This is a genomic window from Microbacterium gorillae (genome assembly GCF_000826185.2).
Lineage (GTDB): Bacteria > Actinomycetota > Actinomycetes > Actinomycetales > Microbacteriaceae > Microbacterium > Microbacterium gorillae.
Map to the genome: position 1 here is coordinate 616,356 of NZ_LN648875.1, position 453,663 is coordinate 1,070,018.

General features: G+C 69.5%; 429 protein-coding genes, 1 tRNA gene, 2 pseudogenes and 1 riboswitch (1 of these 433 cut by a window edge). Of the genes and pseudogenes, 150 read left to right on the forward strand and 282 right to left on the reverse strand.

Annotated features, from left to right (window positions below):
- Positions 1–146: 146 nt before the first annotated feature.
- Positions 147–1,130, reverse strand: coding sequence for an electron transfer flavoprotein subunit alpha/FixB family protein (locus BN1193_RS12405; RefSeq protein ID WP_040167044.1), 984 nt, complete (start codon positions 1,128–1,130; stop codon positions 147–149).
- A gap of 10 nt (positions 1,131–1,140) precedes the next feature.
- Positions 1,141–1,917 carry an electron transfer flavoprotein subunit beta/FixA family protein gene (locus BN1193_RS12410; protein WP_040167046.1) on the reverse strand — a complete coding sequence of 259 codons (777 nt, stop codon included), beginning with the start codon at positions 1,915–1,917 and terminating at the stop codon, positions 1,141–1,143.
- Between the two features lie 191 nt (positions 1,918–2,108).
- Between BN1193_RS12410 and BN1193_RS12415 the strand changes: the two genes are divergently transcribed.
- Positions 2,109–2,642 (forward strand): MarR family winged helix-turn-helix transcriptional regulator, encoded by a 534-nt coding sequence (locus BN1193_RS12415; protein ID WP_040167048.1) that lies wholly within the window; start codon positions 2,109–2,111, stop codon positions 2,640–2,642.
- Between the two features lie 21 nt (positions 2,643–2,663).
- On the opposite strand, the gene BN1193_RS12420 is transcribed toward BN1193_RS12415, so the two are convergent.
- The 4 genes from BN1193_RS12420 to BN1193_RS12435 are packed head-to-tail and all read right to left on the reverse strand — an operon-like array spanning position 2,664 to position 7,023.
- On the reverse strand, positions 2,664–3,440 hold the full coding sequence (locus BN1193_RS12420) for an enoyl-CoA hydratase-related protein (RefSeq protein WP_040167050.1): 777 nt from the start codon (positions 3,438–3,440) through the stop codon (positions 2,664–2,666).
- A 13-nt stretch (positions 3,441–3,453) separates the two neighbouring features.
- Positions 3,454–4,365 (reverse strand): 3-hydroxyisobutyrate dehydrogenase, encoded by a 912-nt coding sequence (mmsB, locus tag BN1193_RS12425; RefSeq protein WP_040167052.1) that lies wholly within the window; start codon positions 4,363–4,365, stop codon positions 3,454–3,456.
- Positions 4,362–5,516 (reverse strand): acyl-CoA dehydrogenase family protein, encoded by a 1,155-nt coding sequence (locus BN1193_RS12430; protein ID WP_040167053.1) that lies wholly within the window; start codon positions 5,514–5,516, stop codon positions 4,362–4,364. Before BN1193_RS12430 ends, mmsB begins: the two co-directional genes overlap by 4 nt.
- A 7-nt stretch (positions 5,517–5,523) precedes the next feature.
- Positions 5,524–7,023: a CoA-acylating methylmalonate-semialdehyde dehydrogenase gene (locus tag BN1193_RS12435; protein WP_040168267.1), complete on the reverse strand. Its 1,500-nt coding sequence runs from the start codon at positions 7,021–7,023 to the stop codon at positions 5,524–5,526.
- 271 nt (positions 7,024–7,294) lie between these two features.
- On the opposite strand from BN1193_RS12435, the gene BN1193_RS12440 reads away from it, so the two are divergent.
- Entirely contained in the window at positions 7,295–10,912 is a 3,618-nt protein-coding gene (locus tag BN1193_RS12440) for a choice-of-anchor I family protein (protein ID WP_052460741.1), read from the forward strand.
- Positions 10,913–11,029: 117 nt separating this feature from the next.
- Here the strand turns inward: BN1193_RS12440 and BN1193_RS12445 are convergent, their stop codons facing one another.
- The 6 genes from BN1193_RS12445 to BN1193_RS12470 form a co-directional block, all read right to left on the reverse strand.
- A complete protein-coding gene (locus BN1193_RS12445) occupies positions 11,030–11,347 on the reverse strand; it encodes an ArsR/SmtB family transcription factor (RefSeq protein WP_040167055.1) in 318 nt (105 codons plus the stop codon).
- A 9-nt stretch (positions 11,348–11,356) separates the two neighbouring features.
- Positions 11,357–12,538, reverse strand: coding sequence for a thiolase family protein (locus tag BN1193_RS12450; protein WP_040167056.1), 1,182 nt, complete (start codon positions 12,536–12,538; stop codon positions 11,357–11,359).
- A gap of 1 nt (position 12,539) precedes the next feature.
- On the reverse strand, positions 12,540–13,727 hold the full coding sequence (locus BN1193_RS12455; RefSeq protein ID WP_040167058.1) for a bifunctional 2-methylcitrate synthase/citrate synthase: 1,188 nt from the start codon (positions 13,725–13,727) through the stop codon (positions 12,540–12,542).
- Between the two features lie 119 nt (positions 13,728–13,846).
- On the reverse strand, positions 13,847–14,746 hold the full coding sequence (gene prpB, locus BN1193_RS12460) for a methylisocitrate lyase (RefSeq protein ID WP_040167060.1): 900 nt from the start codon (positions 14,744–14,746) through the stop codon (positions 13,847–13,849).
- A 60-nt stretch (positions 14,747–14,806) separates the two neighbouring features.
- Positions 14,807–16,333 carry an MmgE/PrpD family protein gene (locus BN1193_RS12465; RefSeq protein ID WP_040167061.1) on the reverse strand — a complete coding sequence of 509 codons (1,527 nt, stop codon included), beginning with the start codon at positions 16,331–16,333 and terminating at the stop codon, positions 14,807–14,809.
- Positions 16,330–16,968, reverse strand: coding sequence for a GntR family transcriptional regulator (locus BN1193_RS12470; RefSeq protein WP_040167063.1), 639 nt, complete (start codon positions 16,966–16,968; stop codon positions 16,330–16,332). Before BN1193_RS12470 ends, BN1193_RS12465 begins: the two co-directional genes overlap by 4 nt.
- 228 nt (positions 16,969–17,196) lie before the next feature.
- On the opposite strand from BN1193_RS12470, the gene BN1193_RS12475 reads away from it, so the two are divergent.
- The 6 genes from BN1193_RS12475 (at position 17,197) to BN1193_RS12500 (ending at position 25,817) form a co-directional block, all read left to right on the forward strand.
- Positions 17,197–18,255: a polysaccharide deacetylase family protein gene (locus BN1193_RS12475; protein ID WP_230206558.1), complete on the forward strand. Its 1,059-nt coding sequence runs from the start codon at positions 17,197–17,199 to the stop codon at positions 18,253–18,255.
- A 17-nt stretch (positions 18,256–18,272) separates the two neighbouring features.
- On the forward strand, positions 18,273–19,031 hold the full coding sequence (locus BN1193_RS12480; RefSeq protein ID WP_040167067.1) for a class I SAM-dependent methyltransferase: 759 nt from the start codon (positions 18,273–18,275) through the stop codon (positions 19,029–19,031).
- Between the two features lie 72 nt (positions 19,032–19,103).
- Positions 19,104–20,021: an ABC transporter ATP-binding protein gene (locus BN1193_RS12485; RefSeq protein WP_195907859.1), complete on the forward strand. Its 918-nt coding sequence runs from the start codon at positions 19,104–19,106 to the stop codon at positions 20,019–20,021.
- Complete coding sequence (locus tag BN1193_RS12490) at positions 20,021–21,640, forward strand: ABC transporter permease (protein WP_040167072.1); 1,620 nt, start codon at positions 20,021–20,023, stop codon at positions 21,638–21,640. The genes BN1193_RS12485 and BN1193_RS12490 overlap by 1 nt, the downstream gene beginning before the upstream one ends.
- A 193-nt stretch (positions 21,641–21,833) precedes the next feature.
- Positions 21,834–25,151 carry a helix-turn-helix transcriptional regulator gene (locus BN1193_RS12495; protein ID WP_040167073.1) on the forward strand — a complete coding sequence of 1,106 codons (3,318 nt, stop codon included), beginning with the start codon at positions 21,834–21,836 and terminating at the stop codon, positions 25,149–25,151.
- A gap of 189 nt (positions 25,152–25,340) precedes the next feature.
- Positions 25,341–25,817 (forward strand): GbsR/MarR family transcriptional regulator, encoded by a 477-nt coding sequence (locus BN1193_RS12500; RefSeq protein WP_040167075.1) that lies wholly within the window; start codon positions 25,341–25,343, stop codon positions 25,815–25,817.
- A gap of 3 nt (positions 25,818–25,820) precedes the next feature.
- Here the strand turns inward: BN1193_RS12500 and BN1193_RS12505 are convergent, their stop codons facing one another.
- The 9 genes from BN1193_RS12505 to rlmN form a co-directional block, all read right to left on the reverse strand.
- Entirely contained in the window at positions 25,821–26,339 is a 519-nt protein-coding gene (locus BN1193_RS12505; RefSeq protein ID WP_040167078.1) for a GNAT family N-acetyltransferase, read from the reverse strand.
- Positions 26,340–26,478: 139 nt separating this feature from the next.
- Positions 26,479–26,940 (reverse strand): NUDIX domain-containing protein, encoded by a 462-nt coding sequence (locus BN1193_RS12510; protein ID WP_040167079.1) that lies wholly within the window; start codon positions 26,938–26,940, stop codon positions 26,479–26,481.
- A gap of 11 nt (positions 26,941–26,951) precedes the next feature.
- Positions 26,952–27,965: an aldo/keto reductase family protein gene (locus BN1193_RS12515; protein WP_040167082.1), complete on the reverse strand. Its 1,014-nt coding sequence runs from the start codon at positions 27,963–27,965 to the stop codon at positions 26,952–26,954.
- Positions 27,966–28,003: 38 nt separating this feature from the next.
- Positions 28,004–29,137, reverse strand: coding sequence for an EamA family transporter (locus BN1193_RS12520; protein WP_040167083.1), 1,134 nt, complete (start codon positions 29,135–29,137; stop codon positions 28,004–28,006).
- Between the two features lie 32 nt (positions 29,138–29,169).
- Positions 29,170–29,700 (reverse strand): MarR family winged helix-turn-helix transcriptional regulator, encoded by a 531-nt coding sequence (locus BN1193_RS12525; RefSeq protein WP_052460742.1) that lies wholly within the window; start codon positions 29,698–29,700, stop codon positions 29,170–29,172.
- Positions 29,701–29,709: 9 nt separating this feature from the next.
- A complete protein-coding gene (locus tag BN1193_RS12530; RefSeq protein ID WP_195907860.1) occupies positions 29,710–30,978 on the reverse strand; it encodes a heparan-alpha-glucosaminide N-acetyltransferase domain-containing protein in 1,269 nt (422 codons plus the stop codon).
- Between the two features lie 120 nt (positions 30,979–31,098).
- Positions 31,099–32,730: a DUF4407 domain-containing protein gene (locus tag BN1193_RS12535; protein ID WP_040167087.1), complete on the reverse strand. Its 1,632-nt coding sequence runs from the start codon at positions 32,728–32,730 to the stop codon at positions 31,099–31,101.
- Between the two features lie 79 nt (positions 32,731–32,809).
- Positions 32,810–34,180: an MFS transporter gene (locus tag BN1193_RS12540; protein WP_040167088.1), complete on the reverse strand. Its 1,371-nt coding sequence runs from the start codon at positions 34,178–34,180 to the stop codon at positions 32,810–32,812.
- 65 nt (positions 34,181–34,245) lie between these two features.
- Positions 34,246–35,490, reverse strand: coding sequence for a 23S rRNA (adenine(2503)-C(2))-methyltransferase RlmN (rlmN, locus tag BN1193_RS12545; RefSeq protein WP_040167091.1), 1,245 nt, complete (start codon positions 35,488–35,490; stop codon positions 34,246–34,248).
- A 139-nt stretch (positions 35,491–35,629) separates the two neighbouring features.
- Between rlmN and BN1193_RS12550 the strand changes: the two genes are divergently transcribed.
- Positions 35,630–36,526 (forward strand): DUF4870 domain-containing protein, encoded by an 897-nt coding sequence (locus BN1193_RS12550; protein ID WP_052460743.1) that lies wholly within the window; start codon positions 35,630–35,632, stop codon positions 36,524–36,526.
- Positions 36,527–36,613: 87 nt separating this feature from the next.
- On the opposite strand, the gene BN1193_RS12555 is transcribed toward BN1193_RS12550, so the two are convergent.
- From BN1193_RS12555 to BN1193_RS12575, 5 genes are read right to left on the reverse strand one after another with little or no spacing between them, the layout of a single operon-like run.
- Positions 36,614–37,402, reverse strand: coding sequence for a retropepsin-like aspartic protease family protein (locus BN1193_RS12555; protein ID WP_040167094.1), 789 nt, complete (start codon positions 37,400–37,402; stop codon positions 36,614–36,616).
- A gap of 41 nt (positions 37,403–37,443) precedes the next feature.
- Positions 37,444–38,259, reverse strand: coding sequence for an ammonia-dependent NAD(+) synthetase (gene nadE, locus BN1193_RS12560; protein ID WP_040167095.1), 816 nt, complete (start codon positions 38,257–38,259; stop codon positions 37,444–37,446).
- 45 nt (positions 38,260–38,304) lie between these two features.
- Positions 38,305–38,817, reverse strand: a complete 513-nt coding sequence (locus BN1193_RS12565; RefSeq protein WP_052460744.1) for a GrpB family protein — start codon at positions 38,815–38,817, stop codon at positions 38,305–38,307.
- A gap of 5 nt (positions 38,818–38,822) precedes the next feature.
- The gene (locus BN1193_RS12570; RefSeq protein ID WP_040167097.1) at positions 38,823–39,149 is read right to left on the reverse strand and encodes a MazG nucleotide pyrophosphohydrolase domain-containing protein; all 327 of its coding nucleotides are present in this window, start codon (positions 39,147–39,149) and stop codon (positions 38,823–38,825) included.
- Positions 39,150–39,170: 21 nt separating this feature from the next.
- Entirely contained in the window at positions 39,171–39,941 is a 771-nt protein-coding gene (locus tag BN1193_RS12575) for an SDR family NAD(P)-dependent oxidoreductase (RefSeq protein ID WP_040167098.1), read from the reverse strand.
- A gap of 247 nt (positions 39,942–40,188) precedes the next feature.
- On the opposite strand from BN1193_RS12575, the gene BN1193_RS12580 reads away from it, so the two are divergent.
- Positions 40,189–40,545, forward strand: coding sequence for a UBP-type zinc finger domain-containing protein (locus tag BN1193_RS12580; RefSeq protein ID WP_040167099.1), 357 nt, complete (start codon positions 40,189–40,191; stop codon positions 40,543–40,545).
- Positions 40,546–40,621: 76 nt separating this feature from the next.
- Here the strand turns inward: BN1193_RS12580 and BN1193_RS12585 are convergent, their stop codons facing one another.
- From BN1193_RS12585 to BN1193_RS12595, 3 genes are read right to left on the reverse strand one after another with little or no spacing between them, the layout of a single operon-like run.
- Positions 40,622–41,461, reverse strand: a complete 840-nt coding sequence (locus BN1193_RS12585) for an SDR family oxidoreductase (RefSeq protein ID WP_040167100.1) — start codon at positions 41,459–41,461, stop codon at positions 40,622–40,624.
- Positions 41,461–42,243: an enoyl-CoA hydratase/isomerase family protein gene (locus BN1193_RS12590; RefSeq protein WP_040167101.1), complete on the reverse strand. Its 783-nt coding sequence runs from the start codon at positions 42,241–42,243 to the stop codon at positions 41,461–41,463. The genes BN1193_RS12585 and BN1193_RS12590 overlap by 1 nt, the downstream gene beginning before the upstream one ends.
- Positions 42,240–43,001, reverse strand: a complete 762-nt coding sequence (locus BN1193_RS12595) for an SDR family NAD(P)-dependent oxidoreductase (RefSeq protein ID WP_040167103.1) — start codon at positions 42,999–43,001, stop codon at positions 42,240–42,242. Before BN1193_RS12595 ends, BN1193_RS12590 begins: the two co-directional genes overlap by 4 nt.
- Positions 43,002–43,131: 130 nt before the next feature.
- On the opposite strand from BN1193_RS12595, the gene BN1193_RS12600 reads away from it, so the two are divergent.
- Positions 43,132–43,512: a DUF488 domain-containing protein gene (locus tag BN1193_RS12600; RefSeq protein WP_040167105.1), complete on the forward strand. Its 381-nt coding sequence runs from the start codon at positions 43,132–43,134 to the stop codon at positions 43,510–43,512.
- Positions 43,513–43,535: 23 nt separating this feature from the next.
- On the opposite strand, the gene BN1193_RS12605 is transcribed toward BN1193_RS12600, so the two are convergent.
- Positions 43,536–44,372 carry a ribokinase gene (locus BN1193_RS12605; protein WP_040167107.1) on the reverse strand — a complete coding sequence of 279 codons (837 nt, stop codon included), beginning with the start codon at positions 44,370–44,372 and terminating at the stop codon, positions 43,536–43,538.
- Positions 44,373–44,416: 44 nt separating this feature from the next.
- On the opposite strand from BN1193_RS12605, the gene BN1193_RS12610 reads away from it, so the two are divergent.
- A complete protein-coding gene (locus BN1193_RS12610) occupies positions 44,417–45,148 on the forward strand; it encodes an aminoglycoside 3'-phosphotransferase (RefSeq protein WP_040167109.1) in 732 nt (243 codons plus the stop codon).
- A gap of 1 nt (position 45,149) precedes the next feature.
- Here BN1193_RS12610 and BN1193_RS12615 read toward each other — a convergent pair whose 3' ends face one another.
- The 9 genes from BN1193_RS12615 to BN1193_RS12655 form a co-directional block, all read right to left on the reverse strand.
- Positions 45,150–45,590 (reverse strand): hypothetical protein, encoded by a 441-nt coding sequence (locus BN1193_RS12615; RefSeq protein WP_040167112.1) that lies wholly within the window; start codon positions 45,588–45,590, stop codon positions 45,150–45,152.
- A gap of 50 nt (positions 45,591–45,640) precedes the next feature.
- The gene (gene lepB / locus BN1193_RS12620; protein ID WP_052460745.1) at positions 45,641–46,183 is read right to left on the reverse strand and encodes a signal peptidase I; all 543 of its coding nucleotides are present in this window, start codon (positions 46,181–46,183) and stop codon (positions 45,641–45,643) included.
- The gene (gene lepB / locus BN1193_RS12625; protein WP_326845054.1) at positions 46,162–46,512 is read right to left on the reverse strand and encodes a signal peptidase I; all 351 of its coding nucleotides are present in this window, start codon (positions 46,510–46,512) and stop codon (positions 46,162–46,164) included. Before lepB (BN1193_RS12625) ends, lepB (BN1193_RS12620) begins: the two co-directional genes overlap by 22 nt.
- Before the next feature lie 45 nt (positions 46,513–46,557).
- Positions 46,558–47,289, reverse strand: coding sequence for an amino acid ABC transporter ATP-binding protein (locus BN1193_RS12630; protein ID WP_040167117.1), 732 nt, complete (start codon positions 47,287–47,289; stop codon positions 46,558–46,560).
- Positions 47,286–48,158 carry an amino acid ABC transporter permease gene (locus BN1193_RS12635; protein WP_052460746.1) on the reverse strand — a complete coding sequence of 291 codons (873 nt, stop codon included), beginning with the start codon at positions 48,156–48,158 and terminating at the stop codon, positions 47,286–47,288. Before BN1193_RS12635 ends, BN1193_RS12630 begins: the two co-directional genes overlap by 4 nt.
- A 10-nt stretch (positions 48,159–48,168) precedes the next feature.
- The gene (locus BN1193_RS12640) at positions 48,169–49,032 is read right to left on the reverse strand and encodes an ABC transporter substrate-binding protein (RefSeq protein WP_040167118.1); all 864 of its coding nucleotides are present in this window, start codon (positions 49,030–49,032) and stop codon (positions 48,169–48,171) included.
- 127 nt (positions 49,033–49,159) lie between these two features.
- Positions 49,160–49,618: a cupin domain-containing protein gene (locus BN1193_RS12645; protein ID WP_094770493.1), complete on the reverse strand. Its 459-nt coding sequence runs from the start codon at positions 49,616–49,618 to the stop codon at positions 49,160–49,162.
- Entirely contained in the window at positions 49,615–50,925 is a 1,311-nt protein-coding gene (locus tag BN1193_RS12650) for an amidohydrolase family protein (protein ID WP_040167120.1), read from the reverse strand. Before BN1193_RS12650 ends, BN1193_RS12645 begins: the two co-directional genes overlap by 4 nt.
- Positions 50,922–52,538 (reverse strand): adenosylhomocysteinase, encoded by a 1,617-nt coding sequence (locus tag BN1193_RS12655; protein ID WP_052460747.1) that lies wholly within the window; start codon positions 52,536–52,538, stop codon positions 50,922–50,924. Before BN1193_RS12655 ends, BN1193_RS12650 begins: the two co-directional genes overlap by 4 nt.
- Positions 52,539–52,616: 78 nt before the next feature.
- Here BN1193_RS12655 and BN1193_RS12660 point away from each other — a divergent pair, with 78 nt between their 5' ends.
- Positions 52,617–53,243, forward strand: coding sequence for a DUF2510 domain-containing protein (locus BN1193_RS12660; RefSeq protein ID WP_040167122.1), 627 nt, complete (start codon positions 52,617–52,619; stop codon positions 53,241–53,243).
- 41 nt (positions 53,244–53,284) lie between these two features.
- On the opposite strand, the gene BN1193_RS12665 is transcribed toward BN1193_RS12660, so the two are convergent.
- The 6 genes from BN1193_RS12665 to BN1193_RS12690 all read right to left on the reverse strand — a co-directional run bounded on the left by BN1193_RS12665 (position 53,285) and on the right by BN1193_RS12690 (position 59,557).
- Positions 53,285–53,992 (reverse strand): MgtC/SapB family protein, encoded by a 708-nt coding sequence (locus tag BN1193_RS12665; protein ID WP_040167125.1) that lies wholly within the window; start codon positions 53,990–53,992, stop codon positions 53,285–53,287.
- Positions 53,993–54,278: 286 nt separating this feature from the next.
- Complete coding sequence (locus BN1193_RS12670) at positions 54,279–55,085, reverse strand: energy-coupling factor transporter transmembrane component T family protein (RefSeq protein ID WP_052460748.1); 807 nt, start codon at positions 55,083–55,085, stop codon at positions 54,279–54,281.
- Positions 55,082–56,521 (reverse strand): ABC transporter ATP-binding protein, encoded by a 1,440-nt coding sequence (locus tag BN1193_RS12675; protein WP_195907861.1) that lies wholly within the window; start codon positions 56,519–56,521, stop codon positions 55,082–55,084. The genes BN1193_RS12670 and BN1193_RS12675 overlap by 4 nt, the downstream gene beginning before the upstream one ends.
- Before the next feature lie 3 nt (positions 56,522–56,524).
- Positions 56,525–57,118 (reverse strand): ECF transporter S component, encoded by a 594-nt coding sequence (locus BN1193_RS12680; protein ID WP_230206498.1) that lies wholly within the window; start codon positions 57,116–57,118, stop codon positions 56,525–56,527.
- Positions 57,115–57,221, reverse strand: a riboswitch (TPP riboswitch). It overlaps the preceding gene by 4 nt.
- A gap of 159 nt (positions 57,222–57,380) precedes the next feature.
- The gene (locus tag BN1193_RS12685; RefSeq protein ID WP_040167129.1) at positions 57,381–58,157 is read right to left on the reverse strand and encodes an alpha/beta fold hydrolase; all 777 of its coding nucleotides are present in this window, start codon (positions 58,155–58,157) and stop codon (positions 57,381–57,383) included.
- Positions 58,158–58,201: 44 nt separating this feature from the next.
- Positions 58,202–59,557: an MFS transporter gene (locus BN1193_RS12690; protein ID WP_052460749.1), complete on the reverse strand. Its 1,356-nt coding sequence runs from the start codon at positions 59,555–59,557 to the stop codon at positions 58,202–58,204.
- A 140-nt stretch (positions 59,558–59,697) separates the two neighbouring features.
- Here BN1193_RS12690 and BN1193_RS12695 point away from each other — a divergent pair, with 140 nt between their 5' ends.
- Complete coding sequence (locus BN1193_RS12695; RefSeq protein ID WP_052460750.1) at positions 59,698–61,080, forward strand: D-alanyl-D-alanine carboxypeptidase family protein; 1,383 nt, start codon at positions 59,698–59,700, stop codon at positions 61,078–61,080.
- A gap of 32 nt (positions 61,081–61,112) precedes the next feature.
- On the opposite strand, the gene BN1193_RS12700 is transcribed toward BN1193_RS12695, so the two are convergent.
- The 5 genes from BN1193_RS12700 to BN1193_RS12720 all read right to left on the reverse strand — a co-directional run bounded on the left by BN1193_RS12700 (position 61,113) and on the right by BN1193_RS12720 (position 68,886).
- Positions 61,113–62,531 (reverse strand): serine hydrolase domain-containing protein, encoded by a 1,419-nt coding sequence (locus tag BN1193_RS12700; protein WP_052460751.1) that lies wholly within the window; start codon positions 62,529–62,531, stop codon positions 61,113–61,115.
- Between the two features lie 128 nt (positions 62,532–62,659).
- Entirely contained in the window at positions 62,660–64,795 is a 2,136-nt protein-coding gene (locus tag BN1193_RS12705; protein ID WP_094770495.1) for an ABC transporter ATP-binding protein, read from the reverse strand.
- Positions 64,792–66,519 (reverse strand): ABC transporter ATP-binding protein, encoded by a 1,728-nt coding sequence (locus BN1193_RS12710; RefSeq protein ID WP_040167131.1) that lies wholly within the window; start codon positions 66,517–66,519, stop codon positions 64,792–64,794. Before BN1193_RS12710 ends, BN1193_RS12705 begins: the two co-directional genes overlap by 4 nt.
- A gap of 394 nt (positions 66,520–66,913) precedes the next feature.
- Positions 66,914–67,828: a J domain-containing protein gene (locus BN1193_RS12715; protein ID WP_040167133.1), complete on the reverse strand. Its 915-nt coding sequence runs from the start codon at positions 67,826–67,828 to the stop codon at positions 66,914–66,916.
- Entirely contained in the window at positions 67,825–68,886 is a 1,062-nt protein-coding gene (locus BN1193_RS12720) for an enoyl-CoA hydratase/isomerase family protein (RefSeq protein ID WP_040167136.1), read from the reverse strand. The genes BN1193_RS12715 and BN1193_RS12720 overlap by 4 nt, the downstream gene beginning before the upstream one ends.
- Positions 68,887–69,030: 144 nt before the next feature.
- Here BN1193_RS12720 and BN1193_RS18345 point away from each other — a divergent pair, with 144 nt between their 5' ends.
- Both BN1193_RS18345 and BN1193_RS12735 read left to right on the forward strand, forming a co-directional pair.
- Positions 69,031–70,554, forward strand: a complete 1,524-nt coding sequence (locus BN1193_RS18345) for an ABC transporter ATP-binding protein (protein WP_230206499.1) — start codon at positions 69,031–69,033, stop codon at positions 70,552–70,554.
- 1,536 nt (positions 70,555–72,090) lie between these two features.
- A complete protein-coding gene (locus BN1193_RS12735; RefSeq protein WP_040167140.1) occupies positions 72,091–72,903 on the forward strand; it encodes an ABC transporter permease in 813 nt (270 codons plus the stop codon).
- A gap of 63 nt (positions 72,904–72,966) precedes the next feature.
- Here the strand turns inward: BN1193_RS12735 and BN1193_RS12740 are convergent, their stop codons facing one another.
- On the reverse strand, positions 72,967–73,413 hold the full coding sequence (locus BN1193_RS12740; protein ID WP_040167143.1) for a hypothetical protein: 447 nt from the start codon (positions 73,411–73,413) through the stop codon (positions 72,967–72,969).
- Positions 73,414–73,536: 123 nt separating this feature from the next.
- On the opposite strand from BN1193_RS12740, the gene fgd reads away from it, so the two are divergent.
- From fgd to BN1193_RS12755, 3 genes are read left to right on the forward strand one after another with little or no spacing between them, the layout of a single operon-like run.
- Positions 73,537–74,547 carry a glucose-6-phosphate dehydrogenase (coenzyme-F420) gene (gene fgd / locus BN1193_RS12745; RefSeq protein WP_040167146.1) on the forward strand — a complete coding sequence of 337 codons (1,011 nt, stop codon included), beginning with the start codon at positions 73,537–73,539 and terminating at the stop codon, positions 74,545–74,547.
- Positions 74,544–75,164, forward strand: coding sequence for a 2-phospho-L-lactate guanylyltransferase (gene cofC, locus BN1193_RS12750; protein ID WP_040167148.1), 621 nt, complete (start codon positions 74,544–74,546; stop codon positions 75,162–75,164). Before fgd ends, cofC begins: the two co-directional genes overlap by 4 nt.
- Before the next feature lie 4 nt (positions 75,165–75,168).
- Entirely contained in the window at positions 75,169–75,612 is a 444-nt protein-coding gene (locus BN1193_RS12755; protein WP_052460752.1) for a hypothetical protein, read from the forward strand.
- Between the two features lie 124 nt (positions 75,613–75,736).
- Here BN1193_RS12755 and cofD read toward each other — a convergent pair whose 3' ends face one another.
- On the reverse strand, positions 75,737–76,720 hold the full coding sequence (cofD, locus tag BN1193_RS12760; protein ID WP_040167151.1) for a 2-phospho-L-lactate transferase: 984 nt from the start codon (positions 76,718–76,720) through the stop codon (positions 75,737–75,739).
- Positions 76,717–77,514 carry a uroporphyrinogen-III synthase gene (locus tag BN1193_RS12765; RefSeq protein ID WP_040167153.1) on the reverse strand — a complete coding sequence of 266 codons (798 nt, stop codon included), beginning with the start codon at positions 77,512–77,514 and terminating at the stop codon, positions 76,717–76,719. Before BN1193_RS12765 ends, cofD begins: the two co-directional genes overlap by 4 nt.
- A 253-nt stretch (positions 77,515–77,767) precedes the next feature.
- Between BN1193_RS12765 and BN1193_RS12770 the strand changes: the two genes are divergently transcribed.
- Positions 77,768–78,775, forward strand: coding sequence for an FUSC family protein (locus BN1193_RS12770; RefSeq protein WP_040168293.1), 1,008 nt, complete (start codon positions 77,768–77,770; stop codon positions 78,773–78,775).
- 15 nt (positions 78,776–78,790) lie between these two features.
- Here the strand turns inward: BN1193_RS12770 and BN1193_RS12775 are convergent, their stop codons facing one another.
- The 4 genes from BN1193_RS12775 to BN1193_RS12790 are packed head-to-tail and all read right to left on the reverse strand — an operon-like array spanning position 78,791 to position 81,282.
- Positions 78,791–79,069, reverse strand: a complete 279-nt coding sequence (locus BN1193_RS12775; protein WP_040167155.1) for a hypothetical protein — start codon at positions 79,067–79,069, stop codon at positions 78,791–78,793.
- Entirely contained in the window at positions 79,059–79,469 is a 411-nt protein-coding gene (locus tag BN1193_RS12780; RefSeq protein ID WP_040167156.1) for a phage holin family protein, read from the reverse strand. Before BN1193_RS12780 ends, BN1193_RS12775 begins: the two co-directional genes overlap by 11 nt.
- A 1-nt stretch (position 79,470) precedes the next feature.
- Entirely contained in the window at positions 79,471–79,836 is a 366-nt protein-coding gene (locus BN1193_RS12785) for a hypothetical protein (RefSeq protein ID WP_040167158.1), read from the reverse strand.
- Positions 79,837–79,890: 54 nt separating this feature from the next.
- A complete protein-coding gene (locus BN1193_RS12790) occupies positions 79,891–81,282 on the reverse strand; it encodes a protoporphyrinogen/coproporphyrinogen oxidase (RefSeq protein WP_040167160.1) in 1,392 nt (463 codons plus the stop codon).
- Positions 81,283–81,668: 386 nt separating this feature from the next.
- Between BN1193_RS12790 and BN1193_RS12800 the strand changes: the two genes are divergently transcribed.
- Positions 81,669–82,244 carry an HhH-GPD-type base excision DNA repair protein gene (locus BN1193_RS12800; RefSeq protein WP_040167165.1) on the forward strand — a complete coding sequence of 192 codons (576 nt, stop codon included), beginning with the start codon at positions 81,669–81,671 and terminating at the stop codon, positions 82,242–82,244.
- 54 nt (positions 82,245–82,298) lie between these two features.
- Here BN1193_RS12800 and BN1193_RS12805 read toward each other — a convergent pair whose 3' ends face one another.
- Positions 82,299–83,216, reverse strand: a complete 918-nt coding sequence (locus BN1193_RS12805) for a CPBP family intramembrane glutamic endopeptidase (RefSeq protein WP_052460753.1) — start codon at positions 83,214–83,216, stop codon at positions 82,299–82,301.
- A gap of 47 nt (positions 83,217–83,263) precedes the next feature.
- Between BN1193_RS12805 and BN1193_RS12810 the strand changes: the two genes are divergently transcribed.
- Together BN1193_RS12810 and BN1193_RS12815 are read left to right on the forward strand one after the other, a co-directional pair.
- Entirely contained in the window at positions 83,264–83,623 is a 360-nt protein-coding gene (locus tag BN1193_RS12810; protein ID WP_040168297.1) for a PadR family transcriptional regulator, read from the forward strand.
- A 1-nt stretch (position 83,624) separates the two neighbouring features.
- Entirely contained in the window at positions 83,625–84,581 is a 957-nt protein-coding gene (locus BN1193_RS12815) for a permease prefix domain 1-containing protein (protein ID WP_052460754.1), read from the forward strand.
- A gap of 153 nt (positions 84,582–84,734) precedes the next feature.
- Here BN1193_RS12815 and BN1193_RS12820 read toward each other — a convergent pair whose 3' ends face one another.
- Positions 84,735–88,169: a bifunctional proline dehydrogenase/L-glutamate gamma-semialdehyde dehydrogenase gene (locus BN1193_RS12820; RefSeq protein ID WP_040167168.1), complete on the reverse strand. Its 3,435-nt coding sequence runs from the start codon at positions 88,167–88,169 to the stop codon at positions 84,735–84,737.
- 125 nt (positions 88,170–88,294) lie between these two features.
- Here BN1193_RS12820 and BN1193_RS12825 point away from each other — a divergent pair, with 125 nt between their 5' ends.
- Positions 88,295–89,173, forward strand: a complete 879-nt coding sequence (locus BN1193_RS12825) for a LysR family transcriptional regulator (protein ID WP_040167170.1) — start codon at positions 88,295–88,297, stop codon at positions 89,171–89,173.
- 97 nt (positions 89,174–89,270) lie between these two features.
- On the opposite strand, the gene BN1193_RS12830 is transcribed toward BN1193_RS12825, so the two are convergent.
- Positions 89,271–89,654: a hypothetical protein gene (locus BN1193_RS12830; protein ID WP_052460756.1), complete on the reverse strand. Its 384-nt coding sequence runs from the start codon at positions 89,652–89,654 to the stop codon at positions 89,271–89,273.
- Positions 89,651–90,262, reverse strand: a complete 612-nt coding sequence (locus tag BN1193_RS12835) for a TetR/AcrR family transcriptional regulator (RefSeq protein ID WP_052460757.1) — start codon at positions 90,260–90,262, stop codon at positions 89,651–89,653. The genes BN1193_RS12830 and BN1193_RS12835 overlap by 4 nt, the downstream gene beginning before the upstream one ends.
- Before the next feature lie 172 nt (positions 90,263–90,434).
- Here BN1193_RS12835 and BN1193_RS12840 point away from each other — a divergent pair, with 172 nt between their 5' ends.
- The 3 genes from BN1193_RS12840 to BN1193_RS12850 are packed head-to-tail and all read left to right on the forward strand — an operon-like array spanning position 90,435 to position 92,347.
- A complete protein-coding gene (locus BN1193_RS12840; protein ID WP_040167172.1) occupies positions 90,435–90,782 on the forward strand; it encodes a PadR family transcriptional regulator in 348 nt (115 codons plus the stop codon).
- On the forward strand, positions 90,763–91,785 hold the full coding sequence (locus BN1193_RS12845; protein WP_040167173.1) for a DUF1700 domain-containing protein: 1,023 nt from the start codon (positions 90,763–90,765) through the stop codon (positions 91,783–91,785). Before BN1193_RS12840 ends, BN1193_RS12845 begins: the two co-directional genes overlap by 20 nt.
- Entirely contained in the window at positions 91,778–92,347 is a 570-nt protein-coding gene (locus BN1193_RS12850; RefSeq protein ID WP_040167175.1) for an HAAS signaling domain-containing protein, read from the forward strand. Before BN1193_RS12845 ends, BN1193_RS12850 begins: the two co-directional genes overlap by 8 nt.
- A 452-nt stretch (positions 92,348–92,799) precedes the next feature.
- Here BN1193_RS12850 and BN1193_RS12855 read toward each other — a convergent pair whose 3' ends face one another.
- The 6 genes from BN1193_RS12855 to BN1193_RS12880 all read right to left on the reverse strand — a co-directional run bounded on the left by BN1193_RS12855 (position 92,800) and on the right by BN1193_RS12880 (position 99,712).
- Positions 92,800–93,363: a cysteine hydrolase family protein gene (locus BN1193_RS12855; protein WP_040167177.1), complete on the reverse strand. Its 564-nt coding sequence runs from the start codon at positions 93,361–93,363 to the stop codon at positions 92,800–92,802.
- On the reverse strand, positions 93,360–94,826 hold the full coding sequence (locus BN1193_RS12860; RefSeq protein WP_040167179.1) for a purine-cytosine permease family protein: 1,467 nt from the start codon (positions 94,824–94,826) through the stop codon (positions 93,360–93,362). The genes BN1193_RS12855 and BN1193_RS12860 overlap by 4 nt, the downstream gene beginning before the upstream one ends.
- Positions 94,827–94,904: 78 nt before the next feature.
- Positions 94,905–97,094, reverse strand: coding sequence for an MDR family MFS transporter (locus BN1193_RS12865; RefSeq protein ID WP_094770497.1), 2,190 nt, complete (start codon positions 97,092–97,094; stop codon positions 94,905–94,907).
- Between the two features lie 118 nt (positions 97,095–97,212).
- The gene (locus BN1193_RS12870) at positions 97,213–98,499 is read right to left on the reverse strand and encodes a M18 family aminopeptidase (protein ID WP_040167181.1); all 1,287 of its coding nucleotides are present in this window, start codon (positions 98,497–98,499) and stop codon (positions 97,213–97,215) included.
- Positions 98,496–99,134: a tetratricopeptide repeat protein gene (locus BN1193_RS12875; protein WP_141396687.1), complete on the reverse strand. Its 639-nt coding sequence runs from the start codon at positions 99,132–99,134 to the stop codon at positions 98,496–98,498. Before BN1193_RS12875 ends, BN1193_RS12870 begins: the two co-directional genes overlap by 4 nt.
- A gap of 98 nt (positions 99,135–99,232) precedes the next feature.
- Positions 99,233–99,712 carry an S-ribosylhomocysteine lyase gene (locus tag BN1193_RS12880; RefSeq protein ID WP_040167184.1) on the reverse strand — a complete coding sequence of 160 codons (480 nt, stop codon included), beginning with the start codon at positions 99,710–99,712 and terminating at the stop codon, positions 99,233–99,235.
- A gap of 188 nt (positions 99,713–99,900) precedes the next feature.
- On the opposite strand from BN1193_RS12880, the gene BN1193_RS12885 reads away from it, so the two are divergent.
- Positions 99,901–100,761 carry a CAP domain-containing protein gene (locus tag BN1193_RS12885; RefSeq protein ID WP_040167186.1) on the forward strand — a complete coding sequence of 287 codons (861 nt, stop codon included), beginning with the start codon at positions 99,901–99,903 and terminating at the stop codon, positions 100,759–100,761.
- A 32-nt stretch (positions 100,762–100,793) separates the two neighbouring features.
- Positions 100,794–101,576, forward strand: a complete 783-nt coding sequence (locus BN1193_RS12890) for a class I SAM-dependent methyltransferase (RefSeq protein ID WP_052460758.1) — start codon at positions 100,794–100,796, stop codon at positions 101,574–101,576.
- Here the strand turns inward: BN1193_RS12890 and BN1193_RS12895 are convergent.
- The 6 genes from BN1193_RS12895 to BN1193_RS12920 are packed head-to-tail and all read right to left on the reverse strand — an operon-like array spanning position 101,561 to position 105,951.
- Positions 101,561–102,253 carry a hypothetical protein gene (locus tag BN1193_RS12895; RefSeq protein ID WP_040167188.1) on the reverse strand — a complete coding sequence of 231 codons (693 nt, stop codon included), beginning with the start codon at positions 102,251–102,253 and terminating at the stop codon, positions 101,561–101,563. The two genes, BN1193_RS12890 and BN1193_RS12895, sit on opposite strands and share 16 nt — an antisense overlap.
- 13 nt (positions 102,254–102,266) lie before the next feature.
- Positions 102,267–103,193, reverse strand: coding sequence for a PfkB family carbohydrate kinase (locus tag BN1193_RS12900; RefSeq protein ID WP_040167189.1), 927 nt, complete (start codon positions 103,191–103,193; stop codon positions 102,267–102,269).
- The gene (locus BN1193_RS12905) at positions 103,190–104,200 is read right to left on the reverse strand and encodes an ADP-ribosylglycohydrolase family protein (RefSeq protein WP_040167192.1); all 1,011 of its coding nucleotides are present in this window, start codon (positions 104,198–104,200) and stop codon (positions 103,190–103,192) included. Before BN1193_RS12905 ends, BN1193_RS12900 begins: the two co-directional genes overlap by 4 nt.
- A 24-nt stretch (positions 104,201–104,224) precedes the next feature.
- On the reverse strand, positions 104,225–104,554 hold the full coding sequence (locus BN1193_RS12910; protein ID WP_040167193.1) for an ArsR/SmtB family transcription factor: 330 nt from the start codon (positions 104,552–104,554) through the stop codon (positions 104,225–104,227).
- A complete protein-coding gene (locus BN1193_RS12915) occupies positions 104,538–104,972 on the reverse strand; it encodes an SRPBCC domain-containing protein (RefSeq protein WP_040167195.1) in 435 nt (144 codons plus the stop codon). Before BN1193_RS12915 ends, BN1193_RS12910 begins: the two co-directional genes overlap by 17 nt.
- Positions 104,973–105,021: 49 nt before the next feature.
- Positions 105,022–105,951: a DMT family transporter gene (locus BN1193_RS12920; RefSeq protein WP_052460759.1), complete on the reverse strand. Its 930-nt coding sequence runs from the start codon at positions 105,949–105,951 to the stop codon at positions 105,022–105,024.
- Positions 105,952–106,736: 785 nt separating this feature from the next.
- Here BN1193_RS12920 and BN1193_RS12925 point away from each other — a divergent pair.
- Positions 106,737–108,128, forward strand: a complete 1,392-nt coding sequence (locus BN1193_RS12925) for an HNH endonuclease signature motif containing protein (protein ID WP_040167197.1) — start codon at positions 106,737–106,739, stop codon at positions 108,126–108,128.
- A 488-nt stretch (positions 108,129–108,616) separates the two neighbouring features.
- Here the strand turns inward: BN1193_RS12925 and BN1193_RS12930 are convergent, their stop codons facing one another.
- From BN1193_RS12930 to BN1193_RS12975, 10 genes are all read right to left on the reverse strand, one after another.
- Entirely contained in the window at positions 108,617–110,002 is a 1,386-nt protein-coding gene (locus BN1193_RS12930; protein WP_040167198.1) for a glycine--tRNA ligase, read from the reverse strand.
- A 102-nt stretch (positions 110,003–110,104) separates the two neighbouring features.
- Positions 110,105–110,554 (reverse strand): hypothetical protein, encoded by a 450-nt coding sequence (locus BN1193_RS12935; protein WP_040167200.1) that lies wholly within the window; start codon positions 110,552–110,554, stop codon positions 110,105–110,107.
- The gene (locus BN1193_RS12940; RefSeq protein ID WP_094770500.1) at positions 110,554–119,202 is read right to left on the reverse strand and encodes a DUF7507 domain-containing protein; all 8,649 of its coding nucleotides are present in this window, start codon (positions 119,200–119,202) and stop codon (positions 110,554–110,556) included. Before BN1193_RS12940 ends, BN1193_RS12935 begins: the two co-directional genes overlap by 1 nt.
- 235 nt (positions 119,203–119,437) lie before the next feature.
- Entirely contained in the window at positions 119,438–120,742 is a 1,305-nt protein-coding gene (locus BN1193_RS12945) for an alpha-hydroxy-acid oxidizing protein (protein ID WP_040167204.1), read from the reverse strand.
- A gap of 277 nt (positions 120,743–121,019) precedes the next feature.
- On the reverse strand, positions 121,020–121,724 hold the full coding sequence (locus BN1193_RS12950) for a GOLPH3/VPS74 family protein (RefSeq protein ID WP_040167207.1): 705 nt from the start codon (positions 121,722–121,724) through the stop codon (positions 121,020–121,022).
- A gap of 193 nt (positions 121,725–121,917) precedes the next feature.
- On the reverse strand, positions 121,918–122,295 hold the full coding sequence (locus tag BN1193_RS12955) for a hypothetical protein (RefSeq protein ID WP_040167209.1): 378 nt from the start codon (positions 122,293–122,295) through the stop codon (positions 121,918–121,920).
- Positions 122,295–123,101, reverse strand: coding sequence for a serine hydrolase (locus BN1193_RS12960; protein WP_094770502.1), 807 nt, complete (start codon positions 123,099–123,101; stop codon positions 122,295–122,297). The genes BN1193_RS12955 and BN1193_RS12960 overlap by 1 nt, the downstream gene beginning before the upstream one ends.
- A 150-nt stretch (positions 123,102–123,251) precedes the next feature.
- Positions 123,252–125,213 (reverse strand): M13 family metallopeptidase, encoded by a 1,962-nt coding sequence (locus BN1193_RS12965; RefSeq protein WP_040167211.1) that lies wholly within the window; start codon positions 125,211–125,213, stop codon positions 123,252–123,254.
- A 68-nt stretch (positions 125,214–125,281) separates the two neighbouring features.
- Positions 125,282–126,964 (reverse strand): ABC1 kinase family protein, encoded by a 1,683-nt coding sequence (locus BN1193_RS12970; protein ID WP_040167213.1) that lies wholly within the window; start codon positions 126,962–126,964, stop codon positions 125,282–125,284.
- Position 126,965: 1 nt separating this feature from the next.
- The gene (locus BN1193_RS12975; protein ID WP_040167215.1) at positions 126,966–127,529 is read right to left on the reverse strand and encodes a PadR family transcriptional regulator; all 564 of its coding nucleotides are present in this window, start codon (positions 127,527–127,529) and stop codon (positions 126,966–126,968) included.
- Positions 127,530–127,641: 112 nt separating this feature from the next.
- Between BN1193_RS12975 and BN1193_RS12980 the strand changes: the two genes are divergently transcribed.
- The 4 genes from BN1193_RS12980 (at position 127,642) to BN1193_RS12995 (ending at position 130,989) form a co-directional block, all read left to right on the forward strand.
- Positions 127,642–128,958, forward strand: a complete 1,317-nt coding sequence (locus BN1193_RS12980; protein WP_040167218.1) for an MATE family efflux transporter — start codon at positions 127,642–127,644, stop codon at positions 128,956–128,958.
- A 61-nt stretch (positions 128,959–129,019) separates the two neighbouring features.
- Positions 129,020–129,529, forward strand: a complete 510-nt coding sequence (locus tag BN1193_RS12985; protein ID WP_040167220.1) for a hypothetical protein — start codon at positions 129,020–129,022, stop codon at positions 129,527–129,529.
- Positions 129,530–129,629: 100 nt separating this feature from the next.
- A complete protein-coding gene (locus tag BN1193_RS12990) occupies positions 129,630–130,421 on the forward strand; it encodes an alpha/beta fold hydrolase (protein WP_040167221.1) in 792 nt (263 codons plus the stop codon).
- Position 130,422: 1 nt separating this feature from the next.
- Positions 130,423–130,989 carry a TetR/AcrR family transcriptional regulator gene (locus BN1193_RS12995; RefSeq protein ID WP_040167222.1) on the forward strand — a complete coding sequence of 189 codons (567 nt, stop codon included), beginning with the start codon at positions 130,423–130,425 and terminating at the stop codon, positions 130,987–130,989.
- Here BN1193_RS12995 and BN1193_RS13000 read toward each other — a convergent pair.
- Positions 130,980–131,606 (reverse strand): TrmH family RNA methyltransferase, encoded by a 627-nt coding sequence (locus BN1193_RS13000; protein ID WP_040168308.1) that lies wholly within the window; start codon positions 131,604–131,606, stop codon positions 130,980–130,982. The genes BN1193_RS12995 and BN1193_RS13000 overlap by 10 nt on opposite strands.
- A 119-nt stretch (positions 131,607–131,725) precedes the next feature.
- Between BN1193_RS13000 and BN1193_RS13005 the strand changes: the two genes are divergently transcribed.
- From BN1193_RS13005 to BN1193_RS13030, 6 genes are all read left to right on the forward strand, one after another.
- The gene (locus BN1193_RS13005) at positions 131,726–132,946 is read left to right on the forward strand and encodes an Nramp family divalent metal transporter (RefSeq protein ID WP_040167224.1); all 1,221 of its coding nucleotides are present in this window, start codon (positions 131,726–131,728) and stop codon (positions 132,944–132,946) included.
- A 43-nt stretch (positions 132,947–132,989) separates the two neighbouring features.
- Positions 132,990–133,604 carry a hypothetical protein gene (locus BN1193_RS13010; RefSeq protein WP_040167225.1) on the forward strand — a complete coding sequence of 205 codons (615 nt, stop codon included), beginning with the start codon at positions 132,990–132,992 and terminating at the stop codon, positions 133,602–133,604.
- Positions 133,605–133,795: 191 nt separating this feature from the next.
- A complete protein-coding gene (locus BN1193_RS13015; protein WP_052460760.1) occupies positions 133,796–134,383 on the forward strand; it encodes a copper resistance CopC family protein in 588 nt (195 codons plus the stop codon).
- A gap of 67 nt (positions 134,384–134,450) precedes the next feature.
- On the forward strand, positions 134,451–134,972 hold the full coding sequence (locus BN1193_RS13020) for a copper chaperone PCu(A)C (protein ID WP_052460761.1): 522 nt from the start codon (positions 134,451–134,453) through the stop codon (positions 134,970–134,972).
- Complete coding sequence (locus BN1193_RS13025; protein ID WP_040167227.1) at positions 134,972–136,189, forward strand: Dyp-type peroxidase; 1,218 nt, start codon at positions 134,972–134,974, stop codon at positions 136,187–136,189. The genes BN1193_RS13020 and BN1193_RS13025 overlap by 1 nt, the downstream gene beginning before the upstream one ends.
- Before the next feature lie 31 nt (positions 136,190–136,220).
- Entirely contained in the window at positions 136,221–136,826 is a 606-nt protein-coding gene (locus tag BN1193_RS13030) for a metal-dependent transcriptional regulator (protein WP_040167229.1), read from the forward strand.
- Positions 136,827–136,844: 18 nt separating this feature from the next.
- Here the strand turns inward: BN1193_RS13030 and BN1193_RS13035 are convergent, their stop codons facing one another.
- Positions 136,845–137,783, reverse strand: a complete 939-nt coding sequence (locus tag BN1193_RS13035; protein WP_040167230.1) for a nucleoside hydrolase — start codon at positions 137,781–137,783, stop codon at positions 136,845–136,847.
- A gap of 49 nt (positions 137,784–137,832) precedes the next feature.
- Entirely contained in the window at positions 137,833–138,804 is a 972-nt protein-coding gene (locus BN1193_RS13040) for an SDR family NAD(P)-dependent oxidoreductase (protein ID WP_040167231.1), read from the reverse strand.
- A 109-nt stretch (positions 138,805–138,913) separates the two neighbouring features.
- Between BN1193_RS13040 and BN1193_RS13045 the strand changes: the two genes are divergently transcribed.
- A complete protein-coding gene (locus BN1193_RS13045; RefSeq protein WP_040167233.1) occupies positions 138,914–139,480 on the forward strand; it encodes a YdeI/OmpD-associated family protein in 567 nt (188 codons plus the stop codon).
- Positions 139,481–139,625: 145 nt separating this feature from the next.
- Here the strand turns inward: BN1193_RS13045 and BN1193_RS13050 are convergent, their stop codons facing one another.
- Positions 139,626–140,261 carry a winged helix-turn-helix transcriptional regulator gene (locus BN1193_RS13050; protein WP_040167237.1) on the reverse strand — a complete coding sequence of 212 codons (636 nt, stop codon included), beginning with the start codon at positions 140,259–140,261 and terminating at the stop codon, positions 139,626–139,628.
- Positions 140,262–140,333: 72 nt separating this feature from the next.
- Between BN1193_RS13050 and BN1193_RS13055 the strand changes: the two genes are divergently transcribed.
- Positions 140,334–140,741 carry a DUF1761 domain-containing protein gene (locus BN1193_RS13055; protein ID WP_040167238.1) on the forward strand — a complete coding sequence of 136 codons (408 nt, stop codon included), beginning with the start codon at positions 140,334–140,336 and terminating at the stop codon, positions 140,739–140,741.
- Positions 140,742–140,985: 244 nt separating this feature from the next.
- On the opposite strand, the gene BN1193_RS13060 is transcribed toward BN1193_RS13055, so the two are convergent.
- From BN1193_RS13060 to pyrE, 15 genes and pseudogenes are all read right to left on the reverse strand, one after another.
- Positions 140,986–141,999, reverse strand: a complete 1,014-nt coding sequence (locus tag BN1193_RS13060) for a branched-chain amino acid ABC transporter permease (protein ID WP_040167239.1) — start codon at positions 141,997–141,999, stop codon at positions 140,986–140,988.
- Positions 141,996–142,865 (reverse strand): branched-chain amino acid ABC transporter permease, encoded by an 870-nt coding sequence (locus BN1193_RS13065; RefSeq protein ID WP_040167240.1) that lies wholly within the window; start codon positions 142,863–142,865, stop codon positions 141,996–141,998. Before BN1193_RS13065 ends, BN1193_RS13060 begins: the two co-directional genes overlap by 4 nt.
- 1 nt (position 142,866) lies before the next feature.
- The gene (locus BN1193_RS13070; RefSeq protein WP_040167243.1) at positions 142,867–143,553 is read right to left on the reverse strand and encodes an ABC transporter ATP-binding protein; all 687 of its coding nucleotides are present in this window, start codon (positions 143,551–143,553) and stop codon (positions 142,867–142,869) included.
- Positions 143,540–144,298 (reverse strand): ABC transporter ATP-binding protein, encoded by a 759-nt coding sequence (locus BN1193_RS13075; protein ID WP_094770503.1) that lies wholly within the window; start codon positions 144,296–144,298, stop codon positions 143,540–143,542. Before BN1193_RS13075 ends, BN1193_RS13070 begins: the two co-directional genes overlap by 14 nt.
- Positions 144,295–145,617, reverse strand: coding sequence for an ABC transporter substrate-binding protein (locus BN1193_RS13080; RefSeq protein WP_052460762.1), 1,323 nt, complete (start codon positions 145,615–145,617; stop codon positions 144,295–144,297). The genes BN1193_RS13075 and BN1193_RS13080 overlap by 4 nt, the downstream gene beginning before the upstream one ends.
- Complete coding sequence (locus tag BN1193_RS13085; RefSeq protein ID WP_052460763.1) at positions 145,617–146,537, reverse strand: dioxygenase family protein; 921 nt, start codon at positions 146,535–146,537, stop codon at positions 145,617–145,619. The genes BN1193_RS13080 and BN1193_RS13085 overlap by 1 nt, the downstream gene beginning before the upstream one ends.
- The gene (locus BN1193_RS13090) at positions 146,537–147,613 is read right to left on the reverse strand and encodes a maleylacetate reductase (protein WP_040167245.1); all 1,077 of its coding nucleotides are present in this window, start codon (positions 147,611–147,613) and stop codon (positions 146,537–146,539) included. The genes BN1193_RS13085 and BN1193_RS13090 overlap by 1 nt, the downstream gene beginning before the upstream one ends.
- 147 nt (positions 147,614–147,760) lie before the next feature.
- Complete coding sequence (locus BN1193_RS13095; RefSeq protein ID WP_040167247.1) at positions 147,761–149,560, reverse strand: FAD-dependent oxidoreductase; 1,800 nt, start codon at positions 149,558–149,560, stop codon at positions 147,761–147,763.
- 145 nt (positions 149,561–149,705) lie between these two features.
- A pseudogene (locus BN1193_RS13100) lies at positions 149,706–150,288 on the reverse strand (DDE-type integrase/transposase/recombinase); the annotation flags it as partial.
- A complete protein-coding gene (locus tag BN1193_RS13105) occupies positions 150,257–151,684 on the reverse strand; it encodes an MFS transporter (RefSeq protein ID WP_040167250.1) in 1,428 nt (475 codons plus the stop codon). The pseudogene BN1193_RS13100 and the gene BN1193_RS13105, both read right to left, overlap by 32 nt.
- A gap of 12 nt (positions 151,685–151,696) precedes the next feature.
- Positions 151,697–152,224 carry an SRPBCC domain-containing protein gene (locus tag BN1193_RS13110; RefSeq protein ID WP_230206500.1) on the reverse strand — a complete coding sequence of 176 codons (528 nt, stop codon included), beginning with the start codon at positions 152,222–152,224 and terminating at the stop codon, positions 151,697–151,699.
- Positions 152,221–152,553 (reverse strand): ArsR/SmtB family transcription factor, encoded by a 333-nt coding sequence (locus BN1193_RS13115; RefSeq protein ID WP_195907862.1) that lies wholly within the window; start codon positions 152,551–152,553, stop codon positions 152,221–152,223. The genes BN1193_RS13110 and BN1193_RS13115 overlap by 4 nt, the downstream gene beginning before the upstream one ends.
- Positions 152,554–152,555: 2 nt before the next feature.
- The gene (locus BN1193_RS13120; RefSeq protein ID WP_230206501.1) at positions 152,556–152,921 is read right to left on the reverse strand and encodes a VOC family protein; all 366 of its coding nucleotides are present in this window, start codon (positions 152,919–152,921) and stop codon (positions 152,556–152,558) included.
- 173 nt (positions 152,922–153,094) lie between these two features.
- Positions 153,095–154,105: an AraC family transcriptional regulator gene (locus tag BN1193_RS13125; RefSeq protein ID WP_195907863.1), complete on the reverse strand. Its 1,011-nt coding sequence runs from the start codon at positions 154,103–154,105 to the stop codon at positions 153,095–153,097.
- Positions 154,106–154,187: 82 nt separating this feature from the next.
- Positions 154,188–154,766 carry an orotate phosphoribosyltransferase gene (gene pyrE, locus BN1193_RS13130; RefSeq protein ID WP_040167253.1) on the reverse strand — a complete coding sequence of 193 codons (579 nt, stop codon included), beginning with the start codon at positions 154,764–154,766 and terminating at the stop codon, positions 154,188–154,190.
- 164 nt (positions 154,767–154,930) lie between these two features.
- On the opposite strand from pyrE, the gene BN1193_RS13135 reads away from it, so the two are divergent.
- Positions 154,931–155,326 (forward strand): hypothetical protein, encoded by a 396-nt coding sequence (locus tag BN1193_RS13135; RefSeq protein WP_040167254.1) that lies wholly within the window; start codon positions 154,931–154,933, stop codon positions 155,324–155,326.
- A 7-nt stretch (positions 155,327–155,333) separates the two neighbouring features.
- On the opposite strand, the gene BN1193_RS13140 is transcribed toward BN1193_RS13135, so the two are convergent.
- The 6 genes from BN1193_RS13140 to BN1193_RS13170 form a co-directional block, all read right to left on the reverse strand.
- Positions 155,334–156,245, reverse strand: coding sequence for an ROK family protein (locus BN1193_RS13140; protein ID WP_230206502.1), 912 nt, complete (start codon positions 156,243–156,245; stop codon positions 155,334–155,336).
- A gap of 2 nt (positions 156,246–156,247) precedes the next feature.
- Positions 156,248–157,165 carry a carbohydrate ABC transporter permease gene (locus BN1193_RS13145; protein ID WP_040167258.1) on the reverse strand — a complete coding sequence of 306 codons (918 nt, stop codon included), beginning with the start codon at positions 157,163–157,165 and terminating at the stop codon, positions 156,248–156,250.
- On the reverse strand, positions 157,162–158,049 hold the full coding sequence (locus BN1193_RS13150) for a carbohydrate ABC transporter permease (RefSeq protein WP_040167259.1): 888 nt from the start codon (positions 158,047–158,049) through the stop codon (positions 157,162–157,164). The genes BN1193_RS13145 and BN1193_RS13150 overlap by 4 nt, the downstream gene beginning before the upstream one ends.
- A gap of 75 nt (positions 158,050–158,124) precedes the next feature.
- Entirely contained in the window at positions 158,125–159,417 is a 1,293-nt protein-coding gene (locus BN1193_RS13155) for an ABC transporter substrate-binding protein (protein ID WP_040167261.1), read from the reverse strand.
- A gap of 121 nt (positions 159,418–159,538) precedes the next feature.
- Positions 159,539–160,819, reverse strand: coding sequence for a LacI family DNA-binding transcriptional regulator (locus BN1193_RS13165; protein WP_052460764.1), 1,281 nt, complete (start codon positions 160,817–160,819; stop codon positions 159,539–159,541).
- A 117-nt stretch (positions 160,820–160,936) separates the two neighbouring features.
- Entirely contained in the window at positions 160,937–161,398 is a 462-nt protein-coding gene (locus tag BN1193_RS13170; protein WP_040167263.1) for a MarR family winged helix-turn-helix transcriptional regulator, read from the reverse strand.
- A 213-nt stretch (positions 161,399–161,611) separates the two neighbouring features.
- Between BN1193_RS13170 and BN1193_RS13175 the strand changes: the two genes are divergently transcribed.
- From BN1193_RS13175 to BN1193_RS13190, 4 genes are all read left to right on the forward strand, one after another.
- Positions 161,612–162,145 carry a YbhB/YbcL family Raf kinase inhibitor-like protein gene (locus BN1193_RS13175; protein WP_052460765.1) on the forward strand — a complete coding sequence of 178 codons (534 nt, stop codon included), beginning with the start codon at positions 161,612–161,614 and terminating at the stop codon, positions 162,143–162,145.
- A gap of 61 nt (positions 162,146–162,206) precedes the next feature.
- Positions 162,207–163,049: an exodeoxyribonuclease III gene (locus BN1193_RS13180; RefSeq protein WP_040167264.1), complete on the forward strand. Its 843-nt coding sequence runs from the start codon at positions 162,207–162,209 to the stop codon at positions 163,047–163,049.
- A 111-nt stretch (positions 163,050–163,160) separates the two neighbouring features.
- Positions 163,161–165,050 (forward strand): FAD-dependent monooxygenase, encoded by a 1,890-nt coding sequence (locus BN1193_RS13185; RefSeq protein ID WP_040167266.1) that lies wholly within the window; start codon positions 163,161–163,163, stop codon positions 165,048–165,050.
- A 4-nt stretch (positions 165,051–165,054) separates the two neighbouring features.
- Complete coding sequence (locus tag BN1193_RS13190; protein ID WP_040167267.1) at positions 165,055–165,486, forward strand: MarR family winged helix-turn-helix transcriptional regulator; 432 nt, start codon at positions 165,055–165,057, stop codon at positions 165,484–165,486.
- A gap of 7 nt (positions 165,487–165,493) precedes the next feature.
- Here BN1193_RS13190 and BN1193_RS13195 read toward each other — a convergent pair whose 3' ends face one another.
- Positions 165,494–166,051, reverse strand: a complete 558-nt coding sequence (locus tag BN1193_RS13195; RefSeq protein WP_040167270.1) for an NADPH-dependent FMN reductase — start codon at positions 166,049–166,051, stop codon at positions 165,494–165,496.
- Positions 166,052–166,139: 88 nt separating this feature from the next.
- Here BN1193_RS13195 and BN1193_RS13200 point away from each other — a divergent pair, with 88 nt between their 5' ends.
- Together BN1193_RS13200 and BN1193_RS13205 are read left to right on the forward strand one after the other, a co-directional pair.
- Complete coding sequence (locus BN1193_RS13200; RefSeq protein WP_040167272.1) at positions 166,140–167,429, forward strand: sensor histidine kinase; 1,290 nt, start codon at positions 166,140–166,142, stop codon at positions 167,427–167,429.
- A 46-nt stretch (positions 167,430–167,475) separates the two neighbouring features.
- Positions 167,476–168,147, forward strand: coding sequence for a response regulator (locus BN1193_RS13205; protein WP_040167275.1), 672 nt, complete (start codon positions 167,476–167,478; stop codon positions 168,145–168,147).
- A 97-nt stretch (positions 168,148–168,244) separates the two neighbouring features.
- On the opposite strand, the gene BN1193_RS13210 is transcribed toward BN1193_RS13205, so the two are convergent.
- Positions 168,245–168,814 carry an NADPH-dependent FMN reductase gene (locus BN1193_RS13210; protein ID WP_040167277.1) on the reverse strand — a complete coding sequence of 190 codons (570 nt, stop codon included), beginning with the start codon at positions 168,812–168,814 and terminating at the stop codon, positions 168,245–168,247.
- A 175-nt stretch (positions 168,815–168,989) separates the two neighbouring features.
- Here BN1193_RS13210 and BN1193_RS13215 point away from each other — a divergent pair, with 175 nt between their 5' ends.
- On the forward strand, positions 168,990–169,874 hold the full coding sequence (locus tag BN1193_RS13215; protein WP_040167279.1) for an ABC transporter ATP-binding protein: 885 nt from the start codon (positions 168,990–168,992) through the stop codon (positions 169,872–169,874).
- Entirely contained in the window at positions 169,871–170,977 is a 1,107-nt protein-coding gene (locus BN1193_RS13220; RefSeq protein WP_040167281.1) for an ABC transporter permease, read from the forward strand. The genes BN1193_RS13215 and BN1193_RS13220 overlap by 4 nt, the downstream gene beginning before the upstream one ends.
- A gap of 43 nt (positions 170,978–171,020) precedes the next feature.
- On the opposite strand, the gene BN1193_RS13225 is transcribed toward BN1193_RS13220, so the two are convergent.
- The gene (locus BN1193_RS13225) at positions 171,021–172,781 is read right to left on the reverse strand and encodes a glycoside hydrolase family 15 protein (RefSeq protein WP_040167283.1); all 1,761 of its coding nucleotides are present in this window, start codon (positions 172,779–172,781) and stop codon (positions 171,021–171,023) included.
- A gap of 59 nt (positions 172,782–172,840) precedes the next feature.
- Between BN1193_RS13225 and BN1193_RS13230 the strand changes: the two genes are divergently transcribed.
- Both BN1193_RS13230 and BN1193_RS18350 read left to right on the forward strand, forming a co-directional pair.
- Positions 172,841–174,205, forward strand: a complete 1,365-nt coding sequence (locus BN1193_RS13230; RefSeq protein WP_040167284.1) for a glucose-6-phosphate dehydrogenase — start codon at positions 172,841–172,843, stop codon at positions 174,203–174,205.
- A 922-nt stretch (positions 174,206–175,127) separates the two neighbouring features.
- Positions 175,128–176,254, forward strand: a pseudogene (locus BN1193_RS18350) (DUF222 domain-containing protein).
- Positions 176,255–176,468: 214 nt separating this feature from the next.
- Here BN1193_RS18350 and BN1193_RS13245 read toward each other — a convergent pair.
- Complete coding sequence (locus BN1193_RS13245; protein WP_040167285.1) at positions 176,469–176,819, reverse strand: VOC family protein; 351 nt, start codon at positions 176,817–176,819, stop codon at positions 176,469–176,471.
- Between the two features lie 188 nt (positions 176,820–177,007).
- On the opposite strand from BN1193_RS13245, the gene BN1193_RS13250 reads away from it, so the two are divergent.
- On the forward strand, positions 177,008–179,332 hold the full coding sequence (locus BN1193_RS13250) for an arylsulfatase (RefSeq protein ID WP_052460768.1): 2,325 nt from the start codon (positions 177,008–177,010) through the stop codon (positions 179,330–179,332).
- 164 nt (positions 179,333–179,496) lie between these two features.
- Here the strand turns inward: BN1193_RS13250 and BN1193_RS13255 are convergent, their stop codons facing one another.
- The 12 genes from BN1193_RS13255 to BN1193_RS13310 all read right to left on the reverse strand — a co-directional run bounded on the left by BN1193_RS13255 (position 179,497) and on the right by BN1193_RS13310 (position 189,603).
- Positions 179,497–181,236: a CocE/NonD family hydrolase gene (locus BN1193_RS13255; protein WP_052460769.1), complete on the reverse strand. Its 1,740-nt coding sequence runs from the start codon at positions 181,234–181,236 to the stop codon at positions 179,497–179,499.
- A 56-nt stretch (positions 181,237–181,292) separates the two neighbouring features.
- Positions 181,293–182,150 carry an MBL fold metallo-hydrolase gene (locus tag BN1193_RS13260; RefSeq protein WP_040167286.1) on the reverse strand — a complete coding sequence of 286 codons (858 nt, stop codon included), beginning with the start codon at positions 182,148–182,150 and terminating at the stop codon, positions 181,293–181,295.
- 108 nt (positions 182,151–182,258) lie between these two features.
- Complete coding sequence (locus BN1193_RS13265) at positions 182,259–183,008, reverse strand: SDR family oxidoreductase (protein WP_040167288.1); 750 nt, start codon at positions 183,006–183,008, stop codon at positions 182,259–182,261.
- A 7-nt stretch (positions 183,009–183,015) separates the two neighbouring features.
- Positions 183,016–183,207, reverse strand: coding sequence for a ferredoxin (locus BN1193_RS13270; RefSeq protein ID WP_040167289.1), 192 nt, complete (start codon positions 183,205–183,207; stop codon positions 183,016–183,018).
- Position 183,208: 1 nt separating this feature from the next.
- Positions 183,209–184,072: a VOC family protein gene (locus BN1193_RS13275; RefSeq protein ID WP_040167290.1), complete on the reverse strand. Its 864-nt coding sequence runs from the start codon at positions 184,070–184,072 to the stop codon at positions 183,209–183,211.
- A complete protein-coding gene (locus tag BN1193_RS13280) occupies positions 184,069–184,989 on the reverse strand; it encodes an MBL fold metallo-hydrolase (RefSeq protein ID WP_141396690.1) in 921 nt (306 codons plus the stop codon). The genes BN1193_RS13275 and BN1193_RS13280 overlap by 4 nt, the downstream gene beginning before the upstream one ends.
- On the reverse strand, positions 184,979–185,293 hold the full coding sequence (locus BN1193_RS18355) for a hypothetical protein (RefSeq protein ID WP_230206503.1): 315 nt from the start codon (positions 185,291–185,293) through the stop codon (positions 184,979–184,981). The genes BN1193_RS13280 and BN1193_RS18355 overlap by 11 nt, the downstream gene beginning before the upstream one ends.
- Positions 185,286–186,680: an aromatic ring-hydroxylating oxygenase subunit alpha gene (locus BN1193_RS13290; RefSeq protein ID WP_052460771.1), complete on the reverse strand. Its 1,395-nt coding sequence runs from the start codon at positions 186,678–186,680 to the stop codon at positions 185,286–185,288. Before BN1193_RS13290 ends, BN1193_RS18355 begins: the two co-directional genes overlap by 8 nt.
- 10 nt (positions 186,681–186,690) lie before the next feature.
- Positions 186,691–187,227, reverse strand: a complete 537-nt coding sequence (locus BN1193_RS13295) for an aromatic-ring-hydroxylating dioxygenase subunit beta (protein ID WP_094770507.1) — start codon at positions 187,225–187,227, stop codon at positions 186,691–186,693.
- A 29-nt stretch (positions 187,228–187,256) separates the two neighbouring features.
- A complete protein-coding gene (locus BN1193_RS13300; RefSeq protein ID WP_040167291.1) occupies positions 187,257–188,090 on the reverse strand; it encodes an SDR family NAD(P)-dependent oxidoreductase in 834 nt (277 codons plus the stop codon).
- Positions 188,087–188,635: a VOC family protein gene (locus tag BN1193_RS13305; RefSeq protein ID WP_141396691.1), complete on the reverse strand. Its 549-nt coding sequence runs from the start codon at positions 188,633–188,635 to the stop codon at positions 188,087–188,089. The genes BN1193_RS13300 and BN1193_RS13305 overlap by 4 nt, the downstream gene beginning before the upstream one ends.
- Positions 188,632–189,603: a zinc-dependent alcohol dehydrogenase gene (locus BN1193_RS13310; RefSeq protein ID WP_052460772.1), complete on the reverse strand. Its 972-nt coding sequence runs from the start codon at positions 189,601–189,603 to the stop codon at positions 188,632–188,634. Before BN1193_RS13310 ends, BN1193_RS13305 begins: the two co-directional genes overlap by 4 nt.
- Positions 189,604–190,068: 465 nt before the next feature.
- Here BN1193_RS13310 and BN1193_RS13315 point away from each other — a divergent pair, with 465 nt between their 5' ends.
- Positions 190,069–191,256, forward strand: a complete 1,188-nt coding sequence (locus tag BN1193_RS13315; RefSeq protein ID WP_195907864.1) for an NAD(P)/FAD-dependent oxidoreductase — start codon at positions 190,069–190,071, stop codon at positions 191,254–191,256.
- Between the two features lie 69 nt (positions 191,257–191,325).
- Here BN1193_RS13315 and BN1193_RS13320 read toward each other — a convergent pair whose 3' ends face one another.
- The 6 genes from BN1193_RS13320 to BN1193_RS13345 form a co-directional block, all read right to left on the reverse strand.
- Entirely contained in the window at positions 191,326–192,420 is a 1,095-nt protein-coding gene (locus BN1193_RS13320) for an ABC transporter ATP-binding protein (RefSeq protein ID WP_040167298.1), read from the reverse strand.
- Positions 192,420–194,165, reverse strand: a complete 1,746-nt coding sequence (locus BN1193_RS13325; RefSeq protein ID WP_094770509.1) for an ABC transporter permease — start codon at positions 194,163–194,165, stop codon at positions 192,420–192,422. Before BN1193_RS13325 ends, BN1193_RS13320 begins: the two co-directional genes overlap by 1 nt.
- Before the next feature lie 67 nt (positions 194,166–194,232).
- Complete coding sequence (locus BN1193_RS13330; RefSeq protein ID WP_195907865.1) at positions 194,233–195,315, reverse strand: extracellular solute-binding protein; 1,083 nt, start codon at positions 195,313–195,315, stop codon at positions 194,233–194,235.
- A 181-nt stretch (positions 195,316–195,496) separates the two neighbouring features.
- Positions 195,497–196,885 (reverse strand): FAD-binding oxidoreductase, encoded by a 1,389-nt coding sequence (locus BN1193_RS13335; protein ID WP_040167300.1) that lies wholly within the window; start codon positions 196,883–196,885, stop codon positions 195,497–195,499.
- Between the two features lies 1 nt (position 196,886).
- The gene (locus BN1193_RS13340; RefSeq protein WP_040167301.1) at positions 196,887–198,281 is read right to left on the reverse strand and encodes a flavin monoamine oxidase family protein; all 1,395 of its coding nucleotides are present in this window, start codon (positions 198,279–198,281) and stop codon (positions 196,887–196,889) included.
- Positions 198,278–199,360 (reverse strand): alcohol dehydrogenase catalytic domain-containing protein, encoded by a 1,083-nt coding sequence (locus BN1193_RS13345; protein WP_052460774.1) that lies wholly within the window; start codon positions 199,358–199,360, stop codon positions 198,278–198,280. Before BN1193_RS13345 ends, BN1193_RS13340 begins: the two co-directional genes overlap by 4 nt.
- 240 nt (positions 199,361–199,600) lie before the next feature.
- Here BN1193_RS13345 and BN1193_RS13350 point away from each other — a divergent pair, with 240 nt between their 5' ends.
- The 4 genes from BN1193_RS13350 (at position 199,601) to BN1193_RS13365 (ending at position 204,390) form a co-directional block, all read left to right on the forward strand.
- Entirely contained in the window at positions 199,601–200,677 is a 1,077-nt protein-coding gene (locus BN1193_RS13350; protein ID WP_040167302.1) for an extracellular solute-binding protein, read from the forward strand.
- 180 nt (positions 200,678–200,857) lie between these two features.
- Complete coding sequence (locus BN1193_RS13355; protein ID WP_040167303.1) at positions 200,858–201,937, forward strand: extracellular solute-binding protein; 1,080 nt, start codon at positions 200,858–200,860, stop codon at positions 201,935–201,937.
- Between the two features lie 145 nt (positions 201,938–202,082).
- A complete protein-coding gene (locus tag BN1193_RS13360; protein ID WP_040167304.1) occupies positions 202,083–203,159 on the forward strand; it encodes an extracellular solute-binding protein in 1,077 nt (358 codons plus the stop codon).
- A gap of 139 nt (positions 203,160–203,298) precedes the next feature.
- Positions 203,299–204,390 (forward strand): extracellular solute-binding protein, encoded by a 1,092-nt coding sequence (locus BN1193_RS13365; protein ID WP_094770513.1) that lies wholly within the window; start codon positions 203,299–203,301, stop codon positions 204,388–204,390.
- A 67-nt stretch (positions 204,391–204,457) separates the two neighbouring features.
- Here BN1193_RS13365 and BN1193_RS13370 read toward each other — a convergent pair whose 3' ends face one another.
- The gene (locus BN1193_RS13370; protein ID WP_195907866.1) at positions 204,458–204,865 is read right to left on the reverse strand and encodes a cupin domain-containing protein; all 408 of its coding nucleotides are present in this window, start codon (positions 204,863–204,865) and stop codon (positions 204,458–204,460) included.
- A 215-nt stretch (positions 204,866–205,080) separates the two neighbouring features.
- On the opposite strand from BN1193_RS13370, the gene BN1193_RS13375 reads away from it, so the two are divergent.
- Both BN1193_RS13375 and BN1193_RS13380 read left to right on the forward strand, forming a co-directional pair.
- Positions 205,081–206,469, forward strand: coding sequence for a flavin monoamine oxidase family protein (locus tag BN1193_RS13375; RefSeq protein ID WP_040167307.1), 1,389 nt, complete (start codon positions 205,081–205,083; stop codon positions 206,467–206,469).
- Positions 206,469–206,903, forward strand: coding sequence for a cupin domain-containing protein (locus tag BN1193_RS13380; RefSeq protein WP_052460776.1), 435 nt, complete (start codon positions 206,469–206,471; stop codon positions 206,901–206,903). Before BN1193_RS13375 ends, BN1193_RS13380 begins: the two co-directional genes overlap by 1 nt.
- Positions 206,904–206,928: 25 nt before the next feature.
- Here BN1193_RS13380 and BN1193_RS13385 read toward each other — a convergent pair whose 3' ends face one another.
- From BN1193_RS13385 to BN1193_RS13455, 15 genes are all read right to left on the reverse strand, one after another.
- Positions 206,929–207,627, reverse strand: coding sequence for a GntR family transcriptional regulator (locus BN1193_RS13385; protein WP_052460777.1), 699 nt, complete (start codon positions 207,625–207,627; stop codon positions 206,929–206,931).
- Between the two features lie 204 nt (positions 207,628–207,831).
- Positions 207,832–209,595 carry an acyclic terpene utilization AtuA family protein gene (locus BN1193_RS13395; protein WP_040167308.1) on the reverse strand — a complete coding sequence of 588 codons (1,764 nt, stop codon included), beginning with the start codon at positions 209,593–209,595 and terminating at the stop codon, positions 207,832–207,834.
- Between the two features lie 11 nt (positions 209,596–209,606).
- Positions 209,607–210,788: an acyl-CoA dehydrogenase family protein gene (locus tag BN1193_RS13400; RefSeq protein ID WP_040167310.1), complete on the reverse strand. Its 1,182-nt coding sequence runs from the start codon at positions 210,786–210,788 to the stop codon at positions 209,607–209,609.
- A gap of 3 nt (positions 210,789–210,791) precedes the next feature.
- Complete coding sequence (locus BN1193_RS13405) at positions 210,792–211,112, reverse strand: DUF7508 domain-containing protein (protein WP_040167312.1); 321 nt, start codon at positions 211,110–211,112, stop codon at positions 210,792–210,794.
- Positions 211,109–211,579, reverse strand: coding sequence for a MaoC/PaaZ C-terminal domain-containing protein (locus BN1193_RS13410; protein ID WP_040167313.1), 471 nt, complete (start codon positions 211,577–211,579; stop codon positions 211,109–211,111). Before BN1193_RS13410 ends, BN1193_RS13405 begins: the two co-directional genes overlap by 4 nt.
- Positions 211,580–211,581: 2 nt before the next feature.
- Positions 211,582–212,103, reverse strand: a complete 522-nt coding sequence (locus tag BN1193_RS13415; RefSeq protein WP_195907867.1) for an FAS1-like dehydratase domain-containing protein — start codon at positions 212,101–212,103, stop codon at positions 211,582–211,584.
- A 106-nt stretch (positions 212,104–212,209) separates the two neighbouring features.
- Complete coding sequence (locus BN1193_RS13420) at positions 212,210–213,292, reverse strand: Zn-dependent alcohol dehydrogenase (RefSeq protein WP_040167314.1); 1,083 nt, start codon at positions 213,290–213,292, stop codon at positions 212,210–212,212.
- Positions 213,289–214,767 carry an aldehyde dehydrogenase gene (locus BN1193_RS13425; protein WP_230206504.1) on the reverse strand — a complete coding sequence of 493 codons (1,479 nt, stop codon included), beginning with the start codon at positions 214,765–214,767 and terminating at the stop codon, positions 213,289–213,291. The genes BN1193_RS13420 and BN1193_RS13425 overlap by 4 nt, the downstream gene beginning before the upstream one ends.
- A 29-nt stretch (positions 214,768–214,796) precedes the next feature.
- Positions 214,797–216,221 carry an aldehyde dehydrogenase family protein gene (locus tag BN1193_RS13430; RefSeq protein ID WP_040167316.1) on the reverse strand — a complete coding sequence of 475 codons (1,425 nt, stop codon included), beginning with the start codon at positions 216,219–216,221 and terminating at the stop codon, positions 214,797–214,799.
- Positions 216,222–216,275: 54 nt separating this feature from the next.
- The gene (locus BN1193_RS13435) at positions 216,276–217,439 is read right to left on the reverse strand and encodes a flavin reductase family protein (RefSeq protein ID WP_040168336.1); all 1,164 of its coding nucleotides are present in this window, start codon (positions 217,437–217,439) and stop codon (positions 216,276–216,278) included.
- Positions 217,440–217,450: 11 nt separating this feature from the next.
- Positions 217,451–218,749: an aminotransferase family protein gene (locus tag BN1193_RS13440; protein ID WP_052460779.1), complete on the reverse strand. Its 1,299-nt coding sequence runs from the start codon at positions 218,747–218,749 to the stop codon at positions 217,451–217,453.
- Positions 218,739–219,182, reverse strand: a complete 444-nt coding sequence (locus tag BN1193_RS13445) for a cupin domain-containing protein (RefSeq protein WP_195907868.1) — start codon at positions 219,180–219,182, stop codon at positions 218,739–218,741. The genes BN1193_RS13440 and BN1193_RS13445 overlap by 11 nt, the downstream gene beginning before the upstream one ends.
- Positions 219,175–220,464, reverse strand: a complete 1,290-nt coding sequence (locus tag BN1193_RS13450; protein WP_052460780.1) for an amidase — start codon at positions 220,462–220,464, stop codon at positions 219,175–219,177. Before BN1193_RS13450 ends, BN1193_RS13445 begins: the two co-directional genes overlap by 8 nt.
- Entirely contained in the window at positions 220,461–220,628 is a 168-nt protein-coding gene (locus BN1193_RS18060; RefSeq protein WP_154670790.1) for a hypothetical protein, read from the reverse strand. Before BN1193_RS18060 ends, BN1193_RS13450 begins: the two co-directional genes overlap by 4 nt.
- Complete coding sequence (locus BN1193_RS13455) at positions 220,625–221,833, reverse strand: LLM class flavin-dependent oxidoreductase (protein ID WP_195907869.1); 1,209 nt, start codon at positions 221,831–221,833, stop codon at positions 220,625–220,627. Before BN1193_RS13455 ends, BN1193_RS18060 begins: the two co-directional genes overlap by 4 nt.
- 284 nt (positions 221,834–222,117) lie before the next feature.
- On the opposite strand from BN1193_RS13455, the gene BN1193_RS13460 reads away from it, so the two are divergent.
- Entirely contained in the window at positions 222,118–223,362 is a 1,245-nt protein-coding gene (locus BN1193_RS13460; RefSeq protein WP_052460781.1) for a CaiB/BaiF CoA transferase family protein, read from the forward strand.
- 54 nt (positions 223,363–223,416) lie between these two features.
- Here the strand turns inward: BN1193_RS13460 and BN1193_RS13465 are convergent, their stop codons facing one another.
- Both BN1193_RS13465 and BN1193_RS13470 read right to left on the reverse strand, forming a co-directional pair.
- Positions 223,417–224,172: an IclR family transcriptional regulator gene (locus BN1193_RS13465; protein WP_230206505.1), complete on the reverse strand. Its 756-nt coding sequence runs from the start codon at positions 224,170–224,172 to the stop codon at positions 223,417–223,419.
- A gap of 176 nt (positions 224,173–224,348) precedes the next feature.
- Positions 224,349–225,251 (reverse strand): NAD(P)-dependent oxidoreductase, encoded by a 903-nt coding sequence (locus tag BN1193_RS13470; RefSeq protein ID WP_040167323.1) that lies wholly within the window; start codon positions 225,249–225,251, stop codon positions 224,349–224,351.
- An 88-nt stretch (positions 225,252–225,339) separates the two neighbouring features.
- On the opposite strand from BN1193_RS13470, the gene BN1193_RS13475 reads away from it, so the two are divergent.
- Together BN1193_RS13475 and BN1193_RS13480 are read left to right on the forward strand one after the other, a co-directional pair.
- Positions 225,340–225,750, forward strand: a complete 411-nt coding sequence (locus BN1193_RS13475) for a cupin domain-containing protein (protein ID WP_040167324.1) — start codon at positions 225,340–225,342, stop codon at positions 225,748–225,750.
- A 2-nt stretch (positions 225,751–225,752) separates the two neighbouring features.
- The gene (locus tag BN1193_RS13480) at positions 225,753–226,466 is read left to right on the forward strand and encodes an alpha/beta fold hydrolase (RefSeq protein ID WP_040167325.1); all 714 of its coding nucleotides are present in this window, start codon (positions 225,753–225,755) and stop codon (positions 226,464–226,466) included.
- Between the two features lie 24 nt (positions 226,467–226,490).
- Here the strand turns inward: BN1193_RS13480 and BN1193_RS13485 are convergent, their stop codons facing one another.
- Complete coding sequence (locus BN1193_RS13485; protein WP_040167327.1) at positions 226,491–227,501, reverse strand: zinc-dependent alcohol dehydrogenase family protein; 1,011 nt, start codon at positions 227,499–227,501, stop codon at positions 226,491–226,493.
- 136 nt (positions 227,502–227,637) lie between these two features.
- Here BN1193_RS13485 and BN1193_RS13490 point away from each other — a divergent pair, with 136 nt between their 5' ends.
- Positions 227,638–229,218, forward strand: coding sequence for a serine hydrolase domain-containing protein (locus BN1193_RS13490; RefSeq protein ID WP_052460783.1), 1,581 nt, complete (start codon positions 227,638–227,640; stop codon positions 229,216–229,218).
- 60 nt (positions 229,219–229,278) lie between these two features.
- Here BN1193_RS13490 and BN1193_RS13495 read toward each other — a convergent pair whose 3' ends face one another.
- Positions 229,279–230,685, reverse strand: a complete 1,407-nt coding sequence (locus tag BN1193_RS13495) for a flavin monoamine oxidase family protein (protein WP_040167329.1) — start codon at positions 230,683–230,685, stop codon at positions 229,279–229,281.
- A 226-nt stretch (positions 230,686–230,911) separates the two neighbouring features.
- Between BN1193_RS13495 and BN1193_RS13500 the strand changes: the two genes are divergently transcribed.
- The 3 genes from BN1193_RS13500 (at position 230,912) to BN1193_RS13510 (ending at position 234,151) form a co-directional block, all read left to right on the forward strand.
- Positions 230,912–232,564 (forward strand): amidohydrolase, encoded by a 1,653-nt coding sequence (locus BN1193_RS13500; protein ID WP_040167330.1) that lies wholly within the window; start codon positions 230,912–230,914, stop codon positions 232,562–232,564.
- The gene (locus BN1193_RS13505; protein ID WP_040167331.1) at positions 232,564–233,316 is read left to right on the forward strand and encodes an SDR family oxidoreductase; all 753 of its coding nucleotides are present in this window, start codon (positions 232,564–232,566) and stop codon (positions 233,314–233,316) included. Before BN1193_RS13500 ends, BN1193_RS13505 begins: the two co-directional genes overlap by 1 nt.
- Before the next feature lie 82 nt (positions 233,317–233,398).
- Positions 233,399–234,151, forward strand: a complete 753-nt coding sequence (locus BN1193_RS13510; RefSeq protein ID WP_040167332.1) for an SDR family NAD(P)-dependent oxidoreductase — start codon at positions 233,399–233,401, stop codon at positions 234,149–234,151.
- Between the two features lie 239 nt (positions 234,152–234,390).
- On the opposite strand, the gene BN1193_RS13515 is transcribed toward BN1193_RS13510, so the two are convergent.
- The 3 genes from BN1193_RS13515 to BN1193_RS13525 form a co-directional block, all read right to left on the reverse strand.
- Positions 234,391–235,434, reverse strand: a complete 1,044-nt coding sequence (locus BN1193_RS13515; protein WP_040167333.1) for an extracellular solute-binding protein — start codon at positions 235,432–235,434, stop codon at positions 234,391–234,393.
- Positions 235,435–235,597: 163 nt separating this feature from the next.
- Positions 235,598–237,079: an MDR family MFS transporter gene (locus BN1193_RS13520; RefSeq protein ID WP_040167334.1), complete on the reverse strand. Its 1,482-nt coding sequence runs from the start codon at positions 237,077–237,079 to the stop codon at positions 235,598–235,600.
- Between the two features lies 1 nt (position 237,080).
- A complete protein-coding gene (locus BN1193_RS13525; RefSeq protein WP_052460784.1) occupies positions 237,081–238,559 on the reverse strand; it encodes a carboxylesterase family protein in 1,479 nt (492 codons plus the stop codon).
- 233 nt (positions 238,560–238,792) lie between these two features.
- On the opposite strand from BN1193_RS13525, the gene BN1193_RS13530 reads away from it, so the two are divergent.
- A complete protein-coding gene (locus BN1193_RS13530) occupies positions 238,793–240,433 on the forward strand; it encodes an amidohydrolase (protein ID WP_040167335.1) in 1,641 nt (546 codons plus the stop codon).
- A 5-nt stretch (positions 240,434–240,438) separates the two neighbouring features.
- On the opposite strand, the gene BN1193_RS13535 is transcribed toward BN1193_RS13530, so the two are convergent.
- The 16 genes from BN1193_RS13535 to BN1193_RS13610 all read right to left on the reverse strand — a co-directional run bounded on the left by BN1193_RS13535 (position 240,439) and on the right by BN1193_RS13610 (position 258,085).
- A complete protein-coding gene (locus tag BN1193_RS13535; protein ID WP_040167337.1) occupies positions 240,439–241,200 on the reverse strand; it encodes an enoyl-CoA hydratase/isomerase family protein in 762 nt (253 codons plus the stop codon).
- Positions 241,197–242,774, reverse strand: a complete 1,578-nt coding sequence (locus tag BN1193_RS13540) for a class I adenylate-forming enzyme family protein (RefSeq protein WP_040167338.1) — start codon at positions 242,772–242,774, stop codon at positions 241,197–241,199. The genes BN1193_RS13535 and BN1193_RS13540 overlap by 4 nt, the downstream gene beginning before the upstream one ends.
- Positions 242,767–243,936 carry an FAS1-like dehydratase domain-containing protein gene (locus BN1193_RS13545; protein ID WP_040167339.1) on the reverse strand — a complete coding sequence of 390 codons (1,170 nt, stop codon included), beginning with the start codon at positions 243,934–243,936 and terminating at the stop codon, positions 242,767–242,769. The genes BN1193_RS13540 and BN1193_RS13545 overlap by 8 nt, the downstream gene beginning before the upstream one ends.
- Positions 243,937–243,983: 47 nt before the next feature.
- On the reverse strand, positions 243,984–245,153 hold the full coding sequence (locus BN1193_RS13550) for an iron-containing alcohol dehydrogenase family protein (protein ID WP_230206506.1): 1,170 nt from the start codon (positions 245,151–245,153) through the stop codon (positions 243,984–243,986).
- Positions 245,141–246,274 (reverse strand): zinc-binding dehydrogenase, encoded by a 1,134-nt coding sequence (locus BN1193_RS13555; RefSeq protein WP_040167340.1) that lies wholly within the window; start codon positions 246,272–246,274, stop codon positions 245,141–245,143. The genes BN1193_RS13550 and BN1193_RS13555 overlap by 13 nt, the downstream gene beginning before the upstream one ends.
- A 14-nt stretch (positions 246,275–246,288) precedes the next feature.
- Complete coding sequence (locus BN1193_RS13560; protein ID WP_052460786.1) at positions 246,289–247,086, reverse strand: N-acyl homoserine lactonase family protein; 798 nt, start codon at positions 247,084–247,086, stop codon at positions 246,289–246,291.
- Positions 247,087–247,123: 37 nt separating this feature from the next.
- Positions 247,124–247,864 carry an SDR family NAD(P)-dependent oxidoreductase gene (locus BN1193_RS13565; protein ID WP_040167341.1) on the reverse strand — a complete coding sequence of 247 codons (741 nt, stop codon included), beginning with the start codon at positions 247,862–247,864 and terminating at the stop codon, positions 247,124–247,126.
- Between the two features lies 1 nt (position 247,865).
- Complete coding sequence (locus BN1193_RS13570) at positions 247,866–248,321, reverse strand: cupin domain-containing protein (protein ID WP_141396694.1); 456 nt, start codon at positions 248,319–248,321, stop codon at positions 247,866–247,868.
- Positions 248,318–249,736: an FAD-binding oxidoreductase gene (locus BN1193_RS13575; protein WP_040167343.1), complete on the reverse strand. Its 1,419-nt coding sequence runs from the start codon at positions 249,734–249,736 to the stop codon at positions 248,318–248,320. Before BN1193_RS13575 ends, BN1193_RS13570 begins: the two co-directional genes overlap by 4 nt.
- Before the next feature lie 21 nt (positions 249,737–249,757).
- On the reverse strand, positions 249,758–250,204 hold the full coding sequence (locus BN1193_RS13580) for a cupin domain-containing protein (protein WP_040167345.1): 447 nt from the start codon (positions 250,202–250,204) through the stop codon (positions 249,758–249,760).
- Positions 250,201–251,406 (reverse strand): LLM class flavin-dependent oxidoreductase, encoded by a 1,206-nt coding sequence (locus BN1193_RS13585; RefSeq protein ID WP_040167347.1) that lies wholly within the window; start codon positions 251,404–251,406, stop codon positions 250,201–250,203. The genes BN1193_RS13580 and BN1193_RS13585 overlap by 4 nt, the downstream gene beginning before the upstream one ends.
- Positions 251,407–251,470: 64 nt before the next feature.
- On the reverse strand, positions 251,471–253,129 hold the full coding sequence (locus BN1193_RS13590; RefSeq protein WP_040167349.1) for an amidohydrolase: 1,659 nt from the start codon (positions 253,127–253,129) through the stop codon (positions 251,471–251,473).
- A 194-nt stretch (positions 253,130–253,323) separates the two neighbouring features.
- Complete coding sequence (locus BN1193_RS13595) at positions 253,324–254,133, reverse strand: IclR family transcriptional regulator (RefSeq protein ID WP_230206507.1); 810 nt, start codon at positions 254,131–254,133, stop codon at positions 253,324–253,326.
- A complete protein-coding gene (locus BN1193_RS13600; protein WP_040167351.1) occupies positions 254,117–255,295 on the reverse strand; it encodes an MFS transporter in 1,179 nt (392 codons plus the stop codon). Before BN1193_RS13600 ends, BN1193_RS13595 begins: the two co-directional genes overlap by 17 nt.
- Positions 255,296–255,353: 58 nt before the next feature.
- Positions 255,354–256,703 (reverse strand): 4-aminobutyrate--2-oxoglutarate transaminase, encoded by a 1,350-nt coding sequence (gene gabT, locus BN1193_RS13605; protein ID WP_040167353.1) that lies wholly within the window; start codon positions 256,701–256,703, stop codon positions 255,354–255,356.
- Positions 256,700–258,085, reverse strand: a complete 1,386-nt coding sequence (locus BN1193_RS13610; RefSeq protein WP_052460788.1) for a flavin monoamine oxidase family protein — start codon at positions 258,083–258,085, stop codon at positions 256,700–256,702. The genes gabT and BN1193_RS13610 overlap by 4 nt, the downstream gene beginning before the upstream one ends.
- A 130-nt stretch (positions 258,086–258,215) precedes the next feature.
- Here BN1193_RS13610 and BN1193_RS13615 point away from each other — a divergent pair, with 130 nt between their 5' ends.
- A complete protein-coding gene (locus tag BN1193_RS13615) occupies positions 258,216–258,944 on the forward strand; it encodes an SDR family NAD(P)-dependent oxidoreductase (RefSeq protein ID WP_040167355.1) in 729 nt (242 codons plus the stop codon).
- Between the two features lie 99 nt (positions 258,945–259,043).
- On the opposite strand, the gene BN1193_RS13620 is transcribed toward BN1193_RS13615, so the two are convergent.
- The 4 genes from BN1193_RS13620 to BN1193_RS13635 form a co-directional block, all read right to left on the reverse strand.
- Positions 259,044–260,165 (reverse strand): ABC transporter ATP-binding protein, encoded by a 1,122-nt coding sequence (locus tag BN1193_RS13620; protein WP_052460790.1) that lies wholly within the window; start codon positions 260,163–260,165, stop codon positions 259,044–259,046.
- A gap of 13 nt (positions 260,166–260,178) precedes the next feature.
- A complete protein-coding gene (locus BN1193_RS13625; protein WP_040167357.1) occupies positions 260,179–261,873 on the reverse strand; it encodes an ABC transporter permease in 1,695 nt (564 codons plus the stop codon).
- 118 nt (positions 261,874–261,991) lie between these two features.
- Positions 261,992–263,173, reverse strand: a complete 1,182-nt coding sequence (locus BN1193_RS13630) for a type 2 periplasmic-binding domain-containing protein (RefSeq protein ID WP_040167359.1) — start codon at positions 263,171–263,173, stop codon at positions 261,992–261,994.
- Positions 263,174–263,320: 147 nt separating this feature from the next.
- The gene (locus tag BN1193_RS13635) at positions 263,321–264,388 is read right to left on the reverse strand and encodes an extracellular solute-binding protein (RefSeq protein ID WP_195907870.1); all 1,068 of its coding nucleotides are present in this window, start codon (positions 264,386–264,388) and stop codon (positions 263,321–263,323) included.
- Positions 264,389–264,501: 113 nt separating this feature from the next.
- On the opposite strand from BN1193_RS13635, the gene BN1193_RS13640 reads away from it, so the two are divergent.
- From BN1193_RS13640 to BN1193_RS13650, 3 genes are all read left to right on the forward strand, one after another.
- Positions 264,502–265,812 carry an NtaA/DmoA family FMN-dependent monooxygenase gene (locus BN1193_RS13640; protein WP_040167363.1) on the forward strand — a complete coding sequence of 437 codons (1,311 nt, stop codon included), beginning with the start codon at positions 264,502–264,504 and terminating at the stop codon, positions 265,810–265,812.
- A complete protein-coding gene (locus BN1193_RS13645; RefSeq protein WP_052460791.1) occupies positions 265,809–266,381 on the forward strand; it encodes a TetR/AcrR family transcriptional regulator in 573 nt (190 codons plus the stop codon). The genes BN1193_RS13640 and BN1193_RS13645 overlap by 4 nt, the downstream gene beginning before the upstream one ends.
- 162 nt (positions 266,382–266,543) lie before the next feature.
- On the forward strand, positions 266,544–266,885 hold the full coding sequence (locus BN1193_RS13650) for a YdeI/OmpD-associated family protein (RefSeq protein ID WP_040167365.1): 342 nt from the start codon (positions 266,544–266,546) through the stop codon (positions 266,883–266,885).
- Positions 266,886–266,997: 112 nt separating this feature from the next.
- Here BN1193_RS13650 and BN1193_RS13655 read toward each other — a convergent pair whose 3' ends face one another.
- Entirely contained in the window at positions 266,998–267,657 is a 660-nt protein-coding gene (locus tag BN1193_RS13655; RefSeq protein ID WP_195907871.1) for a histidine phosphatase family protein, read from the reverse strand.
- Between the two features lie 395 nt (positions 267,658–268,052).
- Here BN1193_RS13655 and BN1193_RS13660 point away from each other — a divergent pair, with 395 nt between their 5' ends.
- Positions 268,053–269,372 carry an HNH endonuclease signature motif containing protein gene (locus BN1193_RS13660; protein WP_052460793.1) on the forward strand — a complete coding sequence of 440 codons (1,320 nt, stop codon included), beginning with the start codon at positions 268,053–268,055 and terminating at the stop codon, positions 269,370–269,372.
- A gap of 56 nt (positions 269,373–269,428) precedes the next feature.
- On the opposite strand, the gene BN1193_RS13665 is transcribed toward BN1193_RS13660, so the two are convergent.
- Positions 269,429–269,974, reverse strand: a complete 546-nt coding sequence (locus tag BN1193_RS13665; protein WP_195907872.1) for a TetR/AcrR family transcriptional regulator — start codon at positions 269,972–269,974, stop codon at positions 269,429–269,431.
- A 117-nt stretch (positions 269,975–270,091) separates the two neighbouring features.
- Between BN1193_RS13665 and BN1193_RS13670 the strand changes: the two genes are divergently transcribed.
- Positions 270,092–271,228 carry an aromatic ring-hydroxylating oxygenase subunit alpha gene (locus BN1193_RS13670; RefSeq protein WP_040167366.1) on the forward strand — a complete coding sequence of 379 codons (1,137 nt, stop codon included), beginning with the start codon at positions 270,092–270,094 and terminating at the stop codon, positions 271,226–271,228.
- 85 nt (positions 271,229–271,313) lie between these two features.
- Here BN1193_RS13670 and BN1193_RS13675 read toward each other — a convergent pair whose 3' ends face one another.
- The 3 genes from BN1193_RS13675 to BN1193_RS13685 are packed head-to-tail and all read right to left on the reverse strand — an operon-like array spanning position 271,314 to position 274,148.
- Positions 271,314–272,273 (reverse strand): PDR/VanB family oxidoreductase, encoded by a 960-nt coding sequence (locus BN1193_RS13675; protein WP_040167368.1) that lies wholly within the window; start codon positions 272,271–272,273, stop codon positions 271,314–271,316.
- Positions 272,270–272,857, reverse strand: a complete 588-nt coding sequence (locus tag BN1193_RS13680; protein ID WP_094770527.1) for an aromatic-ring-hydroxylating dioxygenase subunit beta — start codon at positions 272,855–272,857, stop codon at positions 272,270–272,272. The genes BN1193_RS13675 and BN1193_RS13680 overlap by 4 nt, the downstream gene beginning before the upstream one ends.
- The gene (locus BN1193_RS13685; RefSeq protein WP_040167370.1) at positions 272,850–274,148 is read right to left on the reverse strand and encodes an aromatic ring-hydroxylating oxygenase subunit alpha; all 1,299 of its coding nucleotides are present in this window, start codon (positions 274,146–274,148) and stop codon (positions 272,850–272,852) included. Before BN1193_RS13685 ends, BN1193_RS13680 begins: the two co-directional genes overlap by 8 nt.
- Before the next feature lie 241 nt (positions 274,149–274,389).
- Here BN1193_RS13685 and BN1193_RS13690 point away from each other — a divergent pair, with 241 nt between their 5' ends.
- The 3 genes from BN1193_RS13690 to BN1193_RS13700 are packed head-to-tail and all read left to right on the forward strand — an operon-like array spanning position 274,390 to position 277,512.
- Entirely contained in the window at positions 274,390–274,680 is a 291-nt protein-coding gene (locus tag BN1193_RS13690) for a hypothetical protein (protein WP_230206508.1), read from the forward strand.
- Entirely contained in the window at positions 274,677–275,948 is a 1,272-nt protein-coding gene (locus BN1193_RS13695; protein WP_040167371.1) for an amidase family protein, read from the forward strand. Before BN1193_RS13690 ends, BN1193_RS13695 begins: the two co-directional genes overlap by 4 nt.
- 4 nt (positions 275,949–275,952) lie before the next feature.
- On the forward strand, positions 275,953–277,512 hold the full coding sequence (locus tag BN1193_RS13700; RefSeq protein WP_040167372.1) for a PAS domain-containing sensor histidine kinase: 1,560 nt from the start codon (positions 275,953–275,955) through the stop codon (positions 277,510–277,512).
- Here BN1193_RS13700 and BN1193_RS13705 read toward each other — a convergent pair.
- The 3 genes from BN1193_RS13705 to BN1193_RS13715 all read right to left on the reverse strand — a co-directional run bounded on the left by BN1193_RS13705 (position 277,466) and on the right by BN1193_RS13715 (position 279,509).
- The gene (locus BN1193_RS13705; RefSeq protein WP_040167373.1) at positions 277,466–278,098 is read right to left on the reverse strand and encodes a response regulator transcription factor; all 633 of its coding nucleotides are present in this window, start codon (positions 278,096–278,098) and stop codon (positions 277,466–277,468) included. The two genes, BN1193_RS13700 and BN1193_RS13705, sit on opposite strands and share 47 nt — an antisense overlap.
- Before the next feature lie 3 nt (positions 278,099–278,101).
- Entirely contained in the window at positions 278,102–278,662 is a 561-nt protein-coding gene (locus BN1193_RS13710) for a nuclear transport factor 2 family protein (RefSeq protein ID WP_040167374.1), read from the reverse strand.
- A 91-nt stretch (positions 278,663–278,753) separates the two neighbouring features.
- On the reverse strand, positions 278,754–279,509 hold the full coding sequence (locus tag BN1193_RS13715) for an IclR family transcriptional regulator (RefSeq protein ID WP_052460796.1): 756 nt from the start codon (positions 279,507–279,509) through the stop codon (positions 278,754–278,756).
- Between the two features lie 159 nt (positions 279,510–279,668).
- On the opposite strand from BN1193_RS13715, the gene BN1193_RS13720 reads away from it, so the two are divergent.
- The gene (locus BN1193_RS13720; protein ID WP_040167377.1) at positions 279,669–280,481 is read left to right on the forward strand and encodes an alpha/beta fold hydrolase; all 813 of its coding nucleotides are present in this window, start codon (positions 279,669–279,671) and stop codon (positions 280,479–280,481) included.
- A gap of 4 nt (positions 280,482–280,485) precedes the next feature.
- Here the strand turns inward: BN1193_RS13720 and BN1193_RS13725 are convergent, their stop codons facing one another.
- Entirely contained in the window at positions 280,486–281,070 is a 585-nt protein-coding gene (locus BN1193_RS13725) for a TetR/AcrR family transcriptional regulator (protein WP_052460797.1), read from the reverse strand.
- 181 nt (positions 281,071–281,251) lie between these two features.
- On the opposite strand from BN1193_RS13725, the gene BN1193_RS13730 reads away from it, so the two are divergent.
- Together BN1193_RS13730 and BN1193_RS13735 are read left to right on the forward strand one after the other, a co-directional pair.
- Positions 281,252–282,115 carry an alpha/beta fold hydrolase gene (locus BN1193_RS13730; RefSeq protein WP_040167379.1) on the forward strand — a complete coding sequence of 288 codons (864 nt, stop codon included), beginning with the start codon at positions 281,252–281,254 and terminating at the stop codon, positions 282,113–282,115.
- Complete coding sequence (locus BN1193_RS13735) at positions 282,112–283,443, forward strand: LLM class flavin-dependent oxidoreductase (RefSeq protein ID WP_040167380.1); 1,332 nt, start codon at positions 282,112–282,114, stop codon at positions 283,441–283,443. Before BN1193_RS13730 ends, BN1193_RS13735 begins: the two co-directional genes overlap by 4 nt.
- A 70-nt stretch (positions 283,444–283,513) precedes the next feature.
- Here BN1193_RS13735 and BN1193_RS13740 read toward each other — a convergent pair whose 3' ends face one another.
- Positions 283,514–283,912 carry a Rid family hydrolase gene (locus BN1193_RS13740; protein WP_040167382.1) on the reverse strand — a complete coding sequence of 133 codons (399 nt, stop codon included), beginning with the start codon at positions 283,910–283,912 and terminating at the stop codon, positions 283,514–283,516.
- Positions 283,913–284,046: 134 nt separating this feature from the next.
- Between BN1193_RS13740 and BN1193_RS13745 the strand changes: the two genes are divergently transcribed.
- The gene (locus tag BN1193_RS13745) at positions 284,047–285,420 is read left to right on the forward strand and encodes a flavin monoamine oxidase family protein (protein WP_040167384.1); all 1,374 of its coding nucleotides are present in this window, start codon (positions 284,047–284,049) and stop codon (positions 285,418–285,420) included.
- Positions 285,421–285,488: 68 nt separating this feature from the next.
- On the opposite strand, the gene BN1193_RS13750 is transcribed toward BN1193_RS13745, so the two are convergent.
- The 5 genes from BN1193_RS13750 to BN1193_RS13770 form a co-directional block, all read right to left on the reverse strand.
- The gene (locus BN1193_RS13750; RefSeq protein ID WP_040167386.1) at positions 285,489–286,850 is read right to left on the reverse strand and encodes an FAD-binding oxidoreductase; all 1,362 of its coding nucleotides are present in this window, start codon (positions 286,848–286,850) and stop codon (positions 285,489–285,491) included.
- Positions 286,851–286,974: 124 nt separating this feature from the next.
- Complete coding sequence (locus BN1193_RS13755; protein ID WP_040167388.1) at positions 286,975–288,039, reverse strand: maleylacetate reductase; 1,065 nt, start codon at positions 288,037–288,039, stop codon at positions 286,975–286,977.
- Positions 288,036–289,193: a flavin reductase family protein gene (locus BN1193_RS13760; RefSeq protein ID WP_195907873.1), complete on the reverse strand. Its 1,158-nt coding sequence runs from the start codon at positions 289,191–289,193 to the stop codon at positions 288,036–288,038. The genes BN1193_RS13755 and BN1193_RS13760 overlap by 4 nt, the downstream gene beginning before the upstream one ends.
- 218 nt (positions 289,194–289,411) lie before the next feature.
- Positions 289,412–290,992, reverse strand: a complete 1,581-nt coding sequence (locus tag BN1193_RS13765) for an ABC transporter substrate-binding protein (protein WP_094770532.1) — start codon at positions 290,990–290,992, stop codon at positions 289,412–289,414.
- A 37-nt stretch (positions 290,993–291,029) separates the two neighbouring features.
- Positions 291,030–291,833, reverse strand: a complete 804-nt coding sequence (locus tag BN1193_RS13770; protein WP_052460798.1) for an alpha/beta fold hydrolase — start codon at positions 291,831–291,833, stop codon at positions 291,030–291,032.
- Between the two features lie 233 nt (positions 291,834–292,066).
- Here BN1193_RS13770 and BN1193_RS13775 point away from each other — a divergent pair, with 233 nt between their 5' ends.
- The 8 genes from BN1193_RS13775 (at position 292,067) to BN1193_RS13810 (ending at position 300,378) form a co-directional block, all read left to right on the forward strand.
- A complete protein-coding gene (locus tag BN1193_RS13775; RefSeq protein WP_052460799.1) occupies positions 292,067–293,095 on the forward strand; it encodes an ABC transporter permease in 1,029 nt (342 codons plus the stop codon).
- Positions 293,092–293,982 (forward strand): ABC transporter permease, encoded by an 891-nt coding sequence (locus BN1193_RS13780; RefSeq protein WP_040167390.1) that lies wholly within the window; start codon positions 293,092–293,094, stop codon positions 293,980–293,982. Before BN1193_RS13775 ends, BN1193_RS13780 begins: the two co-directional genes overlap by 4 nt.
- Entirely contained in the window at positions 293,979–295,595 is a 1,617-nt protein-coding gene (locus BN1193_RS13785; RefSeq protein WP_052460800.1) for an ABC transporter ATP-binding protein, read from the forward strand. The genes BN1193_RS13780 and BN1193_RS13785 overlap by 4 nt, the downstream gene beginning before the upstream one ends.
- A 12-nt stretch (positions 295,596–295,607) precedes the next feature.
- Positions 295,608–296,714, forward strand: a complete 1,107-nt coding sequence (locus tag BN1193_RS13790) for a mandelate racemase/muconate lactonizing enzyme family protein (protein ID WP_040167393.1) — start codon at positions 295,608–295,610, stop codon at positions 296,712–296,714.
- Between the two features lie 4 nt (positions 296,715–296,718).
- Entirely contained in the window at positions 296,719–297,006 is a 288-nt protein-coding gene (gene catC / locus BN1193_RS13795; RefSeq protein ID WP_040167394.1) for a muconolactone Delta-isomerase, read from the forward strand.
- A gap of 10 nt (positions 297,007–297,016) precedes the next feature.
- Complete coding sequence (locus BN1193_RS13800) at positions 297,017–298,585, forward strand: AAA family ATPase (protein ID WP_040167395.1); 1,569 nt, start codon at positions 297,017–297,019, stop codon at positions 298,583–298,585.
- Positions 298,586–298,662: 77 nt separating this feature from the next.
- Positions 298,663–299,535, forward strand: a complete 873-nt coding sequence (gene catA / locus BN1193_RS13805) for a catechol 1,2-dioxygenase (RefSeq protein WP_040167397.1) — start codon at positions 298,663–298,665, stop codon at positions 299,533–299,535.
- 66 nt (positions 299,536–299,601) lie between these two features.
- On the forward strand, positions 299,602–300,378 hold the full coding sequence (locus BN1193_RS13810; RefSeq protein ID WP_052460801.1) for an alpha/beta fold hydrolase: 777 nt from the start codon (positions 299,602–299,604) through the stop codon (positions 300,376–300,378).
- A 127-nt stretch (positions 300,379–300,505) separates the two neighbouring features.
- Here BN1193_RS13810 and BN1193_RS13815 read toward each other — a convergent pair whose 3' ends face one another.
- Positions 300,506–301,642 carry an acyl-CoA dehydrogenase family protein gene (locus tag BN1193_RS13815; protein ID WP_040167399.1) on the reverse strand — a complete coding sequence of 379 codons (1,137 nt, stop codon included), beginning with the start codon at positions 301,640–301,642 and terminating at the stop codon, positions 300,506–300,508.
- 283 nt (positions 301,643–301,925) lie between these two features.
- Here BN1193_RS13815 and BN1193_RS13820 point away from each other — a divergent pair, with 283 nt between their 5' ends.
- Genes BN1193_RS13820 through BN1193_RS13830 form a run of 3 tightly spaced genes read left to right on the forward strand, consistent with a single transcriptional unit; the run spans position 301,926 to position 305,522 of the window.
- A complete protein-coding gene (locus tag BN1193_RS13820; RefSeq protein ID WP_040167401.1) occupies positions 301,926–303,899 on the forward strand; it encodes a primary-amine oxidase in 1,974 nt (657 codons plus the stop codon).
- A 16-nt stretch (positions 303,900–303,915) separates the two neighbouring features.
- A complete protein-coding gene (locus tag BN1193_RS13825; protein ID WP_040167402.1) occupies positions 303,916–304,224 on the forward strand; it encodes a cupin domain-containing protein in 309 nt (102 codons plus the stop codon).
- Between the two features lie 2 nt (positions 304,225–304,226).
- Positions 304,227–305,522 (forward strand): flavin monoamine oxidase family protein, encoded by a 1,296-nt coding sequence (locus BN1193_RS13830; RefSeq protein WP_040167403.1) that lies wholly within the window; start codon positions 304,227–304,229, stop codon positions 305,520–305,522.
- Between the two features lie 55 nt (positions 305,523–305,577).
- Here the strand turns inward: BN1193_RS13830 and BN1193_RS13835 are convergent, their stop codons facing one another.
- From BN1193_RS13835 to BN1193_RS13845, 3 genes are read right to left on the reverse strand one after another with little or no spacing between them, the layout of a single operon-like run.
- Positions 305,578–305,985: a cupin domain-containing protein gene (locus tag BN1193_RS13835; protein ID WP_040167404.1), complete on the reverse strand. Its 408-nt coding sequence runs from the start codon at positions 305,983–305,985 to the stop codon at positions 305,578–305,580.
- 14 nt (positions 305,986–305,999) lie between these two features.
- Positions 306,000–307,445 carry an aldehyde dehydrogenase family protein gene (locus BN1193_RS13840; RefSeq protein ID WP_040167405.1) on the reverse strand — a complete coding sequence of 482 codons (1,446 nt, stop codon included), beginning with the start codon at positions 307,443–307,445 and terminating at the stop codon, positions 306,000–306,002.
- 58 nt (positions 307,446–307,503) lie between these two features.
- Entirely contained in the window at positions 307,504–308,097 is a 594-nt protein-coding gene (locus tag BN1193_RS13845; protein WP_052460802.1) for a TetR/AcrR family transcriptional regulator, read from the reverse strand.
- 146 nt (positions 308,098–308,243) lie between these two features.
- On the opposite strand from BN1193_RS13845, the gene BN1193_RS13850 reads away from it, so the two are divergent.
- A complete protein-coding gene (locus BN1193_RS13850) occupies positions 308,244–309,437 on the forward strand; it encodes an acyl-CoA dehydrogenase family protein (RefSeq protein WP_040167406.1) in 1,194 nt (397 codons plus the stop codon).
- A gap of 54 nt (positions 309,438–309,491) precedes the next feature.
- On the opposite strand, the gene BN1193_RS13855 is transcribed toward BN1193_RS13850, so the two are convergent.
- Complete coding sequence (locus tag BN1193_RS13855) at positions 309,492–311,702, reverse strand: ATP-dependent Clp protease ATP-binding subunit (protein WP_094770537.1); 2,211 nt, start codon at positions 311,700–311,702, stop codon at positions 309,492–309,494.
- Between the two features lie 148 nt (positions 311,703–311,850).
- Here BN1193_RS13855 and BN1193_RS13860 point away from each other — a divergent pair, with 148 nt between their 5' ends.
- On the forward strand, positions 311,851–312,756 hold the full coding sequence (locus BN1193_RS13860) for an alpha/beta fold hydrolase (protein ID WP_094770538.1): 906 nt from the start codon (positions 311,851–311,853) through the stop codon (positions 312,754–312,756).
- Here the strand turns inward: BN1193_RS13860 and BN1193_RS13865 are convergent.
- On the reverse strand, positions 312,729–313,688 hold the full coding sequence (locus tag BN1193_RS13865) for a GlxA family transcriptional regulator (RefSeq protein ID WP_040168364.1): 960 nt from the start codon (positions 313,686–313,688) through the stop codon (positions 312,729–312,731). The genes BN1193_RS13860 and BN1193_RS13865 overlap by 28 nt on opposite strands.
- A 246-nt stretch (positions 313,689–313,934) precedes the next feature.
- Here BN1193_RS13865 and BN1193_RS13870 point away from each other — a divergent pair, with 246 nt between their 5' ends.
- A complete protein-coding gene (locus BN1193_RS13870; protein ID WP_141396697.1) occupies positions 313,935–314,330 on the forward strand; it encodes a hypothetical protein in 396 nt (131 codons plus the stop codon).
- Positions 314,331–314,343: 13 nt separating this feature from the next.
- On the opposite strand, the gene BN1193_RS13875 is transcribed toward BN1193_RS13870, so the two are convergent.
- Together BN1193_RS13875 and BN1193_RS13880 are read right to left on the reverse strand one after the other, a co-directional pair.
- Complete coding sequence (locus BN1193_RS13875; RefSeq protein ID WP_040167410.1) at positions 314,344–315,537, reverse strand: glycosyltransferase family 4 protein; 1,194 nt, start codon at positions 315,535–315,537, stop codon at positions 314,344–314,346.
- Positions 315,538–315,587: 50 nt separating this feature from the next.
- Positions 315,588–316,736, reverse strand: coding sequence for a glycosyltransferase (locus BN1193_RS13880; RefSeq protein WP_094770626.1), 1,149 nt, complete (start codon positions 316,734–316,736; stop codon positions 315,588–315,590).
- A 311-nt stretch (positions 316,737–317,047) separates the two neighbouring features.
- Here BN1193_RS13880 and BN1193_RS13885 point away from each other — a divergent pair, with 311 nt between their 5' ends.
- Positions 317,048–318,007 carry a helix-turn-helix transcriptional regulator gene (locus BN1193_RS13885; protein WP_052460803.1) on the forward strand — a complete coding sequence of 320 codons (960 nt, stop codon included), beginning with the start codon at positions 317,048–317,050 and terminating at the stop codon, positions 318,005–318,007.
- A 58-nt stretch (positions 318,008–318,065) separates the two neighbouring features.
- Here the strand turns inward: BN1193_RS13885 and BN1193_RS13890 are convergent, their stop codons facing one another.
- Positions 318,066–320,264 (reverse strand): alpha/beta hydrolase, encoded by a 2,199-nt coding sequence (locus BN1193_RS13890; RefSeq protein ID WP_195907874.1) that lies wholly within the window; start codon positions 320,262–320,264, stop codon positions 318,066–318,068.
- 151 nt (positions 320,265–320,415) lie between these two features.
- Here BN1193_RS13890 and BN1193_RS13895 point away from each other — a divergent pair, with 151 nt between their 5' ends.
- The 4 genes from BN1193_RS13895 to BN1193_RS13910 all read left to right on the forward strand — a co-directional run bounded on the left by BN1193_RS13895 (position 320,416) and on the right by BN1193_RS13910 (position 323,910).
- On the forward strand, positions 320,416–321,003 hold the full coding sequence (locus BN1193_RS13895; protein WP_040167416.1) for a hypothetical protein: 588 nt from the start codon (positions 320,416–320,418) through the stop codon (positions 321,001–321,003).
- A gap of 173 nt (positions 321,004–321,176) precedes the next feature.
- A complete protein-coding gene (locus BN1193_RS13900; RefSeq protein ID WP_040167418.1) occupies positions 321,177–322,409 on the forward strand; it encodes a sensor histidine kinase in 1,233 nt (410 codons plus the stop codon).
- Entirely contained in the window at positions 322,400–323,047 is a 648-nt protein-coding gene (locus tag BN1193_RS13905) for a response regulator (RefSeq protein ID WP_040167419.1), read from the forward strand. The genes BN1193_RS13900 and BN1193_RS13905 overlap by 10 nt, the downstream gene beginning before the upstream one ends.
- Positions 323,048–323,058: 11 nt before the next feature.
- On the forward strand, positions 323,059–323,910 hold the full coding sequence (locus BN1193_RS13910) for a DUF4097 family beta strand repeat-containing protein (RefSeq protein ID WP_040167421.1): 852 nt from the start codon (positions 323,059–323,061) through the stop codon (positions 323,908–323,910).
- 59 nt (positions 323,911–323,969) lie between these two features.
- On the opposite strand, the gene BN1193_RS13915 is transcribed toward BN1193_RS13910, so the two are convergent.
- From BN1193_RS13915 to BN1193_RS13925, 3 genes are all read right to left on the reverse strand, one after another.
- A complete protein-coding gene (locus tag BN1193_RS13915; protein WP_040167422.1) occupies positions 323,970–325,604 on the reverse strand; it encodes a fucose isomerase in 1,635 nt (544 codons plus the stop codon).
- On the reverse strand, positions 325,601–328,129 hold the full coding sequence (locus BN1193_RS13920) for a GH116 family glycosyl-hydrolase (protein WP_052460948.1): 2,529 nt from the start codon (positions 328,127–328,129) through the stop codon (positions 325,601–325,603). The genes BN1193_RS13915 and BN1193_RS13920 overlap by 4 nt, the downstream gene beginning before the upstream one ends.
- A gap of 171 nt (positions 328,130–328,300) precedes the next feature.
- Positions 328,301–329,287: a LacI family DNA-binding transcriptional regulator gene (locus tag BN1193_RS13925; protein ID WP_040167424.1), complete on the reverse strand. Its 987-nt coding sequence runs from the start codon at positions 329,285–329,287 to the stop codon at positions 328,301–328,303.
- A 129-nt stretch (positions 329,288–329,416) separates the two neighbouring features.
- On the opposite strand from BN1193_RS13925, the gene BN1193_RS13930 reads away from it, so the two are divergent.
- The gene (locus BN1193_RS13930; RefSeq protein WP_040167426.1) at positions 329,417–330,550 is read left to right on the forward strand and encodes a glycoside hydrolase family 172 protein; all 1,134 of its coding nucleotides are present in this window, start codon (positions 329,417–329,419) and stop codon (positions 330,548–330,550) included.
- An 11-nt stretch (positions 330,551–330,561) separates the two neighbouring features.
- Positions 330,562–331,152 carry an adenylate kinase family protein gene (locus BN1193_RS13935; protein WP_052460804.1) on the forward strand — a complete coding sequence of 197 codons (591 nt, stop codon included), beginning with the start codon at positions 330,562–330,564 and terminating at the stop codon, positions 331,150–331,152.
- 22 nt (positions 331,153–331,174) lie between these two features.
- On the opposite strand, the gene BN1193_RS13940 is transcribed toward BN1193_RS13935, so the two are convergent.
- From BN1193_RS13940 to dnaK, 9 genes are all read right to left on the reverse strand, one after another.
- Positions 331,175–332,077, reverse strand: a complete 903-nt coding sequence (locus tag BN1193_RS13940; protein WP_094770540.1) for a carbohydrate ABC transporter permease — start codon at positions 332,075–332,077, stop codon at positions 331,175–331,177.
- A 61-nt stretch (positions 332,078–332,138) separates the two neighbouring features.
- The gene (locus tag BN1193_RS13945) at positions 332,139–333,062 is read right to left on the reverse strand and encodes a carbohydrate ABC transporter permease (protein ID WP_040167428.1); all 924 of its coding nucleotides are present in this window, start codon (positions 333,060–333,062) and stop codon (positions 332,139–332,141) included.
- A 345-nt stretch (positions 333,063–333,407) separates the two neighbouring features.
- Positions 333,408–334,775: an ABC transporter substrate-binding protein gene (locus BN1193_RS13950; protein WP_040167431.1), complete on the reverse strand. Its 1,368-nt coding sequence runs from the start codon at positions 334,773–334,775 to the stop codon at positions 333,408–333,410.
- Between the two features lie 114 nt (positions 334,776–334,889).
- Positions 334,890–336,041, reverse strand: a complete 1,152-nt coding sequence (locus BN1193_RS13955) for a DUF4185 domain-containing protein (protein ID WP_040167433.1) — start codon at positions 336,039–336,041, stop codon at positions 334,890–334,892.
- Between the two features lie 128 nt (positions 336,042–336,169).
- The gene (locus BN1193_RS13960; RefSeq protein WP_052460805.1) at positions 336,170–337,681 is read right to left on the reverse strand and encodes an FGGY-family carbohydrate kinase; all 1,512 of its coding nucleotides are present in this window, start codon (positions 337,679–337,681) and stop codon (positions 336,170–336,172) included.
- Between the two features lie 161 nt (positions 337,682–337,842).
- Positions 337,843–338,298, reverse strand: a complete 456-nt coding sequence (locus BN1193_RS13965; RefSeq protein WP_040167435.1) for a heat shock protein transcriptional repressor HspR — start codon at positions 338,296–338,298, stop codon at positions 337,843–337,845.
- A 36-nt stretch (positions 338,299–338,334) separates the two neighbouring features.
- On the reverse strand, positions 338,335–339,309 hold the full coding sequence (locus BN1193_RS13970) for a DnaJ C-terminal domain-containing protein (RefSeq protein ID WP_040167437.1): 975 nt from the start codon (positions 339,307–339,309) through the stop codon (positions 338,335–338,337).
- A gap of 17 nt (positions 339,310–339,326) precedes the next feature.
- Positions 339,327–339,920 (reverse strand): nucleotide exchange factor GrpE, encoded by a 594-nt coding sequence (locus tag BN1193_RS13975; protein WP_040167439.1) that lies wholly within the window; start codon positions 339,918–339,920, stop codon positions 339,327–339,329.
- Positions 339,921–339,925: 5 nt separating this feature from the next.
- Entirely contained in the window at positions 339,926–341,794 is a 1,869-nt protein-coding gene (gene dnaK, locus BN1193_RS13980; RefSeq protein ID WP_040167440.1) for a molecular chaperone DnaK, read from the reverse strand.
- Between the two features lie 290 nt (positions 341,795–342,084).
- On the opposite strand from dnaK, the gene BN1193_RS18065 reads away from it, so the two are divergent.
- The gene (locus tag BN1193_RS18065; protein WP_052460806.1) at positions 342,085–343,134 is read left to right on the forward strand and encodes a hypothetical protein; all 1,050 of its coding nucleotides are present in this window, start codon (positions 342,085–342,087) and stop codon (positions 343,132–343,134) included.
- A 44-nt stretch (positions 343,135–343,178) separates the two neighbouring features.
- Positions 343,179–343,706 (forward strand): ferritin, encoded by a 528-nt coding sequence (locus tag BN1193_RS13990; protein WP_040168372.1) that lies wholly within the window; start codon positions 343,179–343,181, stop codon positions 343,704–343,706.
- 13 nt (positions 343,707–343,719) lie between these two features.
- Here the strand turns inward: BN1193_RS13990 and BN1193_RS13995 are convergent, their stop codons facing one another.
- Positions 343,720–345,147 (reverse strand): MFS transporter, encoded by a 1,428-nt coding sequence (locus BN1193_RS13995; protein ID WP_040167442.1) that lies wholly within the window; start codon positions 345,145–345,147, stop codon positions 343,720–343,722.
- Positions 345,148–345,298: 151 nt separating this feature from the next.
- Here BN1193_RS13995 and BN1193_RS14000 point away from each other — a divergent pair, with 151 nt between their 5' ends.
- Both BN1193_RS14000 and BN1193_RS14005 read left to right on the forward strand, forming a co-directional pair.
- Positions 345,299–346,057, forward strand: coding sequence for a CPBP family intramembrane glutamic endopeptidase (locus tag BN1193_RS14000; protein ID WP_040167444.1), 759 nt, complete (start codon positions 345,299–345,301; stop codon positions 346,055–346,057).
- Positions 346,054–346,626: a TetR/AcrR family transcriptional regulator gene (locus tag BN1193_RS14005; protein WP_052460807.1), complete on the forward strand. Its 573-nt coding sequence runs from the start codon at positions 346,054–346,056 to the stop codon at positions 346,624–346,626. The genes BN1193_RS14000 and BN1193_RS14005 overlap by 4 nt, the downstream gene beginning before the upstream one ends.
- A 7-nt stretch (positions 346,627–346,633) precedes the next feature.
- On the opposite strand, the gene BN1193_RS18360 is transcribed toward BN1193_RS14005, so the two are convergent.
- A complete protein-coding gene (locus tag BN1193_RS18360; RefSeq protein WP_230206510.1) occupies positions 346,634–347,176 on the reverse strand; it encodes a MarR family winged helix-turn-helix transcriptional regulator in 543 nt (180 codons plus the stop codon).
- Between the two features lie 142 nt (positions 347,177–347,318).
- On the opposite strand from BN1193_RS18360, the gene BN1193_RS14015 reads away from it, so the two are divergent.
- Both BN1193_RS14015 and BN1193_RS14020 read left to right on the forward strand, forming a co-directional pair.
- On the forward strand, positions 347,319–348,182 hold the full coding sequence (locus BN1193_RS14015) for a MarR family winged helix-turn-helix transcriptional regulator (protein WP_040167446.1): 864 nt from the start codon (positions 347,319–347,321) through the stop codon (positions 348,180–348,182).
- A gap of 145 nt (positions 348,183–348,327) precedes the next feature.
- Positions 348,328–349,167, forward strand: a complete 840-nt coding sequence (locus BN1193_RS14020; protein ID WP_052460808.1) for a tetratricopeptide repeat protein — start codon at positions 348,328–348,330, stop codon at positions 349,165–349,167.
- Between the two features lie 37 nt (positions 349,168–349,204).
- Here BN1193_RS14020 and BN1193_RS14025 read toward each other — a convergent pair whose 3' ends face one another.
- The 7 genes from BN1193_RS14025 to BN1193_RS14055 are packed head-to-tail and all read right to left on the reverse strand — an operon-like array spanning position 349,205 to position 356,150.
- On the reverse strand, positions 349,205–350,458 hold the full coding sequence (locus BN1193_RS14025) for an alpha/beta fold hydrolase (RefSeq protein WP_040167447.1): 1,254 nt from the start codon (positions 350,456–350,458) through the stop codon (positions 349,205–349,207).
- 9 nt (positions 350,459–350,467) lie between these two features.
- Positions 350,468–351,685, reverse strand: coding sequence for an alpha/beta fold hydrolase (locus tag BN1193_RS14030; protein WP_040167448.1), 1,218 nt, complete (start codon positions 351,683–351,685; stop codon positions 350,468–350,470).
- On the reverse strand, positions 351,682–352,497 hold the full coding sequence (locus BN1193_RS14035) for an N-acyl homoserine lactonase family protein (protein ID WP_040167449.1): 816 nt from the start codon (positions 352,495–352,497) through the stop codon (positions 351,682–351,684). Before BN1193_RS14035 ends, BN1193_RS14030 begins: the two co-directional genes overlap by 4 nt.
- An 18-nt stretch (positions 352,498–352,515) precedes the next feature.
- Positions 352,516–352,950, reverse strand: coding sequence for a carboxymuconolactone decarboxylase family protein (locus BN1193_RS14040; RefSeq protein WP_040167451.1), 435 nt, complete (start codon positions 352,948–352,950; stop codon positions 352,516–352,518).
- On the reverse strand, positions 352,947–353,843 hold the full coding sequence (locus BN1193_RS14045; protein WP_052460809.1) for an NAD(P)-dependent oxidoreductase: 897 nt from the start codon (positions 353,841–353,843) through the stop codon (positions 352,947–352,949). Before BN1193_RS14045 ends, BN1193_RS14040 begins: the two co-directional genes overlap by 4 nt.
- 24 nt (positions 353,844–353,867) lie before the next feature.
- Positions 353,868–354,788, reverse strand: coding sequence for a carbon-nitrogen hydrolase family protein (locus BN1193_RS14050; protein WP_040167453.1), 921 nt, complete (start codon positions 354,786–354,788; stop codon positions 353,868–353,870).
- An 18-nt stretch (positions 354,789–354,806) separates the two neighbouring features.
- Entirely contained in the window at positions 354,807–356,150 is a 1,344-nt protein-coding gene (locus BN1193_RS14055; protein WP_195907875.1) for an MFS transporter, read from the reverse strand.
- 78 nt (positions 356,151–356,228) lie between these two features.
- Between BN1193_RS14055 and BN1193_RS14060 the strand changes: the two genes are divergently transcribed.
- A complete protein-coding gene (locus BN1193_RS14060; protein ID WP_094770543.1) occupies positions 356,229–357,167 on the forward strand; it encodes a LysR family transcriptional regulator in 939 nt (312 codons plus the stop codon).
- 1 nt (position 357,168) lies between these two features.
- Here BN1193_RS14060 and dcd read toward each other — a convergent pair whose 3' ends face one another.
- Positions 357,169–357,774 (reverse strand): dCTP deaminase, encoded by a 606-nt coding sequence (dcd, locus tag BN1193_RS14065; RefSeq protein WP_040167454.1) that lies wholly within the window; start codon positions 357,772–357,774, stop codon positions 357,169–357,171.
- A gap of 63 nt (positions 357,775–357,837) precedes the next feature.
- Between dcd and BN1193_RS14070 the strand changes: the two genes are divergently transcribed.
- Entirely contained in the window at positions 357,838–358,743 is a 906-nt protein-coding gene (locus tag BN1193_RS14070) for an aminoglycoside phosphotransferase family protein (RefSeq protein WP_040167455.1), read from the forward strand.
- Here BN1193_RS14070 and BN1193_RS14075 read toward each other — a convergent pair.
- Positions 358,730–359,425 carry a DUF1361 domain-containing protein gene (locus BN1193_RS14075; RefSeq protein WP_040167457.1) on the reverse strand — a complete coding sequence of 232 codons (696 nt, stop codon included), beginning with the start codon at positions 359,423–359,425 and terminating at the stop codon, positions 358,730–358,732. The genes BN1193_RS14070 and BN1193_RS14075 overlap by 14 nt on opposite strands.
- A gap of 99 nt (positions 359,426–359,524) precedes the next feature.
- Here BN1193_RS14075 and BN1193_RS14080 point away from each other — a divergent pair, with 99 nt between their 5' ends.
- Both BN1193_RS14080 and BN1193_RS14085 read left to right on the forward strand, forming a co-directional pair.
- Entirely contained in the window at positions 359,525–359,707 is a 183-nt protein-coding gene (locus BN1193_RS14080) for a hypothetical protein (RefSeq protein WP_040167458.1), read from the forward strand.
- Positions 359,708–359,886: 179 nt separating this feature from the next.
- A tRNA-Gly gene (locus BN1193_RS14085) sits at positions 359,887–359,960 on the forward strand.
- A 70-nt stretch (positions 359,961–360,030) separates the two neighbouring features.
- Here the strand turns inward: BN1193_RS14085 and BN1193_RS14090 are convergent.
- From BN1193_RS14090 to mftE, 9 genes are all read right to left on the reverse strand, one after another.
- On the reverse strand, positions 360,031–360,402 hold the full coding sequence (locus BN1193_RS14090; protein WP_195907901.1) for a substrate-binding domain-containing protein: 372 nt from the start codon (positions 360,400–360,402) through the stop codon (positions 360,031–360,033).
- Positions 360,348–361,391 (reverse strand): LacI family DNA-binding transcriptional regulator, encoded by a 1,044-nt coding sequence (locus BN1193_RS14095; protein ID WP_094770544.1) that lies wholly within the window; start codon positions 361,389–361,391, stop codon positions 360,348–360,350. The genes BN1193_RS14090 and BN1193_RS14095 overlap by 55 nt, the downstream gene beginning before the upstream one ends.
- A 41-nt stretch (positions 361,392–361,432) precedes the next feature.
- On the reverse strand, positions 361,433–362,332 hold the full coding sequence (locus BN1193_RS14100) for a glycerophosphodiester phosphodiesterase family protein (protein ID WP_040167462.1): 900 nt from the start codon (positions 362,330–362,332) through the stop codon (positions 361,433–361,435).
- Between the two features lie 14 nt (positions 362,333–362,346).
- The gene (locus tag BN1193_RS14105; protein ID WP_326845055.1) at positions 362,347–364,143 is read right to left on the reverse strand and encodes an ABC transporter permease; all 1,797 of its coding nucleotides are present in this window, start codon (positions 364,141–364,143) and stop codon (positions 362,347–362,349) included.
- Positions 364,140–365,168: an ABC transporter ATP-binding protein gene (locus BN1193_RS14110; protein WP_040167465.1), complete on the reverse strand. Its 1,029-nt coding sequence runs from the start codon at positions 365,166–365,168 to the stop codon at positions 364,140–364,142. Before BN1193_RS14110 ends, BN1193_RS14105 begins: the two co-directional genes overlap by 4 nt.
- Before the next feature lie 81 nt (positions 365,169–365,249).
- Positions 365,250–366,326, reverse strand: a complete 1,077-nt coding sequence (locus BN1193_RS14115; protein WP_040167466.1) for an extracellular solute-binding protein — start codon at positions 366,324–366,326, stop codon at positions 365,250–365,252.
- Positions 366,327–366,719: 393 nt separating this feature from the next.
- Positions 366,720–367,676, reverse strand: a complete 957-nt coding sequence (locus tag BN1193_RS14120; protein WP_195907876.1) for a phosphotransferase family protein — start codon at positions 367,674–367,676, stop codon at positions 366,720–366,722.
- Between the two features lie 94 nt (positions 367,677–367,770).
- Positions 367,771–369,183, reverse strand: coding sequence for a mycofactocin biosynthesis glycosyltransferase MftF (gene mftF, locus BN1193_RS14125; protein WP_040167468.1), 1,413 nt, complete (start codon positions 369,181–369,183; stop codon positions 367,771–367,773).
- Positions 369,180–369,893 (reverse strand): mycofactocin biosynthesis peptidyl-dipeptidase MftE, encoded by a 714-nt coding sequence (gene mftE / locus BN1193_RS14130; protein WP_040167469.1) that lies wholly within the window; start codon positions 369,891–369,893, stop codon positions 369,180–369,182. The genes mftF and mftE overlap by 4 nt, the downstream gene beginning before the upstream one ends.
- 91 nt (positions 369,894–369,984) lie before the next feature.
- Between mftE and mftG the strand changes: the two genes are divergently transcribed.
- Positions 369,985–371,478: a mycofactocin dehydrogenase MftG gene (mftG, locus tag BN1193_RS14135; RefSeq protein WP_230206511.1), complete on the forward strand. Its 1,494-nt coding sequence runs from the start codon at positions 369,985–369,987 to the stop codon at positions 371,476–371,478.
- Between the two features lie 7 nt (positions 371,479–371,485).
- Here mftG and mftD read toward each other — a convergent pair whose 3' ends face one another.
- The 4 genes from mftD to mftA form a co-directional block, all read right to left on the reverse strand.
- On the reverse strand, positions 371,486–372,709 hold the full coding sequence (gene mftD / locus BN1193_RS14140) for a pre-mycofactocin synthase MftD (RefSeq protein WP_040167474.1): 1,224 nt from the start codon (positions 372,707–372,709) through the stop codon (positions 371,486–371,488).
- An 84-nt stretch (positions 372,710–372,793) separates the two neighbouring features.
- Positions 372,794–374,026: a mycofactocin radical SAM maturase gene (mftC, locus tag BN1193_RS14145; protein ID WP_040167477.1), complete on the reverse strand. Its 1,233-nt coding sequence runs from the start codon at positions 374,024–374,026 to the stop codon at positions 372,794–372,796.
- Positions 374,023–374,301 carry a mycofactocin biosynthesis chaperone MftB gene (mftB, locus tag BN1193_RS14150; protein ID WP_040167478.1) on the reverse strand — a complete coding sequence of 93 codons (279 nt, stop codon included), beginning with the start codon at positions 374,299–374,301 and terminating at the stop codon, positions 374,023–374,025. The genes mftC and mftB overlap by 4 nt, the downstream gene beginning before the upstream one ends.
- A gap of 21 nt (positions 374,302–374,322) precedes the next feature.
- The gene (mftA, locus tag BN1193_RS14155; protein ID WP_040167479.1) at positions 374,323–374,424 is read right to left on the reverse strand and encodes a mycofactocin precursor MftA; all 102 of its coding nucleotides are present in this window, start codon (positions 374,422–374,424) and stop codon (positions 374,323–374,325) included.
- Between the two features lie 104 nt (positions 374,425–374,528).
- Between mftA and mftR the strand changes: the two genes are divergently transcribed.
- The gene (mftR, locus tag BN1193_RS14160) at positions 374,529–375,128 is read left to right on the forward strand and encodes a mycofactocin system transcriptional regulator (protein ID WP_040167480.1); all 600 of its coding nucleotides are present in this window, start codon (positions 374,529–374,531) and stop codon (positions 375,126–375,128) included.
- Positions 375,129–375,188: 60 nt separating this feature from the next.
- On the opposite strand, the gene BN1193_RS14165 is transcribed toward mftR, so the two are convergent.
- Together BN1193_RS14165 and BN1193_RS14170 are read right to left on the reverse strand one after the other, a co-directional pair.
- Positions 375,189–376,010 (reverse strand): mycofactocin-coupled SDR family oxidoreductase, encoded by an 822-nt coding sequence (locus BN1193_RS14165; protein WP_040167482.1) that lies wholly within the window; start codon positions 376,008–376,010, stop codon positions 375,189–375,191.
- Positions 376,011–376,182: 172 nt separating this feature from the next.
- Positions 376,183–377,004, reverse strand: a complete 822-nt coding sequence (locus BN1193_RS14170) for an SDR family NAD(P)-dependent oxidoreductase (protein WP_040167484.1) — start codon at positions 377,002–377,004, stop codon at positions 376,183–376,185.
- 174 nt (positions 377,005–377,178) lie between these two features.
- Between BN1193_RS14170 and BN1193_RS14175 the strand changes: the two genes are divergently transcribed.
- Genes BN1193_RS14175 through BN1193_RS14185 form a run of 3 tightly spaced genes read left to right on the forward strand, consistent with a single transcriptional unit; the run spans position 377,179 to position 379,232 of the window.
- Entirely contained in the window at positions 377,179–378,369 is a 1,191-nt protein-coding gene (locus BN1193_RS14175) for a lipid-transfer protein (RefSeq protein ID WP_040167485.1), read from the forward strand.
- A complete protein-coding gene (locus BN1193_RS14180) occupies positions 378,366–378,806 on the forward strand; it encodes an FAS1-like dehydratase domain-containing protein (RefSeq protein ID WP_040167486.1) in 441 nt (146 codons plus the stop codon). The genes BN1193_RS14175 and BN1193_RS14180 overlap by 4 nt, the downstream gene beginning before the upstream one ends.
- 12 nt (positions 378,807–378,818) lie before the next feature.
- Positions 378,819–379,232 carry a MaoC/PaaZ C-terminal domain-containing protein gene (locus tag BN1193_RS14185; protein WP_040167488.1) on the forward strand — a complete coding sequence of 138 codons (414 nt, stop codon included), beginning with the start codon at positions 378,819–378,821 and terminating at the stop codon, positions 379,230–379,232.
- Between the two features lie 67 nt (positions 379,233–379,299).
- Here BN1193_RS14185 and BN1193_RS14190 read toward each other — a convergent pair whose 3' ends face one another.
- The 7 genes from BN1193_RS14190 to BN1193_RS14220 all read right to left on the reverse strand — a co-directional run bounded on the left by BN1193_RS14190 (position 379,300) and on the right by BN1193_RS14220 (position 387,262).
- Positions 379,300–380,508, reverse strand: coding sequence for a cytochrome P450 (locus BN1193_RS14190; RefSeq protein WP_040167490.1), 1,209 nt, complete (start codon positions 380,506–380,508; stop codon positions 379,300–379,302).
- A gap of 180 nt (positions 380,509–380,688) precedes the next feature.
- Complete coding sequence (locus BN1193_RS14195; protein WP_040167491.1) at positions 380,689–381,456, reverse strand: SDR family NAD(P)-dependent oxidoreductase; 768 nt, start codon at positions 381,454–381,456, stop codon at positions 380,689–380,691.
- Positions 381,453–382,604, reverse strand: coding sequence for an acyl-CoA dehydrogenase family protein (locus BN1193_RS14200; RefSeq protein ID WP_040167493.1), 1,152 nt, complete (start codon positions 382,602–382,604; stop codon positions 381,453–381,455). The genes BN1193_RS14195 and BN1193_RS14200 overlap by 4 nt, the downstream gene beginning before the upstream one ends.
- A gap of 9 nt (positions 382,605–382,613) precedes the next feature.
- Positions 382,614–383,378: an SDR family NAD(P)-dependent oxidoreductase gene (locus BN1193_RS14205; protein WP_040167494.1), complete on the reverse strand. Its 765-nt coding sequence runs from the start codon at positions 383,376–383,378 to the stop codon at positions 382,614–382,616.
- Positions 383,379–383,406: 28 nt separating this feature from the next.
- Positions 383,407–384,144, reverse strand: a complete 738-nt coding sequence (locus BN1193_RS18175; protein ID WP_040167497.1) for an enoyl-CoA hydratase/isomerase family protein — start codon at positions 384,142–384,144, stop codon at positions 383,407–383,409.
- Positions 384,141–386,114, reverse strand: coding sequence for a flavin-containing monooxygenase (locus tag BN1193_RS14215; RefSeq protein WP_094770545.1), 1,974 nt, complete (start codon positions 386,112–386,114; stop codon positions 384,141–384,143). Before BN1193_RS14215 ends, BN1193_RS18175 begins: the two co-directional genes overlap by 4 nt.
- Positions 386,111–387,262 (reverse strand): acyl-CoA dehydrogenase family protein, encoded by a 1,152-nt coding sequence (locus BN1193_RS14220; protein ID WP_268259559.1) that lies wholly within the window; start codon positions 387,260–387,262, stop codon positions 386,111–386,113. Before BN1193_RS14220 ends, BN1193_RS14215 begins: the two co-directional genes overlap by 4 nt.
- Before the next feature lie 216 nt (positions 387,263–387,478).
- Here BN1193_RS14220 and BN1193_RS14225 point away from each other — a divergent pair, with 216 nt between their 5' ends.
- Positions 387,479–388,369: an alpha/beta hydrolase fold domain-containing protein gene (locus BN1193_RS14225; RefSeq protein ID WP_040167498.1), complete on the forward strand. Its 891-nt coding sequence runs from the start codon at positions 387,479–387,481 to the stop codon at positions 388,367–388,369.
- Between the two features lie 70 nt (positions 388,370–388,439).
- Here the strand turns inward: BN1193_RS14225 and BN1193_RS14230 are convergent, their stop codons facing one another.
- On the reverse strand, positions 388,440–389,213 hold the full coding sequence (locus tag BN1193_RS14230; protein ID WP_040168383.1) for an enoyl-CoA hydratase-related protein: 774 nt from the start codon (positions 389,211–389,213) through the stop codon (positions 388,440–388,442).
- 217 nt (positions 389,214–389,430) lie between these two features.
- On the opposite strand from BN1193_RS14230, the gene BN1193_RS14235 reads away from it, so the two are divergent.
- Positions 389,431–390,570, forward strand: coding sequence for a thiolase family protein (locus BN1193_RS14235; protein WP_040167500.1), 1,140 nt, complete (start codon positions 389,431–389,433; stop codon positions 390,568–390,570).
- A 49-nt stretch (positions 390,571–390,619) separates the two neighbouring features.
- Here BN1193_RS14235 and BN1193_RS14240 read toward each other — a convergent pair whose 3' ends face one another.
- A complete protein-coding gene (locus BN1193_RS14240) occupies positions 390,620–392,179 on the reverse strand; it encodes a class I adenylate-forming enzyme family protein (protein ID WP_040168384.1) in 1,560 nt (519 codons plus the stop codon).
- Positions 392,180–392,325: 146 nt separating this feature from the next.
- Between BN1193_RS14240 and BN1193_RS14245 the strand changes: the two genes are divergently transcribed.
- The 5 genes from BN1193_RS14245 to BN1193_RS14265 all read left to right on the forward strand — a co-directional run bounded on the left by BN1193_RS14245 (position 392,326) and on the right by BN1193_RS14265 (position 396,399).
- A complete protein-coding gene (locus BN1193_RS14245; RefSeq protein WP_040167501.1) occupies positions 392,326–393,129 on the forward strand; it encodes an enoyl-CoA hydratase/isomerase family protein in 804 nt (267 codons plus the stop codon).
- Between the two features lie 154 nt (positions 393,130–393,283).
- On the forward strand, positions 393,284–394,264 hold the full coding sequence (locus tag BN1193_RS14250; RefSeq protein WP_040167502.1) for an NAD(P)H-dependent flavin oxidoreductase: 981 nt from the start codon (positions 393,284–393,286) through the stop codon (positions 394,262–394,264).
- Positions 394,265–394,298: 34 nt separating this feature from the next.
- Complete coding sequence (locus tag BN1193_RS14255; RefSeq protein WP_040167503.1) at positions 394,299–394,763, forward strand: flavodoxin domain-containing protein; 465 nt, start codon at positions 394,299–394,301, stop codon at positions 394,761–394,763.
- Complete coding sequence (locus BN1193_RS14260; protein WP_040167504.1) at positions 394,760–395,956, forward strand: NAD(P)/FAD-dependent oxidoreductase; 1,197 nt, start codon at positions 394,760–394,762, stop codon at positions 395,954–395,956. The genes BN1193_RS14255 and BN1193_RS14260 overlap by 4 nt, the downstream gene beginning before the upstream one ends.
- Complete coding sequence (locus BN1193_RS14265; protein ID WP_040167506.1) at positions 395,956–396,399, forward strand: HtaA domain-containing protein; 444 nt, start codon at positions 395,956–395,958, stop codon at positions 396,397–396,399. Before BN1193_RS14260 ends, BN1193_RS14265 begins: the two co-directional genes overlap by 1 nt.
- Before the next feature lie 13 nt (positions 396,400–396,412).
- Here the strand turns inward: BN1193_RS14265 and BN1193_RS14270 are convergent, their stop codons facing one another.
- The 8 genes from BN1193_RS14270 to BN1193_RS14300 form a co-directional block, all read right to left on the reverse strand.
- Complete coding sequence (locus BN1193_RS14270) at positions 396,413–397,957, reverse strand: AMP-binding protein (protein ID WP_040167508.1); 1,545 nt, start codon at positions 397,955–397,957, stop codon at positions 396,413–396,415.
- A 53-nt stretch (positions 397,958–398,010) separates the two neighbouring features.
- Entirely contained in the window at positions 398,011–398,280 is a 270-nt protein-coding gene (locus BN1193_RS14275; RefSeq protein ID WP_040167509.1) for a hypothetical protein, read from the reverse strand.
- A gap of 1 nt (position 398,281) precedes the next feature.
- A complete protein-coding gene (locus BN1193_RS14280; RefSeq protein WP_040167510.1) occupies positions 398,282–399,283 on the reverse strand; it encodes a phosphotransferase family protein in 1,002 nt (333 codons plus the stop codon).
- On the reverse strand, positions 399,276–400,262 hold the full coding sequence (locus BN1193_RS18180; RefSeq protein ID WP_040167511.1) for a DUF7064 domain-containing protein: 987 nt from the start codon (positions 400,260–400,262) through the stop codon (positions 399,276–399,278). The genes BN1193_RS14280 and BN1193_RS18180 overlap by 8 nt, the downstream gene beginning before the upstream one ends.
- Position 400,263: 1 nt before the next feature.
- Positions 400,264–401,085, reverse strand: a complete 822-nt coding sequence (locus BN1193_RS14285; RefSeq protein WP_195907877.1) for an SDR family NAD(P)-dependent oxidoreductase — start codon at positions 401,083–401,085, stop codon at positions 400,264–400,266.
- 176 nt (positions 401,086–401,261) lie between these two features.
- Complete coding sequence (locus BN1193_RS14290) at positions 401,262–402,434, reverse strand: TetR/AcrR family transcriptional regulator (RefSeq protein ID WP_094770548.1); 1,173 nt, start codon at positions 402,432–402,434, stop codon at positions 401,262–401,264.
- Between the two features lie 114 nt (positions 402,435–402,548).
- On the reverse strand, positions 402,549–404,153 hold the full coding sequence (locus BN1193_RS14295; protein WP_052460813.1) for a flavin-containing monooxygenase: 1,605 nt from the start codon (positions 404,151–404,153) through the stop codon (positions 402,549–402,551).
- Between the two features lie 38 nt (positions 404,154–404,191).
- Complete coding sequence (locus BN1193_RS14300; protein WP_040167517.1) at positions 404,192–405,058, reverse strand: alpha/beta hydrolase; 867 nt, start codon at positions 405,056–405,058, stop codon at positions 404,192–404,194.
- A gap of 339 nt (positions 405,059–405,397) precedes the next feature.
- On the opposite strand from BN1193_RS14300, the gene ccsB reads away from it, so the two are divergent.
- Complete coding sequence (ccsB, locus tag BN1193_RS14305; RefSeq protein WP_040167519.1) at positions 405,398–406,381, forward strand: c-type cytochrome biogenesis protein CcsB; 984 nt, start codon at positions 405,398–405,400, stop codon at positions 406,379–406,381.
- A gap of 63 nt (positions 406,382–406,444) precedes the next feature.
- Here the strand turns inward: ccsB and BN1193_RS14310 are convergent, their stop codons facing one another.
- On the reverse strand, positions 406,445–407,623 hold the full coding sequence (locus BN1193_RS14310; RefSeq protein ID WP_040168386.1) for an ROK family protein: 1,179 nt from the start codon (positions 407,621–407,623) through the stop codon (positions 406,445–406,447).
- Between the two features lie 108 nt (positions 407,624–407,731).
- On the opposite strand from BN1193_RS14310, the gene xylA reads away from it, so the two are divergent.
- From xylA to BN1193_RS14325, 3 genes are read left to right on the forward strand one after another with little or no spacing between them, the layout of a single operon-like run.
- Complete coding sequence (gene xylA, locus BN1193_RS14315; RefSeq protein WP_040167522.1) at positions 407,732–408,919, forward strand: xylose isomerase; 1,188 nt, start codon at positions 407,732–407,734, stop codon at positions 408,917–408,919.
- 8 nt (positions 408,920–408,927) lie between these two features.
- The gene (gene xylB, locus BN1193_RS14320) at positions 408,928–410,316 is read left to right on the forward strand and encodes a xylulokinase (protein ID WP_040167524.1); all 1,389 of its coding nucleotides are present in this window, start codon (positions 408,928–408,930) and stop codon (positions 410,314–410,316) included.
- A 55-nt stretch (positions 410,317–410,371) separates the two neighbouring features.
- Positions 410,372–410,824, forward strand: coding sequence for an acetyltransferase (locus tag BN1193_RS14325; protein ID WP_052460814.1), 453 nt, complete (start codon positions 410,372–410,374; stop codon positions 410,822–410,824).
- 21 nt (positions 410,825–410,845) lie between these two features.
- Here BN1193_RS14325 and BN1193_RS14330 read toward each other — a convergent pair whose 3' ends face one another.
- The gene (locus BN1193_RS14330; RefSeq protein WP_040167526.1) at positions 410,846–411,529 is read right to left on the reverse strand and encodes an NRDE family protein; all 684 of its coding nucleotides are present in this window, start codon (positions 411,527–411,529) and stop codon (positions 410,846–410,848) included.
- A 32-nt stretch (positions 411,530–411,561) separates the two neighbouring features.
- Between BN1193_RS14330 and coaBC the strand changes: the two genes are divergently transcribed.
- The 3 genes from coaBC to BN1193_RS14345 all read left to right on the forward strand — a co-directional run bounded on the left by coaBC (position 411,562) and on the right by BN1193_RS14345 (position 414,284).
- The gene (gene coaBC, locus BN1193_RS14335; RefSeq protein ID WP_094770551.1) at positions 411,562–412,806 is read left to right on the forward strand and encodes a bifunctional phosphopantothenoylcysteine decarboxylase/phosphopantothenate--cysteine ligase CoaBC; all 1,245 of its coding nucleotides are present in this window, start codon (positions 411,562–411,564) and stop codon (positions 412,804–412,806) included.
- Positions 412,807–412,962: 156 nt separating this feature from the next.
- Positions 412,963–414,036 carry a YeeE/YedE family protein gene (locus BN1193_RS14340; protein ID WP_040167529.1) on the forward strand — a complete coding sequence of 358 codons (1,074 nt, stop codon included), beginning with the start codon at positions 412,963–412,965 and terminating at the stop codon, positions 414,034–414,036.
- Positions 414,037–414,053: 17 nt separating this feature from the next.
- On the forward strand, positions 414,054–414,284 hold the full coding sequence (locus BN1193_RS14345; protein WP_040167530.1) for a sulfurtransferase TusA family protein: 231 nt from the start codon (positions 414,054–414,056) through the stop codon (positions 414,282–414,284).
- Positions 414,285–414,423: 139 nt separating this feature from the next.
- Here BN1193_RS14345 and BN1193_RS14350 read toward each other — a convergent pair whose 3' ends face one another.
- From BN1193_RS14350 to BN1193_RS14360, 3 genes are all read right to left on the reverse strand, one after another.
- Complete coding sequence (locus BN1193_RS14350) at positions 414,424–415,209, reverse strand: isocitrate lyase/PEP mutase family protein (protein WP_052460815.1); 786 nt, start codon at positions 415,207–415,209, stop codon at positions 414,424–414,426.
- Positions 415,210–415,283: 74 nt separating this feature from the next.
- The gene (locus BN1193_RS14355) at positions 415,284–416,279 is read right to left on the reverse strand and encodes a hypothetical protein (RefSeq protein WP_052460816.1); all 996 of its coding nucleotides are present in this window, start codon (positions 416,277–416,279) and stop codon (positions 415,284–415,286) included.
- Positions 416,276–416,605: a hypothetical protein gene (locus BN1193_RS14360; protein ID WP_096788224.1), complete on the reverse strand. Its 330-nt coding sequence runs from the start codon at positions 416,603–416,605 to the stop codon at positions 416,276–416,278. The genes BN1193_RS14355 and BN1193_RS14360 overlap by 4 nt, the downstream gene beginning before the upstream one ends.
- Before the next feature lie 34 nt (positions 416,606–416,639).
- Here BN1193_RS14360 and BN1193_RS14365 point away from each other — a divergent pair, with 34 nt between their 5' ends.
- Genes BN1193_RS14365 through BN1193_RS14380 form a run of 4 tightly spaced genes read left to right on the forward strand, consistent with a single transcriptional unit; the run spans position 416,640 to position 418,725 of the window.
- Positions 416,640–417,245 (forward strand): hypothetical protein, encoded by a 606-nt coding sequence (locus BN1193_RS14365; protein ID WP_141396699.1) that lies wholly within the window; start codon positions 416,640–416,642, stop codon positions 417,243–417,245.
- The gene (locus BN1193_RS14370; protein WP_052460817.1) at positions 417,245–417,886 is read left to right on the forward strand and encodes an RNA polymerase sigma factor; all 642 of its coding nucleotides are present in this window, start codon (positions 417,245–417,247) and stop codon (positions 417,884–417,886) included. The genes BN1193_RS14365 and BN1193_RS14370 overlap by 1 nt, the downstream gene beginning before the upstream one ends.
- Before the next feature lie 28 nt (positions 417,887–417,914).
- Positions 417,915–418,328, forward strand: a complete 414-nt coding sequence (locus BN1193_RS14375) for a MerR family transcriptional regulator (protein ID WP_052460818.1) — start codon at positions 417,915–417,917, stop codon at positions 418,326–418,328.
- The gene (locus tag BN1193_RS14380) at positions 418,321–418,725 is read left to right on the forward strand and encodes a carboxymuconolactone decarboxylase family protein (RefSeq protein WP_040167538.1); all 405 of its coding nucleotides are present in this window, start codon (positions 418,321–418,323) and stop codon (positions 418,723–418,725) included. The genes BN1193_RS14375 and BN1193_RS14380 overlap by 8 nt, the downstream gene beginning before the upstream one ends.
- A 308-nt stretch (positions 418,726–419,033) precedes the next feature.
- Here the strand turns inward: BN1193_RS14380 and BN1193_RS14385 are convergent, their stop codons facing one another.
- Complete coding sequence (locus tag BN1193_RS14385; protein WP_052460819.1) at positions 419,034–419,600, reverse strand: NADPH-dependent FMN reductase; 567 nt, start codon at positions 419,598–419,600, stop codon at positions 419,034–419,036.
- A 79-nt stretch (positions 419,601–419,679) separates the two neighbouring features.
- Between BN1193_RS14385 and BN1193_RS14390 the strand changes: the two genes are divergently transcribed.
- Together BN1193_RS14390 and BN1193_RS14395 are read left to right on the forward strand one after the other, a co-directional pair.
- Positions 419,680–420,645 (forward strand): LysR family transcriptional regulator, encoded by a 966-nt coding sequence (locus BN1193_RS14390; RefSeq protein WP_052460820.1) that lies wholly within the window; start codon positions 419,680–419,682, stop codon positions 420,643–420,645.
- A 129-nt stretch (positions 420,646–420,774) separates the two neighbouring features.
- Positions 420,775–421,293 carry an RES family NAD+ phosphorylase gene (locus BN1193_RS14395; RefSeq protein ID WP_094770552.1) on the forward strand — a complete coding sequence of 173 codons (519 nt, stop codon included), beginning with the start codon at positions 420,775–420,777 and terminating at the stop codon, positions 421,291–421,293.
- A gap of 21 nt (positions 421,294–421,314) precedes the next feature.
- On the opposite strand, the gene BN1193_RS14400 is transcribed toward BN1193_RS14395, so the two are convergent.
- Positions 421,315–422,094, reverse strand: coding sequence for an ArsR/SmtB family transcription factor (locus BN1193_RS14400; RefSeq protein ID WP_052460821.1), 780 nt, complete (start codon positions 422,092–422,094; stop codon positions 421,315–421,317).
- Between the two features lie 64 nt (positions 422,095–422,158).
- Here BN1193_RS14400 and BN1193_RS14405 point away from each other — a divergent pair, with 64 nt between their 5' ends.
- Positions 422,159–423,526, forward strand: coding sequence for an MFS transporter (locus tag BN1193_RS14405; RefSeq protein WP_052460822.1), 1,368 nt, complete (start codon positions 422,159–422,161; stop codon positions 423,524–423,526).
- Positions 423,527–423,559: 33 nt separating this feature from the next.
- Here the strand turns inward: BN1193_RS14405 and BN1193_RS14410 are convergent, their stop codons facing one another.
- The 6 genes from BN1193_RS14410 to BN1193_RS14435 form a co-directional block, all read right to left on the reverse strand.
- The gene (locus tag BN1193_RS14410) at positions 423,560–425,056 is read right to left on the reverse strand and encodes a GMC family oxidoreductase (RefSeq protein WP_040167540.1); all 1,497 of its coding nucleotides are present in this window, start codon (positions 425,054–425,056) and stop codon (positions 423,560–423,562) included.
- 4 nt (positions 425,057–425,060) lie between these two features.
- Positions 425,061–425,783, reverse strand: a complete 723-nt coding sequence (locus tag BN1193_RS14415) for an ABC transporter ATP-binding protein (protein ID WP_040167542.1) — start codon at positions 425,781–425,783, stop codon at positions 425,061–425,063.
- Positions 425,780–426,478, reverse strand: a complete 699-nt coding sequence (locus BN1193_RS14420; RefSeq protein ID WP_040167545.1) for an ABC transporter ATP-binding protein — start codon at positions 426,476–426,478, stop codon at positions 425,780–425,782. The genes BN1193_RS14415 and BN1193_RS14420 overlap by 4 nt, the downstream gene beginning before the upstream one ends.
- Positions 426,475–427,479, reverse strand: a complete 1,005-nt coding sequence (locus tag BN1193_RS14425; protein ID WP_040167549.1) for a branched-chain amino acid ABC transporter permease — start codon at positions 427,477–427,479, stop codon at positions 426,475–426,477. The genes BN1193_RS14420 and BN1193_RS14425 overlap by 4 nt, the downstream gene beginning before the upstream one ends.
- A complete protein-coding gene (locus BN1193_RS14430) occupies positions 427,476–428,348 on the reverse strand; it encodes a branched-chain amino acid ABC transporter permease (protein ID WP_040167551.1) in 873 nt (290 codons plus the stop codon). The genes BN1193_RS14425 and BN1193_RS14430 overlap by 4 nt, the downstream gene beginning before the upstream one ends.
- A 64-nt stretch (positions 428,349–428,412) precedes the next feature.
- Complete coding sequence (locus BN1193_RS14435; protein WP_094770553.1) at positions 428,413–429,729, reverse strand: ABC transporter substrate-binding protein; 1,317 nt, start codon at positions 429,727–429,729, stop codon at positions 428,413–428,415.
- 210 nt (positions 429,730–429,939) lie between these two features.
- On the opposite strand from BN1193_RS14435, the gene BN1193_RS14440 reads away from it, so the two are divergent.
- The 4 genes from BN1193_RS14440 to BN1193_RS14455 all read left to right on the forward strand — a co-directional run bounded on the left by BN1193_RS14440 (position 429,940) and on the right by BN1193_RS14455 (position 433,330).
- Entirely contained in the window at positions 429,940–430,911 is a 972-nt protein-coding gene (locus BN1193_RS14440) for an AraC-like ligand-binding domain-containing protein (RefSeq protein ID WP_040167552.1), read from the forward strand.
- A gap of 102 nt (positions 430,912–431,013) precedes the next feature.
- Complete coding sequence (locus BN1193_RS14445) at positions 431,014–432,105, forward strand: zinc-dependent alcohol dehydrogenase (RefSeq protein WP_040167554.1); 1,092 nt, start codon at positions 431,014–431,016, stop codon at positions 432,103–432,105.
- A complete protein-coding gene (locus tag BN1193_RS14450) occupies positions 432,102–432,932 on the forward strand; it encodes a MoaF C-terminal domain-containing protein (RefSeq protein ID WP_040167556.1) in 831 nt (276 codons plus the stop codon). Before BN1193_RS14445 ends, BN1193_RS14450 begins: the two co-directional genes overlap by 4 nt.
- A gap of 8 nt (positions 432,933–432,940) precedes the next feature.
- Positions 432,941–433,330 (forward strand): nuclear transport factor 2 family protein, encoded by a 390-nt coding sequence (locus BN1193_RS14455; protein ID WP_040167557.1) that lies wholly within the window; start codon positions 432,941–432,943, stop codon positions 433,328–433,330.
- Between the two features lie 18 nt (positions 433,331–433,348).
- On the opposite strand, the gene BN1193_RS14460 is transcribed toward BN1193_RS14455, so the two are convergent.
- Positions 433,349–433,921 carry a TspO/MBR family protein gene (locus BN1193_RS14460; protein ID WP_230206513.1) on the reverse strand — a complete coding sequence of 191 codons (573 nt, stop codon included), beginning with the start codon at positions 433,919–433,921 and terminating at the stop codon, positions 433,349–433,351.
- 45 nt (positions 433,922–433,966) lie between these two features.
- Here BN1193_RS14460 and BN1193_RS14465 point away from each other — a divergent pair, with 45 nt between their 5' ends.
- Entirely contained in the window at positions 433,967–434,491 is a 525-nt protein-coding gene (locus tag BN1193_RS14465) for a DUF3253 domain-containing protein (protein ID WP_040167558.1), read from the forward strand.
- 48 nt (positions 434,492–434,539) lie between these two features.
- On the opposite strand, the gene BN1193_RS14470 is transcribed toward BN1193_RS14465, so the two are convergent.
- The 6 genes from BN1193_RS14470 to BN1193_RS14495 form a co-directional block, all read right to left on the reverse strand.
- Positions 434,540–435,646 (reverse strand): glycosyltransferase family protein, encoded by a 1,107-nt coding sequence (locus BN1193_RS14470; protein ID WP_094770554.1) that lies wholly within the window; start codon positions 435,644–435,646, stop codon positions 434,540–434,542.
- Positions 435,647–435,724: 78 nt separating this feature from the next.
- The gene (locus BN1193_RS14475; RefSeq protein ID WP_040167559.1) at positions 435,725–436,075 is read right to left on the reverse strand and encodes a DUF202 domain-containing protein; all 351 of its coding nucleotides are present in this window, start codon (positions 436,073–436,075) and stop codon (positions 435,725–435,727) included.
- Positions 436,072–436,437, reverse strand: coding sequence for a YidH family protein (locus BN1193_RS14480; RefSeq protein ID WP_040167562.1), 366 nt, complete (start codon positions 436,435–436,437; stop codon positions 436,072–436,074). The genes BN1193_RS14475 and BN1193_RS14480 overlap by 4 nt, the downstream gene beginning before the upstream one ends.
- The gene (locus tag BN1193_RS14485; RefSeq protein WP_052460955.1) at positions 436,434–437,399 is read right to left on the reverse strand and encodes a formylglycine-generating enzyme family protein; all 966 of its coding nucleotides are present in this window, start codon (positions 437,397–437,399) and stop codon (positions 436,434–436,436) included. Before BN1193_RS14485 ends, BN1193_RS14480 begins: the two co-directional genes overlap by 4 nt.
- A 98-nt stretch (positions 437,400–437,497) precedes the next feature.
- On the reverse strand, positions 437,498–438,625 hold the full coding sequence (locus tag BN1193_RS14490; protein ID WP_040167564.1) for a Gfo/Idh/MocA family protein: 1,128 nt from the start codon (positions 438,623–438,625) through the stop codon (positions 437,498–437,500).
- On the reverse strand, positions 438,622–439,449 hold the full coding sequence (locus BN1193_RS14495) for a sugar phosphate isomerase/epimerase family protein (protein ID WP_040167565.1): 828 nt from the start codon (positions 439,447–439,449) through the stop codon (positions 438,622–438,624). Before BN1193_RS14495 ends, BN1193_RS14490 begins: the two co-directional genes overlap by 4 nt.
- A gap of 96 nt (positions 439,450–439,545) precedes the next feature.
- Here BN1193_RS14495 and BN1193_RS14500 point away from each other — a divergent pair, with 96 nt between their 5' ends.
- Positions 439,546–440,181, forward strand: a complete 636-nt coding sequence (locus tag BN1193_RS14500; RefSeq protein ID WP_040167566.1) for a TetR/AcrR family transcriptional regulator — start codon at positions 439,546–439,548, stop codon at positions 440,179–440,181.
- A 138-nt stretch (positions 440,182–440,319) separates the two neighbouring features.
- Here the strand turns inward: BN1193_RS14500 and BN1193_RS14505 are convergent, their stop codons facing one another.
- Positions 440,320–440,772: a flavodoxin family protein gene (locus BN1193_RS14505; protein ID WP_040167567.1), complete on the reverse strand. Its 453-nt coding sequence runs from the start codon at positions 440,770–440,772 to the stop codon at positions 440,320–440,322.
- Between the two features lie 98 nt (positions 440,773–440,870).
- On the opposite strand from BN1193_RS14505, the gene BN1193_RS14510 reads away from it, so the two are divergent.
- Positions 440,871–441,704 (forward strand): oxidoreductase, encoded by an 834-nt coding sequence (locus BN1193_RS14510; protein ID WP_040167568.1) that lies wholly within the window; start codon positions 440,871–440,873, stop codon positions 441,702–441,704.
- A gap of 7 nt (positions 441,705–441,711) precedes the next feature.
- Here BN1193_RS14510 and BN1193_RS14515 read toward each other — a convergent pair whose 3' ends face one another.
- Positions 441,712–442,263 carry a phosphoribosyltransferase gene (locus tag BN1193_RS14515; RefSeq protein WP_040167569.1) on the reverse strand — a complete coding sequence of 184 codons (552 nt, stop codon included), beginning with the start codon at positions 442,261–442,263 and terminating at the stop codon, positions 441,712–441,714.
- Positions 442,264–442,364: 101 nt separating this feature from the next.
- Between BN1193_RS14515 and BN1193_RS14520 the strand changes: the two genes are divergently transcribed.
- Both BN1193_RS14520 and BN1193_RS14525 read left to right on the forward strand, forming a co-directional pair.
- Complete coding sequence (locus BN1193_RS14520; RefSeq protein WP_040167571.1) at positions 442,365–443,576, forward strand: FAD-dependent oxidoreductase; 1,212 nt, start codon at positions 442,365–442,367, stop codon at positions 443,574–443,576.
- Positions 443,577–443,645: 69 nt separating this feature from the next.
- Positions 443,646–443,825: a PspC domain-containing protein gene (locus BN1193_RS14525; RefSeq protein ID WP_040167572.1), complete on the forward strand. Its 180-nt coding sequence runs from the start codon at positions 443,646–443,648 to the stop codon at positions 443,823–443,825.
- A gap of 15 nt (positions 443,826–443,840) precedes the next feature.
- Here the strand turns inward: BN1193_RS14525 and BN1193_RS14530 are convergent, their stop codons facing one another.
- Genes BN1193_RS14530 through BN1193_RS14545 form a run of 4 tightly spaced genes read right to left on the reverse strand, consistent with a single transcriptional unit; the run spans position 443,841 to position 447,190 of the window.
- On the reverse strand, positions 443,841–444,617 hold the full coding sequence (locus BN1193_RS14530) for an IclR family transcriptional regulator domain-containing protein (protein WP_040167574.1): 777 nt from the start codon (positions 444,615–444,617) through the stop codon (positions 443,841–443,843).
- A gap of 23 nt (positions 444,618–444,640) precedes the next feature.
- Positions 444,641–445,807 carry a thiolase family protein gene (locus BN1193_RS14535; RefSeq protein WP_040167575.1) on the reverse strand — a complete coding sequence of 389 codons (1,167 nt, stop codon included), beginning with the start codon at positions 445,805–445,807 and terminating at the stop codon, positions 444,641–444,643.
- Position 445,808: 1 nt separating this feature from the next.
- A complete protein-coding gene (locus tag BN1193_RS14540) occupies positions 445,809–446,450 on the reverse strand; it encodes a 3-oxoacid CoA-transferase subunit B (protein ID WP_040167576.1) in 642 nt (213 codons plus the stop codon).
- Positions 446,447–447,190 carry a 3-oxoacid CoA-transferase subunit A gene (locus BN1193_RS14545; RefSeq protein ID WP_040167578.1) on the reverse strand — a complete coding sequence of 248 codons (744 nt, stop codon included), beginning with the start codon at positions 447,188–447,190 and terminating at the stop codon, positions 446,447–446,449. The genes BN1193_RS14540 and BN1193_RS14545 overlap by 4 nt, the downstream gene beginning before the upstream one ends.
- Positions 447,191–447,325: 135 nt before the next feature.
- Here BN1193_RS14545 and BN1193_RS14550 point away from each other — a divergent pair, with 135 nt between their 5' ends.
- Both BN1193_RS14550 and BN1193_RS14555 read left to right on the forward strand, forming a co-directional pair.
- On the forward strand, positions 447,326–448,114 hold the full coding sequence (locus tag BN1193_RS14550) for an alpha/beta hydrolase (RefSeq protein WP_094770556.1): 789 nt from the start codon (positions 447,326–447,328) through the stop codon (positions 448,112–448,114).
- A 131-nt stretch (positions 448,115–448,245) separates the two neighbouring features.
- Positions 448,246–449,550 carry an HNH endonuclease signature motif containing protein gene (locus BN1193_RS14555; protein ID WP_052460826.1) on the forward strand — a complete coding sequence of 435 codons (1,305 nt, stop codon included), beginning with the start codon at positions 448,246–448,248 and terminating at the stop codon, positions 449,548–449,550.
- 66 nt (positions 449,551–449,616) lie between these two features.
- Here BN1193_RS14555 and BN1193_RS14560 read toward each other — a convergent pair whose 3' ends face one another.
- From BN1193_RS14560 to BN1193_RS14575, 4 genes are all read right to left on the reverse strand, one after another.
- The gene (locus BN1193_RS14560; RefSeq protein ID WP_040167579.1) at positions 449,617–450,408 is read right to left on the reverse strand and encodes a hypothetical protein; all 792 of its coding nucleotides are present in this window, start codon (positions 450,406–450,408) and stop codon (positions 449,617–449,619) included.
- Between the two features lie 72 nt (positions 450,409–450,480).
- Positions 450,481–452,199: a CocE/NonD family hydrolase gene (locus BN1193_RS14565; RefSeq protein ID WP_040167581.1), complete on the reverse strand. Its 1,719-nt coding sequence runs from the start codon at positions 452,197–452,199 to the stop codon at positions 450,481–450,483.
- A complete protein-coding gene (locus tag BN1193_RS14570) occupies positions 452,196–453,107 on the reverse strand; it encodes an MBL fold metallo-hydrolase (protein ID WP_040167583.1) in 912 nt (303 codons plus the stop codon). The genes BN1193_RS14565 and BN1193_RS14570 overlap by 4 nt, the downstream gene beginning before the upstream one ends.
- Positions 453,104–453,663, reverse strand: partial view of an alpha/beta hydrolase gene (locus BN1193_RS14575; RefSeq protein WP_040167584.1) — the 3' portion only. The gene runs 352 nt beyond the window's last position; only the last 560 of its 912 coding nucleotides appear in the window; the start codon falls outside the window, past its right edge — the gene reads right to left on this strand; its stop codon occupies positions 453,104–453,106. The genes BN1193_RS14570 and BN1193_RS14575 overlap by 4 nt, the downstream gene beginning before the upstream one ends.

The window sequence follows — 453,663 nt, forward strand, 5'->3', positions numbered from 1 at the left end:
CGGGCGCCGCGACGGCAGGCGCCACGGGCGCCGTCACCTCGGCCGCAGCGGCGGCGATGCCCTCGACCTCGCCGGCGGGTGGCCAGGGCTCGCCTCCGGAGACGCGGGGCAACCCGCGTCGGATGCTCGCGCCGTACGTCGCCATGTCAGTTCTTCCGAGCTTCGAGGGCCTCGATCAGCTGCGGCACCACGGTGAACAGGTCGCCGACGACGCCGAAGTCCGCCACGTCGAAGATGGGCGCGTCGCCGTCCTTGTTGATGGCGACGATGGTCTTCGCGGTCTGCATGCCCGCGCGGTGCTGGATGGCCCCGGAGATGCCGAGCGCGATGTACAGCTGCGGCGAGACCGACACGCCGGTCTGACCGACCTGGTGCGCGTAGGGGATGTAGCCGGCGTCGACGGCCGCGCGCGAAGCGCCGACCGCAGCGCCGAGGGCGTCAGCGAGCTGCTCGACGAGGACGAACTTCTCCTGCGAGCCGAGTCCTCGACCACCGGAGACCACCTTGGCCGCACCGCGCAGCTCCGGGCGCGAGGAGACGACGGTCTCCGCGTCGAAGGACGTGACGGTGGCGGCGGGTGCATCGGACGCCGTCACCGCGAGGGCCTCCTGAGCCACCGGTTGGGCGGCGGCTCGTGCGTCGACGGCGCCCTGGCGAACGGTGATCACGAGCGGACCGAACGTCGCTGCGGACGAGGACGTGTACGCCCCGCCGTAGACCGAGTGGTGGGCCACGACACCCTCCGCGTCACGCTCGACACCGACCGCGTCCACAGCGAGAGCCGAGCGGCTGCGGGCCGCGAAGCGTCCGGCCAGGTCACGGCCATCGGCGGAGTGCGAGATCAGCACGGCGTCCGGACGGACGACCTCCACAGCGGCGACGAGGGCGTCCACGGCGGGCGCGCTGAGGCGAGTGCCGTCACCCGCGTCCGCGACGAGCACGCGCGTCGCGCCGAGCTCGGCGGCGGCCGCGGCGAGGGCGTCACCCTGCGCCGCGGCGCCGAGGACGAGAGCGACGGGAGTGCCGGCCGCGGCGGCGGCGCCCAGCAGTCCGGCGGAGGAGGAAGCCAGTGCGCCGTCCGGAGTCGTCTCCAGAACGGTCAGGATGGCGTCAGCGGGGTAGTCAGTCATCGTCCTGTCCTCACACCAGTCGGTTCTGCACGAGGAACTCGGCGAGCTTCGTGCCCGCGTCGCCCTCATCGGTGATCTTCACGCCGGCCGCGCGCGGCGGCTTCTCGGCGACCGTGACCATGATCGCCCGCGGCGCGGCGGACGGGTCCGCACTGACGTCGAGATCGGCCAGGGAGACCTGCTCGAACGGCTTCTTCTTGGCCGCCATGATGCCCTTGAAGTTCGGGAATCGGGCGTCCGGAAGCGCCTCGGTGATCGAGATCACGGCGGGCAGCGACACGGACACCTGCTGGGTTCCCCCGTCGACCGGACGCGTACCGCTGACCGCGTCGCCGGTGATCTCGACGGCGGACAGGCCGGTGGCGCCCGGGACACCGAGCAGCTCGGCGATCATCGCCGGGATCACACCGCCGGAACCGTCGGTGGAAGAGTTGCCGGCGATGACGAGATCGAACCCGGCGCGGCGGACGGCCGCGGCGAGCACCTCGGCCGTGAGCGTGAGGTCAGCACCGATGAGGGCCTCGTCCACGACCTGCACCGCATCGGCGGCGCCCATCGCGAGACCCTTGCGGACGGTCGCCAGTGCGCTCTCCGGAGCCATCGAGAGGACGGTGACGTGGGTGTCGGCGTTCTTGTCGGCGTAGGACAGGGCGACTTCCAGCGCCCGCTCGCCGATCTCGTCCAGCACCGACTCGCTCGCTGCGCGATCCGCCAGGCCCGTCTCCAGGCTCAGCTTCCGATCGCCATAGGTGTCCGGCACCTCTTTCACCAGGACGATGATCTTCATCGACAACTCCTCCCGCTCGGCTTGATCCTAATTCGCCGCCCTCTGCCCAAGCGAATCGAGAGGGCTCGTGCGATGCTCTCCCACCTGTCGAATCGGGTCATGCGCACGTGACCGATCCGCTCGTGGGCGCCCGCGCGGCGGCGGGCCGTCCGGGATGGGACCGGTAGCGTGGGAGGGCAGGAGGACGACCCATGGCACAGAATCGCCCGCTTCCGGTGGACCCGATCGCCGAAGCCCGTCGGCAGTGGATCGCGCACGGCTGGGACAGCGCAGCCGGTGGCATGACCGCCGTCACCAGTGTCATGCGCGCGCACCAGCTCTGGCTCGCCCGTGTCGAGTCCGCACTGAAGCCGTTCGATCTGTCCTTCGCGCGCTACGAGATGCTGCGTCTGCTGGCCTTCACCCGCGAGGGGCGCATGCCGATGGCGAGCGCCACGGCCCGCCTGCAGGTGCATCCGACGAGCGTCACCAACACCGTCGACCGGCTCGCCAAGGCCGGACTCGTCGAACGCCACCCGCACCCGATCGACGGCCGAGCCGCGGTGCTCGTGCTGACGGAGGACGGTCGAGCGCGAGTGGACGAGGCCACCGCCGTCCTCAACGCCGTGTTCGCGGACGTCGGGCTGGACGCCGAGGACATCCAGAACCTCGTCGGCATCGTGGCGCGGCTGCGCAAGACCGCCGGCGACTTCCGCGATCCGGACCCCGTCCCAGACCCGCTCTGAGCACCGGAACGGGGCCATGTCTCAGCGGTTGCCGAACGCGGGCTGACGCTTCTCGCGGAAGGCGGCCATGCCCTCCTTCTGGTCCGGACCGTCAAAGAGCGCGGAGAACTGCGCGAACTCGTAGTCCAGGCCGGCGGACAGGGACATCTCCTGCGCGGCACGCACCGCGGCCTTCGCGGCGATGATCGCCGGCAACGACTTGGCGGCGATCGTCTCGGCGGTCTTCTGCGTCTCCGCCAAAAGTTCCGCGGCGGGCACGACCCGGGAGACCAGGCCACCCCGCTCGGCCTCGTCGGCACCGATGAGGCGCCCGGTGAGCACGAGCTCCGCAGCCTTGTACGGACCGATCGCGCGGGTCAACCGCTGTGTGCCGCCCATGCCCGGAATCACACCGAGGTTGACCTCGGGCTGACCGAACTTCGCGGTGTCGGAAGCCAGGATGACGTCACACATCATCGCGAGCTCGCATCCGCCGCCGAGCGCGAAACCGCTGACCGCGGCGATCACGGGCTTGCGGACCGCGACGAATCGACGCCACGCGCCGAAATGGTCACCCAGACGCATGTCCGCGCCGGAGAGGTCTTCCATCTCCTTGATGTCGGCTCCCGCGGCGAACGCTCGCTCCGAGCCGGTCACCACGATCGCTCCGATGTCCTCGGACGCGTCGAACGCCTCCGCCGCTTCGACCACCTCGTGCGCGATCTGCGAGTTCAGCGCGTTCAGCGCCTCGGGCCGGTTCAGCGTGATCCAGCCCACGCGGCCCTGGGTGGTGACCAGGATGGTCTCGAAGTCGGTCATGGCGTCCCTTCGGTCAGTCCGTCGCGACGCTCGCGACGCGGATGCTCTCGATGATCCCGGAGAAGTCGCGGGTCGCGCCAGCACCGGCCGCGTACGCGGCGTAGATCTCCTGTGCGTGGCGGCCGAGCGCGGCCTCGACGCCGGTGTCCTCGATGGCGTGCAGCGCGAGTCCGAGGTCCTTCGCCATCAGCGCGCCGGAGAACCCGGGGCGGTACTCGTTGTTCGCCGGACTCGTCGGCACCGGCCCGGGCACCGGACAGTTCGTGGTGAGCGCCCAGCACTGACCGGACGCGTGCGCGGCGACGTCGAACAGCGCGTCGTGGGTGAGACCCAAACGCTCCCCCAGCACGAAGGCCTCCGCGACGGCGATCTGCGAGATCCCGAGGATCATGTTGTTGCAGACCTTCGCGGCCTGACCGAGACCGGGCCCACCGCAGTGCACGACGCGTGCGCCCATCACCTCGAGCAGCGGACGTGCCGTCTCCACGTCGGCGTCGGCGCCGCCGACCATGAACGCGAGCGTGCCGTTCTCCGCGCCGACCACGCCACCGGACACCGGGGCGTCCAGGCACCGCTGACCGGCGTTCGCGGCGAGCTCGTGGGCTTCCCGTGCCTCCGCGACGGAGATCGTCGAGCACTCCAGGAACAGCGCACCCGAGGGCGCCTCATCCAGCAGGCCGCCGTCGCCCTCCGCGCCGGCGAAGGCCGCGATGACGTGCGCACCACTCGGGAACATCGTGATCACGACCTCGGCGTCGGTCACGCACGCGGTCGCGCTCTCACGCGTCGGCAGGCCCGCCTCGGCGGCCGCCGCCATGGCCGCCGGCATCACGTCGAAGCCCGCCACCTCGTGGCCGGCGGCGGCGAGGTTTCGCGCCATCGGCAGTCCCATGTGTCCCAGTCCGAGGAACGCCACTCTGGTCATCGTCGACCTCCCAGTACGTCGCGTCCGATGATGACGCGCATGATCTCGTTCGTGCCCTCCAGGATCTGGTGCACGCGGAGGTCGCGGACGACCTTCTCGATGCCGTAGTCCTGCAGGTATCCGTATCCACCGTGCAGCTGCAGCGCCTCGTTGGCAATACGGAATCCGGCATCCGTCGCGAACCGCTTGGCCATCGCGCAGCGCTGGGCCACGTCCGCGGCGGCGCCATCGATCGCCTCAGCGGCGTCCTGCACCAGCAGACGGGACGCCCGCAGGTCGGTCGCCATGTCGGCGACGGCGAACTGCACCGTCGGCTGCTCCGACAGCGGCGTGCCGAACGTGAAGCGCTCGTGGACGTACTGCACGGCCCGATCCAGCGCCCACTGGGCGCCGCCGAGCGAGCAGGCCGCGATGTTCACCCGCCCACCGTTGAGCGCCTTCATCGCGATCTTGAATCCGCCACCGAGCTCACCGAGCAGGTTCGCCGCGGGCACGCGGACCTCGTCGAGGATCACCTGTCGCGTCGGCTGCGCGCGCCAGCCCATCTTCTTCTCGTGCGGACCGAAGGACAGACCGTCCGCGTCTCCGGGGACGATGAACGCCGAGATGCCGCGTGAGCCCGGGTCCCCCGTGCGGGCCATCACGACGTACACGCCCGAGGTCCCGGCGCCGGAGATGAACTGCTTGACGCCGGTGAGCACGTAGTCCTCGCCGTCCCGGATCGCGCTCGTGGTGATGGCGGCGGCGTCCGAGCCGGCACCGGGCTCCGTCAGGCAGTAGGAACCGAGCTCCACCATCGCCGTCAGATCCGGCAACCAGCGGTGACGCTGCTCGTCGGTGCCGTAGGAGTCGATCATCCATCCGACCATGTTGTGGATGGACACGTAGGCGGCGATCGTCGGATCGGCGTACGCGAGCGCCTCGAAGATGCGGGCCGCGGCGAGCCGGCTGAGGCCGGTGCCGCCGACGTCCTCGGACACGTAGATGCCGCCGAGGCCGAGCTCTCCGGCGCGGTGCAGCGTGTCGACGGGGAACTCGCCGGTCTCGTCGCGTGCGATGGCGAACGGTGCGAGTTCGTGCGCGGCGAACTCCTGGACGGCCTCGAGGATCGCCTCCAGCTCGTCATCGGTCGTGGTGGTGACGGTACTCATGCTGTTCTCACTTCATCGTCGGCATCACGAAGCTGGCACCCTCGCGGATCCCCGAGGGCCAGCGGCTCGTGACGGTCTTTGTCTTCGTGTAGAAGCGGAAGGCGTCCGGACCGTGCTGGTTCAGGTCACCGAAGACCGACTTCTTCCAGCCGCCGAACGTGTGATAGGCGATCGGCACCGGGATCGGCACGTTGACGCCGATCATCCCGACCTGGACGCGGTGGACGAAGTCCCGCGCGGTGTCGCCGTCCCGGGTGAAGATGGCCACGCCGTTGCCGTACTCGTGGTCGGTCGCCATCGCGAGCGCCTCCTCGTAGTCGTCCGCCCGGGCGATCACGAGCACCGGACCGAAGACCTCCTCGCGATAGATCGCCATGTCGGTGGTGACGTGATCGAACAGGGTCGGGCCGAGGTAGAAGCCGTTCTCGTGGCCGGGGACGACGAGGCCGCGCCCGTCCGCGAGCATCTCCGCGCCGCTGTCCACCGCACCGGCGATGTAGTCGGTCACGCGGTTCACGGCGTCACGAGTGATGAGCGGGCCGTAGTCCACGCCCTCGTCCAGTGAGGCACCGACGTTCAGGTGCTGCACGCGCTCGGCGAGCTTGGCAGCGAGCGCGTCGCCGGTCTCCTTGCCCACCGGGACCGCCACCGAGATGGCCATGCAGCGCTCGCCGGCTGAGCCGTAGCCCGCCCCGATCAGCGCGTCCGCGGCCTGATCGAGGTCCGCATCCGGCATCACGATCATGTGGTTCTTGGCGCCGCCGAAGCACTGCGCACGCTTTCCCTCCGCAGCGGCGGTGGCGTAGATGTACTGCGCGATCGGGGTGGAACCGACGAAACCGACGGCCTGGATCGTGTCGTCGTGCAGGATCGCGTCGACCGCCTCCTTGTCGCCGTTGATGACGTTCAGGACACCCTCCGGCAGCCCGGCCTCCAGGAACAGTTCCGCCAGCCGCAGCGGGACCGAGGGGTCACGCTCACTGGGCTTGAGAATGAACGCATTGCCGCACGCGAGGGCGGGCCCGGCCTGCCAGAGCGGAATCATGGCCGGGAAGTTGAACGGCGTGATGCCCGCGACGACGCCCAGGGGCTGACGCAGGGAGTAGACGTCGATACCGGTTCCGGCGCTCGTGGAGTACTCGCCCTTGAGCAGGTGCGGAGCGGCGACGGAGAATTCGACGACCTCGATCCCGCGCTGGATGTCGCCCTTCGCGTCCTCGACCGTCTTGCCGTGCTCGCTGGAGAGCAGTCGCGCGAGGTAGTCGGTGTCCTTCGCGACGAGGTCGATGAACCGTGTGAGCACGCGACCACGCTTCTGCGGGTTGGTCTCGGCCCACCCAACCTGCGCGGCGGCGGCGTTCGCGATGGCGGCGCGCACCTCGTCGGTGGAAGCCAGCGGAACGCGAGCCTGCACCTCGCCGGTTGACGGATCGAACACGTCACTGAAGCGTCCGGAGGTCCCCGTGATGTGCTTTCCGCCCACGAAGTGGGTGAGTTCCCGAGTCATCGTTCCCATTCCTCTCGTGCCCTCGTCGGCACCTCGGACAGAATACATGGACGTCCTAGTAATTCCTAGGGCGTTCAGCAACTTTTCGGCGCGGTCCACCGATTGCTCGGCAGTGTCCCGGAACGGCTGTCGGGAGTCCGTCACCTGTCCCCGGACGGCACCGGTTTCTCCTCGCGGACGCCCGCTGTTCACCGCCGCGCCACCTCCGGCCGCGAGCGTGGGCCGGGGCGTGAGTTCCACGCCCACCGACTCGAGATGGGAATCCCCTCGCATGCCTTCGCACCTCCTCCGTGCGGGCACGGGAGCCCTGGCCGCCATCGCGGCCGTGTGCGCTCTGGCCCTCGCCCCGACCCCCGCCACGGCGGCCGTCGTCGCCGAACCGGTGACCTACAGCGCCGACGACGCCGCACTGTCACTGACTCCGCTCGGCACGTTCGAGACGGGCGTGTTCGACGCGTCCGCCGCCGAGATCGTGGCCGCCCACGGCGACCGGCTGTTCGTCGTGAACGCGCAGGCCGGTTCGGTCAGCGTCCTGGACGCGAAAGTCGTGTCCGGCACGCGCGAGCTCTACACGATCGCCTCGGAGGGCACCGCGAACTCCGTCGCCGTCCGCTCCGACGGGCTCGGTGTCGTCGCGATCGAGGCAGCGGACAAGGTCTCCCCCGGCCACCTGGTGTTCTTCGACGCCAACGCGGACGCGGCCACGGTGCTCGGCACCGTCGAGGTGGGCGCGCTGCCGGACATGGTGGCGATCTCCGCGGACGGCACCTACGCCGTGGTCGCGAACGAGGGCGAGCCCGCGGACGACTTCTCCTCCGACCCGGAGGGGTCGGTCGGCGTCGTGTCGTTGCCGACCGACCTCGCCGCTCCCGTGCAGGCCGATGTCCGGACCGCGGACTTCCACGCCTACGAAGACGGTGCGCTGCCGGCGGAGGTCCGGGTGTTCGGACCCACTCCGCACGGCGACGATCACCCGGTCTCGCGCAACCTGGAGCCGGAGTACGTCGCGATCGACGGCACCACGGCATATGTCGCGCTGCAGGAGGCCAACGCCTACGCCACCGTTGATCTCGCGGCCGCGACCGTGACCGATATCCGCTCCTTCGGGTACAAGGACCACGGGGTGGCCGGTCAGGGCCTGGACCCGTCGGACAAGGACGGCGCCTTCGAGATCCGCACGTTCCCCGGACTGCACGGCGCCTACATGCCGGACGGCATCGCCTCCTACCGGGCGAACGACACGACGTACCTGGTCACCGCGAACGAGGGCGACGCCCGGGAGTGGGGTGATTACGTCGAGCCGTCGCGGGTGAAGGACCTGGCGGAGGACGGCTACGGTCCGGTGTGCCCGGACAGCCCGCTGGCCGACCTGACCGGCGACGCGGATCTCGGCCGCCTCAACGTCACACGCGAACTGGGTTTCAACGACGCTGCGGGTTGCTACGACAGCCTCTACGCGTTCGGCGGTCGGTCGTTCTCGATCTGGACCACGGACGGGACGCAGGTGTTCGACTCCGGCGACGCGTTCGAGTCCATCACGGCCGCGGCGATCCCGGAGTACGTCAATTCCAACCACACGGAGGCGAACCTCGAGGGCCGCAGCGATGACAAGGGCCCGGAACCGGAGAACCTCGTCATCGGCGAGGTCGGCGGACGCACGTACGCGTTCGTGGGGCTCGAGCGCGTCGGTGGAGTGATGGTCTACGACATCACGGACCCGGCACACGCCGCATTCGTCACGTACGTCAACAACCGTGACTTCGCCGCCGATGCGGAGACGAACCTGTCCGGGGCCGGCGACCTCGGTCCGGAGGGGCTGGCGTTCCTTCCGGCCGAGGTTTCCCCGACCGGAATGCCCGCGCTCGCCGTCGGCAACGAGGTCTCCGGGACGACGACCCTGTTCGGCATCGAGGACCTCAACGCCCCCACCGAGATCCAGGTGCTGACGATCAACGACTTCCACGGTCGGATCGAGCAGAGCCTCGGCAGCGGTGAGGCCGGCGCCGCGGTGCTGGCGGGCGCCGTGGACGCCTTCCAGGCCGAGAATCCCAACACGGTTCTCGTCTCGGCGGGCGACAACATCGGCGCGTCCACGTTCACGTCCTTCATCAGCCAGGACGACCCCACGATCGACGCGCTGAGCGCGGCCGGGCTGACCGTGAGCGCGGTCGGCAACCATGAGTTCGATCGGGGCTTCGCGGACCTCCGTGACCGCGTCCTGCCGCGGTACGGAGATGCACGCTTCGGCCTCGGCGCCAACGTGTACGAGCGGGGCACGACCGACCCGGCCCTGTCCGCGTACGACGTGCAGACGATCGACGGGGTCCGTGTGGCGTTCATCGGGACGGTCACCCCGAGCACGGCCACGATGGTCTCACCGGACGGTGTCGCCGAGCTGGCCTTCGGTGACCAGTTGGAGGCGGCGAACCGCGTCGCCCAGGAGATCGTCTCCGCGGATGCCGCGGACGTCATCGTCCTGCTCGCGCACGACGGCAATGCGACGCCGGACTGCGCAGCCCTCCGCACCGAGCAGACCGATTTCGGCAAGCTGGTGCGCGACGCCAGCGCCGACATCGACGCGATCGTGTCAGGTCACACCCACCAGCCCTACGCCTGCGAGATCGCCGGTCCCGGTGGCGAGCGACCGGTGATCCAGGCGCACCAGTACGGCACCACCCTCGGCAAGCTCGACATCGCGGTGGATCCGTCCACCAAGGATCTCGTCTCGATCGCGGGATCGCTGGTTCCCCTGGTCGTCGACGGTGCTCCGGCGTACGACGCCGACCCGACGGTGCAGGCGATCGTGGACGAGGCGGCGAAGACGGCTGAGGCGGAGGGCGCGGCGCCCGTCGGCACGATCAGCGCGGACATCCTGCGCGGTGGTGAGGCGGGATCGGACCGCGGCGTGGAGTCCACGCTCGGCAATCTCGTCGCCGACCAGTACCTCTGGGCCACCTCGAACGATTCCTACGCGGGAACCCCCGCCCAGATCGGCCTGATGAACCCGGGCGGCCTGCGCGATGACCTGCGCCACGTCGGTGACGGCACCGTGACCTACCGGGACGTCGCGAACGTGCAGCCGTTCGCGAACACCCTGGTCACGCTCTCGCTCACCGGCGCGCAGCTGAAGACGATCCTCGAGCAGCAGTGGCAGCCGGACGGCTCGTCCCGACCCAAGCTGCACCTCGGCATCTCGGACGGGTTCCACTACACCTACCTGCCCGACGCCGACCGCGGTTCGCACGTCACCTCCATGCAGTTGCGCGGAACGGAGATTGAACCGACCGACACGTTCACGGTCGTGACGAACTCCTTCCTCGCCGCCGGGGGTGACGACTTCACCACCTTCGCGGAGGGTGCGAACCGGACCGACTCGGGTCAGGTCGACCTCGCCGCGACGGTGGACTACTTCGCCGCGCACTCCGTCGTCGAGCCGGCGCCGCTCGGACGCGCCGAGGTGGACGAGGGCACCCGACCGACCCCGACCCCGACCCCGACCGAGAGCCCGTGGGCCACGGTCGATGTCGGCACCGGGAGGGTCGCGCAGGGCGAGAAGCTCGCCGTGACGGTGTCCGGGTTGACGGAGGGTGACCGCATCACCGCCGTGCTGCACAGCGACCCGATCGACGCCGGGACGCTTCCGGTCGCGAGCGCGGACGGGACCGTGTCGTTCGCGATCGCGATTCCGAACGACTTCGCGATCGGGGAACACACGCTCGTGGTCTCGGCCGAAGGACGCCCGGACCTGCGCACGACCGTCACGGTGACGGCGGCGGGTGGCTCGCTGCCGACCACAGGGGCCGAGGTGCCATGGGGAATCGCCCTCGGGGCATCGTTCCTCCTCGCGGCCGGACTCGCTCTGGCCATGCTCCGCCGGCGCACGCGCTGAGCGGAACGGTGTCCCGGTGCCCGTGGGCGCCGGGACACCGCCGTGTGATCCGCCGGCTCGCGAGCCGGTCTCGAGGTGTCCCTCGGCTGCGGCGACCGCAACTGGATCGGAACGGCGTCAGGCCTCGACGATGTCGAAGATCCAGTCCTCGATTCCCAGGAAGCCGGACGGGTCGAGACGATGCAGCAGCGCGCGCTCGGCCGCGGTGACCGCGACGAGCGACGCGGCGCCGAGGATCTTCAGGTGGCGGGACGTGGCGAACCGCGTGAGACCGACCGCATCCGCCAGCGCCGTGATGGACAGTCCCTCCGGGTGCGTCTGCTGCGCCGCGCGCAAGTGACGCACGATCGCCACCCGGTCGGCATTGGCGAGGGCCGCGAACACCCCCGCGATCCCGGTGACCGCCACCTCATCGTGGTCAGCGTGCTGGAACATGGGTCCGCCTCAGTCCACTCGCCGCAGGAGCGCCGCGAGCGCCTGCCCGCCGCCGATGCACATCGTGACCACGGCGTACTCGAGATCACGGCGATGCAGGTCCATCGCCGCGCGGAGGGTGAGGATCGCCCCGGTCGCGCCGACCGGGTGACCGAGCGCGATGGCCCCGCCATAGGGGTTGACCTTCGCGGGGTCGAGCCCGCCGTCCCGGATCACCGCGACGGCCTGGGACGCGAATGCCTCGTTCAGCTCGAAGACGTCGACATCGGCGGGGGTCAACCCGGTCTGGTCCCACAATCGCTGCAGCGCGACGACGGGCGCGTAACCCATGATCTCCGGCTCCAGTGCGGCCGTGGCGACCGCCTCCAGCGTCGCGAGTCCCCGCGTGCCGCGCTCCGCGGCATCGGACTGGCGCATCAGCACCATCGCGGCCGCACCGTCGTTGATCCCGGACGAATTGCCCGCGGTGACCGAGCCGCCCTCGGCGAACGCCGCACGCAGCCCCGCCAGTACCTCCACCGTGGTGTCGGGCTTGGGATGCTCGTCGACGCTCACCTCGACGGGCTTGCGACCGCCGGAGGACACCGGCACGATCTCCTCCGCGAACGCCGCCTGGGCGGCAGATGACGCCGCCCGGCGCTGGCTCTCCACCGCGAACTCGTCCTGCTCCACGCGCGAGATGCCGTAGCGCTGCGCGACGGTCTCCGCGGTGACCCCCATGTGCTTGTTCGAGAACGGATCGGTGAGGATCGCCAGCGTCCCGTCGAGCTGTTTTCGGTCCCCGAGGCGCGCGTTCCCCCGGGCGTTGAAGTCCAGGAACGGCGTTCGCGACATGGACTCGTCACCACCGGCGAGCACGGCGTCCACGCCACCCCACAGCAGCTCCTGCGCCCCGGACCAGACCGCCTGCAGCCCGGATCCGCACAGACGGTTGACGTTGAAGGCCGGAACGCTCGCCGCGAGGCCCGCCGCGAGGGCCACGCGGCGGGCGTTGTACGCGTCCGGACCGACCTGCGAGATGCAGCCGAACACCGCCTCGCCGATCTCCTCAGCGGCGACACCGGTTCGAGCCAGTGCCGCACGGCTCGCGGCGGCGCCCAGCTCGTGCGCCGGAACATCCTTCAGAGAACTGCCGAACGAGCCGATCGGGGTGCGCGCACCGCCGAGGATGACGACCTTCTCGGCGGCCATGTCAGCCCTCCTCGGCAGGACGCTCCGCAGCGGCCTTCTCGGCCTCGGTGGCGACGTAGCCGTCGATGTGCCGCTCGTCCGGTCCGACGTACTCCGACAGCGGGCGGATCAGGGCGTTCGATGCGGTCTGCTCGGCGATGTGCGCGGTCCAGCCGGTCACGCGCGAGGCGATGAACAACGGCGTGAAGGTGAGCGTGTCGAAGCCGATCAGGTTGTACGCGGGACCCGACGGGTAGTCCAGGTTCGGGTAGATGCCCTTGCGGCTGACGAACTCGTTCTCCAGCGTGGTGTACAGATCCAGGACGTCCGGGCGGTCGTAGTGCTCGATCAACGTGTCCAGCGCGGCCTTCATCGTCGGCACACGCGAGTCACCGCGCTTGTAGACGCGGTGGCCGAAGCCCATGATCTTGCGCTTGGAAGCGAGGGCCGTGTCCAGCCACGGCTTGACGTTCTCCGCCGTGCCGATCTCGTCGAAGATGTGCAGCACGGCCTCGTTCGCACCGCCGTGCAGCGGGCCCTTGAGCGCACCGATCGCGCCGACGACGGCGGAGTAGAGGTCCGACAGGGTCGAGGTGATCACACGTGCGGTGAAGGTCGAGGCGTTGAAGGAGTGCTCGGCGTACAGGGTCATGGAGCGGTTGAACGCATCCACGACGACTTCGTCGGATTCCTCGCCGAACGTCATCCAGAGGAAGTTCGCGGCGTAGTCCAGGTCATCGCGCGGCGCGACGAGCTCCTGGCCACGACGACGGCGCTGGCCGTAGGCGACGATGGCGGGCAGCGCCGCCCAGAGGCGGACGCTGCGCTCCAGGTTCTCCTCCGGAGAGCCGGCGGCGTCCAGCACCGAACCGGACCCGGACGTGTCGGACGCACCGATCACGCTGACCGCGGTGCGGACCTCGTCCATCGGGTGCGCCTCCAGCGGGAGAAGATCGATCGCGGCCTTGACGTTGTCCGCGAGCGCGCGGTGCGCGCGCTCGGTGGCACGCAGCTCGGCGAGCTGGTCGTCGGTGGGCAGGTCGCCGTTCCAGAGCAGGTAGGCGACGGCCTCGAACGGCTGCGTCGCCGCCAGCTCCTGCACCGGGTAGCCGCGGTATAGCAGGCTGTTCGTCTCCGGGTTGACCTTGGAAACGCTCGTGACGTCGACGACGACGCCCGCGAGGCCCTTCTTGATGTCCGTATCCGTCATGTCATGCTCCTTCGCAGATGTGGGTCAATACTTTCGCGAAACACCCGTGCACGTCCGAGACACCGCGCGCTGCAGGGTGTCTCGGACGTGCTTGGGTGTCTCGCGCATGAGGGTGGGGGTCAGCGGGCGATCGTGAAGTTGAAGACGCCGCTGTCGAAGTGGTTGTACGCCTCGTAGTCGATCAGTTCGTAGAGGTCGGCACGGTGCTGCATCTCGTCCAGCTTGTCGCGCAGGTGCCCCTTCTGCTCGATCTCGTCCAGCGCGCGGCCCGTCGCACCCATCGCGATGCGCAGCATCGACACCGGCCAGATGACGATGTTGATGCCCACCGAGGACAACTGCTCGACGGAGAACAGCTCGCTCTTGCCGAACTCGGTCATGTTCGCCAGCACGGGGACGTCCACGGCGGCGCGGATCGCGGCGAACTCCTCAAGGGTCCGCATGGCCTCCGGGAAGATCGCGTCGGCACCGGCGTCCACGAGGGCCTTCGCGCGGTCCACCGCGGCGTCGAGGCCGTCGACGGCACGAACGTCCGTGCGCGCCATGATGAGGAAGTTGTCGTCCCGTCGAGCGTCTGCGGCGGCGCGGACGCGCTTGAGCGCGGTCGCCTCATCCACGACGGCCTTGCCGTCCAGGTGTCCGCAGCGCTTCGGGTTGACCTGGTCCTCGATGTGCAGGCCGGCAAGACCCGCGTCCTCGAGCTCCTGGACCGTGCGGGCCACGTTCATCGGCTCACCGAAGCCGGTGTCGGCGTCGATGAGGGCGGGAAGCTCGGTCATCCGCGCGATCTGCTTGCCGCGACCGGCGACCTCGGTGAGCGTGGTCAGTCCGATGTCCGGCAGGCCGAGGTCCGCGGACAGCACGGCGCCGGAGATGTAGACGCCCTCGAAGCCCTTCTGCTCGATCAGTCGAGCCGACAGGGGGTTGAAGGCACCGGGAAAGCGGAGCAGCTCGCCGGTGGCGAGACGCTCGCGGAAGAGGCGGCGCTTCTCGGCGGCCGTCGTCTGTGCGTACAGCATGGGATCCTCCGGATCGGGTCGGATCGTGCCCCGCGTCCCGACGGACGCGGGGCACGGGTGTCAGAACAGGCCGCGCGGTGACGGGGCGGAATCCAGCACGCCCGGCTTCGCGACGATGGAGAGCTCACGGACCTCGTCCGCGGTCAGCTCGGGCAGGCGCTGGACGAGCTCGAGGAAGCGCTCGATCTCGGCCGGCTCCAGGACGGGCTCGGCGAGCAGGCGGAACTTGTTGATGTAGTTCTCGCGAGCGAACGGACGAGCACCGAGCGGGTGCGCGTCGGCCACCGCGATCTCCTCGGTGATGAGGGTGCCATCGGTCAGGGTGATCTCGGCGCGGCCGCCGAAGGCCTTCTCGTTCGGGTCCTCGGAGTGGTAGCGGCGCGTCCACTCGGCGTCCTCGGCCGTGGTGATCTTGTGCCACAGCTCGACGGTGTCCGCCCGTCCCGCACGCTCCGGTGCGTAGGAGTCCACGTGGTGCCAGGCGCCGTCCTGCAGCGCGACCGCGAAGATGAACGGGATCGAGTGGTCCAGCGTCTCGCGGCTGGCCGTCGGGTCGTACTTCTGCGGGTCGTTCGCCCCGGAACCGATCACGTAGTGCGTGTGGTGGCTGGTGTGCAGCACGATCGAGGCGATGTTGGCCGGGTCGCGCAGCTCCGGACGGTCGTTGCCGAGCTTGCGGGCGAGGTCGATCCACGCCTGCGCCTGGTACTCCGCGGAGTGCTCCTTGGTGTAGGTGTCCAGGATGCCGCGCTTGGCCTCACCGGCGGCGGGCAGCGGAACCTCGTAGGCCGCGTCCGGACCGTCCAGCATCCAGGCGATCACGCCGTCTTCGCCTTCGTAGATCGGGCTCGGGCTGGTCTCGCCGCGCATCGCGCGGTCCACGGCCTCGACGGCCATCTTGCCGGCGAACGCCGGAGCGTGCGCCTTCCAGGACGAGATCTCGCCCTTGCGCGACTGACGCGTCGCCGTGGTGGTGTGCAGCGCCTGCGAGACGGCCTGGTAGATCGTCGCCGTGTCGAGCCCGAGCAGCGTGCCGATGCCGGCCGCGGCGGACGGGCCGAGGTGAGCGACGTGGTCGATCTTGTGCTTGTGCAGGCTGATCGCGCGGACCAGGTCGACCTGGATCTCGTAGCCGGTCGCGATGCCGCGCACCAGCGCCGCGCCGTCCTTGCCCACGTGCTGCGCGACGGCGAGGATCGGCGGGATGTTGTCACCCGGGTGCGAGTACTCCGCTGCGAGGAACGTGTCGTGGTAGTCCAACTCGCGGACGGCCACACCGTTGGCCCACGCCGCCCACTCCGGGCTGGTGCGGTCCTGCAGCACGCAACCGAAGATGGTGGACCCCTCGCCGCCACGGGAGACGGGGTGATCCAGCGCCTGAGCGCGGGCGGCGGAAACCGGCTTGCGGGTCAGCGACGCCGCAGCGACCGAGGCGTTGTCGATGATGCGGTTGATGATCATGTCGACGACGGCGGGCTCGACGGCGACCTCGTCGGTCGCGACTGCGGCGATCTTCCAGGCGAGCTGGTCCTCGCGCGGGAGCGCCTCGGCGCTCTTGTACACGCGGACGTGGTGGTTGACGGTCATGAGTGTCCTTCCGGAAGAGAGGCCAGGATGTTGGTCAAGGCGTTGTGCAGGTGCACGTGGGTGGCGTGGGCGGCCAGCTCCGGCTCGCCCGCGGCGATCGCGGTCGCGATCAGCCGATGTTCGTCGACGGAGGCCCGCAGGCGCGTCTGGTTCTCACGGGACAGCCGCCGAACCCGAACCAGGTGGGTGCGCACGGTCCGCAGTGCCGACGTGAGGTAGTCATTGCGGACGGCGTCGTCCACGGTCTGGTCGAAGCGCGCGATCAGGCCGGCGTAGGCGTCGCGCGTCGCTTCGCGGTCGAGGTGGACGTCGGCGAACTCGGCGGCGAGCTGGGTGAACAGCGAGCGATCGCCGCGCTCGGCGGCCAGGCGCGCGGCGGTCTCCTCCAGCGCGCGGCGCACTTCGAACAGCTCGCGGATGTCGTCGCGGTCGATGTCGGTGACGACGGTGACGCGCGGGGAAGCCTGGGCGACGAGCCCGTCGGCGGCCAGACGCCCGATGGCCTCGCGCAGCGGCGTGCGGCTCACCCCGAGACGGGCGGCTTGCTCAACCTCAGCGAGCACCGTTCCGGGACCGAGATCGCCGGCCTGGATCTCCTCCAAGAGCGTTTCGTACGCGCGGTCACTGGCTCTCATCGCCACCTCCTCGTCCGGACAGTGTATACACAGATCGACTCAATGTGCCACCATTCCGGCTAACGTGGCCTTTGTGCATACATAAATTCCGGACGAGGGTTCCGAGCGAAGGATGCGCGAAGATGGACTCACACGGCCGTTCGGGGGATCGGGGAGAGCACGGTGAGGACCGCGTCCGCGCGCAGGAGAGCGCGCCGCAGTGCACTGCCGCTGACCGTATTGACCGCCGTGCTCACGATGCTCGCCGGCGGCCTCACCGGACTCGCCGCCGCCCACGCCGTTCCCGCTGCAGCAGCCCCGTCCGCTCTCGTCGCGCCTCCTCCCCCGCCACCGATCCTCTCCGATTCCCAGCGCCTGGTCGTGGCATCCGGCGATCCGACCGGCTGCGCCGTGGACTTCACCGGCGACGGCATCAGCGAGCCCCCACGTGTGGAGCGGATCGGTCAGCGCTACGAGCGTCTGCCCATTCCCCGCGCTGAGGGGCGGGTGTTCGCGGGCTGGTACGCGGACGCGGCATCCGCGCAGGCACGAGACGGCGCCGGGCGAATCAACGGCGCCGACACCGTGACGTGCGATGCCCGGCGGGAGCGGACCCTGCATGCGGCGTGGATGACGCCCTCCGAGAACGCGGCCGCGGCCACCGCCGTCCCGATCCTGATGTACCACCAGTTCACCGACAAGCCGGACGGCGAGCCCGGCTGGCTGAAGCTGAACTTCTACGGCATCAGCGACTGGCGCGCGGACATGGAGTACATCGCGGACGGCGGGTTCTACCTGCCGACGTGGGACGAGCTGGAGGCGTTCATCGACGGCGCGCTCTACCTCCCACCCCGCTCCGTGATCGTCACCGATGACGACGCCGACAGCACGTGGCTGCAGATGGCGGTTCCGGTCGCCACGCAGAACCACGTCTTGACGACGTCGTTCGTCATCACGTCCGCACGTCAGGCCCCGACACCGTCGATCTGGGTGCAGCAGCGCTCCCATACGCACGACATGCACACCGCCGGCGCGAACGGCCGCGGCCGGATGGTGAACTGGACGGTCGAGCAGATCGCCGCCGACCTGGACACCAGCGCGAAGATCCTCGGCGCGAAGGAGGTCATCGCGTACCCGTACGGGCACTACGACGACCGCTCCAAGCAGGGCGTCGCCGCGGCGGGATTCGATCTGGCGGTGACGACCGAGCACGGCTACGTGCGGATCGGCAGCGACAAACTCGCCCTCCCCCGCGTCCGGATGAACTTCGGGATGACCGTCGACGACCTCGCGAGTCTGATCGGCTGACGCGTACGCTCGAGCGGGTGAGCACGCCGAGCCGATCCGAACTGGCCGCTTCCTTCGCCGCGACCGGCGAGGCCTATGACCGCTACCGGCCGGGGTTCCCGGACGCGGCGGTGGACCTGTTCGCCGACGACGACGTCCACGCCGCCCTCGATCTCGGCGCGGGTACCGGCAAGCTCACCGAGCGTCTGCAGGGACGCGTGGCGGAGCTCACCGCCGTCGAGCCGGCCGAGTCGATGCTCGCCGTCCTGCGGCGCAAGCTTCCGAATGTGACGGCGCTCCTCGGCACCGCGGAGGACATCCCTGTGGCGGACGCGTCACAGGACCTGGTCGCCGTGGCGCAGGCATTCCACTGGTTCGACACGGAACGGGCCGCTGCGGAGATCGCGCGCGTCCTGCGCCCCGGCGGAGTCCTGGCACTGCTGTGGAACTGGCCCGACCCGCACTGCGCGTGGGAAACCGCCGCCGGCGCCATCGCGCATCCGGCGTCCGCGGCGGCGCGTGCCGAGGAAGATCCCGACGAGGTGCCAGCACAGGCTGATCTGCCCGGATTCACGACCGTCGGCGCGCATCTCGTGCCATGGCCGGAGCGCATCAGCCGGACGGATTACATCGAGCGCTGGGCGACCGTGAGCAGCTTCCTGGCCGCGGCACCGGACGCGCGCGCCGAGATGCTCGCCGCCGTGGAGCGCATCCTGGACGAGGATCCGGACACCACCGGACGCACCGAACTGGATCTTCCGCAGCGCACGTTGGTCCTCCTCTACCGTCGCCCGTGAGTCTGCACTCGGGGAAATTCATAGACTTCGCAGTATTCACAAATTCGTGAAACAGGCGTAGCGTCTGCGGCCATGACAACGGTGATTCTCACCTCCGACCTGCGCAAGGCGTACGGTCGCGTGCACGCTCTCGATGGCCTGAACCTCGATGTGCAATCCGGTCAGGTCCACGGCTTCCTCGGCCCGAACGGTGCCGGGAAGTCCACGGCGATCCGCATCCTGCTCGGCCTTGCCCGCGCGTCCTCCGGAACGGTCCGCCTGCTCGACGGCGACCCCTGGCGCGACGCCGTCGCACTGCATCGGCGGATCGCGTACGTCCCCGGCGACGTCAGTGTGTGGCCCAACCTGTCCGGGGGCGAGGCGGTCGATCTGCTCGCGCGGCTGCGCGGCGCGAACACCCGGTCGGGCACCTACCGGGTGGAGCGCGACCGGCTCATGACCGAGTTCCAGTTCGAACCTCGCACCAAGGGCCGGGCGTACTCGAAGGGCAACCGGCAGAAGATCGCACTGATCGCGGCCTTCGCGGTGCCGGCCGAGCTGTATCTGCTGGATGAACCGACCAGCGGACTCGACCCGCTGATGGAGGTGGTCTTCCAGCGCGAGGTCGCCCGCGTCCACCGGGACGGCGCGACAGTGCTCCTCAGCAGTCACATCCTCTCCGAGGTGGAGCGGTTGTGCGACCGCGTCAGTATCATCCGCGCCGGTCGTGTCGTGGAATCCGGAACCCTCGCCGAGCTCCGCCACCTCACCCGTACCGAGGTCTCCTTCGACGCGGACGCACCGCTGGAGCTCGTCGGGGCTCACGATGCCACCTTCGCGGACGGACGAGCGACGTTCACGGTCGACAGCGACCGCATGCCCGCGGTGCTGCCCGAGCTCGGGCACATGAACGTACAGGGCCTGCGCGTGAACCCCCCGTCGCTGGAGGACCTGTTCCTGAAGCACTACGGTGACGACGTCGCGGCCGCGCGGCGGTCGCGGGGCGAATGATGCGCGCCGTCATCGCGCTGTGGCGCGTCATGGTGCGGCGTGACGCACTGCAGCTGACTCTGTGGATCCTCGGCAACGCCCTCATGGCCCTGGTCGCGATCGGCGGTGTGAATCAGTCCTACGGCACGCTCGATCAACGCCGGGAGCTGCTCGCGACGGTCATGGCCAACCCGGTCATCCTGCTGTTCCGCGGACTCCCGTCCGGACCCGACCACGCCCCGTTCGTCCTGTTCCTGATCCTGCCGTTCTTGGTCATGATCGCGGCATTCATGAGCTCGTTCCTCGCCGTCCGGCACACGCGCGCCGACGAGGAGGAGGGGCGGACCGAGCTCATCGGCGCCACGCCGGCGGCTCGGGGGTCCGCGTTCACCGCAACGGTGCTGCACGGCGTCGTCGCGAACCTGCTCACCGCGGTGATGATCGCCCTCGCGTTCATCGTCGGCGGTCTCCCGGTCGGTGGATCGTTCGTCGCGGGCGCGGCCGTGGGAGCGGCCGGACTCAGTTTCCTCGCGATCGCGTTGCTCGGGGCTCAGCTGTTCTCGACCTCCCGTGGCGCGAACACCTTCGGCGTCGCGATGATCATGATCACCTTCCTCATGTGCGGGTTCGGCAACGCATCCGGCACGCCCTCCGCCGATCTCACCCGGATGACCAGCGGCCCGCTCGCGTGGTTCAGCCCGTTCGGCTGGGCGGAGAACACGCGCCCCTTCGCGGACGATGACGTACGGCCGATCCTGCTCTGCGTCGGCTTCGCGATCGTGGTGGGAGCGGTGTCCGCGGTTCTGCTGCACGCGCGCGACGTGGGCGCGTCGTTCGTGCCCGGACGCCGCGGTCCGCAGCGGGCATCGTGGGCGCTGCGGGGTCCGACCAGCATGGTCTGGCGGTTCGTGCGCTCCGGCGTGCTGTGGTGGGCCGTCGGTTCGTTCTTCACCGGCGCCCTCGCGACCGGACTGGCGTCGGTGGTCGGCACCGCCGCGAAGGACAACGCCGCGCTGGCGAAGGTCCTGACCTCCCTGACCCAGGGAGGCAGCCTCGTCGCCGGCACCGTGACGATCTTCATGACCATGGTCGGCGTACTGGCGTCCTGCGCCGTCGTGCAGGTCATGGTGCGCGCCCGGCAGGAGGAGGCGCGGGGATCGGTGGAACCGGTCTGGGCCGCGCCGGTCGGACGACAGCGGTGGTTGCTCGGCTACGTGATCAACGCCGCGGTGACCATCGTCATCGTCTGCCTGGCCGCCGTTCTCGGGGCGGCGGCAGGCCTGGCCAAGAGCGGCCCGGACGCCGAGGCGATGCGGGACGCGTGGATCGTCGTCGGCGGGCAGGCCGCCGCAGCCGGCGTTTTCATCGTGGTGGCGGCGCTGCTGGTGATCCTGCTGCCGCGGGCGAGTGTGGCGGTGTCGTGGGCGCTCGTCCTGGTCGCGGTCGTGGTCGGCTTCTTCGGTCCGATCTTCGGCCTTCCGCAGGGCTTCGCGCACGTGTCGCCGATCGCGGACGCTCCCACGATCGGCGCGTCCGGCACCGATCTGCGCGGGCTCTGGTGGTTGCTCGCCGTGATCGTCGTCGGCGTCGCCGCATCGCTGGTGCTCGTGCGTCGTCGCCCCCTGGTTCCGGCGGGATGATGCGATCGGCCGGGGACGGATCACGACATCGCAACGGTCTCGCCGCATCGGTCCCCGGAGCCGCCGGTGTGCATGGCGCACGGTAGCCTGGAGCAAGACGGAGACGCCCCGTTCCCGGACCCCGTCGGCACCCTCCTCCGGTGCCGAGCGGATGCTGTGCGGCGTGCTTCCGACACACGGAAGGCGGTGGCTCGTGCCCCAGGACTCGCACCGACCGAACGCACGGCAGCAGCGCCGCCCGGCGACCAGCCGGGACGGCAGCCGTCCCGTCGTTCTCCCCTCGCTGGCGCCGACGGACCAACCGGAGCGTCTCCTCGCCGAAGCGTTCGAGAGCGGGAACGCCGTGTTCTCCGTCTCCGGTGTCTCCGGCTCAGGCAAGAGCGTCCTGGGTCGCCAGATTCTCGCGCAGAGTCGCCGTCCCGGTCCGGTCCGGTGGCGAGCGGTGTCCGTCGCGGCTGACGAGTTCCGCCACCGCACGCCGTACGCCGTCGCCGATCAGCTGATCCGCGACGCGGCGCCGGCGAGGCGGCGAGCGGGAGCGACCGAGCGGCCCGAAGCGTCGCCCGCCGCCTCCCTGCTGAGCGTCGCGGACCGCCTCCTGACCGCACTGATGCGCGGGGTGTCCACGCGCCGCCGGCTCCTGCTGATGATCGATGACGTGCAGTGGGCGGATGACGATTCCATCCGCGCGCTCCGCGTCGTGGTCGGCCGCCTCCCTGCGGAGATGGCGTGCGTCGTCCTCATCGGACGTGACCCGCGGACGCGCGCGATCGCCGAATCGCTGCTGCCGACCGGTGGCGCACAATCCCTCAGCAGTCGGCCGATCACCGTCGACTCGCTGGATGTCGACGGTGTGCGCGGGTACATGTCCGCGGTGCACGGCATCGAGGTGTCGCGAGACCTCGCCGAGCGCGTCCGGCGAGCGTCCGGCGGCCTCCCCCTGCTGATCGACCAGGTCGCGCTGACCATGGCGGAGGCCGTCGCGACCCGCGCCGCCCAGGCGCCGGGCACGCGAGCACGCTTCGACGAAGATCTCACCGACGCCCTGGAATCGGGGAACTTCACCCCGGTGAATCCGTTCGCCGGGCTCGGCGCCGAGCTGCCGGACGGCGTCCGCGCGGCGATGGAGGTGGCGGCGACGCTGCATTCCCCGCTGCGCGAGGCGGACTTCGTCCGGATCGGAGAACTCCTCGCCGAACCCGTCGATGTCCGCGGCGCGCTCGCGACCGGTCTGCTGGTCCGACGCCCGGCGACGGCACCGCAGGGAGCACCGGAGCTCGCGGTGTTCCATGACCTGTACGGCGCCGATGTCGCCGATCATCTGTACGGCGGACGTCGCGCCGCGATCCTGAACGCCGGGGCGCAGGCCGTGCCCGGAGGGGATTCGACCACGCGTCACCGCGCGCTGCTCTGGCGACTGGACGCCGCGATCGTGCAGGGGACACCGCTCGCGGGCGACCTGTTCGCCGACGTGCGCACCGCCGTCGCGGAGAACACCCGGGCCCGCAACGTCGAGCACGTCTTCGATGCCATGCAACGCGGGATCGAGCTGGCCGGCCGGCACGATCCGGCCCTGTCCGACGAGCTCGTGGTCGCGCTCTACGCGCTCTCCACCGCCCTGTCCTGCCTCCCCCGGATGATCGAGTGGATCCCGCGACTGACGGAGATGCCCCGCAGCGACCTGCGGGACCTCGCGCTGCTGCACGTCCGCGAGTTCCGCGGGGACTACGACTGGGCGGATGCGTTCGGTGCCGATCTCCTGCGAAACCTGCCGAGACTCCCGGAAGACGTCACCGACCTCGCCCCCGCGCCGGGCATGCTCGCCGCCGGAGAGCTGTCCGGCCTCATCGTGCGCATGCACACCTCGCTGATCCTCGGCCTGCTCGCACCGCAGGCCCGACCCGGGGACTTCGGCTTGGAGCACTTCGACGAGGCCCGGACGGTCGCGTCCTGGCTGATCGCCGTGCAGCAGCGCGAGCCGGAGCTGTGGGATGCGGCGAGCGAGCGGCTCGATCCGCGCTTCCGGTGGCTGCCCACGGCCCACGACGTCCAGCTGCGTGCGATCGGGATGTCCCTGTTCGGAGTCAGTTCGGTCGGTCCGGCCGAGCGCGTTCAGGCCGAGGTGGCCGCGCTCAGCCACGCCATCGCGACGGCACCCGATCAGACCCCCACCCTGTCCGACGCGCGCCTCATCCGCGCCGGCATCTTCTCCACCATCGGCTACATCCGCATGGCCGCCGCGGACCTCGACGTGTGCATGCGGATGCTCCGCGACGGCACGGCCGGGTGGGGCACCGGCACCGCGCGCACGATGCACATGCACGCGCAGTACCTGCTCGGCGACATCGCCGAGGTCGAGGACACCGCCGACGAGGCGGCCGCCGTCATCCTGGACGACATGGACGCCGTCGGGCGGCCGGGGTACTTCGCCCTGCGAGCGGTGCTCGCCGCCGGTGCCGGCGACGTGGACGGCTGGCGGGCGAGCATGACCGCCGCAGCCCAGGTGACGTCGACGAGCTACGACGCGATCGGTGCGGAGTACGAACTGCTGGCGCACATCGCGCTGGCGCGCGCGGAGCGCGACCCTGCCGCGCAGCTGGCCGCCTTCGCCCCGGACGGCCTCCTCGCCGGCCGCCTGCTGCGGAACCAGAACCTGTACGCCTACCGGGTCGACGCTCTCGCGACCCTCGGCCGTGCGGACGAAGCCCAGCTCGAGCTCGACCGGTTGCGGGCGCTACCGGCCCCGGGATTCCAACCCGTCTACGGGTCGATCGCCTGGCTCACCGGCCGCGTGCACGAAGCGCACGGTCGGTTCCCGGAAGCGATCAGCTCCTATCGGGCCGGCGCGGACCCGACGTCGGGGGAGGAACTTCCCGGCGTTCTCGCTCAGGCGTCCTTCGATGCCGGACGGTTGATGCTGCAGGTCGGGTCGGGGGTGTCCGGAGCCCGCCGGTATCTCCGCGCCGCGCGTCGCGGATTCGCGGCGCTCCGCCTGATTCCGGCCGCGGCGGAGGCGACCGCCCTCCTGGACGCGGCGCAGCTCGGGGCTCCGCTCGGCCGGGCGTCGATCCTCGGGCCGGATGACGCCGCCCTCACTCCGCACGGCATGGTGACCCTGAGCGCTCTCACCCCCCGGGAGCGCGAGATCGCGGTGCTGGCCGCTCAGGGACTGACCAATGCGGCGATCGGCGAGAACCTGCACATCGGCGCGAAGACCGTCGCGGTGCATATGGGGAAGGTGCTGGCGAAGTTGGAGATGAATTCGCGCCGACAGCTGCGCACCGTGCTGGATTCCGCGGGCTCGGCAACGGTTCCCGCCGAGCGCGACGAGAACGCGTGGGCCACGCTCAGCCCGCGCGAACGCGAGGTCGCCGGACTCCTCACGCGGGAGTTCACGGACGCGGAGATCGCCGATGCGCTGGGCATCAGCGCTCGCACGGTGGGTGCGCACGTCGGGGTGGTGCTCGGCAAGCTCGCACTGAGCTCGCGACGCGAGCTGTGGACCGCGTGATCCTCTGCGTTCCCGATCAGGGAGCTTCAGACTATTCACGAAGTTGTGAAACAGGCGTATTCTGCGCGGCATGACACCGCCGCAGAACAGCACCCACTCGCGCCCAGGAGCGACGAGGGCGGCGTCCTCGTCGGCGACCCGGATATGCACCGCGATCGACGATTCCGCAGCACCGGCCGGAGGACGGCGATGAGCGCCATGGACGGACCCGTCGAGCACCGCGGCGTCGATGCCGCGGAGCAGGCCGCCGCGGTCATGACGGCGGCCGGAATGCCGCGCATGCCGGCTCGAGCACTGATGGCGCTGGTCGCCGCCCCCGCGGGGGGCTACACGGCGGCCGAATTGGCGGACCGCCTCGGGGTGAGCCCCGCGGCGGTGTCCGGCGCCATGAAGTATCTGCAGCAGGTTCACTTCATCCACCGCCGCGCCACCCCCGGCGAACGCACGTTGCGCTACGCCCTGGAGCGGGACACCTTCTACGCCTCCGTCACCAACAGCACGCCGGTGTACGGCCGGCTGGCGGACCTCGTGGCGGCCATCGCCGACGACCATCCGGACGACGATGCCGTCCGGGACCGCGCCACGGAGATGGCGGACTTCTTCCGATTCCTGTCCGCGCGGATGCCGGCACTGATCGACGAATGGCGCACGGCCCGCTCGTCGTGACCTCTACTCCGGCGCGACCAGTTGGAACAGGACGTGGTCCCGCCACGCACCATTGATGTGCAGGTAGCTGGGCGCGAAGCCGATGCGCTCGAACCCGGCTTTGGCCAGCACCCGCTGAGACGGTGCGTTCTCCGGCAGAGTCGCCGCCTGCAGACGGTGCAGTCGGAGCTCGCGGAAAGCGTGCTCCGCCGCCGCGCGGACCGCCGCCGTGGCGAGCCCTCGACCGTTGTGACTCTGCGCCACGAAGTACCCGAGGTTCGCGGTGCGAGCCGGCCCGAGCATGATGCCGCTGAGGTTCAGCCGGCCGACCAGTTCTCCGTCCACGACGATGCCGAACGGCACCGACCGGCCCGCCCGGAGCTCGCTCAGCTGCCGCGCGATCGTCGTGCGCTGCACCGCCGTGGTCGCCCACTCGGCATCGCGCGCCGGGTCCCACGGAGCGAGGAATTCCGCCTCCCGGGCGTAGAGGTCGGCCATGGCCGGCGCATCGTCGAGGGTCAGCAGCCGCAGGGGTCCATCCACCCGTCGATCCTGTCACGCGCTCGCTCCCCCGCGCGGCAGGAATCGCGCGGGAGAAGTGAGGGAAGGCAGAACGACGCCGCCTCGCTCCGGCCTTCGTCAGGAAGACGTGGGAGGACGTGTCGAAAGAGGGAGCGTTCGGTCAGAGAACGTCGAGGATGGGACGCTGGCCCACCACGAGCCGCTCGCGGGCGGACGGGAAGGCGAGCCAAGCGAGCCGGTCCAGCTCGGGGAATTCCTGCATCCGCCCCGACCGCGGTGGCCACTCCAGCTCGAACGTCCCGAAGACGGCCGCACCGAGGTCGATGTCCGCCTCCGCCGGGACGGCGAGCCGGAACACGGTGAGCTGCTTCACGGACGTGACGCGGAACACGCCGACCTCGCGGGCGTCGCCCTCCGGCAGCCGCAGTCCCGTCTCCTCACCGAACTCACGCACCGCCGCATCCCACGCGGACTCCGTGGCGGGGTCGTACTCCCCCTTCGGCAGCGACCACGCACCCTCGTCCTTGCGCGCCCAGAAGGGGCCGCCCATGTGACCGGCCAGGACGGCCCGCTCCGGCCCGCGGCCGCGCACGAGCGCGATGCCCGCACTGTGCACGGCCACGGCCGGACCGCTCAGACCAGACGGGCCTTCGGCGACACCGTGTCGGTGTCCGCCGCATCGCGGAAGACGACATCGCCGAGCGCGGTGTCGATCGCGGCGAGCACGTCCGCGTCCAGCTTCACGCCGGACGCCTTCACGGTGTCCGCGAGCTGCTCCGGGCGGGAAGCTCCCACGAGCGCCGCCGCGACGTTGGGATTCTGCAGCACCCAGGCGATCGCGAGCTGCGGCATGGTGAGGCCCGCGTCCTCGGCGATCGGACGAAGCCGCTGCACCGCCGTGAGCACGTCGTCGCGGAGGAAGGACTTGATGAAGTTCGCTCCGCTCTTCTCGTCCGTGGCGCGGGAGCCGGCCGGAACGGGCTGGCCGGGCAGGTACTTGCCGCTCAGCACGCCCTGCGCCATAGGCGACCAAACGATCTGGGAGATGCCGAGCTCCTCGCTCGTCGGAACCACCTTCTCCTCGATCACGCGCCAGAGCATCGAGTACTGCGGCTGGTTGGAGATGAGCTGGAAACCGAGCTCCTTCGCCAGGGCGGACCCCGCACACAACTGCTCCGCCGTCCACTCCGAGACGCCGATGTAGAGGGCCTTGCCCTGGCGGACCAGATCAGCGAACGCCTGCATCGTCTCCTCGAGCGGCGTCTCGTGATCGTAGCGGTGCGCCTGGTAGAGGTCGACGTAGTCCGTGCCGAGACGCCGCAGCGACGCGTTCATGGACTCGAAGATGTGCTTGCGCGACAGACCGGTGTCGTTCGGCCCCATCGGGCCGGTCGGGAAGTAGACCTTGGTGAAGATCTCCAGCGACTCGCGCCGCTGGCCCTCGAGCGCCTTTCCGAGGACCGCCTCAGCGAGGGTGTTGGCGTAGGTGTCGGCGGTGTCGAAGGTCGTGATGCCGACATCGAGCGCTGCGTGCACGGTGGCGATCGCGGCGGGATCGTCAACTTGAGAACCGTGCGTCACCCAGTTGCCGTAGGTGATCTCGGACACCTTGAGTCCGCTGTTACCGAGGTATCGATATTCGACCATGGCACCACGCTAGCGCCGCGACGGGGCCGTCGCCGCACTCAGACGACTTCCGGGACGGCGGGACCGGGTTCGTCCGGTTCTCCCAGCCGCACCAGGACCACCCCGACGAGGATCAGGACCCCACCGAGCAGCTGCCACAGTCCCGGCAGCTGACCGAGCAGGAGCCACCCGAACAGCACCGCGGCGAGCACCTCACTGAGCGCCACGAACGCCGCGAGGCGCGAACCCAGCATGCGCGTGGACACGATGCCGAACACGTACGCGAGCGCGCCGGCGATCACCCCGATCGCGACGACCGGCACCCACCATGGCACAGTGCCGGTGAGGAAGGCGACCTCCCCGGTGGTCACGGCGAACGGCAGGACGCCGAGGACGCAGGCCAGCGTCAGACCGATCGCGCCGACCAGCAGGCCGAACCCGGCCAGCGTGATCGGCGGGAGCGCCTGCTCGCCCTGCTGGGCGGACAGCACGAAGTACACCGCCGATCCGACCGTGGCCCCCATCGCCCACAGCACGCCGATCGGGTTCAGTGACAACCCGGTGAAGACATCGAGCACGAGCACCAGGCCGCCGACCCCGGCCGGCGTGATGGGCGGGAGCCCCACCTCGCCCTCCGGGGCGGACAGCACGAAGTACACCGCCGATCCGACCGTGGCCCCCATCGCCCACAGCACGCCGATCGGGTTCAGTGACAACCCGGTGAAGACATCGAGCACGAGCACCAGGCCGGCGATCGCGATCAGGCCACCGCCGATGGTGAGCGCCCGGGGCCGGTCGCCATGTCGCAACCACAGCCACAGGACGACCGCGACCGGAGACATGTACTCGATCAGCAGTGCCACGCCGACGTCCACCAGCGCGACGGCCTGGAAGTAGAACAGCTGCGTGGCACCGACGGCGAACGCGCCGTACAGAAGGAGAGTGAGGATGTTGGCCCGCACCAGGTGCCAGCGCCCACGCAGCGCGACGACCGCAGGGACCAGCAGCACCAGCGCGGCGACCCAGACGCGGGCGGTCACGGCCGCCCCCGGCGTCCATCCGGCGTCGATCAGCCCCCGCGCGAGCGCACCGGAGGTGCCGAAGCAGAGCGCGGTGAGCAGGGCCAGGACGAGGCCGAGCCGCAGGGCAGGACGACGCGAGACCGCCGTTGACGGCCCATCGGGGAGGGTCACGATCCGACGTTACCGGACCGGCACCGCGCCCGTCATTCGCCGGGTTCGGCGGCCTGTTCGACCTCGGTGAGCACGCGCTCGAGGAGGGCGGACAGTGCGGCCTGCTCCGCATCGTCGAGCCCCAGCAGGAGGTCGTGCTCGAACGTCATGCAGTCCGGGAACTCCCGGACCACGAGTTCACGCCCGCTCGGGGTGATCGACAGCAGCACGACGCGCCCGTCGCGGTCGTGCCGTTCGCGATTGATGAGCTCGAGCCGTTCCAGGTGGGCGGTGATCTTCGTCGCGGCCGCACCGGACACCCGGATCTCCGCGACCAGTTCGCTGGCACGCATCGGCCGCTCGGTGCGACTCAGAACGCACAGCACCTCGAACTCGCTGCGCGTGAGCCCGACCTCGGCCAGCGTGCGGTCCCGACAGACGTCGGCGAGTGCGGCGATGCGTCCGATCCGCCCGAAGACCTCGATCGAGCCGGTGTCGACGTCGGGCATGGTCTCAGACCAGCTCGAACGCAGACGCGTGATGCGATCCCCCTGGTCCGGCGGATCAATGATGATTCCGGACATGCCGTCATGCTAACGGAGCGGGTGCTTCACCGGTGTTGCATCGACACTCTGCATTTCCTCGGGCTGATCGGGGATGAGGTCGTTCGTCACGGCAATTCCCACGGCATCCGGCGCCCGCCGGGGCGCCAACCGGGACAGGGCGCCGGCGGCGAGGCTGGCCAGCGCCTCCAACGGACCGCGTCGATGCAGCAGGACGAGCACGAGTGCCAGCAGCAACAGCACCGCGACCTGCAACCCCCAGGCCCCGGGTCCGTACACGTACCAGGCGGAGGTCCGCGGGCCGCCGGCGATGCCGATGACGGTCGCCGTGAGCAGGACGTGCAGGCAGTACATCGTCAGCGGCGCGGCACCGCCCGCCTGCACCCAGCGCGTGAGGAAGGATCGGCGTCCGGGACGATCCCACACGGCGGTGCAGAGGCCGATCACGACGGCGGCGATGCCGATCGTGCGCAGCAGGTCCCCCGGCGTCCCCGTGTGCGGAGCGGCCACGAGCTGCAGCCACGGGTCCGCCGTGGGGGCGGCGCCGTAGCGCGAATCGGCGGGGTCGACGCCCGCCGGCAGTCCGGCGCCGAAAGCGGCGATCATCCCCGTGGACACCACCATCGCGACGATCACGGCGATCACTCCCCCGGCGGCCAGCAGCAGGGCGGAGCGCCGAGCGGATCCGGCGGCACGGGCACGCAGCAGTCCGCGGGCGATCAGGATCCCGGCGAGCATGTAGACGACCCAGGTGATCACCGGGTACGTACCGGTGAACAGGACCGCTCGCAGCGCCTCCACCGGGTTCTCCGTCCAGACCCGAATGTCGAGGGAGTCCCCCTCCATCGGAGTGCTGAGACCCAGGCCCACGCGGATCGTGGCGTTCACGATTCCGCCCACGGCCCCCAGCACGACCGCGGCGGACGCCACGAGCCAGGACGGTGCGAGCAGGAAGGCCGCGGAGAGGATCATCGACACGCCGAAGGGGACCAGCACCACGAGGATCGGAGTGTGCACCAGCGGCAGCACCAGGCCGATGATGATCACCACCAGCGCTCGTCCGAGGACGCTCAGCAGCACACCGCCCGGCCCACGCGTCCGCGCCGCCGCTCGCGTGGACAGGACCAGGCTCACGCCGCCGATCACCGCGAACAGGGCCGCAGCGTTGCCCTCAACGCCCACACCCACGACCTCGGCGGCCTGCCCCGCGGGCGTGGTCGTGGGCGTGAAGATCAGCAGCGGTGTCCACAGATGAGCCGCCATCATGCCCAGGATCGCCAGGAAGCGGGCGATGTCCACTCCGACGATCCGACCGGTCACATTTCGCGGATCACGACGCGTCGTGACCGTCCCCCCGGAAATCATGCGGTCCATGATGCCCGGTGCCGCCGCGGAACGGAACCGGGCTCGCCGAGACGGTCAGACTGCGGAGATCGGGGTGTCGGTCGCGATGGCCGCCCGCTCGTGGAAGCCGCGGCGCACGACCCGGTCCTCGGCGATCGACTTCTCGACCTCCTCGGCCTTCTCGTACAGCGTCTTGTCGCCGTGCGAGGTCAGCACCTTCACCAGCACGGGCAGCAGCTCGATCATGAAGAACAGCGCCGCGATGAGCCAGTGCGCCCAGCCCAGGGTCGGTTCCTTCTCGGACAGTCTGTTCAGTCCGGTGATCTGCGAGAGCAGGCCGACGGCGTCCGCATTGCCGGTGGCGACCGAGGCGGCACGCGCGTTGTATGCCGCCAGCGCGGCATCGTACGACTTCTGCGCGGCCGGCAACTGGTCCTGGGCCTGCTGCCGGTTGGTCTTCTCAGACGCGCTCGCCGCGTCCTTGCCGCTGGTCTGGGCGGCGGTCAGAGCCGCCTGCGCATCACGAAGCTGTGCGGCCAGCGCGTCATACGTGGACTGCGCCTGCTGCAACTGCGCCTTGGCGGCGTCCGAGCTCGTGCCCTCGCCCGCCACACCGGTGCAGCCGGCCACCTCGGTTCCGCCGTTCAGCTCGCACTGATACATCTGCCGAGCCTGATCGATGACCTTCTGCTGGTCCGCCATCTGCGAGGTGAGGCTGTCGACCGAGCTCTGCGCGGCCTTCTCCGTCGCCGTCGCGGAGTCCGCCCCGGCGACGATTCCCGTGGCGGACTGGTTCTCCAGCGCCGCCACCTTCGCGGTCGCCGCGTCCAGCGCCTTCTTCTCCGGTCCGGTCTCCAGGGCCTTCTGGTCGGACAGGGACTGGGTGATGTTGGTCGAAGTCACCTCGCGCTGGATGTCGTTCTGGAAGATCTGCAGCACCAGCGGTTCGGCGACGACGATTCCGATGATCGCGGCCATGATCACTCGGGGGATCGCGAGACCGATGAGCTTCCCGATTTGGCGGGTCGACTTCATCGTCGAGGTCAGGAAGCGGTCGAGGTTGAAGATGATGAGCGCCCAGATGATCGCCAACGGAATCGCCAGCCACACCGCCACGCGAACGCCGGTCAGCAGCGCGAAGAACATCGACAGCGCGGAGACGACCGCCGTGCCCAGGAGCACGAAGAACATCTGCACGTAGCGCGGAGTCTCGGTCGGGACCTGGTCGAGCACGGCGCCCTCGGCACCGCCGAGGATCGCCATCCGGCGCATCGGACGCCGCGGGGCCCGCGGTTCGCGCGGAGCGCGAGCGAGGCGCTGGGCACGCGTGGCGGCCTCCACCGGCGCCGTGCGCGGAGCGGCCTCGTCGAACGCGGGACGCTCGAACTCGCTCATCGGCAGAGTCTCGTAGGCCTCGGTCGGCTCACCGGCGCGCGGCTCGAAGGCGTCCGTGATGAACTCCGGTTCGAGCGGTTCGGTCGCCGACGTCGCACCGATCGGTCCGGTGGGCTCAGTGTCGGCGAAGTCCTCCGCCTGCAGGCGGTCGAGGTCGCTCAGCTCAGCGGGGTCCACCTCGGTCGCGCTGCCGGTGGCGTCCGGGATGAAGGTGCGCTGGAACTCCATCGGCTCCTGCTGCTCGGCCGTGGTGTCGAACTCGATACGACCCTGAGATCCCATGCGGCCGGGCCGGTGATCGGAAAAAGACATTCGTCAAGGGTAGAACGAGGCGCCTGGGCGTCCCGTGCGAGCAGCCCCAGAGCACGCCCAGCGCGAACCCGCTGCGGCGTCAGACACCGATCGGGAACGTGCGGTGCTCGGGCCCCTCCTTACGGGCGTGCATCTGCTCCTCGTCATCGAGCCAATTCGGTCCGTGGTTGCGCAGCAGCACGATGTACACGATGAGCGAGATGAGGATCGCCGCCGTCACGTAGATCGCGAACAGCGGCACGACGCCACCCTTGTTGGCGGCCGCGTAGAGCAGCGGAGCCGTTCCGCCGAAGATCGAGTTCGCCATCGCGTAGCCGAAACCGACGCCGAGCGCGCGGATGTGGGTCGGCAGCATGGAGGCCTTCACGATCGCGTTGATCGAGGTGTACCCGGTGATGATCACGAACCCGACCAGCAGAATCGCGAACGCTCCGAGCGCGTTCGTCACGGTCGGCAGCACCAGGATCAGGACCCAGCTGAACAGGACACCGCCCACGCCGAAGAAGATCAGCACCGGCTTGCGCCCGATGCGGTCCGAGATCCACCCTCCCAGCGGCTGCAGCAGCATCAGGATGATCAGGGCGACGAGCGTGATGACACCGCCGAGCACGGCGTTCTTGCCCGCGAACGTCGTCTTCAGGATGGTGGGCGCATTGACGGTGTAGGTGTAGAAGGCGACCGTCCCGCCCATCGTGACCAGGAACACCGCGAGCAGCTCTCGCCAGTAGTTCCCGAGCAGTTCCCGCATCGACCCGCTCCGGCGAACCTTCCCGGCCCGGATGTCGGTCAGCGACTCGGCGGTGAGCGACTCGTCCATCGTGCGGCGCAACCAGAGCACGACCAGCGCGCCCACGGCGCCGATGCCGAACGCAACGCGCCAGCCCCACTCGGCGATGGCGTCCGACCCCCACCCGGTGAGCATGATCAGCCACACCGCCTGGGCGAGCACCTGACCGCCGACGAGGGTCACGTACTGGAACGAGGACAGGAAGCCGCGGTGCGATTTCACCGCCGCCTCGGACATGTAGGTCGCGGACGTTCCGTACTCGCCGCCGGTCGCGAGGCCCTGCACCAGGCGACACAGGACGAGGATGACCGCGGCCCAGACGCCGATCGTCTCCCGTGTCGGGGTGACCGCGATCACGAGTGAGCAGGCGGCCATGATCGACACCGACACCGACAGCGAAGCGCGTCTGCCGCGCCGGTCCGCGAACCGCCCGAACAGCCACGAACCCACCGGGCGCATCAGGAAGGTGACGGCGAAGATGGCCCAGATGTAGATCTGCGAGTTCGAGTCATCGGCAGCGAAGAACTTCGTCTCGAACGCCGCGGCGAACGTGGAGTAGACGTAGACGTCGTACCACTCGACGAGGTTTCCGGCGGAGCCCTTGATGGTGTTGGACACCGAACGCCGGAGGCTCTCCGGGCGGTGGGAGGTGATCACGGTCATGATCGGCACCGTACGCCGATGGGCATGGTGCGCAAGGGGGTTGTGCACCGCCCGCGCGGATGCGATCAGACGATGGGGGCGGCCTCCGCCGCGGCCTTGTCGTCCTCGGTGGCCACGAGCTGGCCGCACGCGCCGTCGATGTCCTTGCCCCGGGTGTCCCGGATCGTCGTCGGGATTCCGGCATCGTTCAGCCGCCGAACGAACTCGTTCTGCACGGCCACATCGGACGAGGTCCACACCGATCCGGGCGTCGGGTTCAGCGGAATCGGGTTGACGTGCACCCACCCGCGACCGCGAGCGTTCAGCTTCTTGGCGAGCAGGTCCGCGCGCCAGGGGTGGTCGTTCATGTCCTTGATGAGGGCGTACTCGATCGAGACACGACGCTTGGTCTTCTCGAAGTACTCGCGGGCCGCGTCCAGGGCCTCATCGACCTTCCACCGCGAGTTGACCGGAATGAGCTCGTCGCGCAGTTCGTCATCCGGCGCGTGCAACGACAGCGCGAACGTCACCGGGATGTCCTCATCCGCGAGCTTGCGAATCGCCGGCACCAGACCGACCGTGGACACGGTGATGCCGCGCGCGGACATCCCCAGCCCCTCCGGCTGCGGCGCGACCATGGTCTTGACCGCGTGCATGACGCGGTTGTAGTTGGCCAGCGGCTCACCCATCCCCATGAAGACGATGTTGGACACCCGCTCCATCGAGTGGTCGTCCTTCTTCTTTCCCCCGAGCTCACCGTTCGCGATGACGCGGTTGGCGCGCACCACCTGCTCGAGGATCTCCGCAGCGGACATGTTGCGCGTCAGCCCCGCCTGCCCGGTGGCGCAGAACGGGCAGTTCATGCCACAGCCGGCCTGGCTCGACACGCACAGCGTGATTCGGCCCGGGTAGCGCATCAGCACCGACTCGACGAGCGCACCGTCGTGCAGGCGCCAGAGGAACTTGATGGTGTCGCCCTTGTCCGTCGCGAGTCGGCGGACCTCGGTCAGGAGGTTCGGCATGAGCCCGTACACGAGCTCCTCCCGACCCGCCTGCGGCAGGTCGGTCATGTCCACGGGGTCTGAGGTGTAGTGCGTGAAGTAGTGCGTGGCGAGCTGCTTCGCCCGGAAACCGGGGAAACCGAGCTCCTTCACGCGGGCGACCCGCTCCTCCGGCGTGAAGTCCGCGAGGTGCACGGGCGGCTTGCCCCGCTTCGGGCTGGCGAACTGCAACGCGGGGCGTCCTTCGCCGTCGAGCTTCTGCGACCATCCCTCGGTGCGAGGGCGCACCTGCCGACCGGTGGCGCGAACGGTTCCCTGCTCAGAAGTCATGTATTCCAGGATACGGGGATCGGACTGGACGATCAGTGGATGCGGAATTGTCGCCTTACGGCGGAATACGAGTGCGTTCCGGGGGCGCGTCGGCTAGCTTGGAGGGGTTCTCGCACGCACTCCATCGGAGGGAAACACCATGACCGGACCGGAGAACCCGACCGAAGGCACGGACGGGACGCAGGACCCCAACCCGTTCACGCCGCCCACGACCGACGACGCCCAGCAGGCTGCGGACGACGCCGGCAGCGCCGCGTCGGAGACCGCTGCGGCTCCGCCCGCCGCTGACCCCTACGCGGCACCGGCCGCTGACGACGCGGCATCGGCGAACCCGTACGAGACCGCTGGTTCTTCCGAGACCGCCGACGACGCGGCGGGCACGTCCAGCCCGTACGAGCAGCCGTCCGTGGACACGACGGGTGAGGCGCCCGCCGCCGACCCGAATGGCCAGGCACCGGCCGCTGACCCCTACGGCCAGGCACCGGCCGCCGACCCCTACGGGCAGGCTCCCGCCGCTGACCCCTATGGGCAGGCTCCCGCCGCTGACCCGTACGGCCAGCCGCAGTACGGCCAGCAGCCACCGGCCGACCCGTATGGGCAGCCGCAGTACGGCCAGCCGACCGCAGCGCCGTACGGCCAGCCCGCCGGTGACCCCTACGCCCAGCCGGGGCAGCAGTACGGCTACGCCGCCGCACCGGGTGGTTACGGCCCGCCGACCGAGGCGGAGATCAACGACATCACGCTGAACCTCTGGCTGTCGGTGTTCTTCGGCTGGATCCCGGCGCTGATCTTCTACGTGATCCGCAAGGACACCGCGACGCCGTTGGCCCGCAAGGCCTACGCGGACAACCTCAACTGGCAGCTGGTCGCGCTGATCATCTACTTCGCGTCCTACATCCTGATGTTCGTGTTCATCGGGTTCATCACGATCCTGCTGCCGTTCGTGATCTCGTTGATCATCGCGATCACGGTGCCCGGTCAGCTGCGCGCCGGCCAGCCGGGCAAGTTCATCATGGCCCCGAGCTGGGTCAAGTAACCCACCGAGACACCCGGGCCCGTCCGCGGCATTCCGCAACGCGCGGTACCTCGGACGGGCCCGGGTGTTCTGCGGTCCGGTGGCGCGTCAGCGCGGGGCGTCCTCGGCGAGAAAGCCCCAGCGTCCGGCACGGAAGTCGAAGGACCAATCGGCCTGAGCGATCGCCGGCCAGCCCAGGATCACGGTGAACTCCGGGTCCCCGTCCGGACGCATCGGCGCGAGGTCGACCACGGCGGCGAGGCTGGGTGCGAAGCGGCGTCCGAAGATCGTGAACGTCGGGAGCATCACCATCTCACTTGACGCGCTGACTCCGGCGGCGTCGGTTCCTGTCGAGATCCCGGCGGGCCGGAACAGCTCCGGCCGTGACGCCACGATCCCCGCGTCGACGAGGGACACGCTGGCCCCGGTGTCCCACACCGCGAGCGCGTCCGTCTGTCCCCCGAGGACGAGTTCGAGGAAGACGTGGGACCGCGACGGCAGCGTCAGCTCGTGGACCTCCGGCACCGCGGCGTCCCCGTCGAGCTCCAGCTCCCGGGAGGACGTGCGGAGATCGAGACGGTGCCGCCGCAGCACGTCCATGCCGAGGAGCCCGTCGCCGTCCGCACGCACGCCAGCGGTGAGGCCCGTCACCTCGACCTCGCCGAGCCGGACGGACGGCACCAGGACCGAACGTGCATCCACCTGACCCAGCGCGCCGCGCACGGTCGACGTTCCGGCGTCCTCGAACGCGGTGGCGTCCCCCGCGGGGACGGACGTCCGCGCGGCACCGGTGTCCAGCACCATGCGGACCTCCCGTCCGGCCACGGTGACGGGCAGGACGGGAACGAAGCCGTCCCCCTCCGCATCGGCTTCGATGGTCAGGGGAACGATGGTCATGGCGTCACGCTAACGCGGGCGTCACTCCCACGGAAGACCGCTCAGCGCCACCAGGTGTCATCCGGCGTGACCGGAAGGTGGCGCTTGTGCGCCGATCCGAGGTACTTCGATTCCAGGGTTCCGGCGGCCGCGGGGTCGATCGACTTCCCCTCGAGATAGTCGTCGATGTCCTCGTACGTCAGGCCCAGCTCGTCCTCGTCGGCCCGGCCCGGGGTCCCATCCAGGAGGTCCGCCGTGGGCTTCTTGTAGGTCAGGTGCTCGGGGGCGTTCAGCTCCACGAGCAGCTGGCGCCCCTGCCGCTTGTTGAGCCCGGCCAGGGGTGTGAGGTCGGCGGCACCGTCGCCGAACTTCGTGAAGAAGCCCGTGATCGCCTCGGCGGCGTGGTCGGTGCCGATCACGAGCATGCCGTGCTGCCCGGCGATGGCGAACTGCGCGACCATGCGCATCCGCGCCTTGATGTTTCCGCGGACGAAGTCGCTGATCTCGTCGCCGGACTCCTCGATGCCCCGTTCAACCCCTTCGACGCCGGCGGCGATGTTCACCGTCAGGACCCGGTCCGCGCCGATGAAGGACAGCGCAGCCTGCGCGTCGTCCTCGTCGTGCTGAACGTTGTAGGGCAGACGAACGGCGATGAACTGGGCCGAGCCCCCGTCCGCGCGCACCCGCTCCACGGCCAGCTGCGCGAGGCGACCGGCGAGCGTGGAGTCCTGTCCGCCGGAGATGCCCAGGACGTACCCCTTCGCACCCGTGGCGCGCAGGTAGTCGATGAGGAACTCGACGCGGGCCTCGATCTCCTCGGTGGGATCGATGGACGACTTCGCGCCGAGGGCGGCGATGATCTCCTGCTGCAGGGTCACGGTGTCTCCTTCCGGCGCCGACGGCGCGCTACCAGTATGGGCCCCTCATGTGTCGCCGGTGTTTCGGCGCCGTGCCTCGGCGAGCAGCCGCACCACGGTGTCCGCCTTCGCGGCGGTGTACACGCCCCAATCCGACGTGCCGGATGCCGCCGCACGCTTCGTCGTGAGGTACGCGCTGCGGGCGGCGCCGTCGACGCGCAGCAGATCGCGGAATGCGATCCGATCGCGCCACTGCGACCCGTCCCGCACCACCACATGGAGCACGCAACGCCGAGCCGTTCGATCGGGGGCGCTCAGCCACGCGTGCCCGGTACGCTCGCCCTCGAGGTCGTAGCCGGCGCCCGCGAGCGTCCGTGCGGCGGCGGCGACCGCGGTTGCCGGGACACCGATGAGCACGTCGACGACATCCTTCGCCGGGAAGCCGCGGACCGCGGTGGAACCGATGTGCTGGATCTCGGCGTCCGGAAGCATGATGCGCACACGATCACACTCGGCCGTGAAGCGCGCGGACACCTCGTCCGGGTCCGGGACGGTGAGGGTGATCGTGTCGGTCGTCATCGGCGTCAGGACCGCGGCTCAGCGAGCGCGGCGCGATGGCGTGCGAGTGTCGCGACGATCTCGGCGTCGAGGGCGTCCTCGATCCCGTAGTGCCGGACGAGCGCGAACACGTTGTGCAGGACGTCCTCGACCTCGGCGGCCAACCTCGCCCGGTCCGGTGCGCCGTGCTTGGCCGTTTTCGCCCCGTGGCTCTCGAGATGAGCCACCTCGGCCGCCACCTCTCCGAGTTCCTCGGTCAGCCGCAGCATGATCCGCAGCGGGTCCTTCCCGTCGGGGAACAGGACCCCATAACCGTCGGCGATCGCGATCAGGTCATCGGCGGTGCTGCGCATCCACCGATGCTACGTCCGACATCAGTGCACGGAGAAGCCGCCGTCGACGGCGATCGTCTGGCCGGTGACGTAGGACGATCCGGGTCCGGCGAGGAAGACCGCTGCCGCGCCGAAGTCCTCCGGCGTGCCGTTTCGGCCGACGTGGGTCCGAGCCGCGAGCGCGTCACTGACCCCCGGACGGGACCACAGCTTCTCGTTCAGCGGCGTCGGGACGAAGCCGGGCACGAGGGCGTTCGCGGTCACGCCGGCCGCGGCCCACGCCTCGGACTGCACCCGCGCGAGACCCTCGACGGCTGCCTTGGACACCCCGTACGCCCCACTGTCGGCGAAGGGGCGCTGCGCCTGCTGCGAACTGAGATGGATCAGGCGACCGTATCCGCGCGCGGCCATCCGCGGGCCGTAGTGCCGGCCGAGGAGGAACGGCGCGTCGAGGTTCACCGCCATCGTCGCATCCCAGACGTCATCCGTGATCTCCGCCATCGGCGGGCGGAGGTTGATGCCGGCCGAGGACACGACGATGTCGATCTCATCGGAGGCCGAGGCGATGACCGCGCGCACTCCGTCCCGCGTGGACACGTCCCCCGTGATCGTCCGACCGCGCCCGCCGCCCGCGATGATCTCCGCCATCGCCGCCTCGAGCACGTCCGGACGACGCGCGACGATCACGACCTCCGCGCCCGCACCGGCGAGCGCTCGAGCGATTCCCCGGCCGATGCCGGATCCGCCGCCCGTGACCAGCGCGGTCCGTCCGGCCAACGAGAACAGGTCGGCGAGGGAAGGCAGGGCGCTCATCCCCGCACGCTACCGGACACCCACACCGGCGCCCGACACTGTGACAGAGCCCCGGCGTCCGTGCACCGCGCCCGCGCACAGCCGCGGGCAGGAAGTCCGACACGCCGAGTCTGCGCCTGTGGCGGCGGCGTGTCGTCGATGAGACCCGCCGCCGTGCTCGCGATCGAATCGACACCACATCCGGACCGCATCCGCTACCACGCGTGCCATCGGCGGCCTAGCATCGGCCGTGACGAAGGGAGATGGCATGGACACCATTGAGGGCATCGATCCGACGGCGGCGCCGAGCGGGGACGGTTGCGCGGAGTGTCTGGCGAGCGAGGACGGGTGGTGGGTCGCGTTGCGCCGATGCGCGCAGTGCGGTCACATCGGGTGCTGCGACAGCTCACCGGGACAGCACGCCACCGCGCACTTCCACGAGACCGGCCATCCGCTGATGCGGAGTTTCGAGCCGGGACAGGACTGGTGGTGGGACTACCGGACGGAACAGACGCTCGCGTCGGGCCCGGACCTCGCCCCGCCCACCGCGCGTTCAGCGTCGCAGACGAGCCCCGGCCCGGCCGACCGTCTGCCCGACAACTGGCGCTCCCTCATCGTCCACTGACGCGAGACACCCAAGCACGTCCGAGACTCCCCGCATTGCGGGGTTTTTCGGACGTGCCTGGGTGTCTCGCGGTGAGTCAGTCCAGGAAGATGTCGGGGAAGAGGCGGGAATCGGGGGTGCCGGGGACGGCGGCGTAGGCGGAGAAGTCCGTCACGCCCTCCTCCTCCAGCACGTCCTCCACGATGTACGTGTTGCCCGTGGCGGACGAAGCGTCACGCGTGAGGACGGCGTGGGCGGCGTCGGCGTAGATCTCCGGCGTCCGCGAGGCGGCCATCACCTGGTCCCCGCCGAGCAGGTTCTGCACGGCGGCGGTGGCGATGGTCGTGCGCGGCCACAGCGTGTTGGCGGCGATCCCGTCCTTGCCGAACTCGGCGGCGAGCCCGAGCGTGACCATCGTCATGCCGTACTTCGCCAGCGTGTAGCCGGTGTGCGCGCCGAGCCACTTCGGCGTGAGGTTCAGCGGCGGGGACAGCGACAGGATGTGCGGGTTCTCGGACTCCTGCAGCAGCGGCACGGCGGTGCGCGAGAGCGAGAACGTTCCCCGGACGTTGACGTCCTGCATCAGGTCGTACTTCTTCATCGGCAGATCCAGTGACCGCGACAGGTCGATGACGCTGGCGTTGTTGATGACGATGTCGATGCCGCCGAACTCACCCTTGGTCTTCAGCACCGCCTCGGTGACGTCATCGTCGTTGCGGACGTCCCCCAGGATCGGCAGCGCATTGCCGCCGGCCGCGCGAATGGCGTCCGCGGCAGTGTGGATGGTGCCCTCGAGCTTCGGATGCGGGGTGTCCGTCTTGGCCAGCAGCGCGATGTTCGCGCCGTCCGCGGCCGCCCGCAGCGCGATCGCCAGTCCGATGCCGCGGCTGCCGCCGGAGAGCAGGATGGTCTTTCCGGCCAGCGTGCGTTCGGTCATCAGTTCTCCTTCTTCTGCGACGCCCGCGCCGCGAAGGCGGCGATCCGGGCCTCGGCGTCGGACGTGGTGATGGCCGCACCGATGGTGCGGGCCTCCTCGGCGAGCTGCTGCTCGAACGTGCGATCCCACCGGGAACGGATCAGGCGCTTGGCCTCTCCGTAGGCGTGGGCGGCGCCAGCGGCGATCGCCCGCGCGACCTCCTCGGCACGCGTACGGACCGTCTCGGGTGCGACGACCTCGGCGACCAGTCCCCACTCCCGCGCCTCGTCGGCGGACAGGAGCCGCGACGAGAGGACCAGCTGCAACGCCCGGCGCTCCCCCACGGCCCGCGCCAGCGATGCGGTCACGGACAGGTCCGGCGTGAGCCCCATGTCGGCGTACAGGCTGCCGAGGCGGGAGTCCGCACCGACGACCGCGTAGTCGCTGGCGAGCAGGATGCCCAGGCCACCACCCGCGGTGGTGCCGTGCGCGGCCGCGATCACCGGAACGGACGATTCCACGAGGTGGCGGATCCCGGAGTTGATGACCCCGGCGAGTTCCTCGATGCCGCCGGAGATGCCCAGCCCCTCGGCCATGGCACGGACGTCGCCGCCGGCGCAGAACGCGCGCCCCTCCCCCTGCAGCAGGATGACGCGGACGTCATCGCGAGAGGTGGCTTCGGCGGTGACGCGCTCCCACGCGTACGCGGTGTCCGCGTCGAACGCGTTCATGCGCTCCGGACGGTTCAACGTGATGCGGGCGAGGCCGTCCTCGACGGCGAGCAGGACCGGCGCGTCGCTCACTTCGGCGCCATCCGGATCGCGCCGTCCAGGCGGATCGTCTCGCCGTTGAGGTAGCCGTTGTCGATGATGGACATCGCGAGCGCGGCGTACTCGTCCGGCTTGCCGAGGCGCTGCGGGTACGGGACCTGCTGGCCGAGCGAGGCCTGTGCGGCCTCCGGGAGGCCGGCGAGCATCGGGGTCTCCATGATCCCGGGCGCGATCGTGCACACCCGGATGCCGTAGCGCGCCAGTTCGCGCGCGATCGGCAGCGTCATCGCGTGCACGCCCCCCTTGGAGGCCGAATAGGCGGGCTGACCGATCTGGCCGTCGAACGCGGCGACGGAGGCGGTGTTGATGATCACGCCGCGGTCGCCGGAGTCGGTGGGGTCGTTCTTCGCGATCACCGCGGCCGCCTGAGAGATCACGTTGTACGTGCCGATGAGGTTGATCTGGATGATCTTCGCGAAGGCGTCCAACGGCGACGGGTTGCCCTCGCGGTCGAGGACCTTCGCGGGCGGGGCGATGCCGGCGCAGTTGATCACCACTCGCAGGGGCGCCCGCTCCTGGGCGCGAGCGACCGCATCCGCGACTTGCGCGGCGTCCGTGACATCCGCGGCGACGAAGGTACCGCCGAGTTCGGCCGCGGCGCTCTCACCGGGGGACGAAGGCAGGTCGATGATCGTGACGTGCGCGCCCGCGGCCGCGAGGCGTTTCGCCGTCGCGTTTCCGAGTCCGCTCGCGCCACCGGTGACGAGTGCACCGGCTCCCGTGAGGTCCATGAGTTCTCCTTCGAACAGCCGCGAGAAGCGGGACGGCGTCGCACCGATCGCGACACCGTGTCTCAGCCTACGCGGGGGATCCGCCTCGACGCACCTCCGGATTCCAAGGCCGAGCGCGTACTCTCTCTGCATGCTGTTGCGACTGAAGCGCGTCTATGAGGCGCCGGCCCCGGATGATGGCGTGCGCGTGCTGGTGGACCGCCTGTGGCCCCGCGGGGTCTCGAAGGAGCGAGCCGCTGTCGAGCTGTGGGCGAAGGACGTCGCGCCGTCGCCCGAGTTGCGCGAGCAGTGGCATGCGGCCGAGCGCGGGCACTGGGTCGACTTCGTCGGTCCGTATCGCGCCGAGCTGGCGGGACCGGCCGCCGACGCCGTGCACGACCTCGCGTGCCTGTTCAACGAACGTCAGGACATGACGCTCGTCTACGCCGCGCGGGACCCCGCGCAGAACCACGCGACGGTTCTCGCGATGGTCATCGCCGACGTCTCCGAACGGCTCCGCGCGGCGGAGTGACATGCGCCTCCGGCGGGGTCGAGTCAGGACTCGTCCTGGGCCCACTGCTGAGCGCCGGGCCGAAGGCACGCCGCCGTCGCCGCGTCCACGGCCGACTGCAGCGCCTCCGCGTGCGACGCGCCGAGCACGAGCGCCGCGGCGAGACTGCCGGTGAACGCGTCTCCTGCCCCCGTGGTGTCCACGGCATGGATGCGAGGCGCGGTGGCCGTCACATCGCCCCAGCGCGCGCCGTCGGCCCCGAGAGTGCGCACCACGCGGTCATCGTCCTCGCCGAGCTGGGCGGCCTCCTCCTCGTTGACCACCACGATGTCCGCTGCGGCGACCAGGTCCAGGACATCCTCGCGCCAGGGGGACGGATTCAACAACGACGTGGCCCCGGACCGACGCGCCAGCTCGAGAGCGGCGCGAACCACCTCGAGGGGCACCTCCAGCTGCAGGGAGATGACATCGCCCGGACCGATCACGCCGTCCAGGTCGGCGACGGCGTCCGCGCCGAGGAACGCATTCGCACCCGGCACGACGATGATCGTGTTCTGTCCCTCGGCGTCGACGACGATGCTGGCCTGACCCGTCGGGCCGGGGGCCGTCCCGACCCGGTCGAGATCCGCGCCGCGGCGGCGCAGGTGCTCCCGGTACCGGGCGGCGCCGTCGTCGTCACCGACACGCGTCACGAAGACGGTGCGGGCACCGGACTGAGCGGCGGCGGCGGCCTGGTTCGCCCCCTTGCCACCCGGGAAGGTCGCGATCCCCGTGGCGGTCAGCGTCTCCCCCACGCGTGGATGGCGCGCCACGCTCAGCACGGTGTCGATGTTGGTCGACCCGATGACGTAGACCGTTCCGTGCGGGGTCGCTTGTGTCATGTCGCTCCGTTCGTCCTCTCGAGCGTATCGGGCACGATGGAGGCATGATCCCGACCGACGACATCCCGATCCCGGAACGCGTGCGCGTGCTCGCCGCGGGGGCCGCACTCGTTCCGGTGTGGCGCAACGGGGTCGGCGGGCTCACCTTCCGCGCGGACGGACCGGAGGGCGTCCGCTACATCAAGTGGGGCCCGCGGCACCCCGAGACATCCCTGGCGCAGGAGGCGCAGCGGCTGACGTGGGCGGCACCGTTCACCACCGTTCCGCACGTCCTCCAGCGCGGTGAGGACGAGCGGCACGAGTGGATGGTGACGGCGGCGATCCCCGGTCGCAGCGCCGTGGACCCGCGCTGGATCACCGAGCCGGAGACGGCGGTCCGCGCGGTCGGGAAGGGCCTGCGGCAGCTGCACGACGCGCTGCCGGTGGACGAGTGCCCGTTCGAGTGGACGGTCCCGGCCCGGATCACGAACGCGGCGGCGCGCGGCGTCGTGGTGCCGCCCGACCTGCACGAGGCTCCGCCGGTCGACCGCCTCGTCGTCTGCCACGGGGACGCCTGCGCACCGAACACGCTCCTGGCCGAGGACGGCACGCCGGTCGGACACGTGGATCTGGGGGCCCTCGGCGTCGCTGACCGATGGGCGGACATCGCCGTGGCCGCCCTGTCGACCGAGTGGAACTACGGCCCCGGCTTCGAGGATGCGCTCGTGCTCGCCTACGGTCTGACCCCGGACCGCGAGCGCCTGGCGTACTACCGCGATCTCTGGAACGCCACCTGATTCAGGACGGCCGCAGGCTCGCGATCAGCATCATCGCCGCGCCGATGACGCCGAGGACGACTCCGATGATCGCGAGGGTGCGCACGGTGCGAGACAGCGCGCGCGGACGGGCCAGGATCGAGGCGGGGAAGACGAAGGTCAGGACAGCCGGCCAGATCCACCCCTCACCCGGCCGCAGGAGTCCGAGCAGGCTCGCTGCACCGAGGATCGACGCGATCACTCCGACCGCGAGGCCGATGCTCGCCGGAATCACACCGCGGTTGACCCCGTCGACGGCCGCGGCGCCCGCTTCCTGCGATGCCGCACTCCGGTCCGCATACGTCTCGGGCGGCGCCACGGGATAGCTCGCCGCAGCGTAGGGGTCCGAGGGTGCGGGTGATTCCGCCGAAGCGCGGTGCGGGTCCTGCGGGTCCTGCGACCCGGCGGGATCGGGTTGCGTCATGACGGGCCTCCCCTGGTGTCCATCGGACAGGGTACTCCTGCAACGGGCCGCTATTTCGGTTTCGGCACGTCAGCGAAGACGTCGGGATGGTCCGAGAGCAACGACCATCGCTCGACCGGCCAGGTGATCACGAAAGCGCGACCGACCACATCCGAGATGGGGACGAATCCGCCACCGGGGGTTCCCATGTGGGCGCGGGAGTCCGCGGACTCGTTCCGGTTGTCGCCCATCACCCAGAGGTGACCGGCCGGAACCGTGACGTCGAAGGCCACCTCGGACGCGGGACCGGCCTCCCGCAGGTACGGCTCGTCGATCTCGACGCCGTTGATGGTGAGGTGTCCGGCCGAGCAGCACACGACATGGTCTCCGGGCAGCCCGATGACGCGCTTGATCAGGTACTCGTCGCTGTCGGACGCTCCGAGACCGACGAGATCCAGGAACCATTCCGCCGGGGTGGGTGGGGTGGCCGGGGCCACGCCGAGCCAGGACCCCGGATCGCGGAAGACGACGATGTCGCCGCGTTCGAGGTCAACCGTCTTGGGCACCAGCTCGTTCACCAGAACCCGGTCGTTCACTTCGAGGGTGTCGGACATGGACGGCGAGGGAATGTAGGCCAGGACCCCGGATCGCGGAAGACGACGATGTCGCCGCGTTCGAGGTCAACCGTCTTGGGCACCAGCTCGTTCACCAGAACCCGGTCGTTCACTTCGAGGGTGTCGGACATGGACGGCGAGGGAATGTAGAACGATCGGATCAGAAACGTCTTCACGCCCCACGAGACGGCCAGAGCGATCACGATCACGACGAGGGCATCCCGAAGGAATCGCCAGAACGTGTAGGGACGTCGGGTCGGCGCCGTCGCGTCATCGCTCACGTCATCAGCCGCCACCGCCACCTCCATGCCCCGATCTGCATTGTCCACCGCTGCAGGCACGGTGTCGAATCCCCGCCCCGGCGCGGTGCGAATTCAGAGGATCCGAGCCAGGAACGCGACGGTGTCCGGGTGACGGGGAGCGTCGAAGATCTGCTCCGGCGGCCCCTGCTCGACGAGCACACCGTCCTTGAGGAAGACCACCCGGTCCGCGACCCGGCGCGCGAAGGCCATCTCGTGCGTGGCCATCAGGATCGTGGAGCCGGATTCCTTCAGCTCCGTGACGACGTCCAGCACCTCCCCGACCAGCTGCGGGTCCAGCGCCGAGGTGATCTCATCCAGCAGCAGCACGCGCGGGTCCGTGACCACCGCGCGAGCGATCGCCACCCGCTGCTGCTGGCCGCCGGAGAGGCGATCGGGGTACTCGCGCGCCTTGTCCGCGAGGCCCATGCGAGCGAGCACCGCCATCCCCTGGTCGCGTGCCTGCGCGGCGGGCCGCTTGAACACCTTGCGGGACGCGAGCGTGACGTTCTCCAGCACGGTCAGGTGCGGGAAGAGGTTGTAGTGCTGGAAGACCACACCGATCTGGGCGCGCACGCGGTCGGCGTTCACGCGCGGATCGGTGATGTCCTGTCCGGACAGGAAGATCTGGCCGTCATCGACCTGCTCGATGAGGTTGATCGTCTTCAGCAGCGTGGATTTTCCGGAACCGGACGCGCCGATCAGCACGACCACCTCGTGCTCGTGGACGGCCAGGTCGATGCCCTGCAGGACGGGAACCGCGCCGAAGTGCTTGCGGATCCCGCGGATGTCCAGAACGGCGCTCACACCAGACCTCCCTGCTGCTCACGGCGCTGGGCGCGTGCGGCGTACCAGTCCGTGAGACGGATCATCGGCCAGCTCAGCAGCACGAACAGCAGTCCCGCGACGACGTACGGCGTGTAGTTGTAGGTCAGCGCGTTCTCGATCTGGGCGGCTCGGACGGCGTCCACGGCGCCGAGCACCGAGATCAGTCCGACGTCCTTCTGCAGCGAGACGAAGTCATTCATCAGCGCCGGCATCACCTTGCGCACGCCCTGCGGCATCACGATCATCCGCAGGGTCTGCGCATGGGTCAGCCCGAGCGAACGCGCGGACGTGCGCTGGCTCGGATGCACGGACTCCATCCCCGCGCGCAGCACCTCGGACACGTAGGCGGAATAGGTCAGGATCAGCGCGATCGTGCCCCACACTGCCATCGGGACCTTCGGGAAGAGCTGCAGCGTCGGGATGCCGAAGCCGACCAGGTACAGCACGATGATCACCGGCAGACCGCGGAAGAGGTCGGTGTAGATCGTCGCGACCGCCCGCAGCGGGAAGAACACCGCGCCGCGCAGACTCCGCATCACCGCCAGCAGGGTCGCGAAGATCGCGACCCCGATCGCGGCGAAGAACAGCACGATGATGTTCAGCCACAGTCCCTGCAGGATCTTCGGGAAGACCTCGACGCCGTAGGACACGTCGAAGAAGGTCTTCCGGGCGACGGCCCAGCCGGGGGTGTTGGTGATGACCACCCCGATGACGACCGTGAACACCACGGTCGAGAGGATGCTGATCAGGATCGAGCGTCGCGCTCGAGACTGCCGGTACGCGCGCCGCCCGAGCTCGACGGCGGAGATCTCCGTCGGCGAACGCGGGACCGCTCCGGGAACGGACAAGCGGGTCCGCTTACTTCAGGACCGGGACGTCGGCCTGGCTCGTGATCCACTTCTCGGCCAGCTTGTCCAGCGTGCCGTCCGCGCGCAGGGCGTCCAGGGCCGCCGAGACCGGGGCGGTCAGGGCGGAGTCCTTCGGCAGCACATAGCTGAGCTCGTCGCCGCCGGTGGTGTCGGCGAACTGCCCGACGATGACCGAACCCTCGACCTGTGCGCCGGTGACGTAGAACGCGGTCGGCAGGTCCACCACGAGGGCGTCGATCTGGCCGCTCTGCAGGGCCGCGACGAGGTCCGCGTTGCTGTTGAACACCTGCGGGTCAACGCCGGTGGCGTCCTTCAGCACGGTGTAGCTGGTGGTGCCGACCATGGCGCCGACGGTGGCCTTCTTCAGGTCCGCGATCGTTGAGACCTTCGCCGCGGTGGTGGCGTCCTTCGCGACGACGGCCTGCGAGGTCGTGTAGTACGGCGTGGAGAAATCGACGGCCTGGCGCCGCTCGTCGGTGGCGGAGAACTGCTGGATGTTCAGGTCCCAGTCCTTCGGCCCCGGAGCGATGGCGGCATCGAACGTGGTGCGCACCCACACCACGTCGTCCTTCGCGAAGCCGAGCTTCTCGGCCAGGGCGTAGGAGACGGCGGCCTCCAGGCCCTCGCCCGATTCCGGCTTGTCGCCGATGACCCACGGCGAGTACGCCGGCTGACCGGTCGCGATGGTGAGCTTGCCCGGCGTGATGGTCTGCAGCGCGCCGTCCGTCGTGGCGCCGGGAGCGGCGGAGGACCCGGTGTCCGATCCGCCCGCACAGGCGGACAGCCCGATCAGGGAGACGGCGAGACCGGCGACGACGAGGCCTCGACGCAGGTGGCGGGAGAGAGCGGACATGGCTGACCTTCCAGGTCGGGCGGGGGTGCGGGAACTCCAGCCTACGCGCGGGCGCGCCTGCGCGTGGCGGCGGTTACCCCCTGTTGCGCACCGTGGGCGGCACGGCATGACGGCGCGGCTCGCGGGGTCAATCGGCGAGGGTGAAATCGTCGAAGCTGAAGCCGGGTGAGACGACGCAGCTCACCAGGGTCTCGGTTTCGGCGGGCAGCGTGCGCTGCCAGTTACCGGCGGGGACGAGCACCTGCGGGTTCGCGGCGTCCAGGACGCACGTCTCGCCCGCGTCGGGTGCGGGGGCCGCACCACCGTGCTGGATCCGGACCGCGCCGGGCCCGTGCCAGAGCCAGAGCTCATCGCTCGTGACCACGTGCCACGCGGAGGACTCCCCCGGCGGCAGGAGGAACAGGATCATGGTGGCGGCCGGACGAGTACCGCCGTGCGCGTCGACGGTGGCCGCGGACGCCCAGGTGCGGCGGTACCAGCCGCCCTCGGGGTGCGGCTCGAGGTGCAGCTCGACCGCACGCGCGGGGACGTCGAGCCACTCGATGATCGTGCCGTCGACGCCGCGTCGAGGCACCCGCTCGTTCATGCCGGCACCTCCGGGGACAGCGCTGAGCCCTCCGGCGCCCAGGCGAGTTCCCCGGCGATGACCGTGCCGACGCATCGTCCGGCGGCGTCCTCGGCGAGTGCGGCGATGCCGTCCGCCGCATCGCCGTCGACGGCGAAGAACGCGAGATCGGCGCGAGCACCGACCGCGAGATACCCGGTGCGGTCCGGGCCCACGTCGAGTCCGAGGGCGCGGGCACCCCCGAGCGTGGCGATCGCGAGCAATCGTGCATGCAGGTCGCGGTTCGTGTACCCCTGCGAGCGCGCGATGCGGACGAGAGCGGCGACGTCGGCCATCAGGTCCAGGGACGGGGAGGAGGACAGGGAGTCGGTGCCGACCGCGAGCGGCGAACCCTCCACGAGGTAGGCCGCCACGGGAGGCTCGTCCAGACCGATGACCTCGTTGGAGCGCGGGCACAGGGCGACGGAGGTGCCGCGAGCGCGCAGCAGCGCGCGATCGGTGGCGGTCATGTACACGCCGTGCGCGATGTGGCAGTCCGGTCCGAGGACGCCGAGCTGGTCGACGAACTCGGTCGCGCTGGCACCGAAGCCGGCGTCGCGGAGCGAGCGGAAGCTGTCCACCTTCACGAAGCGCCACGGGTCATCCGGCGCCGTACCGGGACGGTGTCCCTCCAGCGCCGACTCGCCCAGGTGCAGGTGCGTGCGCAGGCCGCGCTGGCGGACGAGGTCCGGGATCTCCAACAGGGGCTCGGTGTCGAGGGAGTACGGCGCGTGCGGGGACAGCCCCGCGCCCGGGGTGAGCGGGATGCGGTCGAGTTCGGCGACGATGCGGTCGCGGCCGCCGTCGCGCCAATCGGCGTTGGTCCAGCTCATCACCTCCCAGTAGGTGATGCCGTTCAGTCCGGTCTCGCCGAGGACCCCGAGCGCCTCGGCATCGGTGACGATGTCGGCCACCGAGGTGATTCCGGCGCGGATCATCTGCCGCGCGCCGTCGACGGCGTCCGCATGCCAATCCCGTGCGCCCGGCTCGTACACGGCGTCGAAGGCCGCGCCCCAGTCCTCGAAGCCGGCGTGGCGACGTCGGCCGACCTCGGCCATCCCGGTGTACTGCAGATGGGAATGCGCGTTCACCAGACCTGGCATCAGGATCCCGTCGACGCGGACCTCGTGATGCTCCTCACCGCGCTCGGCCAGCAGCTCGCGGACCCAGGCGCGGTCACCCACGTGCAGGATCCGGCCGTCGCGGACGGCGACGGCGCCCTCCACGATCGGGGGCGCGGTGATCGGCAGGACCAGTCGTGCCGAGTAGACGACGACGTCGGGGGTCATGCGGGCTCCTCGGGGGCGAAGCGGTTCAGGTCGGGAAAGCGGGTGGGGTGCCAGGACGTCGCGGGCTCGTCCGGGGCATGGACGCGGGCATTGACGCGGGCATTGACGGGGGCGAATCCGACCAGCAGTGCGGCGATGTGGTCGTCGACCTCGGGCGGCAGGGCGTGGACTCCGGGTTCCGGGTACGCACCTTCGGCCAGCAGCCGCACGGCGCAGAGCTGGGCGGCGAAGGAGTAGTCCATGATCTGCACCGGGTTGCCCTCGGCGGCGGTGATGTTGATGCAGCCCCCGCGATCGAGGACGATCACCTCGCCGTCGTCGAAGACGAGCGCGTCGACCTTCGGCGCGTGCGCGCGGATGACGCCTCCGGACGCGAGCGCCGCGTCCAGCTCGATCTCGTCCGTGACGCCGCCGGCGACGGCGAAGACCGGACGGTCGCCGGGTCGTCGTGCGGCGCGGCGCAGGTCGTCCGGCGTGATGGTTCCGGCGACACCGGTGGCGGAGATGACGAGGTCCGCGATGTCCAGGGCGGCTTCCCGGGACATCGTCGGACAGCCGGCGTGCCGAGCCTCCAGCATGCGCACCGGATCGGTCTCCACCACGACGACATGCGAGCCCAGGGCGCGGACGTACTGCGCGACGCCCTCGCCGACGGGTCCGAAGCCGATGACGGCGGTGGTCGGTCCGATCCCCCGGCCGATGCGCTCCAGGAGATCGGCGATCGCGAAGACGCACGACTGCCCGGTGCCGTACCGGTTGTCGAAACGCGTCTTCATCCGCGCGTCGTTGACCGCCACGACCGGGATCGTGAGGCGGTCCCCCAGCGCGCGCAGCGGACGCAGTCCGCTCGTCGTCTCCTCGGCGGCACCGCGCAGCACGACGCCGTCGTGCGCCGCGAGGCGGATCAGGTGCGAGCCGTCATCCAGCAGTAGGTCGAGTCCGGACGCCAGGAACGCGCGCGCGTCCGCCAGCTGCCGCGCGGTGTCGCCGGACGCGTGCACCGGGAATCCGCGGCGCCGCAGCGCGTCGGCGATGGCGGGGTCGGTCTCATCCGCGTGCGCGTACAGGACCACCTCCGCCCCGGCGTCGCGGAGGAACAGCGCGAGCGTCGCGGTCTTCGGTTCGAGCACCATGCTGATGCCGATGCGGACACCGCGGACGACACCCGATGCCGAGAGCTCGGCTGCCAGCGCCGTGCACGCCGGCATGAACGCGCGCGCCCAGTCCAGCCGCGCCTCGGCATCGGCGGTCTCGGCAGCGTCCGCGGGGAGGACGCGAACGCGCGTCCCGTCCGTCCGGCGATACGCCCGGAACGGCAGCCGAGTGGGCTCCTCACTCAGTCCATCGCTGCGCAGTGCCGGGAGACGTCCGCATTCGATGACGATCACGCCATCGCGCAGCGCACTCCCGTCGCCGACCGAGACGCCGGCATCGCCGTCCGCGTAGACGTAGAGCGCCTCCCCCGGCTCTGAGATGTCGCCGCCGAGGGCGACGAGGAGCTCGCGCAGCGGTGCGGTCGCGTCGCCGCCGAGCACGGCCGTGGGCTGTCCGGAGACGACGAGATTCCCCGCCGCGGCGAACCGCCGCACGATTCGTTCGGGGGCGTCGTACACCCCTTCAGGCTACTGCTCAGTGCGGCCCGTCTTCGCTCCGTACTGCCCGCTCGGGCCGTGCTCCGTATCGTCGGCGGCATGGTGCAGCAGGCAGCCGGTTGGTACCCCATCAGCCCGCAGTGGGAGGCGTGGTGGAGCGGAACCGGATGGACCGATCACCGCCGTCCGCGAATCACGTCCGCCCGTCAGCAGGGCGCGGACGTCACCGCCCGGCCGGCGGCGTCGGCGACCGCGCCCCGCGCCCCGCAGGCGCCCGTCGCACCCCAGGCTCCGGCCGCACCGCAGTACCGCCCGACGCCGCCGCGCGGGGCCCCGCCGACACAGCCCACGCTCCCGGTCACCGCGTACCTCTCCGGCGGCACCGAACCGGCGCTGCGCTTCACGTCACACATCGCCGGCCGGAACGCCGAGGTGGAGATCTGGGCCGACCGGATCCAGTGGCGCCGGCCGCACGGGGTGTCCGGGGTGAAGGTGGCCGCCGGAGTCCTGACGGTCGGGTTGTCCCTGATCGGGACGGGAGTCCGCCGAGATCGGAAGGGGTCCGAGATGCTGCCGATGAAGGCCGTGACGTCCGTGAGCTCCCGCCGCGACGGCGTACGCAGCATCGTGGACGTCGCGACATCCTCCGGTGTGATCGGCTTCCGCGTGCACCACGACGAGGCGGAAAGAATCGCGTCGCTGCTGAACACGCTCATCCTCCGCTAGCGTCGGGCCGCACGGTGGACGTGCCGCTCGTCGAGCGGCTGTCAGACGTCGGCGTCGGAGAGGACCCGGACGGAGGTGACCCCGGGCACCTCGGCGACGGAGCGCACGAGGGGTTCCAGTTCGTGCGGGGAGGCACCCGTGATGCGGATGTGCGCACGGATGCGCGGGCTCTTTCCGGGCCGCTCACGCTCGGTGGCGCTCTCGAACGTCGCGACGGTTCCGGCTGCGGCGAACTCCGCCAGCACCGCGCGCAGGGCACCCTTGCCCTCGCGGTACTCGGCGAGGATCACGGTCTCCTCTGCCGCGTCCGGCGCGAAGCGGCGTCCGATGATCGGCAGCACCGTCACGCCGACGAGGTACAGCGCCGTCGCGATGATCGCGAGCATCGGCAGCCGCGCGCCGCAGGCCATGCCGATCGCCGCGCTCATCCAGATCGACGCCGCGGTGGTGAGGCCGCTGACGGTGTCGCGCCGGACGAAGATCACGCCGGCGCCGAGGAAGCCGATGCCGGACACGATCTGGGCCGCGATGCGGGACGGATCCAGCGCGACATCCGTCCCGAGTGCTCCGCCGAAGCCGTCCGAGGAGACGATCGTGAACACCGCGGAGCCGACCGCGACCAGTGCGTGCGTCCGCAGCCCGGCGCTCTTCAGCCGGCGCCGTCGCTCGTAGCCGATGATGGCGGACAACGCGAAGGCGAGCACCAGCGCGAAGATCTCGTCGGGCAGGCGGGCTGTGAACCACTCCATGGTTCCTCCGATCTGCGCGCGTCTGGCCGGACCCGCGCTCGTTGTCGCCGGTTCCGCTGCGGCGCGTCACCAGCGCGATCCAGCCGACCTGTCGCCGGCGTGAGGGCGGCCGGACCGATGCGATAACAGGGGACTTTACGCTCATTCACGACAGATTCGAAGCGCAGGCACGCGTGGCTCTCCCTTTTGGGCGTGAAATGTCCCGATTCACGCCCCGAGTGGGGGAAGTTCCAGAATCCGCGGTCCTGCATCGGGGCACGCGGATGAGCGCGGCCGCACCGGGAGATCAGGCCGGGGCGAAGACGAAGGCGAACGCGCCGGTCACCACCGCGGCGGTGAGGGCGATCGCCGAGATCAGCGCGGCGACGACCAGGAGGGCCGCGTCCGCGCCCGTGAACCGCGCCGGGCGCGACCACGTGCGTGGGATCGCGGAGCCGAATCCGCGTGCCTCCATCGCCGTGGAGAGCTTCGTTCCTCGGCGGATGGCGAGCACGAACAGCGCGAAAGCCGTGCCGAGGGCCCGCCGGATCCGCCCGGTGTCGGCCACGCCCCGCGCCCGGCGGGCGAGTCCGAGCGCGCGGACGTCGTCGGTGAGCAGACCGAGCAGCCGCATCCCCGCGAGCGCGCCGAGCACGAAGCGGCTGGGCAGGTGCAGGCGCTGGGAGAGCGCGTCCGCGAGGTCGGTCGGATCGATCGTCGCGAACAGCGCGATGGAGGGCAATCCGATCGCGAACAGCCGGAGCATCGTCGCGAGCGCGAGCTGCAGCGATCCCTCCGACACGTGCACGAACCCCCAGTCGAACAGTGCGGCACCGGACGGGCGACCGTACAGCGCGATCGTCACGCCGGCGGCGGGGGCGGCGAGCCAGATCGGCAGGGTCCGCAGGAAGAACTCGCGTGGGCGCAGTCCGGAGCCGAACACGAACAGCGATCCGAGCACCAGGGCGACGGATGCCGAGACCACATCGAGCGTGATGATCAACGGCAATGCGAGGAGGAGAGCAGCACCGAGCTTGGCCAGGGGGCTGCGCGGAGCCAGCAGCCCGCCGCGAGCACGGGGTGAGGCGTTCACCGGTGACGCGAGCGCGGTCATGCCGCCCCCACCGGCAGGCGCCGGGCGTGCAGGGCGTCCAGCACGTCCAGGTCGTGGGTGACCGCGACGATGGCGCGGCCCTCGTCGCGCAGTTCGGCCATCAATGCCACGAGCTCGGCCCAAGTCACGGCGTCCTGACCGAAGGTCGGCTCATCCAGGAGCACGATCAGCGGCTGCGTGGCGAGGACCGCGGCCACGGTGAGACGGCGCTGCTCTCCCCCGGAGAGCGTGTACGGGTTCGCCTCCGCGAGACGGTCCAACCGCAAGCGCTGCAGCAACTCGTCGACACGACGCGTGACCTCCGCCTCGGGAAGCTTCAGCGCCCGCAGTCCGACCGCGAGCTCGGCACGCACCGTCGTGGCCAGCAGCTGGTGCTCGGGCTCCTGGAACACCATCCCCATACGCGTGAGGAGCTCACGCGACCGCCACCGGTACGGGTCCGGCCGCAGACCGTCGGCGAGCGCTTCGGAGGCGGTGAGGTCCCCACCCTCCCGCGGGATCAGACCGGCCAGGGTGAGTGCGAGCGTGGACTTCCCGGCACCGTTGGGACCGACGATGCCGAGAGCTTCCCCGGAGCGCACCTGCACCGCGAGCGGACCGGCGACCGGATGCTTCGGCACCCGCGCGACGACGAGTTCCCGGCCGGAGAGCAGGACCGGACCCGGAGCGCTCCGCGGCGGGTCCGGCAGCTGCGGCTGGATGCCGGGCACCCACACGCCGGCCGCAGCCAGCTCCGGACCCCGCGCGGCCAGCACGGCATCCGGCGTCCCGTCGGCGATCACGCCGCCCGAGCCGAGCACGATCACGCGGTCGATGATGGGCAGCCAGACGTCGATGCGGTGCTCGACGACGACGAGCGTGGCGGGCACGGCCTCCAGCGCCCGCACGACCGCGTCGCGGACCTCGAGCACGCCGTCCGGGTCCAGGTTGGCGGTGGGTTCGTCCAGCAGCAGCGCGCCGGGACGCATCGCCAGCACTCCGGCGAGCGCCAACCGCTGCTTCTGCCCGCCGCTGAGCGCCGCCGTGGATCGATCCAGCGGCACATCCAGCCCGACCGCGTCGAGCGCGTCCCGGACGCGGCCGGGGATCTCCGCGGGGTCTACCCCGAGGTTCTCCGGGCCGAACGCCACATCGTCCCCGACGCGGGAGAGCACCGCCTGGCTGTCCGGGTCCTGCAGCACCATGCCGGCCCGCCCCCGGACGGCACTCGGCGCGGCTCCGTCGACGAGGAGCGTGCCGGTGGACTCACCCTCATCATCACCGCCGAGCACGCCACCGAGGGCGTGCAGCACCGTCGATTTGCCCGCGCCGGACGCGCCGAGCAGCAGCACGCGCTCGCCCGGTTCGATGCTGAAGGTCACCTCCGACACCGCCCACGCCAGACGGGTGGCGTATCGCCAGCCCCATCCCTGCGCCTGCAGCGCCGCCGCTGTCATGCCTCAGACGCGCGTCGTGGCGGCTCGACCCGCGGCGAACCGGTTCAGCGCCCCGGTCTTGGCCAGTGCCGCGGCGATCGCCCAGGATCCGACCCCGGCGATCACCGCACCCGAGAGGGTGGTGGAGGTGATGTAGACACTGGTGAACAGCGTGTCCGCGCCGGGGTACCAGAGCACGCGGTCGTTGATGCCGCACGCCAGTCCGGCGACCGCCCCGGCGAGCACGGCGACGGGCAGGTTGAAGACCTTGTACAGGAACACCAGGAACACCAGCTCGGCCCCGAGCCCCTGCACGAGACCGGACACCAGGGTGAGCGCGGACCACTGGTTGCCGACCAGCGCGGAGATGGACGCGGCGACCATCTCCGCGTACAGGGCGGCACCCGGCTTGCGGATGATGAGGCCGGCGAGGACACCGGCCATCAGCCACGGTCCGGCGAGCAGCCCCTGGAGCCCGGGCAGCAGCGGCTTCAGCAGTGCGGACGGACCCTCGTAGGCGAAGTTCCAGATGATGAAGAGCACGGCGCAGGCGACGGCGATGACGCTGGCGACGACGATGTCGACGACGCGCCAGGTGGTAGGTGCGGTGGACGGCACGATTTTCTTTCCCTTCCTTCGCTGGCATGACCCAGATCAGGTTCGACGGTCGAAGCCGGATGGCTTCCTCTCAGCCCCGCGTGGGGCTCCCGTGGTGTGTGCCGCCCAGTGTAGTCCCACCGGAGCGCCGGGCTCCATCGTCCGTCGCTCTCAGCTCCGACAGTTCCGGGCGCGCAGAAGTGTCCGGAGTGGTAGCGATGGCGGGGATGCTCTCACCGGCGGCAGTTTCGGGCGCGTGAAAGTGTCGGGAGTGGGAGCGACCTCAGGCGACGCGTGCCGCGATCACGGCGGCCGTCGCGGCGGGGTCCGGACGGTGGCCCTTCGATTCCGGCACCTCGACGAGCTCCGCCTGCGGCATCTCGTCCACGAGCCGATGCGCGGCGGCGGTGAGGATCGGGAACGTCTCCGATCCGAGCAGCACGGTCACGTCGTTGCCCACTTCCCGCATCGCCACGGTCGGAGTGGACACATCGCGCGTGAGGGTCGCGTCGTACACGGTGGACTGCGCCACGGCCTCCAGACCGGGGAATATCGGGCTCTGTCGGATCTGCTCCACCATCTCGGCAGGCAGACCGACGCCCTCGATCTGGAACGTGGTCACGGCGCCGCCCCGGTCCCCGGAATCGACCAGCGCCTGCAGGCGCTCGGGCAGGTCCGGTGCCGGCTCATCGACACCGAAGCGGAACGGCGGTTCGGACAGGAAAAGCCTCGTCATCGGCACCCCACGGGAGGCGGCGTACAGCGCGAGAACCGCGCCCGAGGAATGCCCGAGCACGGCGGCCACTCCCCCGGTGGCCTGGATCACGGCGGCGAGGTCCTCGGTCTCGCGGTCGGGGGCGTAGGGCGCGGTGTCACCGCTGTCGCCGCGGGCACGCCGGTCGTAGGTCACACCGGCCAGCCCGCGCGCGTCGAGTGCATCGGCGAGCGGGGCGGCATCGGGCGCGGTCGAGAACGCACCCCCGACGATCACCACGACGGGGCCATGCCCGACGCGATGCCAGGCGATCGGGGTCCCGTCTGCCGAGGTCGTACGCTCCATGACCCCATGCAAACACTCCGATCCGACACGGACAAGACCCGAACTCAGGCGTGCGGGTCTCCTGCGGCCGTCTTGCGTTTGGTGAGACCGAGCCCGCGCCGCACGAGGTGTCGATTGCGCAGGATGAACGCCGAACCGATCAACCACAGCGGAACCTGCGTCAGGAACGCGAGGCGGAACGCGTCCAGGCTGTAGTTCGCGGGGTCCCCGGCACCCTGCAGGTCCATCGCGATACCGATGAACAGGATGGCCAGCAGACCGGCGAGGAACCCGGCCCCGTTCACGATGCCGGTCGCGGTCGACAGCCGGTGCTCCGGGTTGTAGGTGCGGGCGTGATCGAACGCGATCATGGACGCCGGGCCGCCGGTGGCGAGCGCGAGCGCGAGAATGATCAGCAGCCACATCGGCGCGGCGGTCGGCCACAGGCACACCGTCACCCACGCGACGAGCTGGAACGCGACCGTCGGCAGCACCAGCATGTTGGACCGGCGCATCGGGTGACGACTGGACAGCGCGCCCAGGATCGGCCCGACGACCATGCCGAACACGACGTACAGGGTCGTGATGATCGAGGCGTTCCCGCGGGTGAGCCCCTCCCCCTCGGTCAGGAACGGCACGCCCCAGAGCATGATGAACGCGGTCCCGGCGAACGGTGTCGTGAAGTGGCTCCAGAAGCCCAGGCGCGTGCCGGGGTGCTTCCAGGCGTCGGCGAGACTCTGGCGCAGGTCGAAGGATGACCGGACCACCCGGATCGCGCCCGTGGACGTGTCCACCGCGACGTCCGCGGCCCGCTCCGGCGGGTGATTGCGGATCACGGCGAACACCACGACCGTGAACAGGACACCCAGTCCGGCGAGCGAGCCGAAAGCGACGGTCCAGGTGGTGGCGTGCAGCAGGGCCGCCAGCGGGATCAGCGCGACGAGCTGCCCGGCCTGACCGATGATCCCGGTGAGCTGGACGATGAACGGCGCCCGTTGGGCGGGGAACCAGGTCGCGACCACGCGCAGAACGCTCGGAAACAGGGCGGCGTCGCCGGCGCCGAGCAGCATCCGCGCGAGAATCGCGATGCCGACGTTGGGTGAGAACGCCATCACGAGCTGCCCGACCGCCATCAACGCCATGCCGATCGTGATGATCGGCCGGGCGCCGAACCGGTCCAGCAGAAGGCCGACGGGGATCTGCATCAGGCCGTACACGGCGAGCTGCAGCACGGCGAACATCGACAGCGTGGACGCGTCCGCGTGGAACCGCTCGGCGGCGTCCACCCCGACGGACGCGAGCGAGGTGCGGTTGGCCACGGACAGGACGTAGGCGGCGACTCCGACCCCCCAGATGAGCCAGATGCGCCAGGGCGGGACGGTCAAGGACGAGGCGGGCGAGGCGGCAGCGGCGGGTGACATGGAACTCCTGAGGACCGCGTCAGTATACGCCTGTGGTCTGACCACAGAGGGGACGCGGCATGACGACATTCACCCCCGATCATGCCTGACATCGGCCACGGCTGGCGGGTTCCGGCGTCGTAGCGCGATAGCGTGGCCTGGTGCCCCGAACGACACCCACCGCGGACGCGGGAGACGCCGCGCGGCAGAGCGACACCGTCGTGCCGACACCGTCGACACCCACCACGGACACCGCGCTGACCTGGGTCGACCCTCGACAGGTCAAGCGCAAGTTGCGCTCCGGCGGCACCGTGGTCGTCCCGGACCTGCTCTCCGGGGTTCCGATCCGTCGCAGTCAGGCCGGCTGGATCCCGGTCGGCGTGCTCCTGGCCCTGGTGGCCGCTTACGCCGCAACGACGCTGCTGTGGCCCCTGAACGCCCTCCCGCCGACCATGAAGACGATTCCCGTCACGCCGGCGGCGGTGAAATCCCCCGAGATCACCTGGCCGAGCGAGGGATACGCGGGCGTCGGTGTGAAGGACGGACCGGTCGTCGTCTCCACGGACGAGGCCGTGACCCTGGCGAGCATCACGAAGGTGGTCACGGTCCTCACGATCCTCGACCACAGCCCGCTGGCCCCGGGCGAGACCGGCCCGGAGTTCCACTTCACGCAACAGGACAGCGACAACTACTGGCGCTACCTCACCAACGACGAATCGGCCCTCGACGTCCCGGTCGACGGCGTCCTGACCGAGTACCAGCTGATCGAGGGCATCCTGCTCGGCTCGGCGGGGAACTACACCGACATCCTGTCCGAGTCGATCTGGCCGTCCGACGAGGACTACGCCGCAGCCGCCTCCGACTGGATGAACCGCGCCGGGATCATCGGTATCACCCTCGTGGAACCGACCGGCATCGACCCGCGCAATGTCGCGACGCCGCAGGGTCTCCTTCGACTCGCCGAGGTGGCGATGCAGAACCCCATCGTCGCCGAGATCGTCGCCAAGCCGTCGGTTGATCTTCCCGGCGCCGGCCTGGTGAAGAACACGAACGGCCTGATCGGCGACCCCGGCGTCGTGGGCTTGAAAACCGGGTCCCTCGACGGCTACAACCTGCTCTCGGTGAAGAACCTCGACATCGGTGGGAAGACGGTGCAGACCTATGCCGTCGCGCTGCACGAAGAGGACGACGCGGCCCGCAACGCGGTTTCACGCAACCTCTACACCCAGCTCGATGCCGCCCTCCAGCCCGTGGTGCTGGTGCCGAAGGACACCGCGGTCGCCGAGGTGAGCACCGCATGGGGCGAGAGCACGAAGCTGGTGACGATCTCGGACGCGACCGGGTCCGTCTGGCAGCACACACCGACCGTGATCTCGACTCCGAAGCTCGGCTCCGACCGTGATGCCGGCGCCCCCGCGGGAACCCTCAGCGTCACGGGCACTCTGGGCACGGACGAGGTCGGCGTCCGGGTCGCCAACGACCTGCCGGACCCCAGCCCGTGGTGGCGCCTGACCCACCCGTTCGCCCTCTTCGGCTGGGACTGATCCCGGACGCCGCACCCCGGCGGACGAGCGCGTCAGGGCGCGAGCATGGCGGCGCGACGGTCCGGGAAGTCCGCGCGTCGGTGATGGCGAATGCCGGTGATCGTGACCGACCGCACGGCCCCCTCGTCGTCGGCGTCGATGAGCAGCTCCTCGCCGGCATCCCCGAAGCCGTCCTCGGCCTTCGCCCGCAGCGCCCCGTCGGTCTCCCGCAGGAGGGCCAGTCCCCCCGCCGGGTCGCCGCCGTCGATCGAGGCCTCCAGGACCACCCCGGGCAGCGGCATCAGGCTGACCGATCCCCACAGGGACAGGTAGGTCCCGGCGAGCTCGGGACGCAGCACGGCGGCCGAGACATCCTCCACGGCCGCACGGGCGGCGTCGATCAGCGCGATCACGCCGTTCGCGATCTCCGTCGCCGGACCATCGATGCGGTTCGTCAGAACACTGACGGCCAAGCCGGTCGTGGGGTCCGACCAGGTCTGCGTGATGTGGCCGGGGAAGCCGCCGGAGTGTCCGATGACGCGTCGCTCGCCGATCTTCCGGATGATCCAGCCGAGGCCGTACCAGCGCGGCCCGCCCCGTTCGATGAGGGACTCGTCCCGCTGCATCAGCCGCTTGGTGTCGTCGGTCAGGAAGTGACCGGAACCGAGCGCGTGCGCGGCGACCCAGGCGGAGATCGTTTCGGCGTTGGCCCAGAACCCGGTCGCCGGGCCCTCGACGCGCGTGTCGACCGGCGGGATCACCGCCGACTCCTCATCCGCATCGCCGAACTGCTCGAACGGGCTGATCGCGTGACCGGACACGAGCGGCGCATCCGGTCCGACGTTGAGTTCCGGACCGACCAGAGCCGGCTCGCTCATGATCTCCGCGAGCGGCGCCACGAGCTCCAGCGCGACCTCGTTCCAGCCGCGGCCGGTCACGGCCTCGACGATGAGGCCCAGCACGGAATACGCCAGGTTCGAGTAGTGGAAGTGGGTGTTCGAGCCGAACACGCGGTCCCGGTGCATGGTCTCGATCAGCTCGGCACGGTCCGGGAACGCTCGCTCGCGCTGCCAGAAGACGGCGTCGGCGCCATCCCGCTCGGCACCGGACTGGTGCCCGAGGAGCTCTCGGACGGTGGCTCCCGCGATCGGGGCGTCCGCGAGCTCCGGGACCACCGCGCCCACGGTGTCATCCAGCCGCAGCCGCCCCCGCTCCACGAGCTGCATGATCGCGGTGGCGGTGAAGGTCTTCGAATGCGACGCGATGCGGAACGCGTGCCCCGTCGTCAGCGCGGCACCGGTGGATGCGTCGGCGAGCCCGGACGCGTACGAGAACAGCAGCCGGTCGCCGAGGCGGACGGCGACCTGGATGCCCGGGACTCGCCGCCGGCGCCGCATCGCGTCGACCCAGTCCCGCAGGAACGGCTCGAGCTGCGGGAGGAGTTCGGGGAGGTCGTGATCACGCGAGGCCATCCCACCATCCTTCCGCATCCGCACCTCCCGCGATCACCGGTCCCACCTGGGCGAACACCACGAAGCGCGCGAGACACTCATGCGTCGCATGGGCGTCTCGCGCGCTTGATGGTGTTTCAGACGCGAGATCAGGCTCCGGGGGGAGTCTGCTGCGGGGCTTCCTCCGCCGCGATGACGGACTCGGGCGCCTGCGGCGCGAGCTCGGCATCGACGGCTGCGACCGACTCCGTCGCCGGCAGCGTGATCACACCGGTGGCGAGCACCTCGGCGGTCTCGGCGTCCACGGCCTGCTCGAACTGGGACTGGTACAGGCGCCAGTAGGCGCCCTTCGCGGCGATGAGAGTCTCGTGATCGCCCTGCTCCACGATGTCGCCGTGCTCCATCACGAGGATGAGGTCGGCGTCGCGGATCGTGGACAGCCGGTGCGCGATGACGAAGGACGTCCGCCCCTCGCGCAGCGCCGCCATGGCGTGCTGCAGCAGCACCTCGGTGCGGGTGTCGACGGAGCTGGTGGCCTCGTCGAGGATCAGCACCGACGGTTGCGCCACGAACGCGCGGGCGATCGTGATCAGCTGGCGTTCACCGGCGGACACGTTCGCCGCGTCCTCGTCCAGGACGGTGTCGTAGCCGTCCGGCAGGGAGCGGACGAAGTTGTCCACGCGGGTCGCGACCGCCGCCGCGACGATCTCCTCGTCGGTGGCGTTGGCGCGGCCGTAGCGGATGTTCTCGCGGATCGTGCCGGCGAACAACCACGGGTCCTGCAGCACCATGCCGGTGCGCGAGCGGACCTCGTGCCGGGTGAGCTCGCCGATGTCCTGGCCGTCCAGGAGGATTCGCCCGCCGTCGAGCTCGTAGAAGCGCATGATGAGGTTCACCAGCGTCGTCTTGCCGGCTCCGGTCGGTCCCACGATCGCCACGGTCTGGCCCGGCTCCACCCGGAACGACAGGCCCGTGATGAGCGGCTTGTCCGGCGAGTAGGAGAACTGCACGTCCTGGAACTCGATGACGCCGGGTCCGTCCACGAGCGCGGGCGCGTCGGAGGCGTCCGGGGACTGCTCCTGCGCATCCAGCAACTCGAAGACGCGCTCGGCCGACGCGGTGCCGGACTGCACGACCGCAGCCATGCCACCGAGCTGCGAGAGCGGCTGGGTGAACTGCTGCGAGTACTGCAGGAACGCCTGCACGTCACCGATGCGGAGGTTGCCGGAGGCGACCATGATGCCACCGATCACGGCGATGCCGACATACGTCAGCGAGCCGATGAACGTCATGGCGGGCATCATGATGTTGGACAGGAACTGCGCCTTGTACGAGGCCTGGTACAGCTCCTCGTTCTCCTTCGCGAACGCGGCGGCGGACTCCTTCTCGCGGCCGAAGACCTTCACCAGAGCGTGGCCGGAGAAGGACTCCTCCACCCGCGCGTTCAGCACACCGACCTGCGCCCACTGGCTCTTGAACGCCTTCTGCGAGCGCGGACCTATGACGCCGAACACGACCGCCATCAGCGGCAGCGAGACGAGGGCCACCAGGGCCAGCAGCCAGTTGATGGTGAACATCATGATGAGCACGCCGACGACAGTTAGGATCGAGGTGATCGCTCCGGAGAGCGACTGCTGCATCGTCTGCGTGATGTTGTCGATGTCGTTGGTGACGCGCGAGATCAGCTGTCCGCGCTGCATGCGGTCGAAGTACGACAGCGGCAGGCGGTTGATCTTGGCCTCCACCTGCTCGCGCAGGCGGAACATGGCGCGCACCATGACGGTGTTGACGACGTATCCCTGCACCCAGTTGAGGATCGCGGAGGCGATGTAGATCATCAGCACGGCCATGATCACGCCGCGCAGCGCGCCGAAGTCGACGCCCTGCCCGAGGGTGAAGTGCTCCATCTTCGCGATCATGTTCGCGAAGTCGCCCTGGCCCGCACCGCGCAGCGCCTCAACGACCTGCTCCTGCGTCGTGCCGGCGGGGAACTTGTCCGCCAGGATCAGCCCGAGCGCGCCCTCGTAGACGAGGTCGGTGGCCTGTCCGAGGACCTTCGGCGCGGCCACGGCGAGCACGACTCCCACGGCGCCGAGCACGGAGACCAGCACCAGCGTCCACTTCCAGGGTGCCAGCAGGCCGATCATCCGCTTGAAGCTCGGCCAGAAGGCCTTCGCCTTGCCGCCCTGCGCCCACTGGCCGGCTTCCATCGCGGCTTCCATCGCCGCGGCGTTGTCCTCTTCGAGCTCGGCGGCGGACTTGTCCGTGGTCTGCGACTCGCTCATGCGTCCACCCCCAGCTGCGATTCGACGATCTCGCGGTAGGTCTCGCTCGTCGCGAGCAGCTGCTCGTGCGTGCCGAGACCGGCGATGCGCCCACCCTCGAGAACGACGATGCGATCGGCGTCGGTGATCGTGGACACGCGCTGCGCGACCACGATCTTGGTCACCTCGGGCAGCTCGGTCCACAGTGCCTGACGCAAGCGGGCGTCGGTGGTGAGGTCCAGGGCCGAGAAGGAGTCGTCGAAGATCAGGATCTCCGGCCGCCGGATGATCGCGCGGGCGATCGCGAGCCGCTGTCGCTGACCGCCGGAGACGTTGGTTCCGCCCTGCGCGATCTTGCTGTCCAGGCCGTCCGGCATGTCCCGCACGAAGTCGGCGCCCTGGGCGATCTCCAGCGCCTGCCAGAGCTCGTCGTCGGTGGCGTCCTCTCGACCGAAGCGGAGGTTGGAGGCGATCGTGCCGCTGAAGAGATACGCACGCTGCGGGACGAGACCGATCGTGGCCCAGAGCGCCTCCAGGTCGGCCTCTCGGACATCGACGCCGTCGACGCGCACGGCTCCGGCGGACACGTCGAACAGGCGCGGCAGGAGGGAAACGAGCGTGGTCTTGCCGGATCCGGTGGACCCGACGATCGCGACCGTCTCGCCGCGAGCGGCGGCGAACGTGATCCCGGACAGGACCGCCTCGTCAGCACCGGGGTAGCTGAACTCGACGTCCTCGAAGGACACCGTGCCGGTCTCGGGGAAGTCGGTGACCGGGTTCGCCGCCGTCGCGAGCCCGGTGTCGGCGTCCAGCACCTCACCGATGCGCTCGGCGGACACCGCCGCGCGGGGAATCATGATCGTCATGAAGCTGGCCATCAGCACGCCCATCAGGATCTGCATGACGTACTGCATGAAGGCGAACAGCGTGCCGACTTCGATGTTGCCCCGGTTGACCTCGATGCCACCGAACCAGATCACGCCGACGATGGTGACATCCAGCACGAGCATGGCGACCGGGAACAGGATCACGAACAGCGAGCCGACCCGACGCCCGACGGTGCGCATCTCGGCGTTGGCGACGCGGAAGCGGTCCTCCTCGATGGGCTCGCGGACGAACGCGCGCACCACGCGCACACCCGTCAACTGCTCGCGCAGGATGCGGTTGATCGCGTCGAGCTTGGTCTGGTAGCTGCGAAACAGCGGCACCATGCGGCTGATCACGAGAAGCGCGATGATCAGCAGCACGGGGATGGCGACGGCGAGCAACCAGGAGAGCCCGACATCGGTCAGCAGCGCCATGATGATGCCGCCGATCGCCAGCAGCGGCGCCGTGACGAGCATCGTCGAGCCCATCATCGTCAGCATCTGCACCTGCTGGACATCATTCGTGTTGCGGGTGATCAGAGAACCGGGACCGAAGTGCGAGACCTCCCGTTCGGAGAACTCGCTGACTTTGCCGAACACCGCCGCGCGGATGTCTCGGCCGACGGACATCGCGACCCGTGCGGCGAACAGCGTCGCCAGGACGGAGGCGAGGATCTGCCCGAGCGAGATCAGCAGCATCCAGCCGCCCGTCCGCCAGATGTAGGGAATGTCGGCGTTCTGCACGCCCACGTTGATGATGTCGCGGTTGAGGTTGGGCAGGTACAGCGAGGCCATGGCGGATGCGAACTGGAAGACCAGCACCACGATCAGCCAGGGCCAGTACTTGCCGGCGTATTTGACGAGGAGTTTCCCGAGCACGTTTTCTCCGATGCGAGGGCCCGCGGTGTGCAAGGCCGACGGATCACTCTAGGTTCGCACCACCGACATTTCAAGGCGAGCGCCTGCGCTGTCAGCGGACAGCGCGATCGGGTGCGACACGCGCGTCTGTCATGAGCACATCGCAATCCATTCACGCGCATGTGAGCACCGATTGGCGGAATCTCGGGGAATCTCACGACGCCGCCCGTGAGAGCGGTCCCTTAACCGGCGAAATGGCGCTAGCATGGCACACGTCTTCCGAGCAGAATCCCCCTTCGGCTCGGTCGCAGACGGATCATCGTTCTGATGATCCTGGCGGCAACCGGCCACCCCCCTTGGCCGGTTGCCGCCGTTTCCGTCTCCGGACCTCGTCAGTCCCGTTCGGGCGCGCACCTCAGACGAGGCGGATCGCCTGCTGCAACCGGGTGCGGATGTCGAAGATCTCGGTCCCGCCCAGGTCCCGGACACCGTCCACGCCGCGGCGCAGGACCGTCGTCAGAGCGGACGCCCCGACCGCCACCACCGGCAGACCCTTGACCTTGCCGAGCGTCGTGATCGTCTCGGGAACGTCCGCGTCCGGAAGCACCACGATCGCCCCGCCGAAGCGGACGCCGGCGGACCGGCCCACCGCGCGCCCGGCGCCGACCGTGTGCGCGACCGGTGACCCGGAGACGGTGTCCCCGATCAGTTCACCCCGACGCACCCGCACGGCACCGCCGAAATCGTCTGAGGTCACGGCATACAGACCGCTCGGGCCGAGCACCACATGATCGAGCTTGAGCCCCGTGCGCGGAACGGCGAGATCGTGCCAGAGGGTGTATCCCATCCCGAGATCGTTCAGTGCTCGCGCCGTGTTCTCCTCAGCCAGGGCGTCGGCGAGCAGGCGCCGCAGCTCTCGGGGCGCGGACCGCACGAGCGCCGGGTCGTACGGATCCGCGAGGGTGACCCCGCGCCCGGCCCATTCCCGGATCCCGGTGAGATATCGATGGCGGTTCCATCCCCCGGGCACGCCGTGGCTGCGCGGCATGGGCCGCGTGTCCCGGGCTCGCGCGGCCGGCTCCGCCGCCGCCCACGTGGGCTCGGGGATCGTGCTAGGACTGCGCCCGCGGTCATATGCCGCGCGAGCGGAGTCGGTTCCGACCAGCGCCCACGCTCGCTGCACTCGGACGAAGACCGCGGCATCGCCGCCGGTGTCCGGATGAGCCTCCCGCAGCCGCTGGCGGTAGGCGCGTCGCAGATCCGCGTGCGAGGCGTCCGCGGCGACGCCGAGCACCTCGTATGCGGACGCCGCCAGCGGTGAGTCGCTCACTCCCACAGCGGACGCGGACCGCGGAACGCGAGCGCGGTCTCGCCGAGGTCGGCGGGCACGTCCGCGATCGTCGCCGGCGACCAGGACGGGTTGCGGTCCTTGTCCACGAGCTGCGCGCGGATGCCCTCGGGCATGTCCGGCCGCCCACCGAGGAAGGCCCCGAGGTGGAACTCCTGCTCCAGAACGGCGGACAGATCGGGGTTCGATCGGGCGGCCCGGATCGCGGCCAGGGTCACGACGAGCGAGGACGGCGAGAGCTCCTCCAACGTGTCCGCCGCCGCGGCCGCGGCGCCACCGATCTCCCGCAGGCGCGCGATGATCTCCGCGACGGTGTCCCGGGCGAAGGCGTCATCGATCCATTCCCGCTCGGCGTGCAGCGGACCGGCGTCCGGCGTCTCATCGAACAGCAGGACCAGCTCGGAGGGCGTGCCGGGGTCGGCACGGTGCTGCAGGGCATCGAGCAGGGAACTCAGGCGCTCGGAGGGAACGAAGTGGTCCGCGAAGCCCGCCTCGATGGCGTCCGCTCCGGTCATCGTCGCTCCGGTGAGCCCCAGGTATTCGCCCAGGCGTCCCGGCGCTCGGGCCAGCAGGAGGCTGCCGCCGACGTCCGGGGTGAACCCGATGCGTGTTTCGGGCATGGCCAGAACGGAGCGCTCGGTCACGATGCGGATGGCCGCGTGCCCGGCCAGGCCGATGCCGCCTCCCATCGTGACGCCGTCCGCGAAGACGACCACGGGCTTGGGGTACGTCGCGATCAGGAGGTCGAGGTCGTACTCCTCGCGGAAGAACGTCTCCGCCTCCTCCGTTCGGCCTTCCACCAGGGCCGCGCGCAGCGCACGGACGTCGCCACCGGCGCACAGGCCGCGCTCGCCCGCGCCGTCGATGAGGACCGTCGCGACGTCGGGGTCGTCCACCCACGCGCGCAGCGTGGCGGCGAGCGCACGCACCATGTCCAGATCCAGCGCGTTCAGCGCGCGCGGACGGTTCAGAGTGAGGCGGCCGAGGCCCCCCTGTCGGTGGACGAGGACCGACGGTTCCTGCTGCTGCTCGGTGGTCACGCGACTACGTTACCCGCGCGTGTCGGTGGTTCACCTCCGAACGTCGCAGAACGACAGCGCGCCGGTGGGGGGACGATCCCTCCATTCCGTCGCGCATCCACCACAATGGAAGCACTGACCCCCGCAACGAGGAGAGGCTCACGCATGCCCCAAGGCCACGTGTTGGAGTTCTCCGGCGTCACCAAACGCTTCGGCGCCGTGACAGCTGTATCCGACTTCACCGCTCGTATCCGCCCCGGCGTCGTGACCGGCTTTCTCGGTCCGAACGGCGCGGGAAAGTCCACGACCCTGCGCATCCTGCTCGGCCTGATCACGCCGACCGCCGGGTCCGCGACGATCGACGGCAAGCCGTACGCCCAGCTCGATCGCCCCGCGCAGACGGTGGGCGCGGTGCTGGAAGCGTCGAGCTTCCACCCCGGACGCACCGGACGCAATCACCTGAAGGTCTACGCGCAGGCCGCCGGTGTGGCGCCGTCCCGCGTCGACGAGGTTCTCGCTCTGGTCGGGATCACGGGTGCGGCCGACCGCAAGGTGTCCGGCTACTCGCTCGGCATGCGCCAGCGCCTGGCACTGGCCACCGCACTGCTCGGCGACCCCGGCGTGCTCGTGCTCGACGAACCCACGAACGGCCTCGACCCGGAGGGCATCACCTGGGTGCGCGGCTTCCTGCAGGCCCTCGCGCGGGAGGGCCGCACGGTGCTGGTCTCCTCGCACATGCTCGCCGAAGTGCAGCAGACCGCGGACGAACTGGTGATCATCTCCGAGGGCCGTCTCGTCTTCCACGGCGACTTCGATGACCTCATCATCGACGAGGAACCGCCGGTGATCGTCGACGGACCGGACCGGGACGCTCTCCTGCAGGCTCTGACCGACGCCGGGATCTCCGCCACCGTGCTGCGGTCCGGACTCACGGTCCGCGGTGCATCGCCGACCCAGGTGGGTGCGGCCGCTGCGGCAGCCGGAGTTCCGCTGAGCGCGCTGGTGCGTCGCGGCCCGACGCTGGAGGACATCTTCTTCGACCTGGTCAACGGTGTGCGCGTGCACCCGTCCGCGACCGGAGCCGGACGCGCCGCCACGGCCGCCGTCCCGCACCCCACCGCCGAGTCGCCCGTGACGGCCCCGGACACGACCGAGCCGGTCACCGAGGCCGTCCCGGCCGCCGAACCCGCCACGGAGGTCGCCGCGCGCGAGGTCCCGGACGAGCCCATTCGGGTTCCGGCGGACACCGCCGGTTTCGGCGAAGGAGTCACCGTCGCGGCGGCCGCGCCCGGTTCCGCCGGCGCGGCGGGCGTGGCCGCGGCCCCCGCCGCCGCGCAGGGGCCGGAGGCGGCGACCACGGACACTCCGCTCGGCGCGGCCGCGGGCGCGGGCGGTCAAGCCGCACTCGCCACGGCACGGCCAGTGACACGGACACGGGTTATCGTCGGCAGCGTCAGATGTGTAGATGAGACGGGTCCCGGACGAGCCCATTCGGGTTCCGGCGGACACCGCCGGTTTCGGCGAAGGAGTCACCGTCGCGGCGGCCGCGCTCGGTTCCGCCGGCGCGGCGGGCGTGGCCGCGGCCCTCGCCGCTGCGCAGGTGCCGGAGGCGGCGACCACGGACACTCCGCTCGGCGCGGCCGCGGACGCGGGCGTTCAAGCCGCACTCGCCACGGCCACGGCCAGTGACACGGACACGGCCAGTGACACGGAGACAGCCGACGTCCCGAGCGCAGCCGCGCTCGACACTGCGGTGTCGGAGCCGTCGCCGGACGAGGACGCGCGCACGCCCCCGGATCCCGCCGACGACGCGGCGACGGTCGCGATCCCTCTCGGCCCGATCGACCAGCCCGCACCGGTGACCACCGGGGCCGAGGACGCGCCCACGGTGGCGATTCCCCTCGCCGACAACACGGAGACCGCCGCCGAGAGCCCGACCGCGGACCAGCGCCCGGACGGGGAGGACGCCCCCACCGCGGCGATCCCGATGCCGGCCGTCGGAAACGCGACCGCGCCGGCGGACGCGACCGGGCAGCGCGACGGCGGCGACGCGACCGGGGATGAGCCGTCCGCGGAGGACCCGACCCGGGATCCGGCACCCTCGGATGACGCACAGGCGCCGCTCCCGGCACCCACGGATGGGGACGGACCGGAATCGACCGAGACCGCCAGGGAGACGACGAACGATGCCCCGGCGTCGACGCCCGAGCCGGACGGTCTCGCGGCACCCGTGCCGACCGAGAGCGCCGAGACCCCCGAGCCCGAGACGGACGCGTCCGAGCGTCCGGCACCGGTCGAGAACCCGAACGTGGCGCTCACGCTGCCGGCGATGGACCCGGAGCCGGCGTCCGCGGACCTGCCGACCGTCGCCGTTCCGCTTCCACCGCACGTCGAGGTCGACGAGGCGTCCGGGACGTCGGGCGATGACGCGTCGCAGGAGGAGCCCGTGCGACTGGCCGGCACGGAACGTCCGTGGTGGATGCCCGCCGACATCGCTGCCCCGCCCGGAACCACCCCCCTCGCCGACGCCGACGCGCACCTGGCGGAGGCGCCGGCGGAGGAACCGGCCGGCGACGATGCTCCCGCCGGCGACACGGCCGGCGATGACGCCCCACCCACGGACGGTGGTGATCGGCCGTGGTGGATGCCCGCCGCGTTCAATTACACGCCGGGCGATCAGGGAGCCGACGCTGCACCCGGTCAGACGCCCCCGGCCACGGCGGTCCCGTCCGACGACGCGGAGCGGACAGCGGAGCCGACAGCGGAGCCCGCGGACGACGCACCCCGGATCTTCCGCGACAGCCCGGTGACGGCACCGCTGACCACCGACGACGGCCCCTCCCCGTGGGCCTCCGACGCGGACGATCGCTGGGCCCCGCCACCGAGCAGCGGGTCCCTCTACGAGGTGGCCTCCACCGGCGAGATCGCGATCGTGGCGTCACCGACCGCCGAACCGGTCCCGCCGCAGCGCGATCACGCGACGGAAGGCCTGCCGCCGGAAGCGGACGACGGCGAGCGCTCCCCCGCGGATGCGGACGCGGACGCGTTCTTCGGGCGCTACCAGACGGAACCGTCCGCTGCCGCGCCGGCCGGCGACGAGGCCCCGACGGCGGCCCTCCCGGCCGAGGAGCCGGAGGCGCCGGCCGAGGAGGCGGACGCCGACGAGGATCCGGCGGATGCCTTCTTCCGGCAGTTCAACGATGACAGCGACGGAGGTGAGCAGCGGTGAGTCTTGCGAACGCGACCCGCTCCGAGGTCACGAAGCAGTTCACCACCAGTGGGTGGTGGGTGCTGCTGATCGTCCTCGCGGCGTACATGACCTTCCAGGCCGGCGTCCTCGGCGCCGCCTTCGTCTTCGGTGGCACGGGCGGCGCCGGCGGCGAACGCACGCCGTTGCCGACGGAGGGCCTCGCGCCGTACGTCTACTCGATCTCGGGCACCGCGGGCTACGTCTTCCCGCTGCTGTTCGGGACGCTGATGGTCACCACGGAGTTCCGCCACAAGCTCCTCACCCCCACGTTCCTCGCCACTCCGCGGCGCGGTCAGGCGCTGGCGGCGAAACTGCTGGTCGCCGTCCTGATGGGCGCGATGTTCGCGGTGGTCTCGGTCATCGTGACCGTCGGCGTGGGCGCCCTGCTGTTCAGCATCAAGGACCGCCCGACCGAGCTCGACCAGGCCGCGACGTGGGCCCTGATCGGGCGCTCCGTGCTCGCACAGGTGCTGTGGGCGCTGATCGGTGTCGGGGTCGGCAGCATCATCCGCAATCAGGTCGCGGCCATCGTCGTGGTGCTGGCGTTCACCCAGTTCGTCGAGCCGCTCCTGTCCGTGGGCGCCATGTTCGTGAAGAACCTCAGTGAGCCGCTGAACTACCTCCCCGGTGGCGCCACCAGCTCCCTGATCGGCTACAGTCTGCTGTCCGTCACCGGCGCCGGAGGCACCCTGCTGGCGTGGTGGGCCGGCGCTCTCGTGCTCGCCGGTTACGCCGTCGTCCTGACGATCATCGGCGGGCTGACGACCTGGCGTCGCGACGTCAGCTGAACCGACGACGATCGGATGCGGGCCGCGGGAGACCGTGGCCCGCCGTCGTTTCCGGTTGCGCGCTCAGGCCGTGGCCGGACGCGGGCGTGTGCGGATCGCCCCGGTGCGCCGCTCGGTGTCCGCCGCGACCATGTCATCGATCGGCACCGCCTGCTCGTCGGCGTCCAGTCGCAACGCCTCGACGAGCGTCACACCGTGGCGGGTGGTCAGCAGCAGGCGCTGGTACGGCGCCTGCTCGGACAGATCGATCACGACACCCGGACGACGCCCGCGCACGACGACGAAGTCGGTCCCGGCGATGGAGTGCCAAGTGCCGGCCGCGAGCACGTTCGGGATGATCGTGCCGGGCTTGCGCACACCGCGCAACCAGGTCCACGGGTCATCGGTGAGCTGGACCCGGACGATGTGGTCACGTCGCACGCGGATCGCGTCGCGGTGGAAGGCAGCGGCCCGCTCCGTCGCCGACAGCGCCACCTCGAGGTGGGCGGAATCGAGCAGAAGGGTGACCATGACCCCAGTCTGCCAGCGTCCGGATGGATCCGTGGACGTCACGATTCACAAAGCCGCAACGATCCCCGTATGCGACCCGGTCATCTCGCGAGTGACAGGATGGACGGGACGGAAGGATCAGTCATGACGGTTCCGCTGCGACTGGGCTACAAGGCCTCGTCCGAACAGTTCGGTCCGAACGACCTCGTGCGCTTCGCGCGCGTCGCGGAGGAGGTCGGCTTCGACTCCGTCTTCGTCTCGGACCACCTGCAACCGTGGCGACACCAGGGCGGCCATGCCCCGGCCGCGATCCCTCTGCTGGGCGCGATGGGCGCGGTCACCGAACGCGTCCTGCTCGGCACCTCCGTCCTGACCCCCACTCTGCGCTACCACCCGGGAGTGATCGCCCAGGCCTTCGGGACCCTCGGCGTCCTGAATCCGGGACGGATGATTCTCGGCGTGGGAACCGGCGAGGCGCTGAACGAGGTGACGCTGGGCCAGGTCTGGCCGGAGTCCCCGGAGCGCTTCCAGCGGTTGAAGGAGGCGATCACGCTCATCCGGAAGCTCTGGAGCGAGGACCGCGTCACGTTCGAGGGGACCTACTACCGCACGCAGGACGCCACGATCTACGACCGACCGGAGGTCGCGGTCCCGATCTACATCGGCGCCGCGGGGCCCGCCGCGACGCGGCTCGCGGGCCGCATCGCCGACGGCTTCATCACCACCAGCGGCAAGGCCGACGCGCTGTACACGGACACCCTGATGCCCGCGCTCGAGGACGGCCTGGCCAAGGCCGGCCGCACTCGCGACGACATCGACACGCTCATCGAGGTGAAGGTCTCGCTGGCGCCCACGATCGCGGAGGCTCAGGAGAAGACGCGATTCTGGGCCAACCTCGCCCTGCGCCCGGAGGAGAAGCAGGACGTGCACGACCCGGTGGAGATGGAGCGTCTCGCCGATGCCCTGCCGATCGAGCGCGCCGCGAGCCGATTCATCGTGTCCGATGATGTGGAGGCGCACGTCGCCGCGATCGAGCACAATCTGGATCTGGGATTCCGCCACCTCGTCTTCCACGACCCGGGCGAGGATCAGGAGGGGTTCCTGCGCCGGTACGGGGCGGAGGTCCTGCCCCGGCTGCGCGAGCGGCACTCATGAGCGAGCCGGTCTGGACCGTCGTCGTCCCGGTCAAGCACACCGATCACGGCAAGTCGCGCATCGCCGGACCGCCGTCGCTCGCGCGCGCCATCGCCCTGGACACCATCGAGGCCGTGCACGCGGCCGGGGGCGTCGGGACGATCGTGGTCGTCACCTCCGACGCCGATCTCGCCGACGCGGCACGCTCGCTCGGGGCCGTCATCGTGCCCGAGCCCGCGGCCGCGGAGCGGTCTGCGGATCCGGACCTGGACGCGCCGTTGAACGCGGCGGTGACCGGCGCACTTCAGGGTGTGACCGGTCCGGTGGCGGTGCTGCACGCGGATCTGCCGGCCCTCGTCCCGGAGGACCTGGCGCGGCTGCTCGTCACGGCTCGCGGCGTCCGGTTCGGTGCCGTCGCGGACCTCGCGGGCACCGGGACGACCGTCCTCACCGCGCAGGATCCCGCCGACGTGGTCGCCCGTTTCGGTCCCGGGTCCTTCGCCCGGCACCTCGCGTCCGGCGCTGAAGCGCTGGATGCACCCACCTCGATCCGCCACGACGTGGACACACCGGCGGACCTCACCGCGGTGCTGAGCTCGCCCGCCCTCGGCCGCCGCACGCGGGCGCACGCCCTCTGACGCCATGCCTCGCCCGCGCATCCCCTCCGCCACCGCGTTTCGCGACCTGCCGCCGGAGCGCATTCTGTCGCGTGTGTCCTGGGTGACCGAGGCACTGCGCCGCCACGAGGCCGTGCTCGATGCCAGCGAGCGTCACCGCCGACGGCGGGTGCGCGCCACGATCGATGACTACCTCGCGTTCTACGCCAACGCGGTCCACCTCATGCAGGACGAGGGGTTCACCACCCGCGAGATCCTGCCCGCCGGGGCGCCCGTCACGGCCGACACCACGGTGCGCGCCGGTGATCTGACGCCGGACGGACTGCGGTTCTACTACTACGGCATCCGCGCGTGGATCAATCGCCTCGACCGGGCTCGGGACAAGGCCCGCGCAGCGAACGATCTGCGCCCCGTGCGCCGCGCTCTCCGGCGGTTCCGGGCCCACCTCGCCGCCGAACGCGCCGAATGACCGATTGCTCTCACCCTCGACACTTCTCACGCCGTGAACCTGCCGATGGTGAGAGCGATCACGTCCTCGCTCCCGATCGGCGCAGCTTCGAGATCTCGGAACTGCGCCGGGTGAGAGCGACAGGCTAGACGCCGGGGCGGCCCTGCTCATCGGAGACGGCGAGTGCGGCCGCGCCGAGAGCGGCGGAGGCGTCCAGGTCGCTCATCCACAGCGGGATGACGTGCGCGTCGATGCCCGCCGCGGCCACGGCCGGAGCCAGGGCGACATCCTCCTCGGCGAGCAGCCAGGCATCCAGGATTCCGGCCGCGGAGCGCGCGGCGTAGTGACGAGCCACGGCGTCCGCCGCGGTTTCGACACCGATCGTCGGAAGGCAGACGTCCGCCATCCCGCGCACGACCGATCCGTCGATGATCGGCGAGACGCCCACGACCGGGGCATCGGCGGCGCGGAGCGCGTCCGCGATGCCCGGGACCGCGAGGATCGGGCCCAGCGAGACGACGGGGTTCGAGGGGGCGATGAGAATGTCCGTGGCCGCCGCGAGCGCGTCCAGCACTCCCTCCGCCGGCCGGGCGCGGTCGATGCCCGGGTTCTCGAACCGTGTCGGGACGAGGGCGGCGCGGTGCCTTGTCCACCACTCCTGGAAGTGCAAGTCGCCACCGTCCTGCAGGTGGACCCGCGTGTCGACCTCGGCGTCGGTCATGGGAAGGATGCGTGCGCCGAGATCCCAGCGCGTGTTCAACCGTGCGACGACATCGGACACCGTGGCTCCCTCGCGGAGCCAGCCGGTGCGGGCGAGGTGGGTACCCAGGTCCAGATCACCCAGGGTGAACCACGGCCAGCCCGCGCCCCACGCCTGCAGTTCCGCGTTCACGCGCTCCGTGTCGCCCGCCCGTCCCCAGCCACGAACGGTGTCGTTCTGGCCGGCCAGGGCGTACAGCAACGAGTCCACGTCCGGCTGCAGCCGGACGCCACTGAGCCACAGGTCATCGCCGGTGTTCGCGATGACGGTGAGAGCGAAGTCCTCGTCGCCGCGGCGCAGCGCCTCGCGCACGCCCAGCGTGAATCGTGACCCGCCGACGCCACCGGCGAGGATCACGACCCGTCTCATCGGGCGAACTCGTCCGCCGCGTGAGGGAGAGGGAAGCTCGACACCGCGGCGATCAGGGCGTCCACCGTCTGCTTGTCGGCGATGATGTCGACGTCCAGTCCGGCCCGACGGGCATCCTTCGCGGTGCGCGGGCCGATGGCGGCGACGATCGTCTCGTCCGGGATGGACGGGAACTGCAGGCTGACCTGCTCGGCGACGGATCCGGACGTGATCAGCACGGCGTTGATGCGTCCGCTGGCGACATCGCGTGCGATGCGCTCGGTCACGGGGACGCCGACGGTCCGATAGGCGACGACCTGGTGCACATCGTGTCCCGCCGCCAGCAGGGCCTTCGTCAGGACGGGCTTGGCAGCCTCGGCCCGAAGCGTGAGGATGTGGCGCTTCTCCGGCTCCATGGCGATGAGTTCCTCCGCCATGCCGGCGGCGGAATTGTCGCGGGCGGGAACCAGGTCGACCTTGTAGCCGGCGGCCTGCAGCGCCGCGGCGGTGGTCTCACCGACGGCGGCCACGCGGGTCGACGGTGCGATGCGGGCGCGCGATGCGTAGAGAACGTCGACGGTGGTGGCACTCGTCACGGTCAGCCAGTCGAACTCACCGGCGGCGAGGCGCTCCAGCGCGTCCTCGAGCGCGGCCGGTTCCGTGGTCGCGGCGAAGTTGATCAGGGGTGCGACGACCGGCACCGCCCCCTGCTCGCGCAGGCTCGCGGCCACCGAGTCGCCCCACGGTCCGCCACGGGGCACGAGCACGCGCCACCCGGACAGGGGCTTGTCGTGGTGGTCGATGGCTGTGTTCATGGGCAACTCTCTGGAAGGGGTGATCGCCGCCCACGGGGAGCGGATCCGGGAGAGTGACGGCCCGGTCCTCCGCATGGGGCTCGGGATCGCGTCACCGGCAGTGTCCGCTCCATCGCTACTGCCTGTTTCCCACGAATATACCCCTGATCCCGCGTGTCGGAACCCCCCGCGAGGGCCCCCGGGGCGGGAACGAGAGCCCTCGGACGCCCGAGCACCTCCCTCCGCACGCTCCGCGGGCGAGACAATGGTGCCGATGTCACCGCGCGATCCGCTCTCCTACGCCCTGGTGCGCTTCGGCCCGCATGACGGCGCGCATCGGGTCGCGATTCGCGCTGCCATCTCCATCGCCGTGCCTCTGCTCGTCCTCCTGCTGCTCGGGCGGCTGGACTGGTCGATCTACGCCGTGTTCGGCGCGTTCACCTCGGTGTACGGACGCGGGGCGACGCACGGCGTCCGGCTGCGGATGCAGCTCACCGTTGGCGCAGTGCAGACGCTCTGCGTGGTGGGCGGCGTGCTCGTCGGCCTCTCCCCCGCGCGGGCGTGGTTGATCGTCCCGACCGCCGCCGCACTCGCCGGAGTGGTCGCGGCCATCAGCGATGCGCGCCGGTGGCAACCGCCCGGCCCCCTGTTCGCCGTCTTCGCGCTCACCGCGTGCGCGTCGTTCCCGACGACGACCGGCATGCTGCTGCCCGCGGCACTGGTCACCGGGGGCGCCGCGGGGGTGTCCGTCCTCGTCGGGGCCATCGGCGGATTCCGACCCGGGCGTGGATTCGCGGACACGGAACCGCGACATCCGGTCGAGGGTCGCCATGTGCTCCGCGCAACCGCCGGTGTGCTCATCGCGGGAACCATCGCGACCGCGATCGGAATCGGTCATCCGTACTGGGCGATGGTCTCCGCCGTCGTCCCGTTGATGGCGCGCGAGGTGATGCCCCAGTTCGTCCGGGGTGTGCAGCGCGTGGTCGGAACGTTCGGTGGCCTCGCGATCGCGGGCCTGCTGCTGTGGTGGAGCCCCCCGGCGATCGTCGTGGTCCTGATCGTCATCGCCCTGCAGGCGGTCGCCGAGCTGCTGGTCGCGCGCAACTATGCCGTCGCGCTGCTGTTCATCACGACGCAGGCGCTGCTGATGGTGAACCTCGCCGCTCCGCTGCCGGTGCCCCAGTTGCTGGCCGACCGCGCGATCGAGACGGTCGTGGGCGTGGCTGTCGGCCTCGCGGTCGGCTACCTCACGCGGCGGCGACCGGCGGACCCGACTGTCTGAGGCGACCGGACGGGATCAGCGCGGGGTGGACAGCGAACGCGCGATCGCCCAGACCACACCGCCGACGACCGCGGCGGCGGCGAGCACGGCCGCAGCGGTGACAGCCGGCTCGCGACGGGCGAACAGGCGCGCCTTGACGGTCGCCTTCTTCGCCTGCTTCGGGACGTTGACCTTCTCCTCGATCGCGCTGAGGGCGGCCTTCAGCTCGGCTCGTGCCGACTCGACCGGGTCCGTGATGCCCAGCGGCACCGCGGTGCGGGGAACGGAGACGGACAGGGAACGGTCAGAACTCATCTGCGACTTCCTTCACGATCACGGCGTCGGTCTTGGCCGCCTTCACCGGGTTCTCACTCTTGGCGATCTTCTTCATCCGCGACACGCCGAGCAGCGCCAGCACGCCGGCGATCAGCAGCATGATCACGAAGACGAGCAACGCGGACAGCCACACCGGCATCCAGGAGGCCAGTCCGGCGATGAAGAAGGTGCCGAGCGAGGGAATCGCCCAGAACAGGAAGAACAGCGCGCCGAAGAACCAGCCGACGCCCATGCCGGCGTCCTTCGCCACGCGGGTCAGCCAGTCCTTCCCGGCGTTCACCTCCGCGACGACGAGATTGCGCACCAGTTCGGGAACCTCGCCGACCAGGCTCAGCAGCCCGTCGTCGGCACGGTCACGGAAACCGCGAGGGGTCGTCATATCAGTCCTTCTCGGTGGCCTTCGCGGCCGTTGAACTCTTGGCCGACGACGCGCGCTTGGTGGTGGTCGGCTTCGCGGCCGGCGTCCGGGAGGCACCGCGCGTCGTGCTCTGGCCGGCCGCGCTCGAGCCGGAATCGCCGGTGACGGCCTGCACCACCTTGACGGCGCCGCTCCACAGCGTCTTCGGCACGGCGAGCGCGCTGGTGGTGGCGATGGCCTTGACGTTCGCGACCTGCTTCTGCACCGGATCGGTGTGCCACAGCTTCGAGGCGGCCTCCGCGATCTGCTCGTACCGTTCGCGGCCGGCGCGCGTGCCCAGGACGTAACCGACGCCCAAACCGACGACGAGTCCGATCTTGCCCCTCATGATGCCTCCTCGGGTCATGCGTGTGACTCGACCAGCGTAACGCCATATGCCGTTTCAGGCATCCGGCAGGGCATCACCGAACAGAACCTCGCGCCGGACCCGCTCTGCGGCCTGGATCGCATCCGTCACCGTCGCGTCGAGTCCGGCGCCGGTGAGCCACGCACCGACGGCGGTGAGGCGCGGGACGGCACGCACCGCGGCCCGCATGCGCGCCGCTGACGCCGCGAATCCGAGCTGTTCCCGGTGCGGAGCACCCGCGAAGAACTCCACCTGCGTGGCACGAACGGTCGTGTTCAGCAGGCGCGTGATCTCGGCGCCGACCACTCGGGCCACCTCCGCTTCGGTCGCATCGGCGGCGACCGTCAGACGCGCACGGACAACGCGCGCGCCATCGATTCCGGCGCCCCACTGCGTCGTGAGGTCATCGATCACGACGAGCTCGCTGTCGCCGGGCCGGGGGTACACCCCGTCCTGCCAGGCATCACCGCCGGTCACGGTCGCGGTCACGGTCGCGAGTCGTTGCGGGACGGCCGCGGCCGGCACTTCCACGTGCCCGGCCAGCAGCCGCCGGGCCGGGCCCTCGTCCGTCGCGACGATCACCACGGCGGCAGCGTGCTCCCGCCCGTCCGCCTCGACCGTGGAGTCCACGACGAAGCGGCCCCCGGACCGTCGAATCGCCATGACCTCAGCGCCCGTGACGATCTCGCCGTCGAGTTCGACGATCCGTCGCGCCAGAGCGGCGATGAGCGTGCTCATCCCGTCCTGCAGCGTGACGCGCTCCGGCTCGGCGTCCGCTTCGAGGATCTCGCTCACCGCGCCCGACAGCGACCCCTGTCGAGTGAGCGCGGCGTTCAGTCTCGGCGCGGCCAGCTCGACGTCGACGGCGTCGGGGTCCAGCCCGATCTCCCCACGCGTGACGGGCGCGACCAGCCGGTCGACGACCTTGGGGCCCATTCGGCGCCGCACCAGCGGACCGAGGGCGCGCTCGTGTCCGATCGTGAGCGGCGGCCGCAGGCGGTCGAGGTACGCCCGCCACGCACCGCTCCAGCCGATCAGGCTGACGACCTCGGCGAGGAACGGGCTGCCCGGGATGCCGAGCACGCCGTCCGGCAGCGGCACGAGTCCGCGCGGCGACGTCGTGAGGCGCCCGGCGCGGGTTCCCGCGACGGTCTCGAGCGCGAGGTCCGGCTCGTCGGCGCGCAGGGCGGTCAACAGCTCCGCCACGGCGCCGTCGGGCGCGAAGGCGACGGCGCCGGCTTCGGCGCGCGCGCCCTCCACGGTGATCGTCCGAATCGCACCACCCAGATCCGCCCGGCTCTCCAGCACGGTCACGGGCATGCCGATCTTGGCGCACTCGTACGCGGTGACGAGTCCGGCGATGCCACCTCCGATCACGACGACGGGGGCGAGACGAGCGGCGGAGACGAGATCGGAGACGTCAGACACCCCCCGATTCTCGCATCACCGGTCCGGCACCTTCCTGCACAGCAGCGGGACTAACGACCGACGCGCCGGTGATCCCACCTGGAGCTCCGGTGAGTCTCCCACCGGCCCCGCCACTGTGCTCGAACCGGTCCGGAATGTCGAACGGCGCTGGGCTCGAGTGACCGCCCCGCGTGCGCTCCAACAGGTCAGTCATCCCGATCCCGCCCTCGGAGTGCGGCACGGCACCCCCGAAACGTTTGAACGCCGCCTGACGGCTCACCCCGAGGGCCTGCCATGACAGTCCCGCCTCCCGGGCGCCGGCAACCGGCTCAGACAGCTGCTTCTGCGACCGCTTCACCAGCATGTGCGCAGTTCGTGCACGCGGTGAGCGGTGTCACACTGGTCTCATGGCCCTGCACATCACCGACGATCCCGCTGCCGACGAACTGCTGTCCGACAACCCGCTGGCCCTCCTGATCGGCATGCTGCTGGACCAGCAGGTGCCGATGGAGACCGCGTTCGCCGGTCCGGTGAAGATCCTCGAGCGCACCGGGTCGCTCGATGCCGCGACGATCGCGACGACGGATCCTGAGTCGTTCAAGGCCGCGTTCTCCGAGACGCCCGCCGTGCACCGCTTCCCCGGCTCGATGGCCGAGCGCACGCAGGCGCTGTGCGCGGCGATCGCGCAGGACTGGGACGATGACGCATCCCAGCTCTGGACCCGGGACGACCCGGACGGTGCCACCGTGCTGAAGCGCCTGAAGGCGCTGCCCGGCTTCGGCGAGCAGAAGGCGAAGATCTTCCTCGCGCTCCTCGGCAAGCAGTACGGCTACACCGGGGCCGGCTGGCGCGAGGCGTCCGCGCCCTATGGTGAGGAGGGTTCGTTCCGCTCCGTCGCCGACATCACCAGCCCGGACTCGCTGACGAAGGTCCGCGAGTTCAAGAAGGCCGCCAAGGCCGCTGCGAAGGCCGCCACGAAGTGAGGCCGATCGGCGGCCGTGTCGACGATTTCCTCCCCGACGGCGTGACCCTCATCGTCACCGCCTGATCGACTCCTCGACTCGGAGCGTCGGAACCTCGTGCCGGCCCCCGAGCGAGGCCGTCGAGGGCGCGCGCCCAGCCGCGCTGGGCCCGCCACCCGCCGCCACCCGCGGCTCCCCGAGGCGCCCGCGCGTCACGACGAGCGCGATGACCGCCAGCACGCCGAGCCCGAGCGCGGCGGGGATGACGCTCCCGGCGGTCCCGGTCAGGAGCGCCGCCGCCGTCAGTGACCAGTTGACGCCGTTGTGCCCGAGCACCGCCGGGACGAGGCTGCCGCCGGCCGCATTCGTCACCCAGGCGAGGACGACGGCGAGCGCCACGGTCATCCCCAGGTAGGCGACGTAATCCCAGACATCGCCGTGCGGGGTGTCCCAGTCGCGCACGAGGAACAGCGGCGCGTGCCACACAGCGTGCACGACCCCGAGCACGAGCGCCGCGGCGGCCGGGTGGAATCGCTCCTGCAGCCTGGGCAGCGCGAACCCCCGCCAGCCGATCTCCTCCTGCAGGGGTCCGCCGAGGACGTAGACGACAGCCATGATCGCGAGCTGCACGATGATCGGCACCGTGACCGTCACGCTCCGCCCGGCCAGGGCGAACGCCCCGATGCACAGCGGCACGGCGAGGACCGCGACGAGCCAGCACCACCATGGCGCGCGGAATCGCACCAGCCTGCCGAGGAGCCTCCGGACGGCCCCCGGACCGCCGACGACCCGGGTCACGACGAGCGCCGACGCGAACGGGCCACCGAACAGACCGAGCTGGTTCACGAGCATGAGCGCGCCGACGGGCAGTTCGACGGGGATCACCCCGATGCCCCCGGCCGTCAGCCACATGGGCGACCACAGGATCCACGACCCCGCGAAGGCGAGGACGAAGAACGCGATCAGTGGCGAACGGACGACGAGTTCACGCATAGTGAATCAACTCCCTATAGTGTGTTGGACACACTATAGTGACGTACATGGCTCATGGCGACCCCCTCGAGGGACACTTCAATGAACTCCGTCGAGGCACCGTCGTGCTCGCCTGTCTGTGGCTGCTCACGACCCCCGGATACGGTTACGCGCTGCTCACGGAACTCGCCCGCCATGGCTTCGATACCGACGCCAACACGCTGTACCCGCTCCTGCGTCGACTCGAACAGCAGGGGTATCTCACGAGCGACTGGAACACCGACGAGGCTCGCCCCCGCAAGTTCTACCGGACGACCGATGCCGGGGCCCGAGCCGCCGCCGCCCTGCAGTCGGAATGGAGGGCGCTCACGGGCGCGCTGGACACACTCCCCCGAGCCGCCCGCACCCCTGAGCCCGAGCAGGCCTGACGTGGCCTCCCTCACCGAACGGTATGTCGCCGCGGCCGTTGCGCATCTACCCGAAGCGGACCGCGATGACGTCGCCGCAGAGCTGCACGCCGCGGTCAGGGAGGCAGTCGAGGCGCGGGTGGAACTGGGCGCCTCGGGTCCCGACGCCGAACGGCAGGCGCTGGTCGACCTCGGCGATCCGGCCGTCATCGCCGCCGACTACGGCGGACGCCCGCTGCGCCTCCTCGGCCCGCGGACGTACCTGCCCTGGCGCCGTACCCTGGTGCTGCTCCTGTCCATCGTCCTGCCGGTCGCCGTTGCGGGCGTCGCGATCGCGACCCTGTCCGCGGCCGCACCGGGTGACCCTGCGGCGGCGGCGGCGGAGGTGGTGCGCCGCACGGTCGGCTTCGCGATCGAATTCGCCCTGCACCTCGTCGTCTGGACGACCCTCGCATTCGTCATCATCGACCGCACCGGAATCCGCGTGCCGAGGACCTGGAGTCTGGACCGTCTGCCCGCCCCGGGCGGCCGGCGAGCGGGGTGGTTCTCCCCCACCGGCGCGATCGTGCTCACCGCCGTCGGTCTGTTCCTCGTCGGCCTCGAACTGACGGTCGGGAGCCTCTGGCTCGGTGGCCACCGCATCCCACTGCTGCATCCCGACCTCTACGCGTGGACCGTCCCGGCCGCGTGTGTGATCGCGATCGCCGCCCTCGTCCTCACGAGCGTCACCTGGCTACGCGGAGCGTCACGTGGGACGGCCGTCGCGGGGCTCGTGGTCGCCATCGCGATCGCCACGACGGCGCTCGTGCTCCTCGCCGCCGGGAAGCTCGTCGCCCCGGGGCTCTGGCACGTCCTCACGCCGGACGGCGGTGACTCCGCGACCACCGCGATGATCGGTTCCCTCGTTCTCGGCGCCGTCATCACCGGGCTCGCCGTCTGGCGCGCCCGACTCGGCTTCGTGCGCGCCCGCGGTCGCTGAACGCCGGGCGGTCCGTCGGCGCCGGTTCGGGGTTGCTCCCACGTCCGACGGGTCTCACGCAGGAGAAAGGTCATGCGCGCGAGCGAGCACGGAAATGCTCCCGCCTCCGGCAGATCCGAGGGGCCGGAACTGCCGGAAGCGAGAGCATCGGTGTCAGAGGAGGCCGTCGGAGAGGGACGTCGGGTTGCCGAAGCGGTGGTTCGTGATCGAGATCGCCTGCTCGCGGAGGAACGGCAGCATCTCGACCCGACCTGCGGACGTGACCGCGTGCGACCACACCGCGACATCCGGCGAGCCGTCCACGGCGGCGGCGACGGCCGAGGCGTCGCCGCCGACCAGGCGCAGGCGCGTCTCCGGCAGGCCCTTCTTCGACAGCCGCTTCAGCCAGGCGGCGTCCTTGTCGACGGACACCGTGACACCGGCGGCGGTGAGCGCCGCGGCGGCCTTCCTCGACGGGGCGACCGCGAACGACGCCGACACCGGGGCTCCGGCACGGACACCCGCGGCGATCACGCGCAGACCCTCAGCCTCGGAGGCCTCGGCACCGACGCGAACTGCGACCGGCAGGGCGCGGTAGCGGAACACGTTGCGCTCGACCCCGAGGTTCGACACGTCGCGCGCGACGCCGAACTCGTCCTGCCACGCGCGCTCATCGCTGCCGGCGGCGGCCCGCAGCCAGGCGGCGTCCGCACCATCGGCGGCCGCGACGATCCTCTCCACCGGGGCGCTCAGCGTCATCGGACGCGCGGTCGGCTCGGCCGGAGTCCAGTCGCCGAGGCCGTGCAGGTAGTTCGGCCCACCGGCCTTGGAACCGGCACCGACGGCAGAGCGCTTCCAGCCACCGAACGGCTGGCGACGCACGATCGCGCCGGTGATGCCGCGGTTGACGTAGAGGTTGCCGGCCTCGACCTTCTCCAGCCAGAGCTTCAGCTCGTCCGGGTCCAGCGAGTGCAGGCCGGCGGTGAGGCCGTAGTCGACGGCGTTCTGCATCTCGAGGGCCTCTTCGAGGGTGGCCGCCTCCATGATGCCGAGGATCGGACCGAAGTACTCGGTGAGGTGGTACTCGGAACCGTTCTTCACGCCGGTGCGAACACCGGGGCTCCAGAGCTTGCCGGACTCGTCGAGCTGCTTCGGCTCGATCAGCCACTTCTCCCCCGCGCCGAGGGTGGTGAGGCCACCGAGCAGCTTCCCCTGCGCGGGCTCCACGATCGGGCCCATGACGGTCGTCGGATCGGTCGGGTAGCCGACGCGCAGCGAGGTCACCGAGTCCACGAGCTGACGACGGAAGCGGTCGGACTTGGCCACCGAGCCGACGAGGATCACGAGCGACGCGGCCGAGCACTTCTGTCCGGCGTGGCCGAACGCGCTCTTGGTGACGTCCGCCGCGGCGAGGTCGAGGTCCGCGGACGGCGTGACGATGATCGCGTTCTTGCCACTGGTCTCCGCCAGCAGCGGCAGGTCCTGGCGGAACGAGCGGAACAGCTCGGCGGTCTCGTACGAGCCGGTGAGGATGACCCGGTCCACACGCTCGTCCGCGACGAGCGTCGAACCGAGCTCACCGGTGGACAGCTGCACCAGACGCAGGACGTCGCGGGGAACGCCACCCTGCCACAGCGCGTCCACCATCACGGCGCCGGTGCGCTTGGTGAGGCGGGCCGGCTTGATGATGACGCCGGACCCGGCCGCGAGCGCGGCCAGCACTCCGCCGGCCGGGATGGCGGTCGGGAAGTTCCACGGCGGAACCACCACGGTGAGCTTCGACGGAACGAACGTCGCCCCGTCCACGCGGTCGAGGCCGCGAGCCAGTTCGGCGTAGTAGTGCGCGAAGTCAATGGCCTCGCTGACCTCGACGTCGGCCTCGGCGATGGTCTTGCCGGCCTCGGACGCCATGACCTCGATCAGTCGACCCCGGTTGCGGGCGAGGGAGAGCCCGGCGGCATGGAGGATGTCGGCACGCTCGTCGCCGGAGCGCTGCCCCCAGGCGGTGCCGGCGGCGTGGGCACCCGCGATGACGGTCTCCAGAGCGTCGGCATCGGCGACGTTCGCGTCCGTGATGATCTGAACGCCCTCGTCGCTGTCCGCGGCGCGCGCCAGGATCTCACGACCCCAGGCACGGTTCGCACCGAGCGCCGGGTCGGTGTCGGGCTCATTGCGGAAGTCGTGCAGCGGTGCGTCCGGCGTCTCGGTGGCACGGTTCTGCGTGCGATTCGGGCCGGGGACGGTGCCGAGCGTGCGCTCGTGCTCAGCGAGGGATGCCTCGTAGCGCGCCTGCTCACGGTCGAACAGGCCCTGGTCGCTGTCCAGCTCGAAGACGGCGGACATGAAGTTCTCCTGCGAGGCGTTCTCCTCGAGGCGCCGGATCAGGTACGCGATCGCGACGTCGAACTCGCTGGGGTTCACCACCGGCGTGTACAGCAGGAGCTCGCCGACGTCCGCGCGGACGGCCTCGGCCTGTCCGGTCGCCATGCCGAGCAGCATCTCGAACTCGACGCCGTCGGTGACGCCGCGCTTCTTCGAAAGCAGCCACGCGTGGGCGACGTCGAAGAGGTTGTGGCCGGCGATGCCGAGGCGGAGGTTCGCGGTGCGCTCCGGGGTCATGGACCAGTCCAGGACGCGCTTGTAGTTGGTGTCGGCCTCCTGCTTGCTGGGGACCGTGGCGGCTTCCCACCCGTGCACCGTGGCGTCCACGTGCTCCATGGCGAGGTTCGCGCCCTTCACGACGCGGACCTTGATCGGCGCCCCGCCGTTCGCGCGGCGCTGGGCCGACCACTCCTGCAGGTGCTGGATCGCACCGAGGGCATCCGGGAGGTAGGTCTGCAGCACGATGCCGGCCTCGAGGTCACGCAGCTGCGGCTGGTCCAGCAGAGCCGTGAAGACCGCGATGGTGAGGTCGAGGTCGCGGTACTCCTCCATGTCCAGGTTGATGAACTTCGCCTTGCCCTCGCGCTCGGCGCGCGCGGCGAGCTCGTACAGCGGTGTGAGCTTCTCGACGACCTTGGCGACGGCCTCGTCGAAGGACCACATCGACAGCTGGCTGACCACGGCGGACACCTTGATCGAGACGTAGTCGACGTCGTCGCGGGCCAGGAACTTCCGCGTTCCCTCGAGTCGGCGCTCGGCCTCGTCCTCGCCGAGAACGGCCTCGCCGAGGAGGTTGAGGTTCAGGCGGTGTCCGCCCGCGCGCAGCTTCGCGATGCCGGCACCGAGCTTGGCCGGGGTCGCGTCCAGGACCAGGTGTCCGACCATCTGGCGCAGGACCCGGCGGGCGATCGGGATGACGGCCCACGGGAACGCGGGTGCCATTGCGCCGCCCAGGCCGATCGCACCGCGCAGGTAGGCCGGCAGGAATTTCGGCGTCAGCGGGACGAGCGAGCGCAGCGCGGACGCGGCCACCGTGGTGTCCTCGGGGCGCATCACGCCGTCCACGAAGCCGACGGTGAAATCGAGCCCGTGCGCGTCCTTCAGCACACCGGCGAGGCGCTCGGCGGCGGGGTCGACGGGGTGTTGGGCGGCCTCATCCAGCCAGCGGCGGACGGTGGCGACGACATCGGCGGTGGTGATGCCGTCTGCAGTGACGAGCTCGGACACGATTCCTCCTGGGAAAAAGAGCGCAGTGGGGATTCCGCCAGTATCGACCCGTTGTTCGTTCGGGTAAAGCGATAGAAATCGATGGATACTGTTCGGTGAAACCGATCATTGAAAAGGGGCCGCCCATGCTCGATGTCCGTCGCCTGCGTCTGCTTGTGGAACTTGCACACCGCGAGACTCTCGCCGCCGTCGCGGAGGCGCTGAACTACAGCCCCTCGTCCGTGTCCGAACAGCTGCGAATCCTGGAGCGCGAGGTCGGAACGCCCCTGCTGGAGCAGTCCGGCCGCCGCGTCCGTCTGACCCCGCAGGCCCGCGTCCTCGTCGAGCACGCCGAGGCGATCCTGGACCGTATGGCCGAGGCGGAATCGGACATCGCACGCTCCGGGACCGGCGTCGGCGGCACGGTGCGCATCGCGGTGTTCCAGTCCGCTGCGCACGCGATCATGCCCGCGGCCCTGACGCACCTGGCCACGGACCATCCGGACCTGCGTGTGGAGGTCGTCGAGCGGCCACCGGAGCAGGGCCTGTTCGAGGTCGCCGCGCGCGGTTTCGACCTCGCCGTCGCCGAGGAGTATCCCGGTCACCTGCGTCCGCGCCACCCGGACCTGGACCACGTCCCGTTCGCTTTCGATCCGATCCGGGCGGCCGCGGCGGACGAGGTCGCGGCGTTCACGGACCTCGCGTCCCGCGCCTGGGTGATGGAGCCGGCCGGGACAGCCGCCCGACAGTGGGCGATGCAGCTGTGCCGCGCCGCCGGGTTCGAGCCGGACGTCCGCTATGAGACCGGGGACCTCATCGCGCACCTGCGCCTGATCCGGAGCGGCCACGCGGTGGGCCTGCTGCCGGACCTGCTCTGGGCCGGCGAGCCGCCGACCGTGCGTCTGCTCGACCTGCCCGGCGACCCGCAGCGCGTGGTGTTCTCCGCCGCCCGCCGCGCCGCCGCCGACCGACCCGCCGTCCGCGCCGTCCGCGCCGCCCTCTCCGCCGCCGTCGACCACGGCTGACCGCCGGTGAGCTTCTTCGCGACCCGCTCAGCGCGGCAGTCGACTCGCTGAGCTGACGGACCGACGCCCGGCTGCGCGCCGCGCGGTCGCCGCGTCTTCAGGCCGCCTGCGGCGATGCCGCCGCGGGGAAGTACGCGGCCACCGTGAGGGCGGCCAGCACCACACCGCACAGCGCCTGCTCGATCACCATCCACAGCGGCAGTGGCAGGAAGAAGAGCACCGCGACGACGGCGATCAGGAGGATCGGCGCGATGATGCGCAGTCGCAGCAGCGCGCGTCCACCGTGTCGGGCCGCGGCGATCGCGAAGCGCAGCGTGAGCAGCGAGGTCAGCGCGACGATCACGCCGCGCACCCATGCCGGGATGGTCACGTCCGCGGGAGCGAGCAGCGACAGCACGATCAGGGCGAGCACCGTGGCGATGCTGAGCCCGACGTAGGTCCACGCGAGCGTGCGGACGAGTCGGGCGAGAGTGATGTTCATGAGGGGTCCTTCGACTGGGGGGAATTGTGCCGTCGACGGGAGCCGACGGCCCGTTCGACGAAAGCGATCGCTTCGTCGAGGTGATGGTCGATGTCGAGGTCGGCGGCCTCGGTGAGGTGGTAGGAGGCGGCATCGATGATCGCGCGGATCAGCTTGGCGACGACGACCGGATCGAACGCCCCGAATCGGTGGCGCTGCTGTCCGTCGCGCAGAATCTCGGCGAGCTGCTCGATGGCATCCGGCGCCTGATCGGGGAGGGTGACCCCCTCGAGGATCCGGTGCACCGCGATCACGTGAGTCGGGCGTTCGACGATGAAGCGCAGGTTCGAGTCGAGGTACGCGTACAGCAGTTCCGCCGGCTCATCGATCCCGCGCATCCGGTCGGCCATGAAATTCCAGCCCCGCTCGAACAGATCGACCACCACCGCCTCCTGCAGCGCGGCCCGCGAGCCGAAGTGGTAGAGCACGGTGCCCTTGCTGGTGCCGGCGCGCACCGCGATGCCCGCGATCGACACGTCCTCGCTGCGCTCGGTGCCGAACGCTTCGACCGCCGCCGCCAGGATGTCGTCGCGGCGGATCTGCTGGATCCGGGTTAAATCTGACCGCACGGTCGAATTTTAAACCGCACGGTCAGCTTTGTCGATGCCCCTCGCTCCCGAAGAGCCGACCGCCCGCGAGACACCCAGGCGCGGCCGAGAAACCCCGCAGTGCGCTCGGTCTCGGACGTGCCTGGGTGTTTGGCGTTGCGGGTATCTTGCGTGACAAGGTAACGTGCGATGCATGACAGCCGATGTCGGAGCGCAGCTGCGCAAGGGGGTCGTGGAGCACTGCATCCTCGGCCTGCTCGCACGCGAGCCGATGTACGGCTGGGAACTTTCGGAGCAGCTGACGTCGGCGGGGCTCATCGCGAGCATCGGCACGCTGTATCCGGTGCTGTCGCGGCTGCGTGAGCGCGGCGTCGTGATCGCGTTCGAACGGCCGAGCGGACCGGGTCCGGTGCGCAAGTACTACCGGCTGACGGATGCCGGACACGCGGAACTCGAGGAGTTCCGGCGGCAGTGGGGACCGTTCACCCGTGCAGTGGACGACATCGTGAACGGAGCGGGAGATGACCGTGACGCAGAGTGAGACGACGCGCTACCTGGAGCAGCTCGACATCGAGCTGCGCGGGCTGCCGCCGGAGACGGCAGCGGAGATCCGGCGCGGCGTCGCGGAAGAACTCGACGGCCTGGACCCGGACGCCGCGCACGAGCGCATGATCACTCTCGGCGACCCGGCGTTCATCGCCGCGTCCGCCCGCGGCGAGCTGAGCGACTCCGCCGACGCCACTCCCGGCCGGGCACCGGAGGGAGTCGCGTCAATGGGTTTCGCCGCGACCGCCGTCATCGTCATGTCCCTCGGCGGCTTCGTGGTCCCGGTCCTGGGCTGGATCGTCGGAGTGGCACTGGTGTGGGCTTCGCCGCGCTGGCGACGGGCGGAGAAGATCGTCGCGACGGCCGTGCCCCTCGGGGCCGGGCTGCTGCTGAAAACGATCGTCCCACTCCTTGCGGGACTGTTCGGAACGAGCACCCGGTACGCCGACGACGCCGCGCGCAACCCGCTCCTGCCGACGAGCTACGACGTGCTCTGGACGGCGTTTCTCATCGGGTGGATCGGGTTGCCGATCGCCGCCGCCGCGGTCGGGGTGTATCTGGTCAGTCGCCTGCGGCGCTCCCCCGGCCGCAGCGGCATCGCCGGCACCCGCGGGTTCGCCATCACGGCGGCGATCGTGTCCGGGTTCGGCGGATTCCTCGTCCCGGTGCTGGGCTGGTTCGCCGGCCTCGCCCTGGTGTGGAGCGCGCGTCGCTTCACCCGCCGCACGGCCCTCATCGCGACGCTGACTCCGCTGGCGGTGTGCGCACTGTGGATCGTCATCGGCGTCGTTCTCGGCGCGACCGCCCCCGTTCTCATCGACGACCCGGGCGGCGGCGACTTCCAGGTGCGCAACCCGATGCTCGCCGAGCCCCGCCTCGCGCAGTGGGGCGTGACCGCCGTCGTCTGGCCGGTTCTGCCTCTCGCCGCGACGGTGGTGGGGATCTGGCTGCTGGCCCTCGCCCTTCGCACTGATCCGATGGAGGACCCCCGTGCCTGAGTCCGAAGCAGACCGCTACCTGGCGCGGCTCGATGCCGCATTGGCCGATGTCCGACATGACACCGCTGTCGAGATCCGCGCCGGTGTCGCGGAGGAGCTCGCCGGACTCGACGATGCGGCGGCGCGCGACCGCATCGCCGCGCTCGGGGACCCGGCATTCATCGCGGCGTCCGCACGCGGCGAGCTGCCGCAACCCTCGGTTCCGGTGCCGACGTATGAGGGGTCCGGACGCCTGTACGGCCGCGGCTCCCTCGCGACCCGCGGCATGGTGATCGCCACCGGACTCGTGATCGCGTTCGGCGGCATCGTCCTGCCGTTCGTCGGCTGGGTCGCGGGGATCGTCATGATGTGCCTCTCGCCCGTCTGGCGGCGGGCGGAGAAGGTCTACGTGGCGGTCGTGCCACCCCTGGTCATCGCCGGCGTTCTGGTGCTCACCCAGGTGACGCCGAACTTCCCCGGCGGCTGGCGCACCGTCCTCCTGCCGTACGTGACGGGCCAGATCATTGCATCGCTGCTCGGCATCTGGGCACTCGTTCGGGGCCTGGCCCGCGTCCCCCGCTGACGAACCGCGCTTCGACTGCGACACACGAGCGGGCCGCGCACCCGACACGCCGTCCAGGCAGACCCGGACCACGGCGTGTCGGGCACGGCGCCCGCCGCTGTGCTCGCCTTTCGGCGCGGTCAGCGCCCGAGCGAGGTCAGCACGGCGGCGGTGTCCGACATCGTGATCTGCGGCGGGGACAAGGCCCCCACCCCGGAGGCGGGGGGGGGGTTTCCGCGGGGGGGGCGGGGCAGGGGGCGGCGGGGGCACGCACTTTTTTCAAAACCTACAACCCACCATGAAGGGAAGGAAAAAGCATGGGTCGTTCGGGGCCGGGCCCGCGCCCCCCGCTGACGACCCGCGCTTCGACTGCGACACGCGGGCGGGCCGCGCCCCCGACCCGCCGCCCAGGCAGCCCCGGACCACGGCGCGCCGGGCACGGCGCCCGCCGCTGTGCTCGCCTTTCGGCGCGGTCAGCGCCCGAGCGAGGTCAGCACGGCGGCGGTGTCCGACATCGTGATCTGCGGCGGGTACAGGCCCATCACCGTGATCGCGGCGGCGTGGTTCTCCGCGGTGGAGCCGGCGCAGGCGTCGGCGGGCACCGTGACGAAGGCACCGGCGTCGGCGGCCGGGAGCGCGGTGGAGATCACGCAGCAGTCCGTCGACACCCCCGTGAGGACCAGGTGCGGGGTCTCACCGATCACCGACGTCAACGCGCCGCCCCACTTGCCGAAGGTGGGCCGGTCCACCGTCGGCAGCGACGAGAGCCCCTCTGCCTCCGGGACCAGGGCGAACAGCGGATCATCCGCGGGCTGGTCCGCGAAGGGCCAGGCCGCGAAGTACTCCCCCCAGGATCCGGACCGGTCCGCGGTCGGCACCCAGCGCGTGACGACCGTGCGGTCCGGACCGAACGCGTCGGCAAGCTCGCGGATGCGAGCGAACGCCGAGGCGAAGAAGGGCGAGCCCCACTCCGACTCGGGCGACGCGAAGATCGCCTGCGGGTCGATGACGACCAGCCAGGGCCGATCGTCGCTCACAATCCCTCCTCCTGGCGGCGGATCACCCCGGCGCGAGCGAAGAACGTCACCAGGAAGCCGATGGCGAGGGCGAACAGGACACCGAGGTTGGCACCCGCCCACTCACCCTTGACCCCACCGACAAGACCCATGAAGTAGCCCTGCCAGGTGAACAGGTCGCTGAGGACGAAGCCCCAGCCGATGATGATCGCGACGACGAAGGTGCCGACGGAGATCCAGTCCACCGCCCCGTAGCGACCGTTCGAGTCGAACAGCGCCTCCGTGTCGTACGGCTTGCGGCGGCGCAGGATGTCCGCGATCAGGATGCCGGCCCAGGCCGCCAGCGGCACGCCGAGCGTGGTGAGGAAGGTCTGGAACGGACCGATGAAGTTCTGCGCGAAGAAGACGACGAGGATCGTGCCGATCGTGAGAATCACACCGTCGATCGCGGCCGCTGCCGGACGCGGGATCTTGATGCCGAGGCTCAGCAGCGTGAGACCGGACGAGTAGATGCCGAGCACCGCACCGGAGACCTGGGTCAGGATCGCGACGATGAGGAACGGGAACAGCAACCACGTCGGCAGGATCGAGGACAGCGCGCCGATCGGGTCATTCCCGATGGCCTCGTTCAGCCCCATGGACTGCCCGCCGATCGTCACCGTCTTGTTCGACGCAGCCAGCAGCAGACCGAAGAACACCAGGAAGATCGGGGCGATGGAACCGCCGAACGTGTTCCACCCGACGATCTTCGCGTCCGAGACCGTGCGCTTCTGGTAGCGCGTCCAGTCGGCGGCGATGTTGATCCAGCCCAGCCCGAATCCGGTGAGCGTGAAGACCAGGGCGCCGATCATCTGCCCGAGGTTGCCGGAGGGCTGCGTCCCGATGACGTTCCAGTCGATGTAGCCGAACGTGAGCACCAGGAACAGGATCGTCATCAGGCCCGTGACCCACGTCAGCACCGACTGCAGCTTCATGATCGTGTGATATCCGAGCACGGCGGCGCCCACGATCAGGGCCGCCACCACGATGGTGGCGACGACGTTCACCGCGACGTCGCCACCCGCGAACCAGCCGAGCTGGCGGAAGACCGTCCCAGTGGCGAGCACCGCGGTGATCGCGAGGATCGTCTCCCAGCCGATCGAGGTGATCCAGGAGATGATGCCGGGCAGCTTCTGTCCCTGCACGCCGAACGCGGCACGGGACAGGACCATCGTCGGCGCGGACCCACGCTTGCCGGCGATCGCGACCAGCCCGCACAGGAAGAACGAGATGACGATGCCGAGGATCGCCACGATCGTCGCCTGCCACAGCGAGATGCCGAAACCGAGCAGGTACGACCCGTAGGACATTCCGAACACGGAGACGTTCGCCGCGAACCACGGCCAGAACAGATCGCGTGGCCGCGCCGTCCGTTCCTCCTCCGGCACGATGTCGATGCCGTTGTGTTCGATCAGGGTGGGCTTGACGCCAGCGTCAGTGGACACGACCTGCCTCCAAAGGCTCGCCGAATAGGGGTGGCTCACATATTGGCAGAACTCCGCGGCTTCGGCGTCAGGTGCGCGTCACGATTTGGGCGCGTCCTGCTCGTGACGCTCCCGCCACTCGCGCCGGCTGAGGGGGTGATCGGACACCTCGGCGCCGGCCGATGCCGGCTCCGGCGTACCCTCTTCGGCCACCACCGGATCGGATTCGGGCTCCGCCGAGCCGTCGCTGGCGGCCGCCTTCTCTGCGGCGCGCTTGCGGTCCGCGGCCTCCTGCAGCGCCGAGCGGGCGTGCAACTCCGGCGGGCGGAAGAACAGCGCGATCAGGAAGGCGAGTGCCATCACACCGAACCCGACCCAGTAGACCGTGACGACCGACTTCGTGAAGCCGACCAGGAACGGCCGCGTCAGCGCCGGCGTCGCGCCGGTCACGAACGAGGTGTCGCTGATGGAGGAATCAGAGGACCCGGAGCTGCCGGACGTGCCGTCCTTGATGCCGGTCACGATGGTGGGCACCAGCTCCTTCACCCACGCCTCACGCTGCGTCCTGTCGCTCCAATCCACGGCGAGCTTCCCGTCCGTGACGGTGGCGTTCGCCTTCGCCGCCGCCGCTTTCAGACCCTCCGCCGTGGCATCGGGCAGGGCTGTCTTGACCTGCGCGTCGATCACCGCCTGCTTCTGAGCGGCCGGAATCACCCCCGCCGCGACCTGAGCTTCGACCGCCTGCGTGACCTTGGCGGTCACCGCCGTCGTGACCGCGTCCGTGGTCTTCGTCGTGGCCTCGTCGAGCTTGGTGGCGATGCCGTCCTGCAGCTTGCCCGTGACCGGCGTCCAGATCTGCTTCATCACCCCGGCGTTGTGCGCCTCGGACGCGACGGCCGGGTTCAACGCCGCGTTCAGCGCCGCGGTGAGATCGGTCTTGTTCGTCATGGCCGTGGTGATGTTGCCACCGACCACGGTGAACAGGACGGACAGCAGCACGGCCGTGCCGAGCGTGCCGCCGATCTGCCGGAAGAAGGTCGACGAGCTGGTCGCGACTCCCATGTCCTGCGGCTCGACGGACGCCTGGGTCGCGAGGGTCAGCGACTGCATGAGCTGACCGAAACCGAGGCCGACGACCAGCATGCAGATCGCGAGGTACCAGTACGGGGTGTCCGCCGTGAGGAAGGACAGCAGCAGGTAGCCGATCGTGACGGTGAGCGTGCCGGTGACGGGGAAGATCCGGTACTTGCCGGTCCGCGCGACGATCTGGCCGCTGCCCATCGCGGCCAGCATGATGCCGGCCACCATCGGCAGCATCGCCCAGCCGGACTCGGTCGGTGTCTGGCCCAGCACGATCTGCAGGTACAGCGGCAGCGTGAGCATGGCCCCGAACATGCCGAAACCGATCAGGAAGCCGAGGATGATCGACATCGAGAACGGACGCCGCCGGAACAGGCGCAGCGGAATGATCGCGTCCGTCCCCATTCGGCTCTCGATGATGAGGAAGGCGATGAGCCCGGCCGCACCGATGCCGTAGCAGACGAACGCCGCGACGGATGTCCAGCCCCACTCGCGACCCTGCTCGGCGATCAGCAGCAGCGGGACCAGGGTGACCACGACCATCGTCGCGCCCCACCAGTCGATGCGCGGTTTCGCGCCGGAGTGGAAACGCGGCAGGTGCAGGAAGCGCCACACCATACCCAGCGCGACCAGTCCGATCGGCACGTTGATCAGGAACACCCAGCGCCATCCGGCGATCCAGAGAATCTCGGGCGTGCCCGCGAACAGCCCGCCCACGAGGGGTCCGATCACCGCCGAGATCGCGAAGACGGACATGAAGTACCCCTGGTACTTCGCTCGTTCGCGGGGGGCGAGCACGTCGCCCATGATCGCCAGCGGCAGGGACATCAGGGCGCCGGCGCCGATGCCCTGGAACGCCCGGAACCCGGCCAGCATCAGCATCGAGGTGGAGAAGCTGGACAGCAGTGAACCGACGATGAACACACCGATGCCGAACAGGTACAGCGGGCGGCGGCCGAAGACGTCGGAGAGCTTGCCGTAGATCGGTGTCGTGACGGTGGACGTGATCAGGTACGCCGTCGTCACCCACGCCTGCTGGTCGAGACCGTGCAGGTCATCGCCGATCGTGCGGATCGCGGTTCCGACCACGGTCTGATCCAGCGACGACAGGAACATGCCCGCCATCAGTCCGTAGATCACCAGCATGATCTGCCGATGACTCATGATCGGCGTCGACCCGGTGGTCGGCGCCGCGGTTTGCGTGCTCATGTGCCTCCTGCGACCGCGCAAACCCCGGCGCGACCAGACCACTCATCGTGCACCCGGGCGACGGCGCGCACAAGCGACCTGCGGCACTCTCATCGACGCCGCATAGGAAACGCGAAGCTCACGCGGTGAGGAAGGCCCTCGCGACGCGGGACAGCGCGTGCAGGTCGGAGACGCCGGCGAGCTCGCGCGCGGAGTGCATCGAGAGGATGGGGATGCCCACATCGACGGTCTTCATGCCGAGCCGCGTCGCGGTGATCGGCCCGATCGTGGAGCCGCAGGGCACGTCGTTGTTCGAGACGAACTCCTGGCTCTGCACGCCCGCACTCTCGCACCACCCCGCCCACGCCGCGGCGCCGAGGGCGTCGGTCGCGTAGCGCTGGTTCGCGTTGATCTTGAGGATCGGTCCGGAACCGAGCAACGGCTGGACGACGGGGTCGTGCTTGCCGACGTAGTTCGGGTGGACCGAGTGTCCGACGTCGCTGCTCACGCACCAGGACGCGGCGATCGCGCGCAGGCGCTCCTCCGCGCCGGCGCCGAGGCGAGTCCAGACGCGCGTGAGCACGTCGTCCAGGATCGGACCGTCGGCGCCGGCGCGGCTGCCCGATCCGATCTCCTCGTGATCGAACGCCGCGAGCACGGCGATGTGCTCGCCGGCGTAGCCGTCCGCGGCGGCGGCGAGCGCGATGAGGCCGGCGTGCACCGAGGCGAGGTCGTCCATCCGGCCGCAGGCGAAGAACGCGTCGTCCTGGCCGAAGATCGCACCGCGCTGCGTGTCGGCGGTGATGAGGTCGTAACCGCGGATGTCGGCCGGATCAACATCGGCCGTCGCCGCCACGGCGGCGAGGACGTCCGCGGTGGAGGGGTCCCCCAAGCCCCACACCGGCTGCGTGTGGAACTGCTTGTCCAGGGCGAGGCCGTCATTCGCCGTGCGGTCGAGGTGGATCGCGAGCTGCGGCAGGCGCAGCAGGGGCCCGGAGTCGGCGAGCACGACGGTGCCGTCGGCGAGGACGAGGCGTCCGGCCAGGCGGAGCTCACGGTCGAGCCACGAGTTCAGCAGCGGACCGCCGTAAACCTCGACGGCGGCCTGCAACCAGCCGCGGGTGCCGGTCGTCGGCTTCGGCTTGAGCTTCAGCCCCGGGGAGTCGGTGTGTGCGCCGAACACGTGCGCACCCGTCGTGGCGTCCGCGTTCGCGGGCACGATCCAGGCGATCACGCTCCCGTCCCGGATGATGAAGAAGCGTCCCCCGGCCTGCTCCGGCCACGCGTCGGTCTCCTCCAACCGCGTGAAGTCCACGGCCTCCAGGCGACGCGCCACCTCGGCGGCGGCGTGGTGGCTCGACGGCGACGCCTCGACGAAGTCGGCGAGATCCTCGGCGTGCGAGCGGGCCTGGGCGGTGACGGTCATGCGGTTCCTCCGGGTCGGTGGGGTCCTTCCAGCGTAGTCACCGGACGAGACGCGACCGCCTGCGCGGCGGCCAGCAGGCCCGCCGCCGTGTCATCGCTGGGGTCCAGCTGCAGGGCGGCGCGGGCGTGCGCCGCAGCCTCCGCCGCGGCCCCCGGAGCGGGCAGCAGTGCGCGGGCTGACTGCACATGAAGGGCCACCCGCACCGAGAGATCATCCGGCGCCAGCAGGGTCGCCGTGGCGATCTCACGCAACGCGTCCTCGGTCCGGCCGAGGCGACCGAGGCGGGCGGCCAGGACGACGTGCAGTCCCGGAGCGGTCGGCAGAGCGGCGACAGCGGCACGGGACCACTGCAGCGATTCCTCCGCCCGAGTCGGATCCAGCGCGATGATCTGGGAGAGCATGGCGCGCGCCCACGGGGCGGCGTCGTGGTCGGCGAGCGCGTCCCGCGTGATACGTTCCGCCGCGCCGGGGTCACCCTGCACCACGAGGACGTGGGCGAGCTCGATCATCGCTCGGGCGTCGTCCGGGTGCGCGCGCAGATGGCGATCGAGGACGTGACTGGCCGCGCTCGGCTCACCCGCGGCCAGCAGCAGTTGGGCACGGGCGATGATGTCCGCGCCGGAGTCCTCTGTCACGTCGCCATCGTCGCACGCCACGGCATGGCCGGGATCGGTGTCCGCCGACAGCGGACGGGTGTCCGTCTGAGCCCATGACGGATGAGGAACGTCGGGCGTCAGTGCACGACGTCGACGCGCTGGAAGGCGTCGACGCTGATGCCGCGCTCGAGAATGAGCGCGGACCACTCGCGGGCCGAGTGGAGACTGTGATCCCGGTAGTTGCCGCACTCGACGGCCGAGACGCCGGGGACGTCCGCCCACGTGGCCTCGGTCGCGAGGAAACGGAGGCTGGCCGCGATGGCGTCGACGACGGTCGCGACGTGCGGCGTGCCCCAGGTGATCAGGTGGAATCCGGTCCGGCATCCGAACGGCGAGATGTCGATGACGCCCTCGAGGTGGTCACGCAGGACACCCGCGATGGTGTGCTCGATGGTGTGCAGCCCCGCGGTCGGGATCTCGCCCTCGTTGGGCTGGACGAGGCGCACGTCGAAGTTGGAGATCTGATCCCCCCGCGGTCCGGTCTCGACCTGGATGAGTCGGACGTACGGCGCCTTCACGGCGGTGTGATCCAGCGTGAAGCTCTCGACCTCGGCCATTTTTCCTCCTTGTACGGCGACGGATGCGTCCCCTCATTCTCCTGCGGACCGGCGCCCCGACGAACTCGACGGACGTGCGAGGTCACATCCGCGATCGCGTGAGATTTCTCACACACTCCCCCGCGACGGCGCGATCCGCGGATGACGTGTGCGTACCGTGGAGGCGCGACGAACAGCTGAGGTGTGCCATGAAGACCCCGATCACCCGGCCTCTGCGCGCCCTGCTCGCACTGGCCGCGCTGACGGCCGCGGTGCTGCTCCCGGCGACCTCCGCCGCCGCTGCGACCACCCCCGCGGCCGGGACCGCTGCAGAAGCCGCCACAGTCCTGGAGCTCACGAACACCGCCCGCGCCGAGCACGACGCCGCACCGGTCGCTTACAGCCCGGCCGTCGCCGAGGTCGCACAGAGCTGGGCGGAACAGCTGGCGCGTTCCGGCGAGCTCTCGCACGACGCCGACTATGCGACCAAGATGCCGGACGGATGGCTCGGCGTCGCGGAGAACGTGGCGATGTCCTCGGACGCGACCCCGGCCGACCTGCACGCCATGTGGATGGACTCCCCCGGCCACCGCGCGAATCTGCTCAACAGCGGCTACAACGTGATGGGCGTCGGGCTCGCGACCGCGGACGATGGCACGCTGTTCGGTGTCGAGGTCTTCGGCCGGTACGCCGATCCCGTCACCGCGGGCGCGGAGCCGCTGGAGACCCCGGACCCGACCGCCAATCCCACGCCCCCGGCTCCGATCGCACCCGAACCGGTTCCGGAGGCGACGGAGACCGGCGCGGCCTCGCCCGAGCCGCAGCCGGCCGCCCCCGTGCCGTCCGCGGTCGCGTCACCCGGAGCATCCGAGCGGGCGACGTCCGCCCCGGTGCCCACCGGTGCCGTCGACGGACAGTTCGAGGCGGAGCGGGGCGCGTCCCCCCGGGCCGGGACGGGTACGGCCGCGACGCTGATGCCGTTCCTGCTGCCGGCCGCGATCGGTTGCGTCGTTGTCCTCGGCGGCGTTTCCGCCGCCGCGTTCACCCGCATCCGGCGTTCGAACGACTGAGCGTCCGACACCGAGCGGGTAGCGTCGGTGGCATGACGCAGGCAGGCGAGGCGGCGGGCGAGTCCGACAACGGCGCGGTGTGGAGCGCCCTGTCAAGCGACTACGAGCGAGCCCGAGCGCGGGAGGATTCGCTGGACACCCTCGTGGAGTGGCCGGCGCAGCGCGCGCTGCTCGGTGATGTCGTCGGGCGGACGATCCTTGACCTGGGCTGCGGCAACGGCGGCAAACTCGCGGAGCTGGTGGCGGCAGGCGCCGGAGCGTCGGTGGGAATCGACGTCGGTGCCGACCTCGTTCCCGCACGGCGCGGATTGGAGCTGGTGCAGGGAGATCTGAACCGGTTCGAGGACCTGCCGGAACTCACCGGGCGGACCTTCGATCGCATTCTCTTCCTGCAGTCATTCGGCTACGCCACGGACCCCGTGGCCGTCCTCCGTGCCGCTCGCGAGCGCCTCACCGACGACGGTTTCATCCTGCTCACGCGGACTCATCCGCTCCGGTACGCCCGCGAACGGGCAGAGCAGAACGGCACGTCGCTCGGAGCGGAGTACTACGCCGGTGCGGACTTCACGTATCGGGCGGCCTGGAACGACGCGATGGCGTTGACCAAGCGGACCTACACGATCGCGGATCTGCTGAACATCTTCAGCGCCGCGGGGCTCTGGGTGGACGCCGCCGATGAGCCGTCGATGTCCGCGGCAGATGCGGCCCGCTTCCCGCACAAGAAGGCGTGGATGGACACGTACCTCGGCATCCTCATCTTCCGCCTGCGTCCGGTGCCCGGGTTCGAAGAGCGCGCCGGTCAGGCGAACGCCTGATTCCGCAGCACGATCTGCGCCGTGGCGTTCGTCACGAAATCCCGGACCTGCCCGGTGTTCGTCGGAAGCGCTGACGGGGAGTCGAGGTGCCCCTCCCACAGCTCGAGGACGTCCCCCTCGGGGCCGATGGACGCTTGAAGCCGTTCCTCGGCGATGTACTCGGCGAACCCGCCCGGTCTGTCGTCCAGCCGAAAGCGCGGCGCGACCGCGGCCCCACCGAAGAAGTCCGCGTATCCCCCGGTCGCGATGCGGTGGAGGGTGCGGTCCCAGTAGTCCTTGTCGACTCCGGTGCCGCGCTTGGTGTTCAGGTTCGTGCGGGGACTGCGCGTTCCCGGGCCGATGACCGGCATGAGGATGAAGTTTCCCCGCGTGTACACGACCGACATGAAGTCCTCGAACACGGCCAGCACATCGGGCAGGTCTCCGTCGCGAAGCTGATCCAGAAGTGCGGGAATCCGCTTCCCGGTGATCACCCGCCCGTGCTCGAGCTTCAGGTAGGTCTTCAGCGTCGACCAGTGCGAGTGCATCGTGTCCGGCGAGGCGGCGAACCCTTCCGCCTGTACCGCGCGCAGCTCATCCCGAAGGGCGATCGCGTCGGACTCGCGACGGCCGGCCAGCGCAGCGGCTTTCGTCTGCAACGCGACGAGGACGGGGTGGTCCGCGGGAACCGTGCTCACTGCGCCGACGAACTCAGCCGCGGGCGAGGAGGGCGTTCGTCACGGCCCTGGTGGGGGCGGTCGCGGGCCCCGGGCGCGTGACGGCGAGGGCCGCTGCGGCATTGGCTCGACGCACCGCGACCGGAAGCGCCAGACCACGGGCGAGGGCGGACGCGAGGACCCCGGTGTGGGCGTCACCGGCGCCGTTGGTGTCCACGGCCGTCACCGCGAAGGCCGGAATGTGCTCGCCCGTGGACAGGTCCGCACCGGTCGCACCGTCCCGAACGATGACCGCACCGGCGACGCGTTCGGCGAGCGCCCGCGCGCGGGCCGCGAAATCGGCTGGCACCTCCGTGCCGAATCGCCGCAGGGCCTCCGCGGCCTCCCGGGCATTGAGGCTCCAGATGTCCGCATGGTCCCGGACCACCTGCCACGCCGCGGGCGTGAGGTCGGCCACGAGCGGGGACGGATCGAACAGCACCCGGGTGGCGGCCGGCAGCATCGGCACCCAAGCGATGAGGGCGTCGGTGTTGCGACCGCCGAGCAGCGAGTAGCCGGACACGATCACGACGTCCTCTGCCGCGACGTCCGCCGCGTCGAGCACGGTGACGTCGACGGCATCCTCCGCGCCGAGTGCCGACACGAAGGTGCGCTCGGTGGTGTCATCGGTCATCGCCACGCTGAAGCCGCTGTCCGCGTCCGGAACACGGGGCGCCGGCATCGTCACGCCCTCTGCGGCGAGCGCCGCGGCGACGACGTCACCGAAGGGTCCGGTGCCGATCACGCCGAGATGGACGACGTCGGCGCCGTCCCGCGCCGCCGCGGCGAGGGCGTTGAAACCGCCGCCGGCGGTGATCTCGCTGTGGCTGGCGAACACGTCGCCGCCGGGCTGCGGCAGCGCCGGAATGAGCATCACGATGTCGACGATGGCCTGTCCGGTGTAGAGCACCCGGCCGGTCATCGGGCCGACTCCGTCCGAAGCGCGAGCAGGTCGGCGACGACCGGCGGAAGGTCCAGGTGGTTCACGCGGATGACGGTGTCGGTGACCTCGTCCGGCCAAGCCGCCGTCCCGTGCTGGGCACCGAGGATCGCTCCGGCGATCGCGCCGATCGTGTCGGTGTCATCCCCGATGGCGGCCGCGTGACACAGGGCGGTGAACGGCTGATCGCCGAAGCGGGCGATCAGGGCGAAGGCCGCGGGGATGGACTCGTTCGCCGCGACGGAGGTCCCCACGCGCGTGGCGATGACCTCCAGCGCCACGGTCTCGTCGAGACCGGCGACCGCGGCGACGGCGGTCCGGATGCGATCGCCGACCGGGTCAGCCGAGACGTGGTTGCCGGCATCGGCGAGCGCGTCCGCCGCCTCGATGCCGGCCGTGAGGATCGCTGCCGTGGGCGCGCCCGTGAGTGCCGCGGACACGGCCGCCGCGACGGCGGCCGCGGAGGCGAGTCCTGGCCCGGTGTTGTGAGTGAGGCGGGACGCGCTGACGACGGCGGGCAGGAGGTCCGGCCCCGGCGCGACGGCGATGCCGACGGGAGCGATGCGCATCGCGGCGCCGTTGGTGGTGCCGTTGCGTCCCGGGTCGTCGTCGGGTCCGGCGCCGGCCTGGATCGCGGCGATGGCGGCCTTCGTGGACGGACCGAGGAGGTCCTGCGACCCGCGGGCGATCATGTCCTCCTCCCAGGCCGCGAGAGCATCGGCGAAAGTGCGGGGGTCGATCCGGCCGTGGCCCTCGATGAGCAGGCGGGCCAGCATCAGCGCCTGTTCGGTGTCGTCCGTGATCGTGCCGGCAGGCAGTCCGGGGGCGATCGGCTGGTCCGCGGTGGCGTCCCGGAACCCGGTGATGGGCCCGTAGGTCGCCGCGATCTGCGCGCGGGTCAGGGTCTGGGTCGGCATGCCGAGAGCATCGCCGATGGCGAGCCCGAGCAGCGCACCGGTGGCACGGTCGACGAGGTCCGGGGAGGGCATGCGATCAGCGTAAGCCCGCAGGGTTCAGGTCGTCGCGTCGATGGCCTCGGCCGTCTGCTTCAGCAGCGTCAGCTGTCCGGACCAGCGGTCGGCGGCAGCGGACAGTGTCGCGGCCGCGGCGGCGACGGCGGCGGGCCGGACGCGGTACACCGCCTCGCGGCCGGTCGTCGCGTCGACCAGTCCGGCGTCTCGGAGGACGGTGAGGTGCTTGGCCGTGCCCTGGCGCGTGATCGGCAGCGCACGGGCCAGATCGGTGACGCCACGCGGAGCGGTGCCGAGCATGTCCAGGATGCGCAGGCGATGCGGATCCGCCAGGGCGTGCAGGACGAGGACGGTGTCAGCGGTCGACGGCACGGTGGGCCGCCTCCGTCGCTGCGCGGAGCAGGTCCAGCTCCTCGCGCCACCCGGCCTCGTTCGCACCGAAGTTGCGCTCGTGCGCGTCCGGGGCGAAGGCCGAGAACCCGGACTCCCTCACGGTCACGATCACGGCGTCGGTCGCCTGCTCGAGCGTGAACTCCACGGTGGTCCGGGGGACGTCATCGCCGCCGGGGTGCCAGGTGAAGACCGCGCGGTGCGGCGGCTCGAGGGCGACGATGCCCACGGAGAACGCACCGAGGTTCGGATCGTGGACGATGCACTCGTCCCCGATCCGCTCGACGCGGTGATGCCCGAGACGGCCATCATTGATCCACCACCCCGGTTCGGATACGAGCCGCCACACGGTCTCGATGCTCGCCGCGATCTCCACGTGCTGCGCGATGTCATCCCTCATGCAACCCAATGGTTGCCAACGAGGATGACGATGTCAACAGGTGGAGCGGTCAGGCCTCGGCTGACCCGGGCTCCGTGCGGCGGCCGATCGTCCGGGGACCGACGGTGGCGAGCGCCACGGCACCGACGGTGAGGACGATGCCGAGGAGTTGGAGCAGGGACGGGCGCTCAGCGAGCACGAGCGCCCCGACGAGGACCGCGCTGATCGGTTGGAGCAGCATGATCGGGGCCGCGCGGCCGGCGTCCAGGCGCACCAGGCCGTAGGCGATGAGGACGAACGTGAGCGCCTGCCCGAGGATCGCGACCAGGGACAACCAGAACCAGCCCGATACCCCGATATCGAAGTCGAAGGTCCTGCTGCCGAGCCCGACGGCACCGAGGACCACAGCGGACGAGGCCGTCGCCAGCGCCGTCGGCAGGAAGAGCATGCGCGGATCGATCGCACCGGCCGGACGGTTGAAGAACAGGAACCCGGCGTAGCAGATGCCCGCGAGGACCCCGAGAATCGCGCCGCGCACCTGATGCCCCGAGTCGGAACCGGCCGCACTGCCGAGGCCGCCGGTGAGCGCGAGGCCGGCGACCATCACCGGCAGCGCGATCAGGAATCGCCGCGCCACGCGTTCGCGCACGAACAGGAAGGTGAGGATCGGGAGGGCGACCACCTGCACGCCGATGAGCACGGTGGCGACGCCGGCGCCCACGTCCAGGACGCTCTGCGTGTACATCAGATAATCGGCCGCCAGAAGGACACCGGCGATCAGGCTGAGGACGACCATCCGCCGCTTCGGCGGCCCGTACCGCCGCCACTCCATCACGATGAACGGCGCGAAGGCGAGGAGCGCGAGTGCGCAGCGCAGGAACGCCGCCGTGACGGCGTTCGCGCCCGACAGGCGGATGAACGTCGACGAGGTCCCCGCCAGCAGGCATCCGGCCACCAGCACCCACAGGGCGATGGTCGGCGAGGCGCCGCGGGGAGTCATCAGTCCATTCTGCGGGGCCTCGGGGGCGCGGCCTGTTCCGTGGCCGCGCGCGTCGTCTGGGATTTCAGACTTCAACGGATCGCCTTCATCGAGGTGCCCGAGTCGTCCGACGCGTTGCCCATCGATGCTCCGTGTGATGTCGACGCGCGGTGACTCCCCGCGGCGACGCGGCCCACGGCTCCACTGGCGCCACGGGGTCGCAATGGAGGGCTGAGTTCCGGTGTCGGCGGACGTGCGCACCTTTTTTGGCGCGTGGTCACCTTCCTTTGCTCCAGACGGAGGGAGCAGGCTTCCGTTCTCGACGCCGTCTCGCGTTCCCGACACGGCCACCCCTTCCGCTCGTTGAGCTCACGCCCGCCAGTCGAAACGTCGCTCGGCGCGTTGCGGACGCGCCCATCTCGCATTCCAGCGTGGTCACCTTTCATCCGCTTAATACGACACGGGTTCTGCGGGCGGTCGCGATGTCGTCTCGGGCACGGATATCGGGATGGTGGGGTCGGATGCGCTCGGTCGTGCGGGGTGCGGCTCCTGCCGCACCTCGGGATGTCGAAGGGGCTGGGTTTCGGCTTAAGACTGCCCGGTGAATGGGAGCGTTCCGGACGCCGGCTCACGGTCCGTCCGTGGGCCCCCAAGCCGCTCGTTCAGCGAGCGCTGGTGAGACGAATCGTCGTGGCCGGCGAGGCGGGCCGAGAGGTGAGAACAACCTCATCTCGACAGGCATAAATCCATCTACAGCCTGGGATATTCGACCTCCAATGTCGGACGCCACCGGTAGAATATGGGTTATGAACAAGACGATGGAACGGACCCGGGAAACGATGGCCACGGCCGTCGCCGACCTCCGCTCCATCCTCACCGCCGGCACCCTCGATACGGCCTCCCGGGATGACGTTCTGGCGTTCCTGATCGGGGTCGGGGACCTGCACCGGCAGGTCGAAGCCACCCTGGTGCTCAGCACCGGCATCATCGAGAAGCGCTCCGCCACGGCCGAGCGCTTCGATGTTTCCGCGGACTGCCGCAACCCGAACGAAGTCCTCCAGCGCATCACGGGTGCCGCGCCCACCACCGTCAAGCGGTGGAGCCGACTCGCGGCTACGATCAAGCCGGCCCGCACGCTTGCCTCGGGTGAGGAGAAGCCGGCGGAGTTCCCCGCACTGCGGACCGCGCTCACCACCGGCGCGATCGGCGCGGACGGGCTCGAGGCCGCCGCCCGTCCTCTCCGGGAGATCAAGGATCGAGTCAACCCGGCCGACCTCGCGGAGGTCGATGAGGTTCTCGCGGCGATGACGACGACCACGGGTGCCCCGGTCATGACGGACACGCTCCGCGACCTCAGCCTCCGGATGGCCACGGACCTCGACATCACCGGTGCCGAGGTTGAAGAAGAGCAAGCATTCCGGGGTCGGGCCCTGCGACTGGGCGTCAAGCGCAACGGGCTCGTCCCTGTCGCGGGTCAGCTCGTCCCCGATGTTGCCGGTGCGCTCTCGGTCCTGTTGGATTCGATCAACAACCCGCACGGCCAGCCGACGGATGTGAGGTTCCGGCCATCGGACGAGTCCGATGAGAACGCGGATGTGCGGACGATGGCGCAACGCAACCATGACGCGCTCGGCACGATCCTTGCCGCGGTCCCGAACGCTCCGGACATGCCGACGAACGGCGGCGGCGCACCCGTGCTGGTGATCCACGCGACCGAAGACACCGTCCATGCGGGCGAAGGGTGGGCCACCATCCCCGGCGCCGACGGAACGGGCACGGATGTTCCGGTTCCGTTCGCGGCGGCGAAGCACGTCGGATGCTGTGGCACGATCCAGCGCCTCACCACCTCCGCGACTGGCCGGATCGTGAAGCTCACGATCGACAAGCGCTTCTTCTCCCCCGACCAGCGGCGAGCGATCATCGCCCGCGACCGGTCCTGCGTCATCCCCGGATGCCACACCCCCGCGAGATGGTGCGAAATCCACCACGTCACCGCATGGTCCAACGGCGGAAAAACCACCACCGACAACGGCGTCCTGATCTGCTGGCACCACCACCGCTCCATCGACCACATGAACTGGGACATCCACATGAACAACGGCGTCCCCGAAGTCCGGCCACCCGACTGGGTCGACCCCACCCAGGCCTGGCACCCCACCGGGCCGCGAGCCGTGGCACGAACGAGGCGGAAGACATGATGGCCGGGGAGAACTCCGTCCGTGGCGCATACGCCGTGCGGTTCGCGACGCTTCATCTCGCATGCGCTCGCTCCACGAGCTGGATGGGGCGGATGACCACTTCACGAACGCGACCCGGCGACGCGAGCCGAGCCGGGACGGACGGTCTTAAGCCAAAACCGCACCCCCGCAGGAACCCGCAGCGCCGGACGCAACGAACCCCGCGCACCCCCGGCGCACCTGAGGCGACCATCCCAACAGCCGCGCGCCGACGGACGAACGGGACCATCCGCAGAACCCGTGTCGTCTTAAGCCAAAAGAACCCAACCACGCCGGAACGCAAGACGAACCCGCCCGCAACGCACGCACCGACGCCTCGACGCGCGAGCGCGCCGATCACCGAGCGGGAATTCCGCAGCGTGACCGCCGCGGAACTGGAATCGACACACGAGACGCCCTCAACAACGAACGCCCCGGACGCGAAGTCCGGGGCGTTCGTCAACACAGCGTCAGGCGCCGCGGAGGCGCTCCGCGAGGTAGTCGTTGAGCTCCGCGAGCGGGACGCGCTCCTGCTGCATCGTGTCGCGGTCGCGGACGGTCGCGGCGTTGTCCTCGAGCGAGTCGAAATCGATCGTGACGCAGAACGGCGTGCCGATCTCGTCCTGCCGGCGGTACCGGCGACCGATCGCCCCGGCGTCATCGAAGTCGATGGCCCAGCGGCCCCGCAGGTCGTCCGCCGTCTGACGCGCCAGCGGCGACAGCTTCTCGTTGCGGCTCAGCGGCAGCACGGCCACCTTCACCGGCGCGAGACGCGGGTCGAGCTTCAGGACCGTGCGGGTGTCGGTGCCGCCCTTCGCGTTCGGCACCTCTTCCTCGACGTACGCGTCCACGAGGAACGCCATCATCGAACGGGTCAGACCGAACGACGGCTCGATCACGTACGGCGTATACCGCTCACCCGACGCCTGGTCGAAGAACGTCAGGCTCTGCCCGGACGCCTCGGAATGGCTGGACAGGTCGTAGTCGGTGCGGTTGGCGACACCCATGAGCTCGCCCCACTCCTTGCCCGGGAAGCCGAACTTGTACTCGAAGTCGATCGTGCCCGCCGAGTAGTGCGCTCGCTCGTCAGCCGGAACGTCGAACTGGCGCATGTTCTCCGGGTCGATGCCGAGGTCCAGGAACCAGTTCCAGCACGCTTCCACCCAGTGCTCGAACCACTCCTGCGCCTCCGCCGGCGGCACGAAGTACTCGATCTCCATCTGCTCGAACTCACGCGTCCGGAAGATGAAGTTGCCCGGCGTGATCTCGTTGCGGAACGCCTTGCCGACCTGGCCGATGCCGAACGGCGGCTTCTTCCGCGACGCCGTGACGACGTTGGTGAAGTTGACGAAGATGCCCTGCGCGGTCTCCGGACGCAGGTAGTGCAGCCCGGACTCGTCGTCCACGACACCGAGGTACGTCTTCACCAGACCGGAGAACGCCTTCGGCTCGGTGTACTGACCCTTCGTGCCGCAGTTCGGGCACGGGATGTCGGCGAGACCGTTCTCGGCGGGGCGCCCCTTGCGCGCCTCGAAGTCCTCAATGAGGTTGTCAGCCCGGAACCGCTTGTGGCACTGCAGGCACTCCACCAGCGGGTCGCTGAACGTCGCGACGTGACCGGACGCCTCCCACACGCGCTTGGGGAGGATCACGGACGAGTCCAGCGCGACCATGTCGCCGCGCCCCCGGACGAACGTCTGCCACCACTGCCGACGGATGTTCTCCTTCAGCTCGGTGCCGAGGGGGCCGTAGTCCCAGGCCGATCGGGAACCGCCGTAGATCTCACCCGCTTGGAACACGAACCCGCGGTGACGGGCGAGAGAGATGACTTTGTCGAGGCGGGACTGCTCGGCCACGGTGGCTCCAATGGTCGTAAAGGGGGTGCGATTCGCGGGGACATGCCGCGCACCTCAATCCTACCCGCGCGGGCTGTGCCTGACCTCGCGGCGAGGGCTTCGTCAGCCCGCGGTTCCGGACACGACGCGCGCGTGGCAGGACAGCTCGGCGTCGCCGTCCTGCGTGTAGAACGCCGGCACCGCGACCGGGGCCGACGCCCCGGCCTCGACCGTGAGCTCCTGGTCCCCGCTGCCGAGCACAGCGTGGGTCGTGACGTCGACGACGGAGAAGCGGACGAGGTAGGTCACCGCACCCTCCCCCGTGTTGCGGATCGTGCCGGTGCCGGACCAGACCCCGCCCTCGTCGGCGGCGCACGCGTCATCGACGAGGGCGTCACGTGCCCCGACCGGGTCAGTCAGGTCACCGTTGTCGCCACTCGGCACCGTGGACGCCGGGTCCGGCCCGGGGGTGCCGGTGGCACCCCCGTCCGGCCGTCCGCCGAAGCACGCGGCCAGCAGTATGACGGCACCCACCAGGACCAGTGCTGCCATTCCCCGCGCGCGATCGGACATCAGCGCACCTCGGTCGCGCGGTGGCGTCGCCAGAAGAACACGGCCAGACCGCTCAGCAGGAGCACCCCGCCGAGACCGAGCGGCAGGAGCGGCACGTCCGCACCTGTCGTCGGCAGCGGCGGCAGGTCCTCCGCGATCACCTCGTTGTCGTCGCCACCGTCGATCGACGTCCCACCCGGGGCGTCCGCTTCGGCGGTCGCGCCGTTGCTCAGCGAGCCACGCGTCTGGTCGGCGAGCGTCGCGACGTACGTCAGCACGCACGATACGCTCTCCCCCGGCGCCACGGACGTGAGGTCGCCACACGCGGGCTCACTCAGCTCGCCCGTTCCGGAGAAGTCGACGTCGGTCAGGACCACGTCGTGCAGCGTCACGGCACCCGTGTTCGTCAGCGTGATCGTGTACGTGATCAGGTCGCCGGCGGCGAACGTCTTCACGTCCGTCGTCTTCGCGACCGTGAACGCCGCGTCGTCGTCGTCCGGACCCTCGGTGATGTTCTCGGTCGGCGGGGACACGATGTCCTCGCCACCCGGACCCTCGCCGCGCGCGATGGCGACGTTGACCGCGCCCCCGGCATCGGCGTCCGCCTGCGTGAGCAGGTACCGCTCATCCGCCGCGCACGTCGTGGACTCCCCGGGAGCGAGACTCGTGGCCTCGCACGTCACGCTCACTCCGGCCGCCGCCAGCTTGGCGTCGTCGATCACGATGTCCGTGACGGTCGAGGTGCCGTGGTTCGTCACCGTGAAGAGGTAGTCCACCTCGTCGCCGGCGGCGATGTAGCCGTCACCGTTCGTGTCCGAGACCGTCGAGGTCTTGGTCATCGACAGGGCGTCGTCCTCGGTCAACTCCGTGCTCGTGCCCGGGCTCTCGTCGACGATGTCCTCACCGTCGGGGTCGGTCGCCCGCGCGGTCGCGACGTTGTCGACGCCGCCCGCGTCCGCGTCACCCTGGGTGATCGTGTAGGCCTCGGACGCCGCGCACGTCGCGGTCTCGCCCGCGGCGAGCATCGTCGGCAGGCAGGACACCGTGATGCCCTGACCCGCGAGCAGCGGATCCGTGACGATGACGTCGCGCAGCGTGAGCGTGCCGGTGTTCGTCACCGTGAAGCCGTACGTGATGGTGTCGCCGGCGGCGTAGCGCCCGTCGCCGTCCACGTCGGTCAGGGCGAGCACGGACTTCACCAGCTCGGCGGAACCGATGCGGTCCAGCTCCACCGCGGCCGGCTTGGCGACGGCCGAGACCGTCTGCTCATCCGGGTCCACACCCGTGGCGGACGCCCCGAAGGTGACCGTTCCGGCGTCCACGTCCGCATTCGTCACGGTGTACGGCGCGCTCGTGCAGGTCGCCGTCTCACCGGGCGCGAGCGCGGTCGGCGTGCACGTGACCGTGAGGCCGGCCGCGACCAGCGTCGGCGAGACGAGCGTGATGTCGTGGAGCGTGGTCGTGCCGGTGTTCGTCACGGTGAAGGCCACCGCGATCGTGTCACCCGCGTCGGCCAGCCCGTTGCCGTTCACGTCCGTGGGCTCGCCCGCGGTGAGCGTCACCGACAGGGCCGAGACCCCCTCGAGCGGAGTGATCACGGCGTCCTGCTCCGCGAGCACGGCCTGATCGGCCGGCGTCCGCCCGGACGCGGTCACGACGTTGGCCACCTGACCGGCGTCCGCATCGGCCTGCGTCACGATGTACGCGGCCGTGGCGCGCGCCGTGATCGACGCGCCGCCGGGCAGGCCGTTCCCGCCGAGCACCAGGCTCGCCGGTGCCGCCGCGACGGACTGGAACGTGATCGGGGTGTCCCTGAGCAGCGGGTCGTCGATCGCCAGCTGGTCCAGCGTGACCGTGCCGGTGTTGGTGAGCACGTATGAGTACCAGATCTCATCGCCGGCGGCGATGCGTCCGTCCTCGTTCGCGTCGACCACGCGCCAGTCGTCGACGGTAACGGTCAGACCGGACGTCTGGTCCAGCGCGACCCGCGTCGGCGGCACCTCGACCGAGATCGGACCGTCCGGGCCCTTCCCCGTCAGCTGCGGCTTCACCACGAGTTCACCCGCGTCGACGTCGGACTGGTCGATCGTGTACGTCAGCTTGCACGTCGCGCTCTCACCCGGGGCGAGGTCGGTCGGCGTGCACGTGAACGCACCGAGTTTCGGGTCCGCGAGGCCGACGTCGGTCAGGCTCGTGTTTCCGTCGTTCGTGATGACGTACGTGATGGTCACGGTGTCGTCCGTGGCGATCTCACCGTCGCCGTCGACGTCGGTGGTGACGGTGTCCTCGGGCGTCACGGTGACGCTGGAGTCCTGCTCCAACTCAACTGTGCGGCCGTCACCGTCACCGGTGACCTTGCCGTTCGAGTCCTCACCGCTGGCGGCGGGATCGACGGACACGGACCCGTTGTCCACGTCGTCCTGCGTGATCGTCAACACGGCGGTGCAGGTCGCGACCTCACCGGCGGCCAGCGTCGTCGGCTTGCACTCGACATCGCCCAGTCGCGGGTCGGTGATCGTGCTGTCGTCGACGGTGGTGGTGCCGTCGTTGGTCACCGTGAAGGTGAACTCGATCTCGTCGCCGGCATCGGTGCGTCCGTTGCCGTTGGAATCGATCGGCTTGGGCTCCTCCGCCACGATGGACAGGCCACCGACCTGGTCGAGCTTGAGCGGAACGGCTGCGCCCTGCTCACTCACGGCGCCGTTGACATCCTTCGCGAAGACGGACGGCGTGACGACGATCTGACCGGCGTCCACCTCGTCCTGCGTCACGGTGTGCGTGGCGGTGCAGGTGGCGACGGAACCGGCGGCGAGGGTGTCCGGCAGGCACGTGACGGTGCCCAGCAGGTCGTCCTTGACGGTCACGTCGTGCAGTGTCGTGGTGCCGGTGTTGGTCACCGTGAAGGTGTACGTCACGATGTCGCCGGTGTCGGTCAACCCGTTCTCGTTCTCATCCGCGAGGCTCGGCTTCGCGGTCGTGATCGACACGTCGCCGACCTGGTCCAGCGGAACCGTGCGAGCTTCAGCGGTCACGGACAGTGCCGAGTCTGCGCCGTCCTCCCTACCGGTTCCGGCGGCCACCGGCTCAGCCGTGAGCTCTCCGGCCTCGTCGACCTGCTTCTGCGTCACCGTGGTAACGAGCGTGCACGTTGCCGTCGCGCCGGCGGCGAGCGCGGTGGGCTTGCAGGCGACCGGGCCGAGGTTGGGATCACTCATGCGGACGCCTGTGAGAGTCGTCGTCCCCGTGTTCTCCACCGTGTAGACGAACTTCACCGTGTCGCCCGCGTCTGCACGACCGTTGACGTTCGCGTCCGTAACGACCGGCTCGGCTGCGACGGTGGTCGAGATGCCTGCGACCTGGTCGAGGGAGGTCTCCACCGGCGTGCCGGTGGCACCCAGTTTCGCGCCAGCATGTCCCGTGCCCGTTGCGACCGGAGTGACTGTGATCCTGCCGGCGTCGACCTGGCCCTGCGTGACGGTCGTCTGTGCCGTGCAGGTCGCCGTCTGCCCACCGACGAGGGTGGTGGGCGTGCAAGCGAGCTTGCCCAGCACCGGGTCGATGACGGCGATCTCTTCCGCGGTCGTCGTGCCGGTGTTCCCCACCGTCACGGCGTAGGTCAGCACATCGCCGGTGTCGGTGAGATCGTTGTCGTTGACGTCATCGATCGTCGGCTGCTCGACGGCGACCGCGAGACCGGACGTCTGGGACGTCGTCTCCTCGTTGTCGACGTCGACCGGCGTGAACGGTGCCTCATCGGGACCCGTCGCCGTCAGCGTGCCATCGGTCACCACGGACCCACGGTCGACGTCCTCCTGCGAGACCGTCGCGAAGATCTGGCACACGGCGCTCTCGCCGGCGCCGAGCTCGGCCGGGGTGCACACCGCGATGCGGCCCTGCGCGTCCGAGAGCGCGATGTCGGTCGCGGTCGTGTTGCCGGCGTTCGTCACGCGGTACGAGAACGTCACCGTGTCGTCCGTGTCGATCAGATCGTTGTCGTTGCGGTCATCGGACGAGGTCGGGAGTGCCTCGACGCTGAGCGTCGAGGCGCGATCGAGCTCCACCTCGGTGAGTGTGCCGTCAGCCGCGATCACGCCGTCCTTGCCGCTGCCGGAGACGGTGGGGTCGATGACCACACTGCCGCGGTCGATGTCTTCCTGCGTGAGGACGTGCTCGGCCGCGCAGGTCGCCGTCTCCCCGGCGCCGAGCGTGGTCGGCGTGCAGGTCACGGTTCCGAACAGGTCATCCTTCACCGTGATCCCGTTGAGCGTGCGCGTGCCGTCGTTGGTGACCGTGAACTCCACGGTCACGGTGTCGCCGGGATCGACCAGTCCGTCGCCATCGGCGTCGGAGACGACCGGGGTCCCGGTCTCGATCTTCAGAGCCTCGCTCTGGCTGGTCTCCAGGCTCGCGGACGCGGTCTTTTCGATCCGCTCCTCCGCCGCACCGGCGCCGCTCACCGTCACGGACGACTCGATCGCTCCGGAGTCGACATCGCCCTGCGTCACGACGGCGTCGATCCAGCACGTCGTGGAAGCACCGGGGGCCAGCGAGGTCGCCTCACAGGTCATCTCATCGCGCGTCGAATCCGCGCCCTCGATGTCCGTGACCGTCGTGTTGCCGTCGTTGGTCAGCGTGTACGCGAAGCGGACGCCGTCACCCCGGTCCAGCAGGTCGTTCTCGTTCGCGTCGACGACGGTCGTCTCGCCCGCGACGAGGGTCAGCGAGTCGATCTGCTCGAGGGGGAAGGTGAACTCCTCACCCGGCGCCGAGATCTCGCCGAGCTGCCCGTCACCGGTCACCGTCGGTTCGACGGTGATTCCGCCGTCATCGATCTGGTCCTGCGTGATCGGCATGGTCACCGTGCAGGTCGCCACCTCACCCGGTGCGAGCGTGATGGGATCGCAGATCACCTCGCCGAGCACGTCGTCCGTGACGATGATGCCGTCGACGGTCGTGGTGCCGTCGTTGGTGACGGTGAACGTGAAGGTGACCGAGTCACCGTCGTCGGTGCGACCGTTCTCGTTGTCGTCGTTCACGACCGGGGTCTCGGCGGTGATCGTGAGGGACTCACGACGCTCGAACTCGGTGGTCACGCTTTCCGACTTCGCGGTGATCTCGTCTCCCGGAATCTGCCCGGTGAGAATGCCGGAGACGACCAGCGAGCCGGCGTCCACCTCGGTCTGGGTGACCTTGTGCGTCGCCATGCATGTCGCGGTGGCACCCGGGGCTACGGGCGCGGGCACGCAGACGACGGTGTTGCCGAGCGTGTCGGTGACGACCGGGTCGGTCAGCGTGACGTTACCCGTGTTCGTGACCGTGTATTCATAGACGAGCTCGTCGCCTGCGACGGGCTTCGCGGCCTCTGTCGTGACCTTGAGGACCACCGTCGCATCGGCCGTCCGCCGACTGGACAGGTCGATCGAGAGATCGCCTGTCGCGCCAGTGGTGACCGTGGTCCCGCCCGGCGTGGTGCCGGTGGCGGTGGCGGTGAATACCGCGGTGCCATTGTCAATCTCGGACTGCGCGACGGTGTAGGTCGCCGTGCACTCGACCGTGCCGCCGACGGCCAGGTCGGCCGGGGTGCAGGTCACGGCGGACAGCGTGCCACCGGTGGTGGACGCACCGTCGACCGTGATGCCGGTGACGGGCGCGTTGCCGTCATTGGTGAGCGTAAAGGTGACCGGGATCTCCGTACCCGCCGCCACGGTGGGCGGCAGGCCGATCGGTCCGGACGTCAAAGACATCTCCGGATCCTCGATCACGGCTGCCGTCTCCGTCGCCGTGGCCGACGCGCCGGCCCCACCGGGCGCGGTCGCGGTGACGGTGAGCGACTCGGTGATCGACTGGGCCTGCAGGTCCGCGGTCGTCACCGTGATGGTGCTCGCGCAGGTGACCGTCTCACCCGGCGCGACGGCTCCCTCGGGGCAGGTGTAGTCGCCGCGGCCGCCGGTGATCGCGACGGCATCGAGGGTCACGTTGCCGTCGTTGGTCACCGCGACCGTCGCGGCGATCTCGTCCCCCACGGCGCTGAACTTCGCTGCGTCGAACGTCAGGACCGCCGTCACCTGGGGATCGCGCATCGCGGACAGCGTCGACTCCGCGGAGGCGGTGACCGCGTCGGAACCGGTCAGTTCCAGGGTCGCGGCCAGCGTGCCGCGGTCGATGTCGGCCTGCGTGACCGCGTACGTCGTGGTGCACTCGGCTTCATCCCCGGGCGCGAGGGTCGTCGGCGTGCACGTGACGATCGGTGCCTCGGCGACGTCCGCAACGCCGGTGAAGGCGGTGAAGGACGCGCCCAGACCGTTCACCGTGACGTTTCCGGTGTTCCGCACCGTGTAGGCGTAGGCGATCTCCTCACCGACGGTGTCGAACGTTGTTCCCCCGTCCTTCGGCGTTCCGCCGCCGGTCAGGCTGACCGTCGCCGTGCGCTCACCGTTGAGGGTGTAGTCGACGCCGGAGGCGATCGGGGCGCTGAGACCCGTGACGTCGGCGAGCGCGTTTCCGGTGACACTGATGGCACCACGGTCCACGTCGCTCTGCTGGACGACGTACGTGGTGACGCACGTCGCGCTCTGCCCGGGCGCCAGTTCGGTCGGCGTGCATGTGGGCGTCGCGATCGTCGCCGGCGTGGACTCCAGGTCCAACCGGACCCCGGTCACCGGGAGCTGCCCGGAGTTCGTGATCGTGTGCGTGAAGGTGAGCGTGTCACCGACCACGAGGTCGGTCGGACCTCCGCCGTTCTGATCCGTCACGACGAGGCTCGCGCCCACCGAAGACTGGTACGACTGCAGCGGCGGGGTCGTGGCGATGCCGCCGCCGCATGTCGGGCAACCCGGTGCGGGCGTCACGGTGACCGTGTTGCCGACGGGGCCGACGGCGCTCGCCGTGCCGGTGATCGTCACCGTCGCGACCCCACCCACCGGGAGGTTCACAGAGCCGGACACATGCTGGCCGTCCAGGACGGGGTCACACGCCGCGCCGGTGCCGGTCGTCTCGCAGTCGACCGAGAGGTCGGTCACGGCCTCCGGAACGATGTCGTCGATGTTGGCGGAACCCGCCAGCGTGCCGGCGTTGGTGATGGTGATCGTGTACTCGACGGGCTGGCCCGGGGTGTACTGCGTGGCGTCTGCGGTCTTCGTCTGCGTGAAGCTCGGCGCGACGATCGTGAACGCGGTGGATGCCGTGTTATCGGCGGTGTGCGGGTCGACCGCACCACCGTCGCGCTGAATGGCGGAGCCGTCCTGCCCCACGGTGTTGTCATCGAAGTCGGTCGGGGCGATGACCGACGGCCGGTGAGTGCCGGGGAGGGAGGCGGTGCCCGTCACCTTGATGGTGACGCTGGACCCCTTCGGCCCGGTCCACTCCGTCGAGATCGCGGTCCCCGTGCCGGAGGTCGGACCGGTGCAGACGGCGCCACCGGAGGGAACGCACGTCCAGGTCACGTCCGTCAAACCGAGGGCCGAGGCGTCGTGCACGACGCGGGAGACGCCGTTCGGGGCATCGCCGATCGTCGTCGGGCCCGCGTTCGTCGCGGTGAGGTCGTAGCTGACGGTGTCCCCCGGCCGGTACGAGCCATCCGCCGTCGGAGTGGAGGTCATCGTCGCGGTGGTGGACACGTCTGCCAGCGCACGCACCATCATGTTGCGCACGTCGTGGAAGTCGGTGGCAAATCCGGTGGACGCGGAGAAACCGAGCTTCAGCGTCTCCGGCAGGTCGACCTGGCCGGCCACACCGGCGATGTCCCCCCGCCAGACCTCGGTGAGCTCACCCGGATCGGTCGAGTCCTTCGTAGCGAGCGGCGACATCCGCACCGTGACGTTCAGCGTGTTCGAAGTGGTCGGCTGCACGACCAGCTGCACGCGCCGGTACTGCGACTCCGCGTCGTCCGCGGGGTCCTCGAAGCCGTTCTCGCCCGGGCCAGCCGTGGCGATTCCGGAGACCGGAGTGGTGGCGATGAAGGGGAAGTTGGACTCGTTGCCCGCTTCACACTCGTTCGAGCCGGAACCACGCACGGTGACGGCACTCGGAGACCCGCCGGTGATGCCGCCATGGGCACCGGCCCGCTCCGTCGCGAAGTTCCCATAGACGTCGAGGCCGACGCCGAGGTAGCCACCCCGCACACCACAGGTCAGATCCGTGTCGTCACCGCCACCGCCGTACCCAAGGCCGCCGCCGGGCGCACCGGCGGTCACGCCTGCCGTCCCGTCCACGAGGTAGAAGGCGATGCCGTCGCCGGTGCGGTCCTCCGATTCATTCCCGTGCGCGAACTGCCCACCGCCCTGGCGGTAGTCGAAAGATAGCTCGAAGCCGGTCGAAGACGGGAACGCCGTTTTCGAGAGGATGTTCGTCGCTTGGCTCTCCTCGGCGTTCGTCAGGCGGGTCCAGCCGTCGGTCGTGTAGCGTCCGCCAACGGCGTCGTTGCCGTCACCACTACGGGCACGGTCCCATTTGTTGTTCAGCGCTCCGGCTTTGCCGGGGACGGTGTCTGCGATGGGGAACGGCGCCACGGCGGCGGCCGGTTCCGGGGTCGACAGGTCCACGGCCACCACGCCGGCGGCGACGAGCGCCGCGCTCGCGGTGAGCGCCAGTGCCTTCCGCACGGCTCGGCCTCGGGAACGCAACCCGGCACGACCGGTCAACGACATCGCCAGCGCACGCTGAAATGACATGCGAAATCTCCCCACACAGGTACGACAAAGAGCGTCGTCGCGAGAAATCGGGCGCGACGACAGGAAGTGATCGCTGCCCCCCAAAGGCGCTGGAGGAGGCCGCCCCAGACAGCGATCGTGAGGAAATTATCATGTAATGCGCACAACGTATGTATGTAGCCGACACCCGTCCCAGACATCGCCGACGGGTGTCGACGAAGGGCGCGAAAAGGGGCCGCGAACGCCTCTCTCCGGGTCAGCTCGCGCGGCGCAGGACGGTTCGGTCGAGGTCCCGAACCGCGGTGCGTCCGGCCAGACCGAGGGAGATGTCGAGCTCGGCGATGTGGTCACGCAGCACCTGGTCCACACCCTGCTCCCCGGCAACCGCCAGCCCATACGCGTACGGGCGACCGATCGCGACCGCGGTGGCACCGAGCGCCAGCGCGATGAGCGCGTCCGCCCCGCCGCGGACGCCCGAGTCGAACACCACGGGAACACGCCCGGCGACGCGTTCGGCGATCTCGGGAAGCACCGCGAGCGTCGGCACGGAGGCGTCGATCTGCCGACCGCCGTGGTTCGACACCCAGACGCCGTCGAAGCCGAATTCGACGGCGCGCTCGGCGTCGTCCGGGTGCACGATGCCCTTCAGCACCACCGGCAGGGACGTCCACTCCCGGACCTTCGTGAGCCGGTCCCAGGTCAGGGTCGGGGTCGCGAAGACGTCCAGGAACGTCTCGACCGCGGCCCGCGGCAAGGGCGAGCGCAGGTTGTCGCGCAGCCGCGTGCGTCCGGTCAGGGCCGCCCCGTGCCGCGCGATGGAGATGCCCGTGGCGACGGTCGACGGCGTCAGCCGGGGGCCCTTCTCGTCCGGCGGCGGCTGGGCGGAGCGCTCCTGCACGAGACGCCGGAACTCCGGATCCGAGGTGTACTGCGCGATGCCCATTCCCCGCGTGAAGGGGAGGAACCCGCGATCCAGGTCGCGGGTGCGCCACCCGAGCAGGTGCGTGTCCAGCGTGATCACGACCGCCGTGCACCCACTGGTCTCCGCCCGCCGCAGCAGCGAGGCGTTCAGCTCGTCGGAGGCGGACCAGTAGAGCTGGAACCAGCGCTCGCCCCGCGGCGCCGCAGCCGCGACCTCCTCCATGCGCACGGACGCCTGCGAGCTGAGGACATACGGCACTCCGCGGGCCGCGCCCGCGCGCGCCACCGCGCGATCCGCCTCCGCGTGCGCGAGCTCCATCACGCCGAGCGGCGCGAGGACGAAAGGAGTCGGCAGCGTGCGATCCCACAACCGCACCGACAGATCCCGCACCGCGACGTCCTGGGCCGGACGCGGCCAGATCTGCCACTCCCGAAACGCCCTGCGGTTGGCCGCCATGGTCCGCTCAGCTCCGGCCCCACCGGCGAGGTACGCGAACGCGTCCGCGGACAGCACCTGTCGCGCCCGCCGTTCCAGCGCATGCGGATCCGTCGGCACGGCCGGTCGGGCCCCGCTGATGCCGGCGCGGAACACCGCCGACTGCGCGTCACGGCCGGCTCCCCGGGGCGCCTGGATCACCATGGCCGCCAGGCGAGCGACGCAGAACCGCCGGAACCAGCCCCCGGCGCCGCCGCCGTGGAGATCACGCCCCGCTGCCGATCACGGCGGCCGCGGGCACCGCCGGCGCCCCCCCCGCGGCCGCCCCCCCGCGCGCCCCCGGGCCCCGCCCGGCACCTTCCCCCCCGGGGCGCGCCGCCCGCGCCCCGGGCCGGCCCCCCGGGGCGCCTGGATCCCCAGGGCCGCCGGGCGAGCGACGCAGACCCGCCGGAACCAGCCCCCGGCGCCGCCGGCGTGGAGATCACGCCCCGCTGCCGATCACGGCGGCGGCGGTCACCGCGGCCGCCACCTCGGCGACCGCCACCGCGTGAGCCGCCGGACCGCGCTCGGCACTTTCCCGCCGGGCGCGCGTCGCCCGCGCCGCGACTTCCCGTTCCGAGACGCCGCCCTCGCGTCCCACCGCCACCCGCAACCCGGACAACGCCTGCAGCACGGCGATCAGGGCGTCCTCCCGGGCCGTCGCCACACCGCCGTCGAGCAGCACGTGTCGCAGTCCTCGGCGCATCGCGGTCTCGTGTCCGGCGTCCGCCATCGGCCACTCCGTCCGCGGAAACAGCCCGAGCACCCGCCCCTCCCGCCGTTCCAGGACACCGCGCCGGGCGAGCCGCTCGGCGAGGACGTCCGCCGTGGGACGGCCGCCGAGACGAGCCAGCGCCGGCACCGTCGACATCGCGTCCCGAGGGCCGTCCGCGACGACCGCCAGTGCGGCGGCAAGCACGTCATCGTCCGTGACCGCATCGTCCGTCACGTCCACGCGTGGCGAGGAGAGCAGCCCGGTGCGCGGCCCGAACGACACCAGGCCGGCCTCGGCGAGGTCCATCAGCAGTCCGCCGCCCATCGCGAGCCGGACGTCGACACCACCCGCGCTTACGCCGCGCGCATCATCGAGGATCAGCAGCAGCAGGTCCTCGGCGATGAGCCAGACGGGTCCCGCCGCGTGTTCCATGTCCTCGACGTTAGGCGTCCACCCGCGCCCGGACATCCCTCTGCGGACGGAGATGCTCCGCCGCCCTACTGCTTGCGCTCAGTCACGACAGTTCCTCGCGCGCGGTCCTGCCGGATTCGGGAGCATCCCCGGACTTGCTCTCGAACGTGGCAGAAGTACGTCCCAAGACCTGCCGGAGGTGCGAGCGACGAGGTCAGTCCCAGGGGGCGACCGGACGATCCTCCGCGCTCTGCGGGCGCAGGCGGTCCGGGACCGGCCACTCCAGCACGATCGCCTCGGCCGGGACGTCGATCGCACCGAAGTCATCGGTCTTGACGACGATGCGCTCGGTGGTCACCTCGACGACGCGGACCGCGAGCGGCGGCAGGTCCCCGCGCTCGAGCACCCAGCGATCGGCGAGCCACCCGATACCGTGCTCCTCCAGCACGGACTCCGCATCCAGCCACTCGCCGGGTGCGGTCAGTTCCCGCCCGAACAGGTCGACCGGGACCCAGTCCTCGCCCTCGGGCCGGATCCAGCCGAGCACCTCGCCGTCCTCGCGTCGGTGCGGCGTCCAATCGGTCGGAACCATCAGTACACGTACTCCATCAGGTCGACGCCGAAGGTCCGGAACGCATCGTGGACCCGCAGGCGGTGGGCCATCGACAGGTCATCGAAGCACACGGTCATGGCGTACGCGACCCCCGCCCGCGGACCGGCGATGACACCGGCCTCGCTGCGCACACCGTCGTCGTGGCCGGTGCGGTTCAGAAACAGCAACCCGTGCCGATCATCGTCGTGTGCGGACGGGTCCAACCCGGTCGCGGAACCGACCAGGGACAGGTCGTTCGAACGCGTCAGCCACTCTCCGACCTGCGCGCTGACGGTGGCGTCGACGACCTGGCCGTTGACGATGAGCGTCATCAGGCGCGCCAGGTCCCGTGTGGTGCCGACCGCCATGTGCGGGGCGTCATCCGGCCCTCGCACGTCGCGGTAGCCGTCCAGCACGGCCAATCGCGTGAACCCCATCGAAACGAGCCTGTTGCGGACCGCGTCCAGTCCGACCATGCCCAGCAGGGCGTTCGTGGCGAGCGGATCACCGGTCTCCGCGCTCAGTGCGGCGAGGTCTGCCACGCGCAGCGTCTGGGCGTGCATCCGCTGCCACAGCCCGCCGGCGACCGCGGGCACGACACTCTCCCGCGCCACCCGCGCGTCCGGGTCGAGTCGGCCGTCACGCACGCCCGCGGCCGTCTCGATCAGAATCGGGACGGATCCCAGACCCGCCACCGGATAGGTCACGAAGTCGTCGCCGGCGAGGACGACGATCTCACGGTCGAGGTCGCTGACGTGGATCGAGACCCGCGCCCCCGTCTCGGTCAACCCGTCCAGGGCCCGCATCGTCGCCGTGAAGGCGCGACGCGGCGCCGGGGCACGCCTCGTTCGCCGCCGAGTTCCGCGCCGGGTCAGCGGCGCGGACTCGCGCGGAGTCTCAGATGGCACTCCCACAGTGCATCCTCTCCATGACGGCGGTGGTCATCCGCCGTTTCTTCACCAGATTGTCACGCGCTCCGTCTCCGGAAGCCACAGGGCGTCGCCCTCACCCACGCCGAAAGCGTCGTAGAAGGCATCGATGTTCCGCACGATCTGGTTGCACCGGAACTCGTTCGGAGAATGCGGATCGATGGTCAGCAGTCGGATCGCCTCGGCCTCACGCACCTTGAGCTGCCACACCTGTCCCCAGGACAGCAGCAGGCGCTGCAGGCCCGTGTACCCGTCGATCTCCGGCGCCTCGGCGCCATCCAACGAGAGCTGATACGCCTGCAGCGCGATGCCGAGGCCCCCGAGATCGCCGATGTTCTCGCCGATGGTGAGCGCACCCTTGACGTGGTGACCGTCCAGCCCGACCGGCGTCAGCGCGTCGTACTGCGCGATCAGCGAGGACGTGCGCTCCTCGAAGGCCGCGCGGTCAGCGTCGGTCCACCAGTCCTGCAGACGGCCGTCTCCGTCGAACCGGCTGCCCTGGTCGTCGAAGCCGTGCCCGATCTCGTGACCGATCACGGCACCGATGCCGCCGTAGTTGGCGGCGTCGTCCCGGTCCACCTCGAAGAAGGGGTACTGCAGGATCGCCGCCGGGAAGACGATCTCGTTCATCAGCGGGTTGTAGTACGCGTTCACGGTCTGCGGCGTCATGTGCCACTCGTCGCGGTCGATGGGCTTGCCCACCTTGGCGACCTCGCGGTCGTGCTCGAACACGGACGCGCGCAGCACGTTGCCCAGCACGTCATCGGGAGCGATCTCCAGCGCGTCGTAATCGCGCCACACCGTCGGGTAGCCGATCTTCGGCGTGAACTTGGACAGCTTGTCGAGGGCCTTCTCGCGCGTGGCGGGGCTCATCCACTCCAGCTTCTCGATGCTGCGGCGGTAGGCCTCGATGAGGTTCGCGACCAGGACGTCCATCGCGTCCTTGGCGGCCGGCGGGAAGTGCCGGGCGACGTACTCCTTGCCGATCGCTTCACCGAGCGCACCTTCGGTGAGGGAGATGCCGCGCTTCCAGCGCTCCCGGTTCTGGGGCACACCGGTGAGAGTGGTCCCGTAGAACGCGAAGTTCTCGTCGACGAACGCGCCGGACAGGTAGGGCGCGGCGGCGTGCACGAGGCGCCAGCGCAGCCACGCCTTCCAGTCGTCCAGGCGCTCGGCGGTGATCAGCTGCGACAGCGATTCGGCGAAGCTCGGCTGGTAGACGACGACCTCGTTGAACGCGTCCGGGTTGGCCACGGCCACGGCGTCGCGCCAGGGCGTGAGGTCGAGCCCGGCGAGGTCGGTCAGCTCGTCCCAGGTCTTGAGGTTGTAGGTCGCCACGGCGTCCCGGCTGCGGACGTTGTCCCAGTGGTTCGCGGCCACATCGGTCTCCAGGGCGAAGACGCGGTCGGCCTGCGCGGCTGCGTCCGCGACGCCGGCCAGCTCCAGCAGCCGGGCGATGTGAGCGCGATACGCCTCGCGGATCTCCGCGAAGCTCTCCTCGCGGTAGTAGCTCTCATCCGGCAGCGAGATCCCGGACTGCACCAGGAACGGCACGTAGCGCTCCGGGTTGCCCGGGTCCGGCTCGACGAACAGTCCGAGGACGGACGCCACACCCTCGCGGTCGAGCTGGCCCAGCAGGGTCAGCAGCGAGGCGACGTCGGTGACGGCATCGACGCGGGCGAGCTGGTCGGCCAGCGGCGCGGCACCGGCGGCCTCGATGCCCTCCTCGTCCATGAAGCTGCTGTACAGGTCACCGATCTTGCGGGCGGTTCCCGTCGCGGCACTCCCCTGCGCCTCTTCCACGATCTCGCGGACATGCTTCTCGGCCTGTTCGGCCAGGAGCAGGAAGGAGCCCCAGCGCGCCTTGTCCGCGGGAATCTCGGTGCGATCGAGCCACTCGCCATTGACGAACCGATAGAGGTCGTCCTGCGGGCGGATCGTGTCGCTGAAGTCGTTGATGGCCAGTCCGGAACGAAGGGCGTCACTCATCCCACCACCATACGGCCTGCGGTGCATGGTTCACCCGCTCTTGCCGGAGACGGAGGAAAGACGGAGGCTCAGTGGCCGGGGCGACCGCCGACCAGGGCGTAGATCCCCGGGATCGCGGACGCGCACATCAGCACGATGCCCGGCACGACGGCGGTCGGCAGCAGCAGCACCCCGCCGACCAGCAGCGCGGCGAAGAACACGCCGCCGAGGATGCGCCGCGCGAAGGACTCCAGGTTGGCCACGCGGCGGTCCAGACGACCGAGGTCGACGCGCAGTTCTCCGCGATCGACCGTGTCCAGCAGCGCGTTCGCCCGGCGCGGCAGCCGCCAGAGGGCACCCGCGTTGGCCACCGCGTCATCGACGAAGTCCCTCAGCGCCGCGCCGCCCTGCGACCGCATCAGCTCGCCGGCGAACGGCTCGATCGCATCCCACACGTTGAACCGCGGATCCAGCGACGAGCACACGCCGCTGACGAGCGAGACCGCGCGAATGATCAGCAGGAAATCCTCCGGCAACTGGAACGGCGCCTCGCGCAGCAGCTCGGAGAACTCCCGACCGAACGCGTCCAGCTCCCGCTGGTCCACCTCGCGCAGCTGCGCGAAGCCCATGCCGCCGAACCGGTCGAACACGGCCGTCATGGCGCGTTCCAGCTCCCGCGTGTCCGCCGAGGGCAGCAGCACACCCAGAGAGTCCATCGCGGCCACGAGGCCGTGGCCGTCCCGCGCGGCCGCCGCGATCAGCAGACGACGCAGCCCCGCCTGCAACACCGGGCTGCTCTCCCCCGTCATCCCGAAGTCGATGAACGTGATCCGGAAGCCCGCGGTCTCGGCCGTGGGCGTGACGAACAGGTTGCCCGGATGGGGGTCGGCGTGGAAGAAGCCGTGCGTGAACAGCTGCTCGAACATCAGTCGGGCGAGGGCGTTCGCGACCGCGGCGGGATTGATTCCGGCCGCCCGCAGCGCCTCGACGTCATCGAGTTTGATCGCGGTGACATCCGAGAGCGTGAGGACCCGACGCGTCGTTCGCTCCCAGTCCACCACCGGGGCGGACACGCGATCGTCGCCCGCGAAATCGGCCGCGAAGCGCTCCGCGGCCCCGGCCTCGTGGAGGTAGTCGACCTCCTCCCGGCAGGTGCGCGCGAATTCCGCGACCAGGGCGGGAGCGTCCACTCGGGCCGAGACGGTGCGGAATCGCGACACCCACACCGCGACGCGGTTCAGCGCGGCGAGGTCGGTCGCCACCACGTCCTCGATGCCGGGGCGCTGCACCTTCACCACGACGTCCGTGAACCCGACGTCTGCCGCCAGCTCCGTGGTCAGACGCGCGCGGTGCGCTTGACCGAGCGAGGCGGCCGCGACGGGCTCGGCCTCGAAGGAGGCATATGCGCGTTCCAACGACATGCCCAGCTCGGACTCCGCGAGCGCGCGAATCTGCGCGAAGGGCGCCGGTGGCACGGCGTCCTGCAACGTGGCGAGTTCCGAGGTGACCTCCGGGGGCAGCACGTCCAGTCGTGACGACAGGAACTGGCCGACCTTGATCATCAGTCCGCCGAGCTCGATCGCCATCGCCCGGAAGCGCACCGCCACCCGTTGCGTCCGCGCGCTCCGGGTCCGCTCGGCGATCCGGCGCATCCCGAGCCGCACCAGCACGATCTCGAACCACCAGGTCTGCACCAGGTAGCCGGCCGCGAAGCGGAGGATGCGACGATAACGGCTGCGGGACTCCGAGGGCACGGTCGACGTCGTGCTCACATCAGCCTTCGGCGAGCATGCCGTAGATCTTCCGCTTGGTCTCCTCCAGCAGCTTGCTCGCAGCGGCGACCTGATCGGAGCTGCCCGAACGCCCGATCTGGGCGACGGCGTGCGCGAGCTCCGCCGCGGCCTTGGTCAGTTCACCGGGGCGAGCACCGTCCCGACGACCCGCGGTCTCCCACGGCGCCTCGTCGGAATCGGAATCCTGCGCCGCCGCCCGGCCCGCCTCCGTCAGCGAGTAGACCTTGCGACCGCCGGACTCCTCGGTCTCGACGAGTCCTTCGTCCGCGAGCAGCTGCAGCGTGGGATACACCGAGCCGGCGCTCGGCTTCCAGGTCCCTCCGCTGCGCTCCTCGATCTCCTGGATGATCTGGTAGCCGTGCATCGGCTTCTCGGCGAGCAGGCCGAGAACCGAGGCGCGGACGTCACCGCGGTTCATCCGCGGGGTCGGCTTGCGGTCGAAAGCGGTGCGCAACTGGTCCATGACCTCCCACAGCGAGCCGGGCATTCCCGAGCCGCCGAAGGGGGAGCCGGCACCGGAGCCGGCGGGGAACGATCCGTTCATGATGGCCTCCTCAGGTCCTGAGCGATGGTCAACGATATATCGTGATCCATCGCTCCACCACCGCCCGAGCGAGCCTCTCAGCGACCTCGCGGACTCGCCATAGGCTCGGGGAGTGCCCGACGTCCTGAACCGCGACATCCTCAAGCTGGCGCTGCCCGCGCTCGGGTCGTTGCTCGCGGAACCGGTGTTCCTCATCGTCGACTCGATTCTGGTGGGGCACCTGGGAACCACGCCCCTCGCCGGGCTGGGGATCGCCTCCGCGATCCTGCAGACGATCGTCGGGCTGATGATCTTCCTGGCGTACTCGACCACGCCCGCCGTGGCACGCCGGTTCGGCGCCGGCGACGTCCGCGGCGCGGTGTCCGTGGGCATCGACGGCATGTGGCTGGCCCTCGGCATCGGCGCCGTCCTGGGTCTGGTCGGCTACATGCTGACGCCCTGGCTCGTGGCGCTGTTCAACCCCGCCGACGACGTCGCCGCGCAGGCGCGCGCGTACCTCGGGCTGTCCATGTGGGGGCTGCCGGCGATGCTCATCGTGTTCGCCGCGACCGGCATGCTGCGCGGTCTCCAGGACACCGTGACCCCGCTCTGGATCGCCGGGGGCGGGTTCACGGCGAACGCGCTGCTGAACTGGCTGTTCATCTACGGCTTCGGCTGGGGCATCGGCGGCTCGGCGTTCGGCACGGTCGTCGCGCAGTGGAGCATGGTCGTCGCGTACGTCATCATCGTCGCCGCACTCGCCCGGCGCCACGGTGCGAGTCGGCGCCCGCAGCGCGACGGCGTGCGGGGGTCCGCGCGCTCGGGAGGATGGATGTTCCTGCGCACCGCGAGCCTGCGCCTGGCATTCCTGCTCACCGTCGCGGTGGCGACCTCCCTCGGCACCGAAGAACTCGCCGGGTACCAGGTGGTCTTCACCATCTTCTCGACGGCCGCGTTCGCCCTGGACGCTCTCGCGATCGCGGCGCAGGCGCTCGTCGGCAAGGGGCTCGGAGCCGACGATCGGGGCACCGTGCTGCGCGTCCTGCGGCGCACCCTGGCGTGGGGACTGTGGTTCGGCGTGATCGTCGGCGTGGCCATCGGCGCGCTCTCCCCCGTCATCGGCCTGGCCTTCACCGGGGACGCGAGGCTGGCCCGCCTCATCGTCCCGGCCCTCATCATCCTCGCGGTGGCGCAGCCGATCGCCGCCGTCGTGTTCGTCCTGGACGGGGTGCTCATCGGCGCCGGTGACGCGCGATATCTGGCGATCGCCGGAGGGCTGAACCTCGTGCCGACGATTCCAGCTCTGCTGATCGTGGTGTGGTCCGGAGTCACCGGATCGGCCGGATTGGCCTGGGTCGCGGTGTGCTTCTTCGGCGTCTACATGATCGCGCGCCTGCTGACGCTCGGATGGCGCATCCGGGGCAGCGCCTGGATGGACATCCCGGCCTGAGGATCCCGCGCCCCGGGCGGGTCGAGCCGGAGCGCACGCCGCGGGCGGATACGGTTGCCCCATGCGTCGCCCGATCGTGCTGTCCAGCCTCGCCGTCGCGCTGCTTCTCACCGGCTGCAGCGCCGGAGGTGACGACGAGACCGTGTCGGACCCGACCGTCGCGGGCACCACGTCCGCGACCGCAGCGCCGGACATCACCTCCGCGACGCCGCTCCCGCTCGGCCAGTTCGACGCCGACGGTTGGGCGCGGACCGCCCTGGGAGCGGGTCAGCAGGGGGACTCCGTGAAATCGGAGGTCCTGGAGACGGGCCATCCGGAGCAGGTCAGTCTGACGCAGCCGGACGGCGCGTGGCGCGTGGATCTGATCTGCGCGGGCAACGGCGTCGTGCATCTGACGGCGACCCTCACCGTGGGCGGGAAGGCGACGGAGACGGCGGTGGCGTGCGCCACGAGTCCGGAGGCCAAACCCACCCCGGTCACACTGACGTACGACGGCGGCCCCACCGTCACGCTCGATCTCACCGTCGATGCGGAGGCGCTGGTCGCAGCCCGCATCGGCACCGCCGGCTGACCCGGCACCCGGCGGTCGCGCGAGGGCGCGCTCCTCATCGCCCACGCCGCGTCCGCACACCCGGTTGACACGTAAAGCTAATGAGCTTAGCTTTACGTGCATGGACACACGATTCCTCGCCACGGACAACGGACGGCTCGCGTACGACGTGCGCGGCGACGGTCCCCTCGTGATCTGCTCGCCGGGGATGGGCGACGAGCGCGACGCATTCCACCCCCTGGCGGACCGACTGGCTGCGGCCGGGCACCGGGTGGTGACCGTCGATCTCCGCGGCCACGGCGACAGCGATGCGACCTTCACCCGGTACGGCGACGAGGCCACCGCCGACGACCTCGTCGCCGTGATGGACGAGCTGGGCGCTGAATCGGCGGTGCTGGTCGGTGCGTCGATGAGCGCCGGCGCCGCTGCGCTCGTCGCCGGGCGGACACCGCAGCGCGTCGACCGGCTCGTGCTGTGCGGACCGTTTCTGCGCAACGGCGGGTCGAAGCTGTCCGCGGCCCTGATGACGGTGGCCCTGCTTCGGCCGTGGGGCCCCGGCGTCTGGCGCTCGTTCGCCGCGTCCCTCTGGCCGGGTCTGCCGGAAGCGGACCGCCGCGCACGAGCCGCACGCGTGACCGCGAATCTGACCGACGGACGGTGGCACGCGTTCCGCGCGACGGTGGCGGGCGCCGATCATTCCGTGCTCGCCCCCTGGCTGGCGAAGATCACCGCTCCGGCGCTCATCGTGATGGGCACGGCGGACCCGGACTGGCCGGACCCCGCCGCGGAGGCCGCGTGGATCGCACAGACGATCGGCGCTGAGGTGATGCTGGTGCCGGAAGTCGGACACGCCCCCATGCTCGAGGCGCCGGACGCCGTCGCCACCCGCGTCGCCGCGTTCCTGGCAGCCTGACGTGCCCCGCGCCGGAGTCACGTCGGACCGTGTCGTCGCCGCGGCGTCGGAGCTCGTCGACCAGGACGGCCTGGATGCGCTGTCCCTGGCCCGCGTGGCCGCGGTGTTCGGTATCGCGACACCGAGCCTGTACAAGCACGTGCCCGGCCTGCCGGCACTGCGCGACCTCGTCTCCGCGGCGGCCGCAGATGAACTGGCCGCCACGATCCTCGCCGCCACGGGCGACCTGGACGGCGCACCGGCCGTGCGCGCCGCGGCGCACGCGTACCGAGCCTGGGCTCTGGCGCACCCCGGACGCTACGAACTGCTGCTGACCGCTCCGGCTCCGGACAGCGCCGCGGAGGTCTCCGCGGACGCGCTGCTGGCGGCCATCGCCGGCCCGTTGGCGGGACTGCACCTCAGCGGCGACGCCGCCCTGCACGCGATACGGCTGCTGCGCTCCGCTCTGCACGGCTTCGTCGATCTGGAACGGCGCGGTGGGTTCGGCCTGCCCCTGTCAACGGATGCGACCTTCGCGATGCTCGTCGACGGGCTGATCACGGCTCTGCCGCGCACCGCTCACGCGTGACGGCGGCACCACTCGTACATCACGACGGCCGCGGCCGCGCTGGCGTTGATGGAGCGCGTGGAGCCGTACTGGGTGATCTCGATGGAACCGTCGGATCCGGCCAGCGCTTCCGGCGAGAGCCCGGGACCCTCCTGACCGAACAGCAGGACGCACCGCTCGGGCAGCTCGGCCCGATCGACCGGTTGCGCGTCGCCGACGTTGTCGATCGCCAGCACCGGCAGCTGCGCGTCCTTCGCCCAGGCCAGGAACTCCTCCACCGTGGCGTGGTGAACGACGTGCTGGTACCGGTCCGTCACCATCGCGCCGCGACGGTTCCAGCGGCGGCGTCCGATGATGTGCACGGTGTCGGCGAGGAACGCGTTGGCGCTGCGCACGATCGAGCCGATGTTCATGTCGTGCTGCCAGTTCTCGATCGCGACATGGAACGGGTGCCGGCGCTGATCGAGGTCCGCGACGATGGCCGCCATGGTCCAGTACCGGTAGCGGTCGATGACGTTCCGGGTGTCGCCGTCGCGCAGGAGGTCCGGGTCGTACTGCTCCCCCTCCGGCCAGTCCCCCGGCCACGGGCCGACACCCCAGGTGGTCCATTCCGGCGTCTCGCTAGCTGCCTCACTCACCACCCCAGGCTACCCAGCCGGAGGCCTCCCGCCAGGACGCGGGGATCTCCGCCCCACGCGATGCGGTCATCGCGTTCACGACTGTTTTAGGTGGACCGAAAAGTCGCTATGATTTCGGCATGCCGAAAAGTCGGACGTCGCGGTGGCTGCTCGGCCCGGCCCTCGTCGCGGGCATCGCGTATCTCGACCCCGGCAACGTCGCGTCCAACATGTCCGCGGGGGCCGCGTACGGGTTCCTGCTGGTCTGGGTCGTGGTGCTCGGCAACCTGATGGCGTGGCTGGTGCAGTACCTCTCCGCGAAACTCGGCATCGTCACCGGGCGCAGCCTTCCCGAGCTGCTCGGGACCCGGATCGGCCGGCCGGGCGTCCGCGTCGCCTATTGGCTGCAGGCCGAACTCGTCGTGATGGCGACCGACGTCGCCGAAGTCATCGGCGGCGCGATCGCGCTGCACCTCCTGTTCGACGTCCCCCTCGTGCTCGGCGGCGCGATCACCGGCGTCGTCTCGATGCTGCTGCTCGCGCTGCACGGCCGGCGCGGCATCGTGCCGTTCCAGCGGGTGATGATCGCGCTCGTCCTGATCATCGCGATCGGGTTCCTGGCCGGTGTCGTGCTCGCTCCGCCATCGCCTCGTTCGGTCCTGGACGGACTCCTCCCACGCTTCCAGGACAGCGGCTCAGTGCTGCTGGCCGCGTCCATCCTCGGCGCCACCGTGATGCCGCACGCCATCTACGCGCATTCCGCCCTCGTGCGTGACCGCTTCGACGTCCGCGATCCGAACCGCCCCAGCACCCCTCGCCTGCTGCGCGCGACGCGGTGGGACGTCTCGCTGGCGATGGCGATCGCGGGCACCGTGAACCTCGGGATGCTGCTGCTGGCGGCGCAGAACCTGGTCGGCGTGACGGGCACCGACACCATCGAAGGCGCGCATGGCGCGATCGCACAGCACCTCGGCCCGGTCGTCGCGGCGCTGTTCGCAGTCGGCCTGCTGGCGTCCGGACTGGCGTCGACCTCCGTGGGCGCGTACGCCGGCGCCGAGGTGATGTCCGGTCTGCTGCATCGGCGCATCCCGACGATGCTGCGTCGCGTCATCACCATCCTCCCGGCATTGATCGTGCTCGCGCTCGGGGTCGACCCCACGGCGGCCCTGGTCCTCAGCCAAGTGGTGCTGTCCTTCGGCATCCCCTTCGCCGTGGTCCCGCTCGTATGGCTCACCGCACGGCGCGACACCCTCGGCGCGTTCCGGAACCGACGACGCACGACCGTGCTCGGCGTCGCCGTCGCGGGCGCTCTGATCACCCTGAACGCCGCCCTGCTCTGGATGCTGTTCACGGGCGCGTGAACGCGGGTTCGCCGCCGGCCGGTCGACCTGGTTGACTGGGGGCATGCGCCGGTCCCGGAACGTTCGGCTCGCGCGCGGCTCGGCCGCGGCGAGCGTCGCGACGTTCGTGGCGCTGGTCTCGCACGTCACCGCGGGCGGCGCGGTACCCTCCTGGCTCGGCATCGCGGTCCCGGCGATTCTCTCCCTCACCGTGTGCACCCTGCTGGCCGGTCGTCGGCTGTCCCTGCCTCGCCTGGCGATCGCTGTGACGCTCAGCCAAGCGCTGTTCCACCTGCTCTTCGTGCTCGGCGCCGCGCGGAGCCCCGGGGCGGAGACGACGCTCGGACACGACCACGCCGCGATGATGACCGCGATCTCGGTCGCCGTGCCGACCGGCGCGGCATCCCCCGGGCCGATCATGTGGGGCGGTCACGCCGTGGCCGCGCTGCTCACGATCGCGGCCCTCCATCGCGGCGAGCGCGCATTGGCCGCGATCGCCCGCGTCACCGCGGAGCTCGTCGCCGCGGTGCGCCGCCGTCTTGCGCTCGCGGTCGGCTCACAGGCCGCGCGCGGTCCGGTTCGCCGCACACCGCCGCTGCCCCGCATCCTTCCGGTCCGCACCGCGCTCGTGCTTCACCACGTGCGCCGCCGTGGACCACCGCTGACCTCCGCGATCTGAGTCGCGCGTCCGGACCTCCGACATCACCCGTGCGCGGATGGACCACGGGCGCGCCCGTCGACGCCCCGGCGCCGACGCCCGCCCGTCGCTGATGGGCCGGCTCCACCGGTTCCACACCGGTGCTCATCGCAACATCGACCGCTCCGGTCGACGCCCCGGCGCCCTGCGCCGTCTGAGAGGTTCTTTTCCCCATGTCCCGTTTCCGCATTCTCCTGGCCGCCACCGTGGTGGCAGCCGTGGCCGTGTTCGCGGTCCCCACCGCAGCTCAGGCCCACGACGAGCTCACCTCCTCCTCCCCCGCCCCCGACACCCACCTGAAGACGCCGCCGGAACAGGTCGAGCTCGACTTCTCCGCGGACCTCCTGCCCACCGGTCTCGCAGTGCTCGTGGTCGATTCCGCACAGACCGACCACGCCTCCGGCGAACCCGAGCTCAACGGCAACGTCGTGACCGTCCCGGTGTCCGACATGGCCGACGGGTCGTACGAGATCCGCTGGCGCGTGGTCTCCAGCGACGGTCATCCGATCAGTGGCATCGTCCCGTTCACGGTCGGCGAAACCGCCGTTGCACCGACACCCACCACCCACCCGGTCATCCGATCAGTGGCATCGTCCCGTTCACGGTCGGCGAAACCGCCGTTGCACCGACACCCACCACCCACCCGGCCACCGCCACCCCGACCTCGACCGCGGCGGCCGCCGCGGCGGCGAGCGACGCGGACACCGGACGACTGTTCCTCGTGGGCGGAGCGGGCGCGACGATCGCCGTGCTCGTGCTGATCCTCGTCCTCACACTGCGTCGTCGCCGCACGGCCGATGTCCGCGCTCCCCGGAACGGAGAGGAGCGATGAGGCCCGGACGCATCGCCGCCGTCGCCCTGACGGCACTGGTCGGGATCGCGCTCGCGGGTTGTGCGGCCGCGGCGCCGGCCGCCACCGCGGCACCCGCGAGCCTCACCGTCAGCGACGCCTGGGCGAAGGCCGCCGGGGCGTCCGAGATGACCGCCGCCTTCGGTGTGCTCCACAACGACACCGACGCGGACATCCGGGTCACGGCCGCGTCGACACCCGCATCGACGTCGACGCAGTTGCACCAGACGACCGCGAACGCAGCGGGAGAGATGGTGATGTCCGAGGTGAAGGACGGATTCGTCGTGCCCGCCCACGGCACCTTCCCGCTCGAGCCGGGCGGAAACCACATCATGCTGATGGGGCTGACCTCCGCGCTCGTCGCGGGAGATGAGGTGACCATCACGCTCACGCTGGACGGCGGCGAGCCGGTCGAGGTCCGCGCGCCGGTGAAGGACTACGCCGGCGGCAATGAGCAGTACGAGGGCACCGGCGAGCCATCGCACGGATCGGGGCACTGATGTCCGCTCCCCGCATCACACGGCGGGGGGCGACCCGGCGACAGTTCCTCCTCGGAGGGGCTGTCGCCGGTGTCGGCGCGGCGACCGCCATCGGACTCGACACCGCACTCCGGGCCGCCGGGTCCCCGGACCCGACCCCCACCGAAGAAGTGCACGGTGCGGACACGGTTCCCTTCCACGGCGTGCACCAGGCCGGGATCGCCACCGCCCCGCAGGCGCACGCGACCCTGATCGGGTTGGACCTGCGCGCCGACGTCGACCGCTCCGCCCTGGCTCGACTCATGCGCATCCTCACCGACGACGCCGTCCGACTCACGGCCGGTGAGCCGGCCCTGGCCGATTCGGAGCCGGAGCTCGCCCTCGCCCCCGCACGCCTGACCGTCACGTTCGGTTTCGGCCCGGCGTTCGTCGCCCGCGCCGGTGGGTCGGCGCCGGCCTGGCTCGCCCCGTTGCCGGCGTTCGCGGTCGACCGCCTGCGGCCGGAGTTCAGCGACGGGGACCTGCTGCTGCAGGTCTGCGCCGATGATCCGCTCACCGTCGCTCACACGGTGCGCATGCTGCTGAAGGACGCCCGCAGCTTCGCCGCCGTGCGGTGGACGCAGAGCGGCTTCCGGCGAGCGCGCGGCAGCGAGGCGTCCGGGACCACGATGCGGAACCTGTTCGGACAGATCGACGGTACGGCGAACCCCCGCCCGGGCACCGTCGACTTCGACCGCGTGGTGTGGAGCACGCAGGGGTGGCTGAGCGGCGGCACCGGTTTCGTGCTCCGCCGGATCGAGATGAACCTGGACACCTGGGATGTACTCGACCGGGGCGGTCGCGAGCAGGCCGCCGGCCGGTTCCTGGCCTCGGGGGCACCGCTGACCGGTGTCCGCGAGCACGACGAGCCCGACTTCGCCGCCACCACGGCGGTCGGGTTCCCCGTGATCCCGGAGTTCTCCCATCTGCGCCGCGCGCGCAGCGACGACGCCACCCAGCGTATGCTCCGTCGGGCATACAACTATGACGAGCGCCCGACGGGCGGTGGCGTGTCCTCGTCCGGACTGCTGTTCGCGTCGTTCCAGGCCGACGTCGATGCGCAGTTCACACCCGTGCAGCGACGGCTGGACGAGCTGGATCTGCTCAACCGGTGGACGACGCCCATCGGCTCGGCCGTGTTCGCCATCCCGCCCGGCTGCCTGGCCGGCGGATTCATCGGCGAGACGCTCCTGGGATGAGTCGTCGGCCGCGGGCGACTACCCTGGTGGGGTGCCCTCTCCCGCGGTCGACGACTATCTGAAGACGATCTACGCGCACACCGAATGGCAACCGACGCCGATCACGCCGTCCGGGCTCGCCACCGCGCTCGGGGTGGCCCCCTCCAGCGTGACGGAGATGGTCAAGAAGCTCGCCGCGTCCGGCCTGGTCGCGCATGTGCCTTACGGTGCGATCCACCTCACCGCCGCCGGGGAGCGTCGTGCGGTGGAGATGGTCCGCCGTCACCGCCTCATCGAGACGTGGCTGGTGCGCACGCACGCGTACAGCTGGGACGAGGTGCATGACGAGGCGGAGGTCCTCGAGCACGCCGTCAGCGACCGCCTGCTGGCCTCCATCGACGCCCAGCTCCGCCATCCCCGCCACGATCCGCACGGCGACGCGATCCCGGACGCCGACGGGACGATCGAACGCGTCCCGTTCGTCCTGCTCGCGGAGGCCGCGCCCGGTCACACCGGCCGCGTGGTCCGCGTCAGCGACCGCGATCCGGAGCTGCTGCGTGCCCTGGACGATGCCGGACTGTCCGTCGGGACCACGGTCACGGTCGGCTCGACGCCGGTCCCTCCGGGCGCCGAAGCCGCGCTCTACCTCTCGGTCTGACCTCGCGCACCCCGGGCTTCACGCCAGGCGCGAGACGGCGGCGACCACGGCGTCCCAGAACGCGTCGACGTCAAGGTCCATCGCGACGTGGACGTTGGGTTCCCGGCCGGTCACGCCGTGCAGATCCACGCTGGTCACGCCCCGCGTCTCGGTGCCGACGAGCTCCACGTCCATCCGCACATGGCGGCTCGTGACCGTCTCCGGCGCGGCGAGCACGGCGACGGCGACGGGGTCGTGCAACGGGCCGTCGGGCATCCCGAACATCTCATCGTTCGTGCGGCAGAAGAATTCCATCAGCTCGTCGCTGAAGCGCGCGGTCTCGTTGCCGATCGCCACGATCCGCTCGCGCACGGCCGGGGTCAGCAGTGCCTGGTGGGTGATGTTCAGTCCGACCATCGTGAACCGGATGCCGGAGCGGACGACGATGTCCACGGCCTCCGGGTCGACCCAGGAGTTGAACTCGGCGTACGGGGTGTAGTTGCCGCGCTCGGTGGAACCGCCCATCCAGACGATCTCGCGGATGCGCTCGTGCAGGTCCGGACGGTCGCGCAGCAGGATCGCGACGTTCGTGATCGGTCCGGTGGCGATGATCGCGACCGGCTCTTCCGCCGCGGTCAGGACATCCGCGAACAGGGTCTGCGCGTCCCGCTCCTCCAGCGCGAACGTCGGCTCGGGCAGCACGGCCGGTCCGCCCAGACCGTTGGCGCCGTGGATCCCCTCGGCCGTCTCCAGCACGCGCGCCAGGGGGCCGGCCGCTCCGGCGGCCACCGGGATGTCCGAGACACCGGCGACCGACAGCACGACGCGGGCGTTGTTCGCGGTGTGCGCGAGATCGACGTTGCCGCCCACGGCCGTCACCGCCCGCACGTCCAGTGCGTCCGAGCCCAGCGCCAGCCAGAGCGCGAACGCGTCGTCGTGGCCGGGGTCGCAGTCGATGATCACGGGGATGGCATGCATCCTTCGATCCTCTCACCCGCTGGGGCGGACGCGGTCCGCGATGGAGGCTTCAGAACTTCGTGAACGGCCAGACGGTGCGGGTGGCTTCGGCGCAGAACTCCCATGCCTGCGCGCCGACCTCCGGCTGCTCGCTGATGCGGGTGATGCGGTTGCGCTCGCCGCGGGCGGTGACCCGTGGCGTTCCGCGAAAACCGGCGAGCGGGCCGACCATGTCACCCGACTGCACCGACGGATCGATCAGGGCCCGGACTTCCGCTGCGGCACCGAGCTCCTTGGACTGCGCGATGGGCGTCTGCAGGTTGTCCAGGAAGCGCTTCAGCCGACCCGGTTCGTTCACTCCGCGAACGCCGGGCGAGCGACCGCCCAGCGAGTAGCCCGGGTGCGCGAGCACGCTGCCGACCGGGTTGCCCGCCTCCCGCAGCCGACGGTCGGCCTCGGCGGCGAGCGCCTGCGTCAGGAACTTCGACTGCACGTATGCGCGGTGGACGGAATAGCCGGACTCCAGCTCGGGCGCGAGTTCGGTGGAACGCCACGAGGCGACCGCGACCGAGCCGAGCCACACCATGCGGGCACCGGGTCGCCGCTTCGCGGTCTTCGCCAGCGCGGGCAGCAGCTCACCGGCGAGAGCGAAGTGACCGAGCACATTGGTCTGCAGGACGAGCTCGTGCCCCTCGGCCGACTGCCGCCGCTGGGGCGGGTGGACGAGTCCGGCGTTGAGGATCACGCCGTCCAGCCGATCCCGTGATCGCAGCGTCGCAGCCGCCGACCGGATAGATCCGCTCTTGGTGACATCGAGCAGGATGGACTCGGTCGAGGCGTTCGTCACACGGCGCAGAAGTGCGGCGCGGGCGGCCTGCAGCCGATTGGGGTTGCGACCGGAGAGGATCACGTGAGCGCCGGCGCGGGCGAGCTGCTCGCTGGCGAAGTATCCGAGGCCGGCCGTGGCGCCGGTGATGAGGAAGACCCGGCCCGTCTGATCCGGAAGGTCTTCGTCGTCCCACGCTCCTGCGCTGCTCCCCACCCTTCAAATCTAGCCCGCGTGCCCGGCCTCCGCGGTGTCCGCTCCGCGTGCCGCGCCGGTCCGACGGCCCGCCGCCTATGCTGAGGGCCACGACCGGTGGAGGACCGACATGGGCAAGCTCGAGGACGCCGAACGCGTGACCGTGCACGGGGCCGCGCAGTGGCGGCAGTGGCTGAGCACCCACGGTGCGGACTCGACCGGGGCATGGGTCGTCCTTCCCGCCGGCACCACCCGCGGATCCCTCTACGACCAGCTCGTCGAGGAGGCGCTCTGCTTCGGCTGGATCGACGGCGTCGCGAAACCGGAGGACGGCGCGTCCCGTCTGTGGTTCGCGCCGCGTTCGCCGCGCAGCGCCTGGGCGGCATCGAACAAGGCCCGGGTCGAGCGCCTGCTCGCGGACGGACGCATGACAGCGGCCGGACAGGCGCTCATCGATGCGGCGAAGGCGAACGGCATGTGGACCGTCCTGGAGGGTCCGGAGGCCGGGATCGTCCCGGACGACCTGGCCGCCGCGCTCGACGCGGACCCGCGCGCGCGAGCGACCTGGGACTCCTTCTCCCCCAGCGTGCGCAAACTCGCCCTGACGCACATCGCCATGGCCAAGACCGCCCCCACCGTCGCCCGCCGGATCGAGCAGATCGCCGCCGCCGCAGTCCGAGGAGAACGAGCCGTATGACCGAACGCGACCTGATGTTCGCGGTGATGGCCCTCATCATCGGCACCACGCTGGTCGTCACCATCTGGCGCCTGTACCGCAACCGCGGACGCAAGGACGACTGACGCCTCTCGCCGCCCCAGGCCCCTGCCGTCGAGGTGGCGGCTCAGGCGAACGCTTGCCGAAGGGGGGCCGGGTCTCCGCGGAGTTCTCCCGCATCGATGGCTTGGTCGACGGTGAGCGCGCCGGCGACGAGGCCGACGACGGTCTCCGCGTCGGCCACCAGTACGGTGTCCGGGCGATTCTCGTCACCGATGCGTGCGCTCGGGCCATCCTCGTCGATGCGGAGCACGATGAGCAGACCCTCGACGTCAAAACCGACCTCGACGGCCGGCGTTGCCGTTCGACCGTGGAGGATGGCGGGTAGGGCGAGAGTCAGCCAACGCGGGCGGAACTCGTCATCACCCCGACCCTCGGCCAGCAGGGGAACGCCCCAGCGACCCAGGGCCTCCATCGGTTCTTTCAGTTCCGCGCCCCATCGCGTCAGTCCGTAGAGGACGCCTGCACCTCCGAGCGCTCGTTCCACGACGCCGGTCTCCTCCATCGTCCGCAGTCGTTCGGCCAGGAGGTTGCTCGCCACCCCCGGCAGGGATGCTTTCAGCTCGCCGTATCGCAGAGGTCCGGGCAGCAGCTCGCGCACGATCAGAAGGTTCCAGCGATCTCCGACGACGTCGAGCGCGCGTGCCAAGCCACAGAACTGGCCATAGGAACGCCGCGACGGAGCATTGACATTGTCAACCACGCTTGATTATATCAACCGCATCTCGTTGTCGCCAGGACTCACCGAGTCCGGGCCGTCAGGAAGGTTTGGGGCATGGACATCAGCTGGATCGGGGTGCTCGTCGCGTTCGTCGCGGGGATGGTCGTCGCGATGGCCTGGTACTCGAAGGGGGCCATCGCAGATGCGTGGGAAGCGCTCACCGGTATCACGCCGGAGAAGAGCAAGCCGGTCCGAACACGGAACCTCGTCGTCCTCGCCGTCTCCAACGCCGCGACCACCATCGGGCTCGCGCTCGCCGTCGGGCTCACGTCCGCGGCGACAGGAAACCACTCGGTATGGATGGCCCTGGCGGTCGGGGCCGGCGCATGGCTGGCCCTTTCCGCCTCCACCCTTCTCCAGCACAACTCGTTCGAGCAGAAGCCCCTGAAGCTGACGATCATCAACACCGGCTATCAACTGGCACTGTTCCTGGCGATCACGCTGGTCTTGGGCCTGTTCTAGTCACCCCCACCCCACCGCCCGTCCCCCCGGCCCCGGGTTCTGCAGGATCCGTCCGGTTGCGCAGGACGCTCAGTAGTTGCGCAGGACGCTCGCCCGCGGCATTCTGCAGGATCCGTCCGGTTGCGCAGGACGCTCAGTAGTTGCGCAGGACGCTCGCCCGCGGCATTCTGCGGATCGGGCCCCATCCGGTCCTGCACAACCGCCTGCACCCGACACAGAGCCCGCGCCGGGTCCGTCCGCCGGGTCAGTCCGCCGGGACGGTCTTCGCCGGGACGAGGCGGTAGGAGACCGGGAAGACGGACACGCGCCGACGGCGAGTGATGAGACCCCAGATACCTCCGGGCACCCACAGCACGATGACGATCGCGAGCACGCCGAGGCCGATCAGGTACAGCTCCCCGTAGTCGGCCAGCAGCACCTGCAGCCCCCAGTACACGACCGCGCCGATGATGGGTCCCTCGATCGAGCCGACGCCACCGATCACGACGATGAAGATCATCGTCGCTGTCCAGTTCACCGAGAACACGGACGAGGGCTGCACGGTGAGCGTGGAGGTCGCCAGCAGCGCTCCACCCGCACCGGCGCACGCGGCGGCGAGGACGAACACGATGCGCTTGGCCCGCACCACATCGACCCCGCTGGTCGCCGCGGCCACCGGCTCGTCGCGCACCGCGGTGAGGGCGAGCCCGAGCCGGGATCGGACCACCAGCACGACGATCATGACCGTCACGACGGCGACCGCGAGCGCCGCCCAGTAGCCGATCGCGATCTGCAGGTCGCGATCGACGCCCGCCATCGGCGGCACGGACATGCCGGACCCGCCACCGAGCGCCGGAACCCGGATGATGAGCAGGCGTGCGACTTCCGCGATCACCCACGTCCCGACGGCGAAATAGCCTCCGGTCAATCGGAACGCCGCGTACGAGATCGGCACGGCGACGATCGCGCAGCCGATCGCGGCCAGCGGGATCGCGAGCAGGTGCTCGACGCCGACCAGCGACACGAGCGTCACCAGGCCGTACGCGCCCAGCCCGATATAGGCCTGCTGTCCGATCGAGACCATGCCGCCGAAGCCGGCGAGCAGGTTCCACGATGTCGCCAGCACGATGTAGATGAACAGGCTGGTGACCTGCCGACTCGCGCCGAGCGGCACGTAGTACGGCATCACGACCAGCACGAGGACGGCCACGAGAGCGACCGCGACGCCGATCACCGAGGTGCGGGAGAAGCGCGCGACGCGCACCGGAGGAGTGTTCACTGACGCACCTTCCGTCGAATCAGTCCCTGCGGCAGCAGGATGAGGAAGACCAGGAACACGATGTGCCCGGCCAGCTGGAACAGCGTGGAATCCACGCGTGCCGCCAGGGTCTGCACGACACCCAGGATCACGGATCCGAGCAGGGTGCCCCACAGGCTCCCCAACCCGCCGATGATGACGGCCTCGAACGCGAAGATCAGGAGCATGCCGCCCGAGGTGGGATTGAACCCGGACTGCACACCCCCGGCGACACCGGCGACCGCGACGAGCCCGAACGCGATCGCCGCGGCGACGGCGTACACGTGCTTCGGGTTCGCCCCCACGAGCGAGACCGTTCCCGGGTCATCGCTGACCGCGCGCACCTGCCGGCCGAACGCGCTCCGGCGCAGCAGCAGCGACAGACCGCCGAGCGCCAGGACGGCGAAGACCAGCACGAGCAGTGGGAACACCCCGATGCTCAGGCCGCCGAACAGGGGAATGGATGCGGTGTCCAGCGCTCCGACCGACAGGCGCTGCTGGTTGGCGGACTGCGTCACCAGCAACACGTTCTCGATGATGACCGCAAGCCCGAACGTCACCAGGAGCGAGGGCAGTGGTGAGTCGGACAGCGTCCGCTGCAGCACGGTCCGCTGCAGCACGTAGCCGAGCAGCGCCATCGCCGGCACCACCACCACCAGGGCGAGCAGCGGCGAAGGCACACCCTGCCGGACGAGCAGCAGCGCGCCGTACGCCGCGAGCACGGCGAGGGCACCGTGGGCGAGGTTCACCAGGCGCATGACCCCGAACATGAATGACAGTCCCGCGGCGAAGAGGGCGTACAGCCCGCCGAGGAGAATGCCCTGGATGATCGCGTACACAACGTCCATGTCAGGCCCCGAAATATGCGTCGGTGATCTCGTCCAGGGGGAGGTCCCGCCCGGCGAGTGAGGTTCGTCCCTGCAACAGGCAGTGCACATCCGGCGACGCGGAGGTCGCCTGGCGCACGTCCTGCTCGACCAGCAGCACCGCGGTGCCCTGGCTGCGGATCGCGGGCAGGCCCGCGTAGATCTGCCCCACCACGACGGGAGCGAGCCCGAGGCTCACCTCGTCCAGGAGGAGCACGAGCGGGTTGGTCACGAGTGCCCGGGCGATCGCGGTCGCCTGCGCCTCCCCGCCGGAAAGATCTCCGGCGATACGATCACGCCGCTCGGCGACGATCGGCAGCAGCTCGTAGACCGCCTCCAGGTCCCACGGGCCGGTGCGCCGCGAGGCCAGCGCGGTCAGCAGGTTCTCCTCGACGGTGAGGGATTTGAACAGGCGCCGCCCCTCCGGCACGAGGGCGACCCCACGGCGGACCCGAACGTGCGCGGGCAAGCCGCTGATGTCCGCACCGTCCAGGAGGATCCGGCCCGAGCGCAGCGGGAGCTGCCCGGCGATGGCCTTCAGCAGCGTGGACTTGCCGGCCCCGTTCGCGCCGATGACCGCGAGCACTCCCCCACTCGGCACCTCCAGTGACACGCCCCGGACCGCCGGCAGCTGCCCGTACGACACGTGCACGTCCTCAAGCGTCAGCATGAGCGTCCCCCTCCCCCAGTTCGGGTTCGATGCCGAGGTAGATCGCGCGGACCTCGGGCGAGGCGAGCACGTCCTCCGGTGCGCCGTCCGCGATGAGCCGTCCGTAGGTCAGACACATCAGGCGGGAGGCGACCGCAGTGAGCGCGTGCACCACGTGCTCGATCCAGACCACCGTGACCCCGGAATCCCGGACCGTTCTGACCAGGTCGATCAGCGGCGGCAGCTCCTGTTCGGTGAGGCCCCCCGCGACCTCGTCCAGCAGCAGCACGCGCGGTCGAGCGGCGAGCGCCCGGGCCACCTCCAGCCGCTTGCGATCCAGCAGGCGCAGCGACCCGGCGAGGGCGTCGGCCTGCGGCGTCAGGTTCGTCAGTTCCAGAGCCCGGACGGCGGACGCGGTCGCCTCCGCACCACGGAGCCCGGCGCCGAAGCGCGCGCCCACGAGGAGGTTCTCCAGCACGGTCATGCCCAGGAACGGACGCGGCACCTGGTAGCTCGTCGCGATCCCGTGCCGGGCTCGCCAGTGCGCGGGCCGGCGCGTGACGTCCTCCCCGCCGTAGTGCACCGAGCCGGTGCTCGGCGGGACGCTCCCGCCGAGCACCGCCAGCAGCGTCGATTTGCCGGCGCCATTGGGTCCGATGATGCCGAGCACCTCGCCCTGCTCGACTCGGAAGTCGAGCCCGGACAGCACCTCGAGCTTGCCGAAGGAGCGACCGAGGCTCCTCGTTTCGAGCAGGGCCGTGCTCACTTGCCCGACCAGTCGATCGGTTCCGGGCTGCCGCCGGTCGGGATCTCCGGATGTCCCGGATTGGAGACGATGACGAGGTCGTAACCGCCGTCCGGACGCAGTCGCCACTGTCCGCCGGTGAGCGGCGTCTTCGCGACGCCCGGCACGGGACCATGGCCGAAGTCGACCGTGCCGACGACGGTGTCGACTTTGAGCGTCTTCAAGGCCGCGGAGATCCCGTCCCCGTCCACCGTCTTCGTCTTCTCGAGGGCCGCGACGGCCACTTCGAAGAGGGCCTCGGCGAATCCGAGAGGCTGCGTCCACTGCTTCTTGGTCGTCTTCTCGAAGTCGGACGCCAGCTGCTGGGCGCTCTGCCCGGTCAGCGAGCTGGAGAACGGGACCGTCGGGTGCCACCACACCTCGGTGGACAGGTTGTTCCCCAGCTTCCCGAGCGCTTCGACGGCGGCCGGGAACAGGATCGCCTTGGCCACGGTGGCGGTCTTCGGCTTGTACCCCTGCTGCACCGCCTGCTGCCAGAACGTGGTGAAATCCGGCGGGATCGGGATGGCAGTGAGGATGTCGTCGCCGGCCTTCTTGTACTGCGCGATCTGCGCCGAGAAATCCGTCGTGCCGTTCTCGTACCGCCCCGGATCGGTCACCGTGCGGCCCTCCCCGGTGATGAACGGCGGGAAGCCGGTCTTCGGGTCCGCCCAGGCGTTGCCGTCCGGGTCGTTCGGCAGCAGCAGGCCGACGCTGGCCTTCGCCCCGGCGGTCTTCGTCCAGATGTCGCTGTAGACCGCCTGCGCGTCCTCGAGCCCCCAGAAGAAGTGGTACGTGTATTTGAAGCCCGTCTTCGCGTCCCCGCCGCGGCCGAAGAAGTAGGCCTGCCAGGGGGCGACGGTGGAGATGCAGACGACCTTGTTGGCCTCGCACTGATCCGACACCGGGTTGACCGTGTCCGGCGTCGAAGAGACCAGGATGAGGTCCACGTCGTCCTGCAGGATGAGCTCGTTGGCGACATCGGCGGCGCGCACGGCGTCGGACTGGGTGTCCTTGGCGATGATCTCAACGGGGTGCGTGGTGCCGTCCGCGAGGGTCACGGGATGCTTGCCGAAGTACGTCTTCATGGCGTCCAGGACGTAGGAGTCCGCCTCTCCGAACAGCGCCAGCGCACCGGTCTGCGGGGTCACGTAGCCGATGCGGATGGGTGCGCCCTCGCCGCCGGAGCCACCGGAGCCACTGCTTCCGCCGAGGCCGGCGCTGCACCCCGTGGCGAGCAGGGCGGTGGCGGTCAGGACCGCGAGCGCGATCCGTCGCCGGGGTGTCTTGCGTGCGTTCATCAGGGGGTCTCCTTTGACTCCGGGTGCTGCTCGTCCGCGGCCGGAGCGAGCACGATGTCGAACCGCGCGCTGGTCCACTCCGCGCCGGCCGTGTCGCGGCCGTCCGGGGTGGGCTCGGCGGCCGCGTGTCGGGTGAATTCCTTGATCAGCGACTCCTTCACGCCGAACACCGAATCGCGTTCGAGGTAGTCGCAGCCGTTGACGAAGATGTGCGTCACGAGCGTCCGGAACCCGGGGGCGGTGACCATGAAGTGCAGATGCGACGCGCGCATCGGCGAGCGTCCGACGGCCTCGAGCATCGCGCCGACGGGTCCGTCATGCGGGATCGGGTAGGGCGTCGGGGTGAGGCCCCAGAACCGGTAGCCGCCGTCGGCCTCGCTGAACAGGTGCGCGCGAGCGGCGGTGCGTCCGTCCGTGTACTGGACGTCGTAGAAGCCGTCCTCGTCGGCTTCCCACACCTCGATGCGGGCCCCCGGAATCGGGTTGCCGTCGGTGTCATGGACCGTGCCCTCCACCCAGGCGGCTTCGCCGGTGGCGCCGAAGGCCATGTCCTCGCCGGAGGCGATCAGCGGGGCGTCGTTGACGAAGAACGGTCCGAACACGGTCGCCTCCGTCGCGTCACCGTAGGCCTCGTTGTTCACCGCGACGACCTGCATGGACGCGCCCAGCACGTCCGAGAGGAGGATGAACTCCTGTCGTCGGTCGTCGGTGATGTGCCCCGCCTGCGTGAGGAATGCGATGGCCGCATTCCATTCCTCCTCGGTCAGTCGCACCTCCCGGATGAAGGCGTGGAGGTGGCGCACGAGCGCCTGCATCAGCACGCGCAGCCGGTCATCGGTCGCGCCCTCGAACGAGGCCACCACCGTCTCGATCAGCTCCTGTTCGCGGGCGGACTGCTCCGCCGAGATCGTGTGGGTCATCAGGATTCCTCCGTTCGTGCCACCGGGGTGCCGGCCCAGGCCGCCCGCAGCAGCGCCTCAAGCTCAGCGACGCTCACCGGTCGCGGGTTCGAGGCGGGAATCGCCTCCGCGCACAGACGCGCAGCCTCCGGGATGTCGGCGTCGTCGAAACCGAGGTCGCGCAGGGCCACCGGCGAACCGAGGTCGCGGCCGAGCTGCCAGAGCCCCTCGGCCGCCGGAGCGCCGTCGAGCACGTCCGAGATGCGGGCGGCCGCCTCGGGTGCCGCCGGCGCGTTGAAGGCGACGACGTACGGCAGGACCACCGCGTGCATCTCGGCGTGCGGCAGCCCGTACGCCCCGCCGAGCACGTGGCAGATCTTGTGATGCATGCCGGATCCGGCCGAGGCGAACGCGACGGCGGCGAGGTAGGCCCCGTAGAGCACGCGCTCGCGGGCGTCGATGTCTTCGCCGTCCGCGACGAGGGCGCGCAGCCCGGGCGCGAGGGCGCGCAGGCCCTCGGTTCCCAGCGCGGCGTTGATCGGATCGGCGCGCGGTGCCCAGAAGCCGTCGACGGCGTGCGCGACCGCGTTGAGGCCGGATGCCACCGCTGCGTGCGCCGGCATTCCGGCGCTCAGCGCGGCGTCGTAGACCACGGTGTGGGGTAGCACGCGGTCATCCGACCCGGTCGTCTTGCGGTTGCCCTCCGTCAGGCCCCAGACGTTCGTCGCCTCCGAGCCCGCGAACGTGGTCGGCACGGCGACGATGGGCACGCCGGTGCGCAGCGCGACGATCTTCGCCAGTCCGGTCGCTGACCCGCCGCCGATGGACACGATGGCGTCCACGTCGGCGTCGGCTGCGATCTTCTCGGCGGCGTCCGCTCGCTCGATCGGGACGTGCTGGACCACGTCATCGATGCGGGCCACGACGGTCAGCCGGTCGGCGATCTCGTCGGCGAGTTCTTTCGCGAAGGCGTCCGCGATGATGAGCACACGTGCGGCGTCGAGGTCCCCGACGGCGGTGGCGACGTTCGCGACGGCGTCCCCGGTGCCGAACAGCACGCGCTGGCCGAGCGTGGTGTGGGTGAATGTGATTCCCATTTCTGTCCCTTTCAGCCGGCGGACCGGCCCGATTCCTGCGTCCATTCGGAGATGGCACGGCTTCCCATGTCAGTCGCTTTCAGCCGGCGGACCGGCTCGATTCCTGCGTCCATGCGGAACTGGCACGGCTTCCCATGTCAGTCCCCTTCAGCCGGCGGACCGGCTCAGTACCCGTGTGAGAGCCTCGGTGAGCGCGGCTTCGGGGTCTTCGACGAGTCCCTGCGAGCGCCAGGCGATGATCTTGTCCGGACGGACCAGGACGACACCGTCCTCGCCGACCTCCCGGCGTCGCGCCCAGTCGAAGTAGAGGTCCTCGGTCTCACGACCCGGACCGATGACCACGGCACCGAGGTCGATGCCGAGCTTCGCCGCGACCGCCGGGGCGGCGTCCGCCCACGCCTGACCCGAGATCCCGGTGAACAGCGTGAAGCGCGTGGATGGCGCGAGGTCCAGCGTCGAGACCCGGTGCGCGTTGTCCCCGACCCAGGCGTGCGGCAACGGCGAACCCGGCACGGTGGAGGCCTGGTAGTACAGCTCCGGGTCGCGGGTCGGCTCCGAGCGAGAGGACCCGTCGGACACCACGGCGCTGGACGTGTAGAACTGGCCGAGCTCGACGCCGTGGGCGTTGAACTCGTAGTCCTTCAGCTCCATCGCCTCGCCGAGGGCCGCGCGGCGGGCGGCACCGGCCGCGGTGGGCAGCTTCCGCTCCGCGATCGCGGCGACCATGCCGGCCTCGTCCGCCGCGTCCGTCACCCCGAGGGCGTCGAAGAAACCGGCGAACTCGCGCGAGGACTTGTTCGCACGCGTCACGATCTGCCGCGCGACCGGCGCACGTTCGGTCGTGAACGTGTCCAGCAGCTCCGGGCCCGCCTGCCCGCGCAGCACGGCGGCGAGCTTCCACGCCAGGTTGTAGGAGTCCTGGATCGACGTGTTCGAGCCGAGCCCGTTCGACGGCGGGTGGCGGTGGATCGCGTCGCCGACGCAGTAGACGCGCCCCCGACTCAGTTCGGTGGCGAACATCTCGTTGTTGCCCCAGAGCGAGGTGCCGGTGATCTCGACGTCGATGTCGCGGGTGCCCAGCAGCTGGTAGACCACTTCCCGCGCGGCTTCATCGTCGATCGACGGCGGCGGCTGCGTGATGTCGTAACCCCAGACGATCAGCCATTCCTTCCACGGCCGGACCATGCGGACCAGGCCCGCCCCGATGCCCCCGACGTTCGCGCCCGGCTGGATCACCCAGTACAGAACCGACGGGCGGTGGCCCACGAGAGCTTCCAGGTCGGCCCGGAACGTGATGTTCATGGACCCGGCGATGTCCATCGCGCCCTCGAAGGGCAGTCCGATGTCGGCCGCGACCTTCGAGCGGGCCCCGTCGGCGCCGATCAGGTACTTCGAGCGCACCTCGTACGTGCGGCCGGTGACGCGGTCGAGCACGGTCGTGGTGACGCCGTCGGCATCCTGCACGTGCGAGACGTACTCGCTGGAGAACCGCGTCTGCGTCCCCCGCATCGTGGCGTTGCGGGTGAGGATCGGCTCCAGGTAGTTCTGCGGGATGTCGCAGTTGAGCGTCGGGGAGGCCGCCTCATAGTCCGCGTGCCGAGCCGGGCTCGTCCCCCATGTCAGGATTCGGCCGAACTCCTCGCCGGCGATCGACGAGCAGAAGACCGTGTCCCCGATCAGGTGGTGCGGCGTGGCGAGGGCGTTGACCTCGTCCTCGACGCCCATGTCCCGGAAGAATTCCATCGCCCGCTGGTTCGTGATGTGCGCCCGCGGGGTGTTGGCCGTCCAGCGGTACTTCGTGATCATCACGTTGGGGATGCCGTACGTGGACAGGGCGAGTGCCGCCGCCGATCCACTCGGCCCCGATCCCACGATCAGGACGTCGGTCTCCACCACGCCGTCCGTGGGCAGCGCGGTGGCTGCGATGCCATCGTTGAACTCCGCCATTGGTGCTCCTCGTTCCGGCCACCGTCGTCGGTGGGCGTGGAGCGAGAATGGCTCACGCGGCGCGTCTGCGACGGCGCGTGGCGGAGATGAAACAGCCGCTGTCCGAAACCGACAAGCGGGGGTGTTCGGGCAGGCACTTGGCTGTAGGCGTGATGCGTTGGTGCCGGCTGCCACCCATTGCGTCGGCGAACGCGGCCGCGGGGTAGCAGGAGCCGTTGTCGGTCACGATCCGTTCGATCTGCGTGATTCGGTGGGCTGCGAACCATGCTCGTGCCCGGTCGAGGAACGCGATGGCGGTCACGGCCTTCTCGTCAGGCAGCGCCTCTGTGTAGGCCAGGCGGGCGTACCCGTCGATCGCGGAGTGCAGGAAGACGTAACCGGTCTTTGCGCCACGCGTCTTCGTCCGGGCCACGGCCTTGGCTTCAGCGATGTTCTTCCCGTGCACTCGCCACCCGCCGCCGTCGGGGATGCGGCCGCCTTTCTTCACGTCGATGTGCACCATGTGTCCCGGGCGTTCGGCGATGTGTGGCACTGGGCTGTCGTGCTGGGGCGGAGGAGTGATCGATCGGCCCGAGCTTGACGGGGCGTTTGTAGCGGTTCACCCACTTGGACGCTGTGGCGCGGGAGATCCCCATCTCCTCGGCAACGTGCGCGATTGGTCGGGTGCGGCAGCGATCAATGAGACGCTTGCGGCCCTCAGGCGTGAGTGGTGCGTTGGCGTGCGTCATGGGATTTCGACCGCGCGGCGGCTTTCGCACGTCGGCTGATCGTTGCTGCTGCGATTGCGCCGAGGCCGCCGATGACGGCGAGGGTGAGGGTCGCGGTGTGAAGGCCGGTCTGCGCTTGAGCCGGGGTGGTGAAGCCGCCAGCGAAGGAGAAGGCAGCTATGGCGACGGCGACCCCGATCGCGGCACCGACCTGCCGGAATGCGTTGCCGACGCCGGATGCAGCTCCGGCCAGTTCAGGGGTTGTGTGGCGCATGAGGGCTGTCGCGGAGGTCGGGAAAGCGACCGAGATGCCTATGCCGGAGATGATAAGCGGGCCGAGAAGGCTCAGGTAGTTCGTTCCGCCGAACATGGTAATGAGCAGTGCCCCCAGCCCTTGGAGTGCGAGCCCGGCCGCGAGGAGCGGGCCTTCTCCGGTCCGGTCGGACAGTCGGCCGGCGAGCGGGGCGATGATGATGGCCAGGCCGGTCCAGGGCAGGAGAGCGAGTCCGATGTTCAGCGGGTCGTGTGTGATGGTCGCCGCGATGTACTGGGACAGAAGGTACGCGGCACCGTAGAGACCTGCGCCGAGTGCGGCGGTGGCCAGGGATGCGGCGGTGAATCCGGGTGATCTGAACAGCACGGGCGGCACAACCGGTGTTGCGGTGCGCGTCTGCCAGAATGCGAACGCGGCCAGGACCGCGACCCCCGCAGCACCTTCCACCCAGATCGAGGCGTCCGTGAGGTTGTCTGGCCGGACACGCACGAGCGCATGGACGAGCAGAACCGTGCCGATGGTCACCGTGGCCAATCCCAGGACGTCGATGCGGCGCGCGCGCGGCCCGTCGCGTTGTATGCGTAGCGAGAGCACCACAACGAGGACCCCAACGGGGAGGTTGAGCCAGAACACCCATTGCCAGGAGAAGCCGTGGGCGATTGCACCGCCCACCAGCGGGCCGGCTGCGACGGCGAGCCCGGTGATCGCGCCCCAGATGCCGAGGATGCGTCCGCGTCGTTCGGGCGGGAAGGCGATGGTGAGGATCGTCAGGGCGAGTGGTGCCGCGATTCCCGCTGCCGCGCCTTGCACGGCCCGGGCGAGGATGAACCATCCGAACGTAGGGCTGAGGGCGCAGCACGCCGAGGCGATCGCGAAGACGATCACTGCGTCGAGGTAGATGTTGCGTCGCCCGAAACGGTCTCCGAGTGCGGAGCCAACCAGGATCGCGACCGCGAACGCGAGAGCGTAGGCGTTCACAGCCCAGCTGAGCAGACCCTGCCCGGCGGAGAAGTGGACCCGAATCTGCGGCAGGACGGTGGTCACGACGAGCGCGTCGAGCCCGACCATGAACGATACGAGCGAGCAGGCGATGATCGTCGGTCCCGCCGACCTGGCGTCGGCATGGGTGGATGCAGTGGTCATTGCACTGCCCTTCTACGGGGTTCGTGTGCTCGCCGCGAAGCGGCCGAGGATCTTCGCCCAGCCCTCGGTGTAGCCGAGCTGGATGCCAAGTCGCGCCGGGTCGATTCCCTGCCAGCCGGAATGCACCAGCGATACGCGGGTTTGTTGCCGGCCTAGCGAGGTGAAGGTGACCGTGACGAGGGTCTGCTCCAGCCCGGGAGTCACCAGCCAGTTCATCGCAAACCGATGCCCCGGTTCCCAGATCACGAGGGTGCCCCATCGGGCGCGGCTGCCGTCACGGCGCACCTCGACGATGCTGCCCCATTGCCTGCGATCGACCTCCACCGCGATCACCTCGCCCGGAGCCATCGAGTAGTCCCGCAACGGCCACCAGCCGGCGAGCGTGTCGATGAACAGCGCGAACGCCTCTGGTGCCGAACACTGCACCGTCACCTCGGCCAGGACCGCATCGTCTAGCCGAGATGCTGTTTCCGCATCCGGGCTCGCCGAAGGGACCGCTTGGAGATGCCGTCGTCCCGTCGATTCGCTTGCCATGGTCATCCCGCATCCGCTCGGTGTCCGAGGCCGCCGGCATCCTCGGCCAATGTCTTCGCGACGCTCAGGCTCGATGCCCACAGGTCGCTCAGATAACGCTGCAGCTCTTCCAGTGCGTCCGCATTCGCCCGGTACAGGCGGCGGGTACCATCGCGGCGCTCGAAGACGAGGCCAGTCTCGCGCAGCACTTTCAGGTGCTGGGACACCGTCGACTGCGACACCTCCGGGAATGCCGCACACACCTGCCCAGCGGGCATCTCCCGGGTCGAGACCAGCTCGAGGATCGCGCGCCGTCGGGGTTCGGCGAACGCATCGATCGCTTTGTCCCGATCCATGCTCACGCCCCCAGACGGGGGCGATCCCACAGGCCGATCGGGTTGCCGTCAGGATCGGCGAACACGGCAAAGGAGCCGAACCCCGGAATCTCTGTCGGTTCCTGAAGCACCGTCCCGCCGAGCTCGACCGCACGCTTGAGACCTGCGGCGAGATCTGGCTCGGAGAAGTAGATCCGCACCCCGCCAGTCGGCCCGAACAGAGGGCCGATACCGCCGCCGGGTGCGCCCGCTTCCCCGTGCGTGTTCACCAGGGCGTAACCGCCCATACCGTCGATCACCTGCACGTCCCACCCGAACATCGCCCGGTAGAACTCCTGCGCCGCCTCCGCCGCCGGGGAGGTGACCTCAAAATACGTCAATGAGGACATGATCACTCCTTCACAGTTATTTCGGTCATCACGAATATAGGTGAGTGACGAAATATCTGCAAGAGTTGCATGCCAGAGAATCGGCCCAGCTCCCGACGTCACTGGAGAGCATGTCGGAGATGCTTCTGGTGCAACTCACTCGAGCCCATCAACGACCTCATGGCCAGCAACAGCTAGCGGGCGGCGCGGACCTCCGCCGGCGTGGTGTCGAAGTGCTCCCGGAAGACGCGGCTGAAGTGCGCGGCGGTCGCGAAACCGCAGTACAGCGCCACGTCCTGCACGCTCGGCGCACCGGGAGCGGACAGCATTCGGTGCGCGAGGGTGAGGCGCATCTCCAGGATCGTGCGCGCCACCCCGGCGCCCCCGCTCTCGCTGAAGACGCGGGAGAGGCTGCGCTCGCTCATGCCGACGCCGGCGGCCACCCGGGAGACCGACAGCCCGGGGTCGCGAAGGTTCCGACGGATCCAGGCGATGGCAGCGCGGCGCTTGGCCCCGGACGAGTTCGCACCGTCCGTCGTGAACAGCGCACGCAGCAGGTCCAGCGTGGCGGCCTCGGTCGCGGCGACGGCCGTCGGGTCCGATCCGGTCAGCGAGGTCCGGATCAGACGCGCCAGAGCGGCGGCGTGCACGTCACCACCGGGGATGTCCGCGAAGCTGGACAGCACCGGAACGCGGGGCAGGGGCTGCTCAGTGACGTCCTCGAACACGTGCCGCGGCACGGTGAGGACGTACTCCTGCAACCCGTGCGCGAAGCCACGCAGGAACGGCTGGTTCACGTCGCACGCCAGCATCGTCCCGGGTCGCTGCAGGTGCACGCCGTCCGGGTGGTAGAAGAACGCCTCGCCGGCGAGCGAGAAGTACAGCGCGACGCCGTCCGTCCCCGTGGCGGCGATGTGGTCGCGCGTGCGCTCCACGATGTGCGGATTCGCCCCCACCCAGGCGAATGTCATCTCCTCCACCCGCAGGTTGCGCTCGGTCGCGACCAGCGGCACGTCTCCGATCGATCGCGCCGCGAGCGCGACCAGCGCATCGGCGTTGTGCTGTTCCCACAGCTCGATCCGCGCGAGTCGCTCGAGACCCTCCGTGGAGAAGTGCCGGTACGTCGGACGGGCGTGGTCGACCGCACCCGTCGCCGGATAGGCGGTCAGTTCCGCCGAACTCCACAGCACATCCGTTGTCCCCACGGTCCCTCGCTTCATCGCGTGGTCAATGGCGCACAGCATACGCCGTTTCCATGCAAATGCATAGGACTCGACGTGACGAGACTTACTGCGGGTCGAGGCCCAGGTCGTCCAGGTCGATCGCGGAGCGCCACGCGAGCCCTTCGGCTTCGATCGCGGCCTGAGCGCCGGTCTTGCGGTCGACCACGACGGCAACCGCGACCACGTTGGCGCCGGCGGCGCGCAGCACCTCGACGGCCTTCAGCGCGGACTGCCCCGTGGTGGAGGTGTCCTCCACCACGACGACGTCCTGGCCCTCGATCTCCGCTCCCTCGATCTGGCGTCCGCGTCCGTGGTCCTTGGGTTCCTTCCGCACGACGAAGGCGTCCAGCGGAGCGTCCGATTCGGCGGACGCGTGCATCACGGCGTTCGCGATCGGGTCGGCGCCGAGCGTCAGGCCGCCGACGGCGGTGACGGTCGGGAAGTCGGCCACGAGCTGGCGCACGATGCGACCGATCGCCGGGGCCGCACGGTGGTCCATGGTGAGCCGGCGCATGTCGACGTAGTAGCTGGCCTGCTTGCCGCTGGCGAGGGTGAAGTCGCCGTGGAACACCGCCTCGTCCTTCACGAGGGCGATCAGCTTCTGGCGGTCGGCTTCGAGCTCGGGCGAGGGCATCGTGGTCATGCTCCCGATTCTACGGATTCCGCGAAACACCCAGGCACGTCCGGGACACCCCGCAGTGCGAGGTTTTTCGGACGCGCATGAATGTTTCGCGGTGGGGCATTGCCGGGGAGGGCGGCCACCGCTAAGTTCATGCCGTGCAAAGGTGCACACCCGATAGGAGAACCGTGACCGCCACCGCCGAGCCCCTCCCCGTCAGCGGGCCCACGGACGTCGTGCGCGACGCCGCCCCATCTGCCGACTCGATCCTCCGCTACGCGACGCCGGAACCGCGCCGGAACCTCGCGCTCGCGATCATCTGCCTCGTCCTCGGAGTGACGAGCGCGATGGTTCCCACCGCCTTGATCGGCCTCGGCTTCCTGCAGGGTCAGGCCGGGGGGACGACCGCGTTGGCCGGCATCGTCTGGGGCGCCGGGCTGCTCCTGCTGACGATCATCATCTCCGTCGTGGGGGTCGTGATCTGCCGGCCGCGCACGATGCCGCTGATCGCCCTCACCATCGCCGCGATCTGGCTGGCCGGGGTGATCGCGGTCTTCACGATCGTGCTGGCGTTCGCGTCCTGACCCGCGTTCAGGACAGAGCACCCGCCGAGCGCAGAGCGATCGCGGCGGCACCGACCAGCGGACCGTCGCCGTGCAGCCCGCTGCGGACGATGCGCGCCGACCGCGCGTAGTCCAAGACGGCGGCGGCGGCCAATCCCTCCTGCACGAGCTCGATGTAGTCCGGCGCGGCCTGGGAGAAGCCGCCGCCGATGGAGACGACCTCCAGGTCGAGCAGGGTGATCGCGTCACTGAGACCGGCGCCCACCGCTCGCGCGGAGCGGACGATGGCCGCGCGTGCGGTCTCGTCTCCGGCGGCGGCATCGCGCGCCAGATCCTCACCGGAGGTCCCCCTCCACCCGCGCGCCCGCGCCCACGCGACGCTCGCGGGGCCGGAGGCGACCTCCTCGAGGGTCAGGCCCTCACCGGAGATGTGGGTCTGCCCGAGGTGACCGGCGTTGCCGGACGCGCCCGCGATCAGCACACCGTCGATGACGATGCCACCGCCGATCCCGGTCGAGACCACGATCGACATCGACGCGGTCGACCCGGCGGTCGCACCGATCCAGGCTTCCGCGACGGCCAGGCAGCTGCCGTCATGTCCGACACGCACCGGCAGCTCACGACCGAGATCACGCGCGGCGATGCCGGCGACCTCCTCCGCGAGCCGGAAGCCGTTCAGACCCGGCATGTTCACCGGAGCGATCACGCCACCGGCGTCCCGGAACGGGCCGGCGGTACCCACGCCGACGGCGAGCACCGCCTCGCCGCCCGGTGCCGCGGTGGCCTCCGTGATGACCTCCGCCAGGGCCGCCCGCATCGCGATCGGCTCGATGTCCCGGCCCGTGGGACGACGCACGCGGGATCCCGCGCGCACCGTCCCGTCCTGGTCCACGAGGGCGGCCTCGACCTTGGTGCCCCCGATGTCGATGGCGAGAACCACCGTCACGACTTGACCGACCCGCTCATCAGACCGCCGATGAAATACTTGCCGAGGATGACGTAGACCAGCAGCGTCGGCAGCGACGCCAGCAGCGCGCCCGCCATCGATGCGCCGTAGTTGGACAGCTGCGCGCCGGCGGCGAGGTTCACCAGCGACAGCGACACCGGTCCGCCGTTCTGATCGGACAGGAACAGCGCGAACAGGTAGTCGTTCCACGCCGAGGTGAACTGCCAGATGATCGTGACCACGAAGCCGGGCAACGACAGCGGCAGGACGATGCGAGCGTAGGTCGAGAGCATGCCGGACCCGTCCACACGGGCGGCCTCCATCAGCTCGTTCGGAATGCCCTCGTAGTAGTTGCGGAAGATCAGCGTGCAGATCGGCAGACCGTAGATGATGTGCACGATCAGCAGGGTGCCGATGTTGCTCGGCATCCCCAGCGACGTCTTCATCTGCACCAGCGGCGTCATGATCGCCTGGTACGGGATGAACATGCCGAACAGGATCAGTGTGAACACGAGGTTCGCGTACGGGAACTTCCAGCGCGAGAGCACGAAGCCGTTCATCGATCCCAGCACCGCGGAGATCAGCGCCGCCGGAATGGCGAGCAGGAACGTGCGTCCGATCGGGGCGATCAGGGCGTCCCACGCGATGGACCAGTTGTCGAAGCCGGTGGTTCCGTCGGCGCCCGCTTCCCAGGGCCAGCGCAGGGGCAGACTCCAGGACGTCGGCGCACTGACGTCCGACGGCGGCTTCAGGCTCGTCACGATGAGGACGTAGACGGGCATCAGGACGATGATGACGAACAGGACGAGCAGGACGTACTTCGCCGTCCGCCCGAGCTTGCCGCGACCGCGGCTCGCGCTCGGCGCCTGCGAGAGGGCCTTGCCGCGCGTTTCGATACCGGTGGCGATGCTCATCGTGACCTCCTCTCCTGGCGAGCCGTATAGATCAGGTACGGGATGATGAAGATGCACACGAGCAGCAGCAGGATCGTCGCGATCGCGGACGCCTTGCCGTACTCGGCACCGGTCAGGGCGGTCCACATGTACGTGGCCGGAACCTCGGTGACGTAGATGGCACCGGTGACCGACATGATCAGGTCGAACACCTTCAGCGACATGTGCGCGACGATGACGAGTGCGGACAGGGCGACGGGGCTCAGCTGCGGGAAGATCACGTAGCGATAGAGCTTCCACTCGCTGGCGCCGTCCATGCGGGCCGCCTCGCGCAGCTCCTCCGGGATGCCGCGGAAGCCGGACAGGAACAGTGCCATGACGTAGCCGGCGAGCTGCCAGATGGCGGGCATCGCCATGGCGGCCATGCCCCATCCGGGCGCCTGGAACCAGTCGCTCTGCAGGCCGCCCAGACCGATCGAGTGCAGCAGGCCGTTCAGTCCCGAGGCACGATCACCCTTGGTCGGGCTGAGCAGCCAGCGCCACACCACACCGGAGGCGACGAAGGAGACCGCCATCGGGAACAGGTACACCGAGCGGAACACGCCTTCGGCGGTGACGCCCTTGTCCAGCAGCCAGGCCCAGAGGAAGCCGAACACCATGGTGCCGACCATGAAGAAGACGGTGAAGATGCCGAGGTTGCCGAGCGAGTGCAGGAAGCGCGGCTCGCTGAGCAGGTCGGTGAAGTTCGCCAGTCCCACGAACTCGGACGCGGTCAGTGCCGAGTCCCGCGTCATGGCGGTGGACACGTTCACACCGATCAGGCCGTAGACGAAGATCGCGACGATGATGATCGTCGGCGAGATGAGCAGGAGCGGTGGCCCCCAGTTGCGGATTCCCTTGCGCACGGGTGTCCTCTCGATTCCGGACGCGAGCGTCCGAGGTGAGAGGCGGCGACGCGCGCCGCCTCTCACCCGTGCGGATTACTTGCCGAGACCCTTGGTCTGGGCCTGGACCAGCGCGTCCTGCAGCGCCTTGCCGTCCTTGTCGGACACGTACTTGCCGATCGCGGAGGTGACGTCGGTCAGCCACGACACCTTGACGGCGGCACCGTGCGCCAGCGAGCTGACGATGGTGTCCTTGCTGAACGAGTCCATCGCCCCCTGCTGGTACGCCGGGTAGTCCGCCTTGTTCGCGTCGGTGCGGGCCGGGATCGAGCCCTTGGCGAGGTTGAAGGCCTTCTGGCCCTCAGCCGAGGAGATCGTCTTCAGCCAGTCCTTGGCCGCCTCCGGGTGCGGGGCACCCACCGGCAGCGTGAACGAGTCGGCGAGGAAGTCGAACGTGCCCTCGGTGCCCGGCGTCGGCCAGGTCGTGAAGTCCGTGCCGTAGGTCTTGCCCTTGCCGTCGAACTCGGCCAGCGCCCAGTCGCCCATCACGTTGTAGGCGGCCGTACCGTCGATGACCATGTCGGTCGCGACCGGCCAGTCCTGACCGGTTCCGTCCGTGTTGGCCAGCGCGAGCAGCTGCGAGTAGTGATCGATCGCGGTCGTGACCTTCGCGTCGTCGAACTTCGTCGTGCCGTCCCACAGACCCGAGTAGCCGTCCGCGCCGAGGTCGGCCAGCAGCACGTTCTCGAACAGCTGGACCTGGGTCCAGTCAGTGGCGACGGACAGCGGCGTGGCGACGCCGGCGGCCTTGAGCTTCTTCATGTCCGCGATCCACGCGTCCATGTCGGCGGGGGCCTTCGTGGCGTCGAGGCCGGCCTTCTTCAGCACCGCGGTGTTCACCCACACGACGTTGGCGCGGTGGATGTTGCTCGGCACCGAGTAGATCTTGCCGTCGACGGTCAGTCGGTCCACGAGCGTGGACGGGAACGCGTCCGTCAGGCCGTTGTCCTTGTAGAAGCTGCTGAGGTCCTCGAGCTTGTTCGCCTCGATGTAGTCGGTCAGCTCGGCACCGGCGTGCGCCTGGAACGAGTCCGGCGGATTGTTCGCCTTCAGGCGCGAGGCGAGCGCGTTCTTCGCGTTCGATCCGGCGCCACCGGCGACGGACGCGTTGACGAACTTCACGTCCGGGTACTGCTCGTTGAACACCTTCACCAGGGCGTCCAGACCGACCTTCTCGGAGCCCGACGCCCACCAGGTGAAGATCTCGACCTGGCTGTTGTCTCCGGAACCGCCCGAGGCGGAGCCCTTGCCCGAATCGCCCGATGCGCATCCGGCCAGCGCCAGACCCGCGATGGCAATGCCTGCGACCGCTGTGATCGTCCTTCGCATGTGATCCTCCTTTGGATACTCCGCGCCCCGCGCGGCGGAGTTCATGGAAACATGGAAACGTTGCCATTTCAAGTCCGGCGACAGCTCAGCTACGACACGATCGCGCAACGATGTGCGCCGCTCACGGGGTGCGGCTCGGCGGGGCCACCTCACCCGATCCGCGCGGCACCACCCGGGTGCCCAGCGTCACCCGGCGGACCGGCCCGGTGAGCCCGTCGATGCGGGCGAACAGCAGGTCCGCCGCCGCCCCGCCGATGTGGGCCGGGTCCTGGGCGGTCGTCGTGGTCGGCGGTGTCATCAGTGGTGCGGTGTCGAAGGCATCGAAGCCGACCAGCGCCCGCCCCCCCAGCGCCGGGGCGGCGGTCAGCAGGCTACGCCACGATCGCGCAACGATGTGCGCCGCTCCCGGGGGGCGGCTCGGCGGGGCCCCCTCCCCCGACCCGCGCGGCCCCCCCCGGGTGCCCAGCGTCCCCCGGCGGACCGGCCCGGTGAGCCCGTCGATGCGGGCGAACAGCAGGTCCGCCGCCGCCTCGCCGATGTGGGCCGGGTCCTGGGCGATCGTCGTGGTCGGCGGTGTCATCAGTGGTGCGGTGTCGAAGTCATCGAAGCCGACCAGCGCCCGCCCCCCGAGCGCCGGGGCGGCGGTCAGCAGCGACTTCGTGGTCCGGCTGTTCGTCGTGAGGAACGCCGTCGGCGGCTCCCGCAGCGCATCCATCGCCCGAACCGCGTTACGGCACGCTTCCGGGTCGTCATCGTCGACGGTGACGATGAGGTCGTCATCCGCCGCGATCCCGGCCGCTTCCAGCCCGGCACGGTATCCGGCGATCCGCTCACCGGCGGTGTAGCTGCCGGTCGCGTGCGCGAAGCAGGCGATCCGGTGGTGACCGTGCGCCACGAGGTGCGCCACCCCGGCGGCGGCGCCGCTCCGATTGTCGACCACGACCTCATCGGCGGTGAGCCCGGGCGAGGGCCGGTCGACGAAGACGAGCGGCAGTCCGTCGTCGATCTCCCGCTGCAGGAAGGACACGTCAGCGTCCTCGGGGACCACGATGACCAGTCCGTCCAGGCGACGACCGAGCAGGCGTCCGACGATGCGCTCGGCTTCGCGCGCATCGTCGGTCGCGGAGGCGACGAGCGCCAGCATGTCCCGCTGCTGCGCCCGCTCCTCGATGGCACTGACCAGGGACGAGTAGAACGGATCGGAGATGCGGGTGACCACGACGCCGATCGTCTCGGCCGTGCCGGTGCGGAGGTTGCGCGCGAAGTCATTGCGACGGAAGCCGAGCTGCGCGATGGCGGACTCGACCGCGCGAACCTTCGTCGCGCTCACGACGCCGCGCTCGGAGACGACGCGCGAGACCGTGGACAGCCCCACGCCGGCGAGCGCCGCGACGTCCTTCATCGTCGGTCGCTTCGGTGATCGGTGCTCAGCGCTCATGGTGATGTGACAATGTCATGAGAACGTTGCCAAAGCAACGTCGATCCGCCGGGAACTCTGACCCGGGCGGCATCGAGTGGGTCAGACCGCAGGCCGCGCCCAGGGCCGCGCTTCGGTGGCCTCGTACGCTTCGTTGAATCGACGCAACGTCGCGATGAGACCGGCGCGGTCCGCGGGTGACCAACCGTCGACGACGCCACCCAGCTCACGGGCATAGGAGTCACGCTCGTCAGCCAGTCGTTTGCGTCCGGCCTCGGTCAGGCGGAACTTCCGCGCCACGCCGCCGTCCGGATCGGGCGTCCGCTCCAGGTGGCCGGCTCGCACGATCGCCGCAGTCTGTCGATTCAGCGTCGAATCATCCAGGCCGAGCACCTCGCGCAGCTCGCGGATCGTGAGCGGCCCGTCCACGCTGATCCGGCTCATCAGCACATAGGCGCTGCGGTCCAGCGGGGCCTCTTCCCAGTCGGCATGTCGCTGCAGATGGTTCAGATGCCGCATGACCAGCATCATCTCGAACTGCAACGCGCTCGTCTCATCGCTCATGTCGCTCCCGAGCTTCTTCCGCCCCCCGGCGGGATCCGACGTGCCCACCCGGCGAGCCTGGTGCTCGCCAATCCCCAAAAGTGAGCCACGTCCTCCGGCCCCTGACGGAGCCTGGATGAATCTTGACACACTCCACCGAGAAGGGGCAGGCGGTCGTGCGGTGGCGCTCACACCGGGCGGTCGTTATCGTGGCGAGCGGAGAGGTGGTCACCCGTGTTCGATTACGACCCGTACGACGCGCTCGCCCGGCTGCGACCGGTCCCGAGCCTCACGCTCACCAGCTCGGATTTCGCGGAGGGTGAGGCGTTGCCCACCTCCGCCTGGGGCACCGGTGCGGGGGGACAGGATCTGTCACCCCAGCTGTCCTGGTCCGGCGTCCCGGAGGGCGCGCGCTCGCTCGCCCTGTCCGTCTTCGATCCGGACGCGCCGACCGGTTCCGGGTTCTGGCACTGGGCGATCTACAACCTGCCGGTGACGACGACGAGCCTGCCGGCGGGCGCCGGGACGCTCGAGGGCGCCCTGCCGGCGGGCACCGTGACGCTGCCGAACGAGATGCGCACGAAGCAGTACATCGGAGCGGCGCCGCCGGCCGGAACCGGGACGCACCGGTACTTCTTCGTCCTGGACGCATTGGATGTCGACGCGCTCGAGCTGGACGCCGACGCGACTCCCGCGATCCTCGGCTTCAATCGCCATTTCCACACCCTGGCGCGCGGTGTCCTGCGCGGCACGGCCACGCCGTCCTGAGTCCCGCGGCGAGCGGTGCTCGACGCGGTGCGCTGTCCGACGCCACCCGTAGGCTGGACCCATGCGTCTTGCCACCTGGAACGTCAACTCCGTCCGCGCCCGCGTGAATCGCATCGTCGAGTTCGCGTCGCGCGAGAGCGTGGATGTGCTCGCGATGCAGGAGATCAAGTGCAAGCCGGAGCAGTTCCCGTACGCCGAGTTCGAAGCAGCGGGCTACCAGGTCGTGGCGCACGGGCTGAACCAGTGGAACGGTGTGGCCATCGCCAGCCGGGAGCCGATCGAGGACGTGGAGTACGCGTTCGCCGGGATGCCGGGCTTCGCGAAAGGGCATGAGGGTCCGGATGCGCCGCAGGAGGCGCGCGCCCTCGGCGCGACCATCGGTGGGGTGCGCGTGTGGAGCCTCTACGTCCCCAACGGCCGGTCGCTCGAGGACCCGCACATGGCGTACAAGCTGCACTGGCTGCGCGCGCTCCGTGATGCGGCCGGAGCGTCGCTGGCCGCCGACCCCGAGTTGAAGCTCGCCCTGGTCGGCGACTACAACGTGATCCCGTTCGACGATGACAACGGTGACCCGGACATCCGCGTCGGGGTCTCGACGCACGTCAGCCCCGAGGAGCGGTCGGCGTTCTTCGATCTGGAGAGCGCCGGGTTGACCGACGTGGTCCGTCCGCTCATCCCGACCGGGTACACGTACTGGGACTACCAGCGCCTGAAGTTCCCCCGCAACGAGGGCATCCGCATCGACTTCGTCCTCGGCTCACGGGCCTTCGCGGACGCGGTGACCGGTGCGTCCATCGCGCGCGACGAGCGCAAGGGCGAGGCGCCGAGCGACCACGTCCCCGTCGTCGTCGACCTGGACCTCGCGCCGGCGGACGATGACGACGTCCCGATGATCTTCGGCTGACACGGGCGACCGCACCGTCGGCGGGACCCGCCCTTGCAATCGTTGGGGTACTGAGGATATGCTCTCCTCGCCCCCATGGCACCCCGGTTGTCGCGTATCAAAGGAGACCACGTGCAGTTCTATCGAGACGGCTACCGCCCGGGCGACCCGGACATCATTCCGGCCGCCGGCGCAGGCGTGGATCGCCCCACGGACATTCCGGAGCAGGTCGACGTCCTGATCGTCGGCACCGGGCCGGCCGGCAGCGTGCTGGCCGCGCAACTGGCCGCGTTCCCCGAGATCAGCACCCGCGTGATCGAGAAGCGGGCGGGTGAACTCGAGGTCGGTCAGGCCGACGGCGTCGCCTGCCGCACGGTCGAGATGTTCCAGGCGTTCGGTCTCGCCGATGCTCTCCTGCGCGAGGCTTACTGGGTCAACGAGGTGCGGTTCTGGGGTCCGTCCGCGGAGGACCGCGACAAGATCGCTCGCACCGGTTTCGTGGAGGACACTCCCGCCGGGCTGAGCGAGTTCCCGCACGTCATCGTGAACCAGGCCCGCATGCAGCACTACCTGCTCGAGTACGCCGAGCAGTCGGCCGCGAAGATCACGCCGGACTACGGCGTCGAGCTGGTCACCGTCGCCGTCGGCGAGGGCGAATACCCGGTCACCGCGACCCTGCGTCGTGGGGAGGCGGGCGAAGAGTTCAGGGTGCAGGCGAAGTACGTCGTGGGCTGCGACGGCGCGCGCAGCAACGTGCGCCGCGCGCTCGGCTCGAAGCTGCACGGCGACGCCGCCAACCACGCCTGGGGCGTCATGGACGTGCTGGCCGCCACGGACTTCCCGGACTGGCGCACGAAGAACGTGATCCAGTCCGCCGGCAAGGGCTCGCTGCTGATGATCCCCCGCGAGGGCGGTTCCATGGTGCGCGTGTACGTCGACCTGGGCGAGGTCCCGGCCGGTGACAGCTCGATCCGACAGACCACGGTGGAGCAGCTCACCGACGTCGCCAACGCGATCCTGCACCCGTACTCGATCGACGTGCACTCGGTCGCGTGGTCCAGCGTGTACGAGGTGGGTCAGCGCATCGCGGACCACTTCGACGACCTCGCCGGACGCGACGGCGACCCGCACGTGTTCATCATGGGCGACGCCTGCCACACGCACTCGGCCAAGGCCGGTCAGGGCATGAACGTGTCCATGCAGGACGGGTTCAACCTCGGTTGGAAACTCGGCGCCGTCCTCAGCGGTCGCAGCGAGCCGTCGCTGCTGCGTTCGTACGCGGCCGAGCGTCGCGCCGTCGCGCAGGACCTGATCGACTTCGACAAGTTCTGGTCCGCCTTCATCGCGCAGCCCGCGTTCGACCCGCGGCACCCGGAGCGCGGCGGCGTGACCGCCGAGGCGATGGAGGCCGAGTTCGCGCGCCAGGGCCGCTACACCGCCGGGTTCGCGACCGTCTACACGCCGTCCGCGCTGACCGGCACGACCGAGCACCAGGAACTCGCCCCCGGCTACCCGGTCGGCGAGCGCTTCAAGGCCGCCCCGGTGGTGCGCGTCTCGGACGCCCGTCCGATGCAGCTCGGTCACACCGCGCGCGCGGACGGCCGCTGGCGCCTGTACGCCTTCGGCGACGACGCGCAGGTCCGCGACTTCGCGACGTGGCTGACCGATGCCACGGACTCCCCCGTCACCCGCTTCACCCCCGCGGGCGCGGACATCGATGCGGTGTTCGACGTGCACGGTGTGATCCGCGCCGGCCACCACGATGTGGTCTCCACCTCGTTCCCGGAAGTTCTCCGCCCGCATACCGGACCGCTGTCGCTGCCGGACTGGGAGAAGATCTGGGCGCTGTCCGCGACGAGCGACGTGTTCGCCGATCGCGGCATCAGTGCGGCGGGCGTCGTGGTCGTCGTCCGTCCGGACCAGTACGTCGCGCACGTGCTGCCGCTGGACGCGCACGCGGAGCTGACCACGTTCTTCGACGGCTTGCTCGTTCCGGTCACCGCGGGAGCCTCGGTAGCCTGAGCGAATGGCTCCCGACACCGAACTCGATCCGTACCGCCACACCGGATATCTGATCCGCCGCGCGCAGCAGCTGCACGTGGCGACCTGGACCCGGGTGGTGTCGACCGAGACCAGCAGCGTGCAGTACGCCATCATGGCCGTCCTGCATCGGGTCGGGGACGCCAGTCAGCGCGAGCTCTGCGACGCGGTGGACCTGGACCGGTCAACCATCGCGGACCTCATCGCGCGGATGGAGCGGCGCGGACTCGTGGCGCGCCACCGGGACCCCGCCGACCGTCGCCGCAACACCGTCACGCTCACGGATGCCGGACAGACGGAGTACGCGATGCTGCAGCCGCGCGTCACGACCGCCGACGCCGAGCTGACGTCGATCCTCGACCCCACCGACCGGGAAGCACTGCGACAGGCGCTGCGCGAACTCCTCGCGGCGACCTGAGCCCGCGTCAGCCCTCGGAGCGGGCGATCAGGTCCCGGAATCCGCGCAGCCAGCCGAGCAGGAAGTCGCGGGTGCCCGCGTTCGTGATCGTGCCGTCCTCGGCGTACAGCTCGGGGTCGTAGCGGAGGTACATCTCGGGGTCGCCCAGCACGAGTGCGCCGCGTGAGACCATCACCGAGCGCAGGTGCTCCTGGGCGACGGCGGTCGAGATCACACCGCCCGATGTCCCCGTGATGGCGACCGGTTTGCCCGGCCACACGCTCGTACGCGGCGGTCGCGTGGTCCAGTCGATGGCGTCCTTGAGAACCGCCGGGATGGATCGGTTGTACTCCGGCGTCACCATCAGCACGCCGTCCGCCTCGGCGATGGCGCGTTTGAGCGCCTCCCCCTCCGCGGGATAGTCGGCGTCGAAGTCGGTGCGGTAGAACGGGAGCTCGCCGATCGGGATGTCGAAGAAGTCCAGCTCGGCGTCCGGACCGAGCTGGGCGATGCACGCCGCGACCCGCGCGTTGATGGAGCGGGTGGAGAGGCTGCCGACGATCACGCCGACCCGATAGCTCGTCATGCGGCCATGGTCGCAGACCCCGTGCGGGTGCGGTAGATCCCCCGCGCGGGGGAGGTTGACCGCGCGGGCGGCGGCTAGCGTGGGGGCCATGTCCGAAGCTCTGACCCGCCCGGCGCCGACCGCGCGAGAACTGCGCCAGGACCTCGTCCTCGGCGTCGCGCTGTTCGTGACGTACGTCATCAGCGCAGCCCTCGGCACCGTCGCCGGCATCTGGGGCGACGCCACCGACCGCCTCGGTTGGGGCATCCTGATCGGTGCGCTCACCACCCTGCCGCTGATGTTTCGACGCCGGTTCCCGATCACGGTCGCCACCGCCGTGCTGGCCGGCTTCTTCCTCTCCATCACGTTCCGGATCCCGGACCTGTACGTCTGCAACGTCACGGCGTTCATCGCGTTGTTCACCATCGGCGCCTGGGTCGAGGACCGCCGCCGGGCGACGTGGGCGCGCGGGATCCTGATCGGGCTGATGTTCCTCTGGCTCCTGATCACGATGTTCATCACCGCGACGAACCCGAACCCGGACGTCGATGACGCCCTGGCACGGACCGGCCTGTTCAGCCCGCTCGTGGCGTTCATGCTGCTGCAGCTGCTGATGAACATCGCCTTCTTCGGCGGCGCGTACTACATTGGCGAGCGCGCGTACCGCGCCGCGATCGAGAAGGAGATGCTGGCCCTCCGCCAGCGCGAGCTGGAGGCGGAGCGCGAGGTGACCTCTGCTCAGGCCGTGGCGCTGGACCGCGTCGCCATCGCCCGCGAACTGCATGACGTCGTCGCTCACCACGTCTCGGCGATGGGCGTGCAGGCCGGGGCGGCACGGACGGTGATGGCGCTGAGCCCGGACGCGGCCGCCGAGGCGCTGCGCGGCATCGAGAGCGATGCGCGCACGGCGATCGCCGAGTTGCGCCACCTCCTGGAGACGCTGCGGACGCCGGGCACAGCCGGCGCCGGAGAGGCTCCATCGACCCTGCGGCTTGCCCACATCCCGGAGCTCGTGGCGAAATCCGTCGTGGTCGGCCTCCCGGCCACCCTGCAGGTGATCGGGGAGCCGCGCGACGTCCCGGAACTGGTGCAGGTGAACCTCTACCGCATCGCCCAGGAGGCGCTCACGAACGCCCGCCGGCACGGCGGCCCGGACGCCGCCGCCGACGTGCGCCTGCGCTACACCGCGGATGCGGTCGAGCTCGAGGTCACCAACACCGGGCGCAACGCCCTGAGCTCGCGCGCCGGCCTCGGCCAGCTCGGCATGCGCGAGCGTGCCGCGGCTTCGGGCGGCACGATCGAGGCCGGTCCCCGTCCGCGCGGCGGATTCCTCGTGCGCGTGCACGTCCCGCTCGGCCCGATTCCCGCCTCCCCCGTCCGCGCGAAGGCGACGGCTTGAGCCGGCCCCGCGCGCGCTCGAACGCCCCGATGTGAAGGAATTCCGCATGATCCGTGTCCTGCTCGCCGATGACCACGCCGTGATGCGGTCCGGATTCCGGATGATCCTGGAGGCCGGCGGCGATGTCACCGTCGTCGGCGAGGCCGCCACCGGCGCCGAGGCCGTCACTCTCGCGTCCGAACTGCACCCGGATGTCGTCTGCATGGACGTGCAGATGCCGGACATGGACGGCCTGGAGGCCACGCGCCGCATCGTCGCGGACCCGGACGTCACCGCCGCGGTGCTCGTGGTGACCACGTTCGACCGGGACGACTACGTGTTCGAGGCGCTGCAGGCCGGGGCCAGCGGTTTCCTGCTGAAGAACGCGGGCGCCGAAGAGCTCGGGAACGCCGTCCGGGTCGTGGCGTCGGGCGACGCCCTGCTCGCCCCGGAGGTGACCCGTCGGGTGATCGAGCGCTTCGCCGGCTCGCCCTCCGATGCATCCGGCACCCCGCTGCCCACGCCGACGGGCAGCAGCGCGATCGTGCCGGAGCTCACCGAGCGCGAGCGCGAGGTCCTGCGCCTGCTCGCGCAGGCGTACTCCAACGCGGAGATCGCGGCCGAGCTGTTCATCGGTGACGCGACCGTGAAGACCCATGTGTCGAACCTGCTCGCCAAGCTCGGTGCCCGCGACCGCGTCGCGGCCGTCGTCTACGCACACCGCCACGGCCTGGCGTAGACCCCGTCCGACTCACACCCCGAGGGCTGCATAACCCGGGGGCAGAGACGAAGAACGGCCCCCGGTGTGTACCGGGGGCCGTTCTTGAAGCGTGGCGTCAGGCGTTGACGAGCTCCGCGGCGGGGACGTAGCGCGCGATGAGCGTCTCGAAGGCCGCGAGGTAGGACTGCAGGAACGCGACGGTGCCCTCGTCCGAGACCTCGCCGTTCTCGCCGAACAGGCCCGGCTTGTTCTGCACGTAGCCCTCCGGCTGACCGAGGACCGGGGCGTCCATGTGGCTCAGGATCGCCTTCAGGTGCTGCTGCGCGGCGGCGGTGGAGATCGCGCCGCCGGACGTGCCGATGATCGCGGTCGGCTTGCCTGCGAACGAACCCTGACCCCAGGGGCGGGAAGCCCAGTCCAGGGCGTTCTTGAGCACACCGGGGATCGAGCGGCTGTACTCGGGGGTGACGATGATGACGCCGTCGACGTCGGCGATGGCCTCCTTGAAGGCGGTCGCCTCGGCCGGGTAGTCGGCGTCCGCATCCGGGGTGTAGAAGCCCAGGTCCGCGATCGGGATCTCGACCAGCGTGGTGCCCTCGGGGGCGACGGCTGCGAGGGCCTTCGCCAGCTTGCGGTTGATGGAGGTGCTCGAGATCGAGCCGACGATGTAGCCGATGGTGCTCATGCGTGAAGATCCTTTGTGACGCGGGGAATTTCTATGCATCTGAATGTAGTTCGGAGGCATCCGGGGTCGCAAGCCGAGTGCTCCCCCTCACGGCTGATCCTCAGTTCTCCCCCGCACGGGGGAGCCGCCGAGGATGCGCCGTCTCTAGCGTAGAGGCAACGGAAGGGAGATCCAGATGCTGCACCTGGATGGGATCACCAAGAGCTTCGGCGGACGGCGCGTGCTGGAGGACGTCACCTTCGATGTCGCACCGGGCCGTCTCACCGGCTTCGTCGGCGGTAACGGCGCCGGCAAGACCACGACGATGCGCATCATGCTCGGCGTACTGAACGCCGACGGCGGCACCGTGACGCTGGACGGGTCGCCCCTGACGACGGATGCCCGGCGCCGCTTCGGATACATGCCGGAAGAGCGCGGACTCTATCCGAAGATGAAGGTCCTCGACCAGATCGTCTACCTGGCCCGACTGCACGGCTTCTCGAAGCCGGACGCCGTCTCCCGCGCCACCGCACTGTTGACCGAGCTGGGACTCGGCGAACGACTCGGCGACAAGATCGAGGCCCTGTCGCTCGGCAACCAGCAGCGCGCGCAGATCGCCGCCGCCCTGGTCCACGACCCGCAATTCCTGATCCTGGACGAGCCCTTCTCCGGGCTCGACCCGATCGCGGTCAACGTCGTCGCGACGGTCCTGCAGACCCGCGCGGCCGCCGGGGTACCGGTGCTGTTCTCCTCGCACCAGCTCGACGTCGTGGAGCGTCTGTGTGACGACCTGGTCATCATCGCCGACGGCACGATCCGCGCCGCCGGTTCCCGCGCCGAGCTCCGCGCGCAGCACTCGACCGACCGGTACGAGCTCGTGTCCGAGGCCGATCTCGGCTGGCTCCGGGATGAGCCCGGCGTCACGATCACGCAGTTCGACGGCGGCTACGCACTGTTCGACGTGGACGGCGCCGCGACGGCGCAGCGCGTGCTGCAGCGTGCCGTCGCCGCAGGCGGCGTCGCGTCGTTCGCGCCCAAGCAACCCACTCTCACCCAGATCTTCACGGAGGTCATCTCATGAGCACCGCTGCGCAGACCCGCACGTCCTCGCCCGTCCAGTCGGTCCTGCTCGTCGCCGAGCGCGAGATCCGTTCCAAGCTGGAGAGCAAGGCGTTCATCATCTCGACGCTGGTGCTGTTCGCCCTGGCGCTCGCGCTCGTCCTCTTCGGTGGATTCTCCGCGGGCAACGCCGCCGATGAGAAGACGCCGGTGGCCGTGACCGCAGACGCCGCGAGCGCGGTGTCCGACGTCCGCGGCCTCAAGGTCACCGACGTCGCCGACCGTGCCGCCGCGGAGAAGGCGGTGCTGGACGGATCCGTGAACGCCGCCGTGGTGGGCGACGCGAGCTCGCCGACCGGCTTCACCATCCTGGCGAAGGACGCCGCGCCGTCCGATCTCATGATGAAGCTCGCGGTGGTGCCGACCGTGGACATCCTGCAACCGGCGACGACGGACCCGTTCCTGCGCTACATCGTCGCGCTCGGCTTCGGAATGCTGTTCATGATGGCCGCGATGACCTTCGGCACGACGATCGCGCAGTCCGTCGTCGAGGAGAAGCAGACCCGCATCGTGGAGATCCTGATCGCGTCGATCTCGACCCGGACGCTGATGGCCGGCAAGGTGCTCGGCAACACGGTCCTGGCGATGGGGCAGATCATCGGCATCGTCGTGATCACGGTGGTCGGACTCACCGTCACGGGTCAGGCGAACGTCCTCGGGATGCTGGGCGCGCCGCTGGTGTGGTTCGCGATCTTCTTCCTGTTCGGCTTCATCCTGCTCGCCGCGCTCTACGCCGCCGGTGCTGCCATGGTCTCGCGTCAGGAGGACATCGGCTCGACCACGACGCCCCTGATGCTGCTCGTGATGGCGCCGTACTTCCTGGTGGTGTTCTTCAACGACAATCCCGTGGTCCTGACGATCATGAGCTACGTGCCCTTCTCGGCCCCGGTCGGCATGCCCCTGCGTCTGTTCCTCGGTGAGGCGCAGTGGTGGGAGCCACTCATCGCACTGGTCGTGATGCTGGCCTCGTGCGTGCTCGCGGTCATCGTCGCCGCGAAGATCTACGACAACTCGCTCCTGCGCATGGGCTCGCGCGTCTCGTTCAAGGAGGCGATCCGCGGCTGAGGCCCGACGCGAACGCCCCGCCATCCGGCGGGGCGTCCGCGTGTCAGCGCAGGGCGTCCGCCGCGCGGACCAGGGCGAGGTGCGAGAACGCCTGCGGCATGTTGCCGACCTGGCGCCCGGCGGTGGTGTCGTATTCCTCACTGAGCAGGCCGAGATCGTTCGCGACCGCGCACACGCGTTCCATGAGCTGATCGGCGTCATCGCGTCGTCCGGTGCGGGCGTACTGCTCCACGAGCCAGAACGAGCAGGCCAGGAACGGGTTCTCCGTCCCCGCCAGCCCGTCGACGCCGGACTCGGTGCGGTACCGCAGGACGAAACCGTCCCGCATGAGATCCGTCTCGATGCGTTCCACGGTCGCGAGCATGTGCGGGTCGTCCCAGGCGCAGAAGCCGACCTGCGGCAGCACCAGCAGCGACGCGTCGACCTCGTCGGACCCGAACGTCTGCGTGAACCAGCCGCCGTCGGCGACGCCGTGCGTGAAGACGTCCGCCCGCACCCGGTCCCGCAGACGCTCCCAGGCGTCGACGTCGCCGGACATGCCGTGCTCGCGAACCGCGCGCACCCCGTGATCGAGCGCCGCCCACACCAGCGCACGGGAGTGGGTGAACATCTTCGGTTCGCCGCGAATCTCCCAGATGCCCTCATCGGGGCGGTCGAACATCGCGACCACGTGCTCGATCAGTGCGCGCTGGAGGGACCAGGTGTCGCGCTCCTCCGCGAGTCCCGCGGCCCGCGCCTCGGACATCGCGACGAGAACCTCGCCGAGGACGTCCGCCTGGAACTGGGACACCGCACCGTTGCCGACGCGCACCGGTGCCGCGCCGTCGTAGCCGGGCAGTGAGTCCACCTCCCGCTCGGCGAGGTCACGCTCCCCCGCGACGCCGTAGACGATCTGGACGTCCTGCGGGTCGCCGGCGACCGAGCGCAGGAGCCAGGAGCGCCAGTGGCGCGCGGATGACAGATGCCCGTGCCGAACGAGAGTGCTGAGCACCAGCGCCGCGTCGCGCAGCCAGACGTAGCGGTAGTCCCAGTTCCGGGCCCCGCCGAGCAGCTCCGGCAGCGAGGTGGTCGGAGCGGCCACGATTCCTCCGGTGTCCCGGTGGCTGAGCGCTCGCAGGACCAGCAGAGACCGACTCACGAGTTCACGGTGGGGGCCGTCTACGCGGAACACGTCCGACCACTCGTGCCATGTCCGGCGGGTGCGATGCAGCAGTGCGTCGACGTCCAGGGGCTCGGGGTGGGTCGACCACGACGGGTACCAGGTCATCGTGAGGTCACGAGTGTCGCCGGCGGCGATCGTGAAGTCCGCCGCGTGGCTGTTGCCGTCCGCCGACAGCGCGATGCCCCGGACCACCGCGGCGTCCGGTCCGGCGATCGCCGCGATGGCCGGACCGCTGCCGTCGTGCAGCTGTCGGACCCACGGCAACGCCGTGGCGTAGCCGAACCGGATGCGCAGGACCGTGCGGAACGACACGGTGCCCGAGATGCCGACGACGCGGCGGATGAGGTGCGTGCGGTCTCCGTCGAACGGCAGCGCATCGATGACCTCGGCCTCGCCGGTCGCCGTGCGCCAGCGCGTCACGAGCAGGAAGGTGCCGCCGTCGTAGCGGCGAGTGCGCGACACTTCGTCGCCGGTCGCGTGCAGCGCCCAGTGGCCGTGCTCCTCGTGGCCGAGCAGCGCGGCGAACGCACTCGGTGAGTCGAAGCGCGGGGGGCAGAACCAGTCGACATCCCCATCCGCGGTGACCAGTGCCGCCGTTCGGCAGTCACTGAGCAGGGCGTGATCCTCAATGCGTGCTGGCATGATCCGATCATTCCGCGGGAACGGCCCGAGCGCTACGAGTCCGGGCATATGGTGTCGGTGTGAAGAACGACACCACTCTCGTGATCCTGGGGGCGACGGGGGACCTGACGTCGCGACTTCTGCTGCCGGCGCTCGCACAGTTGCTGGAGCGTCAGCCCAATCTGACGATCCGCCTGGTCGGCGTGGGCGTCGAGGACTGGGACGACGCGACCTGGGCGACGCTGGTGCAGCGCACGTTCACGGAGAACAGCGGAACCGGTTGCCTCGCCTCGCTCACGACGATCGAGTACCGCAAGGCCGATATCACCAAGAGCACCGACATGAAGAAGCTCCTGGGCGAGCTGACCGGCCGGATCGCACTCTACTTCGCCGTGCCGCCCGCGATCGCGGCGGCCTCCTGCGCGGCGCTCAAGCGCATCAAGCTGCCGCCGAACATCGTCCTGGCCCTGGAGAAGCCGTTCGGCGTCGACGAGCGCCGCGCGCGTGAGCTGAACGAGCTGCTCGCGACGCTCCTGCCCGAGAACCACATCTTCCGCGTCGATCACTTCCTGGGCCGCACCACGCTGCTGAACATGCTGGGCGTGCGGTTCACGAATCGCGTGTTCGAGCCTCTGTGGAATGCCGAACACGTCTCGCACGTCTCGATCTCCTATGACGAAGCGCTCGGGTTGGAGGGCCGTTCGGGGTATTACGACCACAGCGGTGCACTCGAGGACATGATCCAGAGTCATCTGCTGCAGGTGCTCGCGTTCGTCGCGATGGAGCCACCGGCCACTCTGGATGAGCGCGATCTGCGCGACGCCACCGGTGCCGCTCTGCGGGCCACGCGCGTGTGGCATGACGACGCCGCGTCGTTCTCGCACCGCGCGCGTTACACCGCCGGCACCATCGATGATCGGCAGTTGCCGAGCTACGTCGATGAAGAGGGCGTCGATCCCAAACGCGAGACGGAGACGCTCGCGGAGGTCACGTTCGAGGTCGCCACCGCACGGTGGGCCGGTGTGCCGTTCACCCTTCGCTCCGGCAAGGCGCTGTCCGAACCGCGGCGTGAGGTCGTGATGAACTTCAAGCCGGTTCGCCACGTTCCGGGCGGCTTCACCGGGACCGCGAAGGGCGCCGTGCTGCGGATCAGCCTGAACCCGGATGTGATGTCGCTGGAGATCAACGTCAACGGCGGAGAGGACCCGTTCGCGCTGCACCGGGTGACCTTCGACACCGACCTCGGCGAAGGCGATTTCAAGGCCTACGCCGAGGTCCTCGCGGAGATTCTCGAAGGCGACGCCGCACTGTCGGTGCGGGGTGACGCCGCCGAAGAATGCTGGCGGATCATCGCCCCGGTCCAGGAGGCCTGGGCCCGGGGAAGCGTGCCGCTGCAGGAGTATCCCGCCGGCGCGAAGGACACCATCGCCTGGCCGGCGTCGTAGACCGACTGCCCAGCCGCTCTGCAAGCCGAGAGCACGAGGTCGCCGGACAGGACGACGATCAAGAGCGTCCCCCGAGGCGTGAGAGCGAGGACCGCGGCGACCGCAAGGTTGCCCGCCATGACCTTCATGGTCTCCTCTGGCCTGCTCGTCCCGGGATGCGCGGGCCATCCGCGCATCCCGTCTTCGGAGTCCGACTCGGCGCCCATCACGGGGACACGCACGACCTACTCCCCCAGGGGTGTGCGCAGAATTTCGGGCCGCCCACGGTGAAGGAGGGAGCGCCGGGCCTCGAGTGCGGGTGATGCTGGGGTTGTCGATTCGAGCATTCATGATCGTAGTTTTGTTCGCTTTTGGGTTGCTCGTGGCGATTGTCCCCAGGGCCCGTGGGGAACGGGCGTGCCGTCTTGCGAGTTGCGGCCCGGAGATGGCCGGGTTCACTTCGCTGGGGAGGAGGAGAGCCGACACTGGTTGCGATCCGGAGATCCTCTCCGGTCATCGGAAGGGCATGCTGACGACGATGTACGGCCGATCCCGGCAGCGTGGAGGGCTCGCGATCGCAGTCTCGGCGAGCGGGCGGGCGGGAATGAGAGACGCTGGCGTGGTGCGCGATGTGGAGCTACCGCGGGCGCGCTCTGGAAACACCGGTCGTCCGCGAGGTCGGGCGCGCGGTGGCGACTGTGAACGTCGCGGTCTACGTACTGAAATTCGTAGTTATGTTCCCATTTCGTGGGAGAATGTGGGTATGGCATTCGATGGCGAAGCACCCGAGGAACCCGACCGGCCGGACCGGCCGGTGCCGGTGGGGTTTGATGCGCGGCGGCGGGCTCTGGTTGACGCGGCGGTCGCGCTGGCGGTTCAGCTGGCGGGGGTTCAGGCGCGGCAGGCGAGTGTGCTGTCGGCGGTGTTCGAGCTCGCGGAGGAGATGACCGCCGATTCCCCGACCCGGGTGCGGGACCGTGACCTGGCGATCCGTGACCTGTCAGCGGAGGTCGGGGCAGCCCTCCGGGTCAGTGACCGGACGGTGCAGTCTCGGATCTCGGACGCCTGGGAGCTGGTGAACCGGTTCCCGGCCGCTCATGCAGCGCTCGCGGGTGGGCGGATCAGTTGGGCGCATGTGCGGACGATCATGGACGCCGGGTGTGCGATCAGTGACGACACCGCCCGGGGACAGTTCGAAGCCTCCTCCGTGACGATCGCGGAACACGAGTCGGCGGGACGGTTGCGGCATCGCATCGTGATGGATGCCGAAGCGGCCCGCACCGACAGCATCGACGAACGCCACCAGGCCGCCCGCGCCGCCCGGTGCGTGGAGGTCCGGGACGGGGCGGACGGGATGAGCGACCTGTACGCCCACCTGCCCACCGTGCAGGCCCACGGCATCGCCGACCGCCTGCACCGGTACGCCCGCCGGGGGTGCGGGATGAGCGGACGTTGGCGCAGATCCAAGCCGACGTGTTCGCCGACCTCCTGCTCACCACCGACCCCACCACCGCCGGCGACGGCCCGGCCACCATCCGCGCACACGTCCAAGTGAACATCCCCGCCAGCATCCTCACCGGCACCACGGAGGGTGAGGGTTCTCCTCCCGCGGGTGGTCTTCCTGGTGTGGCGGAGCTGGTCGGGCATGGCCCGATCGACACCGACACAGCCCGTGCTCTGGCGGGCAATGCTCCCGGATGGGACCGATTGTTCGTGAACCCGACGACCGGGCACGTGTTGGAGATCGACCGGTATCAGCCCTCCGCCGACCAACGACGGATCCTCCGGGTCCGGGATGAACACTGCCGGTTCCCCGGATGCCGATACCCCGCCACCCGCTCCGACGCTGACCACACCATCGACGCCGCCCACGGTGGCCCGACGGCGATCAGCAACCTCGGCCACTTCTGCCGCCGACACCACACCCTCAAACACCACACCAGATGGAAAGCCGACAACCTCCCCGGCGGACTCATCCGCTGGACCAGCCCCCTCGGCATCACCTACACCGACAAACCACCCCGCACCGTCGTCTTCACCACCCCCGACGACACCCCACCACCCTTCTGAACCGTCGTCTTCACCACCCCCGACGACACCCCACCACCCTTCTGAACCACCGCGAGCACCACGCTCGACGCCCGCCCCTGTTCGTTGGGCGAGCGCCAGCGAGACGGAGCGTCACGATGTCCTCGGGGGTGTCATCCATCGACGAGTGCGTCGCGTTCGCCACCGCGATTCGAAGCGGCGACAGCGCCGGCGACCGAGGAGCGGGGTACGAAGGTTACGCCGGGAGCGGCGAGTAGAAGACGATGCCGTTGCCCTGGTCGTCGTAGACGACCGCACGTCGCTCGTGAGCGTCGTTGTACGGGCCGCGGGCGATACCGCCTCCGGCCGCCTCGATGGCACGCGCGGCGGCATCGACGTCATCGGTCTTCACGCCGACGACGACCTGACCCGGGATCGGGTGATCGATCTTGGTCGCGAGCGCGAGCGTGATGTCGCCGCCGTCGAGGGCGGCGAAGTGGCTGCCATCCCGGAACTTCAGCGGGAAGCCGAGCCCCTCGTAGAACGCGATCGAGGACTCCAGGTTCTCGGTGGACAGCACGACCATCCGGACTCGGGATTCGGACACGGGAACTCCGTTCTGCCGCCGCGGCGGCGTATCGATGGTCTGAAGGTAGACGCTGCAAGCGGTTCGCCCCCGGACTCGGGTCCGCCCAGCGGGCCCGGTCGGTCACGGCTGCCAACACACTCATGTTCTGTTATGCGTATATTCAATCGCAGTAGCGAACGACTGTCACGTCTCACAGGGGAGATCGCATGGGCCGGCTGCACGATGTCCGGGGCGCCGAGCCCCGCGGATACGAGAACTTCGACGGGATCGTCTCCCCGCGTTCGTCCACGTCCGAGCCGGCGTGGAAACCGCCGCGACGTGCGCGCGCGGGGGCGCCGAACGTCGTCGTCGTCCTCGTCGATGACATGGGCTTCAGCGACGTCTCCCCTTTCGGGGGCGAGATCGACACCCCGGCGGTGCAGGCCCTGGCCGACGACGGCTACCGGATGGCCGACTTCCACGCGACTCCGCTGTGCTCGCCCTCCCGCGCGGCGCTGATGACCGGGGCGAACCCGCACCGCGCCGGCTTCGGACACGTCGCGCACCTCGACCCCGGTTTCCCCGGCTACCGCATGCTCCTCCCGGACACGCTGCCGACCCTCGCGGAATCCTTCCGCTCCGGGGGCTACGCGACCTTCATGGTCGGCAAGTGGCACCTCACGCACGAGTCTCTGATGCACGACGGCGCGGACCGGTCCTCCTGGCCGCTGCAGCGCGGATTCGATCGCTACTTCGGCTCGATGGACGGTTTCACGACCATGTACCACCCGCACCGAATCGTGCGGGACAACTCGGTGGTGACGGAGCCCTTCCGCGACGACGAGTACCTCACGGACCGCCTCACCGACGAGGCCCTGGGCATGATCGACGGCCTCCGGGCGAACGACGAGAGCCGACCGTTCTTCCTCTACTTCGCCCACCACGCGGTGCACGGACCGGTGCAGGCCAAACCCGCGGACCTCGACAAGTACCGCGGACGCTACGACGCCGGCTGGGACCGCGCGCGGGCCGCGCGGTTCGCCCGCCAGGTCGACGCCGGCCTCTTCCCCGCGGACATGACGCTGCCGGACTGGACGGACGTCGACGGCACCGCGGTCCCGCGCTGGGAGGACCTCGACGCCGAAACGCGGGAACTGTACGCGCGCCACATGGAGGTCTACGCCGCGGCGGTGGACGGCGTCGACCAATCGCTCGCCCGTGTGGTCGCGAGGCTCCGTGAGCTCGGCGAGTACGAGAACACGATCTTCGTGTTCACCAGCGACAACGGCGGCACCGGCGAAGGGGGCCCGGAGGGCACCCGCAGCTATTTCAGCCGTTTCGTGCACCTCCCCGGCCTGCCCGCCGACTGGCTCCCGGACGTCCCGCGTCCGTTGGACGAGATGGGCGGACCGCGCGTGCACGGCCACTACCCGCGCGGCTGGGCGCGGACCTCCAATACGCCGTTCCGCCAATACAAGGGCACGGTGTTCGAGGGTGGCGTGCACACCCCGCTCATCGTGTCCTGGCCCGCCGGACTCCCGCGCGCGGACGGCGACGACGGCCTCCGCGGGGACTTCGCGTTCATCACCGACGTCGCCCCGACCCTGCTCGAACTCGCCGGCGTCGAGCGGCCCACGGTGCTCCGCGGAATCGCGACCGCCCCCGCGGATGGCGACAGCTTCGCGACGCTGCTACGTGGGGAAGACCGGACGGATGCGCGGGACCAGTACCTGTCCGACCTGGCGCAGCGGGCGTTCTTCGAGGGCCGCTTCAAACTGGTCGCACCGGACCTCTCCGAGCGCGACGACGACCTGACCGGCTGGCGACTCTACGACCGTGCCGCCGACCCCGCCGAGACCACGGACATCGCGTCCGCGCACCCCGACGTCGTCGCACGTCTCGCCGGGAAGTGGCGCAGAGCCGCCTGGCACAACACCGTCTTCCCGATGCCGGATGACGATGTGTTCTACCGCCGCATCCCCTCCACGCACCTCGAGCGGTCCCAGCCCGTGACGCTCCGCCCCGGCACTCCCACACTGGAGCGCTGGCGGTCCCATCGCCTGACGCAGCTGCGCTCCTTCACCGTGCACGCCGACGTCTGCGGCGAGCTCGGCGCGGGGGTGCTGTTCGCTCAGGGTGACCAGGGCGGAGGCTACGTGCTGTTCGCCGAGAACGGGGACCTGCACCTGACGTACAACGCCTACGGTGACGTGCACCGTCTGACGATGCCGGTGGACGGACCCGTGCACACGATCGTGACGCGGTTCGACGCCCTCCCCGACGTCGCCTGGCGCGTCACCGTCGAGGTGGACGGCGTCCTGCTCGGAGAGCTCCCCCGCATGCCGATGCTCATCGGGATGGCACCGTTCACCGGCATCAGCGCGGGCACCGAGAGCGGCGGACCCGTCGACTGGGACCTGCACGAGCGGCGCGGCCGCTTCCCGCACAGCGGATCGCTGCGCACGGTGCGGTACGTGCCCGGTCCGCTCGCCCCCTACAACAGCGAACTCGTCATCGCGATCGACGACATCAGCGCCCGGTTGCTCGACTGAGCCACGAACGACGACATCAGCGCACGTCTACTCGGCTGAGCCGCGAACGACGACATCAGCGCACGGTTGCTCCACAGGGCCGCGAACGACGACATCAGCGCACGCTTGCTCGACTGAGCCGCGAACGCTCGCTCCCGGGTCGGGAAGCGAGCGTTCGACGCGGTTCAGTTCGGGACGATGGGAAGCGTGATGAAGGACGGCCGCGTCTCGTCGTGGAACACGGTCTGATCGGCCACCACGAAGTCCGCCTCGGTCGCCTCGGCGATCACGCCACCGTTGTTCGGGTTGCGGTCGAAGCGCGGCAGGTTGGAGCTGGACACGTCGACACCGATCCGGTGGCCGGCCTTGAAGACGTTGCTCGTCGCGACCAGGTCGATCTCGATCCGGTAGACCTCGCCGGGAGTGGCCAGGACCTGGTGATCCGTGCCCTCCCGGTAGCGCAGCCGGAGGATGCCGTCCGTCATGCCGACGGCCTTGCCGTCCGGGTGGATGTCCAGCAGCGCGGCGGTGAAGTCGGTGTCCAGCGCCGAGGTCGACACGTGCAGCGTGACCGTCACCGGACCCGTGACCTCGACGTCGTGCTCCAGCGGCTCGGTGCGGAACACCAGGACGTCCGGCCGATCGTGGATCGGACGACGGTCGCGCGGACCGTGGTAGCGCCCACCGTCACGCAGCAGCGTGTTGCCGCTGACGGTCGGAACCGGGTCGGCCGGGTCGTACCGGAACGTGCTCGGCAGCGCCTCGGCGGGCGCCTCCGTCGAAAGCTCGCCACCCGCGTGCAGGTAGTACGGCGTGTTCACGGCGCGGGCCAGCGGCCACTCGTTCTCGTCGCGCCACACGTTCGCGCCCATCACGAAGATGCGCACGCGCGGGCCCGCGACCGACTCCTCGGCCAGCACGGACTTCAGGAACGCGAGGGCCCGCCCGCCCACGTCGCCGGCACCCGGCGAGCCGCCGTAGTAGCCGAAGTGCAGGTCGCCGTTGGCCTCGCTCACGGCCGAACGCTCGGGGTTGTGTCCCCACGGACCCACGACCAGGCGCTGGTTCTCGCGCGCGTATTCGGTGCCGGCGCGCTCGGTCAGACCGATGTGGTTCTCCAGGTTGCCGGCCAGGCGCACATCGAACCAGCCGCCGATCTGCATCGTCGGCACGCGGAAGTTCTCGTAGCGGTCACGCGGCGAGATCGCCTGCCAGTACTCGTCGCGGTCCGGGTGCTCGAGCCACTCGCCGTAGTTGCGCATCAGCGAAACGTCGCGCGGCATCGCGTTCAGCGGCACCTGCGCGTACGTGGTCCAGATGTCCTCGACCGCAGCGGTCAGGGTCGCGAACTCCTCGGAAACGTCCTCCCCGCGTGCCGTGCGGCGACGAGCGTCGGCTCGCGCAGCCTCCATGGCCCAGCGGAGCGTGAAGCCGAGCTCCAGGGCGCCGCCGCGGTACGCGAACGAGTCGTAGAAGTCCGACCCGCCCCAGCTCGGCACGATGCCCTTCAGCGCCGGCGGCGACGCGGTCGCCGCGAGGCTTTGCGTGGTGGCCAGGTAGGACCCGCCCACCATCGTCACGCGGCCGTCGCTCCACGGCTGCTCCGCGATCCAGGCGATCGTGTCGGCGCCGTCGGCGGCCTCGTCATGGAACTGTCGGAACACGCCCTCGGACCGTCCGGTACCGCGGCAGTCCTGCGCCACCACGACGATCCCGGCCGCGGCGAGCGCGATCGGATCGATGAAAGCACTCGCGTACACGTCGAAGATCGACTTGCCGTACTGCGTGCGCGCCAGGACCGCGGGGTACTTCCCGTCCGCGCGCGGACGCAGCACCTCGGTGGCCAGCGTGAGACGACCCTGCACCGGCACCCGAACGTCGGGTTCGAGGATCAGCGCGCCATCGGGCTCGGGGGCGGTGGTCATGGGTTCCTTCTTTCGCGAGATCGGCCCCGCAGCGCGAGCTGCGGGGCCGGAGGTGTTCAGACGGCGTATGCGGCCGAGGATGCCGGCGACATGCCGACGTTGCGGGCGGCCAGGTCACCGCGCAGTGCGGCGATGAAGCGGTCTCCCGAGCGACGGATCGTCTCGTAGTTCCCGGTGATCCGCTGGTCCCACCAGCCGCCGACGATCGTCTCGAACTCGTACGGCTCGTACGCGGCGACGACCTGACGGACGGCCTCTTCGTCCGTGGGGATGATCTGCGCCCAGCCGTACTCGAAGCTGACGAAGCCGGGGTCGGAGACGAGGTTGACCGAGTCGGCCACCAGCACGGTCTTCTTCGAGGCGATGTGCAGAATCTGCGAACCGGCGAAGTGGCCGCCCGTGCGGACGAGCGTCATGTCGTCGTCCAGCTTGAACGACTCGCCGCTCCAGAAGTGGATGCGCTCGGAGGGGCGGAAGACCCACGGACGGTTGTCCTCGTGGATGTAGATCGGCACGTCGAAGCGGTCCGCCCACTCGATCATCGTCGAGAAGAAGTGCGGGTGCGAGATCGCGATGCCCTTGAGGCCGCCGAGCTCCTGGATGCGCTCATACGTGTCGTCATCGAAGTACGGGACCATGTCCCACATCAGGTTCGAGTCGCCCCACGGGACGATGAAGCCGCGCTGGCCGAAGTTCAGCGACGGCGACGTGCACAGGCCCATGAACTCGCCGTCCTGGCGGATGACGTTGTGGTGCTCGGTCTTGCGCAGCTCGGCCAGGGTGGTCCATCCCTCCGGCAGTCCGCGGAACGAGCTGCGGTTGTCATGCGACAACGGGCAGAACTCCGGGGGCTCGACACTCGGGAACTGCAGGCCACAGCTCGTGCAGACGGCGTAGTCGTCACCGATCGACATGATTGTTGCTCTCCTTGTCTGACCGGCCCGTGGACCGGTTCACATTTCCGACTGATCGTGTTCTCGTGGACGCCCTGACCCGCGTGTCCACGCCCTGCTGGTGCGCCCTCAGACGCTCTTCGTCGACGCTGCATCCACGAGCAGCGCCGTCCCACTGATGTAGCTCGCCTGCTGCGAGCAGAGGAAGACCGCCGCGGCGGCGATCTCCGCCACCGTGCCGAAGCGGCGGGCCGGGATGTCCTTCGCCCCGTCCGTGGCCGCGTCCTCCGACGCGTACGTGCTGATGAGGCGGTTCGTCAGGATCGCCCCGGGGTGGACGTGGTTGAAGGTGACGCCGTCCGGAGCGGACTCGCGGGCGAGCACCTTGAAGGCGTTCACCAGACCCGGCCGGTACACGTTCGAGAGCTGAATGAAATCCATCGGCTCCATCACGGACGTCGAACCGATCGCCACCACGCGACCGAAGCCGCGCTCGCGCATGCCCGGAAGGACCTGCTCGATGACGGCCAACGGTGACAGGACGAGGGTCCGGTTCGCGGTCTCCCACTGCGCCACGCTGAACGAGTGCGGATCGCCCGCGGGTGGTCCACCCGTGTTCGCGATGTAGATGTCGAGCTCACCGAGGTCCGCACGGACGGCCTCGACGAGCCCTGGAACCGCATCCAGATCGCCCGAGTCGAAGCCGTAGCCGCGCGCACCGCCGCCGATCGCCTCGGCCGCGTCGCGCGCTTTCGCGGCGTCCCGGGAGGTCACCGCGACGCGCACGCCCTCGGCGGTCAGCGCCTCGGCGATCCCGCGACCGATGCCGCTGGATCCGCCCGTGACGAGTGCGACTCGTCCCGCGATCGCAAGGTCCATCAGAACCTCACGAGAGCGTGATGGCCTTGGCCGGGCACGCACGCATCGCGCGCTGCGCCGCCTCTTCGAGCTCGGAGCCGGGCTCGGCGATCAGGATGATCGCCTGCTCGGTGTCCTCGTTGAGGTCGAAGACTTCCGGCGCCGCGTCAACGCAGTTGCCGTAGCCCATGCACTTGCCGAGATCCAGATTCACTCGCATGTCATGCACCTTCCGTGTGCGAGTCGGCCGTGGCCGCCACCAGGCGGACGACGTGGCCGGAGTTGTCGGGGATCAGTTCGTCGTGATCTCCGTAGATGGTGAAGTAGCGCATCCCCACCGTGTGGTCCGGGACCGGAGCGAGGTTCGGACCCCACCACGTCTGCAGCGCGACGTGGCCGTGGTAGCCGTTCCACGCCACGAACGCGGCGTCCTCGTTGCGGCAGACGACCTCGAGTCCGTACGTCGAGGTGTAGTGCTCGATGGCGGCGTCCACATCGGAGACGGCGAGGTTCAGGTGGCCGACGATCATCGAGGCCGGCGCCTTCGGCTGCAACGGCTGGTCCTTGATCCGCTCGTACAGCGGCGTGAAGTCCACGTGAACGTAGCCGACGTCGTACAGGTCGCCGGGCTTCAGCCCGGTCGGCCAGGTCGCGACGGGCCAGTCGACGTACACCTCGACCTCGTTGCCGTCCGGGTCATCGACGTAGATCGACCGGGAGACGAAGTGGTCCGCGGTGTCCTTCAGCGGCCAGCCGCCCTCGATGTAGCGCTGCAGCGCCCGCTGGAACTCCAGCTCGGAGAACACCCGCAAAGCCACGTGGTAGATCCCCGCGTGCTTGTGGTCCGCCCGAGCGGCGTCCGGCTCCTCGGTCAGCACGATCAGGGTCTCGTCGCCACCGACGCCGAGGGACGCCGTGCCCTCACCACGGGACTGCAGCTGCAACCCGACCATGTTCTCGTAGAACGGGAGCGAGCGATCGATGTCGGTGACGATGAGGTTGACCGGACCCAGGCGATTGACGGTCGCGTTGGCGGCCAGCCCGGCGTCATCGGTGCCGATGCGCTCGGCGGTGAGCGTGCTCATACCCGCTCCGCCTCTCGGAACGGCGAGGTCTCCAGCGTCGGGCGCTCCTCCAGCGGGGCATAGCCACCCACCGGCGGCATGGTGCGGGCCGACACGTCGCCGCGCACGGCGAGGATCGAGCGCACCGCCGAGCGGAGGATGATGTCCTTGCCGTTGGTCGGCAGGTTGTGCTCCCACCAGGATCCGACGACGAGGTCGAAGTCGAGCGCCGCGAACGCGTCATGCAGCTGCTTGGTCGCCACCTCGTCCAGCGGCAGGAGCTGGGTCCAGCCGCCGCCCGGGATCTCACCGCTCGCGTAGCTGAAGCCCACCCAGTCCGGGTCGAGCGTGGTCAGGACGGAGTCGCCGACCAGGACCGCGTCGCGCGAGGCGACGTGCAGGATCTGGGACCCCGCGAACTGGCCGCCGACGCGCACGAGCGTGAGGTCGTCCGACAGGCTCAGCGTCTCACCGCTCCAGAACACGATGCGTGAGTCGTCGCGCATCGCCCAGGCCCGGTCGTCCTCGTGCAGGTAGACGGGGACGTCGAAGCGCTCGGCCCACTGCACCATCGAGGCGTAGTAGTGCGGGTGCGAGATGGCGATCGCGGACAGTCCGCCGCGCCGCTCGATCTCCGCGACGGTCTCGTCATCGATGAGCGTGACGCAGTCCCACAGCAGGTTGGACTCGCCGAACGGCACCAGCACGGCGCGCTGTTCGAGCCCGAACGCCGGCTCGGTCCCGATGCCGGTGAACCCGGCGTCGTCCCGGAAGACATTGCGGTGGTCCGCGCCCAGCTGCTCGACGGTCGTCCAACCGCGCGGCTGTCCGCGCCGCATCTGGTTGCGGACATCCCAGCAGATCGGGCAGTCCACAGGAGACGCCTCGCCGAACTGGGTGCCGCAGTTGTCGCAAACCGCGTAGGACTCAGTTGCCATGATCACTTCCCTCACCTTCACTTGCCGATGTTTTCCTGCTTCGCGTCAGCACCGGAATCTCCGGGTCTGCCGTTCCGAACGGCTCCTCGAGCATTCGGGAGAACGTGGCCGTCGTCTGCCACGTCAGCGCCTCGAGCTCGAGCGGATCCAGGCGGATCTGCTTCTCGAGGTGCGGCGCGATGATCTCCAGGCGCTCGCCGTTGCGGGTGTAGATCTTCCGCACGAGAACGTGGGCGAACTCATTCGCGATGTCGATGTACTCGCCCCCGGAGATGCCTTCCGGGTCTCCGCTGTTGTCAGCCACGTTCGCCGTCCTGTTCCGCCGGGGTCATCGTGGTCGGGTAGTCGCCGGGACGCATGAACTGCACCCAGCGCCGCCAGAACCCGCGCAGCAGACCTTCCTCGAACGCCGGGAAGTACTTGATACCCGGACCGGAGAGGATCTCGTCGCCCTGACGCGAGATCGCGGTGCCGTTCTGCGGCATACCGAGCTGGTAGTTCAGCTGCATGTCGATCTTCTTCGCGAACGCGGTCTCGCTGGTGCGAGCGACGGCCTCCCAGGGCTCGGTGTCGTCCTGCTCGAACGTGCCGGAGGTGCCGAACGTGGCCAGGGCCGAGCGCGCGGCCTCGGTCTTCTGCTCCTCGGTCAGCCCCTTGGGGACGAGGACCCAGTTGATGAGCTCGAGCTCGGTGGGAGAGCGCGGCAGCCAGACGCGGATCACGTGCATCGCGACCGGACCGGACTCCACGGTCTGCTGGAGCGGGAAGCCCAGTATCGAGAAGTTGGGGAAGATCGTGCCGACGTGGCTCGCCGTGCGGCGGGCGGTGTCGTACAGCTCCTCGCCGAGCGCGTCGGTGTAGAGCTCTTCGCCGTTCGGCCACATCCAGAAGCCCTTGCCGTCGTCCTCGGGACGCACGTCCAGTGCGATCGAGTGACCGTTGCCGGCGAGCACGTGCATCACGCTCAGCGGGGCACGGGTGTCGTCCATGTAGAACGCGGTCAGGTTGACCTCGGTGAGCGACTTGTGCAGGAACATCGTGTGGTAGTCATCGCCACCGAAGTTCTCCGACGCGGTCTTCCAGTTCGCGTGGACGATCGAGCGCATCGGTTCGCCGATGACCTCCCAGCCGTCCTTGAGCTGACCGTAGACGAGGTCGAAGTACCACTTCATCTCGCCGAGGTACTCCTCGAGCGTCGGCGCCTCCGGGTCGAGCGAGGCGAAGATGAAGCCGTGCAGGTTCTCGACGTGCGCGGCCTGGATGAGACCCCACTTGCTCTTGTCCATCGAGCCGTACGCCTTGCGGAACATCGGCGCACCGGTCATCTCACCGGTGTTGGCGTAGGTCCAGCCGTGGTACGAGCAGCGGAAGTGCGAGGCGTTGCCCTTCTCCGCGCGGCAGATGAGCGCGCCGCGGTGGCGGCACGAGTCGAACAGCACGCGGACCTGGTCGTCCTCACCGCGGACGAGGACGAAGGCGTCCTTGCCGATGTAGCGGTGCACGTAGTCACCGCGGCTGGTGATCTCGCTCTCGTGGCCGACGTAGACCCAGGCGCGCGTGAAGATGCGCTCCAGCTCGCGGTCGAACAGACCCTTGTCGGTCAGGACGGAGACCGGGAAGGTGCCCGCGTCGAGGGAGTCGTCGACGTGGTCGAGGATCTCGTCGACCTGGGGATCGAAGTGAATCGGCATGTCCGTCTCCTCAGAGGAACAGCGCCAGGTTGGCGGTCGGAAGGGTGGTGTGGTCCAGGAGGATGTGACGGCGGCGGAGCTTCAGCGCGCCGTCCACCTCGACCAGTTCGTCAACGCGCTCGCCGAGCAGCAGCGAGTACGTGGTCAGGTCGAACCGGCTGCGGTACACGAGCAGGTTCGACTTGACGTGCAGGACGCCGTCGGCGGCGCGCGTCACGCGCACGTTCGTCACGAGTCGGCGGGTGCGCGATGCCGGGTTCTCCGCCCAGGCGTAGTCGGTGTCCAGGCGCTCCACGCGCGTGCGCAAGGCGCTGTAGTTCTCGTCGAAGTGCAGCGAGGTCCGCGAGAAGCCGGGGCCGGCCTGCCGCTCGCGCGTGACGCGCACGGGCAGGACGTAGTGGATGTCCTCGTGCACCATCGCCAGCCACTCATGCAGCCGGTTGCCATCGAGCGCGTCCGCCTCCGCGTTGAGCCAGCGCTCGACGCGGAACTGCTCCTCCATGGTCGCCTCGACGGTGTCCGCCGGTGCGAGTTCAGTCTCAGCCATGCGTAGTCCTCCCGCTCGTTCTTCGTCGATCAGATCGTGAGTTCGCCGCCGTCGACCGTGAGGATCGAGCCGGTCATGAATGCGGACATGTCCGACGCCGCGAACAGCGCGACGCGGGCCACCTCGTCCGGCTTGCCGTAGCGACGCATCGGCATGCTGTCCTCGAAGGTGCCGAGCTTGCGTCCACTGGCTTCTTCGACGGCCTCAAGGTGTTCGTTCACGCCCGGAGTGTCGATGACCGTCGGCTTCAGCGCGAGGGCGCGAATGCCGCGCTTGCCGAGCTCCGCCGCGAGGATCATGGTCAGCTGCTCGATGCCGCCCTTGGAGCTGGCGTACCCGAGCATGCCGGCGTGACCCGGGTAGCGGTCGGTCACCGTCGAGGTGGTGTTGATGATCACGCCGCCGTTGCCCGCGGCGATCATCGCGCGTGCCGCGGCGCGAGCGCCCAGGTAGCAACCGGTGAGGTTGACATCGAGCGAACGCTTCCACGTGAGCATCGGGAACTCTTCGCTCTCGACGATCTCCTCGCGGCCCATCGGCGAGTAGTGGGTGAAGTTGACCCAGACATCCAGACGGCCGGTACGCTCCACCGCGGCCTCGGCGAGCTTGCCGACCGCCTCTTCATCGCTGACATCCACCCAGTGCGCGGTGATGTCCGTGTCGAACTTCGCCGCGAGCTCGGACGCGAGCGCCTCGGCTGCCTCCAGGTTCAGGTCGGCGAGGATCAGGTTCGCCCCGGCCTCGGCGTAACGGCGGGCGGTGGCGGCACCGATGCCCTGCGCCGAGCCGACGATCACGGCGGTGCGACCGCGCAGCGAAATGAGGTCGGCGATGGAGACGGTGTCTGCAAGAGGGGTGGTCATAGTGTCACGTCCGGTCGAGAGGGGTTCCAGAGCGGGCGCTTGAACTCGCGTTCGTAGGCCCGTCCGTGCGGATAGGAGATGAGTTCCACCAGCAGCCCCCAGGGGGCGCGGAAGTAGATGTAGAAGGCGTCGGGTCCGGCCTCGGGACCCTCCAGCGCCAGCTTGTCGCCGAGGATCTCGATGTCGTGCGCCTTCAGGTGCGCGACCGCCGCGTCGACGTCATCGACGTACAGGCACAGCTCGTGTCCGCCGGCACCGTCCAGGGACGGCATCTTCTGCCCGGGGCGCTCGGCGACCCACTCGAACAGCTCGAGGTTGAGGTTGCCCATCCGGACGAGACGGATCTCCCGGATGCGACTGGACGGGTCGATGTCGAAGTTCTCGGCGGCGGTGTCGTCGTCGCCGTCGCCATGACCGGGCTCGAAGCCGTAGTAGGCCTCTCCGCCCAGCACGTCGACGAAGAAGGCGAGAGCCTCATCGATACTCGGGACGGTCAGGCCGATGTGGTCGACGCCGCGGAACGTGGGAAGCATGGGACGGGTCACGGCTCCAGCACCACCTTGATCGCTCCGGCGCTCCGGTCCCGGGCGACGGCGAAGGCCTCCTCGGCACGATCGAGCGGGAAGCGGTGCGTGATGACCTGGCTGAGCTCGGGATGCGCGGCGAGGATCGCCGCGGCCTCGTCGACCTCGCGCGGGCCGTGGCCGTTGTAGCCCATGCTCGTGACGGCGGAGATCTCCTTGCTGATCGCTTCGCCCGGCAGCAGCGGGCCGTCGATCAGGGCGATGTAGACGATGCGGCCGCCGTAAGCGACGCTGTCCAGCGCCTGGCGCACCGTGGCGTCTCCGGTCGCGGCGACGAGGACGACGTCGTAGGTGCCCTCCGGCTCGCCCGCGCCGAACAGGTCCGCCAGAGCTCGCTGGTGCGGGTGGCGCACGGCGATGTCCACCTCGGCGCCGAGGGCGCGACCCGTCGCTGCGGCGAGCAGTCCGACCGCTCCCCCACCGATGACGAGCAGGCGCTCTCCGGCGGTCAGTTCCGCACGGTGCAGGCCGTGCAGGCCCACCGCGATCGGCTCGATGAGGCAGGCGTTCGCGACGTCCAGACCGGCGGGCAGTTCGATCAGCGCGCTGGCCGGAACGATGATCTCGTCCGCCATGCCGCCGTCGCGTTCCGCGACCAGTCCGAGGCAGGTCGATCCGCCGACCTCGCAGATGTTGTAGAAGCCGGCCCGGCAGGCTGCGCACTCGCGGCACGGCAGGATCGGTTCGATCGATACAGGCGTGCCGTCCTCGGTCCACCCGGCGAGCTCGTGGCCGAGGACGACGCCCTCGTCTGTGCCCCCGGAGATCATGCCGAGATCGGAGCCGCAGATTCCGGCGTAGCCGATCTTCACGCGAACGCCCTCACCGTGCGGGCGTGGGATCTGAGCGACCACGACCCCGTCGCCGGCAATGCGGACGGCACGCATGAGGTCGGTCCCCTCGGGGGCGATCACGGATGCGTCTGTCACCTCTGGCCTCGTTTCACATCATTGTTGCGGCGGGCACCGCCTGTACGTCGAGAGTAATCTGTAACATGCCAGTGCGCAAGAGGTCGATGTGGGAGAAGTTCGCGACGCTCCCGTCGGAGGCCGACCTCCACCGGGCCCCGTTGCTCCCGCGTCGCGAACAGACCGTGCCGGCCAGGTCGGCACTCTGGCAGCCGATCTCAACCGATCCGCGTTTCGAACGCCTCGTCCGCGTCTTCTGGCCTGAACGACGCGGAATTCGTCGGTTACGAATGCACTGCCGCGCACCACTTGTGTCCGCGATACCGAACCGGCTGTTGGGTATCCAGACTCAATGGCCCACCCCGTCGTGGCCCAAATGGGGCCGACCGCGCCGGCGCATCCGGAATAGCAACGGTCGCTCGTGGCAGAACCGTCCTCGAAATGGACTATTGTGCGGGCGCGAATCCCGTAGCTAATATGTTAGTCATGGACCAGATGAAGAACATCGCGATCGTCGGCGCCTCGCTCGCCGGGCTCCGCGGCGCAGAGGAGCTGAGGCGACAGGGCTACGATGGCGAGCTCACCCTCATCGATGCCAGCGAGCACCACCCGGCGATCGACCGCCCACCACTTTCCAAGGAGGTTCTCTCCGGCAAGTGGACCCCGGAGGAGGCCCGCCTCGAGATCTTCGAAGACGTGCGCGCCCGCCTCATCCTCGGTGTCGCCGCCACGGGGCTCGACCTCGAGGCCGGCGTCATCAGCCTGGCCGACGGCCAGGAGATCACCTTCGACGGTCTGATGATCGCGACGGGCGCCGGCGTGCGTCACCTGCGTTGCCCCGGTTCCGACCTGCCCGGCGTGATGTACTACCGCGACCTCGACGACTGCCTCACGCTGCGTGACCACATCGAGCGAGGCTCGCGCGTGGCGATCGTCGGCGGTGGGTTCATCGGCTCCGAGGTCGCCGCATCCCTCGCCCTCGCCGGGCTGGAGGTCACGATCATCGACACAGTGCCCCTGCCCATGGAGGCGCAGATCGGCCCGATCATGGCGAACCACCTCGCCGACCAGCACCGCGCGCACGGCGTCACCCTGAAGCTCGGCGCCGGCGTCGAGGCGATCGAGGGCGAAACCGCGGTCACCGGCGTCCGACTGACCGGCGGCGAGGTCATCCCGGCCGACGTCGTCGTCACCGGCATCGGCGTGATCCCGAACACCGCGTGGCTCGCCGAGTCCGGACTCGAAATCGACAACGGCGTCGTGTGCGACGAGCACTGCCGCGCGATCGGTGCCGAGAACGTCGTGGTCGCGGGCGACATCGCGCGCTTCCAGCACCGGGGCTACGACCGCGCGATGCGGATCGAGCACTGGACCAACGCCGTCGACCAGGGCGAGTACGCCGCGCGAGCGCTGCTCGGCACGACCGCGGACGGTTACGCGCCGCTGCCCTTCTTCTGGTCGGACCAGTACGACATGCACGTCCAGTTCGCCGGTGTGAAGGGCCAGGAGGAGGAGATCGTGAAGGGCTCGGTCGAGGAGGGCCGGTTCCTCATCGAGATGCGCACGGACGGCAACCTCACCGGAATCCTCGGCGTGAACCAGAACGCCGCGTTCGGTCGCGCCCGCCGCGCCCTCGCCGCGGAATTGGCGGCGGCGGTCCCGGTCACCGGCTGACGCCGCACACACGGCAACGAAAGCCCCGCCGGAGAGCGATTCTCCGGCGGGGCTTTCGTTTCTGGTGCGTCAGGCTTCGGCGCGCTCCGCCGGGAACAGCAGGACGCGCTTGGCCTCGTACGACAGGTGGACCCGGTCGCCGACCTGGTACATCTCGCGCGAGCCGCTCGCGGTGATGTTCACCGTGACACCCTCGCCGATCTCGATCTCGTACTGGATGAAGCTGCCGCTGAAGATCGCGGTGGCCACGGTTCCCTCGATGGACGGATGCGAGGTGGGCTTCTCCGCCACCAGGTGCAGGTCCTCGGGGCGGAACCCGACGATGGCGGCATCCCCGACGACGAAACCGTCGCGGCGCTCGGCCACGATGCTCTGTCCGGCCACCTGCAGGGTGACATCCGTGCCGTTCACCGCGGTGACGGCACCGTCGAGTGAGTTCAGGTCACCGAGGAACGTCGCGACGAAGTGATTCTCCGGGCTCCGGTACATCTGGTCCGGCGTCCCGACCTGCTCGATCTTGCCCTTGCTCATCACCGCGATGCGGTTCGACAGCAGGAACGCCTCCTCCTGGTCGTGCGTCACGTACAGCGTCGTGATGCCGATCTCGCGCTGCAGGCGACGCAGCTCGACCCCGAGCTGGTGACGCAGCTGACGGTCCAGGGCGCCGAGCGGCTCGTCCAGGAGCAGCACCCGCGGCTGGAAGCCGATCGCGCGCGCCAGAGCGACGCGCTGCTGCTGACCACCGGAGAGCTGCGTCGGCAGACGCTTCGCCATGTGCGCGAGGCCCACCATGTCGAGGGCTTCCATGACCCGCTTGTGGGTCTCGTTCTTGTCGGTCTTGCGCATCTGGAACGGGAACGCGACGTTGGCGTAAACGCTCATGTGCGGGAAGAGCGCGTAGTTCTGGAACACGAAGCCGAGGTCACGCTTCTCCGGCGCGAACTTGGTGACGTCGGTGTCGCCGATGTAGATGGCGCCGTCCTCGGGGCGGATGAGCCCCGCGATGGAGTGCAGCAGCGTGGACTTGCCGGAGCCACTCGCGCCCAGCAGGGTCATGAACTCCGACCCGCCGACGTTGAGGCTGACATCATCCAGCGCCTTGAAGTCGCCGTACGAGTGGGAGATGCGGTTCGCGTCAACCGTGACGCCGTTCTCTGCATACATCAGTTGTCTTCTCCAAGCTGGGAGCGGATCTTGTTGTTCTTGGCGGCGATCGCCTTCTTGACGATGAGGAACACGACACCGAGGACCGCGAAGGCCAGGAGCCAGAGCGTTCCGACCGCCGCGAGGTCCGGTCGGACCAATCGGCGCAACGCCATGAAGTACTTCACCGAGATGGGTTCACTCGTCGTGGAGACGAGCATGGAGATCACCGGTTCATCCAGCGACATCAGGAAGCTCACCAGCGCGCCGACGGCGATCGACGTGGCGATGCCGGGGAGCGTGACGCGCAGGAACGCCTTCCAGGGCGACGCGCCGAGCGTGCGGGCCGCGAGCTCGTTGGTCTGTGAGGTACCCCGCATCGCCGCGGTCAGGATGAGCGTGGTGAACGGCAGCAGCAGCACCATGTGCGCGAGCACGAAGCCGAGCAGGGTGCCGTTGATGCGCAGCTGCAGCACGAGACCGAACACCGCGGTACCGAGCAGCACGCCCGGGACGATGACCGGAGTGTAGAAGAACACCTGGAGGCCGGACGCCATCCGACGCGCGCCGCGGGTCAGACCGTAAGCGGTGGCGAGGCCGAGGATCGTCGCCGCGATCGCGCTCAGGGAGGCGATCTGCAGGCTGAGACCTGCCGACTTCAGCCAGCTCGGGTCGCGGAACACCTCTTCGTACCACCGCAGTGAGTAACCGGTCGGCGGGAACTGCACGTAGCTCTGCTCGGTGAACGAGACCCACACCACGGCCGCGAGCGGCAACAGCATGTACAGCGCCACGAGCAGCGTGAGCACACCCATCGCGATCATGCCGGGCGTCCAGGCGAACTTGCGCGCCGAGGTGCCCTTCTGCGAACCGGTCACGCCGCCGACGGCGTTGTTGGCCGTCATGGACTTCGCGGCCGTTGCGAAGATGCCGAGCGTGACGATCAGCAGCAGCACGGCCATGGCGCCGGCGATGCCCCAGCGGTAGCCGAGGATCTGCTGCTCGAGGTAGTGCGTGATGACGATGTCCTTCACATCACCGAGCGTCGCCGGGATGAGGTAGAAGCCGAAGCTGAGCACGAAACCGAACAGCACCGTCGAGATGAAGCTCGTGCGAGTGAGCGGGAAGTAGGTGCGAACGAACGCCTTCCACGGGCTTGCGCCGAGCGTGCGCGCCGCCTGCGTGATCTCGTCCCCGATGCCGCGCATGCTGGCGTAGATCGGAACGATCATGAACGGCAGCAGGTACATCATCATGCCGAGCACCGAACCGCCCAGGGTGCGGTACAGGCCGATGGGCTGCAGGATCTGGGCCAGGGCGTAGATCCGGACCACTGTGGACACGAAGAACGGCAGCATGATCGCGACCATCGCGAAGTTCGCGATCTTCGGCGGCGCCTTGCTGATGAAGTACGCGACCGGGTAGGAGATCAGCGCGGACAGGCCGGTCGAGATGACCGCGATCCGCAGCGTGTTGCCGAGCATGATCCAGAACGCTCGGTCGGTGAGGACCGCCGCGTAGTGCTCGATCGTCCAGCCGGCCGGGTTGAATCCGGGGCTGCCGTCGACGTTGAAGCTGCGCATGACGATCAGCACCAGCGGGTATACGAAGACGTAGAGGTAGAGAAGGATGCCCGGGATCAGGAACAGGGCGGCCTTGTTCGTCATGATGCGGGAGAGTCGGCCGGGACGGCGCGATTCCACCATCTTCACGACGTGTGACTGGTCCGACACCTCCGTGGGTGTCCGGTCAAGCATCGATGTCATGTCAATTGCTCTGCTTTCGAGTCAGACCCCGGTCCGCGTGGCGCGAGCCGCGCGGACCGGGAGTCGATCAGCCGACGACCCAGGCGTTCCAGCGGGTCAAGATGGAGTCGAAGTTGTCCTGGTACCAGCGCTCCGCCATCGGGATCCAGTTCTTTCCGGTGAGGGACTCCTCCCAGCCCGCCAGCGACTTGGGGACCTCGATCGGGTCCTTCAGCATGAAGGGCACCACGCCGGTCGCCTCGAGAAGGCCTTCCTGAGCGGAGCGGTCCTCGATCACGTCTTTGAGGTACTGATTGGCGCCGTACGGGTTCGGCGCACCCTTCGGGATGCCCAGGGCGGCCATCGCGCGGATGCCGTCCTGCTGCACGAACTCGATGTGGCGGTCGGGGTTCTCCGCTTGCAGCCAGCGAGCGTCCGCCGCCGACGCCAGCGCGATGCCGCACTCACCGGTGAGCATGTTCTGGCTGCCCTCCGCGGCGTTGTTCACCAGCATGATGTCGCTGCGGATGCGGTCGAGCTCGCCGTAGGCCTTGTCGAAATCGAGCGGATACAGGTCGGCCGGCTTCGTCCCGAGGTGCAGCAGCGCGGCCTCCAGGATCCCGGTGTACTGGGGCGGTGCGTTCTGGACGCAGCGCTTGCCGGGGAAGGTCTTCGTGTCGAAGAAGTCCGCGATGCTGGTCATCGGCTTCGACACGGTGTCCGCGTCGTACATCAGGCCGATGTGCCAGACACCCCAACCGACGCCGTACTCCGTCTGCGTGTCGTCGGTGAGCAGGTCGAGCGGGACGACCTTGGTGTCGAGCTTCTGGAGGAGACCGTCGTCGATGGCCTGCTGCATCTCGCCGATGCTGCAGAAGTGCCAGATCGAGGGCGTGACGTTGTTCGCCTGGACCTGCTGCGCGAGGCGCGAGATGCCGCAGTCGCCGGCCTGACGGTCGATCACGCCGCCCTTGTCGGTGAACGCCGTCCAGAGCGTGGTCTTCATCGCGTCGAAGAACTCGTCGCTGCCCTGACCGCCCTCGAAGTAGACGATATTGAGGGACTTACCGTCCCCGGCGTCGCCCGCTGACGAGCCGCAGCCCGCCAGCACCGTGCCGAGCGCCAGGGCACTGGCGAGCGCGAGCCCGGCCCGTCGCATTCGTGTGGACATCTTCGTACCCTTCCGGCCGCGTCCGCTGCCCCGGCTGAATCGGGTGCGGTCGGCGATCACTTCTCTGTGTTCTGGACTCACGACCTCACCGTTCGTGAGGAGCTCGTCGTCCTGCGATGCTATCACCGCTGTTTTGGTTTGTGAACGGTTGTTCTTATATCCAAACAGCATCGATCGCATGTCAGACCACCCAAGCGGGGTCGATGTTCTGGTTCTTGCGGAAGACGTTCTCCGGATCCCAGGTGCGCTTGAGCTCGACCAGGCGCGCCGTCCCGGCGCCGTAGTGGGTTCGGACGCGCTCGGCGTCCGGCACCCAGCTCGTCGAATTCAGCCCGCACGCGTCCGGGATTCCATCCTCGAGATCGAGGACCGCCGCCAGGAAGTCGAGGGCCCAGCGGTCGTTGGGCTCGTCCATGCTCGGGTCGACGCTGCTGACGCCCGGGCGCAGGCTCCAGGCGGTCTCCAGGGCGCGCGGCTGCGAGCTCGGGAGGGTGGGTTCCGTCGCCAGCGCTCCCCGCTGGTCGAACAGCTCGATGCAGCGTCGTGATCCGGGGATGATGCTCTCCCGCGTCGTGGCGACGAGCAGGTCGATCACCGGCTCGGACAGCGTCCGCGCGGACACGCCGTCCCAGGTCATCCGCGCGCCGGTGCCCTTCCACCGCTCGTGCAGGCCCCGGTAGGTGACGCTCATGGGGACCACGGCATCCGGCGAACCGGCATCCTGCAGCGCCTGGACGGCGGTTGCCGCGTCCTCGGGCGTACCCCAGTGCACGTAGGTGATCTCCAGGCACCGCTTGCCGGCGAGGTGCTCCGGCGGGCCGCCCACGACGGCACGCGCATCGGCAGCTTTGAGCCAGCCCGCGACGGAGAAGTCCGGCGACGCGACGGCCAGGACGTCGCGGAGAGCGCGGAGTCCCTCCGCAATGCGGTCCTCGCCCCAGTACATCGCCCCGCTGACGACCTCGGCCGGCATCGTGTGCAGCTGCAGCCGCAGCGCCGTCACGATGCCGAAGTTCGCCCCCGCGCCACGCAGAGCCCAGAGGAGGTCCGGGTTCTCCTCCGTGCCGACCCGAACGATCTCCCCATCCGCGGTGACCAGTTCGGCACCGAGGATCTGGTCCGCCGACCACCCCGCACGATTGCGGAGGTGTCCGAATCCGCCGCCGAGCATCAGCCCGAGACCGGTCTCGCACATCACACCCGTCACCGGCGCCAGGCCGTACGGCTCGGCCGCCTTCAGCAGCACGCCGCCGGTCATGCCGCCGCCGACCCAGGCGGTGGCGTCCTCCGGTGAGATCGTGACGTCCGTCATCGCACCGAGGTCGATCACCACGCCGCCATCGGAGGTCGAGAATCCGTTGTAGTTGTTTCCCGCACTGCGCACCGCGACCTCGAGGTCGTTCGCGCGGGCGTACCGCAACGCGATCTGGACGTCGGCCGTCGTCCGGCACCGCGCCACGAGAGCCGGGCGCATGTCGATCCGCTGGTTGTAGACGCTGCGAGCGTCGTCGTACCTGGGGCTGTCCGGCCAGACCAGCTCGCCGCTGAAGTTCTCCAGTCCGTTCGTCATCTCAGACCTCCTCAGTCACGGAAAGCAGACGCTCGGCTGCGGCCGCCGCGAGCTCGCCGGATTCGGCGGCTCCGCTGAGCGTGTCCTCGAAGCCGTGCTGCGCACCGGCGAAGATGATCCGCCCCACGTTTTCGAACAGCGCGGGCCCGGCGGAGGTGAGCACACCCGGGGCCAAGCGGTTCAGGCCGCAGGTCTGAGACCACTCATCGCCCTCCCACTCGAAGTAGTGGAACTCGCGAACGTTCCGCCCTTCCTCCCCGAGGTACTCGACCATCTGCTCGATCGCGACCGCGAAGAAGGCGTCCGCGTCGCCGACCAGGTCGTCGAACGCCGGACCGCCCTCGGGAGCCACCCGCTCCCAGCGACCGGGAGTCAGCGGCCGCCGCATGCAGAGGACGCCCTCACTGGCGTCCGTCGGCGAGACGTCCATGCCGAACTCGACGACGCTCTGGCCGCGCAGCGTGCCGTTCAGACCCTGCTCGCGCCAGAACGGGCGGTCGTAGACGAAGTAGGCCTTGCAGTCGTGGAACCCACCCCACTGCCGGATCAAGGCGGCCCGCTGTGCGGGCAGTTCGGGGGTGAATGCGATGCGCCCGGCCATTCCGGGATCGAACGCGAGGACCACGGATGACGCGCGGACGGTTCCCGACGCCGTGGACACGGTGACGCCGTCGGCGTCCTGAGCGACCGCGGTCACGGGAGAGTTGAGGTAGGCGACGTTCTCGGACGCGGCGACCAGGCCGTCCACGACACTCGACATACCTGTGACCACGCGGCTGTCGAACTCGTCCATGCCCTGAATGGAGCCGTACTTCGCGATCCACCACACGATGCTGAGCAGGGACACCTCGTGCGTGTCGTAGCCGAGGTCAAGCGCGACGGCCTCTCGCGCCGCGGGGATGTCGCACTCGCGCACCAGCCAGTCCTCGAAGGTGATCGCATCCCACTCCGCGGCGGAGGGCGCGTTCCAGGGTTCGGCGACCGAGATCTGGCCGACCATCTCGCCGAGCTTCTCGTACAGGCCGCCGTAGGCGGCGCCGGTCTCGTCATCGCTCGCGAACGGCCACGCCTCGACGTGGCGCTGTCCGTTCTCGACGCGTACGAGATCGCCCTCGACGCGCGGAAGCTTCTCGACCTCGAGCCCGAGGTGATCGATCACTCGCATCAGCGCGTGCTGGAACGCGCCGGTGAACTCCGCACCGCGCTGCAGCAGACGGCCGTTCTCGCGCGTGACGCCCTCGACACATCCGCCCAGGCGGTCGCGGGCCTCGAGCAGCACGACGTCGGTGATTCCGCGTCGCGCGAGCTCATGAACGGTGACGAGCCCGGCGATGCCGCCGCCGACGACGATCACGTCGGCCGTGACCTCGCCGTCCAGCCGTGTTTCGATCCTCATTGACCACTCACTTCCTTTGATAGCCGACGCGCTGCCCGCGAACCATCGGGCCGCAGCAGCGCCTTGATCACTGTGCGGGTGGCCATGGCCGTGTAGGCCTCGGCAACCTCGTCGAGTCCGAACTCCGCGTCGATGACGCACCCGGGATCGGCGCGTCCGTCCAGGACGAGCGCGAGGAGTTCATCGATGACGGCACGGACGGGTGCCGTTCCCCCCACCAACCGCGCGTTCAGGCCGAACAGGGAGCCGTAGCCGACGGGTGCCTCTTCATTCTGCGGCACGCCGACGCGGGAGATGACACCGCCGGGACGGACGACGCCCACGGCCTGCTCGTACGCGGACCGAAAGCCGACGGCGTCCACGACGGCGGGATACCCGTCGCCGCCGCTCGCCTCCCGCACCTGCGCGATGCCCTCTGCGCCGCGCGCTCGGACCACGGTCGTCGCGCCGAACCGCTCGCCGATCGCGATCCGGTCCTCGTGCGAGCCCATCAGCACGATCTCCTCCGCACCGCGCAGCTTGGCGGAGTGCACGGCGAGCAGCCCGACCGCACCGTCTCCGATGATCACGACCCGATCGCCCGGCCCGACGCCCGCCTCCCGCACGCCGTACCACCCGGTGCAGAAGACGTCGGCGAGAGTCAGCAACGCGCGGTGATCGTCGGGTGCGATCGTGGCCGGCACCCGAACCAGAGTGCCGTCGGCGTACGGCACGCGAACGGCCTCCGCCTGGCCCCCGCCGAATGCGGGGTCACCCCAGTAGCCGCCGTTGCGGCAGGCCACGTGCAGTCCCTCGCGGCAGAAGTCGCACGTGCCGTCGGAGATCGCGAACGGCGCGATGACGAAATCTCCCCGACGCAGCGTGGCGACGTCAGTCCCGATGTCCTCGACGACGCCGATGAACTCGTGCCCCATGGGCGCGGGCTGCACGCGCGGACCGTCGCGGAAGTCGTGAAGGTCCGATCCGCAGACAGCCGCCGCCACAACGCGGACGACGGCATCCGTGGACGCCTCGATGCGCGGGTCCGGCACCTCAACGAGGGCGACCTCGCCGGGGGCGATGAGCTGGGCGGCACGCACCGAATGACTCCTGTCCGGCTACGCCCGCGGCGCGGAGGGTCCTCCGAACGCCACTGCAAGGCTCACCACTGAACATGTTCTGATATACGAACGTTACTTGCTATATACGTAATGCTAGGGGCAGGATATGCCGGAGTCAACGCCCCATACATGCCAGAAACCCTGAATATCACCCAAAGCCCGGGCTTTCGACCACGAGTGATATGTCAGAGTACCTCGCCCCGCGAAAGAGGGACAGAAATGTTTACACGTTCGAAACCAATCATCGCTGCGGGCGCCACCGCAGCCGCGCTCCTGCTGCTGACCTCCTGCAGCGGGTCCCCCGCAGCCGGCGACGCATCCTCCCCCGACTTCGTGTACTTCGCCGCCGGTGGGTACACCGGCGAGTTCGAGAAGGTGATCGAGCGGACGCTCTTCGCAGCCTACGGCGAAGCCACCGGCGGCCAGGTGCAGGTGCAGAAGGGTGACTGCGGCATCAGCAATCTCGCGCAGCAGGTTCAGGCGAACAACGTCACGGCCTCGCTGTGGGTGTTCTGCAGCACCGCCGAGTTGGACATCGCCGCCGAGGAGGGCCTCCTGCAGCCCATCGACACGGACGTGGTGCCGGTGGACCTCATCCAGGAGGACCACCACACCGAGTACGGCGTGGACTTCGGCGCTTGGACGATGGGACTCGCATACGATGCGGACGCCGTGAAGACCGCGCCGACCAGCATCGGCGACTTCTTCGACACGGAGACCTTTCCCGGCAAACGCTGCGTCAGCAACTTCCCCGTCGGTTCCAGCATCTTCGAGGCGGCACTCCTCCACGACGGTGTGGCCCCGGAGGACATCTACCCGATGGACCTCGACCGCGCCTACGCCGCGTTCGACCGCATCAAGAGCGACATCCTCTTCTTCTCCGGAACCGCGGAAGGCAACCAGAACCTCCTCACCGGACAGTGCAGCCTGCTGATCACGAGCGCCGGCGACACGAAGATCACGGCCGATCAGAATCCCGACCGCGACATCCGATTCGTCCAGGAGGACGGAGTGAACGCGTTCGCGGCGATGGGCATCCCGAAGGGCGCACCGAACCCCACCGCCGCGAACGAGTACATGAAGGTCGTGATCGAGGATCGCGACGCACAGAGCGAAATGCTCGCGAACACCGTCGTCGTCCCGGTTCTGCTCACCGAGCCGCTGGAGACACCGGCGGGCCTCGAAGAGTGGTCCGGACTCCTCTCCGGCAAGGGCTTCTTCACCTCCGACGAGCGCTGGTACTTCGAGAACTTCGACACGATCCTGCAGCGCTGGAACGACTGGCTGGTCTCCTGACGCGCTGACGTCCCGCGGCGGCGGGGGTGCGGACGGCTCGGTCCACACCCCCGCCGTTCATCGTTCTGCCGGCACCGCGGCGCTCTTGACACCCGCTCGCGCCGCCTCCTAGGCTCCGGATGCACATCGAGTTCGTCATTACGAACTCGAGTTTGTATTACGACGACGAGAGGAAACGAGATGTCCACACGCACCGCGCCCTGGGCCGCCGCCGGAGTCACCGCGCTCGCCGCCCTGCTGCTGACGGCTTGCAGCGGCGCCGCCGACGGCACCGAGGAGTCCGCCTCGGCCGACTTCACGATCTTCGCCGCCGGGGGCTACACCGGCGAATACGAAGAGGCCCAGAAGCAGACGATCATCGCCGGCTATACCGCGGACACCGGGGGCGTCGTGTCGATGCAGAAGGGCGACTGCGGCCTGAGCACACTCGAGCAGCAGGTCTCCGCCGGGAACGTCACGTCGTCGCTGTGGGTGTTCTGCAACAAGGCCGAGCTGGACCAGGCGATCACGGAGGGGCTCGTGCAGAAGTACGACGCCGACGTCGTCCCGACGGACCTCGTCGCCGAGGGGCACTTCAACGAGTACGGCGTCGACTTCGGCGCCTGGAACATCGGGCTCGCGTACGACGCCGACGCCGTGAGCACACCGCCCACGAGCATCGCCGACTTCTACGACCTGGAGCGATTCCCGGGCACCCGCTGCCTGAGCAACTACCCCGTCACCGCGGGCGCACTCGAATCCGCGCTGCTCTCGGACGGGGTCAGCCCGGACGCGGTGTATCCGCCGGATCTCCCGCGCGCATACGCGGCATTGGATCGCATCAAGGACCACATCCTGTTCTACGCCGGAAGCGCTGAGGGAAATCAGGACCTCCTCACGGGCCAGTGCGCGCTGCTGATGACCAGCGCGGGAGACCTCAAACTGACGGCCGAGGAGAACCCCGATCGCGATCTGCGGTTCGTGCAGGAGGACGGCCTGAACGCGTACTCCGCCATGGCAATACCGACCGGCGCGCCGAACCCGGCGGCCGCGAGCGCGTACATGAAGTCGATCATCGAGAATCGTGACGCTCAGAGTGACATGCTCAGCCGGACCGCCGTCACCCCGATCGTGCTGGCCGACCCCCTCCCGGTGCCCGCCGACCTCGCGGGCTGGGAAGGCATGATTTCTCGCAAGGGCTACCTCGACCAGAACGCAATCTGGTACCGCGACAACTACGACAGCATGCTCGCGGAGTGGAACGCCTGGCTGCTCGAGTAACGGATTCCGCGTGAAGGGGGCGGGCTCGATCACGATCGGGTCCGCCTCTTGACGTTCGGAGCCGACGCCGCTTATGCTCCATTCGCGGAATCAAGTTCGTATTGACGAACTTGATTCCGCGACCCCCACGCTTGAGAGGACGACGATGTTCACCACCCGCAGGGCAATCACCACCGTGGTCGGAGCCGCGCTCGTCGCGCTCACGGTCAGCGCGTGCAGCAGCGACGCCTCCCAGGCCGGCACGGAGTCCGCCGACTTCGTCTACTTCGCGGCGGGCGCGTACACCGAGGAGTACGAGCAGCTCATCGACCGCAGCCTGTTCTCCACCTACACCGAACAGACGGGCGGCCAGGTCACGATCCAGAAGGGCGACTGCGGCATCAATGCCCTCGCCCAGCAGGTCGAGGCGAACAACGTCACCGCTTCGGTGTTCGTGTTCTGCTCCACCGCTGAAAAGGCCATGGCCGCCGAGCAGGGACTGCTGCAGAAGATCGATCCCAAGGTGGTGCCCACCAATCTCGTCGAGGACGATCACGTCGACGAGTACGGCATCGATTTCGGCGCCTGGACCATGGGACTCGCCTACGACGGTGACGTCTATCCGACCGCGCCGACGAGCATCGGCGACTTCTTCGACACGGACAAGTTCCCCGGCAAGCGCTGCGTGAGCAACTTCCCCATGTACGCAGGGGTGTTCGAGGCGGCCCTGCTCCACGACGGTGTCGCCGCGGCGGACATCTATCCGCTCGACCTCGACCGCGCTTACGCTCAGCTAGACCGCATCAAGGACGACATCCTGTTCTTCGCGAACACCGCGGAGGGCGGCCAGAACCTGCTGACGAAGCAGTGCGGCCTGCTGCTGACCAGCGCCGGCGACACGAAGATCATGCAGGCCCAGAACCCCGATCGGAACATCCAGTTCGTCCAGAAGGACGGCGTCGACGCCTACGCCGCGATCGGCATCCCGAAGGGCGCCCCGAACCCGACGGCGGCGAACGCCTACCTGAAGTCGATCATCGAGAACCGTGACGGGCTGAAGAAGATGCTCATCGGCGTGGCCGGACCGGCGGTTTTGCTGAAGGACCCGATTCCCGTGCCTGATGAACTCAAGGACTGGTCCGGAGTCCTCACCGGGGACGGTTTCTTCCCCATGGATGAGCGCTGGTACATGGACAACCTCGGCGAGATCTCCGAGCGCTGGAACACCTGGCTGGTCGGCTGAGAGACACCCGTTCCCGAACCCGGCCCCCGCACGTTCGCGTGCGGGGGCCGGGGCATTCCTTGACATTGCGCGGGAAGCGCCATGAGAGTCCCAGCGCCGAATGAAGTTCACATTCTCGAGCTGAATTCTGCTTATCCGCATGAAGAAGGGAACAATGGTGTTCAGATTCAGCAGGAAGTTCGCCGCAGTGACGGCACTCGTGGGTGCCGCCGCGCTCATGACGTCGTGCAGCGGTGGGCCGAGCGAAGGGTCCGCCTCGGCCGATTTCGTCTATGCCGCCTCCGGCGGGTACACGGAGGAGTACGAGCAGCAGCTCGGCAAGACCCTGTTCGCGGGCTACACCTCGGACACGGGCGGTGAGATCACGGTGACCAAGGGTGACTGCGGGATCAACACTCTCGCTCAGGAGGTCGCGGCCGGGAACGTGACGGCGTCGATCTACGTCTTCTGCAGCACCGCCGAGAAGCAGCAGGCGATCGAGCAGGGTCTGCTGCAGAAGATCGATCGTGACGTCGTGCCCACCGACCTCGTGCAGGACGACCACGTGGATGATTACGGCATCGATTTCGCCTCCTGGACGATGGGCCTCGCCTACGACGGGGCGGTCTACCCGAACCACCCGACGAGCATCGGCGACTTCTTCGACACCGAGAAGTTCCCCGGGAAGCGGTGCGTGTCCAACTTCCCGATGTACTCGGGCCTGTTCGAGGCCGCGCTGGTCCACGACGGTGTCGCCCCCAAGGACATCTATCCCTTCGACTTCGACCGGGTCTACGCGCAGCTGGATCGCATCAAGAGCGACATCCTCTTCTTCAGCAACACCGCCGAGGGTGGCCAGAACCTCCTCACCGGGCAGTGCGGCATGATGCTGAACGGCGCGGGGGACACGAAGATCATGGCGGACCAGAACCCCGAGCGGGACATCCGCTTCGTGCAGGAGGACGGCGTCGGTGCCTACGCGGCGATCGGGATTCCGAAGGGCGCGCCGAACCCGGAGGCCGCGAACAAGTACCTGAAGTCGATCATCGAGAACCGCAAGGGCCTCGCCGAGATGCTCGTCTCGAAGGCCGGCTACGCCGTCATGCTGAAGGACCAGCTGCCCGTGCCGGACGAACTGAGCGACTGGGCCGGCGTGCTCACGAGCGACGATTTCTTCCCGATGGACGAGCGCTGGTACCTCGACAACATCGGCACGATCCTCGAGCGATGGAACGTGTGGATCGTCAGCTGAGCTGATCGCGTACACGAGAAGCGGGGCCCGATCGCGATGCGACCGAGCCCCGTTTCTGATTGCGTCGTCAGTCGCCGCTCGGCGCGATTCGCGCCCAGGTCTCGGCGTACTCGTCGTCCGTCACCGGAGAGCCCACCATGTGCGTCGCGCCGAGCGAGATCACGAAGTAGGTCACGAACACGTCCGGCGACGCCCCGTGCCAGTGCTCCTCATCGGGACCGGTGTAGACCACATCGCCCGCGAGCAGACGATGCTCCTCGCCGTTGCGGTTGGCGATGATTCCCTCGCCGGATCCCATGACCAGAATCTGGGCGACCTCGTGGGTGTGCCAGTCGGTCCGAGCGCCCGGATCGAACACGGCCTCGAACGCGCGCACGCCCTCCTCGGCGAGCACGGGGTCCAGACGCAGGGTGCCGGTCTGCCCCTCCGTCACCAGTCGAACCGGGTCCGCGGTGCGCCCTCGTACGATTCTCACGATCTTCTCCTCCTGTTGGTGCGTGGCGCTGCCTGACGCGGCACGATCTCATTCTTACTAGCAGACTTCAATCTGTAATTGTGAACTTATTCCAGAGGCGGAGAACGTCAACCTGGGCCCTGGTGGCGATGCTTCGCCGTTGACACCGGTCACGATCGACGGATAGCGTCCTATTGGCAGACTTTGTTCTGTAATAGTGAACTCAAGGGAGAGTCGTGAGCAACGAGAGCCAGGAAATCGAGCGGTTCGACGTCGTCGTGATCGGAGCCGGGCTCGCCGGGCTGACCGCAGCCCGAGAGCTTGAAGCACAGGGCATCACCGACATCCTCATTCTGGAGGCACGCGACCGCATCGGCGGACGCGTCGAAGGCGCCGACGTCGGAACGCGGGTGCTGCAGCGCGGCGCCGAGTTCACCGGCGCATTCCACCAGGACCTCGCCGAGCTCACGGCGGAACTCGGCATGGTCGCCGTCCCCCTCCCGCGTCACCCGGGCAGCACGGTGCGGATCTCGCACGGCGAGCGGTTCGAGGAGACCTCGCCCTTCGCCGACGACCCGGAGGCCTCGGCGCAGCTGGAAGCCGTCTTCGACCGTCTCGGCGAGATGGTGGAGTCGGTCACCCCGGACGCCCCGTGGGACGCACCGCGAGCACGCGAATGGGACGACGAACTGTTCTCGTCCTGGGTCGAGCGCACCGCCACCCGCCCGGAGGTGCGCGAGCGCGTGCTCCTGGACCTCCCGGTGGACGCCGAGCAGATCTCTCTGCTGACCATCCTGTGGTGGATCTCGAAGTACGGGTCGCTGCGCGGCATGGACACCTTCAACCTGCGCTTCGTGGAGGGCACCTCCGAGATCACGAAGCGGATCGCGGACCGGCTGTCCACCGAGATCCGCCTGTCTTCGCCGGTCCGCTCGATCGACCGCACCGGCGCAGACGCCGTGATCGCCTACGACGGCGGCCGCGTCGCCGCACGCCGGGTCATCCTCACGCCGGAGCCCTCGATCGTCTCGCGCATCCAGATGATCCCCGCGCTGCCGGCCGGACGGGTGTCGCTCCAGGAGCGCTGGCTGGCGTACCACTCCTCCAAGATCTACGCCGTCTACGAGCGCCCCTTCTGGCGCGACAACGGCCTCTCCGGAGTCGCGATGGGGTCGCTGCCGGCGGAGTTCATCATGGACGTCTCCCTCCCGGACGCCGAGGAGGGCATCCTGTGCGGACGCCGCCCGCTCTCGGCGGGTCGGTGGGCGCGCACGCCCGGCAGCGACGACCTCTCCTTCACCGAGCTGGTCGGCGACCAGGACAAGCTGAAGGCGGCGTACGTCGCCCAGCTCGTCGAGTACTTCGGCCCCGAGGCCGCCCATCCGCGCGAGGTGCACTACTTCGACTGGATCGGTGACTCCTGGTCGGCCGGTTGCGGCTCGCTCCACCTGCCGCCCGGCGTGCTCAGCACGGTCGGTCGCCACCTGCGCGAGCCGATCGGACCGCTCCACTGGGCGGGCGCGGACACCGGCCTGGTCGACGCGCTCGGCGGCGCCGTCCAGTCGGGCCGACGCGCGGCACGCGAGGTCGTCTCAGCGCTCAGCGGCGCCGAGGTCCCCGCCTGATGGAGGTCTTCCTCCCCCACGGCGCCACACCCGCCGACCCGACCATCTACACCGGCGACGCCTGGTACACGATGATCTCGTACGGCCGCGAGGGATCGCTCATGCAGAGCGGCATCGTGCACTTCGCTCCCGGCGCGCGCACGACGTGGCACCGCCACCGCCGCGGCCAGACCCTGTACGTCCTGGACGGCGTCGCCCTCGTGGGCACACGTGACGGGGTCGCGGAGGTGCACGCCGGTGAGACCGTCGAGTGCCCGGCGGAGGAGGACCACTGGCACGGCGCCGGCCCCGACGGGTACATGCGCCACCTCGCGATGTGGGAGCTGTCCGGTACGGATGAGGACCAGGTCGACTGGCTCGAGCCCGTGACGGACGCGGACTACGCCACCACCCCGGTGCGCGACCCGCGCACTCCCACGAATCCCTGGGGCTGAGCGTCGGGCCGGTCCGCCCCCGGGCTCAGGCGAGGTCGGGCGGAAGGTCGATCTGCGCGGCGAGCAGGGCGCCGGTGAGCCACTGGATCGCGCACACTCGCGCCAGACGGGTCTGGCGGCTGGTGACGGCGGCGATGAGCGCCCCCATGTTCGCACGCGAGTAGGCGGGATCCGCGATGTAGACCGGACTGATGTCCTGCACCGCGGAGGTCCAGCCGAAGTGACCGAACTCCCACAGTTGTGCGCTCGCCCGCGCGACGCCCTCCGAGTGGGCGGCCGCGAGGATGAGCTCATGCATCTCCCGAGCCTGCGGGATCAGGTCCGCGCTGTCTGAAGTCTGCTGCATCCGCTCGTTGCAGAGTCGGAGCTGCTCCATCTGCTCGTCGGTGCCGCGACGTGCGGCGAGCGCCGCCACCTCGCCCTCGAACTGGGCCGTGACGTGGATCAGGTCGACGGACTCCTGCAGGGAGTACTTCGCGACCCGACACCCGACCTGGGGAATGATGTCGACCAGCCAGGCCCCGGCCAGTCGGCGCATGGCGTCCATGACGGGCTGCCGGCTGGTGTCGAACTCGGCACCCAGGTCCTCCACGGACAGGGCGCTGCCCGGCGGGTACTCGCCAGCGAGGATCCGGGTGCGGACGGTGAGGAAGATGTGCTCCGCGAGGCGTCGGGAATCACTCCGGCGCGCCGTCGGAACCCGCCGCGACGATGTCTCAGGCATTGTGCCCCTCTCGCGTTCGGACCATCCTATGCGTTGCACCTGCGCGGGCAGAACCGACCGACAGCACGAGGGCGGAACCGACCGACCGCAGCACGAGGGCAGAACCGGCCGACCACTCGAGGGCGGGACCGACCGACCGCAGCACGAGTGCAGAACCGACCGACCACACCAGGGCAGAACCGACCGATCGGACGAGGGCGCGCATCAGTCCAGCAGTGCCACGGGCACATCGACTGCGCGTGCCCGGATCCACTCGCCGAGGCTCTTCGCCTGCGCGTCGATTCTGGTGGACGCCGCCACGCCGTCGCCGAGGAAGCCGTGGATGACGAAGTTCAGCGAGTGCAGGTTCGGCAGCCGGTGCCGGTCGACGGCGAGATCGGCGGCCTCGGGAATGAGTTCACGCAACCGTTCCGTGGTCAGGTGCGCGTCCAGCCACGGCCACACGCGCGGATCCCGCACGTACAGACCGAGGTTGGCCGCGCCACCCTTGTCGCCGGACCGCGAACCGACCAGCTGCCCGAGCGGCACGCGTCGCGTGTCGCCCGTGATGGGCTCCGTTTCCTCGGCCGCTGCGACCTCGGGTGCGAACTGCGCGTCACGCTCGGTCACGTCCAGGTCGGCGACGTCGATCTCCGCGCCGCCGAACAGGTGCACCGTCTGATGCGCCGCAGCCAGCGGAACGAGCGCTGAGGCGTGGACGCCGAACTCTCGGCCCTCGGACGGCGGACCGCTGAGCAGGTAGAAACCCGGGATGCTGGCGAGCGCGAGCTCGACCAGGGCGCCGGACGCACGCCGGCCGACCAGTTCCGGCCGCGTGGATTTCAGCGTGATGCTCCACGTGGCCGTGGCGCGCTCGCTCGTGTCCGGGTCCTCGACGTCGGTGCGCTGCACCCGCACGTCGACGGCGTCGTAGTCCTCCGGCGTGTACGGGCACGCGTCCCAGAACAGCTCGGTGAGCAGCTCGGCCTTGCGTTCGATGTCGAGGCCGACCAGGGCGACGCTGAGGTCGTTCCGGTAGCCGCCGATCATGTTGATCGAGGTCTTCAGAAGCCCGGAGGGGGCCTGTCCGACGGCACCGGACACTCGTACCCGATCCGTGTCGAGTTCGGTCACCGCGAGGGTGTCGAAGCGCGCGTCGACGTCCGGTCCGAGGTACAGCGGAGAGCCGATCTCGTAGAGCAGCTGCGAGAGCACCGTCTCGCGGTTGACGACCCCACCCGTGCCGGGGTGCTTGCCGATCACCGCACTGCCGTCCTCGTGGATCTCCGCCCACGGGAAGCCGATGCGGCGCATGTCCGCGACCTCGGTGAAGAAGGAGTAGTTGCCGCCCGTCGCCTGCGTGCCGCACTCGATGACGTGTCCGGCCACGACCGCGCCGGCGAGCCGGTCCCAGTCGTCGCGGGCCCAGTCGTGCCACCACGCCGCCGGTGCGCACACCAGAGCGGCGTCCGTGGTCCGGCCGGTGATCACGACGTCCGCGCCGGCGCGCAGCGCCTCGACCACGCCCCACCCGCCGATGTACGCGTTCGCGCTCACCACCTTGTCCGGATCGATCTCCGGCGAATTCGGGAACGGCCGTGCCGCCCCCGACGCGAGCATGCCCGGCAGCGCCTCAAGCACGTCGTCACCGGTCACGTACGCGATCTTCGGCGTCCGGCCGCGCTCGGCGGCGAGGTCGGCGATCGCCTGGGCGAGACCGGCCGGGTTCAGCCCACCCGCGTTCGAGACGATGCGGATCCCGCGGTCGAGGCACTCCTCGAGCACGTCACCCATCTGCTTCAAGAACGTCGAGGCGTAACCCGCACCCGGCGTCCGGCTGCGGGCCTTGGCCAGGATGAGCATGGTCAGTTCGGCGAGCCAGTCGCCGGTGAGCACATCGATCGGCCCACCCGTGACCATCTCCCGCGCGGCCGCGAGCCGGTCGCCGAAGAAGCCGGAGCAGTTGCCGATGATCAGGGGGCGCGCCATGGCGATACTCCTCAGTACAGGAAGAACTTGTAGGGGTTGTACTTGAGCTCACGACCGACGAGCATCTTCTGCACCTCGGTCGCACCCTCACCGATCCGACGGATGCGCAGCTCGCGGTACCAGCGCTCGAGCGGCATCTCCTTGGACACACCCATGCCACCGTGCACCTGGATGGCGCGGTCGACCACGCGCGCGGCAGCCTCGGTCGCGGCGATCTTGGCGGCCGCGGCGTCCGAACGGAACGGCAGGCCGCGATCGGCGCGGTCGGCGGCCAGCAGCACCATCATGGTGGCGTTGCGGATATCCATCTCGTTCTCGACGAGCATCCAGTTCAGACCCTGGTGATCGATGAGGTTCTCACCGAACGCCTGACGCACCTTGGCGTACTCGACGGCGAGTTCCTGGGCCTTGACGGCGACGCCGACGCAGGCGGCGCTGTACGGGATGCGGTTCTTCGCGAGCCGGTGGTTGGCCATCTTGAAGCCGTTGCCGAGGCCGCCGAGGATGTTCGCGCTCGGCACGCGGACGTCCTGCAGCGCGATCTCGGTGCCCGGCTTGGTCGAGCGCAGCGTGTGCACGACGCTGGACACCGTGAAGCCGGGGGTGTCGGTGTCGACGAGGAACGCGGTCACGCCGTCGCGGCCGGGGCCGCCGGTGCGAGCGAACAGCACCGCGAAGTCCGCCTCGAGCGCGCCACTGATCCACAGCTTGCTGCCGTTGATGATCCAGTCATCCCCATCCTGGACGGCGCGCGTGATGATGGAGCGACCCGGGTCACTGCCGCCGCTGGCCTCACTGAGGGCGAAGCACGCCTTCTTCTCGCCGCGCACGGACGGGTAGAGATAGCGCTCCTTCTGGTCATCGTTCGCGTAGGCCGACAGCAGCGGAATCTGGCCCGGGTGGCCGAAGACGTTGTAGGCGGCGGCGTAGAGTCCGGCCCGGTGCTGCGAGGTCTCCATCGCGATCAGGCAGTGCAGCGTCGTCGAGATGCCGGGCCCACCGAACTCCTCGGGGAGTTCGAGGTTGTACAGGCCCATCTCCTTGGTCTTCTCGACCAGGCGCGCGTAGTTCTCCGGGTCGAGCTCGACGGCGTCCGGATCCATGTCGTGCTCGAGGGGCACGATCTCCTTCTGCACGAAGCGACGGACCTCGCTCAGGAGCGCGAGTTCTTCTTCATCAAGGGAAAGCTGCATGATTCATGCCTTTCGCGCGCCGACCGGCGCGCTGTCGGGATTCCAGGTGACGGTGGGTGCGTACAGGCACTCCAGCTCGTAGACGCGGGACATGTAGTTGGTGGTGATCTCGTACCGGTACGTCGTCGCGGCGGGGTGCGCGCTCAGCGCATCCACGACCGCGCTGCGCAGGCCGAACTTGCTGCGGCCGCCGGCGATGCCGAGGACGACCGTGCGCCCCTCCGCGTCGGCGAGCTCGTAGACGCCGGTGGTCACCGGCAGCGCCCGCCGGCCGGCCTCGTCATCGGCGGCGATCCACTCGCGCCGAATCGGCAGGCCGCTCACGCCGCACGTCCGGCGACGATGGCGTCACACGCGGCGCGCGTCGGCAGTTCGACGACCGCCGAGCCCGGAACGCAGACGGTGTCATCCGCGAGACGCACCTCCTCGATGTCGAGGTGGACGCGACCGCGCTGGTCATCGATCGGCTCGACGGCGGTGACGGTGCCGCGCAGGGTCAGGGTCTGCCCCGCGATGGCGAAGCGGCGGTTGGTGGCTTCCAGAGAGACGATGCGTCCGGCCGGGCCCATCCAGTCCGTCACGAGCTGCGTGAGGAACCCCTGGTGCAGGTGCGACTGCACCAGGACACCGGGGTAGCCCTCCTGCTCGGCGTAGACCTCGTCGAAGTGGATGCGGTGCATGTTCCACGTGACGGCGCAGTAGCGCATCATCTGCACCTTGCTGGGCACGACCTCGAAGCCGTCCAACGCCTGGCCCACCTCGACATCGTCGAAGATCGTCTGCTGTTCCATGGTCACCTCACCAGAATCGTCTGCATCGAAACGAGCACCGGGTCGCCGTCGGCGAAGTACTCGCGCTTGAGCTTCGTGATCGCCATCAGGCCGCTGCGGGTCTCGCGGGGCTCCACCTCGACCAGCGTGGTCGTCATCGTGAGGTGGCTGCCCGGGTACACCGGCGCGAGGAACTCCATCGCCTCGCCGCCGCCCATCAGGCGGTAGCCGCTGGCCGGCAGTCCGGGCAGCGTCGCGCCGACCTCGGTCCCGTCCACGCGCAGGTCCTCGTTGGCCGAGCCCTCCGCCCAGCCCAGGACGGAGACGAGCAGGTTCCACGGCGCGATGATGTCGCGATAACCGTAGGAGCGGGCGTACTCGCTGTCGTAGTAGAGCCGATTGGTCTCACCGACCGAACGCGCGTACCGCTTCATCGTCAGGGCCTCGATCACGCCGAGGTCCTGTTCCTGCGTCACGCCGATGTTCTTGCGAATGTCGTCGATGAGCGCTTCATCGACCGGAAGAAGGACGACTTCTTCACTCATGCTCATTCCTCACCGTTGGGGATTTCCTTATTGCGATCTAAAGTTCCTATTTCCGATCAGCCTAGAGGCAAACGAGTCTCAGGGCAACCCGATCGGGGCTCTCGCGTCAGGCGAATTCGACGACGGTGCGCAGCGCCTCACCGGAGGCCATCGCGGCGAAGGCGTCCTCGATGCCGGAGAGGTCCGTGACATCACCGACGAGCTCGTCGAGCCGGATCCGGCCGGCCAGGTACAGCTCGGCGTACAGCGGCACATCGATGCGGAAGCGGTTCGACCCCATCAGCGAGCCGACCAGGCGCTTCTCCTGCACGAGCGAACGCGCCGGCAGTTCGATGCGCAGGTTCGGGTCCACGACGCCGATCACCGTCACCGTGCCACCCGGACGCAGCGCGCCCCAGGCGTCCTCGATCGTCTGCTTCAGGCCCACGGCCTCGAACACGTGATCCACGCCGCCCTCGGACAGCGCGCCGATCGCTTCGGTCAGCGTGGTGTTCGTGGTGTTGACCACGTCGGTGGCACCGAACAGCTTGGCCTGTTCCAGCTTGGAGTCCACGCGGTCCACGGCGATGATCCGACGCGCTCCGGCGAAGCGCGCCGCCTGGACGACGTTCAGTCCGACGCCACCGCAGCCGATCACCGCGACGTCCTGTCCGGGGCGCACCGGGGAGGTGTGGAACACGGCACCGAAACCGGTGACGACCGAGCAGCCCAGCAGCGCGGCGGTGCGCATCGGCATGGCCGGATCGATCACGGCGACGGCGTGCTCGTGCACGACCATCTCCTCGGCGAACCCGCCGATGCCGGCGAGGGAGTTGATCTCGCCGTCCGCGTCGGAGAACCGTGGCGCCTCATCCGCGGAACGGAAGCGGGGCTTGGCCGTGCAGCGTGCCGGCGTTCCACTCACGCACGAGCGGCACTGGCCGCAGAAGACCGAGTTGCAGGTGACGACGTGGTCACCGACGCGCACTCCGGTGACGTCCGGCCCGACGGCCGTGACGACCCCGGCGGACTCGTGACCGAGGATCATCGGCGTCTGCACCGGCAGCACACCGCGGAAGTAGTGCAGGTCGCTGTGACAGACGGCGGCCGCGACGGTGCGCACGCGCACCTCCTGGCCGATCGGGTCGGCGACGACGACCTCCTCCACCGCGAGCGGCTCGCCCGCACCGCGGAAGACCGCGGCCCTCATGCGCCCGCCCCCGCAACGCTCAGGTAGCCGGACGGGACCGAGATGGACTTGATCTCGAGGTAGGCCTGGAAGCCCTCCACGCCGAACTCCCGGCCGATACCGCTCTTCTTGAAACCGCCGATCGGGGCGATCAGCCCCGCGCTGGCGCCGTTGATGAGGTACTGCCCGGTGCGGACGCCACGAGCCACGCGCAGCGCGCGGTCGAGGTCCTCGGACCAGGCGGCACCGGACAGGCCGTACTGCGAGTCATTGGCGATGCGGATCGCTTCGGCGTCGTCATCGAACGGGATCACGACGATCACCGGACCGAAGATCTCCTCCTGCGCGACCCGCATGCCGGGGTCGACGTCGGAGAAGACGGTCGGGGCGACGAACCACCCCGTGTCCGGCACCGCGGCGTCGTTGCCGCCGGTCACGAGTCGGGCACCCTCACCGCGCCCGACGTCGATGTACCCGCGGACCGTCTCACGCTGGCGTGCGCTGACGAGCGGCCCGAGTCGGGTCGCGGCGTCGAACGGGTCGCCCAGCGGGAGTGCGGCCGCCGCGGCGCCGAACGCGTCGACGAACTCGCGGTACCGCGAGCGCGCCACCAGCACGCGCGTCTGCGCCGTGCAGGTCTGACCGGTGTTGGCGTAGGACGAGGCGATGATGCCGGGGACCGCGCGGTCCAGGTCGGCGTCCGCGAGCACGATGGCGGCGGACTTGCCGCCCAGCTCCAGGCTGACCCGTCGGATCGCCAGCCCACACGCCGACGCGATGCCCGCGCCGACCTCCGTGGACCCGGTGAAGGAAACCTTGTCGACACCGTCGTGCCGCACGAGTGCATCCCCGACGCCCGGACCGGACGACACGATGTTCAGCACACCGGCCGGCAGCCCCGCCTCCGCGGCCACCTCACCGAAGACCTGCGCGTCCACCGGAGTGTCCTTCGAGGGCTTCAGCACGACGGTGGACCCGCTCGCGAGCGCCGGAGCGACCTTCAGCATCGCGCCCGTCTGCGGGTAGTTCCACGGCACGATCGCCGCGACGACACCGACCGGCTCGCTGCGCACGATCGCGTCACCGTTGCGGCCGGCGCGAACCTGCTCGAAGCCGTAGCTCTCCGCGATGTCCGCGTAGAAGTCCAGCATCTCGCTCGGACGCACACTGTGGATCGTCCGGGACAGCGTGATCGGCGACCCCATCTCGGCCGTCACCGTCTGCGCCACGCTCTCGGCGCGGTCACGGTACGCCGCCGCCATTCGCCGCAGCACGGCGGCCCGCTCCGGTCCGGACATCTGCGGCCACGGACCCTCATCGAACGCCGTGCGTGCGGCTTGCACGGCCCGGTCGGCATCTCCCGCCGAGGCGGACTGCACCTCGCCGATGTTCTGCTCGGTCAGGGGCGAGACGACCGTGAGCGCGGGCGCTCCGCCGGTCGCCGCGGTCCACTCACCGTCGATGAAGAGTCCGTTGTCCTGCAGCATGTCCGTCATTTCTCCGCGTCGTCGTTGCGTGCTCGGGTTCAGCCCATGAGGGACTGGTACTCGAGGAACTCCTCGATGCCGTACCGGCCCCACTCGCGGCCGATGCCGGAGAGCTTGAATCCGCCGTGCGGAGCGTTCTTGTCCAGCGGCTTGCCGTTGATGCGGACTCGTCCGGTCCGGATCCGCGTCGCCACCGCGCGGGCGTCGGCGGGGTCGCCCGCCCAGACACCGCCGGCGAGACCGTACGGGGAGTCGTTCGCGATGCGGATCGCGTCGTCGACGTCCTCGAACGGGATGACGCTGATCACCGGGCCGAAGACCTCTTCGCGAGCGATGCGCGAGTCGTTCGTGGTGGAGAAAACCGTCGGCCGGATGAAGTACCCGTCCTCGAGGTGCTCCGGCTGCTCCGCGCCTCCGGTGACGAGGCGGGCTTCGCCGGACGCGACGGCATCCTCGATCATCGAGCGCACCCGATCCCGCTGGCGCGCGGTCTTCACCGGGCCGAGCGTGGTCTCCTCGGCGAACGGATCACCGATGACGAACGACTCGGCCTTGCGCGCGAGCAGTTCCTCGGCCTCGGCGAGGCGTTCGCGCGGAACGAGGACGCGCGAGAGCGAACCGCACACCTGACCGGCGTTGCGGAAGGCGTCCTCGACGGTGACGCCGATCGCCTCCTCCAGCGGTGCGTCGCCCATGATGATGTGCGCGGACTTGCCCCCGAGCTCCAGGTGCACGCGCTTGACCCCGCGCGCCGCGAGCTCCATCACGCGGCTGCCCGCGCCGACGGAACCGGTCAGCGAGACCATGTCCACATCCGGGTGCAGGACGAGAGCCTCGCCGACCTCGGGGCCGGTGCCGACCAGGAAGTTGAAGACGCCGGCCGGAACACCGGACTGACGCACGATCTCGGCGAAGATGTAGCCGGACAGCGGCGCCACCTCGCTGACCTTGACCACGACGGTGCAGCCGGCGGCCATGGCGGCACCGGCCTTGCTCACGATCGAGCGCAGCGGCGCGTTCCACGCGGTGATCGCCGCGACGACACCGGCCGGAACGCGGCGGACGGTCGCGCCCCCGCGCTGCTCCTCCCACGCGATGTCATGCAGGTCCTTCGCGATCATGCGCAGTTCGTCCACGGCACCGATCACCTGGGCGACACGGGCGTGCTTGCGCGGGTGTCCGACCTCCGTGGAGATCGTGTCGGTGACGTCGTCGATCTGCGATTCGAGCAGGCTCGCCATCTTCTCGAAGTACATGCTGCGGTCCTCGAGCGAGCTGCGGCTCCACTCGTCGAACGCGCCACGGGCGGCCGAGACGGCGGCGTCGACATCGACGTCGTCGCACCGGGACACCGTGGCGATCACCTGCTCGGTGGCGGGCGCGATGACGTCGATGTCACACGGTCCGTGCGCGGGGATCCAGCGACCGCCGACGAAGATGTGGTCGTGCTTGTCGTACTCCATGACTGCCTTCAGTTTCCTTTCCGGTGACGCGGTGCGTCAGGTGTGATCGAGAGTTCAGACCGCTGCCGCGGCGTTCGGGACGAGACCGGCGTCGATGATGATCGTGCTGATCTCGGCGGCGCACGCCTTCACGCGGTCGATGATCTGACGCGCCTGGGCCTTGGTCAGCGGCTGCCGCCGGCCCCACGCGGACAGTTCGAAGACCATCTCCCCGCCCACCACGATCGGGGCGGAGACGAAGCGCAGATCGATTTCGCCGGTGACCTCGTCGACGGACGGGTTGTACGCCGCCGCGTGCTCATGGACGAGGTCGAGAGGCACGTCCAGCGAGAGCACGTCGAACAGCGGCGCCTGGCTGTCGACCGGGCCGACCGCGTACACCGCCCCCTCCGCCTCGACGCGCTCGAGCAGCTCGGTCGCGGCTCCCGCGCCGAACTTCTCCGCGGCACGGGTCAGCCAGCGGCGCCGTTCCGCCTCGTCGCGGTGGACTGCGAACAGCGCTCCGGTCGGCGGCGCGAACGGCCAGCGCTGACCGACTCGCGTGATCATCTCCGGGCGCACCAGGGGTCCGGCGGTCGCCGCGATGACGAGATCCTCACCCGCGGTGCAGACGGCGCTGACCTCGGCGTCGAGATCGCCGGCGAGCCGTTCCATCGCGCCGCGCGCGACGTCCACGAACCGCATCTGCGAGGCCAGGCCGGCATCCGCTGAGGCGAGCGAGAGCGGGATGAAGGCGCCGTAGCCACCGCGGAAGAACAGCAGCGGGTTGGTGGTGCCCTGCATGTCGAGGTTCAGCACGCGGCCGACCACGATGTCGTGGTCTCCGCCGGGGTGGATCGCCTCGGTCTCGCACTCGATGTACGCCAGCGCCTCCTCGAGCACCGCGTGGCCGCGCTCGGTGATCCGCAGCGGAATGCCCTCGAACTTGTCGCTCTTCCGGCTCGCCACCTGGCGGCAGACGTCCTCCTGGTCCGCGGAGAGGACGTTCACGCAGAACGCCGTCCCGGACTCGCGGATCGCGCGCCAGGAGCCGGAGGTGGACGTCGCGAAGAACGCCACCAGCGGCGGATCGATGGACACGGAGGCGAAGGAACCGACGGTCATACCGACGACCTCACCGTCGGTGACCGCGGTGATGACGACGACACCCGTGGGGTATTGACCGAGCGTGCGACGGAAGTGCATCGCGTCGATGACGGGGACCGGCTGGTCGCTCATGATCTTCTCCTTCACGCCGTCGGCAGCGCGGCGAGGTAGGCGTCGACGAGCAGATCGAGCTCGTCGTCGGTGCTGGTCAGAGCCGGTGCGAAGACGATCGTGCCGGTCGCGGGGTAGGCGCGGCCGATGATCCGACGCTCCTGCAGGGTGGCGAGCATCGCGGACGCCGCAGCCGAGGGCGAGACCCCGTCGGTGACGTCGACGGCGACGAGCAGGCCGAGCTGGCGGACGTCCGTGATCCGGTCGTCCGTGCGCTGCGCCTCACGGAACCGCGCGGCGACGTGGGCGCCCTTGCGGTGCACCTCGTCGACGACGTTCTCCGCGGCGATGATGTCGAGCGTGGTCAGCGCGGCGGCGCAGGCCGCCGGGTGCGCTCCACCGGTGAAGCCGTGGCTCAGCGGGCGGTCTGATGCGGCCAGCCGCGCGTGCACGCGGTCTCCGATCGCGGCCACGCCCATCGGCGTCGCGCCGTTGTTGATGCCCTTGGACATCGTCATGATGTCGGGCACCACACCCCAGTTGTCGATGCCGAACATCTTCCCGGTGCGACCGAAGCCGCAGACGGTCTCATCGACGATCAGCAGCACGTCGTACTTGTCGCAGATCTCACGGATCCGGGCCCAGTAGTCCTCGGGCGGAATGACGAAGCCACCCGGCGCGGAGATCGGCTCGGCGAGGAACGCCGCCACCTTGTCGGCACCGATCTCCAGGATCTTCGCCTCGAGCTCAGCGGGCCCGTCGACGTCGGCACGCGGCTGCGAGATGTGCGAGATGTTCTCGTCGAGACCGCCCAGTCCCTGCCAGTTGCTCGGCAGGCCACTCATCTTCGTCGTGGTGAGCGTCATGCCGTGGTAGCTCTCGCGACGGCCGATGATGTGGATCTTCTCGGTCTTGCCCTCGAGGCCGTTCACCAGGCGGGCGAACTTGATCGCCGTGTCGACGGCCTCGGAGCCACTGGAGGCGAAGAAGAAGTGGTTGAGGTCGCCCGGGGTGAGCTCAGCGAGCCGCGTCGCGAGCTCGGAGACCAGGGTGTGCCCGCCCCCGTAGTACAGGCTGGCGAAGCTCACGCGACCGAGCGCCTCGGCGACGGCGGCCGCGATCTCCGGACGGGAGTAGCCGAGGTTGACGTTGATCTGCCCCGCCGCGGCGTCGATCCATTCGTCGCCGTTGACGTCCCACATCCGAATGCCGGAGGCGCGCTCGATGATCCGCGCATTCTGCGCGGAGTGCGAACCCATCAGTGTCGAGGGGTGCAGGACGTGCGCGACGTCACCCTCCACTGCGCTGTCGATAACCAGGTCACGCGACATCGTGTGCCCCTTCCCCTGCCGCCGTCGGCAGAAATGTCTTGTGGATCTTTTCCGGGTCACCCTCAGGGAAGATGACCAGCACTGCGACCGAGGAGTCCTCGGTCCGCATGGCGTGGGAGACGCCGCGCGGGATGTAGATGGCGTCGCCGCGGGAGACCGGGCGGGTCTCGTCGCCGACGGTGACGATGCCGGAGCCTTCGAAGATCATGTAGATCTCGCCGACGTTGTCGTGCAGATGGGCGGGGTGGATCTCATTGGGACCCATCCGGTACATCGCCATCAGCAGGTCCGGGCTGCCGCAGATGGGCTGCTTGATCAGGCTGCGGGACATCGCCTGGTCCTCGGCCACCGTCACGCCGCTCAGGGCGCGCTCCGGCGCGGTGTAGACCGAGGTGAAGTGCACCTCGCCGAACGGTGAGCTGGTGTCAGTCATGCGCATTCCCGTCTTCGCGTGCGGCGCGGTGCAGGTCCGTACCGCGGATGGTCTCGGCCAGCGCCTGGCCGATCGCCAGGACGGTGTCGTCCTCCCCGGCGCGACCGACGATCTGCACGGCTGCCGGAAGGGGGCCCGCCATCGCCAGCGGGACCGTCAGCGACGGCAGACCGAACAGCGAGATCGGGGTGAGGAAGCGCGGGTCGCCCGTCGACGCGAGGCCGAGGGGTGCCACATCCGGCACCGTCGGGGTGAGGAGCACGTCGACGTCGGCCAGCATCCTGGCGAAGTCGGCTGCCGCGACGGCGCGCGCCCGCTGAGCGCGCAGGTAGTCCGGGGCGGAGATCCGCCGACCGATCTCGATGAGCGTGCGCAGGCGCGGACCATACTGGTCCTCGGCTCCGGGATAGCGCTCGGCGTGAGCCGTCGCGATCTCCACCGGCAGGATGAGCGTGCCCGCCGCGACGGCGGCCTCGAACGAGGTCGGCAGGGTGAGCGCGCGCGAGTCCCAGCCGTGTTCGCCGACGAGGTCGATCACGCGAGCGAGCGCGGCCAGCATGCCGGGCTGCGCGTCGGTGAAGTGACGATCTGCGATCCCGAACCGCACCGGTGCGGTCCACGCCTCGGCCTGCGGCCGTCCGGCGGCGACCGCGAACGCGGCCGCGATCAGGGCCGGGTCGGACCCGAGGATGCCGACGTGGTCCATGCTCCAGCCGAGCGGCAGGACGCCCTCGCGGCTGAGGGTGTCGTAGGTGGGCTTGAAGCCGTAGACGCCGCAGTACGCGGCGGGACGCAGGACCGATCCGGCCGTCTGCGTGCCGAGCGCGAGGTCGGTGTGTCCCGCGGCGACCGCCGCCGCCGAGCCGGAGCTGGAGCCACCGGGGGTGCGGTCGAGGTCGAGGGGGTTGCGGGTCGCACCCGGGTCCGCGGAGGCGAACTCGGTCGTCACCGTCTTGCCCAGCACGATCACGCCGGCCGCGCGCAGCGATGCGACCACGGGCGCGTCCTGGTGCGGCTCGAAGCCCTGCAGGATGCGCGAACCCGCCTCCGTGCGGAATCCGTCGACGTGGATGATGTCCTTCACGCCCAGGGTGACCCCTGCCAGCGGCAGCGCGTCGCGCTCGGCCGGCGCCAGCGCATCCAGACGTTCGGCTTCGCGTTTGGCCCCCACGACGTCGAGCTGCACCCACGCGTGGACGCTGTCCTCGGACGCCTCGATGGCGGTCAGACGGGTGTCCAGCGCAGCGGTGACGCTGTCCTGCACCGTCGCGGAAGCGCTCATGCCGCCACCCCGGCTCGGGTCGCCGAGAATCGCAGCGCCGGATCGCTGCCGGCCGGCAGGTCCGCGGATTCCAGAACGGCCTGCGCGCTGCGCACACCGCTGGTGAAGGACTCCCAGTACGCCGGCTCGACCCCGGCGGGCGCGCCGTCGTCAATGGTGTTCATCGGACACCGGACGGGGCCGCAACGTCTTCGAGAACCGAACGCGAGTCGCCGTCGGCGAAGTGCGGCATGACGCGGTCTGCGAAGAGTTTGAGGCTGGACGTCTGGTGCTCGAAGGTGAGCAGCGGCAGCGACCAGTACATGATCAGATGCTCGATGCCGAGCTCGCTCTCGTAGCGCTTGAGCTTCTCGGTGACCGTCTCCGGCGAGCCGACGAGGATGAGGTCCTTCGACTGCATGAAGTCGTACCAGTCCATCGCCTCGAGCTCGGGCGTGAGCTCCTCGAAGCTCGCGAGCATCCGCGGGCGCGCCAGTCCGGGCGCCCCGAAGACCTTGGGGAAGAACGCGTTCAGCACGGGTCGGAAGACCTCTTCTGCCTCGCGGTCGGTCCGCGCCACGAACGTGGGGCGCATCATGGCCAGACGCGAGTTCGCGCCGGCGGGCAGCGTGCCCGCGGCGGCGGCTTCCCGCGCCGAAACCCGGTACGCGTCCCAGACCTCACGTGCGGCCTCGAAGGACACGCACCAGTTGACCGCGCCGACACCCGTCCGGCCCGCGAGCTGATGGGAGGAGACGGAGTCGATCATCGTCCACGACGGCGGAATCGGCTTCTGGTACGGCGTGGGGATGCCCTTCAGCGCGACCATCGTGGCGTCATCGCTGTAGATCGCGGGGTCCCGGAACTCCACGGGGATCGCGCTGGCGTCGAACGGGTAGGGCAGCTGGAAGAACTCGCCGTGGTGGGAGAAGGGCTCCCCCGACCAGAACTTCTTGATGACCTCCCACGACTCCCACATCATCCGGCCGCTGCCGGCGGCGTGGTCGCGATCGACGTGCGGGGACGGGTCGAAGTGCGAACTCGCCTTCGGGTTGAGCCCGCGCATGAAGCCGAAGTCGAGGCGGCCGTGGGAGAGGTGGTCGATCGTGGCGGCGTCTTCGGCGACGCGCAGCGGGTGGTGGGCGGAGAGGTTCACGCCGCACTGCCCGATCCGAAGCTTCGTGGTGAGGGCGGCAGCGTAGGCGCCGAAGATGAGGGGGTTCGTCGGGGTCGGGGTGACACCCACGTCCCACGCGAAGTGGTGTTCAGCGGACCAGATCCCGGTGTAGCCGGCCGACTCGAGGAGACCGGGCAGCTGCCGCCACTCCTCGACGTACGGGTAATTGCTCACATCTCCGACATGGGCCAGGATGCCGCTGTCAAACCTCACGTCGATCCCCTCTCAGGAGTTGTCCCTAAATACGACTTCTACGTCGTATTGACAGACAGTACGTCTCGCGAGCCGCAGTGTCAACAGATTTTGCGGCGCGATTCGCTACCTAACATTCTACCCGCGCACCTTTTCTTGTCCAGAGGCGTTATCTGCCCCTCGCTGGCATGCCACTTCCGATATGCCCGCCGGGATAAAGAATCCATATATACGTCACGCAGGCCGTTATTATGTACACTGAACGGCAGCCGGCGCGTGCAGTCGGCCGGAGAACGGACGAGAAAATGACGGCAACGACGCCACCAGCCCTTGAGGGCATCACGGTTCTGGAACTGGGCCAGGCCTACATGGGTCCGTACGCTGCGCTCCTGCTGCAGCGGCTCGGTGCCACCGTCATCAAGGTCGAAGCACCGACGGGCGAGACCTACCGCCGCCCGACCGCGCGCAAGGCGACCGAGGCGATGCAGTTCTCCATGCTCAACGCCGGCAAGCGCAGCCTCTCGATCGACCTGAAGACCGATGAGGGAAAGCGCGTCTTCCACGACCTCGCCTGCCAGGCGGACGTCGTGATCCAGAACTTCGCCCCGGGCGCTTTCGAGCGTCTGGTCGACGTCGACGAGCTGATGCGCGCCAACCCGCGACTGATCGTCGCGTCCGGCAGCGGCTACGGCAGCACGGGTCCGTACAGCGGCATCCGCGCGATGGACCTCACGATCCAGGCGATCGCGGGTGTGATGTCCACCACCGGCTTCGAGGACACCGCCCCGGTTCGCACCGGTCCGGCGGTGGTTGACTTCCTCGGCGGATCACACCTGTCCGCCGCGATCATGGCCGCCCTCATCCAGCGCGGCAGGACGGGCCGCGGACAGAAGGTCGAAGTCGCCCTGTACGACGCGGTGCTGCCGTCCCTGGCCTCGAACATCGGCGGGTGGATGGACAGCGACGGCACGATTCCGGAGCGCACCGGCAATCGCCACGGCGGATTGTCGGTCGCTCCGTACAACGCCTTCCCGACCGCCGACGGCTGGGTCGCGGTGCTCTGCCTGCACGACCGGCACTGGGGAATCCTGTGCGACATCATCGGCCGGCCCGAGCTCGCCGTCGACCCCGCGCTCTCGACCAACGCGGCCCGCGCGGCGGACATCGATCTGACCGACGGCGTCGTGGAGGCCTGGACGCGCCAGCACCCCACGGCCGAGATCGTGGCGGCCCTGAACGACGCCGCCATTCCGTGCGCTCCGGTCCTGTCACTGCAGGAGGTCATCGACAGCCCGCAGACCCGCGAGCGCGGCATGCTCGTCCAGCACTCGGACGCGGAGCGTGACTGGTGGGTGCTCGGCAGCCCCCTGCGCCTGACCGACACCCCGGCACCCGAAGCCCCGCGACCGGCCCGGCTCGGACAGCACAGCCGCGAGATCGTCGGCGAGATGCTCGGCCTCGATGAGGATGCCCTGGACGCCCTGGTCGACGACGGCGTCATCTTCGATGAGACGACCGCCCGACCGCCCCAGCCCGTTCGCCTGGGCTGAGCCCGGACATGACGATGCCCGCCGCTTTCGCGGCGGGCATCGTCATTCGTGCTTTCAGGCCTTCTTGCGCCAGCGCTCGATGTGCTTGAGCAGAATCGCGCCGATCTCTTCCCGGCGCGGCTCGGCATCGGCGATCTTGCCGGTGATCGTGATGGACCCGACGACGTCGCCGGCGCGATCCGTGAGGGCCGCGCCGACCGCGTAGCGCGTGCGCTTGTTGTAGGCCAGGCCTGTGGCGCGGATGTCGTCGTACTCCTGCAGGAAGGCGTCGACGAGCTCCTCACTCTCGTGCACGTGCCGGCGCAGGAACGCCTGGCGCTGCGTCTCCGGCATCGCCGCGAGCAGCGCCTTGCCTCCGGCGGTGTCCAGGACCGTGCGCCGAATGGTGTTCTTCAGGCGGAACCCGTCCAGGGAGTCCGAGCCGGCCTGAGCGACGTAGATGAGGCTGTCGCCGGCCTGCATGCCGAGGAACACCGCTCCCCCGGTCTCCTTCTGCAGCTCGTCGAGATCATGCTGGGACACGTGGCCCGGGCGCATGCTCCCGTCGGCGATGGTGAGCCCGTAGACGGCGGGGCCGATGTAGAAGCGGCGGTTGTCCTCGTGCAGCCAGCCGGAGGCGACGAGTCCGCGGATGAAGCCGTGCACCGAACTCTTCGGAACGTCCATCCGTCGAGCGAGTTCGGCGAACTGCAACCCGGGGCTGTAGACGACCTCTTCGAGGATCTGGGTCACGCGGTCGATGGTGCGGTGGTGCTGCGGCGCACCCGATCCGCGCTTGGTCGTCTCTGCCGACCCGCTGTCTTCCGCCACTGTCTGCATCCTTTCCCCCGTCTCGAGCGGCCCGGTATCGCTCGTGGCGATCGCACCGCTTCGTCCGGTAATCCGTAATTGCGGACAACACTATCGGATGAATTCCGGGCGGGGTGGGACCTCCGTAGGAGGATTTCTCCGCAACCGAGCAGGGGAATCCTCCTACGGCAGCCGGATCAGCCCTCGTGCTGAGAGATGTCGATGCCGAGCAGGTCTTCGTAGACGCGCATCACGACGGTGTGGTCGAGCTTGCCGCGATCGCCGCCGAGCGCGAAACGCATCTGCGTGTGGACGTCCGAACCGATCGGCGTCGGGATCTTCAGATCGTCGGACAGCTCCAGGAACAGCTGCGCGTCCTTGTAGCCGAGGTCCAGGGTGAAGTCCGGGTCGTCATAGCGACCGGCGAGCGCGCGGTTGGCGAGCACCTGGTACATCATCGAGTTGCCACTGCTCTGGCTGATCGCGTTGTGCAGCACCTGAGCGTCGATGCCGGCCGAGACACCGACCGCGAACGCCTCAGAGGCCGCTGCCGTGTACGCCTGCGCGAGGTAGTTGTTGACGATCTTGACGACCAGGCCGTTGCCGATGCCGCCCACGTAGAAGACCTTGTCCGGGTCTCCCATCGTGTGGAAAAGCTCGCGGTGCCGCTCGAAGACCTCCGGGTCACCACCGACCATCATCGCCATCTCGCCGCGACCGGCCTGGTCCGCGCTCGTGCTGATCGGGGCGTCGAGCATGTCGATGCCCGCCGCGGCGAGCTTCGCGGCGATCGCGCGCGTGGAGGAGACCGACGTCGTGGACAGGTCGATGTAGGTGGTTCCGGGCTTCGCGTTGCCGAGCACGCCGTCCTCACCGAGGGCGATCTTCTCCACGATCGACACCGCGGGCAGGGAGGTGAGGATGACATCCGCCGCGGCGCACAGCTCCGCGAGACCGGACCGCGTGGCGCCGAGGGCCTCGACCCGGGCAACCGCCTCATCGTTGAGGTCGAAGACGCGAATGTCGTGGTCGGTCTGCCGCAGGAGGTTGGAACAGATGGGGCCGCCCATGGTGCCGACGCCGATGAAACCGATGATCACGAGTTGTCCTTAATTACGTATTGATGTGTGGATATAGGGAACCTAATGCGTAGACTGACGCAACACAACCCTCGATCGGAGAACTGACATGGATGTCTTCCCCCTTCCCCCCACCCGCCTCTCGTCCCCGGCGTGGTTCACCGGCGAGGTCTACACCGACGTCGTGCTGGACGGCGTGAGCCCCTCCATCATGCGGGCGATGTACATCCGCTTCGCGCCGGGTGCCCGGACCGCCTGGCACAACCACGGTCGCGGTCAGACGCTGCACGTCACCGAGGGACGGGGCCTCATCCAGACCCGCGATGGCCTCGTGACCGAGATCAACGCCGGCGACATCGTGCAGTGCCCGCCCGGTGAGTGGCACTGGCACGGCGCCGCACCGGACAGCTTCATGACGCACCTCGCCCTGTACGAGACGCCCGGCGAGGGCGACCTGCCGGACGAGATCGGTGACCTCGTCACCGACGACGAGTTCAACGGCCCCCGCGCGCGGCGTTGACCGTGGCCGTGAATCTGGTCCTGCTGCACGGCGGCGGACAGGGCAGCTGGGTCTGGGACGACCTGATCGCCGCGCTGCGCCTGCAGGCGGGCGACGAGGTCAACGCCGTGCCGATGGATCTGGCCGGGTGCGGTCTCAAGCGCGACCGCGATGTGTCGGAGATGTCCACCCTCGACGTCGCACGCGAGTTCGTTGAAGAACTCGATGCGGCGGGGCTGCGCGACGTCGTGCTGGCCGGGCACTCCGGCGCCGGGATCACGATCGCCGCGGCGGCCGCCCTGCGTCCGGATCTCATCCGGCGCTACGTGCACATCTCGACCATCGTCGCTCCGCCGGAGGTCACCCTCATGGAGTTCTTCCTGAGCGGGGTCGCGGACATGGAGTACGGAGACTTCCACGCCCAGGCGCGGGCCTCGATGTGCAACGACATGACTCCCGACCAGGCGGATGAGTTCCTCGGCAAGCTCGGCTTCGACGCCTGGCCGACCGAGGCTGTCATGCTGACCGAGCGCGACTGGGCGTACGACCACCTGGCGACGACGGACACCGCCTACGTCATGTGCCTGCAGGACCGCTGCCACACGATCGCGTGGCAGGAGGAGTTCGCCGAGCGCGTGCACGCGAGCCGTATCCACCACATCGACGCCGGGCATCAGGTGATGAACACGCGCCCGCACGCCCTGGCGGAGATCCTCCTGGCCGAGGTCCGCCGCTGACGCGCCGCGGACCTCGGCAGCGGGTCAGGCCGGGCCCACCTGGATCACGGTGCGGCCGAGGTCCGGGCCCGCGGCGATGTAGTCGAACGCAGCGCGCACGTCGTCCAGCCCGAAGGTGCGCGCGACGCGCGGCGTGAACCGCCCGTCGGCGGCGCGGTCCAGGATGTACCGGATCGCCTCTTCGCGCTGCTCGCCGCCCACGATGTCGAACATCGTGTAGCTCGTGACCGTGAGACCTTTCCCGATGAGATCCTGCGGCGGCAGCACGCCGGGTTCACCCGCGAGCATGCCGTACACGACGATGACCCCACGAACCGATGCCGCCGCGGCCGCGTCAGCGAGGAACGGGCCGTTCACCGGGTCGTAGGTGACCCGGACGCCGACCCCACCGGTGATCTCGCCGACCCGCGTCACGTAGTCCTCGGTGTCGGTGACGATGACGTCGTGCGCGCCCAGCTCCCGCAGGCGATCAGCCTTGTCCGCGTGGCGCACGACGGCGATCGGGTACGCGCCGCGATCGCGCACGATCTGCATCGCGGCCAGGGCGATGGCCGAGCCCCCGGCGGGCAGCGACACATAGTCGCCGGGCTGAACACCTCCCGCGTGGATCACACCGTACGCGGTGAGGAACGGCACCCACAGCGCCGCCGCCTCGGCCGCAGAGAGCGTGTCGGGGTACTCCACCAGCGCGTCGGCGGGCGCCAGCGATTCGTCGCCGACGCAGCCGTAGCGCTCCTCATCCCAGGGACCGATCGGTGCAACACGGCGACCGATCCAGGACGCGTCGACGCCCTCGCCGACCGCTTCGACGACACCGGCGACCTCGTACCCGAACCGGGTCGGCAGGGTCGGCGGCGTCGCGAGCGGAGCACCGCTGTGCTCCTGCCCGCGCAGGAACGGCAACTGGTCCCTCGTGAGACCGGCGGCCTGGACGCGCAGCCGCACCTCGCCCGGTCCCGGGTCCTGGCGCGGAACCTCATCGAGAGAGAGGTTCGCCGGACCGCCGAATTCGTGAAGCCGTACCGCTCGAACCATAAGATTCTTCCCAACTCTGCCGAATGATGTGTTCATATATACGTAGTACTTTCCGCGTGTAGGAATCAAGGGGCCGCGTCGCATTCATCGCGACGCGCGTTCGAACACGCGGCTCAATGAGGAGAGGCAAGACGGAATGACCGACACCACGACGATCGCGAGCACCGAGACCGGTGCGTGGAGTTACAGCGAGCCGGAGGCGCAGGGGGTGTCGTCCGAGCAGATTCTGGCCTTCCTCGACGCGGTCGAAGAGTTCGGCAGCGAGCTGCACAGCCTCATCATCCTCCGGCACGGCACGGTCATCGCGCGGCGCTGGTGGCACCCGTACCGGCCGGAAGCGCCCCACAATCTGTACTCCCTGAGCAAGACGGTGACCTCGACCGCGATCGGTTTCGCGGTCAACGAGGGTCTGCTGAAGGTCGATGACCGCGTCGTCGACCTGCTGCCCGACTACGATCACTCCACCGCCGGACCGTACGTCGAAGACCTCACCGTGCAGCACCTGCTGAGCATGAGCATCGGCCACCGCGGCGCGATGTGGGAGGACCGCGACCGCGGCGATGACTGGGCGAGCGCCTTCTTCCGCATCCCGATCGAGGACGCCCCGGGCACGGTCTTCCGCTACGACAGCGCGAGCTCCTACCTGCTCTCGGTGATCATCACGAAGCTCACCGGCCAGACGGTCGCCGAGTTCCTGACGCCGCGCCTGTTCGACAAGCTCGGCTTCGAGGGCTGGATCTGGGACCGTTGCCCCGCCGGCCTGTCGCTCGGTTCCTCAGGCCTGAGCCTGCGCACCGACGACATCGCCCGCCTCGGCCAGTTCTATCTGGATGAGGGCGTCTGGAACGGCGAGCGTCTGCTTCCGGCGGAGTGGATCCAGGCCGCGACCAGCGCACAGGTGCAGCAGCGTCCGCCGTGGGGGCCGCTGGAGCTCGGCGCCTTCCCGGAGATCGAGAAGGAGCCGGACCCCGCTCGGCAGCTCGAGCTGCTGCAGCAGGTCAGTGACTACTACCAGGGTTACGGCTACCAGATCTGGCTCACCCGAAACAACGGCTACCGCGCGATCGGCTACACGGGCCAGTACTGCCTCGTGCTGCCCGAGCACGACATGGTCATCGCGATCACCAGCGAGACCGAGGACACCGAGGACGTCCTGTCCGAGATGATCTACGCGCACCTGCTGCCGAAGCCGGGAGCCGAGGCGCTGCCGGCAGCGCCCGAGGCCGCCGAGCGGCTGCGGACGCGCCTGACCGAAGGGCAGCTCGCGGGACCGGTGGGCGCGAAGACCACGGCGACCTCGGAGGCGATCTCCGGACGGACGTTCGCTCTTGACCCGAACCCGTTCGATGCCACCGGGCTCACGCTGACGTTCGGGGACGACGGCGCCGCCTTCGCTCTGACGGTCGGCGAGGTCGAGCACGTCATCCACTGCGGCTACGAGGCCTGGATCGACGGCGGCACTCGCATGCCGAACACTCCGCCCGGAATGAAGCCGTCCGACGGGCGCCTGCCGAAGGTGGCCGCAGCGGGCGCGTGGACGAGCGAGAACACGTACGAGATGCTGTGGCGCTTCTACGAGATGCCGCACCACCTGCGCGTCACCTGCACGATCGACGGCGACGCGATCACGGTCGAGAACGCCAAGAGCATGCACGCGTTCATCCCGGTCGCCGAGCTGTTCGGAGAGAAGGAGCCGGTCCTCACCGGAACCCTCTGAGGACGGCGAACGACGGAGGGGCTCACGCGGCGACGCGTGAGCCCCTCCGTTCGTTCCGAATCAGCGCCGGTCGAAGCTCACCCGAGCATCCACGTCGTCCAGCGGTTCAGGATGGATGGCGGTCAACGCGTCGGCGACTTCACGCGCGGCGCGGCGACCGGACTGCACAGCGCCGCCGAGGCCGTCCTGCTCGCCGGTGTCCGCGCCGGCCCAGTGCAGGCGCCCGACCGGCTCGCGCACGTTCTTGCCCACGGTGCTGAGCACGCCGGGCGGGAGGTGCAGCGATCCGCAGCCGGCGGACCAGCCGTCATCGAACCAGTCGACGTAGTGGAACGCGGTGTAGTCGGCCGCCTCCGGACCGAAGTACTCAACGAGCTGCGCGATGTACGCCCGCTCCATGCGCTCCGGATCGCCGACGAGCTCGTCGAAGAAGAGCTCGGCGCTGCGCGGGTTGCGCGCCCAACGACCGGGTGAGACCGGCCGTCGGCCGCACAGGATGCCCTCGGTGGACCCGGGCACGGACACGTCCATGACGTACTCGGCGGGCAACGAGCCGGAGGCGACTCCGGACAGACCCTGCTCGCGCCAGAACGGCCGCTCGTAGATCGCGAAGAGCTTGGACCCGTGGTACGCCAGCCACCTGTTCTGCAGCGCCAGGCGGGCCGCCGGCAGCGCGGGGGCGATGGCGATCCGGGACACGATCGAGGGCTCCAGCGTCGAGATCACCCGATCCGCCGTGGTCGTCCCGCCGTCGTAGCTGACCCGTACGCCGTCCGGCCCCTGATCGAGCGCGCGCACGGCCGAGGACAGTCGGATCTCGCTGGTGAGGCCCGCGGCCAGACGCGCGGCGACCTCGGCCAGCCCCTCCGCGAATCGCATGTCGAAGCCGCCGAGGCCCTTCGTGGAGTTGTAGCGGGAGATCCGCCACACCATCGCGAGCAGCGAGATCTGCTCGGCGTCCACGGGGAAGTCCAACAGGATCCGCTCGCGCACGGCCGGCCGCGTCACGTTCTCGTTCAGCCAGTCGGCGAAGCGGGCGTCATCCCACACGCGAGCCCGCGGCGCCTCCCACGGTGCGTCCGCTTGAACCTCGGCCGCCATCTCCTCCAGCCGGGCGTAGGCGCTCACGTACTCCGCCGCCGATTCCGGATCCGTCTCGAACGGCGCACTCTCCTCGGTGCGCGTCCAGCCGGACACCCGCACGCTGCGGCCGCTGCGCTCCGGCAGCGGCACCGCGGACATCCCGAGCTCAGCCGCGAGGGCGAGCAGGTCGGTGTGGAATCCGCCGGTGAACTCGGCCCCGCGCTGCAGGACACGACCGCCGAACTCCACCGCCTGCACCCGACCGCCGACACGGTCGCGCGCCTCGAGCACCAGCACCCGCGGCACACCCTGAGCCTCCAGCTCCCGGGCCGCCGTCAGACCGGCGAGGCCGGCTCCGATGATCACCACGTCGTATTCGTTCACGAGAAACCTCCGCACACGCGACGCGGGATGGCGTCGTCGTCAACACCATAAAGGAAAGTCCATAAATCTGAACTCTTGTATGGCTATTCGAAGCTGGACCGATAGACTGCGGAGGACATCGACATTCGTCTGGCAAGGGAGCGGAACGTGATGCTGTCATCGTCCCGTCGCCCGCGGACCTCACGGACAAGCCCGCGCGCCGCGCGCTGACAGGAGGAGATCTCCCATGACAACCGCCATCCTCGGCTCCATTCTCCCGCTTTCCGGGGAGGGGCTGGACCCGCAGCAGGCCGTCCGCCTGGACGGCAACCGCATCGCCGAGGTCGGCGGCAGTGAGATCGCCGCCGACGCGACCGAGACGTTCGACTTCGGCGCGCGCAGCGTCCTGCCCGGCTTCATCGACGCGCACACGCACGGGATGTCCACCGTCATCGGTCGTCACCTCATGGTCGACTGCGTGACCGGCATCGATTCGCTGGCCGGCGTCATCGCGCGCCTGCACGAGAGCCTGGACCAGACCAACCACGCCGGCTGGGTCATCGCCCGCACGCTGTTCATGTTCGACGAGCTGTGGCCGGACGCGCACGACGTGAGCCGTCACGACCTGGACGCGGTGAGCACCACGATCCCGATCGCACTGCGCACCGGACACCTCAGCGTCATGAACACCGCGGCGATCGAGGCCCTGGGCCTGAATGAGATGCACGGCGAGATCCAGGGCAGCGGTGGCCCGGTCACGATCTACCGCGACCAGGACGGCTACCCGAACGGCCGCGTCACGAACTTCGACACCGTGATGCCCCTGACGATGCCGGACCGCGAGCTCGCCCGCGAGGCCCTGCGTGAGGGCCTGGTCCGCGTCTTCACGGCGCGCGGTGTCACGACGATGGCCGACATGACGGAGCAGCGCGCGGCGATCGACGGGTTCGTCGACCTCATCGATGAGGGCGCCGCCCCGATGCGCATCTACTCGTACCTGATGGCACCGCGCATGATGCCGCTGGCCGACGTGCTCCGCTGGCAGGAGCTCGGCATCGAGGAGCGCCCGGACCAGTTCGAGGTCCGCGGTCTGAAGATGTTCGCCGACGGCGGCTTCAGCTCGGCCGACGCCAGCACGCACTTCCCGTATCTCGACGAGGCGACGCACGGTCACGGCTACTGCGGCAAGCTCACGTTCTCCGATGAGGAGCTGCTCTACGCCTTCGAGGAAACGGCGAAGCGCGACATGCAGCTGTCCCTGCACGCCAACGGCGAGCCCGTCCAGGAGCAGATCTGCCGCATCGTCGCGGGATCGTCCGCCTACCCGGCCAAGTACCCGATCCGTCTGGAGCACGCGGGCAACTTCATGTGGAACGACACCACGCCGGACGTGTGGCGCAGCGCGGGTGCGATCCCGGTCACGCAGGCGATCTTCCTCCCGGCCCTGGGCGCGACCGTCCCGAAGCTCCTCGGCCCAAAGGCCGCCGAGCACGGCCGCTTCCCGTACCGCACGCTGCTGGATCAGGGTTGGCCGATGTCCGGCAGCTCGGACGGACAGTGGTCGGTCAGCGACGAGGTCTACAACCCGTTCCACAGCATGTGGTGCGTCATGAAGCGCGAGACGATCCACGGCGACATCATGGACCCGGAGGAGCGCCTCGACCTGGAGAGCGCACTGAAGGTGCACACCATCAACGGTGCCCGATCGCTCTCGATCGAGGACCGGGTGGGCACGCTGGAGCCGGGCAAGTTCGCCGACATCGTCGTGCTCGACCGCGACATCACGGACGGCGTGGACGCGGACAACATCCGCGACGTCCAGGTCGACTACGTCTTCTCGGACGGGCGCCTCGTCTACCAGCGCGAGGGTGCCGCGCCGTACACGACGCCGACCGCCTGATGGATCTCGAGCTCGACGGCCGCCGCGCGATCGTCACCGGCGCCAGCGCCGGCATCGGTGCCGCGGCGGCCGTGGCCCTCGCGCGCGAGGGCGCGCACGTCGCGCTGGTCGCGCGGCGCGCGGAGAGTCTGCAGGCGCTCGCCGACCGGATCGCGGATGACGGCGGGGTCCGCCCCGCCGTCATCGCGGGCGACATCACCGACCCCGACGGACTCGCCGCGATCATCGACGCCGCCACCGCGGCGCTGGGTGGTTGCGATGTCCTGGTCAACGCCGCCGGCGGGACCCGGCCGGTCAGCGCCACCGCGGACGAGTCCGTCTGGGACGAAGCCCTCCTGCTGAACTTCACTTCGGCTCGTCGGCTCGCGGAGGCGCTTCTGCCGAACATGCGGGCCGCGGGGTGGGGGCGCATCATCAACGTCACGGGCATCCTGGAACCGATCGGACTGAACGCGGCCGTGGCCGCGAAGGCGGCGCTGAAGCTGTGGTCGAAGGGCATGTCGCGCGACGTCGCGGCGGACGGCGTCACCGTCAACTGCATCGGCCCGGGACGCATCCTCACCGAGCAGGTGCGCGAGCGCGTCCATCCCACGGAGGAGAGCCGCCGCGACTTCGCGGCGCGCTTCATCCCCGCCCGGCGCTTCGGCGGGCCGGAGGAGGTGGCGAACCTCATCGCCTTCCTGGCATCGCCGCGCGCGTCCTACATCACCGGCACGTCGATCCCGGTCGACGGCGGCATGAAACGGAGCTGAGCATGGCACGACTGGACGGCAAAGTCGCCTTCGTCACCGGCACGTCGATCCCGGTCGACGGCGGCATGAAACGGAGTTGAGCATGGCACGACTGGACGGCAAGGTCGCGTTCGTCACCGGTGCCGCCGGCGGGATCGGCAGCGCGACCGTCGCTCGCCTGCTCGAGGAGGGCGCCCGCGTGGCGGCCGCCGACCTCGATCCGGACCGGGTCGCGGAGGTCCTCGGCGACGCGCCCTACGACCCGGACCGGCTCGTCGCGATCCGGTGCGACGTCGCGGACGCGGCCCAGGTGGAGAGCGCGATCGCGCAGGCGCTGGAGACGTTCGGGCGCCTCGACATCCTGTGCAACATCGCCGGCGGCTCGTCGACGAACGACGGCCGCGTCACCGAGGCGCCGGTCGAGGAGTTCTGGCGCGTGCTCGGCGTGGACCTGTTCGGGACGTTCGCGGTGTCGAAGTACGGCATCCCGGCCCTCATCGCGGTCGGCGGCGGCTCCGTCGTCAACCTGACCTCGGTCGCCGCCATCGCTCCCCTGCCGGATCGCAACTGCTACGCGGCGGCGAAGGGTGGCGTGGTCTCGTTGACGCGCGCGATGGCGTACGACTACGGCGCGGACGGCATACGGGTCAACGCCATCGCCCCCGGCACGACGCTCACGCCGCGCGTGGCGGCCTACTCGCACACCGACGAGGCCAAGCGCCTCGCCGCGCGCCACCTGGTCGGCGAGCTCGACCCGGTGGACGTCGCGAACGCGATCGTCTTCCTCGCGAGCGACGAGGCCCGCAAGATCACCGGCCAGATCCTGCCCGTCGACGGCGGTCTCACGATCTCCTGAGCTCCGGCCACACCCGAAGGGCGAGTCCATCCCGGACTCGCCCTTCGTCATTTCCCCCGCCCGTCGCTCCCATTCCCGTCACTTCCTCGCGCTCGAACCTGCCGCGTTTGAGAGCGACACGCAGATGCTCCCGAACGCGGCAGAAGTAGCGCGCGAGAAGTGCCGGAAGTGGGAGCGGAGAGAAGGGGAAACGACAGCGGCGCCGCCCGAGGGGCGACGCCGCTGATCGTGCGGAAGGGTCAGCCGACGACCCACTCGTTCCACTGCGCGAGGATCGGGTCGAAGTTCTTCTGGTACCAGCCCTCCGCCATCTGGATCCAGCCCTCACCGCGCAGCGACTGCTGCCACTGCTTCATCGAGTCCGGGATCTCGATCGGATCCTTGAGCATGAAGGAGACGTTGCCGGTCTTCTCCAGAAGGCCCTTCTGCCCCTCGCGGTCCTCGAGGATCGCCTTCAGGTACTGGTTGGCACCCCAGACGTTCGGGGCGTGCTTCGGGATGCCGAGGGCCGACATCGCCAGCACGCCGTCCTCCTGCACGAAGCGCAGATCGCGGGCGGGCTCGGCGGCGATGAGCCGGCGCGCGTTCGCCGCCGAGGTGAGCACCATGTCGCACTGCCCGGTGAGCACGTTCTGGCTCCCCTCCGCCGAGCTGCTGTACAGCAGGATGTCGTCACGGATGCGGTCGAGCTCGCCATAGGCGGCTTTGAAGTCGATCGGGTAGATGTCGTCCGCGGACTTGCCGAGCGACAGCATCGCCGCCTCCAGCGCGCCGTTGTACTGCGGCGGGGCGTTCTGGATGCAGCGCTTGCCCGGGTAGCCCTTCACGTCGTAGACGTCGGCGATGCTCGTCATCTCCTTGCCGACGGCCTCGGCGTCGTACGCCAGGCCGATCTGCCAGGTCCCGAAGCCGATGCCGTACTCGTTGACGGCGGCGTCCTGCAGGAGGTCCACGGGGACGACGTCGGTGTCGATCTTCTCCAGCAACCCCTGCTCGGCGGCCTGCTCCATCTCACCGATGCTGCAGAAGTGCCAGATCGACGGCGTGACGTTGTTCGCCTCGACCTGCTGCGCCAGGCGGGACAGACCGCAGTCCCCGGCCTGGCGGTCGATCTGCACGCCCTTCGCGATCATCGGCGCCCACAGTGTGGCGCGTTGCGCTTCGGAGAAGTCTTCACTGCCCTGGCCCCCCTCGAAGTAGACGAAGTCGAGCGAGTGCTCCCCGTTGCTCGATCCGGACGGGGAACAGCCGGCCAGGGCGAGCACGCCGACAACAGCGAGCATGACTCCGGCTTTCCGAAAACCTGCGGACATCTTTGTACCTTTCGATCGGTTTTCGCGCGATCCAGCGGACCGCAAAAGTTCGGGAATATGGACACGTATTTCTAGTTGCGACCCTATGGTCGTGGTTCCGGCCACGTCAACCCCGAAATCGAGCACGATCGGATCACGATTCGCGCGGGCTGTCCGAGACCTCCCGTGGTGCCCGTCGGACGAACATCACGATCACCAGCGGCACAACGGAGACGATCGCCGCGGCGAGGAAGGCCGAGCGCGCACCGCTCGCGTACGCCACGGGGTCCGGGGTTCCGGCGGCCTGCGCACTCGCGCTCACCGCGCTGTAGATGCCGACGACCAGGGCCGTCCCAGCGGCTCCGGAGAGCTGCTGCAGCGTGCTGAAGATCGCCGAGCCATGACCGTACAGCGGTGTCGGCAGCGACCCCAGCGCCGTCGCCATGAGCGGCGCGAAAAGCATGGCCATGGCCAGGCAGTAGGTCAGATGCGCGGCAATCACGGCGATGAGAGACGTGTTCTCGTCGAAGGTGGCCAGCACGAACAGGCATCCCACCGAGAGGCCCATGCCGGGCACCACCACCGGCAGCGGTCCGTACCGGTCGAACAGGCGGCCGACGAACGGCGAGACGGCCGCTTCCAGGAGTCCGCCCGGCATCAGCGCCAGCCCGGTGGCCAGAGCGGTGATCAGCAGGGAGCCCTGCAGATACAGCGGCAGGGTGTTCACCGAACCGAGCATGGCACCGAAGATCCCGACCAGGGCGAGCAGCGCCAGTGTGAAGTTGCGGTTGGCCAGCGGACGCAGATCGAGCAGCGCAGCCCCCCGCCGTCCTCGGGCGAGCTGCCGCCAGACGAACAGACCCAGGCTGAGCACACTCGCGCCCAGCACGATCACCGCCGCGAGCCCCGCCGGTCCGCCGGCACCGATGGCGTTCAGCGAGCCGAGGGCGTACACGAGACCACCGAAGGCCACCACCGACAGCGGGACGGAGAGGAGATCGAACGGTGTCACCCGTCGCGTACCCACGTTCGGCAGGCGCAGCAGACCGATGACCCCGGGAACGGCCACGAGCGGAATCATCGTCCAGAAGATGCCGTGCCAGCTCGCGAAGCTCAGGATGAGCCCGCCCACGGGCGGGCCGAGTGCGGGTCCGGCCGCCATGACGACGGCCACGAGGCCCATGACGGACCCTCGCCGTTCCACCGGCACCAGCGTCATCACCAGCGTGATCAGCAGCGGCAGGACGACCGCGGTGCCCACGGCTTGGACGACGCGCGCCGCGAGCAGGACGGGAAAGGCCGGGGCGAGAGCGGCCGCGACGGTGCCGAGGGTGAAGCTCGTCGTGGCGATCGCGAAGACGGTCCGCGTGGAGAAGCGATCGATGAGCCACCCGGTCGTCGGCAGCACCACCGCCGTGGTCAGCATGTAGCAGGTCAGCAGCCACTGGCCCGTCCCGGCCGAGATGGCGAAGTCCGCCATGATCGAGGGCAGCGCGACGGCGAGCGTCGTGTTGCTGAGGGACATGACGAACGCGATCGCGACCACGAGGCCGATCACGAGCCCGGGACTGCGTGGTGCGGTGCGGCTCTCCTCCGGCGTGACCCGAGGTTCGGAAACTGTCCGGTCGTGGTCCATGTCAGGCCATCTCCCGCGCCAACGCGCGCTCAAGGTCGTACAGCTCGCCGTCCGCGGCGGAGGCCTCCAGGCGGACTCCGGGGACGGTGCGGGCCAGGTCTTCACGCCGCGGATCGGTGATGAAATCGACCCAGGCGCCGTGCATCGTCGCGGCGAGCTCGCGCGGCGGGTGCTCCCCGAGCCGCTCCCGCACGCCAGGGGCGCCGAGCAGGTCCCAGGCGAAGGGCAGCTCCGCGCAGTGCGTGGCCAGACCGGCGACCGGGGAGCGCCGATCGAAGTCGTAGCGCCACGTGCGAGCGCGGTCCGAATGCCGGTCGCGAGCGGACGCGAGGCGTGCGACCGGGACGCGGTACAGGCGGTGCGACACCAGTTGCGCCAGACGCTCGGCGGAACCGGGCAGCGTCTCGTCATCGAGGCGCTCGGCGAGCGCGTCCGGGACGCCGGCGGAGCGCAGGGCCGCGCGCACGTCCACCCTGTCGAGAGCGGCGCCGTACCAGCGCAGGATGTCGCCCATCTCGTGGGCGTTCGCGCCGAGCAGCAGCGGCGTCTCGGCCGCGACCCCGTGCGACATGGCCTCCTCGACCGAGCACGGCAGGAGATCGTCGTCGAGAGCCGGACCGAGACTCGGCTCCACGGAGCCGTAGACCCACTGGTGAGCGAAGGCGGCCGGGTCCGGTGCCGTATCCGGGAGGGACGGCTCGACGGAGGCGACGAGCTCTCGCAGCCGCCCGGCGGAGACACCCGCCCAGCCGGACCGGGTGGGTTCGATTCCCGCGTCGTGCGCCAGTCGAGCGCCGAGGGCGGCGGCGTCCGCGGCCGTCCGCGTGAGTCCGTTGGCGGACTGCGCGATGACGCCGTTCAGGCGCCCGGCCAGGACCGGCGAGGTCATCAGCGCCAGCGCGGCCGCTCCCCCGGCGGACTGCCCGGCGAGCGTGATCCGGCGCGGGTCGCCGCCGAACCGTTCGATGTTGGCCTCGACCCAAGCCAGGGCGGCGACCTGGTCCCACAGACCGCGGTTCAGGGGTGCGTCCGCCATCCACGCGAAGCCGTCGACGCCCAGCCGGTAGGCGACGGTCACGACCACCACACCGGATCGCGCGAAGGAGCTCCCGTCGTACCAGGGGCTGACCGGCGAGCCCGAGGTGAAGCCTCCGCCGTGCAGCCACAGGAGAACGGGCAGGAGCGGACCGGACGAGGCGCCGGCGGGGGCGAAGACGTTCACGTTCAGCACGTCGTCGCCGGCAACGGCCTCCTCCGGGATCATCGTCGCCGCGTCCGCGTGCGCGAGCGGGGTGGGCCCGGGCCGGGTGGCATCACGGACCCCCGACCACCGCGTGCGCGGCTGCGGCAGCCGGAAGCGGAGGTCTCCGACGGGTGCCGCCGCATACGGCACACCGAGGTAGCTCGTCACCCCGCCACGGCGCAGACCGCGGACCGCGCCCGCCGTGGTCTCGAGGATCGGTTCGGGCGAACGATCCATGTCATCTCCTTCGGACCGGCCGTCGCTCATCCCCGCAGAGTTCGTGTATAAGGATGAATGTCCGTTTTATCAGACTCTATGAGAGGGTGCAGACGGCGTCAAGCAAGCGGTCGGCTGAGGTCCCTGAGGGTTCTTCTCATGTCGCCGACCGCATGCGGTACCGGAGGATGGGAGCACGCGCGCCGGTGCTCCCGACATGACCGGACACGGCGCCCGGACGAAGGGAACCCACCATGCCCGTGACTCAGCTTCTGCGCGGCCGCGTCCTCCCCCTGGCGCGAGGACTCGACACCGCATCGTCCGTGCTCCTGCAGGGCGAGGACATCGTCGGCGTCGACTCCTCGGCCGGCGACGGCGCGGCGGTGTCCGACTTCGGCGACCGGACGATCATGCCCGGCTTCATCGACGCGCATGCGCACGCGCAGTCCTCGGCGATCGGCGCCGCCTCGATGCTCGACTGCGTCAACACGTGCTCGTCGATCGAGGAGATGCAGCAGGTGCTGCTGGACCAGATGGACGTCGCCCGGGACACCGGCTGGCTGCACGCGCGCGGACTGTTTCAGCTCAACGTCCGGTGGTCGGACGGGCGCTACCCCACGCGGGAGGACCTGGACCGGATCACGACGAAGTATCCCGTCGCCCTCCGCACCGGCCACATCAGCGTCCTCAGCACGAAGGCCATGGAGGTCCTGGAACTGCACCGGTTCTTCGACGTCAAGCACGGTTCCGGTGGCCCCGTGACGATTCAGCGCGGCGATGACGGCCAGCCGAACGGCCGGATCACGAACCTCGACGGCCTGCTCGCCTACCCGGAGGCCGACGAGGCGACCATGCGGCGGACGATCGCCGAACGCCTGCACCTCGACTACACGGCGCGCGGAACGACGACGGTCTGCGAGATCAGCGACGCGCGGTTGCCGCTGGACATCCTCACCGAGCTGCTGGAGGACGGCACGCTCGCCTCCCGCTTCAAGATGCTCTTCCGCGTGCCGCGCATCATGAGCTTCGACGACGCGCTGCACTGGCGTGACTCGGGGATTCGCGAGATCCCGGGGCTGCTGGAGATGATCGGCGTCAAGCTCTTCGCCGATGGCGGTATGTCCTCCGGCGATGCCGCACTCGAGGTGCCGTACCTGGACCACGTGGCCCTCGAACCGGGCTCCCGCGGTGTCCTGTCCTATGACGACGCAGAGCTCGCCGACCTCATCCGGAAGACGCGGGACGCGGGCCTGCAGCTCGCGCTGCACTCCCTCGGCGAGCGCTGCCAGGAGCAGGTGTGCCGCGTCACCGAGTCACTCGGCGTCGACCCGGACCTGCCGGTGCGGCTCGAGCACGGGGCCGACTGGGTGTGGAACCCGGATACGCCGTCGCGCTGGAAGCGCGCCGGCGCCGTCCCCGTACCCAACCCGGCGTTCATCTACCTCATGGCGTCGACGATGCCCGGACTCCTCGGCGACTACGCCCGGCGTCCCGGCCGTCTCCCGTTCCGCTCCCTCATGGAGGCCGGTTGGGATCTTCCGGCCGGCTCGGACGCCACGTGCTACTACGACTCCAACGTCAGCGACCCGATCTTCAGCATGTGGGCGACGATGAAGCGCGAGTCCTGGGACGGCAGCATCGTCGAGCCCGACGAGGCGCTGAGCCTCGAGCAGGCGTTGCGCATGCACACCGTGAACGGCGCGAAGGCCCTCGGCGAGGGTGACCGCAAGGGCACCCTGGAAGCCGGCAAGCTCGCCGACCTCCTCGTGCTCGACCGCGACATCACCGACGGTGTGGACGCGGACAACATCCGCGACGTGAAGATCGATTTCGTCTACGTCGGCGGCCGGCAGGTGTTCGCCCGCGACGGCGCGCAGGCCCCGCTGCCGGCCTGAGCCGCTCAGCCCTCGGACGGCCCGGTTCCGGTGAACTGCGGCGCGCGCTTCTCGATGGAGGCGCGGATCCCCTCGGCGAAGTCGGGGGTGGACAGCAGCGCGGCCTGAGCGGTCGCCTCCACATCCAACGCCGCATGCACGTCCGCCACGAGGCGACGGCGCAGCGTCGCCCGAATCGCGGTGAGGGACAGCGGTGCGGACTCCGCCATCGCACGAGCGAAGTCCATCGCGGCGTCGAGGAGTTCCGCGGCCGGTGCGAGCCGATCGAGCAGGCCGAGATCGCGGGCCTCCTCGCCGAGCACGTTCCGTCCGCTCAGCAGCAGCTCGGCCGCCACCTGATTGCCCACGACCGCCGGCAGCGTGACCGAGAGCCCGAAGCCCTGGTGGAAACCGAGGCGCGCGAAGTTGGCCGTCAAGCGCGTCTCCGGCGTCCCGACGCGGAAGTCGGCCGCGAGCGCGAGCCCGAGACCGCCACCGACGACCGCCCCCTGCAGGGCCGCGACGATCGGCTTGCGGGTCGTGAACAGGGCGAACGCGTCCCGGTAGACGGCGCGGAGCCCGGCCTCGTCCATGGTGCGCAGATCCGCGCCGGGGCAGAAGTGACGGCCCTCGGCGCACAGCACGACCACGCGGACCGCGGTCTCCGCGTCGAACGCGCGCAGCGCCGCGCCGATCTCGGCCAGCAGCTCCTGGTCGAAGAAGTTCAGCGGCGGACGGTGGAACTCCAGAATGCCGACGTTCCCGTCGATGCGCGTCGAAACGGTCATCCGGCCACCTCCGCCGTGAGCCGCGCTCCGATTTCACGGACGACGCGGGGCTTGTCGATCTTGCCGGCGTGGTTCGTCGGCAGCGGCTCATCCAGCACCACCCACCGACTCGGTACGGCGAAGGACGCGATGGCGGAGCGGACACCGGCCGCGAGCGCGGTCTCGTCCACCTCTCCGGCGGCGACGACGACCGCGACGACCTCTTCGCCGAGCTCCGCATGCGGGATCCCGAACACGACGGCTTCGCGGACACCGGGCATCGCGGCCAGGGCCTCTTCGATCGCCGCCGGGGCGATGTTCTCTCCGCCGCGGATGATCATGTCCTTCGATCGACCGGTGATCCAGAGGTAGCCGTCCTCGTCGATCCGGCCGAGGTCGCCGGTGTGCAGCCAGCCCGCACTGTCGATCGGGCTCACCGCGTCGGTGCCGAGGTAGCCGCGCATCTGCGTGGGGCTGCGGACGAGGATCTCCCCGTCGCCGCTCTCCCGCGGCGCGATGGCGAGCTCGACGCACGGCAGCGCTCGTCCGGTCGCACCGGGACGGGACGTGGTGTCCGCACCGGACGCGGCGACGGCCTGTCCGCCGTTCTCGGTGAGCCCGTAGCCCGTCGCGATGCGCGGGGTGATGCCGGGCAGTCCGGCACGCGTGCGGGCCAGCAGTTCGGGTCCGACCGGAGCCCCACCCATCGTGAGCGCGCGCAGGGTGGACAGGTCGCGCGTCCGGGCATCGGGATGCTCGATCACGCGCGTCACCATGGTCGGCACGGCGCTCCAGCGCCGAATGCCCCAGGCTTCGATGAGGCGGAGGGCCTCGGCGGGGTCGAACCTTCCCGCCGGCATCACGAGGGTGTCGCCGACGATGACCGAGCGCAGCAGCGTCTGCACGCCGCCGATGTGGAACATCGGCCCCGTGTGCAGGGCCGCCTCACCGTCGGTGTCCTGCACCTGGTGCGGCATGCGCTTGGTGATGTGCAGCAGCATCTGCAGGCCGGCCAGGAGGGCACGATGCGTGAGCTCGACCGCCTTCGGATGACCCTCGGTCCCGGACGTGAAGATGACGACCGCGGGAGCGTCCTCGTCACCGTGCGCCACGGCGTGCGCCGGAGCTCCCTCCGCCTCGGCCAAGTCCCACGCGGCGTGGGTGATCCCCGCCAGGGCAGGCCGGTCCAGTCGCGGATCGACCACCACGGCGGCGGGGGCGAGGGTGGCGACGGCGTGCGCGAGTTCGGTCTCGCTCCACCAGGCGTTCGCGAGCACGGGAACCGCGCCGCAGGCGGTGATCGCCCAGTAGTGGACGATCCACTCCGGACCGTTCCAGCCGAGCAGCAGCACCCGGTCTCCGGGCGCGACGCCGACGGCCTGCAGGCGCGCGGCGTCCGCTCCGACGGCGGCATGCAGGTCGGCGAAGGTCACAACCCGCTCGCCCTGCACGAGGTGCGGGCGGTCGGCCCAGCGCAGGCCGAGATCGAGCAGTTCCTCCAGCCGGCGGGGACGGTCCCGGTACATCCGGAACGCGATCCCGTCGACCTGCTCGACCGCGATGTCCGTGCCCCACACCGGCGATGACTCACTCATGCGGCGTCTCGCTGCGTCGGGGCAGACGCACGATGGCGCTGCCGGGCATGACGTTCTGCTCCCGCTGGTTCCAGGCCCACGTCTCGACGTGCACCACGGCGTCCCCGTCAGCGTCGATCTCCTTGGCCACGACGCGACCCCCGAGGCGGACGACGTCGGAGAGGTAGACGTGCGAACGGTACTGACCGTGCAGCTCCTTGAGGAAGCCGTCATCGCCCATCCAGTTGGTCAGGGCGTGGATGCCCCAGCAGGTGCGCTGGATGCCCACGTCGTATGCCATCTGCGCACCCTGCAGGCGTGCCGCGTAGTCGTTGTAGTGCACGGAGTAGACCGGCTCGAGCGCCTGGGTGTTCGGGTCGCGGTACGCCCAGCTCGGGTGCTTGCGGTAGCGCTGAAGCGCGGTGCGGTGCGCGGCCAGACGGGGGATGGGGGCCGCACCGGAGGCGACGAACGCGATCTCGTCGGTGAGTCCGATCGGACCCTTCGTGACGGTGTCCAGCTCGTCCCCGACCTCGACGTCCTCCCAGAAGCGCGGCACCGCACCGCGCGGGGCCTCGGCGAGCACGTCCTCCTCGATCGCGGTCAGCTGCTCGGGCGTCCACGGGTGGGGCAGCTCGATCTTGCGCGATTCCCGACGCTCCTGCATCTCGCCGCGCTCGAAGCGCATCCGCGAGCAGATGAACGTCGCGACCAGCTCGTCGTCCTGGTTGTAATACTCCTGGCGCAGGTAGTCCTTGATGCGGCGGCCGCCGAAGCTGCTGTCCGTCGGGCCGTCGAAGCCGTCGAAGAAGACCCGCGCGGTGATCTTGTCGCCCACGCGGATGGGCTTGCGGAACGTCATCCGGGTCTCCGCGTGGAAGCCGCCGAGACCGCGCCAGCCCACCTGGATCGAGCCGAGGCACGCGAAGATGAAGCTCGGCGGGGCGATGATGCCACCGAACGAGGTCGCCGCGGCGTAGTCCTCGTCACTGAAGAGCGGGTTGTCGTCACCGATGCCCTCGGCGAAGCGCAGGATCGCCAGTCGCGTGGCGTACTCGTTGTTCACCGAGGACGCGGTGCGCAGCTCGGTGCCGATGAGGGCGCGCATGTCCGCGAGCATCTCGTCGGTGAACCGGGCGCTCGCCAGTTCCTTGGTGATCGTTCCAGCGGTCTCGGTGCTCATTCGTTCTCCATCCACTTCTGTCGCCGGCGCCGAGCGCCGGAGGTCTTTCACCAGGCCGCGGCCAGGATCTCGGTCAGCTCGGCCGGACCGGCCGGGCGCGGGACACGGGTGATCGCCCAGTCGTCGCCGGCATGGGCGACGACGTCCGCGAGCTGCGACCGCTCGACGCCCACGTCGCGCAGGCGCATCGGGCTCCCGAGCGTGCGCAGATACTCCCGGAGCGCCGCGGGGACCTCGGCGACGTCGCCACCGCCCTCGGGCAGCAGCTCGCCGACGCGGGTCAGTCCGGCATCCGTCGTGCCGAGGTTGTACGCGGCGGTGTGCGGTAGAAGCAGGGCCTCGATCACGCCGTTCGCCGCCGTCGAGATCGGTCCGAGCGCGTGCGAGAGAGCCTGCGCGAGACCGGTGCCCGCGGCATCGCTGCCGATGCCGGTCATCAGCGCGGCGAGCATGAGCCGGACGCGCGCGGCGGCGTCGTCGACGTCGGGGAGGAAGCGGATCGCGTCCCGGAGTCCCTGCGCGAGCATCGCCTCGGCCAGCGGATCGGCACCCGCCGCCTGCAGTCCGTCCACCGCCATCGCGAACGCGTTCAGCGCCGATCCCCGGACCAGTCCGCTCGGCGCGGTCGCTGCCAGCCGCGGGTCGAAGATGACCGCGGTGGCGCGGGCCTTCGGGTCGAACAGGGCCAGGCGCTCGCCCGTCGCCGGGTCTCGCACGGCTGCGCCGGCCTTCGCGTAGGCGGTGGTGGGCGTGGTCGCCAGGACGAGGTTCGGGATCTTCGGTGCCGACAGTCGCGGGCTGACCATCCGCCCGTTTGCGTCGCGCTGCGTGGCCAGCGCGCCGACGTCGGCGGACTCCGCGGCGAGGATCGACGCGGCCCGGGCCGTGACGACGGCCGAGCCGCCACCGATCGCGAGCACGGCATCGGCCTCGACCTCCCGGAGCAGGTCCGCGGCCTTCATCACGCTGGGCACGGGGCTGTGCGGCGCGACCTCGGCGAAGATGCCGGCGCAGCGTGCACCGAGAACCGGCCGGACCAGATCATTCAGCTCCGCGGAACCGGCGAGCGTGCGTCCGCACACGATCACGACGCGCTGCGCTCGCAGCCGATCGAGTTCGGCGGGCAACCGATCGATCGCGTCGTCACCCCAGAGTGCACGCAGCGGCGCACCCACGTGACGGACGAACGGCAGCGCAGTCTCCATCAGGCCAACCACGGGTCCACGATGGGTTTCATCTCGCTGAGGTTCTGCATGCCGCGCAGCGCTGCACCGACCTCGTGCAGGCCGTAGCGGTTGGTCAGGATCGCGTCGAAGTCGAACTCGTCCTGGTTGCGCTGCAGGAAGTCCATCGCCTTGAAGTAGTGCGCGTCGGCCCCGGACATCGAGCCGATCACGTCGATGCCCTTCTTCATGATCGTGGACGGCTGGATCTCCACGGTGTGCGGACCCACCTGTCCGCCGACGAGGTAGCGTCCGCCACGGCGGACCATTTCCAGGCCCTCGGCGAACGCGGTCCGGGCGCCGGACCATTCCATGACGACCTCGGCGCCCACACCCCCGGTGAGGTCCGCGACCGCACCGATCCGCGCGTCCGGCGTCGGCAGGTCCGCGACCGACAGTGTGTCCGTCGCCCCCCACGCCCGCGCCAGTTCGAGGCGGTCGTCGGGAGCACCGACGGCGATGACGCGACCGGCGCCGGACTTCTTCGCCAGGGCGGTCGCGAACAGCCCGAGCGGACCGGTGCCCTGCACGACGACCGTCTGCCAGGGCTCGATGCGGCCGACGCGCTCGTAGGCGGCGATCACGGTCCGCAGTGCGCAGCTCGCGGCCGAGGCCCATTCGGAGCGCACGCCGTCCGGGATCTTGATCTTGCGGGCCGACGGATAGACGTAGCAGTACTCGGAGAACCCCCCGACGAGGTAGGGGAAAGCCTCACAGTTCTCGCCGTAGCTGCGCCGGCTCGTGCACAGGTTCGGCTGCAGGGTCACGGCGCAATGGTGGCAGGTGCCGCACCGTCCCTGCGTGAAGGTGATTCGGTCACCGGACCGGACCGCGCCCCCACCCGTATAAGAGAGGTCTCCGGCGCCGATGCCCACGACGGTGCCGGCCATCTCGTGCCCGGCGACGACCGGCAGATTGATCGGCCGGATCCCGCCGGCGTGCAGTGACCCGTCCCAGACGTGCACATCACTGCCGCACACGGTGGCGGCGTCCACGCGGACGAGGAGCGCTCCGGGCTCAAGCTCGGGGACCGGCAGGTCGCGGACTTCGAGGTCGGCGCCGAACTCGGTGATGACGGCGGCGCGGCTGGTGGTGGGCAGGGCGGACGGGGACATGGCGATCCTTCGGGTCACGGGGCGAGCGCGGCCGGGACGGCCGTGGTCAGGTCGAAGCAGTTCTCGGCGATCTCGACGAAGGCACCGGCCGTGCCGGGGTCGTGTCCGGGCACGACGACGGTGTCCGCCCGAGCCGCGCGGTCGCGCAGCTCCGCGTACCCGGCGTGCAGGACGTCGAGGTCGTGGAACAGGCAGAACGGACGGTCCTCGGCGTACTCCTCGACGAAGTGCGAGGCGTCGGAGGCGAGCACCAGCGTGCCGGCGGCCGTGGTGACCTCGGTGATCAGCTGACCCGGCGTGTGTCCGCCCAGCACGGTGAGGTGGATTCCGGGCGCGACCTCACTGTCGGCGTCGATCAGCGCGAGGCGTCCGAGCGCCTGGAGGGTCTGCACCGCCTCGATGTCCTCCGCGTCCACGACTTTGCTGTTCAGCGTGCGGTCCAGGATCCCCGGCCGGGTCCAGTAGTCGTACTCCGCCCGGGACATCACGACGCGCGCGTTCGGGAACAGGGCGAGGTTGCCGACGTGGTCGTAGTGCATGTGCGAGACGATGATCAGCGAGACATCCGCCGGGTCCACGCCGACGCGGTCCAGCAACTCCAGCGGGTCGGTGTCCTGCGGACGGTTGCGCGCTTCACCGCGAGCGCGATCGAAGCCGCAGTCCAGCAGAACGGTGCGCTGGCCGTCGCGGATCACCCAGAAGAAGAAGTCCGCGTCCTGGGGTCCGTCCGGCCCGAAGTAGTGGTTGCAGTGGAACAGGTGCGAACGCGTTCCGTTCAGGTGCGCGAATCGCAGCGCGATGACGTCGTACATGGGCTTCCTCACTTCGTCGTGATGATGCGGGACCGGATCAGCCGACGAGCGAACCGAACCCGCCGTCCACGCGAACACTGGCACCGACGATGGAGCCGGATCGGGGGCTGGCGGTGTTGGCGATCACGAAGGCGATCTCGCGCGGGTCCACCATCCGCCCGGTCGCCTGGAGGCCGTCGTACTGCGCGCGCTTCGCCTCCGGATCGGGGGCGCGGCGGACGACGTCGGCGACGAAGGGCGTGTCCACGACACCGGGGATCACCGAGTTCACGCGGATGCCCTCAGTGATCAGGTCAGACGCCATCGCGCGGCTCATGGAAAGGATCGCGCCCTTGGTCGCGGTGTAGAGCACCCGATTCCGGAACCCGTACACGCCGAGGACCGACGCGAGGTTGACGATCGCGGCCTGGTCCGATTCGCGCAGCGCCGGCAGGAAGGCCCGGGTGACGCGGACGTGCCCGAAGACGTTGACGGAGAACACGCGTTCCCAGTCCGCGATCTCGCCCGCCTCGATGCCCCCGTCGAAGGTGATCCCGACGTTGTTGACGAGGATGTCCACGCCACCGTCCCGCAGGACGTCGGCGGCGGCCGCGGTGACCGCGGCATCGTCGGACACGTCCGCGATGACCATGCGCGCACCCGCGGGGAGGTGCGCGTCGACGATGTCGATCGCGATGACCTCGGCACCGCGCGCGACGAACTCGTCGACGCACGCGCGTCCGATCCCCGCCGCGGCGCCGGTGATGACGGCGCGCAGGCCCTGCAGGTCGCCGGTCATCTCAGGCCTCCGTCGTCCGTGCGCACATCGTGAACACGATCCGCGTGGGGTGTTCGGTGGGGTTGACGATGTCGTGCATGCTGCCCGGGATCACGATGGTCTCGCCTGCACCGAGCAGGCTCTCGCCGGCTTCGACGGTGACGAGCAGTTCGCCCTCGAGCACCGTGATCACGTAGGACGCCGGGCTGGTGTGCAGGTCCGCCGCCGGGCGCGTGCCCGCCGCGTGCGGAGGAAGCGTCAGGGTGCGCACGACGAAGCCGGTCTCCGGCACCGGTCCGACCACGGCCGGCGCGACGCCGCCCGTGGGCGTGTCCTGCCGCCACAGTTCGTGCATCAGCGTGCCGTTCGCGCGCGGCAGCGCGGCCGCATCGCGATCGTCGCTGAGGAACGCCGACCGCCCCGCGTCGTCGATCCCCACGACGACGCGGCGCGGTGCAGCGATGACGGCGGCGCTCACGCGCGCACCGCCTCGTCCAGCGCCCACGAGGGGTCGATGTTCTGGTTGCTGCGGAAGACGTTCTCCGGATCCCACGTGCGCTTCAGCTCGATCAGCTTCGGCAGCCCGGCACCGTAGTGGGTGCGGATCCGCTCGGCGCTCACCGGCGTGCTCGCGGAGTTCAGCGCGCACACGTCCGGGATGCCGACGGAAGTGGCGAGCACGTCCGCCATGACCTGCTGCACCCAGTCACGGTTGATGTCATCGAACGCCGGGTCGGACGCCTGCGCTCCGGGTCGGACGCTCCACGCCGTGGGGAGGGCGCGGGGCTGCGCGCTCGCCAGCTCACCCTCGCGGGAGAGCGCCCCGCGCTGGTCGAACAGCTCGACACAGCGGAGGGTGCCGTCCAGCGTCATGGCGCGGGCGGTCGCGGCGAGCACCGTGATGGCGTCCTCCGCGAACGAGGACACCGACACCGCGTCCCAGGAGATGCGCGTCGCCGACGCCTCCCAGCGGTAGTGGAAGTCGCGATAGCTCGTCGTGCCGGGGGACTCGAAGTCGGGCCGGCCCTCGCCGCGCAGCGCGGCCAGTTCCACCTCTGCGACCTCGGGGGCACCCCAGTGGCAGTACGTCACCTCGACGCACGGTCGGCCGCGCATCGCCTTCGGCGGCGTCTCCGCACTCACGGCACCGGGGTTGTCCGGATCGTCGGCGAGCTTCAACCAGCCGGCCACGGACAGGTCCTCACTCGCCGAGCCGAGGAAGTCGCGGAGGAACCGCATCCCCTCCTCGAGGCGGTCCTCGCCCCACAGCATCGTGCCGGTCCGGATCACGCGCGGCATGCTGTGCAACCGCAGATCCAACGACGTCACGACGCCGAAGTTGGCACCGGCTCCGCGCAGCGCCCAGAGCAGGTCGGGGTTCGTCTCGGTGTCGACGCGGATGCACTCGCCGTCGGCGGTGACGAGATCGCCGCCGATGATGTTGTCCGCCGACCAGCCGGCGCGGTTGCGCAGGTGCCCGAACCCGCCGCCGAGCAGCAGCCCGACCGCCGTCGAGGACATCACGCCGATGGCCGGAGCGAGCTCGGACGCGGAGGCGGCGGTGAGGACCTCACCCGTCCGCGTCCCGCCGCCGAGCCGGGCCGTGCGGGAAGCGGCGTCGATCTCCACGTCCCGCATCGAACCGAGGTCGACCACGACGCCGCCGTCGCTCGTGCTCCAGCCGTTGTAGTTGTTGCCCGCCGAGCGGACGGCCAGCGGCAGTCCCTCCTCCTGCGCCCACCGCACCACGGCCTGCACGTCGGCGACGGTCGCGCACTGCGCGATGAGGGCCGGACGGACATCGACCTGCAGGTTGTAGACCCGTCGCGCCGTCTCGAACTCGCCGTCGCCGGGCGCGATCACGTGCCCGGTGAAACCCGGAATGCTGCTCATGCTCTCCTCTTCCCCGAGCGCTCAGAAGCGCTCGTCGGAGTCCTCCACGAACTCCTTCACGATGTTCGCGTCGTCGCCCTCCGGGAACACGATGAGGATCGAGACGCCCTCGTCCCCCGTGTCCATGCCGTGCGGCACGCCCTTCGGGATGTAGATCGCCGTGCCGGCCTCGACCCACTCCACTCGGTCACCGACGCGGACCCGTCCGCGCCCTTCCCAGATGAAGTAGAGCTCGCCGAGATTCGGATGACGGTGCGGCGGGTGGTGCTGATGCGGGCCCATCCGGAACATCGCCACGGCCAGGTCCGGGCTGCCGTTCAGGTCCTCCCGGACCAGCAGCTTCGTCCAGCCCTGGTCGTGGGCCACGGTCACGGAGCCGATCGGGATCTCGGCGACGTCCGCGATGTTGCGGATCACGATCTCCGCGCCGCAGCGCTCGGCCTCCGGTGCGGCGTCGGCCGCGCTCATGCCGCGGCCGTGGCCGGGAGGTGCTCCACCCCGTCCGGAACCTCGGAGGTGAAGTTCGGCATGACCTTGTCGGCGAAGAGGCGGATGCTCTGCTTCTGCTGCTCGAAGCTGATCAGCGGCATCGACCAGTACATGATCAGGTGCCGAGCGCCGAGCTCTTCCTCGTAGCGCTTGAGCTGGTCGGTCATCCGCTCCGGGCTGCCGACGAAGAACTGGTTCTTGCTGAGCAGGAAGTCGTACCAGTCCATCGCCTGCTCGGCGGGCGTGAGCTCCTCGTAGCTGGCCAGCATCGCGTTGCGGCCGAGCCAGTTGTCCGAGCCGAAGATGTTGGCGAACAGCGTGTTGATCGCCGGACGCATCACGGCCTCCGCCGCGGCGTCGGTCTCGGCGACGAAGCACGGCCGCATCATGCCGACCTTGTGCGTGTAGCCCTCGTGCAGCGTTCCGGCGGCGACGGACTCCTCGGCGGCGCGGCGGTAGGCGGCCCACACCTCGCGCGTGCCCTCGAACGTGTTCGCCCAGCAGAAGGCGCCGACACCCTCGCGCGCCGACCGCTCGGTCGAGGCGATGGAGTCGGACATCGTGTACGCCGGCGGCAGCGGCTTCTGGAAGGGCAGCGGGAGACCCTTCAGGTGCTCCAGCGTGCCGTCCGGAGCGTAGATCTCCGGGTCACGCTTGTCCACCGGGATCTTCGAACCGTCCCACGGGTACGGGAAGGTGAAGTACTCGCCGTCGTGGCGGAACGGCTTGCCGCTCCAGAACTTCTTGATGACGTCCCACGCCTCCCACATCACGTCGCCGTTGGTGCGGTCATGGTTGCGCGGAACACCCGGCGCGGGATCGAAGTTGCCGGACACCTTGCCGGAGAGGCCCTTCATGAACCCGAAGTCCATGCGTCCACCGGTCATGTGGTCGAGCATCGCGGCGTCCTCGGCCACGCGCAGCGGGTGGTGCGCGGGCAGGCTGACACCGCACTGGCCGATGCGCAGCGTGGTCGTCGCGGACGCGACGTAGGCACCCCACTGCAGCGGGTTGGTCGGGGTCGGGGTGATGCCGATGTCCCACCCGAAGTGGTGCTCGGCCGACCAGGCACCGGTGAAGCCGGCGGACTCGATGAGCTTGGGCAGCTCCAGCCACTCCTGGACGTGGGGGTATCCCGCGATGTCGCCGACGTGGGACAGCAGGCCGGAATCGAAGCGCATGATGTTTTCTCTTTCTGTCGTCAGATGTCGGTACTCGCGCGAAGGGCGGCCGGCGATGAATGAGTCATAGGGTCTTCTCCGCCAGCGGCTCGGCGCCGGGACGGGAGTAGACGGTGCGTCCGCCGAGCAGGACGTGATCGACCTGGACGTCGCGGATGGTGGCGGCGTCCACGCCCGCGGTGATGTCGCGGTCCAGGACGACGAGATCGGCGAGCTTGCCGGCTTCGAGCGTGCCCTTGCGGTCGCCCTCGCCGAGCAGCTCGGCGGGGTACTGCGTGTGCATGCGGAGGGCCGATTCGAGATCGATCGACTCCTCCGGCTCGATCGGCACCCCGTCCCAGCCTTCACGCGCCATCGCGCACCACATGGACGTGAACGGGTCGGACGCCTCGATGTCGTAGTTGGGCGTGCAGTCCGAGCCCGCCGGAAGGCGCCAGCCCTGGTCCAGGAGCGTCCGGTAGGGCAGGCGTCCGGAACGCGCACCGTACTCCCCGAGGAAGTGCGGCATCGCCGGGGCCATGGTGAACATGAAGGACGGGTTCGGCACGGGGGCGGCGTTCGCCCGGCGCCAGCGGTCCGGCGTCTGCGCGTTCCACACCCAGTTCGCGGCGTGCTCGAGCCGCAGCTTCGGCGCGGTGCCGGTGAAGTTCTCGAGGACGCGCGCCAGCTGCTCCTGCGAGCGCTCGCCGTTCGCGTGCATGGCGAGCTCGACACCCGCGGTGCCGAGGCGGTCCAACAGCTCCGCGAGCTCGTCGTCGCTGAACGACAGCACACCCATCGATCCGGGCTCGGACGCCACCGCCGCGGTGTACGGGACCTCGGTGGCCGCGTCGGAGGAGGTGTAGCCGCCGTCGGCGAACATCTTGATGCCGTGCACGTCGAACATGCCGGCCCGCTCGGTCAGCCCCTGTGCCCGCCAGTCCAGCGCCTCATCCAGCGTGTACGTCCGGGGCACCCACAGCAGCAGCTTGAATCGCGTGCCGGCGGTGCCGTCATCGACCATGTCGGCGAGCGTCTGCAGGGACGCCCGAGAGTCGGTGATCTCGCACGTCGTGGTCACGCCCTTCGCGGTGAACAGGTTCCGCACCCCGTTACGGATCGCGGCGTCCACCTCGGCGGCGGTGGGCTCCGGAAGCGGCAGCAGCGGGTCGAGGTTGTTGATCCGGCCACTCGGACGGCCGTCCGCCTCGCGCTCGATGCTCGCGGGACCGGCGGCACCGTGCGTGACGCCCGCATACCGCTCGATGTCGACGACCTCGAGAGCCTTCGTGTTGAGCACGGCCTTGTGTCCGGCGCGGAAGGCGATCGGAATCGTGGTGCTGACCTTGTCCAGGTCGTGGCGGTCCGGGTACCGGCGCTCGGTCCAGCGGAGGTTCAGCAGGAACTGTCCGCGCGCGATCAGCCAGCCGGTGTCGGCGGCCCGGTGCAGGTTCTCGGACAGGATCTGCTGCATCTGCTCGATCGAGTGGCAGTTGACGCAGTCGACCATCGTGGCCGAGTCGATCGCCGTGGCCGCGGCGTGCGAGTGCGAGTCGATGAAGCCGGGCATCACCGTGCGACGCCCGGCATCCAGTACGCGCGCCGGCGAACCGAGCACGGAGCGAGCCGCCTCGGTCGAGCCGACCGCGGCGATGTCGGTTCCCGTGACGGCGAGGGCCTGGTCCTGGCTCAACCCTGCAGCCAGGGAGAGCACCCGGCCGGTGATCAGCGTTGACGGCTCCACTGCGAACCTCACTTCGTAATTACGAACTTGCGTCTTCGTTACATATTACGAGGGGAGCACCGGGAGTCGTCAACCCCCAAAATCGGCGCGGTAAAACGTCAGTAGTAAGGTGGCCGCGGCTCCGGTCGTTTAGCGAGCGAAGCGAGACGAAGCGCGGCGAGGCCCCTGACGGACGCCCCGGATCGTGCCGCGGGTCAGTAGACGGGGCGCTGGTAGGTGCGCGAGGAACCGACGGCCGCGCCGGCGGCGCGCTCCTGCCACCCGTCCACGTGGGCGCGCAGGAGGCTCGTGAGCTCCTCGGTCCGCCCCTCGATCTCTGACACGGCGCCGACGAGCGCGACCGAGGCGATGGCGTCGCCGCGTGCGTCGGCGAATCCGGCGGCGACTTCGCCGTAGCCCTGGTTCGGGTGCAGGACCGCGACGGCGCCCCGATCCTGCAGCTGCGCCAGCGCGTCTTGGAACGCGGCTCGGCGCTCAGGCTGAGCCTCGCCGTGCGCCTGCAGATACCGGTGCCGTTCGGCGTCCGACAGCGTCGCGAGGATCGCCCATCCCCCGGCGTCGGACAGGAGCGTCCGACGGATGTTCGCCCGGGCATCGAACCCCGGAAGAGGCTCCGGGCCCTCCTCCGTCGCGACGTAGATGAGATGGTCCCCGACGCGCACGCCGAGCAGGACGCCGAGACCGGTGGCCTCGCGCAGGGCGATCATGTCCTCGTGCCGGACGAGGCCGAACCGGAGGCTGCCCGTCGCCAGCGTGAGGCTGTAGACGGCGGGGCCGAGGTAGAACCGGCGATCGGCCTCGTAGAGCCAGCCCGAGGAGAGCAGCCCCTGGATGAAGCCGTGCACGGAGCTCTTCGGAGCATCCAGCGCACTGGTGAGTTCGGTGAACGTCATTCCGGGACGGTAGATGACCTCTTCCAGGATCTGCGTCACGCGATCGATGGTGCGGTGCGGCTGCGGCCCACGCGCAGAGGCCGGGGTACCGAGGTCATCCATGCTGTCCATCGCTCACCATGGTTCCATGCCGATCGCGACTCGTGCGGCGGAACACCGCGACCGCCGCAACGACACCGAGCAGCGGCAGTGCGGCCGCCAGGACGAACGCGCCGCTCGCGCCCCCCGCCACCGAGGCGGCACCGCCGAGAGCGATCGCGCCGACGCCCTGCGCGGCGTCGTAGGCGAGGGTGAGGGTGGCCACCGCGCCGCCCCGGTTCGCGTCCCCCGCTCCCCCGACCGCGGCGTGCAGCAGGGTCGGGTACAGCAGCGCGAAGCCGACGGACGCCACGGCGACGCCGAGGTACAGGCCCACGACGCTCGGGAGCACGGCGACGAGGGTCCATCCCCCACCGCACGCGAGCAGCGAGAAGACGACGATCCGAGAGGGCGCTCCGACCTCGCCGAACACCGCGGCCAGCACGCGGATGGCGATGATGATTCCGGCACTGAGCGCGAAGATCGAGCCGCTGTCGGTCAGCCCCAGCTCCGCCGCCCGGATCGGGACGAACGTCGAGAACGCGGCGAACGCGGCCATGCCGAAGACCACGACTCCGGCGAAGCCCAGCGATCCGCCGTGGAGCAACGGCGTGGAGCGCAGGGACACCCGCGCCCGCCGGGTCACGGCCGCGACGCGCAGGAGGGGCAGCGCAGCCGCGGCTCCCAGCAGAGCCGTGCACGCCGCGACGATCCAGACGCCGGGGAAGCCGTAGGTGAGGCGGACGGACTCCCCCAGGACCGCGCCGCTGCCGAGCCCGACGAACAGCGCCGTGGTGAGCACGACCGTGGCCCGCTGCGCGCCCGCCGGGGTGGCCAGGTCGTACCCGGAACGGATGAGCCCGACGAACGCCGCGGCTTCCCCGATGCCGCCGAGGAGGCGGAGCAGGATGAGCGGCGCGACGTCGTCGACGACCAGATACCCGGCGATGGACAGCGCGACGAGGACCAGGCCGATGATCGTCACCCGCGCCGTACCGCAGCGTGTGGTGAGAAATCCGGCGATGGGTGCCGCCACACAGGCGCCGACGGTGCGAGCGCCGATGGCGAGGCCCAGAACCCATCCGCCGTGCCCGAGTTCCGTGTCGATGAACAGGGCCAGTGTCGGGTCGAGCACGCCCAGGGCGACGAACATCGCCAGGGTCGCGAGTGTCGGCCAGACATGCGATGGTCGCACGACCGTTCGTCCTTTCCTCTGGTCGCGGTGGGTCGGCGGCGCCGACCCACCGCGCGCGTCAGCGCGTCGCGGCCGCGATGGCCTCGGTGATCACGTCGAACGCGTCGTTCAGGAGTTCGTCGGAGATGACGAGCGGCGGCAGGAAGCGCAGCACGTTGCCCCACGTTCCGGCGGTGAGGACGAGAACGCCCGCCGCGTGGCAGGCCGCCACGATCCGTCCGGTGAGCGCGGCGTCCGGTTCCCGCGTGGCCGGGTCGACGAACTCGACCGCGATCATGGCACCGCGACCGCGAACCTCACCGAGCGCGGGCTGCTGCTGCTGAATCGCTTCCAGGCGCGCCCGCATCAGCGCACCGATATCCTCCGCACGCGCGAGCAGTCCCTCGGACTCGATGACCTCGAGCGTGGCGAGCGCCGCGGCGCACGCGATCGGGTTGCCGGCGTACGTACCGCCGATGCCGCCGGCCTGCGCGGCGTTCATGAGCTCCGCGCGTCCGGTCACGGCAGACAGCGGCAGACCGTTCGCGATGCCCTTGCCGATCGTGATGAGGTCCGGCTCCAGACCCTCCCACTCGGAGGCGAACCAGCGACCGGTGCGGCCGACGCCCGCCTGGATCTCGTCGGCGATGAACACGACGCCGTTCTCGCGGCACCAGGCCTGCACCCGAGGCAGGAAGCCCGCGGCGGGCACGATGAAGCCACCCTCGCCCTGGACCGGCTCGACGATGACCGCCGCCACGTTGCCGGCGCCGATCTGCGCATTGACCAGCGCGACGAACTCGGCGAACGCCTCGTCGGCGCAGTTCTCCGGTCCGGTCGACCAGCGGTACGGATCGGCCATCCGGGCGCGGTGCACGTCCCCGGCGAGCGGACCGAAGCCCTGCTTGTACGGGTACTGCTTGGCACTCAGCGCCATCGTGAGGTTCGTGCGGCCGTGGAAGGAGTTGTCGAAGGCGATCACGGCGGATCGTCCGGTGGCGCGACGCGCGATCTTGATCGCGTTCTCGACCGCCTCGGCGCCGGAGGAGAACAGCGCGGTGCGCTTGTCGTGGTCGCCGGGCGTGAGTTCGTTCAGCCGCTGCGCGACGCGGTAGTACTCCTCGTACGGCGTGACGCCGTAGCAGGTGTGCGTGAAGTCGGCGACCTGCTCGGTCACGGCCGCCACGACCGCGGGGTGGTTCGCGCCGATCGAGGTGACCGCGACACCGGACGCGAGGTCGATCACCTGGTTCCCGTCGACGTCGCGGAGGATCGCCCCCTCCGCCCGGTCCAGGTAGACCGGGAAGGCGCTGGCGATGGGATCGGCGACGGACGCCAGACGCTCGGCGTGCATCTCGCGCGAGCGCGGTCCGGGGATCGCGGTCGCCAGGACGCGCGTCTGCGCCAGGGATTCGGTCACGATGGTCATTCGGCGGTGCCTTTCAGTCGTTCGTGTACTTCGGTGGCGGCGCGCTGTCCGCTGGTGACCGCGCCCTCCAGCCAGTCCTGCTTGCCCGTGTCCGCACCGGCCCAGTGGATCCGGTCGATCGGCGCGCGCCACGCGTGCCCGACGGTGCTGAGGATGCCGAGCGGGATCATGGTTCCGGAACCGCGGGACCAGCGGTCGCCGATCCAGTCGAACGCGTAGAACTCCTTGGGCGTGCGCGCTTCTTCCCCGAAGAAGGACACGAGCTCGTCGAGGATCAGCTCGCGCAGCTTCTCCGGCTCCGTGGTCACGTCGAACGTGTGCGGCTCACCGGGTCCGGTCTGCGACTCGCGCCAGCGGGCGGGGGTGAGCGGACGACGCCCGACCAGCACGCCCTCGTCGGCGGACGCCGGGGACAGATCGAGCAGGAACTCCACCGGCGCGGGGCCCATGGCGGCGCCGGCCAGGCCCTGCTCGCGCCAGAACGGACGGTCGTAGATGGCGAAGTACTTCGCGTCGTAGCCGGCGAGCCAGCGATTCTGCAGCGTGTCCCGCGCGGCGGGCAGGGTCGGGACGAACTCGATCCCGGCGGCGAGGTTGGGCTCGATCGCGAGGATCACGTAGTCGGCCTCGATCGCGCCGCGGTCGGTCGCGATGCGCACGCGGTCCCCGGAGTAGTCAACGGTCCGGACAGGCGCGGAGAGGTGGATCTCGGCAGCGAGCTGGGCGGCGACCCCCTCCGGCAGCTGGTGGCTGCCTCCGACGAAGCGGTGCGTGAACTGTCCGAGGCCCTCGAACTCCCCGAACCGCGCCAGCCACCACACGAAGTAGAGCAGCGAGATCTCCTTCATGTCGTAGGCGAACTCGAACTCGACCATCTCGCGCGCGAGCGGGCTCGTGACGTTCTCGTCCAACCACGCGGCGGCCGTGGTGCGGTCCCATTCGAACGCGTGCGGTGCGGCCCACGGGCGGTCGACCTCGACCTCGCCGGCGAGGTCCATCAGCTTCTCCAGGGTCGCCTCGAACTCCGCGGCGGCCTCCGGGTCGGACTCGAGCGGGAACTCCTCCTCGAACCGCTCGCCGTTGTGGATGCGCACGAACTTTCCGCCGAAGGGGATGGGCTCGGTCTCAACACCGAGAGCGACGGCGAGCTTGTTGACCTCCACCTGGAACGCACCGGTGAACTCAGCGCCCTGTCCGAGCACGCGTCCGTTGGGTCGGACGAACGGCGCGACCCGGCCGCCGATCCGATCGCGCGCCTCGACGACGACGACATCCGTCACGCCGGCGGCCTCCAGCTCGCGCGCCGCGGTCAGGCCGGCCATGCCGGCTCCGACGATGACGACGGACGCGCTCGTGGGCAGTTCTGCAGACTCACTGATCAACGCTGACTCCTGACTCGCGGAAGGGGGGTGAACTTCGTCAGCACGACGAGAAGTTCGTAATTACGATTACCATACGTATATACGGCGAGTAAAGAGTTCAGTGTGGAACTCGATGGATCGGAGAGCCCCCATGGCACATGAGTCACGGCCCTTGACCGGGCGAGTCGCCTGGGTGACCGGAGGGTCATCCGGGATCGGACTCGCCACCGCGCGGTTGCTGTCCGACCGTGGCGCGCGGGTCGGTGTGCTGGATCGCGCGGCTCCGCCGGGCGGCGGCGCGTGGGCCGAATGCGACGTGGCGCGGTCCGAGAGCGTGGCCGCCGCAGCGGCCTCCCTGACGGCCGCCATCGGTCCGGCCGACATCCTCGTGACGAGCGCGGCCGTGAACGCCGCGCACGCCGTCGTCGGCCACCCGGACGACGAGTGGGAGCGCGTGCTCGCGATCAACCTGTCCGGAACCTTCCGGGCGATCCGCGCCTGCCTGCCCGGAATGATCGAGCGCGGCTGGGGCCGGATCGTCACGCTGAGCTCGAGCGGCGCCGTCCGGGTGCTCCCGGAACGCGCGGCCTACGCGGCGTCCAAGGCCGGTGTGATCGCGCTGACCAAGGCCGTCGCGCAGGAGGGCGCGGCCGCCGGCGTCACGGTCAACGCGGTCGGCCCCGGACTGACGGACACTCCGATGGCCGCCGCCCTGTACGACGGCGATGCTTCCGCCGTCCACGGCCGCCCGGTCGCGAACCCGATGCGCGCGCTCCTGGAACCGGAGGAGATCGCCGCCACGATCGGCTACCTCTGCAGCGACGACGCCCGCCACCTCACCGGCCAGTTCCTCATGGTCAACGCCGGCTCCGTCATGTGATCGGGTCGCCTCAGGAGGATGGCGGGGCGAGCATCCGGAGGGCGTCAGCGAGTCCGATCCGCCGATACGTGTGCATTCACTCCCCCGATCGAGTGGTCATCACGCGGACTCATCGATCAGCGTGACTCCCGAGGGGTCCACGGTGACGGCGACCGTCCGCTGGACTGCGAGTCGCTCACCGAGGGAAGGGAGACGAGCGATCAGTGATTCGCCCGTTTTCCCTCGGATCAGGTACTCCACCGTGGAACCGAGGAACAGGGACTCCTCGATGGTCGCGTCGTGCTGTCCGTCTGGAACCGGTCGGATGCTCAGCGCCTCGGGTCGGATGACCGCGCTGACCGCGCCCGTCTGAACGGGAGAGGCATCCGCGCCCACGGTGAAGGACGTCACCGGGGTGTCGATCCGGATCCTGTCCCCCTGCGCCGTGGCGTTGCCGGAGAGGAGGTTCTGGTGGCCGAGGAACGACGCCACGAAGACCGACCGCGGCCGGAAGTAGATGTCCTCCGGTGCACCCTCCTGCGCGATCGTTCCCCCGTCGAGGACCAGGAGCCGATCCGCGAGCGCGAGCGCCTCGCTGAGGTCGTGGGTGACGTACAGCACCGTCGCGCCGACGGACTTGCACAGCGCGCGCAGCTCACCGCGCATCTCCTCGCGCAGCTTCGCGTCCAGGTTGCTCAGTGGCTCATCGAACAGCAGCACCTTCGACCCGCGGGCGACGGCTCGTGCGATCGCGACGCGCTGCTGCTGGCCACCGCTGAGCATCGCGGGGCGGCGGTCGGCGAGCTCCGAGATCCGGACGAGCGCTAGCGCTTCCCGCACACGGCGATCCAGCTCTTCTCGCGGGATCCGCTCCTTGGACACCCGCAGCGGATACGCCACGTTCTCGTACACGGTCATGTGCGGCCACACGGCGTAGGACTGGAACACCATGCCGACGTCCCGGTGCTCGGGCGAGACGGCGGACTTCGCCGACGCGGAGTAGACCTCGCGACCATCGATCACGATGCGTCCGCCATCGGGGGTCTCGAGCCCGGCCACACACCGCAGGGCGGTGGTCTTGCCGCACCCGCTCGGACCCACGAGCGCCAGGATCTCTCCTTCGTCGACCGTGAAGGTGAGGCCTTTCGACGCCTCCACCTCTCCGTGGCGGGTGTGATAGGTCTTGCGGAGTCCCTCGATCGTGAGCATCGGGCCACCGTCCGTTTCGTTGTCTGTCGTCATGATGCCGCGCGCCTCATCGGTCCTCGGTCGGCCGGAAGCGGCGTGCGATGAGCGCTCCCACTCCGATGACGACCAGGAAGGTGAGCACCGTCAGCACTCCGACGGCCGCCGCTTCAGATGCCTTGGCGGTGTTGATGAGGTTGAAGGTGAAGACGCTGAGGGGCGGTCCGTCGGTCGTCGGCAGGAACAGCGGCACGCTGAACTCCTGCACGGCCGTCATCAGCTGCAGCACGAAGAGGAAGATCACGGTGGGAGCGAGCAGCGGCGCGATGATCGACCGCAACGTTCGTGTGCGGGAGGCCCCGGACAGGGACGACGCTTCCTCCAGATCCTTGTTGATCTGGATCATCGCCGCGGACGCGTACCGGTAGCTGTAACCGACCCGGAAGCAGTACGCGAACGTCAGTGCTGCGATCGTGCCGTACAGGGGGATCCACGTGTTCAAAGCCAGGAAGAGGATGAGGAAGGCGAAGCCCGCGACCGGGCCCGGGACACCGAGCGATGCCGACGCCATCAGGTCCAGCACGGTGCGAACCCAGCGCTTCCCGCGGAAGCGCACCACGATCCACGCCATGGCGAACGGGAGGACGACGGTGACGATCGCGGACAGGATCGCGACGGTCGCCGTGATCCGGATGGAGGTCGGGAAGGCGGGGTTCGCGAACAGTCGCTCGTAGGCCTGGAACGACGCCCGGCCGAGAGTGGTGAGGTTGATGTTCGCGACGACCGGCATGAGGCTCTGCGCGACCAGCATGAGCAACCGTGAGCCGACGGTGACGACCAGGAACACGCCGATCACCGCGAACAGCGGCCAACGCCAGGCACCGAGAGAGGTCCGTGATGAGCGCACGCCCTTTCCGCCCAGCGTCGCGTAGCTGTCCCCGGATCGCGTGAACCGGCTGTACGCGAGGATGAGAACGAACGAGATCAGCGTGATCAGCACGCCGAAGGCCGCGATCTCCCCGTACGCCGGAATCTGGCCCGCGGGGTTGAGCATCACGTAGAGCCGAACGCCCAGTGGCGTGAGGCCTTCGCCGATGCCGAACACCAGCGGGATCTCAAAGGCGCCGAGGAGGGTGACGCTCAGCAGCAGCGCGACGCTGAGGATCGCGGGAAGCGCGAGCCGCAACGTGACCCGCAAGAAGGTCTGGACTCCGCGAGCGCCGCTCATCAGGCTCGCCTCCGTGTAGCTGGAATCCATGTTCCGGAAGGTCGTCTGCAGGAACAGCACGACGAACGGCAGCACCATCATGCCCTGGGCGAGCACCATGGCGAACGGATCAGAGGGCGAGAGCGGTCCGGTCTGCAGCGACGGCATGAAGACGCGAAGAATCCGGTTGAACAGGCCGTACCGCTCCGCGAAGAGCAGGGCCCACATCTGCGCGTCCGTGATGGACGGGATGACCATCGGGGCGAACACCAGCAGCCAGATGAACCGCCGGCCCGGCAGATCGCTGCGCTCGAGCAGCCACGCGAGCGGGACGCCGATCACCATCGCGACCAGGAGGGAGCCGCCGACGTAGATCGCCGTGTCAACCAGCGTGCGGCCGACCACCGCGCTGCCGAAGACCTCGACGTAGTTCGCGAGGGTCGTCTCCGCGTTCGGAGAGAGCGGCAGCTTCGAGCCCGGCCCGCGGAACGATGCGAACACCATGAACAGCACCGGAACGACGACGACGAGCCCGACCAGCAGCGATGTCACCAGCACGAACGGGGACCTCTTCGGACGGCCCGCCCCCGACAGCCCTCCTCCTCTTCCTGCTGGACCATGGCCACGCCGATGGTGCTCCAGGCCGTCCTGGCTCGGAGCACCACCGATCGGGGTTCTACTCGGTGACCAGTGCCTGGATCGCCGACATCGCCTTGATGCGCTCGCGATAGTTGTCCTCGGCATCGACGACGAAGAAGCCCGACTCCGTGCCGGTCCCACCCGCTGCCTCGTTGAGCAACTTGGTCAGCTTCGACTCGGGATCGCCGAGGAACCCGGTCATCACCAGGTCGTCCCACCAGATCGGCTGCGCCAGGTCCGTCGTCATGAACAGCGACCAGAGCTCCGTGGCCTCCAGGGCTTTCGTGCTCGCGACCACGGCGCCGCGCTGCCGGAACACGCCCGTCCCCGGGTAAAGCTTCAGTCCGATGTCCTCGGCGGCCATGCCGGCGTCCTTCAGGTAGCTGGCCTGCTGGTGGTTCCCCATGAGCATCACGGGGCGTTCACCGGAGGCGACCTGCTGAGCGAACGTGTTCTCGTTGAAGCTCAACCCGTTCTGAGAAGTCAGCGTCTTCAGAGTCGCCAACGTGTCATCCAGGTCGGTCGCAAGAGCACGGAAGCCCCAGCACGCGTAGGCGTTGAAGGCCTGGCTGGTGAGCATCCCCTTCCATTTCGGATCGGTGAAGCCCGTGATCTCGTCCGGGAGGTCGGCCTCATTGACGAACTGCTTGTTGTAGATCGCGCCGACGCACGTGCCGTCGCCGAGGGCGATCTGCCCGGGAGCGTCCGCACGCGCTGGGTCCGCCCCCAACGCGGTCCAGTCGATGTCGGTCTTGATTCGATCCGCGTCCATCAGCTCGCTGAGCGCGAGGAGGGAGTTGTAGAGCAGATCGGCGGTGCGCTGGCCGGTGTCCTCCTCCGTCATGACGATCGAGCTGAACGTTCCGAAGCTGATCGGCTTCAGCGTGATCTTGATGTCGGGATAGAACTCGTGGAAGGCGTCCACCATCGCCGGGAATCCGTCGACCATCGAGGGCACGTCGGAGAAGCCGAAGACCACCTCGGTGTTCCCGGACGCCACGGCCTCGGCGTACAACTCGTCCATATGGGTCTTCAGGGCGACGTCGCGTTCGGTGCTGAACTTCGTGACGGCCGCGGGTGCTTCGGTCGGTTTCGGGTCGGCGGCAGCGCTGCAGCCGGCCAGGACGAGCCCGGCGATGACCGACCCTGCGAGCGCGATCGCGCTGCGTCGCAGGGTTCGACGACGACCGAGCCGAAGCGTGGACTTGACCTGCCTCATGTTGCCTACCAATCGTATATACGGACATAACTCCATGTGTGCGAATCGAGGGCGACGCTAGCAGTGCGTGAGACCGAGCGTCAACGCGCGGTGCCACTCACAGGACCGACGGGCACGCGCGCATCGAGGGACATCGCCCTCGCGATCTCAGCCGACGACCCAGGCGTTCCAGTCCCGGTTGATGGATTCCGCCTCGTCCTGGTACCAGGTCTCGTCCTGCGGAATGAATCCGTCGCCGACGAGCATGCCCTCCCAGTCGGCGAGCGAAGCCGGCATCTCCAGCGGCTTCGCCAGCATGAACGGCACGATACCGGTGGTCTCCACCATCGCCTGCTGCGCGGCGCGATCCTCGATCATGTCGCGGAGCATGATGTTCGCCGCGGACGCGTTCGGGGCGTGCGCGGGGATACCGAGGCCGGAGAAGCCGCGCACACCGTCGTTCTGCACGACGTGGAAGTCGCGGCTCGGATTCTCCTTCACGAGTTCCATCGCGTCCGCGCCGCCGTTGAGGATGATCGCGCACTGGCCGGTGAGGAGGTCCTGGCTGCCCTCGGCGGTGTTGTCGAAGAGGACGAGGTCTCCGCGGATCCGGTCGAGTTCCTTGTAAACAGCCGGGACGTCGATCGGGTAGACGCTCTTCGGCTTCGCTCCCTGGTACAGCATCGCCTCTTCGAACAGGCCGGAGAATTGCGGATAGTTCGTCGCGCACCGCTTGCCCGGAAAGCGCTCGGTGTCGAAGAAGTCCGCGATGCTCGTCATCTCGCCGGAGACCGCGGCACCGTCGTAGAGCATCGCGATCGTCCACGATCCGAAGGCGAGCCCATCCGCGCGGACATAGCCGTCGGCGATCTCATCCGCCGGGAAGACCTCGGGATCGAGCGGCTGCAGCAGACCCTCCGAGATCGCGGAGTCCATCTCGGCAAGGCTGCAGAACTGCCACAGCGATGAGGTGACGTTGTTCGCCTCGACCTCCTGCTCCAGCCGCGAGATACCGCAGTCGCCGGACTGGCTCTTCACGGTGCCGCCCTTCTTCGTGAACGACGCCCAGATCGTCGACTCCATCGCCTGCGTGAAGGTGTCGCTGCCCTGCCCGCCGTTGAAGTAGACCAGGTCCAGGGACTCGCCCTCCGCCGATGCTCCTCCGCCGCACCCCGCCAGCGCCACCAGGAGCGCGATGACTCCTCCCGCCATGGCCAATCGCACTCCCTTGTGCATCGACATTCCTTCCCGTTCGAAGATCAGCTTCGTCGGTCCGTTGGACAACTCCCGCTGTTGACAATAGGTTGACCATACAGTGTGCTCGTACGTACGTACCAGAAGGGATTTCCATGACCGATCGTTTTCACTTCGCGTTCTTCTCGGACTTCGCCCCGCCGGCCTGGTGGGCGCTGTCGGACCGATTGAACGGTGGCGACTGGTGGAACGGCGAGTTCCACGAGCAGGTTGCCCAACGTGCGGAGGCGGCGAAGTTCGACTTCCTGTTCTTCAGCGACGTGTCCGGGCTGACCACGTCCATGGGCGGCACCCCGGAGGCCGCCCTGAAACACACGACGACGATCTACCAGGACCCCGTCCCCTTCATCGCCCGCCTGTCGGGGTCCACGAGCGAGATCGGACTGGTCGCCACCGCCTCGACATCGTGGAATCACCCGTACCAGCTCGCCCGTGCCTTCTCCACGATCGACAGCCTCTCCAACGGCCGCGCCGGCTGGAACATCGTCACGAGCGCCGATCTCGACTCCGCCCGTAATTTCGGCCTCGACGAGATGCCGCCGCCGGAGGTCCGGTACGACAGCGCGGACGAGTTCGTCGACGTCGCCAAGAAGCTCTGGGACGCGTGGGAGCCGGACGCGATCGTCCGCGACGAGGACACGAACACCTACGCCGACGCCGACAAGGTGCACTCGATCGACCACGAGGGCGCGTTCTACAAGGTGAAGGGCCCGCTGAACAGCGTCCGCTCCCCCCAGGGCCGACCGCTCCTGGTTCAGGCCGGCGCGTCCGAGCGCGGCCGAGACTTCGCCGCCCGGAACGCCGACGTGGTGTTCCAGTCCTCCGAGCTCGGCCCGGCCGCCATGAAGGAGTTCCGCGACGACATCCGGCGGCGAGCGGCGGCCTTCGGACGAAACCCGGACGACGTGAAGGTCACGTGGGCGGCGTTCGTGCACGTCACTCCGACGACGCCGGACGGCACTCCTCCGGCACCTCCGACCGACGCGGAGCTGGGCCGCGCCCTGGCTTCGTGGTCCGCCATGACGCAGACCGACCTCACAAAGCTGCCGCTGGACGAGCCTTTCCCGCTCGACCTGGAGCCCAAGGCGTACAAGGGCATGTTCGAGGAGCTGCGCGAGACCGCTCGCCGCGGCGTCCCCCTGCGCGACGCGGTGATGGAGTGGTACTCCGGACACGGCACGGGCTACCACGGCACACCGGCGGAGATCGCCGACCAGATGGAGGCCGTCATGGCCGAGGTCGAGGGCGACGGGTTCCTCATCGTCGCCGCCCACCTGATGAGCCCGGCGTATCTGGACGGGGTGTTCGACGGGCTGGTGCCCGAGCTCCAGCGCCGCGGCCTGATGCAGACCGAGTACGCTCCCGGCACGTTGCGCGAGCGCATCCGTGGTGAGATGGACGAATGACCCAGGACGCCGCCGCTCCGTCTGCCACCGGCGCCGCTGATGCTCAGCCGCGGCGGCGACAGCTCGTGGAGGCGGCCATCCGTGTGATGGACCGTGACGGCATCGCCGGCCTCACGCACCGCAAAGCGGCGCAGGAGGCCGGCGTTCCGCTGTCCGCGACGACCTACTACTTCACCTCTCTCGATGACCTCGCTGCGAGCGGCCTGGGCCTGCTCATCCAGCGTGAGATCGATGCGATCACGGACCGCCTGCCGAAACCGATCACGCGGGCCTCGATCGAGCGGCAACTCACCGATCTCGCTGTGGACACGGTCGACCGGGCCCTCCGCGGAGAGACGCTGTTGGCCCATGAGCTGTTCGGTGCGGCGATGCGTTCGGACCGAATCCGCGCCGTCTCCCTCGAGTGGCAGAACGCGTGGCTGGGTCTGCTCGAGCCGACCCTGGGCCGTGGGAAAGCCCTCGCCGTCATGGGCATCGGAACCGCTTTCCTTCAGCAGGGCCTGATGGAGCGCAGCCCCGTCGACGCGGAGGCGCTGCAGGCCGAGCTGCACGCCTCCCTGTCGGGCTGAGCCGGGTTCTCATCAATGCTGCGCTCCCCGGTTTCTCATGCGGGCGATAGAACGCCATCTCCCAGCACCAGGAGGTGTCGCGGGACCAACGCTGTCGCTTCCCGGGGGCGAGATCCACACCGGTGGAAGTGCATTGTCCGCCCGGAAACTATCGTCGTTGGCATGACCGACGATCTCGAGACGATCGCGTTCCGCACGATCGAGGACCTGTGGACGTGGCTCGACGAGCACCATGACGCGCATCCCGGCGTGTGGGTGCGGCTGGAGAAGACGTCAAGCGGCCGTCCGTCGATCAGCTTCCACGACCTGCTCGAGGCCGGGATCGCGTACGGCTGGAGCGAGAGCAGCCGACGCGGCAACGACCGCTGGTCGTATTTGCAGCGGTTCACTCCCCGTCGGACGAGAGGGACCACATCGGCCCGGAACATCGCGATCGCTGAGCGTCTGGACGCCGAGGGGAGGATGACGGATGCCGGCAGGCATGCACTGGGCTGGGATCGCTGAGGCGCTGGGTCGGGCGTGATCGAAGGGTGCTGCGAGGATGGCGGCGTCGACGCGGACGCCCTGCAGGCGGAGCTTCACGCCTCCCTGTCGGGCTGAGCCGGATGCGGGGCCGTCACGCCGCGGGTTCCTCAACACCGACGAGATGGTAGGCCCCGTCTCGGTACTCGAGAGTCGTGATGGAGCCGTTCGAAATCGCGTCCCACAGCTCGGTCTCCCAGTCGTCGGGCGCAAGGAGCTCGACGACTGCCGCGATCGACCAACCATGCGAGACCACGAGCACTGTGCCATGGCCATCGGCCTGCGCCGCTGCGACGATCTCGTCGAGCGACTCCTTCAGCCGGTGACTGATCGCCTCCCAACCTTCCGCGAGACCCTCGGGATCGGTCTTCGCCACAGCATCAGCGAACTCCGCATTCGTCATCGCCGCGAACGCCTCGGGTGGAGAGTCGAATGACAGACCGAGCTCGAGGTACACGGCAGCCATGTCCTCCTCGGAACGGCCCTCGTACCCACCGAAGGAGAACTCACGCAGTCTCTCGTCCTCGATGAGTTCGATCTTGTCCGGCTGCTCATCCAGAAGCAGCCTCGCTGTCTGCGAGGCTCGCCCGAGGTCACTGGTGTACGCCACATCGATGTCTTCGGCGATGAGCGCCTGTCCCGCCGCGGCCGCTTGAGCCCGACCCTTCTCGGTCAGCGGGGCATCCCACCAACCCAGCATGAGGCCATTTCTGTTCGACTCCGTCTCGCCATGACGCACGATGTGCAACACCACCGTGGCACACTGGGCACGGCGGACCGGATTAGCGAGGGACATCGGTCACTCCTCATCTCACTTCTTTGTGATCGGAACCCGCGGCGGTGACCCACAGGCGCTGATTGCTCACGGTATTGACGAGGGCTGGGCCCGCCACATTCGCACATCCTTTAGTCACATGAACGCCTCTCGTCCCATGAGCGTTTCGCCCGGCAGGTTGACTCGCCCTGCATGCCGAGCGGAACGTCACGCATCGGGCGTGAATTCGTATATATGTTCTCGTCGCCCTCCGCCTTTGCCTCCTTTGTGCGAGCAATGGGAACCAAACATCGGGACAAGGAGATGTCGAGAAAATCTACGGATAATGCACTGACATTCGAAATTATGATCGCCTTGAGGGTGAAAATGAAGTTATGACATCCGAACCAGCCCCGCCCGCGGCGGACGACCCGTGGGTCCCCGCCGGAGGGTCATTCGGGCGCGGCTCGGACCGCCGGCTCGCGGCACTCGTCCGGGACGCGGTCAGGATCGATCGGCAGATCGCGCGCCTGCAGGCGCGGCGAGCGTCCGTCCTCGATGCCGTCGCCGACGTCGCTGAGTGCCGGGCGGAGAGCGCGTCCGCTCAGGCACGGGAACATGAGCTGATCATCCGCGACGTAAGCGCCGAACTCGGCACTGCCCTCCGCTTCAGCGACCGCGTCATCCAAGCGCAAGTCGCTGATGCCACCGCACTCGTCCACCGCTTCCCCCGCACGCACGCCGCGCTGGAGGCGGGGAGCATCTCGATGAGCCATGCGCGCGTCATCCTGCACACCGGATTCCCGATCGAGGACCCGGCGCTCCTCGACGCATTCGAAGCGGAAGCGGTGCCGCTCGCGCAGCACTCCTCCCCCGGCCGCCTGCGGTCTCGCATCAGGATGTCGGCCGAAGCGTCCCGGAACTCGCCCATCGACGAGCGCCACCGCGCCGCCCGCGCCCGGCGGTGCATCAGCGTGGCGGATGGAGAGGATGGGATGAGCGATGTTCACGCTCATCTGCCCACCGCGCTCGCCCGGGCTCTGACGGACCGCATCCACGCATACGCTCTCAGCATCAAGCGGCGGCGCCGGAACGACCCGGCCCACGCCGGAGACGATCGCACACTGGCTCAGATCTCAGCGGACGTGTTCTGCGACCTCCTGCTCACGACCGATCCCGCCACCGCGGGCGATGGACTGACGTCGATCCGCGCGCACGTGCAGGTCACGATTCCGGCCGCCGTCCTCACCGGCGCCTCAGCCTCGGGTGCCGAACTCGCGGGGCACGGCCCGATCGATCCCGACACCGCCCGCACGCTCGCCGCGGTCGCCCCGGGCTGGGACCGTCTCTTCCAGCATCCGACCAGCGGGCATGTCCTCGAGATCGACCGGTACCAACCCTCGGCGGACCAGCGACGCATCCTCCGGGTCCGTGACGAACGCTGCCGCTTCCCCGGTTGTGGTCACCCCGCCACCCGATCCGACGCCGATCACACCATTGACGCAGCGCTCGGCGGCCCCACCGCGATCAGCAACCTCGGCCACTTCTGCCGTCGACATCACACGCTGAAACACCACACCCGGTGGCGGGCGGACAACCTTCCCGGCGGCATCATCCGGTGGACCAGTCCCCTCGGAGCCGTCTACACGGATCATCCTCCCCGCACCGTCACGTTCACGGCTCCCACGGGCCCCGCGGGCGATCCGCCCTTCTGAGCCCGCCGGCGCCCCGCCCCCCCCCCGACGCCGCGGGTGGGGTAACCCGGCGCCGATCAGGGGGTGGGAGGCGTCAAGCCGAGCAGCTCGTTCAGGACGGTCTCGAGCTCGTCCACGTCGTGCATCTCGTCGTCCGCGAGCGCGCGCTGCGCCAGGCCGCCGACGGTGGCCGTGAGACCGGCGGCGCGCCGGGCACCGACCAGCGGGACGAGCAGGCCCATCCAGGCCTCATCCCACTCCTCGGCGATGACGGCGAGGTCTGGGCGCCGGATCGTCGCGACGTAGAGTTCCGTGATCGCGATGCTCTCATCGCGCCGGTCGACCGTCTGTTCGCGGAGGTATCGCGCGAGAGCGCGCGGTACCTCGCTCGGCTCGGTGACGCCCTCGAATGCGGCGCGCAGGCGCGCCAGGTCGGCTGCGGCGGTCTGTCCGATCGCGGCGGCGACGAGTGAATCGAGACTCGAGAAGTAGTAGGTCGTCGCGGCGAGGGGCACTCCGGCGATCTCGGCGATCTTGCGATGCGTGATGCCCGCGAGCCCGAATCTCCCGATCGCCACGACCGCGGCGTCGATGATCTTCTCGCGCCGGTCCCGGTCGATCACGCGCACCGATCCCACGGCCCCTCACTTCCCGAACCGCGATCTTGACATTCGTGGCGGCGGTGTCATACTAGCGCTCGAGCCAAGTTGGCACAAATGTACCAAGTCCGGAGGAGCACCGTGTCCGACGTCATCCACCACCCGAACCACTTCACGAGCCTGCCGCGTGAGTACTACGTCTCCGCCGAGCTGTTCGAGGCCGAAGGACGGGAGATCTTCCAGAACCAGTGGCAGTACGTCGGGCACACGAGCCAGATCCCGAATCCGGGCGACTACATCGTCACGTCGTTCTGGCGCGAGAGCCTCATCATCACTCGGACGCGCCGCGACGCCGTCAAGGCGTACTTCAACGTCTGCCGTCACCGCGGATCGCAGATCTGCACCCCCGACAGCACCGGCACGGCGCGCGGGTTCTCGTGCCCGTACCACCAGTGGTCCTGGAACCTCGACGGCGAACTGCGCGGCGCCCCGGCGGCGTCCGACATTCCGGACTTCGACAAGACCCGCTGGTCGCTGCACGAAGCCGCGGTCGAGGTCGTGCACGGAAGCATCTACATCCACCTCGGCACGCCGGAGCGATCCGCGCGCGAACAGCTGACCGGGATCGACGACGAGACGATGGCGCTCATCGAACCGGAGCGCATGAAGCTGATCCACGAGGAGCGCTACCGCGTGCAGGCGAACTGGAAGCTCATGATGGAGAACAACCTGGAGTGCTACCACTGCGCCGGTGCCCATCCCGCGCTGTTCACGGTCGCCGACGTTCCGATCGGATTCGGTGAGATCGACGCCGACGGGTGCGTCGTGTTCGACGAGACGGCCGGCTTCTTCCCCGTGAAGCCGGGGATGCAGACGTTCTCCATGGACGGCGCGTGGGTCTGCCGGAAGCCCCTCGGCACGCCCCAGCCGGCCGGGTTCAACGCGGGATGGCACAGCCTGCCGATCTTCGACGGCCACGTCTACTACGCCGACCACGCCGTCCACATGTCGCTGAACCCGATCGACGTCGACACCACCGAGTTCCTGTGCCAGTGGTTCGTCCACGAGGACGCGGTGGAGGGCGTCGACTACGACACCGCAAGCGTGATCGAGATCTTCGACATCACCAACCGTGAGGACGTCGCCCTCACGGAGGCGAACGCCCGCGGCGCTCGTTCCATCCGCTTCGTGCCGGGGCCGAACAGCCCGACCCGCGAGTCGGGCCTCGACGAGGGCCTGACGCACTACCTCGAGCTGATGGGCGACATCACGCCGTGACGCGATGACGCTGTAACACGGTGACGCCGAGGCTGCTGATCAGGAGAGGTCGATCAGCAGCCTCGGCGTCGCCGTGAGGCGTGACTCAATACAGCTCGATCAGCAGCTTCGGCGTCTTCGCACGCGATACGCAGAGCGCGATCTGCTCACCCGCCGCCTTCTCGGATGCGGTGAGGCAGTTGTCGCGGTGGTCCGCCTCCCCCTCCAGCAGGCCGCTGACGCACGAACCGCAGATGCCCTCCTCGCAGGACTTGAACACCTCGATGCCGTTCTGCTCGAGCACGGCGAGGATCGATTGGTCCGCCGGAATCTCGAACGACTCCCCGGTGTCCAGCTCGACCTCGAAGGCGGTGTCGCCGCTGGTGTCGACATCGGCCGCCTCGAAGTGCTCGATGTGCACCGCGTCGGCGCCGACGACGGGGCCGAACACCTCCGCCACGGCCGCCATGAAGCCGTCCGGCCCGCACGTGTAGACGTGCGTGCGCGTCGATACGCGCGGCAGGATCGATCGGAACGCCTCCGGCTGCTCGGCGCGCGGGACGCCCCAGTGCAGCGCCACGCTGTCCCGGAACTCGGCACGCTCCTCGAGGAAGTCGACGAACGCCGCCTCCTCGCGCCCGCGCGCGAAGTAGTGCAGCTCGAAATCCGCGTTGCGGCTGTGCAGCTCGTACGCGATCGCCAGCAGCGGCGTGACACCGATGCCCCCGGCGATGAGGACGTGCCGGTCGGCGTCCGCCGCGACCCCGAGCAGGTTCCGCGGCTTGCCGATCAGCAGTCGGTCGCCGACCGCGACGCCGTGCAGCGCCACGCTCCCCCCGCGCGGTCCGTTCTCACGCTTGACCGCGATCAGGAGCGCGGACGGATCATCCGGAGCACTGCACAGCGAATACTGGCTGAGCACCCCGGTCGGGCCGGTCACATCCACGTGCGCACCGGCCTCCCACCGCTTCTGGAAGGGCAGTCCGTCGTCGCGGACGAGACGCAGGGTCCGGATCTGCGGCGTCTCCTCGATGACCTCCGTCACCCGGACGGGCAGCCCGCTCACAGCAGGAATCCCGCCGCCGGCAGCTCGTCCTCGCTGTCGATGAGGCGCACGGCCTTGAGCACGATCCGGTCGTCGGCGGGCGTCGCCCCGAACCGGATGACGTGCTCGACGTCCCCCGCCCAAACGTGATGGATCCCCCGCTTGAACGCGACGCAGACCTGCGCACAGCGGATGCGGATCTCCTCCTCACTGACCGCACCGACAACGAAGCGCGCCACGGTCCGCGCGGTCGTCGCCGCGTCCACGGCGGAGATCGCATAGCCCTCGGTGAGGCGGACCACGCGCGCGCGGCGCAGCCGGTCGTCGTCGTAGATGAGGTTCAGGTGCGCGGCGAAGTCCTCCGTCTCCCGATCGATCGGCACCACGTAGATGCCGTCGGCGGAATACAACTCCTGCCAGGGCAGGTAGTCCTTGCGATCGAGCAGCTCGGCCTCCCACGAGACGAGGTCGATCGCGCGGACGACGCGAGGATCGTCCGAGGCGACCGCCGCGCGGTCGAGCGCACGGCGATAGGTGCTGCGACCGGTCAGCCAGGCTCCCGGCTTGACCTGGCTCGCGGGGTTCGTGTCGACCGCGTCAGTCATCTGCCATCATGTCCTTCCACTGGTGGTACGCCGACCGCATCCCGGTCTCATCGGTCGAGTGCGAGGTCGGCCATCCGGCGTCGTTCTGCGCCTCGCGGGCGAAACCGCGGTTCACCATGATCGGCAGCTCCGGGCCGCCGACCGATCCGCGCTGCACACGGTCCCAGCCCTCCGCGTCATCGGGCGTGCCGAAGCCGAACGGACCCTGGAAGTTCTCGTGGGCGCGCATGCGCTCCTGGTTCACGCGATCGACGATCTCCGGCGGACCGTCCGGTCCGATCGCGATGTGCTCGATCACGGTCTCGTTGACCGACACCGGACGCAGCGTGCGGAAGAACGAGATCGACATCGAGACGTTGGGGAAAAGGTTGAGGTTGAACCCGGTGCCGTGCATCGAGTGCACGAGCTTGCGGACGTCCTCCTCCGGCACACCCTTCGCACGCAGATCCGCGACGAGTCCGTCGAAGCGCGGTTGCAGCGGCTCGCTGCCGTCGTCGGCCGCGAGATCGGTGTGCTCCGGCACCATCTGCATGACGGAATGGCCGTTGCCGAGCGCGTGGGTGACCGAGGCCGGGTCGGTCATGAAGCTCATCATCTCGGCCGTCTCCGCATCGACGGTCGCCATCCACGAGCGGTGCACGATCGGGAAGTGGTAGCCGTCGGTCGTGTTCTCCAACTGGATCTTCCAGTTGCCGCGGAACGTGAACCGGAACGTGCCGATCACCTTGATGGGGTACCCGCCGCCCTGCGCCATGAAGAGGTCGATCCACTGCTTCACGTCGCCGAGGAAGTCCTCGAGCGGCTCGGCGTCGTGATCGAACGTCGCGAAGATCATGCCGTTGTAGGACTCGGTGCGCAGCTTCTTCAGCCCCATCACCTTCTTGTCCATGATCCCCTCGTACCCGTCCGGGTACGGCAGACCGCGCAGGGCGCCATCCAGCCCGTAGGACCAGGCGTGATACGGACACGTGAACCCGTTCACCTGCCCGGTGCGCGTCTCGCACACCGTCGCTCCGCGGTGCCGGCACCGGTTCAGCATCGTGTGCACGGCCCCCTTGCGGTCGCGGCTCACGATCACCGGCTGCCGACCGACGTAGGTGGTCTTGAACGAGCCGGCCTTCGGCAACTCACTGTCGTGCGCGACCCAGACCCAGGTCTTCTCGAAGATCTTCGCCATCTCCTGCTCGAAGATCTCCGGGTCCGTGTACATCCGGCCGGCGACGCGGTCGCTCAGCACGAGATCGGACGGTTCGAGCTCGTAGATGTTCTCCTCAGTGAACTCGATCGTCATCGATGCCTCTTCCTCAACGTGCGGATCGGGCTGACCGCGGGGCACGGTCGACCCGATTCCACGCTAGGGACGCCGTCCGCCCCGGGACAGCCGAGAAGAGGCCAGCCGATCTAGGGGATTCTCTGTACGGCGCTACGGCGCACTCCGTCTGCCCGCCGTCGACGCCGAACCATAGCCTGACTCGTGGACGCCCCGACACGACGTCGTGACGCCCACCCGTCTCGCCCGTAAGGAGTCACCGATGCGGCGTCTCGATATCCCCGCAGATCAGCGGCGGATGACCCTGATGTGCTACACCGACACGTTCGGGTACGGCTGGAAGCACGTCGACCTGTTCACGCATGACCTCGACGGCAACGAGCTGAACTGGGTCCACTGGGGAGTCCCCGAGGACGGCCCCGACGCGGCCGACCGGGTGACCGCACGCATTGAGCCCGACCTGCGCCGCACCACCGACTGGCGCCATCACGTCAGCGCGTTCGGCCAGGAGTACTGGATCGCCGATGTGGAGTGGGCGGAGGACGGCGCGTGAGTTCGACCGGCCTGTTCGCCCCGTGGTCCCTGGCCGAGCTCGTCGCCGAACTGCGCGACGGACGCGCGACCCCGGCGTCCGCGCACCAGCGGGCGCTGGAGCGCATCGACGCGACCGAGAACGACGTGCGCGCCTGGGTCAGCCACCGATTCGATGCGCCCCGCGCGGGTGCGGACGCACCGCTGGCCGGCGTCCCCCTGGCGGTGAAGGACATCATCGACCTGCACCGCCATCAGACGCGGTGCGGCTCGGACCTGCGCGCGAACGTCCCCCCGGCCGCACGCGATGCGGCGATCGTCGCCGCCTGGCGCGCCGCCGGTGCCGAACCGCTCGGCAAGACGGTCACCACGGAGTTCGCCTACTTCGCACCGGGCCCCACCCGTAATCCCGCGGCCCCGGTGCACACCCCGGGAGGATCCTCGAGCGGGTCGGCGGCGGCCGTCGCGGCCGGACACGTGCCCCTCGCGCTGGGCTCGCAGACGGCGGGGTCGGTGATCCGCCCGGCCGCATACTGCGGGGTGGCGGCGCTCGTCATGACGCACGCGAGTTACCCCACAGACGGTGTCGTCGGTCTGGCGCCGAGCCTGGACAGCCACGGGGTGTTCGCCGCACGAACCCGCGATCTGGCCGTGGCGTGGGCCGCGCTGACGTACACACCGGTCGTGGAACCGCTCGCGCCGACGCGACTTCTGTTCTGGGACGGCGCCGGTGCCGGCGAGGTCGATGCCGAAATGCACGCGGCCGTCGACGGGGTCGCCGCCGCCGCGCGTGCTCGCGGCGTGAGCGTCGAGCCGTTCCCGGACGACGGCCTGATCGCGGATCTCTCCCACGCTCACCGCGTCGTCATGGCGTGGGAGGCCGCGCGCGAGCGCGCCGCCGAACTCGCGCGCGCCGACCGATTGAGCGAACCGCTGGCCGAGCTGCTGCGCACGGGAGCGACGACGCCGGAGGCCGCGTACGCCGAGGCACGGGCGACGATCGAGCGCGCCGGGGCGACCGTGGCAGGGTTGTTGCAGGCCGGCACCGTCATTCTCGGCCCGGCGGCCCCGGGTGCCGCTCCGCCCGGCCTCGCGGCCACCGGCGATCCCGGCCTCTCCCGCCCGTGGCAGGCGCTCGGCCTTCCCGTCGTCGCCGTGCCGGGGTTGCGCACCCAGCAGGGCCTGCCGCTCGGTCTGCAGGTCATCGGTCATCGCGGTGACGAAGACGGAGTGATCCGGACCGCCCAGTGGATCGAGCAGCTCGTCGTGGACGGGGCCCCCGTACGCTGACGAGATGGAGCAGTCCGTCCGCGTCCCCGCTCGGCTGTCGGCCGTCGATTTCCAGGCGATGTTCGAGGTGTCCGACATGTGCACGCTCGTCCACGACGGGCGCACGAAGGAGATCATCTGGGCTAACGGCGCGGCGTGCCGGATGCTCGAGTACGACCTGCGGGAGCTCCTGCCCCTGCGGGCCAACCACATCAGCGGCCTGGCCCAGCAGTACGACCGAATGGTCGCCCGCGCGCTCCTCCAGGACGCCCTGGAGACCGGCGTGAGTCGCGTGCGGTGGGAGTTGCGTTCGAAGTCCGGTCGCCTGATCCCCACGGACGCGTTCGCCGTGCGCATCGACACCGCCGACGGGCCGGCCGTCATGGTGCAGTACCGCGATCTGGAGCGTGAGCACGCGACCGACGAGCAGGACCGGCTCGCGGCGCGCTACGTCACCTCCCTCACCCGTCACACGTCCACGATCGCGCTCATGCTGGACGGGGAGGGACGGATCCGCACCGCCACGGACACGGCGCTGGGCTACCTCGCGGAGGGGCGCAGCCCGGAGACGGTGGTCGGGTGCCTCGTCGATGAGGTCGCCGCCCTGTACGCGGACGGCGTCCGGATCCGCTGGTCGCGGATCGCGGACGACGCCGAACCGCTGCGTGCGATCCGGCTCGAGATCGCGCGCGAGTCCGCACCGGCGACCTGGCTGGAGGGCAGCGTCGAGCGCCTGACCGAGGACGGCGGCGAACAGAGCTACCTCGTGTTCCTGCACGACGTCTCCGATCGCGTGCACGACGATGCGCGCCGCGAACTGGAGCAGCGGCAGGAGGACTACCTGGCCCGATACAACGCGATGGGGGACCTGGCGATGGCCATCGCCCACGAACTCGGGCAACCGCTGGCCGCCGCCCGCAACTTCATCGCCGGCGCGCGGACCCGGTTGGCCTCCGACCGCGCGGAGGGCGATCCGGAGCGAACGGCCGCGGTCGAGTTCGGGCTGGACAGCGCCCGCAGTCAGCTCGATCGGGCCTCGACCATCGTCTCCACCCTGCGCACCTTCGTCGGCCACCTGGAGCACATCGAGCAGGTGGTCGATCTCGGCGACATACTGCGCGAGTGTATGCCCTTCATCCAGCTCCGCGCTCAGGCCGCCGGCGTCGCCGTCGAGGTCCGCCACCATCCGGTCCCGATCCCGGTCCGATGCGAACGCGTCCTGACCGGCCAGGTCGTGCTGAACCTCTGCTTCAACGCCATCGACGAGATGGCCGCGTGGGGTGAGGACGCGCATCCCGTGCTCGTCACCGCCGCTCTGGTGGACGGGGAGGCCGTGCTCTCCGTGACCGACCGCGGTCGGGGGCTCACACGCGACCCGTTCGCCGAATCGTTCACCGAGAAGAGCAGCGGCAGCGGCATCGGGCTCGCGCTCAGTTACCGCATCATCACGCGCCAGCACGGCCGGATCTGGCACGGCCCCGGAGCGGCCGGCGGGTCGGTGTTCGCCTTCGCGTTTCCGCTCGCGACCGCCGACGAGGTCAGCGATCGTGCGGCAGCGGAATCCGGTGCAGGAGCACGTCCCTGACCAGTGCCCCCAGCCCCTCGGCGTCGGTCTTCGAGCGGATGTGCGCCCGGTGGACGTCGATGGTCTTGACGCTGGTGCCCAGGCGCTGCGCGATGGCCTGGCTCGGCAGGCCGTCGACCACGAGGGCGAGAACCTGCATCTCCCGCGCCGTCAGGGTCCCGATCCGCTCCTGCACGGCCTTTCGCTCGGCGGCACGATCGAACGCGGCCGCCGCCACCGGCAGCTGCGCCTGCACGGCATCCAGCAGGCGCTGCGGTTCGTACGGCTTCTCCAGGAAGTCGACGGCGCCGGAGCGCATGGCCCGCACGGACATCGAGATGTCCCCGTGTGCGGAACAGAAGATCACCCGGCCCGGGTACCGGCGGCGGATGAGCTCCTCCTGCAGCTGCAGTCCGCTCATGCCCGGCATCCGGACATCGACGACGGCGACGGCCGGCTCATCCGGATCGAACTCCTCCAGGAAGGACATCGCGCTGGGGTAGGTCAGGACGGTCAGTCCCACGCTCTGCAGCAGGAAGATGATGGAGTCGCGGTGGTCGTCATCATCATCGATGACGTGGACGACGACCTCGTGGTAGGCGGTCACGCGTCACTCCTGCAGGACGATCGAGGCGGACGGATAGGTGCGCGCGAACGCCGCGGGAAGGTCGGCGACGAAGACGTTCTCCGTCCGCGTCCGCGTGATCTTCCAGTCATCGCCGTCGCGGCGGAAGCGGTTGTGCAACCGGCTGGACCGCAGCAGCGCCGTGCCGTCGTCGTACAGCCAGGGCTGCAGGTGGATCCAGTGCCCAGCCGCCTCATCGCCGGTGACGACGATGTGCTCGGTGGTGAGGTAGTGGGCGTTCAGCACCAGCCGGGCCGTGCCCTCCGGGAAGTCCCAGAAACGCCGGAAGTGATCGCGGATGGCGTCCTTGCCGACCGCGCGGCCGAACTGTCCGGTGTAGGCCTCACCGACGCCCTCCCACACGGCGTCGTCGGTGTAGAGCTCGAGGATGCGCTCGATCCGTTCCGCGTCATCCGCGACGTCGGGTTCGGGGCACGGGGTGTCGCACAGCAGCATGTACCGCGCCTGCACCCGCCGGATCGCCGCCTCGGCTTCGAGGACCTCGATCCGTCGGACCAGGGTCGCCAGTTCGTTCTCGGCCTCCATGGGCACCTCCTCCCGGCACGTTAGACGGCGCTCATCGTCCGGGGCCGCCCGGGTTCATTCAGCGGCCCGCGCACGATCAGTCTCGTCAAGGTCAGTAGTCGTCGAGGTCGAGGTGCCGACCACTCGGGCGGGGGCGGAAGAGGTCCGCGCCGATGTCCACCGCCGTGCCCCACAGCGCGCGCAGCACGCGCTCGTCGTCGGTGCGCCCGACGCCGATGCCGGCCGAGATGGCCGCAATCGGATGCGTCGTGCTCCCGGGCGCGAACACCGGCACCGCGACGGTGCGCAGGCCCGGCACGCACTCACCGGACTCGGACGCCCAGCGACGCAGGCGGATCTCGGCGGCCGCGCCCGGCGCCATCACACCCTCGCGGTACGCGGCGATCAGCCGGGCGCTCGCCGTGGACAGGTCCGACACCCGCATCGACACGCGGCCGATGTGGGGTGCGGCCTGGCGTCCGGCGATCCGCTCCAGATAGACGCATTCGCCGTCATGTTCGACGGCGAGGTGCACGACCGCGGCGTGCACGGACTCGCGGAGGTCGACGAGGTGGGGACGCGCGATCTCCCGGAGGATGGTCGGTCCGGGAACGATCTGCCCCATTTCGAACAGACGCCACCCCAGCTCGTAGCCCTCGGCGGACTTCCGCAGGAAGCCCATCGACGTCAGGGCGGAGGCGAGCCGGTACGCGGTCGCCTTGGGAACGGTCGATCGTCGACTGAGTTCGGTCAGCCCGACCTTGCGATCACCCTGCGCGAACACTCCCAGGATGAGGTCGAGCTTGCCCAGGACCGAGTCCTTGGCATTAGCGAGGTCAACGTCGACGCTCGCGGTCTCCTGCATCATCAAAGACATCTCTGGCCTTTCATTTGACCAAATGGTCAATTCAGAATGCCGAATGGCAAATCGGATGTCAATACTTATTTGGGGTGCCACACTGGCATCCACGCGACCCGTCCGGACTCGCGAGCACACCGGTTCCCGGAACCCACCGAGAGGAGCGCCATGCCGACCGTCCGCCGCGCCTATGCCGACACCCCGCTGGGCCAGATCCATTTCGCTGAAGCGGGAACGGGCGACCCGCTGATCCTGCTGCACCAGACCCCGCGGTCCCACGATGAGTTCCGCGAAGTGATGCCCCTGCTCGCGGGCGATCGTCGGGTGATCGCGCCGGACATGATCGGCTTCGGTCTGTCCGCGAAACCGGATGACGCACAGTCGATCGAGCTGTACGCGCGCGGGGTCGTGGCCCTCGCGGACGCGCTCGGGCTGACCGAGTTCGCGGTCCTCGGCCATCACACCGGGATGTTCGTCGCCGTGGAGGTCGCCGCGATGGTGCCGGACCGCGTCACGGCCGCGGTGTTCTCGGGCGCCGAGCTCGGCGACGCGGAATTCCGTGCGGACACCGGCGACGGCGGGGTGGACGATGCACCCCGCCGTCCGGACGGCTCACACCTGACGACCCTCTGGGCGCAGCGGCTGCCGTTCTACCCGCCGGACCGGCCGGACATCCTGGACCGCTTCATCCACGACGCCCTCGCCCCCGGCGTCGATCCGCGCGAGGGGCACGAGGCCTGCGCCCGCTATCGCATGGAGGATCGCCTCGATCTCGTCCGCGCGCCCCTGCTCGTTCTCGCCGCCCCCGAGGATCCGTTCTCCTACCCGCACCGCGACCGCGTCGCCGCGGCGTTCCCGCACGCCCCGCACGTGCAGACGGTCGACGTGCCCGGTGGGGGCATCCCGCTCATGGAGGTCAAGCCGGCCGAGGTCGCCGCCGCCGTCACCGCATTCCTCGCCACGGCACCGGTCCGGAACTAGTGGTTCAGCCGTCTGCCGCCACCGCACCGATCAGCTGACGCATTCGGGTCAGCACGCGGTCTGCTCCGTACGACGCTCCGTACACCGCGTGCTGCAGCACGAGGCCGTCCAGGATCGCGCAGACGAGCTCAGCCAGCGCGCCGTCCGGATCATCGATCCCCTCGGCTTCCAAAGCCTCACCCGCTTGCGCGAAATAGAGGCGGTACACCGCGGCGATCCGTTCCTTGGAGATGTCACCCCGGGCGGCGCGAAGCACGTGGTCGTACTGCAGCAGCGCGCGCCCGTCGCTGGCGGCCATCAACTCGAGCACACGCGTGGCGAGTTGGTCGAATCCCGCGTCGCCGGGCACGACGATGGCGGCCTCCTGTCGAGCCACACGCTCGAGGGCTCGATCGACCAGTTCATCGGTGGTGCCGAAGTAGAAGCCGATCAGGGTGCGCGAAACCCCCGCTTCCCGAGCGACCGCATCCCACGTGATGCCGTCCAGCCCGCGCTCGACGGCGACCCGGACGGCGGCCTCGAGCAGTCGTTCGCGGGCTCCCCCGGTCAGTTCCTCCGGCCCGGACGCCTCGTCCGCCGTTCGCGTCATCGCGTGCCCCTTCTCCCGAATCCGGCGCCGTCCGGTGCCCTCGGTCCTCCAGGGTGACGACCTCGACCGCAGGGGTCCGAGCGCGGGTCCATCCAGCGGATCGCACGACGGCGACCGCGGGGCGCCCCCGCATAGGGTCACGGCACGGCTCGAAACAGCTGCGCGCCGGAGAGAGGTGGACATGAGCACGCACGAAGATCCTGCGGCGGATCACACCTGGGACTGGTGGTCGCCCCCGCGGACGGTGGACGTCGGCGGTGTCCCCGTCGCCTATCGCGAGGCCGGCGAAGGACCCACGGTCCTCTACCTGCACGGCGAGCGGTTCACCCGCATCTGGCCGCCCGTACTCGACCTGCTCGCCGCCACCGCACACGTCGTGGCACCGGAGCACCCCGGCTACGGCGACACGCCGATGCCGGCGGAGTGGGACGCCTGGACGGACTGGGTGCTGCACTACGACGAGCTGCTGCGCACGCTCGACCTGACCGATGTGCACCTGGTCGGTCACGGCCTCGGTGCCTGGCTCGCCGCGGAGCTCGCGATCCACTACCCGGACCGGTTCGCCTCCCTCACCCTGATCACCCCGTTCGGCACGCGTCTGCCGTCCGAGGAGTACATGCCGGACTGGTTCCGGCCGATCGATCCGTCCGGGCTCAATGAGATCTTCAACGGCCGCGGCGACGCGTGGGCGTCTCGTCTGCAGCAGGGGGACGCATCCGCCTGGGGCATGCAGCGGTATGCCGACGACACCACCACGGCGATCCTCACGTTCGAGCCGCGTTACGACTACGCGCTGGATCGACGACTCCCCCGCGTCACGATTCCGGCCCTGGTGCTCGCCGCCGAGGAGGACCGCTTCGTCGGCGACGGCCACGCTCCGCGCTTCGCCGCGCTGCTGCCGAACGCCGAGCTGCACACCGTTCCCGGTGCCGACGGCGAGCCGTCCGGTCACGGAGTCCTCCTGGAGGACCCGGAGGCCATCGCGGCCGCGGTCCTGTCCCACATCACCGCCACCACCGCCGTCACCACCGGGAGCGCGTCATGACCACCGAACCCGTCGAGTTCTTCGTCTCCCTGGAGAGCGGGTACCTCAATGTGCCGTTCGCCGGGGAACGCCCGCACGAGTCGATCCTGGTCGACGTCCCGGGCACCCACTACGACCCGCTGGGTGGACAGCGTGCCCTCGAGACGATGCTGGAGACCTACCTGCGCGTCGAGAAGATGGGCTTCGACGGCACGCTGCACACCGAGCAGCACAACGGCTCGCTCGGTATGACGCCGAGTTCTCTGATGGGCGCGGCGTGGCTCGCCGCTCGGACCGACCGCATCAAGATCGGCGTCGTCGGTCCGATCATGAACTCCTACCGCTCGCCCGTGCGGCTGGCCGAGGAGATCGCGATCGCGGACACGCTCGCGCGCGGCCGTCTCGTCGTGGGCCTGCCCTTTGGGCTCGGGTCCACGTACCACGGCCTCGGTATGAACCCCGCGACCGGGCGCGCTCGCCAGCTGGAGGCGCAGGAGCTCCTGGCCAAGGCGCTGCGCGACCCGGGCCCGTTCGCCTGGCGCGGCCGCTTCTTCAACCACGAGTACGTCAACGTCTGGCCGCGGCCGATGCACGACGTCGAGTTCCAGCTGCCGGGTGGCGGGTCCAAGGAGACGCTCGAGCTCGCGGCACGTCTGCGCTACGCCTACCAGCCGCACGCGAACAGCCTCGAAGAGCTCGCCCGGTCGCTGGAGAAGTTCCGCGACGAGTGCCGTCGCCAGGGGTACGAGCCCTCCCCCCGGCAGTCCGTCGCGGTGCTGAACGTCCACGTCGCCGAAACGGACGCGATCGCGAAGGCGGAGATCGAGGATCTCACGCTCTGGTACATGCAGAACTACGTCGCCGCGCGTGAGAACGACCTGTTCCCCCCGGGATACACCTCCCCGCAGTCGATCCGCGCGATCCGCGCGTCCGGCATGTTCGAGGGCTTTCCCGATCTCACCTACGACGGCCTCGTGGAGTCGAAGACGATCATCTCGGGCTCGCCGGAGCGGGTCATCGAGGCGATCGAGGAGCTCATCGAGACGACGGGTGTGGGACGTGTCGTGCTGACGTTCTCGGCCGGCGAGAAGCCGCGCTGGATGCTGGAGAAGACCCTCGGCATCTTCGCCGAGCAGGTCCTCCCCCACTTCCGCAAGAACGGCCGCCCGCTCTCGGACGAGGAGCCGACGTACGGCTACGGCACCTCGCTGGAGTACGCCGCGAACCGGCGCACGGACGTGCTGCCCGTCATGGCGGAGAAGGACGGATATCTCATCGACGTCGAGCGCTCGCGCTTCGACCCGGAGGGTGCCCGCATCCGGCCGGTGCAGTACGCCGGACAGGACTGATCACCCGGGAATGACGAAGGGCCGGTGCGTATCGCACCGGCCCTTCGTCATCGCTTCCGTCGTGTGAGAGTCACTGCACGCGCACGCGCTTCGCACCGCGACGGGCGGTGACCTGCAGCTCCATCTTCATCCGCGGCTCCGCGAGCGCGACGTTTCCGACCATGGCACCGGAGGCCGGCGGCGCATCGCCGAAGGTCTCGGAGATGACCGCGGCGACCGCCTCCGCGTCAGCGATGTCCACGACGTAGGGCTGCATCCAGACCACCTCGTCCAGGCTCGATCCCTCCCGCGCGAGCAGGTCGGCGATGATGGCCAGGGACTGCCGGGTCTGGTCGGCCGTGTCCTCCGAGATGGAACCGTCCATCGCGTGGCCGCCGACGCCGGAGACGTAGATCGTGGTGTCGTCCGCGATGCTCGCCGCGCACGGGATCCCGAGACCCTCGGGGAAGAAGGAACGCCACTCAGCCATGTCAAACTCTCTCCGCCGGAGGTTCGGTGATCCGGCGCTCCGACGGTAGGCGCGGTCCCGGATTCGTTCCACCGTTCGGTCTGCTCCCCGGACCCGGACCACCCCCACGCCGTCTGTGCTGTCAGGCTCGCCCCATGACCAAACAACGACTGCAGACCGACGTCGTCGTGCTCGGCGCGGGCCTGTCCGGCCTCACTGCGGCCCGCTCCCTCCAGCAGCACGGCGTCGAGGACGTCCTGATCGTGGACGCGCGCGACCGCGTCGGCGGACGCATCACGACCGTCCCGCGCCCCGGTGGCGGCACTTTCGAGGCCGGCGCCGAATTCATCGAGGCCGCTTTCGTCGAGGTCCCCGCGCTGGCCGCCGAACTGGGCGTCGAGATCGTTTCCGTGGACCCGGTCACCGGCCTGCAGGACGTGCGTTTCTCGGGTGGTGAGCGGCTCCTGGAAGCCGAGCCGCTCGCGGCGCAGCCGGAGCTGATGGACGAGCTCGGCCCGGTCTACGAGGCGCTGGCTGAGATCGCTGCGTCGCTCGACCCGGTCCACCCCTGGGAGACCCCGACGGCACGGGACCTCGACCGCATCACCCTGGCGGCATGGCTGGACGGTTTCGAGCTGAGCCCGGCCGCCCGCGAAGTGCTCGAGACGGACTACTCGTTCCTCGCGGCCTCCCCGGAGGAGGTCTCGATCCTGTACGTGGCGTGGTTCGGGAGCATCTCGCACGCGGAGACGGAAGAGCCGGCACCGATGCGCCTCGTCGCCGGTGGCGGACCGAGCGCGATCATCGCCGCACTGGCCGGACCGCTGTCCGAGCGGACCCTGCTCGATTCCCCCGTCCTGTCCGTGGAGCACGGCGATGACGGCGTCACCGTGCACACGGCGGACCACACCATCGATGCGCGCGCGGTCGTGATCGCGGTCCACCCGAACCTCCTCCAGCGCGTGAGCTTCACGCCCACCCTGCCGCCGGCCCGGCGCCGGTTGCAGCAGCGCTGGCTGGGTGGTCCCGGCGCGAAGCTCTTCGCCGTCTACCCGACGCCGTGGTGGCGCGAGCGCGGCCTGAGCGGCACCGCGACCAACACGCTCGGCATCGCGTCGATCATGGACATGTCCGTGGTCGGCGACGGCACCGAGGGCATCCTCGCCGGACAGATCGCCGGCACCTCCGAGGCGATCGTCGCGGACACCGACCTCCTCGCCGACGACGAGCGGCTGAAGGACGCGTTCCGCGAGGCGATCGTCGCGGCCTTCGGCGAAGAGCCGGAAGAACCGACGGAGGTCCACGTCGCGTCGTGGTTCAACGACGTCTGGTCCCCCGGGTGCGCCACCGCGCCCCCGCCCGGCGCGGTGAGCCTCCTCGGTCCGGTGCTTCGCCAGGACATCGGACGCATCGTCTTCGCCGGCGCGGAGACCGGCGAGCCCTTCTGCGACTGGATGGAGGGCGCGGTGCTCGCCGGCCGCCGGGCCGGCCACGCCGCCGCGCGCCTGGTGCTGCGCGACGCTCGCTGACGAGCGCGATCCATGAGGGAGGGGGATGAGCCGGTCGGCTCATCCCCCTCCCTCATGCGGAGCCGGGCTCAGCGTGAGCGCACGTCCACACCGGTCTGTCGGGCGAACGTCCCGGTCGGGTCGACGGCGGCGCGCACCGCGGCGAGACGCTCGGCCTTGTCCCCGGCGTGCGGGCTCGTCAGCGTGGCCATCCGGTTCAGTCCGCCGTTGAAGTTCGGGATCACCTCGGCACTGGCCCACGGCGCGAGCGCGTCGGCGACCTTCTGGAAGGCCACCGGGGCGGCGGGATCGAAGGCGACCTCACCCATCGTCGCGACGTAGAACGCGTAGCGGGCATCGCGCGCCGCCACGGCCGTCGCGGTGGCATCGGGCGCTTCCGTCGCACCCCCGAGCACCTGGATCGCACCGGCGACGAAGAGCGAATCGGCACCCAGCGCGTCGATGATGGTGTCGACCGCCGCCTCCGGCAGCTCCCGCAGGAACACGGCACCCTCACGCACGGGGAAGGGCTCCTCGACCGGCTGGTCCTGCGCCTCGCCGCGCTCGACGAACATCGGCTCGGCGTCGGTCGGGAAGGTGGCGAGCACGTCCTCGAACTCGGCCTCGTCGCCGACGTGCACGATCCGGAGCATCAGCACCGGCGTCATGGTCTCCCCGCCGTTCTCCTCATCCGGCATCGGCTCCACGCCACCGAGCGGGTTGAACGACGCCGGCAGGTCCTGGATCCACCGCGCCCACGCGCGGAACATCACCGGAATGTCGTCCGCGGCGTAGTACCGCGTCTCCGCCTGCACGGCCGGGAGGTTGAGCAGCTCGATCGTGACCGAGACCACGCAGCCGAAGCCGGAGTTCCCGCCACGCAGGGCCCAGAACAGCTCGGTGTTCTCGGTGTCCGACGCCTCGACGATCGAGCCGTCCGCGAGCACCACACGCATCGAGCGCACGTGGTCCGCACCGTAACCGTACGTCCGGGTGTACGCGCCGAGACCTCCACCGAGGAGGAAGCCGACCACGCCCACGGACGGGTCCTGCCCGGAGGACGGGGTGAAGCCGTGGACGGCGGCGGCCTGCGCCACCTCGCCCCACGTCGTGCCCGCCCCGACGACCGCGGTTCCGGCTTCCGGGTCGACCGTCACGGACGCCAGCGGAATGGTCCGGATGAGGACACCCTCGGTGATGGGGCCGTAGTAGCCGTGGTTGTGCCCGAGTGGGCTCACCGGCAGTCCGTGCGCGGTCGCGAGGCGCACCGCCGCGGCGACATCGTTCTCATCGCGCGGGTCGACGAGGAAGGGCGCGGTGTGCTTCCACACTTGCTGGAAGCCATGCGCCTTCGCGTCATACTCCGCATCCGCGGGGGTGTACACCTCCCCCGCGATCGCCGCACGAAGATCGTTCGTGAACGTGTCAAGGACCTGCTCGGATGTCGCCATCGTCAACCTGCTCTCCTGCTCGTGGGGCACCGCTCTCCGCGGCGCACGGGGGTCTTCGCCTCCCGAGCCAGCATTCCGCGTGAGCGGACCGATCCCGGGTGCGTGGTTCATCTGCCGAACTCGGTCATACCGACGCGGCCTCGTCCGGACGTGACCCGGACCACGCGGCGCGCAGCAGGCGCTCGAGCGCGCTCCGATCGAGCCGGCGGGGGTTGCTCGGTGGAACGACGTCGAGGATGCGTTCGGCGGCATCCGGGAGGACGGCCGCATCGAGCCCCAGTTCGCGAAGCGAGACCGGCGCGCCCACGGATCGGCGGAGGTCGTCGAGCCCCTCGGCCGCCGTCCGAGTGCCGAGGAGTTCCGCGATCTGACCGGCGAGCTCGGGAACCGCGGACTGGTTGACGGCGGTGACATAGGGCAGCAGGACCGCGTGGGTCGGAGCGTGCGGCAGGTCGTAGGCCCCGCCGAGCACATGGCAGATCTTGTGATGCAGACCGCTTCCCGCGGACGCGAACGCCGTGGCGGCCAGGTACCCGCCGAGGAGGAGCCGCTCGCGGACCGCGGGTGTGTCCGTGCCCTCCGCGAGCGCGCGCAGCCCGGCGATCAGGGATCGTGCTCCGTCGAGCCCGGTCGCACGGTTGAGCGGATCGGCACGCGGCGCCCACAGGCCATCGACCGCGTGCGCGAGAGCGTTCAACGCGCTGACCGCCGCGGCTGACGCCGAGAGCGACGCGACGAGCTCCACGTCGTACACGACCACGCGCGGCAGAACCCGGTCATCGACGCCGGTCACCTTGCGTCCGCCGACGGTGTGCCCCCAGACGTTCGTCGCCTCGGAACCGGAGAACGTCGTCGGGACGGCGAGGATCGGCAACCCCGCGTCCCGCGCCACCACCTTCGCCAGCCCGATCGCGGATCCGCCCCCGACGGCGACGACGACATCGGCGTCCTTCGCACGGGCGACCGCGACCTCGCCCTGCTCGAGCGGCACGTGCTGGCGGACATCCGAGACCCGCGCGATCACCGGAAGCGTCCGGACGAGCCGATCGCCGAGCGAGCGCGCCGATCCGGTGGAGATCAGCAGGACGCGTTCCGCACCCAGATCCACGACGCCCGCTCGCACATGCTCCTCGACCAGCCCCGCACCGAACAGCACCCGCTGCGCGAGCGCGTGGTGGTCGAAGATCATGCCGTCGGAACGCGCTCGACTCCGGCACCGGGAATGAGCGCCACGACCTCGTCCGCGCACGACCGCACGCGGTCGATGATCGCCCGCGCCTGAGCGGCGCTGATGGGCTCCAATCGACCCCACACCCCGAGCTCGAAGACCATCTCGCCGTCCACGAAGATCGGCACCGAGGCGAAGCGCAGTTCGACCGGTTCGCTCATCTCCGTGAGCGGCACGTTGTACTCCGCGGCGCTGGACTGGACCAGGTGCACGGGAATGTCCATCGCCGTGGTTTCGAACAGGTGCGCTTCTGCGGCCGGGCCGACCGCGTACGCGACTCCGTCGGCCTCCACGCGCTCGAGCAGTGCGACAGCGGCCTCATAGCCGAACGCATCGGATGCGGTCGCCAACCACCGCCGACGCTCGGCCTCGTCACGGTTGGCGGCGAACAGGGCACCGGTGGGTGCCGCGTACGGCCAGCGCTGCCCGACCCGAGTGATCATCTCCGGTCGCACGACCTGGCCCGCCGACGCGGCGATCACGAGATCCGAACCGGCGGCGCACAGGGCGCTCACCTCGGTGTCCAGGTCCGCCGCCAGCCTCTCCATGGGACCGCGGGCCAGGTCGACGTAGCGCATCTGGGATGCCAGGGAGGCGTCCGCGGTCGCGAGAGACAGCGGGACGAAAGCGCCGTAGCCACCGCGGAAGAACAGCAGCGGGGTCGTCGCCTCCTGCACGTCGAGCTCCGCGACGCGACCGACGACGATGTCATGGTCGCCACCGGGGTAGACCGCCTCGGTGTCGCACTCGATGTAGGCCAGCGCACCCTCGAGGACGGCGCTGCCGCGGTCGGTGAAACGAAGGGGCACGCCTTCGAACTTGTCGGTCTTGCGCGCCGCGATCTGCCGGCAGACCGCTTCCTGGTCCGCGGTGAGCACGTTCACGCAGAACTGCGATCCGGTCGCCCGCAGCGCCCCCCACGAGCCGGACGTGCTGGTGGCGAAGAACGCGACCAACGGCGGGTCCAGGGAGACCGAGGCGAACGAGCCGACCGTCATGCCGACGACCTCTCCGTCCGCGCCGACGGCGGTGATCACGACGACTCCGGTCGGGTACTGGCCGAGCGTGCGCCGGAAGTGCATGGCATCGATCGGGGTGGTCGGTGCTGTCGACATGATTTCCATCCTCCCTTCGCCGCACGACGCGCGACGAGCTCCTGAGTCCTCAGCTAACATCTCAGGGCGTGTTTCCGGCAAGCGGATTCGCGGCTACATACCCTGCCTGATATTTAAGATTCTCCCTACGCCCGCTGAGGGATGCTCCATCCAGCGGCGACGGGAAGCGACCGGAGGGCGGCACTCACGCTGAGTGCCGCCCTCGTCGTCCACACGGATCAGTTCGTGAACGACACCTTGTTCAGTCCGCGCGAGAGCGCGATTCCGGCCTGATCCGCCGTCGGCCAGCCGGTCGTGTTGGCGGCCGTGGCGAGCATCGTGTCGGCGAACGCGGCGATGATGTACGGACCGCGCTCGAACGTAATCTCCTGCATCTTCTTCAGCGCTGCCGAGCGCTGGGCGTCGTCCGTCGCAGCATTCGCGATCGCCCACTGCTCGTTGAACTCCTTGTCCGAGAACTGCGTCTGCGACCACACCACATCGGGGCCGAGGAGCATCGTCGCGGTCGACATCACGCTCATCGACGGCATGGGCTCGTTCACACCCACCTCCCACGGCGCACCCTCGAAGTAGGTGGCTTCGTCGACGAGGTTCACGGACGCGTCCAGGCCGATTTCGCGCGCGGCCTTGGACACCAGCTGCGCCAGGGGCTCGGACGATGCGATCGCGGTGAACACGGCCTTCTTTCCGGTGGCCCCCGCCTCGGCGATGAGCTTCTTCGCACCCTCCACGTCACGCTTGCGGACGAGGCTCTTGTCGAACTCCGGATCGGCCGGACCGAACGTGTCGTAGGCGAGAGAGCCGTGACCGCCGTAGATGACCTGCAGGATCTCGTCGCGATCCACACCCATCTTGAGCGCCTCGCGAACGCGCGGATCAGCGAAGACGCTGTCGCCCGTGGTCTTCAGCGCGATGCCGTCCCACGATCCGGACTTCAGGTCGAGGACGTTGAACCGCTTGTCCGCTTCCAGGCGGGACAGCTGCGACGCGGGCGGCGCGGTGATGACGTCGACCTGTCCACTGATGAGGGCGTTCACGCGCGCATCGGCGTCCGGCAGAGGGATCAGTTCGAAGCCCGCGAGCTTCGCGACGTCACCGTGGTAGTCATCGAACCGCTTCCACACCGACTTGGTCGCGTCGTGCGAGACGAATTCGAACGGTCCGGTGCCCACCGGGGTCTTCGGGTCATAGCCCACCGGGACCAGGTTCGTCCCCGCCTCGGCGAGCATCCGGTCGAACCAGCCGTTCGGGCCCCTCAGGTGGAACCGCACGGTGAGGTCATCGACCTTGTCCATCGACTTCACCTGGCCGAGAGCCGCGCCGGCCGACGCGGCGATATCCGGATTCTGCATCCGCTTGATCGTGAAGATCACATCGTCGGCGTTGGCGGTCTTGCCGTTGTGGAACTTGATTCCCGGCTTCAGCTTGACGATCCACGTGGAACCGTCGCCCTCGGGCTTGACCTCGTCAACGAGCACCTTCTCGAGCTTGAAGTCGTCGGTGTATCGCAGCAGCGGCTCATACACGGGCCCCTGGGCGACGAAGTAGCCGTCGAGGTTCATGGCCGCGTGCGCGTCGAAGACCGTGGTGGCGTCGCCACCGTGGAATCCGATGCGGAGCATTCCCCCGTCCGCGGCGGCCGTCGAACCGGAGTCCGACTTCGCGGGCTGGCTCGCGCAGGCGCTGAGCATCACGCTCACGCCAAGGATGGCGACAGCGGCGCGCAGCAGGCGGGACAGTCGTGACCGTCCACTCCCACGCTCTCTGCGCCGGACTTCATCGTGCGACGGCTGCTTCATGGCGGACCCTTTCTCTGGTCTCGGGGTGACGGGCTTGTCAGGCGGTCGCCGCGAGACGGGCGACGGCCGCGGCGATCTTGTCGGGTTCCTGGACGATCAGAAGATGTCCGGTCGGGTAGGCGTCGCCCACGATCCGGACCGTCGGCGCGTCGCCGAGCCAGTGCGCCCAGATCTCCGCGCTCTCGGGCGTGAACAGCAGGTCATCGTCCGGGATGAGCACCTGGCGCGGTCCACGGATGCGGGCGAGCCGCCGGTACAGCGACGGCACTCCGCGCCAGTCGTAGGCCTCCGGGTCGGACCATTCGTCCTGCACCGGACCGATGTTCTGACCGTCCTCATCGGCATCGCGGTACTCCGGGTACGCGGCCTGGTTCCCGTTGAAGCTGTAGTGGTCCATATCGACGTCCTCGGGCAGGTTCGCCCAGTCCAGACGGTCGCCGTCACCGGGGGTGACCAGCGGCAGGGGCGCCGGCGCGAGGACGGTGAGCGAGAGCACGCGCTCCGGCAGCAGGGCGGCCACGGAGGCCGCGACGGGTGCTCCGCCGGAGTGGCCGACGGCGTGGAAGGTCGTCACGCCGAGGGCCGCGAGCGCGTCCGCCTGGAGCAGGGCGAGGTCATCCACCGAACGCATCCACGCTGGACGGACGGAGTCGCCGAAGCCCGGACTCTGCGGCACGGTGACGGTGAAGTTCTCGGCCAGCCGGTCGTACAGGGGAAGCCAGCGGTCAGACAGACCCGCCCCATGGAAGAAGACCAGGTCCGGTCCGCTGCCGGCTCGGAAGTACGGCAGCTCGGCGCCGTCGGCTCCGAAACGGATGCGCTGCAATTCGGGCGTCGTCACGTGTTCGAGCCTCTCTGTCCGGGGCCCGGTGCGTACGACGCAACGTCGCTGCGGCGCGCGTCTCGGGCAGGCGGGCCGGTCGGAATTCGCGGCCTGTCGCCAAGCTAGGTAGCCCGCCGCAGGCGGGCAATACGAAGGACCTTTACGCATCTCAGACAACAGGGCCGCATACCCGTACCGCCGGTAGCCAGAAAAAGAGTTCGGGAGTAAGCATGGGAAATCGCATATGCGCAATGTTGAGCATCGAGGTGGAGGAACCCGTGGCCCTTGTAGAGATCGAGACGGCGGATGCCACAGCCGCCCGAGCGGCGGGTCCCTATCGCTGGATCGGCAGACGCCTCGGGCTGGGCGTGGTGACCCTGGTGCTCGTGGCGGTGATCGTGTTCTTCGTGACGATGCTGCTGCCCGGGGACGCCGCGCGCGTCGTTCTGGGGAATGCGGCGACCCCGGAGCGCCTCACCGCGCTGCGCGCCGAAATGGGGCTGGACCGCCCCATCATCGTCCAGTTCGCCAGCTGGGTCGGCGGCATCCTGCGGGGAGACTTCGGCGATTCTCTCGTCTCCCGCCGGCCCGTCACCGACATCGTCCTTCCCGCCCTCGGGAACACCCTCGCCCTGGTCACCGCCGTGGTCGCCATCAGCATCCCGCTCGCTCTGGTGATCGGCATCGCCGCCGCGGTCCGCCCGGGCGGGATCATGGACGGCTTCGTCGGCTTCATCTCGGTCGTGATCTCGGCGTTGCCCGAGTTCGTCATCGCCATCGTCCTGATCGTGGCCCTGTCCACCGGAGCGCTCGCCCTGTTCCCCGCGGTCTCACTGATCCCCGTCGGCGATTCCCCCTTCGCGCATCCGGACATGATGTTCCTCCCGGCGCTCACCCTGATCATCATCAGCATCCCCTACCTCGCCCTCCAGGTCCGTGCGTCCCTGCAGGATTCGCTGCGCTCCGAGTACGTGACGATGGCCGAGCTGAAGGGCCTCAGTCGGCCGAGAGTGCTGCTATGGCACGCGCTGCCGAACTCCCTGGCCCCGGCCATCCAGGCAGCCGGCCTGACGCTGACGATGCTCATGGGCGGAACGGTCGTCCTCGAGTTCATCTTCCAGTACCCCGGGATCGGCCTCGCCCTGTCCACCGCTGTCGCCCAACGCGACATCACCACCGTGCAGGCGGCGGTGGTGATCCTCGCGGCCGGGTACATCGTGATCAATCTCGTCGCCGACGTCCTGACCCTGCTCGTGACCCCGAAACTGAGGACCCGATGACCAGCCCCAGCACCGTCACCACGGCACTGCGCTCACTCCGTGCGGAACGGAGCACCTCCCGCGTGCGCACCGCACTGCGCGACCGTCGATCCATCATCGGACTGGTCCTGATCGGCATCACCCTGCTGATCGCGCTGATCGGCCCGTTGCTGGCACCGCACCCGGTCGACGCCTACATCGCGGCACCGTTCGCCCCTCCCGGCGACGGCTACCCGCTCGGTACCGACGCCATGGGGCAGGACGTGCTCTCCCGGGTCCTGAGCGGCGGCCGGACGGTCGTGTGGATGTCCGTCATCTCGGCGACGATCGGAACCGTGGTCGGCGCGCTCGTCGGCATGCTCGCCGGCTACCGCGGCGGGTGGGCCGACGAGGTCCTGATGCGCCTGTGCGATGTCTTCCTCGCCCTCCCGATGATGGTGTTCGTCCTGCTCGTGGTGGCGGTCTTCGGACGCGCCCCCTGGCTCCTGGTCGCTCTCATCGCCTTCTCGCACGTGCCATCCGCCGCCCGCGTCATTCGCGGCGCGACCCTCGACGTCAGCACGCGCGAATACGTCGAGTCCGCCCAGGCGCTCGGTGCCGGACCGCTGCGCGTGAACATCACCCAGGTGCTGCCGAACATCATCCCCACCCTGTCCGTCGAGTACGGGCTGCGGATCGTGTGGTCGGTGTCCATGCTCGCGGGCCTCAGCGTGCTCGGGCTCGGCGTCGCCGCGCCCGCCGCCGACTGGGGCCTGATGATCAACGAGAACCGCGCCGCCTTCTCGTTCCAGCCGCTCGGCGTCCTCGTTCCGCTCGCACTGCTGGCGATGTTCGCGCTGGGCGCGAACCTCGTCTCCGAGGGCATCGCCCGATCACTGAACGTCTACACCTCAGGGAGCAACGCATGACCGACACAGCGTCGACATCAGTGGTGCGCGTGCAGGGCCTCACCGTCAAGGTCGCCGACAAGGAGATCGTCAGCGACGTCTCCTTCGAGATCGCCGGGGGCGAGATCCTGGGCCTCGTCGGCCAGAGCGGGTCCGGCAAGACGACGGTGAGCATGGCGCTGCTCGGTTACACGCGACGCGGCGCTCGACTCACCGACGGCGCGGTGGAGGTCGCCGGGGTGGACGTCCGCGCCCTCAGCGCCGCGCAGTTGCGCGCGTTCCGCGGGCGGCGGGTCACCTATGTTCCGCAGGATCCGCGCGCGTCCCTGAACCCCGCACTCACCGTGCGGCGCCAGCTGGCCGAGGTCCTGGTCTCGTCGCCGGAGTCCTTGACGAAGGAGCAGATCGAGAACCTCATCCTCGAGTGCCTCGGCAGCGTCGGTCTGCCGGCGACCCGCGAATTCGCCAGACGCTACCCCCATCAGCTTTCGGGAGGTCAGCTCCAGCGCGTCGGCATCGCCATGGCGATCATCGACCGACCCGAAGTGCTCGTCCTCGACGAACCGACGACGGGCCTGGACGTGACCACGCAGCGGCGCATCCTCGACCTCGTCCGGGGCCTGTGCACCGAGTACGGGATCGCCGGACTCTACGTCACGCACGACCTCTCCGTCATCGCCGAGATCGCCGACCGGGTGATCGTGATGCACGACGGCGTGATCGTCGAGGAGGGCGAGGTCGAGACGGTCTTCGAGGACCCCCGGGACGAGTACACCCGTCGCCTGCTCCGGGCGGCGCCGGACATCAACGCCGAGCTGCCGCCGCGCACCGCGCCCGAGGCGGATGCCGGGCGGGTGCTCGCCGTGGCGGACCTGGATGCCGGTTACCGGCGCAACCAGGTGCTCCACGACCTCACCTTCGAATTGGGACGGGGCGAGTGCCTGGCGATCGTCGGCGAGTCCGGGTCCGGCAAGAGCACCCTGTCCCGCGCGATCATCGGCCTGCACCCGCAGTACACCGGACGCATCCTGTGGCAGGACCGGGAGCTGCCGCGGCGCGCGGCACGCCGCTCCCGCGAGATGGTCAAGGACCTGCAGTACATCTTCCAGAGCCCGTTCACGGCGCTCAATCCCCGGATGACCGTCGAGGAGAGCGTCGGGTTCGCCCACCGGATGGCCTTCCACGCCACCGCCGCCCAGCGCCGCGCAGCCGTGCGCGACGCCGTCGAGCGCGTGCACCTGCCCGCGAATGTCCTGACCAAGCTGCCCGGCAGCCTGTCCGGCGGAGAGCGGCAGCGCGTCGCGATCGCGCGAGCGCTGGTCACCGAACCCAGCATCCTCGTCTGCGACGAGGTGACGGCGTCGCTGGACGTGCTGATCCAGGCGTCCATCATCGACCTGCTCGCCGAGCTGAAGCGCGAGGGTGGCCTGTCGCTGCTGTTCGTCACGCACGACCTCGCGCTGGTGCGGTCCTTCGCCGACCGCGTGCTGGTGCTCGAACGCGGTCGGATCGTCGAGATCGGCGAGACGGCGACCGTCCTCCGTGACCCGCAGGCCCCGTACACGCAGCGGTTGGTCGGGGATGCCCTGTCCATCCGTCAGGCACTCGAGGGCCGGCGCACCCCCGCCCTCTGATCAGGAACCGCCGTGAAGATCACCGAGGTCGAAGCGATCCCCTATCGCATACCGATGCGCAAGGCGCTGCACTTCGCCAGCGGCGAGGTGCACGCCATCGAGCACGTCCTGCTCCGGCTCACCACCGATGAGGGGTTGGTCGGGACGGCGGACATTCCGCCGCGACCGTACACCTACGGCGAGACCGTGGCGTCCGTGACCGGGCTCCTGCGGGGTCTGTTCCGGGACGCCCTCGTCGGGACGGACCCGTTCGCTCGCGAACGCGTGCACGAGCGTCTGAACCGCACGGTCGGCAACCCCACCACGAAGGGCGCGATCGACATCGCACTGTGGGACCTCGCCGGTCAGGCGGTCGGACGATCGGTGCACGCCCTGCTCGGCGGATACACCGACCGGCTGCGCGTTTCGCACATGCTCGGATTCGATGAGGTCCCGGCCATGGTCGATGAGGCGCAACGGTACCGGGACGAGTACGGGATCGACACCTTCAAAGTCAAGGTCGGCCGTCGCCCGCTCGCGCTCGACATCGAGCTGACCCGCGCACTGCGCGGTGCCCTCGGTCCGGACGTGGAGCTGTATCTCGACGCCAACCGCGGGTGGACGGCGACCGAGGCGCGCCAGGTGCTGGATGCGACCGCCGACCTGGATCTCACGTTCTTCGAGGAACCCGACGACGCCGCGGAGGTCCTCGGGCGCCGATGGCTCGTGCGGCTGTCCCGGATTCCGATCGTGGCGGACGAGTCGGCGCCATCGCTCGGTGACGCGGCCCGCGAGATCCAGACCGGCGGCGCCTCGGCGCTGTCCATCAAGACCGCCCGAACCGGCTTCACCGAGTCCGCCAAGATCCTCGCCTACGCCGAGGCCGTGGGCGTCGACGTGCTGATGGGCAACCAGATCGACACCCAGCTCGGCTCGACCGCGACGGTCGTCTTCGGCGCGGCCTTCGCGTACTCCGCGCGCCGCGCCGCGGAGCTGTCGAACTTCCTGGACATGGCGGATGACCTGACCGTGCGCCCGCTGTCGATCGTCGACGGCTTTGTCGCGGTGCCCGACGGCGTCGGTACCGGGATCGAGATCGACCCCGACAAGCTCGCCCACTACCGCCTCGACGAGGAGTGATCCCATGCTCTACCTGATCCGAATGGACGTCCGATTGCCCCACGATCTGGACGCCGGCGTCCGTGCGGAGTTGGTCGATCGCGAGAAGGCCTACGCGCAGGCGCTGCAGCGGTCGGGTCAGTGGGCGCAGCTGTGGCGGGTCGTCGGCGAGTATGCGAACTACTCCGTCTTCGACGTCGCCGGTCACGACGAGCTGCACGAGCTGTTGAGCAGCCTCCCGCTGTTCCCGTTCATGGACATCGCCGTGACACCGCTCGCCCAGCACCCGTCCCGCATCTCGACGAGCGCCTGAGGCGGCGGACATGTTCATCGTCCCCACCGACGTCGTGCTGGCGACCGACTCCGCTGATCTGGAGCCGGCCCGCGCGCAGGCGCAGTCCTGGCGGTCCCCGCACATGGGAATCGCGGAGAAGCACCTCACCGCCGGCGCGCTGCGTGACCTCGCCGACACCGGGGTTCGCGTCGGTGATGCGTCCTTCACCCGGATGGTCGCCGCGGTCCAGGCCGCCCGGGCGGGGGACTTCGCGCCCATTCCGCACATCGATGCCGCCCGGGAGATCTTCCTGGCGTTCCTGCGCGCGGAGCGGATCGACGGGTGGCTGTACGTCCGGGAACCGGACGGCTACCTGCATCCGTACCTCGTGGTCGAGATCACCCTGGAGCAGGCCGATCGCACACGCGGTCCGCGGATCAAGTTCACGATGGAGGCGGACAACCCCACCGTAAAACGTCCGTCCCGAGCGCCGCGCCTGCTCTTCTTCGAGGACACCGAGATCGCCGGCAAAACCCCGGCGGAGATCCTCACCGCGCACGGCGCGTACCGCGAGACACCCGGGCTGCGCGCGGAGTACGCCGCCCGTCGAGCCGAGTTCGAGCGGGTCATCGAGAGCGGTTTCGGGCAGCAGTTCCGCTTCACCGGGCACGCGATCCGCACCGACGACTACCGTTCGGCCAACGACCGCACCGATCGCAAGGTCGTCCATGACGTCGCGCCCACCGAGATCGCCCCGCTCCGCGTCGTCGCGCCGTCTCCGCTCTGGGACGACGGTGAGGTGGCGCCGGTCCCGGTGGTCACCGCCGTCCGCGTGTTCGACCTCGCCACCCAGGACTTCCTGGACGTGAACACCGGCGATCTCACCGCATACGTCTACGATCCGGCACTCACGCAGAAGCTGATCCTGCCCGACGAGCAGCGCGAGCTCCTGGACATCCTGACGACCGACATCGGCGTGTTCACCGGTGACATCGTGGCCGGCAAGTCCGCCGGCAACGTCATCCTCGCCCGCGGGCGCCCCGGTGTCGGCAAGACGCTCACCGCCGAGGTGTACGCCGAAGCGGTCGGACGTCCGCTCTACTCGATCCACACCGGGTCACTCGGCAGCACGGCGGAGTCGGTGCGCAAGAACCTGGAGGAGATCTTCACCCGCGCCAAGCGCTGGGCCGCGGTCCTGCTGCTGGATGAGGCGGACGTCTTCGTCCAGGTGCGGCGGTTCGACCTCGCCCAGAACGCGATCGTCGCCGAGTTCCTGCGCACGCTGGAGTACTACGACGGTCTGCTGTTCCTCACGACGAACCGCGTCGACGACGTCGATGAGGCGATCCTCGCGCGGTGCGCGGCGATCATCGACTACGACGTCCCCGACGCCGACGCGGCGCGGCGCATCTGGGAGCTGCTCGCGGCCGGCCACGGGATCGATCTCCCGACCGGCCTGACGGCTGAGCTGGTCCGACGCTTCCCCGCCATCACGCCCCGCGACATCAAGATGGTCCTCCGCCTCGGGCTGCGCATCGGCGCCCACCGCGAACGGACCCTCGAGCTCCAGGACTTCATCGACGCCGCTCGGTTCCGCGGGGTCCACGCCCGGGAGTGACGCTTCCACCCACCGTTTTCATCCACCGTCGCGGCTCGCAGCGAGCCGTGGCACACGCAATCGAAGGAGATTCACGAATGTCAGCAGAGACCAACGACGTCGAGACCGAAGCCCGCGCCGCGGACTCCGGCGCGAACGCCTCGGCGCAGTTCCGCAGCCGCATGGCGGCGCAGAGCGCCGGACGTGTCATCGACACGGAGCGCATCGGCCGGGTGGCCGGACGCGCCATCGCGGCCCTCAACGACATCGTGCTCGAAGAGAAGGTCAGCTACGAGGAGTACAACGCGCTGAAGGCGTGGCTGATCCGCGTCGGCGAGGACGGCGAGTGGCCGCTCTTCCTCGACGTCTGGCTCGAGCACAGCGTCGAAGAGGTGGCCAACGAGCACCGCGAGGGCAGCAAGGGCAGCATCGAGGGTCCGTACTACATCCCGGATGCCCCGGAGCTGCCGTGGAACGGCACGATTCCGATGCGCGACGATGAGCCCGGAACGCCGCTCGTCTTCGCCGGTCAGGTGCGCGCCGTCGACGGCACGCCGCTGCCCGGAGCACACCTCGAGCTCTGGCACGCGGACGATCTCGGTTTCTACTCGCAGTTCGCACCGGGCCTGCCGGAGTGGAACCTCCGCGGCACGTGGATCGCGGGCGACGACGGTCGCTTCGAGATCCACACGCTGCGTCCCGCGCCGTACCAGATCCCGACGGACGGCGCGTGCGGTCAGCTCATCGCCGCGGCCGGATGGCACGCGTGGCGTCCGGCGCACCTCCACCTCAAGGTGAGCGCGGCCGGACACGAGCTGATCACCACCCAGCTTTACTTCCCGGGCGACCCGCACAACGCTGACGACATCGCGTCCGCGGTGAAACCGGAGCTCATGCTCGACCCCCGGCCGAACCCGGATGCCGAGGGCGAGATCGTGGACTACGACTTCGTCCTCGATCCCGAGGCCTGATCCTCCGGGCGGTGAGCGCGTTGCAGCGCCCACCGCCCGGTCCGCTTTTCGCCCCCGAGGAGAATCGTGACCGTTCCCGCACTCGCCTTCACGCCCGTCATCGGGGACACGGACGCGCCGCTGGTCGTCCTGGGCTGTTCGCTCGGCACGTCGACGGCGCTCTGGGAGTCGACGATCCCGCGACTGCTGGACCGCTATCGCGTCGTCACCTGGGACCTGCCCGGACACGGCGACTCACCGGCCGCGCGCGCGCCCTTCACCGTGGCCGAACTCGCCGACGCCGTGGCCGCCGGCGTGGATGAGCTCGGCGCGTCCCGGTTCCACTACGCCGGAGTCTCCCTCGGTGGAGCCACCGGCCTCGAACTTCTCATTCGCCACCCGGGTCGCGTGGCGGCCGCGGCGATCGTCGCCTCCAGCGCCTGCTTCGGTGGCGCCGAGGCCTGGCGGGCGCGGGCCGACCTGGTGCGCGCGAGCTCGACGGCCGACCTGGTCGAGCAGTCGGCCACACGATGGTTCACCCCCGCCGCGGTGGACGTCGCCCCCGAGCTCGTCGCTCGTCTGCTGCAGGACCTGCGCGATGCCGACGACGACAGCTACGCCCTGTGCTGCGAGGCGCTGGCCGCTTATGACGTGCGCGCGGACCTGTCCGGCATCACGGCGCCGGTCCTCGCGCTGTGGGGTGCATCCGACCCCGTGGTCGGTGAGGCCAGCGCGCGGGAGATCGCCGACGGTGTCCGGACCGGGACGAGTGCGCCCATCCCCGACGCCGCTCATCTTCCCCCGGTCGAGCGGCCCGCCGAGGTCGCGGCCCACCTCAACACCTTCTCCGCCGCCCACGACTGACCCCGTCGCTCTCACCCGCGACACTTTCACGCGCGCAGACCTGCCGAAGTTGTGAGCGGCCGCGGCGATGCTCCCAACAGCGGCAGATCTCGACGCGCAGACCTGCCGGAGTTGGGAGCAAGCCCGGTCAGGAGAAGGGGATGTCGGGCTGCTGCCCGAGCAGCACCGCGCCGCCGGCGTCGTACATGGCGTGGCTGAGCGTGGCGTGCAGCTGCGGAACCTGCGCATCGCGGCGGATCACCTGCAGCGGGTGGCCGTCGCTGATGATGCCGGACCCGCTCACTGCGGCGATGTCGTGGACCGTCTGGGCCGCGACGTCAGCGACGTAGACCGCCGACAGGCGGATGTCCGCGATCTGCTGCGGAGTCACCTCGTCTCCGGCGCAGACGGAGGCCCACACGCGATCCGCGGTCTCAATGAAGAACGACCGCGCGGCGTTCAAGCGCACGTAGGCCTTCGCCACGTCGATGCGGAAGTACGCCCGGGCGCCCTGCGGCGGAGCGCCGGTCACGCCCCGACGTGACCCCGCCTGACGGACCTGGTCCAGCGCCGCCTGCGCGACGCCGAGGCCGATCGAGGCGTGCATCTGGGCCTGGAACCCGATCGGAGGGTACCGGTAGAGGGGCTCATCGATGTTGGTGGCACTGCCGCGCAGGAACGTCCATTCGCGTGCCACCTCGACGTCGTGCACCTTCGTGTCGAACGAGCCGGACGCGACCATGCCGTCCACGTTCCAGTTGTCGGTGATCTCGACCTGGTCAGCCGGCAGCACGGCGACCCGGGGCAACCCGCCGCCCTCGGGGTCGACCAGACCCACCCCGATCCAGTCCGCGGCCATGCAACCGCTCGCGAACTTCCAGGTGCCGTTCACGAGGAAGCCGGCATCCGTCTCCTCGGCGGGAACGAGCGGGAAGAGCCCGCCGGCGAACACGACGTCCGGTCCGTCGCGGTAGATCTCCGCCTGCGTCTCCAGGGGCAGCGCACCGAGATAGGTCAGCGCCGTCGAGAACGCCACGACCCATCCGGTCGAGCCGTCCACGCGGGAGATCCGCTCGACGGTGCGGATGAACTCGGCCGGCGACATCGGCTCACCGCCGAATCGCGCGGGCGCCGCGGCCCGGTACACCCCGAGGGCGATCAGCTTGTCGACGAAATCGCGCGGCACGTACCGCAGCGCGTGGAATTCGGACCTGCGCTCGCGCAGCTCGTCCAGAACCGACTCCCACGTCACGGTCGTGGCCTGGTCGATCGACTCGGTCGTCATGCGCGCTCCTCGTTGTCCGTCGTTGCACCTCTGAAAAGGCTAGGAACGCCGCCGCGGACCCACCATCGGAGGTTGGGAACGCCGTCCTAGGTAGTTCCTTCACCAGGAACCGCGCGCTTCACCGCACGGTCCGGTCACTGAAACCGCGACCGTGTATTCGGACCCGACCCGCTTGACTTCTGCTCACCATGGCGCGGCGAAGTCCGCCGGCGTCTCCCCCGCCCGGTGAACTGCGTTCGAGGCGAACGATGTGTCGTAGCCGGCTCGTGCAGGAAGGACCCCTATGCACAGCCCGCTGTTCGACGCTTTGACCGCCGACGAGATCCGCCGCACCACCGCTCTGATCCGCGAGGCCGGGATCGGGGGCGAGCGACCGGGTTTCGGTGCGATGTTCACCCACGAGCCGGACAAGGCGGCCGTGCGCGCCGGCGAGCACACTCCGCGATCCGCGCGGGCACTCGTGCTCGATCGCACCTCGGCGGCGACCTTCGACGTGATCGTCGATCTGGAAGCGGGAGCGATCGTCGGCAGCAGTGCGTTGACCGACGGTGGCGCGCCGATGCTCAGCAGTGAGATCGGCATCATCGACGCGGTCGCGAAGGCCGATCAGCGCTACATCGACGCGCTCGCGCTGCGTGGTGTCCACGACCTCTCGTTCGTCCAGCTCGATCCGTTCGGAACCGCGAACCGCGCCGACATCGACCTGACCGGCCGCCGCCTGTGGTCGTGCGTGACCTACTTCCGCCACCACGAAGACGACAACGCCTACGCGCACGTCGTCGAGGGGCTGATCGTCATCGTGGACACCGTCGCCGGGTCCATCTTCGCGGTCGAGGATCACGGCGTCCGTCCGATCCCGCAGACGTGCGGCAACTACTCGGCGGCGGAGAACGCCCCGATGCGCGACGATGTGGCGCCGCTGGATATCGTGCAGTCCGCGGGGCCCGGGTTCGCGTTCGACGGACCCGAGCTGCGGTGGCAGAAGTGGCGCTTCCGGGTCAACATGCACCCGATCGACGGCCTGGTCCTCACCGGCGTCGAGTACGACGACAGTGCTGCCGGCGCCGCTCCGAACTACCGCTCGGTCATGCACCGCGGATCGCTGGCCGAGATGGTCGTCCCGTACGGCATCCCGGAGGACACCCACTACTTCCGGAGCGCCTTCGACGCCGGAGAGTACGGTCTCGGGCGGATGGCGAACTCGCTCGTGCTGGGCTGCGACTGCCTGGGCGCGATCACGTACCTCGACGCGGTGATGGCCGACGACGACGGCGAGCCGCTGGTCATCCGCAACGCCGTCTGCGTGCACGAGGAGGACGCCGGCATCCTGTGGAAGCACACCGACTGGGTCACCGGCAAGGTCGATGTGCGCCGGTCCCGCAAGCTCGTGGTGAGTTTCATCGCGACGGTCGGCAACTACCACTACGGCTTCTACTGGAACTTCTTCCAGGACGGTCACATCGAGGTCGACACGAAGCTCATGGGCATCGTCCAGACGATCGCGACGCTTCCCGGTGAGACCCCGAAGCACGCCACGCCGATCGCCGCCGGCCTCGCCGCGACCTGGCACCAGCACCTGTTCAACTTCCGGCTGGACATGGAGGTCGACGGTTGGCGCAACCGGGTGTACCAGTCCGACGTCGATGCGGAGCCGGTCGGACCGTCGAACCCGCACGGCAACGCGATCCGCGTGACGAAGACGCTGCTGGAGACGGAGAACACGGGCGATGGACTGACGAATCCGCAGACGGCGCGCGCCTGGACGGTCGTGAACCCGGACGTCACCAACGCCTGGGGTTCCCCGGTCGGCTACAAGCTGTTGCCCGGTTGGGCCACGGACACCCTCATCGCGCAGCCGCCGTCGCTCATCGAGCGCCGCGCCGGATTCGCCAACCGGAGCCTCTGGGTCACCCCCTACGACCCCGAGCAGATGCACTCCGCGGGCGATCACCCGAACCAGGACCGCTCCGGCGCGGGGCTGCCCGCCTGGGTCGCGGCGGACCGCCCCACCGTCGACACCGACATCGTGCTGTGGCACACGGTCGGCGTCACCCACATCCCGCGCTCGGAGGACTGGCCGGTGATGCCGAACGAGGTGGCGAGCTTCCAACTGCTGCCGAACAACTTCTTCGACCGCAACCCCGCGCTCGATGTTCCCGCCGCGGATCCCCATCGCGCGGCGGACGCCTGCTCGCCGGATCCATCCGGGGGCGGGTGCTCGCACTGTCCGTCCGGGCAGTGCACCTGCCATCACTGACGATCGAGGAGATCAGATGAGCCACTACGCCCGCCGCGACGGCGAGTACGGGGAGTTCCCCGCCGGAACCGTCAACTGGCTGCGCCAGGACGAGAACGTGCTGGCCGGATACTGGCACTGCACTCCGGAGCAGCAGCCGGACATCTATGAGGCCGAGTTCACCACGGACGAGACCATCTACCTCATCGAGGGCAAGCTGCGCGTCGAGATCGTCGGAGACGCGACGTACGACCTCTCCCCCGGGGACTCGGCGTCCTTCCTGAAGGGCACGGTCGGACGCTGGAAGGTGCTCGAGACCGTCACCGAGTTCTTCATCTACCACTGAGCATGACCGCACACGATGTGATCATCGTCGGGGCCGGCTTCGCGGGCCTGCGCGCGGCACGCGACCTGAAGGACCGGGGCATCACCGCCCTCGTGCTCGAGGGTCGCGACCGGCTCGGTGGCCGCACGTGGCGCCGACCGTTCCGCGGCACCGAGCAGCCCGTCGAGCTCGGCGGGACCTGGATCTCGGACCGCGCGCACCATCTCGTCATGGCGGAACTCGAGCGCTACGGGATCGGGACGGAGCCCGGAGGCGGTGACACCGGGTCTTTCGTCTGGGACCTGGGCGGCGACATCGCGCACGCCGCACCGCTGGACGCGGACGACCTCTACGCGCTCGAGCGGGCGTGGGTCGCGATGAGCACGCATGTCCAGGCCGTGGAGTCGACGCAGCCGCGGGACCGCAGCGACCTGGCGGCGCTCGACGTGTCCGTCCGTGACTACCTGCTCGGGCTCGACCTCACCCCGCGAGTGCGCCTCTTCCTCGAGACGTTCGGTTCGCTCGGCGGCGGTGCCGCTGCAACGGACTGGTCGGCGCTGAGCGCGCTCTCGTTGATGGCGGCGCACAACGGCAGCGTGTTCTCGTACTTCGCCGGGATCAGTCACAAGATCGCGGGTGGCACCACGGCGCTGATCGAGGCGCTGGCGGCGGACGCGAGCGCCGAGATCCGGCTCGATGCGCACGTCACGGGTGTCATCGACGAGGGAGACCTCGTCACGGTGACGACCGCCGACGGCGAGCGGCTCACGGCCCGCAGCGTGATCGTGACCGCCCCGGTGAACACCTGGCGTGACATCTCCTTCTCCCCCGCTCTCGGCGGGCCGCAAGCCGCCCTGGCCGCGGAGGGACAGCCGAACCGCATGGTCAAGCTGTGGATCCGCGCCGAGGGGATGCCGGAGGACACCGGGGCGATCAGCAGCGAGTCCGAGATCGTCGCGGTGATCCCGCAGTACCGGCTCGGAGACTCCTCGCTCGTCGTCGCGTTCAGCTCGCCCCCGCACCTCGTCGACCCCACCGACCGCGACGCCGTGACAGCCGCCTTCACCCGTCTGTTCCCCGACGCGCGGGTCATCGATGTCGACGTGCACGACTGGAACACGGATCCGTTCTCACGGGGCGCGTGGATGACGTTCGCGCCCGGCCAGCTCAGCACGGGCCACTCGGGGTTCGCCGCGCCGAGCGGCCGCATCCTGTTCGCGGGCTCGGATGTCGCCATCCGCTGGCCGGGATGGATCGACGGCGCCCTGGAGACCGGCGCGGCTGCCGCCACCGCGGCGGCCGAGGTCATCGGTCGCTGAACGAGGAAGAGCGGGAGTGCGGCGTGCCGCAGTCCGGCTCTTCCTCGTTCGTCCGTCAGCGCAGCGCCGTGGGGGCGATGTCCTCCTGCACCAGCGGGTGGTCCGCGAAGAACACGGCGAGGTGATGTGAGCCGGGGCTGTAGACGGCGTGCACGGGCATTCCCGCCGGGTAGGAGATGAACTCCCCCGGCACGAACGTCACCGGATCGCCGCCCTCGGGGGTGAGCACGACGGTCCCCTCCACGACGTACCAGATCTCGTGGTGCGTGATGTCAGGGCCGACCGTGTAGTCGGCCCCGTCCGGGTACCGCCGCGCCCCCGCGAACACGCGGCCGTCGGCGGAGGTGTGCAGCACGCGCGAGCTCGCCCGGACGCCGTTGAAGGCGAGCTCGGGTTCCTCCGGATACGCGGTCGTGAAGACGTTGAAGTGGTGGAGCTCGTTCGGCGCGATCGGACCGTCCATCGTGGCGGGACGGGTCAGGCGAGGTTGATGAAGGTCGACTGCGTCTCGGTGAACTCGTCGATGGCGTACTCGCCCATCTCGCGGCCCCAGCCGCTCAAGCCGAATCCACCCCAGGGGGCACCCGGATCGATCAGCGGGAGCTGGTTGACGAAGACGGTGCCGGCGCGCAGGCGCGGGGGCAGCGTGTGCGCGGTCTTCAGGTCCTGCGTCCAGATCACGGCGGCGAGCCCGTAGTCGACATCGTTCGCGCGTGCGACGGCCTCGTCGAGGTCGTCGTAGGCCATCACGGACAGCACCGGACCGAAGATCTCCTCCTGCGCGATCCGCATGTCGTCGGTGACGTCCGCGAACACGGTCGGCGGATAGAAGAAGCCCGACTCCAGGTCTCCGGTGACGCGAGCGCCGCCGGTGACCAGGCGCGCCCCCTGCTCGATGCCGCTCTGCACGAGCCCGTGCACGCGGTCCAGGTGCTCCTGCGACACCAGCGGACCGACCACCGTCTCCGGTGCCGAGCCGGGCCCGATGGGCAGGGACTCGGCGGCCGCGGCGAGCTTCTGCGTGAACTCCTCCACACGCGAGCGGTGCACGAAGAACCGCGTGAACGCGCCACAGGCCTGGCCGGTGTTGAACAGCGCGCCCTGGAGGTTGCCGATGACGGCGGCGTCGATGTCCGCGTCCGGCAGCACGATGCTCGGCGCCTTGCCACCGAGCTCGAGGCGGACCCGCTTCAGGTCGTCGGCGGCGACCCGCGCGATCTCCTGACCGACGCTCGTGGACCCGGTGAAGGAGATGGCGTCCACGCCGCGGTGACGGACGAGGGCTTTGCCCACCTCCGGACCACCGGTGAGGAGGTTGACGACGCCGGCGGGCACTCCCGCCTCACGCATCAGCTCGACGAGGCGGACCGTGGACAGGGGTGTCTGCTCCGCGGGCTTGATCACGACCGCGTTTCCGGTCGCCAGCGCCGGAGCGATCTTCCACGCCGCGATCGCCAACGGGAAGTTCCACGGCGTGATGATGCCGACGACGCCCAGCGGAACGCGCTGCTGGTAGGTGAGCTGATCCGGGATCGACACGGGCGAGACCTTGCCCTCGATCTTGGTCGTCCAGCCGGCGTAGTAGCGGAACACCTGCGCGGCCAGCGGCAGCGTGACGCCCGCCGCGATGCCCTGCGTCTGACCCTGGTCGGTGCTCTCCAGCACGGCGAGGTCGGGGGTGTGCTCCTCGAGGAGGTCCGCGACGCGCCACAGGATCCGCCCGCGCGCGTCCGGTGTCATCCGCGCCCACTCGGCCGATTCGAAACCGGTCCGGGCCGCGGCCACGGCCCGATCGACGTCGTCCGCGGTGGCTTCGGCGAACTCCCCGATCGACGCACCGGTCGCGGGATCGTAGGTGGTCCCCCGCGCGCCGTCGGAGGCGTCAAGCCAGTGATCGCCGATGAGCAGCTTCGTTGCGGACATGGTTCTCCTTCACAGGCCGGGCACAGTGGTGACGACACTGTGCCCCCGGCCGCGCGACTCAGGAGGGGTCGGGTCCATTCTGTGGAACAGCCGCGTCGGCGGGAACGAGATCGGCCAGCAGCGATCGGAGCTTCGCGACCGCGAGGTCCGTGCGCTCGGTCGAGCCGTAGATGACGTGCTGCAGGATCAGCCCATCGGCCGCCGCGAGGACGACGGAGGCGAGCGAGCCCTCCTCGTCGTCGTCGATGTGCAGACGCGCGAGAGTCCCGGCGACCTGGTCCCGGTACACGTCGTACATCTTCGCGATCCGTTCCATCGGGATCGTCCCGCGCACGGCCCGCAACAGGTACTCGTACTGCAGCAGCCCGAGCGCGGCTTCGCTGACCGCGGATCCGGACAGATCGGAGAGGAATCCGTCCAGGGTGTCCGAGGCGAGCGCAGACTGCTCGACGTCGATCTCGGCGGATCGGTACAGCGCCTGGGTGATCATCTCGTCACCGGTGCCGAAGTAGAACTGGACCAGGCTGTGCGAGTAGCCGGCCTCGGCGGCCACCGACCGCCAGGTCACCTTGTCCAGGCCCCGCGCGGCCGCGACCCGGAGGACGGCGTCAAGCAGACGCTCCCGCGTGTCCCCGTTCCGTTCCTGCCCCATGCTCTCCTCCATCACCTCCGACGGTCGACATCGCCCGGCCGGTCGTCGCCGTTTCGCCTCACAGTAACAAACGGAATCCGGACGCCTCGGTCCGCCACTCTGTTCAATAGTTTGAAATCTCGTTCGTGAATAGGCATACTCACTTCATGTCCGGACTCTCCCCCGCAACCCTGCTGGCTGCCGATGAGGCGATCGCGAAAGCGGAGCGCCTTGCCGAGCGCGTCGACGCTCGCCGAGACTACAGCGACGAATTCCGCCGTCTCCCCGAGGAGACGATCGCCGATTTCCACGACAGTGGACTCCTGCGCATCAATCAGGCCGCGCGATGGGGCGGGGCCGAGCTCGGCAACCGTGCCGTGGTCGATGTCGTCAGCGCGATTTCGAAGGGCGACGCCGCGTCCGGCTGGGTGTACGGCGTGATCGCGAGCCACTTCTGGCTCGGCTCCCTGTTCACCCTCGAGGCGCAGGAGGACATGTGGGGTGACAACCCGGACGCCATGATGGCGAGCTCCTTCGCCGCGCAGGCGAGCGAGTGCGTCGCCGTGGACGGCGGCTACCGGGTGAGCGGACGCTGGCCGTACTCCAGCGGTTCCCTGCACTGCGAATGGGGAATGGTGGGCATCGTCGTCCCGGGCGCGGACGGTCAGCCGCCGATCAAGCGCTGGTGCCTCCTGCCGCGCTCCGAGTACCGCGTCGAGGACACCTGGCACACCTCCGCCCTGCGCGGGACGGGCTCGAACACGATCGTGATCGATGATGTCTTCATCCCCGAGTACCGCACGGTGGACCCGGCCCTCCTGATGACGAACCGGGCACCGGGGGCGGACGTCAATCCCTCGCTGCTCTTCCGACTGAACTTCAGCGAGGCGATCACCTGGTACCTCGCCGCCGTCGCGGTCGGTGCCGCCGAGCGCACCGTCGAGGACTTCGCCCAGCACGCCGCGAAGAAGCGCTCGAAGTTCAGCACCGAGGTGCAGATCAGCGACTCGATGCTCATCCACGTCGGAACGGCCTCGTCCCAGGTCGACGCGGCGCGGTCGGTGCTGTCCTTCCGCGCATCGTCCCTCGATGACCTGGTCGCCGCCGGCACCCTGCCCGACTTCCGCGAGGCGTCGAAGTCCAACCGCGACTCCACGACCGCCGTCCGGATGTGCGTGGACGCGATGGAGCGCTGCATGCAGGCCGGCGGTGGCAGCGCCGTCGCGTCCGCGAGCAGTGTGCAGCAGGGGTGGCGCGACGTCCACGGCGTCGCCGCGCACATCAGTTACAACACCGACTTCACCTACAAGTCGTGGGGACTGGAGCTGCTGGGCCTGCCCCAGCCTCCCGGATTCCCCTGACCGGCAGGACGAAAACGACGAAGGGGTGGGATCAGTCCCACCCCTTCGTCGTGATCACTCGACGATCTCGGCGTCGATCACATCGTCCGGCTCGCCTCCGGGAACGTCCCCTTCGGGCGTCGGACCGGCACTGAGCAGCGCCAGTCCCGACCCGTCGGCCGCGACGTCCGCCGTGACGGTGTCGCCGTCGCGGACGCCACCGGAGAGGATCGCGAGCGCCAGCTTGTCCTGGATCTCGCGCTGCATCAACCGGCGCAGCGGACGGGCACCGAACAGCGGGTCGTAGCCGCGCTCGGCCAACCAGGCCCGCGCGTCCGGCGTGACCGCCAGCGTCAGGCGACGCTCGCTGAGGCGACGCTGCATGGCGTCGACGGACAGCTCGACGATCTGAGCGAGGTCGTCCTCGGTCAGCGGGTTGAACATCACGATGTCATCGAGACGGTTCAGGAACTCCGGCTTGAACGAGTGACGGACGATGTCCATCACGCCGTCGTACTTGGCCTCGGCACTGAGCGTCGGATCGATCAGCACCTGCGAACCGAGGTTCGAGGTGAGGATCAGGATGACGTTGCGGAAATCCACCGTGCGCCCCTGACCATCGGTCAGACGTCCGTCGTCCATGACCTGCAGCAGCACGTCGAACACCTCGGGGTGGGCCTTTTCGACCTCATCCATCAGCACCACGCTGTACGGACGACGGCGCACGGCCTCGGTCAACTGACCGCCCTGCTCGTAGCCGACGTATCCCGGAGGGGCTCCGACCAGTCGCGAGACGGAGTGCTTCTCGCCGTACTCGGACATGTCGATGCGGACCATGGCCTGCTCGTCGTCGAAGAGGAACTCCGCGAGCGCCTTGGCCAGCTCCGTCTTGCCGACACCGGTCGGACCGAGGAACAGGAACGATCCCGTGGGACGGTTCGGGTCATTGATGCCGGCACGCGAGCGGCGCACCGCATCGGCGACGGCCTTGACGGCGTCCTTCTGCCCGATCAGGCGCTTGCCGAGCTCCTGCTCCAGGTGCACGAGCCTGTCGCTCTCGCCCTGCATGAGCTTGCCGACCGGAATCCCGGTCCACGCGGCGATGACCTCCGCGATGTCCTCGTCGGTCACCTGGTCGCCGACCATGCGATCGTCGGCGTTCTCCGCCTTCTCCGCTTCGCCGAGCTCGCGCTCCAGCGCCGGAATGTCCGCGTACAGCAGGCGGGACGCCTTCTCCAGGTTGCCCTCCCGCTGGGCGCGTTCGGCGTCACCCCGGGCGCGGTCCAGCCGCGTCTTGAGGTCACCCACCTTGTTCAGCGACGCGCGCTCGGCCTCCCACCGCTGCTGCAGGCCGTCCAGGCGTTCCTGCTGCGCGGCGAGATCCTCGCGGAGCTTGGCCAGGCGCTCCTTCGAGGCCGGATCCTTCTCCTTCTTCAGCGCGAGCTCCTCCAGCTTCAGCCGGTCGACGTGGCGGCGGAGTTCGTCGATCTCCAGCGGCGCGGAGTCGATCTCCATCCGCAGCCGGGAGGCGGCTTCATCGATGAGGTCGATGGCCTTGTCCGGAAGCTGACGCGACGGGATGTACCGGTGCGACAGGGATGCGGCCGCGACCAGCGCGTTGTCCGCGATCGCCACCTTGTGGTGCGCCTCGTAGCGCTCCTTCAAGCCGCGCAGGATCGCGATGGTGTCCTCGACGGACGGCTCCCCGACGTAGACCTGCTGGAAGCGACGCTCGAGAGCGGCGTCCTTCTCGATGAACTCGCGGTACTCGTTGAGCGTGGTCGCGCCGATCAGGCGCAGCTCTCCGCGCGCCAGCATCGGCTTGAGCATGTTGGACGCCGCGACGGACCCTTCGCCGCCGCCCGCGCCCATCAGCACGTGCAGCTCGTCGATGAAGGTGATGACCTCGCCGTCGGAGTCGGTGATCTCCTTGAGGACGTTCTTCAGCCGCTCCTCGAACTGGCCGCGGTACATCGCGCCCGCGACGAGGGCGGACATGTCCAGCGAGATCAGGCGCTTGCCCTTGAGGCTCTCCGCCACATCGCCGGCCACGATGCGCTGCGCGAGCCCCTCGACGACGGCGGTCTTGCCGACACCGGGCTCGCCGATCAGCACCGGATTGTTCTTCGTGCGGCGCGTGAGCACCTGACTGACGCGCCGGATCTCCGAGTCGCGTCCGATCACCGGATCGAGCTTGCCCTGCCGGGCCCGTTCGGTGAGGTCGATCCCGAACTGCTCGAGGGCGGACTGCTGTTCCTCCTGACCGGGATTCTGTGTTGCGTTCATGTTTTCTCCTAAGTCTTCGCGCTCACCCTAAAGTTGAGTCACTGTGACTCAACTTTACCACTGAATCTGTTGCCACGCCAGGGGTTCTGCGGTCGATCCGTTCTGCGACGGTAGGCTTTCACAGACGTCCCGAACCCAGGAAGAAATCATGACCGACCTCCCCGCCTCGCACCACGAAGAGGTTGACGAGAGCATCTCGGACAAGGTCACGGAGGCCGCCGGTGCCCCCGTTCTCGACGGCGACGTCTCGCGCTTCCACTGGGAGGGTGCGGAGATGGTCGTCGAGGAGTTCGGGTCCGGCGAGCCGGTCTTCCTCCTCGTGCACGGCATCGGCATGGGCCGCGTGGTGTTCGCCGAACTCATCGCCGACCTGCGCCGACGCGGCCGGGTCCTCGCGATCGACCAGCCCGGTTACGGTGATTCCGCCGAGCCACCGCGCACGCCGACGATGGAGCGGACCGCGGACATGCTGGCGGCCCTCCTGACCGACCGCGGCTACACGGGCGTCATCGCGATCGGTCACTCGATGGGTACGCAGGTCGTCGCGGAGCTGGCGGTGCGCCATCCGACCCTCGTGTCCGCCACGGTCCTCATCGCCCCGACCGTGGACGAGGACGCGCGCCGCGTCACGGTCCAGATCGGGCGCCTGATCGCCGACCTCTGGGGTGAGAGCCGCAAGGTCGTCCTCCTCGGCGCCTGGGAGTATCTGCGCGCCGGACCTCACCTGATCCGCAAGATCCGCGCCATGATGGTGCATCGACCGGAGAAGGTCTACCCGCGGATCACGCAGCCGACGCTCGTGCTGCGCGGCGAGAACGACAAGGTGGTGCCGGATGAGTGGGGGCATCAGGTCGCAGCCCTCGTCCCGAACGCGATCTACGACGTGCTCCCGCACACCAGTCATCAGTCGATGATCCGCGACGCCGGCCCCACCTCACGTCGCATCGGCCTCTTCCTCGATGACCATCCGGAACGCCGCCGGCGCGGCGGGAATCTCCGCGGGCGGCGACGTCGCCACGGCGAGGATCAGACCGAGACGCCCGAAAAGCGCTGACGGTACGCGGTGGGGCTCGTGCCGAGCACGCGCGAGAAGTTCTGTCGCAGCACCGTCGCCGAGCCGAACCCCGCGCTCTGCGCGACCGCCTCGATGTCATCGTCGGTCTGCTCCAGCAGACGCTGCGCGAGGTCAACGCGGCGCCGCGCGATCCAGGCAGCGGGGCTGACGCCGTAGTCGGCGCGGAACCGGCGCGCGAACGTCCGGGGCGACATGTGCGCCCGGGTGGCGAGCACCTCAACCGTGAGGTCGTCGTGCAGGTTCTCGACCGCCCACTCCGCGACCGGTGCGAGGGAGAGGCTGAGTGAGAGGGGGACGGGTCTGCGCACGAACTGCGCCTGACCGCCATCGCGTTGCGGCGGCACCACCATTCGCCGCGCGATGGTGTTGGTGTGCTCGGCGCCGATCGTCTGACGCAGCAGATGCAGGCACGCATCGATCCCGGCGGCGGTGCCGGCGGAGGTGATGATGCGCCCCTGCTGCACGTAGAGAGCGTCTCGGTCCACATCGATCGCGGGGTACATCTCGGCGAGGACATCGGAGTACCGCCAGTGCGTGGTGGCGCGCTGACCGTCCAGAACTCCCGCCTGCGCGAGCCGGAAGGCCCCACTGCACACGGCGACGACCCAGGCGCCTCGATCCACGGTTCGACGGATGAGGTCGACCACCGCGTCCGGACCGCTGCCCCAGGTCGAGCTCGGCGTCGGCAGCACCACGAGCACGTCGGCGTCATCGGCGTCGACGAGTGGCCGATCGATCACGAGCGGCAGGCCCAGGCTGGTCAGCACCGGCCCGGGCTCGGGAGTCACGACCCGGAAATCGAAGTTGGGCACGCCGTCGTCCGAGCGGTCGAGCCCGAACGCCTCGGCGGCGATGCCGAACTCGAAGGGCGTCACCCCGGACTCGGCGACGACGGCGACCACACGCAACAGCTCGCTCATTGGCGGATTCCTTTCGGACGTCGACATTTCTGCCACTGGTGACAGCTATCCGGCGATCATATCGTTTCTGCCATGGTTCTCCTCATCGTCCTCGCCGCTCTGGGCCTCGCCGGGCTCGTGTCCACCGTCCGCGCCCTCCGGACCGACGGGTATCACCGGTTACCCACGGACCCGACCCGCCCGCGCTGACGGCGGCCGACTCCCCTATGCTCGGGTCAACGAGTTCAGGGGGAGAACATGACGCAACCCACACCATCCGCGGCCGATCGCACGACCCCGGTGTCCTACCCTCCGATGACGAGCGCGCCCCCGACCGGCCGCGGCATCGCGATCACCACCCTCGTCCTGCTCGGCGCGTCCGTCGTCACCGGGATCACCGCCAGCCTGGTCACGCAGGCGGTGATCTACAGCGGCGGGCCCGGGGCCCTCACGGCGGTGAGCATCATCGGCGGCATCGGCATGATCGTGAGCACCGTGCTCACCCTCGTCGCCCTCGTTCTCGGGATCATCGCATTGCGCGGGGGCACCAAGCTCGGCGCGGTCGCGTTCGGTGCGGCGATCTTCGCCGTGCTGGGTGTGCTCAGCACCTGGATCACGCAATTCGCCAGCATGGTCCTGAGCGCGGCGTTCTGACCGTCGTGCTGCGTCAGGACCCGGACGGCACGAGCCGTCGATAGAGCTCGATCATGTCGGCGGTTCGCGAGGACTGCCGGAATCGGGTGCCCACCGCGGGGTTGACCGCGACCGCACGCCCGCCGGCGATGTCCGTCGCCGCGGTGCGCAGGGTCGTCGCAAGTGCGGCCACGGATTCGTCCGGCACCGCCCAGAATCCCGTCTCGAGTTCCCCGGCGATGTCGGGGTCACTGATCACGGCGGGCGTGCCGAGTGCGGCCGCCTCGAACGGGGTCATGCCCTGCGTCTCGAAACCGATCGAGGTCTGCACCACGGCGTCGGCCTCGGCAAGGCGACGGAGCGTGTCCGCGTACGGCAGGCGACCCGCGAACCTCACGTGCGCGGTGGGCGTCGAACCGGCCACCAACCGCCGCGCCGCGGCGAGTTGACCGCCGCCACCGATCACCTCGACGTCGGCATCGATCCCGCTCAGCGCGACGGCCCGCAGGAACGGCAGCAGCCGCTTCTCCGGGCTCATCCGGCCGACCCAGACGAACCGCGGACGACCGGGGCGACGCGGACCGGCCTCGGTCAGCACACTGTCCAGCACGGCGTCGTCCGCGCCGTTCCACATCGCGTCCACGTGCCCGAACACGTCGTGCTCCTCGAGGCGACGGGCGAAGTGTCCGGACGGCGCTGTCACCGCTGCGGACCCGGCGGCGAGACCGCGGAGGTACGCCCAGCCGTCCGAGCCTGCCCGCACATCCGCCGGCAGCGGCAGCAGGCGCCGCTGCCAGGCGTTCAGCACCCGCAGAGCGAGCGGAGCGATCGGCCCGGCCGTCGCGCGCAGGCCCACATCGACCCGGTTGTGCATCGTGTGCACGACCGGAAGGTCGTGGCGGCGGGCGAACCGATGACCTGTGATCCCGCCCCAGAAGTCGGCCTGCACGTGCACCAGGTCCACCGGAGGTCGAGATGCCAGGGCTGCGTCGATGAACCGGTCCACGCGCTTTCCCGGCACCGACATCGCGTACTCGCGGTCCAGCGTGATCGGGATCGACGGAGTGTCGATGTACCCCGGATCGTCGAATACGCGACCGGGCATCTTCGGTGCCACCACGGAGACCGTGTGACCGGCGCGCTCCAGGAACGCGCGCTGCAGACGCGTCGAGACCTGAGCACCGCCGGAGGACTCCAGGTGCTGATCGCCGAAGAAGACGACGTGCATGTCAATTCCGACGCGGTCGACGGTGGGCGGTCCGGATCATGACGCGCATGTCAGTCCGGAAGCGGTTCGCCGCGGTAGAGCGCCTCGAAGGTGTCCAGCGTCCGGTTGATGTCGTGGATGGCGACGCCGTCGAGCGAGGCCTGCTGCAGTCGTCGCCGCTCGGCGTCGGAGGCGGTGAGCACGCGCGTGATCGCGGCGGCCTCGGCATCCACGTCTCCGGGCGGGAAGAGGTAGCCGTTCTCCCCGTCGTGCACGAGGTGCGGCAGCGCCATCGCGTCGGCGGCGACGACCGGGAGTCCGGACGCCATGGCCTCCATGGTCGAGATCGACTGCAGTTCGGCGATCGAGGCGATCGCGTACAGCGCGGCGTTTGTGTAGACGGCGCGCAGTTCCTCATCGGTCGTGCGGCCGTGGAAGATCACCCGGTCCTGCAGGCCGAGCTCGGCGGTCAGCACCTCGAGCTTGTGGCGCTGGTCCCCACCCCCGACGATGTCGACCTTGACGTCGAGTGCGGGGTCGAGCTTCGCGATCGCCCGCAGCGTGACGTCGACCTCCTTCTCGGTGGTCAGGCGCCCGACGATGGCGATGCGATTCTCGGTCCGGGGCGCGAGGTCGGCGGTGTAGAAGCGCCGGTCGATGCCGCAGCTGATCGGGATCACGCCCTCGAGCCCGGTGGTCGCCTCCAGGAAGTCGGCGGCCTTCTGGGTCGGGGTCGTGACGGCGCGCGACATGTCGAAGGTCCGGCGCGCATCCCCCCACGCGGCCTTGATCACGAGCTTGTCCAGCAACGGCGGCAGCGTGGTGAAGTCGAGGATGTTCTCCGCCATCACGTGGTTGGTCGCGATCACGGGGATGTTTCGTTTGCGGGCCTCGCGCGCGAGGCCGCGACCGATCACGATGTGCGACTGGATGTGCACGGCGTCGGGCTTGACCAGATCCAGCACCTGTCGCGCGTAGTGCTTGGAACGCCACGGCCAGACGAAACGCAGCCAGTCGTGCGGGGCCCAGCGGATCGACGGCAGGCGGTGCATCGTGACCGGCTGACCCTCGATCATCTCCGCGGCGGGCGGCGCGATCCGGTAGCGCGTGTTCGGCGCCATGACGTGCACGTCATGCCCGCGCTCGACCAGACCGGCAGCCAACCGCTCGGCGAAGCGTGCGGCTCCGTTGATGTCCGGGGCGAAGGTGTCCGCCCCCATCACGATGGTGAGAGGACGCCGGTCGGGCGTCACGGCATCGCCGGAAGTGTGATTGGGGGGTGTGGTCACGTGATGAGGCCTGTTCTGTGGAGACACGGGCGGGTGTGCGGTCCGGCTTCCAGCGTAGTCGAGGACCGCGCCACGCCCGGGGACACGCGCCGTTGCGCGGGTGGGGGGTCCCTGGGAAGAACCGGACGCGTGTCGCAGGGCTTCTCCGACATCCGCTCCGCCCCGCTCGTGTCGCAGCGGACCGCGGCGGTAGGGTCGATCTCGCAGCACGTCGCTCGCCGTAGTCCCAGAGGAGTCGCCGGGTGGATCAGGACCTCGCCCGCATCATCGAACTGTTCTCGCTCGAGGGCGCAGCGCAAACCCGGTACCGCGAATTGCGCGAGGGCGGCGGCGTAGCTCAACCTCCCACCTCCGCGGACGAGCGTCTGCTCGCTCTGGGTCTCGTTGAGCGGCGCCACGACGGCATCGTCCTGGCGCCCGTGCGTCTGGCCGTCGAGCATCACGTCGCGCTGATCGACCAGCGCGTGGACGCCGCGCGTCGCGCCGCGACCGAGCTCGACAGCGCGCTGCGTTCGGCACAGGGCCCGATCTGCGAGGTGCTTTACGGGCAGAGCGCGGTCAACCGGGCTTTTCTGGAGCTGCAGCTGAACGCCCGGGCAACCGTGCGCTCCTTCGACCGTGGGCCGTACTTCCACAGTTCGGCGGACGAGGTGCTCTCGCCCGTGCAGGCCGAGGTGAGCGCGCGAGGCATCGCCTACTCGACGATCGTCGAGCAGCGTCACCTGGACGACCCGGAACTGCTCGCGGCGACGCGCGCCGGCCTCGAGCTCGGCGAGAGTCTCCGGGTGATCGCCGAGCTGCCTCTGCGACTCACGATCGCGGACGACCGGCTGGCGTGGCTCGTCCTGCCCCGGCCCGAGGGAGGGGACGGGGCCGGCGCGGTCGATGCCCTGGTGGTGTACCCGTCCGCTTTCCTGGACGGGCTCATCAACATGTTCGAGTCCTATTGGGCCCTCGCGATTCCCGTCGATCTCGGCGACCCGGATGTGCTCGGGGACGGGGAGGACCGACGCCTGCTGAATCTGCTCGCCACCGGAATGACCGACGCGACGATCGCCGCCGAACTCGGGGTGAGCGCGCGCACCGTGCAGCGGCGGCTGAATCTCCTGCAGCATCGCCACGGCGCCGTGAACCGGTTCCAACTCGGAGCCCTCGCCGTCCACCGCGGGCTCCTCGACCTCGGCGCCGTCGAACACGAGTGAGGGGGCCCGCCACGCGGACCCCCTCATTGTGCCGATCACTGACCGGCGACGTCACCGCTCAGCCGCGCAGCGGCTGCTGGTCGAGGACGATCTCGGCCATGAGGTCCTTCATGACCCGGTCGGCCTCCTGCTGATCCTTCGTCAGCTTCGGCTTCTTGTTCGGCTTCGGCTTGCCGTTCTTGCCCAGCGGCGAGCCCGATTCGAACGTCTCGTCCTCGCCCGGCAGAGGCAGGCCCTGGCAGACCGTGACCTTGTCCTTCGGCTGCTGACCGGTGCGGAAGAAGTTCAGCACCGGCTCATCGACGCAGGCGTCGCCATACGGGAACAGACCGTGCGAGCCCTCGTTGTCCACCGCGATCAGCTTGGCGTGCGGCGACTTCGTGCCGGACGCGAGGCCACCCTCGTAGGCGGTCTGCGAGTCCTGCTCCGCCTGAACGACGAGCGTCTGCGGGTACGTCGAGGCGGACAGGCCGCGCATCTGGGGGGTGGACGCCTGCCAGCCCATCGTGCACAGCGGCGGACCGTCCATGACACCGATCAGGCTGCTCAGCGGGGTCAGCGGGCGCTCGTTGGCGTAGTAGTCCACGCCGGCGACCGAGGTGGACCACTGGCCGTCGTTGCACCGGATGGTCTCGAAGTCCTCGTTGAAGCTGTTGAACGTGGCCACGCCGATGGCTCGGGCGTTCTTCCATTCGACGAGCTCCTCTGGGGTGTCGACACCCTCCCAACCGCAGGCGAAGTAGACCTCGTTGCTCGGCTCGACGAAGCTCACGAGGTCCCCGGTGTCCCAATTGATGGTGAGCCACTCCCAGTTCACCCAGTCCTCGCGGTTGCAGAGGTCGAAGTCCGGGTTGTTCATGTCCGCGAAGGGCAGGTCGACGACCTCGAACTGATCCGGAACGGGCGGATTGAACCGTCCCGAGCCGGGCTTGGTGGCCGGCAGCAGCTTGCTGGCGGTCACGTTCTGCGGGGCGATCCCGGTGCCGGACGGCACCAGCGGGGCGTCCATGCGCTCGAGCGCGTCGGCGCGCTGTTCCTCGGACAGGTAGTCGGCGCTCTCGAACGTGGTGCGCAGGGTCTGCTCCGCGTCCGCGGGCTTCACTTCCTTGCGCGCCAGCTTCACCAGGGTGCTGATGACCGGCACGATGCGCGGGTACTGGGTGTTATCCGGGAATGCGACGTACGCCGGGTTCCAGAGCAACCCCACGCTCTTCTTCGCGGCCTGGTAGAGCTCCTGGCCGGCGAGGTAGTCGGCGTAGAGTGCGTCCGGGTCCGTGCCGAGCCCGTATGTCGCATCGTTGCGCGCGATCCACGGGATCATGTGCTCGCGCAGCTGGCGATCGCGAGCCACACCCTGGAGCTTGAAGGTGTCCTCCATGGTCGGATCGGTCACATCGATCGAGGAGTCGAGGAGGACCTGCCCGGTGTTGGCGGGGAAGGTGCGTGCGTAGATGCTGCCGAGCCAGGTGCCGTACGAGAAGCCGATGTAGTTCAGCTTCTCCTCCTGGAGGAGGTAGCGGGCGAGGTCCATGTCATAGACCGTCTGCTCCGTGGAAACGAAGCGCTGTTCCGAAGCGGTGCTGCACGACTCGGCGATCGCCGTGTTCGCGATACGCGTCGTCGCTGCCCGGTCACCCGCCACGTACGCGTTCGCCCACTCCATGAACGGGGCGTTCTCAACGCGGCACGCGTCGGGCGAGGTCGTCATCGGCAGGTTGCCGGACACGGCATCGCTCAGGGTGATCGAGCCGCGCGGGTCGAAGCCGATGAAGCTGAAGTTCTCGGCGAGCTCCGGGGATCGCTGATTCATCGCGCCCGACCAGGCCAGGCCGGCGCCTCCCGGGCCCCCTGGGTTGAGGAAGATGGGACCGCGGTAGCCCGGGTCATCGACCCGATCGCCACCGACCCGAGAGATCGCGACCGACCAGGTGTTGCTGTTGTTCTCGTCGAACCAGTCCTGGGGGACCTCGATACGTGCGCACTCGGCGCCGTTCTTGGACAGGATCTCCTTGTAGTCGAAGAACTCGTTCTCGATGGTGCACTCCTTCCACACCAACTCCTGGTTCGCCAGCGGGCCGGCGAGCTTCGCGATGTCCGGCGTCGCCTTCTGCTTCTGCTTGTCACTGCCCTTGCCCGCGCTCACGGGTGGAGCGGCGGCGGCGGGTCCCGCGGTCGCGATGCTCAGCGTGCCGGCCAGCGCGACCGCGGCGAGCACGGCGACGGCCTTGCGCATTCGCGATGGGTCCGTTCCGGTCATGATGTACCTCCTCGTCATCGACCGATGTCCGATCTTTGAAAACTGTATGAACGCTGGACGCGCCCTGCCCAGCGTTCCGGGTGGCGAAAAGCCGCGGTGCCGATGTTCGCCACCGGTGATCCTGCGCAGACGCCTCGCCTACGCTGGAGCCATGCCCCGACTTCACGCCGAAGCCGACCCGTCCCGGTGGGTCCCCGTCACCGGATCCTTCGGACTGCGCGGTCGACGTCTGCGCAAGCGGGCGATCGGGATGGTCATGGCGCAGATGAACCGCTCGCTCGGGGTCGAGACCCGCGGCGGCGGCTTCACGGCGTGGGCGATGAGCCAGGCCGCCCCTGCCCTGATGCGCAAGGCCAACGGCCGCGTGCTGGTGTGGGTGTGGAAGGACGATCCGGAGCTGGTCGTCGCCGTCGCCGTGATCCAGGAGGCGTCACCGGCGATGCGGACGGCGCGCGCGTCACGGCCGATGGAGTATGACGACACGGAGAACTTCCCGCACCCCACCCTCGGCGTCGGGGAGCGGCTCATCATGGACGAGCCCGGGAGCGACCGGCCGCCCTTCGTCGGCTACACGTTCGACCTCGGCACCCACCTCGTCGAGCTCACCGCCATGAGCGGGGACACCACCAGGTTCCGCACGGTGCTCCCCGACCTGGACGCCCTCGCCCGTGAGCTGCGTGTCATCGACGATCTGTCCCTCGGTGAGGTACCGGGCACTCTCCGTCTGCCCCCAGCCTGAGCCGAAACACCCACGAGCGAGCGAAACACCCATGCGTCGCGGGAGGGTTTCGCGCGCTTCGGGGTGTTTAGCCTGCGGGCACGGGACGTCCGGACGGCTTCTGGGGGATAACCCCCGCAGAGCGAGGGGCTCTCCCCCTGGGGTGCGTGCGATCGGGCTCGTAGGTTTGGGTCATGACTTGGACACGACTCCGCGTGAACTCCGCGGCCGCCGCCCACCTGGCGGTGTACGGCATCGTCGGCTCGGTGGTGATCGGCGTGCTTGGGATGCTGATCGGTCTCGGAATCGGACTCCTGCCGGTGTTCGGCATCGGCCTCATCTTCCTCATCCCCCTGGCGTACCTGATCGGCACGATCCGCCGGGTTGAGGACCTCCGGGTCGCCGGACTCTTCGGCTATGCGATTCCGGCCCGCTCGTGGCCGACGTCCACGCGCACCGACGGCTGGCGCTGGCTGCAGACACTGTGGCTGCGACTGATCGACCCGGGCGCTTGGCTCGGCGTGCTGCATCTGCTCATCATCACCGCGCTCGGCAGCGTCGTGCTCTCGCTGATCCAGCTGATCGTCTCTGCGATCGGTTCCTTCGGAGCCGCGGTTTCCACCCCCGGCGCGGACGCGCGAATTCCTCTGATGACACTGAAATTCCCCGGGGTCGTCGCCGCTGTCCTGGATCTCGTCATCGTCGTCGCCGCCGTGGTGGCGATCCTCGCACTGGGCAGTGCCCACGCCAGCATCTCCCGCATGCTCGTCCCGTCCCGGACTCGCGAACTGCAGGAGATCGCGGAGACGGCCACGCGCCGCCGCGACGACGCCGTGCAGGCCGCCACGGTCGAACGCAGCCGCATCGAACGCGATCTGCACGACGGCGTCCAGCCCCGCCTGGTCTCGATCGGCATGACGCTGGGCCTGGCCAAGACGAAGGTCGCCCAGGACCCGGCCGCCGCGGCCGTGCTCATCGACGAGGCGCACGCCTCGACGAAGGAGGCCATCACCGAGCTCCGTCAGCTCGCCCGGGGCATCCGCCCGGCGGTGCTGGAGGATCGCGGGCTCGATGCCGCGCTGTCCGCCCTCGCTGCGCGGTCCCCGATCCCGGTGGTTCTCGACGTCCGCCTGGAGTCGCGGTGCTCCCAAGCCAGCGAATCGGCGATGTACTTCGCCGTCGCCGAGGCCCTGACGAACGCCGCCAAGCACTCCGGTGCGTCCTCGTGCCGGGTCACGATCCTCTCCCGCCCGGGCGGGATGGTCTGGGCCCGGATCGAGGATGACGGCCACGGCGGCGCCCGACCGGTTCCCGGTGGCGGCCTGGACGGCATGATCCGTCGGGTCCAAGCGGCCGGCGGCTCGCTGACGCTGACCAGCCCCGACGGGGGTCCGACCACGATCGAAGTGAGCCTGCCGTGCGCGTGATGATCTGCGAGGACTCGGGACTGCTCCGCGACGGAATCGCCCGTCTGCTCGAGGACGCCGGCCATGAGGTGACCGCGGCCCTGCCCGACGCCGATGGCCTGGCGGAGACCGTCGCGGCCGACCGCCCGGACCTCCTGGTGCTGGATGTCCGGCTCCCGCCGACGTTCACCGACGAGGGCATCCGCGCTGCCATCGCCCTGCGGAGCGCGGACCCGACGCTCCCGATTCTCGTCCTCAGCCAGTACGTCGAGGAGCGGTACGCCACCGACCTCATCGCCAGCAGCAGCGGGGGACTCGGCTACCTGCTCAAGGACCGCGTCGCCGATGTCGTCGAGTTCCTGGAGAGCGCGACCACGGTCGCCGAGGGCGGCACGGTCCTGGACCCCGAGGTCGTCGCGCAGCTTCTCACCCGGCGTCGGCGAGACTCGCGCCTCGAACGGCTCACCGACCGCGAGCGCGACGTCCTCGCGCTCATGGCCGAGGGACGGGCCAACGCCTCCATCGCCACCACGCTCCACATCTCCGAGGGTTCGGTCGAGAAGCACATCTCGGCCGTTTTCCAGAAGCTCGATCTCGAACCGGCAGACGGAAACCGCCGCGTTCTCGCCGTTCTCGCGCACCGCGGTGCGACCTCTTAGAAGGGTTCACGATGTCTCAGCAGCTCACTCCCCCGCCCGCTCCGACCACGGGCGCGGCGACCGCCCCGGAGCCCCGCGGGCGGAGCCTCGCCCGCACGATCACGATCATCGGGATCATCTTCATCGCCCTCGTCCTGGTCTCCGGCATCCTCACCGCTCTCGCCGGTCGAGGCGCGCCGACGCTGGAGAAGACCGCGAAGACCGACGGCGTCACCGCGGTGCAGGTCAACGCGAGCGCCGCAGATCTGGCGATCACGTTCTCCGAGAACGCGACCCAGGCTGAGCTCCACGTCACCGCGTCGAGCTGGCAGGGCGTGCGCGAATGGAAGCTCGATCGCGTCGGGGACACGCTGCAGGTCGGAGACGACAACGGTTGGAGCCCCTTCACCTGGATCGGTTTCAACGGCGAGAACGCCACCCTGGTTCTGCCCGCCGCCCTGGAGGGCACCGTGGACGCGAGTCTCCACCTTTCGGCCGGGTCACTGACCTACACTGGCGACGCTCGCGCGGTCGAGGTGGACGTCTCCGCCGGCGACCTCACGTTCACGGGCGCGGCCGAGACCGTGACGGCGACCGTCAGTGCCGGGTCCGCGGTCGTGACCACCCATGACGTGCGCACCGTCTCCGCAAAGGTCAGCGCCGGCGGCCTCACCCTCAAGACGACCGGCGAGGCTCCGGAGCGGACGGCGGTCGAGGTGAGCGCCGGCAGCGCCACGCTGACCCTGCCTGATGTCCCCTACGCCGTGAGCGGGGGATCCTCCGCCGGCGATCGACACATCAACGTGCGCCAGGACCCGTCCGCTCCGCACTCGATCCAGGCCGACATCAGCGCCGGCGACATCACGATCAATCCCGGCAACTGAGACGGGCGCACGAACGGGGCACTCTCTCTCAAAGCGAGTGCCCCGTTCGGTGGTGGGAGCTACAGTGCGACGTCACCGATCAGGTTCACACGAATGCCCATCCCGTCCAGCATCGCGGCCTTCGCGGCCAGCGCCTTGTCGGCGGTCGCCGCGTCGGGCGCGTAGACGAGCTGCGCGTGGTTGGCCTTGTGGCGAGCCATGAACTGATCCCGCGTGACGCCGTGGAGCACGACGTGCGCGATCGGCCATTCCGGGTTCGTCGCGTCCTTGCGCCGCTGCGTCTCGGCCTCCGGAAGCGCGACCGCGGTCCCACGGAAGAGATCCGCCTGCAGCACCCCCTCGGCGATGAAGATCCGGCTGAGGACGAGCTCCCCCGGCCGCGAGACGCCGTTGATCGTCGAGCCACCCGCGGGGAAGAAGACCGGGTGCTGGCGCCAGCCCTCGGCGTGCTCCCATCCCCCGAGGTGCGAGCCCGGCACCGAGCCGGAGATCTCGTACACCCACACGAACCGGCCGTCGTACTCCTCACCCCACCGGACGTCGTGCAGCGTGTTGTCCGGGACCAGCCCCATCGCCCGCCAGACACGATCGGTCACGAGCGTGTCGACGGCCACACCCTCATCGGCCTCGTTGAAGTGCGGGAACGCCCGCCCCTCGTGCAGGATGCGCTCGCCGTCCCGCGATCGCACGGGCGGGCGGTCGGTCGAGTTCAGCAGCCCCTCGGCGAGATCCGACGCCGGAACGAGGTCCTTCAGCCCCTGCTGGTACTGGATGCCGACCGCATCCAGGCCGAAGTCGTCCGCGATCCGCAGTGCCGCGATGTACATCTTGAACTGCCAGCGCAGCTGCGCCTCGGTGAGCTCGGTCGCCTCGTCCGTGCCGAGCCGGAAGGTCATCCCGCGCTCGCGCAACCAGTCCCCGACGGCGTCCGCCTCGGCATCATCGACGCGCAGCATCTCGGCGTACAGGGCCGACTGCGACAGCCGTTCCTTGTACACGCCGGTCGGGTTGAGCAGCTCGTCGTCGAAGATCGCGTTGTACATGCCCATGCAGCCCTCGTCGAAGACACCGACGATCGCCTTGTCCGTGTGAAGTTGCTCCGCGAGGGCGCGCCCGAGGCGCGTCTCCTCGGTGTCCGGGAGGTCCGGCAGCGGGCGAACATGCGAGAGGTCGTGCTCGATCCGCCCCGTCCGCGTCCACTCCTCGATCCCGGACCGGAACCACGTGTCCGTGAAGTCCACCGACCAGATCGTCGAGTAGCTGCGACCCATCTTCGTGAGCCCCGCGTTCAGCCCCAGCAATCCGACCAAGCCCGGCCAGTCTCCGGCGAAGTTCGCCACGGTGAGGATCGGCCCCGCGTGCGTGCGCAGACCGGCGAGCACGTGGTGGGAGTACTGCCAGACCGCCTCCGCGACGATCAAGGGGGCGTCCGGGGGAATGTCCCGGAACACCTCCATTCCCATGCGCTGGCTGGAGATGAATCCGTGGCCGGTCTCGGGATCGACGCCGTTGGCACGCCGGACGGTCCAGCCGAGGTCCGCGAACACACGGGTGACGCCCGCCTCCAGCTCAACCTGCGTCGGCCAGCCGGCGACGTTCGCGGACTCGCGCAGGTCGCCGGAGGCGATCAGGTACGCCGTCTGCGGCGGTGCGGACTCCTGCGGCCGTCGGGCCGGGAGCGTGTAGGTGCTCATGTCTCCTCCTTCTGCGATGGCTGAGCGGTGCCGCATACGGCGCTCGCTCCCGCCTCGATCACCAGATCCGTTGCGACCGGCACGCCGCGCAGAGTCAGCTCGCGCAGCCGCAGCCGCCCACCGTGGACGTCGAGCCGGACCTCGTCGCCGTCCACCCCCACCGTCCCCCAGGCGTGCGCCGTGGTGAACGGCGCTCGCACATCTCCCGCCGGAGCGAAGTGCAGCGTCTCGGCCGCCGCGTCCCACTGGGCGCCGGTGGCCGCGATGAGCAGCCCCCACGACGACAGCGAACGGGCGTAATGATTGCCGCACTCGATCTCGTTCCACGGATTGCGGACGACGCCGTCGTAGCGGGCGCGAGCTCGCTCCTCGATCGCGAGCGCCGCCTCCGGCATCCCGGCGAACAGCGCCGTCGCAGCCACCTGATGCTCGACCCCGGTCCACACTTCGTCCGCGTAGACGAACGGGATCCGCGGCCGGCCACCGTTCGGCCACGACGCCAGCAGGAGGCCGCCCTCGCCACGGACGGCGAACACGCGCTGCGTGGACGCCACGCTCGAGACGTCTTCGCGCAGGTTGTGCTCCACGATCTCCGCCAGCGCGGAGCGGATGTGGGCGGGGTCGACAACCGGCCCCAACCCGTTCAGGTAGGCGTGGAACTGCCCGAGCAGCTGATCCGAGAGCACCCCCGTGCCGTACTGATACCGCTCGGCATCGACGTCGTCGATGCGCTGGACGTACCGTCGCCCGTCGAACAGCCGCTCGTCCATGAGCCGGGATGCCGCCCCGGCCCGCGCACGCCAGTCCGACGCCGACGCGACGTCACCGACCGCGTCCGCCAGGTCCGCGCCGGCGAGCATCGCCGTGACGTACAGTCCGTTGGCCAACGGTTCGATCCCGTGGAACTCGATGTCGTACGTGTTGTGCAGCTCGCCGTCCAGCAGCCCGTCGCCGTCCCGGTCCCACCGGGTGGCCGCGTAGCGCAGGCAGCGCGCCGCCGCCGGGTACAGCTCGCCCAGGAACGCCGCGTCACCGCTGAAGCGCCATTCGCGGTGCAGTCGGATCACGGTGCCCAACTGGCCGTCCACGGCCGGACCCATGAACCAGGGGCGGTCCCCGAAGACGGCGGCGGTGCGGAACTTCTGCGCGCCGTCCTCATCGGTCTCCCGCAGGAACTCGTTGCGCCGGGCGGAACGCTCGAGCCCGGGCCAGAGCCAGGCGATGGTCTGTGCGTAGGACCAGACGTGCGTGCATGTACCCTCGCAGCTGCCCACGTGGTCGAATGACCCCTCCCAAGCCGCGAACTGCCCGCCCGGTGTCCCGTCTTCGAGCCGGAAGCAGGTCGTGGAGCGCGCGGCGGCGATGTTCGCACCGATACTGTCGGCGAGGACGCCCGGAAGTCCGCCGCTGTAGAGGGCGTCGCGGAACGCCAGCGTCGCGGCTTCCAGCGCGGCGAGGTCGCCGTGCAGTGCCATCGCCGCCGACCAGGCGTCCGGCCACCGGGTCGCGTACTGATTTCGCACGATCTCGTCTCGGTGCGCTTCTTCGGGGAAGATGTTGCCGGACCAGGCCCGTTGCCGATTCGGGAAGCACCAGGCGAGAACGAACTCGAAGTCCTGCTCGGCACCGGGGGCGATCTCGTGGCGGATGCCGAGCGAACCGGTGCGCAGCCGCGGCAACCGAGCAAGAACCTCGGCCTCGCTCATCTCTCCATCAGCGGCGGAATCCGCGAACAGCCCCGCGGGCCGGTCCACCAGCGTCGCCTCCGACTCCGCGTCGAGCAGACCGTCCGCGCTGAAGTCGTTCCAGAACAGCCGCGAGCCGTCCGGCCAGAAGCCCACCACCCACTGCGGCTTCACCGTCACCGCGTCATCCGTGGTGGTCAGGCTCACCGTGCCGGCACCGAGATCACCCTCCGGCAGGTCGGTGTCGAACGCGAGGCCGCGCACGGCACCTTCCTCCCGCCACCGCACGTTCTGCGTGGCCCGCATGCCCCAGGGCCCGTCGCCACGGCCGCCGGGGTGCGAGAGGCTGCCGGCGATCGTCACCGAGACAGGCTCCGGACCGGGGTTCGTCACGGTGTACCGCAGCACGGCGACCGGCATTCCGGACGCGTCCTCATCGAGCGGGACGAGCGGAGTGAAGGCGGTCAACCGCACGGCAACGGGCAGCGCGGCATCGGTGAAGTCCACTCGGGCGGTCGGGTAGGTTCCCGTGAGCGTCGCGCCGTCCAGGCGCGGAAGCCCGGCCACGCGCTCGAACGGATACCCGGCATCGAGATCGTGCGGGCCGTTGAGTACGGCTTCGAGCACGCGTGACACGGCGCGCCCATCGCCGGCATCGGCGTGGATCGCGAAGAACGAATAGGGGTTGATCCGCCCCTTGTCCGGGTGGTTCTCCAGCTCCCAGTCGCGCAGTTCCCCACGCGCACCGAGCGAGACGTTGCCGGTGCCGATCCCGCCGAGGGGAAAGGCGGCCCGGGATGCCGTGGACGCCAGCACGCGGGCCCCGTCGCCGCGGATCATGACGCGCGCCCCGCCCGGCACGCGCCCGCGAACCGCACACGCCCATCGTGGGCGCCGATAGCGATTCGTCCCGTCACGTGACCCTCCTCGGCCTCACGCCAGAGCGTAGACGAAATCGATTTCATGGACAAGAGCGCGGGAACGGATGCCGTAGGCCCAGCACGACGGCGCTCAGCCGGCGGTCACCGTCGCAGGAAGCACCTCGTGCGGAAGCACGACGGTCCGCGCAGCCCCGGCATCCCCGCCGATGCGGTCCAGCAGCAACTGCGCCGCGGTCGTTCCCATCTGGCGCGCGTTCAGCCGGATGATCGTCACGAGGTTCGGACTCAGCGTCGTGAACGGCAGGGAGCCGACGACCGCGACCCCGATCTGCGGCGGCGTGAGCCCGCGCCCGCTCAGTTCCTGGAGAACACCGACGCCGAGGAGGTTGTTGCCCGCCACGATCGCATCCGGCGGCTCCGGCCCCTCCAGCAGATCAGCGGTGGCATCGCGGCCACCGTCCACCCGGAAAGTGCTGAAGCGCAACAGGCCCTCGGACTCGGCTTCGGACAGCTCACGCTGCACCGTCGACCGCCACCCGTCGGCACGCTCCCGGGCCGTTTCGATCGACTCCGGGCCGGTGATGCACGCGATGCGCTGATAGCCCGCCGCAACCAGTTGCGCCGTGGCCTCGGCACCGGCGCTGCGGTTGTCCATGACCACACTGTCCACGTCGTACCCCGTCCGCCGGTCCACGGCGACGACGGGGCGGCCACCCGCGAGAACCTCGTCCAGCCGTGACGCGCTGCTCGCCGCGGCGAGAATGACGCCGGCCATGTTCTCCGCGAGGGCGATCTCGAGGTACGTGCGCTCCTTCGCCAACTCCGCATCGGTGTTGCACAGCACGACGGAGTAGCCGGCAGCCTGTGCGACGTCCTCCACGCCGCGCGCCATCTCCGTGAAGTAGGGGTTCTCGATATCCGGGATGACCAGCGCGATGACCTCCGCGCTCTGCTTGCGCAGCGTCCGCGCGGCCCGGTTCGGCGTGAACCGCAGCGCCGTCGCCGCCGACCGCACGGCTTTCGCCTTGGCCTCGGAGACGCTCGCCCCGTTGAACACACGCGATACCGTCGCCGGGCTGACGCCCGCCAATTTCGCGACCTCATAAATGGTGGCCACGCGTCTCCCCTTCGACCACCCGGAGCATTGACACGCCGGTCAGCCCACCCTACAGTGTTGAAATCGATTGCAGAAGGGCAACGCGCTCCGGAATCACGCGTTCGCTCACCCGGAGCACCAGGGAGCCACATGAGTCTGCCACCGTCCGACCTGGCTTCGATCGCTGCGCTGCGTCCCGTGCGCACCCGGTCGATCTCACCGGAGAACTTCGACGGCAGCCCGGGCGGGGGCGGTCGGGCCACGACGGGCACGGGAGCGAGTTGCGCGCGCGATCTCGGCCCGGGGTGGAAGATCTCCCCCAGCGTCGACATCCGCGCCGGCGAGACGTTCGACCTCGCCCGCATCGAGGGTGCCGGCAAGATCACCCACATCTGGATCACCACGCACACCGACAACTGGCGCACGCTGCTGCTCCGCGCGTACTGGGACGGTGCGGAGGAACCGGCCGTGGAAGTGCCCTACGGGGACTTCTTCTGCAACGGGTGGGGTGTGTTCGCCCAGGTGAACTCCACCGCCATCGCCGCGAACCCCCACGGCGGGTTCAACTCGTACTGGCCGATGCCCTTCCGCTCGGGTGCGCGACTGACGGTCGAGAACCTCTCCGACGTGGACGTTCGCATCTACTACCAGGTGACCTACGAGATCGACGGCGACTACTCGAATGATGCGTACTTCCACGCCCAGTGGCGCCGCTCGGCCCCGCTGGAGGACCGCACTCCGCACGTGATCCTGGAGGGCATCGAAGGACAGGGACAGTACGTCGGCACCTACATCGCGTGGGGAGTGAACTCCAACGGCTGGTGGGGTGAGGGCGAGATCAAGTTCTACCTCGACGAAGACGACGAGTACCCGACCATCTGCGGCACCGGCACCGAGGACTACTTCGGCGGGGCATGGAACTTCGATGTGCCCGGTGAGGGGTACACGTCGTTCTCGACGCCGTACCTCGGCATGCCGCAGGTCATCCGCCCGGACGGCCTGTACGTCAGCCAGCAGCGGTTCGGCCTGTACCGATGGCACCTGCTCGATCCGATCCACTTCAGCACCGGAATCCCGAAGGTCGACATCCAGGCGCTCGGCTGGCGCAGCGGATGGCGCTACCTGCCGCTGCGCGATGACATCGCCTCGACCGCGATGTTCTACCTGGATCGACCCACCGCGCGACGGCCCCGCACGCCATCGGCGGACGATCTGGAGGTGCACCTGGGCGCCGCCCCGGTGCCGGACATCGGCGCCACCCCACCGCGAGCGCCGCAGGACTGAGGCGCAAACCGATGCTGCTTTCGCTGACGGGCGCCAGCGGCGCGGGAAAGTCCACGGCCCTCGACCGCCTCACGTCGACCGCTTGGCCGGTACCGGTGAGCCTGGTGGAGTTCGATTCGATCGGGGTCCCGGAGGGGGCGGACACCGCCTGGCGTCACCGCACCATCGAACACTGGGTGCGTGAGGCCGTCGCCGAGCAGGCGGACGGGGGTCATCTGCTGCTGTGCGGCCAAGTGCCGATGGGCGAACTACTGGCGGCACCCTCGGCCGACCTGCTGGATGGAATCAGCATCTGCGTCCTGCACTGTTCACCGGAGACCCGCACGCGACGTCTGCTGCACCGCGGCGAGCATCCGGACGCGATCGTGCACCACAACCGGTTCGGCGAATGGTTCCTCGCGCACACCCTCGATCCCACGCACGCGCCCGAGGTGATCCGGACGGACGGCGATCCGACGATGCGCTGGTCGCGTTGGTCGGACTGGAGCGCCGGCGATCCGCGGTGGCGTGCGACGATCATCGACACCGACACGCTGACGCCGCAGGAGAGCGCGTCAGCGGTCGAGGAGTGGGCACGGAGCGAACTCGCTCCGATCATCTGAGCCGCTTCGCGCGGGCGGCGGCCTACTTCAGACCGGCCATCTTGATGTTGCCGATGATCTGCCGCTGGAAGATCAGGAACAGGATCATCACCGGGGCGGCGGCGAGCACGGAGCCCGCCATCAGCAGACCGAGCTCGGAACTGCGCTCCGAGCGGAAGGTCGCGAGGTACTGCTGGATCACGAACCGTTCGGGTGTCGTGATGGTCATGATCGGCCAGACGTAGGAGTTCCAGTAGGCCAGGAACGCCGTGATGCCCATCACCACGAACGGCGGCTTGGACAGCGGCAGGAACAGCCGGAGGAAGATCGCGAACCGCCCGCACCCGTCCAGCATCGCGGCCTCCTCGAGGCTCGCCGGGATGTTCAGGTAGAACTGCCGGATGAAGAAGATCATCGCGGCGCTGGCAGCGCCCGGGATGACCAGGACCGCAAGCGTGTCCAGCATCGACAGCCGGGTCACCACGATGAAGCTCGTCAGCAGGATGGTCATGCCGGGAATGAACATCGTGGTGATCACGATCACCCAGATCGTCCGCTTGAACCGGAACTCCAGCCGGGCGAAGGCGTAGGCCGCGAGCGAGTTGACGGCCAAGCTCAACACCGTGAACAGCACAGCGCCGAAGAACGTCCACGCCATCGTCCGCAGGAAGGACGGGTCGCCGAGGATCTGCGCGTAGTTCTGCCAGCGCCACACCTCGGGGAAGAACTGGAACGGCGTCTGGATCACTTCGGTCTTCGACTTGAAGCCGGCCACGACCATCCAGGCGAGCGGAAACAGCGCCGCGAGAACGAAGGCGAGCCCGACGATCGTCTTGCCGATGGCGAAGAACCACCAGGTCGCGCCGTGGCGGTGATGCAGGCGTGAGGGTCGCTGGGGTGCACCGGCCGGGTCGGCCACGGTCAGCGTACGGGTGGCGATGGCCATCAGCGGCTCCGTCCCGGACGGTTGCTCAGTGCGGACACGGTGTGTGACATCGGGAATGTCATCAGTCCACCAGCCTCTCGGAGTTCACGAACCGGAAGACCAGCGCGGAGACCGTGCCCAGGACCACGAACAGCAGCAGCGCCGCCGCGATCGAGTAGCCCACGTTCGTGTCGTTGCGGAAGTGATTGAAGATGAACAGGTTCGGCGTCGTGGTGGAGGCCAGCGGCCCACCGCCGGTCATGATCAACGGAAGCTCGAACTGCTGGATCGCCGCGACGAAACCCGTGATCAGCAGGTACAGGAAGATGTTCTTCATCTGCGGCATCGTGATGTAGAAGGTCTTCTGCCACCAGTTCGCACCCTCCATCGCAGCCGCCTCGTAGAACTCCGCGGGGATGTCGATCATCGCCGCGACCATGATCAGCGAGGTCAGCCCCATCCCGAGCCAGATCGCCGGCACCGCGATCGCCAGCAGCGCCCAGGCCGGGTCGCCGAGCCACGCGATCGGATCGATGCCGACGGCGGCGAGGGCGGCGTTGAGCAGTCCGCCGGAGTAGTCGTAGATCAGCACGAAGACGATCGAGGCGATCACGCTGGAGATGATCGTCGGAATGTAGATGCTGACCTTGAGCACGCTCGCGAAGCGCCTCGACACGGCGACGACGAGGCTCGCGAACAGGAACGCCAGGACGAGCATGATCGGCACCGTCAGGAGCACGAACATGAAGCCACGTCCGATGGCGTCGTAGAACAGGGGGTCGGACAGGACGGCGGTGAAGTTGTTGAGTCCGACGAACACGGGGTCCTTGTAGAAGCTCCAGTCCTGGAAGGACAGGTACATGGCGTACACCGTCGGCCAGATGACGAACACCCCGAGCAGCCCGACCGCCGGCAGTAGGAACCAGTACGCGACCTTGCCGTCCCGGAACCGGTATCGATCGTGCGCGCGTCGCTGGGCGGCGACCGCCCCTGTCGCAGCCGTCATGCCGCCACCTCCCCGTTCTCGGGGACGGCGGGGGCGGGGGCGGCCGCCCCCCCCCTCCCCCCGGTCCCTTCCTTGGCGCCCTTTCTTCGGGACCCTCCGGCTCGCCGACCGCGGCGGTCGCCCTCTCCCCCCTCCCCGCGGCGGCGCGCCGCGTCCGCGCCCCCCCCCCCGACCGCCCCGCCCGCCGGCAGTAGGACCCAGTCCGCGCCCTGGCCGCCCCGGACCCGGTATCGATCGGGCGCGCGTCGCGGGGCGGCGCCCGCCCCTGTCGCAGCCGTCATGCCGCCCCCTCCCCGTTCTCGGGGACGGCGGGGGCCGCCGCCCCCGCCCCCGCCGTCCGCACGGTCACTTCTTGGGCGCCTTATCTGCGAGACCGTCGCGCTGCACGACCGTGGCGATCGCCTTCTCCGCCGTCGCGATGGCGGCGTCCGGCGTCGCGGCCCCCTTCATCACCGTCTCCATCGCCGTGCCGACCGCGAGCGAGACGTCCCACGGGTAGGTCGGCTCCGGGATGGCGGTGGGGGCGATGTCCTTGACGAGGATGCTGGACCACGGGGCCTTCGCAGCCGCCTCATCCGCCGCGACCGCGTCCTGAACGGACTGCCGAACCGGGATCTTGGTGAACTGCGTGTTGACGAAGAACGGCACCACGTTCGCCGGATCCCCGGCGATCGACCAGGTGAGGAAGTCGGCCGCGGCCTGCGCGTTCTTGCTCTTCGCGTCGATCACCCACTTGAAGTTTCCGAGCGTGGTCGCGGTGCGATCGTTGCCGGCTTCCGAGCTCGGGAACGCTCCGACACCGGTCTTGGTGAGCAGGTCCTTGTAGTCGGAGCCGATCTCGGACATCATCCACGATCCGGACACCTTGAAGGCCACCTTCTGCTCTCCGAAGTCCTTACCCTCGACATACGCGGCCAACGGCTGCTTGGGCATGTACCCCTCATCCCAGAGCTTCTTGTAGTAGCCCATCAGCGCCTTGTAACCGTCATTGTTGATGTCGGCCGCTGTCCAGTCATCCTTCAGCGCGGTGTGACCGGCGAAGTTGTACTGCTGACCCACGGTCGACCAGGCGAACGTCGCCGCGTCCTGGGCCGGGGAGATGCAGTACTGGCCGCTCTTCAGCGTCGGCTTGATCTTGGCGCAGGCCGCGAGCAGGTCGTCCCACGTCGCGGGAGCCTTGTCCGTGTCAACCCCGGCTGCGGAGAGCATGTCCTTGTTCCAGAACAGCACCGCTTGCGCCTCCTGCAGCAGCGGGTAGGCGTAGTACGTGCCATCGACCGCGGAGATCGACGTCGCCGCCGGCAGGATCTCCTTGAGCTTGTCATCGGGCACCAGACCGTTGAGCTTGTGCAGCTGACCGGCGGCGACCGCATCCTGGATCGATCCGGAATGGGTGTAGATGTCCGGCGCCTTGCCCGCAGCCTGTGCGGCCTTCATCTTCTGGTCCCACGCATCGGCGGGGACTTCGGTGTCCACCACCTTGATCTTGCTCTGGGACTCGTTGAACTTCTTGACGATGCCGGAGTACCAGTCGTTCTCCGCCGGAGTGAAGGTGCGGTGCCAGAACTGCACTTCGGTGACGCCGCCCGCATCACCGCTTCCGCCGCCGGCGGATTCGCCGGGGGTGCCCGAACCGCACCCGGCCAGCAGCGTGATCGCCGCCACGGCCCCGGTTGCACCGAGAACGAGCCGACGCGAACGTGATGTGCTCATGCTTTCCTCCTCAGGAAGCGACCCATCCACGGGTCAGTGCCGTGACGCGACATCAGCTCGACGCACGTCGTCGCTGACCTCGTGGGGCCAGCGTAGACGAAATCGATTTCACGGTCAATGGGTGGCGAGACGATTGAGGTCGGCCGAGAACCAGAACACGTTGTACGGACCCCAGAGCGACAGGGTGAAGTAGATCGTCCGGCCGCCGTCCGTGACGTAACGCGGGTTGAGGAACGGCGCGTAGAGGCCCGGAAACTTCTTCCCGGACACCAGTTCGATCGGCTCACCCCACGACCCCCACGGCGTGATGCCCTCGCGGATGTACGCATTGCCGGCATCCGAGTACGTCATCACCCAGCGGTCGAGATATGTCGAGAACATCACCGACAGCTCACCGATCGTGCCCTCGACGACGTGCTCGGCGTCCGCCGCGGATCCGCTCCACTGCGGCGTCCCATCCGCGCCGACGCCGGAGTAGTACTGGTACGCCGACGCGTCCTCCACCGCCTCCCGGCGGTCGGCCACGCGCATCAGGTCGACGGATCCGAACCTCCCGGCCGGGATCGTCCAGAAGTAGATCTGCGCGCCGTCCGGGTCGTCGACGTGGGCGGTGGCGACCTGGATGGTGTTGGACCCACCAGGCCATCGCGGCTGCGCGAGCTCATGCCAGGAGCGCCCCTCGTCGTCCGAGCGCGCCAGGGCGGCGTAGTTCGCGTCCCAGGCACCGGGCTCGCCCCAGTGCGAGACCGACATGAAGAAGGCGTACAGCGACCCGTCGACCGCGAACCCGTAGGTGGGGATCTTCGTCACCTCGCCGCCGAAGTCGTTGGCGTCGTGATCGCCCTCCACGATCGGCGCCGCCAGGCCGAACTCGTCGACGGCCCAGCCGTCGAAGGTGATGCCGTCGGTCGGATCAGCGTCGGTGGACCAGGCGACCACATTCGATCGCCAGTTGCCGCCCTGCCCACCGATGGAGTCCGGGTCGCGTTCACCGAACGTATCGCCGAACAGGAAGTACGTCGTGTCATCGAGGTTGACCATCGAGCCGAGGTCGGTGCCGGCGACCCCCACACCGACGGTGTCGTTGATCGCCCCCGGACCGGTGAGACGCGCGATCTCGGTCAGCGCGCTCACGCCCCCGAGGACGAACGGCTTGGTCTGATCCAGGTTCACGGACACACCCTCTCCACCGGCGCACGCTGTCGCGAAGAACAGGAGCCCGAGCGCGCCGGCGGCCAGCATGCGTGCCCGTCGTCGCACCATCATGACCCCCGGAGGCGAAATCGATTTCACCTGCAGGGTAGGGCATCTTCGCGGCCCGCGGAACACTGCCACGCGAGTCACGGCCCTGATGCCGGGCGCTCCCAGACGGCGCGGCCGAGCGGAAACGGTGCTCAGACCGTGGCGTGCTTCCCCCGGGCGAGCGCATGCTGGATGTCCCGTGTGGCGGCGTACAGCGCACGGTAACGGGCGAAGTTCGCATCGTGCCCGACGCGCGTCGCGGTGTTCGGCTCGATCACGATCGCCGTGTCGTTCCAGTCCTCGATCGGGAAGTCGCCGATCACGGCACGACGAGCGAGGTAGGCGGCCCCGTAGCTCGCTCCGATCGTCAGCCTCGGGACGTGCTGAGTCAGACCGGTGACGTCCGAGACCGTCTGCAGCCACAACCGGCCCTGCGTGCCACCCCCGACGGCGACGATCCGCGTGATCTCCGCGCCCGCTTCCCGCATGGCGTCGACGTTGTCGCGGACGCCGAACGCGGTCGCCTCGAGCGCCGCCCGATACAGGTCTCCGCGACCGTGGTCGAGGGTCAGGCCGGCGATCACTCCGCGGGCGTCCGGGTCAAGGATCGGCGTGCGCTCCCCTGCGAAGTACGGCAGCATCAGCAGTCCTCGAGCGCCGGGCCCGGACGCCTCCGCCTCCGAAAGCAGTGTCGGGAAGTCCGCCCCCGTGAGTCGACGCAGCCAGTCGGTCACCGCGCCCGATGTGGCCAGCCCGCCGGCCAGGCACATGGTTTCCGGGAAGGCACCGACTGTCGTCCACATCGACGGATGGCGCATCGTGCGGATGTCCGTGGCGACGAGGAACATCGTCGTGCCGTACATCAGCAGCAGGTCACCGGGACGAACGGCGCCGGCGCTGATGCCCTCGGTCCAAGCATCGATCGTCCCGCTGATCACCGGAATTCCCGCGGGCAGACCGGTCTCGGCCGCGGCCTCGGCTGCCACCGCGCCCACCACGTCCTTCGGGTAGACCAGGCGCGGACGCTCGATCCCGGGGGCGATGCGCTCCCACCACGGCTCGTGCCAGCGCCGGCGTTCGACGTCGTACAGCGGCGTGGACTGGCTGGCGCTGTGGTGGTCCAGCACGTATTCGCCGGTCAGGTGCCGGGCGAGGAACGACGCCGGCATGAAGAGTCGGCGCGCGGCGGCGTACGCCTCCGGCTCATGCTCCGCCACCCAACGGAGCTTCGGCCCCACGGCCTGTGTGGTGAGGCGAGAGCCGCCGATGGCTGTGACCATGTCCTCGCCGAGTTCGGTGGTGAGTTCCTCGATCTGCGCCGTCGCGCGCATGTCGACGCCGTAGAGGATCGCGGGGCGCACCGGCTGATCCCGGTCATCCGCCAGCAGGACGCACGGCCCCATCCCGCTCACTCCCACGGCGATGACAGCCGCCTCCGGGTGCGCGGCGAGCAGCTCACCCGTGAGGTCGACGAACTCGCGCCACCAGGTGCGGCCGTCCATCTCCGCCCACGTGGGCTCGGGACGATCCACCCGGTGCTCGGCGACCGCCTGGCCGACGATCTCTCCCGCGGCATCGACGAGCACCGCCTTGGTGCTGGAAGTGCCGATGTCCACTCCGAGCGTCACCTCGGTCGTCGCTCTGTCATCCCGGACCTTCGTCATGGCGCCGCTTCCCGTCGTCGATGGTCGCCGGCGATGAGGGCCCGCCGGTCGGACGATCCATTTCAGCGCCTTCGGATCGCCCCGTCCACCCGCAGCGTCGCAACTGGCGCGGGAACGCGAAACGGGCGCCTCCCGAGGGAGGCGCCCGTTTCATAGCGGTGTCAGTCCGCGGTGGCGTCCGGATCCGCGCGGTGCGGATGAGGACGGTACAGCGTGACCTCAGTGGAGCGCCGGACACGACGGCCGGCGCGGAGCGTGATGATCGAGCCGGTGGCGCCGGCGGCGAACACTCGCGCTCCGGGGCGGCTCTCCGCGTCCTGGCGCGCCTGCTCCTGCAGGTCGGTGACCTGCCGGGTGAGCGAGCGGACCGTCTTCTCCAGCTCGATGATCCGCGCGATGGCCGGCAGGCTCATCCCGTCCCCCGACATCTGCGCCACCTGGCGCAACTGTCGGATGTGGACCACCGAGTAGCGGCGACTGCCGCCCCGGGTCCGGCCCGGGACGACGAGTCCGATCCGGTCGTACTGCCGAAGAGTCTGCGGGTGCATGCCGGCCAGCTCCGCGGCCACGGCGATCGCGAAGATCGGCGCGTCCTCGTCACGGGTCTGGTCTGACATCACTCACTCCTTTCGCCTTTCGCGGGCCACGAACCGTCAGGCCTTCGCCTTCGCCAGCAGCTCGGCCCGCGGGTTCTCCTTGGGCTCCGCCTCGGCGAAGCGCTCCAGCGCTTCCTTGGCCGCGCCCTCGAGGTGCGAGGGAACGACCACCTGGACCTCGGCGAGCAGGTCGCCGGTGCCCTTGCTGCTCTTCACGCCCCGACCCTTGACGCGCAGCACGCGTCCGGAGGGGGTACCCGGCGCCACCTTGAGCTTGACCGGGTCACCACCGAGGGTGGGGACCTCGATCGTCGACCCCAGAGCGGCCTCGGTGAAGGTGACCGGCACGGTCACCCGCAGGTTCAAGCCGTCCCGGGTGAACACCGGGTGCTTGCGCACCGCGACGCTCACGACGATGTCGCCGTTCGCGCCGCCGTTCGGCGACGGACGCCCGCGGCCACGCAGTCGGATCTTCTGCCCGTCCGCGACCCCGGCCGGAATCTTCACCTTGAACGGCTTGCCGTCCTCGCCCGCCAGCGTCACCGTCTCGCCGTTGACCGCGGTCGCGAAACCGATCGTGGTCGTGGCGGTGACGTCCGCCCCCTTCTGGGGACCGGCGCGGAACCCGGCCGATCGGCCGAATCCGCCACCCTGCTGCTGGTTGAACATGCTGAAGATGTCGTCGAAGTCCGCCGACTGCCCACCGCGTCCGCCGCGGTTGAACATGCTGAACACATCCTCGAACCCGGCCGACGATCCTCCACCGCCCCCACCAGGGGCCTGGAATCGTGCACCGGATCCCATCGCGCGGATCTGGTCGTACTCGGAGCGCTGCTCCTTGTCGCTCAGCACGGCGTACGCCTCGCTGATCTCCTTGAACTTGGCCTCAGCGGCCGCGTCCCCGGGATTCGAGTCGGGGTGGTACTTGCGTGCGAGCTTGCGGTAGGTCTTCTTCAGGTCAGCGGCCGAGACGTCCTTGGACACCCCGAGGACCTTGTAGAAGTCCTTGTCGAACCAATCATTGCTCGCCATCGATCCCCCCTGTTCGCTTACTCAGCGGGAACCGCGACGACGACCTTGGCCGGCCGGAGCTCGACATCGCCGAGGCGGTAGCCCACCTCGACCACATCGAGAATGGTCGACTCAGTCGCTCCCGGCGTCGGCTGCTGGAAGATGGCCTCGTGACGCTGCGGGTCGAAGACCTCGCCGACCTCACCGTACGTCTCCACGCCCTGGCGTGAGACCAGCGTGCGGATCTTGTCGGCGATGACGGCGAACGCGCTGCCCTCGGCGAGATCGCCGTGCTTCTCAGCACGGTCGAAGTCGTCCAGCACCGGCAGCAGCCCGGAGAGAACGTCGCGCTTGGCGCGCTGCTTCTCGACCTCACGGTTCGCGTCGGTCCGGCGGCGGTAGTTGGCGTACTCGGCGGTCAGGCGCTGCAGGTCGGCCAGATGGCCGTCCGTCGCCTCGTCGGCGCCCTCGGCGTCGACGTCGGCCGCGGCCGCGTCCTCGCTCTGGGCGGCACCGAGGATGTCATCCACGGTGAGTTCCTCGTCCTGCGAAGCGGGGTCGGAGGCGTGAGCCTCCGACCCCTCAGCGCCGGACGGGGCTTCGTTTTTCTCGAAGTCCTTGTCGTCCGTCATGTCTCTTACTTCTGCTCGTCCTCGTCGTCGACGACCTCGGCGTCGATCACGTCTTCCTCGGGGTTCGGGTTCTCACCGTTACCCGGGTCCGTGACGGTCGGGTCGCCCTGCTCACCGGCGGCCTGCTGCGAGGAGTACAGTGCCTCGCCCAGCTTGCCCTGGCTCTGGCTCAGGGTGTCGAACGCCTTCTTCACGGCGTCGTCATCCTCACCCGCGAGCGCCGTCTTCACGGCGTCCACGTCAGCCTGGACGGAGTCCTTGACGTCGGAGGGCAGCTTGTCCTCGTTGTCCTTGATGAGCTTCTCGACGGAGTACGAGAGGGTCTCGGCCTGGTTGCGGACCTCGGCGGCCTCGCGACGCTTCTTGTCGTCGGCGGCGTGCTCCTCGGCCTCGCGCATCATCCGGTCGATGTCCTCCTTCGGCAGCGAGGAGCCACCGGTGATGGTCATCGACTGCTCGGTGCCCGTGCCCTTGTCCTTGGCGGACACGTGCACGATGCCGTTGGCGTCGATGTCGAACGTGACCTCGACCTGCGGAATGCCGCGCGGAGCCGGCGCGATGCCGGTCAGCTCGAACGTTCCCAGCGGCTTGTTGTCACGCGTGAACTCGCGCTCACCCTGGAAGACCTGGATCGCGACGGACGGCTGGTTGTCGTCGGCCGTGGTGAAGGTCTCGCTGCGCTTGGTCGGGATGGCCGTGTTGCGCTCGATGAGCTTGGTCATCAGCCCACCCTTGGTCTCGATACCGAGGCTCAGCGGGGTGACATCGATCAGCAGAACGTCCTTGCGCTCGCCCTTCAGCACACCGGCCTGGATCGCGGCACCGACGGCCACGACCTCGTCCGGGTTGACGCCCTTGTTGGCGTCCTTGCCGAGCTCGCCCTTGACGATCTCCGCCACGGCGGGCATACGGGTCGAACCACCGACGAGCACGACGTGCGCGACGTCGGACACCTTGATGCCGGCTTCCTTGATGACGTCCTGGAACGGCTTCTTGGTCCGATCCAGCAGGTCCTTGGTGAGGTCCTCGAACTTGGCGCGGGTCAGCGTCTCCTGCAGGTTCGCCGGACCGTTCTCGGTCAGCGACAGGTAGGGCAGCGAGATGGAGGTCGACATGGAGCTGGACAGCTCCTTCTTCGCCTGCTCCGCGGCCTCCTTGAGGCGCTGCAGGGCGATCTTGTCGCCCGAGACGTCCACACCCGTGGAGTCCTTGAACTGCTTGGTCAGCCACTCGACGATGCGCTGGTCCCAGTCATCGCCACCGAGGCGGTTGTCACCGGCGGTCGAGCGGACCTGGATGGTCGAGAAGTCGTCGTCCTTGCCCACCTCGAGGAGGGAGACGTCGAAGGTTCCACCACCGAGGTCGAAGACGAGGATGAGCTCGTCCTCCTTGCCCTTGTCCAGGCCATAGGCCAGGGCGGCCGCCGTCGGCTCGTTGATGATGCGCAGGACGTTCAGACCCGCGATCTCGCCGGCTTCCTTCGTGGCCTGACGCTCGGCGTCGTTGAAGTACGCCGGAACCGTGATGACGGCGTCGGTGACGCTGTCGCCGAGGTACTCCTCCGCGTCATGCTTCAGCTTGCCGAGGATGCGCGCCGAGATCTCCTGCGGCGTGTACTCCTTGCCATCGATCGCCTGGGTCTTCCAGGTGGTGCCCATGTGGCGCTTGACGGACGAGATCGTCCGGTCGACGTTGGTGACGGCCTGGCGCTTGGCGGTCTCACCGACGAGCACCTCCCCGTCCTTGGTGAAGGCGACGACCGAGGGGGTCGTCCGGAAGCCTTCGGCGTTGGCGATGACCTTCGGCTCGCCACCTTCCAGAACCGAGACGACCGAGTTGGTCGTACCGAGGTCAATACCTACTGCACGTGCCATTGTTTTTCCTTTCGTGTCAGCCAGTCCCCTGACCGACGGTGGCTCGCCCTTGCTGGGCCGCAGCCGAAATCTGTGGGTCCGTCCGAAGACGGTCGGGACTTGAGCCCCGATGACTCAACCTTAGATCAGAACCCGTTTCCGTGTCAAGTCAAAGTTGATACTGTTTGACTCAACTTTGAATTCGGCGCGGATATTCCCCCGCCCCTTCCCGCATCCCCGTGTCGTCGGTATCCTCTGCTCACTGTCGAGCGAGCACTCGACGCGACAATGACGTCGACTGGGGGAAGAACATGGCGCGACGACGCCTCATCACGGCCTGGGCGGGTGGCGCGACCGTCGTGCTCGCCTCCGTCTTCGCACTCACCCCCGCGGTGCACGCGGAGACCGCACCGAGCGAGGACGCTCCGGCGAACGTCGTCGTCAGCCTGGCGTGGGAGAAGCCGGAGTCCGCGACCGCGGTGCCTGCCCCGACGTACACCGTCGACTACGAATACGACGGGCCGTCGTGCAGCGACGACGGCACCCCGCTGACCGGCGGCGGCAGCTTCGAGGTCACGGTCGGAGGCGAAACGACGCTCGTCGGCGTACCCGGCGGCGTCAATCTGACCCTGTCAGCCCGCCCCCTGGACGGTTACCTCGCCCCCGGGATCGCGGCGGGCTGGCCCTGGTTCGCCGAGAACGGCACGGCGTCCTCCTGTGGCGGAAGCGAAACGCGCTACCACGGCTACACCTCGTTGAGCTTCAGCAGCGGACACGCGACCTGGCAGGCGGTCTCGCCGGACGGGAAGCTCCTTCCGGGCGCCGTGTGGGAGCTGGTCGGGCCGGAGAGCCGCTTCGTCATCGACGGTCCGCCCCAGAACCCGGACGCCCCGAACGAGCCGGGTTGGGGATACGCCGGATACGGGGAGTGGGGCGAGTTCATCCTCACCGAGCTCACTCCCCCACCCGGGTACAGCGGTGTGGCCCCCATCACGTTCGTCGTGGACGGCACCCACCTGGTGCATGAGCTCGGACCGATCGTGCACCAGCCCCTGGTTACGGAACCGACTCCCACACCGACGGCCACGCCTGAGCCGACGACCACCACGGACCCGTCGCCGACGGCCACGGCGTCACCGACGTCCACCGCCGTCCCGTCACCGACGTCCGTGCCGACGCGGTCCGCGACGGCGCCCCCGACGCGCCCCGCGAGCGCGTCGCCGACCCGCACGGGCCTGGCCAGCACCGGCGCGAGCGGTGCGGAGTCCGCAGCCGCCGTCGTCGTCGGGCTCCTCGTCGCGGGGATCGGGACCGCTGTGATCGCTCGCACGCGCACCCGCGCCACGCCGCGCCGGGACTGATCGACCCCTGGCGCCCTCGGGCGCGGCGGCCTAGCGTGACCACCATGAAGATGTCACCCGAGCTGGAGAAGCTCTTCAACGACCAGATCACCCTCGAGTTCGGGGCCTCCATGGTCTACCGCCAGCTGGCCATCGAGATGGAGGACAACGACTTCCCCGGGGCCGCGCAGTGGTTGCGCCACCAGGCCGACGAGGAGATCGTGCACGCGAACAAGTTCATCGATCACCTCGCTGACCGCGGCAACCATCCGTCCATCGGCACGATCTCGGCGCCCAAGTCACCCGGCACGACGATGCTGAAGGTCTTCAACGCCGCCCTCGCGCACGAGCAGAAGGTGTCCGCGGCCATCCGCGGTCTCGTGAACGCCGCGGAAGCGGAAGGAGACCTCGACTCCCGCCCACTGCTGAACTGGTTCCTGTCCGAGCAGATCGAGGAGGAGTCCACGGTCAGCGAGATCATCGGCCGCATCCAGCTCATCGGAGACGACGGCGTCGGCCTCTACCAACTCGATCTCGAGCTCGCCCAGCGTCCGGTCGCGACCACCGAGAACACCGGCGGCAGCCCGCACTGAGCCGCCGCGGACGTCAGGACTTCGCCGCGTCCTCGCCCGTCACGTGCGGCATCTTGACGAAGAGCATCAGGACCAGGCCGACCGCGATCACGGCGATGATGCCGAGGATGCCCCAGTAGATGGCGCCGAACCACGCGATGAGCAGCGTCCAGGCGAGGGAGGCGAGCCAGCTCGCCGCGCGTCCGGTCGTGGCGTACAGGCCGAAGATCTCACCCTCGCGGCCCACCGGAGTGACGCGCGCGAGTAGGGAGCGGGATGCGGACTGCACCGGCCCCACGAGCGAGGACAGCACCATCCCGCAGATCCAGAACACGACCTTGCCGGAGTCGTGCGCGACGAAGACGACGAAGCCGCTGAGCACCAGCAGGCTCAGCGCGCCGATGATGACCGCCCGCGGCCCGAAGCGGTCATCCAAACGCCCGCCGATGATCGTGCCGATCCCGGCGATGAGGTTCGCGGCGATGCCGAAGATGATGACCTCGTTCGAGGAGAAGCCGAACACCCGAGCCGCGATCACCGCACCGAAGGTGAACACGCCGCTCAGTCCGTCTCGGTAGACAGCGCTGGCGCACAGGAACCAGAACGTGGGCCGGTCCTCGCGGAAGATCCGCGCGATGTGGCGGAACAGGTCCACGTAGCTGAGGAAGAAGTTGCGCTTCGGGCCGGTGACGAGCTTCGGCGTCTCGGCCACGTTCAGGACGAGCGGGATGGAGAAGACGACGGCCCACACCGCGCAGCCGACGGCGATGAGGCGATAGGCCATGCCGTTGGAGGTGTCCATGCCGAACCAGTGGAAGCTGTTCAGGAGCACCACGATCACGAGCGCGACGATGCCGCCGATGTAGCCGAGGCCCCACCCGAGGCCACTCACCCGGCCGACGGTCTTCGGCGTCGCCACCTGCGTGATCATCGAGTTGTAGTTGACGCCGGCGAGCTCGCTGAACACGGTGCCGGCGGAGATGAGCACGACGCCGAGAATGAACCATTCCGGCGCACCCTGCACGAAGTAGAGCAGGGCCATCGTCACCACGAGAGCGGTGGTGTAGACGATCAACCATTGCTTCCGCTTGCCGGCCGCATCCGCGCGCTGAGCCAGCACGGGAGCGAGCAGCGCGATGAGGATGCCTGCGATCGTCGTGCCCCAGCCGAGCGTGGCGGCGAGGTCGGCGAACGCCGCCTGCTTGACGGGGTTGTCGTCGGCGAGCGCGGCGACGGACGGGTCCAGGAAGGTGTCGCTGATCAGATAGAGCGTCGTGAAGACGAACGTCAGGATCACGGAGTTGAACGGCTGCGTCGCCCAGTCCCACATGGCCCAGGACCACACCTGCTTGCGAGGTATCACACGGTCGGCGTTCTCATCGAGCGCAAGGGCCGGCAGTGCATCGGTGTCCACGGTCGCACGGACCTGCGGATCGCGGTCGGCGGCATCGGGGGTCGTCATGCGCTCACCCTAGCGGCCGCCGGGAACGCGACGGTGGACCCCACTCGGTCCTGCGGCCAGGAGCACGCGCGATGCCGGTCGGGAGATCGGACTTGCGCGTGAATACGATCGTATTCTAAGGTGCAGAATACGTTCGTATTCGGAGGTTCAGATGTCCGGCAACAGACACCCGCTCCCCGCCGCCTGGCGGCCACGCCTTCCCTGGCTCGTCGCTCTCGGCCTGGCCCTCATTCCCCTGATCTGCACCGCGGTCGGTTCCGCCATCGGTCAGGTGCTCGACCTCCCGAACGCGGCAGCGATGCTGGTCATCGCCGCCGCCGTCACGGTGTCCGCGACGATCGGCCTGCTGATCGCTCGAGCCGCCGCCCCCGGTCTGCGGGGCTTCGGTTTCCGCGCTCCCGCGAGCCAGCCGCTCCCTGCCCTGCTGATCATCCCCGCCCTCACGGTGATCATCACCGTGGCGGCGGGCGGCGGCTTCGCACCGTTGCCCACGATCGCCGCGGCGGTCGTCCTGTGCGCGGTGGTGGCGGTCAACGAGGAGCTCTTCTTCCGCGGTCTCGTCCTCGGGGCGCTTTCGCGTTATGGCGCTCGGGTGGCCGTATCCGGTTCGGCCGGGTTCTTCGCGGTTCTGCACCTCGGATCTCTCGCGGGCGGCGCCTCCCCGCTGTACGCAGCACTGCAGCTCGTCTTCGCGGCCCTGTTCGGCATCGTCGCCGGCGAGCTCGCCTGCCTGACCGGCAGCCTATGGCCGACGATCGCCTGGCACTTCGCCTACGACCTCGCCTCCTATGCGACCGGGGACGCGCTGACGCCCCTGTCCCTCACCGGCATCGGGGTGAACTGCGCCGCACTCGCGATCCTGGCGGTCATTCTCTGGCGCCGTCTTCCTCGCCGTACTGTGGACGCATGACCTACAGCGCCCGCCAGCTCGAGCTTGCGGACGCCGGCCTCGCGCTCACGGCGCGGTCGGGCCTCGCGGCCGTGACCTTCCGCACCGTCGCCGCCGAGTCCGGATGGTCGGTCGGAGCCGTGCAGAAGGCGTTCGCGACGAAGGACGCCCTGCTGAGCGCCATGTTCGCGCGGTTGCGAGAACGCGATCAGCCGCTGCCGGAGGCGCCACCGGGGCAGCCGACAGTGACCGAATGGCTCACCGAGCTGTTCGTTCTGATGATGCCGTTGGACCCCGAACGCCGCACCGCCTACGTCCTGGGGGCGGCATTCGGCGAGCGCGTCCCGTTCGATGACGCGATCGCCGCGGCGGTGCGCGCCAGCGATGCGGAGATCGAAGCCCGTATCGCTGCGCTGATCGGACTGGCGAAGTCGACCGGCGAGGCCGGAAGTGGGGTCGACCCCGTCTCGATCGCCGCCGCCTATCTCGCTCTGGCCACGGGGTGCGCGACGCGGCTGCTGGCGACCCACGAGCCGGAAGACGTCGTACGCGAGCGCGCAACGGCGTGGATCAGCGCACTCCTGCGCTGATCTGAACTCAGTCCTGCGGCCAGGCGGCGGAGAACTTCGTCAGCAGGCGGACGAACTCTGCGCGCTCGGCGGCGGTGAGCGCCTCGAGCGCGGTGCTGATCATGTCTCGACGCTGACCACGCATGCCGCGACCGAGGCGCTTTCCGTCGTCGGTCAGCGCGACGAGCGTGCGCCGGGCATCGTCCGGGTCCGCCTCCCGGCGAACGAGGCCGAGCTCGACGGACTGCTGCACCAGTCGCGACGCACGCGGCTGGTCCACGCCCACCGCGGTCGCGATATCGGACACCGCGAGCGGACCGTTCGCGGCCGCGAGAGCCTCGAGCAAGCGCATCCGCGCGATGCCCCCGAATCGTCCACCCATGCCGCCGGGTCCTCCCCAGCCGTGGTGCGGCCCATGCTCGTGCGGCCCGTGGTGGGGCGCCGCGTGATCCTCGGGCGGCAGCGGCCCACGCGGGCCACCGGGGCGCGGGCCCCGACGAGGACGCATGCGTCCGAGCGCCGCGGCGACGTCGTCGACGGGGTCCGTGGGGGTGTTGTTCTCGAGGCTCACGAATTGATTTTCACATGTCACTTGACAAGTATCGAAACTTCATGTCACACTACATGTACATGTCACCTGACATACAACGGCGTCGATCCGGACGGATCCGCCCACAGACATCGGGGCTGAGGCCCCACGAAAGGAATCACTCATGAACACCCATGATGAGAACAACAACAACGAACGAACCGACGCCGCATCGATCGGCACCCTGCTGCGTGCGGCCGGTTCCCTGTACCGCGCCGAGCTGCGCGCCACCCTGGCTGAGGAGGACGTGCACCCGGGCGCTCTGCGTCGGCTGCGTCGCATCGCCGCCGGATCCGACGCGCACGTCGGTGGACCCCGCACCCGTCGGCTCGCCGAGCGCGGCTGGGTCACCCGCACGGACGAGGGCATCGCGCTGACGCCGGAGGGCACCGCGCTCCTGGAGCGCGTGGCCGCCCGCCGTTCGGCGCTCGAGGAGCGTCTGGCCGACGCCATCGGCGCCGAGCACCTGGAGGACGTCCGCACCGCACTGGGCGCGCTCGCCACCGAGCTCGGCGGCGAAGAGCGACTGCGCGAGCTGCGCGCCGAGCGCCGCGGCCGGCGCCGCCCCGAGCGTGGGCACTCCCCGCGATGGGGTCACGGACACCGGATGTCGCGCGAGCGCGGCGACGGATTCGAGAGCCGGCGCCACGACCGTGGCGGCTTCGGCCCCGGTGACGAGCGTCGCGAGGGGCGTGGGCACCGCCGCGAGGGCTTCGGCCCGGGCTTCGGCCACCGCCCCGAGGACGAGTCGTTCCGCCCCGGACCCGACGGCTTCGGCCCGCGCGGTCCCCGGCACGACGAGCGCCGCGGCGGTCGGGAGTTCGGCTACAGCCGTCCGTTCCGGGACGACGCTCCGCAGTGCCGCCACGAGCGTGACGGTCGTCGCCACGAGGACCGTTCCGGCTTCGGCGATGAGCGGGCCCGCGAGGCATTCCGTCGCGGCTTCCACGCCGGCGCCCACTCCCACCGCGCACCGCGCGAATGGTGATCTCCGCTCTGATCTGAAGTCGAGCCCCGCACCCATTCCGGTGCGGGGCTCAATGGCGTTGCGAACGAACCCTCCGATCCGGACGGAGTGCTCGCGGGCGCTGTGGCTACACTGTGCGAAACCGCGCAGCACCAGGGGGAGCTCGATGGAAGACGTACTCGACACCGCGCGCGCCACGGCGGAAGACCACGACGCGACGGCCAACGACGTGCTCGCCGCCGCGATCGCGCTCGACGAGGCGTTGCAGCAGAAGACCGGACGCAGCGCCGAGGCGCTCCCGATCCTCGTCACGCTCTACACCCGCGCCGGCGAGGCGGGACTGGTCGACGGCTGGATCCGACTCGCGCGGCTGCACGGGCCGCACGGGATCTCGCCGACCCCGGCCGTGGCGCTCGCCGCGAGCGAGCGGGCAGCCGAATCCGGTGAGCCGACGGCTGTGGCGGAGTTCGTCCGCGCGGTCCGCGCAGCTCCCGTGGAGCTGGCCGAACCCCTGTACGCCGAGGCCGCCGAGCACCTGAACGCGGCCCTCGTCCAGCACCCGGATCCGGACCTGATGGTGCTGTCGGCCTTCATGCTCGCTGACGGACAGGGCTACGCGGCGGACCCCGCTCAGGCACGCCAGGTTCTGGAGGCCGCCGCCGCAGCAGGCAGCGCCGATGCGCACTTCGAGCTCTACGTCTACGACATGACCGGCGCCACTGGCCCCGAGGATCGCGAGTCCGCGATCTCGCATCTGCGGGCGGCCGCGCACGGCGGCAACCACCGGGCGATGGCGAACCTCGGTGCGATGTACGCCACCGGAGACGGCGTGGAGGCCGACGAGGACAGCGCCGTCGCCTGGTACCGGCGTGCCGCGGACGCGGGCAACGCGAGGGCCGCATTCAACCTGGCGATCATGTTCTCCACCGGAGACGGCGCCCCGAAGGACCGCCGACTCGCGCAGCACTACCGTCGCATCGCCGCCGATCGCGGCCTCGCGAACTGACCGGGACCGGACGCCCCGGACCGGAGTGCCCCGGGCGTCAGCGGACCCGCTTGTCCTGCGCCAGCTCGATGAGCCGCGGCAGGACGCGTCCGGTGCGCAGGCCCCCGTGCTCGTTCTCACTGGTCACCCACGTCTTCACGCCGGGCAGGAGCTCGGCCGTCTCCAGCGAGAACTCCAGCGGAACGTAGACGTCGTTGACGTAGATCGCCGCCGCCCCGGTCGCACCCGACGCCGCGATCTTCTCGGCGTCGTACAGCTGCGGCCAGTCCACCGTCGCGAGCTCGTCGACGACGTCCTTCCACGGCTGGAAGGCCGGCACGGTCTCGGTCCAGTCCCGGCGGACGTGCTCGCCGGTGAACAGCGTGGGATCGTCGCGGTAGTCCTGCGGCTCGGTGCGTTCGGCGGACCAGTTCGTGGCGAAGCCGTCCGCGTAGCTGGACTCGTGGAAGACGTAGTACAGCGGATTCCGTCCGCCGAACGGCATGGCCCCGGCGAGGTCGTAGCGGAATGCGTTCGTCAGCGGGTCGCCGTCCAGGACGCTCCACAGCTGCTGCCAGCCGTTGTCGCTGCCGAGCAGCGACCCGGTCGAGCGCAGACGCGACACCGAGACGACTTCGCCGGACGGCAGCACGATGCGTCCGTCCGCGGCGAGGTCGACCAGGCGCCGCATGGCGTCGCGATGCTCCGGGAAGCGGCGATAGTAGCGCTCCGTCATCACGCGCATCTTGTCGTAGCAGAGTGCGTAGACGTCGTCCGGGTGACGCCCGACGGCGGACAGTCCCCCGGTGATGAAGACGTCGTCGAGGGACGAGGCGTCCGTGGTCAGGTAGGCGAGTGTGGTGAAGCCGCCGAACGACTGTCCCAGCGTGCTCCAGGTCGTGGCCCCGAGATGCTCGCGCATCGCTTCCGCGTCGCGGACGATGCTGTCGGCGCGGAGGTGCGTCAGGTGCTCCGCCACGTCCGTGGCGCTCATCTCGTCGAGGATCCCGTCCGAAACCGGGGAGGACTTGCCGGTGCCGCGCTGGTCGAGCATGACCACGCGGTAGTGCGCCAGGGCGTCATCGAGCCAGCTCGGCTGCGTGGGCTGGTGGAACGGCGTGGGCGCCTCGATGCCCGGTCCGCCCTGCAGGAACGTCAGGTACGGCAGGTCCTCGCCACCCTCGCGCGTGACGACGGCCGCGTGCACGTCGATCGTCCGCTTGTCCGCGTCGTCACCCCACACCAGCGGCACGGTGATGATGTGGTCATCGACGGTCAGATCCTGCAGACGGCGGGTGGTGGTGGTGCTCACCCCTCCAGGCTAGTGGCGCGCGGATTCAGCCGCCGAGGGATCACACGCCCGCACGCACAGGAGGGCGTCCTCGAGGTAGCGCACGAAGATCTCGGGGTTCTCGGCGTGCGGAAAGTGTCCGAGTTCGGGCATCTCCACGAAGGAGGCATTCGGAATCGCCGCCGCCAGTTCCCGCGATGCGGCCGGCGGCACGGTGGTGTCGTAGCTTCCGCTCAGCACGGCGATGTGGGGCGAGTCGGTGGTGAGCAGCTGCTCGACCGCACCCAGATCCCACTGCTGGTACGAGTCGATGTCCGCGGCGTACAGCCCCTGTCCGGCGGAGGAGTATCCCCACCACACCCGCCGGCGCATCTCCACCGGTGATGCCGGATTCATCAGTCCGACGGTCCACTCCGGGATGAACAGGGAGGGGTTCACGTCGGTCGCGCGCAAGCGCGGGTCGGTGCGGTTGCGCACCGACCGTCCGGCCTGGCACGACACCGCTCCCGCGAATCGGTCGGGATGGGTCGCGACGGCGTGGACCACGGCGGCTCCGGCCATGGACGCACCGATCAGGGTCGGTCGCGACAAGTGCAGCGCGTCGGCGACCGCGACGATGAGTTCCGTGTAGGTCTCGGGGGTCAGGTGCCAGTCACCGGGTGCCGCTCCGGCGATGGGCGAGGACATGCCGTGCCAGGGCAGGTCCACGGTGATCAGCTCGTACCGGTCCGTGAGATCGGTTCGCGTCATGACCCCGTGCCACTGCGAGATGTCGCTGCCCGCGGTCGCGAATGCGAGCAGCGGCGGGCCGTCCCCACACCGTTCCACGTGCAGATCCGCGCGGCCGAGCGAGGTCGCCACGCGGTGGTAGGACCCGCTCGCCCGCAGCGGGCGGGGTTCGGGTGGTGCCACCGCACCGTCATCGCGCGCGGCGCTCAGCAGGGAACGGACGAGGTGAACGTGTCGCCAGAACGCGTCAGCGTCCCCGTCGACGCGCACCAGCCCGGTCCGAACCAGGTGAACGATGCTGTGACGTCCGGGCGGCGGCGCATCAGCGGTCAGGTCGTTCCACAGCTCGTCCGGAGCGATCAGGGTGAAGTCGGGCTCGTCCGAGGGGGGACGAGGTTCGCCGTCCACGATCGTGACCGCGCGCCGCTCGGACTCGCCGACGAGCGCGAAGCTCACGGTCGCCCCACGCGCCAGCGCACGGAACTCGCGACCGGGCGCCGCACCTCCGACGCCCGTCACCGGAACTCACCGATCGTCGCGGCCAACCCCGCGAGCGGCCCCGCCAGCGGCGTATGACGCTCGAGTTCGCCGGAATCGTGCCCACTGACGATGACGGCGGCATCGGACTGCCGCAGCCGATCCAGGGTGGCGTAGGACTGCGGGAGGTCCGCCATCGATTGGAACAGCATGTCCCGGTCCATCTCCTCGTGGAAGTGGACGGCGTCGCTGGCGAGGATGACGGTCCCGACCGAAGTCCGCACGGTGACGACCGACTGGCCCGGGGTGTGGCCCCCGACCTTCGTGACGGTGACTCCGGGTGCGATCTCGACCTGCTCGTCGTACAGCGCCAGCCGCCCGTCCCCGACGGCGGGATCGAGCTCTGCCACCGCTTCGGGATCACCGAAGTGCGCGAACAGCGTGCGTCGCCCCATCCGTCCGGTCCAGAACTCGTGCTCGATCCGGGCCAGGTGAATGGTGGAGCTCGGGAAGGCCGCGATGTTGCCGATGTGGTCGTAGTGCGCGTGGGTGATGACCACCGGATGTCCCGCGGCCGGATCGACCCCGATCGCGCGCAGGGCCTCGAGGGGGTCGATGATCACCTCACGACCGCGCCGCGTCCCCTCGTCGCCCCGATACCCGGTGTCGACGACGATGACCTCGTCACCGCGCCGCAGTACCCACAGGAAGTAGTCGAGCCGGAACGGACCATCCGGCTCGTCATAGAACGCGTAGTTCATGTACGCGTCCGAGCGGGTCGTGGCTCGCGTGCCGTGTTTGATGATCACCACCTGCCAGGGTGCGGACTCGGCGGCGGCGGGGTCGTACGTCATGGTGCTGCGGTCCGAGGCTCAGGCGGCGCCGGACCCGCCCTCGTGCGCCGCGACGGTCGGCTCGATGCCCTCGGCGCCGACGATCTCGCGCCACGCCTCGAACCCGGTCTGGAACGCGACGATGCCGGCCTCGGGCAGTGCGATCTCGATCGCCTCGAGGATCTCCGTCGGCGTCAGTCCGAGGTCGAGCGCGACGCGGATGTGCGACTGGATGTGCCCCTTCGAGGCGCGCATGACGGTGAGCGAGACGATGAAGATGAGCTCCTTCGTCTTGCGGTCCAGGGTGCGCTGGTCGAGGTAGGCGGCCGAGACGATGTGGTTGGCGGCCTGGAGCACGGGGAAGTCCTGCTTCGCCATGATCTTGTGGTAATCCAGCACGTAGCCGCGCTTGGTCGCCATGTCGTCGATGTAGGCCTGCGCCTCGGCGTCCGGGTTCGTGTTCTGGTCGGTCATTCGTTCTCCTCCTGAGATGTGGTCCGGTTCTCGCCGAGGCCGTACAGCCGGGCGATCTCGGTGTGGTCGGGGTGGTCGCCGAGCTGCGGACGTCCATCGCGCAGGCGGTCGAAGACGGTGCGGGTGACGGGGATGTCGAGGCCATCCGTCATGCCCATGGCGATCGTGATGTCCTTCAGCATGAGGTCGTAGGCGAACCCGCTGTCGAACGTGCCGGTCAGCACGTAGCGCGGGAACTTCAACTCGCTGGACTGGCTGCGTCCCGTCGCGGCGTTCAGGACCTCGATCATGGTCGCCGGTTCGATGCCGAAGGACTCGGCGACGACGAGAGCCTCGCTCGCGACGGCGATGTTGCTCGCGCTGACGAGGTTGTTCAGGGCCTTCGCGGCATCGCCGGCACCGGCCGGGCCCACGTGCACGATCGATCCGCCCAGGACTTCCAGGTGCGACATCGCCCGCGCCACGGCGTCATCGGCGCCGCCGACCATGATGGCCAGCTCGCCGGAGACCGCCTTGATGACCCCGCCGGAGACCGGCGCGTCCACGTAGTCGATGGACCGGGTGGCACCCTCGGCGGCGAGCTCACGCGTGCTGCCCGGCTCGCTGGAGCCCATGTCGATCACGAGGGCTCCCTCCGGGAGCCGCGCGAACAGACCGTCATCGCCGCGCAGCACGCGCTCGACGTGGCGGCTCGTCGGCAGCATCAGGATGACGGTGTCGACGCCCTCGGGCAGCTCGGCGAGGTCGGCCACTGCGGTCGCCGGGCTCTCCCCGGTGACGTGGGCGACCGCGTCGGCGGACAGGTCGAACACGGCCGTGGGGAAGGCACGGGCGTGCAGCAGGGCCATGGGCGAGCCCATGTTGCCGAGGCCGATGAACAGCGTTGTCGACATGCGACGAATCCTTTCTGAGGCGCGTCAGTCGAAAGTGACCGACTGCCGGGGTGCGGTGTGGACGCGGAGCTCGAAGACATCCGGCCGGGAGTAGTGCCCGACGACGTCGAAGTCGAGGTGCGAGCGCGTCTTCAGGTCCGGGTCGATTTCGGCGTAGAGGATCGTCTCCTCATCGAAGACCGGACCGGCCAGAACCTCGCCCGTCGGCGCGACGATCATGCTTCCGCCGCGCATCACGGTCTCGCCGCCGGGAAGGTCGACCTCGAACGGGTGGTCCTCGGGATACGCGTCACGGGTGATGTACTGGCAGGCCGAAAGCACGTGCGTTCGACCCTCGACCGCGACGTGCGTCATCGTCGCCGCCCAGGTGGGCCGGTCATCGGCCGTCGGTGCGCAGTAGATCTCCACTCCCTTCGCGTACATCGCCTGACGCATCAGCGGCATGTAGTTCTCCCAGCAGATCACCGAGCCGACGCGACCGAACGGCGTGTCCATGACATCGAGGGTGGACCCGTCACCGAACCCCCAGATCACCCGCTCCGCCCCGGTCGGCATGAGCTTGCGATGCGCCCCCACGACTCCGCGTTCCGGATCGATCATCACGGCCGTGCAGTAGAGCGTTTCGCCGAGCCGTTCGATCACGCCGATCACGCAGAAGATGTCGTTCTCCCGCGCGGCCTCGGCCAGACGTGCGATCTCGGATCCGTCCAGGGTGACGGCCCCACGCGAATACCGAAGGTACTCATCTCGGCCCCCGGCGGTGCGCACTCCCACCGGGGCTCCGAACGTGCTGCCCTTCGGGTAGGTGCCGATGAAGGCTTCCGGGAAGACGGCGAGGCGTGCGCCGGCGCCGGCCGCCTCCGCCAGCCGGGCGATCGCCCGGTCGGTGGAGGCGGCGGCGTCGAACGGAACCGACGCGGCCTGGATGACGGCGACTTTCTGCATGATGTCCTCTCGTCCCGCTCAGCCCTGGGAGATGTCGATGCCCTTGGTCTCCTTCAACGTCGGCACCAGAATGGCCAGCGCGAGGATGGCGACGGCGATGACGTAGAAGGCGGGCGAGATGAGCAGGCCGGTCCCGGCGACCAGAGCCGCGGCGATGAGCGGACCCGGGCCGGCGAGGGCGGCGTACGCGACGTTGTAGCCGATGGCGGAGCCCGTGGCGCGGACCGAGGCCGGGAAGACCTCCACCAGGAGCACGTTGTTGACCACCGCCGTGCAGGCGACGAAGAACGCGAACGGGATCAGTGCGACCGCGACGAGCCAGGCGTTGCCCGTGCTCATCAGCAGGAACGCGGGCACCGGCCACACGATGAGTCCGATCAGTCCGGTGTAGAGCAGCGGGCGACGACCGAGCTTGTCCACGAGGGCGCCGACGAGCGGGTTGAAGCAGACGTAGATCGCCATCACGATGCCGCAGACCGTCAGCGCCTCCAGGCGGGGCATCCCGACCGGGCCGGACAGGAAGTTGTTCATGTACGTGATCAGGTAGTACAGCCCGACGCCGAAGATGCCGGAGAACGCGAGGGTCATGACGAACGCCTTCGCGACGACGCCGCGCGGTGCCTTCTCGAGCGTGTTCGACGCGCGCTTGCGCTCGACCTCTTCGAACACCGGGGTGTCGACGAGCTTGCGACGGATGTAGGTGGCGACGATCGCCATCAGGATCGAGGCGAGGAACGGCACACGCCAGCCCCACGAGTTCAGCGCGTCCTCGGGCATCGACGCGGTGAGGATCGCCGCGGTGACGGTGCCGATGAGGAATGCCAGGCCGGCGGTGCCGGTGACGACACTGGCGTACAGTGCGCGGTGCTGGCGCGGGGCGCTCTCACCGATGTACGCGGCCGCGCTGGTCCACTCACTTCCGGCGAAGGCTCCCTGCAGCAGACGCAGGATCACGATGATGACCGGTGCTGCGATGCCGATGGTGGCGTACGACGGCGTGAGGCCGATCAGGGTCGTGATGATGCCCATGCCGAGCACGGTGATGATCAGGACTGCGCGGCGTCCGAGACGGTCGCCCAGCGGGCCGAGGATGAGGGCACCGAACGGCCGCGAGATGAACCCGACCGCGAACACGGCGAGCGAGGAGAGCATCTCGGCGGTCGGATCGCCGGACGGGAAGAACTGCGCGCCGATGATGGCGGCGAAATAGCCGTAGATGGCGAAGTCGAACCACTCCATGAAGTTGCCGATGCCGACGGCCACCATGCGCCGCGTGCGATCGGACCTGCTCAGGGCGGTCGTAGCGGTCACGGGCGCGGGCTCGGCTTGCGTGGGGCTGGCCGGCGTGCGGGTGTTGTCCATTGCGTGATCTCCCTTGGTCACAGACGCGTCGGAACTCTCCTGTCACTGTGGCGGCGCGCATCGACAACAGTCAAACCGATGTTTATCATGGGCGGTATTAACGGTATTTCTTTGCACCAGGTCGACCTCAACCTCCTCGTCGTCTTCCAGACGCTGATGCAGGAGGGCAGCGTGACGCGCGCGGGCTACAAGCTCAATCTCTCCCAGAGCGCGGTCAGCGCAGCGCTCGGGCGGTTGCGGCGCCTCTTCGACGACCCGCTCTTCGAGCGCACACGGTCCGGCATGACCCCGACGCCCAAGGCGCTTTCCCTGTCAGTGAGCCTCGGACCGAGCCTCAGTGCGATCGCGGCGGTGATCCTCGAGGACGTCGAGTTCGAGCCGTGGCAGAGTTCACGCACCTTCCACCTGGCGATGTCCGACGACATCGAGGTGCGCTTCGGCCCCTGGGTCGCGCAGCAGAAACTCGCCCATAACTGGAACGTGAACTTCGCCATTCACCAGACGAATAGTACGTTGTGGCGCGAGACGCTCGAGGACCCGTTGATCGACGTGGTTCTCACGACGACCCCGGAGCACCTGCCCACGGGGGTCCGCTCGGAACCGCTCTTCTCGGGCGACTACCGGTGCGTCCACAATCCGCGCCTGCTGTCGCTGTCCACGCCGGTGACCGAACGTGAGTACATCGAGACCCGCCATGTCCGGGTGTCGTACGACCTGCAACGGGGATGGGTGGACGACGTGCTCGCCGCGATGGGTCAGCGCCGCAACACGCTGTGCACGATCAGCCACTTCAGCGGGTTGGGAGCGATCCTGCTGGACCTTCCCGTCATCGCCACGATCCCGGAGCACGTGGCGACGCGAATCGCGGCGATGCTCGATCTGCAGCTCTCACCGGTGCCGATTCAGATGCCGCGGTTCACGATCTCCGCACTGTGGCGGACCGAGGTCGACGGCCTGATCGAGAACCAGTGGATCCGCCAGCTCTGCCAGTCCTTCGTGCAGGCGCAGAAGCTCTGAGTCAGCCGCCGAGGGAACCGGCGTCCGTGGCGGAGACGTCAGTGCGGTGGAAGTTCTCGTACGAGCGGGACGCGGTCGGACCGCGCTGGCCCTGGTACCGGTTGCCGTAGGGGCCCGAGCCGTACGGGTTCTCCGTGGCGGACGAGAGCCGGAAGTAGCAGACCTGTCCGATCTTCATGCCCGGCCAGAGCTTGATCGGCAGGGTCGCGACGTTGGACAGCTCCAGCGTCACGTGACCGGTGAAGCCGGGGTCGATGAAGCCCGCGGTGGAGTGCGTCAGCAGGCCGAGCCGGCCGAGGGACGACTTGCCCTCCAGGCGTGCGGCGACGTCGTCCGGCAGCGTGACCTGCTCGTACGTGGAGCCGAGGACGAACTCCCCCGGGTGCAGGATGAACGGCTCGTCCGGCGCGACCTCGATGAGGTGCGTGAGATCGGGCTGGTCCTCACTCGGGTCGATGAAGGGGTACTTGTGGTTGTCGAACAGCCGGAAATACCGGTCCAGGCGCACGTCCACGCTGGAGGGCTGCACCATGGCGGGATCGAACGGATCCAGGGCGATCCGTCCGCGGGCGAGTTCGGCTTTGATGTCGCGATCCGAGAGCAGCACGGCACCAGCCTAGAGGGTGCCGCGCGTCCGCCTGCCAGAATCGAAGACCGAGGAGGAAGAAGCATGGCGCACGCACCGCGAGCCGAGGTCGACGTGACGGTGCCGCTCGTGCGTGATCTGCTCGCCGCGCAGCATCCGGACCTCCTCATCCGCCGCGATCTCGTCCCGTTCGCGGAGGGGTGGGACAACGTCATGCTGCGCCTCGGAACGGACCTCCTCGTCCGCCTGCCGCGGCGCGCGGTGGCCGTCGACCTCCTGCAGAACGAACAGCGCTGGTTGCCGGAGCTGCAGCGGGTTCTGCCGGCCACCGTCCCGGTCCCGGTGCGCGTCGGTGCTCCCTCTGGGGAGTACCCGTGGCCGTGGTCCGTTCTCACTTGGACGCCCGGGATGCCCGTCGGGATGGTGTCGGTGCACGATCGCCGCCCGCTGGCAGAACCGCTCGCGGAGTTCTTCGCCGCCCTGCACCGCCCGGCGCCGGCGGACGCACCGCGAAACCCCGTGCGCGGTGGCGCACTGACCTCACGCGCGGCCGCGTTCCGCGAGCGGCTGCCGCGCCTTCCGGAGCCCGCCCTGCTGGCCGACGTCTTCGACGATGCCGTGGCCGTGGACCTCAGCAGGCGCCCGGGGTTGTGGGGTCACGGTGATCCGCACCCGTTCAACCTCCTCGCCGACGGCCGGCGACTGGCGGCCGTGATCGACTGGGGCGATGTGACGGTCGGGGACCCGGCGAGTGACCTGGCGACCGCGTGGCTGACTTTCGACGAGAACGCCCATGCCCGGTTCCGCTCGCGATACGACGCTCTCGCCGCGCACGGCTTGGACGTGGCGGCTCTCTGGCGACGGGCCCGTGGCTGGGCCGTGCACCTGGGCGCGATCCTCGCGGTCGAGTCCGACGACCGTCCGGATCTGCGGGCGGTCGGAGAGCACGCGCTCGCCCGCCTCCGTCGCGAGTCCGCTACAGCTGGATGAGCAGCGGGACGCCGGTGAGGGCGTCCAGCAGCGCCAGCAGGATCGAGTGCGTGAGGCAGAACCCGAACGCCTCGAGGCGGTTGGCACGGACGCGGAAGTGGTCCACGAGCTTGCCGAGGAACCCGATCGGGTGCCGGATGTCCCAACTGTTCACGCGGAGGTAGCGACCGAGATACATGCCCAGCGTGACGAGCACGAGGATGCCGGCCACCACGATCCAGGACGCCGGCCGGGTGAACGGGTGCGTGACGTTCGGGAAGATGAGGCTGACGACCAGGAGCTGCGCGAGCGTGACGTTCAGCAGCGTGTTCGCGACGCCGGACAGGGCGAGCGTCAGGGTCTGCACGATGTCGTACCAGGCGGGGACCGGGCTGTCCTCGCGCCGGTGAGAGAAGTTCAGTTCGGTGATGAGGTAGGCCGCGTTCGGCAGCAGGAGGAGCCAGATCACGCCGCCGACAGCCAGCACAACCCCGAGCAGCGCCCGGCTGCCCGCGTCGACGGCGAGTTCCAACAACGCGACCGCTGCGACGAGGACGATCGTGGGCATCAGCGACAGCGCGATGTTCCACACCATCGGCCGATACACCGGCACGCGGTACAACCAGGAACGCGTCAGGACGAGCACGAGCGCGTAGACGTTCAGCGCGAGTGTGGCGGCGGCGAACACGACGATTCCGATCATGCGTCCCCTTCGCGCCCCGAAGAGCCGACTCTACCCCGACACCCCTTCCCTGCCGCACCGCGCTGGCCTAGTGTCGTGCGTGACAGAGAGGGGACGCTCATGTCCGATCGCGACGACTTCGTCATCCCGGGAATCTTCGACGCCGCTGAGCGGGAGCGAGAGGACCTCGCCTCCGTTGACGTCAACGGCAAGCGAGAACTCGATCCCGACGCCAACGAGGATCTCGTCGAGAGCTCCGACGCCGACCGCCTCGCGGCGGAGAACGGCGAAGCCGAAGACTGACCCTCACCCGCGCCGCTCCGGTGGCACCGGGTGTCGGTGCGCGCGGTCCCGGTGCCGGTGCGGCTTGCTGTCGCGACGCCGACGACGGGTATGCTGGTTCTCGGCGCGCGGATTCGGGCGCCGCACCCATGTACAACTCGTGCTGTTCCGGCCCCAGGCCCGGACCGTCGAGAGGTTCCGGGGCTGTAGTTCAATGGTAGAACTTCTGCTTCCCAAGCAGACAGCGCGGGTTCGATTCCCGTCAGCCCCTCCACGACTTCATCCGCAAACCAATTGTCAGTTCTCAACGTTGTTGAGACTTTCTCACGGTTGCTGAGACATGCTCACCGGGTGACGGGGGCGAGGGTGGACCCCGGTACGAAAGAGCCGCGCAGGCGTTCGTGTCGGACAGCGACTTCTCCGGGTGTCGCGAGCATCGAACGCATCACCGTCATCGCACGGACGGCCGCCGCTTCGATCGGGATCCGCACCGTCGTCAACCCGAGCAGGCCGTCGTCGTCGTACACCCCGTCCCACCCGGTGACTGAGAGGTCCTCGGGGACACGCAGCCCGGCACGCTTCGCTTCCGTGAGGAAGCGGATGAGGCGGTGGTCGGACGGGAACATCGCGGCGGTGATCTCGCCCCCCCGCGCCAGCGCGATCACCGTCTCGCAGTGCTCATCCCGCGTGTTGAACAGGGTCGCCGTGAGTTCCACCACCCCCCCACCCCGCCCCCGCAGAAGGGCGATGCACAGACGAGCCCCGATCGTCTCCGTGTCGCCGCACGGCCGGCCGCCGCTTCGATCGGGATCCGCACCGTCGTCAACCCGAGCAGGCCGTCGTCGTCGTACCCCCCGTCCCACCCGGTGACTGAGAGGTCCTCGGGGACACGCAGCCCGGCACGCTTCGCTTCCGTGAGGAAGCGGATGAGGCGGTGGTCGGACGGGAACATCGCGGCGGTGATCTCGCCCCGCCGCGCCATCGCGATCACCGTCTCGCAGTGCTCATCCGGCGTGTTGAACAGGTTCGCCGTGAGTTCCACCACCTCCACACCCCGCGCCCGCAGAAGGTCGATGCACAGACGAGCCCGGATCGTCTCCGTCCCCCAGATCGGCGACAGCACCGCCACCCGACGATGGCCGTAGTTGGCCACCGCGGACGCCATCAGCCGCGCGTTGTCCTCCTCGTCATACGAGATCGAGTAGATGTCGGGATGCTGCTCCGGACGGCCCACCACGACGACGGGCAACCGCGACGTCAGTGGCGCGATGAGTTCGCTCGAGAGCAGGCCGGTCGAGATGATCAGTCCGGCCACCCGCAACCCGATCAGCCGATCGAGCGCTGCACGCTCGTGCGTCTCGCCCTCCTCGGTGTCCGGAACGGCGGAGATCATATGCAGTCGTGAGCGGGAGACCTCCCGCTGGATCACGCTGTGAAGCAGGGCATATGCAGGGACGCGGGGGTCGCGCAGCAGCAGTCCGAGCATGTCCGAGGAACGCGACGCGAGCGACTGCGCCATGACGTTCGGAACGTACCCCAAGCGATCGACGGCATCCAGGACGGACCGTCGCACCGCGGCCGACACGTTCGTGCTCCCGCTGAGCACACGGGAGACGGTCGCCCGCGAGACCTTCGCCGCCTGCGCGACCGCTTCCATGGTCGCGGGAGCAGATGCAGCAGAGTCGCCCGCGGGCCCCGAGGTCATGACGCCCACATTATCGCCAGACCTGCGACGCGACAGCGAGTTCAGGACCGCGAACGGACCGGCGTCAGCGCGTCGAACTCTCGAGACACCCCAGCCGCCACGAGGTAGTCGCCGAGCAGCGACGTCCAGTCCGTCTGAATCAGGTCCGCGCCGAGCCGCAGGAGCTCGCCCCACCCGGCATCCGGGTCACCGAGGACCGACGTCTCGTCGTCGAATCCGGCGAACAGCGGCACGCGGTTGTTGAGGTTGATCGCGTTCAGGAGGCAGGCGAGGCCACGAGCGCGGAGCTCGTCGATCGCGCCGGGCGCAAGGAACTCGTGAGAGCGATCCGCGGCGATCAGCTCCACCCCGACGAGGTTGATCTCCTCGTCGCCGAACACCTTCTCGATCTGCGCGAGCGAGTGGACCATCGGGATGAACGGGTACTTCACCGGATGCCGGCGGAGACGTTCCAGCGAGGCGTCGTCGACGTTGCTCTTCAGCACGAGCTGGTCGGCCATCTCGAACTCGTCCAGCCGGGGCAGCAGCGAGTCCCAGTACCACCAGGATCGGTCGACGTTGAACAGGACGTCCTCGCCGCGGAATCGCTCCAGCACGGGCGCGAGCTCCTCCACTCGCGGGGCCGACGCCGTGGAGTTCATCTCGACGTACGTCAGCTCACGGATCTGCGTCGTCGACATCGAGTTGATGTTCTGGTGCGTTCCGAACCGCTGCGGCTCGAGGCCGTCGTGGAAGAGGAAGTGGTCGCCGTCCGTGGACGCGATGACGTCGATCTCCACGATCGTCGCGCCGGAGCGAACCGCCGCCTGCACCGCGGGCAGCGTGTTCTCCATGATCGTTCCCGTCGCCGTCCCGCGATGCGCGGCGATCAGCACCCCCCGCTCGGCGGCGAGACGGTTGATCCGTGCGTTCTGGGCGGCGTATCGGCTCTGACCGAACATCGATCTCCTTCGATTCAGCGCCGCGCGGACGCGCGGTCGCGGGTGGAACGTCCGTACACGGCCCACATCGCGGTCCCGGCAAGGATCATCACGATGACGGTGTAGACGAACGAGAGTGCGGTCGCGTCACCGAGAGTGCCCTCACCCTTGGTGGCGTTCTGAATGACGATTCCCAGCGGCTGGTACAGCGGATGCGCCAAGAACACGGCGCTGTCGTAGTCGGTGAGCAGGCTGTTGAAGTTCAACGCGGTGATCGCCGCGGCGGTCGGCAGCACCAGTGGCAGCAGCACACGACGGAACGTGTAGAACGAGCTGGCTCCGAGGATGGTGGCCGCTTCCTCCATGCTGTCCGGCACGCCGATGAAGGCGGCCTTCAGCAGACGCAGTGTGAACGGGATCGTCGCCGACACGAACGCGATGCCGAGGAGGATGACGGTTCCGGTGAGCACGGTGCCGCCGACGAGCGCCTGCGGCACGGAGAACGTCACGATGAGGCCGAGTGCGAGCAGCGTCGCCGGCAGCACCCACGGGATGTGCAGCAGGTACTCGAAGAACGCGGTCACCGGGTTCTCGTACCGCTGCACGATGCGCGCGATGAACAGCACCCCGATGACCACGACGAGAGAGCAGATCGCGCCGTAGCAGACCGACACGAGCAGGGGCTTGAGTGCCGCCGGGTCGGTGAACACCTTGACGTAGTTCGCCAGCGTGAAGCTCTCCGGACGGAGATCACCACTGGAGATCGTCGCGGCGTCCGTGAAGGAGAACACCACGATCAGCAGCGGCGGGATGACGTAGATCGCGAACAGCAGGTACGCGATGGCATGCACGATGACGTTCCCCACCGGCGAGGTGATCTTCTGCTTCTCCATCACGCTCGGGACCTTGGACACCGAGAAGTAGGTTCCCCCCTTCTGCATGCGGTTCAGCACGAACAGCAGGATGAGGGTGGACAGACCGAGCGCGAGCGCGAGCACGGCGGCCAGGTCGCGGGAGGACGGCGCCTGCGCGAACGTGAGGATCATCGGCGAGATCGTCTGGAAACCCGTGCCACCCAAGACCTGGGGAGCGGCGAACGCGCTCAGCCCGCCGAGGAAGGTCAGGATCGTGATCGCGAAGATCATGGGCTTGATCGTCGGCAGCACGATGCGGCGCAGGATCGTCCAGGCCGAGGCGCCCATCATCTTCGCCGCTTCGATCGTGGTGTAGTCGACCTTTGCGAGCGCCGCGGACAGGAACAGCATGTGCTGGCCCGTGCCGGCGAAGGTCATCACGATGATCACGGCGAGCGGACCCTGGAACCAGTGCGGATCGATGTCGGGGAAGATCGGGATCAGGAGCTTGGTGACGAAGCCGTTCGAGCCGAACATGAACTTGTAGCCGGAGACCGCGATGACGCCGCCGTAGATGAGGGCGGTCGCGTATCCCACCCACAGCAGCTTCGACCCGCGAATGGCGAAGTAGCGCGTGACGAGGACGATGAAGATTCCGACGACGTTGACGGTCACGGACAGCGACACCGCGAGGATGAAGCTGTTCAGCAGCGACCTCATCGCACGTTCGCTGGAGAGCAGTTTCTCGAACGCCCGGCCGGAGGGAGAACCGTCCGGGAAGAAGATCTGCCCGAGCAGGGTGATGTTCGGAACGATGAGGAATGTGACGATGAACCAGGCCGTCACCACGAGCACGATGATCACGAGCGGGGATCGCAGCATGTCACGGATCGAGCGCTGCCACAGCCACTTCTGCGACGGCGCCTTCTGCGCAGCGATGGCCCGCGTGCTCGCGGTCGGTGTCGCCTCGGTGGTCACGATGACGCCCCGTAGCTGAGCACGTCGGTCGGGTCGATTCCGACCGTGACCTCATCGCCGGGCTCGAACATGCGCGTCGAGCGTGCGTCCCCGATGACCTTCACTTCGGTGTCGCCGATCATCGTGCGGTACGACGTGTACAGGCCGTGGAACGACCGGGACACCACACGCGCCGAGAACGGCACACCGGCCACAGCCTCACCGGCGGCGGCGACGTGCGGCTTCTCGACGCGGACGTAGGCCGCATCCTTCAACTGCGCCGCACCGGCGGCCCCCGAGGTTCGCAGCGTGTCGACCACGGCCGGGTCCAGCCGGTTGACGTCACCGATGAACGTGCAGACGAACTCCGACGCCGAACGGTCGTAGATGTCCTCCGGCGGACCGACCTGCTCGATCCGTCCCTGGTTGATGACCGCGATGCGGTCCGACATCGTGAGGGCCTCTTCCTGGTCGTGCGTCACGTAGACCGTGGTGATGCCGAACTGCGACTGCAGGTCCTTGAGCTGCCCGCGCAGCTGATGACGCAGCTTCGCGTCCAGGTTCGACAGCGGCTCGTCCAGGAGGAGGATCTTCGGCTTCGTGACGAGGGCGCGTGCGATCGCGACGCGCTGCTGCTGACCACCCGACAGCGCGGCGACGGACTTGCCCAGCTGCTCCTCGGTCAGACGCACATCCGCGGCGATCGCGGCCACGCGCTCCGCCACCTCAGCCTTCGGACGGTGCTTGACCGCCAGCCCGAACGCGATGTTCTCCCGCACGGTCATGGAGGGGAACAGAGCGTAGTTCTGGAACACCATGCCGATCTCCCGCTTGTCCGGGGTGAGCCGCGTGACATCCTTCCCGGCGACGCGGATCTTCCCGGCCGCGGGCTGGACGAACCCGGCGAGGGTCCGCAGCGCCGTGGTCTTCCCGCACCCGGATGGTCCGAGAAGCGTGAAGAACTCACCCTCCTCGATCGTGAGATCGAAGTCCGGGAGCGCGGTGAAGTCACCGAAGGCGACCGTGATGTTGTCGAAAGTGATCATGAGGCCTCCTGGCCGATGCGACGGGCGGGACGAGTTCGGGGTGGGGCTCGCTTGCGGACGAGCCCCACCCCGGGCGAGAGATCAGCCGAGGTACTCGAGCGTGACCTTCTCGACCCACGCGTCGATGTTCGTCGCCACGAAGGCCCAGTCGACCTCCTGCGTCTCGAACGAGTCGGTCTGCTTCACCGCGTCCGCGTTCGCATCGGCGATCGCGTCCTCGTTCATCGGTGCGGTGAAGAACTGCTTCGACCAGGCGGCCTGCGACTCGGCGCCGCCGAACCAGTCCAGGAACTTCTGTGCGGATTCCTCGTGCTTGGTCCCCTTCACGACGGCGACCGACTGCGCGACCATCGGCACCCCGATCTTCGGGTGCACCGCTTCGGTCTTCAGGCCGTACTGCTCGTCGCGCATCGCCTTGCCCGCGAGCCACATCTGGCCCGCGTCAACCTCGCCGGCCGCGATACGGGCGTAGAGGTCCTCGCCCTCCACCGCGCGGTTGCCGTTCTTGAAGTACTGCTTCACGGCGTTCCATCCCTCATCCGAGATGCCGAGATCGCCCTTCTCGTCGGCGTAACGGGTGAGGATTCCGCTCAGGACCATCTGCGTCGTGGCACCGCCGAGCTCAGCCGGTGTCTCGTACCGACCGGAGAGCCCCTTCTTCGTCCAGAGGTCCGGCCAGTCGGTCGGGACCTCGGCACCCGACAGCGCCTCCGGGTTGTAGACGAGCATCACGGGCTCACGCACGATCGGCCAGTAGGTCTTGCCGTTGCCGAACTGCTCGGCGTCGACCTTGTCAGCCCAGCTGGGCTTCGAGTCAGCCAGAACGCCCTGGGCGTCGAGCTTCTCGTAGTACACCTGGTTGAGGCCGAACACGACGTCGGCGACCGGGTTGGCCTTCTCGGCGATGAGGCGGTTCATCACGTCCGCTCCCCCGAGGTCGACGAACTGGATCTCGAAGCCGGCCTTCTTCGCCGCATCGGTCAGCCATTCCCCGCGGCCATCGGACACCGAGTTCGAGTAGACGACGAGCGGGTCGCCCGATCCGCCGGAACCCGACCCCGCCGTGGAGCCGTCCGAGCTTCCGCCGGCCGAGCAAGCGGTCAGCGCGAGTGCGGATGCTGCGAGGACCGCGCCGAGCGCGCGTGCGTACTTCTTCATTGTGATCTCTCTCCGTGATTGACGCCGTTGACACCAAGGATGCACGGAAATGATCGCGCGTTCATCAACCCCGTGTCAAGCGTGGATGAACGACCGGTTCCTTCCACGTAAACACCGTTGGATAGCTACTCTCCTGCGGATACACCTCGCCGGAACCGCAAGAGTTGTCGGTGAACGCGCGTACAGCAATGCAACGGAGAATGGAAGGAAGGGCCCGTCATGCGACCGATTCCCGGCTCGCTCCGCGCGACCGCCGGCCCTCTGCCGAGCCGGTGGAGTGCGCGGACCAGCGCCGCGTCAGGGTGAGGGAGACCTCGTTGAGGCGCGAGACCGGGCGGGCGCAGCCGTTGCGGGCGCAGCCGGTTGGCGAGCGCAATTCGCGGCGGCGGAACATCAGGGGGCGAGCGGCGGAGCGCCCTCTTCCAGCGACGCGAGAACGCCCGCGAGAAGGCCCCGGCTCCACAGCGCCTGGCCCGGGTCCTGCGGCCCGCGGAACGCGGGTTCGATGGTCATGATCAGGAGCAGGTGAAGCGAGTAGAGGCGGCGCCGAACCGGTGCTGTCCCATCGTTCGGGAGGGCGCCGTACCCTGCCGCGAACTCTTCCGCGCAGGGGAAGATCGGCACCTCGTTGTTCATGAACGCGGCTTCCATCAGAGGGTCACCCCACAGCGCGCGTTCGTGATCGACGAGCCCGGTGATCCGCCCCTCCTCGGCGAGCGCATTGCCCGGCCACAGATCCCACGCGACGAAGCGGGGGGTGCGAATGACATCGAGCGCGGCGCCGTGGGCGTCCACCACGGCGGTGATGCGCCCGGGCTCGACCCCGAGGTCGACGCCGGCACGGACGGCATCGCCGAGGAGATCGGCGATCAGGAGGCTGAAGGCGCCCCGCCACGTTTCGTGAAGCACACCGCCGACATGGCCGAAGCCGGGCCCTCGGATGTCATTGAGCCGTCGGTTCAGCACGCCGAGCTCACGAATCCGGGCGGCTTCGTCCACCGGTGTCAGGGTCTTCTCGTCCATGACCTCACCGAGGTTGCGTCCGGGAATGCGGGACATCGTGAACCACGGCGCATCCACGAGTGACATCGTCGTGTCCACGTGGTGCAGGCGCGGGACCGGAAGTCCCGCTCTGTCAGCCAGCAGACCGAGCACCGTGGTCTCGTTCTGCATCGCGTTGAGTTCGTACGTCAGAACCGGCGTCCGGCGCAGGGGAGCGATCTTCAGGACCACCTCGCGACCGTCGCGAAGGCGTGCCGCATAGACGGCGTTGAACCAACCGCGTTCGAGCTCCTGGACGGCGTCCGGCGTGGTGCACACGGAGTCCGTGCCGTATGCGTCCTCCAACATCCGACGAATCACATGCGACGCCGGACGGTTCTTCGTTCTGCTGTCCATTACTCCTCCTGCCCGGTCAGGCCGACGGTCGACGCCTTTCCCGGCGTCAGCGATGCCCGGTTCGCCACGTGATCAACGGCAGCAGTGCGCGGATGCGGCGATCGCGGATCGCGCTCCACCACACGCCGGCGCCGTAGGCGGCATCATCCAGTCGCCGCGCGACCATGAAGCGCAGCGGATCCAGACGCACGTGGAGGCGGCGCAGTTCCCAGATCGTGTCCAGCGCGACGGCGACGACGACCACGCGACGCGCGCGGCTCGAGAACGGCAGCGCCACCATCGTCACCGGCCACCAATGCCGGAGCACCAGAGCGACGCCCTGTCCGACCGCCGCCAGGATGCCCCGTCCGACCAGCCGCCCTGCTTCGCGCGGCAGGCCGTGCATCGGCCGCAGGCGTGCGGCGACGCGGATCGTCGCGATGATGCACAGCACGAGCGCGACGGGCAGTGACCAACGGCGCTGCAGCACGAGCGCGGTGAGCACCGCCACCGCCCACGGCGGCAGGATCGCAGGTGCGATGGCATCCGGATGACGCCGCCCCAGGTCGGAGGCCCCGGTGCCGTAGAAGAACTTCCGCGACAACCACGCGCACAGTGTGGACCGATGCTCGTGCTGCACGGCGGCCGTCGGCTCGTATCGAACCCGCCACCCTGCCTCCACCAACCGCCACACGAGGTCGACGTCCTCCCCGACCTGCATCGCGTCATCGAAGCCGTCCGCCAAGGCCTCCGCGCGTGCGACGACGCACGTGCTGGACACCCAGGAGACACGGTTGCGTGGACGCACCAGCGCCGGACGATCGCCGAGGTCGAGAGACGACCGCGCGTTCTCGTACCGAACGATCCAGTTGTCCTGCTCGCTCTCGATGCCGCGCACCTGGGGTGCCGCGAGCGCGAGCGAAGGATCCGCGAAATGCGCCAACAGGGTCTGCAGGGCACCGGGTAGCACCACCACATCCGAGTCCACGAACGCGATGAACGGCGTCCCGCAGCGCTTCGCGCCGGCGTTGCGGGCACCGGCGGGCCCGACGTTGCGCGAAAGCGCGACGAACTCGGCCCCCGCGCTCGCGGCAACCGCGGCGGTCGCGGCCGGATCCCGCGAAGCATCATCGACGACGATGACCGCAGCGAGCCCGTCGGGAAGACTGCCCAGCAGGCGCGCGAGCTGGCGCGGACGGTCTCGCACGGGAATGACGACACTGAGCCGACCGAGTTCGATCGGCGCGAGCGAATCGAGAACGGGATCGGCGAGTCCCGCTTCGAGGAGGTGATCGGCGAGAACGGCACTCGCGCTGTCCACGACGGTGACGATGCCGTCGACCAGAAGCGCACGCGCGGCCGGCTTGAGACGCACGACTCGGGTGGGCGATCCACCGATCAGCAGCCCCGCACGCACCATCCGGACGTCGCCGCGCACGCGGACGACGAACCCGTCCGGAAGTCGCTTTCCGCTGGTCACGTCAATACCTTCTGCAAGCAGCCGTACCGATCGACGGTGCCTTCGAGGCGAGCGCGCGCAGTGGCGATCATCTCGGCGAGGATCACTTCACCCGAAGCCGCCGTCGCGCCCCGCGGATCGCCGAGAACGCCGGTCGGAGCAACGGCGCGCATTCCCGCAACGCGAAGCACCCCCAGCAGTTCGTCGAGCGGCCGAGTCTCGCCCGCAGCCATCCGGTCCGGCCGGACATCGCCGGGGCGCAGGTGGGCCATGACCGAGGTCTCGATCCGCCCGGCGTGCGTGTCGGCCGGATCCGGTGCGGCGGTCCCGCACGGCAGCCAGGCGACGTCCCGTCCTTCACGCCGCAACCGTGTGACCGCCGCCGCGAGCGCACCGACGTTCCCACCATGGCCGTTGACGAACACCACGCGGGCGGCCCACCGCATCGCGGAACGCCCGAATTCCGTGATCAGCAACTCCAACGCTTCCGCACCGATCGAAACGGTGCCCGGGAAGTCCTCGTGCTCACCGCTGGATCCGTACGCGATCTCCGGCGCGACGAGACCGCCGTGAACGGCGACGAGACCGCGCGCGACGGCAACGGCGATGGCGGTGTCGGTCCCGAGAGACAGGTGGGGACCGTGCTGCTCCGTCGAGCCGAGCGGGACGAAGACCGTCGCCGCCTCGATCTCGGGCCAGGTGCGGGTGGCGAGCTCATCGTCACCGGACATGGTGTGCTCCTTCGCACCCGCACGTGGACAGCAGGGGATCTTGCGCCGATACTAGTGGCACTCGATGCAGAATATGACGGACGGGGGCGATATGAGGCGGATCGTCGTCGTGGGAGGCGGAGCCGCCGGCGTCCCCCTCGCCGTTCGACTCGCGGAAGATCCCGAGATCACGGTCACACTCGTCGAAGCAGGGCCGGCCCGAGACCTGCCGCCCGAGCTCGACGACGGCACCTCGATCCGTGCTGCCGCTCCGGATCACCCGCAGAACTGGGCGTACCCGGCACACCTCACGCCAGAGCGCCCCTGGCTCGTTGCCCGCGGACGGGTGCTCGGCGGTTCGAGCGCCATCAACGGCGGCGCGTTCGTGCGCGCCTGCCCCGCCGAATTCGATGCGTGGGCAGAGATCGGGGGCGACGCGTGGCGATACGAGAACATGCTGCCGTTGATGCGCGCGATCGAGACCGACCTCGATACCGGCGCCACAGCCGTGCACGGCTGCGACGGGCCGATCCGCGTTCGTCGTGCGAGAACCGACACGCCGCTCGTTCACGCGTTCATCCACGGCGCCGTCGAACTCGGGTTCCCCGTTGAGCCGGACAAGAACGCGCCCGGCGTCGCGGGGGTAGGAACCGTGCCGTCGACGGTCGTGGACGGGGTGCGCGTCAGCACCGCCACCGCGTATTCGGGTGACTGCGGGCCCGCCGGCCTGACGATCGTGAGCGAAACAGTCGTTCACCGTGTGCTCTTCGATGGCATCCGGACCACGGGCGTGGAAACCTCCGACGGGGTCATCCCCGCCGACGACGTCGTCCTGTGCGCCGGTGGCATCGGTTCGGCACGCGTTCTGCTGGCGTCCGGCATCGGGCCCCGTGCGCAGCTTGAGCCTCTCGGCATCGCCGTTGTCGCCGATCTTCCGGTCGGAACCGCCTTCAGCGACCACCCCGACGTCACCCTCACCTGGCGCGCGGCGACCGACCTCAGCCAAGAAGTGGGTTCGCCTTTCCCCGCGACCCTCGATTTCGCCGCGGATGCGGGCGATGCCGTCGACACGGATCTTGAGATCGTCCTCGTCACACGTCCGCTCTCGGAGCTGCTCGGGGACGAACCGGCCGCAGCCGGGACGCAGGAACTCCCGCTCATCGTCTCGTTGCAGGCTCCCCGTTCTCGCGGCGCGATCCGCCTCACATCGTCCGACCCGACCTCCCCGCCGGACATCGACTACGGATATCTCGCCCATGAGGACGATCGCGCGCGGCTGCGCATCGGCGTGCGCACCGCCGCGGCGCTGCTGACCAGCGCCGCGTTCGCGGCGATGTTTCAGGGCTTCACCGATCTCGATACGCCCACGCTCACCGATGACACGCAGCTCGACGCATGGATTCGCGGGCATCTGGGCACCGCGATCCATCTCTCCGGCTCCGCCCCGATGGGCACCGTGGTCGACGGCGACGGACGGGTTCTCGGCACTCGTGGCCTGAGCGTGGCCGACACGTCGATCCTGCCGACGGTACCCACGCGCGGTCCGTTCGCGACGGCCGTGCTGATCGGGGAGCACGTCGCGCGGGTTCTGCGCGCGCACGATTGAACCTGCGTCAGACCGTCTGCCCAGCCGGAACGCCGAGCGCGCGGATGAAGTCGTCAGGGACCAGAATCGAGTCCGGAGACAGCTCGTGGATCGAGCTGAGACCCAGTCCGAGCAGCGCCGAGTCGATGCCCGAACGCATGATGTCGAGAACGTTGCCGACCCCGATCTCACCGTTCGCAGCCATACCCCAGAGGTAGGCACGGCCGATCATCACGGCTTTTGCTCCCAGCGCGACGGCCTTGACCACATCGGACCCACGGCGCACGCCGCCGTCCATGAGCACGTCGATCTGATCGCCGACCGCGTTCGCGATCGGGTTCAGCACGCGAATCGTCGCGGGGGTGCCGTCGAGATTGTTCCCACCGTGGTTGGAGACCGAGATCGCGTCGACCCCGGCGTCGACCGAACGGCGTGCGTCATCAACACGGCACACACCCTTCAACATGAACGGCGTGCCGCTGATCTGCTGCCATTGCTCGCGCATCCAGGCCACATCCTCCCAGGTCGGCGGGGTCGTGGTCATCCACTCGTAGTAGGCGCCGAAGAACGTCGGCCCCGTCTTCTCCCCGGCAGCGGCGAGGTTCGGCGCGGTGAGGTCGGGGATATGGCCGGACTTCACGAAGCGCCACAGCCAACTCGGCTTCGTGATCACCGCAGGCGCGAGCTTGATCGCCGCCGCGAGATCCACCTTTTCCGGGATCTCCGGGCTCCCCCAATCGCGCCCCATGCTGAATGACCAGTCGAGGGTCGCGATGAGGCCCACGACGCCCGCGGCGTGAGCACGAAGCATGCGCTGGATCATCACATCGCGATCACCGGTCCAGTACATCTGGAACAAAGTGTTCGGTGCCGCGGCCACGACGTCTTCGACCGACTTCGACGCGAAGTTCGACAGCCCCATGAGGGTGCCCCGAGACGCGGCGGCGCGTGCGACTCCGACCTCTCCTTCGGGATCAACCGCCTGCACACCGGTCGGTGAGATGATCACCGGAAGTGAGATGTCCTGTCCCATCACACGCGTCGCCATGGATCGCTCGGCCTGATGCCCGGCGACCACGGGCGCGAATCCGAGTTCACGGAAGGCCGCCTCATTGTCGGCGATGGTCTGCCCTCGTTCGGAGCCCGCGAGGAGGGCGCCGTAGACCGGCTGCGGGAGCCGCTTCTTGGCGCGAGCCTGCGCGACGGCGACGGACTCGAACCAGGGATTCTGCTTCCAGGGATTGAGCTTCATGTGCGGTGTCTCATTTCGGGTCGGGCGACCGAATGTCGGGCGCTGTGCCGGGTAACCCGCTGATCGGCGGGGCCGATCAGCCGATCATGCGGTCGGCGCGAAGCCGGCGAGAGGGTTGACCGCGCACGCCGAGACCGGAGGCGCGGTGATGTCCTCCCGACGCCGCAGCGTCAGCATCACGGGTCGGTTGCGGGTGGGATTGCGCTTGGAGTGGTCCTTGCTCGCCGTCGGCACGGAACGAGCCTCGGCCAGGGCCGTGGCGCCGTAGCCCTGCACGCATTCCGGGTCGGGTCCGTCCATCGGGATGCCGGTGAAGAACTTCGCCGCCATGCAGCCGCCGCGGCAGGTGTCGAAGAACGAGCACGACGAACATGCGCCGCCCGCGGTCGGGTTGCGAAGCTTGCGGAACAGCTCCGAGTCCTGCCAGACCCGCTGGAACCCGCCCTCGTCGAGCAGGTTGCCGGCGAGGAACTCGTCGTGGATCGCGAACGGACACGCGTAGACGTCGCCGACCGGGTCGATGAGGCACACGACGCGGCCTGCGCCACAGAGATTCAGTCCCGGCAGGGAGTCACCGAAGGCGGCGAGGTGGAAGAACGAGTCACCCGTCAGCACGTTCTCGCCGTTCGCCATCAGCCAGTCGTACAGTTCACGTTGCTGCTCCGGCAGCGGGTGCAGCTCGTCCCACACGTCCGCACCACGACCGGACGGACGCAGGCGGGTCAAGCGCAGCGTCGCGCCGTACGCGTCGGCGAGCGCCTTGAACTCATCCAGTTGGCCGATGTTCTGGCGCGTGCAGACGACCGAGATCTTCGCGTCCCGAAAGCCCGCGTCCTGCAGGTTCTGCAGTGCCCGGATCGCCGTGTCGAACGAACCCGGGCCACGGACGTAGTCATTGACCTCGGCGGTCGCGCCGTCGAGGGAGATCTGCACATCGACGTAGTCCGTCGACGCCAGCAGCCGCGCCTTCTCCGGCGTCAGGCGCGAGCCGTTCGTGGAGAACTTCACACCGACCTGGTGGTCGACCGCATACTGCAGCAGATGCCAGAAATCCGGGCGGATCGTCGGCTCACCGCCGCCGATGTTCACGTAGAAGACCTGCATGCGCTGCAGCTCGTCGATCACGGCCTCGCATTGCTGCGTCGTGAGCTCGCGCGGGTCGCGACGTCCCGAGCTGGACAGGCAGTGCGCGCACTCGAGGTTGCACGCGTAGGTCAGCTCCCACGTCAGGCAGATCGGCGCGTCGAGGCCGAACTCGAACTGCTCGACCAACGTGCCGCCCTGCGGGCGCGCCGGCGCGGGCTGGATCAGAGTCATGCGGCAACCTCCTCGGCCGGTTGCGGGCGGATCATGTCGGCGGCGCCGAGTCCGCGCAACGCCGCGACGTACGCGGGCCACTGCGCTTCGGCGACACCCGCCGCGACGAGCGCCCCGCGGATGTCCGTCGAGCCGTCAAGACCGCGGACGACCGCGACGAGCTCGGGGCGTTTCAGGAACGTCAGTTTGCGGTTGCCGAAGTGATACGCCAGCGCCCCGAACGGCTCCGGCCGCAAGGCCACCGAGGGCGACAGGACCCAGGTCTGATCGAGCATGTTGACAACCCTGTGCGCGTGTCAGTAGACGCCGCACATCCCATCGATGGACACCTCTTCGATGAGCGAGTCCGCGACGATCTCCTCGTCGGGCTCGGCCGGGGTCCGGGTGTGCTCCGTCATTTTTTCCTCCTTTGGAAACGACCGCGTCGTCGCGGTGCGCCTCACATTAATGCACTCGTGGCAGAAATAGAACCCTTCCGCCACGCGCACTAGATTCGTTCTTGATGAGCGCCGATCCTGCACGCACGTCCGCCCGCCACGGACGCCCCGAGGCGACCTCGCATGCGGAGATCGAACGCGTCGCGTTCGCGCTGTTCGCCGAGCACGGCTTCGATGGCACGACGCTCGAGGACATCGCGCGCGCCGTCGGCGTCGGCCGCCGCACGCTCTTTCGTTACTTCGAGTCGAAGAACGACATCCCCTGGGGCGAGTTCGATCAGACCCTCGATTCCTTCCGTGCGATCCTGCGCGGCATGCCCGCCGACGCCACGATCGCGGAGGCATTGGAGCGCGGCGTCGCGGAGTTCAACCACTTCCCCGCCGACGCCGATCCTCCGCACGAGCAGCGGATGCGGCTCATCATGGACACGCCGACGCTGCAGGCCCACTCCGCCGTCCGCTACGCCGCATGGCGCCGCGTCGTCGCCGATTTCGTGGCCGAGCGCGCGGGCGGCTCCCCGGAGGATCCGCTCCCCAACCTCATCGGCCATGTCAGTCTCGCCGTGGCGCGCAGCGCCTACGACGAGTGGATCCGCGATCCCGCGCGCGATCTCCCCGCACTCGTCGCACAGCAGTTCCGCGCCGCCCGCGAGTTCTTCGCCTGAAGAATCCGGGACGACGGGCTCCGCCCGTCGCGTGACCGACGGAGCCCGTGGCCGCCTGGCTCAGAAGTACTGAGCGCCGCCGTCCACGCTGATGTGCTCGGCCGTGATGAAAGACGCGTCGTCGGACGCGAGGAACAGGACGGTGCTCGAGATCTCATCGGCCTCTGCGGAGAAACGCGGCAGGAAAGGCGTGCCCATGTTCATCAGCACGGGGTTCGTCTCGGCGGCCCGCGTGAGAGCGCCGATCATGTCTCCCGAGCCCATGGGCGTATTGACGTTGCCGGGGTGGATGCTGTTCACCCGGATCGAGTGCTTGCCCAGCTCAGCCGCGAAGGCCCGCGTCATGCCGACGACGGCGTGCTTCGACGCCGTGTAGCCGACCATGAACGGCTGCACCTTCTTTCCCGCGTACGAACTGATCAGGATGACCGATCCGCCGCCACGCTCGACCAGATGCCGCGCACCGGCGATCACGGTGTTCCACACGCCCGTGACGTTCGTGTCGATGTGGTTCTGGAACACCTCCGGCGCGGTCTGGTCCCATGTGCTCGGGATGCAGACACCCGCGTTCGCCACGATCACGTCCAGCCCGCCGAAACGCTCGACGCCCCGCTCGACGACGGCCGTCATCCCGTCGAGGTCACGCACGTCGGCGATTTCGGCGAGGATCTCCGATCCGGTCGCCTCGACGAGCGAGACGGTCTCGGCGAGATCCGCGGGGGTCGGCGAGTCGTACGGCACACCCGGAATCGGACCCGCGAGGTCGATGCCGACGATCTTCGCGCCCTCGGACGCCAGGCGCACGGCGTGCGCTCGCCCCTGCCCCCGCGCGATGCCGGTGATGAACGCGACTCTGCCTTCGAGTCGGCCTGAAGCAGCCATGTGCACTCCCTTGTGACGATGATGAGCACGGGCCTCGCGCTCAAGGAGAGCCTAATCGCGATCTGACCAAATGACTAGAGGCATGATTAACATTCACGAACAAGGAGACCCGAACAGGTGGTCACTGTCCGGGTCTCCTCATTTCCACGTGCTGTAGTCGTAGTTCACGACATCACAGGCCGCCGTCCACCCTGAGGACCTGACCGGTGATGTAGCTCGACTCGGGCGATGCCAGCAGGTACACACCGTTGGCGGCTTCCTGCGCCGAGCCGGCACGACCCAACGGGATGCCCTGCTCAGCGGCAGCGAGCACGTCGGCGCGGATGCCGACCTTGATCTCATTGCCCTGCACGGTGATCGAAGCCGCGTCATCGGTCGCGACCGTCAGACGCGTCGAGATCACACCGAACGCGACGGCGTTCACCGTGACGTTGTAACGCCCCCATTCCTTGGCGAGAGTCTTGGTCATGCCGACGACGCCCAGCTTGCCGGCCGAGTAATTGACCTGCCCCGCGTTGCCGTCCAGACCCGCGACGGAGGAGATGTTGATCACCTTGCGCGTGGGAACCTCGCGACCCTCGGCCCGCGCAGCCTTGACGGCCTGGCTGATCACCGGCTGCGCGGCGCGGAGGATCCGAAACGGCGCCGTGAGGTGCACATCGATGATCGCCTGCCACTGCTCGTCGGTCATCTTCTGGATGACGTTGTCCCACGTGTACCCGGCGTTGTTCACGATGATGTCAACACCGCCGAACTTCTCCACGGCCGTGCTGACGAATCGCTCCGCGAAGTCGGGGTCGGTCACGCTGCCCACCACGACCTCGGCGCGTCCCCCGAGCGCACGGACCGCCTCCGCCGCCTCGAGCGCGGGACCCTCGTCGAGGTCGTTGATGACGATCGATGCCCCTTCGCTCGCGAACTTCTCCGCCACAGCGCGGCCGATACCGCGACCGGATCCGGAAATCAATGCCACTTGGCCGTCCAGCTTGCCCATGCGTGTCCCTCCAGACATTCGCCGTCGAACGCGTCTGCCGCGATCACCCGGTTGTAAACCGTTGTTCTCTACTACTATCATGTCAACGCCGGTAAAATCGCTCTTTATTGCAGATAATGTGAAGCAGAGTTCTACCAATACCCGAGCAGAGTTGCGAGGGACGAAGGAGTTGAGATGGCTGACAACGTCGTGATCGGCGGAGTGGGGATGGTCCCGTTCTCCAAGCCGAGCCAGGGCTTCGGATACGAGGAGATGGGCGCGGCCGCCGCTCGCGCCGCGATCGAGGACGCCGGCATCGCGTACGGAGACGTGCAGCAGGCGTACATGAGCTACGTCTACGGCGACTCGACGTCAGGCCAGGCCGTCCTGTATCAGCTGGGCATCACCGGTATCCCGGCCGTGAACGTCAACAACAACTGCGCGTCCGGCTCCTCGGCCCTCTGGCTCGCCCGCCAGGCGGTCGCGTCCGGGCAGGCCGACGTCGTACTCGCGGTCGGCTTCGAGCAGATGCGCCGCGGCGCCCTGAAGTCGTTCTGGGAAGACCGTCTCTCCCCGACCGACCGCTCCGAGGCCGTCGCGCGCTCCCACCCGGACTTCGATCCGGAGGTGCCCATGGCCGCGCAGCTGTTCGGCGGCGCCGGCTGGGAGCACATGCAGCGGTACGGGACGCAGCCCGAGACGTTCGCGCGCATCTCCGTGAAGGCGCGCTCTCATGCCAGGCACAACCCCTACGCGGTGTTCCGCGATCAGGTGACCCTTGAAGAGGTGCTCGAGTCGCCGCAGGTGTGGGGGCCGCTCACGCGCCTGCAGTGCTGCCCGCCCACGTGCGGCGGTGCGGCCGTCGTGGTGATGAGTGAGAAGTACGCGCGCGAGCACGGACTGGACGCGAGCGTCCGCGTGCGCGCACAGGAACTGCGGACGGACGTCGGCGACGCCTTCGATCCGACGGACCGCCGCGGGTCGGTCGGCGTGGGCATGACCACCGCCGCCTCGCAGGCCGTGTACGAACAGGCCGGCGTCGATCCACTCGACATCCCGGTCGTCGAACTGCACGACTGCTTCACCGCGAACGAACTGCTGACGTACGAGGCACTCGGTCTCACCTCGGAGGGCACGGCCGAGAAGTTCATCCTCGCGGGTGAGAACACCTACGGCGGCCGCGTCGTCACGAACCCGTCCGGCGGCCTTCTGTCCAAGGGCCACCCGCTCGGCGCCACCGGGCTCGCCCAGGCGGCGGAGCTCACCTGGCAACTGCGCGGAACGGCCGGCGGCCGGCAGGTGGAGGGGGCGACGCTCGGCCTCGCGCACAACATCGGCATCGGCGGCGCCTGCGTCGTCACCCTCCTTGAGGCGGTGTCGGCATGAGCGTGGACCCCGCCCTCATCGGCTACGCGCCGGCGGATTCGACCGCGCGGATCGACCGCGAGCGCGTGGCGTTCTTCGCGCGCACGATCGGCATCGATTCGGGGCCGAGCGTCGACCTCGACGCCGCGGTGTCCGACGGCCACCCCGATCTGGTCGTGCCGCCGACCATGCTGTTCGGCGTGGAGCTGGAGCGCTCGGACACCTTCGCGGTGTACGCCGCGCACGGCGCCCCACTGAGCAAGATCCTGCACGGTGAGCAGCGCTTCGTTTACCACGCCGACGTGCACGCGGGCGAGGAGCTGACGTTCCGCTCGGTCGTCACCGATGTGTTCGAGAAGGCGGGCGGCAAACTCGAGTTCATTCTGCGTCGGACCGATGTGCTGCGCGACGGGCAGCTCGTCGCCGAACTGCACAACACCGGCATCGTGCGGCACTGAGGAGGATCGGACATGACCGACAGCACCACGACGATCACCGTCGGAGACGCGTTTCCCGCCGTCTCGATCGAACCCATCACCCGGGCAACGCTCGCCCTGTTCGCCGGAGCCAGCGGCGACCACAACCCCATCCACCTCGACAGCGACGTCGCCCACGCCGCCGGACTCGACGACGTCTTCGCACAGGGGATGCTCTCGATGGCGTACCTCGGCCGCGCGCTCACCGAGTGGGTGCCGCAGAGCGCGATCCGCGAGTTCTCCTCGCGCTTCACCGCGATCACCCCCGTGCACGCGCAGCCGACGGTGAGCGGAACCGTCATCGAGATCGCCGACGTCGACGGCGCACGACGGCTGCGAATCGCGCTGTCCGTGATGCTCCAGGACGGCACGCAGAGCCTCGCCGGCGAGGCTCTCGTCGACATCTGATCGTCACTTTTCGCCGAGAACGTGGAGGGGGCGGTGGCGATCATTCGCCACCGCCCCCTCCGGCCTCTCACCAGGCGACGGGCAATTCGTACAGGCCGAAGATCTTCGCGTCGGATTTGACCGCGATCTCGTCCGCCGGAACCGCGAGGCGGAGGGTCGGGATTCGCTCGAGCAGCTTCCGCAGCACGATCTGCAACTCCAGTCGGGCCAACGGCGCACCCATGCAGGTGTGGATGCCGTGCCCGAATGCGAGGTGTCCCTTCGACTCACGCCTGATGTCGAACACGTTCGGGTCGCTGTCCGCGGACTTCGGATCGCGGTCGCCGGCATCGAGTGCGACCATGACCAGGTCGCCGGCGTCGATGACGGTGCCGTTCACCTCGAGCGGCTCCGTGAGCACCCGCGGCAGATTGCCGATGATGTTGAGGTACCGCAGCAGTTCCTCGACGGCCTGCGGCCAGAGGGACGGGTCCGCGTCCAGGAGCGCGCGCTGCTCCGGGTGCTCGAGCAGGGTGTACACGCCCAACGACAGCATGTTGCCCGTCGTCTCGTGACCGGCCATGAGCAGGAGCGTCGCCATGCCGCCGACCTCCACCGCCTCCAGCTCGCCGGAGCGCACGTGGGTGGCGAGCATGCTGATGAGGTCGTCGGACGGGTTCTCGACCTTCTCGACCGTGAGCCCCACCAGGTAGGTCATCACGGCGATGATCGCGTTCTGGACGTCCTCCATCGTGCTGTCCGACGCGAGCACCTTCACGGTCTCCTCCTGAAACCACTCGTGCTTGTCGTACGGCACCCCCAGCAGCTCGCAGATCACGAGCGACGGCAGGGGGAGCGCAAGCTTCTCGACGAGGTCGACCGGCTGCTCGCTCGCGAGCACATCGTCGATCAGGCGGTCGGCGATCCGCTCGATCACGGGGCGCAGCGTCTTGATGTGCCGCGGGGTGAACTCCTTGGCGAGCACGCGGCGCAGTTTCGTGTGCTGCGGCGCGTCCATCGCGAGGAAGAAGCCGGGCATGAGCCCCTCTTCCGATCCGTCGCCGCCGCGCGTCGGATCCGGGATGTTCTGCACGCTCGTGTTCGGGCTGTTGAGTACCGCTCGCACCTCGTCGTAGCCCGTGACGAGCCACGCGGGCGCGAAGCCCTTGAAGTTCACCCGCTCCGGGGCGCCATGCTGATCGACACCGGCGTAGTCCGCGGCCGGCGCGAACGGGTCGGTGCGGATGAACGGGAACGCCGCGACGTCCGCGAGAGGTTCGGTGGATACGCCCGTCATTGGTCTTCTCCTTCTCGTTTCGCGCGCCGCTTCATCGCGGCGTCTGCGGGGAAGGGAGTCCCCCGTTCCCACGCCGACCCTACCAAGGGAGCCACTGCCTGGCTAGAGTCGGCATTCACATTTGTCCTGCGCTTGTGGCTGTGGGCACATGTTCTCTTCTCAACATGAAAGAGTCCAGACTCACGGCACGATGGCGGCTGCCGGACCTCCGCCGTCGACGATGAGGCGTTGCCCCGTGACGTAGGACATCGTTGCGTCCGCAAGCGCGACCACCGCGTCGGCGATGTCCTCCGGCCGGCACACCCGGCCGAACGGATAGCGGGCGTCGAGGTCGGCGGCCTGCCGACTGCCGGCCGAGGCGCGCACCAGTCGGTCGCCCATGTCCGTTGCGACCAGACCCGGAGCGACGACGTTCACACGGATCCCGTGTACCCGTTCCTCGAGCGCGAGCACGCGGGCGACCGCATCGAGCGCGGTCTTCGACACGGCGTACGGGCCACTGCCCGCCGGCTGGGTGTCGCTCACCGTGCTGCCGACGAAGACGAAGGATCCCGAACCCGCCGCGCGCATCGCCGGCAGGACGGTCGCCGCGAGCTCGACGTTCGACAGGACGGAGACGGCGAACAATCGCTCGTACTCGCCGCGCGCACTGTCGGTGACACTCTGTCCGCGCGATGCCTGCCCGGCGTTGCCGACGACCACGTCGGGCGTCCCGACCCGTTCGAGTGCGCGCTCGCCGAGACGTCGCGCCTCACCTTCGACGGCCAGGTCGGCGGCGACGGCCGTCACCGAGCGCCCCGACGAGGAGGACAGCGAACGCGCGAGCTCTTCGGCGGCCGCCACTTCCCTCCGGTAGGAGAACACGACGTCGTACCCCTGCCCGGCGAGGCGCTCGACGATCGCGCGTCCGACACCCCGCGAGCCGCCCGTGACGATCGCCGCGCTCATGCCGGAACGCTCCGAGTGAGGTCACGTCCGACGATGTCGAGCATGATCGCCGACGCCCCACCGTAGATGCGCTGGATCCGCGCGTCCCGCCACATCCGGGAGATGGGGTACTCGTCCATGTAGCCGTATCCGCCGAACAGCTGGAGCGCCTCGTCGAGCACGCGCCCCTCCAACTCGGTCGCCCAGTACTTCGCGCCCGCAGCCTCGGCGGCGCTGAGCTCGCCCGCATTGAGGGCGAGGATGCAGCGGTCCACGTGACTTCCGGCCACTTCGACGGCGGTGTGGAGTTCGGCGAGCGTGTGCCGCACGACCTGATGCTCAGCGAGCGGCTTGCCGAACGTCGTCCGTGTCGTCGCGTGTTCCACGGCCAGCGCGAGCCCGCGCCGCGCCGACGCGACGGCGTTGACGGCGATCGACAGGCGCTCCCGCGGCAGGTTTCGCTTGACGATGTCGAAAGCGCGCCCGCGCTCGCCGATGATGTTCGCGACGGGGACGCGGCAGTCCGAGAAGGCGAGCTCGGCGGTGTCCTGCGCCATCCGCCCGGCCTTGACGAGCGGCGTGCCGCGCGTGAAGCCCGGCGTGCCGCCCTCCACGGCGACGAGCGTGAGACCGCGCCCATCGCCCTCTCCGGTGCGGACGAGGGCGATCACGAGGTCGGCTTGCGACCCGTTCGTGATGAAGGTCTTGGACCCATCGATCACGACCTCGTCGCCCTCGATCCGGCCCTTGGTCTGGATTGCCGCCAGGTCGGATCCGGCACCGGGTTCCGTCATCGCGATCGCGGTGACGGTCGTGCCCTCGACGAAGCCGGGGAGCCAGCGCTCCTGCTGCTCTTCGGTCGCGTACTCCACGAGGTAGGGCGCCACGATGTCGTTGTGGAGCGAGAAGTTGTCGCCGGCCATGCCGGACAGCGCAGTCTCCTCGACGACCACGGCGTTGTAGCGGAAATCGGCGATGCCGAGTCCGCCGAATCGTTCGGGAGCCTCGAAGCCGAGGAACCCGAGGGCTCCGGCCTTCGGCCAGAACGTCCGGTCTACGACATGTTCCGCCTCCCACTCCCGCGCGTGCGGGACGGCCTCCACATCGAGGAACCGCCGGAACGACCGCCGGAACTCCTCGTGCTCCTCTTCGAAGATCTCTCTGTTCACGATGCGCCCTCAGCCCAGACGCGTCGCCGCGTCGAGTCGGACGATCTCGCCGTTGAGGAGCGTGACCTCCATGAAGCACTTCACGAGCGTGGCGAAGTCAGCGGCGGTGCCGAGGCGCTTCGGGAACGTGTGGATATCGAGCAGCTTCTCGCGCCGCTCCGGATCGGTGCCGGCGAGCATGCCGGTGTCCATGATCGACGGCGCAACGGTCATCACGCGCACGCCGAGCACGGCGAGGTCGCGCGCGAGCTGGAGAGTGAGCGCGGCGAGCGCGCCCTTCGAGGCCGTGTACGCGGCCTGGCCGACTTGACCCTCGAGCCCGGCGGCCGACGAGACGTTGACGATGAGACCGCGTTCGCCGTCCTCGCCGGGCTCGTTCGCGCTCATCACGCGCGCCGCGTGCCGCACGACGTCGAATGCGCCGGTGAGGTTGATATCGAGCGTCTTCGCGAACGTGTCGAGCGGGAACATCTCCCCCCTGCGGTTCACGACGCGCGCGGCCGGGCTCACCCCGGCGCTGTTGACCGCGAGCGTGATGCCGCCGAAGCGGTCGACGGCGGCGGCGAAGCCGGCCTCGACCTGGTCCGGATCGCTCACGTCAACGGGGACGAACAGCGCGTTCTCCCCCAGCTCGGCGGCGACGGCCGCACCGTCGCTGCTCGCGAGGTCGGCGATGACGACCCGTCCGCCACCGGCGATCACCATCTCCGCCACGCCGCGTCCAAGGCCGCTCGCGCCGCCCGTGACGAAGGCGATCGTGCCCTTCACCTGCATGATGTCTCCTTCTCGGCCCCCCGGGCCGTCACTTGTCCAGAAATGCCCGCAGCCCGGCGACGGTGGCCGGGTCGGCGAGGAGGTCGGCGAACAGCTCGCGCTCGAGCGCGAGTCCGGCGTCGAGGTCACCCACGTACCTCGTGGCGCGCGTCGCCGCGTGCACGGCGGCCGGCGCGTAGCCGTCGATGCGCGCCGCCATCGCCTCCGCCGCGAGCACGGGGTCGTCGCCGATCATGTTGACCAGCCCCGCGGCGTGCGCCTCGGACGCCGGAACGAGGCGGCCCGTGAGCACCCACTCCCGGGCGATGCCACGCGGGATCCGCCGCGGCAGACGCTGGGTCCCCCCGGCTCCGGGAATCAGCCCGAGCCTGACCTCGGGCACGCCGAACCGGGAGCGCGGCGATGCGATCACGATGTCGCAGCACAGCAGGACTTCCAAGCCGCCACCGGCCGCGACGCCGTCGACGGCGGCGTTCACCGGCACCGGCAGCGCGTCCAGGTCGGCGAAGACCCGGTCCGTCAGGCTGAGGTGACGCTCGACCGCGGCCGCGTCGCCGACCACGGCGAGCAGTTCGCGGATGTCGCCGCCGGCGAGGAAGCTGGAACCGGTCGCCGCGGTGAGGACCAGGACGCGCGCATCGGACGCGGCGACGCGCGCGATCGCGACGGCCAGTTCGCCGAGCACGGCCGCGCTGAGCGCGTTGACCGGCGGGTTGTCGATGTGCAGTCGGGCGACGGACCCCAGCTCGAGCGCGACGTGGCTCACGAGGCGTCCGCCTCTCCCACGACGAACGCGGCGCGGTCGCCATCGTGCAACCGCCGCCAGTACTCGGGCACGCGCCACGGCGAATTCGTCACGACGCGCCCGGCTGCGTTGCGATAGTAGTTCTTCACTCCCTCGACGCCGTACGCCATCCGCGCGTTCGCCGCGTCGAGCTCGACGTTGTACTGCTCGCACACCTCCGGCCGGACCTCGATCCAGGCGAGGTCCTGCGCGACGAGGTCCGTGATGAGGTCGACGATGTAGTGCGCCTGCGCCTCGCCGATCGTGAAGTAGCTGCCGCCGGGCGGATTCGCGTTCGGTCCGAACATGGCGAACATGTTCGGGAAGCCGGGCGTCGTGACGCCGAGGTAGGCCCGCGCGTCCTCGGGGTCCCACTGGTCGGTGGCGCGGCCCACGACCGTCATCGGAGCGAGCATCCTCTGCTGCTCGAACCCCGTGCACAGCACGACGACATCCACGTCGACGCGACGGCCGTCGGTCGTGATGATCCCGTCCGTCGTGAACTCCGCGATCCCCGCCCGAACCAACTCGACGTGCGGCTGCTGGAGGGTCCGGAACCACCCGTTGTCGATCAACAGCCGCTTTCCCATCACCGGATAGTCCGGAGTGACGAGCGGAATGAGGTCGGGGCGGTCCGCGAGCTGCGCGTGCAGGTAGCCGAGCAGAAGCGACCGGAAGGCCTGGTTGGTCCCGCTGACGGAGCCCGTCGACCGATCCCAATCCGCGTCGACGACCTGCAGCGGATAGAGGCGATCGGTGTACAGCCAGTAGAGCTGCGCGCGCCACCAGTGTCGGTAGAACGGCACGTTGTCACACAGCCACGCGTCAGCCTCCTCAGGCCGACCGAAGTACTCCGAGTGCGGCAGCACCCACTGCGGCGTGCGCTGCAGGACGGTCAGCTCGGCGACGTCGTCGGCGATCGCACACACCAACTGCATCGACGTCGCCCCACTGCCGAGGACCGCCACCCGCTTGCCCGTGAGGTCCAGATCGTCCTGCCACTGGGCGGAGTGCACGACAGGACCACGGAACAGCTCGCGGCCGGGGAACGCCGGGATCTGCGGACGATTGTGGATCCCCACCGCACTGATCACGGCGTTCGCGCGATGCTCACGCGTGCCGGCCTCGTCGATGATCGTCAACACCCACTCCGCGGCGTCCTCGTCCCAGCGCATCCCGGCGACCTCGGTACTCAGTCGCACGTCCGCGAGCAGGTCGCGGTCTCGGGCGAACGCGCCGAGGTATTCCTTGAGTTCGGGCTGCCGAGTGAAGTTCTCGGGCCAGTTGTGCGGTGCGTACGAGACGGAATAGAAGTCACTCGGGATGTCGACGCGGACACCCGGGTAGCTGTTCTCCCACCACGTGCCCCCGACACCGTCGTTCTTCTCGAAGACCGTGCACGGCACACCGGCCGCCCGGAGTCGGTCGAGCGCCAGCAGGCCCGAGACGCCCGCACCGATCACGGCCACGGAGAACCCCGACGTCCGGGCGGCGACCGCCGCCCGGACGTCGGGTACGGGGTGGCGGGCGAAACCGCTCTGCTCGGCCACGAGCGGAGCGACGTCGTCCGGGACGTCCTCGCCGACGAGAGTGTTCATGATGCGGTGCACGAGCGCGTCATCGGGCGCGGAGATGACCGGGGCCGTCCCCGCGTAGTACGCGCGCAACGCGGCCGCGGCGGCGGCACGCACCTCCCCCTGCACGACGGGATCGAGCCGTCCGTCGCGCGGGGTCTCGTAGCCGCGGGAGCGCGCCGGACGGTAGCGGTCCGTCAACCAGCGCTCATCGCCGGTGAGCTGCACGAGCACGCCCAGCAGCGCGGGGATCCGCGCCCGGGACAGCGCGTCATCCAGCGCCGCGTCATCCACCGAGTCGGTCCGGGGTGAGGTCATGGTCATGGTCTCCTGCGTGGGATCGAACGGCGCGTGCCGCGCTCCGGCGACGGCGCTCACAGCCCCATCCCCTTCGCCACGACCTGCTTCAGGATCTCGGTCGTGCCCCCGTAGATCCGGGTGATCCGGGAGTCGATGAAGGCCTTGGCGATCGGATATTCGCTCATGTAGCCGTAGCCGCCGAATAACTGCAGGCAGCGGTCGACGGTGCGCCCCTGCAGTTCGGACGCCCACCATTTCGCCTCGGCCGCCTCGGCCGCGGAGAGTTCACCGGCGAGGTGTGCGCGGATGCAGTCGTCGATGAACGACTGGGTCACGTCGACTTCCGTCTGCAGTTCCGCCAGTTGGAACCGCGAGTTCTGGAATTGTCCGATCGGACGACCGAACGCCGTGCGCTCTCGGACGTACTCGACCGTCCCGACGACCGCCTGACGAGCAACCGCGAGTGCCTCGATGGCGATACCGAGCCGTTCCTGCGCCAGCTTCGCGGTGAGGCTGCGAAACCCGCCGCCGATCTCTCCCAGCGTGTTCGCGACCGGGACGCGCACCTGGTCGAAGAACAGTTCTGCGGTGTCCTGCGCGTGCAGCCCCAGCTTGTGCAGAGGCGTGCCGCGCGTGAAGCCGGGCATGTCCCGTTCGATCACGATGAGGGTGAGCCCGCCGTGCGCGTCACCCGCATCGGTGCGAACCGCGGTGACGACGAGGTCGGCGTTGATGCCGTTCGAGATGAAGGTCTTGCTCCCCGTCACGATCCAGTCGTCGCCGTCGCGCTCCGCCGTCGTGCGGATGCCGGCGAGGTCGGAACCGGCACCCGGCTCCGTCATCGCCACCGCGGTGATCAACTCGCCCGCGGCGAGACCGGGGAACCAGCGGGCGCGCTGGGCGTCGTCGGCGAGGGCCAGGAAGTAGGGCAGAACGATGTCGTTGTGCGTCGCGATGCCGAGCGCGGCGCCGGCGACTCCGGACGCGCCGATCTCTTCGGCGATCACCGCGTTGTAGCGGAAGTCGTCCAGCCCCAGGCCGCCGTACTCCTCCGGCACCGCGAAGCCGACGAAGCCCGCCTCTGCGGCGCGAGCGAACAGCTCGCGCGGCACGCCCTTGGCTGCTTCCCACTCGTCGAGATGCGGGGTCAGTTCGCGATCGACGAAGCCGCGGAACGCCTGCCGGAACTCCTCGTGCTCAACGTCGTAGACGCGCCGGCGAATCATGCCGTGCCCTTCGGCGAGCGATACCGCCCTGCTGCTCGATGCATTTCCGACTCCATCGTCCATTCGTGCGACCCGTTCGCCGATGTCCGACGGGTGCGCATTAAGTGAACACTAGTTCTAGTGCATACAACGTGTCAATCTAGATAGAATCGGCGTTGGATGATTCTGGCGTTAACCGGAAATCTGACCGTGAAGCTGAGAAAGCACGAGGATGCGATGACAAGGTCACCCGAGGTCGAACGGGCCGAAGAACTCTTCCGCACCGTCTTCCCGCCGCGCCCGGAGGAGACCACGGCGCGCTTCCGGGAGCGCTACGACCGCATGCTGGACGGCTTCCCGATCGACGACGCACTTCCACCCGCCGAGCTCGACCTCGGCGATGTCCGCACCGTGGCGGTCGGATCGGCCGATGGCCCGGTCGTGGTCTGGCTGCACGGCGGTGGGTACGTCATCGGTAGCCCAGAGGCGTATCTGCGCCACGCACAGGCGATCGCTCGTGCGATCGACGGGCTGGTCATCCTCCCCGACTACCGACTCGCACCGGAGCACCGCCACCCCGCCGCGGTGGACGACGCCGAGGCCGTCGTACGCGCGGCGATCGAACGCTGGGGAGCTGCGCGGGTGGTCGTCGCCGGCGATTCCGCGGGTGGCGCGCTCGCGTTGGCGTCACTGCTTCGTCTTCGGGCGACCGGCGCGCGACTCCCCGCCGCAGCCGTGCTCTACTCGCCCCTCGCCGACCTCACCGGAACCGCGTCCTCCCTGCAGCGGGTCACGGACGACCCGGCGGTCGACGCGCGCTCCATCGCGATGGTGCGCCGGTTCTATCTCGGCGACGTCGCACCCGACCACCCCGAGGTCTCCCCCGCACTCACGGATCTCTCCGGACTTCCGCCGACCCTCGTGGTCGTGGGCGGCCACGAGGCACTCCTCGATGACGCGGTGACGACGACGCGCGCTCTCGCGGTCGGCGGCGGCGCGGTCCGCCTGGAGGTCGCACCGGACATGTGCCACGTCTACCCGCTCTTCGCGGCTTTCCTCCCCGAGGCACAGCGCGCGCTGGAGCTGACCGGCACGTTCGTCCGGGAGCACACCGCACCCGCATCCTGAGATGGTCGGGCCGCGGCCACCACCTGCGTCACCGCGCCTGTCGCTCGCCGTCGCCGCGAGCGGTGGATCGTCAGCGACCCTGGAAGTTCGGGGTGCGCTTCTCGCCGAAGGCCGCCACCCCCTCGCGGACGTCCTCCGTCGCCAACAGCCGGGTCTGATTCACCGTCTCGTGATCGAGCACAGCACGCAGGTTCGGAAGCGTGGCGGCGGTGATGGCCGCCCGGGTCGCCGCGAGCGCCAACGGCGCGCCCGCAGCGAAGCGCGCCGCCACCTCGTGTGCGCGTTCGAGCGGGGATCCCTCCTCCACCAGTTCGCTCGCCAGACCCCACTCCAGCGCGAGTGGCCCGTGCACGCGCTCGGCCGTGAGCGCCATGCGCATCGCCCGCAGGCGCCCGGCGGACGCCGCGATCGTCGCGGTGGATCCGCCGTCCGGCATCAAGCCGATCGGCGTGAACGCCAACATGAAGAACGACGACTTCGCCATCACCACGTAGTCGCACGCCAGCGCGAGCGAGACCCCGACGCCGACGGCAGGACCCGCGACGGCGGCGATGGACGGAACGCGCGAATGGGCGAGTTCGTAGATGATCTCGTTCATCTCATCCAGCGGACCGTTCGAAGAGATCCCGTCGCCGGAATCCTGGATGTCGGCGCCGGCCGAGAAGGCACGGTCACCACCCGTCACGATGATCGCCCGCGCCGTGTCCTGCGCCGAGCGGATCGCGGCCAGGATACCGAAGCCGATCCGCTTGTTGAAGGCGTTCAAAGCCTCCGGGCGATTCAGGCGGATCTCCATCACGCCCGTCGCGTCCATGTTGACGAGGAGCGGTTCGTGTTCTGCCATGGTGTTCACCTCCGGAACGGACGCATCGCGTCCACGTGATGCGTCACGGCGGGCGCCGTGAATCACGATTCTATTGTTGAACACGCGGGGCGCAAGACGAGAATCGCAGTATCCGCGTAACTTGCTTGGAAAACGTGCGGTATTCTGACCGAATGCGGCGTCGCATCGGTGCGCCGGCGTGAATCTTGCTTACAGCGATAACTTCCGAGGAGATACCGTGAGAGACGCAGTCATCGTCGCAGCTCGACGTACACCGATCGGCAAGCGCAACGGCGCCCTCGCCGGGGTCCACCCTGTCGACCTGTCCGCCATCGTGCTCGCCGACCTCGCGGCCACGGCCGGCATCGATTCCGCCGTCATCGACGACGTGATCTGGGGCTGCGTCACCCAGGGCGGCGAACAGACCGGTGACATCGCGCGGACGGCGGCCCTCGCCGCAGGGTATGCCGAGAGCGTCACCGGCGTGACCGTCGACCGGCAGTGCGGCTCGTCTCAGCAGGCGTTGCACTTCGCCGCCGCAGGCATCGTCGCGGGCCAGTACGACGTCGTGGTCGCCGGTGGCGTCGAGTCGATGTCACGCAACCCGATGTTCTCGGCCGCTCAGGGCAAGGACTACCTCGGGCCGCGCTACACCGCGCGCTACCCGGAGCCTCCGAGCCAGGGCCTCGGTGCTGAGACGATGGCCGAGCGCTGGGGCTTCAGTCGGGCGGACGTCGACACCTTCGCGCTCGAGTCCCACGCGAAGGCGGAGCGCGCCGTTTCGGACGGCCGATTCCTGGGGCAGATCGTCCCGGTGCAGACCGAGCAGGGAATCGTCACGGCCGACCAGGGGATCCGCCCCGGCGGCACGCTGGAGTCTCTCGGCGCGCTGAACCCGGTGTTCCGCGAAGACGGTGTGATCCATGCCGGCAATTCGTCGCAGATCTCGGACGGGTCGGCGGCCCTGCTGATGATGAGCGGCCAAAAGGCGGAGGAGTTCGGCCTCACTCCCCTCGTGCGCGTGCACACCGCGGTCCTCGCGGGCGACGACCCCGTTGTGATGCTCACGGCCCCGATACCCGCGACCCGGAAGGCGCTCGCGAAGTCGGGGCTCACGATCGACGACATCGGCGCGTTCGAGGTCAACGAGGCGTTCGCGCCCGTCCCACTGGCGTGGCTCGCCGAGCTCGGCGCGGATGCGTCGCGGCTGAACCCGAACGGTGGTGCGATCGCGCTCGGCCACCCCCTCGGCGCTTCGGGAGCGCGTCTTGCGACGACACTTGTGCACCACATGGTCGACAACGGAATCCGCTACGGACTCCAGACGATGTGCGAGGGTGGCGGACAGGCCAACGCCACGATCTTCGAACTGCTCTGACCGGCGGTGGACGTGACGGGGGTCGTGCTTCGCGCACGACCCCCGGTCGTCACACCTGACGTCCTGCCGCAGCCCAGTACGGCTCGCGCAGCGTGCGCTTCAGGATCTTCCCGGCGATGTTGCGCGGCAGCTCGGCCACGATGTCCACCGACGTCGGCGCCTTGTAGTGGGCGAGCTGTGATCGACAGTGCGCGATGAGCGCGTCGACGTCGACCACCGCACCCGGCAGGGGCACCACGACCGCCTTCACCGTCTCTCCCCAGCGGTCGTCCGGAACACCGATGATGACGGCTTCGAGCACCCCCGGGTATTGCGCGAGGACGCGTTCGACCTCCGGGCTGTAGACGTTCTCCCCGCCCGTGATGACCATGTCCTTCAGTCGATCCTCGACGAAGATGTAGCCGTCCTCGTCCATCCGCCCGACGTCCCCGGTCCGGATCCAGCCGTCGTCGGTGATGAGCTCACGGGTCGCGTCCGGTCGGTGAAGGTAGCCGGGTGTCGCCTGCACCGTGCGGAACCACAGCTCGCCGGCGGCTCCGCGCCTGACCTCGTCCAATGTTTCGACGTCCACCACCTTCGCCTCGACTCCGGGGATCGACCGGCCGACCGAGACCAACCGCTCCGGCCGGGCGGTGTCGCGATGGTCCGCATCGTGCAGATAGGTCGCCACACCGGCGAGCTCCGTCATGCCGTAGCAGTGCATGAACACCGTGGTCGGCCATGCCGCGATCGCGGCGTCGAGGACCGGCTTCGGCATCGGCATGGCGCCGTAGATGAAGACGTCGAGCTGCGCGAAACGCGCGAGCCGCTCGGGCCCGGCCTGGATCAGTTGAGCCACCACGGCGGGCACCAGGAAGACGTGCGTCGCACCGGCGTCAAGCCCGGCCTCCAGAGCGTCCAGACTGACCTCGCGGACGAAGAACGACGCCAGACCGATCGCCTGGGAGACCAGGGCGGTCGAGGTCCCACCGACGTGGAACATCGGCGACGCGAGGATCATCATGCCGCCGGGCGTCCCGGGGATCTCGGCGGCGTTCCGCAGCATGTAGCCGACGTAGTTCCGGTGTGTGAGCCGCACGCCCTTCGGCCGCCCGCTCGTTCCGGAGCTGTACAGGATCACGCAGGTGTCGTCCTCGTCCGCCGCCGGCGCCGCGTCCAGCCGCGCGCCCCGCGCGACCCAGGCGTCGAACTCGTCGTTCGGGCCGCCGACGACGACGACCTCCGGTCCGCCCGGGACGGAACGGAGCCGAGCGATCACCGACGTGAACTCCCCGCCGACGAACACCATCCGCGCCCCGGAATCATCGAGCGCGTAGTCCAACTCGTCCGCGCTCAGGCGCCAGTTGAGGATCGCGACCGCCGCACCGAGCAGACCGCAGCCGAGGGCCAACTGCGTCGCCGCCGGGTGGTTCTTGTCCACGAAAGCGACGACGTCGCCGCGCGAGATCCCGCTCGTCCGCAGCGCACCGGCCGTGCGCTGCACGCCCTCCCATGCCTGCGACCACGTCCAATCTCGATCGCCGAGCACCCAGCAGAGCCCCTCCGGCGTCGCGGCGGCGCGATCCCGGAGAATGTCGTGGATGAAAGTCGGCTCAGAACCTGCGGACATCATTCCCCCTCTTCATCGAAGTGTTTAATGATAACTCCACCGCGCGTTGCCCGGAAGCTCTTATGATTACCGCAGAGAACAACCGATGTGTGAATCACGACTTCGCCCGTCGATTCGCCAGTCGACACCGAAGAAGTGAGGCCACCATGTCAGCGCTCCGCTCCGGACCCCGAGTGACCACGGACCTCGACGGCGGCGTGGGCATCATCCGCCTCAACCAGCCGGAGAAGCACAACGCGATCGACGCGGCCCTCGTCCGCGAGCTCCTCGACGCGACGCGCAGCCTCGGTGACGACCCGGAGTGCCGGGTCGTCATCCTCACCGGGAACGGACCGTCGTTCTGCAGTGGCATGGATCTGTCCCAACCGATGGGCGACCCCGCGCTCGGGCCCGTGCGGGGCGCCGACGTCGCAATGCGCGGCTCGGTGACGTTCTGCCTCGCGCTGCGTGAGATCCCGCAGCCTGTCATCGCGGCGGTGTCGGGACATGCGGTGGGCGCTGGGTTCGCGTTCGCCGCCCTGAGCGACCTGCGGATCGTCGCCCCGGACGCCCGATTCAACGCGGTGTTCACTCGAATCGGCATGTCGGCCGGCGACCTCGGCATCTCGTGGATCCTGCCGCGCCTCATCGGCTTCACGGCCGCCGCCGACGTCTTCTTCCGAGCGCGGACGCTGAGCGGCACCGAGGCGCTCGAGCTCGGGTTCGCGACCGAGGTCGCTGACGATCCGCTCGCCCGCGCGCGCGAGGTCGCCGCGGAGATCGCGGAACGCGCGCCGCTCGGCGTCCTGCACACCAAGCAACTGCTCAACGCCAGCCTGCAGGTGGGCGCGCTTCGCGAGCACATGGAGACGGAGCGCCGCACCCAGGTGCTGCTCTCCTTCAGCGAAGACTACGCGGAGGCGGCGGTCGCGTTCCATCAGAAGCGGGAGCCGAAGTTCACCGGTCGGTGAATAGTGCCTCTGGTTGAAGAGCCACGAGATGCGCGCCACTGAGGCCGAGAATACGAATTCTTGCCGACCGCTTGGCGCAATTTGTTATTCGTGCTTCTATTGAGTCAGTCATCGGAGCGGTCCGTCCGCCTCGATCCGTCGCAAGGGAGCACCCGTGATCAGCACGCGCATCACCGAACTGCTGGGCATCGAGAAGCCGATCGTTCAGGGCGGCATGATGTACGTCGGCGTGGCCGAACTCGCCTCCGCCGTCTCCAACGCCGGGGGGCTCGGCATCCTCACGGCCCTCACGCAACCGACCCCCGAAGATCTGCGCCGTGAGATCCGTCGCACGCGCGAGCTCACCGACCGCCCCTTCGGCGTCAACCTGACGATCCTGCCGACGATCACGCCAGTGCCCTACGGCGACTACGTCGACGTCATCCTCGACGAGGGGGTCCGGATCGTTGAGACGGCCGGCTCGAACCCGGAGCCGTACCTGCCGCGCTTCAAGGAGCACGACGTCGTCGTCATGCACAAGTGCACCGCGGTCCGCCACGCACTGAAGGCCGAACGGGTCGGTGTCGACGCGGTGAGCATCGACGGCTTCGAGTGCGCCGGGCATCCGGGCGAGGACGACGTCCCCGGGCTCGTGCTGATCCCGGCCGCGGCCGACAAGCTGACGATCCCGTTCATCGCGTCGGGCGGCTTCGCCGATGGCCGCGGACTCGCCGCCGCACTCGCCCTCGGCGCTGACGGCGTCAACATGGGCACGCGCTTCGTCGCGACCGCCGAGTCGCCGGTTCACCCGCTGGTCAAACAGGCCATCGTCGATGGGACGGAGCTCGACACCATCCTCGCCTTCCGTCCGCTGCGCAACACGGCACGGGTGCGCCGCAATGCCGTGTCCGTCGAAGCCGTCGACATCCTCGCGCGCGGCGGCGAGTTCGCCGACGTGCAGCACCTCGTCGCGGGCAGCCGGGGCAAGACCGTGTTCACGACCGGCGATATCGAGGCGGGCCAGTGGACGGTGGGCATGTCGCAGGCGCTCGTGCACGACGTGCCGACCTGCGCCGAGCTCCTCGAACGCATCGTCACGGACGCCGAGGACATCTTCCGTCGCCGCCTGGCCGGGCTCGTCCTGGTGGCGCAGTAGAACAAGACCGACCTTCGGATTCAAAGGAGAACCGATGAAGATCACGATCATGTACGGCACGGAGTCCGGCGAGAGCGAGCTCGCCGCGGAGGAGATCCGGGACGCATTGCTGGAGCTGCACGACGCGACGATCGTCAACATGGAGGACGTCGACGTCGACGCGATCGACGTGACCGACTTCCATCTCGTCGTGTGCTCCACCTACGGCGAGGGCGAGCTGCCGGCGAGCGCGCGGCCGTTCCACGCGGCTCTCTCCGCGAACCGCCCGGACCTCACCGGCCTGCGTTACGCCGTCCTGGGCCGGGGTGACCGCACGTACGCCGAGACGTACAGCCGCGGCAGCGAGCACGTCGACGAGCTGCTCCGCGAACTCGGCGCGACCAGGATCGGCGAGTACGGCCGCGAGGACGCCAGCGACTGGAACGCGCCGGACGACCTCGCCGCGCAGTGGGCGCTCAGCACTGTTGCCGCCTTCGACGCCCTGGTGACGGCCGCATGACCATCGTGATCGCCGGCGGCGGCCTGAGCGCGCTGCGCAGCGCGGAGGACCTCCGCCGTCGCGGCTACGCCGACAGGATCGTCGTCATCGGCGCCGAGCAGGAACCGCCCTACAACCGTCCGCCACTGTCGAAGGAACTGCTCTGGGGCGGCGCGACAGCGGCCGACCTCGCCTTCGGCGTCAGCGAGGGATCCGACGACATCGAGTGGCTGCTCGGCCGCAGCGTGGCCGCGGCCGACCTCACCGCACGCAACGTCGTCCTCGACGACGGCGAGATGATCGGCTTCGACGGGCTCGTCGCCGCCACCGGCGTCACCTCCCGGCGTCTCGACATCCCCGGCCCCACGCGCGGTCGTATCGGACTGCGCACGCTCGCCGAGGCCGAGTCCGTCCGCGCCGCGCTCGTGCCGGGAGCCCGCATCGTGTGCCTGGGTGCCGGTTTCATCGGCTGCGAAGTGGCCCGAACCGCACGCGCGCTCGGCTGCGAGGTCGACGTCGTCGCACTCGACCCCGTGCCGCTGGCGATCCCGCTCGGGCCCGTCGCGGGTGCGGAGCTGCGGCGTCGGCACGAGGCTGCCGGAATCCGCTTCCACCTCGGGCGAACCGTCGCGGAGACGGTCGGCGACGAGTGCATCGAAGGCGTCGTGTTGAGCGATGGCACGCGGCTGCCCGCGGACCTGCTGCTCGAGACGGTCGGCTCCGTGCCGAATACGAGCTGGCTGCACGGCAACGGGGCGGACCTCCAGAACGGCGTACTCACCGACGAGTGGCTGCGCGTCGACGGCCGCCCGGGCATCGTGGCCGTCGGAGACGTGGCTCGCTTCGCCAACCCGCTCTTCGACGCTCCCGCGCTGCGGATCGAACACTGGCAGACGGCCATCGACACAGCGGCGTTCGCGACCGCGACCCTCATGCACGATCTCGGTCTGAGCACGGACGCACCGGCACCGGTGAGCATCATGCCCTGGTTCTGGTCGGATCAGGGCGACCTGCGGCTGACGTCGTACGGCATGCTGGGCCTCGCCGACGAGACCGAGATCGTCGAGGGCGAACTCGACGGCGAGTGCGCCATCGCCTACCGCCGCGACGGCGAAGTCGTCGGCTACCTGCTGATCGGGATGAAGCAGAAGGGCGCCCGCTACAAGCGTCAGCTCGGGAAGGAGCGTGCCGCGCTCCGCGCGGCCGCCGTCTGATGGGCGCGCCCGGCCTGTACTGGGCCCTGAAGTCGCGTTTCGTCGACTATGTCTCGCGGATGCCGGACGGCACGATCGATGCGTCGGGTGTCACGGCCGGGGCGGTGCGCGCATTCCACTTCGCGCCGGACGAAGGGACCGCGCATCCGGACGTGCGGCGGTTCCGCGGCCATGTCCAGTTCGTGGGCCACGCGGGCTTTCTCCGCGTGCGACTCGAGGACCCCGCCCTGCGCCGCACGTCGGATGACGGCGCGCTGCTGACGGTTCGAGACGCGATCGGCGGCGCACGGATCGACCTCGTTCAGCTCCGTCTCGTACCGGGTCCGGACGACGCGCTCACGCGTGGGGTCGACGTCCGGCTGCTGTCGACCGCCGTCGACCTGTTCGGCGGTTCTTACCCCGTCGACGAGCCTTTCGACGACCTCGTCATTCTGCGCTCCTGAACCGCCGCCCGATTCAGACGCCGGCCACCGGTCGTTCGCGGTAGCGGGCGGCGAGTTCCTTCTTCTGCAGCTTCCCGACGGCCGTCCGCGGCAACCGCTCGACGAACTCGTAGCGCCGCGGACGCTTGAAGCGCGCGATGTTCCTGAGGCAGTACTCGTCGAGAAGGCGCGCTGCCTCCTCAGGAGAGCCGGTCGGGTCGACGAGTTCGACGACGGCCATCACCGACTCCCCCAGGTCGTCATCCGGCACACCGAACACGGCGGCATCCGCCACAGCCGGGTGTCCGATGAGGAGATCCTCGATCTCCTGCGGGTAGATGTTGACCCCACCCGCGATGATGACGAACGCGTCGCGGTCGACGAGGTAGATGAAGCCATCGTTGTCCACGTACCCGAGGTCGCCGGTCGACGTCGAGGCGCCGCCGGTGCGACGGGCGGAGGCCGTCTTCTCCTCATCGCCGAAGTAGACGAAGCTGCCGGCGCCGGAGAAGCAGACCTCACCGACCTCGCCGGTCGGTACTTCGTGCCCCGCCTTGTCGAGGATGCGCACTTCACCGACGGCGGCCTTGCCCACCGTTCCGGGATGTGCCGCCCAGTCCTCCGGGCTGCACATCGTGCCACCGATGGCCTCGGTGTTGCCGTAGTTGTTCCACAGCACCGCACCCATCCAATCCGTGATGCCTTCACGGACGGAGGGTGGGCAGGGTGCTGCAGAGCTGATCAGGACCTCGAGCGAGGACGTGTCGTACGCCGCCTTCGTCTCCTCGCTCAGCTGGAGCATACGGTTGAGCATCGTCGGCACGACGATGCTGTGCGTGACCCGCGCTTCGTCCACGACGCCGAGGAAGCGCTCCGCATCGAAGCGCTCCATCACGGTCACGGTCGCGCCGCACCGGAGGGCGCACGCCAGCGTCGCCTGCGGGCCGGAGTGGTACAGCGGGCCGGGGAGGAGGAAGGACATGAACTCGCGGAAGCGATAGGCCTCAGCGGTCGCCTTCCAGATCGGGAGCGGTTCACGCGGGTCGCCATCCGGCATCGGCCGCTGGATGCCCTTCGGACGTCCGGTCGTGCCCGACGAATACAGCATCGCGACGCCGAGCTTCGGATCGTCGACCAGATCACCGGAGTACGCGCTCATCGCTTCCGCGAGCGATTCGAAGCCCTCCGGAGCCACGTCGCTCGCGATCAGCCACCGCTGCACGCGGGGGGACGATGCGCGCAGTTCCTCGGCGATCGGCGCCATCGCGGCGGAGATGATGACCACGCGCGCCGTGCTGTTTTCGACGATCCACGACGCCTCGCCACCCGTCAGGTGGTAGTTGACCGGCGTGAAGTACAGACCGGTGCGTTCAGCGGCGGCCATCGCGACGGCGAGGGTGATGGAGTTCTCGAAGATGAACGCGACGTGGTCGCCGCGCTCGAGGCCGCTCGCGCGGAAGAGCCGGGCGAGCTGGTTCGCGCGGAACTCGTAGTCCCGATAGGTGATGCTCTCGCCGGTTCCGGCGATCACGATCGCCGGGGCGTCCGGGATCCGCTGTGCGTAGTCGGCGGCGAACATCCTTGACTCACTTCCTTGTGGGTTGGTCCAGCACGGTGCGGACGTGGTCCGCCTCAGTCGCCCGTGACCGCTCGGCGATAGTGCAGCGAGACCTGCCGGGCGCGGAGTCCGTCGATCGATTCGCGGAGGTCCGCGGCGGTCGTCGTCGAAGCGGCGTCCTCGTTCCCGTCGACCAACGCGACGTCGACGGCGAGATTGTTCAAGAGGCCGATCGACGCCCACAACTGCCCGCGGGCGTGCGTGTCGGTGACGGTCGGCGTGACGATCTCCTCGAGCGATCGCGCGATCGCGGTCAGGGCATCCGCCGTGGCGATGTAGTCCATGTCATCTCCTCCCGGCGATGAGGGCGTCGGCTCGTTCGATCTTGCGCAGCGCGATGCTCGCGACGGCACGGTTGGTGTAGCACGACATCATCGGGCGTACGTCGGTGTACCGCCCGTCGGCGATCAGGGACACCGCCTTCGAGTCCATACACATCTTCGACCAGGCGGCCGCAACCTCCCACCACAGCAGGCGCTCCCGATCGATCGGAGCACCGGTGGCCTCGGCGTAGTCGGCGAGGAACTGCTCGCGGGTGAGCAGGCCCATCACCAGATCTCCGTCCTCGACCGTGCCGACGAGCGACCAACCGAGGTCGAAGTACGGATCGCCGTACCCCGATTCCTCCCAATCGAGCACGGCTGCGAGCGCACCGTCCGCTCCGAACATCATGTTCGCCAGGCGGTAGTCGCCGTGCACGACGGAGAGCGTCGTGGACGCAGGCAGCGGGTGCGAACGCAGCCAGTCGTGGAGGTAGCGGTGATAGGCGGGCAGGACGATCGGCGCACCGTCGAGGGATTGCTCCCACCGCCGCAGCACGGCGTCGGGCGTCTTCTCCGGCGCCCAGGCCAACTCCGCCCGCGCGGTCGGCTCGGCGCCCATCGCGTGGATCCGAGCGAGCGTGGCGACGTAGACCTCCGCCATTTCCTGCTTCCGCTCATCCGACAGCCCGTGCGCTCCGTCCTGGATCGCGACCCCGTCGATGACCCGGGTGCCGAAGAACGAGCGGTCCAGGACCTGTCCGGTCTCTTCCACGAAGAGCACCTCGGGCACCGCCAGGCCCCGAGCGCGCACCCAGGAGATGAGGCGCGCCTCCGCGGGCGGATCGTACGGCTCCAGCGGCCCGAACCGCGGCGGGATGCGCACGACGGCGGCGTCAGCACCATCCGCCGCATAGAGCAGGGTGGTCTGGGACATCCCTCCGGAGAGCGTCCGACGGGACAGGGCGGACGGTGCCCGCCCCAGGACGGCGGCGACGTGCGTGTCGACGACGCTCAGTTCATCCACGGAGCATCGCCTCCCGCCGCTCGCGCTGCACCCGGGTGATGTCGTCGTGCCACTGCACCTCTCCGTATCCGGTGCGACCGGCCCATTCCGCATCGAACAGGTCGAGGACGAGCAGGATGTTCTGTCCGCCATCGATCTCGGCACCGGCTCGGGACGTGCCGGCGATCTCGTAGGCGTCGCCCTGATCATCCACGACGCGGTAGGTGATCCGGTGGGTCCGGAACCCGCGTCGCTGGTGCTCGACCTCAGCGCTGCGCAGTCGCCGAGCCTCGCCACCCACGAGGACGTACCCGTTGCTGACGACGGCGCGGCCGTCGCGCTCCGCGGTGTGCGTCAGCAGCGTCAGCTCCTCGCCGAAATGGAAGAGGTCGAAGGTCCCGATCCCGTTCCGATACTCGGCGCGCGGGCTCCACGAGTGGTCGCGGTTCGCGATGCAGTCGACGTCGTGGCTGACACCGTCGATCGTGAGCGTGCCGCGCACGCGCATGGTCTGGTCGATGTGTCCGACCGGCTCGTCGCCGGCACGGTCCTCGGGCGCCGTGCCGCGCGTCCGGTGGAAGGCTGTGAACCCGCGTTCCGCACCGGTGATGGCGGTGAAGTCCAGTCCCACCGGCGCCATCAGCGCTTCGGCTTCCAGCGTCGCCTGCATGCGTCCGCACTTGGAGGCGTATGAGATCCGGTAGCGGTCCGGCGCGGGCGTGCCCTTCACCGAGATTCCGGAGGCGAGCGCATAGTCGCCGAGCCGGTCACCGGCGATCGGGACATGGTACTGCGTGTCCACGAAGTCCATGTCGAGGACGGACGCGCTGTCCCGCGAGAACGCGTAGACCTTTGTCGACGCGACCTCGAGGTTGACGCGGAATCCGACCCAGAAATGCACCCGGATGCCGTCGTCGGTGACGAACGAGAACCAGTTCGTCTCCAGCCACCGCGGATCGCGGTAGGCCGGTCGAGTGAAGTCGGCGTATCCCCTGGCCACGTCAGTACCCCCCGCTGCAGGTGAGGATCTCGCCCGTGATGAAGTCGGACTCGGGGAGCGTCAGAAGGTAGACGGCACCCGCCGCATCTTCCACCGTACCGAGGCGACCGAGGGGCGCGAGCCGTTCCGCTTCCGCGATCAGGCGAGCGTCCACGCCCACCGAGACGGCGTGGTCGCCCACGGCGATCGGTTCATTCTCTTCGGGCGGGGCTGTCAGCCGGGTCTGGATGACGCCGAACGCGACCGCGTTGACGGTGACGTTGTACCGCCCCCACTCCTGCGCGAGGCTGCGGGTGAGCCCGATGACCCCCGCCTTCGCCGTGGAATAGTTGATCTGTCCCGCGTGGCCGACCGTACCGGCACGCGAGGTGATGTTGACCACCTTGCGGCAGCGCGCGACGCCGTTCGCCGCCCGCTCCGCCTTCGCGGCCCGGCTGATCACCGGCTGCGCGGCGCGCAGGATGCGGAACGGGGCCGTGACATGGACATCCGCCATCGCCTGCCATTGCTCGTCGGTCGTCTTCTGCAACACCGCGTCCCAGGTGTAGCCCGCATTGTTGACGATGATGTCGACCCCGCCGAACGCGTCCACCGCGGCCCGGACGAACCGGTCGCCGAACGTGGGGTCCACGATGTCGCCGGCGACGCCGACGGCGCTTCCACCAAGGGCCTCCACGTCGGCGATGAGCACATCCAGATCGCCCGGGGCCAGGTCGTTCGCGACGATCCGAGCGCCCTCGCCGGCGAGCTTGAGAGCGAGTGCACGACCGATGCCGCGTCCCGCTCCCGTGATCAATGCCACGCGATCGTCCAGCTTGCCCATGCCCACTCCATCGTGTCGAATCTGCGATCAGTTAATCACAATTCTAGCGAGAGTGCGACTAGTTCCTTCCTGTTCGTGCTTTCCGGACGTAAGCGTGAGTCTCTACTGCACCCCATCGCGTCAAGGTCGAAGTGTGGGAGACCCCAGCGCGACAGCGGGGTCAGCGGCCCCGGAGCTCAGTCGGCGCCCAGCAGGATCGCCCGCGAGATGGCACGCAACTCGGCGTCAATGTCGGCGCGATCGCGAACTCGCGCGATCTGCACGAGCTCGGCGACGACCGTGAGCGCAGCCTGCACGCGAAGCCGCGCAACCGCGAGCGACATGTCCGGACGGACTGCGCGCAGGGCACGGATCCACTCCTCGCCGTACTCCTCCTCGATCCGATAGATCTCTCGACGCTGCTCGACAGGAAGGTAGATGCGGTCGGCGGCGACGATGCCGAGCAGGCGCCCATGCGGACCGAGGGCGAGGTCGCAGTGGGCGTCGACGAGCAGCGAGAGGTCGTCCCCGTCGTGCTCGGTCGTGAGCCGGTGGGCGAGAACGAACTGTGCTCCCTCGGCGCCACGCTTCACGACCGCGTACAGCAGGTCGGTCTTGCTCGCGAAGTGCTGATAGACGGTTGCGAGCGCGTTACCGGAGCGCTCCGCGACCTGCTCGATGCTCACCGCGTAATATCCCTCCACCGCGAACAGCTCGGTCGCCGCCTCGATGATCCGTTCGCGCCGACCGGCCGGAATGCGCACGGCCAGCTCATGTTTCGCCGACCCGGTGGGTCGCAGCTCGATCGCGACCACGGCATCGAGCATGGCCCGCAGTTCGGCCTCCTGCTGCTGTTCATCCAGCGCGTAGCGGCCGGTGCCCGCGGCGGAGAACACGGAGAGCACCGCCCAGCTCAGGACGCCTCGCTCCGCGGATGCGAGGTCGGGGCGGCGAGTCGCCACGATGGCCTCAGTCCCGGCCAGCGCGTCGCGCATCCGGTTCCGGAACTCCTCCGCGCCCTCACCGACGAGATGCCGCCGCTCGCGGCGCCAGAGGTGGGCGTTCGGCGATTCGAACACGAGGTGTCCGAGCGCGCGGGTGAGCGCGTCCCACTGCTCCGTTTCGGGCCGCACCTCACGCGCGGCCGCGACGACGTCCGCGACGGCGGCGAGCTGTCCGGTCAGCGCGGCGGAGAGGATGGCCTGCTTGTTGGCGAAATGCCGGTAGACGGCGGGACCGGTCAGACCGACCGCTCCCGCGATGTCGTCCATGCTCACATTGTGGAAGCCGCGGTCCTGGAACAGGCCGACCGATACGGTGAGCAGCTGATCGCGACGCTTACCGCTGACTGTGCGGGTACCACCTGCCACGAGAGACCTGTCTTTCCCCCGACGACCGCCGGACGCCGTCGGGCATGTTAGCCGCGAGTCTAGCGCAGCCGCCGCCGGAACCTCGCTGGTCCCGACGGCGGCCGTTGATCTCGATCAGTCCAGGACGAGGTCGACCAGCTCGTTCTCGAACACGGCGTTGGACCGCGCCACGTGGGTGACGATGCCGCCGCCGTAGTGGCGGTAGGCCAGCTTCTTGCCGGGGGTGTCGCGCCCCCATGCCCAGTCGATGCCGCTCTCGACGACCGATCCGCGCACGCCGCTCAGCGCGTGCTCGGTCCACTCGTCCACGGCCGCACCGGTGGTCTCGACCCGCGTGATCCCACTGTCGTACGCATGCCGCAACAGCCGGGTGACGTAGTCCACATGCCCTTCACCCGCGCGCGGCACGTTGCCGCCGGTGCTGTGCGGACCGCCGAGGAAGAACAGGTTCGGGAAGCCCTGGCTGTGGATGCCGAGGAAGGTCTGCGGGCCGTCATCCCACAGCTCCTTCAGGTTCGCCCCTGCTTCACCGGTGATCAGGATGCGGTCGAGGGCACCGGTGATCGCATCGAAGCCCGTCGCGTAGATGATCACGTCCACGTCATAGTGACCCGCACTCGTCCGGATCCCGGTCGCGTCGATCTCGACGATGGGCTCCTCGCCGAGGCTCACGACGTCGATGTTCTCGCGATTGAACGCGGCGTAGAAGCCGTTCTCGAACGGCGGACGCTTCGCACCGTACTGGTGATCCGGCGTGAGCTTGCGCGCCTTCTCCGGTTCGGTGACGATCGCGCTGATCTTCCCGGCGACGAATTCACGGAACTCCCGGTTGATCTCCTCGTCGAACAGCACTTCCATGAAGTTGCCGAGGAGCTTCGCGAACCCGGGCTTGGCCCAGAGCTGCTCGTAGATGGCGAGGCGCTCTTCGGGCGTGTGATCGCGCGCCGCGGTCGGCTGGAACGTGTGCACGAACCCGCCGAACGACCCCATCAGGTCCGCGTGGATCTGGTGGATGTTCTCCGAGATGTGCGCACGCTCGTCGTCCGTGAACGGGAGGTTGTTCAGCGGCGTCGCCCAGTTCGCGGACCGCTGGAACAGCGTCAGCGAGGCGACCCGATCGGCGACCGCACCCGTGATCTGGATACCGCTCGCGCCCGAGCCGATGACGGCCACGCGCTTGCCCTCGAGTTCGACACCGTCGGGCCAGAGTGCGGTGTGGTACGACTCGCCCGCGAAGCTGTCCATCCCCGGGATCTGCGGGAATTTGGGGATGGACAGCAGACCGACCGCCGTGATGACGAAGCGCGCGCGGATCTGCTCACCACTGTCCGTGATGACGACCCAGGTGCGCGATTCGGCGTCGTACGTCGCCGAGGCGACACGAGTGTCGAAGGTGATGTGGCGGCGCAGGTCGAATTTGTCGGCCACGATGTTGAGGTAGCGCTCGATGTCGGGCTGCGCGGCGAACCGCTCATCCCACGTCCACTCGTCCAGCAGTTCCTGCGAGAAGAAGTAGCCGTACGTGTAGGCCTCGGAGTCGCTGCGAGCGCCCGGGTACCGGTTCCAGAACCACGTGCCGCCGAGACCCGAACCGGCCTCGAGGACGCGGACGCTGGCCTCCGGAAGGTCGGTGAGAACCTTGTACAGCTGGTAGAGGCCGGAGATGCCGGCCCCGATGATGAGGACGTCGGTGTCGACCTTCGTCTGCTCGGTGTTCAATTCAGTCTCCTTCGTCCGAAGTGTGGGGTGCGGGTCCGTCAGTGGGCCGCGAGGAACTCGCCGATACGGCGGACGGCGTCCTCAGCCTCCGGCAGCGCCCAGAGCAGGATCTGGTGCACGTGCGGCATGCCCTCTTCGATGTCGAGCGTCACGTCGACGCCCGCGGCGCGGGCGTTCTCGACGATCGTCAGCGCGTCCTGCTGCAGGACCTCCTCGGTCCCGACCTGCACGTACAGCGGCGGCAGACCGGACAGGTCGGCGTAGACGGGTGAGATGAGCGGGTTCTTCACGTCCTGGTCGGGCGCGTAGAGGGAGACGTTGAACTCCAATCCGCCCCGCGTCACGACCGGGTCGATCGCAGCGTTCGTGTCGATGTCGTCGTTCGTCAGCGTGAGGTCCGCCCACGGCGACATGAGCGCCGCGGCGTTCGGCTGTGCGACGCCCTTGTCGCGCGCGGCGACGAGCGTCGAGACCGCGAGTCCGCCACCAGCGGAGTCACCGACGATGAAGACCCGTCCGGTCGCGTCGGCGCGCAGCGCCTCGTAAGCGGCGAGCGCGTCTTCGACCGCTGCCGGATGGGGTCGCTCGGGTGCGAGCCCGTAGTCCGCTGCGAACACCTTCGAGTTCGAGACGGCCGCGATGGCCGCGGCGAGGTCGCCGTGGCTCACACTCGATCCGGCGAAGTATCCGCCGCCGTGCAGGAACAGGGTGACATCCTCGGCACCCTCCGGCGTGAACCATGCTCCGGGCACTCCGCCGACCTCGCCGTCGCTCCGCGTGACACCGGGGGGCAACGTGCCCTTGCCCATGCATCGGTCGTAGCCGGCGCGGATACCCTCCAGCGTCGTCTCCGTTGCGAAGTCGTACGCCTCGCCGAGAGCGGCCTGCACTCGCGCTTCCACCATGATCGCTCCTTTGCGACAGTCGGGTCTGATGTGCGATCAGGTTAGCCACTAGATGCGGATTTGACTAGAGTTGCGACTAACTTTTTCCTCATTGTGCGCCTCTAGCAGTCGTTCACTGTTCTGTTTCCACGAAATTCTGATTCACGATTGGTTGTTCACTCGCGTGCCGCCGGACGACTCCCGCCCGTGCCGCGGTTCTCATTTCGCGCCCGGCGTGTGGACCGACTTCGCAGACGCGCTCCGACCTCCGGCCCGTCGGGTCGCCCGGCGCTGCCTCATCCTGATGAACCTGAGGAAATCCCCGGAGGGGCGTCAGCGCGCGCTGAATATGGTGGGCTCATGCCGGTCGCCGATCTCGAACAGTTCTCGCGCTTGCTGATCTGGACGGCGGTGGCTCTCTACGCGGTGGCGTTCCTCGTCTACAGCCTGGACCTCAGCAGGCGCGCCGACGCGCACACCGAGAAGCAGGACGTCCGGGCGCGCGAGCTCGTCGCCGCATCCGGCGAGATCGTGGCGTCGCCGGCACCGACCATCACCACAAGCGATCCGCGCCCGCCGAAGCGCTTCGTGCTCGCTCGGATCGCGACGTCCTTGACGTGGTTCGCACTCGTGCTGCACCTCGGCGGAGTCGTGCTCCGCGGCGTCGCGGCACCGCACGCCCCGTGGTCGAACATGTACGAGTTCGCGATCTCCGGCACGGCGGCCATCGTCGCGGTCTACCTCCTCTCGCTCCTGAAGGTCGACCTGCGCTTCCTCGGGACGATCATCACCGGCCTCGTCGTGGTCGTCCTGGGCGCGGCGGCGTATCTGATCTACATCCCGATCGTGCCGCTGCCGGACCCGCTGCGCTCGGTCTGGTTCGTCGTCCACGTGTCGGTCGCGACGCTCGGCGTCGCCTTCCTCGCGCTCGCCGGCGCCCTCTCCGTCGTCCAGCTCATGCGGCACCGGCGGGAGGCCCGCGTCGCGCGAGCGGAGACCGTCACGCGGTCGTTCCTGGATGCACTTCCCACCTCCGCCGCCCTGGAGAGCCTGGCGTACCGAGTCGCGATCGTCGGTTTCGTCCTGTGGACCTTCACCCTCATCGCCGGAGCGATCTGGGCGAACGACGCCTGGGGCCGCTACTGGGGCTTCGACACGAAGGAAGTGTGGACCTTCGTCATCTGGGTGATCTACGCCGGCTACATCCACGCCCGCGCGACCCGAGGCTGGCGCGGGGCTGGTTCGGCCTGGCTGTCAATCGTCGGCTTCATCGCCGTGATCTTCAACTTCGCCGTGATCAACGTGTACTTCCAGGGCCTGCACGCCTACTCCGGGTTGAACTGACGGCGACAGCCACCACCGATCCGAACGAACGGGCCGCCGCACCTGCCCGAACTCGACCCGCGCTCAGCGGACGTGCGGCGCCGCGGAGAGCGGGTCCGCCAGGAGCGGTTCGAGAGCGGCCTCGGCGGCACCGATGAGAAGACGGTCGGCGGCGAGCGCCGCGACGGCCACCGTGAGGTCCTCGCCCGACACCGGCAGACTGCTCCGCACCACGAGCTCCCGGAAGCGCTCCGGATCCCCGACCAGGGCGGCGAGGTACCCGCCGAGCACGACGGCCGACGGGTTCATCACGTTGACGGCGGACGCGAGGGCCGCGGCCAGAACACGACGCTGGCGATCGAGCTCCGCCGAGACCGCCGCCGAAGCCGGGTCGGACAGCAGCGCCGCGAGCTCCGCATCGTCGATGTCATCACCGGTCCGGTCCAGGAGCTCGAGGACATGGCGACGGCTCACCTCGTCCTCGAGGACGGCCGCGGACGTGACGAGGTCATCGCGGTCGGCGGTCGCGACCGCGATGTGACCGAACTCGCCGGCGTACCCGCCCGCGCCCTCCAACGGCGCACCGCGACTGATGATGCCGCCGCCGATGCCGCTCGCACCGCCGTTGAGGTAGAGCACATCGTCATGCCCGAGCCCGGCGCCGTACCGATGCTCGGCGATCGCGCCGAGCGTCGCGTCATTGGCGACGACGACCGGCAGGTCCACGTGATCGGCGAGGTTCTCCGCGAGCGGAACGTCCGCCCATCCCAGGTGCGGGGCGAGACGGACGAGGCCGTCCGCAGACCGGACCAGGCCCGGGACCGCCACGCCCACGGACACCACGGCGCACGCCGCCAGCGCATCGGCCCGCCACGCGGCCAGTCGTTCACCGACCAGCGCCGTGACCTCATCCGGGGTGGGCACCCGCGACAGCGGGACGCGCTCGCGCACGCGGATGACGCGGTCCAGACCGACGACGGCCAGTGTGACGGCATCCACCTCCGGGTTGACCGCGATCGTGACGACGTCAGAGGCCGCAGAGAACACGGGGGACGGTCGGCCGGCGCCGACAGCGGTTTCCGGGTCGCCCTCACGCACGAGACCGGCGCGGCCGAGCTCGGCGGTCAGGGCCCCGACGGTGGAGCGGTTCAGCCCGGTGAGGGCCGTGAGCGCGGCCCGGGAGCGCGGCCCCTGAACGTGCAGCGCACGCAGGATGCGGGACAGGTTGGATCGCCGAACGTCTTCGGTCGTCGTGGCGCTCATCGCGCCCACTCTACTTGTCCGCGCGCCCCGGAATCGGGGTGGACGGATGCGCTCCGATGGAATAGGTTGTCAATCACAACATATTACTGAACTCGCCGAGGAGGCGCCATGACCACGCCCACCCGAGAAGACCGCTTCTCGTTCGGACTCTGGACCGTCGGCTACACCGGCGCCGACCCGTTCGGCGGCCCCACCCGCCCGAACCTCGACGTCGTGCACGCCGTCGAGAAGCTGTCCGAACTGGGAGCCTACGGACTGACCTTCCACGACGACGACCTCTTCGCCTTCGGATCCAGCGATGCCGAGCGCCAGACGCAGATCGATCGTCTGAAGGGCGCCCTGTCCGACACCGGCCTGATCGTGCCGATGGTCACCACGAACCTGTTCAGCGCGCCCGTGTTCAAGGACGGTGGCTTCACCTCGAACGACCGCCAGGTCCGCCGCTTCGCCCTGCGCAAGGTGCTGCGCAACCTCGACCTCGCCGCCGAGCTGGGCGCGAAGACCTTCGTCATGTGGGGCGGCCGCGAGGGTGCCGAGTACGACAGCGCGAAGGACGTCCGCGCCGCGCTGGAGCGCTATCGCGAGGCCGTCAACCTCCTCGGTCAGTACGTCACCGACAAGGGCTACGACATCCGGTTCGCCATCGAGCCGAAGCCGAACGAGCCGCGCGGCGACATTCTGCTGCCGACCGTCGGCCACGCCCTGGCGTTCATCACCTCCCTGGAGCGTCCGGAGCTCGTGGGTGTGAACCCCGAGGTCGGACACGAGCAGATGGCGGGGCTCAACTTCGCCGCCGGCATCGCCCAGGCCCTGTACCACGGCAAGCTCTTCCACATCGATCTGAACGGCCAGCGCGGCATCAAGTACGACCAGGACCTCGTGTTCGGTCACGGCGACCTGCACAACGCGTTCGCGCTCGTCGACCTGCTGGAAAACGGCGGCCCGAACGGCGGCCCGGCGTACGACGGTCCGCGGCACTTCGACTACAAGCCCTCGCGCACCGAGGACGAGACCGGTGTGTGGGACTCCGCCTCCGCCAACATGCGGACGTACCTGCTGCTGAAGGAGCGCGCCGCCGCGTTCCGCGCCGACCCGGAGGTGCAGGAAGCCCTGGCCGCCGCGCGCGTGCCGGAGTTGTCGACGCCGACGCTGTCCGACGGGGAGAGCTACGACGACCTGCTCGCCGACCGCAGCGCGTACGAGGACTTCGACGCCGACGCCTACTTCGGTGGCCACGGCGCGGGCTTCGTGCGGTTGCAGCAGCTCGCCACCGAGCACCTCCTCGGCGCCCGCTGAGACCGGCCATGGCACACGTTCTCGGCGTCGACTCCTCGACGCAGTCCTGCAAGGTGGTCGTCGTCGACGCCGAGAGCGGAACCGTCCTGCGGTCCGGTCGTGCCGCGCATCCGGAGGGCACCGAGGTCGACCCGGAGGCGTGGTGGGTCGCGCTGCAGGCCGCGATCGCGGATGCCGGCGGGCTCGACGGAATTTCGGCGGTCGCGGTCGGCGGCCAACAGCACGGCATGGTCGCTCTCGACGCGGACGGACACGTCATCCGTCCCGCGCTGCTGTGGAACGACACGAGGTCGGCGGCCGCGGCGACCGACCTCGTCTCGGAGGTCGGGGCGTCGGAGTACGCCGCCCGCACCGGCGTCGTACCGGTGGCGTCCTTCACCGCCACGAAACTGCGCTGGCTGCGGGACGCCGAACCGGACGCCGCCGCCCGCGTCGCCGCCGTCGCGCTCCCCCACGACTGGCTCACCTGGCGCCTGCGTGGCTACGGACCCGACAACCCCGACCTCGAGGCGCTGACGACGGACCGCTCCGATGCGTCCGGCACGGCGTACTGGGGTCCGGACGGCTACGACCGCGACCTGCTCACCCGCGCACTCGGACACGACGCGATCCTCCCCCGCGTCCTCGGTCCGCTGGAATCGGCCGGCACCCACGATGGCATCGTCTTCGCGCCCGGCGCCGGTGACAACGCCGGGGCCGCGCTGGGTCTCGGCGCCCGACCCGGGGACGTGGTCATCTCGCTGGGCACCTCCGGCACCGTCTTCGCCGTCACGGACGAGCCCATCGCCGATCCGAGCGGGACGGTCGCCGGCTTCGCGGACGCGACCGGACGCATGCTTCCGCTGGTCGCCACACTGAACGCGGCGCGGGTGTTCGACGTCGTGGCTCAACTGCTCGAGGCGGACCATGACGAGTTCGCACGCCTCGCGCTGAAGGCCTCCCCCGGGGCCGACGGCGTCGTCCTGGTGCCGTGGTTCGAGGGCGAGCGCACCCCCGATCTGCCCGACGCCCAGGCTTCCCTGTCCGGGCTGACGCTGGCGAACACGACGCGCGCGAACCTCGCACGCGCGGCCATCGAGGGCGTGCTGTGCGGACTCGCGAACGGGCTCGAGGCGATCCGAACCCTCGGCGTCGCCCCCGAGCGCATCCTGCTGATCGGCGGCGCGGCGGCGAACCCCGCCGTCAGCGGTATCGCGGCGCAGGTGTTCGACCGAGACGTGGTCGTCCCGGCACCCGCGGAGTACGTCGCCCTCGGCGCCGCGCGTCAGGCCGCGAGCGTGCTCGCCGGCGCGTGGGTGGAGTGGCCGGTCGACACGAAACGCACCATCGCCGCCGCGACGGTTCCGGACATCCGGGCGCAGTACGACCGCGCCGCGACCCGCCGCGCCGAGGGCTGAGAACGCGCCGACCTCGCCGCTCTGGGATCATGGCCGAATTCCCGAAAGGAGAACCGTGTCCGCTCTGCGCATCCGGCCCGTGATCGGAGCCGAAGACCATCCCGCGCTCGTTGCGATCTGGCGAAACGCGGTCGACGCCACGCATGACTTCCTCGCCGAGGCGGATCGCGACGAGATCGAGAGTCGGCTGGGATCGGACTACTTTCCCGCCGTGCACCTCTTCGTCGCCGAGCGCGATGGTCACCCGGTCGGCTTCTCCGGGGTGTTGGACGGAACACTGGAAATGCTGTTCGTTGACGCGTCCGCGCGTGGCAGCGGCGTCGGCACGGTGCTGCTGACCCACGCGATCGAACACCAGGGTGTCACCACCGTTGATGTCAACGAGCAGAACGTGGCGGCCGCGGGCTTCTACGCGCACCGCGGGTTCGCGGTCATCGGCCGCAGTGCGACCGACGACGAGGGACGGGCGTATCCGATGCTCCACCTCCGACTGCGCGCACCGTCCTGAACCTCGGCCGCGCGACGCGGTTCAGAGGTGACCCGGGCGGTCCAGCACCGTCGAAGAGACCTCGATGTCGGCGTCAGTGAGTTCCGCGGTGCAGTACAGCAGGGACAGGGTGTCGTAGCCGTGGGTGCGGTTGTCGCGGATGATGGCGCGATCGTCCGTCGACGGGATCGCGGCCGTGTCCTGCAGGAGGGCGATCCAGGACTCGGGCCACGGCTCGTCGTCGTCCTCAAGGGTGCGGAAGCGCGGCAGCCACGCCGTGATCCGCGCCGTCGCGGGGTCATCGAGGTCGTCGTGCGCGATCATGTGCACGCCCGGGTCCACCGGGGTCTCGCGGAGCGTGACACCGTCCCAGCTCACGATGCGGGCACCGGACGGCGTCGCCTCCAGCAGGTTGAACCCGTGCGTTCGTGGCGCGACGGGCGAGTGTCCGGCGATCGAATCGAGCACGAGAGCACCCCGCGAGCGCACCTCGTGGTCGGGCAGATCGATGACGTCGGCGCGATTCAGCAGGACGGCGAGGCGCTTGGTCTCCGGATCGAACGCGAGCCAGGCGCCGCCCGCACGCCGGTCGCGGATGCCGATGACGCCGGGATGCGTGTCCGGCCACCAGGGACCGAGGTCATCCCACGCGCGAGCGGGGTCCTCGTCACGGACGCAGAGGAGCCTCACACCGGAGGACATCACGTCGATCACCGCGGTACACATCGCGGGTCAGCCTACTGCGACATCATGGAGCCATGAGCCGACAGCTGAACATCGTCGTGGGTGTGGCCGGCGGGATCGCCGCTTACAAGACCATCCAGGTGGTGCGCGAACTCGTCCTGGGCGGACACGACGTGCACGTCATCGCGACGGACAGCGCCCTGAAGTTCGTCGGCGCCCCGACGTGGGAGGCGCTCAGCCGCAACCCGCTCAACACCTCGATCTTCGACGACGTCGCCGCCGTGCGGCACGTGAGCATGGGACAGGAGGCCGACGCCATTGTCATCGCCCCGGCCACCGCGAACACGATCGCGAAGCTCGCCGCAGGCATCGCCGACGACCTGCTCGGCACCACGGTGCTCGCGAGCCGCGCGCCCCTCGTCATCGCTCCGGCCATGCACACCGAGATGTGGTCGCACCCCGCCACCGTGGCCAACATCGCCACGCTCCGCGAGCGCGGCGTGATCATCGTGGGGCCGGACTCCGGACGCCTCACCGGCGACGACATCGGACCCGGCCGGATGAGTGAGCCGGACGCCATCACGGCCGCCATCATCTCCGCCGCCACGGCACGCGAGCACGCGGAACCCGCCGCGCGGGACCTCGCCGGACAGCGCATTCTCATCACTGCGGGGGGCACCCGCGAGGCGATCGACCCGGTCCGCTACGTCGCCAATCACTCCAGCGGCAAGCAGGGTGTCGCGATCGCGCTGGCCGCGCTCCGGCGCGGGGCCGATGTCACGGTGATCGCGGCGAACCTCGACCCCGGACCCGCGGCCGACCTCCGTGCTGCGGAGATCACCACGGTCCCGGTCACCTCGGCCGCAGATCTCGCCCGCGAGGTGGACCGTCTCGCTCCGGACGCGTCCGTCGTCGTGATGGCGGCGGCCGTCGCCGACTTCACGCCCGCTGCTCCGGCCGAGAGCAAGATCAAGAAGGGGGACGACGACGGCCTGGACCTGCACCTCGTCCGCACGCGCGACGTGCTGGCCGACCTCGTCGCGCACCCCGTCTCCGGACGGCTCGTGGTCGGCTTCGCGGCCGAGACCGCATCCTCGCGTGACGAGCTGGTCGAACTCGCGCGCGCGAAACTCGCCCGCAAACCCGCGGACCTCCTGGTCGCGAACCGGGTCGGATCCGGACTCGGGTTCGGGACGGACGACAACGCCGCCGTCCTGCTGTCCAGCACCGGCGAGCTCGTCGCGGAAGTCAGCGGGACCAAGCGCGACGTCGCCGACGCGATCCTCGATCAGCTCGCCGCGCTCCGCCACGGCGAATGAGCGCGAGCGGGCGTCCGCACACCCCCGGGCAGCCCGGATGACGCCCCGTGACGTCATCTGACCGTGCATGACGCACACCCTTGAGGTGTCCGGAATCGGGTCGCTAGACCGGAAGGCGGACCGTGCCACCTCGGCGCGGAGAACGCGAGGACACGGATGGCTCTCACCGGACTGATCATCGGCGGACTACTGGGCTTCGCCCTCCAGCGCGGCCGCTTCTGCGTGACGGGTGCCTTCCGCGATGTGTGGCTGACGAAGAAGACGCGGTGGCTCACCGCGTTTTTCATCACCATCGCGGTGCAGTCCGTGGGGATCTTCGCCCTCGCCGCGGCCGGCGTGATCTCGTTGACCGGCGGTGAGTTCCCCTGGCTGGCCGCCATCGTCGGCGGGCTCATCTTCGGGTTCGCGATCGTCTTCGCCGGCGGCTGCGCGACTGGCACCTATTACCGCGCCGGCGAGGGCCTGATCGGGTCCTGGATCGCGCTCGTCGGCTATGCCGTGACCGCGGCGGTGATGAAGTTCGGTGCGGGCACGCCCGTGACCGAAGGGTTGCGCTCGGTGACCGCGCCCGTCGGCACCCTCTACGAGTTCCTGGGCATCAACCCCTGGGTCCTCGTGGTCGTGCTCGTCGCCGGCACCGGGATCGCCGTGGGCCGACAGCTCCGCCGCGATGGCGCACTGCCCCGGCCGGTGCGACTTCCCGCCAAGCACACCGGACTGCGTCACCTCCTCTTCGAGCGCCCCTGGGGAGCCTTCAGCACCGCGGTCGTCGTCGGACTCATCGGCATCATCGCGTTCCCGCTCTCGTATGCGTCCGGCCGCCCGTCCGGTCTCGGCATCACGACCCCGAGTGCCAACATCGTCGGCTACCTCGTCACCGGGGACATCGCCCTCATCGACTGGGGCGTGTGGCTCGTCGTCGGCATCCTGGTCGGCTCGTTCATCGCGGCGAAGGGCTCAGGCGAGTTCCGCCTCCGTGTTCCGGACACCGCGACGATCCTGCGGTCCTCGCTCGGCGGCATCCTGATGGGCGTCGGCGCCGCGATCGCGGGCGGCTGCACCATCGGCAACGCGATGGTCGGATCCGCGTCCTTCACCCTGCAGGGCTGGGTGTCCTTCGCCGCCATGCTGCTCGGCACCGGCATCGCCGTGCCGCTCGTCTTCGGCCGCCGCCGCGCGGCGACCTCCACACCCGTCACCGTTCCCCGCCAGACCACCCCCGTCGCCTGAAACCGCCAAGGAGAGATATGACCGTTCACCTGCTCGAGACCGCCGGACAGGTCTGCCCGTTCCCGCTCGTCGAGGCTCAGGCCGCGATCGCCGAACTGCCCGCCGGAGACGAACTGCGGATCGACTTCGACTGCACCCAGGCGACCGACTCGCTGCCTCGCTGGGCCGCAGAGGAGGGCTACCCCGTCACCGCTTTCGAGCAGGTCGGCGACGCGTCCTGGACCATCACCGTCCAGAAGCCGGCCTGATCGCACCGCGGTTCGACGCCCCGGGCGCACGCCGCGTTCGGGGCGTCCTGCGCGGGCGGCACCGGGTCCCGCTGAGTGGCGTCCAGGGATGTCCGGCGGCGCCGACGAGCAGTTCCACCGCGTCGTCTGGTGAGCGCGATCAGCCTCGTCCCCACGCACGCTCGATGAGGTCGGCCGGCGGCCGCGGGAGATCGTCCGGCACACCGCCACCGCGGAGCAGTGTGCGGGCGAGGTCCGCGACCACAGCCGTCGCCGCCGTCGAGAACCAGCTGCCGACGGAAACGCGGCGCACGCCGACGTCCCGCAACTCGTCGACCGACGGCCCACCCGGGAACGCCAGGACGTTGACCGGCCCACCCGCATAGGCGACGAGCCGCTCGATGGTCGGCAGATCGCGCGGTCCGGGGGCGTAGAGACAGTCGGCACCGGCCTCGGCGAAGGCCTGCAGCCGGCCGAGGGTCTCGTCCACGCCCGCGAGACCGTACAGCAACCCCTCGCTGCGGGCGGTCACCACGATCCCGGACGCTTGCGCGGCCTCCGCCGCCGCCGAAACCCGGTCCCGCGCGAGCAGCGCGTCGTACAGGCCCCGGGCCTTCGGGTCATAGTCCTCGATGGAGACGCCGGCGGCTCCGACCTCCGCCAGCGCACGGACGGTCGCCGCAACGCCGGCCGGATCGTCGGCGTACCCGTTCTCCGCGTCCACTGCCACCGGGACGTGCACCGCGGCGACCAGGTCGGTCACGTGCTGGACGAGCTCATCGCGGGTCACGGACTGGTCCCGACGACCGAGCGTCGCGGCGAAGCCGGCGCTCGTGGTGGCGACGGCAGCGAACCCCAGGGCTTCGAACAGCCGCGCCTCCCCCGCGTCACGCGGGTTGGGCAGGACGAAGGTTCCGGTCCGGTGCAGGTCGCGAAAGGTGCTCATGCCCTCACGGTAGGCCCGGCACCGGGCCGGCGCTGGCAGGTATCGGACGCGACCGAGCGGGCCCGCCGCGGGAGTCAGCGGGAGACAGCGGGAACGCGCGGCCGGAGCGGAACAACGCGGGTGAGCGACTGCTCCCGGACCAGGATCAGCGTTCCGCCGCCGAACACCACGACGGCGAGCGCGACGAGGGCGATCGCGATCGGTCCCCGCGGGGCCACGATCGACTGACCGATCAGAGCCTGCGCCGTCACGATGGCGACCAGGGCTGCGAACGCGATGACCGCCAGCGCGGTGAGGCGGAACCGCACGCGCTCCGTCTGCAGCACCCGGATCTTCCGGCTGGCGACCTCGAGACCCATCAGGATCAGCGGGAGCACCTGCAGGGCGTGCATGCCGATGAAGTGCGGCACGCGCAGATCGCCGCCGACCGTGCTCCACCCGAGGAGCGGCAGTCCGGGCCCGCCGTCCGCGACACCGACGGCGTGCGCGCCGGCTATGCCCTGGAAGTTCGACAATTGTCCGCTGGTCGGCGTCGTCATGAGGAAGGCCACGGCGAGTCCGGCGAGGCTGATCACGAGTGCCCCGCGAATCGCCCAGTTGCGGGAACGGGACTGCTCCGGGTTGCGCATGACCGCGAACGCGACGAGCAACGACATCATCCACACCATGCCGATGGAGCCGGCCATGATCGACCACATCGCGATGTGCAGCGGGGTGGAGACGTTGAAGTGGCTGGTGGTGCCGAGAGCGACCGCCCCGACGATGATGGCGAGTTCGATCACCATGCCGATGGTGACGAGTGTGCCGGCCCACCAGGCGGTCCGCTGCCAGCGACGCCGTCGACCGATCAACCACGCGAAGCTGATCGCGTAGACGGACGTGGAGATCGAGAACTTGATCGGCTTCAACCAGCCGTTCGTGCCCACGATCTGGACGGGATCGACGAACGCCATGATGACGCTGATCACACCGAGAACCGCGGCGGCGATGGCGATCGCGACGAGGGGACGGTGCCAGTGGGTCGGTGTGAGGTCGTGCGCGGGACGTGCGGATGTCGTGAGCTCGGTCATTGGTCTGCCCTTTCGAATTCGGCGGGTCGACCGGTCTGGTCGGCCGAGGTGGGAAGTGTGCGTCCGACGTGCTCCTGCGCCATGATCCGCAGGCCGGCCAGGATCTGCTCTCCGACGACGGTGCCCAGGATCACCGCCCGGGCCAGATCGGCGGGGTCGGGTGCCTGTCGGACGTGGTCGATGATGCGAATGCCGATAGTGTCTCTATCGATAGTGCAGATATCAAGAGTCGGAAAAGAGTTCTCATGAGAACATCTCGAGCTGGCGAGCACGCGCGGCTCGGGATGCCGGGCCCCGATGTGAGACGGTTTCCGGAGTTCGGTCATGACCAGTGTGAAACTCGAATCGAAGGAGCAGGTCATGAGCGAGCACATGAACGCGGCCCTCACCGCCGCCGATCCGCTGGCGCGCGACGACGCGGCGGATGACCGCGAGATCGTCCGCCGGATGTCCGCCGCCGCCCGGACATCCATCGTCCGCCGCCGTCCGCGATGGCGTGTGCTGCTGCCGGTGGGCATCGCGGCGACCGTGGCGCTGACCGGCGCAGCGGTGCTGATCCCCCTCGGCAATCTGTTCATCGACGGTGTGTACGCGTCTGCCGACGCGGAGATCCCGGTCGTCTACACGACCGACACCGGCGCGACGCACAGCTGCCGCTACGCCGTGTACTTCGGTGACCCTTCCGACCGCACCCCTGCCGACAAGGCCCTGGCGGCGTTCGTGGCGAAGAACGACTGGACCGGTTTCGGACAGCGGGCGTATGAGATCGCGATCACGGATCCCTTCGTTCCCGGCGTCACCGGCTGGGTTGCGGACGATTCGCCGGCGGGAATCGATGAGGCGTCTCTCTCGCGCGCCATCGACACCGCCTTGGATGAGGCCATTCCGGCTCAGCTCCGTCAGGCGCAGGAGGGGCAGGACGAGACGTTCAACGCCCGGACCGACTGCCACGGGGAGCTGCACTGATGGCCGCGGACCAGCCGGATCCCGAGACCCGGCGCTGGATCGAGAGCGTGGTGGAGCAGAACGGCGACGATCTCCTGCGGTACCTGCGCCGACGCGTCGATCAGCCCGAGGATGCCGCAGACCTCCTCGGCCACGTGCTGCTGGCCATCTGGAAAGGGGCCCGCCAGGTGCCGAAGGTTGAGCTCGACGCGCGACTGTGGTGCTTCGGGATCGCCCGGAACACCCTGCGCGAGCACCACCGCCGCACCGCGCGGCGCCTGGCGCTCGCCGACGACCTGCGCGACCGTCTCCGGGTCCGCCCCCACGGGGAGGATGCCGCCGAGATCGCCGAAGCGCAGTTCGCCGCCGCGGGTGTGCGGAAGGCGCTGACCACCCTGGATGACCGGTCGCGCGAGCTGATCACGCTGGTCCACTGGGACGGCTTCAGCATCGCCGAGGCGGCACGGATGCTGGGCATGAACGAGTCCACGGCACGGACCCGGTACGGCCGTGCGCTCCGCCGTCTGCAAGCGCACCTCGCCGCAGAGTCTCGGCCGCCCGCGGACGCCCGCCGCGCGGCATCCGCCGCGCTGAGTGCGACCGAGGGCATCTCTGCCGGAGTCCTCGGGCATGAGGTCGTTGGCGCAGACCGTTTGACTTAGAGCGCGCTCTAAGTCCTAGCCTGCTGGTGTGCCAGAGGATGACGTGGGGTTCACAGTCGCGCAGATGAGTGCGGCCACGGGGATGACAGCACACACCCTGCGCTACTACGAGCGTGCGGATCTGATCCGCCCGGTCGCCCGCAACTCCGGGAACCAGCGCCGGTACTCGTCGGCGGACGTTGAGTGGGTGAACTTCCTGCAGCGTCTGCGCGAGACGGGTATGCCGATCGCTCAGATGCGCGAGTACGCGGCGTTGCGGGAGGAAGGCCCGGCGACCACCGAGCCTCGCTTGCGACTGCTGGAAGCGCATCAGGCGAGCCTGCGCGAGCAGATCGCCCGACTGCGCGTTCACGAGAATGCGCTGGCGGAGAAGATCGCGACCTACCGGGGTGACCTCGCCGCGCTCCAAGCACACCAACAGAACGGGATGGAACATGACTGATACGACCGAACGGAAGCGGCGCTTCGAGCACGGCAAGAATGTGCTCGATGCGATTGACGGCGCAGTAGGGGCGAGTGTCATCGACGCACTCGACGAAATCTCCCCGGAACTCGGCCACCAGGTGGTCGCGTGGGGATTCGGCGAGATCTACTCCCGACCTGACCTGGGGCCCCGGGATCGGCAACTCGTCACGCTTGGCATGCTCACCGCGCTCGGCGGGTGTGAGCCTCAGCTGGAGGTCCACATCAACGCAGCGCTCAACGTCGGACTCACCCCTCAGCAGATCATCGAGGCATTCCTACATTCGGCCGTCTACTGCGGGTTCCCGCGCGCTCTGAACGCCACATTCACCGCGAAGAAGGCTTTCGCCGAGCGCGGACTGCTCCCCGTCGCGTAGAAGCGGGCCGTCGCAACGCACCGCCCCCACCCGAAGGCCGTGAGCGCGTCATCGAACGCGGCCGCTCCCTGCCGATCTCCGTCCATAACCTGCATGTCGCGACTTTCGGGAGCGCGTCCGCTGGCCCAGCACCACAGTGGGCTGATGGTACGACCTTCGTCATGCTCGGTTTTGCGATCGTGTTCTTCGTGCTCGCGGCCATCATGATCAGCGGCCGTCGTCGAGCTGCGAGGGAAAAGCAGAGCGCGAGTTCCGCTCGTAGCACCGGCGCGGTCGGCGGCGTGGCAGTCCGCTGGAAAGTGGATTCGTCAGTCGCTCTTCAGGCAGTCCGCGAAGGTTGTCCAGAAGGCGGCCAGGAGTTCGTCTGTTTCGTCGGACGCCAGCGCTTCGGGTTCCCACCGGATACATACCTCAGGTGTGCCGACGACGGTCATCCCGAGGTAGACGAGGATGCTGCGCAGGTGCGACTGGGCGACCGCGGTTCCGGCGCTGTTGAGGCCTGTCCCGATGATCGCCGCGGTCCGGCCGGCGAAGGAGTTCTGGCCCCACGGCCGGGAGCCCCAGTCAATCGCGTTCTTCAGGGCACCGGGGATTGAACGGTTGTATTCCGGAGTCACGAACAGCACCGCATCGAACGACTCCAGCGCCTGCTTGAACGTGACGGCTGCGGCCGGGAACGAGTCGTCGTGGTCATAGTTGTACAGGGGCAGACAACGGATCGGGATCTCGGTCAGCTCCACCGAGGCGGGAGCCTTGGCGATGAGGCGCTCGGCCAATCGCCGGTTGATCGATGACTCCGACACGCTGCCCACGATGTATCCCACACGAACACCCACGAACGGTTCCCTTCCTTCGACGCGTTGACCCAGGTCCATCCGGCCCTGCTAACCAGCAAAGCCCACCGCCTGCGTCCAGAGAACTGCCGAACGCGGGCAGCAGTCATACGCTGGACGCATGAATCTCGAGCTGCGTCACTACCGGCTTTTCGCGACCGTGGCGCAGACACAGAGCTTCTCTGCGGCGGCCCGAGTACTGGGCATGTCGCAGCCCGCGGTGTCGCGAGGGGTCGCGGTGATCGAGCGTCAACTCGGCACTCAGCTGGTCGAGCGGACCACCCGCAGATTCACTCTCACCCGGGCAGGCGCCACGCTTCACGCCGAGGCCCAGCGCGTCCTCGACGCCGCCGAGGCCGCCGAGGCCGCAACCATCCGATCCGGCACCGGACAGGTCCTCGTCGTCGGCGTCAAAGCCGACAGCGCGGGTGACTTCCTCCCCCGGCTGCTCAACGAATACGCCAGCGCATCGGAGGGCGTCAGGGTGGAGGTCGACTTCCGCGAAACCCACGAGCTGGCTACCGCCGTGACCCGGGGCGCCTGCGACGCGTGCGTGGTGGCCTGGCCGATCACCGCGCACGGCCTAGCTTGGCTGGAACTCTGGAGCGAACCCCGCGTCGCGGTCATTCCGCACACGCATCCGCTTGCGACCGCCGACAGCCTGCATGTCAAGGACCTCGTTCAGGAACCCGTAGCCCGGTGGCCGCACCTACCCGAGGACCTGGACCGCTACTACCAAGGACGAGACACCCTGGCAGTGGACGCAGCGTCTGTCACCGGCCCCGCCGTCCGAGGACTGGCGGAGACGCTGCGCCTGGTCGAACTGGGAAAGGCAATCACTTTCCTCCCGCAGTCCGTGGCCGAGAGGTTCCAGAGGCCCCAACTGGTTGCGCGGCACGTCACCGGGCTCAGTTGCAGCCGGATGTTCCTGGGGTGGCGTGACCAGCCACTCACCCCGGAAATCGAGCAATTCATCCGCACTTGCCGCCGCCTCGCTTCGAACGGACCGTCAGTCTCCGCCGCGACGCAGTTCGGCCCTGACACAACTGAGGCGCAGAGGGCGCGCAACGGATTCAACGGCGGGTGAAAGCGAACCCCGCGAAACGCGCGGCACGCCCCACCACCGACCTACCGGCCACCGCCCGATCGCGCCGCCGCCAGCCGTCGCTACCAGACGATGACTGAGACACCGAACGGAGGGTGAGATGCTGGTCGGGTGACAAGCATCGACTCGACATTCGCCCCCGCGATTCGGGGAACGTTCTATCGAGCGATTGATCCGAACTTCCGCGAGTTCGCGATCGCGGGTTCGCGTTCGGTGGGCCGTTACTCGCGAGCGCACGAGCCGACGCTCTATCTGAGCTCATCCGTCGACGGTGTCGAGGCCGCGATGATCGCCCACAAGGACACCCGTTCGGTGGCGCTTGAGATCGTTGAGATTGAGGTCGAAGCAGCCGGCATCGTCGACCTGCGCGATGCGAACGCTCTGGAGGCGGTCGGCATAGACCTCGCTGACGCGGTCGCTCCCTGGCAGGACATCGCTGCAGCCGGAGGAACGCCATCGTCGTGGGCCGTGCGCGACCGTCTCCTCGAGGTCGGCGCAAACGGACTGATCGACCCCTCGCGCAAGAGCCCGGGGCTCTGGCACCTGGTGCTGTTCCGCTGGAATGAGGCCGACGCACCCACCGTCCGGCCGGCGGGATCCCTGGCCCCGCTGCAGTCAAGCGGGGAATGACGAGGTCGGTCCGGATCCAGATCAGCGTCGCGGCGAGGGGGAAGCCGACTGAAGGAGTGACGCGAGTCCGGCTGTTCCGATGTCCGTGATGTCGACGCTGCGGGGGACGTTGTTTCGGGTGATCCAACCGAGGCCGAAGAGGTGGTCTGTGACGGCGGTACCGAGCGGGCCCGCCAGGTGGTGTGCCTGCTCACTCCAGTCGACGCAGTAGCGCAGTGGTCGTGTGGTCGACATCAGCGTCGCCTCGATGCCCCATTCCGTGAGGGCCGCGGCCCCGTTGGTCGTGAGTCGGTAGTGATCACTTCTCCCGGATGACGAGAGCCTGTCCCCGGCGAGCTCGGGGTGATGGAGGCCGTCGCCGCCCGTGATCCAACCGGCACCGATGAACCCCTGGAACAGTTCGACTCCGGCTTGTCCGGCGAGGTGGCGATAGCAGGTGCGGGCGGTCCGGACCGCGTGCGCTCGGGTGTGGGCGCGCAGGGAGGTGATCGGGGTCCGCGGTGCGAGTTTGGCGAGGGCCTCGAGAACCCCCTCGACTTCGTCGGTCGCGAGTCGGTAGTAGCGGTGACGGCCCTGCTGGTCGACCGTGACGAGTCCATGGTTGAGGAGCACCGCCAGATGATTGCTGATCGTCGATGCGGAGACGCCGGCTTCTTCGGCCAGCCGCCCGGCCGGAAGGGCACGCCCATCGGCCAATGCCATCAGCACCCGGGCGCGCCGGGCATCCGCGAATGCGGTCGCGACGCGTGCGATGTCCGGCTCACCCTGGAGCTGCGTGTGTCCGCTCAGGTTCTGGCTCATGCGTCGATGGTACGGACGAAACGCTTCGACGCAGGCTGAAACGTCCCGGGTTGAAGATCGAGGTATGGTTCGGACTCGATCCCGCTGGTCTCTGACGCTGGCGCTGTGCGGCGGCTACTTCCTCGTCCTGCTCGATGTGACGGTCGTCAATGTCGCACTCCCTGAGATCGGCGCACAGCTGCACGCGGGCAGCGCCGGGCTGGCGTGGGTGGTCGATGCCTACTCGGTGCCGTTGGCCGGACTCCTGCTGGTCTCGGGGGCGATCGGAGACGTGGTCGGGCATCGGCGAGTCGTGCTGCTCGGCATGGTCGGCTTCGGAGTTGCGTCTGTCGCGTGCGCGCTCGCCCCGACGATCGGCGTGCTGGTCGCGGCCCGCGCCGTGCAGGGCGTCGGCGCAGCACTCATGCTCCCCGGCACGCTCGCTCTTCTTGTCGAAAGCAGTCCGGACGCGACGGGGAGAAACAGCATCGTCGGCGCATGGGCCGCGATCGGCGGGGCTGCGCTCCCTGCGGGCCCCGTGGTCGGCGGGATCCTGGTCCAAGCTGCCGGGTGGCGGACCGTGTTCTGGCTCTCCGTGCCGATCATCGCCCTCGCGCTGATCCCCGTCGTCCGACTCCACCGGTCGCCACAGCCGCGACGACCGCAACGGCACGTGGATCGGATCGGCGCTGTCCTGCTGGTCACGGCGCTGGTGTGCCTGGTCACCGCCATCATCCAGGTCCGCGAGTCGGGCCTGACCGCCGCGATCCTGGCCATCGCCGCGGCCTGTGCTCTGCTTGGCTTCCTGGCCACCGAGCGGCGCGTCAGCGATCCGCTCCTACCGGTGCCCCGGTCCTCGCGGCGCCCCTTGGGGCTGGCGTGTCTCGTGGCCGGGCTCATGAACTTCTGCGCCCTCGGCGGGTTGTTCCTGCTGACTCAGATCTTCCAGGACGTTCACCGGTTGAGCCCGCTGATGGCCGGCGCGCTGACGCTCCCGGCCATGCTGCCCCTTCCCTTGCTCGGCGCACCCGCCGCGAAGCTCGCCTCTCGAATCGGAACCTGGCGGACCAGCGCGCTCGGCGCGGCGATCGCCGCCGCCGGCGCCGTGGGAATCGCTTTCACCCTGACGAACACCGCTGCCGGGTACATCGTCCTGGCCTTCTTCCTCGCCGTATGGGGAACCGGGCTCGGTGTGCTCACGCCCGCGATCGTCACGGCAGCCCTGGCCACAACACCGACGGCTCCAGGTCTGGCATCCGGGGCGAGCAACACGGCACGCCAAACCGGCGGCGCGCTCGGCATCGCAGTCTTCGCCGCGATCGCGGGATCGGTGGGCTCGGCTGGTTTCGCCCAGCACTCTGCAGCACTGTTCATCGCCACCGCCGTCATCTTCGTGCTCGCGGGCGTCATCGCCTTCGTCGCCCCACTCCAGCTGCGGCGTCGCCCCTCGTGACACCACGACGTGTCAGTCGTTCGGCCCCGGCAGTCAGCCGGTCGCACCGAGGAGGAACTCCGCGGCCTTCTCACCGATGACAGCCGTGGGGGCATTCGTGTTGCCGGTGGTGATGGTCGGCATCACGGACGCGTCCGCGACGGTGAGCCCCCGCAATCCGCGCACCCGCAGCGTGGGGTCGACAACCGCGTCCGCACCGGCGCCCATCCGGCAGGTGCCGACCTGGTGGTGATAGGTGATGACCTGCTCGCGGATGTACTGCTCCAGCTCCTCCCCCGACACCGACGGCCCCGGATGCACCTCGCGGGCACCCCACTCGTCCGCCAGCGGGGCCTGCACACCGACCCGGCGGCACTGCTGGACGGACGCGACCATGCTCCCCATGTCGCGTTCGTCGGCGAACACCGCCGGGTCGATGAGAAGGCCGTCCGCGGGGTCGGAGGAGGCCAGCGTGAGCCGTCCCCGACTCCGCGTCGAGACGATGCCGGCCATGAGCGAGAAGCCCCACGGGATCGGGTCCATGCCCTCGGCCAGCATGGGGACGCTGAAGCAGATCGGCTGGGTGTCCGGCACCGGCAGGTCCGGCGTGCTGCGCCAGAACCAGTGCGACTGCGTCACGGACCGGTGGGGCGCAGGCGCCTCGACCTCGCGCTGCGTGTCGAAGATGACCGGAACGAGGTAGTGATCGTGCAGGTTCTCCCCGACCGGCAGGTCGGCGACGACCGGGATGCCGAGCGCCTCGAGCTGTGCCGCCGGCCCCACACCGCTGCGCAGCAACAGCTCCGGACTGCCCAGCGCACCGGCCGTCAGCACGACCTCGTCGGCGGCGATCACGGTGCCGTCGTCGAGCTCGATCCCCCGAGCGACCTCGCCGTCGAACACCACCCGAACCACCCGCACGCCGGTGCGCACCTCGAGCCGCCCCGCCTCCACCGCCGGTCGCGCGTACGCGTCCCACGTCGTCACACGGTCGCCGTCGGCGATCGTCACCTGCTCCCGGCTCACCCCGTCCTGGGTGGCCCCGTTGTAGTCCGGGTTCCGCGGCAGGCCCTCCGCCTCGGCTGCGGCGATGATCGCCTCCTGCACCGGATGCATCGGCTGGTTCTCCTCAATCGGGAGCGGGCCATCGGTGCCACGACCCTCGGACGCCGGACCGTGCCACTGCTCGATCCGGCGATAGATCGGTTCGACGTCCGCCCACGTCCACCCCGGCACCTCCCAGCCGTCGAAGTCGGCGCTGTTGCCCCGGACCCAGATGGCCGCGTTCAGCGAGTGCGACCCACCGAGCACCCTGCCGCGTGGCAGGTGCAACCGCCGACCGGCGGCGTGCTCCTGCGGCACGGTGAAGAAGTCCCAATCGGTGTCGCTGTGCCAGAGCTGGTTCAGCCGTCCGACGTCCTGGATCTCCTCGCGACGGTTGTCGCCGCCGGCCTCCACGATCAGCGTGCGTCGCCCGGCATCGGCCAGGCGGCGGGCGATGATCGAACCGGCGGTGCCGGCGCCGACGATGACGACGTCGTACGGGGTCATGGGGTCATCCTTCCGAGAGCCGATAGGCCCGAGTCAACTGATCGGGGTTCGCCACGAGCTCCGCGGCGGGTGCCGCCAGCGAAACCTCCCCCTGCGCGAGCACGGTGGCCGTCGTGGCGAGTTCCAGCGCCACCCGCGTGAACTGCTCGATCAGCAACACGCCGACGCCGGACGCGATGATCGCCCGAATCGCCGGAATCAGACGCTGCACGATGACGGGCGCAAGCCCCAGGGACATCTCATCGATGACGACGAACGACGGCTTCGCGACCAGGGCGCTGGCGATCGCGAGCATCTGCTGCTGACCGCCGGAGAGCTGGCCGCCCAGTCGTGTCGGCATCGCCCGCAGCTCCTCGAACAGTTCGAGGGTGCTCTCCACGGCCGCGGAACGCTCGCGGGACGGCAGCGGCAGGGAGGCGATCCTGAGATTGTCCGCGACGGAGAGGTCGGCGAACACGCGGTGCCCCTCCTGGACGGTCGCGATCCCGACCCGGCGGGTGCGGGTCGGGCTTCCCGGCTTGAGCGTCTCACCGTTGACCGTCACCGTTCCGGAGACCTCGCGCAACAGGCCCGCGATCGCGAGCACCGTGGATGATTTGCCCGCGCCGTTCGCTCCGAGCAGGGCCGTGACCTCGCCGGGGCGGACGGTGAGGTCCACGCCGTGCACGACCTCGCGGCCCCCGCGCCGAACCCGCAGGTCCGTGACGACCAGTTCACCGGTGTTCATGCTTGAGCCCCCAGATAGGCCTGCCGGACAGCCGGGGAGGCCAGCACCTCCGCCGTCTCGCCGAAGGCGATGAGCTTGCCGAAATCGAGCACGGCGACGGTACCGCACGCGGCACGCACCAGGTCCATATCGTGATCGACCAGGAGCACCAATGCCCCGAATCGCTCCGGGATGTCGCGGATGAGGCCGAGAAGACGGCCGGACTCCTCCGGGTCGAGTCCGGCCGCCGGCTCATCCAGCAGCACCAGTCGCGGCTCGCCGATCACGCACCGCGCGAGTTCGACCAGACGCCGTTCCAGCATCGTCAGATGGGTGCCCGGACGATCGCGATCGACCAGACCGACGTAGTCCAACGCCGCCTGCACCTCGTCGATGGACGCTCCGGTGTGGTCGGCCCCGAGGCGGACGTTGTCCCACACCGTCAGCGAACGAATGACCTGTTCCTGCTGGAAGGTGCGGCGCAACCCCCACCCGGCGCGCCGGTGCGGGGCGAGCGCGAGCAGGGACATCCCGCCCAGCGTGACGGTACCGGCGACCGGCAGGGCGAACCCGGACAGCACGTTGAACAGCGTCGTCTTGCCGGCGCCGTTGGGACCGATGATCCCCCCGACGCCGTCCTCGAACGTGACGGACACGTCGTCAAGAGGGGTCACGCCACCGAACCGGACGGTCACCCCGGCGATCTCCAGGGTCATCGCTGCACGTCCTTCCGGGGTCGTCGGAGGCGTTGCCACAGTCCGGAGAGCTGGCCCGCGATTCCCGCCGGCGCGGTCGTGATCGCCTGCACCAGGCCGAGACCGAGGATGACGAAGATCAGGTTGCCGTCCACGCCCCAGGAATCCAGCAGCGGCGGGACCCCCTGGAAGAACAACCCGGCGATCACCGCGCCGCCGAGCGTGAACGTGCCACCGATTAGGACGGTCGCGAACAGCAGAATCGACTGCTGGGCCTTGAAGGACACCGGGTCCAGCAGTCCGGCGTTCGCGGCCAGCAGCGCGCCGGCCACGCCGGTCAGCGCGGACACCAGCGCCAGGGCGAACAGCCGGTATCGCGTGACGCTGACGCCGACGGCGATCGCTCCCGCCTCGCTCTGCCGGATCGCGGCCCAGGACCGTCCCGGCTTCGCTCCGAGCAGCCAGCTCAGCAGCAGGAACACGATGAGCAGCACCACGATGACGTAGCGGAAGTAGGCGTCGTCCCCCACCGCGAGCGCGGGCCGGGGCATCGAGACCGGGAGGGTGGCACCGCCGACCCGACCCAGGAACCCCGGTCCGCCGTTCGGGAAGCCACTGGCGCTGATCAGCACCTCGATCGCCCCGGCGACCATGAGGGTGACGACGGCGAGGCTGAGGCCGGACAATCGCAGCGCCGGCAGGCTCACGATCGTGCCGACGATTCCGGTGACGATCGCCGCGAGGATCATCACCACCTCGAACGGCAGGTGGGTGGCGTGCCAGAGTCGCAGCGTCACCCATCCGCCGATCGCCACCAGTCCGACCTGCATGATCGAGACCAGTCCGACCCGGCCGTACAGCATCCCCACGCCCGCCGCCGCGATCGCGTAGATCGCGCACACGGTGAGCACCCGGGTCCAATAGGTTCCGATGAGGGCCGGGACGAGGAAGATCGCCAGCAGCGCGCACACGATGCCGGGCAGCGTGCGCCGCGCGAAGGCGGTGAACGAGGACCGGGTCATGCGCGCACCGCCGAGATCGCGATGAAGCGGCGGCGCCGCGAGATGAGAATGACGATCGTGGCGATCACGAACGGTACGGCGGTGCTGAAGGCGCTCGTGACGGGGTTCGCCGACACGAGCGACTGCAGCAGTCCGATGCCGAGGCCACCGAAGAACGCCAGCCACAGCGACCGGAATCGTCCGATCACCACGGTCGCCAGGATCGGGATGATGAGGAACGTGAGGAACGCCGGTTCCAGTCGGGTCTGATCCGCGAGCAGGATGCCGGACACACCGGCGATCGCGCCGGAGACCGTCCAGGCCGTCAGCTCCACGGAGCGCACATTCGTGCCGAGCACCGCGGCGAGATCCCGGTCACTCGCAAGAGCGCGCATCGCGGTTCCGGCGGAGGTCCGAGCCAGTGCCAGGGAGGTGCCGACGATCACCAGGATCGCCAGCGCGATGCAGATCAGCTGCGTGAGGTTGATCCTCCCGCCGGGCAACGAGAACGCGATCTGACTGGATTCGAGGTTCATCGTGCGGGCCTTGTCATTCCACGTGAACAGCATCACGCCGAGCAGGACCAGAGCGAGACCCAGCGTCGCCGTCGCCTTGCGCAGCTCGTCGATGCGAGCCAGGAACGGCCCGGCCAGCAGCCCGAACAGGAAGGCCGCCGCCGCCGCGATCACGATCCCCAGCGCGATCGCGAGCGACGGCTGCATCCGCTGACCGATGAACTGCCAGGCCGTCATCGCCGCGAGGGCTCCGATCGCGCCGTGCGCGAAGTTCAGCACCCCGGAGGTCCGGTACAGCACCAGCACCCCGACGCCGGACAGCGCGTACACGGAGCCGATCACGAGCCCGGCGATGATGAAGGGGACGACGTTCATCGGGTCACCCCCGCCACCTCGCGCACGGCGGACGGTCGGACGTCCGCGTGGATTCGTTCAGCGGTCACTTCTTCAGCAGGCCTTCGGCCTGTTCCCGATCGAGGATGCTCTTCATCGCCGGGTCGACCACCTCGGTGCAGCCCTCGACCTCCACCCACTTGCCGTCCTGCATCTTGGCGTTGCGCGTCGCGTGGTTGGCATGGTGCTCGTCCGCCTGACCGAAGTACCACGGGTCGCACAGCAGGCTGGAGGTGTAGCCCTTGATGCCGAGAAGCGCCTTCGAGACGGTGGCGCGATCGAGCGTGGAGGGATCCTTGACCTGCAGCAGGGTGTCGGTGAAGATCTTCGCCGCGAGGAAGCCGGCCTGGCTGAACGTGTCCCGGGGGGCGTCGGCGGCCGCGTACTTGTCCATCACGCCGTTCCAGAGGTCGCTGTCGCCGCCGGTCGCGGTCACCAGTTGCAGCTCGGAGTTCACCAGGAACCCCTGCCAGTAGCTGGAGAGCTGGCTCGCGAACTGCTTGTCGTAGCAGCTGGCCGTGCACCCCCAGGCGATCTTGCCGCGCGCATCCTGCTGCTCGGCGGCCGTCAGGATCGAGGCCGAGATGGGCGCCGGGTCCACGATGATGAGCGCGGAGGCCTTGGACGCCTGCACCTGCCCGACCAGCGGCAGCCAGTTGCTCTCCGCCGGATCGCTCAGCGTCTCGCCGGCCATCTTGATGCCGGCCTGCTTGGCGTAGTCGCGGATGCCCGCGGCCACCCAGTCGCCGTTGCCGGGCGTGTTCAGACCGATCGAGTAGAAGCCGCCGCCGAGGAGCTTCTGACGCTCCATGTACTGCATCAGACCGAGCGCGGAGGTCCGGGGTCCGGCATTGACCGGCGCGATGTTCGAGGACTGGAAGCACGCCTGCGGGACCCCGACACCGGTGATCGAGTAGAGGTCCGCCTTCGCGTACGCCGCATTCGCGACGTCGCAGCCGACGAAGGTCGCGTCCCCGACGAGTCCGACGACGCTCTTGTCCGCGGCCAGCCCCGCCGCCAGCTGCGCGGTCTTCGTCGGATCCAGCTGGTCGTCTTCGTAGGAGTACTGAATGGGGCGACCGTTGATCCCGCCGTTGTCGTTCACGCAATCGAAGAACGCCTTCGCCGAATTCGGCGAGGAGGAGAAGTCCACCCCACCGGACGCGGTCGCGATGGCGCCCACCCTGATCGGCTCCCCCGTCGCCGGTTTGCCGTTGCCGAGTCCGCAGGCCAGGTGGCCCGTCCCTCCACCGGCGGACGCCGTGGCACCGGAGCCGGTCTCGTCGGGGACGCATCCGGCGAGCGATACCGCCAGCGCGGCACCGACGATGAGGGCGCCGATGCCCGTCATAGTGCGATTCATGGCTGTACTCCTTTGTGCCGTGGCGGCGCATGGTCAGCGCTCATCCGCCACGACCAGGCTCGCCGTCGGGCGTTCGGTGCGATTGAACGTGGGGGAACGGCGGTTGCGCATCCGTGCACAGAGCACGGCGACTGGGGATGAGCCATATCCATCGCGCGGAGGCCGGTGTATACCTATGGAAGTTGTCGCCGCGGACACAGGAGGTGAGCGATGTCCCCGAGCATTGCCGCTACGACGGCCCCGCCCTCAGCCGGACAGATGCTGCGCCTCGGCGGCATCACCGATTTCCGTGACGTCGTCAATCGGTCCTTCGTGCCCCTGACGGTCACGTCCCAGCGGCCGCACCACTTCCACGCCACCGTTCAAGGGCAGATGCTCGACCGCATCGGCCTGACCGAAGTGGTCGCGGATCCGCACGTCGTGGAACGGACGTGGCGACTGTGCGCGGACGGCGGGACGCCGGCGAACTACAAGATCAGCCTCATGCTCAGCGGGAGCGGCTATCTCTGTCAGGACGGCCGCGACGTCCTGCTGAACCCCGGTGACCTCGCGATCTACGACACCACTCGGCCGTACACGCTCGCGTTCGATGACAGCTTCCGCTCGATCATCGCGATGTTCCCGAAGTCCTTCGTGCCGCTGGATGAGACCAGTGTGGGCCGACTCACGGCGCGCACCCTGGGCGGCGATGACCCGATGGGCGCGATCGTGGCCAGCATGCTCCGGCAGGCGACCGGCCAGCTCGGCCTCCTCACGCCGGCCGTCGGCGGTCGCCTCGCCCACACGATGGTCGACCTCGTCTCGATCCTGCTGCGCGAGCAGCTCGAGACCGACCCCGATCCGCGCCAGGAGACCCTGCTCGCGCGCATCCGCGACCACATCCTGGCGAACCTCGATGACCCGGCCCTGGGTCCGGGGTCCATCGCCGCCGCGCACTACATCTCCGTGCGCTACCTCCACGCCGTCTTCCAGCGCGAGGGCACCACGGTGGCCGCCCACATCCGCCAACTTCGACTCGAGCGCTGCCGGGACGACCTCACCGACCCGCGACTGGCGGACGAGACGGTCACGCGGGTGGCCTCCCGCTGGAGCTTCTCCGACGCCGCGCACTTCTCCCGCCTGTTCAAGGCCACCTACGGCGAGACGCCGAGCGCGTTCCGCGCAGCCCGTCTGCACGCCTGACGCACGCCTGCACGCGTGTCCAAGCCGAGTGCCCTGACGCGCAAGCGGCCGCCCGGGCCGCACCGTTGACTGGGATCACGTCACGGCAGACGGAGGGCCATCGTGATCCAGACAGCCGAGCAGGTGCTGTTCCCCCGCGCGGGTCAGGTCGAGGTGCGCGAGGTTCCGGTACCTCACCCCGGTCCCGGTGAGCTGCGATTGCGCATCACGCGCGCCGGCATCTGCGCCACCGACCTCCATCTGCGCGACGGCCACATCGGCGACCCGTTCCCCCTCGTTCCGGGACACGAGTTCATCGGGGTCATCGACGAGGTCGGTCCCGCCGATGTGCGTGGTCTCGCGCTCGGCGAGAGCGTCGCGGTCGAGATGCTCGTGCCGTGCCAGCGATGCGATCGCTGCCGCGAGGGACGGTACAACCTGTGTCAGCAGGACCTCGACACCCCCGGGCCGGGGCGCCAGCTCGGGGTGAACATCCCGGATGACGCCGTCCCGTACGCCGGCGGCTACGCGTCCCACCTGATCGTGCCCGCGCAGGCGATCGTGCACCGGATTCCGGAGACCGTCGACCCGGACGCCGCCGTCCTGGTCGAGCCGCTCGCGGTCGCCTGTCGTGCGGTGTCGCGCGGTCGCGTGCGCTCCGGGGAGTCCGTCGTGATCATCGGCCCCGGCCCGGTCGGACTGCTGTGCGCAGCGGCGGCGAGCGCGGCGGGGGCAGCGGCCGTGGTCGTGGTCGGTGGGCGCGCCGAGCGCCGCACGCTGTCGCGTTCGTTCGGGTCCACCGCGCAACTGGACGGCCGCGGCGAGGACCTCGTCTCCGACGTGCACCGGATCCTGCCCGGCGGTGCGGACGTCGTGATCGAGTCGGCCGGATCGGTGGACGCGCAGCGCACCGCGCTGATGCTGGTGCGCCGCGGCGGGCGGGTCGTGCTCGCCGGCGCGTGCGGGGCCGGGCCGACGCTGCAGATCCCGAGCGACGAGCTGCTGCTGACCCGGGAGATCGACCTGCTGCCGAGCTTCCTCTCCGCTGGAGGCTTCGAACCCGCCCTCGCCCTCCTGGCGTCCGGACGGTTCCCCTTCACCTCGCTCGTCACGCACGTGTACCCGCTCGCGGACGTGGCGCGCGCGTTCGCCGACATCGAGAACCGCACGGAGGGCCTGATCAAGGCCGTCCTCGTCCCGGAGGAGAGATCATGACGCACACCGAGGCGGTTGCGGTCAGTCGCAGCACCGACGCCGCCGACCCGGCGCACTGGAAGACCTACGACGAGTTCGCCGCCGGCATCGACACCTATCGGATGCCGGCCGCCGACCTCGGCGGCACGGCGGTCAGCCTGCGGTTCGACGAGGACACCGCGCTGTCGATCACGTTCGAGGACGCGACCACGGCGACCTGGACCTCGGACGGGCTGCTGTCCGCGTCCGGCGGCAACCGGGATCCGTACGACGCCGTCCGCGTCCGCGACGACGTGTACTTCGTCTCACTGCCGCTGGAGTCCCGCGCCCGCGAAGCGATCACGGTGGTGTGGTCGACGATGTCCGGACGGGCCATGCTCGTCCACTCCGCGATCGCTCCGGAGGCCACTGCGGGTGTGCCGCAGGTCGGTCAGACCTTCGCCGCGGGCGTGGTCGAGGGGATCACCGTGACCGGGGCGAAGCCGGGCCCGAGCCGGGATCTGATCGGCATGCGCAACGTCTACCGGTACAGCCCGAACCACCTGTACGAGCACGTCTACCTCTCCAGCGAGCGCTACGCGTGGCAGTGCGTGCAGGGCGAGCAGCGCGGTCATGGCGACGTCGACATGTCCACGGTGTGGCGCTTCGAACACGGGCTGTATCTGTTCTGCTTCCGCGAGTTCGTGATCCCGGTGGCCAGCGTCTGGCTGCACGACCTCGGCTACGCCCTGCGCACCACCGGAGTCTTCCTCGGCATCAACGGCCAGGGTGCGGCGCAGCACTCCCGCGCCGGCGGCCACATCTATCCGCTCGGTCGGGTTTCCTACCCCGACGTCGAGCCCGTCTGAGGAGCATCATGACCACCAACGCCGACATCATCCGCGCCCACTACGCCGCCTCCGACGCCGGAGACCTCGACGGCATGCTCGCGCCACTGGCTCCGGACGTGCACTGGCGGGAGGCGGAGGGCTTCCCCGCCGCCGGACTCTACGTGGGTCCGGAAGCCGTCAAGGAGAACGTCTTCGTCCGTCTCAACGGGGAGTACGACGACTACCGCCTCACCGTGGACGAGGTGCTCGACGCCGGGGACACCGTCGTCGGGGTCGGGACGTACACCGGTGTCTTCCGTGCCACCGGCAAGCCGTTCCGTGCCCGCGTGGCGCACCTCTGGCGCCTCGCGGACGGGAAGGTGATCGCGTTCGAGCAGATCACCGACACCCTTCTGGTCGACCGGGCCCGCCACTGACGGGCCCCGTGAGGCGGGTCAGTTCAACGCGATGATGCCGGCGTTCAGCGTGGTGGCGAAGAGGATCCAGCACAGGTAGGGCAACAGCAGCAGGGACACCACGAGGTGGTCGCGCAGGCACGCGAACACGAGCCAGGCCACCAGGACGTCCATCACGACGATGATCACCAGCGCGATCCACCAGGCGGCGGGACCGAGCCAGGGGTAACCGGCGAAGAAGACCGGCGACCACAGCGAATTCAGCACGAGCTGGGCGATGAAGAGCATCAGCAGCGACCGCGCGTTGTTCTCACGTCCGGGGCCGGAGAAACCCTGTCGCCACAGGATGAAACCGGCGATCGCGATGAGCAGGTACAGGAGCGACCAGGCCGGACCGAACAGCCAGTTCGGCGGGGTCCAGGAGACCTTGTTCGCCTCCGCGTACCAGCCCTCGGTGTTGCCCATGTTCGCCAGCGCGCCCCCGGCGGCGACGAGCACCACCGCGAGGAGCAGGCCGACGGCCGCCCAGACCTGGCGCTGCGCCGAGGGCTTCGGCTGGGCCGCGCGCGGAGCCGGTCCGGCCGTGGTTGTCTCGGTAATCTGATCGGACACGGGGCCCCCGTTCTGCGCCGCCCCGCGGTGGGGAGGTTGAGTCACATGGTAGCCACCGAGGACGATCCGGCAACGGGGTCGGCGAACCCGCCGCGCACCGCCGACGGCCACCACATCGTCGTGGACGGTCGGAAATGGCGAGCGACGGATCCGGGAATTCCGGACAAGCTGCGCCAGGAGCTCGTCGACGAACTGATGGCGGCGCGCCGCGGGGTCCGCGCCGGGGAGAGCGACGCGCGGCCGCGGGTGAACGACGCCAAACACGCGCTCGGCGAGCGCGGTTACGCGTGGTGGGAGGAGCCGGCCCCGGACGAACTCGACACCCGCATCACCGCCACGATCCACGCGCTGCTGCGCAAACGCGACGGCAAGACGATCTGCCCGAGCGATGTCGCGAGAGTCGTCGGTGGCCCGGACGAGCAGTGGCGCTCCCGGATGGACGACGTCCGCCGGGTGGCGGCCGGCCTCGCCGCCGACGGCACCGTCGTGATCACGCAGAAGGGCGAGCCGGTCGACCTCGCCACGGTGCGGGGCCCCGTTCGCATCGCGTTCGGTCCGTCCGCGTCCTGATCGGGCCCGGTCACAAAGGGGGCGGCGAGTCGCCCGCGTGCGGCCTCATCACGGCTGTTCCCCTCCCGCCGGTTGCCGCCGGGAGGGGAGAGGATCGTCCGCGACGAGCGCCACGATGCGGTCCCAGTAGGCGTCGTTCCAGTACGCGTCGGCGTCCATGCGCTCCCGCGCGGCCCGTGCGCGCGAGGAGGCCGCCTCCGGATCGGCCAGGGTGCTCGTGATCGCCGCCTGCAACTCCTCCGAAGACTCGGGCGCAACGTAGAGCACCTCGTCATCCGTGAAGTAGTCGCGCAGGCCCCCGGTGTCGGACGCGATGACGGGGGCACCGGCGGCGACGGCCTCCAGCACGGTGGTGATTCCACTGGCGTGCGCGTTCGGCCGGAGCGCGACCACGACGGCGACGGCGTGCGCATACAGGGCGAGCAGCTCGTCCACTCCCGCGGTCAGCGCGGCCACGTTCGTCCCCCGCACCAGGACGGGCTGTCGGCCCGCGACCCGGACCGTGACGCCGGGCAGCTCGGACAGGGCATCGCCGAACGTGTCCCAGTCCCGCGCCACGTCGTTGCCCACGCCGAGAACCTGGGCCCCGTCGACCGCGCGTGCCACGGTCCCGAAGCGCCGAGACACCCCGAACGGGACGTAGACGTGTCGCGCCGCGGGTGCGAGCGCGCGCCCCAGCTCGTGGTTCGGGAGTGCGTTCGAGACCAGGACGTCCACGCGCCGGAGGGCACGCACACTCGCCCACCGGCGCAGCCCACCGAGCTCCGCGAACCGCCGGAAGAGCCAGATCGTCTGCCCGATCAGGACCGGCCCGCCACGCCCGATGACCGTCGCCGCCGCGAGGTACTCGACCTCGGTGTGGCAGTAGATCGCGTCGGCACGGCGCAGAGCGCGTCGGTTCGCCAGGGCCCGGACGAGGTCGAATCCCAGCACACGGTGGACGACCCGCGCAGGTCGCCGCAGGAGCCGGGGAACCGGAGCGGCCGCGAACGCGAACCGCCATCCGTCCGGGACGTTCTCGGTGCCATACGGGTGCCGATCAGGGGTCAGCCCGCGCTCGTGCTGTGCGGCGTAGGTGTCCGGGTCCAGTCCGGACGCGAGGAAGAACGTCATGCGCTTGGACGGGCCGGGAGCCTCCGGCGGCAACGCTGCCATGCCGAAAAGATAGCCCAGCGCCGCGCTCGCGGGAAAGAGAATTCTCACCCGCGACCCGCTCCGCCGAGCTGACGTCCATCAACCGGGACGAAGCGCTGCGTCACCGACGATCGCGAGAGACAGCACGCCGACCCCGACGACCAGCAGGACGAACGCGAACAGCAGCGTCGCGTCCGGCAGGCGGGCGTGGTCGCCGTCTCGTCGAAGCCGGGCATTCACCGCCGCACCGCGTCGGCGCACGATGATCCACAGCACGCCGGTGAGCGCGAGCCCGATCACCCCCGGCGCCGTCCACCCGAGGTTGCCGAACGCGATCGGCAGCAGTCGCATCGCAACGAGCGAGCCGATCGCGAGCGAGAGGCACGTGCGCCGCCACGCGAGCTCGGTCCGCTCCGGCTGCAGCCCGGGGTCGAACAGCTCGCTCGTCATCGCATCAGCAGCGCGATCAGCAGCAGCGCTCCGGCGATCGTGACCGTCGCCCCCAGCACCGGACCGAGCGGCGAAGACGGCAGCGGACGGCCTTCGCGCAGCGCCCGCTCGGTCCGCCGCCACCCCAGCCAGGCGAGTATCGACGAAACCGTGCCGACGACCACGAGCAGCACCGCGGCGGTGAGCCGGAGGGCCGGGTTCAGGTCCAGGCTCAGCACTTCCAGTGCGACACCGCCGGCGATCAGAGCGAGGGACGTGCGCATCCACGCGAGGAACGTCCGCTCGTTCGCGAGGGTGAACCGCGCGTCCGGCTCGGAGCCGCGCCCGTACACGGAGGCCGGAAACCGCCGACGCTCGCTCACCGCGCAACCGTCCGGAATCCGGTGTTGCCCATCGATGAGTCCGGTGTGTTCCCGGTGCGTGCGGAGTTGCGGTAGCGGTTGCAGTAGGAGATGTGGCAGAGGTAGGACCCACCGCGCATCACCCGCACCTCTCCCGCCTCCGGACCGTGCGGATCCGTCACGGCCGCGGGCGTGTACGTGCGCGGATCGAACCGGTCCTGACACCACTCCCAGACGTTGCCGACCATCTGCCACAGGCCGTACCCGTTCGGGGCGAACGAGCGCACCGGGGCGGTGGTGAGGTAGCCGTCATCAGCGGTGTTGATGCGCGGAAACTCGCCCTGGAAGATGTTCGCCCGCCATCCACCGGCGTCGACCTCGTCATCGCCCCACGGATACTTCCGGTTCGCCAGACCGCCGCGCGCGGCGTACTCCCAGTCCGCCTCCGTGGGCAGGCGTCGACCGACCCACGCGCAGTACGCGGTGGCGTCCGTCCAGCCGACGTGCACGACCGGGTGATCCTCGAGGCCGTCGATCGACGAGTTCGCACCGCCCGGGTGTGCCCAGTCCGCGCCGCGAACGCCGAGCCACCACGGAGTTCCGGCGGCCGGCCCCATGATGTCGGTCTCCGGAGCGGCGAGCGCCGGCTGGAACACGGCGGAGAAGCCCCAGCGCTCAGCCTCGGTGTGGTAGCCGGTGGCGCCCACGAAACGGGCGAAGTCAGCGTTGGTCACCGGGGTCGCGTCCATCCGGAAGCCGGCCAGAGTGACCTCGTGACGCGGGGTCTCACCGTCGCCGACGTTCGCGTCGCCGGACGAATCGCCCATCATGAACGAGCCCGCAGGGATCTCGACCTGCTCGATCGTGTGGCGTGCGGTCGGGACCATCCTCGGCAGGGGACGATGCCCCAGCGCCGCGACGTCGAAATCCGAACGCGCAGGGGCACCGCACCCGCAGTTCGCGCCGCACGCCTCTCCCGCCACCGTGGCCTCCGCCCGTCGGTCCCATCGTCCCACGTGCTCGATCACGAACCGCCGGAGGCCACGCGCGGTGCGTGACCTCCGGCGGTCGGTGGGTTTCGTCAGAGGGTGGCGGCGAAGGGGTCGAAGTCGACGGGCACTGCCGGAACCTCGTCCACCGTGCTGCTCACCGTGACGGTCTCACCGGACGCGATGGACTCCTCGGCGGAGAGCATAACGTCGAGCACGTGGTGACCGAGGGCACCGGAGGCGACGTGCGGACGGTCCTCCGCGATTGCGCGGACCATGTCGAGCAGCCCGAGGCCGCGTCCGGTCTCCGCGCCCTGCTGCGGGATGTCGATCCACTCCTGCTCGAAGCTCATGCCGTCGCGGAGCGCGCCCAGGGGACGGACCACGGCGATGCGCCCCGTGAACATGTTCGGGTCCGGGAGCACCAGCGAGCCCTCGGTACCGTGCACCTCGAACACCCCGGCGCGTTCCAGCGCGGAATCGAAGCTCAACAGGCTCTGGCCCTGCACACCGGAGCTGAACGAGGTCAGCAGCTGGACCGTCGTGGGCACCTCGACCGGGAACGTCGTTCCGGCGTCCGGACCGGTGTGGATCATCCGCTCCGTCCGCACGCGCGAGCCGAAGGCGGACACCTTCTCGACGGCACCGAACAGGCTGACCAGTCCGGTCAGGTAGTACGGACCCATGTCCAGGAGCGGGCCCGCGCCGCGGGCGAACAGGAACTGCGGGCTCGGGTGCCAGAGGTCCGGTCCCTGCGTCTGGAAGACGGTCTGCGCGAACAGCGGGGTGCCGATGACACCCTCCGCGATGGCGCGCTTCGCGGTCTGGAAACCCGGGCCGAGGACGGTGTCCGGAGCGGAGCCGATGCGGAGCCCGGCAGCGTCCGCATCGCGCAGCAGTTGCGCGGTGCCGTTGCGGTCGAGGCCGAGCGGCTTCTCGGTCCAGACGTGCTTGCCGGCCGCGATCGCGGCAGCGGACACCTCGACGTGCACGGCGGGGATCGTGAGGTTCACGACCACCTCGACCTCGGGGTCCGCCAGCACATCGGCCGCCGTCCCGGCGCGCGGGACACCGTACTTCTCGGCCTGCGCGCGAGCGCGCTCGACGTTCAGATCGCCGACGTGGACCACGGTGACATCCGGGAACGAGGTCAGGTTCTGCAGGTAGGTGTCGCTGATGACACCCGCGCCGATGATGCCGACGCCCACGGGCCCGGTCACGCGGCGAACCCACCGTCAACGAGGAAGCGGTAGCCCGCGGCGAGATCTTCGAAGACGTCGCCCGGAGCCTTGTCGAACTCCAGGACGGCGTACCGGATATTCCCCTCGCCGGCGCGCAACGCCGCGGCGAGCGGGACGTCGCCCTCACCGGCACGGCGCTGGTCGAGACTGTCGCTGCCGAAGTCCGCGGCGTCCGGGGCGAACGGGTTCGACGCGGGCGCGATGCCGTCCTTGACGTGGACGGCGTTCAGGCGGGAGCCCAGGCGCTGCACGAGCGCCGGGACGTCCTGGCCGCCGGTGAGGGCCCAGAACAGGTCCAGCTCGATGGCCACGCGCTCGTCGGTGAGCTCGATGAAGCGCTCGTACGCCGACGTGCCGTCGAAGTCCGCGATGAACTCCTGCGCGTGGTTGTGGTAGCCGACCTGCAGTCCGAATCCGGCTGCGACCTCGGCCGCGCGGTTCATGCGCTCGGCGATGTCGGCGACGCCGTCCGCGGTGAGCCAGCGCTCCACGGGGACGAACGGGTCGTAGACCGTCGTCATGCCGAGCGTCGCCGCGGCTTCGAAGACGACCTCCGGCTTCGGCGTCGGGATGGCGCCGTCCGGCGTCCACAGCTCATCCGACAGCAGCGGCGCGTGGCCCGTGGGTGCGGCGAGGCCGGCGGCGTCCAGGGCCGCGCGGATCTCGGCCGGGCGGCCGACGAAGTCGAACGCCTCGACGTTGCGCAGGCCGATCGCGGCGAGCTTGTCCAGGGACCCGGCGGGATCGGCGGTGAACTGGGCCGCCAGCGAATACAGCTGGACGGAAGCGATGGGCAGCGCCACGGAACGTCTCCTCTTTCGACGGTGAACACGAGTGTCGCGAGCAGACTATCCGAAAAAACCTCCACATGGATGTTTTTCTCGGCTATCGTTCGATCCATGACTTCCCCGACGGCCGGACCCGCGCGCGGCGACGCCGAGATCGGCCGCCGCGGCGCTTACGCGAAGGGCGTCGCCCGACGCCAGGAGATCCTGGATCGCGCCATCGAAGTCTTCCGCGACCGGGGCGCGAGCGGCACGTCCCTGCGCAGCATCGCGGAAGCCCTCGGCGTCTCGCACGCCGCCCTCCTGCACTACTTCGACTCCCGCGAACAGCTCTTGGTCGCGGTGTACGAGCACCACGAGCGGCGACGCCGCGAGGATCCGGACGACCCGGACCCCGACGGTGCCGCCGACGCCGTGACGGCGATGGTGAACGCCGCCACGGCGAACGTCGCAGTGCCGGGCCTGGTGGAGCTGTACACGACCCTCGTCGCGGGGTCCCTCGAGGCGAACAGCACGGCGGCGCGCGACTTCTTCACCGCGCGTTTCGATGCCGTCCGGGCGGGCACCGCCGAGCGGCTGCGCCGCGACCAGGCAGCCGGGCTCATCCGCGCGGACGTCGACCCGGACGCCATCGCGGCGCTCATCGTCGCCGCCTCGGACGGCCTCCAGGTGCAGTGGCTCCTGGACCCGTCGGTGCCGCTGGAGCAGACGCTCGGCACCCTCGGCCCGCTCCTTCGTCCGGCCGCCTGATCCATTCCGGACCCCAGCACGTCCGCCGCGGATCGCACAGCCGTGCACCCTCCCACCTCGGCCCACATGGTTCTGCAGGATGCCAGGGGTTCGGCAGGGTCCGACGAGTTGTCGGGAACGGGGCGCCGAGAAGGGGCGTCAGGTCGCGGCGAGGGCGGCGAGGGTCGCGCCGAGACTGTGGCAGCGGTCCTCGATCGCCACGTCGACGGTGCCGAGGGCGATGACGTCCTCGTGTGCGCGCTGCCAGCCGAGGCCGGTGGTGATCGCGTCGACCGCGCGCACGGCACCGGTGGCGTCGCTGGAACCGTGCAGCCACAGGCCGAACGGCGCCCCGCGTCGGTCCAGCAGCGTCGGGTAGTAGACCTGGTCGAAGAAGTGCTTCAGCGCGCCGGAGATGTAGCCGATGTTGACCGGCGAGCCGAGGAGGAACGCGTCCGCCTCGAACACGTCCGATGCCGTCGCGCGGAGGGCACTGCGGACCACGACGTCGACGGGGTCCAGTTCGGGGTCGCGGGTGCCGGCGAGCACGGCCTCCAGCATCTGCTGCATCCCGGGCGAGGGGGTGTGGTGCACGACCAGCACTCGGGGCATGGTTCTCCTCGTCGTCGCTGCCTCCACTGTCGCGCACACCGGTCCGCCTGTCGAGTCGGCGGGGTACCGTGGCCGGAGTCGGGAGAGCGGGGATCAGCATGGCGAACGAACCGGTGGCGATCGTGACGGGCGCATCATCCGGGATCGGAGCGGTTTCGGCCTCCGCTCTGCACCGCGCGGGTTTCGTCGTGTACGCGGTCGCGCGGCGTGTGGACCGGATGTCCGCGCTGGCTGCAGAGGGCATTCGCACCCTCGGGATGGACGTCACGGACGAATCCTCCGCGACGGCCGGTGTGGCGCGCGTCCTCGCCGAGCGGGGCCGGATCGACGTACTGGTCAACAACGCGGGGTACGGCTCGTACGGTGCGTTCGAGGAGGTCGCACCGGAGGAGGCGCACCGGCAGTTCGACGTCAACGTGTTCGGTCTGGCCCGCCTGACTCAGCTCGTCCTGCCGACGATGCGGGAGCAGCGCGGCGGCACCGTCATCAACGTGTCCTCGATCGGCGGCAGGATCGCCTCCCCGCTCGGGTCCTGGTACCACGCCAGCAAGTTCGCCGTGGAGGGGCTGAGCGATGCCCTGCGCCTCGAGCTCGCCCCGTTCGGGATCCGCGTGGTCGTGATCGAACCCGGCGTGATCGCCACCGAATGGGACGGGATCGCCCTGGAATCGGCGATCAGTACGTCCGCGATCGGGCCCTACCGACGCCTCGTCGAAGTCTTTGCGCGGAGCATGCACCGGATGGAGGCCCGCGCCTCACAGCCCTCCGTCGTCGCCGCCGCGATCGTGCACGCCGCGACCGCGCGACGACCGAAGACCCGCTACGCGATCGGGTCGAACGCGAAGCCGTCGATGATCGGACGCCGCCTGCTGCCGGACCGCGCGGTCGACGCGGTCATGCGGCGCGCGTTCGGCGTGCCGCGGTGGCTCTGATCCGGCGTCAGGACTCCGCGGTGACGGCGGGCTTGTCCGACCACGGGAAGGCGATCCACTCGGCGGTGGCCTTCCACGTGTAGTCCGGCGCGATGATCGAGGACGGCTTCGTGTACAGCACGGCGGAGCGCACGTCGACCGGGATGCGGTCGTTCGCGATGCCGTCGCCGTCGACGTCGGCGGGCAGGCCCTGGGTCCGGATCATCCGCACGACGAGGTCCAGCGTCTTGCCGGAATCGGCGACGTCGTCGACGATCAGCACGCGCTGGCCGGGGAACTCCGAGGTGTCCATCAGCGGCGGCAGCACGACCGGTTCCGGCAGCGTCTCCCCGACGCCGGTGTAGAACTCGACGTTCAGCGTGCCCATGGCCTTGATGCCGAGCGCATACGCGAGCGCGCCGGCCGGCAGGAGTCCGCCGCGGGCGACGGCGACGACGATGTCCGGCATCCATCCGGAGCCGACGATCGTGCGAGCGAGGTCCCGCGCGGCCTCTCCGAACCCGTCCCAGGTCAGGACTTCCAGCTCACGGTCCGCCGCGACGTCATCGAATGCACCCATGGGTGAAATTCTAGGCTCCCCCGCCGGCGGCCGAACCCCGGCGCCGAACCGGATCCACGACCATGGTTCCGTCATCCCGGTTCCGGACCGAGAATCTCCCCATGGACACCGACCTCCCCACCACATGCGTCATCGTCGGCGGCGGCCCCGCCGGGATGATCGCGGGTCTGCTGCTCGCCCGCGCGGGGATCGAGGTCGTGGTTCTGGAGAAGCACAGAGATTTTCTCCGTGACTTCCGCGGCGACACCATCCATCCGGCAACCCAGGACCTCCTGGCCGAGATGGGGCTCCTCGACGATTTCCTCGCTCTGCCGCACGCGGACATGCCACGGGTTCGGATGAGCTGGTGGGGACAGGACCTGACGCTCGCCGACTTCACCCACCTGCGCACGCGCCGGAAAGTGATGACCTTCATGCCGCAGGGGGACTTTCTCGACCTGCTCGCCGATGCGGGGGCGCGGGAACCGCAGTTCCGGCTGATCCGGCGAGCGGAGGTCGTCGGGTTGATCCAGGAGGACGGTCGCGTCGCGGGCGTGCGCGCCTCGACGCCGACGGGTGAGCTGTCCGTTCGGGCGCGCCTCGTGATCGCGGCGGACGGTCGCGACTCAGCGGTCCGCGATGCCACGGGTCTGATTCCTGTCGGCGGGGCCGCTGCGATGGACGTCCTGTGGTTCCGCCGTCTCTTTTACACATCTCCGAGCCCCCCGGACCGGCAGAAATCTCGTTCGCTGCCGTTCTTCAGCGTCGGCGAGGGACTCGTCATCGCCATCGACCGGAACGAGTTCCTGCAGATCGCGCACGTCATCCCGGCCGGCAGTTGGCGCGGGGAGACCCGCGACCTCGCGGCGATGCGCACGCGCGTCGCCGCGATCGCGCCGTCCCTGACACCGGCCGTCGGTGCGCTGGAGGTCGGGGACATGCGGCTTCTGCGAGTGCGCATCCAGCGGCTGCGGCGGTGGTTCGTCCCGGGCCTGCTGTGCATCGGGGACGCCGCGCACGCGATGTCCCCGGCCGGCGGCGTGGGGATCAATCTGGCGATCCAGGATGCGGTCGCGGCCGTCCGCCTGCTCGCGCCGGCGCTGCGACGCGGTACCCCCTCCGTCGCCGACCTGCGCCGGGTCCAGCAGCGCCGGATGTTCCCGACGCGCGTCATCCAAGGGACGCAGCGGGCGATGCAGCGCTTCCTCCTCACCTCCCCGCGCCCACGGCGGATGCCGCTCACCCTGCGGATGCTCGCACGGTTCCCGGTCCTGACGCGGCTCACCGGCCGTCTGATCGGCGTCGGCCCGCGCCCGGAGCACCTGGACGGCTGAGTCGCGCGGTTCAGCGATGCGTGCCCACCGGTGTCCCACTCCGGGAAGCGACATGATGGACTGAGCCTCATGACGAACGCACAACCCCCCCTCGTCCGCCCTCTCGCCGGTCGCTGGATCGCCGGTGTCTGTCAGGCGGTCGCGAATCGCCTGGGCGTGAGCGTCGCGCTCGTTCGGATCCTGACCGTCCTGCTGGGCGTGCCCCTGGTCGCATACGTCGTCGCCTGGGTCCTGATCCCCAGCGAGTGATCGCACGCCCCTCGTTCAGACGCCGGAGGCGACGAGTTCAGCGTCGATGGCGGCCGCGGTGATGCGAAGTTCGGGCAGCAGCCGTTCGCGGGCCTCGGCCTGGGTACCGCGCGCGGTGCTCATCGACACGTTCAGCGCTGCAACGGTGCCCGCGCGTCCGTGCAGCGGCACCGCGAACGAACGCACGCCCTCCTCGAGCTCACCTTCCACTTCGGCGAAGCCGTTGGTGCGCGTCTCCGCCAGGATCCGGACGAGATCGCCCGGATCGACGGTCGTGAGATCGGTCAACGGGGCAGCCGGGGTCGCACGGAGCACCGACTGTGCCTCGTCGGGGCTCAGTGCGGCCAGCAGCACGCGGCCCATGCTGGTCGCGTAAGCGGGCAACCGGGTGCCGATCGTGATGTGCACGCTCATGATCCGACGCGCCGCCGCGCGGGCGACGTAAACGATGTCCGCGCCGTCCAGCACCGCAACGGACGCCGACTCCCCCACGCGGTGGGAGAGGTCGTCGAGGTGCGGTTGCACGATCTCCGGCAGCGAGAGTCCGGACAGGTAGCCGTTGCCGAACTCCAGCACGCGCGGGGTGAGCTGGAATCGGCCGTTCGCGTCCGCCCGCACGTAGCCCAGCTCGGCGAGGGTCCGCAGGAACCGGGCGGCGGCCGCGCGCGGGATCTCGGCCCGGCGGGCGACGTCGGCTGCCGAGAGCGCTTCCGGTCCGTCGAAGGCCCGCAGCACGGCGAGGCCGCGCACCAGGGACTGGACGGTGCCGCCCGCGGATTCGTTCTCGCTCATCCGAAAACCCTATCGACGCGCGCTCACCGCTCCAGCACGAGCGCGAGCCCCTGGCCCACGCCGATGCAGATCGCGACGACCGCGACGCCGCCACCGCGGCGGCGCAGCTCGTGAGCCGCGTGACCGATGATGCGGCCGCCGGACGCGCCGAGCGGGTGTCCGATGGCGATCGCACCGCCATGGATGTTCATGATCTCCGGGTCCACGTCCCAGCCACGCACGCACGCGAGCGCCTGCGACGCGAACGCCTCGTTCAGCTCGATGAGGTCGACGTCGGCCCAGGTCCGTCCGGCACGAGCGAGGGCCTTGTTGGCGGCCTCGATCGGCGCGATCGGAAAGTCGTCCGGGTCGACGCCGTGCGCGCCGCGGCCGGTGATGCGCGCGAGCGGCTCACCCTCCAGCACGCCTTCGGCGGCGAGCAGCACGGCGGACGCACCGTCGTTGATCGAGGACGAGTTGCCCGCGGTCACGGTGCCGTCGGCGGCGAACAGCGATCGCAGGGTCGCCAGTTTCTCCATCGAGGAGTCCGGACGGATGCCCTCGTCACGATCCAGCGGAGCGTTCGGGACCTGCACGGTCTCCTCCGCGTAGACGCCGTCCGCCCACGCCTGCGCGGCGAGGCGGTGCGACCGCACGGCGAACGCGTCCTGATCGTCGCGGGTGATGCCGTTCACGCGTGCGGTCTTCTCGGCGGCCTCACCGTTGGAGACCGTCCAGGGACCGGGGAGGGCGGGGTTGGTCATCCGCCAGCCGATCGAGGTGTTCCACATCGTCTGGTTGCCGGTGGCCGGCCATGGCTTCGGCGACTTCTCCACGACGAACGGTGCCCGACTCATCGACTCGACGCCACCGGCGAGGATGATCTCCGCGTCGCCGGACTCGATCGCGCGAGCGCCCTGGATCACGGATTCGACGCTGGACGCGCACAGGCGGTTCACCGTGACTCCGGGGACCGAGGTGGGGAAACCGGCCAGCAGCGCGCCCATGCGCGCGACGTTGCGGTTGTCTTCGCCGGCCTGATTCGCGTCGCCGAAGATGACATCCGCGATGCGGGCCGGGTCGACCCCGGTGCGTTCGATCGTGGCGCGCATCACGACGGCGGCGAGATCGTCCGGCCGGACACCGGAGAGCGCGCCGCCGGCGCGACCGAACGGGGTGCGGACGGCGTCGTGGATGTGGGTGGTGGGCATGTCACTCTCCTCCGAGATCGAGGCCGGTGAGCTCGGCGAGCGAGGCCACCGTGTTGTCGCCGAACGCCTCACGCACGCGGAATCCGTCCGGAGTCACGTCGAACACGGCGTGGTCAGTGTAGACGCGGGACACGCAGCCCACACCGGTCAGCGGGGAGGTGCATCGGGCGACGAGCTTGGACGCACCGTCCCGGGTCAGGAGGTCCGTCATCACGTAGACGTCCTTCGCACCGATCGCGAGGTCCATCGCGCCGCCGATCGCGGGGATCGCGCCCTCCGCTCCGGTGGACCAGTTCGCGAGGTCGCCGTTCTCGGCGACCTGGAAGGCCCCCAGGACGCAGACGTCCAGGTGTCCGCCGCGCATCATCGCGAAGGAGTCGGCGTGGTGGAAGTACGCCGCGCCGGCGCGAGCGGTGACGGCCTGCTTCCCGGCGTTGATCAGGTCCGGATCGACCTGGTCCGCGGCGGGAGCACCCCCCATGCCGAGCATGCCGTTCTCGGTGTGCAGGATGATCTCGGCCTCGGCCGGAATCGCGTCCGCGACGAGCGTCGGGGCACCGATGCCGAGGTTGACGATCGAGCCCTCCGGGATGTCCGCGGCGATGCGGGCGGCGAGGTCCTGGCGACTGATGCGCGTGCTCATGCGTTCTCCTCCGTCGCGAGCGGGCGGCCCTCAAGGTCGACGCCGCCGATGAATGCGCCGTCCTGCAGCCAGGCGCGCTCGCCGACCGCGACGACGCGGTCCACGAACAGTCCGGGGGTGACGACGGACTCCGGGTCGATGTCGCCGAGCGGGACGATCTCGTCCACCTGGGCGATCGTGCTCGTCGCGGCGGCGGCCATGATGGGGCCGAAATTGCGGGCGGTCTCGCGGTAGACGAGGTTGCCCCAGCGGTCGCCGCGAAGCGCGCTGATCAGCGCGACGTCGGCGTGGATCGGGTATTCGAGCAGATAGCGGCGTCCGTCGATGACGCGTTCTTCCTTGCCCTCGGCGAGTTCTGTTCCGACGGCGGTGGGCGAGTAGAAGCCGCCGATCCCGGCGCCGGCGGCGCGAATGCGCTCGGCGAGGTTGCCCTGCGGGACGAGCTCGAGCTCGATGCGTCCGGAGCGGTAGAGGTCATCGAACACCCACGAGTCGCTCTGGCGGGGGAAGGAGCAGATGATCTTGCGCACGCGTCCGGTGGAGAGGAGTCGGGCGAGGCCGACGTCGCCGTTGCCTGCGTTGTTGTTCACGATCGTGAGGTCGCTCGCGCCGTGGTCGATCAGGGCGTCGATCAGCTCCACGGGCTGACCGGCCCGGCCGAATCCGCCGATCATCACGGTCGAGCCGTCCGCGATCCCCGCGACGGCGGCCGCGGTGTCCGCGATGGTCTTGTCGATCATCACGCCTCCTTGCGTTCGCTCTGCGAACTCTCGTTCGCTGTGCGTTCATTGTCACACAGAGGCCGCACGGGGATCAAGCCCCTTCCGGGACAGGGCGCGACGGGGCGGGTGGCCGGAGCGGCGTACGGTGGAGAGATGGACCAGAAGCCCGCGGGCGCGAACGCGAAACACCGCGGACTCAAGCTCACCGGGGCGTTCGCGCTGGCGGCCGTGTTCCTGGTCGTCGTGGGTTTCACAGCGTGGGCGACCATCGGCGTGTACCAGCCGGACGACGACGCGATCGCGGCCGTGCGCGCCGACGATCGCGTCTCACTGACGGAAGTGGATGGCAGTTGGGTTCTCTCTCCGACGGGTGAGTCGAACGGCATGGGCGTCGTGATGCTGCCCGGCGCGAAGGTCGATCCGCTCGCATACGCACCGACGTTCGTCGATGTCGCTGCGTCCGGGACCACCGTCGTGATCCCGCACCTGGCGTTCAACCTGGCGTTCCTTGATGTGCGCGGGGTGTCGGACTTCGCCGCGGTCGCGCCGGACGCCTTCCACTGGGCGGTCGCCGGACACTCGCTCGGCGGCGTGCGTGCATGCATGCTCGCGAACGAGGCGACACCGTTGGTGCTGCTCGGGAGCTATTGCGCGACCGACCTGTCCGGGAGCGATGTGGCAGTGTTGAGTTTGGCGGGGTCGAAGGACGGGCTGTCCACGCCGGCGAAGGTCTCGGAGGCTCGGGCGCTGCTGCCGAGCGATGCCGAGATGGTGGTGATCGACGGGGCGAACCATACCTCGTTCGGCGCATATGGACCGCAGAGCGGGGACGGGGTCGCGACGATTCCGGTGGCCGAGGTGCACGCGGATGTGGCTGCCGACATTCGTGAGTTCCTGGGGCGGATCGAGTGGCCCCGCGATACGTCATGGGAGCGGCAATAGTTTCGTGGATTTGTTCCCCTTGATCCTTCGACGATGGCTTGCATGGCGGCGGCACGGGGCATAGGACTGGAGCATACGTAAGTCGCACTGAGTTTCGTAGATTTGTTCCCCATCGGTGGAAGAATGAGGGCATGTCGAACGAGACGAACCCCTTCGGCCACCTGCCTGGCCCCCGTGGATCGGACGCGCGGATGCGTTGGCTGGTCGAGGACACGGTGAGCATCGACGCGGAGATCGCGCGATTGCAGGGGCGTCGTGCCGTGAACTTCGCCGCGGTGCTGGATGTCGCGGAGTGCCGGGCGGAGGGTCTTTCGGCACGCGGTCGCGACCATGAGCTCGCCGTCCGCGAGGTCAGCGCTGAACTGGGCGCGGCCCTGCGGATCAGCGATCGCGTCATCCAGGGCCAGCTCTCCGATGCCTTCACGCTGGTCCACACGTTCCCCCGCACCCACGCGGCCCTCTCCGCCGGCCGCATCTCCCTGGCGCACGCGCGCGTGATCGTGGACGAGGGGAGCCCCATCGAGGACGCTGAACGGAAGGCCGAGTTCGAAGCCGGGGCTGTGGTGGTCGCGGAGGAGGAGTCGGCCTCCCGCTTGCGGCACAGGATCACGATGGACGCAGAGGCCGCCCGGACCGACACGATCGACGAACGCCATCGCGCGGCTCGGGCCGAGCGATGCGTCGACGTGCGCGACGACAGGGACGGGATGAGCGAACTGCACGCCTACCTGCCCACCGTGCTCGCGCACGGCATCGCGGATCGGTTGAACCAGTGCGCGCGGAGCATCAAGAACCACCGTGAAGCGGACAGCGGCGACGAGCCGCGACCGGACGACCGGACGCTGGCGCAGATCACGGCGGACGTGTTCGCCGATCTGCTGCTCGCGGCCGAGCCGACCACCGCCGGCGGGAGTCTGAAGAACGTCCGTGAACACGTCCAGGTGAACATCCCGGCGGATGTCCTCACGGGCGCCTCCACGACGGGGGCCGAGTTGGTCGGACACGGTCCGATCGACTCCGACACGGCACGCACCCTCGCCGCCGTCGCGCCGGGTTGGGACCGGCTGTTCACGCACCCGGTCACCCGCACCGTCCTCAGCGTGGATCGCTACCAGCCCTCACAGGGCCAGCGACGGATCCTGCGGGTTCGCGACGAGCACTGCCGGTTCCCGGGCTGTCGGTACCCGGCCTACCGGTCCGACGCCGACCACACGATCGATGCGGCGCTCGGTGGACCGACGGCGATCAGCAACCTCGGCCACTTCTGCCGCCGACACCACACGCTGAAGCATCACACCCGATGGCGAGCCGACAACCTCCCCGGCGGCATCATCGAGTGGACCAGTCCGCTCGGCGTGCACTACACGGACCGGCCGCCGCGAACCGTCGTGTTCGCCGGCGCCGATGACGGCGCGGAAGACATCCCGCCATTCTGACCGGCGCGCAGGTCGCCGAGCTGCACCGAACGCCAAGCGTCATGGAGCGCCGACGCGCGCGTGCCGTCAGTTCGCCGTGGGCGCCGTGATCGTGATGGGAACCCCGAGGTCGAAGAACGTCTGTGATTGCGTGACCGTCGAACCGAACGCGGAGACCGTAGCCTGCACGCCGACCGGAACCCAGTCCTCGCCGTACCGCAGCACCATTTCGTCGACCGGCACCTCGTTCCAGGTGAACGCTCCATCGCTGACGATCTCGTACGCGTCGACCGTCGTGCCGCCCGGCAGCGTGATCGGCTTGCGCTCCGCGGCGACCGACCAGCCGGGCTGGGCACGGACGAAATCGGCCGTCTGGCGTACATCGGAGAAGTGGGCGTACAGCGCCGCCACGGCCCCAACCATCCGGACCTGGGGGTCACTCGATTCCGGGTCACCCTCGACGAAACCGGAGCCGGTGTCCATCCACATCTTCCCGCCCACGTAGACGACGCGGGCCTCACCGCTCGGCCCCGTCACCGTCCCCTGGAACGCGTAGTCCGGGGCGTAGGTGAAATCGACGGTCCCGCTCAGGTCGTCGTCCAACATCATCCGCCCGGAGCCGTAGGACGATAGCGCCACCGCCACGCACTCCCCCAGCGTCGCACCGGCGAAATGCGCTCCCGGAGCCAGGTCGAGCGACGCGCACTGCGCCGGCACCGTGCGTCCCTCCGCGACAGGTTCCTCGGTCGGCGTCGCGGACGGCGCCTCCGTCGGGGCTGCGGCGGACTCCGTCGGCTCCGCGGACGGAGCGGTGCACCCGGTGAGGGTGAGCACCGCCAGCCCGATGAGCACCGGAAGGGTGCGTGTGAACCGGGCCATGACGTGCCCCTCTCCCGGGATCCCCCGCGTCGACTCTCGCCTCATCTTATGAGGGCGAAACCGCCCCCATGATCAGGCCTTCGTGAACGGCAGGACCAGGCGGGACGGGTGCTGTGCGTCGCGGTAGATCTTGTGCGTCACCGGCCGCCCCACCGGGAGGTGGAAGGCGTCCGGCGGCAGCAGCGCATTGTGCTCGTCGGCGAGCGGCTCATCGTTGGACAGCTCGGCGACAAGGCGGTGCCCCGGAAGCAACACCGCCGCGAACGGGTAGATCCGCAGCACGTACTCCTCGATCACGCCCGGCTCCACCGGCACCGCACGCGTGTGCGGGTGCACCGGGTTCCCCAGCGCGGACTCCGGCGACAGCTCGCGGTGCGAGGCCTTCAGGTACGCCGACGTCAGCAGCTGCCGCTTCCCGCCCGGCGCCTCGTCCCAGAACCGCATGATGAGGTTCGTGTCGGGCTGGTCGATCTCGACGAACAGGTGCGCGGCGCCGGTACCGATCATCTCGGTCGGCTCCTCGAACGGCGCCGTGGACCAGGACAGCACCTCGACCGTGTCCGTCACCGTGAGCGGGGCCTGGAAGAACCCGTCCGGCGCGGCGTACTCGACGTTCATGATCTCCGGCTCCGGAGACAGCCGCCGACGGGTGCGCAGGTACAGGTTCGTGTAGTCGATGTCCTTCGGCGGGAACGTGTCCGCCGTCAGGTACTCGCGCGTCCCCTCGACGAACACCTCGACGCGCGGCTCGTCCATCACGCCGTTCTCGATGCCCTTGATCCAGTAGTCGTACCAGCGGAACATCTTGTCGTATTCCTCGACCCACGGACGCGACTGCATGGGCGGGTACGGGCCGATCGAGAGCTTCTTGTGCTCGCTGCCGACGGCGTGGAACGCCTCGATCGTCCCGTCCACGGTCCACCCGCGACCCTGATCGATCTGCAGCCACGTGGGCACCTCGATCTGCGGCGCGAGGTTGACCGGGTTGCGCTCCTCGTACCATTCGCCGTCGAGCTCGTTCGTGATGATGTCGAACCACGCCTCGTGGTGCTTCGGGTAGTGCAGGGTGTGGACGAGGTTCGGCCAGGCCTGCACGTCCGGGTCCGCCAAGCGCGCGGCCACGCGAGCCTTGACCTCCTCGTCGGACACCGTCTCCAGCATGCGCGAGGTGATGCGATCGGTGAACGCCCACCCCGAGTCGCCACCGCGGCCCTCGCGCGCGGCCCGCGGCATCAGCCACATGATGCCGCCGTGATAGGTCGTCTCGTAGAAGTCGTAGTGCCCGCCCGAGATGAAGATGGCCTTGAGGTGCGGCGGACGCTCCGCCGCGGCCAGCATCTGCATCGACCCGAAGTAGGAGATGCCGATCATCCCCACCCGGCCGTCGCACCACGGCTGCGCCGCGACCCACTCGATGAAATCGTAGGCGTCCTGGCCGAGCGAGACCCCACCGGCGTTGTAGTTGCCGACGTGGTCGCCCTCGGACCCGCCGGACCCGCGGATGTCACCGATGACGTGGACGTAGCCCTCGTCCACGACCCGCGCGATGTCCCCGGCCTCGATGCACCCATCCCACATCGGGGACGGACGGCGCTGCGGCGGCATGGTGAGGGCGAGCGCCTGCAACTCCTTGCCGTAGGGGCTCAGCGCCACGAGCGCCGGACGCGGCGTCACGGCCTCATCGGTGTACGCGTCGGCGACGAGGTTCACGCCGTCACGCATGGGGACCGTGAGGTCCTTCATGACCGAGATCGTGGCGTTGCCGGCCTGAATGGTGTGGGTGGTGGTCATCGGTCGCTCCCGACGTGGCTCGTATAGGCGTTCATGGTGGTGAAGAAGGGCGCGGGTTCCTGCGCCGGGTTCCCGGTGTAGCCGAGCGCTTCGGCGACAGCCTGGAACGGCGAGTATGGCGAGTCCGTGGCCTCGGCGGGGTGCGCGAGGAAGGCGGCGCGGATACGAGCTTCGTTGTCGAGAGATCCTTGAATGGCTTCGAGCGCGTCGGCCGCGTCGAGCACCTCCGGAAACTCCGACCCGTCCTGACGGCGATACGGGTGGCCCAGGTACAACCGCTCGGGCTTCACGACGTCGCGCAGATACTCCAGGCTGGCGCGGTAGGCGTCCGGGTCCTCGTATCCCGGGAACCCGCTCGCGGCACCGTACGCCTGGACGGCGTCGCCGACGAAGACGTCGCCGGTGCCCTCGATCTCGTACGCGACCTCCCCGGGGGTGTGCCCCGGAATCGCATGCACGCGCACTCGAACGTCGCCGAGATCCAGCGCCTCGCCACCGCTGACCGTGCAGTCGGGGTCGAGCTCGCCCCCGATCGCCGCGCGCAGCTCGGCGCGGTGCGCGTCCTCGTCCCCCGACACGAAGTGTCCGCGGCCGTCGCGCCGTTCGGCGACGTGGGCCTCGCGAGAACGCAGGAAGTCGGCGTCCGCGGTGTGGATCACGACGTCGGCGAGGCCCCCGGTCAGCTCGCGAAGCCCCGCAGCCCCGCCGATGTGATCGATGTGGCCGTGCGTGAGCAGGATCCAGCGCACGTCCGCGATGTTCCGGCCGAGGGCCGCGACCTGCGTCGCCATCCCCGCCGGGGACTCCGCGACGCCGGTATCGACGATGGCCGGACGCTCGGCGTCGATGAAGAAGCTTCGCAGGCTGAACCGGCCCCACGGCGCGACGAGCGGGTGGACGATGCTCATCGCGCGTCCCGGACGAAGTCGGCCGTCTGGGCGAACGCCCGGCCGAACTCGGGCAGCCAGAAGAAGTGCTGCACGAACCCGTGCCCGGCACCGACGTAGCGCTCCTGCTCGACGCGGACACCCGCCTCCCGCAGCCGGACGGCATAGGTCTCGCCCTCGTCCCGCATCGGGTCGAACTCGCCCGTCAGGATGAGCGCCGCCGGAAGCCCGGCCAGATCCGCCCGTTTGATCGGCGAGACACGGGGGTCCCGGACGTCCGCACCGCTGTCCAGATAGAACTGATTGAACGGGGCCATGCCGGCCGTCTCCAGCCCGTAGCCGACCGCATTCTCGGTCAGGGACGGGTAGCGGTCGAGGTCCAGATCGAAATCGAGCGCCGGGTAGTAGAGCACCTGGTGCGTGATGCGATCGATGCCGCGGTCGTGCAGGTCGGCCGCGACCGCCGTCGCGATCGTGCCGCCGGCGCTGTCGCCGACGACCGCGAGCGTCCCACCGTCCCAACCGAGGTCGGTCGGATCGTCGATGATCGCCGTGAGCACGCTCGCGGCGTCCTCGA

Bases quoted from the DNA above. Each gene is read 5' to 3' on its own strand.
- BN1193_RS12405 (WP_040167044.1), bottom strand. From the start codon at position 1,130: ATGACTGACTACCCCGCTGACGCCATCCTGACCGTTCTGGAGACGACT.
- BN1193_RS12410 (WP_040167046.1), bottom strand. From the start codon at position 1,917: ATGAAGATCATCGTCCTGGTGAAAGAGGTGCCGGACACCTATGGCGAT.
- BN1193_RS12415 (WP_040167048.1), top strand. From the start codon at position 2,109: ATGGCACAGAATCGCCCGCTTCCGGTGGACCCGATCGCCGAAGCCCGT.
- BN1193_RS12420 (WP_040167050.1), bottom strand. From the start codon at position 3,440: ATGACCGACTTCGAGACCATCCTGGTCACCACCCAGGGCCGCGTGGGC.
- mmsB (WP_040167052.1), bottom strand. From the start codon at position 4,365: ATGACCAGAGTGGCGTTCCTCGGACTGGGACACATGGGACTGCCGATG.
- BN1193_RS12430 (WP_040167053.1), bottom strand. From the start codon at position 5,516: ATGAGTACCGTCACCACCACGACCGATGACGAGCTGGAGGCGATCCTC.
- BN1193_RS12435 (WP_040168267.1), bottom strand. From the start codon at position 7,023: ATGACTCGGGAACTCACCCACTTCGTGGGCGGAAAGCACATCACGGGG.
- BN1193_RS12440 (WP_052460741.1), top strand. From the start codon at position 7,295: ATGCCTTCGCACCTCCTCCGTGCGGGCACGGGAGCCCTGGCCGCCATC.
- BN1193_RS12445 (WP_040167055.1), bottom strand. From the start codon at position 11,347: ATGTTCCAGCACGCTGACCACGATGAGGTGGCGGTCACCGGGATCGCG.
- BN1193_RS12450 (WP_040167056.1), bottom strand. From the start codon at position 12,538: ATGGCCGCCGAGAAGGTCGTCATCCTCGGCGGTGCGCGCACCCCGATC.
- BN1193_RS12455 (WP_040167058.1), bottom strand. From the start codon at position 13,727: ATGACGGATACGGACATCAAGAAGGGCCTCGCGGGCGTCGTCGTCGAC.
- prpB (WP_040167060.1), bottom strand. From the start codon at position 14,746: ATGCTGTACGCACAGACGACGGCCGCCGAGAAGCGCCGCCTCTTCCGC.
- BN1193_RS12465 (WP_040167061.1), bottom strand. From the start codon at position 16,333: ATGACCGTCAACCACCACGTCCGCGTGTACAAGAGCGCCGAGGCGCTC.
- BN1193_RS12470 (WP_040167063.1), bottom strand. From the start codon at position 16,968: ATGAGAGCCAGTGACCGCGCGTACGAAACGCTCTTGGAGGAGATCCAG.
- BN1193_RS12485 (WP_195907859.1), top strand. From the start codon at position 19,104: ATGACAACGGTGATTCTCACCTCCGACCTGCGCAAGGCGTACGGTCGC.
- BN1193_RS12490 (WP_040167072.1), top strand. From the start codon at position 20,021: ATGCGCGCCGTCATCGCGCTGTGGCGCGTCATGGTGCGGCGTGACGCA.
- BN1193_RS12500 (WP_040167075.1), top strand. From the start codon at position 25,341: ATGAGCGCCATGGACGGACCCGTCGAGCACCGCGGCGTCGATGCCGCG.
- BN1193_RS12515 (WP_040167082.1), bottom strand. From the start codon at position 27,965: ATGGTCGAATATCGATACCTCGGTAACAGCGGACTCAAGGTGTCCGAG.
- BN1193_RS12525 (WP_052460742.1), bottom strand. From the start codon at position 29,700: ATGTCCGGAATCATCATTGATCCGCCGGACCAGGGGGATCGCATCACG.
- BN1193_RS12535 (WP_040167087.1), bottom strand. From the start codon at position 32,730: ATGTCTTTTTCCGATCACCGGCCCGGCCGCATGGGATCTCAGGGTCGT.
- BN1193_RS12540 (WP_040167088.1), bottom strand. From the start codon at position 34,180: ATGACCGTGATCACCTCCCACCGCCCGGAGAGCCTCCGGCGTTCGGTG.
- rlmN (WP_040167091.1), bottom strand. From the start codon at position 35,490: ATGACTTCTGAGCAGGGAACCGTTCGCGCCACCGGTCGGCAGGTGCGC.
- BN1193_RS12550 (WP_052460743.1), top strand. From the start codon at position 35,630: ATGACCGGACCGGAGAACCCGACCGAAGGCACGGACGGGACGCAGGAC.
- BN1193_RS12555 (WP_040167094.1), bottom strand. From the start codon at position 37,402: ATGACCATCGTTCCCCTGACCATCGAAGCCGATGCGGAGGGGGACGGC.
- BN1193_RS12565 (WP_052460744.1), bottom strand. From the start codon at position 38,817: ATGACGACCGACACGATCACCCTCACCGTCCCGGACCCGGACGAGGTG.
- BN1193_RS12570 (WP_040167097.1), bottom strand. From the start codon at position 39,149: ATGCGCAGCACCGCCGATGACCTGATCGCGATCGCCGACGGTTATGGG.
- BN1193_RS12575 (WP_040167098.1), bottom strand. From the start codon at position 39,941: ATGAGCGCCCTGCCTTCCCTCGCCGACCTGTTCTCGTTGGCCGGACGG.
- BN1193_RS12580 (WP_040167099.1), top strand. From the start codon at position 40,189: ATGGACACCATTGAGGGCATCGATCCGACGGCGGCGCCGAGCGGGGAC.
- BN1193_RS12585 (WP_040167100.1), bottom strand. From the start codon at position 41,461: ATGACCGAACGCACGCTGGCCGGAAAGACCATCCTGCTCTCCGGCGGC.
- BN1193_RS12595 (WP_040167103.1), bottom strand. From the start codon at position 43,001: ATGGACCTCACGGGAGCCGGTGCACTCGTCACCGGTGGCGCGAGCGGA.
- BN1193_RS12600 (WP_040167105.1), top strand. From the start codon at position 43,132: ATGCTGTTGCGACTGAAGCGCGTCTATGAGGCGCCGGCCCCGGATGAT.
- BN1193_RS12605 (WP_040167107.1), bottom strand. From the start codon at position 44,372: ATGACACAAGCGACCCCGCACGGAACGGTCTACGTCATCGGGTCGACC.
- BN1193_RS12610 (WP_040167109.1), top strand. From the start codon at position 44,417: ATGATCCCGACCGACGACATCCCGATCCCGGAACGCGTGCGCGTGCTC.
- BN1193_RS12615 (WP_040167112.1), bottom strand. From the start codon at position 45,590: ATGACGCAACCCGATCCCGCCGGGTCGCAGGACCCGCAGGACCCGCAC.
- lepB (WP_052460745.1), bottom strand. From the start codon at position 46,183: ATGTCCGACACCCTCGAAGTGAACGACCGGGTTCTGGTGAACGAGCTG.
- BN1193_RS12640 (WP_040167118.1), bottom strand. From the start codon at position 49,032: ATGTCCGCTCTCTCCCGCCACCTGCGTCGAGGCCTCGTCGTCGCCGGT.
- BN1193_RS12645 (WP_094770493.1), bottom strand. From the start codon at position 49,618: ATGAACGAGCGGGTGCCTCGACGCGGCGTCGACGGCACGATCATCGAG.
- BN1193_RS12650 (WP_040167120.1), bottom strand. From the start codon at position 50,925: ATGACCCCCGACGTCGTCGTCTACTCGGCACGACTGGTCCTGCCGATC.
- BN1193_RS12660 (WP_040167122.1), top strand. From the start codon at position 52,617: ATGGTGCAGCAGGCAGCCGGTTGGTACCCCATCAGCCCGCAGTGGGAG.
- BN1193_RS12665 (WP_040167125.1), bottom strand. From the start codon at position 53,992: ATGGAGTGGTTCACAGCCCGCCTGCCCGACGAGATCTTCGCGCTGGTG.
- BN1193_RS12670 (WP_052460748.1), bottom strand. From the start codon at position 55,085: ATGACCGCGCTCGCGTCACCGGTGAACGCCTCACCCCGTGCTCGCGGC.
- BN1193_RS12675 (WP_195907861.1), bottom strand. From the start codon at position 56,521: ATGACAGCGGCGGCGCTGCAGGCGCAGGGATGGGGCTGGCGATACGCC.
- BN1193_RS12685 (WP_040167129.1), bottom strand. From the start codon at position 58,157: ATGGAGCGTACGACCTCGGCAGACGGGACCCCGATCGCCTGGCATCGC.
- BN1193_RS12690 (WP_052460749.1), bottom strand. From the start codon at position 59,557: ATGTCACCCGCCGCTGCCGCCTCGCCCGCCTCGTCCTTGACCGTCCCG.
- BN1193_RS12700 (WP_052460751.1), bottom strand. From the start codon at position 62,531: ATGGCCTCGCGTGATCACGACCTCCCCGAACTCCTCCCGCAGCTCGAG.
- BN1193_RS12705 (WP_094770495.1), bottom strand. From the start codon at position 64,795: ATGAGCGAGTCGCAGACCACGGACAAGTCCGCCGCCGAGCTCGAAGAG.
- BN1193_RS18345 (WP_230206499.1), top strand. From the start codon at position 69,031: ATGCCCCAAGGCCACGTGTTGGAGTTCTCCGGCGTCACCAAACGCTTC.
- BN1193_RS12740 (WP_040167143.1), bottom strand. From the start codon at position 73,413: ATGGTCACCCTTCTGCTCGATTCCGCCCACCTCGAGGTGGCGCTGTCG.
- fgd (WP_040167146.1), top strand. From the start codon at position 73,537: ATGACGGTTCCGCTGCGACTGGGCTACAAGGCCTCGTCCGAACAGTTC.
- cofC (WP_040167148.1), top strand. From the start codon at position 74,544: ATGAGCGAGCCGGTCTGGACCGTCGTCGTCCCGGTCAAGCACACCGAT.
- BN1193_RS12755 (WP_052460752.1), top strand. From the start codon at position 75,169: ATGCCTCGCCCGCGCATCCCCTCCGCCACCGCGTTTCGCGACCTGCCG.
- cofD (WP_040167151.1), bottom strand. From the start codon at position 76,720: ATGAGACGGGTCGTGATCCTCGCCGGTGGCGTCGGCGGGTCACGATTC.
- BN1193_RS12765 (WP_040167153.1), bottom strand. From the start codon at position 77,514: ATGAACACAGCCATCGACCACCACGACAAGCCCCTGTCCGGGTGGCGC.
- BN1193_RS12770 (WP_040168293.1), top strand. From the start codon at position 77,768: ATGTCACCGCGCGATCCGCTCTCCTACGCCCTGGTGCGCTTCGGCCCG.
- BN1193_RS12775 (WP_040167155.1), bottom strand. From the start codon at position 79,069: ATGAGTTCTGACCGTTCCCTGTCCGTCTCCGTTCCCCGCACCGCGGTG.
- BN1193_RS12780 (WP_040167156.1), bottom strand. From the start codon at position 79,469: ATGACGACCCCTCGCGGTTTCCGTGACCGTGCCGACGACGGGCTGCTG.
- BN1193_RS12785 (WP_040167158.1), bottom strand. From the start codon at position 79,836: ATGAGGGGCAAGATCGGACTCGTCGTCGGTTTGGGCGTCGGTTACGTC.
- BN1193_RS12800 (WP_040167165.1), top strand. From the start codon at position 81,669: ATGGCCCTGCACATCACCGACGATCCCGCTGCCGACGAACTGCTGTCC.
- BN1193_RS12805 (WP_052460753.1), bottom strand. From the start codon at position 83,216: ATGCGTGAACTCGTCGTCCGTTCGCCACTGATCGCGTTCTTCGTCCTC.
- BN1193_RS12810 (WP_040168297.1), top strand. From the start codon at position 83,264: ATGGCTCATGGCGACCCCCTCGAGGGACACTTCAATGAACTCCGTCGA.
- BN1193_RS12825 (WP_040167170.1), top strand. From the start codon at position 88,295: ATGCTCGATGTCCGTCGCCTGCGTCTGCTTGTGGAACTTGCACACCGC.
- BN1193_RS12830 (WP_052460756.1), bottom strand. From the start codon at position 89,654: ATGAACATCACTCTCGCCCGACTCGTCCGCACGCTCGCGTGGACCTAC.
- BN1193_RS12840 (WP_040167172.1), top strand. From the start codon at position 90,435: ATGACAGCCGATGTCGGAGCGCAGCTGCGCAAGGGGGTCGTGGAGCAC.
- BN1193_RS12845 (WP_040167173.1), top strand. From the start codon at position 90,763: ATGACCGTGACGCAGAGTGAGACGACGCGCTACCTGGAGCAGCTCGAC.
- BN1193_RS12865 (WP_094770497.1), bottom strand. From the start codon at position 97,094: ATGAGCACGCAAACCGCGGCGCCGACCACCGGGTCGACGCCGATCATG.
- BN1193_RS12870 (WP_040167181.1), bottom strand. From the start codon at position 98,499: ATGACCGTCACCGCCCAGGCCCGCTCGCACGCCGAGGATCTCGCCGAC.
- BN1193_RS12880 (WP_040167184.1), bottom strand. From the start codon at position 99,712: ATGGCCGAGGTCGAGAGCTTCACGCTGGATCACACCGCCGTGAAGGCG.
- BN1193_RS12885 (WP_040167186.1), top strand. From the start codon at position 99,901: ATGAAGACCCCGATCACCCGGCCTCTGCGCGCCCTGCTCGCACTGGCC.
- BN1193_RS12890 (WP_052460758.1), top strand. From the start codon at position 100,794: ATGACGCAGGCAGGCGAGGCGGCGGGCGAGTCCGACAACGGCGCGGTG.
- BN1193_RS12900 (WP_040167189.1), bottom strand. From the start codon at position 103,193: ATGACCGGCCGGGTGCTCTACACCGGACAGGCCATCGTCGACATCGTG.
- BN1193_RS12905 (WP_040167192.1), bottom strand. From the start codon at position 104,200: ATGCCCTCCCCGGACCTCGTCGACCGTGCCACCGGTGCGCTGCTCGGG.
- BN1193_RS12915 (WP_040167195.1), bottom strand. From the start codon at position 104,972: ATGAGGGATGACATCGCGCAGCACGTGGAGATCGCGGCGAGCATCGAG.
- BN1193_RS12920 (WP_052460759.1), bottom strand. From the start codon at position 105,951: ATGACTCCCCGCGGCGCCTCGCCGACCATCGCCCTGTGGGTGCTGGTG.
- BN1193_RS12925 (WP_040167197.1), top strand. From the start codon at position 106,737: ATGAACAAGACGATGGAACGGACCCGGGAAACGATGGCCACGGCCGTC.
- BN1193_RS12935 (WP_040167200.1), bottom strand. From the start codon at position 110,554: ATGTCCGATCGCGCGCGGGGAATGGCAGCACTGGTCCTGGTGGGTGCC.
- BN1193_RS12940 (WP_094770500.1), bottom strand. From the start codon at position 119,202: ATGTCATTTCAGCGTGCGCTGGCGATGTCGTTGACCGGTCGTGCCGGG.
- BN1193_RS12945 (WP_040167204.1), bottom strand. From the start codon at position 120,742: ATGGTGATCCAGGCGCCCCGGGGAGCCGGCCGTGACGCGCAGTCGGCG.
- BN1193_RS12950 (WP_040167207.1), bottom strand. From the start codon at position 121,724: ATGGAACACGCGGCGGGACCCGTCTGGCTCATCGCCGAGGACCTGCTG.
- BN1193_RS12955 (WP_040167209.1), bottom strand. From the start codon at position 122,295: ATGGTTCCGACCGATTGGACGCCGCACCGACGCGAGGACGGCGAGGTG.
- BN1193_RS12960 (WP_094770502.1), bottom strand. From the start codon at position 123,101: ATGCGGGCCCTGGACGGGTTGACCGAGACGGGGGCGCGGGTCTCGATC.
- BN1193_RS12965 (WP_040167211.1), bottom strand. From the start codon at position 125,213: ATGAGTGACGCCCTTCGTTCCGGACTGGCCATCAACGACTTCAGCGAC.
- BN1193_RS12975 (WP_040167215.1), bottom strand. From the start codon at position 127,529: ATGAACGGATCGTTCCCCGCCGGCTCCGGTGCCGGCTCCCCCTTCGGC.
- BN1193_RS12985 (WP_040167220.1), top strand. From the start codon at position 129,020: ATGCGTCGCCCGATCGTGCTGTCCAGCCTCGCCGTCGCGCTGCTTCTC.
- BN1193_RS12990 (WP_040167221.1), top strand. From the start codon at position 129,630: ATGGACACACGATTCCTCGCCACGGACAACGGACGGCTCGCGTACGAC.
- BN1193_RS13005 (WP_040167224.1), top strand. From the start codon at position 131,726: ATGCCGAAAAGTCGGACGTCGCGGTGGCTGCTCGGCCCGGCCCTCGTC.
- BN1193_RS13010 (WP_040167225.1), top strand. From the start codon at position 132,990: ATGCGCCGGTCCCGGAACGTTCGGCTCGCGCGCGGCTCGGCCGCGGCG.
- BN1193_RS13015 (WP_052460760.1), top strand. From the start codon at position 133,796: ATGTCCCGTTTCCGCATTCTCCTGGCCGCCACCGTGGTGGCAGCCGTG.
- BN1193_RS13020 (WP_052460761.1), top strand. From the start codon at position 134,451: ATGAGGCCCGGACGCATCGCCGCCGTCGCCCTGACGGCACTGGTCGGG.
- BN1193_RS13025 (WP_040167227.1), top strand. From the start codon at position 134,972: ATGTCCGCTCCCCGCATCACACGGCGGGGGGCGACCCGGCGACAGTTC.
- BN1193_RS13035 (WP_040167230.1), bottom strand. From the start codon at position 137,783: ATGCATGCCATCCCCGTGATCATCGACTGCGACCCCGGCCACGACGAC.
- BN1193_RS13045 (WP_040167233.1), top strand. From the start codon at position 138,914: ATGGGCAAGCTCGAGGACGCCGAACGCGTGACCGTGCACGGGGCCGCG.
- BN1193_RS13055 (WP_040167238.1), top strand. From the start codon at position 140,334: ATGGACATCAGCTGGATCGGGGTGCTCGTCGCGTTCGTCGCGGGGATG.
- BN1193_RS13065 (WP_040167240.1), bottom strand. From the start codon at position 142,865: ATGGACGTTGTGTACGCGATCATCCAGGGCATTCTCCTCGGCGGGCTG.
- BN1193_RS13070 (WP_040167243.1), bottom strand. From the start codon at position 143,553: ATGCTGACGCTTGAGGACGTGCACGTGTCGTACGGGCAGCTGCCGGCG.
- BN1193_RS13080 (WP_052460762.1), bottom strand. From the start codon at position 145,617: ATGAACGCACGCAAGACACCCCGGCGACGGATCGCGCTCGCGGTCCTG.
- BN1193_RS13085 (WP_052460763.1), bottom strand. From the start codon at position 146,537: ATGACCCACACGATCTCGGCGGAGCAGTCCGCCCGCGAACAGGAGCTG.
- BN1193_RS13090 (WP_040167245.1), bottom strand. From the start codon at position 147,613: ATGGGAATCACATTCACCCACACCACGCTCGGCCAGCGCGTGCTGTTC.
- BN1193_RS13095 (WP_040167247.1), bottom strand. From the start codon at position 149,560: ATGGCGGAGTTCAACGATGGCATCGCAGCCACCGCGCTGCCCACGGAC.
- BN1193_RS13105 (WP_040167250.1), bottom strand. From the start codon at position 151,684: ATGACCACTGCATCCACCCATGCCGACGCCAGGTCGGCGGGACCGACG.
- BN1193_RS13110 (WP_230206500.1), bottom strand. From the start codon at position 152,224: ATGACCATGGCAAGCGAATCGACGGGACGACGGCATCTCCAAGCGGTC.
- BN1193_RS13115 (WP_195907862.1), bottom strand. From the start codon at position 152,553: ATGGATCGGGACAAAGCGATCGATGCGTTCGCCGAACCCCGACGGCGC.
- BN1193_RS13120 (WP_230206501.1), bottom strand. From the start codon at position 152,921: ATGTCCTCATTGACGTATTTTGAGGTCACCTCCCCGGCGGCGGAGGCG.
- pyrE (WP_040167253.1), bottom strand. From the start codon at position 154,766: ATGACCACGATGCCCTCGCCCGAGCTCGAAGCCGACCGCCAGAAGCTG.
- BN1193_RS13145 (WP_040167258.1), bottom strand. From the start codon at position 157,165: ATGAGCATCGCCACCGGTATCGAAACGCGCGGCAAGGCCCTCTCGCAG.
- BN1193_RS13155 (WP_040167261.1), bottom strand. From the start codon at position 159,417: ATGCGAAGGACGATCACAGCGGTCGCAGGCATTGCCATCGCGGGTCTG.
- BN1193_RS13165 (WP_052460764.1), bottom strand. From the start codon at position 160,819: ATGAAGGACGTCGCGGCGCTCGCCGGCGTGGGGCTGTCCACGGTCTCG.
- BN1193_RS13170 (WP_040167263.1), bottom strand. From the start codon at position 161,398: ATGAGCGATGAGACGAGCGCGTTGCAGTTCGAGATGATGCTGGTCATG.
- BN1193_RS13180 (WP_040167264.1), top strand. From the start codon at position 162,207: ATGCGTCTTGCCACCTGGAACGTCAACTCCGTCCGCGCCCGCGTGAAT.
- BN1193_RS13190 (WP_040167267.1), top strand. From the start codon at position 165,055: ATGGCTCCCGACACCGAACTCGATCCGTACCGCCACACCGGATATCTG.
- BN1193_RS13195 (WP_040167270.1), bottom strand. From the start codon at position 166,051: ATGACGAGCTATCGGGTCGGCGTGATCGTCGGCAGCCTCTCCACCCGC.
- BN1193_RS13200 (WP_040167272.1), top strand. From the start codon at position 166,140: ATGTCCGAAGCTCTGACCCGCCCGGCGCCGACCGCGCGAGAACTGCGC.
- BN1193_RS13205 (WP_040167275.1), top strand. From the start codon at position 167,476: ATGATCCGTGTCCTGCTCGCCGATGACCACGCCGTGATGCGGTCCGGA.
- BN1193_RS13210 (WP_040167277.1), bottom strand. From the start codon at position 168,814: ATGAGCACCATCGGCTACATCGTCGGCTCGATCTCGAGCACCTCCATC.
- BN1193_RS13215 (WP_040167279.1), top strand. From the start codon at position 168,990: ATGCTGCACCTGGATGGGATCACCAAGAGCTTCGGCGGACGGCGCGTG.
- BN1193_RS13220 (WP_040167281.1), top strand. From the start codon at position 169,871: ATGAGCACCGCTGCGCAGACCCGCACGTCCTCGCCCGTCCAGTCGGTC.
- BN1193_RS13225 (WP_040167283.1), bottom strand. From the start codon at position 172,781: ATGCCAGCACGCATTGAGGATCACGCCCTGCTCAGTGACTGCCGAACG.
- BN1193_RS13250 (WP_052460768.1), top strand. From the start codon at position 177,008: ATGGGCCGGCTGCACGATGTCCGGGGCGCCGAGCCCCGCGGATACGAG.
- BN1193_RS13255 (WP_052460769.1), bottom strand. From the start codon at position 181,236: ATGACCACCGCCCCCGAGCCCGATGGCGCGCTGATCCTCGAACCCGAC.
- BN1193_RS13260 (WP_040167286.1), bottom strand. From the start codon at position 182,150: ATGTCGATCGGTGACGACTACGCCGTCTGCACGAGCTGTGGCCTGCAG.
- BN1193_RS13265 (WP_040167288.1), bottom strand. From the start codon at position 183,008: ATGGACCTTGCGATCGCGGGACGAGTCGCACTCGTCACGGGCGGATCC.
- BN1193_RS13270 (WP_040167289.1), bottom strand. From the start codon at position 183,207: ATGCGAGTGAATCTGGATCTCGGCAAGTGCATGGGCTACGGCAACTGC.
- BN1193_RS13275 (WP_040167290.1), bottom strand. From the start codon at position 184,072: ATGAGCACGCTCACCGCCGAGCGCATCGGCACCGATGACGCCGGGCTG.
- BN1193_RS13280 (WP_141396690.1), bottom strand. From the start codon at position 184,989: ATGGCAACTGAGTCCTACGCGGTTTGCGACAACTGCGGCACCCAGTTC.
- BN1193_RS13290 (WP_052460771.1), bottom strand. From the start codon at position 186,680: ATGCCGATTCACTTCGATCCCCAGGTCGACGAGATCCTCGACCACGTC.
- BN1193_RS13295 (WP_094770507.1), bottom strand. From the start codon at position 187,227: ATGGCTGAGACTGAACTCGCACCGGCGGACACCGTCGAGGCGACCATG.
- BN1193_RS13300 (WP_040167291.1), bottom strand. From the start codon at position 188,090: ATGACCACCCCTCTTGCAGACACCGTCTCCATCGCCGACCTCATTTCG.
- BN1193_RS13315 (WP_195907864.1), top strand. From the start codon at position 190,069: ATGGACCAGATGAAGAACATCGCGATCGTCGGCGCCTCGCTCGCCGGG.
- BN1193_RS13320 (WP_040167298.1), bottom strand. From the start codon at position 192,420: ATGTATGCAGAGAACGGCGTCACGGTTGACGCGAACCGCATCTCCCAC.
- BN1193_RS13325 (WP_094770509.1), bottom strand. From the start codon at position 194,165: ATGACATCGATGCTTGACCGGACACCCACGGAGGTGTCGGACCAGTCA.
- BN1193_RS13330 (WP_195907865.1), bottom strand. From the start codon at position 195,315: ATGTCCACACGAATGCGACGGGCCGGGCTCGCGCTCGCCAGTGCCCTG.
- BN1193_RS13335 (WP_040167300.1), bottom strand. From the start codon at position 196,885: ATGACGAACGGACTGGAGAACTTCAGCGGCGAGCTGGTCTGGCCGGAC.
- BN1193_RS13340 (WP_040167301.1), bottom strand. From the start codon at position 198,281: ATGAGGATCGAAACACGGCTGGACGGCGAGGTCACGGCCGACGTGATC.
- BN1193_RS13350 (WP_040167302.1), top strand. From the start codon at position 199,601: ATGTTTACACGTTCGAAACCAATCATCGCTGCGGGCGCCACCGCAGCC.
- BN1193_RS13355 (WP_040167303.1), top strand. From the start codon at position 200,858: ATGTCCACACGCACCGCGCCCTGGGCCGCCGCCGGAGTCACCGCGCTC.
- BN1193_RS13360 (WP_040167304.1), top strand. From the start codon at position 202,083: ATGTTCACCACCCGCAGGGCAATCACCACCGTGGTCGGAGCCGCGCTC.
- BN1193_RS13365 (WP_094770513.1), top strand. From the start codon at position 203,299: ATGAAGAAGGGAACAATGGTGTTCAGATTCAGCAGGAAGTTCGCCGCA.
- BN1193_RS13380 (WP_052460776.1), top strand. From the start codon at position 206,469: ATGGAGGTCTTCCTCCCCCACGGCGCCACACCCGCCGACCCGACCATC.
- BN1193_RS13385 (WP_052460777.1), bottom strand. From the start codon at position 207,627: ATGCCTGAGACATCGTCGCGGCGGGTTCCGACGGCGCGCCGGAGTGAT.
- BN1193_RS13395 (WP_040167308.1), bottom strand. From the start codon at position 209,595: ATGGCGCGCCCCCTGATCATCGGCAACTGCTCCGGCTTCTTCGGCGAC.
- BN1193_RS13400 (WP_040167310.1), bottom strand. From the start codon at position 210,788: ATGCAGCTTTCCCTTGATGAAGAAGAACTCGCGCTCCTGAGCGAGGTC.
- BN1193_RS13410 (WP_040167313.1), bottom strand. From the start codon at position 211,579: ATGGAACAGCAGACGATCTTCGACGATGTCGAGGTGGGCCAGGCGTTG.
- BN1193_RS13415 (WP_195907867.1), bottom strand. From the start codon at position 212,103: ATGAGTGAAGAAGTCGTCCTTCTTCCGGTCGATGAAGCGCTCATCGAC.
- BN1193_RS13420 (WP_040167314.1), bottom strand. From the start codon at position 213,292: ATGAGGGCCGCGGTCTTCCGCGGTGCGGGCGAGCCGCTCGCGGTGGAG.
- BN1193_RS13425 (WP_230206504.1), bottom strand. From the start codon at position 214,767: ATGACGGACATGCTGCAGGACAACGGACTCTTCATCGACGGTGAGTGG.
- BN1193_RS13430 (WP_040167316.1), bottom strand. From the start codon at position 216,221: ATGGAGTACGACAAGCACGACCACATCTTCGTCGGCGGTCGCTGGATC.
- BN1193_RS13435 (WP_040168336.1), bottom strand. From the start codon at position 217,439: ATGAGCGACCAGCCGGTCCCCGTCATCGACGCGATGCACTTCCGTCGC.
- BN1193_RS13440 (WP_052460779.1), bottom strand. From the start codon at position 218,749: ATGTCGCGTGACCTGGTTATCGACAGCGCAGTGGAGGGTGACGTCGCG.
- BN1193_RS13445 (WP_195907868.1), bottom strand. From the start codon at position 219,182: ATGACTGACACCAGCTCACCGTTCGGCGAGGTGCACTTCACCTCGGTC.
- BN1193_RS13450 (WP_052460780.1), bottom strand. From the start codon at position 220,464: ATGAGCGCTTCCGCGACGGTGCAGGACAGCGTCACCGCTGCGCTGGAC.
- BN1193_RS18060 (WP_154670790.1), bottom strand. From the start codon at position 220,628: ATGAACACCATTGACGACGGCGCGCCCGCCGGGGTCGAGCCGGCGTAC.
- BN1193_RS13460 (WP_052460781.1), top strand. From the start codon at position 222,118: ATGACGGCAACGACGCCACCAGCCCTTGAGGGCATCACGGTTCTGGAA.
- BN1193_RS13475 (WP_040167324.1), top strand. From the start codon at position 225,340: ATGGATGTCTTCCCCCTTCCCCCCACCCGCCTCTCGTCCCCGGCGTGG.
- BN1193_RS13485 (WP_040167327.1), bottom strand. From the start codon at position 227,501: ATGGTTCGAGCGGTACGGCTTCACGAATTCGGCGGTCCGGCGAACCTC.
- BN1193_RS13490 (WP_052460783.1), top strand. From the start codon at position 227,638: ATGACCGACACCACGACGATCGCGAGCACCGAGACCGGTGCGTGGAGT.
- BN1193_RS13500 (WP_040167330.1), top strand. From the start codon at position 230,912: ATGACAACCGCCATCCTCGGCTCCATTCTCCCGCTTTCCGGGGAGGGG.
- BN1193_RS13505 (WP_040167331.1), top strand. From the start codon at position 232,564: ATGGATCTCGAGCTCGACGGCCGCCGCGCGATCGTCACCGGCGCCAGC.
- BN1193_RS13510 (WP_040167332.1), top strand. From the start codon at position 233,399: ATGGCACGACTGGACGGCAAGGTCGCGTTCGTCACCGGTGCCGCCGGC.
- BN1193_RS13515 (WP_040167333.1), bottom strand. From the start codon at position 235,434: ATGCTCGCTGTTGTCGGCGTGCTCGCCCTGGCCGGCTGTTCCCCGTCC.
- BN1193_RS13520 (WP_040167334.1), bottom strand. From the start codon at position 237,079: ATGGACCACGACCGGACAGTTTCCGAACCTCGGGTCACGCCGGAGGAG.
- BN1193_RS13525 (WP_052460784.1), bottom strand. From the start codon at position 238,559: ATGGATCGTTCGCCCGAACCGATCCTCGAGACCACGGCGGGCGCGGTC.
- BN1193_RS13530 (WP_040167335.1), top strand. From the start codon at position 238,793: ATGCCCGTGACTCAGCTTCTGCGCGGCCGCGTCCTCCCCCTGGCGCGA.
- BN1193_RS13535 (WP_040167337.1), bottom strand. From the start codon at position 241,200: ATGACCGTTTCGACGCGCATCGACGGGAACGTCGGCATTCTGGAGTTC.
- BN1193_RS13540 (WP_040167338.1), bottom strand. From the start codon at position 242,774: ATGAGTGAGTCATCGCCGGTGTGGGGCACGGACATCGCGGTCGAGCAG.
- BN1193_RS13545 (WP_040167339.1), bottom strand. From the start codon at position 243,936: ATGAGCACCGAGACCGCTGGAACGATCACCAAGGAACTGGCGAGCGCC.
- BN1193_RS13555 (WP_040167340.1), bottom strand. From the start codon at position 246,274: ATGTCCCCGTCCGCCCTGCCCACCACCAGCCGCGCCGCCGTCATCACC.
- BN1193_RS13560 (WP_052460786.1), bottom strand. From the start codon at position 247,086: ATGTACGACGTCATCGCGCTGCGATTCGCGCACCTGAACGGAACGCGT.
- BN1193_RS13565 (WP_040167341.1), bottom strand. From the start codon at position 247,864: ATGACCGGCGACCTGCAGGGCCTGCGCGCCGTCATCACCGGCGCCGCG.
- BN1193_RS13575 (WP_040167343.1), bottom strand. From the start codon at position 249,736: ATGAGCAGCATTCCGGGTTTCACCGGGCACGTGATCGCGCCCGGCGAC.
- BN1193_RS13580 (WP_040167345.1), bottom strand. From the start codon at position 250,204: ATGAGCGCGGCCGACGCCGCACCGGAGGCCGAGCGCTGCGGCGCGGAG.
- BN1193_RS13585 (WP_040167347.1), bottom strand. From the start codon at position 251,406: ATGCGCTTCGATTCCGGCCTGCTGTCCCACGTCGGCGACATCGCGGGA.
- BN1193_RS13595 (WP_230206507.1), bottom strand. From the start codon at position 254,133: ATGGACAGCATGGATGACCTCGGTACCCCGGCCTCTGCGCGTGGGCCG.
- gabT (WP_040167353.1), bottom strand. From the start codon at position 256,703: ATGACCATCGTGACCGAATCCCTGGCGCAGACGCGCGTCCTGGCGACC.
- BN1193_RS13615 (WP_040167355.1), top strand. From the start codon at position 258,216: ATGGCACATGAGTCACGGCCCTTGACCGGGCGAGTCGCCTGGGTGACC.
- BN1193_RS13620 (WP_052460790.1), bottom strand. From the start codon at position 260,165: ATGACGACAGACAACGAAACGGACGGTGGCCCGATGCTCACGATCGAG.
- BN1193_RS13630 (WP_040167359.1), bottom strand. From the start codon at position 263,173: ATGAGGCAGGTCAAGTCCACGCTTCGGCTCGGTCGTCGTCGAACCCTG.
- BN1193_RS13635 (WP_195907870.1), bottom strand. From the start codon at position 264,388: ATGCACAAGGGAGTGCGATTGGCCATGGCGGGAGGAGTCATCGCGCTC.
- BN1193_RS13640 (WP_040167363.1), top strand. From the start codon at position 264,502: ATGACCGATCGTTTTCACTTCGCGTTCTTCTCGGACTTCGCCCCGCCG.
- BN1193_RS13645 (WP_052460791.1), top strand. From the start codon at position 265,809: ATGACCCAGGACGCCGCCGCTCCGTCTGCCACCGGCGCCGCTGATGCT.
- BN1193_RS13650 (WP_040167365.1), top strand. From the start codon at position 266,544: ATGACCGACGATCTCGAGACGATCGCGTTCCGCACGATCGAGGACCTG.
- BN1193_RS13660 (WP_052460793.1), top strand. From the start codon at position 268,053: ATGACATCCGAACCAGCCCCGCCCGCGGCGGACGACCCGTGGGTCCCC.
- BN1193_RS13680 (WP_094770527.1), bottom strand. From the start codon at position 272,857: ATGACTGACGCGGTCGACACGAACCCCGCGAGCCAGGTCAAGCCGGGA.
- BN1193_RS13685 (WP_040167370.1), bottom strand. From the start codon at position 274,148: ATGACGATCGAGTTCACTGAGGAGAACATCTACGAGCTCGAACCGTCC.
- BN1193_RS13690 (WP_230206508.1), top strand. From the start codon at position 274,390: ATGCGGCGTCTCGATATCCCCGCAGATCAGCGGCGGATGACCCTGATG.
- BN1193_RS13700 (WP_040167372.1), top strand. From the start codon at position 275,953: ATGGAGCAGTCCGTCCGCGTCCCCGCTCGGCTGTCGGCCGTCGATTTC.
- BN1193_RS13710 (WP_040167374.1), bottom strand. From the start codon at position 278,662: ATGGAGGCCGAGAACGAACTGGCGACCCTGGTCCGACGGATCGAGGTC.
- BN1193_RS13715 (WP_052460796.1), bottom strand. From the start codon at position 279,509: ATGATGCAGGAGACCGCGAGCGTCGACGTTGACCTCGCTAATGCCAAG.
- BN1193_RS13720 (WP_040167377.1), top strand. From the start codon at position 279,669: ATGCCGACCGTCCGCCGCGCCTATGCCGACACCCCGCTGGGCCAGATC.
- BN1193_RS13725 (WP_052460797.1), bottom strand. From the start codon at position 281,070: ATGACGCGAACGGCGGACGAGGCGTCCGGGCCGGAGGAACTGACCGGG.
- BN1193_RS13730 (WP_040167379.1), top strand. From the start codon at position 281,252: ATGAGCACGCACGAAGATCCTGCGGCGGATCACACCTGGGACTGGTGG.
- BN1193_RS13735 (WP_040167380.1), top strand. From the start codon at position 282,112: ATGACCACCGAACCCGTCGAGTTCTTCGTCTCCCTGGAGAGCGGGTAC.
- BN1193_RS13740 (WP_040167382.1), bottom strand. From the start codon at position 283,912: ATGGCTGAGTGGCGTTCCTTCTTCCCCGAGGGTCTCGGGATCCCGTGC.
- BN1193_RS13745 (WP_040167384.1), top strand. From the start codon at position 284,047: ATGACCAAACAACGACTGCAGACCGACGTCGTCGTGCTCGGCGCGGGC.
- BN1193_RS13750 (WP_040167386.1), bottom strand. From the start codon at position 286,850: ATGGCGACATCCGAGCAGGTCCTTGACACGTTCACGAACGATCTTCGT.
- BN1193_RS13755 (WP_040167388.1), bottom strand. From the start codon at position 288,039: ATGATCTTCGACCACCACGCGCTCGCGCAGCGGGTGCTGTTCGGTGCG.
- BN1193_RS13760 (WP_195907873.1), bottom strand. From the start codon at position 289,193: ATGTCGACAGCACCGACCACCCCGATCGATGCCATGCACTTCCGGCGC.
- BN1193_RS13765 (WP_094770532.1), bottom strand. From the start codon at position 290,992: ATGAAGCAGCCGTCGCACGATGAAGTCCGGCGCAGAGAGCGTGGGAGT.
- BN1193_RS13775 (WP_052460799.1), top strand. From the start codon at position 292,067: ATGTTGAGCATCGAGGTGGAGGAACCCGTGGCCCTTGTAGAGATCGAG.
- BN1193_RS13780 (WP_040167390.1), top strand. From the start codon at position 293,092: ATGACCAGCCCCAGCACCGTCACCACGGCACTGCGCTCACTCCGTGCG.
- BN1193_RS13785 (WP_052460800.1), top strand. From the start codon at position 293,979: ATGACCGACACAGCGTCGACATCAGTGGTGCGCGTGCAGGGCCTCACC.
- catC (WP_040167394.1), top strand. From the start codon at position 296,719: ATGCTCTACCTGATCCGAATGGACGTCCGATTGCCCCACGATCTGGAC.
- BN1193_RS13800 (WP_040167395.1), top strand. From the start codon at position 297,017: ATGTTCATCGTCCCCACCGACGTCGTGCTGGCGACCGACTCCGCTGAT.
- catA (WP_040167397.1), top strand. From the start codon at position 298,663: ATGTCAGCAGAGACCAACGACGTCGAGACCGAAGCCCGCGCCGCGGAC.
- BN1193_RS13815 (WP_040167399.1), bottom strand. From the start codon at position 301,642: ATGACGACCGAGTCGATCGACCAGGCCACGACCGTGACGTGGGAGTCG.
- BN1193_RS13820 (WP_040167401.1), top strand. From the start codon at position 301,926: ATGCACAGCCCGCTGTTCGACGCTTTGACCGCCGACGAGATCCGCCGC.
- BN1193_RS13825 (WP_040167402.1), top strand. From the start codon at position 303,916: ATGAGCCACTACGCCCGCCGCGACGGCGAGTACGGGGAGTTCCCCGCC.
- BN1193_RS13830 (WP_040167403.1), top strand. From the start codon at position 304,227: ATGACCGCACACGATGTGATCATCGTCGGGGCCGGCTTCGCGGGCCTG.
- BN1193_RS13835 (WP_040167404.1), bottom strand. From the start codon at position 305,985: ATGGACGGTCCGATCGCGCCGAACGAGCTCCACCACTTCAACGTCTTC.
- BN1193_RS13840 (WP_040167405.1), bottom strand. From the start codon at position 307,445: ATGTCCGCAACGAAGCTGCTCATCGGCGATCACTGGCTTGACGCCTCC.
- BN1193_RS13845 (WP_052460802.1), bottom strand. From the start codon at position 308,097: ATGGGGCAGGAACGGAACGGGGACACGCGGGAGCGTCTGCTTGACGCC.
- BN1193_RS13850 (WP_040167406.1), top strand. From the start codon at position 308,244: ATGTCCGGACTCTCCCCCGCAACCCTGCTGGCTGCCGATGAGGCGATC.
- BN1193_RS13855 (WP_094770537.1), bottom strand. From the start codon at position 311,702: ATGAACGCAACACAGAATCCCGGTCAGGAGGAACAGCAGTCCGCCCTC.
- BN1193_RS13860 (WP_094770538.1), top strand. From the start codon at position 311,851: ATGACCGACCTCCCCGCCTCGCACCACGAAGAGGTTGACGAGAGCATC.
- BN1193_RS13870 (WP_141396697.1), top strand. From the start codon at position 313,935: ATGACGCAACCCACACCATCCGCGGCCGATCGCACGACCCCGGTGTCC.
- BN1193_RS13875 (WP_040167410.1), bottom strand. From the start codon at position 315,537: ATGCACGTCGTCTTCTTCGGCGATCAGCACCTGGAGTCCTCCGGCGGT.
- BN1193_RS13880 (WP_094770626.1), bottom strand. From the start codon at position 316,736: ATGGGGGCGGACACCTTCGCCCCGGACATCAACGGAGCCGCACGCTTC.
- BN1193_RS13890 (WP_195907874.1), bottom strand. From the start codon at position 320,264: ATGACCGGAACGGACCCATCGCGAATGCGCAAGGCCGTCGCCGTGCTC.
- BN1193_RS13895 (WP_040167416.1), top strand. From the start codon at position 320,416: ATGCCCCGACTTCACGCCGAAGCCGACCCGTCCCGGTGGGTCCCCGTC.
- BN1193_RS13900 (WP_040167418.1), top strand. From the start codon at position 321,177: ATGACTTGGACACGACTCCGCGTGAACTCCGCGGCCGCCGCCCACCTG.
- BN1193_RS13910 (WP_040167421.1), top strand. From the start codon at position 323,059: ATGTCTCAGCAGCTCACTCCCCCGCCCGCTCCGACCACGGGCGCGGCG.
- BN1193_RS13915 (WP_040167422.1), bottom strand. From the start codon at position 325,604: ATGAGCACCTACACGCTCCCGGCCCGACGGCCGCAGGAGTCCGCACCG.
- BN1193_RS13920 (WP_052460948.1), bottom strand. From the start codon at position 328,129: ATGATCCGCGGCGACGGGGCCCGCGTGCTGGCGTCCACGGCATCCCGG.
- BN1193_RS13930 (WP_040167426.1), top strand. From the start codon at position 329,417: ATGAGTCTGCCACCGTCCGACCTGGCTTCGATCGCTGCGCTGCGTCCC.
- BN1193_RS13935 (WP_052460804.1), top strand. From the start codon at position 330,562: ATGCTGCTTTCGCTGACGGGCGCCAGCGGCGCGGGAAAGTCCACGGCC.
- BN1193_RS13940 (WP_094770540.1), bottom strand. From the start codon at position 332,077: ATGGCCATCGCCACCCGTACGCTGACCGTGGCCGACCCGGCCGGTGCA.
- BN1193_RS13945 (WP_040167428.1), bottom strand. From the start codon at position 333,062: ATGACGGCTGCGACAGGGGCGGTCGCCGCCCAGCGACGCGCGCACGAT.
- BN1193_RS13950 (WP_040167431.1), bottom strand. From the start codon at position 334,775: ATGAGCACATCACGTTCGCGTCGGCTCGTTCTCGGTGCAACCGGGGCC.
- BN1193_RS13955 (WP_040167433.1), bottom strand. From the start codon at position 336,041: ATGATGGTGCGACGACGGGCACGCATGCTGGCCGCCGGCGCGCTCGGG.
- BN1193_RS13960 (WP_052460805.1), bottom strand. From the start codon at position 337,681: ATGACGAAGGTCCGGGATGACAGAGCGACGACCGAGGTGACGCTCGGA.
- BN1193_RS13965 (WP_040167435.1), bottom strand. From the start codon at position 338,298: ATGTCAGACCAGACCCGTGACGAGGACGCGCCGATCTTCGCGATCGCC.
- BN1193_RS13970 (WP_040167437.1), bottom strand. From the start codon at position 339,309: ATGGCGAGCAATGATTGGTTCGACAAGGACTTCTACAAGGTCCTCGGG.
- BN1193_RS13975 (WP_040167439.1), bottom strand. From the start codon at position 339,920: ATGACGGACGACAAGGACTTCGAGAAAAACGAAGCCCCGTCCGGCGCT.
- dnaK (WP_040167440.1), bottom strand. From the start codon at position 341,794: ATGGCACGTGCAGTAGGTATTGACCTCGGTACGACCAACTCGGTCGTC.
- BN1193_RS18065 (WP_052460806.1), top strand. From the start codon at position 342,085: ATGGCGCGACGACGCCTCATCACGGCCTGGGCGGGTGGCGCGACCGTC.
- BN1193_RS13990 (WP_040168372.1), top strand. From the start codon at position 343,179: ATGAAGATGTCACCCGAGCTGGAGAAGCTCTTCAACGACCAGATCACC.
- BN1193_RS13995 (WP_040167442.1), bottom strand. From the start codon at position 345,147: ATGACGACCCCCGATGCCGCCGACCGCGATCCGCAGGTCCGTGCGACC.
- BN1193_RS14000 (WP_040167444.1), top strand. From the start codon at position 345,299: ATGTCCGGCAACAGACACCCGCTCCCCGCCGCCTGGCGGCCACGCCTT.
- BN1193_RS14005 (WP_052460807.1), top strand. From the start codon at position 346,054: ATGACCTACAGCGCCCGCCAGCTCGAGCTTGCGGACGCCGGCCTCGCG.
- BN1193_RS14015 (WP_040167446.1), top strand. From the start codon at position 347,319: ATGAACACCCATGATGAGAACAACAACAACGAACGAACCGACGCCGCA.
- BN1193_RS14020 (WP_052460808.1), top strand. From the start codon at position 348,328: ATGGAAGACGTACTCGACACCGCGCGCGCCACGGCGGAAGACCACGAC.
- BN1193_RS14035 (WP_040167449.1), bottom strand. From the start codon at position 352,497: ATGACGTACGACCCCGCCGCCGCCGAGTCCGCACCCTGGCAGGTGGTG.
- BN1193_RS14040 (WP_040167451.1), bottom strand. From the start codon at position 352,950: ATGACCGACCAGAACACGAACCCGGACGCCGAGGCGCAGGCCTACATC.
- BN1193_RS14045 (WP_052460809.1), bottom strand. From the start codon at position 353,843: ATGTCGACAACGCTGTTCATCGGCCTCGGCAACATGGGCTCGCCCATG.
- BN1193_RS14050 (WP_040167453.1), bottom strand. From the start codon at position 354,788: ATGCAGAAAGTCGCCGTCATCCAGGCCGCGTCGGTTCCGTTCGACGCC.
- BN1193_RS14055 (WP_195907875.1), bottom strand. From the start codon at position 356,150: ATGGACAACACCCGCACGCCGGCCAGCCCCACGCAAGCCGAGCCCGCG.
- BN1193_RS14060 (WP_094770543.1), top strand. From the start codon at position 356,229: ATGTTTATCATGGGCGGTATTAACGGTATTTCTTTGCACCAGGTCGAC.
- BN1193_RS14070 (WP_040167455.1), top strand. From the start codon at position 357,838: ATGGCGCACGCACCGCGAGCCGAGGTCGACGTGACGGTGCCGCTCGTG.
- BN1193_RS14075 (WP_040167457.1), bottom strand. From the start codon at position 359,425: ATGATCGGAATCGTCGTGTTCGCCGCCGCCACACTCGCGCTGAACGTC.
- BN1193_RS14080 (WP_040167458.1), top strand. From the start codon at position 359,525: ATGTCCGATCGCGACGACTTCGTCATCCCGGGAATCTTCGACGCCGCT.
- BN1193_RS14095 (WP_094770544.1), bottom strand. From the start codon at position 361,391: ATGACCTCGGGGCCCGCGGGCGACTCTGCTGCATCTGCTCCCGCGACC.
- BN1193_RS14100 (WP_040167462.1), bottom strand. From the start codon at position 362,332: ATGTTCGGTCAGAGCCGATACGCCGCCCAGAACGCACGGATCAACCGT.
- BN1193_RS14110 (WP_040167465.1), bottom strand. From the start codon at position 365,168: ATGATCACTTTCGACAACATCACGGTCGCCTTCGGTGACTTCACCGCG.
- BN1193_RS14115 (WP_040167466.1), bottom strand. From the start codon at position 366,326: ATGAAGAAGTACGCACGCGCGCTCGGCGCGGTCCTCGCAGCATCCGCA.
- BN1193_RS14120 (WP_195907876.1), bottom strand. From the start codon at position 367,676: ATGTTGGAGGACGCATACGGCACGGACTCCGTGTGCACCACGCCGGAC.
- mftE (WP_040167469.1), bottom strand. From the start codon at position 369,893: ATGTCCGGTGACGATGAGCTCGCCACCCGCACCTGGCCCGAGATCGAG.
- mftG (WP_230206511.1), top strand. From the start codon at position 369,985: ATGAGGCGGATCGTCGTCGTGGGAGGCGGAGCCGCCGGCGTCCCCCTC.
- mftD (WP_040167474.1), bottom strand. From the start codon at position 372,709: ATGAAGCTCAATCCCTGGAAGCAGAATCCCTGGTTCGAGTCCGTCGCC.
- mftC (WP_040167477.1), bottom strand. From the start codon at position 374,026: ATGACTCTGATCCAGCCCGCGCCGGCGCGCCCGCAGGGCGGCACGTTG.
- mftB (WP_040167478.1), bottom strand. From the start codon at position 374,301: ATGCTCGATCAGACCTGGGTCCTGTCGCCCTCGGTGGCCTTGCGGCCG.
- mftA (WP_040167479.1), bottom strand. From the start codon at position 374,424: ATGACGGAGCACACCCGGACCCCGGCCGAGCCCGACGAGGAGATCGTC.
- mftR (WP_040167480.1), top strand. From the start codon at position 374,529: ATGAGCGCCGATCCTGCACGCACGTCCGCCCGCCACGGACGCCCCGAG.
- BN1193_RS14165 (WP_040167482.1), bottom strand. From the start codon at position 376,010: ATGGCTGCTTCAGGCCGACTCGAAGGCAGAGTCGCGTTCATCACCGGC.
- BN1193_RS14170 (WP_040167484.1), bottom strand. From the start codon at position 377,004: ATGGGCAAGCTGGACGGCCAAGTGGCATTGATTTCCGGATCCGGTCGC.
- BN1193_RS14175 (WP_040167485.1), top strand. From the start codon at position 377,179: ATGGCTGACAACGTCGTGATCGGCGGAGTGGGGATGGTCCCGTTCTCC.
- BN1193_RS14180 (WP_040167486.1), top strand. From the start codon at position 378,366: ATGAGCGTGGACCCCGCCCTCATCGGCTACGCGCCGGCGGATTCGACC.
- BN1193_RS14185 (WP_040167488.1), top strand. From the start codon at position 378,819: ATGACCGACAGCACCACGACGATCACCGTCGGAGACGCGTTTCCCGCC.
- BN1193_RS14190 (WP_040167490.1), bottom strand. From the start codon at position 380,508: ATGACGGGCGTATCCACCGAACCTCTCGCGGACGTCGCGGCGTTCCCG.
- BN1193_RS14195 (WP_040167491.1), bottom strand. From the start codon at position 381,456: ATGAGCGCGGCGATCGTCACGGGCGGCTCGCGGGGTGTCGGACGCGCG.
- BN1193_RS14205 (WP_040167494.1), bottom strand. From the start codon at position 383,378: ATGCAGGTGAAGGGCACGATCGCCTTCGTCACGGGCGGCGCGAGCGGC.
- BN1193_RS14220 (WP_268259559.1), bottom strand. From the start codon at position 387,262: ATGATTCGCCGGCGCGTCTACGACGTTGAGCACGAGGAGTTCCGGCAG.
- BN1193_RS14225 (WP_040167498.1), top strand. From the start codon at position 387,479: ATGACAAGGTCACCCGAGGTCGAACGGGCCGAAGAACTCTTCCGCACC.
- BN1193_RS14230 (WP_040168383.1), bottom strand. From the start codon at position 389,213: ATGGCAGAACACGAACCGCTCCTCGTCAACATGGACGCGACGGGCGTG.
- BN1193_RS14240 (WP_040168384.1), bottom strand. From the start codon at position 392,179: ATGTCCGCAGGTTCTGAGCCGACTTTCATCCACGACATTCTCCGGGAT.
- BN1193_RS14245 (WP_040167501.1), top strand. From the start codon at position 392,326: ATGTCAGCGCTCCGCTCCGGACCCCGAGTGACCACGGACCTCGACGGC.
- BN1193_RS14255 (WP_040167503.1), top strand. From the start codon at position 394,299: ATGAAGATCACGATCATGTACGGCACGGAGTCCGGCGAGAGCGAGCTC.
- BN1193_RS14260 (WP_040167504.1), top strand. From the start codon at position 394,760: ATGACCATCGTGATCGCCGGCGGCGGCCTGAGCGCGCTGCGCAGCGCG.
- BN1193_RS14265 (WP_040167506.1), top strand. From the start codon at position 395,956: ATGGGCGCGCCCGGCCTGTACTGGGCCCTGAAGTCGCGTTTCGTCGAC.
- BN1193_RS14270 (WP_040167508.1), bottom strand. From the start codon at position 397,957: ATGTTCGCCGCCGACTACGCACAGCGGATCCCGGACGCCCCGGCGATC.
- BN1193_RS14275 (WP_040167509.1), bottom strand. From the start codon at position 398,280: ATGGACTACATCGCCACGGCGGATGCCCTGACCGCGATCGCGCGATCG.
- BN1193_RS14285 (WP_195907877.1), bottom strand. From the start codon at position 401,085: ATGGGCAAGCTGGACGATCGCGTGGCATTGATCACGGGAGCGGGACGC.
- BN1193_RS14300 (WP_040167517.1), bottom strand. From the start codon at position 405,058: ATGGTGGAAGCGCGAGTGCAGGCCGCTCTCGGCGAGGCGTACGACTTC.
- ccsB (WP_040167519.1), top strand. From the start codon at position 405,398: ATGCCGGTCGCCGATCTCGAACAGTTCTCGCGCTTGCTGATCTGGACG.
- BN1193_RS14310 (WP_040168386.1), bottom strand. From the start codon at position 407,623: ATGAGCGCCACGACGACCGAAGACGTTCGGCGATCCAACCTGTCCCGC.
- xylA (WP_040167522.1), top strand. From the start codon at position 407,732: ATGACCACGCCCACCCGAGAAGACCGCTTCTCGTTCGGACTCTGGACC.
- xylB (WP_040167524.1), top strand. From the start codon at position 408,928: ATGGCACACGTTCTCGGCGTCGACTCCTCGACGCAGTCCTGCAAGGTG.
- BN1193_RS14330 (WP_040167526.1), bottom strand. From the start codon at position 411,529: ATGTGTACCGCGGTGATCGACGTGATGTCCTCCGGTGTGAGGCTCCTC.
- coaBC (WP_094770551.1), top strand. From the start codon at position 411,562: ATGAGCCGACAGCTGAACATCGTCGTGGGTGTGGCCGGCGGGATCGCC.
- BN1193_RS14340 (WP_040167529.1), top strand. From the start codon at position 412,963: ATGGCTCTCACCGGACTGATCATCGGCGGACTACTGGGCTTCGCCCTC.
- BN1193_RS14345 (WP_040167530.1), top strand. From the start codon at position 414,054: ATGACCGTTCACCTGCTCGAGACCGCCGGACAGGTCTGCCCGTTCCCG.
- BN1193_RS14350 (WP_052460815.1), bottom strand. From the start codon at position 415,209: ATGAGCACCTTTCGCGACCTGCACCGGACCGGAACCTTCGTCCTGCCC.
- BN1193_RS14355 (WP_052460816.1), bottom strand. From the start codon at position 416,279: ATGACCGAGCTCACGACATCCGCACGTCCCGCGCACGACCTCACACCG.
- BN1193_RS14360 (WP_096788224.1), bottom strand. From the start codon at position 416,605: ATGACCGAACTCCGGAAACCGTCTCACATCGGGGCCCGGCATCCCGAG.
- BN1193_RS14365 (WP_141396699.1), top strand. From the start codon at position 416,640: ATGAGCGAGCACATGAACGCGGCCCTCACCGCCGCCGATCCGCTGGCG.
- BN1193_RS14370 (WP_052460817.1), top strand. From the start codon at position 417,245: ATGGCCGCGGACCAGCCGGATCCCGAGACCCGGCGCTGGATCGAGAGC.
- BN1193_RS14380 (WP_040167538.1), top strand. From the start codon at position 418,321: ATGACTGATACGACCGAACGGAAGCGGCGCTTCGAGCACGGCAAGAAT.
- BN1193_RS14385 (WP_052460819.1), bottom strand. From the start codon at position 419,600: ATGGACCTGGGTCAACGCGTCGAAGGAAGGGAACCGTTCGTGGGTGTT.
- BN1193_RS14390 (WP_052460820.1), top strand. From the start codon at position 419,680: ATGAATCTCGAGCTGCGTCACTACCGGCTTTTCGCGACCGTGGCGCAG.
- BN1193_RS14400 (WP_052460821.1), bottom strand. From the start codon at position 422,094: ATGAGCCAGAACCTGAGCGGACACACGCAGCTCCAGGGTGAGCCGGAC.
- BN1193_RS14405 (WP_052460822.1), top strand. From the start codon at position 422,159: ATGGTTCGGACTCGATCCCGCTGGTCTCTGACGCTGGCGCTGTGCGGC.
- BN1193_RS14410 (WP_040167540.1), bottom strand. From the start codon at position 425,056: ATGACCCCGTACGACGTCGTCATCGTCGGCGCCGGCACCGCCGGTTCG.
- BN1193_RS14415 (WP_040167542.1), bottom strand. From the start codon at position 425,783: ATGAACACCGGTGAACTGGTCGTCACGGACCTGCGGGTTCGGCGCGGG.
- BN1193_RS14420 (WP_040167545.1), bottom strand. From the start codon at position 426,478: ATGACCCTGGAGATCGCCGGGGTGACCGTCCGGTTCGGTGGCGTGACC.
- BN1193_RS14425 (WP_040167549.1), bottom strand. From the start codon at position 427,479: ATGACCCGGTCCTCGTTCACCGCCTTCGCGCGGCGCACGCTGCCCGGC.
- BN1193_RS14430 (WP_040167551.1), bottom strand. From the start codon at position 428,348: ATGAACGTCGTCCCCTTCATCATCGCCGGGCTCGTGATCGGCTCCGTG.
- BN1193_RS14435 (WP_094770553.1), bottom strand. From the start codon at position 429,729: ATGAATCGCACTATGACGGGCATCGGCGCCCTCATCGTCGGTGCCGCG.
- BN1193_RS14440 (WP_040167552.1), top strand. From the start codon at position 429,940: ATGTCCCCGAGCATTGCCGCTACGACGGCCCCGCCCTCAGCCGGACAG.
- BN1193_RS14450 (WP_040167556.1), top strand. From the start codon at position 432,102: ATGACGCACACCGAGGCGGTTGCGGTCAGTCGCAGCACCGACGCCGCC.
- BN1193_RS14455 (WP_040167557.1), top strand. From the start codon at position 432,941: ATGACCACCAACGCCGACATCATCCGCGCCCACTACGCCGCCTCCGAC.
- BN1193_RS14465 (WP_040167558.1), top strand. From the start codon at position 433,967: ATGGTAGCCACCGAGGACGATCCGGCAACGGGGTCGGCGAACCCGCCG.
- BN1193_RS14470 (WP_094770554.1), bottom strand. From the start codon at position 435,646: ATGGCAGCGTTGCCGCCGGAGGCTCCCGGCCCGTCCAAGCGCATGACG.
- BN1193_RS14475 (WP_040167559.1), bottom strand. From the start codon at position 436,075: ATGACGAGCGAGCTGTTCGACCCCGGGCTGCAGCCGGAGCGGACCGAG.
- BN1193_RS14500 (WP_040167566.1), top strand. From the start codon at position 439,546: ATGACTTCCCCGACGGCCGGACCCGCGCGCGGCGACGCCGAGATCGGC.
- BN1193_RS14505 (WP_040167567.1), bottom strand. From the start codon at position 440,772: ATGCCCCGAGTGCTGGTCGTGCACCACACCCCCTCGCCCGGGATGCAG.
- BN1193_RS14510 (WP_040167568.1), top strand. From the start codon at position 440,871: ATGGCGAACGAACCGGTGGCGATCGTGACGGGCGCATCATCCGGGATC.
- BN1193_RS14515 (WP_040167569.1), bottom strand. From the start codon at position 442,263: ATGGGTGCATTCGATGACGTCGCGGCGGACCGTGAGCTGGAAGTCCTG.
- BN1193_RS14520 (WP_040167571.1), top strand. From the start codon at position 442,365: ATGGACACCGACCTCCCCACCACATGCGTCATCGTCGGCGGCGGCCCC.
- BN1193_RS14525 (WP_040167572.1), top strand. From the start codon at position 443,646: ATGACGAACGCACAACCCCCCCTCGTCCGCCCTCTCGCCGGTCGCTGG.
- BN1193_RS14530 (WP_040167574.1), bottom strand. From the start codon at position 444,617: ATGAGCGAGAACGAATCCGCGGGCGGCACCGTCCAGTCCCTGGTGCGC.
- BN1193_RS14535 (WP_040167575.1), bottom strand. From the start codon at position 445,807: ATGCCCACCACCCACATCCACGACGCCGTCCGCACCCCGTTCGGTCGC.
- BN1193_RS14540 (WP_040167576.1), bottom strand. From the start codon at position 446,450: ATGAGCACGCGCATCAGTCGCCAGGACCTCGCCGCCCGCATCGCCGCG.
- BN1193_RS14545 (WP_040167578.1), bottom strand. From the start codon at position 447,190: ATGATCGACAAGACCATCGCGGACACCGCGGCCGCCGTCGCGGGGATC.
- BN1193_RS14550 (WP_094770556.1), top strand. From the start codon at position 447,326: ATGGACCAGAAGCCCGCGGGCGCGAACGCGAAACACCGCGGACTCAAG.
- BN1193_RS14555 (WP_052460826.1), top strand. From the start codon at position 448,246: ATGTCGAACGAGACGAACCCCTTCGGCCACCTGCCTGGCCCCCGTGGA.
- BN1193_RS14560 (WP_040167579.1), bottom strand. From the start codon at position 450,408: ATGGCCCGGTTCACACGCACCCTTCCGGTGCTCATCGGGCTGGCGGTG.
- BN1193_RS14565 (WP_040167581.1), bottom strand. From the start codon at position 452,199: ATGACCACCACCCACACCATTCAGGCCGGCAACGCCACGATCTCGGTC.
- BN1193_RS14570 (WP_040167583.1), bottom strand. From the start codon at position 453,107: ATGAGCATCGTCCACCCGCTCGTCGCGCCGTGGGGCCGGTTCAGCCTG.